Source organism: Haemophilus parainfluenzae (assembly GCF_014931395.1).
GTDB lineage: Bacteria > Pseudomonadota > Gammaproteobacteria > Enterobacterales > Pasteurellaceae > Haemophilus_D.
Genome location: NZ_CP063120.1, coordinates 1,281,535 through 1,742,907, shown reverse-complemented (window position 1 = coordinate 1,742,907; position 461,373 = coordinate 1,281,535). Strand labels below are relative to the sequence as shown.

Here is a 461,373-nt window from a genome sequence, read left to right as displayed (position 1 = left end):
CTATGGCGTACATGATTTAGAAGATGCGATTGTGACCGGTGTCGTAAATCAACATCAGTGGCAAGAAGCCTTAGATGAACTTAAAACGATTCCTTCAGATTGGCTAGCAAAAAATATAGAGCAAGTCAGCCAACGATTATTCTCCAACCATCATTTCGAGCGTAAAAATGCCATTGGTGCATTAGTGAATTTCTTTATTACTCATGTGCGTTGGAAAGTCACCGGCAATTTTGATGAACCTTTGTTACGTTATAATGCAGAACTACCGCAAGATGTGATTGCGGCATTAAATGTGTTCAAAAAGTTTGTATGGAAATATGTGATTCGTCATGTGGAAACGCAACGTATTGAATATAAAGGCCAACGCATTCTCACGGAAATGTTCCAGATTTTTGAGTCTGACCCCGAACGTTTATTGCCAACGAATACCGCTAATCGTTGGAGAAATGCGCCGGAGCAGGGTAAAAAACGTATTATTTGTGACTATATCGCTGGCATGTCAGATGCTTATGCCTTAAAGGTTTATCATCAGCTCTAAAGCGCGGTTATTTTTATTGATATTTTGAATTTATAGGACAATTTTGTGGCATTAATTAGTTTAACTAACGCTTATCTTTCTTTTAGTGACCATCCCTTACTTGATCACGCTGAACTGCATATTGAACCGAATGAGCGCGTGTGTTTGGTGGGGCGTAACGGGGCAGGTAAATCAACGTTATTAAAAATAATTGCACAGCAAGTCACCATGGATGACGGCAAAGTGCAGTATGAAAAAGATTTAGTGGTTTCACGTTTAGAACAAGACCCGCCTCGCCACGCCGAAGGTAATGTTTTCGATTATGTAGCGGAAGGGATTGAGCATTTAGCGGATTTGTTAAAGGAATACCATCATATTTCACAAGAGTTGACACAAAATTACAACGAGCAAATTCTTAATCAACTGGCACAAGTGCAAGCTAAATTAGAGCATGCCAATGGTTGGCAGTTTGAAAATAAAATCAATGAAGTCCTGCAAAAGCTCGAGTTAAATCCTGATACTAAATTAGCGGATTTATCTGGTGGTTGGTTGCGTAAAGCCGCCCTTGCTCGTGCGTTGGTGTGTAACCCCGATGTCTTGTTATTAGATGAACCGACTAACCACTTGGATGTGGATGCAATCGAATGGTTAGAAAACTTCTTATTAGAATTTACCGGAAGTATTGTATTTATTTCCCACGACCGTTCTTTTATCCGCAAAATGGCCACTCGTATTGTGGATTTAGACCGCGGTAAATTAGTGTCTTATCCGGGTGATTATGATTTATACCTCACCACGAAAGAAGAAAACTTACGTGTCGAAGCGTTACAGAACGAGCTTTTCGATAAGCGTTTAGCACAAGAAGAGGTTTGGATTCGTCAAGGTATTAAAGCGCGTCGTACGCGTAATGAAGGACGTGTGCGCGCCTTAAAGGCCATGCGTGAAGAACGTCGTCAACGTCGTGAAGTGATGGGTACTGCTAAGTTACAATTAGATAACTCGAGTCGTTCAGGCAAAATTGTGTTTGAAATGGAAGATGTGAGCTATGAAATTGAAGGCAAACAACTTCTCAAAGATTTCAGCACGACCATTTTACGTGGCGATAAAATTGCTTTAGTGGGGCCAAATGGCTGCGGAAAAACCACCTTTATTAAACTTTTATTAGGTGAAATAAAGCCAACTAGCGGCCGCATTCATTGTGGTACAAAATTAGATATCGCTTATTTTGACCAATATCGTGCTGATCTTGATCCAGAAAAAACGGTAATGGATAACGTTGCCGATGGCAAGCAGGATATTGAAGTCAATGGTGTAAAACGTCATGTATTAGGCTATTTGCAGGACTTCTTATTTCCACCAAAACGCGCTATGACACCCGTCAAAGCGCTTTCTGGTGGTGAACGTAATCGCTTGTTATTAGCAAAATTATTACTGAAACCAAATAATCTACTGATTCTTGATGAACCAACCAATGACTTGGATGTAGAAACCTTAGAATTATTGGAAGAAATCCTCACCGATTATCAAGGCACCTTATTGATTGTCAGCCATGATCGTCAGTTTATTGATAACGTCGCGACGGAGTGTTATTTCTTTGAAGGCGACGGCGTATTGAATAAATACGTGGGTGGTTTCTTTGATGCGAAAGGACAACAAGCCAATTACTTTGCGATGAAAGCAGAGCAAGAAACGCAAAAAGTCAAAAAAGAAGCACCAAAAGTACAAGAAAGTGCGGCTAAAAATGACGTTGTTTCTCAAAAGCCGAAATCCGTTAAACTTTCTTATAAAGAACAACGTGAGTTAGAACAGCTACCACAATTATTGGAAGAATTGGAAGAGAAAATCACCGCACTTCAAGCTGAAATTGGTGACCCTCACTTTTTCCAACAAGCCCATGATGTAACGGATACGAAGCTTAAGGAATTAGCGGATACCGAAGCCGAACTTGAAACGGCATTTATACGCTGGGAAGAATTAGAGGAAAAGAAAAAACAAGCAGAAGAAAAGTAACAGAGTTCTGTATATTTAATTAAATAAAAGTGCGGTCATTTTTAGGAGTATGTTTAAAACCTAGGAAATTTTGACCGCACTTTTTGTTAAATCAGGTTTAAAATAAAAAGCTTATAATCACTGATTATGTCTCTTTGCCAATTTCTTAAATCAACGAAAGATCTTAATTGCATAATCTTTTTCTATATTAGCTTTATCATGACCAATAACTAAACCCTCATTTGGACTTGATAATAAAATAATACTTTTTTGACGGTCACATTCTGTCATTAGAATAGGATAAAAAGTTAATTTATCTTTTTTAAATAATGCTGTTTGTTCTTCAATTATTTTTAAAAATAATTGTTTATTTTCTGTTTTCTTAAATAACGCTTTTTGGAGTTTGGGCAAGTCTTTATGAATTTCCCTCCCATTAGAAAAATTAAATATCATGCTATATGCATGGCCATTGCAGGATTTTGTATCTGGTTCAAAAATAAATTGAGCAAGTTCTATGGTTTCTGGAAGATTTTTAGCGGCTGGATTTTGGCTATCATATTTCCAAATGCCACCAAAGTATTCTTCTGTAATTTTATTGTCTTTAAAGTCGGCAAAAATATTGATGCTAACTAGTGATAATATGCTGATAAGCATTATTTTCTTTAGGGGCATAAATTATCCTGTTAATAAAATCATGAAATTAACCGAATATTTCAACTTCGGTTAGCTTTTCTTAAGAGCTTCACTGACTTAATTAAATAAGGTTACTGATAAAAATCACCAAAATAATCACTGGAACCACAAATTTGACATAGTTAAACCAGATTGTGGTGAAAAGTGAATTTGGCGTTGGTGATAGCTCTTTTTTTGCATCGTCTTTTAACACAAAACCAACGAAAATCGCACAACCAAGTGCGGTCAACATAAAGAGAATATTTCCGCTGACGAAATCGAAGGCATCAAAAATGCTTTTACCGAAGATAGTGAAATCTTTCCAAAGGTTATCACCTAGAATAGACGGCACGTTACCTAATAAGAAAATCCCCATCAAGGTCACAAAAATTGCTTTACCACGGCGCATTCTGAGTTTTTCTTGTAATGCGGTGATGATGACTTCGTAAATCGTAATTGATGTGGTTAATGCGGCAATAAGCAATAAACCGAAGAACACGATAGCAAAGAATTTACCCGCCCATAAATGTGAGAATACAATTGGTAAACTTTGGAAAACCAAGGTTGGGCCAGCGTTAGGTTCAATACCGAATGTGAATAATGATGGGAAGATCATAAAACCACATAACACGGCGATAATGGTGTTAGTAAAGCCAGTAATAACGGCTGTCTGGATAAGGTTTTCTTCCTTGTTCAAATAGCTGGAGAGGGTAATCAACACACCGAAACCCAGGCTTAATGCGAAGAATACTTGGCCTAATACGAAGATGAATAATTTAGGTGTGATTTTGCTGAAATCTGGTTTTAAGTAGAAAGTTACACCTTCCATTGCACCAGGTAAGGTAAGGTTACGAATCACCATGCCAATGAGGAAAATAAAGAGTAATGGCATTAAATATTTCACGGAACGTTCAATTCCGCCAATGATACCTTTAGCCAAAATAATGTAATTCACCGCCACGAATAGGAAGGTGTAAAGCATGATTTCCCATGGGCTGTTGCTGATGTGTAAATCGTAGAAATCTTTGGCCACTTCTTTTGTAATTGGGGCGCTAATATCAAGGGTGTTATTCATCAGGCTGATGATATAAGACATCACCCAACCACCTAATACCATGTAATAAGCCATGATACCAAATGCGCCAAGAAGCCCCATGTAACCAAGAATCTTCCAATATTTGGAGATATTTTTACCTTTATCTTGGATTTTGTCGCCAAAGGCATCAATGGAATTCACACGCAAACGGCGACCAATAACGTTTTCTACTAAAATCATCGGGATACCAATGACAATCATCGCGATACAAAAGAGGAGTACGTAGGCACCACCGCCATTTTCACCCACTAAATAAGGAAAGCGCCATGTTGCCCCAAAGCCAACTGTCGCACCTGCAACGGTGAGCACATAAGTTAGTCGGCTAGACCACGTTTGGCGAGATTGATTGTTTGTTGTCATAATCTATTCCGTTTGATTTTATTCGTTTAATATTCTGTTTTTTCTTTGTATTCGCAGAGATCTTCAATAATGCAAGCACCGCAGCGAGGTTTGCGCGCGGTACAAGTATAGCGCCCATGTAAAATAAGCCAGTGATGTACATCTACTTTAAATTCTTTTGGCACAACTTTGAGTAGTTTTTCTTCCACTTTTACCACATCTTTGCCCGGGGCGAAATTTGTGCGGTTGCATACGCGAAAAATATGGGTATCCACTGCGATAGTCGGGTGACCGAATGCTGTATTTAACACAACATTCGCCGTTTTTCTGCCGACACCCGCAAGGGCTTCTAAGGCTTCACGGCTTTCAGGTACTTCGCCGTTGTGTTTCTCAACTAAATCACGGCAGGTTTTAATGATATTTTCCGCTTTGCTGTTATAAAGCCCGATGGTTTTAATGTATTCTTTTAACCCCTCTAAGCCGAGCTCTAAAATAGCTTGTGGGGTATTTGCCACAGGGAATAATTTTGCCGTCGCTTTATTCACGCCTTTATCGGTCGCTTGAGCCGATAAGATCACCGCGATGAGTAGTTCAAAAGGCGAATTATACTCTAATTCCGTAGTGGGATGCGGGTTTTGCTCCCGAAGTCGAGTGAGGATTTCAATTCGTTTAGCTTGGTTCATTTTTTCATATCAATTCGGTTTTTAATCGCCAGTAGGATGCCTAATCCAATAAACGCACCTGGCGGAAGAATAAAGAGTAAAAAGCTGCTGTCAGCGTGATAAATATGTAATGTAAGGAATTTGGCGCCTTGACCAAATAGATTTTCAATCCCTTCAAAAAGGGTACCTTGGCCTAAGATTTCACGTAACGCACCTAATACGGTGATACTTAATGCCATACCTAATCCCATCGAAAAACCATCCCAGGCAGCATGTGCTACGCTATTTTTAGAGGCAAAGGCTTCTGCACGACCGATGACGATACAGTTAGTCACGATTAAAGGAATAAAAATCCCTAGCGCTTGATAAAGTGTATAGGTATAAGCATTCATCAATAATTGCACCACGGTTACGGTGGTGGCAATAATCATCACATAAATCGGGATACGGATTTCATGAGGGATTTGCTTACGAAAGAGCGAAACAACGGTGTTTGTACAGGTTAAAACCAACATAGTCGCCAAACCTAAACCTAATGCATTTGTTGCAGTACTTGAAACAGCCAACAGCGGACAAAGCCCCAATAATTGCACGAGGGTAGAGTTGTTTTTCCATACGCCTTGAATAAAGATTTCTTTCCAAACAGAAGGCGTTTGCATTATTTCTTCTGAATTTTCAACCGCACTTTGCTCATCAAGTGCGGTCGTTTTTTCGGTTAAATCAGTCATAATAAATATCCTATTGCGCGTATTTTTTTGCCATCTCGTTGAGTAATGCCTCATTTTCAAGCATCACGAGAGCAGAACGTTTTACTTGATTTACAATCGCGCGCGGCGTAATGGTTGCGCCGGAAAATTGGTCGAATTTACCGCCATCTTTTTTGACCGCCCAATCTTTTAGGCTTTCCGGTACGATAACTTGGTTTGTAAAACTTAAAATCCAGTCAGAAATGCGAAGTTCGATTTTATCGCCTAATCCAGGGGTTTCATGATGTTCAATGACACGCACACCTAAAACTTCACCTTTTGGTGTAATCCCCACTAATAAACGGATATTCCCTGAATAACCATCTGGTGCCGTTGTTTCATAAGCATAGGCAGTTGGTACATGATCTTTAATAGCAAAATAGAGTTTTTGAATGCCTTTGAGTTTATCTTGCTCAGGCGTTTCTACGCTTTCAAGCAAGTTATTATTAAAATAATTTTGTGGGATGACTTGGAGTAATAACGCTTTTTGTTGTTCAGCCATGGCTTCATCAATTTTATCTTTTGTCAGCATATAAATGCCAGCAGAAACAGCAGTACATACAAGCGCAATAAAACCTAATAACAAACCAAAACGGGAGGTGACTTTAAAAATACCCATTATTTTCTCCCTTTTGCAAAGTGTCCCGCTACGCGAGGACGGGTGTAGTAGTCGATAAGTGGCACACAAATATTACTTAATAAAATCGCAAATGCCACGCCGTCAGGGTAGTTTCCAAAGTAACGAATGAGGTAGACCAATAATCCGACCAAGGAACCAAATACAAGCTTACCGCGAGGTGTAATAGAGGCTGTGACAGGGTCAGTCGCAATAAAGAATGCACCAAACATCATCGCGCCGCTAAAGAGTTGGCTAATCATACTTAAATGATGATGGCCTGACATCGCAGTGATTGTTGCTAAGGTCACAAAGGTCACGAGCATTGAAACGGGAATTTGCCAGTGAATTTTTTTCTTTAAGATTAATATAATTCCACCCAGCATGAATGCCAGATTGACTTGCCACCAACCTTCAGCAAAGTCAGTCCCATTTTGTAATAAAATCGGTAATTTTATAAAATCATGGAATACGCTTTCATCGCCTTGATGCAAGTTATAGAAGATTTTTGCACTGTCTAATGGCGTTGCTTGTGTAATGCCATCAATGGAATGGACAAGTTGACTTAAGCTAAAACCGTCAGTGGTTAAGCCAGTGAAAACTAAAGAAATGGAGTCTGCAAATGTTGGAGGTTCATTCAATAATGAAATAGGCGGCATCCAACTTGTCATTTGTAGTGGGAAAGAAATCAATAGCACCACATAACCCACCATAGCTGGATTAAACGGGTTTTGTCCCAAGCCACCATAAACGTGTTTGCCTAGAATAACAGCGGAAAGCGTACCGATTAAAATCACCCAATAAGGTGCATAAGGCGGAATTGCCATGGCTAAAATTAAGGCGGTAAGCACCACACTAAAATCTGAAATATAGACTAGGTTTGGCTTATTGCGCAATTTGGTCACAATAAACTCAAGCACTAATGCGAAAGAAATAGCCAAAGCGGATTGCACCAAAACACCCATTCCAAAATAATAAATCTGTGTGAGCAGGGCAGGCAGCATGGCTGCAATCACCCACAACATAATACGGGCGGTTAATTTGCCTGAATGAGTATGAGGCGAACTCACCATTTTCTTAAACATAATATTTTCCTGCGTTATTCTGTTTCTTTGGCTGCTTCAGCCGCGGCTTTCTTCGCTTTGGCTCTTGCAATGGCTGCAGCTACTGCGGCTTTTTTCGGGTCAAGTGCGGTTGGGTTTTCATCTGTTTTTTCGACAGCACTTTCAGTTGTATTTGTCGTAACCGTTTCACCTTGAGCAGCAGCTTTCTTAGCTTTGGCTCTTGCAATAGCAGCGGCTACTGCAGCTTTTTTCGGATCAAGTGCGGTTGGGTTTTCATCCGTCTTTTCGACCTCACTTTCAGTTTCATTTGTTGTAACTGTTTCACTTTGAGCAGCAGCTTTCTTGGCTTTGGCTCTCGCAATGGCTGCAGCTACTGCCGCTTTTTTCGGATCAAGTGCGGTTGAATTTTCATCTGTTTTTTCGACCGCACTTTCAGTTTCATTTGTTGTAACTGCTTCACTTTGAGCGGCAGCTTTTTTTGCTTTTGCTCTTGCTAGAGCTGCAGCAACAGCTGCTTTCTTCGCCTCTTTTTCATCGGTTTGTGACGTTGTTGCATCCGTCACAGTGCCTGTATCTGCTTGTGCTTGTTGTTTAGCTAGTCGACGGGCTTTACGTTGTTCCATGAGATCATGGTTATCCGGTAAGATTTCACCTTTCTCAGATACGATAGTTTTTGTTTCTTTGGTTACTGATGAGTTTGCTTGTTTAGCTTTTAAGCGTTCTAATGCCGCTTTAACCGGGTCTTCACCTTTTTGTTTTGCAAGTTCTTCACGGCGAGCTTCTGCTGCGCGTTGTGAACGTGCTTTACGTTCTTGCTCCTCACGTTCCATACGAGCTTGTTTTGCTTCAAAACGGATTTTGGCTTCTTCGGCTTTTTTCGCTTTTTCTTTAATTTCCCAAATTTTAGCTTTTTCTTGTCGGAAATATTGAATAAGCGGAATATGGCTTGGACAAACATAAGCACACACGCCACATTCAATACAATCTTTTAAGCAATATTCTTCTGATTTTTGGTGATCCTCACTGCGAGCATACCAATAAAGTTGCTGTGGCATCAAATTGACAGGGCAAGCATCAGAACAAGCGGAGCAGCGGATGCAAGATTGCTCTGGTTCGGGTTTACCATATTCAAAATGATCAGGTGCCAATAGACAGTTAATTAATTTAGTGACGGGAGCATTTAGATCTGAAAGTTGCAATCCCATCATTGGTCCACCTGCGAAAACAGGGAAACGTTCGTCATATTGATAGCCAACTTGTGCTAATAAGTGATCAACTGGTGTGCCTAAGCGAACCCAGTAATTGCCTTTCTCGGAAATTTTATCACCCGTAAGCGTAACGACACGCTCAATTAAAGGCTCATCATTAATAACCGCTCTTTTTATCGCAAAAGCCGTACCGACATTGTGCATTAATACGCCAATATCGTAAGAACGTCCGCCACTTGGTACTTCCATGCCGGTAAGCAAATAAATCAGCTGTTTGGCTGCACCGGATGGATATTTAGTCGGAATAACGCGCAATTCAATGTCATTTGCACCATGTAGTGATTGTTGAATAGCCTGAATCGCCTCAGATTTATTGTCTTCAACCGCAATCACCACTTTTTCAGGGCGTAAGATATAACGTAAGATGCGAATACCTTCGATCATTTCATCGGTGTAATCACGCATTAAGCGGTCATCACAGGTAATATAAGGTTCGCATTCCGCGCCGTTAATAATTAAGAGTTTAACTTTCTTTTCAGCCGATTGGATTTTGGCGGCAGTCGGGAATACTGCACCACCTAAGCCAGCAACCCCCGCTTGGTAAATGCGATCAATGAGTTGTTCGACAGGTTGTGTGAAAAATTCTTCAAGTGGAAATTGCTCACGCCATTTATCCAAACCATCCGCTTGAATATGAATCATATCCTCGGTTAAACCAGAAGGATGAGGCGCAACATGTTTTCCGATAAATTTTACCGTACCAGAAGTCGGTGCATGAACAGGCAAGATTCTTAAGCCATCACATTGTGTCAAAGGTTGGCCTTTTAGGACATAATCGCCTTCTTTAACTAACACATTTCCTGCAGTGCCGGCATGTTGTTTAATCGGCACATAAAAATCATGAGCAAGTTCTGATTGCTGAATAGGGGATTGGTTTGATTGAGATTTCATTTCAGGTGGATGAATACCACCTTTAAAATCCCAAATTTTGCCGGAGTTAAATCTTGTTAATACATCAGCCATGTGACTCCGACTCCCCAACCACTAATTTTTTCTCAATTTCTGTGGTATTTACGACTGGAATGACTAATTTAGGATCAAACTTCCAGTCCCAATTATCAATATCTTTTTTCACTTTAATCATGGAAATACAATCTGTCGGACAAGGTGCGACGCAAAGTTCACAGCCAGTACAGAGATCGGGAATAATTGTATGCATGGCTTTGTTTGTACCGATAATGGCATCAACAGGGCAGGCTTGAATACATTTAGTACAGCCAATACACATATTTTCATTAATGAAGGCAACCATTTCTTCTGGTTCCGCCACATCATCCATTGCGGGTACATCAACACCCATGATTTCGGCAATTTTTACCACCGTTGGACGACCACCAGGCACACATTTTGTGATAACGTCACCATTGGCAATTGCTTCGGCATAAGGCTTGCAACCAGGATAGCCGCATTGCCCACATTGGCTTTGCGGTAAGATGGCATCAATTTTTTCGACGATAGGATCGGCTTCAACTTTTAATTTAATCGAAGCAAAACCTAAAATCGCACCAAAAATTAAAGCGAGAACGGTTACTGAAATTAAGATAAACATTATTTTTTAGTGTTATTCCAAAATAAGCCGAGAAAAATCACTGTTACAGTAATAAACATCAAGAGATAAATCATTTTACTAACCCGGCGAAGCCCATAAAGGCGAGAGACATTAAACCGGCCGTAATTAACGCAATAGACGAGCCACGAAACGTAATGGGTACATCTGCAGCAACAAGACGTTCACGTAAGGCTGCAAATAAAACTAAAACTAGTGCAAAACCTAAAGAGGCGCCAAAACCATAAATGACGGATTCAGTTAAATTGTGTGCCAAATTGACGTTTAATAATGCCACACCGAGTACCGCGCAGTTTGTGGTAATCAGTGGTAAGAAAATCCCTAATAATCGATAAAGTGATGGGCTTGTTTTATTGATTACCATTTCAGTAAATTGAACTACGAAGGCAATCACTAAAATAAAAACTAAAGTGCGCAAGAATGTGGCGTTTAGCGGCATTAAAATATAATTATCGACTAAATAAGAACACAGTGACGCTACGGTTAATACGAATGTCGTAGCAAGCCCCATACCAATTGCCGTTTCAATCTTTTTGGACACGCCCATAAATGGACAAAGTCCTAAGAATTTGACCAAAACGAAGTTATTGATTAATGCAGTACTGATAACGAGTAGAATATAATGTGTCATTGCGTCTAAATTTATTTTACATAAGTGGCGTATTATCGCTATTTATCGCCTTGAGAACAATAAAAAATTTGGGTTAGTGCGGTCAGTTTTTCCTTTGTTTTTATTTGATCATTGGTTCTACCTGGCTATGTTGGAAATAGCGATATAGCTGAGGTAGCAACTGAGAAATCAAGTTAAGTTGCTGGTATGGCAACGCAAAGACCGAATTGTTTTTGGCTTGGGTTTCATCCCACTGAATTTTTTTAAGGCTTTGTTCAATACTATTTTGGAGTTTTTCAAAGACTTCTGGACGAAGCTTTTCAATATTTTCCAGTGCATATAAAACCTTTTTCGCAACAGGATAAAAATCTGATAAAAACTCGGTAGTTTGTTGTAATTGCGCCATTTTATTGCGATATGCCCCTAAAGCAGAAATATAGCTCAATAGGGAATAATTCATTTTTAACAAGTCAAAACCTTCCTGCAAATAGGCCTGATATTTCTTCGGCTCATTATTCATATTGGAAAGCGTTGTGCTTAATGCTGCCGCATATTGATGAGCGTTACGGCGTGCAATACGGTATTTTAAATTATCGCTTTTACCAAATTGTAGTTGGCTAATAATGTGTAAGAAATATTGTGCATCACTTTGAATCGCTTGGCGGCTCACTTTATCGAGTTGCAGATATTTCCAATCCGGCCATAAATAAGATACAGCAAACCATGCAATGGCTGAACCTAATACGGTATCAATCAGGCGAGGGAAGAGTGCTGATTGTGTGTCAAATCCCATTACATCGAAACTGATCAATACTTGCAAGGTAATAAAGAACGTGGAGAAACTGTAATTATTACTACGGAAAAAGAAAAAGAGCGTACTGGTCACCACCATTAAGCCAAGTTTCATCTCTAATGTTGGGTTGAGGTAAGGTAATAAAGAGCCAATAATTACCCCTAAAATCGTACCAATGATACGCTGACGTAACCGCACTTTGGTTGCCGAATAGTTTGGCTGACACACAAAAACCGCAGTAAGTAAAATCCAGTAACCTAAATTAAATTGGAAGAATTCAACAATAGCGCAACACAAAAACACCACGATAGACAAACGCACGGCATGACGGAAAAGTGGTGACTCAAAGGTGAAATTACTTCCAATAACAGACAGAATATTTTTTAATCCTGTAATTTGTTCAGTATGGATCTGTACAGTTTGCTCATTTTCACTGGTTTCTTGCTCAAGCTGACGTAGCTGCCAGTTAATGCTTTGCAGGTTATCAATAAGTGTTTGCAGGGCTAGTAAAACATTGTTTTGATTGGTATGTTCTTTGCTATAAAGCTCAAGAGATTGAATTGTGCCCATTAACGCTTTTTCTACGCGAATATTATAGTGATAAGGCGTATTTTGACGAAGGCAAGCCGTAATATCATGGCAGGCTTGTGCTTGTAATTCGAGCAAACGCTGAATGCGGAAAATTAAGTCTGTATTTTTGAGCTGTTCCGCAATTTGTCGATAATCAAAATGTGTTGAATTTGCACGCTCATGAATGTCTTGCGCAGCAAAATAATAGCGGATCATGCGTTGTGTGCGAACATGGCGATGTTGTCCACGTATACGATAGAAAAGTGCTGTTCTGGCTTGATTGAAAGCCTCCACCACATTGGTGTTTTTCATCGCAAAATTAAGATGTTTTTTCTCGATTTCATCAATTTCATCAGGATCAAAAAATTCGGATTTGGCATCTAAATAATTGCCTAAGGCACAAAACGCTTTTGCCACACTTTCTTGTACAGGACGATTTGGAAAAAAGAGATAGACAATGATGGTCACAATACTGTAGAGCAAAGTACCTAATAAAATCATCACAGGATTGATAAACCAGCTTGCAGAATTTCCCGGTATATAAGTGAGGGTGGTATAAATGGCTACTACCAGCGTACCAAACGCAATGGTGCGATAACGTTCACCAACAGCGCCAACCATCGTAAATAAAAAGGTGATGATGGTCATCAACAATACGTATTGAATGGGTTTACCAATATTGAGTTGAACGATAAAGGTTGAAATAGAAAAGGCAATTAATGTGTAAAAAATATTTTTTAATCGTCCGGTAAGACGATTATCTAAATCAACTAAACCGCCTGCAATAATCCCTAAAATTAAGGGCATAGATTGCGTAGAAATATCAAAAAACCAGACGCCAAACGCTGCGATATTCACTGCAATAAAAATAGGTATTGAAGCGATTACTTTTGCATTAAGCCATTGATTCATGTTGATATCCTTGCTTATTATTTTATAACTAAAAAATGGATGATAAAAAAGTGAGCGGGAAGGCTCACTTCTTTATCAAAGTGCGGTTAAAAAACGATTATTTTTGTTTTTTTGCCCAGTTTAAGAAACGAGTTTGGGTTTCTTTATCTGCTTGTTGGAACCAGTATTGTAATTGTTGTTCAGCAACGTTTTCACCTTGCACAACGACTTTGCCTTTCGCTGCTTTTCCTGATGCAGCAGGCATCATACCTGCTGTAGGTGCCGCTAAAGCTGAAACCGCTGCGGGTGCGTTAGATGCATTATACTCAGCAAGATCATTCACAATATTCGCTGATGGGAATAAACCTTCTTGTTTTAAGGTATCCACTTTAGCATCAATCACATTACCTGATTTTGTTTTAACGGTAATTTGTGGTTGTGCATTAAATTTTTCGCCATCTTCTTGCGAACGAATTTTTTCTGCAGATACGATAACATCATCAGCCGAACCTTTGAAGGTCACAATAATAGGATTAGACTCAAAAAGTCCTTGGCTAGAACCAGTACCGACGATCTCACCTAAACGTACTACAACTTGTTGTGTTTGGTCAGCTTCAGCATTGAATGATTTTTTTTCTTTTAGAAGGGATTTGCTGGCTTTTTGGCCGTTGATTGCAAGAAACTCAAGGTTGGATGAGGTTGTGACCGTACCGGCTAAACTGCTCGCACTGATTGCAAAGGCAACAACACCTAAAGCAAACTGACATAATTTCATAATTACTCCTTTTATTTTTTGAATGAAATTAGATGGTTGTAATGCTATGCTAAATTTTAAAAAATGGGAATAGGAAAGTGCGGTTAATTTTTAAAAAGTTTTTGTAACAAAGGAGCAAATCATGGCAAAACGATTTGTCGTATATGGTCGAGTTCAAGGTGTCGGGTTTCGCTATTTTACGTGGAAAGAAGCAGAGAAAATTGGAATTAAAGGCACGGTAAGAAATTGTGTAGATGGCAGTGTGGAAATTATTGCCGAAGGCAACGATGACCAACTGCAACACTTTTATGATTGGTTAAAAGTCGGGCCAAGAACTGCAAGTGTTGAACGGGTCTTAGTCGATAATATTGAAGATAAACGGTATTCTGACTTTTCGATTATTCATCGTTAAAACTGACCGCACTTTACAGCGTGAATTGATGCTCGTAGAATACGCCGCTTGTTTATAAATAGGGGAAACCATGCGTAATCAAACAAAACTTCATCTTCAACAATTACAACTTGCTATGCAAAAACTTGATTTATGGCAAGCCGTTCCTCCTTCACAAGAAGCCTTTTTAAGTGAAGAGCCTTTTGCTATTGATACTATGTCACCAGAAGAATGGTTGCAATGGATTTTTATTCCAAGAATGTTTGCCTTACTTGAAAGTGGCGCTGAATTACCCTCAAAAATTGCGGTGTCGCCTTATTTAGAGGAAGCGTTTAAAGAAGCAGAAGAAGATTTTTTAGTTGAATTATTAACACCGTTACGTGAATTAGAAGCCTTATTACAAAATCAATAAATGTTAGAGATCTTATATCAAGACGAATATCTTGTCGCCGTTAATAAGCCTGCAGGCATGTTGGTACATCGTAGCTGGCTTGATACTCATGAAACGCAATTTGTGATGCAAACCTTGCGCGATCAAATCGGGCAGCATGTTTTTCCTATTCATCGATTAGATCGCCCCACATCAGGTGTTTTGCTGTTTGCTTTAAATAGTGAAATGGCGAATTTAATGTGTCAGCAATTTGAACAGAAAACGGTGCAAAAATCTTATTTAGCGATTGTGCGAGGGTATTTGCAAGGAAAAGGGCAGATTGATTATCCTCTTAAAATCCAATTAGATAAGATTGCAGATAAGTTCGCACAAGAAGATAAAGCCCCTCAAGAGGCGGTAACGGATTATGAAGGCTTAAACATTGTGGAAATGCCTTATGCGGTAGGGCGTTATCAAACCACGAGATATTCCTTGGTGAAACTCATTCCTCAAACAGGCAGGAAACATCAGTTACGACGTCACATGAAGCATATCTTTCATCCTATTTTAGGGGATACACAATATGGTGATTTGCATCAAAATCGTGCATTGACGGAACATTCAGGCTGTCAGCGTTTATTTTTACATGCCGATACACTTATTTTTGAGCATCCTATCCATTCAACAAAAATTGAAATTAAAGCTAATTTAGATGAGCAATGGATGAAAGTGATGGAATTATTTAATTGGTCTATTTAACGAGAAAAAATCATGTTAGATATTAATTTAACCCACGAACAGCAACAAAAAGCAGTAGAGCAAATTCAGGAATTAATTGCACAAGGAATTAGTAGCGGTGAGGCCATTCAAATTGTGGCAAAAGCATTGCGTGAAATTCATCAAAAAGGTGAGAAAGAGGCTTCTGATGATAGTAAATAATAAAAATTTTTGTGATCAATGTATCATTTTTAAAGTTTCCTTGTTGCATAAAAAAATAAAATGTTTGAATATATTTCCAATTGAGGTGATAAGGCATGAGTCTTATTGTTTTTAAGTATTAAGGGCGAAGCCTATAGAGGTCTACTATGGAAATTGGTGTAGTAAAATGGTTTAATAACGCAAAAGGATTTGGATTTATTTCTGCAGAAGGCGTGGATACAGACATCTTTGCACATTATTCAGCAATTGAAATGGATGGTTACCGTTCATTGAAAGCGGGACAACGCGTGCAATTTGAAGTGATTCACGGCGACAAAGGATCTCACGCCACAAAAATTATTCCGATTGCGGAATAGGCGAAACGCTAAAACGTTTCAAAATCTTCTCTATTTAGCATAATCAAAAGCCAAGGTTTCGGCCTTGGCTTTTTTTCATCTTATTTATTAAGCAAATTTTTCAACCCAGCTTTCATCGCTGTCATTTGGCTTTCATATAATGCTTTGCTTTCACGTTCATCAATCATATAAGTGATGGTTTCAGAAAGCGTCATTTTCATTTTTCTTGAATATTTAGACAAACGAAGCCAAACGCCATATTCTAAATCAATAGACTTTTTCTTCGTTGATTGTTTTTCTGCATTAAAAAAGCGTTTACGTCTTGCACGAATAGCCTGATCAAGCTTAATAGGTAAATCAAGAGAAAGGTGATTTTTAATCCATTCCTCGATTTTTTCAGGATAATTCTGACATTCTATTAATTCTTGAACTTTGCTTTCTTCTAAGCTTTTTTCTTCGTAACGGGTAATTTTTTCCCCTTCGCGATGTTTGCGAATAAGATAAATCCATTTCCAGTTTGCTTCTTGGTTTTCTAATTTTTGGTATTTCATCGTTTTATTATACTTTTTAGTGACGTGGTAACCTCGTAAATATACGCTGTTTAAATAAATTTTTCCAGTAGATTTTTCTAACGGATTTTCACTCAGGATGAAGTGTGCGATAATACCGCCAATTTAATTAAAGCGAGATATGTCGTGACTTCAACATCTTCGGAACAAGCCTTAAATTGGCAAGCCTTACAACCAGAATTATCGATTACTGAACTTTCAGCTGAAAAGGCTGATTTTTGGTCATTACAAAAACATGCCACAAAAGCGATTTCTTTATTCTTAAAACAACCTCGTCGTTCTTTGTTAGTTTTAAAAGCAGATGATCAAGCAGAATATGCCGATTTATTAGCAGAACTTATTCGCCAAGAACAGCCAAAAGAGCGGTCAGTTTTTGGGGTGAATTATGTGGTTGAGCAGGGAGATTCTTTTTCTTTCCCTCACATTTATACCGAGCCAGCTCAATCTCTCGCTGATAATTTTGCCGCACAAGGTGATGTGCTGAAGGCATTACATGCCGATCAATTTAGCCTTTTTGGTAGTGTGCGTGTTCATCCGAGTTCGCAAGATATTTTGCTTACGCCGGGTTTAGTCCATCAAGCCAATGGGGGCGTTTTGATTTTGAGCGCAGCAACGATGCTAAGCCAATTTGATTTATGGCAACGCTTAAAACATATTTTACAAACGCAAACTTTTGATTGGTATTCAGCCCATCCATTTAAAACCTTGCCTTGCGATATTCCAAGTTATCCACTTAATTTAAAAGTAGTGATTTTAGGCAACCGTACTGAAATTGCGACCTTAGGTGAGTTAGAAGAAGATCTTTATAGCTTGGCTGATTACGCGGAAATTGAAAGCTATTATTCTGTTGCACAACCGAAAACACAAGAAAATTGGGCTAATTATGTGTTGGCATTAGCCTCAAAATATGAGCTCGATTTAGATTTAACTGCATTAAATAAACTCTATCAGTTACTGGTGCGTGAGAGTGAAGATCGCTTTTTAATTAACATTTCACCGTTAAAAATAACGGAAATGTTACTCAACGCTGCGACGTTGTCACAAAAACAAACCTTAAGCGCGGTTGATTTTGAGCAAGCTTTTAAACAAAAGAACGAACAGCATGGTTTCTTACGTGAACGCACTTATGCAGATATTCTCAATGAACAAATTTATGTGGAAACCAACGGTGAAATTGTTGGGCAAATTAATGGCTTGTCTGTTATTGAATATCCAGGCACTCCGGTTTGTTTCGGTGAACCTTCTCGTATCAGTTGCTTAGTGCAATTTGGTGATGGTGAAGTCGTGGATGTGGAGCGTAAAAATGAATTAGCCGGCAACCTCCACGGTAAAGGCATGATGATTTCTGAAGCTTGTTTGGCAAGTATCTTAGAGTTGCCATCACAGTTACCATTTTCTGCGTCTTTAGTATTTGAACAGTCTTATGGTGAAATTGATGGTGATAGTGCGTCTCTAGCTATTTTCTCCGTATTGGTCAGCGCGTTATCTGATTTGCCGTTGCCACAAAATATTGCGATTACCGGTACCATTGACCAATTTGGTTTGGTGCACGCAGTAGGCGGCGTGAATGACAAAATTGAAGGCTTTTTCACTATTTGCCAACGTCGTGGTTTGACGGGTAAACAAGGGGTGGTTATTCCCGCGACAACAATTCAACAACTAAGCTTATCTGATGAAGTGGTTGAAGCTGTGAAAAATGAACAGTTCTTTATTTATCAAGTCGAAGATATTTATCAAACAGCCAAGATTCTATTTGACCGCGATTTATTAGAAGAGAAAGAAGAATATGCCAAAGGCAAAGAACCTATTGCACGTTTAATTCAAAATCGAATTGCTTTCCGTTCGGAAACGCCGAAAAAAAACTGGTTAGATTTCTTTAAATCTTAATTTCTTTAAAGCGAACCTTGGGTTCGCTTTTCTTTTATGTGAATTTTACTGACTGATCCGACAAGTTGAGCTAACAAGTGTTCGCTGTTTACATTTCTTATAAATCCCCATAGAATCTTCACTTATTGTTTGTAATCAAGCAAAACTATATATACAAGGAAATAAAGAATGGAAAACACCTGTACACCCAACATCAAAAGCAGCTACACTTATGAAGATTTATTAGCTTCTGGTCGTGGTGAATTATTTGGTAAAGAAGGCCCGCAACTTCCAGCACCAACCATGTTGATGATGGATCGCATTGTAAAAATGACCGAAGACGGCGGTGCGTTTGGTAAAGGGTATATTGAAGCGGAATTAGATATTCATCCAGATTTACCGTTTTTCGGTTGCCACTTTATCGGTGACCCAGTCATGCCAGGCTGCTTAGGTTTAGATGCGATGTGGCAATTAGTGGGTTTCTTCCTTGGCTGGGTAGGCGGTAAAGGTAAAGGCCGTGCATTAGGCGTAGGTGAAGTGAAATTTACCGGACAAATCTTACCAACCGCGAAAAAAGTGGTTTACCGTATCAATATGAAACGCGTAATTAATCGCAAATTAGTAATGGGAATGGCCGACGGTGAAGTAGAAGTCGATGGTCGTGTTATCTACACCGCAACCGATTTAAAAGTTGGCTTATTCCAAGATACATCAAGTTTCTAATTCAAATAAACACAACATCATATAAAAATAATAGCCCGATTCATTCGGGCTTTTCTTTTTCTATTCTTCGTCAATAATATCGACAAATTCGGCGTTCAGTAATTTAGCTAAATCTTGGGGCGCTAATTCGACGCTTAATCCGCGTTTTCCACCTGAGACAAAAATCGTATCAAAATTAAGTGCGGTTGAATTTATCACTGTTTTTACCCGTTTTTTTTGACCTAATGGACTAATGCCACCGACTAAATATCCCGTACTTTTTTGTGCCGCATCTTTATCGGCCATTTCAACCTTTTTCACACCAATGGCTTTTGCTGCTTTCTTTAAACTCAACATATTTGCCGTGGAAAGTACAAAACACGCCAATTTTTTCTGATCACCATTTTCAGCGACTAAAAGTGTTTTAAAGGATTGGTGCGGATCAAGTCCAAGTTTTTCAGCGGCTTCATCACCAAAATGGGTATTGTTTGGATCATGATCATAAGTATGGAGAGTAAAAGGGACTTTATTTTTCTTTAATAAATCAATTGCAGGTGTCATCTGATTTCCTTATGTATTTATGCGTCTTTTTTCTGTAGAATGAATCGTTTAAAAATATTTTACAGCGGAGAGAAAAATGGACGCAAGCCTAAATATTGCTATTGCAGCAGAATTTGATCTATGTGAAAAAATTGCCGAAGCACTTGAACAAAGTGAGCTAGATGTTGGCAAAATTTCTATCGTAGAAATTTATCCTTTTGAAGAAGAGCAAGCGGTGCGTTTTCGCAATAAAGCCGTTGCTCAATTAGCCACTGATGAGATTGAGTGGGATAGCGTTAATTATCTTTTCTTCGCAGGCCAAATTGACCAAGCGCCTTTATTAGCACAAGCAGCAGAAAGTGGCTGTGTGGTGATTGATTTAAAAGGGATTTGCTCAGCATTGTCTGATGTTCCTGTTGTTGTCCCGACAATCAATGAAGAAAATCTGGCTGAATTAAGACAACGTAACATTGTGAGTCTGCCCGATCCGCAAGTGAGTCAATTAGCCTTATCTCTACTACCAATTATTCAACAAACGAATTTAACTCAAGTCTTTGCAACGTCACTTTTACCCGCTTCTTATACGGATGGGGAAACCGTAAATAAACTTGCGGGACAAACTGCTCGTTTACTGAACGGCATGCCATTAGAAGAAGGTGAAACCCGTTTTGCCTTTGATGTGTTTCCACAACAAGCAGCTAATTTAAATCTGCAATTACAAAAAATCTTCCCGCAGTTAGACAGTGTTATTTTCCATCAAATTCAAGTGCCTGTCTTCTACGGCATGGCGCAAAAAGTGACCGCACTTTCAGATTATGAATTTGATTTCCAACCACAACAAAGCGAATTGATTGAATTACACGATAGCCTTGTTACCCCCGTGATTAACGGTGAAAACGAAAACGGTGAAGAAAGCGTAAAACTACATATTAGCCAACAAAGTGCGGTTGAAAACGGTATCGAATTTTGGACGGTTGCCGATGAGCAACGTTTCAATATCGCCTTATTAGGTGTGAAATTACTTGAGTCGATTTATCACCAAGGTTATTAATTAAGTTAAGGAAAAAACATGCAACAATCTTTACTTGAACGCCTTTTTTCGATTAAAGAAAAGGGCAGTACCACCAAAACCGAAATTATCGCTGGTATCACGACATTCTTTACCATGGTGTACATCGTGTTTGTGAACCCATCCGTATTAGGTGATGCAGGAATGGATAAACAAGTTGTTTTCGTGACCACTTGTTTAATTGCTGCACTGGGCACCATTGCGATGGGATTATTCAGTAATTTACCTATCGCCCTTGCGCCTGCAATGGGACTCAATGCGTTCTTTGCTTATGTAGTCGTTGGCAAGCTTAGTTATTCTTGGGAAGTGGGCATGGGTACCATTTTCTGGGGCTCGATTGGTTTATTTGTTCTCACCTTATTCCAAATCCGTTATTGGCTCATGGCGTCTATTCCGCTTTCACTTCGCGTGGGAATCGGTGCGGGCATAGGCTTCTTTATTGCCTTAATTGGCTTTAAAAATATGGGATTGGTTGTAGCAAATCCTGCAACCTTAGTGGCATTAGGCAATTTACATGATCCGAAAATTCTACTCGGTGTGTTAGGCTTTTTCATTATTGTGGTGCTAGCGGCACGTAATATTTTCTCTGGTGTTTTAATTTCTATCGCGGTAGTAACTGGATTAGCGCTTTTAATTGATGACCAAGTCACTTTCCACGGCATTGTTTCTATGCCACCAAGTTTAGGTGCAGTTGTGGGTAAAGTGGATATTGCTGGTGCGTTAGATACCGCATTACTCGGTATCATTTTCTCCTTCCTTTTAGTCAACTTATTTGACTCGTCAGGCACCTTATTAGGCGTGACTGATAAAGCGGGCTTTAGCGATGAAAAAGGTCGTTTCCCCAAAATGAAACAAGCTCTTTATGTAGATAGCGTGAGTGCGGTAGTAGGGTCTTATATTGGTACATCCGCTATCAGTACCTACATTGAAAGTGGTGCAGGGGTTTCAGTTGGCGGTAGAACAGGTTTAACAGCAGTAACAGTTGGTGTTTTATTCTTACTTACTATTTTCTTCTCGCCACTAGCTAGTGTCGTACCAGCTTATGCAACAGCTGGAGCTTTAGTTTATGTGGGGATTTTAATGGCATCCAGTCTTATTCGTGTACACTGGGATGATTTAACTGAAGCAACACCTGCTTTTATCACCGCTGCGATGATGCCATTTACCTATTCAATAACTGAAGGTATCGCATTTGGTTTTATTAGCTATTGCGTCATGAAGGCATGTACAGGTAGAATACGCGAGGTCAATGCCCCTGTGTGGGTAGTGTCTTTACTGTTTGTAGCCAAGTTCGTTTGGGTTGGCTGATTTCATAAAGGCGTAATTATTACGCCTTCATTTTTATAGTATTGTAACAAGGAGTGCGTTATGCAAAATATTCTTTTTATTGTCAATGATTCCACATATAGCGGAGAAAAAACGTTCAACGCTGTTCGTTTCGCCATCAATATGAAGGAAGAGCACAGCAAGGATGTGAATATTAAATTATTCTGCTTTTCTGATGCGATTTTATGCGGTATTGCTGGGCAAAATCCAAATGAAGGTTTCAATATCCAACAACTTATCGATATTTTAGCGGCACAAGGTGCTGAAATTAAATTATGTACCAGCTGCGTAAAAGCACGTGGTTTATTAGATGCTAAATTAATTGACGGCGTGACCCTTGGTACTTTAGATGATGTTTCTGAATGGACATTATGGGCGGATAAAGTTTTAACGTTCTAATTTCAGATAAAACTGACAAAATAAAAAGGTGTAATCAATAGATTGCACCTTTTTAATTCTATATAGTCGGTTTAAGTTTTTAAACCTCGCCACCAATCCCAACAAATTTCTCAACAAAGACAACAATCTTTTGGAAAATGCTTTGTTTTTTCGTGAGATATTGCGGATTAAGCGGGCTCATTTTCGGTAGGGCATCATTTAAATCCGTACCTTGTTCGCTAGCATATCCGCGTTTTAAGGACACGTTAATATAACGCTTCGCGGCATCAATATTCAGCCCTTCACTGCTAATTAATTCGTCAGCTTCTTTCTGTTGCTCTTTTTGGGCAAATTGGAAGAAAGATTCAATAATATCGGCTTTATCGACTATGCTATCTAAGTCAGTTTGATTGATAAAATCTACGATCAAACTTTCTTTGGCTCGATTACCTAGGCTCGCTCGGATTGTGGTTCGAATTTCATCAATCAGTTCAGCTTTATTTTTCATTTTTTTGTTGTGTTCAAAAATCAATTCTAAGATGTAATCTAGATTGATTTCTTGGGATTTTAATAAATCCACTTCAAATACCACATCATCCCAATCAATGGTCGATTTTGCTTTTTCCTCGTCATCTTTTTGACGACGTAGCCAATCCCGAATATCGTTGTAAGTTGAACGGTAATTTTGAATGCTACGTTCGCTTGGCATATCAATAGGTTGCATTTCAGCAAAAGCTTCATCCGTTAAATAATATTTTTCTTTAAAGGCTTCAACAGCTTTTGCATCACTGGTATCGAGCGATTGAAATGCTTGTAAAGCAGCGAACTCATCATAGTTTTGCAGAATATTTTCAACTCGCAAATATTCACCAAATAATTTTACAAAGTCTTTCTTGTCTTTTTCCGTTTGAATTACATCTGGATCCGGGAAGCGTTCTTGCAATTCAGCAATAACCTCTAAATACCCGCGACGGGCGACACCTGCATCGGTAAAACCTTCCATATATTCTTGGTAACTTTTTTCTAATACGATATTGCGCGTATTAGATTTACCAAAAAGGGTAATCGCATCAATGGTATCTTGTTCCAAATCACGGAAAGTGACGATATTGCCAAAACTTTTGGTGCTGTTGTAAATGCGGTTTGTACGAGAGTAAGCTTGAATCAAACCATGGTAACGTAAGTTTTTATCTACAAATAACGTGTTTAAGGTTGGGGCATCAAAACCGGTTAAAAACATTCCAACGACAATCAGTAAATCCACTTCTTTGTTTTTGACTCGTTTGGCAAGATCACGATAGTAGTTTTGGAATGATTTCGCATCCACATCATAATTGGTGGCAAAATAGCCGTTGTAATCATCAATGGCAGATTTTAAAAATTCCTTAGCTGAGGAGTTCATCGCCTCTACTTCAAAACTTTCATCAACAATATCGCCAATCGCATCTTGCTCTTCATTCGCGGCAAACGAAAAGATTGTTGCAATTTTAAGTGGATTTTTTACCGCACTTTGTAACTGTTTAAAAGTTTGATAATAAGCTTTGGCCGCATCCACGCTACTTACTGCAAACATGGCATTAAAGCCATTGTTACCAGCATTAAAGCGATGGGTCTTTTGTTTGAAATTATCTAAAACATATTGGGCAATTTGCTCAATACGTTTAGGTTGTAAAAAGGCTTGTTTTTTTTCGAGTTTTGTCAGCTCTTCAAGATTCTTTTCAGTTTCAATGCTCTTAAATTGTGGCCGTACATCATTGTAATCCACTTTAAATTTCAGCACTTTTTCGTCACGAATCGCATCGGTGATAATATAAGAGTGGAGTGGGCTTCCAAATACACTTTTTGTTGTATCCTTACCTAATGCGTTTTCTGGGAAAATCGGTGTACCAGTAAACCCAAATTGATAGTATTTTTTGAATTTTCTCGTGAGATTTTTTTGCGCTTCACCAAATTGAGAACGATGACATTCATCAAAGATAAACACGACCTGTTTATCGTAAATCGGTAATTTATCTTCTGATTTCATTAGATTATTGAGTTTTTGAATGGTGGTAACAATGATCTTATTATCGTCTTTTTCGATATTGCGTTTTAGCCCTGCCGTACTTTCCGAACCATTCACACTATCGGGTGAAAAACGTTGGTATTCTTTCATAGTTTGATAGTCCAAATCTTTTCTATCTACTACGAAGAATACTTTTTCAATAAAGTCTAATTCCGTTGCAAGGCGTGCGGCTTTAAAGCTGGTAAGCGTTTTGCCTGAGCCTGTAGTGTGCCAAATGTAGCCACCACTGTCTGTATTGCTCCAATTTTTCGCCAGATACGAACTTTTAATTTTCCATAAAATACGCTCGGTAGCGGCAATTTGATATGGGCGCATAATCAATAGAGTGTCAGAAACATCAAATACACAGTAATTCACCAACACATTGAGTAGGGTATGTTTTTGTAGGAATGTCGCCGTAAAATCCTTTAAATCTTTAATCAGAGTATTTTTTGCCGTTGCCCAATTCATTGTGAAGTCGTAGCTGTTCTTATCGCGTTTGGTGGTATTGGCAAAATAACGGGTATCCGTGCCATTAGAAATGACAAAAATCTGAATATATTTAAAGAGAGAATTTTCTTTATTGAAACTTTCTTTGCTATAGCGGTGAATTTGATTAAAGGCTTCACGAATAGCCACACCGCGTTTTTTCAGTTCGATGTGCACAAGTGGTAAACCATTAACCAAAATTGTCACATCATAACGATTATCATAGCTGCCGGTTTGTTCAAATTGATTGATAACTTGCACGGCGTTATTGGCAAGATTTTTCTTATCTAGCAGATAGATATTCTGAATTCGCCCATTATCAAATACAAAATCATAAATATAGTCATCATGAATTTTGCGGGTTTTCTCAATCAAACTATCGCTCGGTTTATCCAAATATTCCTCTAAAAAACGTTGCCATTCCGCATCGGAGAAAACTACGTTATTTAAGCGTTGTAATTGTGCCCGTAAATTTTTAACCAATGCATCATGATTATTGAGACCTTGTAAATAATCATAGCCTTGTGCCTGTAAATCACAAATAAATTCACGCTCAAGGCTCCCTTCTGTTTGATAACCAGCATTGGGTTCTTCCATAACAAACTTTTTGTATTGATCTAAAACGATAAAATTATTGGATTCAGCGATGATGGAGGAGTAGTTGATCATAGGTTTTCCTTATCTATTTAATCCTTACCAAGTTTAATAAATTTACTTCTAAAATTATATTTTGTATTTATATGTTCGACTAAACCTTTAAGAACGCGTTTGTCATTATCTGAAATGAGTATAGTTTCTTCTCCTGAATGTTTTGAATGACTTGATAGGTTAACTATACGATTCATATATGGGTCTGGTCCACTTCTATCTTGAGGAAGCATATCTTTCATTTCTTGGTATCCAAGAAATGTAGCAAGTTTTTCTAGAATGTTTCTAATTAAATTAAAATGATACTTTTCTACTTCACATTCTTTTATTTCTTTTTCTTTAAATAAGGATAGTGTAAATTTATCTCCAACATAATTTTTTCTAATATAAAAAAGACTGCTCATTGTTCGATTGCTAATCAATCTATAAAATTCAGATAGTTCATTATCATTCAATGCATCTTTTTTTAGTATGGTTTCTACTTTGTTTTTATATCCATGTTTTATTTCTTTTAGAAACTCCTGAATTTGTATTTCCTGCTTAAATATGCTTTCAAGTTTATCTATTAAGTGAACTTGATATGCAAAAGGTGAATCATTACTTTGACTACATAAATTGTGATTATTGTCTTCCATTTTTTCTAATCTAAACTTTCTACATCCTTTTTTTAAGTTCCTAAATTCGTTACATAGAATATTATAGAATAGAGGATTATGAGTCGTGATAATGAACTTTAGATCTGACTCACTCTCTTTAATCAGGCAGGATATATTAACAGCTAGTTCAATTAAATGATTTTCATCTAAGGAGCTCACAGGGTCATCAATAAATATATATTTTAGATTATTAAAGTCTTGAGTCTCTCGTTGTGTTGGTTCAACAATATTAAGAACGGATATTATTTGTTCAAAGAGACTGTAAAAAATACTCCAAATAAAGCAACTTTCTTCCCCTTTAGAAATTTTAATATTATCTTCTTTTACATCATTTCCTCTTTCAAATGAAAAAGTAACCTGAGAGTAGTTTTCATTGAATTTAGGAGTGAGTTTATCATTTGTGTAGCGTTGAAAATTACTAATAATATTATTTTCTTGACCTTGAACTCTTAAAATCCAGTCAGTAAATTGATTTGGTTGTATGTTTAGGGTGCGGGTAGAATCTTTCTCTAAATCATTATTCCAGAAAAATAAATCTTCTGTAAATGCACTAAAATAAATTATTTTCTTATCTTTAAAGCCAAGACTAATATCTTCTTCATTTTTAGGTGATATTAAGTTTTGAAATTCTTTTGATAATCTAGTCTTACCAGAACCATTAAATGCATAAATCAGGTTAACTTTTGAAGTTGAGTGTTTTTCTGTTAATTCCTTTGCAATATCTTCTAATTTTTTACTCATATTATAATTTTCCTTTTTTTAGAAATTTAAGAGAAGCTCTCTGTAATACTCATACCGCTTTTGGCTTTGTTGAATCGCCAAAGGTAAGCCTTCAGTGATGGAATGGGTTAAAGTTTCAAATTTATCTAGTATTGAAGCAATACTCTGTTGTTCTGAAAATGAGGGAACTGGGATGCGTAGATCCTCGATCATTGGTTTCGTTAGTTGAGGAATACCACTTTCAGGAACTTTATAATTTTTTTCAATCATTTTCATAAAATGGTATGCATATTTTAAATTTAATTCAATTTTTGGCGTTAATACAAGCAATCTCACAATTGGATAGAATGGTTCTTCACGATAACTTGTCCAACCAATTGTGCCTCTAGCTGAAATTGTTAAGCTAGGTTTATTAATTTTTGCTTTATTTGTCCAACCATATAAAGATTTATTACCAGTGCCGTTTGATAAAATAGGAATATTGAATTCTTGAGTTTTATGTTGAGAATAAAATTCCTTAGGAACATCCCCCCCTGCAAAGATATTAAAAATATTTTTTAAACATTTCCACTCAAACCCAACCTTCCCAAGTTCTTCTTCACTTAACAATTTCTCCCGATAGTATTCATACTGCTTCCGACGTAGTGTAAGCTCGCTGGTAAGCTCGCTGGTAAGCTCGCTGGTAAGTGCTGTCAATGCGTCCAAAATTTTTACGATTTCGGTTTGGACGGAGAGTGGGGGGATGGGGATTAGAATTTTTTCCATCTGGTGGCTCATTAGTTTAGGATTTCCCATACCTGAATAAACATGATTCTTTGCTTCAATTGAAAGCCAATAAAATAAAAATTTATAGTTTAGTTCAAGGTTATTTTGAATTTTTATTAAGCCACAGACATTTGTGATTGAGAATTTTCCTGACCGATAAAATACTGTTCCTGCATTAGCACCATCAGTAGTCCAACTAACAAATTCTCCATCAAAGTCGAATGAGTTAATTTTCCCAATTTCACCATTATTTACAGTTTGAGAACTATATACCGGATAATCTCCTAAATTATTAGCTAAATACTCCTTTGATATAACTCTCCCTCTTGTCAAAGAGGCTACGTTAATTAAGGGCTTCCACTTCACCTCAGCCCCATCCAATAATTTCTCTAAAAAAGTGCGGTTGTTTTTCATGGTGTTTTTACCCCTCAATCTCCGCCACAATCTTGTCAATTTCTGCACGCAAGCGGTCGATGTTGGCAACGGTTTGTTTAATTTCTGCGTTGAGTTTATCGATATCAATCACTTCTCGGGTGTCTTTTTGTTCCACATAAGAATTCACCGCAAGGTTATAGCCATTTTGTGTGATTTTTTCAAAGGACACGGATTTAGCCAAATGCGGCACATCTTCTTTATCGGCAAACAGTTTGATAATTTGCTCAATATGTTCCTCTTCCAAAATATTGTTATTGGTGGCGGATTTAAATAAACCGCTGGCATCAATAAATTGGGTTTGGGTATTGGGTTTATGTTTGGAAAGCACCAAAATATTCACCGCAATACTGGTGCCGAAAAATAGATTGGGCGCTAAGGCAATTACCGTTTCTACATAGTTATTATCCACCAAATATTGACGAATTTTTTGTTCCGCACCGCCGCGATAAAAAATGCCGGGGAAGGAGACAATCGCTGCGCGACCTTTTGCCGAAAGATAACTTAACGCATGCAAAACAAAGGCAAAGTCCGCTTTAGATTTTGGTGCGAGTACGCCAGCAGGGGCGAAGCGTTCATCGTTAATTAGAGTTGGATCGTCTGAGCCAATCCATTTCACGGAGTAAGGCGGATTAGAAACGATAGCATCGAAGGGTTTATCGTCACCAAATTGCGGATTCATTAAGGTGTTGCCAAGGGCGATATCAAACTTGTCATAGTTGATGTTATGTAAAAACATATTCATACGGGCAAGGTTGTAAGTGGTGTGATTAATTTCCTGCCCGAAGAATCCCCCTTCAATGATGTGTTCATCAAATTGTTTTTTAGCTTGCAATAATAAAGAACCCGAACCGGCAGCAGGGTCGTAAATTTTATTGACCTTGTCTTGTCCATATAGAGCCAGTCGAGCAATTAGCTTGGAAACGCATTGTGGTGTAAAGAACTCGCCACCCGACTTACCAGCATTGGCGGCATAGTTGGAAATTAAAAATTCGTAAGCATCACCGAATAAATCAATATGATTATCTTCAAAGTCACCAAAATCTAACTCGGCAACGCCTTTTAATACGGCGGCTAGACGGCTATTTTTATCGGCAACGGTATTACCCAAGCGGTTGCTGGTGGTATCAAAATCAGCAAATAAGCCTTTGATATCCTGTTCGGAAGGGTAGCCTATGGCGGAGTTTTCGATATCTGTAAAAATGCTTTTTAAATCTGTATTTAAATTCGGATTAGTATTGGCTGTCGCTACGATATTTTTAAATAATTGGCTTGGGTAAACAAAATAGCCCTTGGTTTTTACCGCATCTGCTTTAATTTCTGGCGTGATGATGTCATCAGATAAACCAGCGTAGTTAACGCTTTTATCACCACCTTCAATGTAGTTGGCAAAGTTTTCGCTGATAAAACGATAGAAAAGCGTACCTAAAACATATTGTTTAAAATCCCAACCATCGACGGAACCGCGAACATCATTAGCAATTTGCCAAATGCGGCGTTGAAGTTCTGCGCGTTGTTGAATTGCTGCTGCCATAAAATCCTCAGAATATTTTGTGTCACTATTAAGATATAAATGCTCAAAATTATACAGGAAATAAATAATAACTAAATGAATTTCTATGGAAATTCCTCTACAATAAGAACACACTAATGTTTCCAAAAAAATAAAAAATGAGCCAAAAATCAACCGCACTTAATGCCATTTCGTTACCTTTAAATCAAGTCAATTTAATTGAAGCTTCAGCAGGTACAGGGAAAACCTATACCATTGGTTCTATCTATCTTCGTTTACTTTTACAAGCTGGAGAAAATTGTTTTTCTCGTCCATTAAATGTGGAAGAAATTTTGGTGGTAACCTTTACTGAAATGGCGACGGAGGATTTAAAACGTAAAATTCGGGAACGTTTAACCGCGGCAATTTCGGTTTTTTCTGAATATTATGAAAAGCAAGATAAAGCGATTTTTACTGGAGAACATCAATTTTTAGCGGAGTTATTACCTTATTTAGAGGATATTCCGACCGCACTTCGCCGCTTAAAGCTGGCCGAGCAAAATTTAGATTTAGCCTCCATTTATACCATTCACGGTTTTTGTCGCCGAATGCTGATGCAACATGCTTTTAATTCAGGTGTGCATTTCAATTTAAAACTTCTCAAAGATCAGTCTGATTTACTCAAACAATTTGCAAATGAATTTTGGCGAGAGCATTTTTATGATTTACCTTTCCATTTGGCTGCATTTATCTCAAAAGAATTAAAGTCGCCAGAAGAGGTATTGAATGATTTAGGCTCAAATATTGGGAATGATTTTTCTATAAAACTGGATAAACCAGAACTATTAGAAGTGTCATTAACAGATTTTTTGCAAAAAACTATTGCTAAAAATGCGGAAATTATTGAAAAGATTAAAGATACTTGGTTAGAAAGTGCGGTTGAAATTCGAAACCTTTTTGATGAAGAAGTCGTGAAAAAAGAGAAATCTTGTTTAAATGGAAAAACACATTCAAGTAAAACAATTTTATCTCTTGTCGATGAGGTCACCTCATGGGCAAAAAATAGAGCAGATATCACCTTAAATGAAACGCTAGTAAAAAAATTTACGCAATCGGCTTTAGATAACGCGGTCAACGCACCTTTCAAGAAAAAAGGGGTGAGAATAACGCATCCAGCCTTTGAAGAGATTGAAGCTTTAATTGAAGAAATTCAACCAAGTGATTTATTTAAAAAAATCATTCTCTATCACTATCGTCAAGGTATTCAAAAGAAACTCCTTGAATACAAAGCGAATCATCCTGAAAAATCTTTTGATGATTTATTACGCTTATTGAAAGAAGCACTATATGGTGAGGGGGGAGAACAGTTAGCGGAGTTAATTCGTTTTCAATATCCTTTTGCCATGATTGACGAATTCCAAGATACGGATGCGTTGCAGTATCAAATTTTCTCGAAAATTTATCACAATAAAACCGCGTCCGGTAATGTTGGTTTTATGATGATCGGGGACCCAAAACAGGCGATTTATCGTTTCCGTGGTGCCGATATTTTCACTTATTTAAAAGCAGCGGACGAAGCGAGCGAGCGTTTTAATTTAAGCATAAACTACCGTTCATCCAAAGCTTTAGTGGAAGGGGTAAATCGATTATTTGATTTTAAAAATGAGCCTTTTATTTATAAAAACATCGAATTTTTAAATGTCGGCGCAGCCAAGAAAAATCTTGTTTTTCAGTTGAATAATAAACCTGAACCAGCCTTCCGTTTTTACATTAACGATAAAGAAAAATCCACCCTGCAAGATTATGCGAAAGCTTGTGCGACATCGATTCAGCAATGGTTAAAAAGTGCGGCTGAAAATCCGGTTGTTTTTCCGAATGAAAGCAAAGCGGAAAATAAAACATTGCGAGCAGAAAATATTGCCGTTTTGGTGCGTGGTTATACCGAAGCGGATCTGGTGAAAAAAGAATTGCAAGCACTCGGTATTGCTTCGGTTTACCTTTCGGATAGAGGAAATGTCTTTGAGAGTAACACAGCAAAAGAACTGGCTCTGATTTTGCAAGCTTGTTTGAGTGTGACGGAACGCCCAATTTTGAATGCCATTGCGACCGCACTTTTCGGCTTAAATGCAGCTGAAATTCACCAAATTCACCAGGATGAAATTCAGTGGCAACGTTGGGCAGAAAAATTTGCAGAGTATCAACAAATTTGGCAACGCCAAGGCGTATTGCCGATGTTGCACCATTTACTTTTAGCTGAAAATATCACAGAAAAACTCTTATCTCGGCCTGATGGCGAGCGCAAACTGACGGATTTATTACATTTAGCTGAAATTTTACAGCAAGCAGCCGCATTAAATGAAAGTGAAGCAGCATTATTGCGCTGGTTTGAAAAGCAAATTCAAGATAATGGTCGTCAAGAAGCACAAATTCGTTTAGAAAGCGAACGTCAGTTAGTGAAGATTGTGACTATCCATAAATCCAAAGGCTTGGAATATGATTTGGTTTGGTTGCCGTTTTTAGGAAATGCGGCGAAAGACCCAACTAAAAAGAAACTATTTAATTTATATTACGATAAGAAACAAAACAAAACTTTGTGGGATATGCAAGATCAACACTTGGATGATTTAACAGAAGAAGTTTTTGCGGAAGAATTGCGTTTGCTTTATGTAGCATTGACTCGAGCAAAATACCAAATGGCCTTTGTGTTACCGAAAGCCTTTGATAAAAAATGGAATGCTTTATTGTATGTTTTAACGCAAGGTGAAATTGGTCGAAAACTCGATTTGCCAGCTAATTGGGATACTCAACCGTTATTGGAAAAATTTAAGCAACTTTTACCTAATGATGTAGAGATTGAATCAACCGATGTGTTACAAGCCAGTGAACCACTTACCTTAAATGTTTCTCAAGAAAATTTAAGTGCAGAAGTTTTTCAAGGTGAAATTGAACAAGATTGGCGAGTGACGAGCTTTAGTGGCATTGAACAAACTCATCAACGTAAAGCTTATTTGAATGAAAGTGCGGTGAAAAAATCGCTCATTTTTGATGATGCGAAAGATTATGATACATCGATTTTAATAGAAAATATCACTGAAAATCTGACCGCACTTGCTCATGATAATGATGAAATGGTTTTAGATTTCCCTCGGGGAACACAAATCGGTACGTTATTGCATCGTTATTTTGAAAAGGTGCCTTTTGCTCAACTGGCAGAGAAAGAAAACATTGAAAAATTATGTCAGGATTTGAATCTTGCCGAAGAGCAGTTTGCAGCAGTTCAACAGTGGTTTGCACAAATACTCAGCACACCAATTTTGCCAAATAATGATCTTACCCTTGCTCAAATTAACGAAAAACAATGCTTAAAAGAGTTGGCGTTTTATCTCAATATCACAAGCCATTTTGATGTCGCAGGTTTTAATCGAGCGTTAGCAACCTTACATCATTTGCCATCAGAACTGTTACAGTTTGATAATATTCAAGGCATGGTGCGGGGCACGATGGACTTAGTTTTCTGTCATCAAGGTAAATATTATTTGCTTGATTACAAATCGAATTTCTTAGGTGAGACATTAAAGGATTACGATCAAGCTGCATTGAAAAAAGCCATGTTAGAGCATCACTATGATTGGCAATACTTGTTGTATGTGGTGGCATTACACCGTTATTTAAAAACACGTTTACCTAACTACGATTACAACCGAGATTTTGGTGGTGTGGTCTATGCATTTTTACGTGGAATGAATGGTTCGCCGCAGTCGGGCATCTTTTTTGATAAACCAGATTGGCAATTAATCCAACAATTAGAGGAATTATTTTAATGTTAAGCCTATTAAAATCCTTGCAAGAACAAGGTGTGATTACTCAAGGCGATTATTATTTTGCTCAATTAATTGCTGATAAACAAAAAGATAAAGGCTATGCCGAGCCCGTACAAAATTTAGCGATTTTATTAGCCGCACTTTGCAACTGGAGCTATACGCAAGGCAATACTTGTTGTGTGTTAGATCGTTTCTTAGAACGTAATTTATTTGGTTTGGCTTATCGTCATACTGAAACAGATTTTTTGCTGCTGATCAATGAAAAGATCGGTTCACTTCCTGTATCAAAATGGCAATCAGCCTTAGTGGGGCATATTGCTTTTACACAAGATCCTGAAAATCAGATTGCGCCTCTCGCATTTCAATTTGGGGCGATTTATTTCTATCGAGCTTGGCAAGATGAATTCCGCGTTGCGCAATATATTAAAAACGCATTGAAAAATGACCGCACTTTATCGGTAGAACCGCAACAAATTCGAACCTTATTAGATCGTTATTTTCCTCAACAACAAGCACAAGTTGATTGGCAAAAAGTAGCAGTCGCAACGGCAGTAAAAAGTCCATTTTCTGTGATTACAGGTGGACCAGGAACAGGGAAAACCACGACAGTCACTCGCTTGTTATGTGTATTACAGGAATTATTTGGTGGCAAACTTCACATTAAATTGGTCGCACCAACGGGAAAAGCCGCGGCTCGTTTAACGGAATCTATCGAAAACGCTTTGGCACAAATGCCGATTTCAGATGAATTACGTGCATCCATTCCTAAAAGCGCAGAAACGTTGCATCGTTTGCTAGGTGTTCGACCTTTTACCGATAGCGTAAAATATCATGCACACAATCCATTGCAAATTGATGTATTAGTGGTGGATGAAACCTCAATGATTGATTTGCCTATGATGGCGAAACTGGTGCAAGCGTTGAAACCCGAAACGCGTTTAATTTTATTGGGTGACCAAGCTCAATTGGCTTCTGTGGAAGCTGGCGCGGTATTAGGTGAAATTGCACAATTTTTAACGCAAGATTATAGTCCTGCTCAAGCTGATTATATTCATACAACAACAGGCTATACCGTTCCAATTTCAGATGAACATAGTCCGCTGCGTGATGCTATTTGCCATTTAACCTTTAGTCGACGTTTCCGAGACGATTCTGGTATTAAACAACTTGCTGAGCAAATTCAACAGGGAAAAGGTGAGGGCAGTGTAGCAACCTTTGTGGAATATCCACAAGAGTTACATTTTCATCATTTTGATGAAGAACAAGACGTTAAAGAATCGGTTCGCCAAGTAGTGAAAAGTGCGGTTGAAAATTACCGTGTTTATTTAACCCAACTTCAAACTTATTTTGCTCAGAAGAAAGATCTCAATGCAAAATTTATAGATGAAAAGGGCAACGAAAAAACTTATGCAGAAGCGATTTTAGACAGTTTTAATTCGGTGAGATTTTTGACTGCACTTCGAGCTTCGGCATTAGGTGTGGAAGAATTAAATCGTGAAATTGCTTTAGCATTACGAGCGGAGAAATTACTTTGGTTCCGTCAAGAAGACGATTGGTATATTGGTAAGCCAATTATGATTACCGAAAACGATCATAACGTGAAACTGTATAACGGTGATATTGGCTTGTGTTTAGCTAAAGGCAAAGTATGGTTTGGCAATCGAGAAGTTTCTACCAGTCGTATTCCTGCTCACGAGCCTGCATTTATGATGACAATTCATAAATCCCAAGGTTCGGAGTTTGAACATACCGTCATGGTGTTACCAACAGAACCTAATCCAGTGCTTTCACGAGAGCTGGTATTTACCGGTGTCACCCGTGCGAAAAATCAGCTTTCCGTATTTGCCAATGAAAAAATCTGGCAAAGTGCGGTCAGAAATACCGTAAAACGACAAAGTGGATTAGGAAAATTATTACAGGAAAAAGAGGAGTAAAAAATGAAATTATATGTTTACGATCATTGCCCGTTTTGTGTGCGAGCCCGCATGATTTTCGGTTTAAAAAATTTACCGGTAGAACTTGTAGTGCTGGCAAATGATGATGAAGCAACGCCAATTGGTTTAGTGGGCAAAAAGGTTGTCCCCATTCTTATCAAAGAAGATGGTACCGCGATGCCAGAAAGTTTGGATATCGTGCATTATGTAGATGAGCATTTTGGTGAAAAAATCCTATCTGAACAAGTTCGTCCTGAAATTGAAGCATGGTTAAAAGAAGTCGGCAGTTATTATGGTCATCTTACGACTGCACGCTTTACGCAAATTGGCTTAGCAGAATTTGAAACCCAAAGTGCGGTCGATTATTTCACTAAAAAGAAAACGGAATTTATTGGGGATTTTGCTGAAAATATCGCGAAGACAGAAACCTATCTCGCTCGCTTAAAAGGCGATTTAGAGAAATTAGCTGTATTAATTCAATCTGAAAATGCCTTAAACGGCCAACTTTCTCTTGAAGATATTATCGTTTTCCCGGTATTACGAAATCTGACTTGTGTGAAAGGAATCGAATTCCCACCAGCGGTTTTAGCTTATATCACGAATATGGCTAAGTTAAGCGATGTGCCATTGTATTTTGATAAAGCTATTTAATCTCAGCTGATTAATAGGGCTTTGAAATACTGAAGTTTTGACTTGGATCATAGGTGCGGTCATTTTTTCAGTATTTTTTATTCATCGATCTATAATCTCTAACGTTTACTTTAATAAGAGCGCAGAGATATGGATCAGGAATACCAACGAGCGGTTACCCGTATTTGTGTGGAAACCGCTTTGTTACTGTTACAGCATGGAGCAGAAAGTGCTGTCGTCGTACAAATGGCACAGCGATTAGGTGTAGCTTTAGGCATTGAAAGCGTAGAGTGTGCTTTAACGGCAAATGCCGTCTTATTAACCACACTTTCTAAGCAACATTGTATTACCACCGTGCGGAAGAATGTCGATAAAGGCATTAATATGCAAATTGTTACGGATGTTCAGCACATTGTGGTTGCCGTAGAGCATCACTTGTATGATTTGTCCATGGCTCAAAAGAAACTGGATAAATTAAAACCATTAAAATATAACCGTTATTTGGTGGTGTTTATGATTGGTTTATCTTGTGCCTCTTTTGCTCACCTTTCTGGCGGAGATATCACAATTTGTGCAATCACCTTTATTGCTTCTGCCATTGCCATGTTTGTTCGACAAGAAATTTCTAAACGTCATTACAATCCACTCATCGTTTTTGCCATTACCGCTTTTGTTGCCTCACTGATTTCCGGTGTCAGTTTGAAATATAGTTTAGGTAATGATCCTCATATCGCATTAGCTTCTAGCGTTTTATTACTCGTCCCAGGATTCCCATTAATTAATTCACTTGCAGATATTTTAAAAGGGTATGTCAATATGGGAATAGGACGATGGACCATCGCTACGGTTCTCACTTTTGGTGCTTGTTTAGGTATTGTCTTTGCATTAGATCTTTTAAATATTGTTTCGTGGGTGGGGTAATAGAATGTTTTTACTGAATTTACTCGACGATATGCTTTTTGCAGCCATTCCAGCAGTAGGATTTGCCTTAGTATTTAATGTTCCACCTAAAGCCTTAAAGTATTGTGCTATTTTAGGCGCGCTTGGGCATGTCACGAGAACTTTATTATTGCACTTTGGAGTCCCGATTGTTTTTGCTACGTTTTTCGCCACTTGTGTGATTGGTTTTATTGGCGTGCATTTATCTCATCGTTATTTAGCCCATCCAAAAGTCTTTACCGTCGCGGCAATTATTCCAATGATTCCGGGTGTTCATGCTTATAAAGCGATGATTGCTATCGTACAAATTCATCATTATGGCTTTTCCGATACATTATTTGAGCAAATGATCAGCTCTTTTATCAACACCAGCTTTATTTTGGGTGCCCTTGTTTTGGGCCTCGCCTTACCAGGATTATTGTTCTATCGACAAAAACCGGTCGTGTAAAAGAGAAGTGTTTTGATGAAATGATTGAATGGTTTTTTGTATAAGATGTATTAATATCCCTACCTATGATATCTAGAAAATATTCATAAATAAGAGCCATGTGGATAAAGCTAAAACTTTTATCGTATTATCAAGACAGATAAGTAGAAGTAGAAATATAATTAGAACTAATAGAAGCAAAAAAATCAGATTTATATATTTTTTAATATTTGCTCCAAATTTAAACCATACGTTTTGTTACCTCCCCAAAAGAAAAAACCGCTACTCAAAACTTGAATAGCGGGGAGGTCTTAATTTATAAGAAACTTCAAAAAGATAACTGCAATATGCAGTGCACTAGCAATGTATCAGACTGTGTGTTTTTGAAATAGTTCGATATTTTTGAAAAAATTTTTAAAAATATCAAAATTAAACCAAAATGAACGAATTTAGCCCTTTATAAAGGCAATAATTTGCTCTTCAATCCCTTTTTCATCTAATTTAATTTCAGCAAGCGCTTCTTGTTGTGTACCTTGAGGAATAAAGATATCAGGTAAACCAAGTTGTAAAAGTGCGGTTGTTTTTCCATGAGAATTTAGCACTTCGGAAACAGCAGAGCCTGCTCCACCTTGAATCGCATTTTCTTCCAATGTCACAATGAAGTCGTGGGTATCCGCCATTTCTAGAATGCGAGATTCATCAATTGGTTTCACAAAGCGCATATCGACAACAGTTGCATTGAGTTTTTCTGCCACAGATAAAGCAGCAGGTAAGAGTGTGCCAAAATTCAGAATCGCGATTTTTTCACCCTGACGAACTATTTTTGAACGACCAATTTCTAATTCTGCAAGTGGGGTTAATTCTACGCCGATTGCATTTCCACGCGGATAACGTACCGCAGCTGGTTTACCACATTTATAACCAGTATAAAGCATTTGGCGACATTCATTTTCATCACTTGGGGTCATAATGATCATGTTCGGAATGCAGCGCATAAAGCTTAAATCAAAAGCACCTTGGTGAGTTTGACCATCAGCACCTACAATACCAGCTCGGTCAATGGCAAAAAGAACTGGTAAGTTTTGAATGGCAACATCGTGAATAAGCTGATCATAAGCACGTTGTAAGAAGGTAGAATAAATTGCCACAACAGGTTTATAACCGCCAATTGCAAGACCCGCTGCAAAGGTAACAGCATGTTGTTCAGCGATGGCAACATCAAAATATTGTTGCGGGAATCGTTCTGAAAATTCTACCATGCCAGAACCTTCACGCATTGCAGGAGTAATACCGACTAATTTATCGTCTTGTTCTGCCATTTCACATAACCAATCACCAAAGATTTTTGAATAAGTTGGTTTGGCATTTGATTTAGGAAGTTGACCGCTTGTTGGATCAAATTTTGGTACGCCATGGAAACCAATAGGGTCTTTTTCTGCAGGCTCGTAACCTTTTCCTTTTTTGGTTTTGATGTGTAAGAATTGTGGGCCTTTAAGATCGCGCATATTGCTTAAGGTAGCAATTAATTCATCAATATTATGCCCATCAATTGGTCCAATATAGTTAAAACCGAGCTCTTCAAAAAGCGTACTTTCTGGAGAGAACATCACGCCTTTCATGTGCTCTTCGGTTTTCTTCATAAAGTTTTTAACAGTTGGTACTTTATCTAAGATTTTTTTACTGCCGTCACGAACGGTTGAATATAATGAACCAGAGAAAATACGCGCAAGGTGATTATTTAATGCACCGACATTTTCAGAAATCGACATTTCATTGTCATTTAAAATGACCAACATATCAGTATGTAAAGAGCCCGCATGATTTAAGGCTTCAAATGCCATTCCCGCAGTGATTGCACCATCACCAATTACACAAACAGTTTTGCGACCTGCATTTTCACGTTCTGCCGCAACAGCGATACCCAGTCCTGCACTGATTGAAGTAGAAGAGTGGCCAACACTTAATACATCAAATTCACTTTCTTCACGCCAAGGGAAAGGATGAATTCCGCCTTTTTGGCGAATGGTGGACATTTGATCTCGACGCCCAGTCAAAATTTTGTGTGGATAAGCTTGATGGCCCACATCCCAAATTAATTGATCAAAAGGAGTTTTAAAAATGTAGTGTAATGCAACCGTTAATTCAACGGTACCAAGACCAGAAGCTAAATGACCACTGGTTTGACTAACGGATTCCAACAGATAACTCCGTAACTCCTGACAAAGTTGCGGAAGCTGATCTTTATTTAAAAGACGCAAATCTTCCGGCGAATTAATTAAGGATAAAAGAGGATAGTTGTTCATATATTCGTTAGTCCTAAAATGTGAAAAAAGTGACCGCACTTTGAGAAATTAGAGTCTGTGCTGTCACCATTAACTTTTACGATTGACAATAAATTCAGCTAATGCACGCAATGCAGTGGTATCAAAAGGTAAATTGTCTAATTCATGTAAGGCGGTTTGATAGAGTTCTTGTGCTTTTTGTTTCGCGCCCTCTAATCCTAACAGTTTTGGATAAGTGCTTTTATCTAAGCCTAAATCAGATCCCACCGGTTTACCGATTTCTGCACTGTCGCCTTCAATATCTAAAATGTCATCTTGTACTTGGAAAGCTAAACCAATAGCTTGTGAATAACGTTCTAGTTGTTGCTCTAATTCTTTGTTTTCAAAGTGAGGCGAACAGATAAAACCCAGTTTCAATGCGGCCGTTAGCAATGCACCCGTTTTATTGCGATGAATAAGTTCTAATTCGGCTAAATTAACTTGTTTATGCTCAGAAATTAAATCTAAACTTTGTCCTAAACACATGCCTTGTACGCCAGATGCTTGAGCTAAGACTTTCACTAATTGCAATTTTTGTTCAGCAGAAAGAGAAGGGGCTTCAGTAAGAATTTCAAAGGCAAAAGCTTGTAATGCATCGCCAGCTAAAATAGCCGTAGCTTCATCAAAAGCGATATGACAAGTTGGTTGACCTCGACGAAGTTCATCGTTATCCATTGCAGGCAAATCATCATGGATTAAAGAATAGGCGTGAATAGATTCAATGGCTGCCGCCGCGTAATCTAAAGCAGGCGTTTCAGCACCTAGCATTTTACCCGTTGCATAAACAAGGAAAGGACGAACGCGTTTTCCACCTAGTAATAAGCCATATTTCATGGCATCACGCAAAGGGGCATTATAAGAGTCAATTTCTTCAAATTGATTGGCTAAAAACTGATTAATACGATCTTGAACTTGTTTGAGTTCAGTGCTGAATTGGTAACTCATGGATTACTCGTCCCCTTGATAATCATTTAATGGGGCGGTTTCGCTTTTTTGTAACAAAATTTGAATACGTTGTTCTGCTTGTTGTAAGCGTTCTTGACCAAGTTGAGCCAATTTAATGCCGTTCTCAAATTCTTTCAGCGCATCTTCCAATGGTAATTCACCGCTTTCAAGTTTTGTCACAATGGTTTCTAATTGTGCAAGTGTTGTTTCAAAATCAGGTTCAGCATTTGCTGGTTTACGCGCCATTAAATTATCCTTTTCAGATGAATAAATTGCTCCGTATTGTACTTGATTTTTATAGGGATGTTAAAAACTTATTTCAAAGTGCGGTCAGTTTTTCGTGAGAATTTGAACTTTGTGGGATCTGGAATTTAGCGTACAATACGGCCATTTTTTATTATTCACTGATTATTATGAAATTTATCGTTAAACTTTTTCCTGAAATTATGATTAAAAGCGAAACTGTGCGTAAGCGTTTCGCAAAAATTTTGACCTCTAATATCCGCAATATTTTACAAAAATATGATGAAGAAACAGCGGTTGTTCGTCATTGGGATTACATTGACGTGCGGTCAAAAAATGAAGCCAATCGTGAAGAGTTGATTGCGCTTTTAAAACGCATTCCAGGGATTCATCATTTTTTAGAAGTGGAAGAAAAACCGTTTACCGATTTACATCATATCTTTGAGTTGACCTTAGCGGATGTTGCAGCTCAACTTGAAAACAAAACCTTTTGTGTACGTGTAAAACGTAAAGGGAAACATGATTTCAGTTCTATTGAAGCAGAACGTTATATTGGCGGTGGTTTAAATCAGCATATTGAAAGTGCAAAAGTACGCTTAAAAAATCCTGATGTGACGGTACGTATTGATATTGAAGATGACAAAATGATGCTGGTAAAAGCTCGTCATGTTGGCTTAGGCGGTTATCCAATTGGGACGCAAGAAGATGTGCTTTCATTGATTTCAGGGGGCTTTGACTCTGGCGTATCTAGTTATATGCTTATTCGCCGTGGTTCACGTGTGCATTATTGTTTCTTCAATTTAGGTGGGGCAGCCCATGAAATTGGTGTGAAACAAATGGCTTATCACATTTGGAATCGTTATAGCTCATCTCATAAAGTCCGCTTTATTGCGATTCCTTTTGAAGGCGTAGTGGGCGAGATTTTAGAGAAAGTCGATAACGGCCAAATGGGCGTCGTGTTAAAACGAATGATGGTACGCGCTGCAAGTAAAGTTGCACAACGTTTTGATATTCAAGCCATTGTCACCGGCGAAGCTCTCGGACAAGTTTCGAGCCAAACCTTGACCAATTTACGTTTAATTGATGAAGCATCTGATGCGTTAGTATTACGTCCACTTATTACCCATGATAAAGAACAAATTATCGCAATGGCGAAAGAGATCGGTACAGATGATATTGCTAAATCAATGCCTGAATTTTGTGGGGTGATTTCTAAAAATCCAACGATTAAAGCCGTACGTGAAAAAATTCTTGAAGAAGAAAATCACTTTGATTTTGGTGTGTTGGAAAGTGCGGTTGAAAATGCACAATATTTAGATATTCGTCAGATTGCAGAAGAAACAGAGAAAGAAGTGGTGGAAGTGGATACCATTTCAGTGCTTGGTGAAAATGATATTATTTTAGATATTCGCAGCCCAGAAGAGACAGATGAAAATCCATTTGAATCAGACGAGCATCAAGTGATGCAATTGCCGTTTTACAAATTATCTTCGCAATTCGGCTCATTAGATCAAAGTAAAAACTATGTGCTTTATTGTGAACGAGGTGTGATGAGTAAACTGCAAGCGCTTTATTTAAAAGAAAATGGTTTCACGAATGTGAGAGTTTTCGGGAAAAAATAAGCCAAAAATGACCGCACTTTAACGTGCGGTTTTTTTATTCGTAATCTAATTCACCCACTAATTCATCGATAGCTTTGGCAAGTAATGTTCGATCGTGACGATAGCTGACATCATCTGCATTTAAACGTTTAGCTAAGATTTTAACAGAAGAAATGGCAGACAAATCGACCGCACTTTTTTCGCGATAAGGGGTAATGACACCATCAATGACGGGTTCGCCAACAATTTCATGAATTTTCTGAATGCGATCAGACAAGGAAAGCTGAGAGGCGGCGCCAATTTCCATGCCTAAATTATCTATAAAAATCACTTTCGCTTTGCTATCACGCAGGGCAGTCGCTAATTCAGGTAGCAATAGCGGAGGCATAATGCTCGTCATGAAACTTCCTGGACCAAGCAAAATGACTTCCGCTTGCTCTAATGCTTGGATGGCTTCTTGTGCCGCTTTAACCATTGGCACTAAGAAAAGTGATTGAGGTAATTCCGTTAAATTATCAATGCTCACTTCACCGACAATACTGGAGCCAAAACCTAAACTCGCAGCAAGATGAACAGGCTCTTCTGACATGGGAATAATGTGAGATTTTACTTTGAGTAATTCACGAATCAAGTTAATGGCTTCAATAGGGCGAATATGCATATCTTCTAAAGCTTTAAGCATTAAATTGCCTAAATTATGCCCAGAAAGTTCACCTTCGCCAGTAAAGCGATATTCAAATAATGCGGAGGCCGTGCTTGGCTCAATGATGATTTGGTTTAAGCAATTACGTAGATCGCCCCATGCGATACCACCTCGTTCTTGGCGAATGCGACCTGTTGAACCGCCGTTATCTGTGGTGGTGACAATACCGGTTAAACGCTCTTTCATAAAACTAAGCGCCGATAATACACGCCCTAATCCATGGCCACCACCAATGGCAACAATATGTTTGATTTCGTCTAAATGTTCATGACGGCTGTGACGAGATAAATCAGACATTTTTCTTCCTTTTTTACCTATAAATTATTATAAGAAACAATGTTATATATTTTATTATATAAGTTAATGCTGTTATTTTTATCAATATAGTGAGGTTATTCTATCAAATTATTGCTATTAACCGCTTGCTTTTATTACAATACAGACATAATTTATTTTTAACGCATAACTCCGAGCTTGTTTAGCCTAAGTTTCACAAGAAATACGGCGGCAAGCCAATAACGCGGTATGTTATTCAGGGATACGCTGGAAACGGTTTATCCTCTCCATATTTAGAAAGGTGTAAAATGCAATCCATTCCTATTAAAAACGTGGGAGAGTCTCGCTTGGTCGATCCTTTCCAACGTCAATATTACTATCTACGACTGTCGATTACCGACCAGTGTAATTTTCGTTGTACTTATTGTTTGCCGGATGGCTATCAACCCGAAGCTAACAAGCCAAGTTTCTTAACGTTAAAAGAAATTACACACCTAGCTCAAGCCTTTGCTGAAATGGGTACTGAAAAAATCCGTTTAACCGGCGGCGAGCCTACGTTACGCAAAGATTTTATTCCAATTGCAGAAAGCATTGCGAACATTGATGGCATTCGTCAATTAGCCGTTACGACAAATGGCTATCGCATGGCAAAAGATGTGGCTGATTGGAAGAAAGCAGGGATTACATCTATTAACGTTAGTGTTGATAGCTTAGATCCGAAAATGTTCCATCAAATTACGGGTATCAATAAATTTGATGACGTGATGCGTGGTATCGATCGTGCATTTGAAGTGGGCTACAACAAAGTCAAAGTCAATTCAGTTTTGATGAAAAATTTGAATGACAAAGAGTTTGAACAATTCCTTGTTTGGGTGAAAGATCGCCCAATTCAAATGCGTTTTATCGAACTCATGCAAACAGGCGAAATGGATAGTTTCTTTGATAAATTCCATCTTTCAGGACAAGTATTAGCGGATAAATTGCTGCAAAACGGTTGGCAATTACAACATAAATCCCATACTGATGGTCCAGCTAAAGTATTCACGCATCCTGATTATGCAGGTGAAATTGGCTTAATTATGCCTTATGAGAAGAATTTCTGTGCAAGTTGTAATCGTCTCAGAGTGTCAGCGAAGGGCAAACTTCATCTTTGTTTATTTGGCGAAGAAGGCATTGAATTACGTGATTTATTGCAATCACATGAGCAGCAAGATATTTTGCAAGCCCGTATTTTTGCCACACTTCAAGGCAAACGTGAACATCATTATTTGCATATCGGTGATAGTGGTGTAAGAAATCATTTAGCTTCTATCGGTGGCTAAAAGTAAATAAGTGAATAAACTATTCACTTATTTTGCTTTTGTCACACATGTAAAATATTCAATATTTTAACCGCACTTTATTTTATTATGACTACATTTACGCATATTAATTCTCAAGGCGAAGCCAATATGGTGGATGTTTCTGCAAAGGCAGAAACTGTTCGTGAAGCTCGAGCTGAAGCCATTGTGACTATGTCAAAAGAAACGCTTTCCATGATCGTGGAAGGCAAACATCACAAAGGCGATGTATTTGCTACTGCTCGTATTGCTGGCATTCAGGCCGCGAAACGTACTTGGGAACTTATCCCGCTTTGTCATCCCTTATTACTTTCTAAAGTGGAAGTGAATTTAGAACCGTTACTTGAAACCAATCAAGTTCGCATTCAATCTCTTTGCAAATTAACCGGAAAAACCGGCGTAGAAATGGAAGCATTAACGGCTGCAAGTGTAGCAGCCTTAACCATTTACGATATGTGTAAAGCCGTACAAAAAGATATTGTGATTGAACAAGTTCGTTTATTAGAAAAGAGCGGTGGAAAATCTGGTCATTTTATTGCGGAGGAAAAATAAGATGTTAAATGTTTTATTTTTTGCTCAAACTCGTGAATTAATTGGTGAAGATTCTATTCAGCTTGAAGGCGATTTTGCGACAGCGGAAGCGGTGCGTGAACATCTTGCTCAAAAAGGTGATAGATGGGCGTTAGCATTAGAAAAAGGGAAGCTTTTAGTCGCTATCAATCAAACTTTGATGCCTTTAGAAAGTGCGGTAAAAAATGGCGATGAAATTGCATTTTTCCCACCGGTAACAGGGGGCTAAATGACGGATATTCAGATTTCAGTACAAGAACAACCTTTCGATCAAAATGCCGTTTACCAATGGCTTTCTGAACAACATTCGGTTGGCGCAACGGTTATTTTCGTGGGTAAAGTTCGCGATCTTAATTTAGGTGATGAAGTGTCCAGCTTATACTTAGAACATTATCCCGCCATGACAGAAAAAGCCTTACGTGAAATTGTAGAACAGGCGAAAGCCCGTTGGGATATTCAGCGAGTGTCTGTGATTCATCGTGTGGGAATTTTACATACTGGCGATGAAATTGTTTTAGTCGGCATCAGTTCTGCTCACCGAGGTGATGCTTATCATGCTAATGAATTCATTATGGACTTCTTAAAATCCAAAGCGCCATTCTGGAAAAAAGAACAAACCAATCAAGGTGAACGTTGGATTGAGGCAAGAGAGAGCGATAAAGAAGCGTTAGAGAAGTGGTAATTCAATATAAAAAAATGGTCACTTATGTGACCATTTTTTATTTATAATGAAATAAATATTTATACGAAATATAGCTAATTTATTTTCTACTGATATTTTAAAATATAATTTAATATTGGTTATAATTAGTGTTATATTACGATAAAGGAATTCTATTCAAAATCATTTTTACTTGAATTTTGATGATAATAATATTACTAAGGAATTTATTATGAACCATATCTTTAAAATCATTTGGAACACTGTAAGTCAATGCTGGATTGCTGTTTCAGAACTAAGCAAATCTGTTGGAAAATCATCTCAAACAGACAAACGTAAAACATTAACTGTAATCATTGGTACTGCAGTTTTAGCAGGTGTAAGTACAAGCGCAATGGCTGAAACCAATATTGTATTAAATAATGATGGAAATATTGTTGGTGGTACTGATGTTAGTGCTGTTGCTGGAGTCGGTACCACAGGAGATTCTGTCGTTTTAGGTAAAAAAGCAAAATCAGAAGCAGTGGATAGTATAGTTATTGGTAATAACGTAACAAATAAAGCTCGTTGGTCAATAACGTTAGGAAATAATGCCACAAGCCAATCTGGATATGGTGTAACCCTTGGTGAATATGCATCAAGCGGCAAAGGCTCAAATGCAGTTGCTATCGGAACAATGGCAAAAACTTCTAATGAGAGAGAAGGCGGAAATAGCCAAACAGCAGTGGGAGCAGCATCTTATGCAGAAAGTGAGGCAGCTTCAGCCTTTGGTGCTAATGCCAAAGCAACGGGTGCGCTATCTACAGCTATTGGTACTTCAGCTAAGGCTACAGAAAAAAGTGCTTCTGCTTTTGGTGATAGTGCATCAGCTTCATCATGGGGCGCAACAGCATTAGGTCGTGGTGCATCGGCTAGAGCAGATAATTCTATTGCTGTGGGCTCAGAAGCAGTGACAGAAGGACGAGAATCTACAGCATTGGGACGTCGTTCTTACGCTGGAGCCCAAAGTGCCACAGCTTTAGGTACTTTAGCAAATGCAAGTGCAATCGTTTCGACCGCTGTAGGTAATGGTGCTAAAGCAAGTGCTATTCAAGCTTCGGCATTAGGTAACGGTGCAGAAGCTACTGGTGGAAGCTCAATAGCTATAGGTGCTAAAGCAAAGGCTTCGGGTAGTGATGCATTGGCATCTGGCTCTAATGCTAGCGCTTCATCAATGAATGCCGTTGCGGTTGGTAAAGATAGTAATTCTTCTGCGGTTAATTCCATTGCTCTTGGTACATCTAGTAACGTCTCTGGGGTTAGTGCGGTAGTGATTGGTAATCAAGCAAAAGGTACGCATGAAAACTCTGTGACATTAGGTTCTTATTCATCCAGTGTGGCAAATATTTTTGATAATACAGCGAAGACTTTATCTTCTTTTGATGATACTGCTACAAATACAAAGATTAACTATAATGGCACTTCTTCAACTCAAACCGGTGCTGTTTCTGTCGGTGATGGAAAACTTGTACGCCAGATCCAAAATGTAGGTGCTGGTCGAATTACGGCTACTTCAAATGATGCGGTAAATGGTAGTCAGTTATATCAAGCATATTACAATGCAGGCTTTAACATTCAAAACAATGGTACAGAAACATCACGTATTAATACCCATGGTAAAGTAAATTTTGTGAATGGTGAAAATACCGAAGTTGTTGTAAAAGATGGTGAGAATGCAGCAGATATTAAAGTGAATGCAAAAGACACTTCAGCATCAGTTGAAGCAGGCTCAGATGCAATTACTGTAACAGTGGGCGAACCAACCAAAGTTACTGGAAAAGATGGTGTAACTGTAACTACAGTAACCAACTATAAAGTGGATCTTTCACAAAAAACTAAAGATGAAATTAAAAATGCAGCGGGTCGTGGATTTAACGTGACAGCAAGTGCATCTGAAGGTACTGTTGTAAATGAAGTGACAGAAGAAACAGTTCAATCTACTGCAACCAAAATGGATAAGTTAACACTTGATGCGGGTAAAAATATTAAATTAACCCACAAAAAAGGAAAAGTGTTAAGTGTTGCAGTATCGGATACACCAACATTTACCAATGTCACAACAACGGGTGATCTTAACGTTGGAGGTACAATCCATGCACATGGTGGCTTGGATGTTCACAATAATCGTATTGTGAATGTAGCCGATCCTAAAGACCCAACTGATGCAGTAAATAAACGTTATGTTGATAATGCAGTGAAAAACATTAATAACAACATTAATCGTTTAGACAACAAAATTGATCACGTTGATCGTAAATTACGTGCAGGTATTGCAGGTGCGACAGCGATTTCGTTCTTACAACGTCCAAATGAAGCAGGTAAAAGCTTAGTTTCTGTTGGTGTTGGCGGTTATCGCAATGAAAATGCATTAGCAGTTGGTTATGGTCGAAATTCTGATAATAATAAGGTTTCGATTAAAGTTGGTGCAAGTATCAATACCCGTAGTGATATGAACTGGGGTGGAAGCATCGGTTACCAATGGTAATTGTTTGATAAAAAGGCAGAGTAAAATCTGCCTTTTCTTTTGATATGTAGAAATAAAAAAGTGCGGTCAAATTTAACCGCACTTCTTATTTTTATTGATTAAAGCACTTTAACGATGCTTTCGCATAAATAACGAACATTGTCTTCAGTGATACCAGCTACGTTGATACGACCAGAACGAACAGCGTAAATTGCAAATTCTTCTTTTAAGCGATCAACTTGTTCAGGTGATAAGCCGCTGAAAGAGAACATACCGTTTTGTTCCATAATAAAGCTGAAATCTTGTTCTGCACCATATTCTTTTAATAACTGAACGAATAAATGACGCATTTTTTTGATACGTTCACGCATTTCAGTTAATTCATTTTCCCATTCTTGACGAAGTTGTGGATCATTTAACACTGTCGCTACGGTCGCCCCACCGTGAGACGCAGGGTTAGAGTAGAGTGTACGAATAATTGATTTCACCTGTGTTAATGCAGTTGAAGCAATTTCTGCATTTTCTGCCACAAGGGTAAAGGCACCGACACGCTCATTGTATAAACCAAAGTTTTTAGAGAATGAACTCGCCACTAATAATTCTTTATGATTTGCCGCAAAAGCACGTAAACCGTAAGCATCTTGGTCTAAGCCATTGGCTAAACCTTGATAAGCAAAGTCAAAGAGTGGTAACCAGCCGTTTTTCGCTGAAAGTGCGGCTAATTCTTGCCATTGTTCAGGGGTTGGGTCAATACCAGTTGGGTTGTGGCAGCAACCGTGTAAAAGCACGACATCGCCTTCGCTTGCTTGGCTTAAATCTTCAAGTAAATGTTCCCAGTCAAGGGCTTTGCGTTCAGCATCATAATAACGATATTCACGAATTGTCATGCCCACTGCATTAAAAATGGCATTGTGGTTTGGCCATGTTGGCGTACTAATCCATACATTTTGTGCTTTGGTTTGGCGTTTGATGAACTCCGCAGCAATACGTAATGCACCTGTACCACCTAAGCTTTGTACCGTTCTTGCTCGATTCGCTTTAATGACCTCTGAATCTTTACCGAAAAGGAGTTCTTTTGTGCGTTCGTTATAATCGGCAATACCATCGATAGTTAAATAGTTTTTCGTTTTTTCGTTATCAAATAAGCGTTTTTCGGCTTCTTTTACCGCACGCATAATTGGCGTTGTACCTTGTGCATCTTTATAAACGCCAATACCTAAGTTGATTTTATTTTCACGTGTTTCAGATTTGAATGCTTCGCCTAAGCCTAAGATAGGATCGGCCGGAGCCGCTTTGATATGTTCAAACATAGCTTTTCCTTATGTATGTGTTGTGAGATGAGTAATTTTATACTTCAGTCAATGGATTTTATCAAGAAGAACCTAATAAAAATCAACCGCACTTTGATGTTTTTAGATATTCATCAAAAAGTGCGGTTATTTTTTCGATTATTTTAATTTCTTAATCGCCCAATTTAAATCGGATTGATAGTCTTCAGGGAGTTCGTGACGAAGTTTTTCAAGCTGTTGGATAATGATTGTTTTATCAGGATGCGTAATATTAATATGACCTAATTTTCTACCTGGACGAACTTCTTTACCATACCAATGTAACTGGGAGAAAGGCGTGTTCAACCATTGTGGATTATGCTCTGTACCAATCAAATTGACCATGACACTTGGTGCAATAGGTTGTAATGACGGTGTAGGTAAATCTAATAAAGCACGTAGATGCAATTCAAATTGACTAATAGCGCACCCTAGTTGTGTCCAATGTCCACTATTATGCACACGAGGGGCAAGTTCATTAATTAATAATTTATCACCCACCACAAAGCATTCCATTGCCATTACGCCGATATATTCAAGCTTATCCATGATTTTTCCAAGCATAGATTCAGCCTGAATTTGTTGGCTTTGTTGTTGCGGGAATGAAATATCTGTCACACTGTAACGTAAAATACCATTTTGCTGTAGGTTATGTGTCACTGGATAGAAACGTTTTTCACCGTTTTTAAATCTTGCACCCACGATAGACACTTCGTAATCAAAAGGAATGAATTTTTCTGCGATAACTTCACCAAATAAATCGTCCGTAATGTCACGTTGATTACTTTCAGTAATAATCCATTGGCCGCGACCGTCATAACCACCTGTGCGACGTTTTACCACGACTTTTTCGCCCACGTTTTTAAATACTTCAGTCCATTGAGTTTTATCTTTTAATAAACACCATGGCGAGGTAGAGAGCTTGAGTTCATCCAGTAAAGATTTTTGGGTAAGGCGATCAGCTAATAAGCCAAAAACATTCTGATTAACGAAATTTTTATGATGACCTAATAATTCAGTTAACGGTGTTTTTTCCCAACGTTCAATTTCTGCGGTAATGATGGCATCTTTAGGTAAATCAAATACGGGCGCATTAAACTCAAGTGGTTGAACATGAATGTCTAATGGTGCGCCGGCGTAACGTAACATTCTGCCGAGTTGACCATTACCAAGCACATAAACGGTAGGATAGAGGGTAGAGTTTTGCATAAAATTTCTCATCAAATCTAGCTAAAAAAACAACCGCACTTTAAAAAGTGCGGTCAAATTGAAAGGTGTTTTATGTACGTGGATCAGGATTATCCAATACCATATTAGTTTGATTTTCGCGGAATGCTTGTAGGCGAGCGAATAATGCATTATCCCAACCAGCAAGAATTTGTGCGGCGAGTAATCCTGCATTCGCTGCACCAGCAGGGCCAATTGCTAAGGTACCGACAGGAATGCCTTTAGGCATTTGCACGATAGAATAGAGACTATCAACACCGCTTAACATAGAGCTTTTAACAGGGACGCCCAATACGGGCACAAGCGTTTTGGCCGCAATCATACCAGGTAAATGTGCTGCACCACCTGCACCTGCAATAATCACTTTGTAACCATTCTTTTGTGCATTTTCAGCAAATTCAAACAGTTTGTCGGGGGTTCGATGTGCGGAAACCACTTCAACATGATATGCCACATTGAGTTCATCTAAAATTTGAGTTGCTTCTTGCATGGTAGCCCAATCGCTTTTAGAGCCCATAACAATAGCAATTTGTGCGGTATTTGACATATTTTTAAAAATTTATCTGATAAAAAACGATGCGTAGAATAGCATATTCAACCACTTTTAAGCAATCGTTTGCTATGCAGTAAAGACTGAAAATTACATTGCAAGTTTTGTCATAAAATTTTATCCTAATAGGAGTTTTTTTCTTAGAAATAGAGCAGATTATGTTAGCTAAAGCGAAATATAGAAAAGATTACAAACAACCTGATTTTACAGTTACGGATATTTTCCTTGATTTTCAATTAGATCCTAACCATACCGTTGTCACTGCAAAAACAACCTTCCAACGTTTAAACGACGAAGCAACACACCTACGATTAGATGGTCATGGTTTCCAATTTGCTTCTATCAAATTTAATGGCAAAGATTTCAAACATTATCATCAAGACCACGAAAGTTTAACGTTAGATTTAACCAATCAAAGTGCGGCCAATTTTGAACTTGAAATTGTGACGAATCTAGAGCCTGCACAAAACACCTCTTTACAAGGGCTTTATCAATCAGGTGAAGGCATTTGTACTCAATGCGAAGCAGAAGGTTTCCGTCAAATTACCTATATGCTTGATCGTCCTGATGTATTAGCTCGCTATACAACCAAAATTACCGCAGATAAAACTAAATATCCTTACTTGCTTTCTAATGGTAACCGCATTGCAAGTGGCGAGTTAGAGGATGGTCGTCATTGGGTTGAATGGAATGACCCATTCCCGAAACCAAGCTATTTATTCGCTTTAGTGGCTGGTGATTTTGATTTATTACAAGATACCTTTATGACAAAAAGTGGTCGTGAAGTAGCTTTAGAGCTTTATGTTGACCGTGGCAATCTTGATCGTGCCTCTTGGGCAATGGAAAGTCTGAAAAAAGCGATGAAATGGGATGAAGACCGTTTCAATTTAGAATACGACTTAGATATTTACATGATTGTTGCCGTGGACTTCTTCAATATGGGCGCCATGGAAAATAAAGGGTTGAATATTTTTAACTCTAAATTTGTGTTGGCAAATCCACAAACAGCAACCGATGATGATTACCTTGCCATTGAAAGTGTGATTGCACACGAATACTTCCATAACTGGACAGGGAACCGTGTAACTTGCCGTGATTGGTTCCAATTAAGTTTGAAAGAAGGTTTAACAGTTTTCCGTGATCAAGAATTTTCATCTGATACAGGTTCTCGAGCAGTCAATCGTATTAATAACGTGAAATTCTTACGTACGGTGCAATTTGCCGAAGATGCAAGCCCAATGTCACACCCAATTCGCCCTGAAAAAGTCATTGAAATGAATAACTTCTATACCGTGACCGTATATGAAAAAGGGGCTGAAGTGATTCGTATGTTGCACACTTTATTAGGTGAACAAGGTTTCCAAAAAGGGATGCAACTTTATATTGCTGAAAACGATGGTAAAGCGGCAACCTGTGAAGATTTTGTGTCTGCAATGGAACGTGCGAATGATGTTGATTTAGCACAATTCCGTCGTTGGTATAGCCAATCAGGTACGCCAGAATTATTGATTAGCGATGCCTATGATGAACAAACTCATACTTATCGTTTAACGGTTTCACAATCCACACCGCCAACTGCGGACCAAATGGAAAAAGTAAACTTACATATTCCATTGAAAATTGCACTTTATGATGCCAACGGCACGAAACAAATGTTACAGCATAACGGTGAGTTGCTAAGCGATGTGCTAAATGTGACAGAAAAAGACCAAGTGTTTGAGTTCCATGGTATTTATGGTCGTCCAATTCCTGCGTTATTATGTGATTTCTCTGCACCGGTAAAACTTGATTATGATTACACCACAGAGCAGTTATTAGGTTTACTTAAATTCGCTGATAACCAATTTGCTCGTTGGGATGCAGCACAAATGCTGTTTACTCAAGAATTGCGTCGTAATGTGGCTCATTTCCAACAAGGTGAAGCCTTTGACATTTCACCTGATGTTTTGACCGCACTTGCGCATGTATTGGAAAATTATGAACAAGATATTGAATTAGCCACATTAATTCTGACCTTGCCAAAAGACATTGAGTTTGCAGAAAGCTTTAAAACGATTGATCCAGATGGCATTGCAGCTGCAAGAGAATTTATGTTGGTGCAAATTGCAGAATACTTAAAAGAAGATTTATTGCGTATTTACACCCATATTCGTCTTGAAGATTATCGAGTAACACAAGAAGATATTGCCTTACGAGCAATGCGTAATCTTTGTTTAAGTTATTTGGCTTACACCAATCTTGGTAATAATGTAGTCCAAAAACATTACAATAATGCCAATAATATGACAGATATGTTGGCGGCATTAAATATGGCAACCAAAGCGGCATTATCTTGTCGAGATGCCTTGTTAGCGGATTTCGAACAAAAATGGCAACATGATGGCTTAGTCATGGATAAATGGTTTGCTTTACAAGCAACTCGTCCTGATGAAAACGTATTGGAAATTGTACAAGCATTAATGGATCACCCAAGCTTTAACTTCAACAATCCAAACCGTTTACGTTCATTAGTGGGTAGCTTTGCAAATCACAACTTAAAAGCTTTCCATCATATTAGTGGCTCAGGCTATCGTTTCTTAACAGATGTTTTAATTCGTTTAAATGAAACAAATCCACAAGTGGCTGCACGTTTAATTGAGCCATTAATTCGTTTCTCACGTTTTGATGCACAACGTCAAACCTTAATGAAACGCGCCTTAGAACGATTAAGTGCTGTTGAAGATCTCTCAAAAGATTTATTTGAGAAGATTGAAAAAGCCTTGCAATAATCTCTGAACAGATACTTCATAAATTCAATACGGGATGTCTAAGACATTCCGTATTTTTTTCAAATTTGTTAACTATATCAATCTTTTCTTTTATTGCCTTTGATAGAATGATTAATGGCATTTCGCCATATTAGTTAATAAGGATTTTATATGAAAACATACAAAACATCAGTGCTGGTCAGTATGATGCTTGGCATTTTTTCAACAACAGCATTTACAGCCACTGTGCCTGCTGGTACAACACTTTCTGAAACACAGATTTTCCGTCAAAATACACATAGTGATCCCGGGTCACTTGATCCTCAATTGGTGCAAGAAAATACAGCTGCACAAATTGTGATTGATTTATTTGAAGGATTAATTTGGTTAGATGAAAATGGACAAGTACAGCCAGCGCAGGCAGAGAAATGGACAGTCTCTGACGATGGTAAGATTTATACTTTTTCATTACGTGATGCAAAATGGTCAGATGGTACACCGGTAACGGCTCAAGATTTCGTGCTAGGTTGGCAACGAGCAGTTGATCCTAAGTTTGGTAGTCCAAATGCCAGTTATTTGTCTAAAGCACATGTTTTAAATACAGAAGATGTGATGCAAGGTAAACAGCCTATAAGTGCGTTGGGTATTAAGGCGATTAATGATAAACAACTTGAAATCAAACTAACCCAAGCCACACCTTACTTCTTACAGCTACTGGCATATCCAACAATGTTCCCTGTTCCCCATCATAAATTGACACAATTTGGAGATAAATGGGCAACCCCTCAAAATATAGTGAGTAATGGAGCTTATAAATTAAAACAATGGACAATTAACGAGAAAATTACAGCGGAACGTAACCCATTTTATTGGAATGATAAAAAGACGCTCATTAATACTTCAGAATATCTATTTCAAGAAAGTTTGGCTTCAGCATATCAACGTTACCAAGCTAAAGAATTGGATTTAACTTGGATACCAGTGGAGCAAATACCACATATTCAGAAAAATACGCCAAGCGCGTTACTTGTGGTCCCGAGACTAACGACTGAATTCTACACGTTCAATGTGGCGAAACCACCATTTGATAACGAAAAGGTACGCAAAGCGCTATATCTTACGTTAGACCGACCATTAATAGCAGAACATATTATTGGCTTGCGTAAACCTGCTGCGACATTAACCCCACCTGAAGTCGATGGTTTTAATGCGCCGAATATTGTTGAGTTGAGTCAACCATTAACGGAAAGGGTTGAACAAGCTAAAAAATTATTAAATGATGCAGGATATAATGAAAAACATCCGCTCCAGTTTGAGATTTTTTATAACAAGTATGCGACACATGAAAAAGTTGCGTTAGCGTTAGCTTCAGAATGGAAAAAACAATTAGGTGCAGATGTGAAATTACGTACGATGGAATGGAAAACCTATTTAGGCGAACGCAATATGGGAAATTTCCAATTGTCTCGTATGTCAATTGATGCGGAATATAATGAGCCATCAGCATTTCTTAATTCATTAGTTTCAACATCTCCCGAAAATGTGGGGCTGTGGAAGAATGAGAAATTTGATCAAATCATGAAAGAAGCACAAAGTACTTTAAATGATAAGACGCGTGCTGAATTATATCGTCAAGCAGAGCTGATTATTGCGGAAGAGACGCCTCTAATCCCGATATTCTATTCACCGTTGATCAAAGTAATTAATCCAGCAGTAGGTGGATTCCCAATGCATAATCCACAGGATTATGTTTATACTAAGGAGCTTTATATTCGCAAGTAGAGTTATCTAAGTACCTTTCGTTGCATATACTTTGCTTTCATTTTAAAATGCAACACAACTTTTCAACAAAAGTGCGGTAAAATCAACCGCACTTTCCATTTACAGTGAACTATCCTGAGAGATAAACGAGTATGTATTCTTTGATCCGTAAAGCCATCTTTTCCCTTGATCCTGAAACCGCCCATGATTTAGTGATTAAATTATTGCATTTAGCGGGTAAATCGCCTTGTCAATTTTTATTGAAGCAGCTTTTGGCTTGTCCACAAGGTACGCCTAAGCAAGTGATGGGCATTACCTTTAAAAATCCTATTGGGTTAGCTGCGGGGGCTGATAAAAATGCCGAAGCCATTGATGGATTTGGTGTGATGGGATTTGGTTTTATTGAAGTAGGAACGGTTACGCCTTTGGCACAGGAGGGAAATGCGAAACCTCGCCAATTCCGTTTAGTGGAAGCGGAAGGGATTATTAATCGTAATGGATTCAATAATTATGGCATTGATTACGTGGTCGAGAATGTTAAAAAGGCAAAATTTGATGGCGTAATTGGGATTAATATTGGCAAAAACAAAGTCACACCGCTTGAAAAGGGTAAAGATGATTACCTATTTTGTCTAAATAAAGCCTATAACTATTCGGATTACATTACGGTAAATATTTCATCACCGAACACGCCGGATTTACGCCAATTACAGTATGGTGATTACTTTGATGATTTATTGCAAAGTATAAAACAGCGTCAAAAAGTATTAGCTGAGCAATATAACAAATATGTACCGATTGCAGTAAAAATTGCACCTGATTTATCTGAGAGCGAGCTCGTCCAAATTGCAGATACCTTACTTCGTCATCAAATGGATGGGGTAATTGCGACGAATACGACGATTTCACGTGACAACGTCGCAGGTTTGAAAAATGCTGAGCAACAAGGTGGCTTAAGTGGAAAACCGTTACAGCATAAAAGCACAGAAATTATTCGAAGATTGCATCAAGAACTGAAAGGGCAAATTCCGATTATTGGGAGTGGTGGTATTGATGGTGTACAAAATGCACAAGAGAAGATTGAAGCGGGTGCTGAATTGTTACAAGTTTATTCAGGTTTGATTTATCACGGTCCAAGCTTAGTTAAAGAATTAGTGAAAGCGATTAAATAAATGACAAAAAAATATGATTTACATTGCCATAGTACGGCTTCAGATGGTGTTTTAACACCTACAGAGCTTGTGCAACGTGCTCATGAACAAGGTGTCAATGTGCTTGCTTTGTGTGATCACGACACAGTAATGGGCATTGATGAAGCTAAAATTGAAGCAAATAAATTAGGTATTGAGTTAATTAATGGCGTGGAAATTTCAACGAATTGGGAAGGTCGTGGCATCCATATTGTTGGACTAAATTTTGATAAAATGCATCCTAAAATGACCGCACTTTTAGCCGAACAAAAATCACTGAGAGAAAAAAGAGCGGTTGAAATTGGCCATAAATTAGAAAAAGCAGGCGTCCCCAATGCCTATGAAGGCGCAAAAGCATTGACCAATGGGGAAGTAACTCGTGCGCATTATGCGCGTTATTTGGTACAAATAGGAAAGGTTTCAAATGATGGGCAAGCCTTTAAGCGTTATCTAGGCAGTGGAAAATCGTGTTTTGTCAAAGCTGAATGGGTAGATATTCCAACAGCGATTGATACGATTCATGCAGCTGGTGGTGTTGCCGTCATTGCCCATCCTATGCGTTATAACATGACAGGAAAATGGATTCGTCGATTAATTGTTGATTTTAAACAATGGGGTGGTGATGGCATGGAAGTCGCGGATAGTAGACAAACGAAAGATCAGCGTCAATATCTTGCGCGTTTAGCCAATGAATATGACTTAGCCGCCTCTTTAGGCTCGGATTTTCATTTTCCTTGTGGATGGATTGAATTAGGAAAAAATTTGTTTTTACCTGAAGAGGTTAAACCAATTTGGGCATTATTTGAATAATAAAGGGCGGTCAATCCGCCCTTGTTTTTTATATTTGACTGTTCTCACACAAACCGAGGCTCGCGAGAAATTCAATAAATGCACGAACTTTTGCTGGTAAATGACGACGGTTTGGGTAAACCACATAAATATCTAAAGGTTTTTGTTTATATTCAGACAAAATTTCAACTAACTCACCTGAAGCAAGCGCATCTTTGACAAAGAAGCTAGGTGAATTACTGATGCCCAATCCCGCTTTTGTCATTTCTAACAATGCCATACCATTATTGGAAACCACTTTAGATTGAATTTTATACCGTTGAATTTGATTGGCTTTTGTTGATTGCCAATGCACTTGATTTAATGATGATTTATAAAGTAAACCTTGGTGATATTCTAAATCGTCAGGTGTAAGTGGTGTGCCTCGTGCTTCTAAATAACTTGGAGAGGCAACAAAATGCATAGGGGAGCTACTAATTTTACGCGCAACAAGTGAGCTATCTTGCATATAGCCAATCCGTAATGCTAAGTCATAGCCCTCAGCAACAAGATCGACACGTTTGTCTTCAAATTCAATTTCTACGTGTAAATTGGGATGAAGTTCAATAAATTTAGGCAGGTTAGGCGAAATATAAAGTAAGCCAAAATCACGTGGCACAGAGATTAATAAATTGCCTTGTAAGCTCGTCGCCATATTACTAATGCTAGAATCAGCCTCGCTTAAATCTAATAAAATGGCTTGGCAACGTTGGTAATAAAGCATACCAGCTTCAGTTGGTACAATTTTTCGTGTTGTACGTTGTAATAATCGTGTTTTTAAATGTTCTTCTAATTGTGAAACTAGTTTACTCGCCATCGCTACAGAAATATTCTGTTGGTTTGCGGCTTGTGTAAAACTTTGCGTTTCGATTACTTTACAGAAAACCGAAATTGCATTGAGTTTATCCATTTATAAATCCTTTTTGAAAAAAAGCTTGATTTTATCGGCGTAAGTTTGCAGTATATCGCCAATTTTACAGAATTCTAGTTATATTTTAGGTAAGCAAATGAGCAAATCTTTAGTGATTGTGGAGTCGCCAGCCAAAGCGAAAACCATCAATAAATATTTAGGTAGCCAGTATGTGGTGAAATCCAGCGTAGGGCATATTTGTGATTTGCCTACTGCAGGGAGTAGCACAGGCGAGAAGGCTAAACCCGTTTCCACTAAAGGATTAAGTGCTGAAGAGAAAAATAAAATTAAAGCAGAAAAAGACCGCGCAGCCTTAGTGAAACGTATGGGGATTGACCCCTATGACGATTGGAAAGCCAATTACCAAATTCTACCAGGCAAAGAAAAAGTGGTAGCCGAATTAAAATCCCTTGCTAAAAAATCCGATCATATTTATCTCGCAACCGACTTGGATAGAGAAGGAGAGGCTATCGCGTGGCATTTACGTGAAGTCATCGGTGGCGATGATAGTCGTTTTAGCCGCGTTGTATTTAATGAGATTACGAAGAAAGCGATTGAAAAAGCATTCCAACATCCAGCTCACATTAATATGGACCAGGTTAATGCTCAGCAAACCCGTCGTTTCTTAGACCGCGTGGTAGGCTTTATGGTGTCGCCATTATTATGGAAAAAAGTGGCGCGAGGTCTATCTGCCGGACGTGTGCAATCTGTTGCCGTGAAATTAGTGGTCGAGCGTGAACGTGAAATCAAAGCATTCCAACCAGAAGAGTTTTGGGAAATTGAAGCGCTAACCCAAACGAGCAAGAAAGAAGACTTACGTTTGGATGTTGTGCAATATAAAGGCAAGAAATTTGAGCCTAAAAATGAAAAAGAAGCCCAAAGTGCGGTCGATTTCTTAAACAAATCGCATTACGTTGTCACAGATTTAGAAACAAAACCAACAGGTTCTAAACCAAGAGCACCATTTATTACTTCAACCTTACAACAAACTGCAAGTACGCGTTTAGGTTTTGGGGTGAAGAAAACCATGATGTTGGCACAACGTTTATATGAAGCCGGTTACATCACTTATATGCGTACGGACTCAACCAACTTGAGCCAAGATGCATTAAATATGGCACGCTCTTATATCGAAAGCCATTTTGGCAAAGATTATTTGCCCGCTAAACCGAATTTCTATTCGAGCAAAGAAAATGCACAAGAAGCGCACGAAGCGATTCGTCCTTCTGATGTAAAAATGCTTGCGGATCATTTAAGTGGCATGGATAAAGATGCCGTGCGCTTGTATGATTTAATCTGGCGTCAATTTGTAGCCTGCCAAATGCCGGCTGCACAATATGACAGTACAACGGTTACCGTAATGGCGGGTGATTATGAATTGAAAGCTAAGGGCCGTATTTTACGCTTTGATGGTTGGACAAAAGTCTTGCCACAATTAGGTAAAAATCCCGAAGACCAAATTTTACCGGCTGTGAGTTTGAACGAAACATTAGCACTAAAAACAGTTTCGCCAAGCCAACACTTTACCAAACCACCCGCTCGTTTTACCGAAGCAGCATTAGTTAAAGAATTGGAGAAACGTGGTATAGGTCGTCCTTCGACTTATGCGGCAATTATTTCGACTATTCAAGAACGTGGTTATGTACGCATTGAAAATCGCCGTTTCTATGCCGAGAAAATGGGCGAAATCGTTACTGATCGCTTAAATCAATCTTTTACTGATTTGATGAGCTACGACTTCACTGCCAACATGGAAAACGTACTAGACCAAATAGCATCAGGTGAGAAAAATTGGAAGGCTGAGTTAAATCAATTCTTCAAAGATTTTTCTACCCAACTTTCTACGGCTGAATTAGATGAGCTAGAAGGTGGAATGAAGCCGAATAGCCTTGTGCTCACCGATATTGATTGCCCAACTTGTGGCCGAAAAATGGCGATTCGCACAGCAAGTACAGGTGTCTTCCTTGGTTGTTCTGGTTATGCATTACCACCAAAAGAGCGTTGTAAAACAACGATTAATCTCATTCCAGAAGCAGAATTACTCAATGTATTAGATGAGGCTTCTGAGACCAAAGCCTTAATGGATCGTAAACGTTGTCCGAAATGCGGTACCGCGATGGATAGCTACATCATTGACCCACATCGTAAATTACATATTTGTGGTAACAATCCGAATTGTGATGGTTATTTGGTTGAACAAGGCCAATTCAAAATTAAAGGCTATGACGGTCCGATTGTAGAATGTGATAAATGCGGTGCTGATATGCACTTAAAACTCGGTCGTTTTGGTAAATATATGGGATGTACCAGCTGTGATAACACCCGTAAGATTTTGAAAAACGGCGAAGTTGCACCACCAAAAGAAGAGCCCGTTCATTTCCCAGAACTGAAATGCGAAAAATCCGATGCGTATTTTGTATTACGTGATGGTGCAAGTGGCGTGTTTATGTCAGCACATAACTTCCCGAAATCACGTGAAACTCGACCGGCAAAAGTGGCTGAATTAGCGCTTTATCGTGATCGTTTACCGGAAAAATTACGTTATTTAGCGGATGCGCCACAAAAAGACCCTGAGGGTAATGAAGCCATTATCCGTTTCAGCCGTAAAGAAAAACATCAATATGTGACTTCTGAAAAAAATGGTAAAGCCACAAAATGGATTGTGGATTATATTGATGGGAAATGGGTAGAACGGAAAAAGTAGGATGAACATCACGGTTTATTGCGGTGCAAGTTTAGGTAATGATTCAGCCTATCAGGCTGCCGCAACAAAATTAGGGAAATGGATTGCTGATGGTCAACATACTTTAGTTTATGGTGGCGGAAAATTGGGATTAATGGGCGTAGTTGCAGATACTGTACTTGCTCATCAAGGTAAAGTAATTGGCATTATCCCTCAATTTTTACAAGACAGAGAAGTTTCACATCCTAATTTAACTAAGACAGTAATTGTTGAAAGCATGTCTGAGCGAAAAAATAAAATGATTGAGCTTGGCGATGCTTATATTGCTTTGCCTGGCGGACCTGGCACTTTAGAAGAAATTGCTGAAGTGATTTCTTGGGCGCGAATTGGAAAAAATAACAATCCTTGTATTCTGTTTAATGAAAAGGGGTATTTTGATTCACTAAAGTCCTTTTTTAGCCATATGGTGAAAGAAGGCTTCTTTACTCAAGGTGATTTTGAGAAGATTTTATTCTCGAATAATCTTCAAGAAATCGAAACCTTTATTGAACATTACCAACCTCCAGCGTTAAGAACATATTAAAAAAGTGCGGTTAAATTTGACCGCACTTTTTTTATGATTAATGATGATGTTCTGGTTTTGGAGGGAGTTTAGCTCTAGCTTTACCAACAGGGAGAATTAACGTCGCGTAATTCGCTGAATGTTGACAAACTTTTTGATCTTCAAATGGTTCTTTATGAATCACTTTAAGTTTCCAAACACCTTCAATTAATGGAATAAAGTTAACTTTACCTTCTTTGTCTGTTTTACCAGAAAAGGCTTGCGGCTCACGGTGAGATGTCGCCGCTTCCATATCTTTCACAACAAATGTATCAGAGGTTGCGATAATCGTTTCGCCTGCAAGTGGTTGGTCTTTATAGAAAATCTGAACAGGGAAAGCTTCGCCTGCTTTAATTGTTTTTGGATCTTTGAGTGGCACAATTTCAAGTGGTAAGCCGAGGCGTGTCATAGCCATATCTGCATTTAATGGTTTTTTGCCCACTACAGTAAAGGCTTTACCAAACATTTGAGTTTGTTCGCAATAGAATGCATTTGGTGTACCTTGTAAGTTATCCATTTTCCAACCTTCATTATTTTGTGACCAGAAAGTTGGTTTATAAGTAGCTGTTACCCAATATGAACCGTCTTTTAACGGATTTTCTGATTGATATTGGTAGTTTTCACCTTTTTGTACTAATGTTTGCATTTCACCATTTTGATTGATGAGTTCCATCGGTGGAAAAATAGCGAGACGTTTTTCAGGAATTTTTTCAACATAGGGGTAGTCACCATAAGCTAAATCAGCTTTTAAAACGCTATTAGAAGCTAGTTGTGCTGGTGTTGCAACCCAAACTTCATGTGCTTGCGCGAGCGCAGAGAAGCCAAGTAGTGCCGCAATTAATGTTTTTTTCATTGTCTTTCCTTTTTAATCAATAAATCAATTTATAGAAAGTCTTCGATAGGGCGGACGAGTATAACGAAAAAGAAATGATGAGACGAATGAAAAAAGTTGATTTTGTGAGGAACTTCACATTTTTTTAACAAAAAAGCGCGGTCAATAAAACGATTGTTTTTCTGACCGCACTTATTTTAAATAAAAAGCTAAATAGGCTTATTTTTTAGATGGTTTAATGGCTAATAAATTGCAGCTTAATTTACTAATTACATGTTCAGCTGTATTACCTAGTAACGCTGCAGATAAACCCGTTCTTCCCACTGTGCCTAAAATCACTAATTCAGCTTCAATTTCTTTCGCCACTTCAGGAATCACCTCTTCAGGGAAACCTTCGCGTACATGGGTATGATCCTCATCAATACCAAATTTTTGACGTAAGGCTTTCATATTGATGAGGTGTTGGCCACGAATGCCATTTTCATAACCTGAAGTATTAAATTCAGGTAAATCAATCGCCATATTAATTGGTGCAACAGGGTAGGCTGCGACTAAATGTACGTTACCACGGTTTAAGTTTTCCGCTAAATTCATGCCTGTTGAAACTAATTCTTGATTGAATTCATCTTGATATTCTTGCTCACCGGATACATTAACAGCGACTAAAATACGGCGTTGGTGTTTCCAGTCACCATCACGTACCATTAATACAGGGATTGGACATTTACGTAACAATTGCCAATCTACCGGTGTGAAAATCAATGAAGTAAAGCTTTCTTCATCTTTAGTATATTTCACAACGAGGTCATATTGATTTTTTTCAACTTCTTCACGAATTGCATCTGCTTCATTGCTGCTCCATACAATGTGAGATTCAAATTCAATTTCCGGATCAGCATATTTATCTAAATAAAATTGCACAGCTTGACGTTGTTGTTCAACGGCTGTTTTATGCATTTCGCTGCGTTCTTCCGAGGAAAGAAGCGCAGACATTTCATAAGATAGGTCATAGACACTCAACAGAGTGGTGATTTTTACTTTTGTTTCATTTTGCTGTTCTTTTACAAGTCGAACAGCACGAGCAAGTGCATATTGTTTTTCGTTATCAGGATTGAGTACAACAAGAATATTATTAAATTTCATAAAACCTCCAAGATATGAGATATCAATAGGATAGAAAAGATTTTAAACGATGACAAGAACCGATTATCAAAAAAGTGATCTCGTGCAAGTTTTTTTGTTTCAAATGTTAAAAAAGCGTGAAAACTCACGCTTTTAAATTATTCTGCTAATTGGATTTTGGTTTTATGTACACCGGTTAAATCAATCAAGGCATTAATATCATTAATAGTAATGTATTTACCTTGAACAGAGAGTACACCCAATTTTTGGAAACGTCCAAGTAAACGGCTGATGGTTTCAACAGTTAAACCGAGATAGTTACCGATATCACTACGGGTCATGGTTAAACGGAATTCTTTCGCAGAGAAACCGCGAGCGGAGTAACGTTTTGATAGATTGTGAATAAATGCCGCTAAACGTTCTTCAGCGTTCATTTTAGACAGTAATAAAATCATTTCTTGATCGCTTTTGATTTCACTACTCATCAAACGCATAATTTGTTGACGAAGCTTAGGCATTTTTCCAGATAAGTCATCTAAGATATCAAATGGAATTTCACATACCATGGCGGTTTCCAAAGCTTGTGCAAAGCTTGGGTGTTGCATGTTCGTGATAGCATCAAAGCCAACTAAATCACCAGGTAAGTGGAAAGAGGTAATTTGTTCTTCGCCGGCCTCACTAATGGTATAAGTTTTGATGGTACCGGAGCGAATCGCATAAATAGAATTCAGTGTATCACCAGCTTTAAAAAGGACTTGAGATTTTTGGATAGGCTTTTTACGCTCAATGATATTATCAAGCTGATCGAGTTCATGTTCGTTCAATGTGAAAGGGATACAAAGTTGACTAATACTGCAATCCTGACAATGAATTGCACAACCACCTGATTGAACTCTGCGCCCTGATTTGGTCTCTGAAACGAAATTCTTCATTAGTTCCTCAAATCGATAAATATAGTGTAAAATTGATCTAACGCAATTATTCTACCACTAAATAGTAAATTAAAGAAGTTATCTACGAGTAAATAGGTATGGCAGCAGAAAAATTAACCAAAAAACGTTTAATACAAATTATTATTATGTTGATTATTTTAGTCAGTGCATTTGTTTGGAGATATCTATTGTAATGAGCGCGGTCAAATTTTTCGTTATTTTTAATCATAAAAAAGAGCCACAATTTTGTGGCTCTTTGTTTTAACGTGTAAGTCAGATTACCATTCGTAACCGACACCCGCACCCACAGTAAATTGACCGCGAGTATCAGCAGCACCGTTCACGTTGGTTGACCAGTGACCGTTATCAGAGTTACGAGACGCTTTAATTGCGATCGCGCTTTCACCACGGTGATGAGCAACGCCGGTTGATACCATGCTCTTGCCATCTTTACGTGCAGATGGCGCAGAAGCGATTGCTGCAACGCCTGCAATACCTGCGCGAGATTTACGGTCAACATCATTAACTTTCTTATTTAAAGTATTAAGTGCTTTAGTATTGTTAGCGATATTTTGAGTGTTTGTAGCAATATTTTTAGTATTGTTAGCCACATCAGTTTTCACTTTATTTAATTGTGAAACATTAACCGCATCGTTATCATTTTCACCATTTGCAACGTTGATAACTTTTTTGTTACCGGCATTAATTCCATTTTGATCAATTTTGATATTGGAATTATTGATGGTATAAGAATTTGCTTTGATGTCTTTTTTGGTACTAACAGTATAGGTTTTTACTTGGTTAGCATCATCGTGAGTTTCTTCTACATCGATGTTATCACCAGCTTTTACTTTTACATCACCTGTGCGAACTCGGATGTTCTCGATACGTTTTTTATTTTCACCAACTTGCTCGGCGACCATATAAAGTTGTGAACCATTGATTGCGTCAGTGGATATTTTGGAAATTTCACCCGCACCAACATTAACAATTTGACGAGTAAATTGTTCATTGCCTACTGAACCAACGGAGACTGTCCCAGTCGCATCTGTTCCAGCAAAGCCATTATAAGAAATACCATTTACAGTAGCGTCATTTACTGCAGCTGCCTGTTTTGTTTCTGAAGCATTACCTAACGCCACACTTGAGCCGTGAGTTGCACTTGCTTTATCACCAATTGCAACAGCATAACCTGCAGTTGCTTTCGATTTATCACCAACAGCTATTGATGCTATGCCTGACGAAGTTGCATTTGAACCTGTTGCAATAGCAGATAATCCTGCCGCAGTTGAGCCAACTCCAGTTGCAATTGAACCAATACCTGACGCCTTACTTTCATAACCAACAGAAATACCTTGATAATGTGCAGAGGCACCAGCTCCAATAGAAACCCCTCTAATTTCAGAACTTGTATTCGCACCAATCGCAATAGAATCCTCTGCTTTAGCTTTAGAATTTACGCTGATTGCAACGCTACGAACACCTGCAGCAGTTGAACTATCACCTACAGCAGTAGCAAAAATAGCGGTTGCATTTGTAGATTCTCCGACTGCGACTGAAGATTTAGCAGTAGCATTGGAATCATTACCAATTGCAACTGATGAATCTTCTTTTGCTTGTGCACCAGAACCAACAGCTAGAGAACTTTCACCGCCAGCTAATGATTTTGATCCAAATGCATTTGCATTAGCTTTAAGTGCTTTTGCTGATTCACCAATAGCAACTGTTTCCGCTGCTGTTGCCTCTGCACTTGTACCAATTGCAACTAAGTTACCTGGTTTGTTTGAATTTGCTGCTGCTGGGTTGGTTACATGAGCTTTAGCTCCTACACCAATTGCAAGTGCATTAATGCCATCTGCAGTAGATTGAGTACCAATAGCTGTAGAATTTTCACCATTTACATTATTGTTATTACCTAGAGCTAGAACTTCTTTTCCTAAAACGACATTGTTTAAACCAAATACACTTGCTTTACTTGTGTTTTTATCTACAACAACATCTTTTTCTGGTGTACCTGTTACACGTTGAGCACCAACTTTATTGTGAGCACCAAATCCAAGAGAATGATCGGCATAAACTTTGTTATCATCACCAACACTTTGGGTAAAATGACCATATGCATCATTCCCATCACCAATCGCATTTGCTTGTTCACCTTTCACCACATTTTGATTACCGATGGCAGAACTTGAACCTTGGCTTTCTTCAGCTTCAGTAGCAGGAATAGAATAGATTTGGTTTTGCTGACCAATAGCTGTATGTCCAGGACCTTTAACGTTAGTCTCTTCTATTGGTTTGTTTGCATTAACAGAATCTTGTGTCGTGATATTCAGAATGTTTCCATCAGCAGCATTCGCTACAGCAACATTCACCCCAATAATTAATGCTGTGATAGCATTAAATTTAAAATTTTTCATATGTCCTCGCTTGAGCTTCTTCTTTAATTACATTATGTAATTAAAGAATTTTATTAGAGTAGTGTAAATATACATAAATACTTATAGGTAGCATTGACGAATGAATTAACTATATGATTTTTAATCTCTTATTTTTCAGATATTGAAAATCTTATTTTTATCTATTCAGTAAACGATTGCGTACCTACACAAGATTATAGATAGGTTTTTTTGTATAGAAAAGTAAATAGCATGTTTATTTTGTAAAGAATTGTAAAGAGTTGTAAATATTATTTAAATATCGCTCATTTCTAAGGTTGAAATACGAAAATATATTTCCTTATTTAAATTAAGGATATTTTAAATTTAAAAAGAGCGGTCAATTTGCAAGAAGATTTTCAAGATTGAGAAAAAATCCTGTATAATCTCAGAAATTTTTTGTTCAATTTTAAGCTTTTGTAACCGAATGATCGAAACCTCACAAACCATTCCTGAACTCGTCTCATGGGCGAAAGAGCGGGAATTTTCGTTAAATCTGCCGACAGAGCGTTTAGTATTTTTACTGGCCATTGCCATTTATAACAACGAACGTTTAGACGGTGAGATGCTAGAAGCTGATTTAGTGGATATTTTCCGCCATACAGCCAATGCCTTTGACCAATCAACGGATGCGATTGCCACCCGTGCGAATAATGCTATCAATGAACTGGTGAAACAGCGTTTTCTTAACCGTTTCAGCAGTGAATTTACTGAAGGGCTTTCTATTTATCGTCTCACTCCATTAGGCGTTGGAGTATCAGATTATTATATTCGTCAGCGTGAATTTTCCGCGTTGCGTCTTTCCGTACAACTTTCTATTGTGGCCGATGAAATTCAGCGAGCATCCGATGCTGCAGAAGAAGCTACAGCAAAAGGGGAGAATGAGCACTTTTGGCGTCGTAATGTTTTCGCTCCGTTAAAATATTCAGTAGCAGAGATTTTCGATAGTATCGATTTATCACAACGCGTAATGGATGAAAATCAACAAAGCATTAAAGAAGAAATTGCCAATTTACTTACCAAAGATTGGCAGGCAGCAATTTCTAGCTGTGAACGTTTATTAGATGAAACCTCAGGCAATTTACGTGAGTTACAAGATACTTTAAATGCCGCAGGTGATAAGTTACAGGCTCAATTATTACGTATTCAAGATTATGTAATTGGTCATGATGAGCTGTATTTTATTGAACAATTAATTACCGATTTACAATCTAAGCTCGACCGCATTATTAGCTGGGGACAACAAGCTATTGATTTATGGATTGGTTATGACCGTCACGTTCATAAATTTATCCGTACCGCCATTGATATGGATAAAAACCGTGTATTCTCACAACGCTTGCGTAATTCTATCCACAGCTATTTCGATCATACTTGGTTCTTATGGACAGCTCAAGCGGAACGTTTAGTCGATCTGCGTGATGAAGAAATGGTATTACGTGAAGATGATGCATTGGGTGAATTACCTGAAGAGTTGCAATATGAATCTTTGGCTGATTTACATGATCAAATCGTCGAACATATGCAAGGCTTATTAATTCAATACCGTGAGAATAATCGTCCAATCGATTTAAGTTTAGTCTTAAAAGAACAATTAGAAGCTTATCCACTTTCTCGTCATTTTGATGTGGCACGTATTATTGTGGATCAAGCTGTGCGTTTAGGTATGGCAAATGATGATTTAGCCGGTATTTATCCGCAATGGCAAGAAATTAACGATTATGGCGCAGAAGTACAAGCGCATGTGATTGATAAATATTAATTTCGTGGCTTATTAAAAAACGAATTTATAAAATGAGAAATTAACCATGACAGATATTCAAGATGTAATTTCCCCGAAATTGGCAAATGCCATTGCAAATCCTATTTTCCCGGCAGTGGACAGCTTGTTGCGTTCAGGTCGCCATATCAGCACAGATCAATTAGATAATCATGCTTTTTTAATGGATTTCCAAAATGAGTTGGATGGCTTTTACCGCCGTTACAATGTGGAATTAATTCGTGCACCGGAAGGCTTTTTCTATTTACGTCCAAAAGCAACGACGTTAATTGCCCGTTCAGTGCTTTCTGAATTAGAGATGTTGGTAGGAAAAGTACTTTGCTATTTGTATTTAAGCCCAGAACGTTTGGCGCAGCAAGGTATCTTCAGCACGCAAGAAGTTTATGATGAATTACTGAATTTAGCGGATGAAGGTAAATTATTGAAAGCTGTCAATCAACGTTCCAGCGGCTCGGATTTGGATAAACAAAAATTAGCTGAAAAAGTGCGCTCTGCGATTGGTCGTTTACGCCGTTTAGGCATGATTCATACCGTGGGTGAACAACATAGCGGTAAATTTACGATTTCAGAATCAGTTTTCCGTTTTGGGGCTGAAGTGCGTTCCGGTGATGATCCGTTAGAAGCGCAAGCTCGCTTAATTCGTGATGGGGAAGCAGCAACACCACAATCTCTCGAATTGGAAAAACAAGCAAAAGCGGCGAGCAATGCTGATGACCTTGATGATGAAGAAAGTGCGGTCGAAATTGATGAAGAATTTGATGATGCAGGAGAACAAGAATAATGTCTGATGTATTAGAACTTGAAAACGAAATCTATCAAGACGAACCTGAGCAATCAACTGAACAGGTTGAAGAAGAATTTATTGCTCCTGTATTAAACCAACATAGTGGAGTAGAACGAGGTAAATTTCGTTCATTAACCTTAATTAACTGGAATGGTTTCTTTGCCCGCACCTTTGATTTGGATGAATTGGTGACCACACTTTCCGGTGGTAACGGTGCCGGTAAATCCACAACCATGGCAGGTTTTGTCACAGCATTAATTCCAGACCTAACCTTATTGCATTTCCGTAATACCACTGAGGCTGGCTCGACAGGCGGCTCTCGTGATAAAGGCTTACACGGTAAATTACGTCCAGGTGTGTGTTACGCAGTATTGGATACCATCAACTCTCGTCACCAACGAATTCTCGTGGGTGTGCGCCTGCAACAAATTGCGGGTCGTGATAAGAAAGTGGATTTAAAAACATTCTCGATTCAAGGTGTAGAATTATCCTTAAATCCGACCGCACTTTTCACCGAAACAGTCGGTGAACGTCAAGCGCGTGTACTCAATTTAAATGAATTAAAAGATAAAATTGAAAATCTTGGTGCACAATTTAAGCAATATCATTCCATCACCGATTATCATGGCATGATGTTTGATTTAGGTATTATTCCAAAACGCTTACGTAGTGCCTCAGACCGTAGCAAATTCTATAAATTAATCGAAGCTTCTTTATACGGTGGTATTTCCAGCGCCATTACCCGTTCTTTACGTGATTACTTATTGCCAGAAAACCTTGGTGTGCGCAAAGCCTTCCAAGATATGGAAAGTGCGTTACGTGAAAACCGCATGACCCTTGAAGCAATTAAAGTTACCCAATCTGACCGTGATTTATTCAAACATTTAATCACCGAAACCACTAATTATGTGGCATCAGATTATATGCGCAATGCCAATGAACGTCGTGGCAATATCGAAGCGGCTTTAGGTTTCCGTCGTGATTGGTATAAAGCAAAAGCTGAGCAAGAATTATCACAACATCGCTTAATTGACTTAAGCCGTGAAGCTGCAGAATTGGCAGAAAATGAACGTACTTTAGAAGTCGATCACCAAAGTGCGGCAGACCACTTGAACTTGGTATTAAATGCGTTACGTCATCAAGAAAAAGTATCGCGCTATCAAGAAGATGTGGCTGAGCTTACAGAAAAATTAGAAGAACAAAAAATGGTTGTGGAAACCGCAACCGAACAGCTTGAAGAAAGCCAAGCACAATTTGAGCAAACGGAACTTGAAATTGACCAAGTACGTGCGCAACTTGCAGATTATCAACAAGCATTAGATGCACAACAAACCCGTGCATTGCAATATCAACAAGCAATTGCCGCGCTTGAAAAAGCGAAAACCTTATGTGGTTTAGCGGATTTGAGCGTGAAAAATGCGGAAGATTACCAAGCTGAGTTTGTTGCTCATGCAGAAAGTCTGACCGAGCAAGTGCTTGAGTTAGAACATAAGATGTCTATTTCTGAAGCGGCAAAATCACAATTCGATAAAGCCTATCAGTTGGTATGTAAAATTGCTGGTGATATGCCACGTTCAAGTGCTTGGGAAAGTGCTAAAGAATTATTGCGTGAATATCCAACACAAAAAATTCAGGCACAACAAACCCCGCAATTACGTGCGAAATTACATGAGTTAGAGCAGCGCTATGCTCAACAACAAAGTGCGGTTAAATTATTGGCTGATTTTAATCAACGTGCTGATTTATCTTTAGAAACTGCTGATGAACTCGAAGCATACCACGTTGAACAAGAAGAACTCATTGAAAGTTTGAATGAAGAACTTGCTGAGCAAGTAGAAAACCGTTCAACCTTGCGTCAAAAACGTGAAAATTTGACCGCACTTTATGAAGAAAATGCTCGTAAAGCACCGGCTTGGTTAACTGCTCAAGCGGCTTTAGAACGCTTACAAGAGCAAAGTGGTGAAACCTTCGAGCATAGCCAAGATGTGATGCATTTTATGCAATCACAATTGGTGAAAGAACGTGAGCTGACTATTCAACGTGACAATTTAGAGAAACAACGTCAACAATTAGATGAGCAAATTTCTCGTTTAAGCCAACCAGATGGTTCAGAAGATGCTCGCTTGAATGTGCTTGCAGAACGCTTTGGTGGCGTATTGCTTTCTGAATTATATGATGATGTACCAATTGAAGATGCACCTTATTTCTCTGCACTTTATGGTCCTGCGCGTCATGCTATCGTTGTTCGTGATCTCAACACGGTACGCGAACAATTAGCTAATTTAGAAGATTGTCCAGACGATTTATATTTAATCGAAGGTGACCCAAATGCCTTTGATGACAGCGTACTTTCAGCCCAAGAACTCGAAATGGGCGTTGTGGTGCAAGTGTCTGATCGTGAATTACGTTATTCAAAATTCCCGCAAATTCCATTATTTGGCCGTGCTGCACGTGAAAAACATTTAGAAGAATTACAAGCTAAACGTGATGAAATTGCGGAAGAATACGCACAAATCGCCTTTGATGTACAAAAATGTCAACGTTTACACGAACATTTTAGTCAATTTGTTGGCTTACATTTAGCGCTTGCGTTCCAACCAAACCCAGAAGAGGTGATGGCGGAAATCAATCAAGAACGCAATGAAATTGATCGCGAGCTCAATCAATTCTCAAGCACCGAACAACAAATTCGCATTAAATTGGATAATGCCAAAGAAAAAATGCAATTGTTGAATAAGTTAATGCCACAGCTTAACTTGCTTGCTGATGAAGAATTACTTGATCGCATTGAAGAATGCCGTGAACAACTAGATATTGCAGAACAAGATGAAAGCTTTATTCGTCAACATGGCGTTGCGTTGTCACAATTAGAGCCGATTGCGAATACCTTACAAAGTGATCCAGAAAACTATGAACGCTTAAAAGCTGATTTAACCCAAGCGATTGAACGTCAAAAACAAGTACAGCAACGTGTATTTGCTTTAGCGGATGTAGTACAACGTAAAAATCACTTCAGCTATGAAGATGCAGGTCAAGCAGAAACGTCAGAGCTTAACGAGCAACTTCGTCAACGTTTGGAGCAATTACAGGCACAACGTGATGCTCAACGTGAACAATTACGTCAAAAACAAAGCCAATTTGCACAATACAATCAAGTATTTATTCAATTGCAAAGTTCTTACGACAGTAAAAATCAATTGTTAAAAGAATTAATTGCTGAGATTGGTGAATTGGGCGTGCGTGCTGATGAAGGGGCAGAGGAACGTGCAAGAAATCGTCGTGATGAGTTGTATCAACAACTTTCAACCAGTCGTCAACGTCGTTCTTATGTTGAAAAACAATTAACGCTTATTGAAAGTGAAGCGGATAACTTAAATAAACGCATTCGCAAAGCGGAACGTGATTACAAAACTCAACGTGAATTGGTTGTAGCTGCGAAAGTCAGCTGGTGCGTGGTTCTGCGTTTATCTCGCAATTCTGATGTGGAAAAACGACTCAATCGTCGAGAATTAGCTTATTTATCTGCTGATGAACTACGTTCAATGTCGGATAAAGCATTAGGTGCACTACGTACTGCAGTGGCTGATAATGAATATCTCCGCGATGCATTGCGTATTTCTGAAGATAGCCGTAAACCGGAAAATAAAGTCCGCTTCTTTATTGCTGTCTATCAACATCTTCGTGAGCGTATTCGTCAGGATATTATTAAAACGGATGATCCGATTGATGCAATTGAGCAAATGGAAATTGAGCTTAATCGCTTAACAGAAGAATTAACTGGTCGTGAGAAAAAATTGGCGATCAGTTCTGAAAGTGTGGCGAATATTATGCGTAAAACCATTCAACGTGAACAAAATCGTATTCGCATGTTGAACCAAGGTTTACAAAATATTGCCTTCGGCCAGGTAAAATCAGTACGTTTAGTAGTTAATATTCGCGATACACATGCGATGTTGCTTGATGCGCTGTCTGGTAAACAAGAAGAATATCAAGATTTATTCAGTGATAATCGTATTACCTTCTCAGAAGCCATTGCGAAACTTTATCAACGCATTAACCCGCATATTGATATGGGCCAACGCACAGCACAAACTATCGGTGAGGAATTATTGGATTACCGTAATTACCTCGAGCTAGAAGTTGAAGTATTCCGTGGTGCGGATGGCTGGTTACGTGCTGAAAGTGGCGCATTATCGACAGGTGAAGCGATCGGTACGGGTATGTCCATCTTATTAATGGTTGTACAAAGTTGGGAAGAGGAAAGCCGCCGAATTCGCGGTAAAGACATCGTACCGTGCCGCTTACTATTCTTGGATGAGGCTGCGCGTTTGGATGGTAAATCCATTTCCACCTTGTTCGAACTTTGCGAACGTTTGGATATGCAATTACTTATCGCAGCACCGGAAAACATTAGCCCTGAAAAAGGGACAACCTATAAACTGGTGCGTAAAATCGCCGGCAACCAAGAACAAGTTCATGTGGTTGGTTTGCGTGGCTTTGGCGCAACAGAGTAGTTGTACTATTATGTAAAGAAAGTGCGGTTAAAGATTTAAATTCTTTTAACCGCATTTTAATATTTAAGGAATAAATGATGAAAATTTTTACATCTCAAAAAGGAATTCTTGCTCAGCTTAAACAAGGAAAGTTTAAGTTAGAAAAAGATATACAAAATTTATTTGAGCATAATTTATCTCTGTTGACTGGATATATTTTCATTCGATCTGAATTTTCTATTAAAAATTCACGTACAGATACCTTGGCATTTGATCCTGAAGCTAAAGCGTTTGTGATAATTGAATATAAAAGACAGCAAAACTCTAGTGTGGTAGATCAGGGGATTTCTTATCTTAATTTAATGCTTGAATATAAAGCTGATTTTCTGATTGAGTATAATGAAACTCAAAGTAAGCCATTAAAAAGAAGTGATATAGATTGGTCTCAATCTAAAGTGATTTTTGTTTCTCCATCATTTAATGATTTCCAGATCCAAGCAACAAATTTTAAAGATTTACCAATTGAATTATGGGAAGTAAATTGCTTTGATAATGAAATTATAACTGTAAATCTTATCAATAAATCTAAATCAGCGCCCAATATTAAGACAGTCACAACTGAAGAAACAAAAGAACTTTCTACACTAAAAGAAATTAAAGTTTACCAAGAAGATGATCATTTGAATGATAAACCTGATTTTATACAAGAATTATATGAAACCTACAAACAGGCAATTTTAAATTTAGAACCTAATATTGAGGTTGTACCTAGAAAACGCTATATCGCGTTTAAAAAAGATAAAAATATTGTGGATATCGGAATTCAGAAAAAGGCTTTAAAACTATGGATTAATCTTCCTTATGGTGAATTAGATGATCCGAAGAAACTAGCTAAGAATGTAGAAGATACAGGCCATTGGGGAAATGGTGATTATGAGATTTCTACTGATAGTACTCAATATCTTGAATATATAATGAGTTTAATTAAACAAGCTGTTAAGGATTAAAATTATGCACAACCTTATTTTTGCCATTCTGTGTAGTGTTGCCGTATCGGTGTTACTCAAAGTTGCTCGCAAGAAAAATATCATTATTGAACAAGCGATTGCGTTTAATTATATCGTTGCTATTTCGTTAAGCTATTTTTTACTCAAACCCGATTTTAAAGGATTGGAATTTACCGAATATTTAGCACAAAGTGATAGTACACCTATTTTCCTGGCGTTAGGTATTTTATTACCAACCGTATTTATCATTATGTCTAAAGCAGTTGAATTTGCTGGCATCGTGCGTTCTGATGCTGCACAACGCTTATCGTTATTTCTACCGATTGTTGCCTCTTTTATTATTTTCCATGAAACATTAAGTCAGCCTAAAATTGTTGGCATTATTTTGGCATTCATCGGTTTATTCTGTATTTTGAACAAATCGAATGAACAAAGTGCGGTCACTTTTAAAGGTATTTTAGGCTTAATCGGTGTTTGGTTTGGTTATGGCACCATTGATATTTTATTCAAACAAGTGGCCAAAAGCGGGGGAGCATTCCCAACCACATTATTCATTGCTTTCTCATTAGCCGCTTGTGTCATGTTCCTGTATTTATTCCTAAAACGCACTCAGTGGACAGTGCCAAGCTTTATTGGTGGAATCATTTTAGGTGTATTAAATTTCTTCAACATCCTGTTTTACATTAAAGCGCACCAAAGCTTCGGACAAAACCCAACTTTAGTTTTTGCGGGAATGAATATTGGTGTTATTTGTTTAGGCACCGTCACCGGCGCATTTTTCTTTAAAGAAAAAATCAGCAAAATAAACTGGTTTGGCGTTCTTATCAGTCTTTCAGCAATTTTCTGTTTATATTATTTAGATAAAATTTTGGCTTAATTATGGCAAACGATTTTAGTTTTTTTATCTACGATTACGAAAGTTTTGGTATCAATCCGGCAAGTGATCGTCCTGCTCAATTTGCTGGTATTCGTACCGATGCAGATTTCAATATCATTGGTGAGCCTATTATGTTGTATTGCAAGCAAACTAATGATTATTTGCCAGCTCCCGAGGCCGTAATGGTCACAGGAATCACGCCACAAGAATGTAATGAAAAGGGGATTCCTGAACCTGAATTTGCCGCAAAAATTCTAGCTGAGTTTTCACAACCTAATACTTGTGTGATGGGGTACAACAACATTCGTTATGACGATGAAATGACTCGTTATATCTTTTACCGTAACTTCATCGATCCCTATGAATATAGCTGGAAAAATGGCAATTCTCGGTGGGATTTACTAGATTTGGTTCGAGCCTGTTATGCTTTGCGTCCAGAGGGAATTAATTGGGCTTATGACGATGATGGCATGCCAAGCTTTCGCTTAGAAAAACTCACTAAAGCAAATGGTATTGAGCATGAAAATGCCCATGATGCGATGGCGGATGTATATGCAACCATCGCTATGGCTAAATTAATCAAAGAAAAGCAGCCTAAATTATTTCAATTCTTCTTTGAGCATAGAGGTAAAAAGGAAATTGAGAAACTGATCGACACCGCGGAAATGACACCATTAGTGCACGTTTCGGGTATGCTAGGGAATTATCGTGGCAATTGTGCTTGGGTGGCACCATTAGCATGGCATCCAACTAATCAAAATGCTGTAATCGTCTGTGATTTATCAGGTGATATTGATAACTTGCTCAGCAAAAGTGCGGTTGATTTACGACAAGATTTATATACCAAGAAAAGTGAGTTAGAAGAAAGAGGTGTTTCATCAGTTCCATTAAAATTGGTTCATATTAATAAATGCCCAATTTTGGCGCCTGCAAAAACGTTATTGCCAGAAAATGCAGCTCGTTTAGGGATAGACAGACAACATTGCTTAGATAATTTAGCAAAATTGCGCCAATCCTTAGATATTCGCGAGAAAGTTATTGAAATCTTCTCAGAAGAACGCGAATTTGAGCCGAGTGATAATGTAGAAACTGAACTTTATAGCGGTTTCTTTAGCAACGCCGATAAAAACAACATGGCTATTTTACGCGATTTACCAGCAGAGAAATTAGCTGAGCATGGTTTAGCATTTGAAGATAAACGAATTCCAGAATTGTTATTCCATTATCGTGCAAGACATTTCTATAAAACTCTAAATCGTGCAGAGCAAATCAAATGGCAAAAATATCGCCAACGTAAATTAGAACAAAATGCGGTTAAATTTGAAGAAAGTTTACAGCAGTTAGCAGAGGAATATTCGGATAATCCAACCAAACTGAATTTACTGCAACAGGTTTATGAATACGGAGCAAAATTGTTATCTTAATCTAATACATATCGTGACATAGTCACACAAATGCCATTCATCAAAAACGTAAATCTTAATCCCTGAGATTTACGTTTTTCTTTTTTAAATCTGATGATATTCATCTCATAAAATAACGCAGAATTCACGTAGCGTTGTCATTGTTTGATATATATATAAACTTCTTTATTTTTTCCTTACATAACAACTTTAGAGTGTATAAATCATTATTTAATCTATTGTAAAGTGTTGTGAGGCTAGATTTCGCATTGCTTGAGTGGTATTTACAACCTGTGCATAACTTTGTGATTTTATTGATACGTAGCTTTCACTAACCTTGTAATTGATTTCGCATAATGTATATTATGTTAAATTGCATATATAAATATGTCACAAACCAATATAAGTGACTATCCTATTTCATGCATTACTCAAAATAAGGTGATTTTAGGTTGTGGATATAAAAGAAATAAATGGATGTCTTTGCAATGGAATAATTAGAATTAGTATGAAATTTGTAGATAACGCTATGTGAATTCTGAATACAATTGCGTACATCAATTCTGCAGATTTCATTATTCTTGATCTGATAATGAGAATTTATTTTACACACATCACCTAAATGAGAATAATTAACATTGATTTCTCTTTTGTTATTAGTGACTTATAGAAATAATTTAAAAAAAATACTTGACTATTCTCATTTGCGAGATTAGAATGCACACCGATGACAAGTTAAGCAGTCTTGTTTTTATTTTTAATCTCTACTTAATAAGGAAAGGAGTTGGTTTATGCTTAATAAAGCAATCGCAGATAAGTTAAATGAACAAATCAATTTAGAGTTCTACTCTTCTAATGTTTATTTACAAATGAGTTCTTGGTGTAGCAAGCACGGTTACGAAGGTGCTGCAGCATTCTTACTTCGTCATGCTGATGAAGAATTAGAACACATGCAAAAATTATTCAAATATGTGAGTGAAACAAGTGGTATGCCACTTTTAGGTAAAATTGATGCACCTAAAAATGACTACAAATCACTTAAAGAAGTATTTGAAACTACACTTGAACATGAAAAATTCATTACTTCTAAGATTAATGAATTAGTTGAAGTGACTTTTGCAAACAAAGACTATTCTACTTTTAACTTCTTACAATGGTACGTTGCAGAACAACACGAAGAAGAAAAATTATTTAATAGCATTATTGATAAATTTAACTTGGTGGGTGAAGACGGTCGTTCGCTTTACTTTATCGATCGTGATTTAGCAACATTATAATTTTAAAAGGAGAATACAAAATGTTATCATCAAACGTAATCAAATTATTAAATGATCAAATGAACCTTGAGTTCTACTCTTCAAACCTTTATTTACAAATGAGCGCATGGTGCGAACAAAATGGTTTTGAAGGTGCAGCTAAATTCTTATCAGCTCACGCTGCAGAAGAAATGCAACACATGCGTAAATTATTCACTTATTTAAATGAAACTGGTGCATTAGCGGTAATCACTGCAATTGAAGCACCTGCGCATGAGTACAAATCATTAAAAGAAATCATTGAATTAACTTATGAACACGAAAAATTGATCACACGTAAAATCAATGAACTAGTGGGTAAAACTTTTGAAGAAAAAGACTACTCTGCATTCAATTTCTTACAATGGTATGTTGCAGAACAACACGAAGAAGAGAAATTATTCAGCGGTATTTTAGACAAATTAAATCTTCTTGGCGAAGATGGCAAAGGCTTATTCTTAATCGATAAAGATTTAGGTAACCTTGCTGGTCAAACCGCTTAATTAGATAATCATAAAGCTTAGTAGAAATACTAAGCTTTTATTTTACCCATTTTTTGTGACAACGTATCAAATTATTTTAAACTTCCCTTTTATCTTTGAATACAAGTTGATGAAATTTAAAACAACCACACGTTTTTAATGAAATTTTACTTGCAACGAAGTAAGATAAACGTATAATTCAGAACAACCCAAATGCCTGGGTGGCGAAATTGGTAGACGCAGCGGATTCAAAATCCGCCGGTGAATAACCGTGTCGGTTCGAGTCCGACCCTAGGCACCAAATTATAATCCTCGCTCATTGAGCGGGGATTTTTCTTTTCTGCTTTTCTATTAATAAAATCAATGCTTTACAATACTTAAGTATCATTTCTCTACTCTTTTAATCTTATCCAGTATTGCCATTTTTTATGTATTTTTATATATTTTTATGCATTCATTACGCCAAAATTACGCCAAGCGGTTTAATTTATGGCTGGTTTTTACGTTTAGAGATTAAATAAAGTGGCAACAGTTAGAAAACGTGGTGATAGATGGCGTGTAGAGGTCTATCGAGACGGCAAAAGAAAATCCAAAACCTGCTCAACAAAGACAGAGGCTATCTTGTGGGGGGCGGAAGAAGAAAAGAAATTAGAGTTAATGGCTAAAGGTATGCAGCCAGAAACGCTATTTTCTGATGTGATTAAGCGTTATTTGAATGAGATTACGCCAACAAAACGAGGCGAAAAACACGAATTCAACCGCTTAACTCGTTTTCTACGCCACCCTATCACAGACAAGTATATATCTGATGTTACTCGCCAAGATTTAGAATTGTGGATTAAAGAGCGATTAGAAACCGTTAAGGGTGAAAGTGTTCGCAGGGAGCTTTCCACTATCGGACATATTTTCAAAGTTGCCGTTGAGCGTTGGGGATATATTCAAAACTCACCTATGACTGGACTACAACAGCCACAGGCAAGTAAACCAAGGACACAAAGGTTCACACAAGAAGATATAGACGAGATTGTCAAGATTAGCGGATATAATGAGAGCTTAAAAACCGCTAAGGCTCGCACAGGTGCGGCAGTGCTATTTGCTGTTGAAACTGCGATGAGAGCTGGAGAAATATGTAATCTCACTTGGAATAACGTTAATTTAGAAAAAAGAACGGCATTTTTACCGATAACCAAGAATGGCAGCTCAAGAACCGTACCTTTAACTAAAGCAGCGGTGAAAATACTGGAAAGATTAAGAGATGAGATTGAGCAAGGCGATACTTGCTTTCAGGTGAAGTCTAATATTCTAGATGCAACGTTTAGAAAGCTGAAAAAGACAGCCAACCGAGAATATTTGCACTTCCACGACACCAGACGAGAGGCTTTGACAAGATTGGCTAAAAAAGTCGATGTAATGACTTTGGCGAAAATATCGGGGCATAAAGACATTCGGATATTACAAAATGTCTATTACGCCCCGAATATGGAAGAAGTTGCTGAACTTCTAGATTAATGCGGCCAAAATTGACCGCACTTTAAAATTAAACGCCAGAATCAATAAAGTAGTTTTCAATTTCGAAATTTGATGCGTTGTTTAAATCGACACGTCCAGCATTAATATTATCTAGCTCTGTTTTAATAGCAGATTTAGCCTCTTCATTATATTTTGGCGGTAATTCTGCGCCTTGTACATTTATCACAAAAGGCTTAGCCAATAAAGCATCTAATCCATTCTTATTGACATACACATTAGCATTGTAAACGTTTAGTGCTCTGATATACTCTTTAACTTGAGGTTCATTTCGCACTTGTGTCAAATAGTTATCTGTTAAATACTTAGCAAGGTATTTATAGATTAATGCATCGCGTTTTGTTTTTTCAATTTCGGCGACTATTTCTGGGTCGAATGTTGCATTAACCGCATCATTATTAAGCTTATAAACAGGTGCGAGATAAAATTCATACTCTCTATATTCTGCGGCAATCTCTAATGTCTCTCCTGTTTGGATAAGCGCAATTTCGTTATTTCTGGACTTAATGCAAATCATGTGCTGATACTCGTCCGGTAGCGATACTTTAGCGATTAAATCTCCCCCGTTGTAATCTTCTGGTCTGGCTGGCACAGTTACTCGCATCGCCTTAACAGACTTACTTTTAAGCTTTTCAATTTCAAAGCCCAGTTTTGCCACATCTTGGCCGAGTTGATACACAAATGGTTGGTCTTCTTTAGTTGGTTTTGCCATGGTAATAATCCTCTTTTCCTTGTTGATAGATTTTTAATAGTTCGTTTTCGTTTAATGATGAGCCTTCTGTGGCTACTGATTCAATTATTGCCACTATCTCTTTGACAGGTTCAATAATGCAAGTAAGCTCACCTGGCAGCTCAATAACCGCTTTAAGCTCATCTTTACACGCCATCTTCATTCGGTTGCGGTGTAACATCGCCCTCTAGTCTAAAAAGCGCGTTTCTAATCACCGTTTTTACCGCCCCCGTATTTGATATTGTTTGCAGGTCGTAGTTTGCCTCTGACCAAATGGCGTATTTAGTTAAATCGTGGTTAAATTTAAGCAAAATTACGCCATTCTCAGCATCTACGACTTTAATAGTCTCATCCGTGCTAGATAGAGAAATTACAGTATGACTTCGCACTTTCGCCCACAAATCTAACCGCTTAATATTGGTTAGGTCGTATGGTTTAAGCTCCCCGTCTTGCTGTTTCTCATATATCCGCACTCTTCGCTCTTCATCATCACCACGATAAAGAACGATGTCAGTGTTTGACATTTAAGCCCCCTTGCGTATTTGACTAAAACGTTTCGTCTGCTGCTCCACCAGTTAAGGCGTTAAACAACTGGTCGATAGCGATTAGATTATGATAGGCATAGAGCTTTAATTTGCTTGGAATTTCCATTCTTCAATTTCCTTTTCAAGTGCGGTTAATTCCTCGATTGTCGCAGACAGCAACAATCTATCCTCAAATGCCTGTCTCTGCCCGATAATCGAGCCAACAGCCACAGCAAACTGAGCCGATTTCTCAAGAACCTTTTGAACCAAAATATCGAAAGGGATATTTCTAATTCTCGCGATTTGTTTGAGCATTGGTGTATCAGCCTTATTATTTGCTTGCCATGCCAATGCCTCTTTCTCTTGGCGGTAAAAGCTCTCAATTTCTGTTTGTGGATAACCTGCAAGTAATTCGCTTTTGATTTTATCGGCTTTATCAGCAAGAGCGACAAGTAACGTCTCTTTCTTGATATTTAGATAGTTAGCTTTTTTCTCTTGAGACTCTTCAAACCTCTTGGTTTTCATATTAAAGGTGTGAAATTCACTTGGGGCCGCGCCGGAGCATTTAATTTTGCCATTTTCAACCCAAACTTCACCACCACCTGTTACGGTTGACCAGATTGAATTAACCTCATCTTGGGAATTTACAGGCAGCCAGTTATCACCGCTTGTTGATGCGGTTAACTCGCCATCCTCCCCTTTTATTAGGATAGGCTCATCAAAGATTTTTAATTCAATATTAAATTGTTTAAACATAATCAATCCTTAATAAAAGTACTCGCCAATTAGAATCAAACTTATTTTCTGTGTAGCAATTACAGGGTCTGTATAAATATTAACCCTATTGTCGCCATTAAACTCCACAGCGTAAGCTTTCTTTTGCCCTCCAACAGCACTTGTTGCAACTCCAACCTTGAAACCTTGCAACGCTTCGGCTAAGTTTAATGTTGTACCACCAAGATTTGGACCAAGACTAACCTCTGCCACATATATTTTAAGCCCTCTGTTATCTGTGATAGGGATTCTGAAAACCCTTGAAACAGCGCCATTACCAGCATATTCAGCCATTTGAAACTTATTTCTAAAGTTGTAGAAAATATCCTCCATTAATGCGGAATTTAAGCCTCTGCCGTTACCGCTAATGACATTCCCTCCACTTCTAAAATCGCCGCCATGCTCGAATGACCAAATATAATTTCTGCCACTATCTTCAGCTAGATGTATAACGCCTCTTCCAGTGCCGTCTCCCAGTTCTTGTCTCGTTGTATAGCCGAAAGACAGGGCTGCACCGTATTCCCCTGGTTTTCTAACCCTGCCCTTAATAAAAGGATGATAAGTATCTCTTGATTGAGAGCCATCTTCCTCGACCATGAACGGAGCTTTTGAGTTATATTGATTATTATATCCACCGTATCCATATTGACTGGTGTAAATAGAGCTGTCAGCCCTAAATCTGTATCCGTCATATCCGAATATTTTATTGGCATCCCCATAGGCTATAAATCCGATATTCGGATCTCGCATGCCTCTGAACCCGATAGTGTTTACTTTGTCAATATCAACAAAGCGAACTTCATCGCCAATCTGTAACGAATTGTTATTATTGGAAGGGTCATTAATAACAACATTAGGCACTGTTAGCGTACCCGTCATTGTGTCTCCAGCTTTAAGTACGGCATCATCTCGGACGATTTTAACCGCCTTCGATGTCGCTGCGTATTCTTCGCTATTGCTAATTACACTGGAGCTTAACTGAACAATCCCAGCTTGATTGATTGACCCTTTTTTGATGTTCATTGAGTCGCCCCAGCGAACCCAGTATAGCGAATCATCTTCGTCTGGAAGTTTGCCTTTGTTTGCTTTTAACGATTTGTAACTCAATCCGTTATATTGGACATACGCTGCTTCTGGATAATCAAGAGTAGCCGACCATTCAGGGAGTCCTCTCTGCATTAAATAGCCATGTCTTTCATCGGCTCGCTTAAATAGCCAGTTAAACCACTCCATAGGGGGGATGCCGCCTGTTTGATCGAAAGAAAGCCCCCAACCCCTAGGCACATCTGGGAAATCATTTACTTCCCCTTGTTTTGCGTTTGATGCAAAAACCTTCTCATCTGGCTTATTAAATAATGCCATTTATTACTCCTGTTCGATTTGGAATTTAATCTTAGTACCCGCTTGTCTTGGAAGAATATCTAAATGCTGTATCGCATACCTTGTGAAATCGGTTAGGGAAATGTTTTTAACATTAACGGAAACCGTCATATCAAGGTTATCTATAACCTTGCAGCCTTCGCCAAAAACAAAACGGCACGCCTCGATAATGTTCGGTAGCGTGCCTGTTTGATAGTTTTTGATAATTCGGCATTTTATAAGGAATCTATAATCATCATCCCCAAGAACAACCGAATCAGCCAAGGGATCTCGCCTACGATACCACTGACCGCCGCCATTCCTGTTTTTACTGAACGGCATGGCGTTTTGAGCTGTGTGGAATCCAAAGAAACTGCGCAAGTAGTACCCATTAATCACTCTGAATTGTCCTACATGCTTCCCGACTAGGTCTAATTGATGTCCTGTTGCTGTTTCGATGTTTAAAACATCTTGCAGTTGATACAAGTCAATAAACCCTTTAGCGATAACCTCTTCAAAAAGCTTAATTGTTGCCTGAGCTTTAGGTTTCCCTCTGTATTGCCAGATTATCAAATCAGAATATGACATTATTCCACCTCGATTGTTACGTCACTTGGCAGGATTCGCGCAATTTCACGAGGTTGCATCACAACGTTTTCGGCTTTCAGCTGTTGACCTTTTCGTGCGATTTTTAATTCCTTAACCCAGAAACCACCGACTTGGTTAATCGGCGAATATAGTCGGGATAAAGAAACTGCTTGACCGATATTAAAAACCTGTTTCGCTAGTTGCTCGGTAATTTCGCTCTTGTTAATTTGAGTAAAATCTTCGTATCTTACGCATCGCATCGAGATTTGAATGTCAACCATTGCCGCACGGTCGAATCGTATTACTCGTTGTTCGTTATCCCTTTGGAGCGTAACTTGTGTATCACCTTGTAATCCTACGCCTGCACCTTTGTTTTGATAGATAACATCGGCAATATCCGCGCTATCGCCACCATTAACGATAACATTGATTGAGTGAGGCTCTACACCAAATGAATCTCTTTGTCCTGTGTTATTCTCAAGCACTCTGACGTGCTTAACATCTGGCAAGGCGGCTATCTTAGCGTTAATTGCCTCTGCTGAATTCTGTGCGTTTTTAGTTCGGCTAAACAAGAAACGTTCTCGCAGTTGAGTATCGGTCTCTTCTTCAATTCCGATTTCTGCGTCCTCTTGAGTTGTAGCGCTAATTAAACCAAGCGTAATCGTTTCAATGGTTAAATTTGTATTTTTGGCTAAGTTAAACGCACCTAACTGTTCACTCCTGAAATCAGCTCTAGCAGAACCGTTTGAATCAAGTGTGACATCAGATACAAGAACCCATCTAACCTTATGCGTGTCCGATACAACAATTCCAGAATATAGTCTTGTATTCGGCTCACCAGTTAAAGCCACCGACCTTAAATAACTGTAATTAGCACCTCTACGCATTAATCCAGCATAAGCCACTCGTTGCTCCAACCATGCACCAGTTGCCACATCTGGATCTAGCTGTCTATATACATTTTCAGCCAATTCCTCAAAATCCATCCTGATTTGAGCAAGCAATCCAACAACTTGTCCGTCAGGTGTGTTTGGTGATAAGTCGATATTTTGACCGTAGATTTGTCGCAAGCCATCTTCGAGAGTTGAGACAATATTATCCAATCTCTCAATTCTAATCCCTTCTTCTGTTAACGTCGCCATTGATTACTCCTGTGATTTGTAGCTTGCGGACTTTTCCTGCCCGTAAATGTCTTGGTATGTGATATAAACTTCCAGTCTCCTATTATCTGGATTCAGGATAGCCTCATAATCAGTTATCTTTACCACTCCATCAGTTTGCAATACATGGCGTTTTATTCTGATTTCCCAATCCGCTAAATTGACATTGCGCCCCATCTGCTCCAACCAAGGCAAGCCATGTTCTAAATCTAAGAACCAGTCATTAGTAAATGACCAGAGTCTAGTTTGAACGTTTTGAGCAATAGCCTCAGATTCGCTTGCGTAGTTTGAAAAGCCTTGCCCGAAAGTCCAATCGTGATTTTTATCCACTCGTCTAACTCTAACCGTCATTGTGGCGCTCCTGTCGTACCACCGCTATCTCCAGGGTGTTTGTGTGATTTACCTGATATTCCAGCCGCCTTAACATCGGTATCGCTCGAAATCACACCTGTTGAACTATGTTTGCCTTTCTGTGATGTGTCGCCTTGATGCTCAATGTTTCCTTTGATTTGGATTGTGCCATTCTTAATCCTAATATACGTTCCACCGTCAAGTGTCTGCATTGAAAGACCATCGTTAAAAAAGTTTTTAATAACTCTAGGAACTGAGCAGACGCCAGGTATAAACATTGCATCCGATAAGTCGTGCAACCTAAAGTCAAGAGGAGCTGATGCACTGCCATTTTGCCACCAGCCATCTATGCACCGCTCGGAAAATATTGCAATACCCTCATCACCCTCTTTTAATGGAAATGTAACAGCAAACCCACCACCTCTAGGAAAGCTAACTGGAACATCAACAAGAGCAGGAATATCAGCATCTTTGCCATCAGCTAATTTCATCTTAATCTGCGTTGCAAGCGTTACTGTTTGCTTGCTTGAGTCAAAACTCACCACCTTAGCAGGTAGCGCGGTGTGTAGATTTAATTGTGCTTGTTGAATTTGCTGGTCTGCTGCTGTTTCTGGTGTCGCTAGTGTTTGACTATAATTCATCTATTTACCACCTTTTCCACCATCTACTTTCTGAAATTTACCGCCCACGACCGTCATTTTGCTATGCCAGTCGCCACCCATGCCATCGCCAGAGTGTGCCAATTTAACAACTTTGTACTCACCATTAAAATATTCAATGATTGATTCAAGCTTGATTAATCCACCAATTTGTAGAGCCGGATTGAGCAGGCAAGTAATTTCTAACCCATCATCTGTTTGCTCTGGAGCGTTAATCATTCCTGTGTCTTGAGATATTAATACAGCGTCATCACTTAAAACCTTGTCCTTTGGAAGAAATACCAAAGAGCCATCTTGGATTGACCAATCAGCACCATTATTCCTAGCCACCCTGTTGAGTATCTCTCGACTATCACCATTTAAGACTCTGCCGCGTGGTAGTTGTCTCTTATTTGGTATGTCGATTGCTCCTGCTTGCACTTTCGGCATGGTCTTTTGTATTTCTTCAACGATTTGCTTATCTGTCGCACCAGCCTTGAGTGTCGTTTTTGCTCTTGACTGTGTATAAGCCACGTGTCCGTCAGAACATTCAAGCGTTAAAATAAAGTCCAATCCTTCTCGCTGAATTCTAACTTTGGTAATGTCGCCAGAATAAATCTGTCTCAACTCGTTATACCCAACAAATAAAGCCGCCTTTTTATACTCCTGACTTAACAATTTATTAATGTGATTTCGATTGAGATTCCATACTTGAATTTTTGCAGGGTTAGGTTTCTCATTGATTGTTTTATCAATTTCAAATGCGACCCGTAACTGCTCTATTGATATTGTTTCGCTATCATTGCTAATATCAAGCTTCCATTGACGACCAAACTGTTTCATTATTTTTCACCTATGTAAAGAAAGCACCTTGTACCTAGATCATCAATACCGAATGGGTCTAACTCAGCCCCGCTCTCATCTTCCAGGTAAAAGAAATAAGGTTGAGTTGAGCGCAATAGAATAGGCACTCCGCACGCCAACGCTTGACCTTGACAGATTTGTTTTTGAGTCACCGGTTCAAAAACATCCATTGCCCAGAACTCGCCTATGCTATTAAAACGTAGTGTTAAACGGATTTTTCGACCATTAAAATCAAATGTTTGCTCTTGATATGGTGATTGTGTAACTGGAATTAATCTCATTTTCTAACTCCTATTACATTGCCAAGGTGCGAGGTTTTCTTAGGCGTAGCCTTTACTGGTTGCGTCGTTCCTTGTTGAGTTTTGCTTGCCGACTGCTTTGCAGCTCTGCCGCTTTTTGTTTTTCCCGCTGTTGACGATCCATTGCTGCCAGATTTGTTACTATTACCTGAACTTGATGACTGCGTATTAATTACGAATATCTCTCTAGCGGTAATGGTAAATGTTGCACTGCCGTCTTGGGATTGGCTAACTGAGATTGATTCAATCAACATATCCTTGTATAGATGGATTCCTGTTTGAATTTCTATTGTTTCACCAGACTTCTGAGAGGCGAGTAAGTCTGCGTGGCATTTCTGAACTCGACTATCCCCGCCAATAGCGCCGCTAAGCAACTCCGGCACGGAAAAGTCAGGTAAAAATGGGGCTAACTTTCTAGCCCCGCCAAATGCGCCAGTAACGCTACCAAGTGCTGCCGCTCCTTGACTAATCAATCTTCCAGCTTTAGCAATAGTTTGCGCCGTCTTAGTCGCAACGTTTACCGGTAATGGGATGTTATTGAGAAAGTCAACCGCTCCACGGATATTACCAAGAAATGGAATGTTTCCGGCAAACGAGCTGTGATCGTGATCGACCACCACGCCATTTATCGTTACGCGTTTAGGCTGAATCACAGCATGGTCGGCTATTGCAGCGCCTGACTCAATCGGGTTTTCAGTGATTGATAGGTCTGATTGGTGATCTTCAATGGTGACAACATCGAGAGTAATTTTACCAATACTCCTATTTGATAATTGAGCAAAATTAGCCATGTTTAACCTATAACTGTGGATAGTTGATTGTTGATAGCTCTTGCCGATTGGTCTGCTACCGCCTTAGGATTATCTGTACCTTGAATGTGCTGCGTAATGGTTATTTTGTTATTGCTGTTCTTCTGACTGTTATCTGTATTTGTGGTTTGCGGGCCAACTCCAGATGATGCAGCCATAGATGCGCCAAGAACCATGCCGGACATTGAGGCGGCACTCTGAGCAAATCCAGCTGTGGAAGATACAACAGAACCAACATTCTCACCAATAGTCTGAACTCTTTGAGTAATTGGGATTTCTATCGGGTCAATTCCCGCTCCAAACTTATTAACAATAGAAATTAAGCTATTAATAAACTCAATAGCAGCTCTCTTGATGTTATCCCAAACACCAAGCACTATATCCCCCATCTTGGAGAACATTCGCTTAAACGCGCCTAACCAGTCACCTGTAGTCCAACCATAGACAATCCCATCCCATACCGCACCAAGCATTTTAAATAAGCCAATTACGGCAGAAATGGCTACCTCGAAAGAGGATGATAAGGTTGTTGCAACTATCGCAATAGCACCGGAAAGCCCCTCAATGGTTTGAGCGACAAAGTTAAATATACTCGCTAACGCACTACCAACAGATTCGCCATTATTGCCAAAGTCATCAACCGCACTTGTCGCGCCAAAGATTTGTTTTAATAATCGCGAGAAACTACCGTATATATTTTCAACAGCAGACCATACGATAGATAACACGCCTTTTAGTGGTTTGATAACGTCTAGCGCATCACTCCAACCATCAGCAAAACTCTTAACCCATACTTTCGCTTTATCAATCCAGGGCTTGATAGCTTTCCAACCGTCAGCGAAAGGTTTCCAAAAATCACCAAGAGCGGTTTCCCCGCCCTCAAGATACGTCATAAAGTCATCAATGAGCAGGAATAGAGCCGTAATAGCGCCAATGGTTAAAGTAATTGGGTTTGTCGCAAACGCTAATAACATTCTGCGACTAAGCCATAGCATTAACCCGCCAAGAGCGATAATCACAGACTTCCAGCCGATAGTGCTTTCAATAACGTTATTAATTGCACCAGCTACCTCAAACAAGAACGAGAGAACCTTGCTAAATCCGTTTAATATAGATTTAATAAAATCATTATTTTCAACGAACCACTTTGTAAATCCCTCAGCCAGCCTTTGAATTGACGGAGCTACTCGCAAAGATACATATTCGCCTATTGCGGTGAATACTTGCGAAACCTGTGTTAAGGCATCTTTGAAAGCCGCCGCGGTTTCAGCATTTTCAGCATTACCAACACCAAGTGTTAAAGCGTTTGCTAAAGCAATCTGCTCTGTTAGCTCGTCATTACCAAGCCGCAACATCTGAATCATTGAGCCATCAATACCAAGCTTAGAAAGCATTGCTATTTGCTCTTGATTGCTCATCTGTTGCATTTTTTCGGATATTTCACCGAATAGCTCGCTAGATGATTTTATTTCGCCATTGGCTTTTTTAGCGCTTAATCCGTACTGTTCAAAAGATTTAGCACCCCGACCAACTCCAGCGGCAGCCTCGCCAATTACACGAGATAGCCCCTCGATTGATGATTGTGCGGCTTGAGCAGATGAACCGTTTACTTCTGCAACCTTGCCTAACAGATAGATTTGGTCAGCCGATTCGCCAGTTACATTTGATAACTGCTTAATCTCGTCTAGCGCATCTAAATTCGCATCAACAAAGTTTTTCACACCAACGGTTGCAGCCAAGAAAGCCGCACCAAATGCGGCGGCTTTTAATGTTGCAGCGTTAATGCTAACCCCTAAGATATTGAACTTCTGGATTAAACCGTCTGCACCATACTTACTAGCCCATAAATCAATAAGATTCTCTGATAAATCACCGACCGAATCTGAGTTTTCATTTATGGCGGCTGTGTTAGCTGTAACTGCTTTGCTATCCGCTTCAACAGAGTTTTTTTTCTGCTCAATCGCAGCACCAAGTTTATTAATTACAGATTCGACTTGCTCGGCACTTAGTCCAGCCTCTTGTAATTCTCTTGTTAGCTCTGCACTATTATTAATGAAATCCTCACCAAATGCTGACAACATTTGATCGCTTTCTATTAGCTTTTGAACCCAAACGTCCAGTGATTCATCTTGAGAAAGATTTGCTGTTTCTTGTTGGAGCTGCTCGATAGATTGGAAGAATTCGGCAAATTCTGGCATTTCTCTAGCTTGAGCCGTTGCATCGCTTACAATATCCTCTATTGATTTTGCGAACGCACCTAAACTATCAACCGCACTTTCCGTACCATCATTGACGGAATTCAAGAATTGCTCAAACTCTCGCATCGCTTGGCTATCTGCATCAATACCAATCTTAATCAGTAATTCATCTAATAGCATTATTGCTTTGCTCCATTTGATTTAATTCCACTACCACCTCGTGGAAAGAAATAAGATCGGATATTGAATAAACCGATCTTAATTCGTTCAGCGTACACAGATTCTTGATGATTGGCGTAAATACAAACCAATCAACTCTGCTTTCCGCTTGATTCTCTACGCCTTGAGGTTGCCTTGAATATTGTTCAGCAATCCACCCCCACCGATAAAAAAATCAGCGAATTGATAGGTTAAACCCTCTTTCAAAACAGTGATTAGATGTCCGCGATGTTTATTAAAATGACTGTCGAAACGCTCTGACAGACGGTATTTTTGACCGTCTTGCTCGCAAGCTGTGTGACTTAATACGATATTCTCTAACTCTTTCACGCTTGAATCGCCCAAGTTAGCTAAAACGGTAGTTAACACGCCAACACCTAGCTTTTTGCTATCGCCCAACACAGATAAATCAACAGATTGGAGTAACTTCATTGCATTTTTTAACGCAGTCCACGCAGCCATAGCATTAGCCGGTGTCATTGTGTAAGTTACATCCTCGATCGCGAATTGCTTAACTTGTTCCATTATTCAACACCTTTTTCTAAGTTCATTGTCATTTGCTCAAAAACAATCGTCCACGTTGTCGCATTATGACCATTACCGCGCACATATTGAGCCGGAGTGGTGAAGTAGCCTTTTGTAGCTGTTACAACATCGTCATTAATCAAATCACGGATTGATAACGTGATAGGCATAAATGTTTTGATACTGCTCTTTTGTTGATTAAATAGTTTCGATAAGTAAGCGTTATCAGCGGAATGCTGCTTGATTTTAAGCGTTAACTTCCCTGAGTTATCTGGGTTTGCGATGTAGATACCTGTACCATTCGCACCGATAACCAACTGACCTGCATCAACTTGATTGACCGCACTAATCACGTCTGCACCGTCAGCCCAGTCGGAAATCTCTTTTCCGTCAAGTAACACTACCACTTGTTTTGGATCGAAAACTGCCATTTATATTCCCTCTTAAAAGAAAAGGCTGGATAATCCAGCCATATATTAATTATCGGTTGTAGTTTACAATCACATCGCTTGAATGGATTGCACCAGCTAATTTAACCGCTGTTTGAATTGGTGTCGCTCTACGTTGCTCACGGTCGCTATCTGAAAGCGTATCCATTGGAGCAGCCCAGATGTAATAACCTTTTTCTAGGTAATCATTGGTTTTTAGATTACCGAAGCTATCACCAGTCCATTTGCCAGGAGCAAACGCACCATTATTAACGCCCTCTAAGCAAACTTTTTCAACCGCAGAAATTAAGATTGCTTGACCTTTGTCGGTTAAAGGAATTTTAGTTGGTGATTTGTATAAACGAGCAAACACTTCTTTCTGCACTGCATCTTTGAACCAGTCAAGGATAACGATTTCATCTGCGAATTTACCACCGATTACCGTACCCTCTGCGAGCATGGCCGCATCGTCAAAGTAAGTGTAAACGTTAATACCTAGTCGTTTCGCTTTCGCAAACTCTGTCGCAGTTATTTCGTCTGCGGTGATTGTTGGTTGTTGTTTAAACTTAAGTGTAAGCGTTGAGTTGTTAGCAGCAAAGTTTACAGACAGCAAGCGAGACAACGCAGATGATGCAGGGTACATATCATTTTTGTCAAACACCGCTAAAGTGTGATCTAACTGAGCGTCATATAATTTTTTGAAAACGTTTGTACTTTCCCATTCAATTTGCTCTGGCTTGATAACGCTAACACCGAATAATTTGTCATTAGCTTGAGCGTATTTAGCCGCAGCCTCGATTTGCTCATCTGTTAATTGAGCGGCAAATGTGAACCCGTACCAGCTGTTTTCAACTTCTGCAACATTAAATAGAGCCTCTTCTACTTTCTCGGCTTTAACTTGAGTTTGAGCCTTGCCAATAACTCGTGTGGCTTGACCGTCCTCAAGTTTTAGCAATCCACCGATATAATCACCATTGCCTGCCTCATTGATGGCGTAAAAAATCTCGGTTTCTTTGCTTGCGCCAGATGTATTTGAGGTGATGATGAAACGATTTCCCACCTCGTCATAAGTAACGCTTGCCGCAACAGAAAGCTGTGTTAATTTAGTTTGAATGGCGTTTGCGATAGCGCTGAAATCAGCTAATTTTGAGAAGTTCAACCCCTCTAGTTTTTTGATTTCCGTTCCGACTGTAATAGCAAATTTACCATTTGTAACAGCCTTAAACGAACTTAAGCCGTCTGATAATGTAGCGCCTCGAAGTGCGTTACTTGTTGCGCTGATTGTGGTTTGGTCTTTTTGCCAGCGTGCAATAATTAACTGTTTCGCACGTGGGCTTTGAGCAAAGAACGGTAAAGCCGCTTTTGCTGTTTCTGAATTTGTACCAAAAAGGACTTCTACATCTTTTTGGCTATTTACATAAACATAGCGTGTAGTTGCATTATTAAATGCTTGTCCTGCTTCTGGTGTGAAGAGTGCAACCGTACCGAATGATTTGCGAGCCGCAGACTTCGGAACTGTGTTTAATTGCACGTTTACAATATTAGAGATTGATAATGCCATTTGGCTTATGCTCCTATATCTTGTGATTTGTTATTAGTCCGTTGCTCAACTCTCTCAATCGGATCTAACGGAGTGTCTACAATGTGATGATGGCTAAATATCACATCAAACTGCCCGCGCTCTTCATAGTCTGCCCCAACCGTAGCGGTTAGGTTGCGGACATCAGAAAAACGGATAACGCCCCAATGATTTGAATTAAGAAAGGAAAGAAACGCTGAACTTTGGAAAATAGCTTTTAATTTGTAGCTTTGAGCGAGTGAATTTCGACCGAAACAAGAAACGCTGACCGTGCTTTGCATTGACTGTCTAATACGCTCTCGTTTACCGTCAAATTCTCGTGTCGCCTGCCCGATTTCGTTGGTATTTAATACATCCATCGTAATGAACGCAGGCAGGGGATTTTCTGGCAACCAGCCACCGATTACAGCATCTTTAGGTAACTTCAAAGCCTCTTGAATCCACTTTCGCAGTTTGGCTATGTCGAATGCCGATATTGTTGTAGTATCCATAGTCTTTCCAATTACCCACTGTTTTGATTTTGTAAGTCTCACCAAGATAATCTACTAAATCACCTATCTTCAAAGGCTTAACTGTGTAGATTTTAATGCTTGGCAGGAACCGCTCACCCTCTGGCAAGAATTGAACATCGTTAGGCGATGTTGGCATCACTATTGCAGTGACCTTTTCTTCAATGTACTTCGCCTTATAGTCAATAGCTGAATGTTCGCCTTGTAGATGTTTTACGACTACCTTTTGGCTGAATTTGCTATTTAAAAAGCGAGGAAATTGATTAATTAAGCTCATTTGACGATACCCTTTACAGATTGACGCAGTTTACCTGTATCAATAAGCGGCTTACTTGATTTCTTGCGTTTAATTGTGCTTGGTGCGTTTGCAGTCCATTCACCGTTAACGATATTTTGCTGCACATCACCTTGAGCAATTAAAGCGATTTGTTCATAGATTTGCTCTATTGAAATACCACTTTCAAACAGCTTTACAAATAACGCCGTGTATTTCTCTTGATTTTCTGCCAATGTTTGACGGAGAAATGGACGAGATGGGATGTGTTCATTCCCAAACTCCAACACCGCAGCTAGAGAGGCTAGATTGAAGTTATCTGAACCCTCTACTTTCTCATTAAACTCAGCAGGAAAGCCAACATACACAGCCTTTTCGCTAGTTGCTTTTATTTGCTCGATAAGCTGTTTAAATTTCGCAAGATTACCTGTAACTTGAACAGTCATTAAGCCACCATCACACCTATCCCAACGAGTTTACGCAAGCGTAAATACTCTTGACCGTATGCAGTTAATTGATAATCTGCATCTGTGCCGGTGATTGTCGGTGTAGCATAGCCAACAGAAAGCTCCCCTGCCGACTCGCTCGCTACATTGCGATTCGCTCCACCGTTACCCTCTGTCGCCCAAAGAGAAAGACGGAGCAAATGAGCAGCTAATGCCAACACTCCACGCTCGAAAAGTCGCCCCCATCGTGCTTGGCTGATTTCTTGTTGTGCATCCAATAAAAAAAGGTCAATGCGGAAACCATCGACCTCTTTAAATTCTGGATAACGTTCACGAAAATCGTCTATTGTTGGCATTTATTCCTCCTAGTAATCTACATAAAGAGCAGATTCAGGCTCGATAAAGGTCACGCCACCGAATGCCATGCGTAAGCCTGATTCGTAAGCTAATAAACCTTTTTCTTTTGCTTCTAACACGGTTAGAGTCATCGGCACATCAAAGATTACGTGTTCTTTGCTGTTCACGTAAACAATCGCACGTGTTTTGCCATCTGTTACACGAGAACCGAAGTTAGACGGTAACGCTTTGATAGCAACTTCACGACCAGCCGCAGCAGATAAGCTCTTAGTTAAGAACTCTAACGCAGTTGTATCAGTGTTCGCACGTTGAGTTAAAGCAAGATGAGCTAAATCCATCGCATCAATAGCAAATGTATTTGGTGCTTCAATGCGTTTGGTTTTTTCTAAACCAGCCAAGAACATTTCTTTGAAGAATGCTACTGCTTTGTCGAAGTCCATAGCTTGAACTTTCGCACCTGCTGCCGCACCTTTTAAGGTGTGAACTGATACATCTTTAGAGTTTAATAAACCAGTTAGGCGGCCGTCTTTAGCGTGACCCAAGAACGCAACCTTTTGTAAAGTTTGTTGAGCGTTTTTGTTTAACGCCATGATTTTTGCTGTATCAAGGTTTAAACCTAATAATTTACCTTGCTCAAGCTCTGGTTTAGTCCATGTAACAGATTTAGCCCATGGCACAATGTAAGAACGTTTTGGAGTAAAGCCAACTTCTACTTGGTCTAAAGTGCTAGTGCCAGTAGTGATTAAGCCATCATCTAAAGAACCGTGTTCATCTGCGCCGTAGTGTAATTTTTCAGTGATGCCGACCGCAGTCTGCTGGTCAACATATACGAATTGTGGGAACACAATTTCAGGATATTTGGTTTCTGCGATTTCTTTGCTAACAGCAGTTAAACCGTTTTGTACATAAGTTAATAAAGACATCTATTTAGCCCCTTATGATTTAGAAATTAACGCTAATTGACCTTTAACATCAATTACGGTGTATGGAGTTTCGATTGCACTAGCTTCTGTTTCGCCTTGAATCGCACCAACTTTACCGTCACCACCTGCGGTTAATACGTAAACTTTTTTACCACGTGTAACAGTTTTACCAGTTGCAACATTTACCCATACCGCATCACCTGCTGCAATATGCATTACATCGCAAAGCTCACCGTCATTCCATTCATCACGGATAGTGCTTGCAAATACTACGCCGGCCAATACATCAGTTTTAGCCGCTAGCGCTTTCACGCCGCCGTCTGGATTTAATGCTACAAAATCACCAGCTTTTACTTTACCAGTTACTTTTTCCGCACTTGTTTTTGCACTCGCAAAGTTGCCTTTGCCTAATTCACCAGCTTTCGCTGGAGCTTGTTCGTAAGCGTAACCCATTATTCATTACCCCTATTGATTGTAAGTTTTGTTGAAGTCTAATTTAGGTGCGGTTTCAGTTTTCGCATCACCTAATAAGATATTGCCTAAAGATTTACGTTCGTCAGCTAATTTAGCAGTAACCGCTTTAGCGACTTGATACGCACCAGAGATTTCTGCATCTGATAATTTAGCTGCTGCGTCTTTATCAAAAATACCTTGAGCAACAATAACGCTCTCTTGAATTTCACGAACGCTTGCTTTATCTGCGAATTTCACATCTTTAAATACAGATTGTGCATCAGCTAACATTGCCGCTTGTGCTAATTCTGCATCACGTTTTGCCTGTGCATCTTTCAATGCTTGAATTTCTGCATCTTTGGCTTTAAGTTGTTTTTCAAACTCTTCTTTGTTCACTTCTTCTTCCTTTTTATCTTCGGGTTCAGATTGTTTTTCTTTTGGTTCAGTTGGTTTTTCAGCTTTTGGAGCTTTCTCACCCTCTTTACCGGTTTCTTCATCTTCTTCGATTTGTTTTTTCTGCTCATCGGACAATTTGATGCCGAATGCACCTAAAAACGCATCGAGGAATTTAGCGGTTTTTCCCATAACGGTCTTTTCCTTATCGGCAAGTTTTACAGTTTCACCGCAGCGACCCTTTGCCACAATCGCCACGTGGTTTCCGATCATCGGAGACATCTCAAAATCTGCATCCTTGACGCTTGACTGGATAATATTGCAGTCATAGCCACAAGATAGTTGCTCTACACCGTGTTCTTGTACGGTTTTAATAGCTTGCTCGTCATAAATCCAAGCTTCAGCAGTTAGCTCATCGCCTACACGCTTAACATTTCGCACTACGCCAACGGATAACTCTTTCCAGTTCTTAGCGTTTACGCCTTGTTCTGGGTGTCCGATTGTTAGTGTTGCGTTCTCAAAGCTCTTAATGGTCTCATCAGAAAATAACGATTTCTCTGTTCTCGCCACTTTCTTCACGCCATCGCCTTTTAATCCAAGCTCTGACTCTAGGTAGTCAAAAACACCGACTTTAGAAATTGTCGCAGGCACTACTAAAAAACCGTCTTTCGTAATAGTTCGCTGTGTTTTTGCTTGAGTTGTTTTATCTGTAAATTGCATTTATTTACCCCAATAAAAAACCCCGGAAGCGTTAACTTTCGGGGTTTGGTTTTAGAATAAGTTGTTATTTTGCTACGCGTTCTAAGTGTGCGATTTGTTCTTCAACAGTCAAATCATAATTATCCGTTACACGTCTATAAAACTCGATAGCATAAGGGTTAGTTCGTAAATCACGAATCATTCGAGCGGCATCTTCTTTCGATAGAGTTGAATTTTCTAACTCATTAGCTGCCGTTTTTGTTTCTTTCAATGATTTACCGATCTCTTTTTGCCATAACGAAAAATCGAGATACCCGCATTCCTTAGCAAGTTCTCTTTGTTTCTCAATGGGTAAATCTAAAACAGTTGCCATCTTATTAAATCTCTTGTAATTCAATGGTTGTAATCTTTCTCCAGAGCAAGCCTTTTTTGCTCACTCTAGTCACAATAAAACGACTTTTCGATTTAAATAATACCTCTTTCTCGTGAGGATATAAAGATAAATCAGCTATTTTTCGACCATTTTTCCCATTTATTATAAACTGCACTTTACCGCTAAATCCATTTACTTTTTCAAGCTCACTCGAACTTACAAAAAATGATTCAGTTACAATCGCACCTACCAAATATTTAGATAAATCTTTTTTAGATAATTTACCAATCGTGCGATAAGTCACGCCTTTAAAAGGTGGCATTTTGTTGAGTGCAGAGTTTAACAATGTTTCATAGCGAGATATTTTTGGTGTCAAATCACCATTTCTTAGTGATTTATTTAATTGCTTGTAGAAGCTGCCAGTATAACCAATGATTGCGAGAGATTCTTTTTTGCTTAATTTGTATCGATTAACCTGTTCAGTTGCTCTAACTAATTTATCATTAGCTAAATTGAAATCAGTTTTCCCAATAAGCTCTTCAATTATTTGAACATCTTTATCGTTTCGAACGTTTTCTTCTCTCACTCCATGACTAACAACATCATCAAGCACAGGAATCGCCACACATCGACAATTAAAATCATGTCCAGGGTTTCCGGTATCCGCAGGGGGATTGGCATATTCAAAAATCTGCCCCTCTTTATCAGCATGAGAATCACGCACACGCTCATCAAGCGATGTTGACCACATGTATTTTTTTATACCTACATCTTCATGTCTTGCTTGTGTTAATGCCGCATTGAGTTTTGAAGATTGGTCTCGAGCAATAAATATCGCTCTTTTCTCGGTCGTTTTACCGATATCTTTAATCTGTTGAACCAAGTCTTTATTCGGCTTTCCGTTTACTACCGCTTGAGTGACTGCATTTTGTACCTTGTCAAGGTATTGAGAACTAATAGACTTGATTAATTGAACATTAGCAGTGGTCATCGCATTAACTTTCTCAGCTATGCGTGGGCTATTGCCTAAATACGTACTTAAATCAATTCCAGTTTGATTTTTTAAATTCTTTGATACTTCTTGTTGGTTTTGGGCATTACCTCGATTAACAAAGCCATTAGCGATATTTTCAGCTTGCGAAGTGCGGTCTGATTTTTCGTACTTTTCCAATACTTTCATCAGCGCTTTTGCACTAATCGCCTGGAACCCTTTTGCGTCATCCATAAAAAAAGAGCCTTGCGGTTGTTGCATGGCTCTTTCTATATCATCGGTCATCGTTTTGACTAACTGCTTAAGCTGTTGTCTATACCAAAGTTCCGTTCTCTTGCTCATTTTCAGCGTTTTGAACTTCTTCGCTTTCGTCTTTTGGTTCTTCAAAATCTCTGGCAAGTTCATCAGCATTATTCATATCCTCAATGTCATCAGCCGAGATGTTGGCAAATAGTCCGCTTTCTCGTAATTCGTTAGCTACTTGCTGTTCTGTTACGATACCGTTCTGAATTAGTGTATTGGTTGCGGTTGCGAACGTGTTCAGCATATTGATTTGTTGTTCTTGTTTAACCACAGTTAAAGGCAAGAATTCAAACCACCAATCTTCAGGCTGTCCACCAAACAATTCACCACAAATTAAGCTATCAATAACTTCTAAGACCGGTCTTAATCTTGATTCTTGCAATCTGTGAATTGACTCGTGGTAGTTTTGAATATCCTCATCGCCACTAGCCAAACCAGAAACAGATTGACCGAATAGAATTGTAACTGGCATATCTGCCGCACCAGCCACTGCATTACGAAACTCAGTGATAAGGTCTTTTAATCCACCAAACGAGAGTTCTTTGCGGTCATATTCGTTATCTTTATCTAGCAATAAGCTGTTAGTCGATGATTTGATTGCCTGTACCGCACCGATTACATTTGCCACTTCATTCTCAAAGCCGCTAGCAATCTTGTCGGATAATCCATCAATCTTGAAGATGTCAATTTTACTTTCAAAAATCAGGTCACCAACGTTAGCGGAAGCAATATCAAAGCGTTTTAACGCATCAATAATTTTCTCTAAGTCTGAAATGCCCCAAATGCTACTATCGGATAGCGGAGCATCGTTAGCGTTCATAATCAATAATCTTGAATGATGAACGATTAGAGGTTTATCATCGCCACTGATTGAATAGGCTTTGTACTTACCGAAATTAGCATCGGTTATATTCGTTTCTCTTTCGCCTGTTGTGCTAATTTTCCACTTAGGAAGTATGATTAATCGTTTTAGCTTTTCAGTTGGTCTTAATGGTGCATTTAAGTTTGTTGCATCGGTAACAACCAGTAAACCAACCGAGCCATAAAGGCTTGACCACTGTAATGCCTTAGTTAGCGTTTCACGGAGCTTAATTCTTCGCTCGTATTTAGTGAAAGCATCTAATTGCTCTGAATCAAGGCCGTTAGAGAAAACATCTCGCCACGCTCTTGTCATATCTTCTGGGCGTTTGATACAGATTTTATTTGCGATCCAATTTTCACGCCATAAAGCCTCTAATTCATCTCGTTTTTCAGTAAGCATTGAATTAGCAGTATATTTTGCCTGTTCTTGCTTTAATCCAAGTTTTAACGCCAGAGATGCTATTCCGTCAAAAAATTTCATATCTATAAATCCAATAATGATTTTGGTTTTGTTGGTGCGTAACACATTACTAACGCATCAGCCATATTTGGTGACGGTATGCCACGTTTTCGCATATCCTTTTTACTTTCTACCTTAACTCGCCCATTGTTATCGTAATCCACCCTAGGACGAGATAATTCAGCCTTGAGATATTCCAGCTCTTTAATACTACTTGATAGGCTTATTAGTTCATCATCAGGATAAACATCGCCGTGCTTGATTGCTCGATAGGTTTTATAAAATCTATCTCTTAACGACCACCAAGATTGAGCTTTGATATTAGAGAACATATCTTGGTTTTTCTTGCCTTTGATATATTCACGCTCTGGATAAGCTACCGAGCCACCAGCATTAAAGCCCTCGACTTGAATAGTTTTAGGCAGTCGCTTGAAGTGAGCTTTTACACCAGCACCAACACCGATGCTGTCGAAAATAATTAAATCAGCACCGAAATTAACCGCACTTTGATTTGTTCGATTGGCTGAATCAATAACATCGCCATTTTTCCAAACATCAACATCAAGAACGACTGAGCCATGTACAAACGCATTTGCGTTACTATCAACGCCCTCATCTGCCACGTCAAAGCCGACTTTCTTCAAGCCTTTACCAGTGAAACCAAGTTTAATATGAGCATCTACCGCAGCATCAATCCATAAAGGCTTAATAATTGCCATATCTGAATCGGCTACTGGCTCACCCTCGTAAACGTGTCTGTAAAGCTCGTAGTCACGCTCTCGCATTTGCTCCATATCTTCCATTAGCTCTTTTGGAAAATACGGATTATCCTGCCAATTAACCAACACAGACGAGCATCTTTCTGGCGGATTAATTACAAAGCGCTGATAGGTATCGTCTAAAATGTTTTTAGGGTTAAAGCTGACAATAATTTGAGATTTATCTTCCCGAATAGTTGGAATTAATACATCCCAGCTTTCTTTTGATACGTTCTCACCCTCTTCAACCCAAACAACATCAATACCTGTCATTGATTTGATTGAAGTGATATTTGTTTTAAGCCCTGCGAATGTAAATCTTGAACCGTTTTGACCAATGATTTGAGTTTTCTGCACCTCAAAGAAGTTTTGAAGCTCTAATCTCTCTATTTGGTCGATTAACATCTGAATAACAGAATCAGATATAGACTTTTGAATCTCGCGGCAACAAAGCACACGTGTCGGATTGTGGTATGCTCTAATAATTAACGCTCTCGCTATATTAAAGCTCTTACCTGAACCACGACCGCCATAGAAGATGATGAAACGCCACATATCTTCAAATAATGCTCGGAACTTTGTCGGGAATTTAATATCAAGGCTCATCGCTAAATGTCACGTTGATTACTGTCGGCAAAGGTTTGTCGCCAGTGGTTACATCTAATTTATCTTTAAACATTCCCAAGTGTTTACCCAATAACTCCAAGGCTTTATTTACACTAGACGGTTCATAGACAAATTGAGCAACATCATCACCAACAAACTCACCATCTTCTGATTTTCTTGTTTGAGTGATAACTACCTGCTTAGTGCCAGATGACTTTTCAATGTTTTCAATCAACATACGAATAACATCATCTTGAGTTATCTGCACTCTGTTTGAGCGATTTGATTGAGCCTCGTCAATGGCACGCTTTATTTCAGGTTTCTTCAGGTTTTCTTCACCTATTGAATACGCTGTTTTTTCGCTATAACCAGCCCTAATTGCTGCTTGTGTTGCGTTAAGGTCTATTAGGTACTCTTCAATAAACCGCTTTTGCTTATCAGTTAATTTCACCACGCCTTTAGACGTGGATTTCTCTTTCACGTCTGACATAGGGAATCCTTACTTAAATATTAAAAACCGTCTTACCTTGCTCGTTGGTAACGTAGATGTGATCTTCTGCACCAATTAAGCTGTATGCAATCTCTTTCTCAATGCCTTGATTGCCGTACTCGTCATCTGGTATAAAATCCATCATCACACCAATGATTTTATCTGTTGGATTATTTCGAGCTGAGCAGTAGATTGACTCCTTGCGGATAACCTCTTTACACTCTTGGTCGGCGAACATTGGCTGGGTGTAGTAAATACCGTTAAGTTCGGTTGGGTTCTCTTTTAGCTTGTCAGCAAGTCTAAGCATCTCTTTGTACTCACGAGATGTCTCATCATAAAATGCAAAGCTATTGCTTTCTGTGATTGACGTTACACCGTCCTGGATGATTTTAATTGTTAGCATTTTGCGCTCCTGTTGTTTTTGTTGATAAAAAAAGACCGCACTTTATTTGGCGGTCTTAGTTTGATTAATCCACTTATTGATGTTTGTGATTTGACTGGCGCACATATCACGCTCACCTTGCACTATGATTAAATGCTCTACCGCCTCACCGTATGTGCTGCCAGTAAACGGAGTTTTAACGCAAGGCGTTAGAAATGCTTGAGGCGGATAAATGTATTCCGTCTTTGTTGTTACCTTGTTAGTGCAACCGCTCAGTAGCGTCATCATTAATACGAGCGCTATAACAAGGTTGGCTCTTAATGATTTTTCGAACCACTTGCACTTTGTCTTGTGTTGCTTGTTTGATTCCATCATTGATTACTCTCTGTTGCTCTACTGCTTGGCGCTCTACTTCAATCGTATCTTTCAAAGATTGATTGACTTGCTCTTGGTTTTTAATGGTTTGGGCTTGCACTTGGTTTTCGGCTCTTAGCTCATCTATATTCTTTGATTGGTGCCAAATCCAACCGCACAAGCCCAAAATGGTTAATGCGATGATTACGATTGAGTAGATTTTAAATCTGCTAAACATAACGCTCTTTCCTTTTCTCTACGCTTAACTAAGCCTTGCAGTTTTCGTCCGTCAGCATAGACCCAACGTAGAAGTTGATTACACCCAGCAACATAATTACCGTTCCGCATTAATCGAAACATTGTTGAATTTTTAAGATTACCGCATCCATTATTAAACGTGACAGATACCATAGCATCAAACACAGATTGTGGTAATGCTCTGCCGTTGGCGTATCTATCCACGCATGATTCGGCAAGTTTAATATCGTTTTTCCATCGGTATGCGATTTCTTCATTTGTGTATTTCTTGTTGGGCTCTATCTTTTGTCCAGAGTATTCTGTTGAGCCTACACCAACAGTCAATACATCAGCAGGGCATTTATATGGGGTAGCCATACAACCCTCTGCATTACCGATTATCTCTGCTCCAGCAGGGCTTAATCTTAGCTCTCCGCTAAATTGAGAGTACATAATCCCGATAACCGCAATAACGGAACAAGCACCAAGCGCTTTCCTAGTCTTCCCTAACACCATCATCAAGCCCCTGTTCTAGTCGTTTCATTCTCGCTCGATGCATTTCTTCCGCTCTGCGTTCTTCGTTTTCTCGAACCTTGCCCTCTTGGCATTTAGCGTACATATTAACGAGACCACTGATCAAACCAATAATCAAACCAAAAATAGCCAGCCATTCTTGGAATGAATACATTGCCCAGAATGCGCCAAAGCCAGACCAAAAAATACTTTGATTCCCTGCGTCTTTTAACATTCTCATACTCCACCTCGCTGTTTGTTTGCGGGGCAATAAAAAAAGCTCATGCGATAAACATGAGCTTGGTGTTTGGATAATAAAAAACCCCGACCGTTTCCGATCAGGGCTGTTTTTAAACTTATTTTGCGTTCGCTATGCGCTAAAACCGCAACTTATACCATATACTACAATTTTACTTGCAAGCTGTCAACACTTTTATTAATTATTTTTTCAAACTACACTATATTTCCAAAGTGCGGTCTTTTTTAAGTGTATATTCTACATTTCACAGCGTTGCTTTACTTGCGCTCTGCTGTTGTGTAGTAATTGGGTCTGCGGAAGACGCTCCAACAATTTTTTGATTATCGGTTGTGTGTCATGGATAACTTTATTACACCATCTTAAATTAAATTCAGGCGAACTATAAAGGTTGCCGTGAATGATTGGTTGTATTTTTCGCAACAAGAAACCGACACTATCAGAAAAGCGTGTAAATGCCATCCATGTATTAATCAAGTCTTTAAGTTCTCTCTCAGTTAAATTAAGGCTCATACTTGGTTCTTTCTTTTCCTCGATAATCAATTCACCCTCTAGCACGATTTTATGAATATACTCTACCGCTTGAGGTAATTGTTCTAATGTCAAATCTTCGATTGATTCCACATTAAAGCGTTGATGGATTAAATGATAGGCATCTGAATAAATTAATCCTTTCTTGCTTACCAACATGTTTACTGCATTTCGTAATCCTGTTCGTTGGTCTACTGTGGTTTTACTGTAAGAGCCAGTTTTTCGAATTTGCGGCAACACTTCGCTTGTTACCCATTTTCTAAAGCGGTGTGGTACAGATCCTTTTTTCACTGCGTCACGGCAACGAAGAATTAAAGTGTACATTCCGCTTTCGCTGATGATAGAAATACTTTGAGCGCCGTTTCCTGCCTGACTGTCGGTTAAACCGATAGTCGCCTTTTCATCATCATCTAGCTTTAATAAAGCATCGCTTACGTTAGATATTTTTAACGTGTCACAAACGTCCTTAGCAATAAACCAAGGCTCATTGTTAATAGCTAAAGTGCGGATAGAATTTGATTCAAAGTTGAATGTAGAGAGTTGAGATTGATTAGACATGGAATGTCTCCTTTTGGTGTTTCTTCGATATTGAGATTTACCCATATAGGGCGCCGAGCGGTTCGAAGGCTGCCAAAAGTCAGCTGGACGTATTCCCCTTGCGGGTATTGTATTAGTCACCCGCTCGGCATAGATGAAATTGGATTTGTGTGTGTTAAGTCTTAATGGCAATAAAACTAAACGAGATCACAAATTTTACGCACAAAAAAACCGCTATGCTTTCGGGTGCGGACTTCCGCTTTTGGTTTCAGGCTTCGACACCTTGAAACACAATATAAAGTAAAAACCACGTCTTGTAAACGGGGTTTTCGTTTTTTACGAATCTCTGGCATTATCTATAGCCTCAGAAAAACGCAGATAATTTATCTTTTTAACTTTGTTCCAACAAAATAATACATCAAGACACCACCAACACACACCTATCCCGACTGGTATAGTTATAATCTTTAATACTCCAAGAGTATAATCTTTCAAATAAAATCGATCTATTGCAATCCAACCTAAAAAGAATGACATCAAACCTACTTTTGACGGATGTATTAAATCTGCATTATTTATTACTAAACATCTCTGTTTTTGACTAAGAGAATTGAACCTATTCCTTAATTCGCCTAATTTTGATGACGGGAAAAAGTGCTTGAAATGCATGATGTTACTAAGTAAATGTTCAAAATAAATATCATCATTTGATAATGGCTCTATCTTTTTATCGGCACCAAATATTTTATATCTGTTATAGATACCAGTACCTGGAATACCAGCATTTAAGTGCGCCCCATTTTTCCCTACGTTTAAAGAAAACCCTTTGGGGCCAAGTGTAGTGCTAACACCACTTCGACTTAAATTTATTGTTACCCCAGGCGCAACCTTTATTCTCTTGCGAAACTTAAAACTGAAAGATTTTCTTTTTGTCATTTTGGTTCCTCTTTGGTTAAATAGAAACTCCTATTCTACGGACCCCAAAATATTTATGTAAGTTTTAAGCCAAATTTATTTCAACTTTGTGATCTACATCCCAAATTCAGGATGCCTTACCAAATTCTCAAATAAAAAAATCTATATAGATTTAATTTACCCCAAAAACATAAATTTAATTTGAGCTGCGACAAAAGCACCTTTTAAAAATCTAATTCCTTGCGCACGTTCTCGGTACATTTTGGCTGGGGATATATTAAGGGCGTTACAAATATCTTTCTCACTTACTTGTTGAATGTATAGAGCCATTAAAATTTGATACTGCAATAAATCATCATCATGCAGGTTCATTATTTGCTTTTCGATTTTTAAGCACTCATCATCTGTCAAGAACTTGACGTAAGCCTTTCTTGCTGCCGGCAGCACGGGGATTGAAATTGTCGTGCTTGGATATTCTGTTCCAATTCTGTCACGACCCCAGCAATTACCCCATTTTTCTAAAATTCGCTCAACGCTATAACTCATTCTTGGCTCCCGTCTAACTCTTTGATTTTGGCTTTGTAGTATTTAATGATTTCTTTGCAATCTTCGATTGTATATTTCTTTGGTTCGTGGTCCTGTCGCTCTAACCATTCAACTTTATCTACACCGATTTTTTTAACTAGATTAATTCGATATTCGATAATATTTCCGCTCTTATGATCATTACAGGGTGCGCACTGTTTATGGACATTCAATTCACAAAATCTTAGTTCTGGACAAGCTCCAACACTCCGATAATGCCCTGCGTGGTATTGCCCTTTGTGATACTTGCCGCAGCTTATACAAGGCTCGTCTTTGTCACGCAAACGAATGAATTTATTAAATACCGATTGAGCATCTTTCAACCATTCAGAACGACTTTTTAATTTAGCTTTACGCTCTCTTTTTTCTGCTCTTTCCTCTTTCTCTTTTTTCTTCCTTGCTTGCTCTTTTGAAAGAATAATCGCACATTTAGGTGAGCAGACTTTTTGCATTGAGCTTATTGTTTTGACAAAGTAACAACCGCATACTTTGCATTTGGTTTCCTTAGGCTTACTCATATCTACCACCATTTACCAGTGATTAAGATTGTCCCTATAACAACACAGGCATAAGCTATAATCAAAATCTTCAATTCTTTCTCATTCATCGTCCGCACCCTCAATAAAACAAATAATCACAAATACAACCACGAAAAGAACTACTGATAGGGCTATTTCTTCTCTCATTCGACTTTATCCTTAACATATTTGAGTTCGTAGTATTTCTTTTTAAATTTCAAAAGTTCACTACTTAAAGTTTTTTCATTTGAAAAATCAGCACAAATAACAATACCCATAATGAAAGATAAAGTACTCAAGAGCGAAGATAACCACCCAAGCGTGCTATTTGATAAATATCCAATAGCAAGACACCCGATGATGATTAAAATAAAAATTAACGTTCTCATAGCTTAAAACTCCCATTTGTCATTAAACTTAACACCGTTCTCAATGCCCCAAGCGGTTGTGTATTCGATTAAGCTTGCCATTCTCTTAACACCCATTTTTGAGGTCCTCTCTCGAACGTTTACCAATTCACCCTCAATGCCAGTGACTAGCTTGTATGGCTGTTTTGTTGCGATGGTATGCCCGCTCACCAATAAATTTTTCCATCCGTATAAATCGTATTTGTCGCCTTGCCATAACGCCTGATTTGATATATCACCAAGCATTGCATGAAATTTATCGTTCTGTTCCATTGAGCGGGTTTTTACCCTTATCTCCACAACAAGGGGATCTGATTCGCTTATTGGCAATTGGCGGATAGTGTCGATCACTCGATTTCTTACTGCCTCATTGACTAAATACATCCGAGGGTAATTATGCTCCATCGTAACCACCTACTTTCTTGATAAAATCAAGGCTAATTGAACGCGTGACAAAATCTTCCATTGTTGGATCAAACACTACAACCATTTGCCCTTTTGAGTTGCCTTTGATTTCCTTGCTGGTTATCGGGTGAATAAACGCAATTCGACCACCTGTAATATCAATCACTTCATTAGCCACGCCTTGAATGTGGTTTTGATACCATTGCGTTGATTTATCGTTATTGAGCAGCATAACAACGGTATGCCCTGAATCTCTTAACTCCTTAGCTCTAACAATAAACGGAGTCACATTTGAATAAGGCGGATTGACATATATTGCAGCCTTTCCAAATGCGATTGATTCAAGCTGGTTGATATTGAAGTCTAAAAAATCCTCAAAAATGCCACCTTTTCCAATGTAGAAAGTGGATAAATTGTTTTCATAGTTAGCGCATCCATCAACAACAAAGCTAAAACGAGAATCTAACCAATTAAACACGTATTTAGGCGTTTGCCATGTATCTTTATCAAATTTTTGCTCTGTCATTTACGCAATCCCCATAATCTCTTTGATTTTCGCTAAACCGTTTTTTGATACTTCCGGCGGAATAACTTTTGGCTTTTTCTCTAGCAACTCTGGAATTTGTGGGAACTCAAATCCAGTGCGAGCCTTTTCAACTACTTCGGCAAGGATTTTCGGCATAGCCTTTTGGCAATCTTCCCATTTCTTTTTGCCGTAACCGTCATAGATTGTTTTTAACAAGTAATACTCTGCTCTTGAGCGGAACTTGAAATTGTGTGGCTCTTTCGCATAACCAAAGTATTTTTGAAGTCTAGCCTCTAACTCTTCCAGCGTTGGCAATCCTAATTCGTGGTTGTTGTAGTTGTTACACCAAGAAATAAATTCGCCTACACTTGGCAAATATCCGTTTGTTTTAGCTCTTGCGGCAGCCATTCCACGCTTAACCTGTTCAAACGTTTTAATACCATTCTCGGCAAAGCCTAAAATCCATTGTTGTTTAAGAATTTTTAATTGTTCAGGTTGAACCGTTAAGAGCGTTGGGCAAGATGCGATCAGTTGCTCGAAAACTCTGTCAATTAACTTCTCTGCGATAACTGGAGCTTGTTTTGTTGTAGTTTGGTTTAGTGTTGTTACTTGGCTCATTAGAAAACTCCTTCCCAATCTTCTTCACGATTCCACGGCTGCGCATTCTTTTCGGTAAATGTCATTTTTTGCGGTTGTCGATGGATGACTCCACCGCCTCGCCAATCCCATTCGGATTTAAATCCACGCCAATTACGCTCGATGGATATTGTGATTGCCTCGGCAAGAGGTATTCCAGCTTTGTCCGCCTCACGCTGAAAGCCTTTCAGTGCTGTTCCAGTAATTGGTGCTTTACAGGCCTTGCGATGGATCATGAAGTCATCAGCAAGTTGCCCAGTGATTCCAAAATCAGCAAGCAATTCCAAAACACTTTTTTTGGTATTTTTTTTACTTGTATTTTGTATAGTGTTTTTATTGTTATTTTGTGTGTGAACTTTTTTCACCAGATCTGATGAACTTTTTTCACCAGTTTGTGAAAAATTTTCACCAGTTTCATCTGATGAACTTTTTTCACCAGTTTGTGAAATCTCAAATGATTTCACTGAATAGGTATTCAATTTGCGTTCACCGCCTGAGCGCTCAAGCAATCCCATTTCAACAAGTGATTCGCAAGCAGTTATAACAGAGCGATTACTCAACCCTGTCACTTCCATAAATTGACCGATAGAAATGCTATCAATTTCCTTATTCCAGCCTTTTGTTTTTCTAACCACAAGTAAGTAACATTTCAATTCCGCACCTGTTAAATCGGCCAGTAATTCATCTACGACCGAGTTAGGTAATTGGAATGAATTAACGATAAAATCACTCATTACATCAACTCCGAAGCATAACGAGATGCGATATATTCAATTCCTTTACTGGTAACTCGTGTTTGAGTGTAATTGTGGCCGTATTCTGTTGTGCCAGTTTTCACATCAAACAAGCCTTTGACGTGGTATTTTTGGTAAGGTAACAAGTTTCCAGACTGTCTAAACAAAAGCCCATCACCAACGAGGCAATCAATCATTGCTCTTTCAGGGACTTTTAGGATTTTCGCTGTTTCACGAAGTGATTTAGTTGTACCAGCCTCTACATAACGTTGAACAAATTCCACTTTAGGGCGTTGCTGTTCAAGCAGTAGATTTTGTCTTTCGATTTGCTCCGCTTGATCTGCTGCCAATCTCAAAGCCTCTGACAATGTTTGAGGGATTTGCGGCATTTGTTGATTTTCTAACTCTTGCCAACGGTCAACTAATCGAGCTGTGAATTCTGGTGATAATTGAGCTACCACAACATAGGTATCACGTTTAATTAATTGGTATTCTGTGACAACTTGACCTAGATGATTTTTAACTTCCACCATTGGTGTAAGTTGAATTAATCCCTTGTCTTGTAAGCGTTCAATGGTTCTTTTAACTGAATCGTGTCGAGATTCAACTAAATCTGCAATCTCTCTACTGCTCATTGTCAAAACACTTGAATTTTTGTTCATAATCGGTAATAATTTATTCATCTTTTGATGTCCTCCGACTGATAAAGGTTTACATACGACTTAATCAAAGCCTCTGTTACAGCAGAGGCTTTTTTTGTCGCCTAATTTCTGGTAAATACCTGTTTAATCGCTTTGCTTGGAATGATTTCCCAAGGCTTAACCTCAAACTCTGTTGCAAGCACGATAAGTGCTAATTTTTCCGCTGATGGTTGAGTTTTATTATTCAACCAATAAGAAACTGCCATTTGCGTAACACCGCATTTTTTAGCAAGCTCTTTCTGCCCATTGCATTTTTTAATAGCTTTTAAAATTCCTTTATTCATAATAAACCTTGCTTTATTAAACTTTATAGGCATAATAAACGAAACTTTATTAAATGTAAAGTTTTATTTTCTTGTCTTTATAAAGAAAACTTTTACAATCTATTTAGAGGTGAACTTATGAACACACTAGATACACTAGGCAAACGAATTGCCTACGTTATGGATTTAAAAGGAATTTCAAGACAGCTTATGGCTGAAAGATTAGCCACTTCAACAATGGCTATTGGAAACATTATTAATGACAAGGTGTTAAAACCACGTAACCTCACAGAAATTGCCGAATTTCTTGGTGTTGATTACAAATGGCTTAGAGATGGAGGAAATTTTGAAGATGCTGTTATGACAGATCCAAATACAATCCAATCAGAGCTACAAGGCGATCTGATCAGTGGTGAATTCGGTGTTTTGCATAAACATAGAATAGATTATTACGATGTGAGAGCGGCAGCAGGATTAACAGGCTTTGAGAACTCAGATTATCCAGAGATTATTTCGAGCCTATACTTAACAGACGAGGGAATGGCACAGCTAGTCGGTAAAAAGTCATCAGACGGTATTTGTCTAGTTAATGTACCAACCGATAGTATGGAGCCGACCATAAGAAAAGGCGATATTGTGTTTTTAGACACAAAAGTAAATGCTTATAGTGGCGATGGTATTTATGCTTTTGCCATTGACGGTGCGTTATTTATCAAACGTATTCAAAAGATGATCGGAGGCGGTTATCGTATGATTTCTGACAATGAAATATATCCACCAGAACAGATAAGCGATGATGTGTGTGAAAATGCTCAATTCATTGGTAGATTTATCCGCACTATCCATATTGAGGCTGTAAACCTCTAACCACTGTTAAAATTTAAATAAATCACTTGACAGTATTTTATTAACTAACGATAATAAATAGGAATTAAGACGGAACCCATAGCAACTCTCAGACCACTTTTAATATCTGTACGGTTGTTATGGGTTTTTACTTATTATAACGTATGAAAAGAACAGCAATTCTAATTGATGGCGGTTTTTTCTTTTCTAGGGTCGCATTTTTTGCTAGGAAATACTTTAGAAATACAGCCATAACAGCAGACAACCTAATCGACTTAATGTGGGGTATGGTTAGATTCCACACGGAGATTGAGAGAGGTAACCATTCAAGCAGAGAGACGCAAGAACTCTACCGCATCTATTACTACGACAGCCCTCCGCTAGACAAGCAAGTCAAATATCCACTGCCAGAAAAAGGGCAAACTACTCCGAGAGATAAAAATTTCAAAAGTGACCCACTTAACAAACTTCGTTCAGACTTCCATTTAAAACTTAAAGGAAATAGAAAAACAGCGTTAAGAATGGGAAGATTGCAGGATTCCGGCTGGAAATTAAATGAGAATACATTAATCGCCTTAAGGAGAGGAACTAAGAAATGGGAAGATTTAACCAATAACGATTGGTATTATGATATTACTCAAAAATCTGTTGATGTAAAATTAGGAATGGATATAACCATTCTTTCCTATGAAAAGCTAGTTGATGTAATCATTTTAATTGCTGGTGATTCCGACTTCGTTCCAGCAGCCAAACAAGCAAGAATAAAAGGCGTGGACTTTATTCTAAACCCACTCAAAAACAATATATCACCAGATTTAGCCGAGCATATAGACGGGATTCAATCGTTTAGCATTGGAGTAGGTTTAGCTGAGGTGTTAAAGGTTGAACCTGATGGTGATCCTGACTGGTGGAGGGAATACAAAGCAAAAGTGTTAGCAAGAAAAGAGAGAAGAAATCAAAACCCAAGAAGAAAGAAATCTCGCCAATAACCAACTATCAAAAAAAAACCGCCATCAAGGCGGTTTTCTTTTATGAGTTAAAGCACTTAATTAAATCCTCAAGCACTGCTCTCTCCTCTTTGTTTGCAATGATAACATCCAATCTATCATCTACTCTAGATACAATCTCATCAATACCTAAGTCATTAATCAAGTCACAATTTAGCGAGATTAACCACAACTTAAACTTTTCTTTCATAACATTCCTCCTTTCCTCATTAATCATACCTTAAGTAAAAGTGCGGTCTATTTTGGCTATTAATTTTTTCGATACAGATCGCAAAAACGATAAAAAATCGAGAAAAAACCGCATTACAACCAAAAAATCAACATTAAACCGCTCAAAAATTAGCCAATCAGTAAAAATTCTTCAAGATTTCTTTCTGTTTAAAATCAATATTTTATAAAGTTTGCTTTATTTTGTAGTCTAAAAAATAAGCAATCAATCAACTTTAATTTAAATAAAACTTTACAATAAATAAAGATATGTTTATAATGCACCCATCAAAACGAGATACACATAAACAAATATCTCAGCGCTCTTTAAAAATTAGATTACAAGAAGTTTACTCATAACGGCATTATGCGGTCGTGTAGATTAAAAGCCCTACCCTACATAATGAGAGTAAACGGAATACCCACTGAAAGATGAGACCAGTGAAAAACTGACAGTTACAGAAAGTCAATTCGCAGTGGGGAAATATCTCAAAGCACATTTGAAGTACAGAGACACAACGGCAAGTGAAACTGTTGCGAATGATAGAGAGAAGTGTGCTTTGAAATGGCTCTTTGTTTCGTTGGTTGTGGGAACTGACACCCTATACACAGATATAGAATTAGTTAATGCTAACTTTGGAAAATGACACTGGGTTCAAATCCCGAAAGAGCCTCCATCTCAATCCGCTTTCAAATAGCGAATTAAGCTCAATCTTCTTGAATAATTGATTGAACGAGAGCGGATTTAGTTGGAAACAGCGTTTTTCATAATAAAAAAAATCTCCTTTAGATTGGTTAGCCCCTAGCTGCTTTCACACTTTGGCACTAGGGGATTTTTTTACCATACGAGGTGAAGTTGAATAAGTAAAATAAGGGAATATATGGTAAACTATTTTCTAAGATTAGTTCAGTTATGGAGAAATTTTGTGAATCAATTATTTGCTAGATTTAGCAATGTTGAGGGAATGAATGCAAGATCAAATGCCATTGTAAGTTTGTTATGGTTATGCTTTCTTACATTTTGCTCCACTATTACCTATGGTATTTGGGGAGAAAAAGAATTTGTACTGTATTTCTTGCTTTCATTTTTAACTATTGAAATATTAGCTATTATTGGTGCATTTTGGTATTTTGCAGTAAAAAATCCTGATTGTTTACGTTCTGAAACATTTACGTTATCTAAATTAGCCATTGAAAAAGGGCAAATCGGAGATACTACAAGTGGGTTAATAAATCAAAGCCAAGCTAGAATTATTGATACTGAAAGCGTAGTTAAGGATGGCGAGAATGACTAAAAAGAAATTTGTACTTTTCATTGACGATAATTTTTCTGTTGAAGAAAGAGATAAAATCACAAACCACTTTAAAGGTAAGTATGCCTATTGGCATTGGATTAGCAATGTTTGGTTATTATCTACGTCTAAAGACGGTGTAACAACTGAAAGTATACGAGATGAAGTAAAAGATTTAGTCAATAGAGGTACTATCCTTGTAATCAACGCCTCTGATTCCCAAGGTTGGTCGGGTTTCGGACAAAAGAAAAAGTTTGAATGGATGCATTCAACGTGGAGTAAAAAACCTGAATCATTTCCTGAAAATGAAACTCCTCTTTAAATTGTCAGCCCCGAAAAAAATCGGGGCTTTTTATTGACACCGCCCTTACTTAGGATTAAGATGCTCTAACTTTCAACAGAAAGTCGGGAATTGGCGTTCCTGAATTGATTAGGGCGATGAAAAAGACAGTCGCTCAAAAGCGACTTTTTTTATAGCCGTAAAACAGCAAATCTACCTTTTGCTAAAATTTTAGTAAAAGCCCAATGATGAACTGTTTGAGAGATCGAAAGATCGCCGTTTACTCTAATCAACGGTACGCCAATCTTGAACAGTTCATCACCAACAAATTGGCGTTTGTTCGTGATGATTTCTAAAACTTTGATTAGAGAATCACAAAATGACAAACTCAAACTTAATTCCTGTTTTTAACGGTTTAATTCAAAATCAACCTGTTCAACTTTGCAACGCTCGTGAACTTCACTCATTTCTAGAAATACAAACTCGTTACAATGATTGGGTTAAAAACCGCATCAACGAATATGGGTTTATCCAAGATGAAGACTACCTCGTCATCACCGAACGCACCAACGGACGCCCACGCAAGGAATATCACATCACCCTCGATATGGGCAAAGAACTCGGTATGGTCGAAAGAAACGAACGAGGCAGACAAATCCGCAAATACTTTATCGAATGCGAACGTAGAGCAAGCCAACCAAAACAAATCGCATTGCCAGAACCCGAAAATAAATTCACCTTTGAATTTACCGAGTACGAATTACAACAACTTGCCTGGTTATGGTTTGCTTTCAAACGTGGTGTAGGCACATTCCAACATATCGAAAAAGCCTTTAACGTTTTAGGCTCAAATATGAGTTCTCAAATCTACGGACAGGCTTACGAATATTTAAGCGTTCTACGCTCAACCAATCAAATCTTAAATCGCATCACCAATGATTTTGATATCGACCAAATGACAAATTGGCGTGTATTAAAACACTTGCGAGACTTTAATCCAAAAGCCGTAAAAATCGACTTTTAAAATAACGAAGAATCCGACCGCACTTTTGAAAAATCGTGTGGCGGATTTTTACACCTAAAATTAACCAAATTGATTAAAAAGGAAACAAAAAATGGAAAAATTTACTGATGTATTCGCAGAAATTACACGCCCTTTAGCAAAGATTGCCTGTGCGATTTTTATCGCCTTCCTGATTGGTGGAATCTCCTATTGTTTTGCAAGCGAGCCAACAGCATTAGAGCGTGAACAAGCACGCATACAGTGGATTGCAGAACACGGACAATCCCAACCAAATCTTACAGAGCCAGCCAAACAAGAGGCTCTAGCTTATACAGAACAAAAACAAAAGGAATTAGACGATGCCAAGAATTAGATATGAATCAGAAGTCAATATAACCGAAACGAAAGACGGTTTTTTTATCGCAAGTCTAATCATTAATGGAGTGATTAACCACTCCACATATCCGCAACGTTCACAAAAAAACGCAATCTTGTTGATTAATCGACAAATTGAGCGTTTTAACGCTATGAATGAAGTCAGATTGCCGCTATACGGGCAGAAACAAAGAAAGCCTAAAGGTACTAGCGACAAAATGAAAAAGGCTGGCAGAACTCGAATGATGAAGTCTTGGGTTAAGTCTTTGGAGTTGTTTAAAGATTACACCAAGCAAAGATTAAACCAGCCGGAAGATGAAAGACAGGTGTATTTCTCAAGCGCTGATTTACATCGCCAATTTAAGTTTTACCTATATACAAAACAAAGCGTAGTTCACAGTGGGCTGCTTGCACCGCCTAAAGACATAGTGTGGCAAGGTCGCAGAGCTTTAATTTCTACGTTTGACGAATTGACAGAATACTTTGGAAAAATTGAGGTGCTGATAAATGAGCATAATAGCGGATTGGGAACGCCAAGAATTCAATAAATGGGATAGACAGTGCAGCAAAGAAGATGACTACAATCGAGCGATAGAAATGGAAATAGAGGCTATTAAAGAAAATATCTCTAACTGTGATGATGATGTTATATGTTCTTTTAGAGAGAAGATGCTTGATTATTGTGAGGTTATCAACGCCTTTGATGATGATACATTTAATGATGATGAATTTATAAAGGCGATTGCACTTGGCACTGACTACGAAGAAATGCGGATTAAAATCTTGACTGCTATGGCAGAAGATAGATTGGAACAAATGGAAAAGGATTATAGAAATGGATACATCCTTAATGATTAATCGCAGAGATAAAGATACCGATAATAAAATCGGGCAAGAACGAAAGTTAAACGTATTACGTTACTGGTTAACAAGTGGCTCAATAGATCCTCAAAGAGCAAAAGAAATCATTGAGCTTTATTACAAAGAAATGCCATTTTAGGTGAACAAAATGAAAATCTATATAGACATTGAAACAATTCCAACACAAAGCAAAGAGCATCAAGATTTTGTGTGTGAAAACCTTAAGCCGCCTGCTAATTATAAGAACGAGGAAACGATTAACAAATGGCTAGAAGAAAACAAAGAGTTTGCAGTTAATAAGACCTCTCTTGACGGTGCGTTCGGTGAAGTTGTGGTGATTAGTACGGCCATTAACGATGATGAAGTGGTTACATTTTATCGCAACGATTGGCAAGTCAAAGACCGTGAGAAAGACATTCTGACACGGTTTAATAACTGGCTAAAAGAACAAGCGAACAGATGTAAAACCGTTCCAGTATTTATCGGGCATAACGTAACGAGTTTTGATGGATTGTTTTTGTGGCAACGCTGCATCATTAATGGCGTGAAACCATATTACAAAATGGATAAACGAAACACTTACGACACGATGTGGGAATGGTGCGGATATAACCGAGAATCTAAACCTAGTCTTAATAAGCTATGTCAAGTGCTTAATATTGAGCAGAAAGGCGATATTGATGGTTCTAAGGTATGGCAAGCAGTACAAGACGGTCGCATTGATGAAGTCGCTGAATATTGCTCAAAAGATGTTGAGCGAGTGCGAGCGATTTATAAACGAATGAATTTTGAGGTGTAGAAATGGCAGAAAAGAAACAATCTCTACAGCGTAGAGCGTGGGATTTGCTAAGTAAAATCAACGTAAACGACAAAACGGAAACGAAAGGATCTGGGAAATTTGCTCTAACTTACCTCTCTTGGGCTTGGGCTTGGGGTGTGCTTATGGAGTATTTTCCTGAAAGCATTTACGAAATACATCAAGATAAAATTCTTCCAGATGACTCTGTAATGGTATCGGTAACGCTAACGATTAAGGATGGTGATGAGCAATTTAGTCGCTTTATGTGGTTGCCTGTAATGGATCACTTAAATAGATCTATCAAAAACCCAACCGCTACGGATATTAACAAGGCGACTATGCGATGCCTTGCGAAAGCTATTGCGATGTGTGGACTTGGTCATTACATCTATGCCGGCGAAGATTTACCAGTAGATGACGAAACCCCAAAGACAAAATCACAAGAACACTCTCAAAAATCAACCCAGCAGAATGTGAATTCTGCTCCATGTGAGCATTATCACGATGATGTTGAGAATTTAAGAAAGAGACTTCTTGGAAAGACAAAAGAACAAATTGAAAGCGAACAGCTTTACGATAAATCAATAAATTGGTTGAAAGAAAACAACCCTGATTTAATTGATGAGTATAACCTGATGTTTAACGACTTCTTAGGAAATTTACTATAAGGAAACAAAATGAGCGTAAATAAATGCCTTTTTATCGGCAACCTAACCGCAGACCCTGAAATCAGAACAATGCCTAACGGTGAGCAAGTGGCTAACTTTACCATCGCACTTAACGAGCGATACAAAGCGAAAGACGGAAACATTGTAGAAAATGTTGAATACGTTCGCATTGTACTCTACCGCAGATTAGCTGAAATCGCAGGTCAATATCTACATAAAGGCTCTCAAGTCTATATTGAGGGGCGATTAAAAACCCGTAAATGGCAAGATAGCAACGGACAAGACCGTTACACAACAGAAATTCAAGGCGATAACTTGCAGATGTTAGGCGGTCGCCAAGATGAGCAAAAACAAGCGAAAACAAGTAAAGCTAAACCAGAGCCATTAAGTGCGATGGCTGAACACAGTGATAGCCTTGACGATGGAATTCCATTCTAGGAGTGAGTTATGAGCAAATTTATAAAATTGACAAATTTTAGAGCTGGTGATGGTGATTTAATTGTAAATGTAGATTTAATTAGAACTGTAACATCATCACACAATGACTGCTCAATTGTTAAGTTTTCTGACGAGCATAATGTGGTAGTAAAAGAAACTCCAGAACGTATTTTAAAAATGATTGAGGCCGCCAAATAAGGCGGTTTTCTTTTAGGTGAATTATGAACAAAGAAACAGAACACGAATTAGCGGAATTATACGAAAAAGAGCGGAGTTTAGAAAAGGCTCTTGAATTGGTGCGTGAGAAAATCCGTGAGTTAATTAATTACACAGATAAGAACAAGGTATAGAAATGACAACAGAAGATGTTCTGAATGAGCGAAGAAATACGCACGGGGATTTCATTCAAGGCTCTGTTACGTTTAATGCGTTAATGGAGCTTATCAATAAAAATCGCAAAAACATTGATGGAGTGCAGTATTACGCTTTGACAATGATTGCTGGAAAATTAGTGAGAATCCTTAACGGTAATTCACACGAAACAGACCATTGGCAAGACATTATTGGTTACGCAACACTTGGTGGGCGATTGGAATTAGCTGAAAGCCTCGATAATACAAGTGAGCCTTTGGTTGATATTTTACCAGTGGTAAATCTTAAGCAGTAAATCAATATTTAACAAATCCAATAGGCGTTCCAAGTGAGCGCCTTTTGTTTTAAAGGATATAAGATGAAACCAATTTTAGATGCTTGCTGCGGCGGGAGAATGTTTTACTTTGATAAGAGTAATCCGAATGTGCTTTTTGCAGATATAAGAAAACAAAAACTAAGTTTTAAGGATCGTGACAAAATTAGACATTTAGAAGTATCGCCTGACGTGATCCATGACTTCACTGATATGCCATACCCTGATAAATCTTTCAAGTGCGTTATATTCGACCCGCCACACTTAATACAAGGCGGTGACAATTCCTGGCTAGTAAAGAAATATGGACGATTAGATAAAGATTGGCAAAATCAGTTATTAAAAGGCTTTCAGGAATGTATGAGGGTGTTAGATGATTATGGCACTCTTATTTTTAAGTGGAATGAAACACAAGTACCAGTTAGCGAGATTATTTCGCTCTTTGGTGAAACGCCAATAATCGGGCATAAATCGGGAAAAGCGAACAATACGCATTGGATGTTATTCATGAAAATTGAGGAGAAAGAAAATGAAAAAATTTAACTTAGAGAAAGCTTTAAATGGCGAGCCAGTGATGCTTAGAAATGGATTGATTTTATGAAAAGTATGATGGAGTAAGTGATGGATATTATTAATTTAATTAAACAGCAAACGCCTGAAGAAAGACAGGCATTATTCAACGAATTTATTAAACTTTTAAACCAAAAAAGAGAATACGTTGATATTCCTGAGCGTATTGTATGCTCCGTCTGCCAAGTGTTTGTAGATGAAAGAGATGGTACAAATGAAGATGGCAGTGAAATTATCCATGAAGTATATGGATTAAGACACTATGATCCATTCATGCGTAAGCAGATTAAGGAACTGGAAAAACAATACAAGTATGCTCTTTTAGATTGGGAACAAGGATTCTTAACTAATAAAGGACGTTTTGTTAATCGCATAGAGGCGATGGAAATTGCCAAAGAGCAAGGGCAAGTCATACGGTTATCTGGCTCGCCTAATACTGATATTTTATTTTCAGAAGATTTATATTAGGAGTAAGTATGATAAATGAAGAGACTGAGGCTTGGCGCAAGTACCGTCAAGATAAAGCAAATAAACGGCTAAAAAATTTAGAATACAGCACCAATCTACTCAAAGAAAAAGGAATTCAGTTTGAATCGCATAATTTTGGCAAGCAGTTAGTCATTCTATGCGTTGATCCTAAAATAGATTTTTATCCATCAACAGGATTATGGATTGAGCGCACAACTCGTTATAAGAACAGAGGCATTCGCAGTCTTTTGGCGCATATAAATAACAAAAAGGAGTAAACATGAAAGGATTTACAGAATGGCTAATCTATTTATTGACTAGCGCTTTTGTCATTGCGATGGCTGGGGCTGGAATAGGATTATTTTTAGGTGTAGCGTGGAAAGCGTTTTGCTGGGTGGTGTGATATGGGAAAAGTAAAAATAACCAAATTATTTTGTGATAGATGTGGCAATGAAATTATGCCATTAAGTAATGATAACACTGAATATTTAATGACAAATTTATATGTCAAAAAGAATTGGGGTGCAATAGGTGTGAGTGGAAATGCCGGAGGTATTGACGAAAAACAAATTGACCTATGCAAAGAATGCACTTGTAAGCTAAATCATTTTTTGTCTAGCCCTGATGTTGCAGAAACATCTACAACAAGGGGGTAAACATGACTGCACCATCTTTAGCCTATCAAGATGCAATGAATGGCATTGCTATTTTATATGATGCATTATCTAATGCGGAAAACGAGTTAGATAAATTAAAAAACGCTTGGATTAAATGTAGCAACAAAGCGCCAAAAGTAGGGCAAAAAATTATTTTTTTAAATGATGAATCAGGAGATGTCGATGTTGGTATAGTCAAAAGAATTGAAATAGAGCCTAATCACCATGATGTATTCGCACTGACTTTTAAATATGCTGTTGTTACGAACAAAGGCGGTGAATATATTGGAATAGCCACCCATTGGCAACCACTTCCAGCACCGCCGAATGATGAATAATTAATAACCGCCCTTTATGGGCGGTTTTTTATTGGAGTAAATATGCAGAAAAAAATTATTCAATGGTTAGCTGATGATGTCGATGTTGGGCTGAGTAGTAAATGTATGGCATTTGTGATTGGTTTTGATGTGATACCAAGATGTAAAAGTTATCCGCTTGATCCGAGCGATTTATCTCGTTGCGTGAAGTTATTAGAACGAGTACCGAAAATGCGAGATTATCTTTATAAGATGAAAGAGATTTCCCCAATTTGGGCAAAACTGGTGGAACATTGGGATGAGTTAGAGCGTTTACTCAACGAAGAAAAAGGTTCCGGCAGATGTCCTAAAACATATCAATTAATGAAAAAACTTACTGAGGATGATCATAATGTTGTATTTCGTCACGGTGGGTTTTCCATCCGAATGGAGGAATAAATGAGCGAAAACAATGGATGGATTAAATGTAGTGATAGATTGCCTAATGTAATGCCGAATATAGAAGTTGAGGATAGCAATCCTAATTTATTGTTGTGTTGCAAACATGATTACGGCGCTCTTACTATTGAACGAGGCTGGTATTCTGATTTAGTGGAAGAGGATCAGCCTAAATTTTTTACGATGTGGATAAATAGCGAGCATACATCTTATGATTTTAGAACAGACAACCAAGAAGTAACCCACTGGATGCCATTACCTGAATTACCAAAAGACTAAAAATAGATAATCTATAACCGCTCTTTATGGGCGGTTTTTATTTTAAAAGGAAATAAGCATGGAAAAGAAAGAAATCATTGAAAAGCTAGAAAAACACGGGTTCGAATTTAACCTTGATTGGGGTCCAACTCTTGGTTTCAAAAGCGACAAAGACAAAGCATCAATTATGTATAGCAAGCATAGCGGTGCTGATATATTGTCCATATCTTTTAATGGTCAAGCTAATGAAAAAAAAGCTAGAGCGTTTGTTAAACAAATATTCCCTACCGCTAAATACATACATCAAGGTGTTGTATTAAGTGCTAGTTATTTCAGTATTGAACCTCTCAATTAATAATAGCTATTATTGGAGCTTTTATGGATAAAATACAACTATCAGATAAAGCAGAGAAAGAAATGTCAGAGGCTATTAAGGTTATGGCTGTATCGGCTTTTACCGAGAAAAGTCAAAACTTAATTCCTCTTGATTATGTGGCAGCTCTCGTTGGTTGCCAATATCAACATACTGCAAACTTTATCGTTAAGCAACCTAGCTTTCCAAAAGGTGTGAGATTGAAGGAAAAATCACACCCTAGATGGATAGCTGGCGAGGTTATCCGTTGGTGCAGGATTAACGCTAAACGCATCAAATAACCTTTCAAATTTCCCACCATTGGCACTTTTCTCTTATATGGTATAATACTCAAAACAAGGATATTTTTACCAATCCTTTTTAGAGCAATTACGCCAAAATTACGCCAAAAGTTAAAAATCTCTTTCAAAATCAATACAGAAAGAAACTGACCCTAGGCACCACAGAATTTATAAGCTCTGAAGTTGATTCAGGGCTTTTTTATTAGCTAAAGTAAATAAATATGACAGAACAAAACCAAGATAAAAAACAGACTTATAATTTCAATAAACTACAAAAACGTCTTCGCCGTAATGTAGGTAATGCAATTGCTGATTTCGGTATGATTGAAGATGGCGATAAAGTGATGGTTTGTCTTTCTGGTGGCAAAGACAGCTATACACTGCTTGATATTTTATTAAATTTACAACAAAGCGCACCGATTAAATTTGATATCGTTGCAGTTAATTTAGACCAAAAGCAACCAGGTTTTCCCGAGCATGTTTTACCTGAATATCTGCAAAGTATTGGTGTGGATTATAAAATCGTTGAAGAAAATACTTATGGTATCGTAAAAGAGAAAATTCCAGAAGGCAAAACAACGTGTTCTCTCTGCTCTCGTCTACGCCGTGGTATTTTATACCGTACGGCAACTGAACTTGGCGCAACAAAAATTGCACTTGGACACCATCGCGATGACATGATGGCTACCCTGTTTCTGAATATGTTCTACGGTGGGAAACTAAAATCTATGCCACCGAAATTAATTTCAGATGACGGCAAGCAAATCGTGATTCGTCCATTGGCTTATTGTAAAGAAAAAGATATTGAAAAATATGCCGTAGCCAAAGAATTCCCAATTATCCCTTGTAATTTATGTGGTTCTCAACCTAATTTACAACGTCAAGTGGTGAAAGAAATGTTGAATACTTGGGACCGTCAATATCCAGGACGCTTAGAAACCATGTTTAGCGCGATGCAAAACATTACGTTGTCACACTTATGTGACCCAAAACTCTTCGATTTCAAAGGCATTAAACATGGCCAATCACTTGATGGCATTGAAGGAGATACTGCATTTGATGAAGAACGCATCGAACCAATGAAATTTGATGATGAAGATACGTCTGACTACTCCGATAACGAAATGATCAGCTTTAAAGAAGTGAATTAATATGATTACCATACAAGGAAAACAAATCGAAACCGACGCCTTTGGCTATTTACTTAATATTGCTGATTGGAATGAGGATGTAGCAAAACACATCGCTCAGCTAGAAGGTGTAGAACTGACCGAAGCTCACTGGGAAGTAATTTATTTTGTGCGTGATTTTTACCAAGAATATAACACCTCCCCTGCGATTAGAATGCTGGTAAAAGCCATGTCAGAAAAATTAGGTGTGGATAAAGGTAATAGCCGCTATTTGCAACGACTCTTCCCTGACGGACCAGCTAAGCAAGCAACCAAACTGGCAGGCCTGCCAAAACCAGCTAAATGCTTATAAAATAACGTAACCACACGATAAAGTGCGGTTATTTTTTTACTTAAATTCTAGTCAAATGGATTAATTACACTTACGCGTTAAGCAAAGAAAATGCCGAGCAAATCTTAAAAGGTTTATCACCTATTAAGTAGTATTTTCAACTTATATATTTACCTATATAATACCTACTCTTTTTTAACTCAAACATAAGGAAATGCTTAATGAAAATTAGTGCAAGAAACCAACTTAAAGGTACTGTAAAATCAATCGAAACTGGTTCTGTGAACGCAATCGTACACATTGATATCGGTAACGGTAACGTAATTTCTTCTACCATCTCTATCGATGCAGTAAAAGAATTAGGTTTAGCAGTTGGTAAAGAAGCATATGCGATTATCAAAGCAACTTCTGTAATGGTTGGTGTTGAATAATCTCAACTGAACTGTTCAGAATTCTCTATAACCGCGCTTTAAAGTGCGGTTATTTTTTTGTCTTTTTTCTCCCAATTCTCTTCATACTCTCCTCAAAATGCATTTTATCCTTAACTAAAATGAAATAATCTTTATGCAATTTCTTTATTTATTGACTTTTAATTAAATATATTATAAAATATACATGTATTATCAATTTTTAGTTAATAATCTAATTTAGAATTATTTTGTTAAACTTAGGAGAGCAAATGACAAACCAACGTTTTATTACCATTTTAGGCTATGTCGCAACATTTACTTCAGTTTGTATGTATGTTTCTTACTTGCAACAAATTGGTCTAAATTTATCAGGTCAAAAAGGTGGCTGGTTACAGCCTTTTGCTACGACAATCAACTGTAGTTTATGGGTAGCTTATGGCTTGTTGAAAGAAAAACGCGATCTGCCTATTTCATTAGCAAATGCGCCTGGTGTCGTACTTGGCTTGATTACTTTCGTTACCGCCTTATAACACTATAAAACCTCATATAAAAAAAACCGCACTTTTTAAAAATCTTAAAGTGCGGTCTTTTTATTTATTAATTTAATTCATTTAAAAGCTGAAAATTATGAAGTTGTGTAATCTTCTTTTCTATTGCATTCTATAAATGAACAGACGTTTAGACGTCTAAACCAAACAAAACAATAGAAGGATTAATTATGACAACATTTCATTTAGCTGGATTTCCGCGCGTAGGCGCAAAGCGTGAACTTAAATTTGCTCAAGAGCGTTACTGGCGTGGCGAAATTGCGGAAGCGGATTTATTAGATATTGCAAAAAGATTACGTGAACTTAACTGGCAACACCAAGCCAAGGCAAATGCTGATTTTGTCGCGGTGGCTGATTTCACACTTTACGATCACATTTTAGATTTACAAGTAGCAACAGGTGCAATTCCTGCTCGCTTTGGTTTCGATAACCAAAATTTAACACTCGATCAATATTTCCAATTAGCGCGTGGTAATAAAACCCAATTTGCGATTGAAATGACAAAATGGTTTGATACCAACTACCACTATCTTGTACCAGAATTCCATAAAGAAACACAATTTAAAGCAAATCCAACACATTATGTGACACAAATTCGTGAAGCTAAAGCGCTTGGATATCAAGTGAAACCAACAATCGTTGGGCCACTCACTTTCCTTTGGTTAGGTAAAGAAAAAGGCACTGCATTTAATCGCTTTGATTTATTAGCACAACTCGTGCCGGTTTATGTTGAAATCTTAAATACGTTAGCTGAAGAAGGTGTTGAATACATTCAAATTGATGAACCAGCTCTCACCTTAGATTTACCGGTAGAATGGATTGCGGCTTATAAAGCGGTTTACGCCACTTTTGCTGAACAAGTGAAAGCGAAATTATTGCTTGCGACTTATTTTGGTTCTGTGGCAGAACATGCTGATTTGTTAAAAGCCTTACCTGTAGCAGGTTTGCACATCGATTTAGTGCGCGCACCAGAACAACTTGCAGCCTTTGCAGATTATGACAAAATCTTATCTGTGGGTATCATTGATGGCCGTAATATTTGGCGTGCAAACTTGAATCAAGTGTTAGATGTGGTTGAGCCATTAAAAGCGAAATTAGGTGATCGTTTATGGATTGCGCCAAGCTGCTCTCTCCTCCATACACCTTATGATTTAGAGGTTGAAACGCAACTCCAAGCAAATAAGCCAGAGCTTTATCAATGGTTGGCTTTCACGTTACAAAAAATTCAAGAATTACGCATTATTAAGACCGCACTAGAACAAGGCCGTGAAGCTGTTCAAGCCGAATTAGAGGCTTCTCAAGTAGCTGCGGATGCACGTAAAAACTCGCGTGAAATTCACCGCACTTGTGTGGCAGAACGTTTAGCAAACTTACCGGAAAATGCCGACCAACGTAAATCGCCATTTGCGGAACGTATTAAATTACAAAATGCGTGGTTAAATTTACCACTTCTACCAACGACGAATATTGGTTCTTTCCCACAAACGACAGCCATTCGTCATGCTCGTGCAGCCTTCAAAAAAGGCGAACTCAGCTTAGCTGATTACGAAGCAGCAATGAAAAAAGAAATTGAATTCGTTGTACGTGAGCAAGAAAAATTAGACTTAGATGTATTGGTACATGGCGAAGCAGAACGTAACGACATGGTGGAATATTTCGGTGAATTACTCGATGGTTTTGCGTTCACCAAATTCGGTTGGGTACAAAGTTACGGTTCACGTTGCGTGAAACCGCCTGTAATTTACGGTGATGTCACTCGTCCTGAACCAATGACGGTACGTTGGTCGCAATATGCCCAAAGCCTTACCAATAAAGTGATGAAAGGCATGCTGACAGGTCCGGTGACGATCTTACAATGGTCTTTCGTGCGTAACGATATTTCTCGTGAAACGGTCTGTAAACAAATTGCGGTGGCACTTTCTGATGAAGTGTTAGATTTAGAAAAAGCAGGTATCAAAGTGATTCAAATTGATGAGCCGGCTATTCGTGAAGGTTTACCGTTAAAACGTGCTGATTGGGATGCTTATTTGAAATGGGCGGGCGAAGCCTTCCGTTTAAGCTCAATGGGTTGCCAAGATGATACCCAAATTCATACGCACATGTGTTATTCCGAATTTAACGACATTCTACCGGCTATTGCAGCCTTAGATGCCGATGTCATTACTATCGAGACCTCGCGTTCTGACATGGAATTACTCAGCGCATTTGGTGATTTCAAATACCCGAATGATATTGGCCCAGGTGTATATGATATTCACAGTCCACGCGTACCTGCAGCAGAAGAAATTGAACATCTTCTTCGCAAAGCATTACAAGTGGTACCGAAAGAACGTTTATGGGTAAACCCAGACTGTGGATTAAAAACGCGCGGTTGGCCAGAAACGATTGCTGCACTAAAAGTGATGGTTGATGTTACGAAAAAATTACGTGCTGAATTAGCATAAAATCAGTAAAAAGAAGGGCGAACATGAGAGATTATCTCTGTTCGCCCTTTCTTTTAGTCCAAAAACTAATTCATTTTTGACCGCACTTTACAGGCTAATATATTCTATTTTAACCTTGCAAAGGCTCTTCAATAACTGCTCTGCCATTTTGCGGTGACTTAAACGCAACGGTTTCTCTGCAAATACCACTCGCTCAATTTTTGATACATCCAGTTGATTTAAGTAAGCAAAATTAATCGCTGTTTGCATAGCAGGTAGGCTTGGGTTGAATGCCGCATTTTCTGCATATCGACCACAAATCATTTCCCCATTTTTAAATAAAATGCCTACACCATGAGGGCTGTTAGAATAAGGTGAATGTGCTCGGTTTGCCCCTAAAATGGCTTTATTTGCCACTTCATCTTCCGTCGTCAAAGTGAAACCTTGTTCTTCTTTGTTTAATAGAAGCAAATCAACACCTAAATCTTTCGGGCCAAAGCTATCGGGTAAATATTGAGGAAGTGGATTATTTTGGCTATGTGGCAAATGGATTTTCAAATCTTCCGCTTGATAAAGCTCATTCATAAATTGACGGCAGTGACCGCAAGGCGTGTAATTCACCACGATATCCGTGATGCGAGATTCATTACGTAACCATGCATGGCTAATCGCACTTTGTTCAGCATGGATGGTTTGAGCCATGCTACTACCCTTAAATTCTTGATTCGCACCAAAGTAAAAATCACCACTTTCACCAATCGCAATCGCTCCAACATGAAATTCTGAAATGGGTGTGTGGCTATAGCAAGCCGCTACGGGCAAAAGCGCCAAACCTAATTGAACAGGCGTAAGCTTAAATTCATCACAAATTGACCGCACTTTTTCAGCCGGTAAAAAACCTTTCCATTCTTGTTCTTCTAATGCAGAAAGAATTACATTTGAAAGTGGTGAATCGGCTAATGCTTGTTGAATTTTTTGTTGCATGTTAAATCTCCTTATTTTTATATGCCTATTCTATGCTATTTGATAAAAAACCTAAACTCTAAAAGACTTTTGGAGTATGTTTCTAACCTTTCACTAACGCTTTAATACCTAAAATAAGCAAAAAAATAACCGCACTTTAAAAGTGCGGTTATCAATTAATAATTCTGTAGAAGATACTTCTCGATTATTATAGTGCTGCAGCATCGTTTTTATCTTTAGCTTTTTTATTTTCTGAACTACGCTTTTTGTAGTTTTCCATAAGTTCATTACGAATATAATTTAGATGAACTTTAAAATGCCCCATATGCGGTGCACTCAATGTAATTTCGGTATCACCATCTTTAAAGGTTGCAATCTGATCACCTACAAATGGAGTTTCTTTTTTTACCAGTTTATATTTATTATTTAAAATACCGTAAATATGGGAAAATCTTCCATGATTCATAGGATCTGATTCTACTAAAGTTGAAAGCACAGCAACTAGCACACCTTGCTTATCAAAAATAACCTCTGCTGATTTTAAACCATCAAAATCAATTTCTTTAGTATCAATATAGTATTGATTACCATCGGTATAAATATTAACTCCATTTAAAGTTGTAGAGTACATCTCTTTTACTTCAGACTCTGTTGTTTTTCCTAATTCCATTTTAAAAACAGTTGGATCAGCAAAAACTGGCGCACTTAAAGATGCTAATAGTAAAAAAGCTAATTTTTTCATAATTAATATTCCATAATTTAAGAAACAATGTTGACTAATTGTATCAACAAATTTATTAAAAATCATCAACAAATAACCGCACTTTAAAAGTGCGGTTATAAATTAAGATGTTTTATTTTATCTGTTTACAACAAGGACGGGGCAACACCAAGTAATTTTCGGGTGTAATCCACGGTTGGGTGGTTGAAAATATCTTCAGTGCTACCCGTTTCCAAGATTTGTCCACCGTACATCACGACAATACGGTCAGATACTTGGCGTACGGTTTGGATATCGTGAGAGATAAACACCATGGCAAGATTGAGTTCTTTTTTCAAATCTGCCAATAAGTTTAATACCTGAGCACGAACGGATACGTCTAATGCAGAAGTCGGTTCATCCGCAACGATAAGTTTTGGATTCAGTGCTAGAGCACGTGCGATTGCCACACGTTGTTTTTGTCCGCCCGATAAACGAGTTGGCTCAACTTGTGCTGCAGAACGTGGTAAACCGACGCGAGAAAGCAAGTCATATACACGTTTTTCCCGTTCATGGGGTTGTAACACATTATGAATATCCATTGGATCACGCAAAATATCCAACACTTTCATACGAGGATTCAGTGCGGTTGCAGGGTCTTGGAAAATGACTGACACTTGGCGACCGAATTGTTTTCTCGCTTCTGAGCTGCCATATTGCATTTGTAAACCATTGAATTTCACTAAACCTGATGTCGGTTTAAGAAGTCCAATAATCACGTTGGCTAAGGTAGATTTTCCACAGCCAGACTCCCCAACTAAACCAATGGTTTCCCCTGCTTTGATGCCAAGACTCACATTGTTCACCGCAGTGAATTTTTTACGTCCAAACAATGAACCGTCGCGAGAAGGAAATTGCACCACGATATTTTCTAAATCAATGATGTTTTGTTCTTTAATGACTTTAATACTACTGCTCATATTATGCTCCTTTCGCTTCCGTTACAGGCTCAGCTAAATGAGAAGCCCATAAGTGAGACGGCTCGCCTTCCACGGCGGTTAATATCAATTTTTGATCCGGATTTGCATCTGGTCGTAATGAACGACTTGCGAAACGGTCACCCACAGCAAAATCGTAAGGTGACGGTACGCTGCCCGGAATTTGATATAAACGTTTCGCACGGACTTCAGTTGAAAGTACAGAACCCAATAAGCCACGGGTATATTCGTGAGTTGGATTAGCAAGCAGTAAGGAAGTCGGCGCCATTTCCACCACTTGACCTGCATACATTACGGTAATGTGGTGAGCTAATTGCGCAACCAATGCTAAATCGTGGCTGACAAACACCATAGCAAACCCCAGTTTTTCACGTAATTCATTCAATAATTTCACCACTTCAGCTTGAACAGTTACGTCTAATGCGGTTGTTGGTTCATCGGCAATTAATAATTTCGGTTCACGAGTTAATGCCATTGCAATCACTACACGTTGACGTTGACCACCAGAAAGCTCATGTGGATAACGGTTTAACACTTTTTCAGGATCAAGGTGTACCCATTCCAACAATTTTTCTGCAGTATGGTGGCTGCCACGTTTAATGAGCTGTGCCATTTGATCTTTGATACGCATTGATGGGTTTAACGCACTTAAAGAGTCTTGGTAAATCATTGCAATTTCAGAGCCACGCAATTCACTTAGATTGTTAGCGTTAAGTAAACTGTGTTGTTTTCCGCTACGGTCTGTGAAAAGCACTTCCCCAGTAATTTTAGCTGTTTTTGGTAACAAGCCCATGATAGAGAATGCTGTAATGGATTTACCACAACCAGACTCGCCTACTAATCCCATGGTTTCGCCTTCATTTACGGTGAAGCTGATATTATCTACTAATGGAATTTCACCATAACGATTCGGGAAGCGAATAGATAAGTTTTTCACTTGTAAAATCGGTTTTGCATTTGGATCTAATTGCATACGATTCGTACGTGTGATTTCTTTTTCATGTAATTTGAGTAAGTAACGTTTTAATGCAAGACCTTCAGAAAGCGCTTCTTGTACGTCGGTAGAAAGACGTTCATCTGATTTACCTTCTGGTTTTTTACCGCCTTTCAAGCGCGGGTTAACCAAGGCATCAGTAAGACCTTCCGCTAAGATATTTAAGGCTAATACGGTTAAAAGAATCATGACACCCGCAAAGGTTGTCGCCCACCATGCACCGTTTAATACGATGTTACGACCTTCAGAAAGGATGTTACCCCATGAAGGATGCGGTGGTTGTACACCTGCGCCTAAAAAAGAAAGCGAGGCTTCGAATACAATGGCATCTGCCACCATTACAGTTGCGAATACTAAAACCGGTGCAGCGGTATTACGTACAACGTGTTTGAGAAGAATATAAGTACGGCTACCACCAATAACACGCTCAGCACGCACATAATCTTCATCCCATTGTGATACCACATTCGCACGAACTACACGAGCAAGTTGCGGAGTATAAACCACAGCAATGGTGATGATAATGACCGGCACAGAGTTACCAAAGGTTGCTAATAACACTGCCGCTAATGCGATACCAGGGAAGGCCATTAAAATATCCATTAAGCGCATGATAATTTCATTGCCCCATTTCTCGGATGTGGCTGCAGTTGCACCTAAAATACTACCGAAAATAATGGCGCAAGCTACCGCACCTAAACCGATAAATAAGGACGTTTGGGCACCATAAACAATACGAGAGAAAATATCACGACCAAGTCGATCAGTCCCAAACCAATATTCCGCACTTGGAGCACGCATACGTGCGATCACTTCTAATGGATCATGTGTTGCTACCCAAGGGGCAAATACCGCCACTAAAGCAACTAAAACTAAGAATAATAATGAAATTTTTGATGCGGTGGAAAGTGCTCGGAATCTCGCACCGCTTGCAGCTAATCGATCTGCTAAACCTTGACGAAACATTATAGACTCCGAATTTTAGGGTTAATCAACACATAGAGAATATCAACGATAATATTCACTAAAACGAAAGTAAAAGCGATTGTCAGAACCACCCCTTGTACTAAGTGTAAGTCGTGGTTGACGATACCGTTAAAAATCAATTTACCCATGCCCGGTAAGTCAAAGATTTGTTCGATAACCACTGCACCACCAAGTAAGTAACCTACACGTAAACCTAATACTGTTACAGGCGTGATTAATGCATTGCGTAATACGTTGTGACGAATAACAGTTGCATAAGGCACCCCATTACCAATCGCCGTTCTCACATAATCTTTATCCATTTCTTCTACCATGGTTGTACGCACCACACGAATTAATGACGCACATACTGGCACGGCAAGCGCAAGAGATGGCAAAATCATGGAATTGATATACCCCATCGGGCTTTCGCTGAATGGCACAAAACCACCAGAAGGTAACCAATCTAATTCCAAAGAGAACCATTGAATAAGTAAGATACCTAACCAGAATGATGGTGTCGCAACCGCTGCAACAGAGATTAAACGAATCACTTGGTCTACCCAGCTATCACGATAAAGCGCGGCTAGTACACCTAATGAAAAAGAAACTACTGCCGCAAACACCACACCAATTAAGGTAAGTTGTAAAGTGATAGGGAAAGATTTCGCTAACATACTACTGATCGGTAATTCTGGTGGCATAGTCACACCAAAATCCAATACAAGTAAATTACCTAAGAAACGAAAATATTGAACAAAGAGTGGATCATTTAAGCCATGTGATTCGCGGTAAAGTTGTTTTGCCGCTTCACTAGCGCTTTCGCCCAATGCTACCGTAGCGGGATCACCTGGTGTGAATTGAAGCACTACAAAGACGAGTGCGGTTACACCCAGTATCATGACGGGCAAAGCCATCAATCGGCGTAACAATAATCGAAGTATCATTTCCATCTGACCTCTCCTATTCTATTTTGAGAAATTCATTAAATTAAAAATGAAGTGAAATAATCAAATCAAAAAACAAAATGATTTATACAAATCATAATGTCCGCACTATACCCTGTCAATCCAAGTGCCTAAGGCAAAGTTCAAATCTGTGATCGGCTTCACAAAGATTTTTTGGAAATGAAATTGAGAGAAAAAATGATTGAAAAATAGAGAGAAAAATAACCGCACTTTGGTGTTAAAAAGAAAGAAAAAAGGCTGTTGATTTCTCAACAGCCAAAACATTAAATTAAAAAGTGCTTTTATTTACGGCCCACACCGAGGAAAGATAAACCGGTTGTCGCCAATGGTTGATAGCCTTCAAGGCTGCTATCATCCCATGCAGAAGGAAGTTTACGATGAACAATCGGATAAAGTGGTACTTCAGCCGCAATAATGTTAATCGCTTCTTCCCATGATTTTTTCGCTTCAGCGTGATCTTTTGCTCTCACTGCTGCATTGAGTAATTCAGTCACTTTCGCAAATTCAGGGGTGTTGCTCCAGCGGAAACGACGTTTCGGCCATACATCACCACGATACCACCAGCTTAAAAGCAAGTCTAAGTCATTACCGAACACTGATGGATCACCTGGAGCGATTGCCACTTCATATACACCAGGATCCACGTTGTTGCTGTATAACGCACCTGATTGTAAGTGTTGTAAAGTGACTTTCACACCTGGAATCTTGTTCCAAGACTCTAGAATTAACGGTGCAGATTCTTTCACCCAGTCATGGTCGGTTGCGAGCAATTCAAATTTAAGCTCAGTTACACCGGCTTCTTTTAATAATGCCGCTGCTTTTTCTGGATCATAAGGGTATTGAGTTGATGCCTTAATATAATCTGGGTGAGTAGTTTGTAAGTATGATGTTGCAGCTTCTGCATTACCATCAAATACAATATCAACAAGTTTGTCAGTGTTTAAACCATAGTGTAACGCTTGACGTACTTTTGGATTGTTAAACGGAGCTTTCTCACAGTTAAACATTAAGAATAGCAAGCCGAAAGATTGAACGGATTGCACTTGTTGTTTTTTGTTTTTCAAGCGACTAATGTCTAAATAAGGCACGCTTTCCATTGCTTGAGTACGTTTAGACTCTTGTGCAGTTACACGAGCTGCGGCATCAGAAAGTAATAACCAAGACATTTTTTCAACTTGCGCTGGATATTTACCATTGTAAGGTTCATACGCTTCAAAGACGATTTTGTCATCTTTCACCGCTGAAACAAATTTGAATGGACCAGAACCAACTGGGTGCGCATCAAATGCAGATTGACCGACTTTGTCGATTACATGTTTCGGTACAATTTTCACGCAAGTTAAACGGTTAGCAAATAAAGCAAATGGATATTTCAATTTAAATTCCACCACTTTATCATCCACAGCTTTCACACTTTCAATGAAATCAATAAACATCACAAATAATGATTTATTGGCTGGATCCATAATACGATTGAAAGAATACACAACGTCTTCAGTGGTGACCGGTGCACCATCATGGAAGGTTGCGCCTTCACGTAAAGTAATGCGCCATGTTGTTTCATCAACTTGTTCTGGCTCTTTTCCTGCTAAAGCAAGATAAGGTTCACGAGTTGCAGGATGCAAATCCACCAAACCTTCAAAAATGTGCAAGTTTGCTGCATAAGGTGAAGCACCACTTGATGTCATTGGGTCAAAACCGGTAGAAAGCGGATAAGCAATCCCTGCTTCAATAGTTTTACCTTTAATGTCTGCAGCAAAGGCTTTTGGTGCAAATGTGCCTAACGTACCACTAAATGCAAGACCTGCCCCCACGCCAGCCATAAGTTTCATAAAATGACGACGAGATTCATTAGTTTCAAAGGAAAAATGCTTTGTCATACTAAACTCCTGATGAGTAATAAAATCATATTTTTGGTTTTAAACCTAGCCAAACATTTCATTCGAAAATGAAGTAAAGCAATCAAATCTTAGAATAAAATGATTTGCATCAATCATAATCATCTTCGCTTCATTCTGTCAAAGGGGAAATATTGAATGTGTGATCTACTTCACAGAGTTTTTTTCTTAATTCAAGATAAAAGTTTTTAACTATGTATAATTTATTATGAATAGATTTTAACTATTGAATCACTAGATAATATGAAATAGCTATCAGAAAAAACGATGCTTATAATGACCGCACTTCCCAAGCAAGGGAACAACATTTTAATCAACAATAAAGAGGAAAATACTATGTCAAAAACATCAATCGGTTTAGATAAAAAAGCATCTGAAAAATTAGCAGTAAAATTAAATGAATTATTAGCAACCTATCAAGTATTCTACACCAACGTGCGCGGTTACCACTGGAACATTAAAGGGGTAAACTTCTTTGAATTACACGCAAAATTTGAAGAAATCTACACTGATTTAGTAGTAAAAGTAGATGAAGTGGCAGAACGTATCTTAACTTTAGGTTACACACCGCATAACGGTTATTCACAATACTTCCAACACTCACGTATTAAAGAAGAGTTAGGGGTAAGTGATGCGCAATCTTGCTTAAAAGGAACATTAGAAGGATTAAAAGTATTACTTGAACAACAACGTGAAATCCTTGAATTAGCGGGTGAGTCTGATGATGAAGGTACCGCTTCTCAAATGAGCGACTACATCAAAGAGCAAGAAAAACTTGTTTGGATGTTCCAAGCCGCTTGCCAAACTTGCCATGCTTAATTTGGCATTCATATAAAATAAAAACCTGCTGAAAAGCAGGTTTTTATTTTGTTTTTTAATATGTATATCTATAGCTTTTACTGATTCTCTTTCTGCATTTTTTCAAACATCTCTAAACTTTTTTCTTGTAGCTTATCTAATTCTTTAAGCATCTCTTCTGTATAGCCAGCTTTTTTAATCCAATACTCTGCTTCTTTAGCATCCATATTGCCTTGCCCACTCAATGCCATAGCGGCTAACTCCTCAATCGCCTCTTGGTTCCCTAATTCTGCAACCTTCTTAAGGAAAAATAGCGCTTTATCATCATCTTGCTCAACACCAATACCTTCGCCATAGATATAATATAACTCAAGAAGCGCATCTCCATAATTAAGCTCTGCGGCGCGTTGATAGTATTGAATGGATTTAGCTAAATCAGCTTTTTCTACATAATACAAACCTAATTGATAAAGTGCATGTGGCTCATCATTGCTCGCTGCCCTTTCTAACCAAAATAATGCTTCTTTATTGTTGTCAGAATAAAGATCAAAAAAATTCATCGCGAGTAAATACTGTGCATAGCCATATTCTTTTTCTGCGGCTTTAACTAATAAAGGCTTCGCTTTTTTAAACTTATTTTCTCGAAGATAAAGATTAGCGAGATTCGTCATCCCCATCGTATTGTTCTGTTTTGCTGCCATTTCATAGTATTTCATCGCTTCTTTAATACTAAAAGAAGTGCCGATTCCAAATTCATAAGCATAGCCTAAAGAATCCGAATAATGCATATCGCCAGAATCCACTTTCTTTTTAAGTGCATTGAAACCCTCTTTCATCAATGTTTCATCTTCTTGAGTTTCACCTACTGTAATTTTGGTGACTTCATTTCCTAATTCAAGTGTATTACCTTCTTTCCTCAATTTTTCATCTTTTTGAATTTTACCTAATATAATTTTGGCAGCTTCATTCCCCAACTCAAGCGATCTTTTCGCAGCTTGGGCGGCTTCCTTCAAATTGCCATTATTTTGTTGATGAATAGATAGGAAAAATAAAGCATCCGCATTCTTTAACTTTTCAGCTTCCTGAAAATACTTCACCGCTAGAGTACGATTTACGGGATATGAAATACCGTAGAAATAATCATAACCTTCTTCATAAAAGGTTTTCGCTTTTTCAGCGAGCTGGGCTTGGGTCATAGGTATCTGTTCAATCATCACCAAGTCTGTTAGAGCCTCATTTGATTTCACAGGTATAAAATGAGTTTGTAGATTTAATACGGTTGCTGCAATTAATGCGACGATATTTGTCATTTTGACTCCTTTTTTAGAGGATTATTCTGTTCCCATTCAAAAATAACAAGCGGTTAAATTCCACTCTATTTTATAAAAACATTGTGAAATCTAACCGCTCTTTATTTGAAATTAATCTTGTGATAACTTTTGAATACCTTTAACCGGCAACATTAGGGTATCGCCAACGAAACTTAATGGAACATCAATAATGATAAATGGATACAAAAGAATTGTACCAAAAGCCTCACCAACATCTCCTGCTGGAGCGGTTTTAGAAAAGGTAAGACGAGAAACATCTTCTTGAATACCACTATAAGCCTCTTGTTGATCTAAAGTCATTAAGGTACCACACCCAGTTAAAGGTAACATCATAGCCAGAAGAAGCGCTTTATTTAAAATTTTCATAAATTAAATTCCAAAAAGATAATGTTTATTAGGTATAATTGGGCGCGAATAATATAGTAATTTACTCAACTAATCAAGCTGAGGAGTAAATAAAGAGGTGAAGGCATTAATTGTTAGATTATAATGACAGCCAATATTTCTACTCATTGCTTAAGCTTTTTGATTCCATACACATAGCATATGATTTTTATACCTCGACTGTATTTAGACATAATAAAAAAGGACGCTTTTCAGCGTCCTAATTTTTTGAATCTAAACTTTAAATTAAAGTGCAGATTTTGCTTTTTCAACTAATGCAGCGAACGCTACTTTGTCGAATACAGCGATATCAGCAAGGATCTTACGGTCGATTTCAACAGACGCTTTTTTCAAGCCGTTGATAAATTTGCTGTAAGATAAACCATTTTGACGAGCCGCAGCGTTGATACGTGCAATCCATAATTGACGGAATTGACGTTTACGTTGACGACGGTCACGATATGCGTATTGACCAGCTTTGATCACCGCTTGGAAAGCAACGCGATACACGCGTGAACGTGCACCATAATAACCTTTAGCAGCCTTAAGAACTTTCTTATGGCGTGCTCTTGCAATAACACCACGTTTTACACGAGCCATTATTTAATCTCCTATGTAATATTTTAACTAATTTAACTAATCGTACGTTTTGCTTAAATAACGGCTTATGCGTATGGTAAGCAAGCTACTACTAAAACTTGGTCTGCTTTCGCAACCATTGATTTATGACGTAAATGACGTTTACGTTTAGTTGTCTTTTTAGTCAAAATATGACGTAAGTGAGATTGTTTACGTTTGAAACCGCCAGAAGCTGTTTTTTTGAAACGCTTAGCAGCACCACGTACTGTTTTAATTTTAGGCATTGTTAAAATAACTCCGCATTTTAAGTTAAACACATAATTAGGCGAATCCGAAGATTACTTGTAGGCACTAATTATTCCAATATGGCAAATTGAATTGCCCTTCTCCAAAAGCAATTAGGCTGCGTAGTTTGCCCAATATGCAGTTGTATTCTCACCGAAGTGAAAATTCGATTATCTAGATTAGATCTAAATAAAAAATTATTTTTTCTTAGGTGCTAACACCATTACCGCTTGGCGACCTTCTAATTTACCTGGTGCTGATTCCACCACAGAAATATCAGCCAAATCGTTTTTAACGCGTTCTAATACATCTAAACCGATATCTTGGTGAGCCATTTCACGACCACGGAAACGTACGGTAATTTTTGCTTTATCGCCATCTTCTAAGAAACGGATTAAGCTACGTAATTTAACTTGGTAGTCACCTTCGTCAGTACCTGGACGGAATTTAATTTCCTTCACTTGTACAACTTTTTGTTTTTTCTTCTGTTCTTTTGCGGTTTTGCTCTTTTCATAGAGGAACTTGCCGTAGTTCATAATACGACAAACCGGTGGTTCGGCATTCGGACTGATCTCAACTAAATCAAGCGCTGCTTGTTCTGCCATGTCTAAGGCTTGTTGAATTGATACAATCCCCGCTTGTTCACCATCTTGGTCAATCAAACGAACTTCTTTTACTCGAATTTCATCGTTAATGCGATTCGGGCGGTTAGCTGCCGGAGCTTTTTTTACGGTTTTGATAATGTTATTCCTTCTATCTATTTAAGAAAAAATCGACTGTATTCAAACAGAAGATTTATTAAATCATTTGCTATAAAAACAAACAAAAAACGGGCAAAATTTTATAGTATTTGCCACGTTTATGCAACAAGGATTTCTATTCCTTTAAATATCAGCGGGTAAAGCAGTTATTTCAGCCGAAATACTTTCACCAAATTGAAGTAATTTCTCTAATCTTGCGGTTTCAATACATACCATTGTTCTATACCCTTCTGGTTGCATCGCACTTGGTGTTTTCTCCCAAGGATTCCATAGCACAATTGAATCTGCATGATGGTGTGTAATTTGAATATGTCGATTAAACGCTTTATCCACCAACAATGTTTTATCTTTCTCTAACGTATAAATACAATCCACACCTTGTTCTATTCTGCGTGTTGAAGGAACATCAGTATGTTTACCTTGTAATGAGTCATAACAACGGTTTGGTAAATTTTGGACTTCAATTTGTGAAATATCACCAATATTAAAATAACTGTGCAATGCCGCTTGAGCAGGTTCTTGGCCTAAATGCGTCAAAGTCATTGTACATTTATCGGTAAATTCCATTTTCATTTTGGCTTCAATCACACTATATTCAGAAAAGAGCAAAAATTCTAACCGCACTTTATTCGCTTGCAGATCATAATCACTTAATTGCCACAAACGTAAACGCGCTGTACCGTGTGAAGGTTGTTTAACGCCTCCAAACCAAGGGTAACAAAGCGGTACACCACCTCGAATTGCCACACCTTGTGTGAAAGGTTCAATCTCGCTTAACCAAAAGACATCCTGCTCTGTCCCTTTAGGCTGCCAATTTAATAGCTGTGCCCCTTGTAGTGCAATTCGAGCTGAACCCACTGGATGATTTAAGGTTAAAACAGGAATTTCATTGATACGTTCTAACATTAATTCTGGTGTTAATTGCTGAATTTGAGCTGTCATATTCGCCTCCTTGTGATAAGGCTATTATATAGAAGAAAGAGAGACTTGAGTTTATTTTTATACCGTGAATATAAAAAAACCGCACCTCAAAGTGCGGTCATTTTTAATTAAGATTTTAAAGAGTCAATTACTCTTCACCCAACAATTTCAACTCACGTTTTCTTACTTGGGATTTTAAGATTTCAGCAAATTCTTCAATGGTGAAAGTGCCTAAATCTGCACCTTTACGGGTACGTACCGCCACTTTGCCTTCTGCGATTTCTTTATCACCGCAAACTAGCATATAAGGCACGCGACGTAAGGTGTGTTCGCGGATCTTGAAGCCAACTTTCTCATTACGTAAATCTGCTTTAACGCGTAATCCAGCATCAGAAAGTTGTTTCACGACTTTTTGCACGTAATCAGCTTGGCTGTCTGTAATATTCATCACAACAGCTTGAACTGGCGCTAACCATGCTGGAAAGAAACCTGCATATTCTTCAGTAATGATACCGATGAAACGTTCAATTGAACCTAAAATCGCACGGTGAATCATAACCGGTGTACGACGATCATTATCTTCTGCGACATAAGATGCGTTTAAACGGCCCGGTAAAGCAAAGTCTAATTGGATGGTACCGCATTGCCATTCACGATCTAAGCAATCACGTAATGCAAACTCAATTTTCGGGCCGTAGAATGCCCCTTCACCTTCTTGAATTTCATATTCAAGACCGTTATGCGCTAATGCTGCTGCAAGACCTGCTTCTGCGCGATCCCACATATCATCTGCACCGATACGTTTTTCAGGACGAGTAGATAATTTCACCTGAATATTTTGGAAACCGAAAGTGCTGTAAATGTCGTAAACCATTTTAATACAGCTGGTTACTTCGCTTTCAATTTGATCTTCAGTACAGAAAATGTGTGCATCGTCTTGAGTGAAGCCACGTACACGCATTAAACCGTGTAAAGAACCCGATGGTTCATTACGGTGACAAGAACCAAATTCCGCCATACGGATCGGTAAATCACGGTAAGATTTTAAACCTTGGTTAAAGATTTGAACGTGACCTGGACAGTTCATTGGTTTAATCGCATATTCACGGTTTTCTGATTGTGTAGTAAACATCAAATCGCCGTAGTTTTGCCAGTGACCTGTTTTTTCCCATAACACACGGTCCATCATAAACGGACCTTTCACTTCTTGATAATCGTATTCTTTTAATTTAGTACGAACGAAGGTTTCCAATTCACGGAAAATTGTCCAACCATCGTTATGCCAGAACACCATACCAGGTGCTTCTTCTTGCATATGATATAAATCTAACGCTTTACCGATTTTACGGTGGTCACGTTTTGCGGCTTCTTCTAAGCGAGTTAAGTATTCCGCTAATTGTTTTTTATCAGCCCAAGCCGTACCATAGATACGTTGTAACATTTTATTTTTGCTATCACCACGCCAGTAAGCACCTGCAACTTTCATCAATTTGAAGTTGTGGCAGAAACGCATATTCGGCACATGTGGTCCACGGCACATATCAATGTATTCTTCGTGATGATAAAGCGCAGGCGTTGCGGTACGTTCGATGTTTTCATCTAAAATAGCCATTTTGTATGGCTCACCGCGTTTTTCAAAAGTATCTCTTGCTTCTTGCCAGCTTACCGGAGTTTTGATGACGTCATAATTGGTTTTCGCCAATTCAAGCATACGTTTTTCGATAGCATCAATGTCTTCTTGCGTTAAAGAACGGTCTAGATCCACGTCATAATAGAAGCCATTTTCAATCGTTGGACCAATTGCCATTTTGACATCAGGGAATAATTGTTTGATTGCGTGACCAAGCAAGTGTGCGCAAGAGTGACGAATAATTTCTAAACCGTCTTCATCTTTCGCCGTAATAATTTCAAGGTTGGCATCTTCATTGATGATGTCACAGGCATCATGACGTACGCCGTTTACACGGCCCGCAATGGTTGCTTTGGCAAGACCGGCTCCGATATCTTGAGCCACTTCTAACACAGAAACTGGACGATCAAATTCACGTTTAGAACCGTCCGGTAAAGTAATAATAGGCATAATTTTTCCTTATACAGTGGTCGCCCATACGAAAGGCAACATGCAAATAATGATTAAAAACAAACCGCACTCTCATTCACTCCCACTATCGAGCAAACCAAGTGCGGCGGAGAATTTTAGCACTTTCAATAACACTTGTTAATATCTCGCTGAATTCTTTCCAATGAGTAAACAATGATTTTCCTTATAGTTACTTTATCTATTCAAAATTTCCGATAAAATGACCGCACTTTTGATAGACACAAATTAAAGGAAACTCTATGAACGTATTAGTATTAAAATCAAGCATCCTTGCAGATAACTCTCAAAGCAATAAATTAGCCGATTACACCATTGAAAAATTAAATGGTCATAACATTGTTGTACGTGATTTAGCGGCGCAACCCCTTCCCCATTTTGATGCAACGGCGGCAACAGCAGTACGTGGCGAACCTAAAACAGCAGAAGAAAATGCTCTTTTAGCCTTATCTGATGAGTTAGTGGCTGAATTAAAAGCAGCAGATATTATTGTAATTGGGGCACCAATGTATAACTTAGGCATCCCAACACAACTTAAATCTTATTTTGATTTTATCGCTCGCCCTCGTGTAACTTTCCAATACACCGCAAATGGCCCTGAAGGTTTACTTCAAGGTAAAAAAGCGATTGTGTTAGCAAGCTTTGGTGGCATGTATGATGAAAACAATAATGTAACAAATTACTTAAAAGCGATTTTAGGTTTTGTTGGTATTACCGATGTTCAGTTTGCCTATGCAAAAGGTATCGGATTAGGTGCTGAAGCGATTGAAAAAGCACAACGTTCAGCAAGAAATAAAATCGATGAGATTATTGCATCTCTCTAATCACTGAATCTACTTCTTCTATTAAGCCATTTTGAGATATGCCTCGAAATGGCTTTTTTTCTGTGAAAAGCTCTATTTCTAATCTTGTTGGTTAAAAATTAAAAAAATATTGTAAAATTACGCCAATTTTTTGATTATTTTCTTGACTTATGCATTATGTACTAGTTTAATAGTGCAAAAGTTCAGAATACAGGATTGACTATGAAAAATACCCCTTTTATTGCGGTGACCTCTCAACCGGTTCCCTACCATGCCGATACTACCGCAATTTTTAATACATTATGCCAACAGAACTCAAATTCTCTTCTCCTCGACTCTGCTGAAATTGGTAGTAAAAATAGCTTACAGAGCCTTATTCTAATTAATGCTGCCGTTAAAATTACTTGTTTAGGCAATCAAGTGACTTTTAGAGCACTAAATGCGAACGGAAAACAAGTGTTAAATGAAATTCATCCAGTATTAAACCAACTCGGTACCGTAAGTGCGGTCAATTTTGATAATGAATTTTCTGTGCAATTTGCGCCGCTCGACAATCAATTAGATGAAGACAGTAAATTACAAGCTGCAACCATTTTTGATGGACTTCGTGTCATTTCTAACCATTATCAACATAGCAGCACGCCTGTATTTTTAGGTGGTTTATTTGCTTATGATTTGGTGGCAAATTTTATTCCAATGCAAGGTGTTGAATTAAAAGACGATGGTATTCACTGCCCGGATTACAGTTTCTATCTCGCCGAAAACTTAATCACCATCGATCACCAAAGCCAACAAGCAACCTTAAAAAGCTTCTGTTTTAGTCAAGAAGAACAAGTGGAAGTCGCGAAAACAGCACTTTCTATTGCACAAAAATTAAAAAATATTGATGGCGTACTTTCCATTAAAGCGGCAAGAGATGAGGTCAGCACCAACTTTGAAGATCCTGAATTTACAGGTATCGTTAAAGCGTTAAAACATCATATTAATATTGGTGATGTGTTCCAAATTGTGCCATCTCGCCGTTTTTCATTAGCTTGCCCAAATACTCTTGCGAGCTACGCACAGTTAAAACTAAACAATCCAAGCCCTTATATGTTCTACATGAATGATGAGGATTTCATTTTATTCGGTGCATCACCTGAAAGTGCGTTGAAATATGCGCCAGACAATCGCCAATTAGAAATTTATCCAATTGCAGGTTCTCGCCCGCGTGGTTTTGATGCACATGGTAATATTGATCCAGAATTAGATGCACGTTTGGAATTAGAATTACGCCTTGATCATAAAGAGCAAGCCGAACATTTAATGTTGGTAGATTTAGCGCGTAATGACATTGCTCGCGTATGCCAAAGCGGTACACGTAAAGTCGCTGAATTAATGCAAGTAGATCGCTATTCGCACATCATGCATTTGGTTTCTCGCGTAGTGGGTAAACTTCGTCCTGAACTTGATGCCTTACACGCTTATCAAGCTTGTATGAATATGGGGACGTTAACTGGTGCGCCTAAAATTAAAGCGATGCAGTTAATTTATCAATTTGAACAGCAAAAACGCCACAGCTACGGTGGTGCGGTCGGTTATCTCACCTCTGACGGCCGTTTTGATACCTGTATCGTGATTCGTTCTGCCTTTGTACAAAATGGCATTGCCCATATTCAAGCAGGTTGTGGTGAAGTATTAGATTCTGATCCTCAAATGGAAGCAGATGAAACTCGCCATAAAGCGGCTGCAGTGCTTAAAGCAATCAAACAAATCAATACCCAAGCAAAATAAGGACGATAAATTATGGCTAATATTCTCTTTTTAGATAATTTTGATTCATTCACTTATAACTTAGTGGATCAATTCCGTGTGCTTGGGCATAACGTAAAAATTTATCGTAATGACACCAATTTAGAACAAGTGGTGCAAAAGGCATTAAATACACCTGATACAATTCTTGCGCTTTCTCCAGGACCAGGTACCCCGGCAGAAGCTGGGATCTTACTCCCCCTCATTGAACGTTTAAAAAATGATGTGCCAATTATTGGTATTTGCTTAGGCCATCAAGCGCTTATTCAAGCCTTTGGTGGGGAGGTTGTACATGCAGGCGAAGTATTACATGGTAAAGTATCGCGCATTCAACACGATAACCAAGCCATGTTTAAAGATATTGCCAACCCAATGCCTGTGGCTCGTTATCACTCTTTGATGGGTAAAAATCTGCCTGACGAATTTATTGTCAATGCCGATTACAATGGTATCGTGATGGCAATTCGTCATAAAACCTTGCCAATTTGTGCTTTCCAATTCCACCCAGAAAGTATCCTTACTGTGCAAGGTTCCAAATTATTACAACAATCTGTGGAATGGTTATTAAACAGAGATTAAGGAAGAAAAATGATTACCGTATATGGATTAAAAGAAGTGCTAGCACCTCGTCGTCAAGATATTGCTGAAGTAATTTATAACTGTTTAAACCTTGGTTTAGACATTCCTCGCGGAAAACATGCAATTCGTTTTTTATGTTTAGATAAAGAAGATTTCCTTTATCCTATCGATCGTAACGATGATTACACCGTTATTGAGATTAATCTCATGCAAGGTCGTATGGAAGGTACAAAAAAACGTTTAATCAAAATGCTCTTCAGCGAACTCGAATACAAAATTGGTATTAAATCTCACAACGTTGAAATTACGATTAAAGAACAACCTGCGCACTGCTGGGGCTTCCGTGGCATGACTGGTGATGAAGCACGCGATTTAGATTACGATATTTACGTATAAGGGACGAGATTATGCAAACGGCTCAATTATTAGAACAACTTTACAACGGAAAAACACTTAACAAAGAAGAAAGTGCGGTCATTTTTAATGCTATTATGCAAGGCGAACTGAATAACGAACAAATCGCTGCCATGCTGATTGCGTTAAAAGTACGTGGTGCAACTATCGATGAATTAAGTGGTGCGGTATCGGCATCCTTGCAAAATGCCAAAGCATTCCCTCGCCCTGACTACCCTTTTGCAGATATTGTGGGAACGGGGGGGGATGGTCAAAACACCATTAATATCTCTACCGCTAGCGCCATTGTTGCAGCCTCTATGGGTGCTAAAGTGGCTAAACACGGTAACCGCAGCGTATCAAGCAAATCCGGTGCCAGTGATGTATTAACCGCACTCGGTGTGAATGTCAACGTCACACCAGAACAAGCTCGTCAAGCACTTGACGACATTGGGGTATGTTTCTTATTTGCTCAACAATATCACAGTGGGTTTAAACATGTCGCCCCTGTTCGTGCAGCATTAAAAACGCGTACGCTGTTTAATATTTTGGGTCCATTAATTAACCCTGCTCGCCCAACTTATCATTTGCTTGGCGTATATGCCCCTGAATTAGTGAAAACCTATGCTGAAACCGCTATTGCACTAGGTCATCAACATACTTTTGTAGTTCATGGGGCGGGTCTAGATGAAGTCGCTGTACACGGCGAAACCCAAGTCGCTGAAATTAAAAACGGCAAAATTGACTACTTCACTTTAACCCCAGAAGACTTTGGTTTAAAAACACAATCTTTAGAAAGTTTACGTGGTGGCGAACCGCAAGAAAATGCTCAATATCTGACCGCACTTTTACAAGGTAAAGGTAAAGCTGAACACGCTAATGCAGTAGCGGCGAATGTGGCATTATTGTTGAAATTATTTGGTCATGATGACTTAAAACAAAATGTTCAACATGTGTTGGCTCATCTTACATCAGGTAAAGCGTTTGAGACATTACAACATTTAACAAGATATTAAGATAAAGGCTGATTTGATAAGCCACAATAAGAAGAAAGATTATGATCACGCAAGATTTCACCAAACCAATTGACTCTGCTACGGTACTGCAAAAAATCGTCTTAGACAAAGCACAATGGGTTAAGGCAAAGGAAGCTGAATTTCCGCTTTCACAATTTAAAGAAAACATTCAAAAATCTGACCGCTCTTTTTATGATGCGTTGGCTAAAGGCACCCATCAAAAGCCCGCTTATATTTTGGAATGTAAGAAAGCGTCCCCTTCTAAAGGATTAATTCGTGATGAATTTAATTTAGACGAAATCGCCAATGTGTATAAACATTATGCATCAGCTGTTTCGGTGCTAACGGATGAGAAATACTTCCAAGGTAAATTTGACTATTTGCCGCAAGTACGTGACGTTGTCTCACAACCTGTATTGTGCAAAGATTTTATGATCAGCGAATATCAGGTTTATCTCGCGCGCCACTATCAAGCTGATGCTATTTTATTGATGCTTTCGGTAGTAAATGACGAAACCTATCGCATACTGGCTGATCTGGCGCATTCTCTTGGCATGGGCGTATTGACGGAAACCAGCAACGAAGAAGAGTTTGAGCGTGCCCTTGCTTTAGGAGCAAAAATTATCGGCGTCAACAATCGTAATCTTCACGATCTCACCGTTGATTTAAACCGCGTGGTAGAACTCACACAAAAATATGCCGATCGTATCCCTGCTGATGCACGTATTATCAGCGAATCAGGGATTTATAATCACAGTCAAATTCGTGACTTGCAAAAGGTGGCACATGGCTTTTTAATCGGCAGCAGCCTAATGGGCAGCGCAGATTTAAATAATGCTGTGCGTGAAGTGATTTTTGGAGAAAATAAAGTATGCGGTTTAACTCGCACGCAAGATGTCAAAGAGGTTTACGCAAACGGAGCATTATACGGCGGCTTAATTTTCGTCGAACATTCAAAACGCTGTGTGAGCCTACGCCAAGCCCAAGAATTAGTGACAGCATCACCACTTCGTTTTGTGGGCGTATTCCAGAATCAAGAAATTGATTTTATTGTAAAAATCGCTAAACAATTGCAGCTTTATGCCGTTCAGCTACACGGTTCAGAAACCGCTGAATTTATTACCGCGCTCCGTCACCAACTACCTGAAGAAATACAGATTTGGAAAGCCATTTCGGTGAATACTGAAGCACAAAGTGCGGTTGATTTTACGGATGATTTAAATATCACTCGCTATATTTTCGATAGCCAATCTGCTAATCAACAAGGTGGCACAGGAAAAACCTTTAATTGGTCACTCATTCCTGAAAACTTGAAACACAAAATTATTTTGGCTGGAGGAATTTCACCCGACAATATTGAACAAGCCATTAAGCAAGGTTGCTTAGGTGTTGATCTCAATTCTGGTATAGAAACTGCCGCTGGCGTAAAAGACAGCGAAAAAGTGCGGTCAGTTTTTAAGACGATTTTGTCAAATTAATCTGATTACTAAGGGGAAGCATTATGCAAAGAACAGCGTTAGTAACCGGCGCAACTGCCGGATTTGGTGCGGCAATTTGTCGCACACTTATTGAAAATGGTTATCGTGTGATTGGCACAGGGCGCCGCGTAGCTCGTTTAGAACAATTACAACAAGAATTAGGTGAAAACTTCCACTTTCTTGCCTTTGATATTTCAGATCGCCAAGCAACAGAAGATACTTTCCATTCCCTTCCCTCTACTTGGCAATCCATTGATTTATTGGTGAATAATGCAGGTTTAGGATTAGGCTTAGAAAGTGCAGATAAAGCGAGTTTAGACGATTGGATGCAAATGATTGATACCAATATTAAAGGTCTCGTCACCATCACTCGTCTTGTGTTACCACAAATGGTAGAACGAAATTCAGGTCATATTATTAATTTAGGCTCAATTGCTGGTACTTATCCTTATCCAGGTGGCAATGTATACGGTGGCACTAAAGCTTTTATTAAACAATTTAGTTTAAATCTTCGTGCTGATCTTGCAGGCACACAAATTCGCGTGACCAATGTTGAGCCTGGTCTTTGTGGTGGAACTGAATTTTCGAATGTTCGCTTTAAAGGTGACGATGCCCGAGCAGAAAAACTCTATGAAAATGTGGAATATGTCAGTCCACAAGATATTGCTAATATTGTGTTATGGCTCAATCAACAACCTGAACATGTCAATATTAATCGCATTGAAGTGATGCCTACTGCACAAACCTTTGCACCACTTAATGTCGCAAGAATTCAAAAATAACAAGGAAATATTATGTCAGAAACCCTTTTAAATCCTTATTTCGGTGAATTTGGCGGAATGTATGTACCGGAAATTCTCGTACCGGTGCTGCAACAGCTAGAAAAAGCCTTTGTTGAAGCAAAAGACGATCCTGAATTCCAACGTGAATTTCAAGATTTACTTAAAAATTATGCGGGCAGACCAACCGCACTTACCCTTTGCCGTAATTTAACCAAAGGAACAAAAGCAAAAATTTATTTGAAACGTGAAGATTTACTTCATGGTGGTGCCCATAAAACCAATCAAGTATTGGGTCAAATTTTATTAGCAAAACGCATGGGGAAAACGCGCATTATCGCCGAAACCGGTGCCGGCCAACATGGCGTGGCAACCGCTCTTGCTTGTGCAATGTTAGATATGCCTTGCCGTGTTTATATGGGAGCTAAAGACGTGGAACGTCAATCCCCTAACGTATTCCGCATGCGTTTAATGGGTGCGGAAGTAATCCCTGTACAAAAAGGTTCTTGCTCATTGAAAGATGCATGCTGTGAAGCAATGCGTGATTGGTCAGCTAACTATGAAAACACCCATTATTTATTGGGTACCGCAGCAGGTCCTCATCCATTCCCAACCATTGTACGTGAATTCCAAAAAATGATTGGTGAAGAAACCAAACGTCAAATCTTAGAAAAAGAAGGTCGCTTACCGGATGCTGTCATCGCGGCAGTTGGTGGTGGTTCCAATGCGATTGGTATGTTTAGTGATTTTATTGATGAAAAAGGCGTACGCTTAATTGGTGTGGAACCTGCGGGTCATGGTATCGAAAGTGGTGAACATGGTGCACCATTAGGCCATGCAAAAGTAGGTATTTATTTCGGTATGAAATCACCTTTAATGCAAACTGAAGATGGTCAAGTGGAAGAATCCTACTCTATTTCTGCTGGATTAGACTTCCCTTCTGTTGGGCCTCAACATGCTTACTTGCAAAGTATTGGTCGTGCAGAATACCCAAGTATTACAGATGATGAAGCATTAAATGCTTTCCAAGCGTTAGCAAAACATGAAGGGATTATTCCTGCATTGGAAAGTTCCCACGCATTAGCACATGCACTAAAAATGATTCATCAAGAACCGAATAAAGAACAAATTTTAGTGGTGAATCTCTCTGGTCGTGGTGATAAAGATATTTTCACCGTAGATAAAGTTTTAAAAGAAAAAGGAATGCAATAATGAGCCGTTTTGAAACTAAATTTGCAGAACTTGCAGCAAAAAAAGAAGGGGCTTTTGTACCTTTCGTGACATTATGCGATCCAACATTTGATCGCTCTTTTGAGATTATTTGCACGTTAGTCGAAAATGGCGCAGATGCTTTGGAATTAGGCTTTCCATTTTCGGATCCGTTATTAGACGGTCCCGTTATCCAGGCAGCTAATAACCGTGCTCTCAATGCGGGCCATAGCACTGAGGATAGCTTTAAATTACTCGCTAAAGTGCGGTCAAAATATCCAGAAATTCCGATTAGCTTACTCCTTTGTGCAAATTTAATTTTTGCAAAAGGATTAGATAATTTCTATCAACGTTGTGCAGAAGTCGGCGTAGATGCGGTTTTAGTGGCAGATATTCCACTATTGGCAAAAGAAGACTATGTTCAAGCTGCTAAAAAGCATGGCATTCAACCTGTCTTTATTTGCCCACCAAATGCGGATGCCAAAACGGTACAAGGTGTTGCTGAAAACAGCGAAGGCTATACCTATTTAGTTTCTCGTGCAGGTGTAACAAGTGCAGAAAATCAAGCGCACGCAGCGAACTTAGATACACTCGTAGAGCAACTTAAAGCCCACAAGGCTCCACCAATTCTACAAGGTTTTGGTATTGCTCAACCTACTCAAGTAAAAGAGGCTCTTCAACTTGGTGCAACAGGCGCAATTTCAGGATCCGCGACAGTAAAAATCATTGAGCGAAACTTAGATAATCAGGCTCAATGCTTATCTGAACTTGCCGAGTTTGTTCGTAATATGAAAGCAGCAACAAAATAATTAATAGAAATTTTTTTATATTACAGCTTAAGGAACCCCAAAAATGTCTTTTCTAGTGCCTTTTCTGAGGAAACAATTCGCTTTCTGGCGTATTTTTCTTTACTTTCTAGCTTTTACTGCACTTTATGCTAGATTAGTAGCTCAATTCTTCTTCTCAAACTTCTCTCTCCCTACAGGGGTAGGCGTCTTAAGTAATTCAGTTTTATTTGGCTATACTGCTTATTTTTTGGGAAGTGTGCTTTTTTTAATTTACTTTATGCTGATTTGGGGAATATCCACCGGATTTATTCTCGGATTGTGTCAATTTAGGAGAAGCGTTAAAGGCATTCTTAGTGCCACCTTCATCGGAACACTCACCGCTGGAATTTCTTTTTATATCATAAACCATGCTAACGATGTTAACGATGTTAGCGATGATTACCTTTACCTCTGCCTTTTCCACGGTGTATTAGCTGCAATTTTTGGTCTAATTGCTTTTCCAAATAAAGCGGGAATTCTCTTAGAATCCCAAATCATGCATAAAATACTGCCTAAGGCTGTTTCAACGGGAGTAAATCTAACTAACCAAGTCATAGAAAAAAAGGCTTTGCCTCTTACCGTTGGTTAATTCCTCTTGTATTTACTTTGCTTGGCACTATTATTTTTGGAATCACATCCATATTATTAACACAAGTGACAGATCTAGATAGCATCGTAGCATTAATGCTTTTAATGATGGTTATTGCTGTGTTACCGATGTTATTCACTGGTCTTACCGTCATGTTTGCACGATTCCACAAGAATTTTCGCCATCTTGCCTTTAGCGTTCTGATTGGTGTGTTATATTACAGTTTGATAGCTTCTTTATTTAATGATAGTAATATTGAAATCATCAGATTATTTGCAATACAAAACTACATAGCCTTAATCATTGCCATTATTTTATCTGCATTGATTTCATTCAAAAATGATTACACCAATTAACAAAATCTAATAAAACAAAAAAGTGCGGTTAAAATTAACCGCACTTTTGTTTTTCTTGCATTAATCCACAATTCGTAAATGAGATACTGATTTCTGTGGTTTTTTTTCAGCTTTAGGCTTATCTACCGCTTCAGCAAAACTTAATGGCTGTTCTGATGTCGGCTCACGATTGAGTTCATCGTAAATTTCTTCTGGCTCAAACATCACGCCATCACCATTTTCACGTGCATAAATGGCTAAAGCGGCACCCATCGGAATATATAACTCACGAGCCACACCTTGGAAACGTGCATTAAACTGAATAAAATCATTGGTTAATTGCAAATTCCCAGTCGCCCCCGCTGAAAGATTTAAGACGATTTGCCCATCTTTCACGTATTCTACAGGCACATTGGTACCATAATAATTAGCATTCACCACTAAATATGGGGTGAAATCGTTATCCACTAGCCAATCATAATAGGCTCTTAGTAAATAAGGGCGTTTTGGAGAAGGTGTGTGGCTCATTATTTATCATCCATTAAATTTTTAGGTGCTGCTTCACCTACAGATTGTAAGAATGAATCACGGCTAAATACACGATCCATATAGACTTTGATTGCTTTGCTTCCTGTACCGCTAAATTCAACACCCATATTGCGTAATTTCCATAATAATGGTGCAACATAGCAATCGACTAAGCCAAACTCTTCACTCATAAAATAAGGGGTTTGTTGGAAGATAACTGATACCGCTAACAACTCTTCTTTTAACTGTTTTAACGCTTCTTCACGTTCAACTTCTGTGCCTTTTTCAGCAATTTCTAATGTTGGGTACCAATCTTGTTCGATACGTAACATTAAAAGACGGCTTTTCGCACGAGAAACCGGATAAACTGGCATAAGTGGAGGATGTGGAAAACGCTCATCAAGATATTCCATAATAATGCGTGAGCTGAATAACACTAAATCACGATCCACCAAGGTTGGTAATGTGCCGTAAGGATTTAATTCCATTAAATCTTCTGATAATGCTTGCAGATCAACTTCTTCGTTTTCGTAAGCAACACCTTTTTCAGCTAAAACAATTTTTACCTGATGGCAGTAAATGTCATTTTTATTTGAAAAAAGAGTCATTACTGAACGTTTACTTGATGCATTGGACATTTATTCCTCCGAAGATCCAAACTAACTTATATACTTCTACTAAAAATGGGCGGTTATTTTAACATAACCGGCATGTAAATTGCTAATGATTTCTTATTTTCACTTTAAAATCAAATAATTACAAACACATAATAAGAAATCAAAGAACGGTAATTTTTAATTAATTTGTTTTTTACAGACATAAAAAAAGCAGAGATTGCTCTCTGCTTTCTTGAAACGATAATAAAAAATTAACGTTTGGAGTATTGTGGACGACGACGTGCTTTGTGTAAACCAACTTTTTTACGTTCAACGCGACGTGCGTCACGAGTAACGAAGCCAGCTGCACGAAGAGCAGGACGTAAAGTCTCATCATATTCCATTAATGCACGAGTGATACCGTGACGGATTGCACCCGCTTGACCAGAAATACCACCACCTTTAACAGTGATGTATAGGTCTAATTTATCAGTTAATTCCACTAATTCTAACGGTTGACGTACGATCATACGAGCTGTTTCGCGACCGAAATATACGTCTAATTCACGTTGGTTGATAGTGATTTTACCACTGCCCGGTTTGATAAATACACGAGCTGAAGAGCTTTTGCGGCGACCAGTGCCGTAGTTTTGATTCTCTGCCATTTCCTAAACCTCGTGATTAAATGTCTAATACTTGTGGTTGTTGTGCTGCGTGTTGGTGTTCTGCACCCGCATACACTTTTAATTTACGGAACATTGCACGGCCTAATGGACCTTTTGGCAACATACCTTTAACCGCAATTTCAATCACCGCTTCAGGACGGCGAGCGATCATTTCTTTGAAAGTCGCTTGTTTGATACCACCTACATAGCCAGTGTGCCAGTAGTAAAGTTTATCTGTTTCTTTACGACCAGTTACTGCCACTTTGTCTGCGTTGATAACGATGATGTAATCACCAGTATCTACGTGTGGAGTGTACTCAGCCTTGTGTTTACCACGAAGACGGCGTGCTAATTCAGTAGCTAAACGACCTAAAGTTTTACCTGTCGCATCTACCACATACCAGTCACGTTTTACTGTTTCCGGTTTTGCTACAAAAGTTTTCATTAATTAATTACCAAAATATAAGTTTGATACCCAGTGTTCCATATTGTTTGAAACACAACCATTAATCTTAATCTCCACCCCTTCGAGTGTGATCTCGATAAAATAATGCACGGTGGGAATCCGTGCATTTACAGGGTCGGCACATTATACCTATTTTTAGAAAAAATGCTAACTTTTTGTGCAAATAAATTGATTTTCTTTTAAAATACAACGCGTAATAAATAATCATTAATTTCATTCATCATTTTGATGAAATCATTGAAATTGACGCATATTAGTTCTTATCTTATGATAAGCGCATTCTGATAAAAAATGTAAGAAGGCATGCTATGAGCTACGCAAACGAAATTAACACTTTAAATCAACATCTTGCTGATACTAACAAAAAAATTAATGTCTCCTTTGAATTCTTTCCGCCTAAAAATGAAAAAATGGAAAGCATGCTTTGGGATTCCATTCATCGCTTAAAAGTATTAAATCCTAAATTTGTTTCCGTCACCTATGGTGCAAACTCTGGAGAACGTGATCGTACACATAGCATCGTGAAAGCCATTAAAGCAGAAACAGGTATAGAAGCTGCACCACATTTAACGGGTATTGATGCCACACCTGAAGAATTAAAAGAAATTGCAAAAGATTATTGGGATAGCGGTATTCGTCGCATTGTAGCTTTACGCGGTGATGAGCCAAAAGGCTATGCGAAGAAACCTTTCTATGCGGCTGATTTAGTTGAACTACTCCGCTCCGTAGCTGATTTTGATATCTCAGTTGCAGCATATCCTGAGGTTCACCCTGAAGCAAAATCAGCACAAGCAGATTTAATCAATTTGAAACGTAAAATTGATGCGGGCGCTAATCATGTCATTACTCAATTCTTCTTTGATATTGATAGTTATCTTCGCTTCCGAGACCGCTGTGCATCCATTGGTATTGAGGCTGAAATTGTTCCGGGTATTCTACCTGTCACTAACTTCAAACAACTTCAAAAAATGGCATCATTTACGAATGTAAAAATTCCAGCATGGTTGGCTAAAGCATATGAAGGATTAGATGATGATCCTACTACTCGTAATCTCGTCGCGGCGAGTGTGGCAATGGATATGGTAAAAATCCTTTCTCGTGAAGGCGTGAATGACTTCCACTTCTACACATTAAATCGTAGTGAACTCACTTATGCGATTTGCCACACATTAGGGCATCGTCCTACAACAAATCCATAAAGAAAAAGTGCGGTTAAAATTAACCGCACTTTTTTTTATTTCCACTATACTCGTCTAACTTGCCAAAAAGCTTTTTTCCAATAAGGGCTATTCATCGAAGAATAAATCACACCACCTTTAGTTGAAGCGTGTAAAAATTTATCTTCTTTCACATAAATCCCCACATGATAGCCATTTGGTCCGCGTCCCGTTTTAAAGAAAATTAAATCGCCTGTTTGGATATCTTCTTTACGAATAAGTTTTCCGTAACCTGCTTGATCTTTCGTAGTTCGAGGAAGGTTGATATTAAAACGATCAATAAAGGTTTTTTGCACAAAACCAGAACAATCAATACCACCACGAGACTGCCCACCTAACACATAAGGTGTACCCGCCCATTCGTATTGTTGTTCACTTAACATGGCAATCGCTATAATCGGATCTCCAATCTGACCTTTATAGTTCATAGCATATTCTTCACGAACACCACTTGAACAAGCAAAAAGCAAAAAACTTCCTGCGACTAAAAAAGCACATTTAATCTTATTCATGTTCAATCCTGACAAAAGTGCGGTCAAAAACGACCGCACTTTTATTACTATTGTTTTGGCTTGGTATTTTCCACGCGAGCACGTAATTTCTGCCCTGGCTTGAATGCCACTACACGGCGCGCAGAAACAGGAATGCTTTCACCTGTTTTTGGATTACGCCCTGGACGGGAAGCTTTATTACGAAGTTCAAAATTACCAAAACCGGATAATTTCACTTCACCACCAGATTCTAACGATAAACGAATTTCCTCAAAAAAGTCTTCCACTAATGCTTTAGCTTCCGCTTTTTGTAATTGATACTTATCTAATAAGTATTCAGTAATATCAATTTTTGTAATCGTTGCCATGTTAGTCTCCTGTTTAGTCTCTAAGCTCCGCATTAAAGCGTTGTTTAACTTCATTTAATACAGCAGAGATTACCGCATTAATCTCATCATCTTCAAGCGTTTTTTCATTATCTTGAATGGTTAAACTGATTGCTAAGCTCTTATGTCCGCTAGCAACGCCAATGCCTTGATATACGTCGAATAAATTGACTTGTGTTAATTTTTCTCCGCCGGCTTGTTTACATGCTTCGATAATATCGCCTGCTGGCACATTATCAGCAACAACTAAAGCTAAGTCACGACGGTTTGCTGGGAATTTTGAAATCTCTTTAGCTTGAACCACACGACGATTTGCAATGGCATCCCATAAAATTTCAAAAACAACCGCTTTGCCATTTAATCCTAATTTTTGAGCGATAAGTGGATGAATAGTTCCAATAAAACCAATTTCTTTTCCATCTAATTCAATTGAAGCAGATTGTCCTGGGTGCAATGCACTGTGTGCTTTTGCCACAAACTTAACACGACTCCCCACTTCAGTGAGAGAAAGAATGCTTTCTAAATCACCTTTAAGATCAAAGAAATCAACATTTTCGGCCTTACCTGTCCAACATTCTGATTTTGCTGTACCGGTAATCACACCTGCAAGAACAAATTCTTGGCGCACACCAAATTCTGCATTGGCATCAGGAACAAAACGTAATCCCGTTTCAAATAAACGCACGCGATTTTGTTGACGATTTTGGTTGTATAGTACCGCACCGAGTAATCCACTTAACAATGAAACGCGCATTGCTGACATTTCAACTGAAATTGGGTTTGGCAATACAAGCGCTTCAATTTCTGGATGAAGTAAAGTTTGTACTTTTGGATCAACGAAGCTATAAGTAATCGCCTCTTGATAATCTGCGTCAACAAGTGCGGTCTTAATTCGGCTTAAGTCTAAATCTGACTCTTTATGCTCACGCATACGAAGATGTGCTAATGGTGCATTATTTGGAATGCTGTTATAGCCATAAATACGTGCTACTTCTTCAATGAGATCTTCTTCGATTTCAATATCAAAACGCCAGCTTGCTGAAGTCACGGTCCAAACATCATTAGTATATTTCACCGCAAAACCTAAACGCTCAAAAATCTCTGTCACGGTTTCAGTTTCGATATGATGACCTAATAAGCTATCTAATTTTTCACGACGTAAAGTGACTTCATTGACTTTTGGTAAATATTGCTCGCTCACGATTTCACAAATTTCGCCTGCTTCACCGCCACAAATCTCAAGTAACAATGCTGTTGCACGTTCCATTGCGTGACGTTGTAGCGTAAAATCAACACCGCGTTCAAAACGATGTGAAGAATCTGTGTGTAAACCGTATTGTCTTGCACGTCCCGCAATCGCTAGTGGTGCAAAGAATGCGGCTTCTAGAATTACATCTTTTGTTGTTTCCGCATCAACACCGCTTGCTTGACCACCAAAGATACCCGCCATTGCGAGTGGACCAGTTTGGTCTGCAATCACTAAAGTATTCGGCTGTAATTTTGCAGTTGTACCATCTAATAAAACAAGTTCTTCGCCGTTATTAGCTAAACGTACTTGAACAGGTTGAGACACTTTTGATGCATCAAAAGCATGCATTGGTTGACCTAATTCAAGTAAAACATAGTTGGTAATATCTACAATAGGATCGATAGAACGAATACCACAACGACGTAATTTTTCTTGTAACCAAATTGGTGATTGCGCTTTAACATTGACATTTTTCACCACGCGCAATAAATAACGCGGACATGCTTCTGGCGCTTTTAATTCAATTTGAACTTTATCTGAAATCGTTGCAGGTACAGCATCAAAGTGCGGTTGATTAACAACTTGTTTATTGACCACGCCAACTTCACGCGCAACACCAGCAATGCTTAAACAATCTGCACGGTTTGGCGTTAAGCTGATTTCAATGGCTTTATCATCTAAATCTAAATATTCACGTAGATTTGTACCCACTGGTGCATCTAACGGTAGCTCAATAATACCATCTGCATCTACATCAATGCCTAATTCAGAGAATGAACAAAGCATCCCTTCTGAAGGTTGGCCACGTAATTTAGTCTTCTTAATTTTAAAATCACCAGGTAATACCGCACCTTCAGTTGCACATGCCACTTTTAAACCTTGACGGCAATTTGGTGCACCACAAACGATATCTAATAAACGGTCGCCACCAACATTTACTTTAGTGACTCTTAATTTGTCTGCATCTGGGTGCTGCGCACATTCAACAACTTCACCGACAACCACTCCAGTAAAGTCGCCTGCTACTTTTTCAACACCATCAACTTCCAAACCAAGCATTGTGATTTGATCACATAACTGCTCTGTTGAAATTGATGGATTAACCCATTCTCTCACCCAATTTTCGCTAAATTTCATTATTTCTGTATCCTTTATTGATGAACGTGTTACGTTCTAAATTAATCATTATCGTCAATTTAACCAAACGGTTAATTACTTAAATTGTTTTAAAAAACGTAAGTCGTTTTCAAAGAATGAACGTAAATCTGTGACGTTGTAGCGTAACATAGTTAAACGCTCAACCCCCACGCCTACTGCGAAGCCAGAATATTCATTTGGATCAATACCTACGTTACGTAACACATTAGGATGCACCATACCACAACCTAATACTTCTAACCATTTACCATTTTTGCCCATTACATCGACTTCAGCTGAAGGCTCAGTAAATGGGAAATAGGATGGACGGAAACGAACTTGTAAATCTTCTTCAAAAAACGCACGTAAGAAATCGTGTAATAAGCCTTTCAATTCAGTGAAGTTTGCTTTTTTATCTACATAAAGCAATTCAATTTGATGGAACATTGGTGTGTGTGTTTGATCATAGTCGTTACGATATACACGACCTGGCGCCATAATACGAATAGGTGGTTGCATTTTTTCCATGGTACGAATTTGTACACCTGAGGTTTGTGTACGGAGTAATAATTCAGGATTAAACCAGAATGTATCGTGATCAGCTCGTGCTGGGTGATGTTTAGGGATATTTAATGCATCAAAATTGTAATAATCACTTTCAATTTCGGGACCGGTTTCCACAGAAAAACCTAACTCTGAAAAGAATTTTGTTACGCGATTGATGGTAATGGTAACTGGGTGTAAACCACCCGTTTCTGTTTTACGACCAGGAAGGCTCACATCAATACGCTCTTTTTCTAATTTCGCATTGAGTTCAGCTTGTTCCCATTCTGCTTTTTTAGCATTTAAAAAATCTAATGCAGCTTGTTTCGCTTCATTGATTTTAGCACCCATTGCTGGACGCTCTTCCGCAGCAACATTACGCAATTCTTGCATAAGTTGGGTAAAATGCCCTTTTTTACCAAAATATTCCACACGAATTTCATCTAATGTGGTCAAACTTTTATTTTCGATTTGTTCAATCGCCGATTTTGCTTTCTCAACAAGATCTTTCAGATGTTGCATAGTTTCCCCTGATTATCTTTTCTAACTAAAATACACCTAATGATAATACTAACTCATTAAAAAATCACGCGTTTATTGGTGAATTGATGTTTCAGATGAAAAATGACAAAAATTTTTGCTATTTTTTGAGATATATCACAGTAATTTTTAACGCTTTCGTTAGAATGAAGAAGAATCGACCATGTCTAGGAGGCGTATTATGTGGAAATCAATTTCTCAAGTCTTAGCTGATCAATTTGGTGCTTACTATAACATCAAAGAAAAAAACAAAGTGCCTGGTGGCGAAGTAAATGAAACTTGGCTTATTACGGATGGAATCCAACCAGTCTTTGTTAAAGTGAATGAACGGTCTTATCGTTCAATGTTTCGTGCTGAGGCTGATCAATTAAACCTACTAGGCAAAACCAATACAATCCGACTTCCGCAAGTGTATGGCGTAGGCTGTTCTCAAAACCATAGTTTCTTATTATTAGAAGCGCTTCCTATTACTCAACAAACCAATGCAACGTCACATTTTGCTGAAGAATTAGCAAAACTCCATCAAGTATCTGGCACTAAAAACTATGGATTAGATTTTGATACTTGGCTTGGCCCTGAGTATCAGCCAAATAAATGGAATGGAAGTTGGGCGAAGTTTTTTGCAGAACAACGTATCGGATGGCAATTGCAACTCTGCAAAGATAAAGGTTTGGACTTTGGCGATATTGATTTAATTATTCAAAAGGTAAAACACAAACTTTCAAAACATAATCCTAAACCTTCTTTGTTACATGGTAACTTATGGATTGAAAATACCGCTATTGTAGGAAATCAAACCTTTACTTACGATCCTGCTTGCTACTGGGGGGATAGAGAATGTGATTTAGCATTCAGTGAGCTTTTCCAACCTTTCTCAGCTGAATTCTATGAAATTTATGACCGCACTTTCCCACTTGATAAAGAAGGTTTTGAAGAAAGAAAACACCTTTATCAGCTCTACTATTTACTAAATTTCAGCCATCGTTTTAATGGAAGTTATATTAACTTAACCACTAAATTGATTGAAGAACTTCTACTTGAATAATTTCTTAAAAATCAGATAAAAAAAGAGCGTAATTTTCATTACGCTCTTTCTATCTTCTCTATCTATTATTTTTGATAAAGAGGTGCTGGACCTTGAGTTCCACCGTTAACTTGACCACCTTCTTGTAATTTTAATACAGAACCAGAAGCAGTGATTTCTACACGACGGTTTGGACGTAAACAGTCTTTCTCAGCTTTACTTGCGTGTTTGTAACCGTTACAAGCTTTAACTTGTGGTACTTTACCGTAACCAACAGCTGTAATTTCAGATGTTACGCCATCTTGAATTAAACGAGCTTTAACACGGTTAGCACGACGTTGAGAAAGATCTAAGTTGTAAGCATCAGAACCTAAACGGTCAGTATAACCTGCAACTTTAACTTCTTTAGCACCAGTTTCTTTTAATTGTGCAGCAACGTTATCAACAACTTCTTTACCACGTGGAGTTAAAGTATCTTTATCGAAGTCGAATAAGAAGTCACCACTTAAAGTAAATGCTGAGTTGCCGTTACAACCATTTGGATACCAGAAGAAGCTTTGAGCATTGTGGTTTTTGTCAAATAATACTTTGTATTGACAAATTTTGTGAACACCATTTTCACGATAGTTGAACACATAATCCCACTCTTCAACACCGTATAAACCTTCAGAGAAGTGCGGACGACCGATTAGGTTATATAATTGGTCTTTGTTCATACCACGTTCGATCATACGAACGTTATCCCAGTTTGGCCATGAACCAAATTGGCTACCATCATGGTTGAAACCAGCTTTATCAATCTTAGGCCATACGAGTTGTGGTACTTGTTGACCATCAACTTCTTTATATTCTGGAGTACCAGCTTCTGTAACTTTGCTTAAGTTACCACAAGCAGCAACTGTCGCTACTGCTACTGCAGATAATAAAATACGAGATAATTTCATTTCTTTACCTTTTTACTGTTAAGGTGCAATCCTTGCAAGAAGAACCTACACAACTAAACTTTATAAATTTTACAAATAAAACTATAAAAAGTTTCATGGCGTATGGTAGTCATAATTCTTTAACTTGTAAATAAAAAAACATTAAAAAATGATTTTTTATGGAACTTTTTTGTAAAGTTGTGTAAAGAGTTGTCAAATAAGTAAATTTTTTTCTTATTGAATAAAATCCTGTCCATTTTTTGTTAAATTTCGATGGATAATTCCCTCAATACTCTCTTCAGCTTGCTTACCTATTTTTTGTAAAAGTGGCTTTTTCACTTTATATTTCACAGCGATCACAGACTTATCTTTCATTTTTTCAAGAATAATATCATCGCTAGTTGCTAACTCATCGACTAGCTGAAGCGCTAAGGCTTGTTGACCGAACCAATGCTCACCAGTTGCGACTTTATCCACATCTAAGTGCGGTCGATTTTGAGCCACAAATTGTTTAAATAATTGATGGGTTTCTTCAAGTTCTGCTTGGAATTTCTGTTTTCCTTTTTCAGTATTTTCACCTAATACAGTGACGGTGCGTTTAAATTCTCCAGCAGTCATCACATCAACATCGACATCATGTTTTTTCAACAAACGATGAATATTGGGAATTTGCGCAACTACACCAATAGAACCGATAATCGCAAAAGGTGCGGAAACAATTTTATCTGCCACGCAAGCCATCATATAGCCACCACTTGCAGCAACCTTATCGACTGCAACCGTTAATTTAATCCCTTTTTGTTTTAAGCGAGCTAACTGTGAAGCAGCCAAACCATAACCATGAACAACACCACCGGGGCTTTCTAAACGTAGTAAGACCTCATCATCGGCTTTTGCTACATTAATAATCGCCGAAATTTCCTCTCGAAGTGCGGTCGTTTCTGATGCAGAAATATCACCTTTAAAATCGAGCACATAAACACAAGGTTTAGGCGTTTCTTTCTCACCATTTTTTAATTTCGCTTTTAACGCCTTTGCCTCTTGCTTTTTCGCTTTCTTCTCCGCTTTTTCTGCTTGTTTAAGTTCTTCTTCTGAAAGCTGGAAATCGCGTAAATGCTTTATTGTTTCCTTAAATTCTTCCGAAAGATCTGTCACTACCAACTCACCATGATGTGTTGCATTACGCTGTTTTGCTGAAATGATCATTGCGATAATAGCAGCAATCACAAGTAAAATCGTTAAAATCTCCAAAATAAAAATGCCATAGCCGGTCAAAATATCAGACCACATAGTTTTCTCCTAAAATAAAGTGAAGGCATTATTTTACTGTGCAAGACTGATTTACACTAACTTTTTATGGAAAATTTTGCGATTTAAGGTAAACTAACACAGTTTTATTGCCTAATTTATAATGAATTACAGAGGTTTATATGTCTAAAGTTGCATCTATTGTTGATGTATTACAAGGTAAAATCGCTATTGGCGAAAAAGTTACCGTACGCGGCTGGGTTCGTACCCGTCGTGATTCCAAAGCTGGTCTTTCTTTCCTCGCTGTTTATGACGGCTCTTGCTTTGATCCTATTCAAGTCATCGTCAATAACGATATTGAAAATTATGAAAGTGAAGTATTACGCTTAACAACGGGTTGTTCTGTTATCGTAACCGGTACCATTGTTGAGTCTCCTGCTGAAGGCCAAGCTGTTGAACTTCAAGCTGAAAAAGTAGAAGTGACAGGGTTTGTAGAAGATCCTGATACTTATCCAATGGCAGCAAAACGTCACTCAATTGAATACTTACGTGAAGTAGCTCACTTGCGTCCTCGTACCAATATTATCGGTGCCGTGGCGCGTGTTCGTCACTGCTTAGCACAAGCTATTCATCGTTTCTTCCATGAACAAGGCTTCTATTGGGTCGCTACCCCATTAATTACCGCTTCAGATACTGAAGGTGCGGGTGAAATGTTCCGTGTTTCAACGCTTGATTTAGAAAACCTTCCTCGTGGTGAAGATGGCAAAGTTGATTTCAGCCAAGACTTCTTCGGAAAAGAGTCATTTTTAACGGTTTCAGGACAATTAAACGGTGAAACTTATGCGTGCGCATTAAGCAAAATCTATACTTTTGGTCCTACATTCCGTGCTGAAAATTCAAATACAACTCGTCACCTTGCTGAATTCTGGATGGTTGAACCTGAAGTTGCGTTTGCAACGCTTGCTGACAACGCTAAATTAGCAGAAGACATGTTGAAATACGTGTTCCGTGCCGTGCTTGCTGAGCGTAAAGATGACTTAAAATTCTTTGAAAAACATGTAGATAAAGACGTTATTACTCGTTTAGAAAACTTTGTAAACTCTGATTTTGCTCAAATCGACTATACCGATGCGATCGACGTGTTATTAAAATCAGGTAAGAAATTCGAGTTCCCTGTTTCTTGGGGTATCGACTTATCTTCTGAACATGAACGTTTCTTAGCAGAAGAATATTTCAAATCACCTGTTGTCGTGAAAAACTATCCGAAAGATATCAAAGCCTTCTATATGCGTTTAAATGATGATGGTAAAACTGTAGCTGCAATGGATGTTCTCGCACCTGGAATTGGTGAAATCATTGGTGGTTCACAACGTGAAGAACGTTTAGACGTATTAGATAAACGCATGGAAGAAATGGGCTTAAATCCTGAAGATTACTGGTGGTATCGCGATCTTCGTAAATATGGTACTGTGCCACATTCAGGTTTCGGTCTTGGTTTTGAACGCTTAATCGTTTATGTAACTGGCGTACAAAATATTCGCGATGTAATTCCATTCCCTCGCGCACCAAGAAATGCAAATTTCTAAAAATATTGTTTAAATTGACCGCACTTTCTTTAAAGTGCGGTTATCATTTTAGGCGATAAATTTATCCCCTATTTTATTTATTGTGTTTGAATCAATCTTTCAAATACATCATATTAAGGAAAGTAGAAATGGACAAAATTAAACAACTCTTTGCAAACAACTACAGTTGGGCGCAAAGAATGAAAGAAGAAAATTCCACTTATTTTAAAGAACTTGCCGATCACCAAACACCTCATTATCTTTGGATTGGCTGCTCTGATAGCCGAGTTCCTGCTGAAAAACTCACAAATCTTGAACCGGGCGAATTATTTGTTCATCGTAATGTTGCTAACCAAGTTATTCATACGGATTTTAACTGCCTTTCAGTTGTACAATATGCCGTTGATGTACTAAAAATTGAACATATTATTATTTGCGGTCATACAAATTGTGGTGGTATTAAAGCAGCGATGCAAGATCACGATCTAGGGTTAATCAATAACTGGTTGCTCCATATTCGTGATATTTGGTTTAAACACGGGCATCTATTAGGCAATCTTTCAGCAGAAAAACGTTCAGATATGCTCACTAAATTAAATGTTGCAGAGCAAGTTTATAACCTAGGACGCACATCTATCGTAAAAAGCGCTTGGGAACGTGGACAAAAACTCTCCCTACATGGCTGGGTATATGATGTAAATGATGGATTCTTAGTAGATCAAGGTGTTATTGCAACCAGTCGGGAAACTCTTGAAATCTCTTACCGTAATGCGATTGCTCGCCTATCTAGCCTCGCGGAAGAAGATATCCTGAAAAAAGAACTCTCTGAAGGTGAAGAATAAAAAAGTGCGGTTAAAATCTAATAAGTTTTAACCGCACTTTTACTTTTTATTTAAAGTGGCTATTTAACTAATTCTGTCTGCATATACATTAAACGATCGATATTCGTTAAATAATGCCCTAACTCTTGGGATTCTGGTTTATGGATATAAGGAATTTTACCTAGCAAAGGTGCATCAATCTGAGCCTCTAAAATATCTACCACCTCTTTATAATGCCCTAAACAAGGGTTAATTCGATTTGCAATCCAGCCTAATAAAGGAACGCCAAGCTGTTTAATCACTTGAGCTGTCAGCAATGCATGGTTAATACAGCCTTCTTTGATACCAACAACCAACACAACAGGCATTTTATGCTCAACAACCCAATCAGCAAAACTCTTACCTTCTGCCATTGGTGTGAGTAACCCAAATGAACCTTCCACGACAACAGATTGATATTTTTGAACTAATATCGTTAAGGCTTGATTAATCTTACTTAATTTAATGCGTGATTTATCTCGAGTCAGCATCGGCAAGGAATGAGCAAAAGTATAGCTATTTACTTCTTGATAAGATACTGGCTCATTCGTTGCATCCATTAAAGCTAACACATCTGAATTATTTTCAGCATCATAATCTGTTTGGGATTCATTAGACTGATTTTCGACAGGATAAATACCCTCTTCACAGCTACAAGCAATCGGCTTATAACCCACAATTCGTACGCCCTTTGCTTGTAATGCCTGAATAATGGCACGACAGGCGGTGGTCTTACCCACGTCAGTATCTGTACCTGCCACAAAGAAACTACTCATTTTTATTCTCCTTTTAAAAGTGCGGTCAATTCTAAAGGAGTTTTTTGAGGAAAATATTGAGATAAAGCAAGATTTGGATATTTTTAGGAAAAAATAAAAGGCTTATTTGATCTCACTCAAACTATTAAACAAGCCATCATCTTGTTTTGGCATTTGAAGATAAAATCCTTGCTGAGTAATTTTCCCCATAACCTCATCTTTATCTGCATGAACAAGCGGTTTACTCCCCCTCAAATTGAAAGGCATAAGAAATTGAGGCTTACCAAAACTCTGCATTAATATATCCGGTACAGCTGAAAAATCATCTCGTTTGGAAATATAAAGATAGCAGCCTGGTTTACGTTTACTTTTATAAATTGCACATAACATTTCATATTGCTCCAAAAGAAAAAACCTACCAGATAATCTCTGATAGGTTTTTATTCTACAAAAGTTTAATTATTTAGTCACAGCTTCTTTTACTTCAGCTGCTTTATCTGCCACTGCATCTTTCATTTCTACTGCTTTATTTACTACTGCATCTTTTGCTTCAGAAGCAGCATGTTTTACCTCTTCTACTTTAGAAGATACGGCTTCTTTTGCTTCTGCTGCTTTATCTGCCGCTGCATCTTTCATTTCTACTGCTTTATTTGCTGCTGCATCTTTTGCTTCAGAAGCAGCATTTTTTACCTCTTCTACTTTAGCAACGGCTGCATCTTTCGCTTCTGTCACTTTAGCTACAGCAGCATCTTTCGCTTCAGCTACTTTTTCGACTGCTGCATCTTTTTTGTCTACTGCCGCTTCTTTAGCATTTGTTGCAGCTTCTTTTACAGAATTCATTGCATCAGTTGCTGCATTTTTAACATCAGCTGCAGCTTCTTTTGCTGCATCTTTCACGTCGTTAGCTGCTGAAGCTGCTGCATCTTTAACTTGTGCAGCGGCGTTTGCTGCTACATCTTTTGATACGTCAACTTTTTGAGCAGTTTCTTGTTTATCGAAACAACCTGTTACAGCTAAAGATGCACCTAATACTAATGCGGCTAATACTGATTTTTTCATTGTTACTCTCCATTTTATGGTTAAGAACTAATCCAAAGCCATTTGCTTTGTGCGACTTAGTCTACGCAAAAACACTTAAAAGAAAATACCTTCAAAAAAAATTTACATTTCTAGAGTAATTGTTTTTTATAATTTTCTTTAAAAATCACTCATAACATCATGATTTTGAATAGGTTAAATAAAAGTTCCACAGAAAAATTTTATTTTTTGTAAAGATAGAAGCCCTATCTTTTTGTATTTTTTTTAATCAAAAATCTCATTTTCTTTTGGGTAATGAAAGGCTTCAATGCTGCCTTTTTCACCATTCCAGTCAATTTGAACTATCGTTGAAGGATAAAAACTAATTGGATTTCGCTTACCGTAAAGCTCGGAAACAATACTTCCGACTAAAGGTAAATGGGAAACGAGTAAAACACTTTCAATGCCTTCTTCTTGCAAAACAGATAGATAATCAGCTACCAATGTAGCATTACCATAAGGTGTAATCCCACTCCAAATTTCAATATCATTAAGCGTGTTACCTAAGGCTGAATTTACAAGCTCAAACGTTTCTTGCGCTCGTACATAAGGACTGACAATTACTTTTTGAACTGAAAGTGTGGTTGAATTTAGATGAGTTTTAAGCCATTGTCCCTGTAATATCGACTGTTTTCGACCGTAGTCATTTAAATGCCGAGCCTCATCGGATGAAGCGATAACTTCGGCTTCTCCATGACGCATAATAAAAATTTTCATGTATTGGCTTTCCTAAAAATAATAAAGATAATTCTATGGATCAAAAATGGGGGCAAGCCCCCACTCAATTAATTTGCTTTCACTGCTTCTGCAATTTCTTCTGCACATTGTTTTGCAAGTGCACCGTCTTCACATTCGACCATAACACGAATCAGTGGCTCAGTACCAGACTTACGTAATAAAATTCGACCTTTGCCTTCTAAGCGTTTTTCCACATCTGCGGCTACTGCTTTTACCGCTTCACTTTCTAATGGATTATCACCACCAGCAAAACGAACATTAATCAGGACTTGAGGGAACAATTTCACCGCACTTGCAAGCTCGTTTAATGATAAACGATGTTGAACCATTGCACTTAATACGGCTAATGAGGCAATAATACCATCACCTGTCGTATTTTTATCGGCAATAATGATATGACCTGAATTTTCTCCACCTAACGTCCAGTTATGTTCTACCATTTTTTCTAGCACATAACGGTCGCCAACGTTAGCACGCACAAAAGGTACACCTAACATTTTTAACGCAATCTCTAAGCTCATATTACTCATTAATGTGCCCACTACGCCACCTTTTAGCTGACCTGAACGTAAAGCTTCACGAGCAATAATGAAAAGGATTTGGTCACCATCTACTTTATTACCTAAGTGATCCACCATCATAATACGGTCACCATCACCATCATAAGCAAGACCAACATCCGCTTTAGTTTCAAGTACTTTTTCCTGTAACGCTTTTACATCGGTTGCACCACATTTTTCATTGATATTGATTCCGTTTGGATCAGTACCAATTTCAATCACTTCCGCACCTAACTCACGTAATACATTTGGCGCAATATGATAAGTCGCTCCATTTGCACAATCCACCACGATTTTATAACCATCTAAACCAAGATGTGCAGGGAAAGTACTTTTACAAAATTCAATATAACGTCCTGCGGCATCACTGATACGGCTTGCTTTACCTAAATCAGCAGACTCCACACAATCCATTGGCTGATCAAGCATGGCTTCAATCGCTTCCTCAATATCGTCTGGTAATTTTGTACCTTGTGAAGAGAAGAATTTAATCCCGTTATCATAGTAAGGGTTATGAGATGCCGAAATGACAATACCTGCTTCCAATCGGAAAGTACGGGTTAAATACGCCACGGCTGGTGTCGGCATAGGACCAGTAAATGCGGCAGTTAAACCCGCTGCAGCCAAACCTGCTTCAAGAGCAGATTCCAACATATAACCTGAAATACGAGTATCTTTTCCGATTAATACTGTGCGAGAACCTTGTGAAGCTAAAACCTTACCCGCAGCCCAACCTAATTTCAATGCGAAATCAGGCGTGATTGGATAAGTACCCACTTTACCGCGTACGCCATCTGTACCAAAATATTTACGATTTGCCATATTTATTCCTTAATAAATTGAATAATTGATGTTGCAGAAATCATTTACTCTACAACATATAAAATCTGTTACTTTCTTACGCCTGTTGCGTTGCTTGCCATACTTTCAAAGCATCTGCCGTTGCAGCGACATCATGTACGCGTAAAATTGTCGCACCATTTTGTGCAGCAATTAATGCGCCAGCTACACTTCCCACAACACGTTCAGTTACGGGTTTATCTAATACGGTACCAATCATCGATTTACGTGAAAGACCTGCTAAAATGGGATAACCACTTTCACAAAAGTGTGCTAATTGCTGTAAAAGTTTATAGTTATGCTGCACGGTCTTACCAAAACAAAACCCCATATCCCAAATGATATTTTCTTTAGCGATTCCCGCATCTAAACAAGCTTTAGTCCGAGCTTCTAAAAACTGATAAACATCTTGGACTACATCATCATAATGCGGATTAGTCTGCATTGTGCGCGGCTGTCCTTGCATGTGCATGATACAAGTGGGTAAATTCAACTGTCCTGCTATTTCGAGTGCACCAGGTTCACGTAAAGCACGAATATCATTGATTAAATCCATGCCGACCTTAGCTGCTTCTTGCATCACAATTGCTTTAGAGGTATCCACTGAAATCCAACAATCAAAACGTTTTTGCACGGCTTCAACAAGAGGTATCACTCGTTGCAACTCTTCAGTTTCAGGCACTTCTTCTGCCATTATTGGTCGAGTTGATTCCCCGCCAATATCAATAATTGTTGCACCTTCTTTGAGCATTTTTTCAACTTGAAATAATGCTTTGTCTAGACTAAAAAACTGTCCGCCATCTGAAAATGAATCAGGCGTGAAATTCAAAATTCCCATAATTTGAGGGAATGATAAATCTAGACATTTGTTATTAGCGTAAAGTTTCATAAAGTGCGGTCAATTTTTAAATCAAATTTTAAAGGCTAGATTATAACGGAATATAGTGATGAAAAGAATGACATTATAAATAAAAAAAGCCTTCCTAATTAGGAAGGCTTTATTCTTACTCTTCAGGATCTTCTGAATGATTAACCTCACTTTCAGTTTTTTCTTCCTGCGGTTTTGCTGTTGGTTTTGTATCTTTGTTATCTTCCCAACCAGATGGTGGTGTAACAGGTTCACGATTCATTAGCTGTTTGATTTGTTCTTCTTCAATGGTTTCATATTTCACTAACGCATCTTTCATGGCGTGAAGAATATCCATATTGTCGATCAGAATCTGTCTTGCTCTCGCATAGTTACGATTTACAATCGCACGAACTTCTTCATCAATCGCATGCGCCGTTTCATCTGACATATGTTTTGCTTTCGCCATTGAGCGACCTAAGAATACTTCGCCTTCATCTTCGGTATAAAGAATCGGACCGAGTTTATCTGAGAAGCCCCATTGGGTCACCATATTACGTGCAATATTGGTTGCCACTTTAATATCGTTAGATGCACCGGTAGAAATATTTTCTTCACCATAAATCAAATCTTCTGCTAAACGTCCTGCATAAAGAGTTGAAAGCTTACTTTCTAATTGTTTTTGGCTGATACTTATTTGATCACCTTCAGGCAAGAAGAAAGTCACACCTAATGCGCGGCCACGAGGAATAATCGTAACTTTATGTACAGGATCATGTTCAGGCACTAAGTAACCCACAATGGCGTGACCTGCTTCATGATACGCTGTCGATTCTTTTTGTTTATCTGTCATGATCATGGTACGGCGTTCAGGTCCCATATTGATCTTATCTTTTGCTTTTTCAAACTCAAGCATCGATACAGTGCGTTTATTGCTACGAGCAGCAAATAATGCCGCTTCATTAACCAAGTTCGCTAAATCCGCACCTGAATAACCTGGTGTACCACGAGCAAGAGTCATTGCATCTACATCATCAGCCACAGGGACTTTACGCATGTGAACTTTTAAAATTTGCTCACGGCCTTTGACATCCGGTAAACCCACAACAACTTGACGGTCAAAACGGCCTGGACGAGTTAATGCTGGATCAAGTACATCTGGACGGTTAGTTGCAGCAATAACGATTACGCCTTCGTTACCACCGAAACCATCCATTTCAACTAACATTTGGTTAAGGGTTTGTTCACGCTCATCATGTCCACCACCTAAACCGGCACCACGTTGGCGACCTACCGCATCAATTTCATCGATAAAGATTAAGCATGGTGCATTTTTCTTTGCTTGCTCGAACATATCACGTACACGAGAAGCACCAACACCCACAAACATCTCTACAAAGTCAGAACCTGAAATGGTAAAGAAAGGCACTTTTGCTTCACCCGCAATAGCTTTTGCTAATAAGGTTTTACCTGTACCTGGAGGACCTACCATTAAAATCCCTTTTGGAATTTTACCACCAAGGTTTTGGAATTTTTTCGGTTCACGCAAGAAATCAACTACTTCACCGACTTCTTCTTTTGCTTCATCGCAACCTGCAACATCCGCAAAAGTCACTTTGATTTGATCTTGGTTCAGCATTTTAGCGCGGCTTTTACCAAAACTCATGGCCTTGCCACCGCCACCTTGCATTTGACGCATGAAGAAAATCCATACCCCTACAAGGAATAACATTGGGAACCACGAAATTAAAATTTGTGATAATAAACCGCGTTTTTCAAAAGGCGTACCTTCGATTTTAACTTTTTTATTTAGTAAGTCATCTAAGAGCTTTTTATCTTCCAACGGTGGCATAACGGTCATATATTTAGACCCGTCATTTTTGGTCACGGTGATTTCATTCGCATCAAAACGCGCTTCTTTCACTTGACTGTTACTCACATCATACACAAAGGTTGTGTAATCTGTTGAGTCACTCACGCCATTGGAATTAAAACTTTGGTAAGCTGTCATCATGACAATTGCTACCACAACCCATAGAACTAGATTTTTGACCATATCGTTCAAGGTTTAACCTGCCTTTCTTAAGTTAATTAAAATTAAACGAGATACTATCTCATCCCCGACACAATGAAAAGCTATCAAAGCAATTATCTATTCGCCTTTATAACCACTTGCTACAATATAAACTTCGCGAGAGCGCCCACGAGAGGCTTCAGGCTTACGCACTTTTACGACACTAAAAAGTGAACGAATTTCGCGCAGATACTCGTCAAAACCTTCTCCTTGGAATACTTTGACCACAAAACTGCCTTTTTTCGCCAAAACTTGCTTACACATATCTAAAGCCAGTTCAACTAAATACATTGCACGAGGAATATCAACAGATGGCATGCCGCTAAAATTTGGCGCCATATCAGACATCACTACATCAACTTTTGCTTCACCAACTCGTTCTAATAATGCATTCAGCACATTTTCGTCACGAAAATCGCCTTGCAAGAAATCCACGCCGACAATTGGGTTCATATCCAAAATATCACAAGCAATCACTCGACCTTTGCCACCAATTTGGCTCACAACATACTGTGACCAACCACCTGGTGCGGCACCGAGATCCACCACTGTCATTCCCGGTTTAAACAATTTATCCGTTTGTTGAATTTCATCTAACTTAAAGTAAGCACGTGAGCGTAATTTTTGTTTATGTGCTTTCTGAACAAACGGATCTTTAAAATGTTCGTTTAGCCAACGAGAAGAACTCGCCGAACGTTTTTTCTTTCCCATAATCTCTTTCTTTTGTACTATTTTTTGTAGTAGTTTCGTCTATATTTGGGTACAATCTGCCAAATTCAAGGCTAGACTTACCAAAAAGTGCTGAAAAACCACGTTTTTTCTGACCGCTCTTTTCGGTCTTTTTTTGACTCATATTCATCTATTTAAAGGATTCCTTATGACAATATTATCAACAAAACAAAAACAATTTTTAAAAGGACTCGCTCATCACCTTAGCCCTGTCGTCATGCTTGGCGGTAACGGCTTAACCGAAGGTGTATTAGCCGAAATCGATAATGCTTTAAATCATCACGAACTCATCAAAGTAAAAATTGCTGGCGCAGATCGCGAAACCAAACAATTAATTATTGATGCGATTGTTCGTGAAACCAAATCATCTAACGTTCAAACCATCGGACATATTTTGGTGCTTTATCGACCAAGCGAGGAAGGTAAAATCCAGCTGCCTCGTAAATAATTGTTATCCCCTCAATTTGAGGGGATGTTTTTTTAGATGTAATTTACTTCAATAATCTCGAACTCAACCGTTCCACCTGGTGTGGTAATATTTACGGTATCATCCAACTCTTTCCCTACCAAGCCACGAGCAATCGGTGAATTCACAGAAATCAAACCTGATTTAATATCTGCCTCATCATCGCCCACAATTTGGTAAGTGACTTCTTCATCAGTATCGGTATTCACTAATACAACTGTCGCACCAAAAATAACTTTTCCGTTATTTGGTAATTTAGTGACATCGATAACCTGACAATTTGCAAGTTTGCTTTCAATTTCTTGAATACGCCCTTCGCAAAAACCTTGTTGTTCACGCGCCGCGTGATATTCTGCATTTTCTTTTAAGTCACCATGCTCACGTGCTTCAGCAATCGCCTTGATAATTTCAGGGCGACGCTCATTCTTTAAGAAATCTAATTCTTGACGTAATAGCTCCGCACCGCGCACAGTCATTGGAATTTGTTTCATTCTTTTTCCTTGAAATTTGGTAAAAACAAAACCACGACAACGTCTTGCAACCTTGCCGCAGTCAATGAAAAATAAAAAATGATTTACTCTATTGAGTTCGGAGCTTATTATTATTCGTCTTGAGAAAAATAGCAACCATAACAGAACTAAAAATGACTAAAAAATCTTCTATTTCGACCGCACTTAAAGCGGCACTTATCACACTCAGCTTTTCTTTTTCCTCTATGGCTGAAGTTAATGTGGCTTCTATCACCCAATACTTACCGGAAGGTGCTTCTGCCAGTATCATTGCCAAAAACCTCAATAAAGATCAAATTATCGCGGATTACAATGGCTCAACCTTTATGTTGCCAGCCAGTACGCAAAAAGTTTTCACAGCCGTTGCTGCTAAATTAGTATTAGGTGATGCCTTTCAATTTGAAACCTCACTTTTAAGTAACGGAAAAATTCAGAATAATGTTTTGGAAGGCGATCTTGTTGTGCAATTTACTGGTGATCCCGATCTCACCAGCGGACAACTTTATAGTCTATTAGCTAATTTAAAAAACCAAGGCATTCAGAAAATCAATGGTGATCTTATTTTAGATACCTCTGTATTTGCTAGCCATGATCGTGGGTTAGGTTGGATTTGGAACGATCTTACAATGTGCTTTAACTCCCCTCCTGCAGCAGCAAATATCGATAATAACTGCTTCTATGCCGAGCTGGATGCAAATCAACCTGTAGGTGAAACAGTCAAAATTAACGTTCCCGCTCAATTCCCTATTCAAGTTTTTGGGCAAGTTTATATTGTAGATCAGCAAGAAGCCGGTTATTGCCAGTTAGACGTCGTTGTTCACGACAATAATCGCTATCAAGTAAAAGGCTGTATTGCTCGCCAAACTAAACCATTTGGGCTTAGCTTCGCCGTGCAAGATCCAGATGCCTACGCTGCTGCCATTATTCAACGTCAATTAAAACGTCTTGGTATTGAATTTACTGGTCAGGTAAAACAACCTCAAAAACCACAGCAAGGACAAAAACTCGCCCAGCATTTATCTAAACCGTTGCCTGAGCTATTGAAAAAAATGATGAAAAAATCGGATAACCAAATTGCCGATGCCTTATTCAGAGCCGTAGCCTACAACTACTATAAACGCCCTGCTTCATTCCAATTAGGCACATTAGCAGTGAAATCCGTATTGCAAAAACAAGGTATTAAATTTGGTAACAGCATCTTAGCTGATGGTTCGGGTCTTTCTCGTCATAATTTAGTTGCACCTAAAACCATGCTTTCAGTCTTGGAATACATCGCCAAAAACGAAGATAAGTTACACTTAATGGAAACTTTCCCAATTGCAGGTGTGGATGGCACAATCAGTGGGCGTGGTAGCTTAATTAATCCACCACTGGTAAAAAACGTCATCGCTAAAACTGGCTCATTGAAAGGGGTATATAACCTTGCCGGTTTTATGACTAATGCTCGAGGTGAAAAAGTGGCTTTCGTTCAATTTATCAATGGCTATTCAACCGGTGATTTAGAAAGTAAGACAAAACGAGCACCACTTGTGCAATTTGAAAGTACGCTTTATAACGATCTTTATAAAGACTAAAACGCATAAAAAAATGACCGCACTTTGAATACATAAGTGCGGTCATTTTTCTTTATATTTAACCAAAAAGAAAAAGCACTAAACGCTTCATTGAATTTAGTGCTTTTTTACGATCTTAAACGCGATTAACCTTCATTATGGATTTCAAGGTTGCTTGCATCTTTTTCCCGTTTTTTCTTTGCTGAATCACTACGTTGAGAAGCGATACTATCAAGGTATTCTGGTGTGATATCGCCCGTAATATATTCGCCAGTAAAGACTGAACAATCAAAGCCTTGAATAGCTGGATTTTCTTGGCGTACTGATTCAGTCAACGCCTCAAGATCTTGGAAAACTAATTTATCTACGCCAATCAATTTCGCAATTTCGTCAACATTACGACCATAGGCAATAAGTTCTTGTTTTGTTGGCATATCAATACCGTACACATTCGGATAACGAATTTCTGGTGCCGCGGATGCAAAGTAAATTTTCTTCGCACCTGCTGCTCTAGCCATACTCACGATTTGTTCTGATGTTGTACCACGAACAATAGAATCATCAACTAATAACACATTTTTATCTTTGAATTCTGCTTTAATCGTATTGAGCTTGCGACGGACTGAACTAATACGTTGAGCTTGGCCTGGCATAATAAATGTACGACCAACATAGCGGTTTTTCACAAAACCTTGACGATAAGGTTTGCCTAAGATTTTCGCAATCTGTAAAGCAATGTCTGTTGAAGTTTCCGGTACAGGAATCACCACATCAATATTATCTGCTTCATCAACCCATTCTTTTGCAATTTTTTTACCCAAATGTTCACCCATGTGAACACGTGCGGCATAGACAGACACACCGTCTATTGTTGAATCAGGACGAGCAAAGTACACGTATTCAAAAATACACGGATTTAAGACCGCACTTTCTGCGCATTGCTCAGCATAGAGCTGGCCATCAAAGGTTACATAAATCGCTTCACCTGGTGCAACATCACGCACTAATTCAAAACCTGCTACGTCTAATGCCACACTTTCAGAGGCAAACATATATTCTACAAAGCCGTTTTCTTCTCGTTTACCTAACACGAGCGGACGAATACCAAACGGATCGCGAAATGCCACCATGCCATGTCCAATAATCATCGCTAAGCATGCATAAGCACCACGGATATCTTTGTGTGTCGCACGAATTGCATCAAAAATGTCTTGCGGATCGAGATGGTATTTATTCACTCTATCTAAATGATTTGCAAGAATATTGAGAAGAAGTTCTGAATCCGAATTAGTATTTATGTGACGACGTGCTTCTTTAAATAATTTATCTTTTAATTCGTCTGAATTGGTTAAGTTACCATTGTGAACAAGGCTTAAACCATAAGGTGAGTTAACATAGAAAGGCTGCGCTTCAGATACACTTGAACTGCCAGCGGTTGGATAACGTACATGTCCGAGGCCTGCATGACCTTGTAAACGTAACATATGTTCTTGTCTGAATACATCGCTTACAAGACCATTAGCCTTACGCAAACGAAAGCGGTTTTCATCATCGATTGTGACAATCCCCGCCGCATCTTGACCTCGATGCTGTAATAACGTTAATGCTGCATAAATGGATTCATTAACCGGATTTTGGCTAACGATACCGACAATTCCACACATACTGATTGACTACCTTATTGTTTAAAAGTTGAGTTTAAAAAACTAGAACTTGCTTGTAGTTGTTGGAAGAACCATTCAATAATGAAGCCGAAATGAGGAATTAATTTTGATTCTTTCCACCAATCGGTTTGTTCAAAGTTAGTGAAGGTATCCAAGAAGAATAAGATCGCAGCGACGATTAACGCCCCACGAATTAAGCCAAATGCCGCACCAAGAACACGATCTGTTCCGGTAAGTCCTGTTTTATCCACTAATTGGCTAATCACATAATTAACAATGCCGCCTACAATTAAGGTTAAAACAAATAAAATGCCGATTGCTGTGCCATTGCGCACGTAGTCAGATTCGATTTGAGTAAGATAAGTGGCGAGATAAGGATAAAATTGGCTAGCGACAATAAATGCAACGACCCAACTTGCAAGGGACATCACCTCTCGCACAAACCCTCGTAATAAACTCACGATAATCGAAAATGCGATGATGCCAATGATAATGTAATCAATCATTAAATAGTCTCTCAATTAAAAAGGGCCGCCATTGCGACCGCAGTATTTTACATAAAAAACAACAAAAGGAAAACGTTTGCGTCAATTAAATTTGAAGCCATTGGCTAGATTTCCTGCCAAAATGCTTTGTCTAATTTTTGCTGTGCCTTTTGTAGTACTTCTGCTAAGTGCTGATATGTCGGTTTATCTTGCACGGTTGGCAAACTTTCATGTTGTTTTCTTAAACGTTCACTAATCTCATAAAACCACTGAGAACTTTGCGACTCTAATGGTGATTCTGCACGTTTTCCCAACCAATATAAACCTTGAAATGGCATCACTAATGCACAAAGTGCGGTCAAAATAGCAATCGCTAATGCAGTAAGATCCGTCTTGGCATAAAACTGCTGCCAAACCACCGCAAATACCGCCATAAAAGGCATAAACTTCTGTGCAAATTTTGTCGCTTTAATAATGCGATTTTCGGGAAAAATAATGCCGAGTTTCGCTTCTAATGGCCACGTTTGCAAATAAATTTGCCCACGTTTTAAGGTTGAAAAAAATGATGACATAAAAACATCCTAGAAAATAACCGCACTTATAATACTCTAGTTTAGGTTTAATTGTCATCCTTAACTGGAAACTGTTGAAATTTTCAACTTTTCTAATAAAAGATCGTATTTTTCCCTTCTAGTGAATTTATTTTATACGCCAAAAGGTGTATTCTATGCAAGATTTGTAGTCTGTTCTTTCGAACGGATTTTTATTAACCTCAATCAAAAATAGGGTTCCTATGTCAAAACTTGTTCTCATCCTTAACTGTGGTAGTTCTTCATTAAAATTTGCAATCCTTGATCCTGCAACAGGTGAAGAAAAATTATCAGGCTTAGCTGAAGCATTTTACCTTCCTGAAGCTCGTATTAAGTGGAAACTTAACGGTGAAAAAGGTAGCGCAGATTTAGGTGCTGGTGCAGCGCACACTGAAGCGCTTAACTTCATTGCGTCAAACATTATGACTGATGAGCTTAAAAACTCTATCACCTCGATTGGTCACCGTATCGTTCACGGTGGTGAGAAATACACTCAATCTGTTATCGTAACAGATGAAGTAGTTAAAGGTATTGAAGATGCAGCACAATTTGCTCCACTTCACAACCCTGCTCACTTAATCGGTATCCGTGAAGCATTCAAAACATTCCCACACTTAAAAGATAAGAACGTTGTCGTTTTTGATACAGCATTCCACCAAACCATGCCTGAAGAAGCATACCTCTATGCACTTCCATACTCACTTTACAAAGAACATGGTGTACGTCGCTACGGTGCACACGGTACTAGCCACTACTTCGTTTCTCGTGAAGTCGCTGAATACGTAGGCAAACCAGCAGACCAAGTAAACGCAATCATCTGTCACTTAGGTAACGGGGGTTCTGTTTCTGTGGTTCGTCATGGTAAATGTATCGACACATCTATGGGTTTAACCCCATTAGAAGGTTTAGTGATGGGTACACGTTGTGGTGACATCGACCCTGCGATCGTTTTCTACCTATACAAAAACTTAGGCATGTCAATGGATCAAATCGAAGAGACCTTAGTGAAAAAATCAGGTCTTTTAGGTTTAACTGAAGTAACGAGCGACTGTCGTTATGCAGAAGATAACTACGACGACGCCTCTAAACCAGAAGCAAAACGTGCATTAGATGTTTATAGCTACCGTTTAGCGAAATACATCGGTGCATACATGGCTGTTTTAGGTGATGATCACTTAGATGCGATCGCATTTACGGGGGGGATCGGTGAAAACTCAGCTCACGTTCGTGAATTAGCATTAGGCCACTTAAAATTATTCGGCATCAAATTAGACCAAGAACGTAACCTTGCTGCTCGTTTTGGTAAATCAGGCGTAATCACTGCTGATGACTCTGCATTCAAAGCGATCGTTCTTCCAACTAACGAAGAATTAGTAATTGCACAAGATACAGCACGTTTAGCGGGCTAATCAACTTTCTTCAAACCTGCTGAGAAATCAGCAGGTTTTTTCATTCATTAAAAGGTATATCAAAATGACTAAAGCAGTTATTCTTATTCCAACTAGCGCAGAAGCAAATTTAGCGGCAGCATTAGACGCAGCTAAAACAACAGGCGCTGTCGTATTCAATGCAGTAGAAGATGTAAAAGCCGCTCAAGCATTAATCGCAAATAATCAAAAAGACGTGCTATTAGAAAAAATCGTTGCTGATTTCCAAGCATTAAATGCAAATTTAGTGGTTGTTAAAGGTGTTCAACCTTCAGCTCAAGCGCCTTTTGCAAATAGCTTAAACTTCGCGATTGCACAAACTTTAGATGCACAAATTATCTTAGTGGCAAACAATGAAGAAGGCACATTAGTAGAAGCCGTTGCTTCAGAATTTGGCGGAGTGAACAATTCTGAAATCTTAGGTGTATTTGGTGCGCAAGCAGGCAAAATTAAAACCTTAGATGAGCAAGCACTAGCGAATGCAATCTCTGCACCACTTGCTCGTGAAGCACGTATTTCTCCAGCAGCATTCCGTTTCAAATTAACTGATTTAGCACGCAAAGCGGGCAAAACCATCGTATTACCAGAAGGTGATGAACCTCGTACAGTTAAAGCGGCGGCTATCTGTGCTGAACGTGGTATCGCAAAATCGGTATTATTAGCGGATCCAGAATCTGTGAAAAAAGTTGCAGCAGAACAAGGCGTGACTTTAGGTGCTGACGTAACGATCATCAATCCAGCTGACGTACGTGAAAAGTACGTTGATCGTTTAGTTGAATTACGTAAATCTAAAGGTTTAACGGAAGAACAAGCACGCACGCAATTAGAAGACACCGTTGTACTAGGTACTATGATGTTAGAAGCAGGCGAAGTAGATGGTTTAGTCTCTGGTGCCGTTCACACCACTGCAAATACCATTCGTCCACCGATGCAAATCATCAAAACAGCACCCGGTAGCTCAATTATCTCGTCTGTATTCTTCATGTTATTACCAGACCAAGTATTAGTATATGGTGACTGTGCAGTAAACCCAGAACCAACCGCTGAACAACTGGCTGAAATCGCAATTCAATCTGCTGAATCGGCAAAAGCATTTGGTTTAAATCCGAAAGTGGCAATGCTTTCTTACTCAACCGGTACTTCTGGTTCAGGCCAATCTGTAGAGAAAGTAAAAGAAGCAACGCGTATTGCACAAGAAAAACGCCCTGATTTATTAATCGACGGTCCATTACAATATGATGCAGCTGTGATGAAAGATGTAGCAGCGTCTAAAGCACCAAACTCTAAAGTGGCAGGTCAAGCAAACGTATTTGTATTCCCTGATATCAACGCAGGTAACATCGGCTATAAAGCAGTTCAGCGTTCTGCTGATTTAGTTGCTGTAGGCCCAATGCTTCAAGGTATGCGTAAACCGGTTAATGACTTATCACGTGGTGCATTAGTAGATGATATCATCTACACCATCGCATTAACCGTAATCCAAGCAACACAAGCTTAATTAACGCCTCTGTTGTAAAACACTAAAGAAAATAACCGCACTTTTGATAATTCAAAGTGCGGTTATTTTTAATTGTTTTTAATGGCTACTCTACGGATTTTAAGTATTCAACCAGCTTCAAGCCAATCTCTCTTCGCCACCCTAAAATCAAATCGGGCTGTTTTGTCATATCTTCATTTTTTAGCCAAACCCATTTAATAAGATCTTCTAAATTTCGTTTACTCGCCAGAATATCAAGGGTTAATCCTTTTGGTGTCAGTTCATAGGCTTTTTCTTGTAACAATCGAATTGCCTTTTTATAACGAGGATCATCCACAATACGTACTAAACGTTTAGGATAGTCATAAGGGGAAATTCGACGGCTTTGTGCTAACAATTGAAGCATTTTTTTGCCACGCACACGAACTTCATTTTCAGATAATCCAAGCGCTAGCATTTCTGATGTATTACGAGGATTATTTTTTGCCACTTTCCAAAGGTTATCCGATTTCACCACATAAGAAAGGGCTAAGTTTCGTGCCATTGCCGTTTCTAGTCGCCATTTGGCCAATAGCTGTAAACGTGCTAATTCGAGCGGATTCAATTTCCAAACATTTGGAATCTCTAAATAGGCTTTGTCTGGATCGCGATCATCTAATTTACTGGTTTTCGAGATCGCAAGCTGGCAATCATCAATTACTGCTTGAAGCCAAGGAGATTGCGCTAATTCTATTTGCATTTTTTGATAGACTGGCAAGAGATACCAGACATCCCCTGCTGCATATTGTAGCTGTACGGGTGAAAGTGGACGTTTTAGCCAGTTTGTACGCGTTGCTCCTTTATCCATTTCAACGCCTAAATAATGTAACACAAGTTTGGCTAGGCCCGCTGAATTAGCAAAACCTAAAAAACGCGCCATGATTTGTGTATCCATCATAGGTTGTGGAAGTGCATCAAACTCTTGTAAGAAAACCAATAAATCTTCATTACAAGCATGCAAAATTTTTGTCACCTGCTGATCGCGTAATAATTCCACAAAAGGTGAAAAATCAGTAATGGATAAAGGATCGATTAATGAAACTCGTTCACCATCATAAAGTTGAATTAATCCTAATTTAGGATAATAGGTCGATACCCGCATAAATTCGGTATCTAAAGCGACCGTACTTTGCTGACGCGCTAACTGGCAAACCTGAGCGAGCTCTTCATTATTTTGAATTAATGTAAAGTGCGGTTGATTTTGGCATTCTTTTATCATTGTAATAGGATGTATTTTCAAATAGAGGTAAAGACTAAACAGGGATATGAACACATATCCCTGATTAAATTAATGTTGTGAGCGTTTTGCTATTTCTTCATCACGCAGTACGCGTCGTAAAATTTTGCCTACATTACTTTTCGGTAATTCATCGCGAAACTCAATATCTTTCGGGACTTTATAACCTGTGAGATGTTGTCTGCAATGCTGGCGTAATTCATCACGCGTGAGGCTATCATCTTTCTTCACAACGAAGATTTTGATGGTTTCTCCCGACACCTCATGTGGCACACCGATAGCGACCACTTCAGCGACTTTATAATTTAGCATCACCACATCTTCAATTTCATTCGGATAAACGTTAAAGCCTGAAACCAAGATCATGTCTTTTTTACGATCAACAATACGAAGGCTATAGCTCTCGTCCATAATGACGATATCACCCGTTGCCATCCAGCCATCTTTAAGCACTTCAGCAGTCGCTTCAGGACGTTGCCAATACCCACGCATGACTTGTTCACCTTTAACCCAAAGCTCTCCTGCTTCGCCTAGTTGTGCTTCTGAGCCATCATCTTTGATAATCTTAATATCGGTATTTGGAACCGGTACACCGATTGTTCCATTGTGTTTCACCACATTAATCGGACAAGCAGCAATTAGCGGTGAACATTCAGTCATGCCGTAACCTTCAATAATGTTACAGCCGGTTAAATCATGCCAACGTGTGGCGACTGATTGTTGGATCGCCATACCGCCGCCAACAGAAAGTTTTAATCGTGAAAAATCCACTTCTTTGAAATTTTCATTATTAAGCAGCGCATTAAACAAGGTATTTACCCCTGTAATCGCTTCAAAGCGGTATTTTTTGAGCTCTTTAACAAAGCCATCAATATCACGTGGATTCGTAATTAAAAGCGCAGTCACGCCAAGCTCTAAGAAAAGTAAACAGTTTACCGTTAAGGCGAAGACATGATAAAGCGGTAAAGCCAGTACGGCAACACGTTGCTTAGCATGATCGCCAATAAATGGCTCTGCAATCCACTTCGCTTGGAAAATATTGGTAATAATATTGCCATGTGTCAGCATTGCGCCCTTAGCAACACCTGTCGTTCCGCCTGTATATTGTAAGAAGGCTAAATCTTCACGATCCACTTGAGGACGAACATATTGGCGATATTTACCAATACTTAACACTTCACGGAAAGTCACTGCATTCGGTAATTTATATTTTGGCACTAATTTTTTGACGTATTTCACCACAAAATTGACCAAATTACGCTTACCAAAAGAAAGCTGATCGCCCATTCTTGTTAAAATCACGTGCTTCACGTTAGTATTAAATACAATTTTTTCTAAGGTTGAAGCAAAGTTTGAGACCACAACTATCGCTGTTGCACCGCTGTCTTGCAACTGATGTTCTAATTCACGAGGGGTATAAAGCGGATTCACGTTCACCACAACTAAACCTGCACGTAAGATACCGAAAAGTGCAATTGGGTATTGCAATAAATTAGGCATCATCAATGCAACACGCTCACCACGTTCTAACTTCAATTCATTTTGTAAATAAGCAGCAAATGCACGGCTACGCTCTTCTAATTTACGAAATGTTAAAACCTGCCCCATGTTGATATAGGCGGGACGGTCTGGGTGCTCACGAATTGCTTTATCTAAAATATCGAGAATCGAATCATACTTGGATGTATCCAGCGTGGTAGGTGAACCTTCTGGATAATTTTGAAACCAAACTTTTTCCATTTTTTATCCTTATTCTTTGGAAAATTTTCTTAATTTTATCATGTAGTTAATAGAGATAATAGCGAATTTCAGGCTCGCCATACCAATAATACGGTCGTCTACCGAAAAAGCCCCAATCATCCCACATATCATCTGGATAATAATAGCTTTGCGAAAGCTTCCAAACACGATAATGATTGGTTTTAATGACTGGATAAAAATAATTGGCTTGATCGACCTTGCCTTGTTCTGTTTTCAGCAAGGTACCGCCAATTGTAATAAATTGATCTTTTAAGCTTTCTGGCTCCACAAAACCATCAAGGTAAGTGATAAAACGTCCATTAGGTTGTTCATCAATCATCGGTTTTGCTGAAGTTGAATAAACGGGATAGCTTAAGACTTCAATTTTAGTTTTATTCGGCAAGGCTTGTGCGGTTAATACTTTCCCACCTAAACGAATTGATTTGCACTGACAGCTATAATCACTCGGTTGAATTGAAGATAATGATTTTAAAGTAAACTGCTCTTTTTCCAGCCCTTTCGGTGCATTGACACATCCCACTAATGTGGCCGAAAGTGCGGTCAAAACTAAAATCGTTTTTTTATTCATCTTCAACTCCTTTTTGAAAATTATTCACGCCCAGGTAATTTTTTCCAAGTTACTTCATTACGCAAATAAACAGGTTCAATTTCTAAGGCGGATATGATTTTATTCTGAGCATAATCTGTTAAAGCAAGCTCAAGCATATATTGTGCAGAAGGTAAAATAATATCACTCCCTTCTAAACCACTGTCTTTAAATTGAGGATACACAGCCCAACCTGTTCCGACTCGATAAGCGGTTAAATCTGAAAGTTGTTCAAGCACTTTTTCTGGTTGGCAAACTTGTTCTTCAATGACAGGGTTCCATTGGAAAAGCTCACCCAATTCTGAGCGCACTTTTTCTCGTTTTACTTGAGAAAAATAAACTTCATTCATTCTCGCATCAATGGCAGCTGCCACATTTTCAGCTTGATGTAATTCAAATGCAGCCTGAGCCATTGCAGTTAAATTTGATACTGCAATAACAGGCAAATCAGCCCCTAATGCAAGCCCTTGAGCAATCCCTGCACCAACACGAACACCAGTAAAACTACCCGGGCCGCGTCCAAAGGCTAACGCATCTACTTGCTTCAAATTGATACCTGAATTGGCAAGTAACTCATCAACCATTGGAAGAATACGTTTTGTATGTGTACGTTGTGCTAATTCATCAAGATGTGTTTTTTCGCCTTTATGCCAAAGTGCAACAGAACAGGCTTCTGTTGAAGTATCAAGTGCTAATAAAGTGATATTTTTCATGATTAATCCATTTTCTCATTTTGTAAGAATTGTACCACTTTGTTGAGATCTCGGGTACGGGTTGAATTAGGTAAACTTTTTAGAAAGGTTTCGCCATAATTTCGCATCACAAGACGATTATCACAAATAATTACCGCACCACGATCTGTTACATCTCGAATTAGACGTCCTACACCTTGTTTCAGCGTAATAACCGCTTCAGGAATCTGTATATCATTAAATGGATCGCCACCTTGTAATCGGCAATCTTCAATACGTGCTTTTAGTAAAGGTTCATCTGGTGCGGTAAAAGGCAATTTATCAATAATGACTAAGGAAAGGGCATCACCACGTACATCCACACCTTCCCAAAAGCTAGAAGTAGCAACTAGTACGCTATGAGTTTCCTGAATAAATTGTTCGAGTAATTTAGCTTTAGGCATTTCACCTTGTAATAAAATAGAAAGCTCACTATTTTCTCTAAAATACTCTGCCAAGCCTCTCATCATTAAATAGGAAGTACAAAGTACAAAGCATCTACCTTTATTCGCTTCAATGATAGGCAACAACATTTCACCAAGAGATTGTAACGTATTATTTTGATTCGTTGCCGGTAAATAACGTGGCACGCAAAGTAGCGATTGATTAGGATAATCAAAAGGACTGTAAAGAATTTTCTGCTCTACTTGCTCAATACCAAGCCGCTGACAGAAATGATTAAAAGTACCACCCACTTCAAGAGTGGCAGAAGTGAAAATCCAAGCTGCTTCTTTATTATTTAGCTGTTCGCCAAATTTATCTGCGACAGTCAGTGGCGTAATATGTAAACCAAATTGTCGCCCCATACTTTCGTACCAATAACAATAACCCACAATGGCCGTATCACAAAGACGCTTTAATTGATTTTTGATACTTTCAGTGCGTTCAAAAATACTATCCAAAGTCTGAGTGCGGCCTAATGCAATCTTGATAACTTCAGAAAGAAACTCAATTTTTTCTTGTAATAATTCAACCGATTTTTTGACCGCACTTTGTTTAAATAGCTCACGCCAATTTCCTCGCTGATTTCCTTCACCAAGTAGAAGACGGAAATCCTGAATGACTTTAAGCAATGTATCTGCAGTTGTGCCAAGCTGTGGCATATCTTTCAATTCTGTTCGATAAACAATATTGATATCTTTACATAAATCAAATAGCTGGCGAGAGGTTAATGATTGGCCAAAATACTGGCTAGCTATATCGGGAAGTTGATGTGCTTCATCAAAGATGATGACTTCTGCATTGGGAATAAGCTCACCAAAGCCACTTTCTTTTACCGCCATATCAGCAAAGAAAAGGTGGTGATTTACAACAACAAGATCGGCATTTAACGCTTTTTTACGAGCGTGTGCTACATAGCATTCAGCGTAGTTGGGACAATCTGTTCCCAAACAACTTTCTGCCGTACTCGTCAATTGAGGCAAAATTGGGCTATCTTCAGCCAATTCAATACATTCTGTCAAATCACCTGTTTTCGTCGCATTATTCCATTTTCTTACTTTACTTAAATCGGCTAAAACAGATTTATCCCCAAGCACACCTTGAGCAATAATCTGATCCAGACGCTCCAAACACAAATAATTGGATCGTCCTTTCAATAACGCAATTTTTCCAGAATAATTTAAGGCTTTTTTTATGGCAGGTAGATCTCTTGAAAAAAGCTGATCTTGTAGATTTTTAGAGCCGGTTGAAATAATCGTTTTCTTTCCAGCAATGAGTGCCGGCGCCAAATAAGCAAAAGTCTTTCCAGTACCTGTTCCAGCTTCTACAACAAGCGGTCGCTTATGTTGAATAGCATATCCTACAGATTGAGCCATTTCGAGCTGTTCTGCTCGTGGCTTAAATCCTTTGATATTCTTACTCAATTCGCCATCACTGGAAAAGATCTTACTTATCTGTTTTTTCATAATTATTGCTATCTAGAAATAGGCGAAGATTTTATCATTATTAGGCTCATTTATGTATGAATTCTAATATTTTATATAAAACAAAAACCCAAGCTATTCAGCTCGGGGTTCTACATTCAGTACCTGGCGGTGTCCTACTCTCACATGGGGAAACCCCATACTACCATCGCGCATCGGCGTTTCACTTCTGAGTTCGGTATGGGGTCAGGTGGGACCACCGCTCTATCGCCACCAGGATTATTCCTTTAATAACTTCTTCTATCTCTTTCTGCTCTCACTATCTCTAGTGTCTCACAACCAAACAAGCTGATTTAACCTAAAAAATTTCTTCTCTGAGTCTCGTCTTACCCAACACCCAAAACCCTTGAGCGTTGTATAGTTAAGCCTCTCGGGCAATTAGTATCTGTTAGCTCAACGGCTCGCACCGCTTACACACCAGACCTATCTACGTCTTAGTCTTAAACAATCCTTACAGATTTTAAATCTGGGAGAACTCATCTCTTGGCAAGTTTCGTGCTTAGATGCTTTCAGCACTTATATCTTCCGCACTTAGCTACCCGGCAATGCGTCTGGCGACACAACCATTACCGTTGGTGGCCGAGGCTAGCTTAATTATCAAATCAGCTCGAAAAGAGCTGATTTTTTTCTACCAAGCAAACTCTTCATCATCTAAATTACTTTTAGCCGTTTCTTCTGTACATAAGATACTAGTAAGCTGCTGCCCTTTATATTTTACATCGACACCACTTTCAGTCGTGTGATCAATAGAATCTAAATTAACATAAACTTGGTAAATATATTCGCCTTTTTGGAATGACATTATTGACCAACGCCCTCTGCCAATACCAGTCCATCTTTCTGATCGCCCAAGTAGTTCAGATTTTTTATTACGCAACGTTAATTCATTCTTAGATGCTGATCCAAATTTATATTCATAAATCTCATCGTTTATTTTATTCACTTCAATATATTTATTATTCGTGGTTTTACACGAAAAAATAGTGTTAGCTTCTGCCGATTGAGCAAACCAAATTGCCCCGAAAAGGAGGGATACAAGTGCTAGTTTTTTCATGGTTATGCTCCAAATTTTCTCTTGTTTTATTAAAATTACGGCGGTGATTGTATCATAGAATCAACGCTTTGCTAAAATATTGAAAATATCCATAAACAAAAACCCCAAGCCATTCAGCTCGGGGTTCACATTCAGTACCTGGCGGTGTCCTACTCTCACATGGGGAAGCCCCACACTACCATCGGCGCATCGGCGTTTCACTTCTGAGTTCGGTATGGGGTCAGGTGGGACCACCGCTCTATCGCCGCCAGGATTATTCCTTTAATAACTTTTCTCTACTCTGCTCTCACTATCTCTAGTGCTCACAACCAAACAAGCTGATTCACTTCAAAACTTTCTCTTTCTTCTCTGAGTTTCTTCGTCTTACCCAACACCCAAAACCCTTGAGCGTTGTATAGTTAAGCCTCTCGGGCAATTAGTACATGTTAGCTCAACGGCTCGCACCGCTTACACACCATGCCTATCTACGTCTTAGTCTTAAACAACCCTTACTGTCTTAAAGACAGGGAGAACTCATCTCTTGGCAAGTTTCGTGCTTAGATGCTTTCAGCACTTATCTCTTCCGCACTTAGCTACCCGGCAATGCGTCTGGCGACACAACCGGAACACCAGTGGTGCGTCCACTCCGGTCCTCTCGTACTAGGAGCAGCCCCAATCAATTCTCCAACGCCCACGGCAGATAGGGACCGAACTGTCTCACGACGTTCTAAACCCAGCTCGCGTACCACTTTAAATGGCGAACAGCCATACCCTTGGGACCTACTTCAGCCCCAGGATGTGATGAGCCGACATCGAGGTGCCAAACACCGCCGTCGATATGAACTCTTGGGCGGTATCAGCCTGTTATCCCCGGAGTACCTTTTATCCGTTGAGCGATGGCCCTTCCATTCAGAACCACCGGATCACTATGACCTACTTTCGTACCTGCTCGACTTGTCTGTCTCGCAGTTAAGCTTGCTTATACCATTGCACTAACCTGACGATGTCCGACCGTCATTAGCAAACCTTCGTGCTCCTCCGTTACTCTTTGGGAGGAGACCGCCCCAGTCAAACTACCCACCAGACACTGTCCGAGACCACGTTTCGTAATCTTCGTTAGAACATCAAACGTTAAAGGGTGGTATTTCAAGGTCGACTCCAACAATACTGGCGTATCATCTTCATAGTCTCCCACCTATCCTACACATCAAAATTCAATGTTCAGTGTCAAGCTATAGTAAAGGTTCACGGGGTCTTTCCGTCTAGCCGCGGGTACACCGCATCTTCACGGCGATTTCAATTTCACTGAGTCTCGGGTGGAGACAGCCTGGCCATCATTATGCCATTCGTGCAGGTCGGAACTTACCCGACAAGGAATTTCGCTACCTTAGGACCGTTATAGTTACGGCCGCCGTTTACTGGGGCTTCGATCAGGAGCTTCTCTTTCGATTACACCATCAATTAACCTTCCAGCACCGGGCAGGCATCACACCCTATACGTCCACTTTCGTGTTTGCAGAGTGCTGTGTTTTTAATAAACAGTTGCAGCCAGCTGGTATCTTCGACCGGTTCAACCTTCGCCCGCGAGGGACTACAATCTACGCCGGCGCACCTTCTCCCGAAGTTACGGTGCTATTTTGCCTAGTTCCTTCACCCGAGTTCTCTCAAGCGCCTGAGTATTCTCTACCTGACCACCTGTGTCGGTTTTCAGTACGGTTTAGATAAACCTGAAGCTTAGTGGCTTTTCCTGGAAGTGTGGTATCGGTTACTTCAGCTCCGTAGAGCCTCGTCATCATCTCTCAGTGTTAAAGAAGTCCGGATTTGCCTAAACTTCTCACCTACCAACTTAAACGCACATATCCAACAGTGCGATAACCTAACCTGCTCCGTCCCCACATCGCAGTTTATCCAAGTACGGGAATATTAACCCGTTTCCCATCGACTACGCTTTTCAGCCTCGCCTTAGGGGCCGACTCACCCTGCCCCGATTAACGTTGGACAGGAACCCTTGGTCTTCCGGCGAACGGGTTTTTCACCCGTTTTATCGTTACTTATGTCAGCATTCGCACTTCTGATACGTCCAGCAAACCTCTCGATTCACCTTCATCCGCTTACAGAACGCTCCCCTACCCAACAGACTTACGTCTGATGCCGCAGCTTCGGTGCTATATTTGAGCCCCGTTACATCTTCCGCGCAGGCCGACTCGACTAGTGAGCTATTACGCTTTCTTTAAATGATGGCTGCTTCTAAGCCAACATCCTAGCTGTCTAAGCCTTCCCACTTCGTTTCCCACTTAATATAGACTTTGGGACCTTAGCTGGCGGTCTGGGTTGTTTCCCTCTCCACGACGGACGTTAGCACCCGCCGTGTGTCTCCTGAGTATCACTCTTCGGTATTCGTAGTTTGCATCGGGTTGGTAATCCGGGATGGACCCCTAGCCGAAACAGTGCTCTACCCCCGAAGGTGTCCGCTCAAGGCTCTACCTAAATAGATTTCGGGGAGAACCAGCTATCTCCCGGTTTGATTGGCCTTTCACCCCCAGCCACAAGTCATCCGCTAATTTTTCAACATTAGTCGGTTCGGTCCTCCAGTTAGTGTTACCCAACCTTCAACCTGCCCATGGCTAGATCACCGGGTTTCGGGTCTATACCTTGCAACTAGACGCCCAGTTAAGACTCGGTTTCCCTTCGGCTCCCCTATTCGGTTAACCTCGCTACAAAATATAAGTCGCTGACCCATTATACAAAAGGTACGCAGTCACCCTTAAAGGGCTCCCACTGCTTGTACGTACAAGGTTTCAGGTTCTATTTCACTCCCCTCACCGGGGTTCTTTTCGCCTTTCCTTCACAGTACTGGTTCACTATCGGTCAATCAGGAGTATTTAGCCTTGGAGGATGGTCCCCCCATCTTCAAACAGGATATCACGTGTCCCGCCCTACTTGTCGTTAGCTTAGTACCATGACCTGGACTTCGAGTACGGGGCTATCACCCTGTATCGCCAAGCTTCCCAGCTTGTTCCTCTGTCTCTGTCATTATCACTAACAGGCTCCTTCGCGTTCGCTCGCCGCTACTAACGAAATCTCGGTTGATTTCTTTTCCTCGGGGTACTTAGATGTTTCAGTTCTCCCGGTTTGCCTCACTTACCTATGAATTCAGTAAGTGATAGTAGATTCTTCATCTACTGGGTTTCCCCATTCGGACATCTTGGATTAAACGCCTCTTATCGACTCATCCAAGCTTTTCGCAGATTAGCACGTCCTTCCTCGCCTCTGATTGCCAAGGCATCCACCTTGTACGCTTAGTCACTTAACTATACAACCTCAAAAATTCTTGATGTTGTGTTTTCAACTAAACACTTGATTGCTTTTGTTCAATCAAGATTTTCTTCTTACTCAGACTTTTTCTTATCCCTTAAAAGGACTTGAAAGTCTCTTCAGTTTTTCAGCTTGTTTCCTGGTTGTTAAAGAACAGAAATAACATTTTCAGTTATCATCGTTAAATAAACTCATTGAAGCACTTTAAGCATTAAATCACTCAATTTACTTAACGATGATAAGTGGTGGAGATAAGCGGGATCGAACCGCTGACCTCCTGCGTGCAAGGCAGGCGCTCTCCCAGCTGAGCTATATCCCCATGTCATCGTTTATTTACCACCTTATTCACCTTCATCACTCACTCAGTTTGAGTGGTGGGTCTGAGTGGACTTGAACCACCGACCTCACCCTTATCAGGGGTGCGCTCTAACCACCTGAGCTACAGACCCAAGGGAATAACGGCTTTCTGCTCGATATTGTCTACAATATATCAATCAATCTGTGTGGACACTTATTGTCTCTCGTTTTGGTAAGGAGGTGATCCAACCGCAGGTTCCCCTACGGTTACCTTGTTACGACTTCACCCCAGTCATGAATCATACCGTGGTAAACGCCCCCCCGAAGGTTAAGCTATCTACTTCTGGTACAACCCACTCCCATGGTGTGACGGGCGGTGTGTACAAGGCCCGGGAACGTATTCACCGCAACATTCTGATTTGCGATTACTAGCGATTCCGACTTCATGGAGTCGAGTTGCAGACTCCAATCCGGACTTAGACGTACTTTGTGAGATTCGCTCCAGCTCGCACTATCGCTTCCCTCTGTATACGCCATTGTAGCACGTGTGTAGCCCTACTCGTAAGGGCCATGATGACTTGACGTCATCCCCACCTTCCTCCGGTTTATCACCGGCAGTCTCCTTTGAGTTCCCGACCAAATCGCTGGCAACAAAGGATAAGGGTTGCGCTCGTTGCGGGACTTAACCCAACATTTCACAACACGAGCTGACGACAGCCATGCAGCACCTGTCTCAGAGTTCCCGAAGGCACCAATCCATCTCTGGAAAGTTCTCTGGATGTCAAGAGTAGGTAAGGTTCTTCGCGTTGCATCGAATTAAACCACATGCTCCACCGCTTGTGCGGGCCCCCGTCAATTCATTTGAGTTTTAACCTTGCGGCCGTACTCCCCAGGCGGTCGATTTATCACGTTAGCTACGGGCGCCAAGCTCAAAGCTCAACCCCCAAATCGACATCGTTTACAGCGTGGACTACCAGGGTATCTAATCCTGTTTGCTCCCCACGCTTTCGCACATGAGCGTCAGTACATTCCCAAGGGGCTGCCTTCGCCTTCGGTATTCCTCCACATCTCTACGCATTTCACCGCTACACGTGGAATTCTACCCCTCCCTAAAGTACTCTAGCGACCCAGTATGAAATGCAATTCCCAGGTTAAGCCCGGGGCTTTCACACCTCACTTAAGTCACCGCCTGCGTGCCCTTTACGCCCAGTTATTCCGATTAACGCTCGCACCCTCCGTATTACCGCGGCTGCTGGCACGGAGTTAGCCGGTGCTTCTTCTGTAGTTAACGTCAATCACCTAGTCTATTAAACTAAATGCCTTCCTCGCTACCGAAAGAACTTTACAACCCGAAGGCCTTCTTCATTCACGCGGCATGGCTGCGTCAGGGTTGCCCCCATTGCGCAATATTCCCCACTGCTGCCTCCCGTAGGAGTCTGGGCCGTGTCTCAGTCCCAGTGTGGCTGGTCATCCTCTCAGACCAGCTAGAGATCGTCGGCTTGGTGAGCCTTTACCTCACCAACTACCTAATCCCACTTGGGCTCATCCTATGGCATGTGGCCCGAAGGTCCCACACTTTCATCTCTCGATTCTACGCGGTATTAGCTACAGTTTCCCGTAGTTATCCCCCTCCATAAGCTAGATTCCCAAGCATTACTCACCCGTCCGCCACTCGTCATCAAAGAAGCAAGCTTCTTTATGTTACCGTTCGACTTGCATGTGTTAAGCCTGCCGCCAGCGTTCAATCTGAGCCATGATCAAACTCTTCAATTCAAGTTTAATCGCTCAATACTGCTGACATAAAATGTCACCACTTAAAAAAGTATTATGAATTTCTAGTTAGCACCTATTAAGACTTCAAAATTAAAAATATTTTTAAAACAAGTCAATCAACAAGTGCCCACACAGATTGTCTGATATATTGTTAAAGAGCAAAAAATAAATTGGTCGGCGAGATAGGATTTGAACCTACGACCCACTGGTCCCAAACCAGTTGCGCTACCAAGCTGCGCTACTCGCCGTCAGATTTCTCAATTAAGAGAAGATGGGGTGGCTAATGGGATTCGAACCCACGACAACTGGAATCACAATCCAGGGCTCTACCAACTGAGCTATAGCCACCATTGATTAGTTGTTCATCGCATTGACTTCTGGCGCGCTCGACAAGATTCGAACTTGCGACCTTTGGCTCCGGAGGCCAACGCTCTATCCAACTGAGCTACGAACGCGTTACTGCGTCGTTGCAGGGGCGTATATTAATGATTTCCAAATACCTTGTCTAGCACTTTTTTGAAAAAAAATATCAAAAGATAAATTTTTGTTCAATTTGTATAGAATTTATTATGTATTCGTTTATTTTTAGTGCTAAAACATAAAAAAGGATAGCAAATTGCTACCCTCTTGTATTTAATTTATTGCTTGTTACGACGTGCACGACGTTTCATTCTTCGTACCCAACGGGTGATTTTCCATGCTTTTGTTATTGAATAAGCATAAAGGAAGAATAATACAATAAACGCAATAAACATTGCCCATTCATTAATATAGAAGACTTCGCCTAAGATCCCGATTGTGGCACAAATGGCCGCAAAGAAAGTAATTAATAAAAAGGCTTGGCGAGAGGTTAATCCAGCACGAACCATTAAGTGGTGTACGTGTAAGCGATCCGGACGGAATGGACTTTTTCCTTTGCGTAAACGGCGATAAATAATGGCCACCATATCAATTAAAGGCACTGCAATAATCCAAAGTGCGGTCACTGGATTCATCGGATGTCCTTTTCCTTGTGTACTTAAAAGTAGAATCCAAATAATAGTAAAGCCGATTAAAGTACTTCCTGCATCGCCCATGAACACTTTATATTTTGGTCCGAATGGAATCCCTAAGTTTAATAATAGATAAGGTAAAATCGCTACAATTAAGGCAAAACTCCAATATGCCATATCCATCTGTCCATCACGGAACATTAAAATACCAATGGCAGCAAAGGAAACAATTGATAATCCACCCAATAATCCATCGATACCATCAATCATATTAAAGGCATTAATAATCGCAATTGTCGCAAATACGGTAATAATCAATCCAATAGAACCAAGTGTTAATTGGAATGGTCCGAGAATCTGGCCTAAATGATCTAAATAAACATTACCCAAGTCGATCATTAAAATCGCAAGCACTGCTTGAATTCCTGCACGCAAGAAGGGGCTAATATCGAAGCGGTCATCTAATATACCAATTGCCAGTAGAACAAAAATACTGAATATATAAAGATAAGGTAAACGAAGTTGATCCCACTCCATTAAATAATAGCAAAGGTTTCCCATAAAAAGAGAAACACCGCCAATGAGCGGAATCGCACCTTGGTGACGTTTACGATAATTCGGTTTATCAACCAAACCAATTTTATTAGCAATTGGTCGCATGACAATTAAGGTTAACAATGCCCCTAAAAAAGTGACGAGAAGACTTAGCATAGTTTTTATCCTAAAAATTTTTTTGCAAAGGATAACATAAAGAAAAATCAGCACACAAAGATTTTTCTCAAATTCAGTTTTTTAGTACAATATGCTTACTATTAATATAAGGATTAAAATTATGACAAAATCAACCGCACTTTTCTCTCGTGCACAAGAAGTTATTCCTGGTGGTGTAAACTCCCCCGTTCGTGCCTTTAAAGGCGTAGGTGGTACACCTGTATTTATTCAAAAAGCCAAAGGCGCTTATATTTACGATACTGAAGGCAAACAATATATCGATTACGTGGGTTCGTGGGGGCCAATGATTTTAGGTCACAACCACCCTACTATTTTAGATGCTGTATTAAAAGCGGCAGAAAATGGTTTAAGTTTTGGTGCACCAACCCCCTCTGAAATTGATTTAGCGGAATTAGTCTGTGAAATAGTGCCATCAATTGAAATGGTTCGTATGGTGAGTTCGGGTACTGAAGCGACCATGACAGCCATTCGTCTCGCGCGTGGTTATACCAATAGAAGCAAAATCTTAAAATTTGAAGGTTGTTACCACGGCCATTCTGATTCACTTCTAGTAAAAGCAGGATCGGGGGCGTTAACACTTGGTCAACCAAGCTCGCCAGGTGTGCCTGAAGATTTTGCAAAACACACTTTAACTGCAGAATATAACAATCTTGATTCTGTTAAAAAATTATTTGAAGAATTTCCTAACGACATCGCTTGTGTGATTATTGAACCTGTCGCAGGCAACATGAACTGTATTCCGCCAAAAGAAGGTTTCTTACAAGGCATTCGCGAAATCTGTGACCAATATGGTGCACTTTTCATTATTGATGAAGTCATGACAGGTTTCCGTGTTTCACTTGCTGGTGCACAAGCTTACTATGGTGTAACACCTGATCTCACCACATTAGGTAAAGTCATTGGTGGCGGTATGCCAGTGGGTGCTGTTGGCGGTAAAAAAGTGATTATGCAACACCTCGCACCAACCGGCCCTGTTTATCAAGCAGGTACTCTTTCAGGTAACCCGATTGCAATGGCGGCAGGTTTAGCCTGTTTAACTGAATTGAAAAAAGCAGGTAATGAACAACACCTTGCAGAATTAACTACAAAACTTTGTGATGGCTTAAAAGCATTAGCCCAAAAACACAATGTACCATTTGTGATTAATCATGTAGGCGGCATGTTTGGTATTTTCTTCACTGACCAAAAACAAGTTACCTCTTATGCAGAAGTCATGAAATGTGATACCGAAAAATTCAAAGTGTTCTTCCATAAAATGCTCGATCAAGGTGTTTACCTTGCTCCTTCTGCTTTTGAAGCAGGCTTTATGTCTTTAGCACATACAAATGAAGACATTGAAAAAACGCTTGCTGCCGCTGATATTGCATTTGCCGCAGTGGCTTAAAATATAAAAGTGCGGTTAAATTTAACCGCACTTTTTTATTTCATATTATAAGCGTTCATAGAGCACGTTTTCTAACCCCCCCCTTTCCTCTTCGGTTAATGCTGTGCCTTTCTCGTTTGTTAGAATAAAAAAGTCTTCAGCTTTTTCTCCCACTGTCGTGATTTTTGCATTCCAGAGATTGAGTTTTAACTCGGTAAAAATTTGACTGATTTGAGCCAATAAACCGGGTTTATCTAAAGCCACCACTTCTAATTCGGTATGCTCTTTTTTAGTTTCTTTCAAAAAACGTACATCTGTTTTTACGGTAAAATGTTGCAACTGTCGATTATTTGCAAAAGACATGGATGGCAATTTTTCACCTAATAAAACAGAGGTTAATACCGTCTCTAATTCTCGGCGACGTTCAGAACGAACCAATTCACCATTTAATTCTGTGATGATAAAGCTGTCGAATACGTAGCCATCATCGGATGTCAAAATTTGCGCATCATGAATACTGAATTTTTTCGCGCCAATGGTTGATACCACTTTATTAAACAAATTAGCTTGATCGGGGCAATAAACGAAAATTTCAGTCCCACCGCTAGAAAAACGGTTACTGATTTTAACGAGTACTTCACCATCAAATTCAGCTAATAACTCTGTATGCCACGCAATTTGTTTCGGGCTATTTCGTAAGAAATAATCAGATGGGCAACGCTGCCACAACGCTGAAATTTTCTCTTCCGATAATTCTGGTTTTTCTTCGGATAAAATTGCCAACGCCAATTGACGATTTTCAAGGATCTTTTCTTCATTATCTAATAACAAATCCATCCCTTGTCGGAATTGTTGCGCCGTATAATCGTATAAAGAGGCAAAAAGAGAACGCTTCCAGCTATTCCATAATGTACCATTTGTCGCACAAATATCCGCAACGGTCAGACAAGTGAGATAATCTAAACGAACTCGATTTTGCACATTTTCTGCAAAGTTCATCACGACTTCCGGATCATGAATATCTCGACGCTGCGCAGTGATTGACATGAGTAAATGTTCTTTCACTAGCCAAGCCATCGTTTCGATTTCTCGACGATCAAAACCATGCAAACGAGCAAAGTCAGCGATGTCTTCAGCCCCTAACTCCGCATGATCACCCCCTCGCCCTTTCGCGATATCATGGAAAAGTGCGGCAACATAAAGCAAAGTGCGGTCAGAAATTTGACTAAATATTTGATGGCAAATGGGATGAGATTCTGCTTCGTCTTCAGCTAAGAAACTTTCCAACTTCAACATCACTCGCAAGGTATGCTCATCCACGGTGTAAATGTGGAAAAGATCAAATTGCATTAAGCCTTCAATTCCCTGCCATTGTGGTAAATAAGCCGTTAACACACCGTATTGGTGCATTGGAAGAAATGCGCGCTGAATCGCTTTCGGTTGATTAAATAACCGAATAAATTTTTCTCTTGCTTCAGGAATATCACATAATTTCTGCGTCAAACTTTCCAACGCAATCTGAAGTTGGCGTAATGTTGAGGAATGAATTTCGGCTTGTTCATGCTGCGTAAGATAGAAAAAAAGATCCAAAATACGATCCGGTGAACGTAAAAACACATCTTCCTTACGTAAACACAAGCTTTGATTCACTAACTCAAAATTATCATCCAAAGGATGAATAGAAACCTCGCCATCCGTTGATAAAAAATGCGCTTTATAATGCTTAATTAGGATATCGGTCAAGCGAGAAATAGAGCGTAAAGCTTGGAAAAAACGTTTCATCATTTTTTCCACACCTCGGTTTCCCTCGCCTTTAAAACCAAGCATCTCGCTCACTTTGATTTGACGATCAAACAGCAGTCGGTTGTCATAACGTTTTAAAATCAAGTGCAAAGCGAACCGCACTTTGAATAAAAATTCTTGGCTGTCTAATAATTGTTGGTGTTCTGATGGGTAAATAAAACCGCTTTCCAAAATGCCATTAAGGGTCATTTCTCCTGTGTGGCGTAAGGCGATCCAATATAAAAGGTGAAGATCCCGCAAACCACCTGGGCTGTATTTTAAATCGGGTTCTAAATTGTAACTGGTGTTGTGATAACGCTGATAACGTTCAATTTGTTCTTGTACTTTGGCATCAAAGAATGATTTTACCGCCCAAAAATCTGGCCTTTTCAGTATTTCCTCTAAAGCATTGAAAAGGGATACATCTCCCGATAAATAACGAGACTCAAGTAAATTGGTGGCAATAGTAATGTCTTGTTTACCTTCCTTCTCACATTCTTCCAAAGAACGAACACTATGCCCTACGTCGAATCCACAATCCCACAAGAACTGCACAAACTGAGCAATTTTTTCTTCCGTTTCAACGCCTCTTTCTTCTTTTGAAAGAATAAGAACATCTAGGTCAGATAAAGGAAAGATTTCTTGTCTTCCGTACCCACCTACTGCAATTAAGGTGAGATGAGCTTTATCTAATTCAAATTGCTGCCAAAGCTGTTTTAACAAATCATCACAAAATTGTGTACGGTTAGCAATCAGCTCAAAAACAGAATAATCAGAAAAATGCTGACGTTCCAATTCCTTCAAATTTTCACGCTGAATTTTGACCACACTTGGCGTGAGTGGAGAATCGAAATGATAAGGAAAAAGCATAGTGTTCTCTTAATTAAATAAAAAGCCCATAAAAATGAGCTTTCAATAACCATGATGGGAATTAATCTTTGTCAAATATCCAATGAAACACTGAACAGATCCAAAAGACACCTAGTACAACTGCACCAATTGGTAGTGTAACGAAGTAGCCAATCCACGCTAAAGCTATTACAGGCTCTCCTTCTCCTATCACCTCAAAAATAATAAGGGGAAGGCACGCAAAAAATACGATAACTAAACTGATCAGAAGGAAAGTTCTAAATCTCATCATAAATCAAATTTCCTTTTGATGCTTTAAATATTGACCATCATACGTTGAATTCGACCTTCCGCAATTTCTTCATCACGGATTGTCATCACTTCACAACCGTTTTCGGTAACCACAATTTGATGCTCATATTGCGCTGAATGGCTACGGTCTTTGGTTTTTACTGTCCAACCATCGCCCATAATACGCACTTCTTTTTTACCCGCATTAATCATTGGCTCAATGGTGAATACCATACCCGGTTTTAAAATCACACCGCCATCATCAGCATAATAGTGTAATACTTGTGGTTCACAGTGGAATTCAGTTCCCACGCCGTGGCCGCAATACTCACGTACCACGCTAAAACCTTGGCTTTCGGTATATTTTTGTACTGCTTTACCAATTTCATTTAAACGAATGCCCGGCTTAACCGTACGCAATCCCACATAAAGCGCTTCTTGTGCCGCTTCAACTAATTTTTGGCTACGAATATTAGTTTCACCCACGACATACATCTTAGAGTTATCGCCGAAATAACCGTCTTTAATCACGGTCACATCAATATTGACAATATCGCCCTGTTTTAATTTTTTATCGTCGCTTGGAATACCATGGCAAACCACTTCATTTATAGAAATACAGGTTGCTTTCGGGAAGCCATGATAATTTAAACAGGCAGGAATCACGTTTTGTACGTTCACCATGTAATCATGACAAATGCGATCCAATTCTCCCGTCGTCACCCCTTCTTTGACATAAGGTTCGATCATGACTAAGACATCAGACGCTAATTTACACGCTTCACGTAACTTAATAATTTCTTCTTCAGTTCTTAATGGAATGCCCATTATTTCTCCTTATTTAATTCTGATTTATTCGCATATAATAGCACTAATTCCGTGAAAAATCTTGAATGAATTAACAGGTTATTAGATAATACAAGGATTATTTTTAGGAAAGTGGGGATAGAGATATGTCAGATTTAGATATGGCCGTGCCGCTAACTTTTACTGATGCGGCAGCCAATAAAGTAAAAAGTTTAATTAGCGAAGAAGAAAACAATGAATTAAAATTACGCGTGTACATCACCGGTGGTGGCTGCAGCGGTTTCCAATATGGTTTTACCTTTGATGATAAAGTCAATGAAGGTGACTTAACCATTGAAAAAGCCGGTGTGCAATTAGTGATTGACCCAATGAGTTTACAATACTTAATTGGCGGCACCGTTGATTACACTGAGGGATTGGAAGGTTCTCGTTTTGTGGTGAACAATCCGAATGCAACCAGCACCTGTGGCTGTGGTTCTTCATTCAGCATCTAATATGGATTTTCAATTTACCCATTATCTAGGCAATGTGCACGCCAAATGTTCAATGGAACACATTGCACTAGCTAATTGGTTTAATTCAGAAGTGCGGTCAAATCCTCAAGCGTTTTTGACCGCACTTTCTGCCTGTGAGCAGATTAAAAATAATGATGAAGTCACGCTGATTGGTGCCGAATACACGCTTTTTATCAATACCGATGAAGTGATAATTCGTGCCAATAACCTTGCGATTGAAACAGATGAAATTTTAGAAGACGACTTCCATTATTATGATGAAGAAAGCATCGCCTTCTGCGGTACAACAGACTTCATCCACTTTCTTAATGCCTATTTTGAATTTATTGCTTAACCTCATTCTCTGAAGCTAATATTATGTCGGAAACGGAAAAAACCTCACCAGAGCAACAAGAAACGCAAGCACCAGATAAGCGCCGTTCTTGTAAAATCTTTTTAGCTAAAGCAGCCTTTACTTTAGGGACGCTTGCCGTATTTTATGGTGGCTATTTAGACTGGCAAATTCGCTCAAAAATGGATGGCCAGATTTGGCGTTTACCGGCTGAAGTGTATAGTCGCTTAGAAAGCGTAAAACTATCTGATAACCTTTCTTTTGACGAGGTCATTCAAATCTTACTCGATAACGAATACCGTCAAACCACAATGATTGCAGCACCGGGTGATTTTAAACTCGAAGAGGATACCATCGTATTACTTCGTCGCGCATTCCCTTATCCTGACAAACCTGAACCACAGCGTGTATTACGTTTACGTTTTACGGATAACAAACTTTCTCGTATTGAAGACTTAGTCAACGTAAAAGCGGTTGATGAATTCCGTCTTGCGCCTAAATTAATTGCAATGTTGGAATCAGATAATGAAGATCGTTTAGCCATTCCGTTACAGCAATACCCTCGTTTACTCATCGATGCCTTATTACTCACAGAGGATCGCCGTTTTTATGAGCATAACGGGATTAATCCAGTGGGGATTGTGCGGGCAATGATTGCCAATATTAAAGCCGGTCAAACGGTTCAAGGCGGCAGTACGCTCACACAGCAATTAGTTAAAAACCTATTTTTATCCAGCGAACGTTCTCTGACACGTAAAGCCAATGAAGCTTTAATGTCATTGGTGTTAGATTGGCGATATGATAAAAACCGTATCTTAGAAACCTATCTGAACGAGATTTACCTTGGTCAAAATGGTGATATTCAAATTCACGGTTTTGCACTGGCGAGCCAATTTTATTTTGGTCGTTCTATCCGTGAAATTAGCCTAGACCAAATTGCCCTTTTAGTTGGCATGGTGAAAGGACCATCCCTTTATAATCCATGGCGAAATCCACAATATGCCCTCGATCGCCGAAATGTAGTATTGAAACTGATGCTTGATCACCAAATGATTGGGGATGAGCTTTATGAGATGTTGAGTAAACGTCCATTAGGCGTGCAAGCTAAAGGTCAAATTTCACGTAAATACCCTGCTTTCATCCAAACATTACAAGCGGATCTTCGCCGTCAATTAGGGGAAAACAAAACCTCTGCACTACTTGGTGCGAGAATTTTCTCCACCATGGATTTAAAACAACAGGCACAAGCTGAAAATGCCGTAGTGAATACGGTTAATCAGTTACAACTACAAACTAAAAATCCACATTTAGAAGGTGCAATGATTATCGCGGATTATCACCTGGGTGAAGTACGCGCTGTTGTCGGTGGATTACAAACAGAATATGCGGGCTTTAACCGTGCGTTAATGTCAAAACGTCAAATTGGTTCTTTAGTAAAACCATCCATTTATTTGACCGCACTGATGAATCCGGAACAATTCCGTTTAAATACACCAATTCAAAACCAACCAATCACGATTTATGTTAAAGGTAGCCAACCTTGGCAACCTCGTAACTACGATCGCAAATATAGTGGTTCGGTGATGCTAATGGACGCCCTTGCTCGCTCGCTGAATATTCCAACGGTAAATATTGGGATGAAAGTCGGCTTGAGCAAAGTGATTGATACGCAAAAAGCCATGGGTTGGGATAATGTAGCCATTCCCAAAGTGCCTGCAACCTTGCTCGGTTCTTACAGTATTTCACCTTATGATGTAACCAAACTCTATCAAACCATTGCAAATCAAGGTGGCAAAATTGAGTTAAGTACCATTCAAAGCATTGCCGATCGTCAAGGAAATATTATTTACGAACACAATACAGTGCCGGATCAAGTGGTGCCAAGAGAAGCGGCTTATCAAACCTTATATGCGATGCAACAAACCGTAGAACGTGGTACTGCGCGTAGTTTACAAAATGATTATGCGGATCTTCATCTTGCGGGTAAAACAGGTACGACCAACGATGCCCGTGATACGTGGTTTGTGGGTATTGATGGTAAAAATGTTAGCACCATTTGGTTAGGTCGTGATGATAACGGTGAAACCAAATTAACAGGTGCCTCAGGTGCATTACAAATCTATAAAGATTACTTAAACCGTGTGGTCATTGAAAAACTGAAACTTGGTCAACCTTCTACAATTAAATGGGTTGGCATCAATGCTTACGGTAGTTGGAGTTGTGGTAGTAGCCGAACAATCCCTGTTTGGGCAAATAAAGATCAAAATTTCTGTGCTTCAGCACAAACAACGAGTACTGCGACTGCTACCGCGACGCAAACTACGCAATCGCCACAACCTGAACAACCTGAATCACCAAAACAAGAAAGTGTATGGGATGTGTTAGATAATAAAGCGCCTGTTGAAGAAGCTACGCCGGCTCAATAAATAGGCTTATTTCTGACCGCACTTTTATATCTCCATAAAGCGCTAGCAAGGGCGCTTTATTCTTTTTCGCATAAAAGAACCGTCTCTAGATTTCCAATCTCGTGTGAATTTTTTGATCTCCATCACAAAAATTAGAATTATTTATTGTCATTTCACTAATATCAAAGGATAATTATAAATAGGAATTAATTTCATTTGAGGTAATGAGGTAAATAGACGATGCTATTCCGTTCTATTCGATTTTTCTTTTTAATTTTTTCACTCGCCTTTTCTTCTTCACTCTTTGCACAAGATAACTATCAACAATGGGTTGATGATATTACGGCTCGCTTAGATAAAACGTCTCAACTTATCCAACAAGGCAATACAGATGACGCCCGTACTGAAGTGCAAATGGCTTATTTTGAAGTCTTTGAAAATCTAGAAGGCCCAATTCGTATCAATTTCTCAGCACAAAAAAGCTACCAAATGGAAGCGACTTTTGGCGAAATCCGTAAAATGATCGGTGAGGGCAGCTCACAAAAAGATATTCAGACTAAAATTGATCAGCTCAAAAAAGAATTAAAAGAAGTGTTGCCATCATTAGTTGAAGGCCATCAACTCAATGCCGATGGACAACATGGCGTTTATGATAATCAAGCGATTGCCCCTTATTGGCAACAAAGTTTTAAAACCATTGATGACTTGATCGCTCAAGGGATCGATGCTTATCAAAATGGTAATCTTGCCAATGCCAAAAAATTGTTCCAACAAGCACAATATGATGGCTATAAAAACTCAGAAATGGAAATGTCCATTCGCCAAAATCGCTCTGCAGAAATCTCAGCCGCGATTAACCAACAGTTTTACAACATCATTCGTTTAAGTGAACAAGCGGATCAAATTACAGAACTTGGTTATCAAAGCACGCAATTATTACAAGATATTGAAGAAAACTTGCCTAACTTACCAACCACACGAGAAGAACAAAACGTTCAATCCAATACGGCACAGCAAGCAACTGATAACCAACAAGAGCAAGATTGGAATAAGATTAAACAAGAGATCAACCAACGTATTCAACAAGCTATTGCCCTCTATCAACAAGGTGAAAGCAAAAAAGCGATTCTTTCCGTACAAGACACCTATTTCGACGTGTTTGAAAGCACTGGAATGGAAAACAAAGTGGGTTCTCGTGACAGTAACTTTAAAGCTGAACTTGAAGGCTACTTTACTCGTCTCGTGAGTTTAATGAAAGCTGAACAAGGTGATAAGTTACAAGCTCAAGCTGATGGTCTAAACCAGAATCTAACTAAAGCGGTTGAAATGTTACAGGGCGAAGAACAAAGCGATTGGTCTATGTTCTTATATAGCCTTTTAATCATCCTTCGTGAAGGTTTGGAAGCCTTATTGATTGTTGCCGCTATCGTGACTTACTTAATTAAAAATAACTACCAAGATAAATTGCCAGTTATTCGTCAGTCTGTTTATGTGGCGTTAATTGCCAGTGTGATTACCGCATTTATCTTCCAGCTTATCTTTGAAAACTCCGGTCAAAACCGCGAATTGCTCGAAGGCTTTACGATGATTTTTGCCGTCGTCATGCTCTTTATGATGAGTTACTGGTTGTTATCTAAAGTTGAAGCACAAAACTGGAAACGTTATTTAGAAGGCAAACTCTCTACTGCCCTCACCACAGGCTCACTCATTGGCTTATGGCTTACCAGCTTCTTAGCCGTATATCGCGAAGGGGCGGAAACCGTATTATTCTACTATGCCCTTGTGGGTGATGCGAAAAGTGCGGTCAGTTTTATCTACCTTTTCGCAGGTATCATTGTCGGCGCAATTATTCTCACCATTTGCTACTTCGTGATGCGCTATACCGTGGTGAAATTACCGCTTAAACCATTCTTTATGTTTACGGGCTCATTTATGTACTTAATGGCCTTTGTATTCGCCGGAAAATCTGTTTTAGAACTCATTGAAGGCAAACTTTTCGAGCCAACGCTGATTAGCGGTGTGCCTGAAATTTCGTGGTTAGGTATTTATCCTTATATGGAAACCTTGATTCCACAAGCAATCTTACTCGTCGCAGCCGTATTTGCTCTGTTTATTATGAAATATCAAAGCAAAAAAGCCGCGTAATACCCAACAATCCTTTAGGAGAAAAACAATGAAAAAAGCACTTTTAGCAACAGCATTATTTGCGGGTATTTTCACCGCATCTACTGCTAACGCATTCCAAGAATATCCAATCGGTGAAGCGGTAACCATGAATGAAATGGAAATTGCGGCGGTTTATCTCAAACCAATCGATATGGAACCACGTGGTATGGGTTTACCAGCTGCGAAATCAGATATCCACTTAGAAGCGGACATCCACGCAGTAAAAGGTAATAAAAATGGCTTTGGTGATGGTGAATGGATGCCTTACTTAACTATCAACTATACTTTAGTAAATGCTGATACGGGTGAAAAACAAGAAGGTACCTTCATGCCAATGGTAGCGGGTGATGGCCCTCACTACGGTGCAAATGTGAAAATGATGGGTGTGGGTAACTATAAATTAACTTACCACATCGACCCTCCATCAAAAGCAGGTATGCACCGTCATACCGACCCGGAAACTGGCGTTGGTCGTTGGTGGAAACCATTTGATGTAAGTTATGAATTCAAATTCACTGGCATCAAATAATCTCAGGTAAATATTAATTTTACCGACTTGCCTTCCCCTGTTTGTCAGGGGAAGGCAATAGCATTTCATTTAACCTTAAAATATCGTCTGTTTTATCCTATTAAATGGTCAAACTATGAATTATTTTTTTACTTTTTTCCTTCAAGCACTTTTACCTTTTTCATTATTACTCGGTGTTTATCACAGTAAACAATCCTCTGTAAGTGCAAAAAAAATAATTTGGCTTAGCCTATTCGGTTTTATTGCCGGTATCGTACTGCGCCTTAGTTTACCTGCGGGACAAATAACCAATTTAATCGTCAATGCGGTAATATTGGTGCTATTGATTATCTTTGCCTTATGTTTAATTTTCGGCAAAGGTCGCTTACCTGCCTTTTGGCAAACTGTATTAATGCTCATCGCTGGAAGCTTCTGGGCAAAAGATCCCAACATTACCGCGCTTGTTTCTACAGATGTCATCAACACGGACTCAATCCTGCACATAAGTGCGGTCATTTTTGCCTTTGTTTTTTGTTTATGCTTACAAGGTTGGATCGATTTACTTTTAAAACAAGCGGGAAAAACACAACAAAAATCGACCGCACTTTTAAAAGGTGTGATGAGCCTTCTCTTAATTTGCTTACTGGTTCCACTTATTGGTGAACTCTTATTAATTTTAATGAAACTTCAAGTGCTTGAACTCACCAAACTACGTTTAAGCTTTGTTGCAAAATCAGGCGAAATCACTCGCTGGTTAAATTACATCTGTGCTGCCTTACTCTTCGTCGTACTAGCCATCTTCTACGGCAAAATTCATTTATCACGCAAGCAACAAGTTAATGCGACACAAGAACCCATTGAAAAACGCCAAAAATTGGCAGCATTGCGTACTTCCTCTCGCTTACTTGGGTGGGGCTATTTGGCCGTAGCAATTATTTTTGCTACGCAGCTTTATTGGGAGCAAATTGCTTCTCGTCCACCACAACTTTCAGAAGCGATTCCTTTGACCTTAGATGAAAAGCAACAAGTCCACATTCCAATTGAACAAGTAAAAGACGGTAAATTACACCGTTTTGTCTGGATTGCTGATGACGGTAAAGCTGTGCGTTTCTTTGTCATTAATCGTCAACCAGATAAATTGAGTCTAGCTGCGGTATTTGATGCCTGCTTGCTTTGTGGTGACCAAGGCTATGTAATGGAAGGTAACCAAGTCGTTTGTGTAGGCTGCGGCGTACATATGTTTATTCCATCTATTGGTAAACCGGGTGGCTGTAATCCTGTTCCAATTGAAGATTGGCAACAAACTGAGACTGAAATTCTCATTAATCGAACCAGCTTAGAAGAAGGGTTAAATTTATTTAGCACAATTGTTGAAATCGATGTAAAAGATCCGATTAGTGGCGCCCAAATGAAAAACACTAAAACAGAGCACAAATATAATTACGAAGGTAAAACTTACTTCTTTGAAAGTGAGAAAAATCTTGATTTATTCCGTGATAACCCTGAAAAATATTTAGGTAAGGGGGAATAATGCTAGCAAGAATGTTATTTCAATCTTGGCGCTTCAGCATTAAACGTAAACTGTTGGCCGTTATTACTATTTTCTTAGCGGCTGGCTTAGTCTCTGCGCTCTTGGCGGTATCCATTGATATTGGCGATAAAATGGCAAAAGAGCTCAAATCTTACGGAGCCAATATTTTAGTTGAACCTGCAAGTAATGCAGCCTTGCCTGATGAACTCAGTCATAACGCAGATTTAAGTAGCCAAGATTTTCTCGATGAAAAAGAGCTGCCGAATATTAAAGATATTTTCTGGCGAAATAATATCGTAGGTTTTGCACCGTTATTAAGTGCAGATGTAAAAGCGGAAACGCTTTCCACAAACACTCACGATAAATCAACCGCACTTGGACAAATTAATGTGTTAGGTACGTTTTTCGATCACAACATCCCTGTACCAGATGAAGATGATTACCACACAGGACAAAAAATCATTAGTCCTTATTGGCATGTGCAAGGGGAATGGGTCAACGATCTTGAAACACCTCAAGGAGAATTTATTCCTGCATTGATTGGTGAGCAATTGGCTCAACGAACTGGCTTAAAACAAGGTGATAAAATCCAGCTTCGCTATCAAAATAATGAGCTAGATAATCAAAGTGCGGTTGAAATTACCGGTATTTTATCCACGGGTGGGACTGAAGATAATCAATTAGTCATGCCGCTCAACGCTGTGCAAAAATTACTGGGCTTAGAAGGAAAAATTCAATCAGTTAAAGTCTCTGCGCTTACCGTACCTGAAAATGATCTTTCTCGTAAAGCCCGTGCTAATACCGATGCATTGGATGCGGAAGAGTACGATCGTTGGTATTGTACGGCTTATGTCTCGTCTATTTCACACCAATTAGAAGAAGCTATCTCAGGCGCTATTGTTCGCCCAATTTGGCAGGTTGCGGCTTCAGAAGGTGTTGTCATTGGTAAAATCCAGTTATTGCTTGCTGTCGTGACTCTCGCCGCTTTAATCGCGGCAGCTATGGGGATTGCCTCATTAATGAGTACAGGGATCATTGAGCGTTCAAAAGAAATTGGTTTAATGAAAGCGTTAGGCGCATACCAATGGCAAATCGCGTTATTGTTTTATTGCGAAGCCATTATTAGTGCCTTAATTGGTGGCTCGCTTGGTTGTATTGCAGGTTGGGGCTTAGCAAGATTTATTGGTTCGGCTCTATTTGGTGTTCCGCTAAGTTTTGCTTGGATTGTAATCCCTTGCGTATTAATGCTGTCTATTTTAATTGCTGTAGTGGGTACTTGGTTCCCTGCTCATCGTATTGCCAAACTTTACCCTGTGGAGGTGCTCTATGGCCGCCAATAAAAGTATGTTTTGGCGTTTAATCTTCCAAGCATTACGCCTACGTTTACAACGAGTATTTATTATCTTCTCCGCCCTGACTGTTGGTGCGTCCATTGTGACGGCAATGGCTGCGGTCTATTTCGATATTAATACCAAAATGAGTCAAGAGCTCCGTACTTTCGGGGCAAACTTTTACATCGGTGCAGCCAATGGTGGATTGATGAAGGAACGCCAATTAAAGCAAATTCTGCACAATGCACCGGATAATTTCATTACCGCTGCCAGTCCTTATTTATATGGTGTTGCGCGAAGTGATTTAGAAAAAATCGTGATTATGGGAGTCTGGTTTGAAGATATGCATGTGCTTGCACCTTATTGGCAAATTACCGGCTCAGCTATTAATGTGAATTTTGATGACCGCAATGCCATGATTGGTAAAACCTTAGCGGAACGCCTTAATTTAGGTGTTGGAAGTAAATTAACGCTGTCTAAAAATGCGGTCGAAAAACATGAATTCACGATAAAAGGTATTGTTGAGGCAGGTGATGCCACTGACAACATGCTGATCGTGAATTTAGAGTTTGCCCAAAATTGGTTGGATAAAGAAGGATTAGCAAACAACGCCTTGCTCAATGTAAAAAATGAACAAGGTAATGTCGCACAATTTGCCCAAGACATTATGCAACATCAACCTGATCTGACTGCACGACCGATTCGAAAAGTCTCCGCTTCTGAAGGGCAGATTTTAGATAAAATCAAAGGATTGATGGGGTTAATCTCATTGGTCATTTTGATTCTCGCCACCCTTTGTGTGAACACCACGTTGATTGCGATTGTTGGTGAGCGAGCAAAAGAATTTGCGCTACAAAAAGCCCTAGGTGCCAAACAAAGTGACATCATTAAACAAATTAGTACCGAGATTCTCATCATAGCACTTTGTGCAATTGTCGCGGGACTGATTCTCGGCTACATCTTGGCACAATTACTTGGATTAACCGTATTTAAATCTTACATTGATATGCGTCTACCGGTTATTCCAATTACTATCGTCTTATCGTTATTGGTTGCCTTTATTGCGGTGATTGTACCAACCAAACGAGCTTTAAATATTCAAACCGCAAATGTGTTAAAAGGGGAATAAAATGAGTGAATTTGTAATTGAAACGCAACATTTATATAAACGATTCGGGCAAGTCACTGCTTTAGAAGATATTAATATTCAAATTCGCCAAGGTGAATTTATTGCGATAATGGGTGCATCAGGTTCAGGTAAAACAACGCTGATGAATATTCTGACCGGCTTAGATACGGCTAGTGAAGGTAAAGTTATTCTAGATGGTGTCGATGCGGCACAACTGGATGAAGTGGGTCGTCAGCGTTTCCGTGCAGAAAAAATTGGTCTAGTCTTCCAACAATTCCATTTAATTCCTTATTTAACCGCACTTGAAAATGTGATGCTGGCTCAGCACTATCACAGTGTGATTGATGAAGCAGCAGCTAAAGCGGTACTCGAACAAGTGGGATTAGGTCATCGTATAGATCACCGTCCAAGCCAACTGTCTGGGGGCGAACAACAACGGGTATGTATTGCTCGTGCATTAGTGAACCAACCACCCGTTATTTTTGCCGATGAACCTACGGGTAACCTCGACGAAAAAAATGAAGCCCTTGTACTAGATTTACTACAAGAGTTAAATCGCCAAGGGAGAACGATTGTGATGGTGACACACAATCCAGAATTGGGTGAGTTAACCGATCGTGTTATTTATCTCCATCACGGAAAATTTGTAAAAGAGGACATTAATGAAAAATAAACTCGTAAAACTACTCGCAATAAGTGCGGTCATTTTCGGCAGTGTTTCTTGTAAAGACGAAGTTGCTGCGATTGGTCAAAAAGCACCAGACATCGCTGCCTATGATTTACAAGGTAAAGAAGTGAAACTTGATGATTGGAAAGGCACTCGCTTACTGACATTCTGGTCTGAAACCTGTGGGCGATGTGTTGCCGAATTAAAAGAATTCGAAAAATTGGCCGAAGCGAATCCAGATAAAGTTCAACTTATCGCCATTAATGTGGATGGAGATAAAGTGGATACCAAAGCCGTGGTCGCCAAACGTCAGCTTACGTTACCGGTTATCAAAGACCAATTAAAAATTACGGCTGAACGCTATCAGCTTATCGGCACGCCAACAAGTTTTGTGATTACACCTGAAGGTAATATTCAGGCTAAATATGAAGGCGCAATTCCCGCAGAAGATTTAGATAAATTATTTAAAGGCTAGCCAAAATGAAAAAACGAATTTACTTGCTCTCCACACTTTTACCCGTTTTAGGCTTTTTATTTTCAATCTCTGCCCTTTCTGCCGAAGCTGACTTAGTGAAAGCGGAAAAGGTATATAAACGTTCTTGTGCCACTTGTCATGGGAAACAAGGCGAAAAACCAGCAATGGGTGAATCAAAAATTATTAATCAGCTAAAACCAGAAGAAATTTCAACCGCACTTTCAGAACGAAAAGCAGGAAATATTACTGATGCAGGTAGCCCTGCAAAACAACGTTTAAGTGAGCAAGATATTCATAATTTAAGTGAATATATTCAAACACTAAAATAATTTTTGATATTTATCGAAACTAATTTTAAAATAGGAACTCTAAAAGAGGGCTTAGTTTTTTCAAGCTAAGAAATTTTTTTATATCAATAAAGGATTGTTTATGAACAAATTCACTAAAATCAGCGCAACTGCATTATTTGCATTATTCTTAACTGCTTGTGATAAACCAGCAGATAAACCAGCTCCAGCAAAACCTGAAACTACTCAGCCTGCGCCAGAAGCTAAACAAGAAGCAGCAAAACCTGCTGAAGCTGCTAAACCAGCTGAAGCAACGCCTGCTCAAGAACAAGCTGACTACAACAAATTACTTGAGTGGAATACACAACAAACTCAAGCGCAAATGACTGCACAACAAAAACTTCAATCTGATTTAACTGCTGCGGTTCAAGCAAAAGATGAGAAGAAAGTCGAAGAAGCAATCAAAACCTTCAACAAATCTGTTGAAGATGCAATTGCAAGCTTAGATAAATTAGATGTCACTTCACCTTCAGTGAAAAGCATCAAAGATCAAAATAAAGAAGTACTTGCATTATCAAGCGAATTATTAGTTGAGCAATTAGGCTTAGCAACTCAAAAAGCGCCAACTGAAGCTCAAACTAAAGCTCTCCAAGAAAAAGTGCAAAAATTACAAACTGCTGTAGTTAAACTACAACAAGACAGTGCTGCTTTAGCACAAAAATTTGCACCTGCAGCTCCAGCGGCTCCAGCTGCAAAATAATTAATCGTTAAGATGAAAAAACCTTACTGTAACAAGTAAGGTTTTTTATGTGCTTATTTTAGTATGCTGCTTTTTAACACATCCACAAATCGCTCTGTTGCCCCTTCCCAACGATCTAAATATAACGCAGGTTCAATCAACTCCAATTCATTCAATAAAAATGTACTGTCAATAATCGTTCCATCTACGCGTGCATAGACAGGCATCTCTGGCAATTTATGTAAAACATGGCGAGCGGTTTCAATAATATGACGATCAACCTCAACAGGGATAATTTCAACTTTATATTGTGAATTCGCTCGCCATTCATTTTGAGGGGGCTGTCGGCGAATAGCATGACTAAATACACCATTGAAAAAAATCAAACTGGTTTCGCCATTTGTAACCACTTCAGGAATAAACGGCTGTAACACAACTTGCTCACCATACGCAGAAAGATCGGGTAATGCTCCATCTTGTTTTAGTTTTGTTACCAAATTACCACTCTGCCCTACAGCGGGTTTAATAACAAATTCAGGCCAATCTTGGCGTTCAAGTGCGGTCAAAATTTCAGATGTTTTTGTTGAGCAAATAATAGTTGGAATAACATTGATACCCCAATTCTGCAAATCACATAGATAGCCTTTATGGCTATTCCATAACATTAATTCCGCAGGATTGATAAACGCATGCTCATGCTGTCTCATCCATTGAGTAAATTCATCATAAAAATTCGCATAATCCCATGCTGCTAAAGGCAGAATAAAATGACTTTGTAATGTTTCCTGCCAAGGCAAAAATTGAGTCGGAATACCTTGATTAGAAAGTTGTGTTTGTACAGGGATAAGATTTTGAGGGGCTGAAGGATACGTTTTGCAAGTGGTAATCGTAAGCATAGTAAATAATAACGGATTTAAACATAAAGAAGATGCGCCAATTATTTAACTGGCGCATCAATTTCAACAATTATTTTACTTGAGCAAAATATTTTTCAAGACGGCCTTTGTTCGTCATTGATTTCTTCTCAAGATCTTTCACCACTTTCTCTGCTTGTTCTTTGTTTGGAAGATTATCCCCCACTTGAATCACACCATTCATATTCATTGAACGGTGCACTGGGCAAGTATAAACATAAACGCCTTCTTTATCTAAAGTGATCGTGAGTTCCTGATCTTCTTCAGATTGGAATTTTTGTGCGCCTTCAGGAATCGCTTTACTGTGTACAAAGTGGCTTTTATTTTCAGGACGGAATGTCACCGTATCACCTGGTTGTACTTTTAAATAACCCGGTTCAAAAACCATTGAGCCTTCACTGTTTGAATTCAACATTTTGATGTCATAATGTACGGCTTGAGCAGCAAAACTTAATCCTAATAATGCTGCAAGTGCAATTTTTTTCATTTTCATTTCCTTCTTAAGAATGTGCTGATTTACGCTGTGGACGAACCACCGGCAAACCTGCACTACATTGTAATAATTCAACGTTTACACGATATAAACGATTAATCGTTTCCACTTGTAAAACATGATGAGCGTCGCCCACGCCTTGCACTTTACCTTCACCAAGTAAAATCAACTCATCTGAAAATTGAGCGGCAAGGCTTAAATCATGTAATACCATTATAGTAATCAGATTTTTCTGTTTCGTATAGGTGTAAACTTCTTCTAAGAGATTAAGCTGATGATGCATATCTAACGCACTCACTGGCTCATCCAACATTAAAATCTGTGGCTCACGTAATAAAACCTGAGCAAACATCACCATTTGGCGCTGTCCCCCACTGAGATTCAGGATATCACGATGGGCTAAATGACCAATACCTAATTGTGTCATAATACTTGCCGCTTCAGTAAGAAGCTCATCGCTTACTCGCATCGTTAGACTATCCATTCGTCCCAAAAGAACTACTTCAAGTGCAGTTAAGCTTGCATCTACGCGACTATCTTGAGGCATATAGCCAATTGGTTTACGCCAATCTGCCAACTTTGTCCGTTCTAGCTGTTTGCCTTGATAGGTAATCATTCCTTCATGTGGTAATTCACCAAAAATGGTTTTCAGCATGGAGGATTTTCCCGTGCCGTTTGGCCCAAGCACCGTGTAAACTTTACCTTCTTCAAAACGGACATTAATGTGATCAGCAACGGTGAGATCACCTCTTTTTACCGTAAGATTCTTTAATTCTAACATTATTGTCCCCGCTTGTTGTTTAAAATAATCCAAAAGAAGAAAGGCACCCCAATAAACGAGGTGACAATCCCCACTGGGAACAATGCGCCAGGGATAATAACTTTGGACAATACCGAAGAGAGGGATAAGAATGCCGCACCGACTAACATTGCACCCGGTAAGAAGAAACGTTGGTCTTCACCAAGCAACATTCGAGCAACATGTGGAGCAACTAAGCCGATAAAGCCAATCACGCCCACAAAACTAATTGCTGTCGCCGTCATCATTGCGACAAGAACTAATACCTTGATACGTAATACTTGCAAATTAATGCCAAGACTCGCCGCACGATCTTCACCTAAACGAAGTGCGGTCAATTTCCAAAGCTCTTTTGAAAGTAATGCGACACAAATTGTAGTGACGACAATAATGATGATTAAGCTTTGCCACGTCGCTTTATTTAGGCTACCAAATAGCCAGAATAGGATTTGTTGCGAGACTTCCGGCGCCGAAATAAATTGCACCAATGAAAGTAAGGATTGGAAAATAAAGAGCAATGCGATCCCTACCAACACGAGCATTTCAGAGCTAAAACGACGTTTAGAGGCAAATAAGAAAAGAATCCCCGAGGCAAGCATGGTCATGACAAATGCGCCAATTGGCACAGCTACTTGTACGGGTAAACCAAAACTTCCGAAAGCAATCACAACAGAAGCACCAAAACCTGCCGCAGCCGCAAGACCTAATGTATAAGGACTCGCCATAGGATTATTTAATAAAGTTTGGATCTCTGCCCCACCAACAGCCAATGTTGCCCCTACGACAAGCGCCATCAATGCCATCGGTAAACGTAAATTATGCACAATATTGTTTGTCATTTTATCGACTTCACCGATACCGAATAACGCATTTACGACTTCCGATACCGATAGCATCGCAGGACCTGTCATCACATCAAGGATAAGGCTTACCACGCCAATAGCAAGAAAAGATAAAATAACAAACCAGCGTTTGCGTTCAAGCTTACGCTGGTTAGCCACAATATCTGCTACAACAGAATTGTTTTTCATGAATTAACGTTTCCCTTATTTAGTTTCAGGGAAAAGATAAATCGTACCTTCCGGAGTAACCGGTAAGTAGTTTTTATAGAAGTTTAAGTAAGTTTGTTGCGGATCTAAATCTTTAAACAGATCAGGATAAGCGGCTTTAGCCACAAACTGAACGGAAGCGCTGTCCGATAAAGTACGAGAGTTTGCATGATAGGCTGCATAAACACGATTGTTTTTCACTGCCGGTAATTCAGCCCAACCTGCACGATGTTTAAATGCGTTTAAACGACGTTCCGCTTCTGCTTTTTCAATACCAAAGCCCATTACCATACCGTCTTGATTTTTCTTCAATTCAGTTTCACGGCCTGTAATAATAATTGCATCCGGTTTCGCGGCTAACACCTTCTCTGCAGCCAACGTACCCCATTTGCCAATTTCTGCAGGCGCCACGTTTTCTGCACCAACAAGGCTAATCATAGAGCCCCACATGCTAGAGAAGAAAGTCATACCTTGTTCAGCTGGGCCACCACGACCAAACTCCACGTACACTTTCGGTTGTTTTGCTAATTTTGCATTTTTAACCGTAGTCTGGATATGTTCAACAATGTCTTTATATTCTTTCGCAATTTTTGCTGCGCGATCTTTCTGACCGGTCAATTCGCCAATAATTTCCGTTGATTTAATGTGCTTATCTAAGGTTTGAGCGTTGTAATCTAATACCACAATTGGAATGCCCGCTTCATTAATGGCATCTAAATCAGATCCTAGCATTTCGTACTGCCAATCAGCTAAGACTAAAAGATCTGGTTTTAATGAAAGCACTTTTTCCACAGAGAATGTGCCTTCTTCTACTTCACCCACATCATCTAATTGATTCAATTTTGGCACCGCTTTGCTGAATAACTCCCAGCTTGCTGGTGCCCAAGAAGACCATACTTTCTTAGAAAAACCGACAACGTTATCTAACGCTTTGTCACCACCAACTGCCATATAATCCTGATAATAGAAACCAAGCACCACGCGTTTTGCCGGTAAATCAACAGTGACTTCACGATCAAGTATATCTTTTACTTTCACGGGGTCAGCATTGGCAAAACCTGCAGTTAAACCAAGAATAGTGGCAATCGCTAAAGTTGAAAAACGTCTTTTCATAAGAAAAATCTCCTGAGTAAAATTAAACAATTTAAATGATAATAATTATCTGTTCGTATAATAGCGAAAACGATTGCTAAATTCAACTCAGACGTTTAATTATTCTTCGTAAGCTTCGTCAGTTAATGTTTTTAAGAATGCCTCTAACGCATTAATCTCTTCATCTGTTAGCGGTTTGGCTTTTAAAACATCAGGATTAATAGTTTGAGCATATTCGGCTTTATCCCATGCTTCTCCTGTTTCAGGATTAATCCTACGATTAGGATTATTAAAACTGTCTTTAAATAGCAAAACAGTTTTTAGATCACGGAAAACGCCGTTATGCATATAAGGTGCTGTGACACCAATGTTACGCAATGTTGGCACTTTAAATTTACCTTTTTGCTTTTCATCGCCTTTCACCATCGGATTATCCAATAGTCCATTATCCACATAATCAGCCGCAAGTTTATTCAACTTAATTAACGCTTGGTTACTTGGCACGCCGATATTGTAATAGCGATAATTCGTAAAGGTTTCTTTTGCTGAATTCGCTTCACTTGATTGGTGGCAGTTACTGCAGTTTGTTCGTGTTTTATCGAAAAATAATGCCTTACCTTCAGCTTCAAGTGCGGTCAATTCTGCTTCACCTTTTAGAGTGCGATCATATTTTGAAGAGAATTGCGCAAATAATTCATGCTTTTCGAACTCCGCAATGGCTTTTTCCATAATGGCATAGATTTTGTCGGTATCTGCCCAAATACTTTCACCATAAATATCCGTAATTGCCTTGTAATAAATTGAATTCGCTTTTAGACGTTCGACAATCGATTTTTTATCTGGCATGCCCATTTCTACAGGATTAACCGGTGGACCACCTGCTTGCTCGGCTAAATCTTTTGCACGACCATCCCAGAATTGTCCCCCCACATAATCTTGAATTTTTTCATCAAAATGAAAATCTGGTGAAAACATCGCATAAAGTGCCGTGTTGGCATTACGATTGCCATGAAGATGAGGATTATCCCCCTCGGAGACCATTTGATTTGCCGAATTTTTACGTTGATCCACAAAGGCGGTACCTGGATTGTGACAAGTTGAACAGCTTTGTGTTTTATTAAATGAAAACGATTTATCAAAAAACAGAACTTCGCCCAATCCTTGATAATTCAATTCTTTTTCCTTAGCTTGATCAGCTAAGGCATAATTGCTCTGCATCAAAGGTGCAAACAATAAAATAGAAAGCCATTTTTTTTGCATCGTGTTCTCCAAATATTCAAATTACAGATAAAAAATAATCCAACAAAGCTTTGTTGGATTATAAAAGGAAAATAATTTTCTACAAGCCGGTTGCCATCTTAATGCGATCAGCAAACATACCAATACTCACGCCAAAATAGTTCGATTTGTTCCAATCTAAAATTGTGCGGTAGTTATTGGAGACCAAGAATGCACGCCCAACTTCTTTATCAGGACGAACTAACCAAAGATCGGCTTGCGAAAGCGCGGCAAGTTTATCTTGTTCTTGTTGGCTAAAGCTCGCTAAAGTGACGCCTTTAGACTGCCAGTCGCTGAGTGAACGTGCTTTATTCTTCTCAATACCAGAAAGCGATAAATCTAATGGTTGATTTAATGTTACTTCTACACCCCAAGGCAATTTGTTATCCCAACCCACAGTGTGAAGATAATTTGCAATTGAAGCAAACGCATCAAATTGGTTCGTCCAAATGTCCTTCACGCCATCATTATTACCATCTGCTGCATAGTTTAAGAATGCGCTTGGCATAAATTGAGTTTGTCCCATTGCGCCTGCCCAAGAGCCTAACATTTTATTGCGTTGAATATGATCACGTTCTAACATCTTCATCGCATTCACAAATTCTTTGCTAAATAAGGCTTCACGTCTGCCATCAAAGGCTAATGTAGCTAAAGCTGAAAGCACATCATAGCTACCTTGGTAGTGACCAAAGCTACTTTCCATACCCCATAAGGCAAGGATATATTCCTGTTGAACACCATAGCGTTGGCTTGCTTGTTGTAATGGCGCTTGGACTTCCCAATAACGCTCTTCGGCAATATCCACTTTGTTTTGGGTCAGTACTTTATTCAAATAATTCGTTGTACCGTTTGGATTCGGTAACTGCGGTTGATCCGCATTACGCTTGCTTCTACCCGCTTGAGCACGATCTAAATCCACAGCCTTTTGCATATATTGAATATTATTTTGTGCATTCAATACAGAAGCAGACACTCCTTCAGCTGCCGCTTTACCTTTTAAGAACTGTACATAGTCATTAAAGTTATCTAAGGTTCTTGGTTTGCTATAAACAGCATTACTGCTTACTGACGGAATACTTTTCGTGGATGACGTTGTCGTTGTTGTCGTATTACTTGAACAACCCACCAATAAAAGTGCGGTCGATAATGCAGTCATTTTTAACGTTGAGATTAAATTCATTTCTTTTCCTTTTTTAATGATCAAAATATCGCATTATTTGCGTAAAAATTTGTTATAAACAGCTTTCAATAATGAGGTTGGTAATAAGCGAGAACCTGAGCGCAAGGCAAAAGTGAATAAGCCTGAAAATAAGCCTTGAATACCTAAGCGATGTTTCAATTTAAATAAACGCCATTCTGCTTTCGCTTGGTTTAAACCGCGACGACGCCCTACCATGCCATTCCCCACGCGGGCATAAACTAAAATGTCCGGCAAGTTTGCCACTTTTTGTCCTTGTGCTACGAGTTTAATCCACAGGTAATAATCTTCCTGTAAATCTTCATATCCACCACAATTAATGACCGCACTTTTTTGATACGCGACCGTCATGTGATTAAATGGGCAACGTTTTTGGGTAAATTTAACGATATCTTGTGCATCAGTCGGCACGTTACGATATGCCACGATGTCTTGAATATTTTCGCCAAACTCAGCAATCTGCCCACCGAAAATAATTGTATCTGGGTGCTGCTCAATAAACGCCACTTGTTTTGCAAAACGCTCTGGCACACAAATATCATCGGTATCCATACGGAAGACCCAATCGTGCGAACAATGTTTTAATCCTTCATTGAGCGCTTTACCTAAACCTAAGTTCTTTGGCAAGTTCACTAAGTTTAAAGGTAATTTTGTTTCGAATTCAGAAACCACGGCTTCCAATTCAGGTGTGACAGCACCATCAAAAACCAACACGATCTCATCTGCTGGATGGGTTTGAGCCACTAAACTATCAAAACATTCTCTTAAATATTGTGGATTTTCCTTAATGTATAAGGACATTAAAACTGAAAATTTCATACTTCTCTATCTAATAAGTTATCTACATAAACCGTTTCAAATTAATTGCCAATTTAGGTGAAATTAGAACCACGATGGCAATCACTAGCTGCTTAATACTTTTCGTTAATTTAAAAATTTCAAAATAGTAAAAAGCCGCTTTACGGGATAAATTCATAATATGTGGGTAAGCCAACATATATTGTGCGTTGATGGCAAAATTCTTCTCTTGCTCTGCCGTTTTCACATAATTTTCACGGATATAATCAATCGCTTTTTGCGTATTAGTGGTATCTGTTGATACGCTAGAACGCTTGGTATGGAAGGTACAATAAGTCAACGGCTCAGCCACTTTGTACGCTTTAAACGTTGGATCTTGCACAAGCTTCAACAAGAAATCATAGTCTTCCAGTGAACGAAGTGCGGTCGATAATCCGCCGATTTTTAAAAACAGATCTTTTTTCACCCCAATCATTGGCATACCACCGATTTTATTCGCCAGTAAAATTCGCTCTACGCTAATCTCTTGCGGCTCAATCGGGTTAGTCACATAGCTAAAACCTTCGTTGACCATTTCACATTTAGCTGGATGATAAACAAAGTTAACATCGGGATGCTCGGCAATCACATCGGCTAATTTCTGACATTTATCATTTGCAAAACGATCATCGTCATCAAGGAATAACAGCCATTCATTATCCGCATTTCTTGCCCCGATATTACGGCTTTCTGCCGCGCCTTGATTGCTTTCGTTACGAATCACTTTAACTGCAAATGGATACGATTGTGTCACTTCAACGGGTTCTTTCGAGCAATCATCCACAATCACCACATCAAAATTATAGGTGGTTTGCTTAGTTAAACTTTCCAATAAGGCAGGAATTTCTTCTTTCCGATTATAAGAAGGCACGATGATACTAAACATCTTTCGGCTCCTTTTGTTTAAATAAAATAAGTTGTTTACCGTGAGTGCCAAAAAGCGATAAGAACATCAGCATGACAAACATAATGCCCGGAAAAGCAAAGGTGTCAGCTTTAATATTACAGAAAGCTAAAATCACAAAGGCAGAAAGGATAAATTTCCAGCTGCCATCAAACCAATTTAAGGCAACTTTGCGTACAAAATAGAATGTCACGGCAAAACACACTAAAGCATAAGACACGCCGCCATAAAGAATTTGGCGTAAGAAACCAGAGTCCGTATGCCCATAATAACGGCCAACTTCTAACTCACCTGTCATATACATACCATCGCCATAAATGAACTGCTTAAGTGTTGGCATAAAGAGATGGTTTTTCATCAAGGTATCTGTTGACGAACTGACAAATCCTGCACCATGTAATAAATTAATCACGGGCTCTAAAGCATGTGCCACATAAGGATTTTCAGGTAAGAAATAGGCCAGTAATAATACCAAAACAGCAAATGCAATGAGTGATGGAACATAACGCCATTTGAAATACACTAAAATGCTCACAACCGATAACAGAAGGAATGTACGTCCTGAAATTAATCCGATACATAGCATTAAAAACACTAGAATGCTTGGAAGCGTATTATGTTTAGCGTTGTAAGCCAGTAAGAAATGCAACAGCATTAAATAGAATAAACTCAGTTGGAAAAAGGCGGTTGCGGTGATGTTATATAAGCGATACTCCTGCTCTGAGCCATAAAAACGTGCAGGCAACACCGCATTGGTCGAAAGCAAGAAATCAATCATAAATGATGCACCGAGTAAGCCAATCACGCCCACTGCAAACTGCACTACTACACCAAGTTGTAAATCACGCACCATGTTCTGTTGACCATTTACATTGGCATAGAAGGCATTATAAAGTCCCACACCAAAGATAAATAAAATCAGCTCTTTCACATACATGGTGATGACAGAAAAATCTCGCGTACCATTAACTAAAAGCGGAATCACACTAAATGCAATCAGCCCAATGATAACGGCTAAACTATCTACTGGCACAGTGATACCTTGTGGTTTCTGGTTTTTAAGATACTGATAAGCCAAAACAACCAATGCCGCTAAACCTGCGACGAATGACATGCGTACGACATGAAACAGCCAAGGATCGTAAAGATAAAAAAGATTAAAAAGTGCGGTCATTTTTATGTTATTTTCCTAAATTCTTTTTCACAGCTAAGATTTTTTTGAGTGGATATTTAATTAATTTCTTCACTACATTATTAGATTTTGAACCACGAATCGCTTCCAAATTACTCACTAATTGTGGGTTTTCAATGGCCATAAGCGGACGAACCACATTGTTATTAATCTGGAATTGGGTTTCAAATAATAAGAAATCATCAGCAAGCCAAAACGGTTTTTCTTGTTCGAGTTGCTTTAAAAATGCACGTGCCGCTGATTTTTTGATTAAGTATGCCACCGTACCTGCAAAATAACTTTTATATGGATAAGCTACGGTGACATCACCAATTGTTTGGCGCAAGAATGAAAAAGTGGTTGGATAATTAATCTCTAATTCCACATCATTAAATTCCGCAATTTTCGATTGTCCGATTAATACAATATCCGCATCACATTTTTCGGTTAAGAATGCGATCGTTTTTGGTGATAAATTTGAATTAAACAACGCATCATCTTCACAGACTAACGCATAATCATTTTCCGTCACATTTTGATCTTCTACGATCTGACGATAAACCGCTAAATGACTTAATGTACAACCTATTTCGCCTTTTGTGACGTTGCGTCCATAATGCTGTTCAAACTTCGTTGGATTGAATACTTCTGCCAATTCATCCCACTCTTTTTGCATGGTATTAATCGCTGAAAAGACAACGAAATCTTCTGTATCCGGTTGAGCAAAAAACAGCTCACGACGCTGAACATCTTTATCTAGTGAAATCAAATATTTATTCATAATTATCTCAAATTTGGTTTTTGCAGTAATTTGATTACAACAAACGGAAATAGTTGCAAATTATACTAAAGAAATAATCCAATAGCATGGCTTTTAACACAACTTTAAAAAGCCTTAAAAAAATAACCGCACTTTAAATGCTTAAAGCGCGGTCTATTTTAAACGGATTAATATGTTATTTCTTTCAATTAGAAAATTGCAGTCGCTAAACCGACTACAACACTTAAAGAAAGCACTACAGCTAACATTGCGTAACCAAAATCACTCATTTTAATTTCCCACTTGTTTAGTTAAAGATAACCCATTCTAACAATAAAGCACGTTTTTTCAAAAATTTTTTATAATTTACTTAACCTATTTGGTGACAGTCTTTATAATAGGAAAAATTCTCTAGAGGCAAAATTATGGCAACAATTAAAGATGTCGCAAAAATGGCTGGTGTTTCCACCACCACTGTTTCACACGTAATTAATAAAACCCGTTTTGTAGCAAAAGAAACCGAAGAGGCGGTGATGCAAGCCATTAAAAGCTTGAAATACTCACCAAGTGCTGTTGCGCGTAGTTTGAAAGTCAACACGACAAAATCCATAGGGATGATTGTTACCACCAGTGAATCCCCTTATTTTGCTGAAATCATTCATGCCGTTGAAGATCATTGTTATCGTCAAGGCTATTCACTTTTTTTGTGTAATACACAAAATGATCCTGAAAAAATTAAAAACCACGTCGAAATGCTTACCAAAAAACGCGTAGATGGTTTATTGGTCATGTGTTCTGAATACACACAACATTCACTTGATGTGCTTTCTAGTTTCTCGTCTGTGCCGATGGTGGTAATGGATTGGGGTCCAAATACAGATACCGATATCATTGAAGATAACAGCTTTACGGGCGGTTACCTTGCTACTAAGCATTTAATTGATTGTGGTCATAAAGAGATTGGTCTTATTGCGGGTGAATTAGATAAAACGACGGCAAGAACCCGTTACGAGGGCTTTGTAAAAGCCATGAATGAAGCCAATCTACCAATCCATGAAAATTGGATTATGGAAGGTTTCTTCGAGCCTGAAGACGGTTACGAGTGTATGAATAAAATTCTCGTACAAGACAGCCTACCTACTGCCGTATTCTGTTGTAATGATGTGATGGCATTAGGGGCAATCTCTGCGATTACGGAAAAAGGTTTACGTGTACCTGATGATATCTCGATTATCGGCTATGATAATATTCACTCATCACGTTTCTATGCACCGCCACTCACCACGATTCACCAATCGAAGTCTCGTTTAGGTGCGCAAGCGGTTAATCTTTTATTTGAGCGTATTGCCAATAAAGATAACGATAATCACGAAAAACACCGCATTGCGATCCATCCTGAACTCGTTATTCGAAAATCAGTTCGCAACCTTAAATAAACATTAAACTTTTTGACCGCACTTTGAATTTTATCTAAAAAAGTGCGGTCATTTTTTTACTTATTTTAGCCTTTTTTGATTTAATGCAAGTTTTTAACGTATAGCATTTGATCCCGATACATATTTTTGGTTATATCTCCCCTAGTTTTATTTTTTTCTTTATCGGAGTTCATATGACTGATGAGTATCGCACTCTCCGCCATAACATTAATATGTTAGGGCGTTTTCTTGGAGAAACCATTAATGATGCACAAGGCGAAGACATTCTCACTTTAATTGAAAATGTTCGCCAATTATCCAAACAATCTCGAGCGGGCGATAGCCAAGCACGTAAAACATTGTTGGATACCCTTTCCACCATTTCAAATGAAAATATTATTCCTGTTGCACGAGCATTCAGCCATTTTCTTAATTTAACGAATATCGCTGAACAATACCAAACGGTCTCTCGCCAACATAAAGATTTGCAATCTTCTAATCGTTCATTAAGTACTTTATTCCAACGCTTAAAAGCATTAAATGTTTCAAAAGAGGAAGTCTACAAAACCGTTGAAAACTTACTCATTGAGCTTGTATTAACCGCACACCCAACCGAAACCACACGTCGTTCGTTAATCCACAAACACGTTGAGATCAATAAATGCTTAAGCAAATTAGAACACGATGATTTGACGCCTAAAGAACGCGGCATTATTGAACGCTTGCTACTTCGTTTAATTGCTGAAGCATGGCATACCAATGAAATCCGTACCGTTCGCCCTACGCCATTTGATGAAGCAAAATGGGGCTACGCCATGATTGAAAACAGCCTATGGCAAGGGGTGCCGGAATTCTTACGTCAATTAAATGAACATGCTCGCGAATTCTTAGGCTACGATTTACCAGTAGGCTTACGTCCTGTCCGAATTTCTTCTTGGATGGGTGGTGACCGTGATGGCAACCCATTTGTTACTTCAAAAATTACTCAACAAGTACTCTATTTTGCTCGTTGGAAAGCAGCGGATTTATTCTTAAATGACATTAAATCGCTTGCCGATGAATTATCCATGGTGAAATGCATACCAGAATTTACCGAAAAATATGGTGAACATTTAGAGCCTTATCGTTTTGTAGTCAAAGCACTTCGTGCAAAACTTATCGCCACTCTGGATTACTTTGATGATTGCCTGGCAAATCGTCCGCCACGCGTAAGCCAAGCCGATATCATCATGGAAGATAATCAACTTTGGGAACCACTCTATGACTGCTATCAATCGTTGATGGCATGCGGTATGCGGATTATCGCTAATGGTTCCTTACTGGATATTTTGCACCGCATTCGCTGTTTTGGGGTTACCCTTTCACAAATGGATATCCGTCAAGAAAGTACGCGTCATACCGATGCTATTGCAGAAATTACCCGTTATCTTGGCATTGGCGATTATGCACAATGGAGTGAAGCTGAGAAACAATCTTTCTTGGTGCGTGAATTGAATTCTCGTCGCCCATTAATTCCAACCCATTGGGAACCCTCTGCTGAAACCCAAGAAATTTTAGAAACGTGTAAAGTCATTGCACAACAAAAACAAGGCGTGATTGCTTGCTATATTATTTCCATGGCAAGAAGTGCCTCTGATGTGCTCGCCGTACATTTATTATTAAAAGAAGCAGGTGTGCCTTATCACATTCCTGTCGTGCCACTCTTTGAAACCTTAGATGACTTAGATGCTTCTGAAGGGGTCATGCGTCAATTGTTTAATATTGGTTGGTATCGTGGCGTAATTAACAATCATCAAATGGTGATGATTGGTTATTCTGACTCTGCTAAAGATGCAGGTATGATGGCGGCTTCATGGGCACAATATCGTGCACAAGAAGCATTAGTTAATCTAACCGAAGAATTAGGTATTGAACTGACTTTATTCCATGGTCGTGGTGGTACGATTGGGCGAGGTGGTGCACCTGCACATGCGGCATTACTTTCTCAACCTCCACGCTCACTCAAAAATGGTTTACGTGTGACTGAACAAGGGGAAATGATCCGCTTTAAACTTGGTTTACCCGAAGTTGCGGTTGAAACCTTTGATCTTTACGCGAGCGCGATTTTAGAAGCAAACTTACTCCCACCGCCAGAACCTAAAGCAGAATGGCGTACCGTCATGGATGAGCTTTCCGCTACTTCATGTGACATTTACCGTAGTGTTGTTCGTGGTGATAAAGACTTCGTGCCTTATTTCCGCAGTGCCACACCGGAACAAGAACTGTCTAAACTACCACTTGGCTCTCGCCCTGCAAAACGTAATCCAAATGGTGGTGTGGAAAGCTTGCGTGCTATTCCATGGATTTTTGCTTGGATGCAAAACCGCTTAATGCTACCAGCATGGCTTGGTGCGGGTGCGGCAATTCAAAAAATTGTAGATGAAGGCAAAGGCCATATTATTGAAGAAATGTGTAAAGCTTGGCCATTCTTCTCTACTCGAGTGGGGATGTTAGAAATGGTGTTCAGTAAAACCGATACTTGGCTTTCTGAGCAATATGATCATAACTTGGTGAAAAAAGAGTTTTGGTACTTAGGTGAAAATCTGCGTAATCAACTCAATGCAGATATTAAAACTGTGCTTTCGCTTTCTCACAAAGATGAATTAATGGCGGACTTACCGTGGATCGCCGATTCTATTGCATTACGTAATGTTTATACGGATCCGCTCAATCTCCTTCAAGTGGAATTGCTCCGTCGTTTCCGTGAATCGCCTGAAAACCCAAGCCCTGATGTGGAACAAGCCTTGATGATTACCATCACAGGTATCGCTGCAGGTATGCGAAATACGGGCTAGTTACGGCAACTAAAAATAAGTGCGGTCAAAAACAACAACGAATTTGACCGCGCTTTTTATTTATTCATTACATTTCGACAGATTTGGGAAAATTCAGACATTAATGCAAAAAATTGAGTAGATTTCTCTTTTCCAAATACATTAAATGCATTCTCAAACATCTCTGTGGTCGCCTTATAAATCGGTTCTGCTTGCAATTTACCTGCATTTGTTAATTGCATAATTCGCTCACGCTTATCCATTGAACTCGGATAAAATTCAATCCAGTCTTTTTCTCGAAACTCTTTGCAAATATTAAACACGGTTTGTTTAGGTATATACCATTCATCACAAATTTTCTTTTGTGTGCATTGCCCATTTTCAGCTCCCGCTAAACAATAAAGCACTGCAAAATGATTGTAATTAAGTGCAAACTTAAGATCGATCCATGTATCCAGCACCTCATCAATTTCTGAAATGTGCTTACCAAGCAACTCAAAATTATTCATTTCTATCCCTCAACTTTCTCTGTTTGTCTTATTCTATCATTTCAATTATAAAAATATAGTCTTAAAATTTACTTTACTTTAGTAAATTTTAAGACTATAATTTGTAGAGTTTAGCAATTATTAGACTATATTTTTATGACTAAAATGACTTCAAATGCGATAGAAAATATTAAATCAATCGCCAAAAACAACAAAAAACGTCTTTTCTTTACTTTCAGCTTGGTCACATTAGAGAACATTCTCTTTATTACTTATCCCGTTTTTGGGGGCTTTGCTGTTAATGCAATAATGAATGGAGATGTCTTGCTTTCACTTAGCTATTCCCTTTTAGTGCTTATCATTTGGGGAATTGGTGCAGCTCGCCGTGCAGTAGATACTCGTAGTTTTGCTCGTATTTACGCAGAGCTTGCTGTGCCGGTTATCATTAACCAACGAGAGAAAGGATTAAACATCTCAGCAATTACTGCTCGTGTAGCATTATCACGTCAATTTGTGGACTTTTTTGAACAACATCTACCAACATTAATTATGTCGAGTTTTTCCATCGTTGGTGCGGCTATAATGCTATTATGGCTAGAATTTTGGTCAGGCATAACGGCTTGTCTAATATTGGTATTTTTTGGTCTTTTATTACCTAAATACTCAAAAACAAATGATTTGCTTTATTTAAAGCTTAACGATCGGTTAGAAAAAGAAGTCAACGTAATTGAACAAAAAAGCAATTATCACTTAAATAAACATTATGACTGGCTCGCCTATTTACGTATCCGTTTATCTAATCGTGAAGCAACGGGTTATTTATGGATTGGCATTGCATCAGCTATTTTATTTGGTGTCACTGTAGTTAATTTAGCCACAACTAAAGGTGTGCAAGCTGGGCATATTTATGCAGTAATTACTTATCTTTGGACATTTGCGATTAGTCTTGATGATGCACCTCGATTACTCGAGCAATTTTCTAATTTGAAAGATATAGGAAAACGAGTTGAGGTTTAACTACTATAAGCAAAATATAGATGAATTTGACCGCACTTTTTGTTTTCTGTTTCTTGCGGTATCATACGCGCAATTGACTTGATGAAGGAAAACCCAATGACAACTGATATTCAAAAACTCGATCCCGATGCAGCGATTGATCTTGCTTATGATATTTTCTTAGAGATGGCAGGCGAAAATCTCGATCCCGCTGATATTATGCTATTCAATCTGCAATTTGAAGATCGTGGTGCAGTCGAGTTTGTCGAAACAGCGGGTGATTGGGAACAAGAAATTGGGGTGTTAATCGATCCTGAGGCTTTTGCTGAAGTTTGGGTCGGATTAGTAAATGAGAAAGATGAAATGGATGATGTGTTTGCGAAATTCTTAATTTCACACCGAGAAGAAGATCGTGAATTCCACGTTATTTGGAAAAAATAGTCCTCTTCTCACACATATCAATTTATAAACTAAAACCGGTTTAATTTAACATTAAACCGGTTTTTGCTTAACAGATTCGCGGTAAAGGTTCGTTGCGTGGTAAGTCTAATAAACGACTTTGACCGAAAAGACCAACTGCACGAACTTTGCCATCAGTCGTTACCTCGCCAATGACTGCCGCATTTTCACCTAATGGATGGCGACGAAGTGCGGTTAGAATTTCAGCTGTTTTTTCTTTGTCCGCCACAATCACCAATTTGCCTTCATTGGCAAAATTTAACGCATCCAAACCGAGTAATTCACAAATACCGCGCACTTCCTGACGAATTGGTAACACTGTTTCATCAATTTGAATCCCTACTTTTTGTGCCTGTGCAAATTCGTGAAGTACTGCATTCACACCACCACGGGTCGCATCGCGTACAGCTTTCACCCCTTCAATTGGACGAATGCAATCAATGAGCGGTGCAAGCACAGCACAATCACTGCGTAAATCCGTTTGAATACCGAGGTGTTCGCGTAAATTCAAAATGGTTGCTCCATGATCCCCCAAAGTACCACTGACAATAATCTGATCACCAGGTTGAATGCGATGCACGCCCCAGTCGAGTCCGTTTGGAATAACACCAATACCGGCTGTATTGATAAACACTTTATCTATCGCGCCTTTTTGTACTACTTTGGTATCACCTGTTACCACTTGAATACCGGCTGACTGACAGGCTTTTGCCATCGATTGAATCAATTTTTTTAAAGTTTCCAGTGGTAAGCCTTCTTCCAAAATAAAGCCACAAGACAAATATTTTGGTACAGCACCGCATACCGCGATATCGTTAGCGGTACCACATACAGCGAGTTTACCAATGTCGCCACCAGGGAAAAAAATCGGATCAATCACAAAACTATCGGTAGAAAATGACAATGTTCCACCTAAAGCATCTAACTCTTGTAAAGCAATACGAGCCTGATCTTCGCCTTGTGAAAGTATTGGATTATCAAATGCCTCGACAAAATAATCGCGGATCAACTCTTGCATTGTGGCACCACCATTTCCGTGTGCCATTGTAATAAAATCAGTCATTGTTTTATTCCCGTCTATATTGATAATAGGCCGCACATGCCCCTTCGGAAGACACCATCAATGCACCATAAGCATTGTCAGGATTGCATTTTTTAGCAAATAATGGGCAATCCGCCGGCTTACATTTTCCGATCAGTACATCACCGCAGCGAGAATCAGGATCATCGGCAACTTGATGTGGCTGGCAAGCAAAATGCGCTTCTGCATCAAAGCATTGATAATCATCTGTCAGTTCAACACCCGATTCCGCAATTTCGCCTAATCCACGCCATTCACTGCTGGCTTTCAAGCGGAACACTTCACTGATTGCCTGTTGTGCTAACTCATTGCCATGTTGGTGTACGATACGTTTATACTGATTTTCCACTTCACAGCGTTTTTCAACAATCTGTGTCACCAACATTAAAATTGCTTGTAGGATATCTAAAGGCTCAAAACCAGTGATCACAAAAGGCTTATGGTAGGTATCACACAATTCTTGATAAGGTTCAGAACCAATCACCATGCTAACATGACCTGGAGCAAGGAAACCGTCAATTTTGACTTGTCCTTGTGACAATAAGCTGTGTAATGTTGGGATGATGGTAATATTTTGGCATACCACAAAAAAATTGTTTACCTGCTGTTTTTTTGCTTGTTGCAAGGTAATTGCAGCACTCGGCATGGTTGTTTCAAAACCGAGTGAAAAGAACACGACTTTTTTGTCTGGATTATTTGATGCGATATTCAATGCATCAAGTGGTGAATAAACGATACGAACATCCGCACCCTGTGCTTTGGCTTCTAATAATGAACCTAAACGTCCACGTACTCGCATGGCATCACCGAAAGTACAGAAAATTACTTCTGGGCGACGAGCAATCTCAATACATACATCAATTCGCCCCATCGGTAAGACACATACCGGACAGCCTGGACCATGAATAAATTCAATACTTTTCGGTAATAAACGATCCAGCCCAAATTTAAAAATGGTATGAGTATGTCCGCCGCAGACCTCCATCAGATATAACGGATTTTCTGGCGTAAAGTGCGGTTGGTTTTCCATTATTTTTTGTAACCGCTGCAACAGACTTTTAGCCAGTTCAGGATCACGAAATTCATCAACAAACTGCATTTGATGCTCCTATCTTTCTTGCGCTTTTAACCAGTCTAGCCATTGCTGTAACCCTTCTCCACTTTGAGAAGACAACTGGATAACCTCAATTGTTGGATTCACTTGTTTCGCATAAGCAATACATTTTTCCACATCGAAATTTAAATACGGCAGTAAATCGACTTTGTTTAAAATCATTAACTTCGAAGCCGCAAACATATGTGGATATTTTAGCGGTTTATCTTCACCTTCTGTCACGGATAAAATCACCACTTTAGCATGCTCACCCAAATCAAATTCTGACGGACAAACTAGGTTTCCGACATTTTCAATAAACATCAGACTATTTTCCTGTGGCTGCAATTTCACCAATGCATTACCAATCATTTGTGCATCTAAGTGACAACCTTTGCCCGTATTAACTTGAATCGCCGGCACACCGGTTTGACGAATACGATCCGCATCGTTCTCTGTTTGCTGATCGCCCTCGATCACATAACAAGGATAGTCATTTTTTAATGCGTTTAGCGTGGTCGTCAATAAGGTTGTTTTGCCTGAACCTGGACTTGAAACAAGATTAAGTGCCAAAATGTGTTGATTGGCAAAAAAGCGACGATTCATATCGGCTAATTGATTGTTTGCACCAAGAATATCTTGTTCTACTTTCAGTAATCGTTGCTGGGTTTCTTCTTGTTGTGGAGAGTCTGGCATGCGGAAGGAAGAGTGAGAAAAATTAGGTAGTTTTGTTGCATGTTCCGCATTGGAATCATGATGAACATGCGGTAATTCTCCGATTCTGACTTGGTCTGGATGGCCACAGCCACAGGTTGTACACATAAGTCACCTCAATAATTTTTCGTTTATTCTGTAAATACTTAGAATCTATGGTAATTCACATGCATTAGAATACCATATTCTCTATCTTAAATATATTCTTTGAAGAGAGATAAATACATACTATCAAGTAGTTAGCGTATTTTATATTCAAAAGATCAGGTTAAATTTGCCAATTTAGACATCTTGCTATTTTACGGCAATTTCTTTCACTCTAAATTCGGTGCCACTTCGACGTTGTAAACATGCGCTGTGACAATGTGGACAGCAATCTTGATAGGCTTCAATCTCAACTTCCTTTTGACATTGCCAGCACCATGCAATCGCAGGTAAATGAATAAAATGTAACTGACAGTTTTCAGCAACGGTATCTTTGCGCATAATTTCAAAGCAAAATTCTACCGCACTTTGCTCGACACAAGACAGTGCCCCAATTTCTAGCCAAATATCTGTCACTTCATGGATTTCATGCTTTTTCTTTTGTTGATCAATAATTTCCATAATATTCTGACAGAGAGACATCTCATGCATGATTTTCTCCTTAAAATAAAAAAGCAGTCTGTTCCAATTCTACTCTTTTTTAATGTTTATTTTCAGCATTTCTGTGTTTCGTTGTTCGATATTTAAACATTGTTTGAAAAATTTTTACTGGTACTCGTACAAGAAATCATTTTAGCGGCACAAAATTAATGCCGCTATGTTGCAATAAAGTATTCATTAAATCATTATTTTGTTCAAACTGGCTACATTTGCCTTTGAGCTGAATTAAGCGAATTCTCAAGTGAGCCAATTCATGGATCCGTTTTGATACTTCTCGAATATGTCTATCTAGCAACTCATTAATTTCTCTTTCCTGCTCTTGAGTAGCACATTGAGGATTGAGCAACATTTTGATTTCTTTTAGTGAAATATCCAAACTGCGGCAATAGCAAATAAAAGAAAGTTGTTTCAAATGCTCTTCCGTATAAACGCGAAAATTACCACTTGTTCGCTTAGCGGGTTCGATCAATCCTTGTTTTTCATAGAAACGTACGGCTTCCACCGTACAGCCAACAATGTTGGCTAGCTGACCAATTTTCATTTTTTTAAAATTATACTTGACTCTGAAGTTACTTTATATTTTATACTTTATCATAGTATTCACATGTTAGAAAAGGAGAACTTCCATGAAAAAAACAGCATTACTTATCACTGCACTATTCGGTGCTTCACTCGCTAATGCACATAATGTTTGGTTGGAGCCCGTTAAGGATGTAAAAGGGCAATATGTGGTTAAATTTGGTCATGAGGAAACCGAAACCTATCCTCAAAGCAAATTAAAAGCTGTACGCCTACTTGATGCGAAAGGTCAATTGCAAAATGCCACAGTAAACTTTAAAGAAGGCGAAGCACACTTTGCTGCACCTGATGCTGCCATCGCATTTATTCGCTTTGATAATGGCGTTTGGTCAAAATTGCCAAGCGGTAAATATGTCGAAAAAACCAAACAGCAAGCACCTGAAGCTGCACTCAGTGTTAATCCAGTCAAATTCGGCAAAGCGATTTTACACTGGGATGCACAAGCAAATAAATCACACAACATGGATTATGAATTGATCCCACAAAGTGAACCGAAAGCGGGACAACCACTCGATATTCTCGTGTTAGTAAAAGGTAAACCTGTGCAAGGCATCAAAGTGGGTTTAGGCGAAGATCACCCATTCAACTTAACCAATGAAAAAGGTATTGCACAATTCACCCCTAAAGCGGGTTATAACAAAGTCTGGGCTGAATTTGACGAGCCGGTTAAAGACAATCCTGACTATAACAAACGTAGTGTTGAATATATGCTAACTTTTGACGCGAAATAATGAAAAGAGTTGTATTTTTAACCGCACTTTTCACCTGGCTGTGCGCACCATCAGCATTGGCTCATAGTCTGCATGTTTTTGCACAATATGATGGACGCACAGTTTCTGGCAAAGCCTATTATTCCGACATGACCCCTGCGGCAGAAACCTATATGGAGATTTTGCAAGCTGGTCAGGACTCCCCTCTATTGGAAGGTAAAACGGATCGCGATGGGCAATTTGCCTATCCGATCAATACGGCTGCCGAAGGTGCCATTAAAGTAGTGATAGAAGGTGAAGAAGGACATCGAGCCTCAATTGTTGCCAACAGAGTATCTGCGCAAACCACTAATAACAGTGACAATGCATTGATGTTGGTCCGCGAAGATATTTCTAAATTAAAAGACAAAATTTACCTGCACGATATTATTGGCGGTATCGGCTATATTGTTGGTATTTTTGGCTTATGGGCATTGATTAGAGCCTCAAAGATGACGCGTGCGTCGCAATCTAAGGAAAGATAATATGCATTTATCGGAAGGTGTGTTGCATACACCCGTACTGCTTGGTGGTGCAGCTGTCGCATTAGTCTGCGTAATGATTGGTCTGAAACGTCTCAATTCGCAGCAATTGCCGCTAACAGCATTGTTTGCTGCTGCTTTTTTTGTTGCTGGAACCATTCATGTACCGGTAGGCATTGGTAGCGTGCATCTCATTTTAAACGGCATGGCCGGCCTGTTTCTTGGCTGGGCGGTTTTTCCTGCTTTTTTAATCGCATTAGTCCTACAAGCCCTGCTCTTTTCCTTTGGTGGATTTGCCGTATTAGGTGTCAATTTATGCGTAATGGCATTACCTGCCCTTCTTGTACATTGGCTATTTGCAAAAAGACTTGAACATGACAATTCCCATCGCACTCAAATTACTGCCGGTATTGGTGCTGGCGTGATCGGCGTTGGCGGTTCAGCCTTGCTCGCTTCTTTGGTCTTGGCTATAGATGGCGGTAAAGCCTATAGCGACCTGATTATGCTTCTGGTGATATCACATATTCCCGTATTTATTATCGACAGTATCGTCAGTGTTGGTGTGGTCTTATTGTTAAACAAAATGTATCCAACAGCGCTCAGTGTGGTGAAATGAATTTCCTTGCTATTTTTCAACCGCACTTGCGATTAATTTATGTGTTTTTATGTGGACTTATCGTCAGCACAATGACACATATTTCAACGCTTATTATCCTTAATCTTATCGTATTCGGCGGATTACTTATTGCACTAATACGCTATCGGAAATCCCTTGCCGGTTATTTCAAATATTGGCTAAAACTGAATTTTTTCACTTTGCTTGTTTGGTTGACCTTAAGCTGGAAAATCACCGAACAAGGTTTAACATTAACTCCAGTAGGGACTGAGCTTGCAATGCTCATCACGCTACGTTTCAATTTGATTTTAAGTTTAACTCGACTCTTGTTAATAGATATGAACGAGAGCCTTTTATTGCAGGCATTGTGCCGTTTGCCATTACCTGAAAAACTACTTCACCTATTTGTTCTCACTGTTCGCTATATTTCAGTGTTCAGTGAAGTACATAAAAAGATGGATATGGCAATGCGAGCACGTGGCTACCAGCCAAAACTTAATGGCAGAACCTTATTTATCGCCGCGCAGCGTGTGGCATTATTATTAATTCATGCACTCGTTAAAGCAGAAAAAACAGAAATGGCGCTAAAAGCTCGTGGCTTTCAGCTGCATGATGTGAAAAGAACACAGGATAAATCTTGATGAACGTCCTCGAAGTCAAACAATTACAAATCATGCGCGATCAGCGTGTGATTATTGATAACCTTTCTTTTGAACTCCCTGAAGGCCATCGTCTTTTTTTACAAGGTGATATTGGTTGTGGGAAATCAACCTTATTACACTGTCTATTAGGTTTTATACCTCACCAACAAGGAGAAATTCGCTGGTTCGGTAATGTATGTCGACAAGAAAAAGATTTTGTGCCACTACGTGGAAAGGTAGGCATCTGTTTCCAACATGCCGGCGATCAACTTTTCGGCCCAACTGTACTTGATGATGTGGCCTTTGGTCCTCTCAATCAAGGATTGAACAGAGATGAGGCCTATCAAATTGCATTACAACAATTAGAACGCCTAAATATTGTTGGGTTAAAAGATCGTTCTGTGAATACCTTATCTGGAGGTGAACAGAATTTTACTGCGCTAGCCGGCGTACTGGCGATGCAGCCCAAAGTATTATTATTAGATGAGCCAACGAATGGACTGGATGTAAAAAATATCGCCAAACTGACCGCACTTTTACGCGAATTACAGTTGCCAATGCTTATTGCTTCACATGATTTACGCTTTAGTGAAACACTTGCGGATTCCTGTTTATCTTTAGCTGCGGATAACGATGGCTAAATGCACTCATAATGCGTACGGAAATAATTCAATAAAAAACGGGCGAACCATTTAAGTTCGCCCGTCATTCATTTATGACGCTAATCAAGCCACAAGTGCGGTTTCTTTTAAGCGATTTTTTAATTTCGCGTATTCAGTTACCACATAGCGTTCAGCCCAGGCTTGGTCTTCGATTTTATCAATACGAACCGCGCTATATTTGTATTCCGGCGTTCTAGAACCAGGGTTCAAATGTTCAGCGGTTAATTCGTTACATTTACCGATCCACCATTGATAGGTCATATAACAAGCGCCTTTGTTAGTACGCGTGCTCACATCTGCGCGAGAAATAACTTTACCACGTGATGAGGCAATCCAAACCAAGTCGTTGTTTTTAATGCCCAATTCTTTGGCATCTTGATCGTTCATTTGTACGAATCCCGGCTCATCCGCAAGTGCAGCAAGAGCTCGGCAGTTACCTGTCATTGAACGGCAAGAATAGTGACCAACTTCACGAACTGTAGAAAGTATCAATGGGAATTCTTCAGAGAGATCTTCCATCGGTGGTTCCCAGTCGCACGCAAAGAACTCTGCTTTGCCGTTCGGACGGTCGAAGATTTGGCCTTTATACAAGTATGTTGTACCTTGATCTTCAGGGCCTTCGTCAGTACATGGCCATTGGATATAGCCCATGCCTTCCATTTTTTCGTAGGTTGCCCCTTTGTAGATTGGGCAAAGTGAACGAAGTTCATCCCAAATTTCTTTGGTATTGTTATAGTGCATTGGGTAGCCCATTGCTGTAGCAAGTTCGCTAATGATCACCCAGTCGTCCTTGACATCGCCAGTTGGTTCAACGGCTTTATAGAAACGTTGGAAACCACGGTCAGCGGCACTATACACACCTTCATGCTCAGCACAAGAAGTAGCAGGCAATAAAATATCTGCTTCTGCGGCTGTTTGAGTCATGAAGATATCTTGAACAATGAGAAGTTCAACTTTCTCGAAGGCTTTTTTAACCGCATTAATATCAGGCTCAGTTTGTAGTGTATCCTCACCCATGATATAGAATGCTTTAATTTTATCTTCCATGATTGCTTCAGGCACTTCACTCAACGGCACACCTGGTTTGGTTGGAATAGATGGCACGCCCCAAGCTTTCGCAAATTTTGCATTAGTTTCTGGGTCAGCAAAACTTTGATAGCCTGGTAATGTGTTGAATAATGCACCCATATCGCACGCGCCCTGTACGTTGTTTTGACCACGTACTGGGTTCACCCCAACATTTGGTTTACCTAAGTTACCGGTAAGCATTGCCAAACTTGCTAATGCACGTACGGTTTCTACACCTTGACGGAATTGGCAAACGCCCATACCCCATAAGATAGTAGCTGTTTCCGCTTTCGCATAAGTGCGGGCAATTTCACGCAACATTTCAGGTTCAATACCTGTGATATGTTGTGTGGATTCCGGTGTATAAGCTTTCACGGTTTCATAGAACGCATCGAAGTTTTCGGTGTGTTCATCAATAAATTTTTGATCTTGTAATCCTTCTTCTAAAATCACATTCATCATAGCATTCAAGAATGCTACGTTAGACCCGTTAGCAAGCGGCGCATAAATATCCGCAATACGGGCTGTTTCGATTTTACGAGGGTCACAAACAATAACTTTCGCCCCTTTTGCTTTGGCGTGGTTAATCCGACGCGCCACAATAGGGTGTGAAGTGGAGGCATTATAGCCAAAAATGAATACGCATTTGGTATCTTCAATCTCAACAATTGAGTTGGACATTGCGCCGTTACCGACCGATTTGAGCAGACCTGTTACAGAAGGGCCGTGTCACACGCGCGCACAACAGTCAATGTTGTTATTTCCTAATACCGCACGGGCGAATTTTTGCATAACGAAGTTCACTTCGTTACCTGGGCCACGGGAAGAGCCCGTTACCATAATTGATTCGTTACCGTACTTTTCTTTGATTTCACTGAGACGTTTTGCTGTGTAAGAAATCGCTTCTTCCCAGCTCACTGGTGTGAATGGTTCGCCACGTTTGTAGCGGATCATCGGTTGAGTTAGGCGAGGAGTCAGGATTTTTGTATCATGCACAAAATCCCAGCCATAATATCCTTTTAGGCATAACTCCCCTTCGTTTGTCTTGCCGTTTGCACCTTCAGCTCCCACAATTTTGTTGTTTTCCACCAAAAGATGGATTTTACAACCTGAGGCACAATACGGACATACGGTAATTACTTTTTTAATAGCCATAGTAACGTCCTTATTTTAGATACAACACGAGGTTAGAGATAGAATTAGAATAATTAATTCTGGGTATATATTACACCCAAAATCAACTTATAGTATTACAAAAAACATGGATTTATTGATATAAAACAGGTTTTCGTCATATTTTAAAAATATTTTTAGAAATCCCCCCACTTTTTTACAAAACAGGAATCTCTTCAAGCGATCTTCCCTCTTTTAAAAAATCATACATAAATTGCACAGACTCTTTTACGCTTTCTGTCATTGGAAAACCAAAGGAAACCAGATCAGGTTGAAGCCCCACAAAAACGATTTGTTTAATATCTTGTTCCAGTTGTTCAATGAGGTAATTGAGCGGCATATTATGCGTACTCATGAAAAACATTTCAGCAATGCTCTCTTTTTCAATGATTCGGATTTTGCCCGGTGCTAATTCCATATCAGCCGCATCGAAAATTAAAAGCAAATCGGGTTTCATATCTCGCACAATATGTGCAACATTTTCCGGTGCTGAGCCACCATCAAGTGCGGTCCAATTTGGCAATGGATTTTCATTTAATAACTGATAGAGATAAGGGCCTGCACCGTCATCCCCCATCATGCTGTTGCCAACGGTTAAGATCACATTATTCGTCACGACGTTTCACCATAATATACATCACTGGTTCACGCTGAATCGATGCTAACGTATCCATCAGGATTTCGACCCACTCTTGATGTTCTGGGGTGAAATTGGCTTTGTTTTCATCCATCGCTTTCGCCAATAAATTGACATGGCTAGAATCAATCACTATTTCACCGAATCGCATTAAGCCGGCAAATTTACGTTTAGCATCCCCTTCTGGAAAGCTATCTACAAAACGTTGATAAGCATCGTAGTCACAAACCAGTAATTTTTTAAAACAATCAATTACGCCAACATGGTGACCAATCGCCAAAGAGTAATACATCACCTGTTTTGCTTGCTCTGGCACTTGTTCATCGTTTTCGACGAAACGTTCGTTTAATAAATAGAAAAAGACTTTCGTTGTCATAACATTCCCATTTTTATAGGGGCAATCACTTGCCCCATCATTAATTATCCCGAAAACGGCAGACTAATCGCATGTAAACGATTGACGATTTCGCTTAAACGCGGATCGGCTTCGCGTTCTAGGTATTCACCTAAACGTACACCAAATGGCACTTTGTCATTTTCTGTCATCATTGCCATAAATTGGTTAGCGATGTTACCGCCTTGACGATAACCGGCAAGACGACGTGCTTCACGTTCAAGGCTAATACGTAAATCCAACGGAATGGTTGGGAAACGCAATTTAGCTTCAGCGTTAGGATCAGCTTTTTCTTGTTTACCTTTAAGCTTTTGATCAAGTAAACCAAGTGCTACCGCAAATCCATAAATGGTCGCTGCAGGGGTTGGAGGACAGCCAGGGATATACACATCAATTGGCACAATTTGATCACTACCGCCCCAAACACAATAGAGATCGTGGAAAATACCACCGCCACAACCGCAAGCCCCGTAAGAAATACAGATTTTTGGATCTGGTGCAGCTTGGTAAGCACGCATTGCTGGCGTACGCATCGCACGGGTAACAGCACCAGTGAACAATAAAATGTCCGCATGACGAGGTGAAGCCACCACTTTAATACCAAAACGTTCCGCATCGAATGTTGGCGTAATGGTACTGAAAATTTCGATTTCACACCCATTACAACCGCCGCAGTCCACACGATAAACGTAAGCTGAACGTTGAATATCTTTCAGCAACGTTTGTTTCATTTTGGCAATATTTTCATCAATACTAAACGGTGTTGATATGCCATTGACCGGCATTGGAATTTGTGTGTTCATCGTCTTTCGCCTCCTGCTAAAACGTTAGGTAAATCAACCGCACTTTGTTCTCGTTGCTCGAGCGCTTTTTTGAAATTCAAGCGAACCGGCTCTTTAAAGTCGATTAATTTCATCCGCATATTGGATTCCATATTCGCGGTTTTTTCTAAGCTGTGCTGACGTTTACAAACCGGACAAGTATGCAACTCCGCCAATTTTTGTTTCACTAATTCAGGTTTATCCAAAGTTTGTTTGAATAAATCAATAGTGTAATTCAATTCTTTATAAGAAATAAACGGTTTACCACATTCCTGACAAGTTACTGTTGCAAAGGTTGTTTCTTGGAAAAGATCCTGTTTATTGGTCACTGATAATTCAAAATCTTGTGACAAGCGAATGGCTTTGGTTGGACAAACCTCTTCACAACGACCACAGAAAATACAACGACCAAGAAATAATGACCAGGTACGGTCACCTGTCACCGGATCCGTTCTCATGGTCAACGCATTAGCTGGACAGGCAATGGTACAAGCCGCGCAGACAATACATTGATCAGAATTAAGTTCCGGTTTACCTCTAAAATCCTCATCGACTTCATAAGGTTTGAACGGATATTTGGTGGTGACATCACCTGCTTTAAATACCGTTTTTAGTAATTTAAACATATTCCGCCTCCCCTATTTCAATGGTGAATTTTTACGTTCGATACCGTAGCGTTCAATCTCTTTATAATCTACGGTTTTCGCTTTGCGTTTACGCACATCCACCACGGTGACACGGTCGGTACAAGAATAGCAAGGGTCAAGGCTACCAATAATAAGTGGTGCATCAGACACTGTATTGCCACGCAACATATAGCGTAAGGTTGGCCAGTTAGCATAAGTGGCAGCACGACAACGCCAACGGAAAAGTTTTTGGTTGTCTCCTAGCATTGACCAGTGAATATCTTCGCCACGTGGAGCTTCGGTAATCCCTAAAGCAAAACGTCCAGGCGTATAATTGAAACCTTCTTTTAAGATTTCACCACTTGGCAAATTGTCCACCATGTAATCGATGATATTCATGGATTCAAACACTTCATTAATCCGCACTTTCACACGAGATAACACGTCACCATTGGCTTCAGTGAAGAGATTGAAAGGAATATCGCCATAACCGGAGAATGGGTGTACTTTACGCACATCACGAGCAAAGCCAGAACCACGAATCATTGGCCCAACCGGGCTAAAGTCACGAGCGATATCTTTTGCCAAGACACCTACACCCACCGTACGTTGTTCCATATTCGGTGTATTCAATAAAATATCGGTTAAGGTTTTGAGTTCTTCACGCATTTCACCGATAAGTTTAATACATTGCTCACGTTGATGTTTCAACATATCACGACGCACACCACCGATAAGGTTAATACCATAGGTTTTACGTGCACCGGTTAGCACTTCTGCCAAGGTCATAGATTTCTCACGAACGCGGAAGAATTGCATAAAGCCAGTATCAAAGCCGGTAAAGTGACTAGATAGACCTAAGTTTAATAAGTGACTGTGCAAACGTTCGACTTCTAATAAAATCGCACGAATCCATTCAGCGCGTTTTGGAATTTGAATCCCCAAAGCACTTTCGACGGAATTAGCATAGGCCACACTATGTGTGAAACCACAAATTCCACATACACGGTCAGCCAGGAAGTTAACTTGGTCGTAATCCATACGGGTTTCCGCCAATTTTTCCATACCACGGTGCACATAGAACAAACGATAGTCCGCATCAATGATATCTTCCCCATCCACGAACAAACGGAAGTGTCCAGGTTCATCAGAAGTGATATGTAACGGGCCAAGTGGAACGATACGTGCTTCGCCTTTTTCGTTAATAAATTCGTATGTTTCTGTCGCGGTTGTCGGATCGGGACGTAAACGATAGTCCATGGAGTCTTTACGTAATGGATAAAGATCATCCGGCCAATCATCTGGCAACACTAATCGGCGTTGGTCAGGTAAACCGACGGCTTTCAAACCATACATATCGAATAATTCACGTTCGCCCCAAACCGCCGCTTTGACTTTTGGTGTCACAGACGGAAATTCTAAGCTCACAGGATCAACTAAGGCTTTAATGGTGATAAAAGTTTTCACTTCCCCTTCCATGGAAAGCACGTAGTACACTGCATAGTTGCCATGAATTGAACGCTCATCATTCCCGAATACCAAAGGTAACCAACCTTCATGTTGATAATAAAGGTATTCAACAACATCAGGTAACATATTGGTTTTAATGGTAAGTGTAACCTGATTTGGTGTTGACCACTCCTCATCCAAAATGGTATTTGGAAATTTTGCATTGACTGCTTCAATGTAATTTTTGCCAATCATTTTGGCTGGATCGACTGATGTATTTTTAGTTAATTCCATATATTTATCCCTCCTGTCGATCATTGCGCTAAACTTTGCCAAGGTAAAACTAACATTTCACCAAAAGACACTTGTTCAGATCCGAGTACAATTCCGACCGCACTTTTTAATAACTGCAAAATTGGTTCGGCAATATGAATACCCATAATAAACATGAATAACAATAAAATTGCCATCGCCACGAGTGAAACTTTGTTCACATCCCCCACTTCAACATTATCCGGTTGTTTGCCTAATACGGTTTTTAATACCATTAAAGACAATCCAGCTAACACGATAGTGAGTAAAATTAAACAGAACACCATTAACCAAGTTTTACCTGCGTAAATACCGGCAACAGCAATACTAAATTCACTGACGAACACGTTAAATGGTGGGATACCACCTAGTGCTAACGCACCACCGGCAAATAACACCGCCGTCATTGGTGCGACACGCCATAAACCACGTACTTGGTTCATATCACGGGTTTTATATTTTAATAATATGTTACCTGAAGCACAGAATAACAAGGTTTTCGCTAAACTATGGTTGATGGTATGTAATAAACCCGCAAATACACCGATTGGGCCACCTAAACCAAAGGCAAAGCTAATTAACCCCATGTTTTCAATACTGGAATATGCCAATAAACGTTTGATGTCGAATTGGACGATAATAAACAACGCCGCCACTAATACAGAGAGTAAACCAAATACCAACAATAAGGTTTGCGGGTATGTAGAACCGACTGCTTTAGAAACTAAGATGTAATAACGCAATACCACCAACATGGCACAATTCAATAATACAGCAGATAGAATCGCACTCACTGGACTTGGTGCCTCACTGTGTGCATCAGACAACCAAGTATGCATTGGAAATAGACCGCATTTAGTACCAAACCCAACCAAAATAAAGGCGAAAGCAAGATACATGAGCATTGGATTCAAACCCGCTGCCTGTTGATTGATTTCTGTCCAGAAAATAGCTTGGCTTGGATCTGCTAAAAGATTTGTTCCATTAGAGAACGTTAAAATTGTGCCATACAATCCAAACGCCACCCCAACTGAACAAATAATGATGTATTTCCATGCTGCCTCAAGAGAGGTTTTTTGTTTGTATGTGCCGACCAAAAATGCAGAACTTAATGTGGTGGCTTCAATGGCTGCCCACATCAAAATCACATTATTAGTGATCACAGAAATAATCATGGTGAAGAAAAACAAATGCAAAAAGCCGTAATAATTGCAATATGTTTTCAAATCAAGATGTCCTTCACAATATTCCGTACCAATGTAGCCGATAGAATAAATACCGGCTAATGTTCCGACAATAGCGATAAGACCTAAGAAAATAGCAGATAGACTGTCGATGTAAACCCAGTTATTTAATGCACTGATTTCCCCCTGAGTTAGCACGCCATTAATAACTTGTAAGGCAAATGCTAACATCAAAATCAAACCTGTAACATGAAGTGCGGTACAAATTGTCCGTGCTTTTGTCACGCTACAAGCGAAACTGGCAAGTGATATTGCTAAAGGTGCGATTAATAACGCGATTATCCATTGTTCATACATAGCGTTACCCCTTCAAACTCATAAGTTGTTTTGCATCTAATGAATGGAATGTACGATAAATTTTGTTTACCAACACCACCATTATGATGACGGCAAAAATAGCATCTGTGGCAATTCCGATTTCCACTAACTCAGGTGCTTTATTTGCCAATAAGGCTAATGTGAGATGAGAACCGTTTTCCATCAAACAATAACCGAATACTTGTTTTACGATATTGCGTTGGCTAACAATGCATACTAAACCTAATAAGAAGTGACTTAATGACACTGATAATGCTGGTTTAAGATGTGCAACCAACGGTAAATCGATTGGGACAACAACAAAGTAGCACAATGTAACTATCACTGCTGTGATCGGGATCAACCAAGAGACATTTATTCCAGCTGGAGTTTGACTTTCATCAACTTTTTTCATCGCATAGATTAAAATTGCTGGCACCAAAACCACTTTGGTAATAAATGCGCTAATTGACCACATATAAAGTTCATGGGCTTGCATTTCATTGGCAAGATAGACAAACAGTAATACCAACACCAATGATTGCAAACTGTAAAATAACGCAGCTTTTTTGGCGGTTCGAACCATAATTACGCAAAGAGAGGTAATAATGAGTAAACACGCAAGTCCATTTATCATTAACATAGATTCCTCCTTAACCTAACCAGCCAAACCTAACCAATATGCGGCGATAAAACTGGACACCACGGACATCACCATTAATACAACTAACACGAAACGCATAGAGAATGGTATAGGTTGTGCATTGGCAACCGCTTCTGATGGTTTACCGATGACACATTGTCCGAATTTATACAACAACCATACGAATGTCGCGGTAGATTCAACTAAAGCAAGCACCATTAACCAAGTAATCCAGCCATATTCATGGCCTAATTCAAATCCGGCCGCAAATAATGGATATTTACTGAAGAATCCGTTAAACGGTGGCACCCCAGCAATCGCTAACGCGGCTACGCCAAATCCTGCCCCTACCACTGGCATTGTACGCATAATGCCTTGTAGTAACGGCATAGAACGAGTTCCTGTCGCATAACTTAATGAACCTGCGACCAAGAAGAATAAGCTTTTCGCGAAAGCATGGTTGAAGATGTAGCTAATCGCTGCCACAAAGGCCAATTTAGAGCCTAATGCAGCAAGAGAAATCCCAATGAAAATATAAGACAGTTGGGTAATGGTTGAATACGCCAATAAACGTTTTAAGTCAGTTTGTGGCAAGTACATCAAGAAACCATAAATTAAGGTAATCATCGCCATGATGATGCCGACTTCACCCACAATATGTGGAATCTCACCAGCAGACATAACAGAACGAGCGAAGATATACACCCCAACTTTAACCATTGATGCGGCGTGCAAATACGCACTCACCGGTGTTGGTGCTTCCATCGCATTCGGCAACCAAATTTGCATTGGTAATTGTGCTGATTTCCCCCACGCAGCAAACATCACACCAAATAACACGATGGTTTTCGCACTCGGATCTAAATGTTCTAACGCAGTGATAGAGAAAGTACCTGATTGGCTGAATAAATAGGCTGCGGCAATATATAACCCAATTGCCCCCACGTGGGTGATAATCAAGGCTTTCATTGCGGCTGCTTGAGCTTTTGGTGTTTGGTAATAACTGATTAATGCCCAAGAACATCCCCCAGTAATTTCGAAGAACAATAATTGTCCTGCTAAAGTTGAGGAATACACCAAGCCCGCCATGGCACCGATAAAGATGAGCAAGAATGCATAAAAACGTGGTAACCCATTATGTGGGTGTTCACGGTTTTTATCGGTTAAGTAACCACAAGAATATAAGCAGATTAAGAAACCTAAGGCCACAACGGCAAAGGCAATTAATGTACTGACAGCATCAAGAGTGACACCAAAGATCGCGGTTTTATCAAAAGCGACGATGTCATAAGTGACGCTTTGATGACCATCGGCAAACCATTGTCTTGCGACTAACAAGGTTCCCAGCGTAGCAAGCGCAGCAAATACTGTGGCAATTTGAGCAAAATGTTTTTTGTTCAAACCGACAATAAACGCCCCTACGAAAGGTAAAATGATTGTAATCAGAGCTAAACGTTCCATATTTGTCCTCCTTACAACCCAGTGAAGTAAAATACAAACGCCAACACAGAAATGCCGAAGCCGACCACGGTTAAACGTCCTGTTAACATAAAGCGGGTACGAGAAAGTGTGTTTTCAAAGACACAAGCCAATACGAACACCACTAATAATTTCACGAAGAATAAAACACCGCCTAAAATGACCGCACTTAAGCTCATCTCTGTCGGGATACCAAACGGAAGCAACACGCTCACAAAGATAGATGCTACAACCATTGATTTTAAGCTTAAGCCGACTTTTAATAAGGCAAGTGCCGGACCAGAGTATTCAGTCAATGGACCTTCTTGTAACTCTTGTTCCGCTTCCGCCAAATCAAATGGAATCTTACCCATTTCAATAAATACGGCGAAGAATGCTGCAGCGATAGCAATCACTGTCGCAATTGGATATTGCCAAGTGTTTTCGGAAAGTGCATTACCGATAACCGCAAAATTGGTTGAACCGGCAATTAACGCAATGACAAGGAATGCCAACATGAGAATTGGCTCTACTAAGACACCTAATGTGACTTCACGACTTGCCCCTAAACTTGAGAATGTGCTGTTTGAATCCAAACCCGCAATTGAAAAGAAGAAACGGAACAAGGCGAATAAGTAAATCACGGTGATTAAATCACTGCCAGCGCCAAATGGTGCAACACGAGTAAATAAAGGCAAACTCATAGCGACCACCATCACGGTGCTAATTAACACATAAGGCATCGCTTTAGAAACCCAACCCGCATTGTCAGGCCAAATGTTTTGACGTTTCATTAATTTCGCAATATCGCGATAATCTTGTAACACGCCCGGACCGCGACGAGATTGAATTCGTGCTCGGATCATGCGTGAAATACCGGAAAATAACGGTGCAAGGGCAAGCAAAATCAAGGCTTGCACAATGGCAAAAACAAACATTCCGGCAGATGTTGCAATTTCTGAAGGTAACGTAATCATCTTCAACCTCCTACATCAACGCAATGGAAAGTAGTATTGCCACCAAGGCAATCACGAAGTACACGCAGTACACACGGAAGTCACCTTGTTGCAACCATTGGATTTTTGTTCCTAACCACGGAATAAAACGAGCGATAGGCATCGTCATTTTTTCTTCCCAGAAAGGTTCAGCTTTTGTTGCGCCTTTAATTACCGCTTGGATGCCTTTATCACCTAAAGGTGCAGGATCCAACACTTCACGCAAGGTATAAAGCGATTTGAAAATCGTACGTAATGGACGAGTGAAACTACCTGCAGAGGCAGCCATATCTTGTTCATAAGCATAACCACAAGCCCATGGATTGCCTTTTGCACGATCGGATAAACGTTGATTTTTGGTGAACGCATAGAAACTAAATGGCAAGAAGAAAAATGCCAATAACATGATAGTCACCATTGGTGTTGAAAGTGCAGTATGCGGTTCAGCTTGTGCAACCACTACTCCATTTTGAGCCAACATTAACGGTTCGCTATGAGCAAGTGCGGTCGAAATTTTCGCAATTATTGGCGTTACAACAGATGCGCCCACACCTAATAACACACAACATAACGCCAACACTGCCATGGCAATCACCATTGGTTTTGGTACTTCGCGTGCATTAGCTGCTTTTTCACTACGTGGTGCACCACCGAAGCTGATACCGTACACTTTCACGAAACAAAGTGCCGCTAACGCACCAGTCAATGCCAACATAATGATGGCAATCGGACCGGCAAGTTTTAATACGAAATCATCACTTTGGCTTAAGGTGAATAAAGATTGATAAGTAAACCATTCACTGACAAAACCGTTAAACGGTGGCAATGCAGAGATCGCCATGGTACCGATTAAGAAACAGAATGCAGTGTAAGGCATAAGTTTGCCTAAGCCGCCCATTAAGTCCATGTCTTTAGTATGCAAGCGATACATTACTGAACCTGCACCTAAGAATAACAAGCCTTTGAATACAGCATGGTTAAGTAAGTGGTATAAACCACCAAGTAAGCCCACGGTGGCCAACACTGGATGATGTGTCGCGATACCAATCATACCAACGCCCACACCCATCATAATGATGCCGATATTTTCTACTGTGTGATAAGCCAAGAGTTTTTTGATGTCATGTTCTGCCAAGGCATAAAGTACGCCAAGCACGGAAGACACCGCACCAAAGGCAAGTACAATAACGCCATACCAAACATTAGTAGAACCGAGAAGATCCACACCAACTTTGATGATCCCGAAGATACCGATTTTAACCATCACACCAGACATCATTGCGGATGCATGAGAAGGTGCAGCCGGGTGAGCTTTCGGTAACCAACTGTGTAATGGAATCATACCTGCTTTTGCGCCAAAACCTAAAAATGCCAAAATAAAGGCAGTAAAGGCAAGCGGTGCCGGCAAAGTGGTTTGACGGAATGCACTAAATTCAAAACTACCGGCATAGCAGTAGAAAATGAAGAAGGCGATCATAATTAATACCGAACCGGCATGCGCAATAAAGAAATAAAGCAAGCCTGCATTTACGGCATTGTCATCTTGTTCGGTAAGGACTAAGAAATAAGATGCCAATGACATCATTTCAAAGAATACAAGGAAGTAGAATGCATTATCGCTGGTAACTAACGCAACCATGGAAGCGATAAATAAATTCATAAAGAAGCCCATGGAACCTGCGCCTTTACCTTTGTATTCTTTTACATAAGAGAAAGAATAAAGTGCGGTCACAATAACTAATAAAGAAATGACACACACCATAAACGCAGCCAATCCGTCAATACGGATGGAGAACGTGGCAAATTCAAATGGGGTTTTGAAAACATCAACGACTGTGTCGCTGCTGATCAGAACGGGGATGCAGGCAACAATACCTAACACTCCAGCAAGTACACCGGTCACGCCGGATATATTGATTGAAAGTTGTTCGTTTCGTCTCACTGCGAGCGAAATAAACGCACCTACGACATAAATCAACAGGGTCGTGATGAGTAAATTGATAGGTAAACTCATAATATCACTCCATTGATTACAAGTTAAAACACACTAATTATCTTGGGATAGCAGGCGAAGAAACCATTGCCATTTCACGTTTTCTTTCGTTAGCCTGTTTGATACTCTCATCACTAATAATAAATAACGTTTTGGTCGGACAGGTTTGTACACAAGCCGGACCATCTTCACGGAAATAGCAAAGATCGCATTTCACAGCAATGGCTTTTACGCCTGGTTGCCATGCCAGCATATTGTGTAAATCCGTATTATCTGGTGCAGTACGAATATCTCGTTTTACCGCATCAGTGAAAGAGAATCCCTCATAATAGGTTGGTGCGTCAATCGGTGCAGAACCATGTTGGGTAATTGCACCGAATGGGCAAGCAATACCACAAAGTTTACAACCGATACAGAGACTTTCGTTAAGTTGAATAGTGTCATCAATATGTGTAATCGCATGTACAGGACATACGGTAGCACATGGTGAATCATCACAATGACGACAGAGAATTGGCACGGTTACATCATCATTACGCATGACTTGTAAACGTGGAAAAGATTGTAATCCGAAAGCTTTATGCACTTCGCTACAAGCGGCCATACAGGTGTTGCATCCAATGCAATCCTTCGGATCACCGATTACAAAACGATTCATACATTCCCCTCCTTGTATGTAAATAACGTTTCTACAATAACCACTCTAGAAGTAAGGATACTCCTGTCGAAAAGTAAAGCTCAAGAAGTAATTCGAAAATTTGTGATTAAGATCAAAAGATTTCCATTGTTTTTCTATTACTGTGATGTCCCTGTTAAATAACGGTGAAACATAATAATTTTATGTTAAAAATGTGAACAAATTTTCAACAAATGAACATCACCCTATTTGAAATATCGCTATACAAATTTAAATGGTTACGTGATAAAATTTCTTTTCGCAGTATGTTTATTGCCTCACAATAAACAATTCATCTCATAAACATTCTAACTAAGGACAGATTATGTGTTTAGGTATTCCGGGACAGATCATTCAAGTAGCTGACAGCGCATTACAGCTTGCTGTAGTCGATGTCTGCGGAGTAAAAAGAGAAGTTAATATTTCATTAATTTGTCAGGATGACCCAAAACCTCTAGTTGGCAAATGGGTTCTCGTACATGTGGGTTTTGCCATGACAATTATTGATGAAGAAGAAGCCAAACAGACTCAAGAAGCCTTAATTGCCATGAGCCAGCTAGAACACGAAGTCGGCGATTTTCTTGGTCTCAATCAAAAATAAACAGGATTGCGTTATGCAAGGGATCGAATTACGCATAAAAGGAAAAGTTCAGGGCGTGGGATTTCGCCCTTTTGTCTGGCTTCTGGCAAATCAATATGGATTAAATGGAGATGTCAATAATGATGGACAAGGCGTGTTAATTCGTTTTGTCTCTCCACCAGCAAATGCACTTGAGCAATTTTTATCCGACCTACAAAATAAACTCCCACCTCTAGCGCAAATTACTGACATTACTCAGCGCACCATAGATTGGCCTGAAGCAGCCACAGTAACAAGCTTTACTATCCGGGAAAGCGAAAACAATCAAATGGACACGCAAATTATTCCCGATGCAGCAACCTGTCCACATTGTTTAGCTGACTTATTCGATCCCAACAATCGACGTTATCACTACCCCTTTACCAATTGTACCCATTGCGGTCCTCGTTTTACCATCATCAAGGCAATTCCTTACGACCGAAAAAACACGGCGATGTCTGTTTTTCCGCTTTGTCCACAATGTGAAAAAGAATATAAAGATCCCGCTGATCGTCGTTTTCATGCTCAACCTAATGCTTGTTCAGTCTGTGGACCCCATATCTGGTTACAAGATCGAGAACAAACCCTTGCTACTCATGAAACCGCGCTAAAACAGACCGCACTTTTATTGCAACAAGGTCACATCGTCGCGGTTAAAGGCTTAGGCGGTTTTCATCTGGCCTGTGATGCGAATAATCAAGAGACGGTTGATTTATTACGTCAACGGAAACATCGTCCCACAAAACCATTAGCCATTATGGTGCCTGATCTGCAGTTTTTACAGGATTTGAGTTCTCAAGAAACAGAATTGCTAACCAGCAGTGCAGCTCCGATTGTACTGCTAGCAAAACATAAAGTACCCAATATTGCTGATAATATTGCGCCTAACTTGCAAGAAATCGGCGTCATGCTTCCAAGTAATCCACTACAACATTTGTTGTTACGTGCGGTTAATCGTCCGCTAGTCATGACCTCTGCTAACGCAAGCGGTCAACCTCCTGTATTGAAAAATGAACATGCTGTGGAAGAATTAGCTGACTTGGCTGATTTTTATCTTTGCCACAATCGCGATATTTTACAACGCGCCGATGATAGCCTTGTTCGTGTTGCCTTCGATGGATTAGAAACGCTACGTCGTGCTCGTGGCTACGTGCCAGATGAAATACCACTTGAAACACAAAGCACAAAAAATGTGTTGGCGTTGGGTTCTGATCTGAAAAATACATTCTGCTTACTACGTCACAATAAAGCCGTACTAAGCCAACATATTGGTGATACAGCAAACGAGCAAGTGCGGTCACAATTAAGTGAAAACCTTGCATTATTTCAGCAGATTTACCAATTTAAACCAGACATCATCACGGTGGATGCTCACCCTGGCTATTTTTCATCTTCTATTGGGAAACAACTTGCTGAACAGCAACAAATCACACCAATCGAAGTACTTCATCATCATGCTCATATTGTCAGCGTAATGGCCGAACACCATTGCGATGAACCTGTAATCGGTCTTGCACTTGACGGTATCGGCATGGGTGAAAATAGACAACTTTGGGGGGGCGAATGTCTACTCGTTGACTATCAACATAGTCAATATTTAGGTGGTCTGCCTGCTGTGGCTCTGCCAGGAGGCGATCTTGCAGCTAAACAACCTTGGCGCAACTGGCTGGCTCACCTGCATCAATTTGTGCCACAATGGCAAGAAATTCTCACCCAAACCTGTACAGAACCGAATTGGCAAATATTAGTCAATGCCATTGAACGTGGACTCAATTGCCCACCTATATCATCTGCGGGTCGTTTATTTGATGCCGTAGCTTATGCTCTCGGTATTGCACCAACCATTGTTTCTTGGGAGGGCGAAGCTGCCTGCCATTTAGAAGCACTAGCAAATACCTCATCTTTGGCGACACAAGCACAAAATGAGGTCAATATTCCAGTAAAAATGCCACTTATCGGCAATAAAGTGGATTTGGCTTATTTCTGGCAAAGTTGGTTAAATTACCATGCCCCTGTTGAAGATAAAGCCTTCGCCTTTCACTATGCTCTCGCTCAAGGTTTTGCTGAACTTGCAACAAGCCAAGCTCGCGAACATCAATGTCGTACTATCGTGCTATCTGGCGGCGTGATGCATAACCAACTACTACGACGATTATTAAAAGAAAATCTGAGCGAATTCCATGTACTAAGTGCGCATAAACTACCAATGGGTGATGGCGGACTCAGTTTAGGTCAGGCAGTTATTGCCATGCATAGAAACTGATAATCTCTAATATTAAATATAAGAAAAAGAGTTAATCGAAAAGTAACGATTAACTCTTTTGTTTTTTGTATTTCTTTTTTATAGCGGAATACTGGAAAAGAAAACCAATAGTAACGGTGGCAGAATATTCGTTACAAAACCAAATGAAATCGCAATTGGCGTGACTTCAATACCTCCCGCTTTTTGAATAATTGGCAAAGTGCAATCTATTGCTGTCGCACCTGTAATCCCAATTGCAGTCGAACGGAAATGACGCATAAATAATGGGATGACAAATAAACTGACAATTTCACGGGATAAGTCATTAAAAAAGGCAATACTGCCCTGTACAGGTCCCCATGCATTGGTCAATACTACACTGGATAACGAATACCACCCCATTCCAGAGGCAAACGCCAGTCCTTGCGTAATTGGCATCGCTAAAACGAAAGCAGCAATGATACCGCCTAGTAATGAAGTAAAAGTAAACACCATCCCCGTTTGGAAACCTCGTTTATTGAACAGAGCTTCTTTCAAGGAAATGCCGTTATTTCTTAACTGAATCCCCACAAAGAAAATCAGTACGATCAATACATACAGATTAATTCCAGTAGGCAACATGAGATAGGATTTGAATAAGAAACCACAAAGGGTGCCGATCACCACTGTGCCGGAAAGTTTGAGCGAGTCAATTAAGGAGTGCCAGCGAGAATCAATTTTACCTCGTGATTTAAGTGGCTCAGCTGGGTTGAAGCGGTCATAAAGCATCAAGCCAATCATATTGGATCCCAAAATGATCGCCGATAGCGTCACCGCAGTTGTGCCAATAATCGGCAGTTTATGCTCTAAATCATCTAACTGACCAAGTAAATAGCCCATTAAGAAAAGAATAATGTAAAGCAAAAACATCACGATATGATTTATTTTTGCAATATAGGATTTATTATTGACCTTTAATAAATAGCCTAACACCATCGGTATTAAGACAATTAATAAGCCATTTATCATATCCTGCATCGTACATCTCCTTTCTTATTCCATTGAAGCTAGCATACCCCTTTTCTCCCCTTTTTTCAAAGCGCATAAAAAAGTGCGGTCAAAATTGACCGCACTTATAATCATCTAAAATAAAACTGATTAGCCATTTACTTTACGACGTGCTAACACCGCATCAGATAACTGTTTTAACACGATTTCTGTATCTTCCCAACCGATGCAAGCATCAGTGATACTTTGTCCGTAAGTCTGCGCTTTACCATCGACTAAATCTTGACGACCTTCAACAATATGACTTTCTACCATAACACCAAAGATCTGTTTTGAACCACCTGCAATTTGTCGGCAAACATCTTCACAAACTTCCATTTGTTTTTTGAATTGTTTGCTACTATTTGCATGGCTGAAATCAACCATGACATGTGGAATACGACCTGATTTTTCGATCTCTGCACAAACTTTTGCAACGTCTTCTGCTTTATAGTTAGGACCTTTATCCCCACCACGTAAAATGATGTGGCAGTCTTCATTTCCTTTTGTTGAAACAATCGCCGAATGACCAAATTTTGTCACAGATAAGAAGTAATGCGAAGCTTCTGCCGCCCCCATTGCATCTAAGGCTACTTTTACGCCACCATTTGTGCCATTTTTAAAGCCTACCGCACAAGATAAGCCTGAAGCTAATTCACGATGAACTTGAGATTCCGTTGTTCTCGCACCAATTGCGCCCCAGCTCATGAAATCAGCTACATATTGTGGTGTGATCATATCTAAGAACTCACCTGCTGATGGTACGCCTAAGTTGTTAATATCGGATAATAATTTACGTGCAATACGCAAACCATCATTTAAACGATATGTATCATTTAAATAAGGATCGTTAATTAAGCCTTTCCAGCCCACTGTTGTACGCGGTTTTTCAAAGTAAACGCGCATCACCACTTCAAGTGTATCTTTATATTTATCACGTAATACTTTTAAACGTTTTGCGTAATCTAATGCGGCTTTAGGATCATGAATAGAACAAGGACCAATTACCACAAGTAAACGGTCATCTTTCCCATGAATAATATTGTGCGCATGCAAACGGGTTTCATGAACTAAATCAGCCGCTTCTTGACTTGCTGGAAATTTTTCTAATAAGGCAATTGGAGGTAATACCTGATCGACTTTTTCAATTCGGGTATCATCATTTGCAACTTTTACTTCGATTTCTTCTTTCTTCGTCGCCATATGTCACTCTCTAAATCTTAAATGTTGTGCTTAAATCTAATGGCGTTACTCTACACCTATTTTTTGTACTAGTAAACTAGTTCATTTTGATTCTTACACAATTATTATGTGATTGCGTAAAATTTATACTACCTAGGCAGTAAAACAGGGCGTTATTAAACTATATTTCCGCCTTGGCTGGCAAGGTTTTTGACGTAAAAATAGGTTGTACCAGCCCTATTTAAACAGAATGATTCTTTTATCCTTCAAATTAACAAAGAGGTTTAGATAAATGCGGGCAAAAAGAACAATTTCAACATCTATCGCACTTTTTAAAAATATTTTTTCAATACCCTTGTTTTTACTGAACATCCCCCTCATTTTTTTGTCTGATTGAACACTTATTCAATCATTTATTTTTACTTGGAGAACTCTATGAAGAAAAGAAATTTTGTTTTAACCGGTATAGCATTAGGTTTAAGCGTGTTTGCAACCTCTTTATCCGCTCAAGCGGCTATTCCAAATGAAATTGTCGAACAAGGCAGCCTTGCGCCTATGTTAGAAAAAGCACAAGCAGCAGTTGTGACCCTTTCTGTTGAAGGCAAAGCAAAAGCAAACAGCCGTTCAGCATTACCTGATGATATTCCAGAAGAATTTAAATTTTTCTTTGGTGATCAATTTGGCGAACAATTTGGTGGAGATCGTGGTGCATCACGCAACTTCCGCGGTTTAGGTTCTGGTGTCATCATCAATGCAGATAAAGGCTATGTTTTAACTAATAATCACGTGGTAGATGGCGCAGATAAAATCACTGTAAAATTACAAGACGGACGTGAATTCAAAGCCAAACTCGTTGGAAAAGATGAACAATCAGATATTGCTTTAGTACAAATCGAAAAACCAGCAAATCTCACTGCGATCAAAATGGCTGATTCCGATAAATTACGTGTCGGTGATTTTACCGTTGCTATTGGTAACCCATTCGGTTTAGGCCAAACCGTGACATCAGGTATTGTTTCAGCACTTGGTCGTTCTACTGGTTCAGATAGCGGTGCATATGAAAACTATATCCAAACTGATGCGGCGGTAAACCGTGGTAACTCTGGTGGCGCATTATTGAACTTACAAGGTGAATTAATTGGTATTAATACCGCGATTATTTCTCCAAGTGGTGGGAACGCCGGGATTGCCTTTGCAATTCCAAGCAACCAAGCCAACAACCTTGTGCAACAAATCTTAGAATTTGGTGAAGTACGTCGTGGTTTACTCGGTATTAAAGGTGGCGAATTAAATGCCGATTTAGCAAAAGCCTTTAATGTTAGTGCACAACAAGGTGCATTTGTGAGTGAAGTCATTCCAAATTCTGCTGCCGAAAAAGCTGGCTTGAAAGCGGGTGATGTGATCACTGCAATGAATGGTCAGAAAATTTCAAGCTTCGCCGAAATGCGTGCCAAAATCGCGACTTCTGGTGCAGGTAAAGAAATTGAGCTCACTTACTTACGTGATGGCAAAACTGACAACGTAAAAGTGACCTTACAAGCAGACGATGGCTCTCAAACAGCAAGTAAAACAGAACTTCCTGCACTAGATGGTGCAACCTTAAACAACTACGATGCAAAAGGTGTTAAAGGTGTAGAAATTAGTAAAGTACAGCCAAATTCAATGGCAGCACAACGCGGTTTAAAATCAGGTGATATCATCATCGGCATCAACCGTCAGCCAATTGAAAGCACGCAAGACTTACGCAAAGCGCTAGATGAAAAACCATCTGCTGTTGCACTCAATATCTTACGTGGTAAAAACAACTTCTACTTATTAGTGCAATAAAATAAAAAAGAGCGGTCAATTTGACCGCTCTTTTTTAGAGAACTGACTTCAAGGTAAATTAGCCTTCAATTGGAAAAGATACTTAAAGTGATACCGTTCATAATTAGATCTTAGTAAAGTAAAAAATTGAAAACTATTATTTAGTATTAATTATGATCGCAACATTAATTAAATATATTGAGAAAACGCCACACTTTTATATCAAATCTATTTAAAAACAAAAGATACATATAATTCTTGCTCTTTTAGATTATCTAAATATTGTCTAGCAACCTCAAGACTTTCACTATGGACATTACCGGCGTAATACCAATTATCATATGTATGTTCAAAATCATCACCTGATTTTCGATATATATCACCACCTAGAACAAGAACATTTAAACCTTCCAGAATATCTAAAACTCTCATTGATAATTTTGTGGAGATGATAACTGTACTTTCTTCCTGCTTAAACAAGCTGAATCCATTATTTATGTAAATATCAATCAATTCATTCATAATTATATATACTTTATTCCTTTTTCGTCGTTAAACATAAGTTTTCTTTGTAGAGTAAAAAAGTCAAAAGTAGCCCACTATTCCATCATTTTTCATAATGGTGTAAAAGTGAGAAACGAGCTTAATCTTGCCATACGATTTTATTATTAGAACCAAAAGTAATTTTATTAATAGGTTTCTCAATGATAATTTCTTTATTCAAATTACCTGAATACTCACCTTGTGCTAACTCCTCAAACAAAATAATATTTAATTCATCATTATGAATTGTTATTTTACTATCTGATATGCCCATCGCACTATTTCCTAACAAACCAGTTAAGTGAATTTTTCTATTCCCTTTCATTTCAGTAACGGAAATTTTAAAATTCCAAATATCATCAAATTTAATTTCATGATTAGCTAGCACAATGTGTGATAGCAACAACCCCATCACACCCAATAAAATCACCTTGATTTTCATAATACACCTTTCCATACTGATAGAATGACCAAAAATTATTTGAAGTTTCAACTCAATGAAACTTACCTCTTATACCTTTATAACAATCTAAAAGCATATACTACATTAATAACCTAGAGCGAATCATTAACTTTCATAAAATTAATCTTATCAAGATATTTTGTATATCTACATCTCTAAAATTTAGATTATAATAACTGCTCTTTTATTCCACATCATGGACATTATATGAACAGTAAAAAATCTTATCTCGCTATTTTTGGCATTATTCTTGCCGTCGGATTGATGGCTTCAGCGTTTATCCTAGGTAGTCAATTTAAAAATTTACGCCAAACCGGCTCTATTTCAGTAAAAGGATTGGCTGAAAGCCACTATACCTCAACACAAGGTACATGGGTTATCCGCGTAACAGGTTGGGGCGCAACTTATAATGACGCAATGGCAGCGAATCAGAAAAACTTAAATGAAGCCGTTCGTTTCCTTAAAGCACAAGGTTTCACTGATGAAAATCGAGAAATCACCGAATTAGATGTATCTACTCATACTGACTATTATGAGAATGAAAAAGGTGAAACCAAAAGTAGAGAGAATGGCTTTGATGCATCAAGATCAATCCGAATTTCAACTAAAGAATTGACTAAGTTACAAAAAGCCCTCACCAATATTCACCAATTAGTAGCTAACAACCAAGATATTAGTTTTGGTGATCCAAATTACTACTTAGAAAATCTTGAACAAATTAAACGTGAGCTAATTTCAAAAGCCACCCAAGATGCGCATGTTCGTGCTGAAGAGTTTGCGAAAACCAGTAACGTAAAAGTTGGCGTATTAAAATCCGCTTCACAAGGGCCATTCTACATTCAAGCACCAAATCCCGATGCGGATGACTCTAGCGATTACACTGGTAGCTACGACACAAGCACTATTGAGAAAAAAGCGCGCTTAGTCGTCACTATTGAATATGCCATTGAATAATTTTTAATATTTACTCAACATTCATAAGAACAAAGTGCGGTCAATTTTGTCATAAAATTCGACCGCACTTTCTTTTAATAAGGAATACGCTATGCAACTCCCTACCCTACAAGCCGCGAAATTAATTCGTCGCTATAAACGCTTTTTGACTGATATTGAATTACCAAATGGCGAAGTGATCACCATTCATTGTGCAAACACCGGTGCAATGACTGGCTGTGGTGAAAAAGGTGATACCGTTTGGTACTCTCATTCTGATAGCCAAACGCGCAAATATCCACATAGTTGGGAATTAACACAATTAGCAAACGACCAACTTGTTTGTATTAACACGCACAGATCCAACCAGTTAGTCTTTGAAGCCTTGCAAAACAAACAAATCAAAGAACTGGCTATGTATGATGAAATTTATCCTGAAGTGAAATATGGTGAAGAAAATAGCCGTATCGACTTCTTACTTAAAGGTGAAGGCTTGCCCGATTGTTATGTTGAAGTGAAATCCATCACCTTTGTAAAAGGTACATTAGGCATGTTTCCCGATGCGGTGACTACTCGTGGACAAAAACATGTTCGTGAGCTTTTAGCCATGAAAAAACAAGGACATCGCGCCGTTGTTCTCTTTGCTGGATTACATGATGGCTTCGATCGTTTTAAAATCGCTGAGTTTGTGGATCCTGAATATGATCGTCTTTTAAAGGACGCAAAATCACAAGGCGTAGAAGCTTATGCTTATGCAGGAAAATTTGACATTTCAGATGGCATTCCGACCGCACTTTCTCTCACAGAAAGTGTACCTTACATCGATTAAAAAAATAATTGAGAATTATTTGCATTTTGTTGTTGACAAGGTATTTGAGAATGGTTATCATCTAAATATTCCAAAAACAAACAGATAATCACTCCAACTTCACGCCTATTTCCCCACAAATAGGCGTTTTTTTTCATCTCAATCTTTTCATTTCAGCCATATTCTCTATAATGTAGCCTTTAATATTGAAATAACATTAGGAAATAGAATGACTGATATTAATACCGTTCTCGCTGAACTAAAACGCGGTACTGATGAGATTCTTTCTGAAGCAGATTTAATCGAGAAACTGAAAGAAAATCGCCCACTTAAAATTAAACTTGGTGCAGACCCTACTGCTCCAGATATTCACTTAGGGCATACCGTGGTATTAAACAAACTTCGTCAATTCCAACAATTAGGCCACGAAGTCTATTTCTTAATCGGTGATTTCACGGGTATGGTCGGTGACCCATCTGGTAAAAACACCACTCGCCCACCGCTTAGCCGTGAAGACGTGCTTCGCAATGCGGAAACCTATAAAGAACAGATTTACAAAATTCTAGACCCTCAAAAAACAAAAATCGTATTCAACTCTGAATGGTTGGGTAAATTGGGTACTGAAGGGATGATCCGTTTAGCAAGCAACTATACTGTAGCGCGTATGCTAGAACGTGATGACTTCAAAAAACGTTTTGGTAACAACCAACCTATCGCAATTCACGAATTTATTTATCCTTTATTACAAGGTTATGACTCTGTTGCATTAGAAGCAGACGTAGAACTTGGTGGTACTGACCAAAAATTCAACTTACTTGTTGGTCGTGAATTACAAAAATCAGCTGGTCAAAAACCACAAGTAGCGATTACGCTTCCATTACTTGTTGGTTTAGACGGTGAGAAGAAAATGTCTAAATCATTAGGTAATTACATCGGCGTGACAGATGAACCAAGCGATATGTTCGGTAAAATTATGTCAATCTCGGATGAATTAATGTGGGATTGGTACAACTTGCTTTCTTTCCGTCCACTCACTGAAATTGCGGAATTAAAAGCTGAAGTGGCAAATGGTAAAAACCCACGTGACGTGAAAATTTTATTAGCCAAAGAAATCATCGCTCGTTTCCATAATGAAGCGGCGGCAGAGGCGGCTGAGCAAGAATTTATTAACCGTTTCCAAAAAGGTGCAATGCCAGATGAAATGCCTGAATTCACCTTTGAAGGCGAAATTGGTTTAGCGACCTTGTTAAAAGAAGCAGGACTGGTTCCTTCTACTTCTGAAGCGATTCGCTCAGCGAAACAAGGAGGTGTGAAAATCAATGGTGAAAAAGTCGAAGACATGAAAGCCAACGCACCGAAAGGCACGAATGTTTACCAAGTCGGTAAACGTAAATTCGCACGCGTAACCATCGCATAAAACACCTAAGAAAATGACCGCTCTTTTTAAGTGCGGTTATTTTTTAACTGATATCCACAATAGAAGGAAAATAATATGAGCCAAAAAATCTGGGTAACCGGTGATGCGGTTGTCGATCTTATTCCTGACGGTGAAAATCATTATTTACGCTGTGCCGGTGGTGCGCCAGCAAATGTGGCTGTTGGTGTCGCACGTTTAGGCAGCCCAAGTGCCTTTATTGGTCGTGTAGGTAATGATCCGCTTGGCCAATTTATGCAAGATACCTTAAATGCGGAAAATGTGAATACACAACATATGATTTTAGATCCGCAGCATCGCACCTCTACCGTTATCATCGGCTTAGATAATGGCGAACGCAGCTTTACCTTTATGGTAAACCCAAGTGCGGACCAGTTCTTACAAGCGAGCGATTTACCGCCATTCCAACAAGGTGAATGGCTGCATTGCTGCTCTATCGCGCTAATTAATAATCCATCACGCGAAGCGACGTTCGAAGCTATTCGTCGTATTAAAGCTGCTGGTGGTTTCTTCTCTTTCGACCCTAATTTACGTGAGTCTCTTTGGTCAAGCTTAGAAGAAATAAAAACCGTGGTAATGGAAGCCGTTGCCTTAGCTGACGTATTGAAATTCTCTGAAGAAGAATTAACGCTTTTAACCAATACTGACAGCCTTGAAAAAGCCTTTGAAAAAGTGACCGCACTTTACCCTGAAAAATTGATTATCGTGACTTTAGGTAAAGATGGTGCACTCTATCACTTAGAAGGTAAGAAAGATGTGATTTCTGGAAAAGCCTTACAGCCTGTTGATACAACGGGTGCTGGCGATGCCTTCGTTGGTGGTCTGCTTGCTGGACTTTCACAGCATCCAAACTGGAAAGAAAATGATGTGCTTGTGCAAATTATTCGTCAAGCCAATGCTTGTGGTGCCCTTGCTACGACAGCAAAAGGGGCAATGTCGGCCTTACCAAATCAAACACAATTAGCCGCATTTTTAGCAAATTAGCGTGCAAAGGTGCAAATAGCTGCACCTTTCATTTATGAAAATAATTTAGGAAGTATTTATGAAACTTTGGTATTCGAACTCTAGCCCTTATGCTAGAAAAGCCCGTGCTGTAGTGCAATATCATCAATTACAAGATCATGTTGAATTACTCCTCGCAACCAGTGGTTTAGATAAGAACTCGCCACATAACTTAGACAATCCTCTTGGTCGTTTACCGGCATTACAACGAGAAAATGGTGAATGGCTTTATAACAGTTCACTCATTGCAGAATATCTCGATCACATTGGTACGCAACCTTCACTTTATGGAAACAGCGAGACTCGTTGGGAAATTCTCCGTTTACATTATTTAGCAGATGGTATTTTAGAGAATGAAATATCCGTAGCACCTGAAAAATGCCTTCGTCCACAAGAGCAATGGTGGCTTGAACGTCATCAGCAAATTTTTGACCGCACTGAGCGAAGCTTAATCGAGCTCAAAAAAGCCATTGATAGTTTTGGTGAAGAATTAAATATCGGTACATTGAATGCCGTGTGTGCAATTGATTTTCTATTATTTCGCGATGCTTGGACTCATGCTTCACAACATGCAACCATCAAATCATTAAAAACATGGGCTGAAGCAATGAATCAACGCTATGATTGCTTAAAAAATACCTTACCAAAATAAGATTAAATTATGATTATTTTCAATAATGGCAAATACAAAAGTATTCTAGCCGCAGAAAAAGGTGAACTTGCGGAAATTGCTCAAACTGTGCAAAAAGACAAGGATTTCCGACCGCACTTTCATATTGCCCCACCAACTGGCTTAATGAATGATCCGAATGGTTTGATCTTCAATGGAGAGAAATATCATCTGTTCTACCAATGGTTTCCATTCGATGCAATTCACGGGATGAAACATTGGAAGCATTTAATTACGAAAGACTTTCAACATTATCAATCAGCAGATGATCTGATTCCTTGCGAACTTTTTGAATCTCATGGATGCTATTCTGGTGGTGCTTTGAAAGTCGGTGATAAATTGGCCATGTTCTACACTGGCAATACTCGTCGTCCAAGTGATAATCAACGCGTGCCTTATCAAAATTTAGCGATTTTCGATCTTAACGGGAAGTTGCTTAGCAAACGTCCGTTAATTGAAAATGCGCCAGAAGGTTATACAGAGCATGTTCGCGATCCGAAACCGTATTTAACTAAAGACGGCAAAATCCGTTTTATCTGTGGTGCACAGCGAGAAAACCTCACGGGAACAGCCATTATTTTTGAAATGGACAATCTTGAAGGTACGCCTCGTTTATTAGGCGAGCTTTCCTTACCTGCTTTTGACAATACAAACGTGTTTATGTGGGAATGCCCTGACCTATTGAAGCTCGGTGATAAAGATGTCTTTATTTGGTCGCCACAAGGTAAAGATCGGGAAGCGCATCAATACCAAAATAATTACCATGCGACTTATGCTGTGGGTAAATTAACGGATTTAACCTTCGAAGCAGAATATATTAGTGAGTTGGATCAAGGCTTTGATTTCTATGCTCCACAAACATTTGCAGGCTTAGATAATCAGACCCACGCAGTGCTTTTCGGTTGGATTGGTTTGCCAGATTTAACTTATCCAACAGACAAATTTAAATGGCACTCAGCTTTAACCTTACCAAGAGAATTGCGTTTAGAAACTTCGAAAATTTATCAACGCCCGATTGATAAAATATACAAAAATCTGACCGAACTTTCTGCGCTTCATATTAATGAAAAAGCGGATATTGCTAATTTAGATCGTGCGTATCTTAAATTTGAGGCAAATAACCAAGCCTTTGGCTTAACCTTCTTCCAAAATGAAAAAGGACAGTCACTGCGTCTATCTTATGAAAATGGCTTGATTTGCTTAGATCGCAGTCAAAGCGAACAAACCGAATTAATGGAGAAATTCGATAGCAAACGTTTCTGTGAAATTGAAAATTTGCAAACTATCGAAATTTTCTTTGATCGCTCAATTATTGAAATTTTCATTAATCACGGTGAAAAAGCGATGACATCAAGATTTTTCATCGAGAACAGAGAGAATACAATAGCCTGTAATCGCCCGTTAGATTTAACGATCGGTTATTTACCGACGATTCAATATATTTAAAAGATTTTTATGCAAGAAACTCATTTCAATTTATACAAGATAAGCAAAAATGTCCTTTTTGCTTTAACAGCTTCTTCATTAGTCGCCTGTACGACGGCAACAAGTGAACCGCCAAAAAATACTGAACATTGGGCTACTCTAATCAGCGAACAGGAAAATTTATATCAGATTGATAATAAATTTTATCGTAGTGAGCAATTAGAAGCCCAATCTGAAGCGTTATTAAATAAATTGAATATTCACACTATTGTGAATTTACGCTTTTTTGACCGTAATGATGATAAACAAGCATTTGGTCATACTAAGATCAATTTGATTAATACCCCATTACTTACTTGGTCAATCAGCCCAGATGAAGTAGCTGATATTTTGTGGCAAATTAAACAACATCAAAAAAATGGTGCGGTTTTAGTGCATTGCTATCATGGAGCTGACAGAACAGGCTTAATTGTCGCAAGCTACCGTGTGATTTATCAAAATTGGGATCTCAATGAAGCCAAACGTGAAATGCAACATGGCCCTTACGGCTATCATTCTGTTTGGAAAAATATTGATAATTTCTTCACGCAAGAAAATATGGCTAAAATCAAATCTGAATTAGATAAACGTTCTAACACAACAAAATAGAAACATGAAAGTGCGGTTAAAATTAACCGCACTTTTATTTCCAACTTCGCTCTTTTATTAAAATTAATGACTATGTTTGTTCAACAACAAAACTCAACACCATCCAATATTGTGGCGTTCAATTTTCTATTGATTGCCTTTTTAACGGGGATTGCTTCTGCGTTCCAGACGCCGACTTTGAGTTTGTATCTCTCTCAAGAGATTCAAGTTTCACCTTTTTTTGTGGGCTTGTTCTATTCTGTCAATGCCATTATTGGCATCATCTTGAGCCAAATTCTGGCAAAATATTCTGATAAGCAAGATGACCGCCGCAAAGTGATGATTGTGTGCTGTTTGATTGCCGTGCTTGGCTGTCTCATTTTTGCTTATAGCCGAAATTATTATGTGTTGATTATTATCGGTACCACGCTATTAGGGTTAGGTTCATCCGCTAATCCGCAATCTTTTGCTTTAGCACGAGAATATGCTGAAAGTAGCCATCGTGAAGCAGTGATGTTCACCACAATTATGAGAACTCAAATCTCATTGGCTTGGATTGTTGGGCCGCCGCTTTCTTTTTTCATTGCGTTAAACTGGGGCTTTGATTATATGTATTTGGTGGCAGGTTCTGCCTTTTTACTTTGTGCTGGCGTCAGCAAATTATTGCCGAAAATTCCTCGTCAAAGTGCGGTTAAAAATCAAGAGATTTTAGACAATACGCCACCAAGAAAAAGTGTGATTTACTTGTTCATCGCTAACCTATTGCTTTGGACCTGTAACAGTATGTATCTCATCAATATGCCATTATTTGTGATTAATGAGTTACATTTAGGCAAAGAATTAGCAGGAACATTAATGGGGACTGCTGCGGGATTGGAAATCCCCGTGATGATATTAGCGGGTTATCTCACCCAATACTTCAGTAAAAAACGCTTAATGATGATTGCTTTAGTTTCAGGGCTCGCCTTCTATTCAAGCTTATTATTCGCTGAGCAAACGTGGCAGCTTATCGGATTACAAATGCTTAATGCGATTTTTATTGGTATTACTGCTACCATTGGCATGGTGTATTTCCAAGATTTAATGCCGACTCAAATGGGAACAGCCACTACGCTATTCAGTAATGCAGCAAAAAGTAGTTGGATTATTGGTGGACCTATTGCCGGTATTATTGCGGAAATTTGGCATTACAACTCTGTTTTTTATGTTGCAGTGGCATTAATTATTATCAGCGTAGCCTGTATGTGGAAAGTCAAATCAGTTTGATTAAAATAAAAAAGAGCGGTCAATTTTGACCGCTCTTTTGCTTTCCATTATCTTATCGCCATGCTTTGAATTGGTTAATCAATCCATTGGTTGAGCTATCATGGCTTGAAACGTTCTCTTTGTCTGCCAATTCAGGAAGAATTCGGTTCGCTAATTGTTTACCTAATTCCACGCCCCATTGGTCAAAACTGAAGATATTGAAAATCACACCTTGTGTAAAAATTTTGTGCTCATACATGGCAATTAATGCGCCAAGAACAAATGGTGTAATTTTTTGCACTAAAATAGAATTGGTCGGTTTGTTACCTGTAAAGACTTTAAATGGCACAATGTCTTTTACCTCATCCAACGATTTACCGGCTTTCACAAACTCTGCTTCAACTTCTTCTTTGGTTTTACCGAAAGCAAGTGCTTCAGTTTGCGCAAAGAAGTTTGATAACAATTTGCTGTGGTGATCACCTAATGGATTATGACTTTGTGCCGGCGCGATAAAGTCACAAGGGATTAACATCGTACCTTGGTGAATCAATTGGTAGAACGCATGCTGACCGTTTGTACCTGGTTCACCCCAAATAATTGGGCCGGTTTGATAATCACGGATAACATTGCCATTACGATCGACATATTTACCGTTTGATTCCATATTACCTTGTTGGAAATAAGCGGCAAAACGGTGTAAATATTGGTCATAAGGTAAAATCGCTTCAGTTTGTGCACCAAGGAAGTTGGTATTCCATAAACCGACTAATGCTAATGTGGCAGGGATATTTTTTTCTAATGGCGCGGTACGGAAATGTTTATCCATTTCATGCGCACCACTTAATAACGCTTCAAAATTATCAAAGCCGATTGAAAGTGCGATAGAAAGACCGATTGCAGACCATAAAGAATAACGGCCACCAACCCAATCCCAGAATTCAAACATATTATTGGTATCAATACCAAATTCTGCTACGGCTTTACCATTGGTCGAAAGTGCGGCGAAGTGTTTTGCCACCGCGCTGTTATCTTTCGCTGCCGCTAATAACCAATCGCGTGCAGAATTCGCATTGGTCATAGTTTCTTGGGTGGTGAAGGTTTTAGAAGCCACTAAGAAAAGTGTCGTTTCAGGATTCACTTTTTTCAACGTTTCAGCGATATGGGTTCCATCTACGTTTGAAACGAAGTGCATATTCAAGTGATTTTTATAAGGACGAAGCGCTTCCGTCACCATGTAAGGACCTAAGTCCGAACCACCGATACCAATATTCACCACATCAGTAATCGCTTTTCCCGTATAACCTTTCCATTCACCTGAAATCACACGATCACAGAACGATCTCATTTTCGCTAATACGGCATTCACTTCTGGCATCACATCTTTGCCATCTACATAGACAGGTGTATTTGAACGGTTACGAAGTGCGGTATGTAATACTGCTCGATTTTCTGTACGATTAATCTTTTCGCCTGTAAACATGGCATTAATCGCTTCATCTAATGCAGACTCTTTGGCTAATTGACGAAGTAATTTGAGGGTTTCTTGATTAATTTTATTTTTTGAAAAATCTACTAAGATTTGATTTTCAAAAGTTAAAGAATAGTCATTAAAACGATTTTCTTCTTGCTTAAACAAATCAGCAATCGTGGTATGAGCCAGTTGAGATTGGTGAGCTTCAAGCGCTTTCCACGCTTGTGTATTGGTTGGATTAATGTTTTTCATGAATATTTCCTTTTAAAAATTGAATTCTTTACATTTTTGCTTTCTTGCAAAAACAATTAATCGACATATTCTGTTATAACACGCGGGGTTAATTTTGTAATCAATTCATAGCTTAAAATACCACTGTATTTAGCTACCGTTTCAATTGGTAATTCCTTACCCCATAAAATCACTTCATCACCGACTTTATCTTGGCTATCTGCGCCTAAGTCTACCGTTAGCATATCCATTGAGACGCGGCCGACAATAGGAACAATACGACCATTTAGATAAACTGGCGTACTTTCTGGCACATCACGCGGATACCCATCACCGTATCCAATAGCGACAACACCAATTTTGGTATCTTTCGGACTGGTCCAAATGCCACCATAGCCAACAGGTTCACCTTTTTTATGTTCTCGCACCGCAAGCAATGAAGAAGTTAAGTTCATCACGGGTATTAAACCAAATTCTGCACCGACAGTATCCGTTGGTGAAATGCCGTACATAATAATTCCAGGACGAATACAATCTAAATGGGCTTTAGGCCAAAATAGAATCCCGCCCGATGCGGCAATGGTTCGCTCGCCCTCTTTATTTTTTGTGGCTTGAAGGAAGCGATCAAGCTGAACTTGAGTATAATCAGAATCCAACTCATCAGCACGGCTAAAATGACTCACAAAACCTAAGTGCGGTTGAATTTGAGGGAGTTTTTTCAGCTCTTGATAAAAATAATCCACTTCATCAAGCGACACACCTAAACGGTGCATCCCCGTATCAATCTTCAACCAGGCTTTGATTGGACTTGGCACTACAGCTCGTTTTAATGCTTCAAGCTGTTCACGGTTATGTACCACCGTTTCAATGTTATTTACCGCAATAATCGGTAAGTCTTTTTCATCAAAGAATCCTTCTAGTAATAAGATCGGTTTAATAATACCATTAGAGCGTAACGATAACGCCTCTTCTAAACGCGCTACGGCAAAGCAATCTACCATGCTTTCTAAAGCAGAGGAAACAAATACCACACCGTGACCATATGCGTTTGCTTTTACCACAGCAATAATTTTGCTACGTGGCGCTTTTTCTTTAATAACTTGTAAATTATGTTTTAAGGCAAGCGAACTGATTTTCGCTGTTGCCGGTTTTACGTTCATTTTTCTAATCCGTTCTATCTTGCCTAATAATCATCTCTGTATTCACGCTGTTCGGCAAGGTTATCAAAGCGTGAGAATTGACCGTTAAATGCTAAACGTACACGACCAATCGGACCGTTACGTTGTTTACCAATAATGATTTCAGCCACCCCTTTATCTTCAGAATTCTCGTTATACACTTCGTCACGATAAATAAACATAATCAAGTCAGCATCCTGCTCAATAGAGCCTGATTCACGCAAGTCTGAGTTTACCGGACGTTTATCTGCACGTTGTTCTAAAGTACGGTTAAGCTGGGAAAGCGCAATAACCGGGACTTCCAATTCTTTTGCTAATGCTTTTAAAGAACGAGAAATCTCAGCAATCTCTAAGGTACGGTTATCTGAAAATGCGGGGGCGCGCATTAATTGAAGGTAGTCCACCATAATCATGCTTAAACCACCATTTTCACGATACACACGACGTGCGCGAGAACGCAATTCTGTTGGGGTTAACCCCGATGAATCATCAATATAAAGATTGTTTTTTTGCTTAAACATCCCAAACACGCTGGCAATTTTGCTCCATTCTGCTTCTTCCAAGTTTTGGCCAGTACGAATTTTGGTTTGATCCACGCGAGCGAGAGAGGCAATCATACGCATCATAATTTGTTCAGCCGGCATCTCTAAACTGAAGACTAATACTGGCTTATCACTTGCCATGGCGGCATTTTCACAAAGGTTCATTGCAAATGTGGTTTTACCCATGGAAGGACGTGCTGCCACAATGATAAGATCGGAAGGCTGTAAACCTGCTGTTTTCTTATCTAACTCAACAAAGCCCGTTGTGACCCCTGTCACACCGTTATGATTTTCAAGCTTACCTAAGGTTTCAATTCGAGCAATAGTGCTTTCCAACACGCTGAGCACGTTTTGAGGGCCCTCTGTTGAAGAACTCCGTTTTTCAGCGATCGCAAAGACTTCCCTTTCAGCTTCATCCAATACCATTTTGATGTCTTTGCCTTTTGGGGAATAACTGTTTTCTGCAATACGATTCCCCGCTGCAATAAGCTCACGCAAAATCGCTTTTTCACGTACGATTTCGGCATAAGCCAAAATATTAATGGCATTTGGGGTATTATTAGAAAGATCAGCGAGATAAGCAAAACCGCCTACAGAATCACTGATACCTTTGGCTTTAAGCGCTTGATCGAGGGTAATTAAATCAATTGGCATTTGGTTACGCATTAATTCTTCCATGGTTTGGAAGATCGCTTTATGCGCAAAAGTATAAAAATCCTCAGCAATGACTCTTTCAGCAATGCCATCCCAATGCTGATTACTCAACATAATACCGCCAAGAACGGCTTGTTCTGCTTCAGTGGAATGAGGTGGGATGCTAACTTGTTCAGTTTTCTGATCGGAAGATTGGATTTGTCGTTGTGATGCCATAAGGATTTCAATTTAAACTAAAAAACTGTGCTTATGATACCGCAAATACGAAGTGGTTTTAAGAAAAAAGTGCGGTCAATATTTTCAGGATTTTAGACATAAAAAACGGTGGAAAAATCCACCGCTCTTTTTCATTCAGGAATATTGATTATTCAACAGTTAAAGTACGACAAACGTTAGTTGTACCTTCTGATTCATCACCTTGTGTTAATAAAACAAGATCACCTGAAACTAAATAACCTTTTTCTTTTAATAGGTTAATCGCTGCTTTTGCACCTGCAGAGCTACGAGATTCACCATCAAAATGAACTGGTGTTACACCGCGGTATAATGCGCAACGGTTTAAGGTTTCTTGAACACGAGAAAGTGCAAAGATTGGTAAACCTGAGCTAATACGTGACATTAATAATGGTGTACGACCAGAGTGGCTTAATGTAATGATTGCTGCAATACCGCTTAAGTGGTTCGCTGCATACATCGCAGACATTGCTACAGATTCTTCAATATCTCTGAACTCACGATCTAAACGGTGATGAGAAACATTGATGCTAGGCATTTTTTCTGCACCTAAACATACGCGAGCCATTGTCGCTACAGTTTCAGCTGGATATTGACCTGCAGCTGTTTCTGCTGAAAGCATTACCGCATCAGTACCATCTAATACCGCATTTGCCACGTCCATTACTTCTGCACGAGTTGGCATTGGGTTGCTGATCATTGACTCCATCATTTGAGTTGCAGTGATTACCGCACGGTTTAATTGACGTGAACGACGAATTAATTTTTTCTGTACGCCAACTAATTCAGGGTCACCGATTTCAACACCTAAGTCACCACGTGCAACCATGATCACATCAGAAGCTAGGATGATATCATCCATTGCTGCTTCATCAACAACTGTTTCAGCACGTTCAACTTTAGCAACGATTTTCGCTTCTAAACCAGCTTGTTTTGCTAACTCACGTGCATAGTTTAAATCTGCACTTGAACGAGGGAAAGATACCGCTAAGTAATCTACACCGATACGTGCAGCTGTGATGATATCTGCTTTATCTTTTTCAGTTAATGCATCTGCAGATAAACCACCACCTAATTTGTTGATCCCTTTATTATTTGATAATGGACCACCAACAGTCACTTCAGTAAATACTTTTGCACCTTCAGTAGAAAGTACTTTTAATTGAACACGGCCGTCATCTAATAAAAGAATATCGCCTGGCACAACATCTTGTGGAAGTGTTTTATAGTCTAAACCAACGGCTTCTTGATTACCTTCACCTTTTGGTAATTCCGCATCAAGAATAAATTTATCACCAACATTTAAGAAAATTTTGCCGTCTTTAAAAGTAGAAACACGAATTTTAGGACCTTGTAAGTCACCTAAAATTGCCACGGTTTTACCTAATTTTTTCGCGATCGCACGAACACGCTCAGCACGCTCAATATGATCATCTGGTGTACCGTGAGAAAAGTTCATACGTACAACATTAGCGCCTGCTGCGATAATTTTTTCAAGATTGTTATCGCGGTCTGTTGCTGGACCCATTGTACATACAATCTTCGTTCTTCTTAATTTTCTAGACATTATCTAAACTCCACAAATGGTTACAATTTACTAAAGCTTTTTTTAAATTTCGGCTCATCCGAGATAAAAAACGCTGGGGATTATACGCTTAAACCTGTACAAAATCAAAATAACTACTGAGACTTTTTAAATCAGATTTTGGTTATTTTTTTAGCAGCTAAATTTAACTTAAAACAAATCCTCTTGTTTTCATCCTTAAAACTGTTTATCATCTGCCACATCTTTTACGCGACTATAGCTCAGTTGGTTAGAGCACCACCTTGACATGGTGGGGGTCACTGGTTCGAGTCCAGCTAGTCGCACCACCTATCAAAGCCAGTAAACTTCTACTGGCTTTTTCTTTCCTAAAAATCACTTCAAAAATCAATCACTTATATATAATCAACTTAATCATTCACTAAAATTTCAAGCCTCAAATATTGCCAACTTTTAGCTATTTTTGTATATTTCTTGCTGTTAATTACGCCAAAATTACGCCTTATTGAGTTTAACTACACCAAGATGAGAGATATAAATAGTTACTATCGAAAACATAGCGTTCAGTATGAAAATACCGTATGTATAATTGATGATAACAATTCGGTGAAACCTATCATTACTGACAGAACAACTATTGGGAATGATTTAGGCACAATAAAATAATTAGAGTTCGGAAAAGATACGCAATAAACCACTGTGATTTATTGATAATAAAACTACTCTACAATATGTCTAATGAGCTAGTAGAAATTTGCAACTATAACAGCGAAGAACACCTTGACGAAATAGTAGGGCTACAAGATATTTCTGTTCTTGGTAAAGTTTTTGGGTATTCAGTCTTGTTATAGAACTAACACTAGATACTATTGATTTTAAATAACTAAAACCTAAGGGAATAACCATGAGTCATATAAAAGATGAGTTAATCACTATCTCATCAGAAAGTGAGCTATTTGAAGTATTAGAAAGCTATGTAGTTACTGGGAAAATAGTAAATAATATAGACATAACTAAGCTTCCACCGTTAAGAATAAGATTAATTGGAGATAAATTTGATCAAAGTTTAACGCCAAATGTAATGAAAGGTTTTGTTGATATGCAAAACTATATCAATCGAACGTATAGATTGGTAAAATATGGCGATGTTAATACTAAAGCTTTATCAAACGAAGAAAAAGAAGCTCTACAATTACAGATAAAAATTGAGAAAGGCTCGTCTTTAGTTGATGTAAATTTTGATGGATTATGGGTTCAAATAGGACAAGTAATAGGGAAAATGACAGGTACAGAAGCAATTGTTCTCATTCTTGGTTGTGCTGCAATTTGGGGGTCAGTAGCAGGAGTAAAACGCTTCCTAGACAACAGGAAAGAGGTTCGTTTGTCAGAAATTAAAAAAGAGTCTGACCGTGAAAATTTAAAAACTTTAGAAGTTATGTCATTGGAAGAAACTAAAAGAACTGAAATTCTGGCAAAGCTTATTATGAAAAATCCAGTTCTTGAAAATGTTGATAGACAAGCGTACGATGCCAGAACAAGCCTTTTTAAATCCCTATCTTCAACAGAGAAAGTAGAGATTGATGGTCTTGTCATTGATACCGATACATCTAATGAGCTAATGAAAAACGCTAGACGTCGCTCTACTGAAATCCGATTAGATGGAATATATAAACTAGAGCAGGTGAATTCTAGCGATCCTAACTTATTTAAAGTTAAGGTAAGGAATATCAAAACAGGAGCTCAATTTGAAGCAATAGTACAAGATCAATTTTTGACAGGAAACCAAAATAAGTCACTGTTAATGCAAGCTGAATGGAACAGAAAAGCTGTTAAATTAAGTATTAATGCTAAAATCCTTGATGAAAAAATTAAAGACGCTACAATTTTAAATGTTGAAGAAGTTAATATTGACAATGCTCAGGAATAATAAAACAACTTCAATTTTCTAAACCGCCTGTATGGCGGTTTCCTTTTATTAGGTTTCATCAACTAATTTCAAGAAATTACTTTCTGATAGTATTCTTATGCTATGACCTTTAGAAATTAGCCGTTATACCTTTATTTATCCATTATAGCTTAACTCTTTTCTAGATAATTGGTTCTTATCTAAAATAGCTTTGATAAGTTATGTTGTTTTTTTTTAGAAACCTCATTAGCTACATTACAGCTAAAAGAAGCGGCTTTTTTGTTGACTCCTGATATAGACTATTCACCTATAAACACTACTAATAGATTATTACAAAAAGTGATAAACGAAATCACTGATATGATGCCGTTGAAATGGATAAAAACATAGTAAACGCTTGCAATAGAGTTTTATTGCTACGCCATAATTACGCCAAAATCATATTATCCAACTGATTTACAACAAAATTCAACTGCAAGCTAGTCGCACCATATTACAATCCCAAGCTTTTTAGCTTGGGATTTTTTCTTTTTATCCCCCTGCTTAATTTGAATGAATCTCTTCTGATTAAACCACATAAACAAATGAAAATAATTTGCATTGATCGACGAAAACGTTTTCGCTATACTTGCAACTCTTTTATTATCTATTGGGAAGCGACTATGAATTTTAAATTAAGCCTTATTTCAACCGCACTTTTAACCAGTTTTTCCATTTCTACGTTTGCAGAAACTGAGCAAGCCGTAGATACAAACACCGAGACGCTTGAGCAAATTAACGTTCAAGATACGGGTATTAAGCAAAATGGTTATCAAACGACAGGGACATCTGTCGTATCAAAAGCTGAAGTGCCAGTATTCGACACGCCAAATACGGTAAATATTCTTTCGACCAAACTACTAGAAGATCGTAAACCTGAATCACTCATTGATGCACTTTATAACGTTAGTGGTGTGAGCCAAGCCAACACCTTAGGTGGTATGTTTGACTCTATTCAGAAACGTGGTTTTGGTGGAAACCGTGACAACTCAATTATGCGTAACGGTTTACAAGCTGGCCCAGCTAAAAACTTTAGCGCGACAACTGAAACCGTTGAAGTTTTAAAAGGGCCTGCATCTGTGCTTTATGGTATTCAAGATCCAGGTGGCGTGGTCAATATCATTACTAAAAAACCACAACAAACACCACGTTATGTCGTTGGTGAAACCTTAGGTAATCATAGCCTGTGGGGAACGCAATTAGATTTCACTGGTGGTTTAGGAAATGGTTTTGCTTACCGCTTTATCTATGACAAACAAGAAAAAGACTACTGGCGTAATTTTGGCAAAGTAAAAAATACCACTTACGCACCATCTCTTTCTTGGGAAAATGATAAAACTAAAGTGCTTCTTTCTTATGAACACAAAGATATTCTTGAGCCATTTGATCGTGGTACAAATCTTTTAACAGCAACTAATGCATTACCGGATATTCCTGTATCGCGTCGTTTAGATGAACCAAATAATGAAACCACCGCAAAAACCGATAACATTGATTTCAAAATTGAACACAAATTGAGTGACGGTTGGAAATTAAATGCGGGTTATAGCTATGCTCGTTATAAATATTTCTATAACCAAGCACGTATTACAAATATCAATGTTAAAGATGTTGCGATCCCTGCTATTAAAAATAAAAAGGGCGAGATTACCTCTCCAGAATTAAGCGCTCGTCATGTACGCCGAGCTATTGAGCAACAACAAGGCGATCAACGTGTTCATAGTGGCACATTAAATATCGTCGGTGAATTTGGTATTGGTGATATTGCCAACCGTTTTGTAGCCGGTGTGGATGTTATGCGTAATATTCGTGATATTGGACCTATTTATAACCAAGGTATCATGAGTTCTGATATCAATATCGATCATCCAAATTATACCAATCCGGTTGCTGAACATAAAAACGGTAACGGCAACGCTTACCAATATAACCATCTCAAAACCGTTGGTGTTTATATTCAAGATACCGCTTACTTTACCGATAACTTTATCATGACTGGTGGTTTACGTTATGAGTACTTTGATCAATTTGCAGGACGTCATTGCTTAAATGCAGCAAACTGTAAAAAAGGTCAAAATCTAACAAAAACCGGCAATACCGATCAGCACGATGGTAAATTATTGTATCAATTAGGTGCCGTATATAAATTTACGCCACATATTGCGACCTTTGCAAACTACTCTGAGTCTTTCCGTCCACAAATGAGTGTGGCAACACCTGTTAGCGGAGATTTAAAACCAGAACAAGGTAAATCTTTTGAAATTGGTGCAAAATACGAAAACTCAGGTTTCAATGCGACACTTGCATTATTCAATATCAGCAAACGTAATGTAGCTGAGGCTGTTGGTTCTGGTTCAAATGCGCAATTGAATATCGTCGGCAAACAACGTTCTCGTGGGGTGGAATTCGATCTTAATGGTCAAATTACGGATAGTCTAAGCGTAGCGGCTAACTATACCTACACCAAGGTAAAATCACTTGAAAATGAACTTTACCCTGATGCGGTAAATCAACAACTTTCTGGTGTACCAAAACATCAAGCTTCTCTATTCTTAGCTTATAACGTAGGTGAATTTGATTTTGGTAACATCCGTGTTGGTGGTGGTGCTCGTTATTTAGGTTCTTGGCATGCTTATAACAGTGATTACACTAAAGCATACAAATTACCTCATGCCGTGGTATATGATGCCTTTATTGCTTACGATACCAAAATCTCTGGCAAGAAAGTGTCTTTCCAACTTAACGGTAAAAACTTAGCAGATAAAACTTACTATCCATCTACCTCTGGTAACGCAACAAACACGTTAATCCCTGTTGCATTAGGTTATGGACGTGAATTTATCTTCAACACGAAAGTTGAGTTTTAATTGAGCGCACAATACGAGGGCGAATCATTTCGCCCTTTTTTCGTTTTTTACTTTATGGATAATCAATGAATTGGCAAACTGAACTTAACTCAAGTTTAAGCTGGATTTTGACCGCACTTTTCTGGGTGATTGTATGCTTTAGCGTGACGACACTGGCACTCAAACACACCACATTCGGTCAAAAGTTTTGGCATATTGCATCCCCTTCGATTAATCGCCGTAACAGCATCAAAATCATCGTTATGCTACTGGTGTTGTTTACGATGATTTTGTTAGAAGTGCGCTTCAGCGTACTCAACTCTTTTTTCTATAACGGGCTTTATAGCTCAATGCAGGAATTAGATGCGGATAAGTTTTGGTTCTTTGCAAAACTAAATGCCCTCTTAGTATTGGTACAAGTGATCCACTCCATTGCCGATTATTTCTTACGACAAGTATTTGAAATCCGTTGGTTGGAAAGCTTGAATAAAGTCCTGGTTAAACGATGGTTAGAAAATAAAAAATACTATCGCCTCAAATATGAAAAAGAGCTACCCGATAATATTGATCAACGTATTGAACAAGATGCGCGTGAATTCATCAGTAGCACTGTCACTATTGTAAGAGGCATGATTAATTCTGTACTGACCACCATTGAATTTACCATCATCCTTTGGTCTCTTTCTGGCGTGTTAAGTCTTTTCGGATTGAATATCGAAAAAGGCGTTGTCTTCTTTATTTACGCCTTTATTATCCTCGCAACATTAATGTCTGTTTGGATTGGTCATCCTTTAATCAAGTTAAATTTCAATAAAGAAAAACTCAATGGTGACTATCGTTATTCTTTGATTCGAGTGCGAGATAATGCGGAAAGTATCGCGTTCTATCAAGGTGAATTGCAAGAACAACATTTATTGAAAAACAAATTTGCTCAAATCATTCATAACCGTTGGGCAATTGTATTGAGAATGCTGGGATTAGACGGCTTTAATGGAAGTGTCACGCGTGTTGCAAAACTCTTGCCGTTAATGCTGCAAGCCCCTCGTTTTTTCACTGGACAAATCAAACTGGGCGATATGCACCAAACTGTGCAAGCATTTAACCGATTAATGACAGCACTTTCTTTCTTCCGTTTGTTCTATGAAGAATTTACGCTCTACCAAGCGCGCTTAAATCGTCTTTATGGTTTTATGACTAAATTGGATGAATTAGATCATTTAGAGGTTCATCAACCCATGAAATGTTCTAACCGTGTAGCGTTATCAAATTTTGGTATTAAAGATGACCAAGGCAGATTGTTGCTTAATAACTTAAATATTGAGTTAAAAAATGGTGATGCTTTATTAATTCAAGGTCCATCTGGCGCAGGGAAAACCTCTCTATTAAAAGCGATGGCGGGAATTTATCCTTTTGAAACCGTTGGTCTAGTAGAACATCCTTGCGTAACCAGTTTGTTCCTACCGCAACGCCCTTATATGCCACAAGGTACGTTACGTGAAGCAATTTGCTACCCGGATATCGATCCTTATCATCCTGAATTAGAAAAAACATTGGCAGATTGTTGTTTGGATAAATATCTCCATAGTCTTGATGTAGATAATGATTGGCAAGCGATTTTGTCGCCAGGTGAATTACAGCGTGTGGCATTTATTCGGATTTTACTGACAAAACCTGAAGTGGTCTTTTTAGATGAAACCACATCAGCACTTGATGAGCCAACCGAGTACCTCCTTTATAAAACAATTAAAGAGCGGTTACCCAATATGATCATTCTGAGCGTGGGTCATCGTGGCACATTGCATCAGTTCCATAATAAGCAACTAGATTTGACAGTCTGCATCGTCTAAATAATAAAAGGCTAAATTTATATTTAGCCTTTTCTTTTTTTTACTAAATACAATTGAATTTATAAGAAGTCTCTCAAGGCTTGCTACACATCCCAATCCCCCCTATAATTCCCCCAATTTTTCTAATTTCATTCTCACAATGTCAAATAAAACCATTGCCAAAAATACGCTATTTCTTTACATCCGAATGCTTTTCAACATGGGGGCCATGCTGTATATCTCTCGTGTGGTATTACAGGTATTGGGTGTAGAAGATTTTGGTATCTACAACATTGTGATGGGTGTCGTGGTCTTATTTTCTTTTTTTAATGGCACAATGACCGCTACTACTCAGCGTTTTATTAATGTAGAAAAAGCCTCGAATGACATTCAACGTGTCAATAAAGTCTTTAATATTAGTATCTTAAATCATCTTCTGATTATTTTTATCGTATTATTGTTAGCCGAAACTGTCGGTTTATGGTTTTTAAATCACAAATTGGTGATCCCTGCTGAACGCTTGCAAGCCGCAAATATTGTTTACCAATTAGCGTTAATTATTGCCCTTGTTGAAATTATCAAAGTGCCATTCAATGCCATGATTGTTGCGCACGAAAAAATGGGATTCTATGCTTGGTTAGGATTAGGTGAAACCATTTTAAAGCTAACTTCTGTCTTTATCTTAAGCCACATTACGCATTATGATAAGTTGATTACTTATGGTTGCTTATTGCTTTCAGTCAGCTTAATCGTGCTCTCCCTTTATGTGTTATTCACTAAATATTATTTCAAAGAAGCCGCACGTTTCCGTTTATATAAAGATTTAAGCAAAACCAAAGAAATGGTGAGTTTTTCCGGTTGGATGCTTATGGGGCAAGTCGCTTATGTGGGTTCAACACAAGGCTTGAATATGGTGTCTAACTTATTCTTTGGTGTGGCAGTCAATGCCGCTGTTGCGATTGCAACACAAGTAGAAGGTGCCGTTTACAGCTTTGTAAATAATTTCCAAATGGCAGCTAATCCGCAGTTGGTTCAGTCTTATGCAGCAAAAGATTACGATCGCAATCGCCAATTAATTCTTGGTATTTCAAAATATTCACTTTATTTAATGGCGATTCTCTCTGCGCCTGTATTGTATTTCACCCATACCTTACTGACATTTTGGCTAGGCGATCATCTTCCGCAATATACTGAACAACTTGTACAAGCTATTATTGCTTGCTTATTGATCAGTGCAATGGCTGGGGCATTTTGGATGAGTGCATTAGCCATTGGCACATCCACCGTAAAACAATACAATATCATCGTGGCGTTAATTGATCTTTGTACGGTACCATTGGCTTATTATTTGTTCACACTAGGTTATAATCCAGTATTTGCCTTTGTGGGTAAATTTAGTACGATGGTCATCTCACAAATCTATCGATTATATTTTATTAATAAAAAAATTAAATTTAACCAAAAAGAATTTGTCTCATATTTAGTGAATGTCGGCGTGGTGTTTGGCCTGCTATTAGGTATCATCTATATATCCGATACTACCCGCGGTTATTCTTTATTGGAATTTATTGGACAATCCATCATTTTAGAAATGGTATTAATCTGTGTCATTTTAATCTTCGGATTAAACACAGCAGAAAAAAATTTCTTGTTTAGCTATTTAAAGAAAAGAGTAAAAAAATGAATCAACTCCTTATTGATTTAAAAAACAAACTGAATCCTATTGCCGAACTGATCAAAGATAAAAACGACGTATTTTATTTCGACTACCCTCTTCATTTGAACGTAGGCGATTTGCTGATTTATCACGGAACCGAGCAATTTTTTAAAGATCACTATATTAATGTGACCTTAAAACGTTGCGAATATGATTTAGATCTTGAAGAAGTCAAAGCAAAAATTACACCGAACACCACCATCCTTTTACATGGTGGCGGTAATTTTGGCGATCTTTATCCGCAGCATCAAAAAATCCGCGAAGAAATGGTGACGAATTTCCCGAATAATCGCATTATTGTGTTGCCACAAACTGCTTATTTTAAACACGAAGAAAATCAGCAAAAATCAGCCACACTGTTCCGTAGCCACAGTGATTGCTATCTACTGGCTCGTGACGAAAGAACAGAGAACCTATTTGCACAATTTTCAAATCATGTTTATTTGTCACCGGACATGGCGCATCAGCTTTATGGCACGATGGAAACCAAACAAGGCACAACGGGTGAACAACTTTATTTCTTGCGTAAAGACATTGAAGCAAGTGATGTAGAGAAAAATATCCTAGCGAAACTGCCTGCTAACAGCAATGTAAAAGACTGGGAAGATATTCTTTCAACAGAAGATGATGTTGTTTTAGCAGTAAGCTGGCGAATGAGTAAAATGGCCAATAAATTTGGTTTAAGTTGGCTAAAAGATCTCTGCCATCAGTTTTGGTATGCCTATACTCAACGCATTGTAAAACGTGTTGCACAAGTATTCTTAGCGAATGATAAAGTCACCACAACTCGCTTACATGGTCATATTTTCTCTTGCTTGTTAGAAATTCCAAATCGTGTTTGCGATAACTCTTATGGTAAAAATAGTAGCTATGCCAAATTATGGACCAAAGAGCTAGATTTTGTTGAATTGGATAAATAATGTTTGAATTGAAAAAACTGATTACAGCCATGATTCTTCCCCCATTTAATATTTTAATTTTATGGGGACTTTCACTTATTCTAGCTAAATTCAATTTCAAAAAATTAAGCCGAATTTCGACCGCACTTGGTTTCTCTCTACTCTATCTTTTAAGCATTCCTTACACTGCTCAAGTACTTAAAGACAGTCTCATTACTGAAGATCATTTAACACTGCAAGATTATCAACAAGCTCAAGCGATCGTTTTACTTGGCGGTGGTTTACGTGATAGCAAAGAGCTTTATGCACCATTAGCTTCAACAGGTATTCAACTTGAACGCTTACGCTATGCCGCATTCTTGCAAAAAGAAACACACTTGCCATTATTAATTACAGGGGCGAGTCCAACAGGCGCTATTGAGGCAAAAATTGCTGCAGAAGAACTCCAAAACTTCTTTAATGTGCCAACCAAATGGATTGAACCTAAAGCCCTTACTACTAAAGAAAATGCGCTTTTCACCAAACAAATGTTGGAAAAAGAAGCTATTCACAAAATTATTTTAGTCACTAATGAATGGCATATGCAGCGTGCAAAATTATTGTTCCAACAACAAGGTTTTGATGTGTTACCTGCGAGTGTAGGTGAAGGCATTACGCCTGACAGTTATGGACTCAATATGATGCATTTTATTCCGCAAGGTGGCGCCATTACGAAAAATATGCAATTACTCAAAGAGTGGATTGGATATTGGAAAGAGCGCTAAAGTGCGGTCAAAAGATCACAAATTAGATAATGTTAAGAGGAAGAAAACATGAGTCAAATTACACGCGAACAAATGCTTCAGGTATTCGAAAATCGCTGCTCCACACGTTATTACGATCCGAATAAAAAAATTAGCCAAGAAGATTTTGCGGCAATTCTAGAATTTGCCCGTTTATCACCAAGCTCTGTTGGTTCTGAGCCTTGGAAGTTCTTAGTGATTCAAAATAAAGCATTACGCGATAAACTCAAACCTTTTAGCTGGGGTATGCAATATCAATTAGATGATTGTAGCCATTTAGTGATCATTCTTGCTAAGAAAAATGCGCGATATGATACACCTTTCTTCCGTGATGTGGCGGTGCGTAGAGGTTTACAAGGCGAGCAATTAGAAAAAGCCTTGGAAAAATATAAAGACTTACAAGAAGTTGAAATGAAAACCGCAGAAAGCAAGCGTGCATTATTTGACTGGACAAGCAAACAAACCTACATTGCATTAGCCAATATGCTAACTGGTGCCGCCGCTATCGGTGTTGATTCTTGCCCTATTGAAGGCTTTAACTATGATAAAATGAATGAAGTTTTAGCCGCTGAAGGTCTCTTTGATCCAAATGAATGGGGCGTATCCGTGGCAGCAACATTTGGTTATCGCGCGAGAGACATTACCAAAAAATCTCGTAGACCAATTGAAGAAATCGTCACTTGGGTTGAATAATCTATTTTCAAATAAATGGGCAGCAAACGCTGCCCTTTTCTTTATCCACCAAACAAGGCTGCTCCACCCGTTACAGCCCCGATCGTGCCATATAACAAGCTTAGTGCAAAAAAGATCATAATTGCGCCCGCAATACATTTGATCATGGCCTCGCCTTTTTGATTAGAACCAGTTAAACCGTACCAATGGCCTAATCGCGTTGCGACATTTCTCGCATAGCGTACTAACGCAGCAAAAAGTGAAAGCATTAATCCTGTGCCCAGAGACATGGCAAACGTAGCTACAATTCCCCACCAATAAAGATCCAGCATATAAGCGAGAAAGAGCACAAAAATAGCGCCACTACATGGTCGCATACCAATAGTCAAAATCACTAAGAGCTGAGATTTTAAATCACCTGATTGCTTAAGCTGTTGATCATTGGGTAGATGTTGATGTCCACAACTGCATTGTGTTTGGCTTACTTTTCCTTGCTCATATCGAAAAGGCGAAGCTGTTCCAATCTGTTTCGGCAATGATTGGATCGATGTAATACGAAAAGATTGTTTTTTCTTCAAGCCTTTCAAACCTTGAGCAATCCAATAAAGTCCTAATAGCAATAATAAAATGAGTGCGCTACGTTCCAGCCATAACTGGCTAAGTTTAAAATATTTAGAGGAAAGATTAAGTATCACCACCACAATGGAGGTTGCTGCGACTGCGACAAAACCTTGCATGAGAGAGGAAAGCAAACTTAAGCGTACGCTGGTTTTAAGTTGGCTTTCGTGCGTAGAAAGATAACTAGCGATAATAAATTTGCCATGCCCAGGCCCTAATGCATGTAATACACCATAAGAAAAGGCGGCAAAAATCAACCATAACCCTGCCGTTGATGAATGTGCTTGAATCTGGTGTAGATTTTCAGAAATCAACTGATTAAAGGCTTTTTGCCAATCAGCAACTTGCACAAATAGCCAAGGTAATAATGCGAAAATAATCGCTAATAAACCAATGAAAAGTGCGGTCAGTTTTAACTTCATTTTTATTCACACTTAATTTTTACTTTCTGCGCAAACAATACACCAAGGGAATCATCTTCATTTTTTTGCGATTTATCCAATGACGATGCGTAAGATTGAATTTTTTCATCGACATTAGGTTCAAGCACCTCTCCTTTGCAGTTTGCAGGAAGTGATGAAAAATCAACCGCTCTTTTGCCAGTTTCTGCATACCGCATTGCCACATAATAAGTGCGGTCATAAGTCATCAGCGTAAATTCATTATTTTGCAAGGCCTGTGGCTGAGCTAAAAGAAAATCAAAATAATATTCCACCTCGTTCCCTTTCACACGCATACCGTAATGTTCAGGGTGTTTTGTGTATTTAATTTTATGATTTTCTTTGTCAAAGACATAACTAAAGTAATGTTCATTCACAACGTTTGCCATGACTTCATCAACTAATTTCTGTTGGGCAGCCTTATCCCCTTTTGCCTGTTTCACATCATACAGGACAGCTGAAGAACTGGCTTCATCCAGTAACCACTGCGTCGAAAAACCAATTAATTGATTATCTTTCACTAAAGGTTTCGTTTGCATATCAATGAATGCGTGGGGATGCGCTAGCGCTGAAAAAGGCGAAATCAGCAATAATCCAAGAGGTAATTTTTTAAACATAAATAAGAAAAAAGAGTGGCTAAATGATTGAATAGACAGATTTTATCACAAGCAGTTCCCAATCAAAATCGAATAAAAATCAGTCTAAAAGTAAAAAATCCTATGATTTTATTGATTTTTATCAAAAAATGATTCATTCGCATTTCCCTTATAACTGAAATTTATGTACTATCTGTTTCGTCAAGTGATTGCTTGATATTCATAAAGTTCCTAAATAAAATAATCATAAATATAGCTAAACTACTTTCCTACCACCCTGTATGGGTGGTTTTTTTTGCCTTTCAAATAGCTTATTCCCTAAACATCAAGTAAAATAACCGCACTTTTATTCATAACATCGAGAGAATTATGTCAACGCAATTTGTATATACGATGCACCGTGTCGGCAAAGTGGTGCCACCGAAGCGTCATATTTTGAAAGATATTTCTTTAAGTTTCTTCCCCGGTGCCAAAATCGGGGTGCTCGGCTTAAATGGTGCGGGTAAATCAACCCTTTTACGCATTATGGCGGGCGTGGATAAAGAGTTCGAAGGTGAAGCGCGTCCACAACCGGGTATTAAGATCGGTTATCTTCCACAGGAACCAAAACTTGATCCGCAACAAACTGTACGTGAAGCAGTAGAAGAAGCCGTTTCTGAAGTGAAAAATGCACTAACCCGTTTAGATGAAGTCTATGCGCTTTATGCTGATCCTGATGCGGATTTCGATAAACTAGCCGCAGAACAAGCAAACCTTGAAGCGATTATTCAAGCACACGATGGACATAATTTAGATAACCAATTAGAACGTGCGGCTGATGCATTACGTTTACCAGATTGGGATGCCAAAATCGAACATTTATCTGGTGGTGAACGTCGTCGTGTGGCACTTTGTCGTTTATTGCTCGAAAAACCAGACATGCTCTTATTAGACGAACCAACCAACCACTTAGATGCGGAATCTGTGGCATGGTTAGAACGATTCTTACATGACTACGAAGGTACTGTTGTGGCGATTACCCACGACCGTTACTTCTTAGATAACGTAGCAGGTTGGATCTTAGAGCTTGACCGTGGTGAAGGTATTCCTTGGGAAGGCAACTACTCTTCTTGGTTAGAGCAAAAAGAGAAACGTTTAGAACAAGAACAAGCCACTGAAAATGCACGTCAAAAATCAATTGCGAAAGAGTTAGAATGGGTTCGTCAAAATCCTAAAGGCCGCCAAGCTAAAAGTAAAGCGCGTATGGCTCGATTTGATGAATTGAACTCTGGCGAATATCAAAAACGTAACGAGACTAACGAACTCTTTATTCCACCTGGTCCACGTTTAGGTGATAAAGTGATTGAAGTAGAAAATCTCACTAAATCTTACGGCGATCGCACTTTAATTGATGATTTATCATTCAGCATTCCAAAAGGTGCTATCGTGGGTATTATCGGAGCGAACGGTGCAGGTAAATCAACCCTATTCCGTATGCTTTCAGGTCAAGAACAACCAGATAGCGGAACAATTACGATGGGCGAAACTGTGGTACTAGCCTCTGTCGATCAGTTCCGTGACTCAATGGATGATAAGAAAACCGTGTGGGAAGAAGTGTCTAACGGACAAGATATTCTCACTATTGGTAACTTTGAAATTCCAAGCCGTGCCTATGTTGGGCGCTTTAACTTCAAAGGCGTAGATCAACAAAAACGTGTGGGCGAATTGTCAGGTGGTGAACGTGGTCGTTTACACTTAGCTAAACTTCTACAGCGTGGTGGTAACGTGCTGTTATTGGACGAACCGACCAATGACTTAGACGTTGAAACCTTACGTGCGTTAGAAAATGCGATCTTAGAATTCCCTGGTTGTGCAATGGTAATTTCCCATGACCGTTGGTTCTTAGACCGTATTGCAACTCATATTTTAGATTACGGTGATGAAGGTAAAGTGACGTTCTACGAAGGTAACTTCTCAGACTACGAAGAGTGGAAGAAGAAAACCTTAGGTGAAGCCGCAACACAACCACATCGTATTAAATATAAACGTATTGCAAAATAAGAAATTAAAGTGCGGTTATTTTTAACCGCACTTTCCTTTTACATCTGGAGTGATTATGTTAGTTTATTTGCACATTGTTTGTGCATTTTTAAGTTTAGGATTATTAATTATCCGTGGGGGAATGCAATTAAGTGGGAAAAATTGGCGCGCGATTAAACTGCTAAAAATTTTACCACACTTAGTTGATACACTTTTAATTGCAAGCGGCTTAACAATTTTCTTCTTGGTCGGTTATCAGCTACAAAGCTGGCTGGTCATGAAAATCATCATGCTTGTGCTTTATATCTTCTTCTCGGCTAAATATTTTAGTCGTAAAGCAGTCAATCCAAACAGTGCATTTCTGGCATTTGCCCTGTTAAGTTTCTTAGGTGCTATGTTCTTTGCTTACCAACCAAACTTTATGGAGGGCTAATCATGAAAAAATCCATCTTCAATTGAAGATGGATTTTTGTCTTATCTTAACCACCGGCTAATTTTACTTTAAACCCTTTTTGTTCTAAAAGTTGTTTTAGTAAATCACGTTTTTCGCCTTGAATCTCAATATTGCCGTCTTTTACTGAACCACCACAACCACACCGCTTTTTAAGTTCAGCCGCTAACTTTTTTAATTCATCATCAGCTAAATCTAGCCCAGTAATCACTGAAACGCCTGCGCCTTTTCGACCACTCGTTTGTTTTTGGAGGCGAACCACACCATCACCTTTAGGGCGTTGTACTGGTTGCTTTTGCTCTTTAATTCGACCTACTTCGGTAGAATAAACTAAAGTACTCTCTGTCATATTACGAAAGTGATGAATTAATTGAACGAAGCACTTCTGCTGGATTGTCAGCTTGCGTAATTGGGCGACCAATCACCAAATAATCAGAACCAGAACGAATAGCCGCAGCAGGAGTCATGACGCGACGTTGATCGCCAAAATCACTTCCAATTGGACGAATCCCCGGTGTGACTAATTTAAAATCAGGACCACAAGTATTACGTAAAATCTCTACTTCTTGTGGTGAACAAACGACGCCATCTAATCCCGCTCGCTGGGTTAAATGTGCAAGACGTAAAACATGCTCAAGTGGTGAAGAGTTAATACCGATTTGTAATAAATCCAAATCTTCCATACTGGTCAATACCGTTACTGCAATTAATAACGGTGCATCTTTTCCATAAGGCTCGAGAATTTTCTTCGCCTCTTCCATCATTTTCAGACCACCGCTAGCATGGACATCAACCATCCATACCCCTAAATCAGCCGCAGAACGCACTGCTCTTGCCACAGTATTAGGAATATCATGAAATTTAAGATCGAGGAAAACATCAAATTGACGCTCGTGTAATTGTTTAACGAAACTGGTTCCCAGTGTGGTAAACATTTCTTTACCCACTTTTAAACGGCATAAGCTTGGATCAATTTGATCCACGAGGGATAGCGCTTGAGCTTCCGTTTCGTAATCTAATGCAACGATTACTTTGCTATTCATAATTTTACCTCACTGTGTCAATTAATTATGTTCTGGTTTGATGGATTCCCACTGTTTGCAAGAAGGACAATTCCACATTAATTTATGGGTTTGATAACCGCAATTTGAGCAACGATAACCAAAGCCTTGCTTAATTCTCTCTCCGACCATTTTATGTAGCAAAATTAAGCTTTCTTTACCTCGCCCTTCCTCTGCATCATCAATTTGGAATTGAATAAAACGATGGAAAATAGATGTACTTGGATGTTTTGTGAGTTGTTGATAAAGCTTTGATTGCGCTGCACTCTTGCCATCTTTCTCTTCAATCACACTTGCTAACATTAAATCTACTTTCGTATTGTTAATCTGCTGGCTGGCTCGAATCAAGAATAACTCAAAGTTATCTCTCTCTCCTAATTCATCATAACAATATTTGAGTGTTTTCAACACTTCTCCAATGTAAATTGGATTTTGATTAAGAATATTCTCCAAAAAGTGAATGGCTTGACGGTAGTTTTTATCTGCCATTTCTAAATCCGCAAGAAGCATTGATGCTCTCACACTGGTTGGAGATACATTCAGCGCTTTTTGTAAAATACTGCGTTTTTCGTCCGCACTTTCAAGTTCACCGCTTAAGGCATATTCACAATAACATTGTGCTAATTCCACATTATTTTCTTTAGGTGAGATCTTGGCAAGCTTCTCTGCGATATTAACGGCTTTTTTCCATTCTTTTGTTTTTTGGTAAATTACTAAAAGCTGTTGCAGTGCATTTTCAGCGAACTCTGGTTCGTCCACCATAATGATGTAAAGGGCTTCCGCACGGTCATAAAAACCCACCGCCATGAAATCCTTAGCAAGTTGCTGTTTAGCTAATAATTTTTGTTCGAAAGAATAATTGGGACTACGATCGAGGGCTTGATGGATTCTTAAAGCTCGATCCACTTCGCCTCGAGAACGGAAAAGGTTACCGAGCGTTAGCTCAGCTTCAAATTGAGAGTTGCTTTCAATTTCATTTTCTGTTTCTTGTTTTTGCAACATATCAAGAAACAAATCAACGGCTTTATCCGTTTGATTAGAAAGCAAAAAATTCACCCCCGTGACATAATCACGGGAGAGTTTATTACTAATATCTTCCTGATCTTTCTTGGCACTCCGATGCCCCATATACCAACCATAAGCGGCGGCTATTGGCAGAAGCAGAAAGAGTAATTCAAGCATTATACTGCCTTATCGCGAGTAGTCGTTAATTCGTTAATTTGTAATGTTTGACGTTTAACTTGACGCGCTAACGACATATTTTTAAATTTTAACTTTAAGTAGAAGAATCCGGTAATTAACCAACCTAAAATTAATCCAAAACCAAATAAAATCGCGACTAACGTTGAAAGTTGGAATTGGCTTTCAGCAACAATGTAGTTAAAGGTGATTACTTGATCATTATTTGCCCCTATAGTTACCGCAACAAGTACGATAGCCAATACAATAATGAGTCCGAGAATATATTTAATCATCACAATCTCCTTTGTTAAGAATGGGTTCATTATGCCAAAATTTATAATAAAAAACGACACCTAAGTGTCGTTTTATTGATATCGATTGAATGTTTAAGCAAAAACATTTACGCGATCTTTTAATTCTTTACCCGCTTTAAAGTGCGGTACAGATTTAGCATCTAATTTTACAGAATCACCGGTTTTAGGATTACGGCCCACTCTCGGTTGACGATGGTGTAAAGAGAAGCTACCAAAACCACGAACTTCGATACGATTACCCTCTTCTAAAGATTGTGCAATGAGTTCAAGAATATCCTTTACAATACCTTCTACTTCTTTTGCGGATAAAGTTGGGTGCTTTGTTGATAGATTTTCAATTAGTTCAGATTTCGTCATCGTCAACTCTCCTTTAAATTTATACTTAAACTTGTTATTAAGACTTACAGGTAATGCATTAGTTCATAATAAATTACCGCTAAATCCTTGTTAATTATAGCTGGTAGTAATAAGGCTGAGTCAATGACCCAGCCTTATTTATGTGAATTAATTATTCACCTTTAGCAGCTTTGAAAGCTTCAGCCATTGCGTTTGGAATAGCAACATCTTCTTGTTTGTTATTCACGTTTGCAACTGCAGCTGCTTCTTCAGCTTGATCTTTCGCTTTTACAGATAAGTGAACGATACGTGCTTTACGATCAACACCGGTGTATTTCGCTTCAACTACATCACCTGCTGCCACTTCGTTTGTTAAGTCTGCTGCACGGATATAACCTTCAACGCCACCTGCTAATTCAACTTTAGCACCTTTAGCGTCAGCTTCAACAACAGTTGCAGAAACTACTGCACCTTTCTTGTTAACTGCTACGAAGTTGTTGAATGGATCATCTTCAAGTTGTTTGATACCTAAAGAAATACGTTCTTTCACTGCGTCTACTGCTAATACTACTGCAGAAACTTCGTCACCTTTTTTGTAGTTACGAACTGCTTCTTCACCTGCAACATTCCAAGAAATGTCAGATAAGTGAACTAAACCGTCGATACCACCTTCAAGACCGATGAAGATACCGAAATCAGTGATTGATTTGATTTTACCAGTAACTTTGTCGCCTTTGTTGTGAGTTTCAGCGAATTGAGTCCATGGGTTAGGTTTACATTGTTTTAAACCTAAAGAAATACGACGACGTTCTTCGTCAACTTCTAACACCATTACTTCAACTGTATCGCCAAGGCTTACAACTTTAGATGGGTGGATGTTTTTGTTAGTCCAATCCATTTCAGAAACGTGAACTAAACCTTCAACACCATCTAAGATTTCAACGAAACAGCCGTAGTCAGTTAAGTTAGTTACCTTACCTGTTAATTTGCTGTTTACTGGGTGGTTTTCAGCGATAGCAACCCAAGGATCTTGACCTAATTGTTTTAAGCCTAAAGATACGCGAGTACGATCTTTGTCAAATTTTAATACTTTAACAGTTACTTCGTCGCCTACATTCACGATTTCGCTTGGGTGTTTAACACGTTTCCAAGCCATATCAGTGATGTGTAATAAACCGTCAACGCCACCTAAATCTACGAATGCACCGTAGTCAGTTAAGTTTTTAACGATACCTTTAACTTCTGAACCTTCAGCTAGGTTCTCAAGGATTTGTTCACGTTCTTGGCTGTTTTCAGATTCGATCACTGCACGACGAGAAACAACAACGTTGTTACGTTTTTGATCTAATTTGATTACTTTGAATTCTAATTCTTTACCAAGTAGGTGATCAGCTTCACGTGCAGGACGTGTATCAACTAATGAACCTGGTAAGAATGCACGGACACCGTTTAACTCAACTGTGAAACCGCCTTTCACTTTACCGTTGATTAAACCGATAACGGTCGCTTTTTCTTCGTAAGCTTTTTCTAATTCAATCCAAGATTCGTGACGAACTGCTTTCTCACGAGAAAGTTTAGTTTCGCCGTAACCATCTTCAACTGCATCTAAAGCTACGTTTACTGTGTCGCCAACTTTAACTTCAAGTTCACCTTGAGCGTTTTGGAATTCAGCAACAGGAATTGCAGATTCAGATTTTAAGCCTGCATCAACAAGTACAAAGCCTTTTTGAATAGCAACAACAGTACCGCTAACGATTGAACCTTGACGGGTTTCAAGGCCTTTTAATGATTCTTCAAAGAGTTGAGCAAAAGATTCTGACATATAAATAATCTTCTTAATTTAAGTTAATAACATCCACATTAAGATCCATAAAATGCGGGGTTGAGGATAAATGTCTATTCTTCCTTGAATAAACAGTTAAATCGAAATTGACGCTTTTTGTTGAATATAATCCAACGCTTGAGCAATGACCTCATCAATACTCAATGTTGTACTATCTAACAATAAAGCATCGTCAGCCGGTTTCAATGGCGCAACCTCACGATTTCTATCGCGAAAATCTCGTTCTTGTATCTCGGCTAAAATCTGTGCAAAGTTACCATTAATTCCCTTATTTTGCAACTGTTTATAGCGTCTTTTTGCACGTTCTTCCGCACTTGCATCTAAAAACAGTTTAACTTGTGCATTTGGGAAAACCACGGTTCCCATATCTCGCCCATCCGCAATAAGGCCGTCATTTTTACCAAAATCCTGCTGAAGTTGCAGTAAAGCTGCTCGAACTTTAGGGAAAACCGCCACTTTTGAAGCAGCTTCCGCCACTTCTTGCGTACGAATAAAATGGCTTACATCCATCCCACCAAGAAGCACATTGACTTCTCCATTCTTTGGAATGAACTGAATATCTAAATGACGTGCTAACTCCGCTAATCCTTCTTCATCGGTTAAGTCTGCATGACGTTTCAGTGCAGCCAATGCTGTCACACGATAAATGGCGCCACTATCTAATAAGGTAAAACCTAACTTTTCTGCCAATGCGTAACAAAGCGTTCCTTTCCCTGCTCCGCTTGGGCCATCAACGGTGATAATCATACCCATACATTACCTCTTATAATCTTTCTATCATGCCCAACACTAATGCCGATGATTGTTTTGCTGCAAGCGGAAGGAACTCCTCAAATGACATACTTGCTTCACCATCGCCAGCATCAGAAATAGCTCGAACAACCACAAAAGGTACGTTAAAGGCATGACAAACTTGCGCAATCGCGGTTGCTTCCATTTCTACTGCTGTTACATTAGGGAAATCTGCTTTAATTTTAGCAATTTTTTCTTCGCTATTAATAAAGCTATCACCCGAACAAATTAAACCACGTTTTACATTTTGCCCTTGTGACTGTGCAATTTCATCGGCTAAATCGGCTAATTGTTTATCTGAAAGAAAAGCCGCTGGATTAGCGGGTAATTGGCCTTTTTCATAGCCAAATGCCGTCACATCAGCATCGTGATAGCGAGTTTCATCCGAAATAACGATATCTCCTACTTTTAAACCTTTTGCGATACCACCTGCTGAGCCGGTATTTAAAACCACATCCGGTTTAGCCAATTGTAATAAAGCGGTAGTGCCAATAGCAGCCGCGACTTTACCAATCCCAGATTGCAATAATGCAACTTCTTTACCATTAATTTTGCCTTCAAAAATGACCGCACTTGCCACTTTTGTTTCTTTTTTATCTGTCATTAATTGGGATAAAATTTCCACTTCTTGTGCCATTGCACCAACAATCCCGATTTTCATTATTTTTTCCTTTCTTGTTCGAGTTTATTCACTAAGAAATCTAATACTGCTACGCCATAATCATCGTTATACAGCGTACTCGCGGTGAGAACATATTTTCCACCCACAACCACATAAGGGAACGTAAATACGCCATATTCTTCTGTTAAATTAATGGCATTATTCACATCTTCTTTTACTTCAGCAGAATGCACGACTTTATTAAATTCAGCTTTACTGATCCCTTGCGAGACTATCCATTCACGCATCTTATCTAATGTGGATAATTCGGTATAGCGCGCCTTTTCAGAGGTTTCAAATAACAGCACATCTGACAGCTCACCCACTTTTAAACGCTGTAATGTATAGAATATTGTCGCTGAAAATTTAGCTTCGTTTGTAGCAACTGGATGCTCTTCTAATGCCACTTTATTAGGACGAATTTGGCTATAAAGTTGCAAAATATCTTGAGCTGAAGAACAAACTCGGCAGTCGTAATCAAAGAAAAATTGGATAGGAATTTTACGATCGTTTCTTTTAGCTTGTTCAATGGGTTCTTGATATGAAAAATAATCTCGACCATCTTCAAACTGTGCCACATTTGCCGGCGGTAAGTGCGGTGAATTTTTGGCAGAAAAATCCTTTGCATTGACTTCACCGAATGCGACATTTGTCACACTCAGCAATATCATTGCAAAGGATCCTTTTAATAATTTATTCTGCCAAACTTTTTTCATAAATTAACCAATTGGTTCAATATAATCGACTAATAATTGGACGTTTCGATTTCCACGAAACTCATTAATTTCTAACTTATAAGCAAATTTTGCCTGCTTAATCGATAAATCGGGATAATACCGAGTATCGATATTAAACGCAATGGCATCTAATAATGGGCCACCATTTTTAGGCTCTACGAGCATTTTTAAATGATTTTGATTCTGTCCGATTGCACGTTGCTCAAAAATTTTAAATTCACCATCAAAAACAGGCTCAGGAAAAGCTTGTCCCCAAGGCCCGCCAGATTTTATCACTTCTGCCGTTTCAATACTAAATTCATTTGCTTGAAGTTCGCCATCCGTCCAAATCACACCTTGTAATTGATCTTCATTTAACCAATCTTGCACCGTTTGATTAAAAATCTTTTGAAAATCAGGGAAAAAGCTTTCTTTAATGCTTAATCCTGCTGCCATGGCATGACCGCCAAATTTTAAAATCATATCCGGATGTTGGGAATGAATACGCTCTAATACATCGCGCATATGCAAGCCTTCAATTGAACGCGCAGAACCTTTTAAAATACCTTCTTGATCTTGTGCAAAAGCAATGACGGGTCGATGGTATTGATCTTTGATTCGAGAAGCCACAATACCTAATACACCTTGATGCCAATCTGGCTGGAATAAGGCTATCCCCATCGGTAATTCATCGGAAAGTGCGGTGAGATTTCGGCAAATTTCTAAGGCCTCTAACTTCATGCCTTGCTCAATTTCTTTTCTAGCTTGATTTAAACTGTCCAAATCTAAGGCTTGGGCTCTTGCCTCTTGCATGCTTTCTGTAAGTAATAACTCCACACCAACAGACATATTATCTAATCGGCCCGCAGCATTTAAACGTGGTGCAATCGCAAAGCCCAAATCAGCAGAGCAAAGTTTTTCAACTTCTCGATTAGCCACTTCAGCGAGAGCAATAATTCCTGGTCGACAACGTTTCGCACGAATTCGCATCAACCCTTGATGAGCTAAAATACGGTTATTTTGATCAAGAGGAACCACGTCTGCAATCGTGCCGAGCGCAACTAAATCCAGTAACTCAGTAAAATTAGGTTGTGTTTCTGCCGTAAAAATGCCCAACTCACGAAATTTAGCACGCAAAGCGAGCATTAAATAAAACGCTACGCCCACACCAGCTAAACATTTTGAAGGGAAATCACATTGTTGCAAATTTGGATTAACAATGGCATCAGCATTCGGCAGTATTTCTGGTGGTAAATGGTGATCGGTGATCAAGACCTTCACGCCGCACTCTTTTAAATACGCCACACCCTCAAAAGACGATACCCCGTTATCTACCGTCATCAATAACTGTACGCCTTTTTCCATTGCCATCTCAGCAACAGGTATACTCAAGCCATAGCCTTGTTCAAAACGATTTGGCACTAGATATTCCACATCAGTAAAGCCAAGCATACGTAAAGCTAATACTGAAAGTGCCGTACTGGTTGCCCCATCTGCATCAAAATCACCGACAATAACAATCTTTTGTTGCTGTTGATAAGCATCAACCAATAAATCTACGGCTTGTTGAATGCCGTGTAATTGATTGGGATTCAGCATTGATTGCAAAGTGCGGTCTAATTCTTGGCTGTTTTTAATATGGCGAGAACGATAGAGACGATCGAGTAATGCATTATCTGAAACAGAATTTCCGGCAGGAATTTCACGACGTTTGATGAGTTTTTTCACGGTGTTTTGTTATTTAAAATTATCACCTAAAGGAACATTTGATATGTGCTTTGATGATATGAATATTTAAAGGGCGTATATCATACGCCCTCACTACTAAAAATTATTGTGCTGATTCCTTCAAAGCAGCTAATAAATCTTTGGGTTTTAAATATCCCCCAATCAATTCACCTGTTGAAGTCACAATACTTGGCGTACCTTGTACGCCGAGTTGTACACCTAAATCATAGTGTCTTTTCACAATATTAGGTGCTTTCAATTCTTTCGGTAAGTTACCTTTTTCTGCTTCGTTCAGTGCAAATACAGGATCTTTCGATGTCCAAATGGCTTCCATTTGACGAGCGGTTTCATTCATGCCAGCACGTGGGAATGCAAGATAACGAACGGTAATACCTAAATCATTATATTCTTTTACTTGTTGATGAAGAATATGACAATAATGGCAAGTAATATCCATGAATACGGTCACAACATATTTTTCATTTTTTGCCGGATAAATGATCATTTCGTTTTTTAACGCATTCACTTTATCCGCTAAAAATTTACCCGCTACATCAACCGGGCCTTTATTTGTTAATTCATACATTTTGCCTTGCAAAACATATTGACCATTTTCGCTCACATATAAAATGCCTTGATCAGTCACGGCTGTTTTAAGACCTTTTACTGGTGAATCTTTCACTTCAATATTTTTCGCACCTAATGCCTGTAACTTCGATTTAATCTCAGCATCACTCGCCATTGCAGTGGCAGAAGCTGTGATTAAAAGTGCGGTCAGTAATTTCTTCATATTTCTTTGTTCCTAAATTTATGAAAATAAGCGCAAATTATAAAGTAATTGAGAATTTATGCAAAATTGTTATTCCTAAAAAAATAACAGACTAAAAAAGTCAAATAAATAGTTGACGAAATCACTACATTTTTTTACAATGCGCCACGTACCCATGTAGGGGTGCAAATTTTATTTTATTCAAAAGAGGTTATCTCAATGAAAAATTTATTAAAAATGACAGCTATCGCAGCATTAACTTTCACTTCTATCAGTACATTTGCTGCATCTCAACAAGCTGAAGAAGTGAAAAAGTTTCAAGCGTGGGAAGAAACAGCAAGTAAAAAACTTGAAGCAAGTTTTGATGCAGTAGGTGCGGCTTCAGCAACTAGCAATGCAACTGAAACTGAAGCGGCTGTTGCAGCATTTGATAAACAAGCAGCAGAAAATGTAGCAGAATTAGAAGCTTTGGGCATTAAAAGTGAAGAAGTTTCACCAGTTGTTGGTAAATATAAAGAATTCATTAATGCAGAGAAAGAAGTGATTCATCTCATTTTAACTCAAGTTAAATCACCAACAGCTGAAAATGCAACTAAAATACCTGAACTTGCCGCAAAAATGAGTGATAAAGGTGATGAATTAGGTAAATTAGTGGAGCAATTAGAAGAAAAATTCCCGGCGGAATAATTTCATTCTTTTTAATCATACTTAAACCTTATTTATTTCAGAAATAAATAAGGTTTTTTGTTTCTCTATAATCTACCCAACCCTAAGCATATCCTTTATAATTCATCTCCAATTTAGCTTAAAAACTCATTTAGTCATTATGTTTGAAATCAATCCAATCAAAAACAAAATCACCGACCTTTCCAAGCGAACTTCTGTGCTTCGGGGGTATCTTTGACTTCGACGCAAAACTAGAGCGTTTAGAAGAAGTTAATGCCGAATTAGAACAACCCGATGTGTGGAATGATCCTGAAAAAGCCCAAGCGCTTGGGAAGGAACGCGTTTCACTTGAACAAGTGGTTGATACCATCAAGAATTTAGAACAAGGTTTAGAGGATGTTGAAGGTCTGCTTGAATTAGCCGTTGAAGCTGAAGATGAAGAGACTTTCAATGAAGCCGTTTCTGAATTAGACGAACTTGAACAACAACTTGCAAAATTAGAATTCCGACGCATGTTTAGCGGTGAACACGATGCGTGCGATTGCTATGTTGATTTACAAGCAGGTTCCGGTGGTACAGAAGCGCAAGACTGGACGGAAATGTTACTTCGCATGTACCTTCGCTGGGCTGAAAGTAAAGGCTTTAAAACAGAATTAATGGAAGTCTCTGATGGCGATGTCGCAGGTTTAAAATCCGCGACGATTCGTGTTAGTGGCGAATATGCTTTCGGTTGGTTACGTACTGAAACCGGTATTCATCGTTTAGTACGCAAAAGCCCATTTGACTCCAACAATCGCCGCCATACTTCATTTGCAGCGGCTTTCGTTTATCCTGAAATTGATGACGACATTGATATTGAAATCAATCCAGCAGATTTACGTATTGACGTTTATCGTGCATCCGGTGCGGGTGGTCAGCACGTCAATAAAACCGAAAGTGCGGTGCGAATTACTCACATGCCAAGTGGGATTGTCGTGCAATGTCAAAACGATCGTTCTCAGCACAAAAATAAAGATCAAGCCATGAAGCAGTTAAAAGCGAAATTGTATGAGCTTGAGTTACAAAAGAAAAATGCGGATAAACAAGCGATGGAAGATAATAAATCGGATATCGGTTGGGGCAGCCAAATTCGTTCTTATGTGCTAGATGATGCACGTATTAAGGATCTCCGCACAGGCGTGGAAAATCGTAATACACAAGCCGTACTGGATGGCGATCTCGATCGCTTTATTGAGGCAAGCTTGAAAGCAGGGCTTTAATCATATTCTTTATATAAAAAGAGCGGTCAATTTCTACCGCTCTTTTCTTAATACAAACTTAAACGTTGTAATCGCTGTCTGGCAATTTCTTTAATTTCATCCTTTTTTGCTGTATTCATAATTTCCAAATAAAGTAATTTGGCCAAGCCAATATTAACTTGTGTCCCTATCCCTTCCTCATACAAACGAGCCAAACGGAATCGCCCCTCATTGCTGCCCGCATTCGCGGCTTTTTGGAACCATTCAAAGGCTTTGGTAAATTCTTTCTGATTAGTATAAATTTCCCCTAATGTAAGCATGGCATCGGGATCTTTTGTTGCACTGGTTTCAAATAATTTAATCGCTTGAGCGGTATCTTGTTTTACATAGTTGTTACCGTTGAAATACATGACCGCCAAATTATTGATAGCCTTAATGCTGCCTCGCTCAGCGGCTTCACTAAACCACCAGTAAGCCAACTCTTTATTTTCATCCACTCCACGGCCTAAATTATAAAGCATCCCTAAATTGCTTTGCGCTTGTAAATTACCTTCCAACGCAAGGGGATACATAATTTCAAAAACGGCTTTCCAATCTTGTTTCTCAGCCAGTTTTTGTGCCAGATCCATTTTTTGCTGATCCGTCATTTGCGCTTTATCGACCAAATCAATGGTTTTCATGGCAAATGCTGAACTGCTTAACGTGAAGGTGGCTAGGAATAAAAGTTTAGCTAATGTCTTCATCTTATAATGTCGCTATCAATAAAATAATCAAAAAAATGGCGGATGTTCCGAATTCTATTAGACCGACTTGCTTCACTGAAAGTTTCTTGGTGGGTAAATAAATGGCACGAATTAATGCCGGCACAAAAGCAAGTGACAAGACATATTGTTGAGTGAACAAGCAACCGAGCACGCAAAGTACATGGAAAATAATGGAGGCTTTGAGATAAAGCGGATTTTTACGTTCACGCATCATTGATTTGACGTAAAGCGTCGTGCCAATAAAAAATAAGCTTGGATACAGTGCTACCCACCAGATTTTTTCATCAAAAGTGCGGTCAGAAAAATAATAGGATCCCATACCTGCAAGGGCAAAAATCGCAATACCCGCTAAATCATTGAGAAGATTACGTTCATCTTTTTTCTTGGTGTAATAGATACTCACCAACACAAAAGGAAACATGGCGGCAATAAAGAAAAGAATTTGCCAGTTATAAAAAATGGCAGGAAGCGCAAATAAAAAAGCCGCAACACCATAGATGATGATCCACTTTTTATATTCCGCCATATTTTTGCCTTTAAAGAGACTAAGCATTGGATAACTCAGCAAATACATGGTGAACCAAGCTAACAGCAAAAAGAAATGCGCCCAAACAGGTGAAGCTAATAACATACCGTAAATAAAAGGCAATAATGCCATCACAATAGCGCCATATTGATTCGAAATCAGGAGTTTCATAGTTTTCTTTAGTTGATAAAAATTCTCAGTTATTTTATCCCACAATTTCTTGATTTACAAAGTCTAAAACCGCCTTTAGAATGGAATTATCTTCATCAAAAAGGAGCCATTATGTCGATTAAACGTATTCAACCAAGCAAACGCTTTTCTGAAGTGGTTATTCATAACAATACCGCCTATTTTGCTGGCCAAGTACCAGAAAAAAGCGTTAAGCAAAATACTTACGAACAAACCAAAGAAGTCCTTTCACTGATCGATAAATTATTGGCTGAAATTGGTTCTGAAAAAAGTAAAATTCTTACCACTCAAATCTTCCTTGCTGATATGGCAGATTATGCTCAACTCAACCAAGCATGGGATGAATGGGTCGATAGCCAAAATCCACCAAGCCGAGCAACGGTAGAAGCAAAACTTGCAGATCCTGATTGGAAAGTTGAGATCGTTATTATTGCGGCTGTATAAACAAGATTTTTCAAAATGTGATCAACCGCAAAGAACGTTTTTCGGTTTTCCTTTACACTAAACACTGAATTCAAAAGAAGGAGTAATGTATGCAATCATGGATACCAGAAATATGGCAAGCCGCTGTGATTGGACTTGTAGTTGGCGTAATCTTAGGCTATTTGCTGTTACGTTTAACAAAAGGTTCTGTTAAAAAACAAGTTCAAACCGAAGCTGAACTAAAAGAAGTCAAAACACAATTAAGCGATAAACAAGCACAACTTGAAAAACATTTCGCTGAAAGTGCTGAATTATTTAAAACCTTAATTGGTGATTATCAAAAACTCTATCGTCACTATGCCGTTTCATCTGAAACCTTGCTTGGCAATAAACCATCCGACAAAGGGTTATTTACCCAGCAATTAGTGACCGCCTCATCAGAAAGCAAATCTGAAGAGCCACCGCGTGATTATTCCGAAGGTTCATCTGGATTATTAAAAACAGATAAAGAAAACCAGTAATGATTAACGGTTGAACAATAAAAAATCAGGGATTAAATGCTTAATCCCTGATTTTTTATTAATGATTACTCAATACTTGAGCCGGTTGTAACTTCGCGGCTCGACTGGCTGGATAAAGACTGGCGAGTAAACTCAATACCAATGCCGCCACAAGAACTAATACAACATCAAACCAATGTAATTCGCTTGGTAAGAAATCAACGAAATAGATGCCATCTGATAACAGTTTTTTACCGAGTAATGTCTCGATGCCTTGAATAATCGGTGTGAGATTAAGGGCAAGTACGACGCCTAACACGATACCAATCAAACACCCTTTCATTCCTGCAAGCAAACCATACCAAATAAAGATCTGCTTAATAAAGCCATTATTTGCCCCCAGGGTTCGCATAATCGCAATATCACCTTGCTTGTCTTTTACCGCCATAATTAAGGTAGAAACAATATTAAAACACGCTACCCCAATTACAAGCACCATGGCGATATACATCACTGTGCGGATAAGCTGAATATCACGATACATATAGCCAAATTTTGCCACCCAGTTTTGGATATAAAGCAGTTGAGGATAATCATTCAGCATCGAATAATCCATTTCTTGTACTTTGAATGGATCATCCACTTTCAATTCAACACCGGTGATTTGATCTTCGCGATACCCCATTAATTCTTGTGCTTGAGGTAATGCCAGTAAGGCATAACTGTGGTCTAGCTGACCATCTAAACGTAAAATAGCAGTCACTTGAACACGCTCACGATTAGGTTGAGCCATTTGATCTTCGCCATTTGGTTGAGAGATTAATAATGATACCCAATCGCCTGCTTTAACATCTAACGCTTTGGCAATACCAGAGCCCAGCACCAATCCGCCTTCTTCTGCGAATTTTTGCCAGCCATCGCCTTCCACAAACTTACCAAGAGAGCTCACTTGATCTTCAGCTTGTTTATCGACCCCTTTCACTTGAACAACTTTGAGTTTATTGCCATTCTCAACTAAGGCAGTAAAACTCACAAAAGGTGAAAGTGCGGTAATTTTTTTGTTTGTTTTTAGACGCTCTTCTAGCTTTTGCCAATGGTTTAATGTGGCTTCATTGTCATGTGGGTTTACCGTGATTTCCGTATGTGGCACGACAGCTAAAATACGCGAGTTTAATTCTCGCTCAAACCCATTCATGGCACTTAACCCCACAATCAACACCGCTACGCCAAGAGCGATACCAATTGCAGAGAATTTTGAAATTAACGCTACCAACGGATTCTTTTGCTTGCCCCGCTGATAACGCCAACTAATGAAAAAAGGCGTATTCATTATGCACCTTCCTTCAAAATGCCGTCTTGCATGGTTAAGCAACGAGACAGTTTTTGCGCTAATGACATATCATGGGTAACCAATAAAAACGCAATGTTTTGTTCTGCATTCAAGGTTTGAATCAACTCAAAAATACTTTCTGTGGTTTTATGATCTAAGTTACCAGTTGGTTCATCGGCTAAGACGAGAGCGGGATTATTCACTAATGCACGAGCAATCGCCACTCGTTGACGTTCCCCACCAGAAAGGGCTGACGGACGATGGGTAATGCGATGGCTTAAGCCTACTGCACCCAATATTTTTTCAGCACGATCTTTTGCTTCTGTTTTATTCTGACGACCAATTAACATCGGCATCATCACATTTTCCAATGCGGTAAAATCTGCCATTAAATGGTGAAATTGATACACAAACCCTAGATTTTGGTTACGTAATTTAGCCAATTCACTTTCAGACGCTTTTTGCAATGATTGCCCTTTAATAAACACTTCCCCACTACTTGGCTGATCTAAGCCGCCTAAGGTGTGCAATAAAGTACTTTTTCCTGAACCAGAACTCCCCACAATCGCCACTAATTCTTGTGGTTTCATGGCAAAGCTTACGCCTTTTAATACTTGGGTTTGGTTCTCGCCTTCTTGGTAAAATTTATTAATATTTTGGCATTCTAATAAGTAGTTATTCATATTTTACTCATAACGTAATGCTTCCGCCGGCTCAGTTTTTGCCGCACGATAAGCTGGATAAATGGTTGATAATAAAGATAACAATAAAGAAAAGGCTATCACAATAATGACTTGCACAGGCTCAATCGAGGTCGGCAAGAAAACACCATTCGGATTGACCGCACTTAAAATTGCCCCAAGGTTTAAAGTGATTAATACGCCCAGTACGGCACCAATCAATGTGCCCACTAGCCCCACCAATAAACCTTGATAAATAAAGATCGAGCGTACTTGTGATTTAGTGACACCTTGTGTTTGCAAAATGGCGATTTCCCCTTGTTTATCCACCACCATTAAACTTAATGAGGTGACGATATTTGAAATCGCCACAACGATAATTAAGCTAATCAACAAGCCCATCATATTTTTTTCCATACGAACCGCTTGGAAAAACTCCCCTTTTTGGACACGCCAATCGCTGATATAACTCTCTTCAAAATAGGTTGGCAATTCTGTGATTTGGAAAGGATCATCTAGGAATAAACGATAGCCTTGTGCCTCACCTGGTTGAATACGCATTAGGCGACCAATATCGGCTAAATTAGCAAAAACTTCATAACCTGACGCTTCGCCATAATCATAGTAAAGCTCACTCACGGTAAATAAACGCTGCATCGGCACACGACCAAATGGCGTATATTGGCTGTTTTCCGTAATCATTAAGCGAACTTTATCGCCCACCGCTAAGCCTAATTTTTGTGCCAGATTATCGCCAATAATTAGCTTAAACTCACCTTGCGGTAAAAGTTGATTAAATTGGCTAGAATCGAAAGCGTCCAGTAAAGGATCATCTGAAAAAGACTGAATACCAATCACTTGTCCCGCGCTCACACCTTTTGCCGTTTGAAACACAACATTCGTGGTATTAATCGGCACAGCTTTTTGTACAAAGTGCGGTGTGTTTTCAAGCGGTTTTTCTGCCGAAATAGGCGTTTCTTGGCTAACAATCGCGTGCGGAATGCTCGAAAGCACCTGTTGTTTTTGATAGCCTTCTAATCCATTCATGACAGAAAGCACAATAATCAATGCCATCACACCCAGTACGATGCCAAAGCTTGCCAAATTAGCAACAAGTCGCCCAAAACGATCGGCGCTTTTTGCCCGCCAATATCGCAGAGCGACATATAAAGAAATAGGTAAATTCATTATTTTTGATTTAATTGTTGAACGAAATCTTCAATATTTTGCGTCACTTTTTTTGTTAGCGTGGTTACTGCGCTATCACTCGCCCAAGCAATATGAGGCGTGATAATTAAATTCGGCATCGTTTTCGCTAATTCAATCAGTGGATTATTTTTCTCTGGTGGTTCTTTCACTAACACATCTAATGCGGCACCGCCTAATTGTCCTGATTTTAAAGCATCACAAACTGCTTGCTCATCAATCAATGGACCACGACCAGTATTGATTAAATACACACCTTGCTTACAAAGTGACAAGGTTTCTTGATTGATTAAATTTTTGGTTGTTTCGGTCAATGCACAATGCAATGTGAGAATATCGGCTTGTTTTAGCACCTCTTCAAAAGGTGTGTAACCTTCACGACACGTTGTGGCATTTCGATGTTCAGCATAAAGCACTTTCATGCCTAAAAGCTCGGCTAAACGCCCTACTTCTGTACCTAAACAGCCTTTTCCAAACACGCCTAACGTTGAACCTTTAACATCTGTAATGGGATAATCAAAGTAGCAGAACTGTTTACTCTCAGTCCATTTGCCGGTGATTTGATCGCGTTGCCAGCCAGCCAAGCTATGTTTTAACGCAAAAATCATGCCCAACACATGCTCAGGTACCGTCGTGGCAGAATAACCTGCCACATTTTTAACTGCCACACCCAATTCTTTTGCTGCGTCTAAATCCACGTTATTGGTGCCTGTTGCGGTGATAGCAATCAATTTTAATTTAGGTAGTTGTTGCAACACCTCACGGCTTAAAATCACTTTACTGGTGATAATAATATCCGCGTCTTTTGCTCGCTCAATGGTTTGCTCCGCAGAAGTATATTCATACTCAACCCAGTTATGCGGAAAGCTTGGACGAGGAATAGGAATATGTTTCGGAATTGCTGTGCTGTCTAAAAATACGATATTCATTGCTATCTCCTTTTACAGAACAAAAGTGCGGTCAAAAACAACGCTGTTTTCAACCGCACTTATCCATTAGATGGACGTATCTAATTCAGGGAAAGACTTCACTAAATCATCAATGGCTTTCATCTGTGAGACAAAACCTTCTAATGCCGAAAGTGGCAATGCAGAAGGACCATCACATTTTGCTTGATTTGGATTTGGGTGAGCTTCTAAGAATAAGCCTGCAATGCCAATTGCTAAGCCAGAACGAGCTAATTCGGTCACTTGTTCACGACGGCCACCTGAAGCGGCACCAAACGGATCGCGGCATTGTAATGAATGGGTCACGTCAAAAATAACTGGACTACCTTTAGACACTTTTTTCATTACGCCGAAGCCTAACATATCCACCACTAAATTATCGTAACCGAAGTTTGAACCTCGATCACAAAGGATAATTTTATCGTTACCACATTCTTCAAATTTATCGACAATATTCCCCATTTGACCCGGGCTTAAGAATTGTGGTTTTTTCACGTTAATCACTGCGCCCGTTTTTGCCATAGCTTCGACTAAATCAGTTTGACGCGCTAAGAATGCCGGTAACTGAATCACGTCCACCACATCAGCAACAGGCTGACATTGATAGATTTCGTGCACATCGGTAATCACTTTCACACCAAAGGTTTCTTTTATCTCTTGGAAAATTTTTAAACCTTCTTCCATGCCTGGACCACGGTAAGAATGAATTGAAGAACGGTTAGCTTTATCGAAAGATGCCTTAAAAACATAAGGAACGCCCAACTTTTCAGTCACTTTCACGTAAGCTTCACAAACTTGCATCGCCATATCGCGGCTTTCAAGCACGTTCATCCCGCCGAAAAGCACAAAGGGTTTGTCATTTGCGACATCAATATTGCCAATTTTTACAATTTTATTTTGCATAATATTTCCTTTTTAATGGATGGCATTGGCATCTTTCAATGCTTCGCCTTTCAGTTCTAAAAGTTGAGTTTTTAACAAAGAAGAAGTGGGATCATTCGGACATTGATCCACAAAATATTCCAAATCCTCAATGGCTGAAGGATAAGCGCCCATTTGCGCCAACACCAAGCCACGATCGCGAATATCGTAAGGATCTTTTCTTCCCGCTAACAAGAATTGGATATAATTAAAAGCCAAATCGTTTTGTTCTTCACGAATTAAGGCATTCTTGGCGAGCTGACGGAAACGTGCAGTCAGCATCGGAATATCTGCTCGGGCTAAATCTTCAGGTTGAATTTGAGCCCCAAAACCAAAGGCGCCTTCATAGAGTTTTTTCAATTCATCCACTGAAATATATTTTCCGCTCCAAGGATCAATAAACGCCGCTTCGCCATCAACTTCTGCACGTAAAATCAGTTGTGTCGGGAAATTTACGGGATAAATCGGCAATTTTAAACTTGCTGCCAAATAAAGTATTAAGGCGCCAAGGCTTACCGGCATACCTTCACGTTCTTCTAAAATATACAGAAGGTATAAATTGCGCGCATAGAAATAATTATCCGAATCGCAATGAAAGCCCCAATCACCGTAGAAGAGCTGCAATAATTGATGAATTTTAGCTTTATCATCCCATTCTTCAGGAATAGCTTGGCGAGCTTTACGCACTAAACTTCCCACGAGCCCTCTTATACGAGGCTCATCAAGTTGCTCTTTCTCACAAATGCTCAGATAAAAATGAGTTAGCTCAGTATATAAGACTTTTTGATCGTATTTCATTACCGCTTCCAATATCCCAACGTTACGCGTTCATTGTCGCCATAATCCCGTATGGTTGCAACCCCTTGCCAATGATTTTGCCAGAAAATTGACCGCACTTCTTCGCCCTGTTTCCAGCCGTGTTCTAACAATAAATAGCCGTTATCTTTTAAATGTCCTGGCGCATACTCAATAAGATGACGTAAATCAGCTAAACCGTTTTCACCCGCCACCAACGCCGAACGAGGCTCGAAACGCACATCACTTTGGAAAAGATGTTCATCGGTTTCATCAATATAAGGCGGATTACTGACGATAATATCAAACTGCCCTTCAACATTTTCGAACCAACGACTCTGCAAAAATTGCACCTTGAGCTGATTTTTTTCTGCATTGGATTGCGCTAATTTGACGACTTCTGGCATTAAATCAACACCAATAACATCCAATTGAATATGCTTTTTTTGACAAATAGGAGAAAGCTCAGAAGCTAGCGCCAACGCAATGGCGCCAGTGCCGGTACCTAGATCGAGAATACGAAAGCGCGGTGGATTTTCTTCCAGTTTTTCTAACGCAATTTGCAATGCTTTTTCTACGAGAATTTCAGTATCGGGACGAGGAATTAATGTTCCTTCTGATACATTTAAAGGCAAGGACCAGAATTCTTTTTCACCAAGGATATAAGCGATAGGTTCGCCTTTTAAACGACGATCTAAAAGTGCGGTCAATTTTAACCGCACTTTTTCATCAATTTCCGTTTCATCGAAAGCTAAAATTTGCGTTCTCGATTTGCCTGTTGCGTGTTGCAATAGCACTAACGCATCCACTTTGCCATTCTCTGTTGGATTTACCTGATTTAAGGCTTGCGCAGCATCGGCAAGCCATTGTTGATAGATCATTAATTATTCTCAGATAACGCCGCTAATTGATCTGCTTGATATTCAGTGATAATCGGCTGAATAAGCTCGTCAATTTTGCCGTTCATCACTTCATCTAAGCGATAGAGCGTTAAGTTGATACGGTGATCTGTTACACGACCTTGTGGGTAGTTATAAGTACGAATTTTATCAGAACGATCGCCTGAACCTAATAAGTTACGGCGGGTATCCGCTTGCTCTGCCGCTTGACGTTCTTGCTCTGCTTGAACAATACGTGAAGCCAATACAGACATCGCTTTCGCTTTGTTTTTGTGTTGTGAACGCTCATCCTGACATTCCACCACAATACCCGTTGGAATGTGGGTAATACGTACCGCAGAGTCAGTCGTATTAACGTGCTGACCACCTGCACCAGATGAACGGTAGGTATCAATACGTAAATCAGCAGGATTGATTTCCGGCATTTCAGATTCAGGTAATTCTGGCATCACCGCAACAGTACAAGCAGAAGTATGAATACGACCTTGGCTTTCTGTTTTTGGTACACGTTGTACACGGTGGCCGCCTGATTCAAATTTTAACTGACCGTACACGCCATCACCGCTTACTTTCACGATCACTTCTTTATAACCGCCCTGCTCGCTTTCATTTGCGCTGAGCATTTCAACACGCCAGCGTTTACTTTCAGCATAACGGCTATACATACGGAATAAATCGCCGGCAAAGATACCCGCTTCATCCCCACCTGTACCCGCACGAATTTCTAAATAGCAGTTATATTCATCATTTGGATCTTTCGGCAATAAAAGAATTTGAAGTTGTTGCTCGACTTCTTCAATTTCGGCTTTGGATTCTTCAATTTCCATTTCTGCCATTTCTTTCATTTCAGGATCATCTAACATCAATTCTGCATCAGCAATGTTAGAATTAAGCTGATTCCAACGATTAAAACATTTCACCACATCTTCAAGTTGTGAATATTCTTTAGAATACGCGCGGAATTTATCCTGATCCGAAATCACCGATGCATCGCCTAGCAATGCCTCTAATTCTTCATAACGTTCTTTTAAACTTTCAAGTTTTGCAATAATAGAATCTTTCATATTTTTATAAAGTTAAAGCCAAAAATAAAATCGGCCTATTTTAGCCGATTTTGAGGAAAATTGACAGACGCAAAATCTGCCTAAAAATGACCGCGCTTTAGATTCGAGTAACATCAAACTTCGCTAAATCAATTCGGTCTTCCGTACCATAAAATTGAGCCAACGCATGACGCAAGGTTTCGGCACGTTTTGGTAAGCCTTTTTCTGCATAGGTTTTTACTTGTTCATATACCGCTTGCTTAAATGGTTGCGTATCCCCTGGATTACCATTCAAATTATCGGCACTGGCAAAATAACGAAAACCTGCCGCTGTGGCTAAAATCCATTCTAACGCTTGAGGCTTCACTTCCACCTTTTCAAAATCACGCTGACGTTCTTCAGAACGACCATCCGGCTCATACCAATAGCCAAAATCTTCTAATTTACGGCGCTCTTTCCCCGCCACCAACCAATGGGCAATTTCATGTAATGCACTGCTGTAAAAGCCTCTCGCAAAGTAAATGGCGTTATAAGGCACCTCATCATTTGCAGGAATGTAAATCGGCTCATCCCCACCTTTAACCAATCGCGTATTATATTCTTCTTCAAAACATTGATTAAAAATCGCAATGATATCCTCAAGTTTGTGTTCCATGCTTTCTCCAAATATTTTTATAAATAACGCCTCTTAAAAGGTTTGAGAATTATCTCATTTTTCATGTCTTTCACAAAATCTTGGTTAAATAAAAAACGTCTGAAATTAACGTTTCAGATTTTTTTTCATCATAAAGTGCAGTCAAATTTTTAGGTGTATTTAAACCTATCTTTAAGCCCCATCTATTTAATATCCCCCTTGGGCGCATGCCCGAAATACCGTTTGTATTCACGGCTGAATTGGCTAGGTGACTCGTAGCCGACTTGGTAAGCGGTTTCGGTAATGCCTCGATCTTCTTGTGCGATCAGTCGTCTGGCTTCCATCAGACGTAAGGATTTTTGATATTGCAGCGGTGAAAGGCTGGTTATCTTCTTAAAATGACTATGAAAGCCAGACAGCGACATACCACATAGATTTGCCAAGGTTTCCACGGTGATGGTTTCACTAAAATGTTGTTGCAGATAATGGGTGGCTTGGGCGATTTTTTTGGTGTGCGATCCATTGCTTACCATGGCTTTAAATTTGCCACCTTGCTCGCCTGTAAGGAGTCGATAATAAATTTCTTGTTGGATAAGCGGTGCAAGAAACTCAATATTTTTTAGATTTTCGTGCAAGAGCAATAGACGTTCAACAGCATTTTTGAGAGATTCATCCAAATGCCATTGTGCAAAACCTTCGTCGCCCTGTTGAACATCATCTGCAAGGTTTGGATTTGCTAATAAAATCTTGCTAACGCTTTCAATATCAATTTTCATCGACATCACTAAAAACGGCTTTTTCGGCTCGGCATATTTAATTTCGCCGCGCATCGGCACATTGTACAGGGCAGAACATAAAGTGTTGATTGTCAAAACGGTAGCATTGTTCGCCTAGTTGTATTTCACGTTCCCCACTTAACACGATGCAAATGCTCGGTTCTTGAATAATACCCTCGTAGCAAAACGGCTGATCGGCATGGCGAATCACCAAGCCTTTAATTGGAGATGAATAGGTTTCGTTATGTGGAATAACTTTTAATAAGCGTTCTATCGCTTCAGTTGAGAACATAGTTTTGTAGGAATAGGCAAGTAATTTGGATAAATCATATAACACTTCATATTGCCGTTCAATATAATGAACTCACTTTCAACGGCAGTACGCCAAAACATTTAACCAATATTGAATTGAGGACAATATCATGAAAATTTTCTACAAAACATCAGCAACAGCAACCGGCGGACGTGATGGTCGTACCCAAGTGGACGATGGTTCAATCGGCTTTGATTTGGTTTCATTTCAAAATGACGGCACCGGAGCTGATGAAAAACACCAACGCGCCGAGTATGGCAAGCACCGCCGCACCGACGAAAAACGGCCGCATGGGGTGGGTGAAAAACTTATTCATGGTTTGGCTTAATTCTGCATGAAGATGCTTTCGGATATGGATTTATTGGGCGGACAGGGTTGTATCTTGTATTGAAGAAGCAAGCCGAAGGTTTGTCAGATACTCAAATGCCCGTATCATTCATATTATTGATATTATTGTTTGAATTGTATTATTTTCAATAATAATAAATAACCCTAAACCAATATAAATAACAGCCATTATCCAACGACTAAACTTCTCTATAATTTCACCAACACCTGAAATATTAGCCAATCTTTGTGCTGTATATACTAAAACAAAAATCAATATTAAAAATACAAGAAGAGTAACTAATAAGTCGACAAGATCTAAAGTTACAAAGTAAGGAACAAAAAGTCCAATATTATCTGCACCACAACTAGCAACTGTAACCAAAGCAACAATACCGACTAATTTTGACAACCCTTTTTCATCCAATTCTTTTTTAGCTCTTTTTTCGCCCTCACAATCGTCGTAAATAGCAACTTTAATACCTAAGTAAATCGGTATTAAACCTAATAAACCCAACACCCATTTTTCCGGAACATAATTCAAAACAAAAGCTAGAAATAAACTAACTAATATTAAAATTACAGAACCTAAATATTGTCCGATATAAATATCTCGATATTCTTTTCTAGTATTTGCTCTAGCAAAAAATATTAATAGTATTACCAACAAATCTACTGCTGTAGCAATATATAAAACAGCAGCAGTAATCACAGTCGAAAACATAAAGCACCTCATAATGAATCCCCTGCCCCCTTGGCACCACGGCTTTTTCAAAAACCGAATCGCGTTCGGATAACAGATTCGTATCTTTCGCTAAAGAGGCAAGCCTGCGGCTTGCTTACCCTCTCCCTAGCCCTCTCCCACGGGGAGAGGGAATTGGGCTGTCGAGCCTGAACATTTTCAGGTTTACCTGACATCTGATTCCCAATTCTACGGCTCTCTGATTTTGAGAAACCTGATCCCCTTTCCCCGTGGGAGAGGGCTAGAGAGAGGGCAACGAACCGCAAGGTTTGTCAGAAATTTAAATTCCTATCACTCATAATAATGAATCCCCTGAAACTCTCTTGCCACCACGGCTTCTTCAAAAGCCGAATCGCGTTCGGACAGCGGCGTAGGCAGGGTAATCACGTTTTACACGTTCATGCCCTTAGTGGAAAGCAGCATGATTTCATGGCTCAGGCGTGCGACTTCGAAGCGGTCGTGCGTTACTAGCATACACGCCATGCCCTGCCGCTCGATTTTTTCCACCAGCATGGCGACCAAAATATCGCGCAAATCGCGGTCCAAACCGACGAACGGCTCGTCCAGCAAGGCAAGGTCGCAGCCGCACAGCAGCAGGCGCAAAAATGCTACCCGTTTCGCCATGCCGCCGGACAATTCGGTCGGATATTTGTTCAAATCGCCCGCAGTCAGCCCGACTTTCGCCGCCAGCGCGATGATTTCGCCTTCATCGGGTTTGTCCATAAAAATAGCGATATTCTGCATCGCGGTCAAGTTTTCCGGCAGGCGGTTTTCCTGAAACAGAAAACCCGTTTTGCGGAAAGTATTGCGTATCGTGCCCGATTTCGGCGTTTCCAAGCATTCAAATCCATCCGTTTGGGGCGCAACAACAGGCCGCGCAATTTTAGTGGAAGGAATTAATTAAAATTATTTCTTAGAAAAAGGCCGTCTGAAATTTCAGACGGCTTTTTTATAACAAAGTGTGGTCAAATTTTTAGGTGTTTTTGCAAATTCAATTCAAAATTAAAACCGCTTGTTTTTAAAACTTCACTGTTTCACCATCTTCTGGAATTACTACATTTTCAAGCTTGTTTGCTTGGACAAATTGGCGTAAATCCTTACGGTAAACGGACATATGGTTTACCGCATCCATGTGCACCGTGATAAGTTTTGTATTTGGTAGCATTTGGCGAGCATGAGCAACATCTTGTAACCCCATAATAATGCCGTCATTCGGAAAAGCTAAGGTACGCGCATCACCTGTGTTCATAATCATTACATCAGGTTTATAACGATTAATGGCTTTGTTTACTTCGGCAGTCCAAACTGTGTCACCAACCAAGTACACCGTTGGATGACCTTTCGCTTGGAATGTTACGCCCATCGCCTCATCTAAAATCTCAGCCAATTGTGGCACAGCGTACATTTCCGTTGTGCCGTGAGAACCGCCGGTTTTATTTAAAATAATACCTTCGAACTCCACCGGTTTTTCTAGCGATAAACTGGTTATGTTAGTAAAACCTTGCGCTTTGAGTAAGTCGCCATCCCGTTCATGTTGCACAAAAATTTTGATGGATTTAGGTAAAATTTTTTGTGCAACCTCATCCCAATGATCTTCATGTGTATGAGTCAAAATAATGGCATCAACATCTTTGAAAGTATCTTCTGCTTTCATCGGTAATTCCACAAGTGGATTACGCAAATGGCTATTTAATGTTCCTTCAAAGCCTGCATAACGTCCTTTTTCAGCAAGCATCGGGTCAATTAAAAAAGTTTTCCCTGCATAGTTCAGGCGACCAGTAGCATTGCGGATATGTTGGTAGCTATCAGTGTTTTTAGAGGCAAGATCTACAGCGAAAGTATTTGCGCTAATAGCCAATGCTGTAGTGTTAATTAAGGATTTTAAGTTCATTATTTTTCCTTTTCTATACGTTATTGAATGAATAAATATATTATAGTGAGAACAAAATTGCGCAAAAATAGACAAAAAATCAATAAACGTAATAATCAGGTCATTTTTGTGCTATGCTCATATCAAAGTAGGAGAAATAAAATGAATAAACCCACAGTTGCTTTGATTGTGTATGAACAAATGATGCCCATTCATTTTGCAATGGCATATTCCGTTTTTTCTATGTCGGATTTAAACGGCAAGCCGTTATTTGACTGTAAAATCGTTAGCGATTCGGACAACCTGACAAACTCGCTATTTCACATACATTTAGATGGTGGTTTAGAATGGTTAGAGAATGCCGATATTGTTGTGATGACTGGATGGCATGATACTCAAGTGATGCCGAGTGAGGCTTTATTAAGGGCGTTACGGCAAGCATATCAACGTGGTGCGACAGTGGTGGGTTTATGTTATGGTGCCTATGTGTTAGCGTGCAGTGGTCTACTTAACGGCAAAAAAGCAACCACACATTGGTTGGGAGATAGTGATTTTACTAATCGTTTTCCGCAGGTGAAATGGGATTTAAATCCTATTTATTTGGAACAAGATCGACTGATTACCTCAGCAGGAACGGCAGCTTCCATGGATTGTTGCCTTTCTATTGTTCGTAAATTATATGGTGTGAAAATTGCCAATCATATTGCCCGAATGCTGGTTATCCCCCCTCATCGTGAAGGCGGACAAGCACAATTTATCGAACGCCCTATTTCTCGTTCCACACCTAATCATAATATCAATGCGTTGCTTGCTTATTTAAATGAAAATCTGACCGCTCTTCATTCGACTGATAGTCTTGCCGAACGTTTGTCAATGAGCCGTAGCACTTTCACCCGACATTTTCGCAAAGCAACCGGAATGTCATTAAATCAATGGTTAATTGAAGCAAGGCTACAACGAGCAAGAGAGCTTTTGGAAAGCACAGATTTATCTATCACTGACATTGCAGAACAAAGTGGATTTCATAGCGATACCGCCTTGCGTCAGCACTTCTTGAAAAAACATAAGATTTCACCGAATCGCTGGCGTAAGCAGTTTCAAATTGAGGATGTTTAGATCTTTTTATTTTAAAGTGCGGTCAGATTTTTGGATGTTTTTGCAAATTCAATTTAAAATTAAAACCGCTTGTTTGATCTAAATGGATAAAAGCTATTTCGGCGGACGCTGCAGGAGCAGACGCGGTCGAGGTGCATCAGGGAAAGTTGTCGTCTTCGGCATTCTGAAACGTAACGGACGGGTCTATATCGTTGCCGTAGATAATGCCAAGTCCGATGCTTTGCCTGTTATCAAACAGAAAATCATGCCGGACAGCATTGTTTACATGGATAGCCTGAGCAGCTATGACAAGCCGGGCGTCAGCGGTTTTATCCATCACCACATCAACCATTCCAAAGCGCTTGCAGACCATCAGAACCACATCAACAGCATTGAGAATTTTGGAATCAGGCAAAATGCATCTTGCGAAAATACAACAGAATCGATCGCAAATCTTTCCTGCTGTTCTTGAAAGAATGCGAATTTCGATTTAACTTCGGCACACCGTCTCAACAGCTTAAAATCCTGCGGGATTGGTGTGGAATTTAGAGCTAATCTAGTACAGCCCTACTTAAATATATAAAGCTGCAATATTTGCTAAATTTGTCTACTTTCGTCTGCTTTTAACATGCGTAAAAACTTCTTTCTAGATAACTTGATAGGAGAATTTATAGCTATTCCCCATTGTAGAAAAAACTAAAAAATATTATATAAAATATAAAATAACTAATTGTATAAATAAAAATAAGATTTAGAGTTTGCAAGATAATTTTTCTTATTATTTCCCTTTTGCTTCTTAAAGTAAAAAATATTTGTGTTATAAAAAATAAAATTGGGACATACATTATAATTAAATCATCTCCATGTATTACCCATAAAAAATAAAACCATAGCCTTTTAATACCAAATATTTCAGAGAAGCAAAAAAAAGATAATATTAAAGTATACAGAATGATAAAGATATTAGAGTATAATATACTACTAGACAGTTTTTTTATAAAAAAATTCATTCTTCAATCCTAGATTATTTAATGTTTTTGTAAGCTTTTTTGGCATCAGAAGTAAAATCTTGGCAATTATTGGACACAACATGATATGTGTTATTCCCATATTTTTTTCCAATAACTACTCCGTCATGTCGATTTGAACTCTTAGGTAAAACCACCCTCATTTCTTCCACTTGATTTACTGCTTTTTTCATTTTCAAATCATCATAATGTTTTCCTGAGCATTTATATTTGGCAATTATTTTAGGGCTGTTTCAGAAAATGGCCCTGTAGTTGTAAATCCAATATTTGTACCATCATCAAAGAAAATATGTTCATGGAAGATGCCCAAATCTAAACCGGTCCAACCTGAAGTTCTAAAATCAAATGGCATACCATTCAATGGTCGCGTACATATGCGCGCAAGGTCTAAAGTAATCTGGACATTTTGCCACCTCTTTAATCTTCGGTGCTGATGCAGCTTAGGCTTCTTCTCAGTATTTTTATGACAGGGACAGCCGTCTTGTAGAGACTAACTTTTGTTCTCGCCTGAGGAGGATGTATTTTAGGCCGTCTGAAAGTTTTTCAGACGACCTTTTTGAAAGTTGGATTTTCAACTTAGTCTATGTTTGCTTACTGACTAATAGGAATACTAAACCACAGTTCATATGAAGCTAAACCAATCCAATCGATATTTGCATTTCCATCTGAGCGAATAGTTTTTCCGGAGCTAAACTCCCCCGTCTTAAACAAAAGAGGTTCTAAGAAATATGATTTGAAATTACAGCTCATCTTCAGATTATCAATCTGCATGCACAAATTCTGTATGAACGGGCTTTGAATAAAAGATTTCGTTATAATCTTTTGTATCTTTTTATCGAATGCCGAATACTTGCCGCCCAACAAAGTATTTTCCTTAAGCGCTTTCTCAACCGACTTCCGTGATGTCTCGCTACTGCTCCAGTTTAACTGTATTGCATACAATTTATTTTTATCGATTTGCGCAATGGAATACTTAATGGCATTAATGAGCTGATTCTCAGTCAACCGATGAACCACTCCTTCCGAGTCTGATGCTCGATAATGTCTAAAATTCAGAACATATTTTCCAGGCATGATTTCCCAATGTATCACATTGGAAACAGTAATATTATCATCCATTGTAAATTGAATAGTCTTCTCACAACCCTCGTTAATAGTGCGGGTACAAGCATTAGCATCGGCAAAAACTATGGCAATAAAACATGTAAAAAGAAATTTTTTAATTAACATGAACATTTCCCCTTAGGTAAAATCCAATAATCCCCACCGTACGTACTTACATATGGATAACTATACTCACTATTGCTATCAGTAACAACAGCGACGTGACTATCTGATAGCACAGATTTATCTATCACTGACATTGCAGAACAAAGTGGATTTCATAGCGATACCGCCTTGCGTCAGCACTTCTTGAAAAAACATAAGATTTCACCTAATCGCTGGCGTAAGCAGTTTCAAATTGAGGATGTTTAGATCTTTTTATTTTAAAGTGCGGTCAAATTTTTAGGTGTTTTTGTAAATCTCCATCAAAATTTGACCGCTTGTTTGATCTAAAGTCAGTCTATTCCTCTTCCCTTCCCCGTTAGGAAATTTGATTAGAGAAAAATAAAAAAGGTGAGTTCAAATGCTCACCTTTTAAACTAATATTTTACAATTAACCGAATACTTTTTCCAAATGTGCTTGGTAGTCTGCTAAGTATTGTTCTACTTGTGGATTTTTAATCACATCGTTACATAAGAATGTTGGCAGACGAGTCAAACCGATGAATTCGTTGAGTTTGTGGAAGTGCATGTATAACGCATCCACGCCTTTGCCTTCAAAGAAGTCACCTTCGCGGGTAAAGGCTTCAATCGGCGCATTCCAGGTAAGTGAGAGCATGTGTTTTTTGCCTTGTAATAAGCCACCTGTGCCGTAGCCTTCAGTCGGATTGACACGATGGCGGCCATCACTGTGGTAAAGCTTACCGTGTCCAGCGGTTAATACTTCGTCTATGTATTTTTTCACTGTCCAAGGTTCGTGCATCCACCAACCTGGCATCTGCCAAATCACGGCATCCATCCACAAGAATTTTTCGATTTCTGCTTCAACATCATAGCCGGCATCAATCACGGTTTCTTGTACATTGTGTCCAAGTGCGGTCAAAACTTCTTTCGCTTTTTTGTGAAGTGTGTGGTTCAACTCGCCATGTGAATGTCCGAAATCTTTACCACCGTCTAATAATAAAATATTCATTTTTTCTCCTTTAGCTGATAATTTACCGATTACTAAGCACTTTACTAATACAACAATTTAACCAATCAATAAGCGCCAACTATTAAACATACTACTCAAATTCGAGAGTTTGATAGAAGTTAAAAGTGCAATAAAAAAGCCTTGAAGTCATTATTTTCAAGGCTTTAAAGTCTTTCATAGGACTTGATAGGTTTATTTTGTGGTGGAGCTGGCGGAAACTGATCTAGATAAATATCACTTTGTTTTTAAAAGATATATTTCAAAGATAAAATCAGCTTACTACCACGCTTACTACAATAAAAAAACAGGACGCCAATTCAGACGTTATTTAGCCTAAAATTGCCAAGATTATATCACCAAAATTTGCATTTTCCTGCGTTATTTTGCGTTAAAGGATTTGATTAAAAGGATCTAAAAGGCAGTAGATCTGAAAAGGCTTTGTGAAGGATCTAAATTTGCGTTGAAACACACACATTTACTGTGCGGGCGTGGCGAGGTTTTGTCTGCGATTTTTTGTGCGTGCATTTGGGCGAAAAATCGGGTTAAAACAGGGCTTTAAAGTTTGTTTTATTGATTGATTTGATATAATAAACTTGGGAGATATTAATACTATACAAGACAAAAACAGTTATCTGCACAATAAAAAACCCGCATTTCTGCGGGTTGTTTATTTTGAAAGGATCTATTGTAGTAATTTGTATTCTGTAAACGTGATCACTTCTTCCCCTACCCAACTGTTAATCTCTTTCAAGCGTTCTTGCAGTGGGATAATCTCATTGATAAAAAATACTCGCGTTGCTTTCTCTACGTCACCAAAGCCGCCTGTGTTATTAGGCACAATCCCCATTAATTGCGGTGGCACACGATGGGCCGCCAATACATCATCACGGCTTGCATTTTTGATATTCAAAAAGTCATCTTTCGCCACTGCATCAGACAATGGAATGACTTGCATCCCGTCTTTTTTGCCATTTGGAATATACACAAACAAATTCTTAAAGTTGCCAGTGCCTTTTGTTTGACGGATTTGTGTTTTGATTGCTTCAATATCGTCTTTGTTTTGTGTTGGGTCAGTCATGTAAATAATCGACCCCGCATGCGCACCGTTCAAATAATATTTGCGACGGAACAATGTCGCACTTTCATTTAAGAAAGCCGATTGTAATGCCGCTAAATATTCCGGCACGCCGTAAATCTCTTGGTTCACATCAGGGTTGATCAGATTAAACACTGCATCTTTCGGGAATTCATATTCATCAAAGCCATTAACTATCTGATAAAAAATGCCTTTCTTCACGCCAACGCGCATATATTTTGCAAGGGGCGATTTTAACGCAATCACTTTCCCGAATGTGTTTTCAACTTTTTCAAGGTAAGCATTACCGAATACTAAGTAATCTTGCACCAGTTTTTCTAACTGCGTGCGTGGTAAAAGTGCAGTCGTTTTACAGGTAGAAAGCAAAATGTTTTTCTTCACCGTGATCGCACTGTTATGATGTGCAGATGCATTTAAGGCTTTGGCAAGATAACTTAAATTAATTGGCGGGTTGTAATATTTCTCATACATCAACACGCTTTCGAAATAATTCAATACTTCTGCACGGTCAAGCACGGGAATAGGTTCACCAAAGCTGAACGCCTGTGCTTGATTTCCCGTTGAAAGTGCGGTTGATTTTTTTGTTTTTTTGCTCATTTGGTAATCCTATTCAAAAGTGAAAATGGTTGATTGGTTACTTGACACATCGCCGTTTAAACCATAAGGCACATTTAAAATGCAGTTCATAATTGCCCATGATAAGTCGCCATGGCTTGCATCTTCTGAACGGTCAGATACATAAGTAATCTTCCCTGTTCCGGTAATCCGTTTTTTGACTGTCATAAAACTGGTGATGATTTCGTTTCCATCAAATTTAAGGCGGCGTTTCTGAATTAAGTTTTGCGTTTTTAATACCATCTCATTTTTTAGATCGGCGTTGTAATCAAGACCGATTGCCATTGGATAGAATTTTTTAACTTCTTGGAATACGCCTGAACCCATCCCAGTTTTATCAATCACAATGCGGGCGACATTGTAATCATCACAGAAACTTTTAATTCTGCTCGCTTGTGCTTCATAATCCATGCCGTGAAATGTTTGCCAATGCAAAACACGATAATCACCGCCTTCCACTTTAGGCGGGGCAATAATCGCCAACGCTGCACGGTCGCCAGTAAAGGCGGGGTCATAACCTAACCACACTTCACGATTACCGAATGGGCGTTGATAGAATGGCTTGTAATCATGCCATTCTTCTAAACTATCCACTTGGCAAAGTTGCAAGTCGGCAAATTTAAACGCCGACGTGTTATCATCCGCGAACTGGCATAAAAACAACTGTTCAAATTCTTCTTTGCTGTTTTCTGCGATCAGGTCATCAATATTGAATAGGTTGCACCCACCTTCCATCGCATCATTAATGGTAACAATCTGCTTCCATTGGCGGTCAGCACAAAGTTTCCCGCTTTTTAAATTCTCGTGCGAAATGTCAATTTCAACTTTGTCAGCCTTGGCCCGATTTTTATTAAATGCTTTTCCAGAGAAAAACGCATAAGCAGGATGGGCAATCGTGGTCGGCGTTGAAAAATACGTTTGGCGATACATCTTTTGCGCCGCCATACCTGATGCCACTTTACGCATCACATCAAATTTAGGCACCCAAAACACTTCATCAAAATATAAATTGCCGTGATACGATTGAGCCGTGGCGGAGTTCGTGCCAAGAAAAATCAATTCTGCCCCATTTGGCAGTTTGATGGTTTCGCCTTTTAAATCTACATCAGCCGTTTGCTTGGCATAGTTCACAATGTAAGAGCGGAACTGCAACGCCTGTTTTTTACTGGCAGACAAAAAGATTTGATTGTGTCCAGTCGTCAATGCATCAATAAAGGCTTCATGGGCGAAATAGTAAGTTGCCCCGATTTGTCGGCTTTTTAAAATATTTCTGATGCGGTTTTCTTTCGCTTTATGCCAAACTCGCTGATAATTAAACATCCCATCAAGAAAGCCATTGATCAACAATTCTTCTTGTTCCTGATCAATGGCATTTTGTTCTGCTTTCTTCCGTTCGCCTTTGTTTCGATTGGCAAGTTTTGGGTTTAAATCCACTTCATTGCCATCACCGAAAGAATATTTTTTCACTCTCGCCATGCGTTCCATTTGGCGACCGAGCAAATCAATTTCTTTATAGTCTGATCCGCTTTTTTCTTCTTTCGCAATCAGTAAATTCAATCTTGTTTCTAGGGCTAATTCCACCCGCCCAACAGGGGCGACATCATCCCATTTTTCGCGATCTTTCCAACTGGAAATCGTGGACGCGGCAATATCAAGCTGACGAGCAATTTCAGCGATTTTATAACCGCTAAAATACATCTGTTGTGCTTTTCGTTTTATTTCCGCCGTCACATCGGGCGAAGCTTGATTGATAACTTGTTCGTCCATTCATAATCCTTTCAATTTACAACCGCATAATAGAAAGGGGGCTGGCGTTAGTCTTTACAGCGCACCTGTGAACAGAAAAGCAACAAAAACAACCCATAGACCGCAAAAATTAAACCTTTCAGAATAATGGCAATCTTTGAGCCAAATCAACCACAGAAAGGACAACCAATGGCAAAAAAATCTAAATGGGTAGTTGTCGCAACAGAAGGGGCAACAACTGACGGCCGCACAATTCAGCGCAACTGGATTGAAGAAATGGCTGAAAGTTATGATCCAAAAAACACCTACGGCGCTCGCATCAATCTTGACCACATCAAATTTTCTGTCTATCTCCCTGAACTTGCCAATGCTCATTGCTTTGGTGACGTCTTAGCCGTGAAAGCAGAAGAACGTGAAGATGGCAAGTTACAGCTTTTAGCCGAACTGCAACCAACTGATGCACTCATTGCCTTAAATAAAGAAGGTCAAAAAGTTTACACATCAGTTGAAATTGACACCAATTTTGCAGACACAGGCAAGGCATACTTAGTCGGTTTAGCTGTAACGGATAATCCGGCAAGCTTAGGCACAGAAATGTTAAGTTTCTCGCACAATGGCTTAAATGCCCGCAAATTAAAAGCGGAAAACATCTTCACCGCTGCAGTTGAAACAGAATTGGAATTTGTTGAAGAAGTAGAAAAAAGCCCATCTGTGTTGGAAAAAATCAAAGCGTTATTTGCGAAAAAAGAAAAATCGGATGATGAACGCTTTGCAGACCAATCAAGTGCCATTGAGCTTTTAGCCGAGCAACAAAAAGACATCTTGGAAAAATTGACCGCACTTCAAGGCGATTTTGCAAATCAACAAGCCGACATTGAAGAAATGAAAGCGGGCAATGAAGAAATTCATGCAACGTTTGAAGAACTCAAACAAAAGCCGGCACAAGCCGAAAACTCCCGCCCATTAGTTTATGGTGAACAACCTGAAACTGACGGCCGCTTCTTTTAATTTATCTTAGGAAAAAACCAAATGAATAAATTTACCCAACAAAAATTCCAAGCTTACATTGAAGGTGTCGCACAAGATAACGGCGAAGATGTGGTATTTGTTGCAAATGGCGGGCAATTCACCGTCACACCAACAATGCAGCAAAAGCTTGAAAATGCAGTGCTTGAAAGTTCCGATTTCTTAAAGCGCATCAATGTTGTGCCTGTTACTGAAATGAAAGGTGCCGCATTGCGTTTAGGCGTACTTTCCCCTGTTGCAAGCCGCACAGATACCAACACCAAAGCACGTGAAACCACGGACATTCACAATTTGCAAGAAAACTTATATTCGTGCGAACAAACCAACTTTGACACGCATTTAAACTATGCAACGTTAGACAGTTGGGCGAAATTCCCTGACTTTGCGGCGCGAATCGGTAACTTAAAAGCACAGCGAATTGCATTAGACCGTATCATGATCGGTTGGAACGGTACAAGCGTGGCGGCAACAACCGACCGCACATCAAATCCATTATTGCAAGACGTGAACAAAGGTTGGTTAGTTCAAATCGAAGAAAAAGCCACTGCACGTGTGATGAAAGAAGCGAAAAGCGGCACAGGCAAAATCGAAATCGGTGAAGGTAAAGAATATAAAAATCTTGATGCATTAGTCTTTGCATTAAAAGAAGATTTCATTCCTGACCAATACCGTGACGACACAAAACTTGTAGCGATTATGGGTAGCGATTTATTAGCGGACAAATACTTCCCGCTTATCAACCAATCAAAACCAAGTGAACAAGCAGCGGGCAACATTGTAATCAGCCAAAAACGAGTTGGCGGCTTACAAGCCGTAAGCGTGCCATTCTTCCCTAAAGGCACTGTGTTAGTGACATCACTTGACAACTTGTCAATCTATGTGCAAGACGAACGTATGCGCCGTCACTTAAAAGACGCGCCGGAACGCAACCGTGTGGAAGATTACTTGTCATCCAATGAAGCTTATGTGGTTGAAAACTACGAAGCAGTGGCGATGGCGAAAAACATCACCGTTCTTGATGCACCAACTCACGCGTAATCATAATGCGACCAACTAAACGTCACTTTCTCGAAGTTTCTGCCGCTATCGCTAATGCGGCAGAAACCGAAGATCTAAGCGACTTCACGGAATACGAAAAAATGTGCCGTATTCTTGCGAGACATCGAAAGGATTTGAAAAACATCCAATCGACAGAACGCAAAGCCGCATTTAAAAAGCAAATTTTGCCTGACTATCTGCCATGGATTACAGGAGCGTTATCTGCCGGAACAGGCAAACAAGATAATGTCTTGATGACATGGTGCGTGTGGGCGATTGACTGTGGGGAATATCACCTTGCCTTGCAGATTGCTGATTATGCCGTATTCCATGATTTGCGTTTACCTGAACCGTTCACCAGAACACTTGGCACATTATTGGCGGAAGAATTTGCCGACCAAGCAAAAACCGCACAAGCCGCCAATCAGCCATTCGAAGTGTCGTACTTAGAGCAAGTACAACGTATCACCGCTGAATGTGACATGCCAGATGAAAGCCGTGCGCGATTGTTGCGTGAATTAGGCTTGTTATTGGTTGAAAAGAACCCTGAACAAGCCTTGCAATATCTCGAACGTGCTTTAGGGTTAGATCAGAAAGTTGGCGTGAAAGGCGACATTAAAAAATTACGCAAAAAATTAAGCAAAGCCGATGAATAATCGGATTTGATAACGAGCAAACCACGCACCCGCGGGGCGGATAAAAGCGCGGTCAGGTTTCTTTACCTCTTTTCCTGATTGTTGCTCTTTATCCTCACCCCGCTTTTTTATAGGTAGATTTTATGTCAGACGGTGCAATCTCAATCAAACTCGCCCCCGATTATGAAATGGGCGCAGTGCAAAAACAACTGGAAGATTACGGAACAGGCGAAGATATTATTCGAAACGATGATTTTTTTCCTGATATTTCTCTTTCTGATTTTCGCAATCAATATCGTGCAGACGGCACAGTCACCGAACAACGCTTGCAAGATGCATTGATTGAAGCCATCGCCAGTGTAAATGATGAATTATCTACATTCAAAGCACAAAGCGAACATCACTTCCTTGAACAAATTCCCGCACCATCAGTCAACGGCGAAAGCGTGTTGATTTATCGCTATAAACGCGCGGTGAACTGTTTGGCACTGGCTAACCTTTACGAGCGTTACGCAAGCTATGACAGCACCAATGATGGCGAAAAGAAAATGGATTTACTCAAAGACAGCATCAACGAATTAAGACGAGATGCACGCTTTGCCATTAGCGACATTATCGGCAAAAGACGGGTCGATGCGGAGTTAATTTGATGGAAGTTTACGCACAACAAAATGACAACTTGGACGCCATTCTTTATCGCTATTTTGGCCGCAGTGAAGGACTTTTAGAAATTGCGTGTGAATTAAATCCACATTTAATGGATAAACCAGTCATTCCAATCGGGACACCAGTAATATTGCCAGAAACTGACACAGAAAAGATCAGCGTGGCAAGTGACACTATACAACTTTGGAGCTGATATGCACGACACACCATCAAAAGCGTCTTACACATCAGGATTATTTGCCTTCTTCATAGGACGCATTGCGGATATGTTTTCAAATGTAAATTGGGCAGACGTTGCATCTGTAACAGGTATTGTGATCGGCGTCGCAACATTTCTTGTAAATTGGTATTACAAGAAAAAAGATTTTGAATTAAAAGAAAAAGAATTAAACCAACGGAGCCATCACCATGATTAAACGAACAGCGAAATATGCATGCAGTGTTGTGGCGATTGTAGGATTGGCACTATCTTTACACGGGCATGAAATTAGAACATCAGAAAAAGGCTTGCTATTGACTGGCAATGCAGAAGGATGTCAAAGAGTGCCATATAACTGCCCTGCAGATGTATTAACATTCGGGCTAGGAACCACTGATGCAGTCGAAAAAGTCATTCCACATAAAGTCTATACAGATGAAGAAATTGCAAATGCCTTTACAAAGGGAATTAAACAAGCCGAAAAATGTGTGAATACGTATGCAAACGGTCAAGCAATGCCGCAAGGTGCATTTGATGCCTTAGTGTCAATTACCTTTAATGCAGGATGCGGGAACTTAAAAAACAGCACGCTTTTTAAAATGGCACGGAAAGGATATAGCAAAGCCATGTGCGGTCAATTTGAACGATGGATTTATGCAAACGGCGTTCCACTGAAAGGCTTAATTGAAAGACGACAAAAGGAGAAAGCATTATGTTTGGGTTCTTAACAAAAAAAGAAAAATACATTTTATTGGTTGGCCCGCTCATGCTTGTGGCAATTATCCTATTTCAAGGGTGGCAAGCCAACCACTGGCGAGCCGAAGCCGCCAAAGAGGAACAATTAAAACAACAATGGGAAGCGTCTTACGTTGCCTTAAATGAAAGCGTGGATAAATTCAATGAGCAACAAAAAGCACTCACGGAAGCCGTTAATCAATTAAAAATCTCTCAAACCAAGCAAACACAGGATTTAAAAAATGCACTTAAAAAACACCAAGATTGGGCTGACACTTTTATCCCTGATGACGTTAGCGGCGTGTTCAACAACACCGAAAATCATTAAACAGCCAATTCTATGCCCGCAAGTTGCAGAATGCACGCCATTTGCCGCCACAATTAAAACAAACGGCGATTTGGCTAACGCCTATCTACAAAGCCAACAAAAGCTAAGTGTATGCATTGTTGAAAATCAAGCATTAAAGAAATGCATTGATGAATTTAATAAACAGGAAAAACAATGACAGATCAATTTGACCGTGCGCAACAGCTCGAAGAAATGCAACGTGAAATCGCCCTTAAAAAACACCGCACTTTTAAAGCAGTAAGTCGCCTTTATTGTGAAGATTGCGATGCGCCCATCCCAGAAAAGCGCCGCCAATTAATCCAAGGCGTAACGCGTTGCGTGGATTGTCAGCAAAAATATGAAATGCAACAACGGAATTTCAGAAAATGAAAAAACCAAACCAACTGCGCAAAATCCTTGAGCAAAGTCACCAAGACTTTGTGAAAAACCCTGACCGCTTACAGCTTTATGTTGACGGCGGTCAAGTTGTTGCAACAGGCAGCACATCACTGAGCTTTGAGTATCGTTACACGCTCAACATCATCATCACTGATTTTGCCTTTGATATTGCAAGCCTAATCGTGCCGATTAATGCGTACTTACGGAAAAACCAACCCGAACTATTCGAAAATCCGCAACGCCGTGAAAATGCCTTTAAATTCCAAATGGATTACAACAATAACAACACGGCGGACGTGTCGTTTGAAATCCAACTTACCGAACGAGTTGTGGCAAAACAAGTGGGCGAAAACGTGCAGATGACTTATGCCACCGAACCAACCGCACCGGAATGGGAACAGTTAGGAAAAGTGAAAGTGTATCTAGGCGAAATTACGGATGAAAATTTAATTTTTAAAAGAGAAAAATAAAAATGAGTGATGGGATTGAGCAAGTAAAACTCGCATTTACCGATTTATTAAAAAATATCAGTAAACCACGGCGACGTTTACTCTATCAACAAATCGGGCGGGAATTAGCGAGAAATCAGCGTAGAAGAATTAAAGCACAACAAAACCCAGATGGCTCACCATTTGAACCACGCAAAAAAAGAAAACAATTCAGCAGAAAGAAAGGCAGAATAAAAAATCAGCTGATGTTCAACAAAATAGTCTCACCATCCCATTTAAAACTTAGATATGAACAAGAAGGTATTTCACTTGGTTTTTATGGCGGGGATGCAGCAATTGCAAATGTTCACCAATATGGATTATATAGCAGTCCATCTAAATATAAGGATTTCAAAGTGAAATATGCCCAGCGGGAATTACTGGGCTTTAGCGAAGAAGATATTGAAATGATTGAAAGATTTGTGATTAAAGCGATTGCAGAAGGTAGTCTCTAATGGCGGGTAAACATCCCAACGATGCCGCCAATAATCGCGACAAGCGGAGTGACGAAAATTGCACAAATCAATCCTGACCCAATAAACGAGAATAAAGCAATAGTATACAAACTAATATCAGGCAATTCCGCATGAATTTGATAAGCCAACGTTGGGAAAACAATAAAAATACCAATGAATAAAACCCAATCTATTGCACGTTCCATCATTCACCCCTTATTTGTATTACTTTATAGGTAAATAATATGAGCAAAGATTTAAAAATTCAAGTGTTATTATCCGCAATGGATAAATTAACTGGGCCATTCAAATCTGCACAAAAAGCAACGAAACAACTTTCAAACGTTCTAAATGAAAATAAAACAAAATTAAGATCTCTATCTAAAGAATATAATCAAAATGAACTTCAAATAAAAAAATATAGAGAGACATTAAATCCATTAAAAGCAAAGCTTAACGAAAACACGCAAGCTTTATCTAAAGCTTATGCCGAAGTGCGCAGAATGGAATCTGCTTTAAAAACGATGCCTAAACCAACAGCGGGATTTAGTAACAAACTTAATGAAGCCAAAAAGAATGTCACTAAGTTACAAACTGAACAGGCAAAAATGATCTCAAAATTAAAAAACACTCGTGCAGAATTTAGTCGCAATGGGATAAGTGCCGCCAATCTAGGGCAACGCCAAAGAGATTTGCAAAATCAAATAAAAGGCGCAAATAAAGAGATCGACCAACAAAGAAACAAACTATCAAGACTGAATGAGAAAGCACGGCAGAAAAATAGCTATGCACAGCGTGTAGATGGATTGCGCACCAAAGCAGAACAATATGCCAACATCGGCGGAAGAGCATTGGCAACACACGCCATGATGAAAGAACAGGTCATCAAACCTGTGACCGCATTTGCACAAGCCGAAGTTGCCGCAACCAATCTCAGAGTGGCAATGATGGATAAAGATGGGAAAGTCTCGTCTAATTTTGAAAAAATCAACAAACTTGCCACAAATCTTGGGGATAAATTGCCGGGTACAACAGCCGATTTCCAAGATTTAATGACAATGCTCGTTAGACAAGGCATGAGTGCTGAAACGATTTTAGGCGGTACAGGTGAAGCGGCAGCGTATCTATCGGTACAGCTTGAAATGCAACCAAAACAAGCCGCAGAATTTGCCGCCAAGATGCAAGACGCCACCCGCACCACTGAAAAAGACATGATGGGATTAATGGATGTTATCCAAAAGGGATTTTATGCGGGCGTTGACCCAACCAATATGCTAGGCGCTTTTAAAAATCTTGGTTCAGCCATGGATACCATTAAAATGAAAGGCTTGGACGGGGCAAAAGCACTCGCACCATTTGTTGCAATGTTCGACCAAGCAGGAATGGACGGTTCTGCATCAGGTAACGCCATGCGTAAAGTGTTACAAAAAGGGATGAAATATGGCGACATTCAGGCCACATTAAATAAGCTTAGAAAAAAAGGACTTCTACGATCAAATATCAATCTTGATTTTACCAATGGCAAAGGTGAATTCGGTGGCTTTGATAAGTTATTTAGTGAATTAACTAAGCTTAAAAAATTAGATACTGCAGAACGCATAAAAGTGATTGAAGGCGTATTTGGTAATGATGCAGAAGTCAATCAGGTGGTATCTACGCTTATTGAAAAAGGCAAAGCGGGGTATGAAGAATTTGCCGCCAAAATGGAAAAACAAGCCGATTTACGTAAGCGAGTAGATGAACAATTAGGCACGCTAACCAATATTTGGGAAGCCACAACAGGGACTTTCACAAACTTACTCGCAGAAATAGGCGCAACCATTGCCCCACAATTAAAACAATTATCCGCAGAGTTAGGGGAAATTACAGAAAAAGTGAAGAACTGGGTTAAAGCCAATCCAGAGCTAACAGGAACATTAATGAAAATCGCCGTGTTTTTAACTGCCGTTGTGGGTATAACGGGTGCGCTTGCTTCTGCATTTAGCTTCCTACTCTTCCCTATTGGTAGAACCGCTTTATTTTTAGGATCACTGGGTAAGACGATTATCGGTATTATTCCAAACATACTCGCTTTCAGTGCCGCATTATTGACAAATCCGCTCACATGGATTGTTGCGGGCATCGCCGCCGTCATTGCTGCAATCGTATTACTTGTTAAAAACTGGGATGTTGTAAAAGAAGCATTTGCCACAGGTTGGAATTGGTTGTGCGAATTATTCAACACTGGGTGGGAAAACATTAAAGGATTTTTTGCATCAGGGATTGATAAAATTTCCGCCACGATTTCAAGTTGGGATCCGCTTGGGTTGTTTTATAAAGTATTTGCACAAGTGTTGGGTTGGTTCGGCGTAGATTTGCCAAATAGTTTTTCTGCGTTCGGTTCTAAAATCATGTCAGCCCTTGGCGATGGTATTTTTAATACGTTTGACACAATCAAAACAGGCATAATGAATACCGTAAATTGGATAAAAGAAAAACTAGGCTTTTCCACCGAAGCAGAAAGCACCATAAACCAAATTAAAACAAATGCAGGACGAGGCAATATCAACGGCGTGGCAGACAATGTCGCCTATACTGCAATTGGAACAATGGGAAAATTCTCTTCAGGCGGTTACACCGGGAATGGCGGCAAATATCAACCGATGGGCATTGTTCACGGTGGCGAATATGTCATGACCAAAGAAGCCACAAACCGTCTAGGCATCGCCACGCTGAACGCCTTAAATTACGGCAAGCAAGCTTTAATTGCGGGCGGTTTAGGTATCGGACTTGCCACTGCCGCACCAATTCAGGTTGATAGCAGACCGCCAATTTCCGCACGTCCAAGCATCAGCCAAACCATGCAACCAATGGCGGTCAATATCACCATTAATGCACAAGCAGGGCAAAATGAACGACAAATCGCCCAACTTGTTGCCGCCGAGCTTGAACGAATCAACCGACAACAACAAGCAAGGGCAAGAAGTCGAATGACAGATCGGGCATAAAAAATAAAAGGGCGAAAGCCCTTTTTTGTTACCGCCTTTTTCACACTCCCCCACACTCGCAAAATTAAACAAACTCACCAAAAATAGGGGCAATTATTACAAGTAGAAATCCGCCCATGTCAGCTGATAACAACCGCAGAATTGAAAGCATCATCCGCTTTGGCTTAATTGCCGAAGTCGATCATGCACAAGCAAAAGCACGGGTCAAGTGCGGTGAAATTTTGACGGATTTTTTACCGTTTATCACTTTGCGATCAGGCACAACAAAAACATGGTCGCCGCCAACACAAGGTGAACAATGCGTCATCTTGGCGGCAAGTGGTGAACTGACAACAGCGTGCATCATCACAGGGCTTTACACTCAAAACAGCCCAAGTCATTCAGCCGATGAACACGTGATCGAATTTGCCGATGGCGCAAAAATCACCTACAACCAAGCAAATGGCGATTTGGTTGTAACAGGAATAAAAACAGCCAATATCAAAGCCGCTAATCAAATCAATATTGACTGCCACACTGTCAACATTAAAGGCAATGTGAATATTGACGGGAATTTATCTACAACCGGCACAACAACGAGCAAAGGCGCAATTAGCACACAAAGCAACGTTTCAGCAAGCGGCGACATAAAAGGTGGCGGAATTAGCTTACAAAATCACGTTCACGTTGCACAAGGTGAAAAAGCACGAACAAGTAAGGCAACTGCATAATGAATCGATTTACAGGCGAGAAGATCACAAGCGAAACGGAACACATCAAACAGTCAATCGCAGACATTTTATTGACACCAATCGGCTCACGTTTACAACGCCGAGATTATGGCAGTCGTATTCCAGAACTCATTGACAGACCAATGAACCACGCTTTGTTGCTCCAACTTGCCGCAAGTGCGGTGATGGCATTACACAAATGGGAACCACGTGTGATGATTAGCCAATTCAAACCACAACTTACAGAAAACGGTATCACTTGCTCCATTGTGGGCAGAACAAAAAATCAAAACAATGTCATCAATTATGATGATGTATGGCTAGGCGGTAAGAATGAGCGAATTAGTTGATTTATCAAAACTGGACGCACCGAAAGTTTTAGAAGATCTTGATTTTGAAACATTGCTTGTGGAAAGAAAGCAAGAATTTATCAATCTTTTTGACGAATCAGAACGTCCATTTTGGCAGTCTAGATTGAGCCTAGAAAGCGAACCAATTACCAAACTCTTGCAAGAAGTCGTTTATTTGCAACTGCTTGAACGCACACGCATTAATCAAGCCGCACAAGCAACAATGCTTGCTTATGCAACAGGAAGCGATTTAGATGTGATCGCCGCAAACTACAACGTGAAACGCCTACTTATCCAAGCAGAAGATAATACGACAACCCCACCGAAACCCGCAATCTATGAAGATGATGCGGAGTTACGATTAAGAACACAGCTTGCCTTTGAAGGAATGTCAGTGGCAGGACCAAGAAGCGCTTATGTGTTCCACGCCTTATCCGCTCACGCCGATGTAGCGGACGTGTCCGTCGTCTCACCTGAACCCGCCCATGTTACCGTCACGATTTTAAGCCGAACAGGACAAGGCGTCGCAAGTGAAACCGTATTAAAAGCCGTCAGCGAAAGATTGAACGATGAAAATATCAGACCAATCGGGGATCGTGTAACAGTGCAAAGTGCAGTGATCCAAACATACGAAATCCGAGCAAAATTGCATTTATATCGCGGTCCCGAATATGAGGCGATAAAAGCAGAAGCAATGAAAAAACTCACCGCATACGCCGCAGAAAAACGCAGACTAGGGCGCGACATTAGCTTATCGGGAATTTATGCCGCACTGCACCTTGAAGGCGTTCAGCGAGTGGAATTACTCGCCCCCACTACCGATATTGTGTTACCTAGCTCAAAATCAGCCTACTGCACGGCAATTAATTTGGAGATCGTGACAAGTGATGATTACTAATCATTTACTGCCGATAGGTTCAACCCCATTAGAAAAACGTGCGGCAGAAATTCTGAAAAGTGCGGTTGAAAATCCCATTGTTATTGCAGATTTAATCAACCCTGAACGTTGCCCCGCTGAATTACTCCCTTATTTAGCTTGGGCATTGTCGGTGGATAAGTGGGATGAAGATTGGAGCGAAGAAGTTAAACGCATTGCCATTAAACAATCTTTTTTTGTGCATAAGCACAAAGGCACGATTGCCGCCGTGAAACGAGTGATCGAACCAATAGGCTATCTTGTTGAATTAAAAGAATGGTTCAATCAAAAACCGCAAGGCAAAGCCGGCACATTTAGTATTACCGTAGAAGTGCCGGAAACAGGATTGAATGAGCAAACTTACAACGAATTAGTGCGATTAATTAATGATGTAAAACCTGTTTCACGCCACTTATCACAGCTCGCCATCGCCATTTCACCAACTGGCACAATGAATACATTCTTTGGGCAACAAACAGGCGAAATCATCAGCGTTTACCCTATTTAAGGATTTATATGACAGCACAATATTTCACAGTATTAACAGACTACGGCACACAAGCTTTTGCCAAAGCCATCGCAACCAATCAACCAATTCAATTTTCAAGCTTTGCAGTGGGTGACGGTAACGGACAAGCCGTTACCCCAACGGCAGACCGCACAGCATTGGTGAAAGAGACACACCGTGGAAATGTCAGTGCCGTATCACTCGATCCACGCAACAACAAGCAAATAATCATTGAATTAACAATACCGGAAGATGTTGGCGGGTTTTATATCCGAGAAATGGGCGTTTTCGATAGCACAAACAAATTAGTGGCTTATGCCAATGCGCCTGAAAGCTTTAAACCAACACTCGAAAGCGGAAGCGGCAAAGTGCAAGTGTTGCGGATGATTTTAAAAGTCAGCAATTCCCAAGCTGTCACATTGAGTATAGATAATTCGGTGATTTTTGTTACACGTCAGCAGTTCACCCCACAAAAAATCACATCATCAACAACAAATGGCTTTGATGAAAGCGGGCATACACACGAAATCGAAAAAGCCGATACAACAAAAGCAGGTATTGTGCAACTCACTGATGACACGGAGCTTGATAGTGACAAATTGGGATTGTCTGCAAGAGCCGGTAAAAAACTTGCACAGCTCATCAGCACGGTTCAACTCGCCCTTGGTAATTACATTCAAAACAACAAAAAATCAAATTCAGTTACTAGCAACAGCAATGACAATGTGGCTACATCGTCAGCCGTCAAAACAGCGTACGATAAAGGCGTGGAAGCAAAAACGGCAGCGGACAATGCACAACTAACAGCAAATGACGGCGTATTAAAGGCGAATAACGCACAGCGTTCTGCTGATAATGCCAACACAAATGCAAACGGTAGAGTGTCTAAAAATGGCGACACAATGAGCGGTCCGCTGACTGTGCCTAGAGTTTATACAGGAAGCGTAGAATCATCAGGGTATGTAAATATTAGCTCAAATAATGGGGTTGTTTTTTATAATAAAGGGAATCCAGAATATACAGCCATCTTGTCAGAAAACGGGTTAGACATAAAAAAAGCGGTAATGTCACATGACGGATTGAAGTCTGATCATATTGGGTACGGTGGGTATGGCTCGCAATATGATTACTCAGCGCCATTTGAAGTTATTGAGGCAGCCGCCAATAGCATTGGCACATTTTACCCTTTTGTTAAAGGGAAAGTGATGAGTAGAGGTAATAGCGGTGCGGCTTTTTCGCTTGGTTACACGACAAAACAAACTGGCTACAACGAGTACGGTAATTTCGGAAGAGGCGTGATTAATCTAGTAGAGGATAACGGAAGTTTCAAAAATTGGGAATTTGAACACACAGGAGTTTTTCGTTCAGCAGGTGATGTAATTACAGGGAATGGAAATTCATTAAATTGGTACACGCACGTATTAAATAGCTTGATAGGCGGTATAACATCTTCTTCATACGGTTCACATTACCAAGGTGCCGATGTCTTTAAAATTAAGCAAAATAGACTAATGATAATCAGAATGCAGATTGGACTTGTGAACGCATCAGGGGACTACTACTTACCAGAATCTTTTGATGGTTCGGCCAGTGCGATAGCCATTGATTCTGGGGGCGCGGTTAATCCAGTCGGGGCGTTCTTCAAAGGCGGGAATTCTGTTTATATATCAGTAACCCAACCAACAAATGTGACCGTTATTGCAATAGGAGTTAAAAGTTAATGTTAAAACAATTCAATATAGCGACATTATCATTTCGAGACCCCGTAGGTAATGAGGACGGATGGATTAATATAGCGACACAAGCACAGATTGACGAGATTTCAGCAAGTATCACCAATGGCGGTGATATATGGGTGGAAAATGGGAAAATACACTGTTCAGGCAAAGCCCCAAGTGAATTTCACATTTTTGACAAAGAGAAAAAACAGTTTGTCATTTCAAAAGAAAAACAAGCCGAACTCTTAATCAAACAACGTGCAGAAATTCGCGCACAAATCAACGCTAAACGCGATGAGTGCGTAAATGGCGGCGTGTTTGTGCCTGAAATCAATAAATGGGTTGATACTGATGACAAAGGGCGAAGCACGTTAGTTGAGATTAAGGCTGACTTTGACTTAAACGGCAAAAACAATACTTATACCTTGATTTGCGCAGACAACACCGCACAAGTTATCCATTTTGAAGAATTCAAAGCAGCATGGAACGCGGTGAAAACACTTAAAGAAAAAATGTATGAAAACGCATACATGCATAAAGTATTGCTTGAACAATCAGAAAATCCGACGAATTACAACTGGTCAACGGGGTGGAGTAAAACCTATCAGGAGCATTTGAATGAACAGCAAGCTTAAACAATACCTATATCACAACATCATTGCTATCGATCAGCTATTCAATGCCTTGACAGGTGGTGCGGCAGACGAAACATTATCAAGTCGCACCTATCGTGGGGCGATATTAGCCGAACAACCGAAAAAACGATGGCGTGTACTCTATCGATTCATCAATGGATTATTTCGAGATAAAAACCATTGCAAAACTGCATACGAAAGCGAAATAAACGGCAAACAGCACGATGAGCGATTTAAGGCGGTGCAACGTGGCTGACATCATTTTTAATTGGATTCGCGGCGATGATGAAATGGAAACCCTTGTATTTACAACCGAACAAGGCGAACCCATGGATTTTACTGATTGCCGCTTTGATTGCGACATTGTGCCAAATGGACGAGGCGAACGCATCCGCTTATCCACGACAACAGGCGAAATTACGGTTAATCAAAACGAAGTCACGTTGACCATCTCACACGATAAAACAGAAGGCGTGAATTGGGATGCCGCAACATGGGATTTGCAACGCACTAATGCGCAGGGATTAGTCAAAACATTATGTGGCGGTAAAGTGATCCTGAAAAAGGATGTTACCCGTGCAGATTAATTTGAAGAAAACACCCATTACCGTACAAGTAAAAACAGGCATTAAGCCTAGTCTTACTGTGGCAGTAAAGCAAAAAGAAAGCATCGGCGTGAAAGTGGAAAGTGGCGGTGAAAACCTATCGCTTGAAAGCTATAACAACGAACTTTTGAAATACTATGAACTAGGTAAAAAGGACTACCAACATGGCAAAACCAACACCAACTAAAGAAGAACAAGGCTTTGTTTATCAACTCGGCCAAGATGTGGCTAAGCTAGGCTTTGAAATTGAAAAGCTTAAAAGTAAGTCTGTTAAGGCGATGCGAGTAACTGTGCCAGCCAGACCAGAAAATTACGACGGTGGCGATTTAATCGCCAAGGTATCGTTACCGGACGAGTATCAGCACATGATTTGTATTAAGTCCAGAAATAACGAAATTGAGCTTATCCAAACGGGAGAGACATTAGAGATTACCGCAGAATATAGAGAGTATGAATTTTATCTCGCACCTGTTTATAAGTTTAATAATGATGCGGTTAATGCAACATTCGACCCAGAAATAATCGCAGAAATTGAAAAAACAAAACGCGATGCATTAATCTATAAATACCTTGCTAAGTATTTAACAGATAACTATTTAACACAAGTGCGAAATGACCCTCAAGTTCAAGGGTATATAGGAACACTAAGCGTTTACAATGCTAATGTGTATGTCAATAAGAATGGATTAGATGCTTTATTGGCTAAGCCTTTTGTGATAAATGTACAAGGCGCAGAATTACCGCCAAAATATAATGAAGAGGCTAAATCTGCTATTAAAATAGAGCTAGATAATATTAACGCTGGACGTGTCGATTTAAGCAGTGCATCAAATTTCGAAATTGAAAACTACTTTATTGATTCTGGTGTTTAATTTTAAAGTGCGGTCAATTTTGGCCGCATTTTGTCACCCCGTTTTTCACACTTCCAACTGCTCGCACTGCTCCATTCTCTCGATCACAATAAAGACATTATTTAACCAATAGAAACCATAGGGCTAAAATATGTCTGATGAATATCTCCATGGGGTCAAGGTAACGGAAATTGCCGAAGCCTTGCGAACACTCACCACATCATCCACTGCCGTGATCGGTTTAGTGGCAACGGCAGCAGATGCAGATGCAACTGTTTTCCCACTCAATAAACCCACTCTTTTAACAGGTATTACCGCCGAAGTTCAAGCGAAAGCGGGTAAACAAGGCACATTATCCCGTGCGTTAGATGGCATTGCGGACATCGTGAATTGTAAAGTGGTCGTCATTCGAGTGGAAGAAAGCGACGATGAAAGCACCATGAAAGCAAACGTCATCGGCACAGTGGACAGCGACGGCAATTACACTGGCTTAAAAGCGTTCTTGGTATCTGCTGCCGTTTGTGGCGTGAAACCGCGTATTTTCTGCGTGCCGAAGTATGACAGCCAAGATGTCACCACCGAGCTTTTAAGCGTGGCGAAAAAACTGAATGGATTTGTGTATGCATCGTGCGCAACAGCAAAAACCAAAGAAGAAGCGGTCACTTATCGCCGTAATTTCTCACAGCGTGAATTAATGCTGATTTTCGGTGACTTCTTATCGTTCAACCCGAACACCAAAGAAACCGAAGTGGATTATGCAGTCGTCCGTGCAGCAGCAATGCGTGCGTATCAAGATAAAGAATACGGCTGGCACACTTGCATTTCTAACAAAGGTTTAACTGGCGTCACTGGCGTGACTAAACCACTTTCATTTGACATTAACGACAGTGCGACCGATGTCAACTATCTGAACGAACAAGGCATCACTTGTTGCGTCAATCACAATGGCTTCAAATTATGGGGCTTGCGCACCTGTTCAGCCGACAAGTTATTCATCTACGAAAACTACACCCGCACCGCACAAGTGTTGAAAGACACTATCGCACAATCATTTGATTGGGCAGTGGATAAAAACATCAGTGTGATGTTGGTGAAAGAAATCGTGGAAGCGATCAATGCAAAATGGCGTGAATATGTGGCGAAAGGTTACTTAGTCGGTGGTAAAGCATTTATCAATTCATCACTGAACACTGCCGCCACATTAAAAGATGCAAAATTGCTTGTGTCTTATGATTACTGCCCTGTTCCGCCATTAGAACAATTAGGCTTTAACCAATACATCAGCGATGAATACCTTGTGGAATTCGCCGCAGAGATTGCCAAAGTAGGAGCATAACAAATGGCTTTACCACGTAAACTAAAACTCATGAACTTCTTGGCAGACGGTAATTCTTACCGTGGCCAAGTTACCGAAATCACCCAACCTAAATTGGCAATGAAACTGGAAGAATACCGCGCAGGCGGCATGATTGGTCCAGTGAAAGTGAATTTAGGCGTGGAAGGCTTGGAAGCGCAATTCAAAATGGGCGGTTACATGACCGAACTCATTAAAGAATTTGGCGGCAAAATTGACGGTTCTGCATTACGTTTTGCGGGTGCATACCAACAAGACGACACCGAAGAAGTCACCGCCATTGAATTGATTATGCGTGGTCGTTTCAGCGAAATTGACAACGGCACAAGCAAATCAGGCGATGACACCGAACAAAGCTACACCGTGCCATTAACCTATTACAAAATCATCGAAAACGGCAAAGATTTGGTCGAAATTGATTTACTCAACTCAATCTTTATTGTCGGCGGCACTGACCGCTTGGCAGAACACCGTTCAGCGATTGGCATCTAATCACCACCTAGCCCCGCAAGGGGCTTTTATTAAATCACTCCCCCACGCTTAAGCGTGGCATTTTTAAAGGTATAAAAAATGAAAAACGAAAACAGCAAAGTGATCACATTAACGAATCCGCTTGTGCGTGGCGAAACTAAAATCACCGAAATCACCGTCAACAAACCTACCGTGCCGGCATTAAAAGGCTTGAAAATGTTTGACGTGTTGCAAATGGACGTGGACGCATTGCAAGTGTTGCTCACTCGCGTGACAAATCCTGTGTTGCACAAATCCGACTTTTCTACAATGGAAGTGGCAGACTTCACCGAGCTTGCGGCGGTGGCTGTCGGTTTTTTAGGGAAGAATTCGGAAGCGGAAGCGACCGAATAATGATAGCCGCCACGGTCGAAGATGCCATGGCGGACATTGCATTAATTTTCCATTGGCAACCACAAGCCTTTGAGCAAATGACATTTGCCGAATTGATGACATGGCGAGAAAAAGCAAGGGAACGAAATGAAACAGAAACTGATTGATTATGTATTAAATATGCCACGGCATATTGTATGGCGTGGAATCTTTATTCTTTCCATCTCATTTTGGTTGCTTGTGATTTTCGGCATTGCCTTTCTCTTTCGCTAACTCACCAAGTGCGGTCAGAAATCACGGGATTTTTTGACCGCACTTTTCTTTAGGAATAATTATGGCCACGATTTTAATCTTCTTTTTCTATTTCTTGTCAATTATCACCGCAACAGTTTGCGCCACGTTTTTGATGTATCACAACATTAATGGTTGGGGTTGGATTATCGCCATCGCCATTTTATTGACATTCATCAAACTACACGTAAAGGAAAGCTAGCATGTTTCAAAACTTTGCTTTAGCCGCACTTGGAATGTTTGTTTTTACACGGCAAACCGTGCCTTTTCAAAGCCTTGACCGCACATCAACATGGCGACATCCAACCAATGCGATTGTGGGTGCGATGCCGAAATCACAATTCACCGGCAAGGAAAGCGAAACCGTGACAATCGGCGGGCGACTTATCCCCGAAATCACGGGTGGCAGATTTTCCATTAAAGCGTTGGAATTAATGGCAGACAGTGGCGGTGCCTTTCCACTGATCGACGGAGCAACCTTTGAAATTATCGGTTTCTTTGTGATTGAAAATATCCAAGAAACCCGCACCGAATTCTTTGGCGATGGCGCACCCCGTGCCATTGACTTCACGATGAACCTTAAACGCACTGACGATCCGATGTTGATTGCCATTGCCGACAGTTTAATGAGTAATCTGTAATGTTAGGCTTAGACTTTAACGACAATCACCGCACACCCGCTTTTAAAGTGGTGATCACCACAAAAGACAACAAACAGCAAGACATCACGCAAGTGATATCAAGCCGTCTGATCAATTTGTCTTTAACCGACAATCGCGGCTTAGAAGCGGATACACTCGACTTAGAATTATCCGACCATGACGGCAAACTGGCTTTGCCGCCACGCAATGCCACAATCAGCCTTGCACTGGGTTGGAAAGGCGCACCGCTGATTGACAAGGGGAAATATTCTGTCGATGAAGTGCAGTTTTCAGGCGGTGCATCATCTGCTGACAAGCTCACCATTCGGGCAAGAGCGGCAGATTTAAAAGGCTCGTTCACCGAACAAAAAGAGCGGTCATTTCATAAGAAGAAATTGGGCGAAATCGTCAACGAAATTGCACAAGGGAACAAACTCAAAAGCCAAGTGGCGAAAGAGCTTGCAAGCCGCTTAATCGACCACATCGACCAAACCAACGAAAGCGATATTAATTTGCTGACACGCCTTGCAGAAGAACACGGGGCAATGTGCACGGTTAAAAATGGCACGTTGCTCTTTATGCCATTAGGCAAAGCAAAAACCGCCACAGGAAAAGATATTCCACTGCGTAAAATCACCCGCAAGAATGGCGACAACTACAATTTTTCCATCGCTGAAAGTGAAAACTACAAAGCCGTGCGCGCATATTGGCACGATACGGACAGCGGCAAGCGGGGCGAAATCACGGTGGATGAAAACACCAAGATTGTGAAAAAACAGCGAATGACGAAAGGCAGAACGCTGAAAAACGGCACCGTGAAAGGCAGACGATTAAGCAAACGCAAATACAACGAAATTGAGCAACAAGAACCCATTACAAGTGACAGTTCTCAAATAAAATCACTGCGACACACCTACGCAAGCGAAAAAACAGCCATTACTGCCGCCAAATCAGCCTTTGATAAGCTTAAGCGCGGCGTGGCAACATTTAGCCTTAATCTCGCCTTTGGTGAACCTGATTTAATGCCAGAAACGCCGATTGAACTTTCAGGCTTTAAAGCCGAAATTGATGCAACAAATTGGCTGATCACAAGAGTGACGCACAATCTTTCAGATGGCGGCTTTACCAGTCAAATTGAATGCGAATTGAAAGTAGAAGATGAAGAAGTGGACGTGAAGAAGGTGAAAAAATAAAGCCCTCAAATGAGGGCTTATATTATGGATTTTTATTTAATAGCATTTTCATAATTTGCGACACTCGCTTGTTTGCCTGTTCTCTTTGAACGGTAAGAATTACAAAGACAACAAATAGCACAAAATTTGAAATCACAAATATTACCATGCCATGTTTTGAATCGTAGAAATTAGAGCTTATATTAATAATAAGATTGAACACCCAACCTAACAATAATGAAGTTCGCCAAGTTCCATAAGAATCATAACTGCTCTTTTCTAAATTATAAAGATTAAGTAAGTCATTGTTTGTCATAAGAACCCCGCACATAAATAAAATGTGGGGGTATTATATAACATCCATAGGGGTAACTTTTGGCGATTGCTTGTTGTCTTTTTCTTCACTGGCTTGAGACTTTAAAGACTTAATTTCATCTAAGATAATATTATTCTGCTCTTTGAGTTCTTTTAATTCTTCTTGTTGTTGCTCAATCATCTCTATCATTTGTTCTTGTTGGTGATCATTAAATATATAATCAAGCCCCTTTTCTGCGGCATATTGAAAGAGAAAAAGCAATACCGGAATCAAAACAGAAATGACTTTATGATTATTTTGAGATATTTGGTCGATTGACTCAATAGCATCTTCAAAAGAATGAGTTTGACCATCTTCGATTTGCTCAAGATGTTTTATATTAATAAGCAAAGAATTGAAGGCTTCTTCTGATGCTGCATCATCAATGTTTAATACTGTCTTAAGTTGAACAAGCACGTCTTGAATCTGCTTTATTTCAGGCGGTAAAGAAAAGCCGATTAATTTATTGCCAAAATTACGGATCTCAATCAATTCTTTTATGTTAAGCAATTCTGGGATTGGTGGGAGTAGATTTAAAGTCACGGTGCCTGAAAAATTTTGCACCCTAACGATATTTTTTAGTAAAGCGGCAATATTACTCGGCAAACTATACCCAATAATATTGCCATTTAGCGTTTCAATTGAATCCATATTTATTTTCTACAGACATTCTCACAAGGCACACCGTCACCGTCTCGATCTAAACGGCTTTCACCACATTCGTTTAAATGGAATTTAGCTTCAGCGCAAGAATTCATCTCTTTGCAATATTTCCTATCAGCACAACTAAACTGTTCTGCATCTGCTTTTTTACTTTTTGCAAAAGTTGCTGTTGAGAAAGCAAGGGAAAGTGCGGTTAGAATCAAGAATAGTTTTTTCATTGTGGAATTTCTCCCGTCTCAAGCATAGCCATGAACTCATCTTCGCTAAAATATGGGATTCCGCGTTCAAGTGCTTGTGCTATTTTTGATGGTCCGGCATTTACGCCGCAAACTAAGAAATCTAAATTTTTACTTACTGCAGTTCTGACTTTAAATCCATTTTTTTCTGCTAGTAATTCAAGTTTCAATTTCTCATCACGTTTGAAACCAGTAAAACAAATTTCAAGTTTATGTGATTTTTGTTTAGTCGGTTTAATTAGTGAAGATTGTTTTTTACGAATACCTTGTTTTCCCAACCACTCATCGACAAAAAAACATTCATTATTTTGCCAAATCATGCCGTCTATGCGATCTAAGCGGAAAGTACGGGTTCCTTGGGCAGAATAACAATATCCTTCAATGTAAATATCATCCACATAATCCACTTTTACTTCACGTTCAGATGTTTCACCTTGTGCATTAGTATAAGTAAATTCAATTATCTTTGATGATTTCCTCTTTTTCTCTGAATTTTCTGAATTCAGCAAATAGGGACTAGATGTTATGCTAGGTGAAGGTGGCGAAATTGGTGGTTTGCTTGTCGCCTGTTTAAATTCAACTTTTTTTGATTTTAGTGCAGGGGTGCTAGGAGATGATTTGCCCCTCGTTTCCAGATGTTCTTTTTTCTTTTCGAGTTTAGTTATTTCGAGTTTAGTTACGATCCAACCAAGAAAAATGAGTCCCCAGAAAAATGCTGCGCCAATATACTCACCAAAATAGTTACCGATTGCGACCGATATTGTGAGTAGCACTAGCAAAGACAAGCATCCTGCAAGCATTTATTTGTCCTTATTACAATAATCTCGGATTAAACGGTAATACTGCTAAAAACTTCCCAATAATTTCTGCAGTGTCAAATAATTCGTCAGTGATTTCAAAGGGAGGATAAAGTGGGTTGTCACTTAATGCGCGAATTACACCAGTTGGCAAACGTTGTAGGCGTTTGATGTAGGTTTCACCGTTTAAATTAAAAACGTAAATCCCTTCTGCTACATAGTTATTAATTAGCGTGTCCACAAAGACTAAATCACTCGGATTGATTGTGGGTGAAAGGCTATCCGTCGGCACTTTAAAGAGTTTTATTCCCACTGCACTTTTTCGCCCAATTACTTTGAATAATCCTTCCTCTGTGAAGAAGATACTTTCGATCACATCGGGATAATCTACATTCACAATGCCACTGCTATGGGCCGCTGCTTGATAATCCATCACGTCTACACGAAAGGCATTTTGCTCGTTTTGCGCGGGTACATAGGCGATAAATTCCGTATCTGGTTCCCCTTCTCCTGTCTTCAACCAATGTGCATTAACACCAAGTGCACTTGCAATTTCTAAAATATTTTTAGGTGAACGAGTTCGCCCATTCACTATATCGCTAATTGATGGTTGAGATACGCCAAGCTGCTTTGCAAAAGCATTCATAGATAAGTTTCTATCATCAAGCAGTTGCTTTAATCGGGTTGATAAATCAGACATAAATTCTCCTTGTGTATAAGTTATAGGTAAACTTTGAATAAAACAATAAAATATTTCTTGCAATTATTAAAGGATTTCCTATAATAAACTTAAAGGAAAACTTATAGGCGGTTTTAAATGAATGAAAAAGTGATACTAGCTACAGAAATTTGCGGCAATCAATCAGCCTTAGCAAGAGTATGTGGAGTTAGTCAGCCTACTGTAAATGGGTGGATAAATGGTGCGAGTATGGATGTGAAATATATTCCCGCCATTATCAAAGCTACAGAAGGCAAAGTAAGAGCCGAAGATTTACGCCCCGATGTGGATTGGGCAGTGATTAGAAACAGTTAAGGTGGTGAATAGTGAACGTAGATCATAAATGCGCAAATTGCGGAAGTAACAACATCCGTGTGCGAACTTCCGAAAAGATCGGTTTATTGTCAATCGACGTGTTGGCTTACTGCAACAACTGCGGCACAGAATTAAGAGTGCAAAGCCAAATTACAAGAGTAAGAACGCCAATCTATAACGACCGCCCAGAAGCATTAAGTGCGAATAAGCCGTTAAATCAGATTGACGAGCGTCAGCGATAAATCGACATCTAGTCTTTAATTTTCATCAAGATTTTTAAACACCGTCGTTTGAAGAAATTCATGCGACAGGATTTTTGCAACCAAAATTTAGGGAGAACAAGAAAATGGCACGTAAAAACTATGTGTACGACAACGGGAAAACACACAAAGAACGTGTGAATGTGTATCAGTTAGAAAAACGTGTAAAAGCGTTGGAAGTACAGAACCAAGCAATTAAACGTCATCTTCAACATCAAATCAACTTAAACCAACAACAAGTGCTATTGAATGAAACACTTTCCGACCGTGTGGCACTGCTTGAAAAAGCAAGTTGGAGCAAGCAAGGGATGTTTGGTCGTTGGTTAAGTTGGGTTCAAGGTAAATAAGCAAGGGGGCGTGTGATGTACGTTTCAGGTAAAGAAAGTGCGGCGGCAAAATTCTGCAAAGAAAATCAAATTGCGGTTGAGCCTGTGCAAAGTTGGGGCGATTGCCGCCATGTGATCGGTAAAAGTCGCTATCGCGTGGAATACGCTTTCAGCAACCTTTCACAAGGCGAAAGAGAAATCCTGTTGGCAATGGCAGAACTCGACATCAATGATTTAGTTAGCACCACATTTTCAGGCGAGAAACTACACCACTACACCGAAAACGGACAACGCAAAATCGCCAAGGCGTTTCGCAAAGTGCGGTTGATTTCGGGGATGTTTCCGAAAGGCATTACCGAACGCGAATTCACATTAATTGATAAAGCATTGAATTAGGGGGAAGTATGGCAACCGTTATTTTAAGTCGTGGCGCATTGAGCATTGTGGCAAAGGAATATTATCAAAAACTAGATAAGGCACAGGAAAAATTATTCGCTTACATCTATCACTTAGACAAAGGCGATGAAGAACAAGCAAGACAAGCATTTAATGAATTTATTGAAAACGGCGACTTGGCGACAAAAGCACGCCAACTCTTTTTACAAAAATACAGAGATTGGGAGCAATGGCAAGCCAATCCACGGAGAAAAACAGCATGAGAACAAAATTCATCGCCTTTAGAACGGCAAGCAAAACTGCAGCAGAGGCAGAACGTGCAGAACAATATTTAAAAGCCGCACAATTTTGGCGCAAAGCCTATCAGTTAGCACCAAGTACACCGGATGAAGATTGGTGCTTTGCACGTGCAGATCGTTGTTTTAAAGCCGCCATTGATACAGGCGCAATCAAGGTAAGAAAAAGCAGACAGTTAGATTTCAAGGATTTTTTGGAGAAAGGCAATGAGTGATTTTTTCATTGGATTAGCGGTGGTGATGTTGGGCTGTTTTATGGCCGCCGCATTGTTAGATGCCGCCTTGTGTTGGTTGGCAAGTTGGATAAGTAAGCACTTTTAAGGAGAAAACAAAATGAATACCGATATTTACATCAATTTAGATTGCGGAGCCGAATTACAAATCACCAAGATTGGCGACCGCTTTCAAGTGTTAGAGATTGTCGCAGATAGTGACGGTTGGCGAAAACAAAAAGCAAGAGTGATTGGGCGATTACACAACACCATCATTGGCGCAGTGAATGAAGTCCGCAACTTTGCCTTAGCACAATATGAAGTGCTTTCACTCACTGAAATGGAAAGTGCGATCAACTCAACCAATCAAGCCATTAAAGATTACTTTGATCAGCACAATGAATATTTAGCAAACTTACAAAGAGCATAGAAATAACATGATGAACTGGGAGCAACAACGAGACAATAACATCGCTAAACGTGATTCAGCGATGGAAGAAGCTCGTTTGGCAAGAATGGAAAGTGCGGCTAAAACTCACCGCACTTTAGACTTGCCGCAAGCAACTGCCGCACAAATTGAGCTGTTTGCGGTTGCTCCTAATCATTTTGATTATGTTGAAAAACTGCTTTCAGATTTACCACGCAAACGCCAACGTGAACACTTCCGTAATGTGTGGTTGCGTGCTTATCGCAGTGTTAAAGATGATGGGTCAATTAGTTTTAGTTTAGGCAATAAACAAGCCCGAATTGCCAACACCACATTGCGTGATGTTTTGACCAATCGTTTGGAAGCCGTTTTTGAGCAATATCGCATTTCTGTTTCGTGGTTGCTTGAACGCAAACACTATTCAGCCAACTTGGCCATGCAAAAGCCTGTGGATAGTCAAGGCTTGCATTTCTACCTATTAGGCGAACGCCAATTAAAAGAGATCGCCTACAAACTCGCCTTGCACTTCAACGGATTGCAAAGCGATTTCGTGGAAGATTGTGCCAATCAAAAAGCCGTTGGGCTATTAAGTGCGGTCGATTTTTCACGTTTAAGCAGTGAACTGCACCGCCTTTGTGCTGATGTTTGCAAAAACATTGGCTTTCCGCTTAAAAGCCAACACCGCCTTGAAGAAGGTAAACGCCTTTCTGTGCAACAGCAAGAAGGCGAATTGTTGCGTGTGGTATGCGAAAAATACTGGTTTCGCACATTACGCAGCACGCAAAAACGCCTTATCGAGCATTTGGCGATTGGTTGCGGTGAAGTATCGGCAAAAGTCAGTCCTTACATTTCAACAGGTGCATTGAGCGATTACCGCAATCAACAAAAAGCCAACTTGGAATATTTAAAACAGATGATTATTGAAAACATTGACGATCCATCAGAACAGGTGGAATTGATGGCAATGTGGCAAAAATCTTCCGGTAATCCTGCCATCCGTTTTAACGAGATGATGAACCGCTTGCGTGGCGTGGACGAATGGGCAACAGAAAAAGGCTATGTGTCATTGTTCTTAACCATGACCGCCCCTTCATCTTTCCATGCAACCCATAACAACGGCACAAATAACAAGAAATGGAAAGGTGCAGACCCACGCACAACCCACGCTTATTTAAGCAAAAATTGGGCGCAGTTGCGTGCCTTGTTTGCTAAACGTGGCATTGGCTTTTTTGGTATGCGCGGCGTTGAACCACACCATGACGCCACTCCACACTGGCATTTGCTTGTGTATGTGAAAGCGGAAGATAAAGAAGAAGTGATCCGTTTATTTAAATCAAAAGCTTTAGAGTTAGACGGCGATGAATTCGGGGCGAAAAAACACCGCTGCAGAGTAGATGAAATTGACCCTGCAAAAGGTTCTGCCGTTTCTTACATCGCAAAATACATTGCCAAAAACATTTATGCGGGCAATCAAAAAGACGAAACATCGGACGAAGTGGAAGGTTTGAAACTTGACGAAAACGTGCAACGTGTGCGTGCGTGGGCGAACCTTTGGGGAATTCGTCAATTCCAGTTTTACGGCAATCCGCCAATTTCTGTATGGCGTGAATTACGCAAATTAGAGAAGTGGCAGTTAGATGATGTTGATGATAAGACCATTGCAGACGCGCAAGCGGTTTGTGATGTGTCTTGTTTTGCAAGTTATTTAGAGTTGCAAGGGGGCGCAATGGCTAAACGTGAAGATCAGCCATTATGCGTGGAATATGAAGAAAGTGAGCCGAACCAATACGGCGAAACAAGAAAGAAAATTGTGGGGGTGAAAAACCGTTTCAGTTTAGCAAGTATAAGAACAAAACTTAAAAATTGGGTTATTAAAAAAGGCACAGCGGCAGATGTTGCAACTGATGCCAATGCGGAGACCACCGAAACAAACAAGGAGCGTAGCGACGCTTGGACTTGTGTCAGTAACTGTAACCGTTCAGAAATTGAACAAAAGGTAAAAAATGCACTTTTACCTGTCGGTTTTATGATTAATCGGTCACAAATTGATCTATTAATCAAATATAAACGGTTACGGCTTAATGACTTTCAGTGGATTTGTTATGAAAACGCCAACGTTTTCATCAAAGAAGAAAAAATTCCGCTCTTTTCTGTGAAAAAATTTAGTCAGAAAGTGACTGGATTTTGGGAAAGATTGGGGAAAATGTAGGTGAATTATGGGTAAATTTTTGAAATTGGAATTCGTAAAAGAAAATGTTGAACCAGTTAAAATTAAAGGAAAGTCAGATGTTATGCCAATTAGCAGTGGTTTTGAACATTTCACTGCATATTTAAGTTCAGATTTAATTACTTGTTTTGTGGAATGCGAAGAAATACCGGGTGATGGAACATCTATTAATGATGATGATTTTTCAGAATGCTTAGAAACAGGAACAGCACTTTATCTTTCAGAAGAAGGAATAAAAGTAATTGATGATCTTTGTGACCGTTTTTATTCAGATATGGGAATAGTAAATAATACATCTTGTTTAAGTGGAGTTAATTTAGTTCTTGTTACAAATTCGATAGATAACATCATCAAACAATTAAATGGTAATGACGGAAAATAAAAAATTTAATATTAAACATTATGGAGAAATATAAAATGACAACATTAACACAACTTATTAAAAACATCGAAAATTGGGCAGAAGCTCGCAATTTGATTGAAGGTTCTACACCGAAAAAACAATTCATTAAATTAATGGAAGAATTCGGGGAGCTATGCAGTGGCGTATCTAAAAATAAAATTGATGTGGTGAAAGATAGCATCGGGGATTGCTTTGTTGTGATGGTTATTTTGGCCGCACAACGCAAGAAAGATGAAATGCTTTCAGCGGATGAAGTTGCTGCATTTGTTGAACCATACGGCAACAATAAAGTTGATATTGAAGATCACTTAATTAATTCATTGTATGTGTTGCATCGTTTAAGCCATGAATTAAGCAGTCACGCAAATATTAGTGTTTTATTTATGTCATGCTTTGTTCAACTGTTAGAAGTTGCACATCATTTTGATTTAGATATCCACGATTGTGTGCAAGCGGCATGGGATGAAATCAAAGACCGCAAGGGGCGTATGATTGACGGCGTGTTTGTGAAAGAAGGTGATTTATAATGGAACGTTATTTTTCAATAAAAGAGATCGTGCAGACTGGCATTTGTTCAGAAGCGACCGTGAAACGTTGGATTTCTAGTGGCAAGTTAAAGTCTTATAAATTCGGTCGCTCCCGCAAGATTGCGGAAAGCGACTTGAACGAATACATTAAGACTTGTCGGCAATAATTTCTTTGAATAAACCATTCGCGCATTTTTCAACATAGTTGGCCCATTCTTGAAACGTCTTTAATCGGTAAGGCAAATATTCCGCCCGATTATAGGCGTTTCGTATTTCATCGGAATTTAAATGGCTTAGACAAATTTCAATGACTTCTTTATCCAATCCTAGTTCTAGGCGATTATCATTGCAATAACTGCTGAATATTGACCGAATACCATGATTTGTCATGGTGCCTTTGTATTTGCCGCCGTCCATTGTTTTAATCACTTCATTCGGCGTTTGGCTATTAATATGCTTTTCGTTTCTCGCCTTTGATAAAGTGGACGGGAATAAATATTCCTTGTTTGTGTGATGCTTGATATATGAAAGCAAGGTTTCTGCCTGTTTGCTTAATGGCACAAGGTGCAGTCGCTCCCCTTTCCCGCCTTTTGAAATGACTACTTGCCACACTTTGCCATTCGGTAAATTCTCGTGTTCGATGATGTCGGAATATTTTGCACTGACGGTTTCGCTCGCCCTTGTGGCGTTGAGCAATCCCCATAAAATTGCAAGTCGCACCGTTTGGGATATGTTGGCCCGTGCAAGGCTGATCATAAATTCCGGTAACGCTTTGTAATGAATTGACGGGTGATGTTTGTTTTTATTCACTGCAGGGAGATCATCACCAAGATATTTCCATTTGTTGTTTTCCCAATATTCAAAACGTTCGGCATATTCTGCGATTGATTTCAAAACCAAGTAACGCTTTTTCAATTCAGCCGTTGCACCTGATTGGCGATGCGGTTCAAGCACGGATAAGCCGTGTTTTAAGGTCAATTCTTTGAAAGGCACGTCACCAATTAAATCAATGGCCGCATTGACACGTCTTTCTGTGTCAACTTTCGTTCTCTCTGTGTAATTGCCTTGTTCTTTGCCGATTTTCGCACGATAGAGCAACCATTCATTTGCAACATAAGCAAATGTACTGCACTGTTCTTTTAATGCTTCTTCGGCTTGTTTTTGCTCAAATTCGTGCGGGTCAATCTTATTGGCTAAAAGTTGGCGGAATTCTTGTGCTTTTTGACGTGCATCTTTTAACGATACAGTGGGATAAGTGCCGATGGTTTTTTCTGTGCGTTTTAATGTGTAAGGGCGTTTGTAATTAAACACCCATGTTTTCACCCCGTTAGGCTTGACGACAAGTTTCAGCCCTTCCCCATCGAATAAATAATAGATCTTTTCCGCCGCTTTGGCGTTGTTCACTTGCGCAATAGTAAGCTGTTTGATGATTTTTGCCATAATCACAAAATTCTATAAATGGTAGTAAGATTTTGCGCATTGTAAGTTCTTACTTCCATTTTTACTACTAAAAAATGTGATCGTTTGTGAAATTAACTGATCTTTTGAGCAGTATTAAGACACCAAATAAAAACGGTCAAATTATTGATTTTTCAATAAATTTGACCGTTTGTGATCTTTTTAGATCTTGTTTTGTGGTGGAGCTGGCGGGAGTTGAACCCGCGTCCGAAATTACTCTACCTTCAGTACTACACGTTTAGTCTCGTCTTTAATTTCACTTAAGCATGCGGACAGACACGCTAAACTTAAGCTAGTTTGATTCAATTTAGTGCTTCGATCCTCAAACAGCGGCTTCCACACGATCTCGTTTTGGTTTGACTCCGCTTTATCCCCGTCTTACGAGCGGAAGCTGGGGAGCGAAGGCTATGAGCAGGTTATTAAGCTGCTAAAGCGTATTGTTCGTCGTTTGCGACTATTTTTTTGCGGTTTATTTACGAGGCCTACCGCACCTCGACGTGCACCTTGGGCTTCGCTAATCCCGTCGAATCCAGAATCAGCCCCAAAATTGTTCGGCAGTTTATCAAAAAATCCAAGAAAGGAAAAGAAGCTATTTATTAACCTAAGAAGTTAGGGTAAAATTTTGCCACTTTTTTATAAGGAATCGAATAATGAAAACATTAAAATCTCTGACCATACTTTCATTAGGTGCATTATGTTTAGCATTTAACACACAAGTTATTGCAAAAGAAGCAACACCCGCAAAAGCAACACAACAAGTGACCAAAGCTGATGACAAAGTTGACCAATATCTTGCTATTAATGTTGGGAAACGTGAAATGGTTGTCGATGAAAAAGGCCAAGCATTAAGCGCATTTAAGCATAAAATTACTAATGTAGGCAAAAAACCAATTCAAAATATTCAATGGGTTGGCGTGTATGTAAATAATCGCGAGGTTATCTACAGCCAAGATATGCAAATCAATTTAGAAAACCCATTACTACCAGGAAAATCCCTAGATATTAATTTGCAGATTCCATTTGTACAGTTATCAGAGAATGCTCGCAAAGCCTTTATGAATCAACAAGAAAAAATTGACGTTTATACGATTGAACGTATTGTAAAATTCTCCGATAAAACTATCCTTTCTGATCGTTAATTCTTTTATCTAGCCCACGCAATGTGGGCTTTTTAACAACTGTATACTTGAACAGTTATTTTCTTTTCGATATACTAAAAACACGCCTAATTTTGACCGCACTTATAGCATGAACTCCACCCGAAAAATTATTCACATTGATATGGATTGCTTTTATGCCTCTGTTGAAATCCGTGAAAATCCAACGCTACAGGGTAAACCTGTCGCAGTAGGTGGTAGTTCTCGACAACGTGGTGTACTCACGACCTGTAATTATGAAGCTCGAAAATTTGGACTACACAGTGCGATGCCGACAGCACAAGCTATCAAAAAATGCCCTAATCTGATTTTAGTGCCCGTTAATATGCCGCTTTATAAACAGGTATCCGCACAAATTCATCAGATCTTTCAACGCTATACTTCTATCATTGAGCCACTTTCATTAGATGAAGCTTATTTGGATGTCACGGATTGTACACAATGTTCAGGATCCGCCACGTGGATCGCACAAGAAATTTGCCAAGCCATTTTTGATGAATTAAAACTGACTGCCTCTGCTGGTGTGGCGCCTCTTAAATTTCTCGCCAAAATTGCTTCCGATATGAATAAACCGAACGGACAATTTGTGATTCAACCTCATGAAGTTGAGCAGTTTGTAAAAACACTGCCATTAAAAAAAATCCCTGGTGTGGGCAAAGTCACTTCTGAACGTTTATTGAAAATGGGCCTAGAAACTTGCGAAGATGTGCAAAAACTCGATCAATCTATTCTATTAAATATCTTCGGTAAAATGGGCAAACGAATTTGGGATTTTAGCCATGGCATTGATGATCGTGAAATCCAAGCACATCGAGAACGAAAATCTATCGGTGTAGAACGCACCTTATCCGAAAATATTAGCCATCTCGAACAAGGTATAGCATTGTTAGATAATCTCTATGCCGAACTTATTCGTCGCATTGAACGAAGCGCGCCGAATATCCCTTTAACCGCTTTTCGCAAAATTGGGGTAAAATTAAAATTTGAAGATTTTCAGGTGACGACCTTAGAAAAAACTGGCTTAACTTTATCGTTAAAAAGCTTTCAGCAATTACTGGAACAAATTTGGCAACGTAGCCAGGGGAAATCCATTCGTCTTGTGGGATTACACGTGACGTTACCGGAAGAAAGCCATTTAGAACAAATGAGTTTGTGGTAAAACACAAAAGAAAATAACCGCACTTTTATTCATTCCATCCCGAGTAGGATAATGAAAAAACAAAAGTGCGGTCATTTTTTGATGAATTTGTTGAGTTGGTCGATAAGCCGAGTTCTGTCGTGGACAATCATTCCTCTAGGCGACAAATTACTCTGCCGCTCAAGCAACCTACCCGAACTCTGGACGGGCCATCCATTGAGTTCCTATTTGGTCTTGCTACGAGTGGAGTTTACCTTGCTGCACGTTGTTACCAACGGCACGGTGTGCTCTTACCACACCCTTTCACCCTTACCGTTTTCACGGCGGTCTGCTCTCTGTTGCACTGGTCGTCGGCTCACGCCGCCCGGACGTTATCCGGCACTCTGCCCTTTGTAGCTCGGACTTTCCTCTCGTTTACTTGTCCCACTAGGTCGTGCGAACACGGTTAAGGGCTTCAATAAACCAGCGATTGTCTAACCAACTCGCGGCGTAGTATAGGGGGAATTCAAAGAGCGGTCAAATTTTCATTCTTATTTTTAATAACTTCCGTTAGAATAGCCCTGCAAAACACGGTTATTTTCAACCGCACTTTTATCATAAGGATTTCCTATGAATTATTTACAAATCGCACGAGAAACACTTTCTGTTGAAAGCCAAGCGCTCGCACAACTAAGCCAACGCTTGGATGATGAGTTTTCTCAAGTTGTCGATCTTATTCTTGCTTGCGAAGGTCGTTTGGTCATCGGTGGTATTGGTAAATCGGGGCTAATTGGCAAAAAAATGGTGGCGACTTTTGCCTCTACAGGAACACCAAGTTTCTTCCTCCACCCGACCGAAGCCTTTCATGGCGATTTAGGTATGTTAAAACCGATCGACATTGTGATGCTGATTTCTTATAGCGGTGAAACCGATGATGTAAATAAACTCATTCCAAGTTTGAAAAACTTTGGTAATAAAATTATTGCTTTAACCAGCAATAAAAACTCAACGCTTGCTCGCCATGCGGATTATGTTTTGGATATCACGGTAGAGCGTGAAGTCTGCCCAAACAATCTCGCACCAACCACTTCTGCGTTAGTCACTTTAGCCTTAGGCGATGCTCTTGCGGTTTCATTAATTACGGCTCGTCATTTCCAACCAGCTGATTTTGCGAAATTCCATCCGGGTGGCAGCCTTGGTCGTCGTTTGTTATGTAAAGTAAAAGATCAAATGCAAACTCGATTGCCGATTACCACACCAGATACCAGCTTCACTGATTGCTTAACTATTATGAATGAAGGTCGTATGGGTGTGGCATTAGTCATGGAAAACCAACAACTTAAAGGCATTATTACCGATGGTGATGTGCGCAGAGCATTAACGGCTAACGGTGCTGATACGCTTAATAAGACCGCGAAAGAGCTCATGACCTCTTCACCGAAAACCATTCATGAAAATGAATTCCTAGCAAAAGCGGAAGACTTGATGAAAGAGAAGAAAATTCACTCTCTTGTCGTGGTCAATGATGAAAATAATGTTGTGGGCTTAGTGGAGTTCTCAAGCTAATGATTAACGAAAAATTAAAGAAAATTAAATTGGTCATCACCGATGTCGATGGCGTATTAACTGACGGACTACTCCATTATGATGCAAATGGCGAAGCGATTAAAAGTTTCCATGTGCGCGATGGACTTGGCGTCAAAATGTTGATGGATGCAGGTATTCAAGTAGCCGTATTATCGGGCAGAGATTCGGCGATTCTGCGTAAACGAATTAGAGATCTCGGAATTAAGTTGTTCTTCCTTGGTAAACTTGAAAAAGAGAGTGCTTGTTTGGATCTCATGAAACAAGCAGGTGTTACTGTTGAACAAACCGCCTATATTGGTGATGACAGTGTCGATCTCCCCGCTTTTGCAACCTGTGGCCTTTCTTTTGCGGTGGCAGACTCTGCACCTTATGTGCAAAATGCTGTGGATTATGTGCTTTCACTTGGCGGCGGAAAAGGTGCGTTCCGTGAAATGTCTGATATGATTTTACATGCTCAGGGCAAAGATGAAGTCTATACTTCAGCCAAAGGCTTTTTAAAATCAGTCAAAAATATGGGTCAATAGCACTACTCAAAACACCTAAAAAAATAACCGCACTTTGATGATTCAAAAGTACGGTTATTTCTTTTTATGTTTTATTGATTTGCTGGTAATGCACCTGAATTCCAAGTCGGTGCTTCAGCTGGTTTCTTCACTTGTAACATAAAGCGCTGATTTGCCGTTGCTTGTGGTTGAACGATCGTACCCGATGGGGTCGAGAACGAAATACCGCCTTTCAACAATTGTTGTACACTACCAGTATTAAATTCAGCCCCTTTCCAACCAAGGTTGAAATCATAACCCGATGAAACCCAGAACTCTGAATTTTTGCGTACCAAATGTTGATACTTCGGTGTAATCGCAATATGTACCAACACACGATCTCCTAAAGAATTCAATTCAAACTTACGAACTGTTCCCACTTCAACACCACGATAAAGCACAGGTGAGCCTTCCGTTAAATTCATCGCATCACTGGTTTCCAAAATAAATGGCACACCATTGCTGTATTTATTTCGAGGTTGTGCGGTTTGCGCTAAATTAAACTGTGTTTTTGGTTGACCTTTGCCTAATTCAATATCAATGTAAGGCTGTAAAAGGCTATCTAAGTTTTCAATTCCACCTGCTGAGATTTGAGGGGAAATCACTTTAAATACAGTACCCTCTTTTGCAATCATCCCCATATAACTTGGGTTAATTAATGCTTTTGCGGTGATACGATTTGTTTTTTGATCAAGAGCAATCTGCTCAACTTCACCAACATTCATACCAAGATAACGCAAGCTCATTCCTTTACTTAAAGCCGTTGCATCATCTGTGAGTAACGTAATCACTTGCCCCGCTGATTTGGCTCGCAGTTCACTTGGATAAAGCGTTTTATTTTTGCCTGAACCCGTATTATCAAAGCTAATTGCACCTTTTAATGAACGAGCAACTGGTGATGCCTGGATACTAATGCCTTTCGGCGTAATATCAATTTGTGCTGCACTTTCTACCCAGAACACACTTTTATCTGTAAGAAGATTTTGGTAAGCCGGATAAATATACACATCAATATCAAAGTTATTGACTTTCGGTCTTACGTTAATAATTTTACCCACTTCAAACTGACGATAAAGCACCACAGAACCTTTGCTAATACTTGGCAAATTAGTGGAATGTAGCACAATACTTGGATTCACTAAGTTACCCGTAATACCCGTTTCTGCACTACTGATATCTTTATAAAGTGGATAGCTTGAATGTGGAGCACTACTTCCTTTTTTAGGTAATACTCTCACCCCACCTTGTAGCCATTTTGATGGTGTTGCTGATTCAAAACGTAATCCGTCTATACCAAAACTTACATCAAAATTAGAGGCAGCCACAAATTGAGTGTTCTCATGAATAAGATTGCGATATTCCGCCGCAATTGCCGCTTCAAATTTCACACCATCAACATTTAAGTGCTGCTTCACAATTTGACCAATAGCAATATTGTTATAAAACACCGATTGCCCTTCAGTAATACCATAAGTTTCTGGTGCGGTTAAGGTTAAAATCAAAGTATTCGGTGCTTTGAGCAATAACTCATGTTCTCGAATCACATCAAATTGTGTTTTGCTTTCTCCACTACCCGGAATAATTTCAAAATAATCTCCGCGGAAGAATTTTTTCGGATTAGCCACATCACCCAAATCTAACTTACGATTTTTTAACACAATACGTGTATTCGTTTTTAAGAGGTTAGCTTGGTTTGGATCGATTAATAATGTGCCTTTTAAAATTTCTTCATTATTTTCATCCGCACTTAAAGATGAAAGAAGACCCACTTGCTCATCACCGTAATAAACCGAGGTTTGACCAGCATCTAAGCCCGCAGTCACTGGAATAGTCACCTCTACTTCAATACCTCGTTTAGCTGCTTGCAAGTTAGAATAAAGCGTATAGTGGCTATTAGTCACAGCTTGTGGGCTATCTGGCGGTGAATCAAATGATACCGCACCTTGCACCACTGAATTTAAACTATCAATCTCTACATTCACACCTGATGCATTAATGTTAGCGTTAATACCACTAATATTCCAGAAGCGTGAATCTTTCTTCACAAAACGAGTAAAGGCTTTATCAATCACCACATCAATTTCAACTTTATTCTCTTTATTGAAGCGGTAATCATAAATTTTCCCGACCGGCATTTTTTTGAAGTAAACAGAAGCCCCAATCGAAATCGAACCTAAATCATCTGAAATTAAATGAATTAATAAATCGCCAGGATTTACTTGTGCAATAGGGCCTTGTTCTTCTGCAATAAATTCATCTTCTGAATCACCATCACCTGGTTGAAGCGTAATGTAATTTCCTGACACTAAAGAGTCTAAACCTGAAATCCCCGCAAGCGATACGCTCGGTTGCACAAGCCAAAATTTAGTATTTTTCTTTAACACATCGGTGGCTTCAGAATGAATACTTGCCTCAACTTTCACTTTTTGCATATTGTCAGTAAAGTTAACCTTCTTCACAACACCAATTTGCAAACCTTGATAGCGAATCGGTGTTTTATCTGCAACCAACCCTGCACCATTAGAAAACGTGATCGTAATCATCTTTCCTTGTTCTTGCACAATTTGGAAAAATAAAATGGCACCAATACATAATGCGATAAAAGGTAACAACCAAAACGGTGAGATGCGTTTATTCTTACGTAATAACGCTTCTACATTGTTAGATTGCTCATCAATAGATTGAGATTCTGGTTTATTGTTTTCTGTCATAAATTTTCCAAATTAATCGACTATCAAACTGAGAAGTTGAAATCATAGTTAAAAACACTGCTGCACCGAAATAAAATGCCGCAGGGCCTACAGTAAAATTAATAATCTGTCCGCGTGTTACTAGAGACATCATCAAGGCTAGCACAAAAAGATCCAGCATAGACCAACGTCCTACAAAGTGAACGATATGTAATAGCCGCATTTGCCATTTAATTGAATGTCTCCATTTAAAATGCACGCTTGCCAGTAAATACAACATAATCAGGATTTTGCTTACGGGCACAAAAATACTGGCGAAGAATACCACGAAAGCAACAAAATAGCTGCCCATGCTTATAAATGACATTACACCCGACATCAAGGTATCTTGTGACAAACTTCCTGTCAAATAAACGCCAGATATTGGGAGCAAGTTTGCAGGGAAAAGCATGATAATCCCCGCCACTAATGTCGCCCAAACACGTTGTAATTTTACACTCTCTGGTATTTCAATAAGCGATGCACAACGTGGGCAAATGGCTCGATGACGGTGATCGTATTGTTGATCTTCTTTTAAAAAAGTGTAATCGCAAGCGGTACAAAGCTCTAACGGTTTATCACTTTTGGTAACCGGTTTCTGATCGGGATAAAAATCATGCCATAAATCATCTAAATTAATTTTAATGAATAATAACGTGGTTAAAAGTGCAGTAAAAACAAAAGCAATTAAATACACATCCACTTCTAATGTGGCATATTCGCGCACTTTAAACATGGTGACAGCCAGTGCAACTAAATAGACGTCGAACATCACCCAAGGCTTAATATAACCCACAAATAATAAGACATTACGAGGCTTAATTTTGAGTAATTTAGAAATCTGCAACATAATGACTAAAATTGCAAAAGAGACAGGCATTAAAACAGCACAGATGAAAATCATAAATGCAGTATAGGAATATCCCTCTACTGCCATTTTCCAAATCCCTTTCCAAACAGAAGCATCAATTTTGGTACCTAGTAAATCTAAGCTCAATAAAGGATAGCCTAAAGCAAATGGCATTAAAATTAAGATAGAAAGGGCGATTAATGAACAACGTTTAAGTGACCAACGACTTCCCGATTGCAATTTATGATGGCAACGCGGACATTGTGCATATTCTCCCGCTTGCGGACGACAAACAGACACCGTTGCGTCGCATCCAATGCAACGCACAAGTTTATAAGTAGCATGAGTAAAATTAGGTGTTTTTGTCATTGTTTCATCAAAAATTTAAAAAGTGGACTATTTTAGCCTTAATTGAGGGGATTTGTGAAGTTATACATCTGTACTAGAAACGGAATTATTCCGCCCAACCATTGTCAATCCTTATAAAAGTGCGGTAAACTGTGCGAGTTTTTATTTTTTATTCTAGGAAAACGCAGAAATGACAGATTCTCAAGTTGAAGCCCAAGCGGGAAATAATGCTGAAGGCGTTCAAAAATTAACTGATACAAAAGCGATTATTGCATATCTTGTGGAAAAATTCCCGCTTTGCTTTATTGCAGAAGGTGAAGCAAAACCATTAAAAATTGGTCTTTTCCAAGATCTTGCTGAAGCATTAAAAGATGATGAACGTGTCAGTAAAACTCAATTACGTCAGGCTTTACGTCAATATACGTCTAACTGGCGCTATTTACACGGCTGCCGTGAAGGTGCTGAACGTGTAGATTTATACGGCAACCCTGCTGGTGTATTAGACGCAGAACACGTTTCTCATGCGGCGCAACAATTAGCAGAAGCAAAAGCTAAATTTGCAGAAAAACGCAAAGCAGAATTAGCAGCGAAAAAAGCACAACAAAAACGACCTGCTCGTAAACCAAATTCAAATCAAGCCCCTCGCAAACCAAAAGCACCACAAGTAAAACTAAGTGCGGTTGATTTCACCACACTTTCTGCAGGGAGCAAAGTGAAAGTAAAAGTGGCTGAACAAGCGAAAAATGCGACCGTATTAAATGTGGAAAAAGATGGCGCACGCGTAGAACTTGAAAATGGTTTAGTGATGACAGTCACCGCAGATCGTTTATTTGCCTAATAATTTATTTCTTATCGGGAAAGGTTAAATGAAATTACATACAACCAAAAGCCTTATTGCGACAGCAATTTTAGGTGCGTTATTTCTTCATTCGTCTGACACATTTGCTGTACAGCCGAAATTAAAGCAAAGTGATATTACGATTCCTTCGGCAACTGATGCCAATCAGTTAGCAACTAAGCGTGCAACGACACGTTTAACCCAATCACATTATCGTAAATTCCAGCTTGATGACGCCTTTTCCGAAAAGATTTTTGATCGTTATATTAAAAGTTTAGATTATAGCCATAACACCTTTTTAAAATCAGATATTGATGATTTACGTGCTAAATATGGCTCAAAATTAGATGACCAACTTAATGAGGGCGATCTTTCTGCAGCATTTGCTATTTACGATCTGATGATGAAACGTCGTTATGAGCGTTATGCTTATGCTCTATCTCTATTGGATAAAGAACCTGATTTAAAAGGTAATGATCAAATTGAGATCGATCGTGAAAAAGCCGCTTTCCCAGCAACGGAAGAAGAAGCGAATAAGCTTTGGGAAGAACGCGTCAAAAATGATGTAATCAGCCTGAAATTAAAAGATAAAAAATGGCCTGAAATTAAGGAAAAACTCACTAAACGTTACAATTTAGCGATTCGTCGATTAACTCAAACCAAAGCAGATGATATTGTTCAAATTTATATTAATGCTTTTGCTCGAGAAATTGACCCACATACAAGCTACCTTGCGCCACGTACTGCAAAAAGCTTTAATGAAAGCATGAACCTTTCTTTAGAAGGGATTGGTGCAACATTACAATCTGAAGATGACGAAACCAGCATTAAGTCTTTAGTGCCTGGCGCACCAGCTGAACGCAGTAAAAAATTACAAGCAGGTGATAAAATCATTGGTGTGGGCCAAGAAAAAGGCGAAATCGAAGATATTATCGGCTGGCGTTTAGAAGATATCGTTGACAAAATCAAAGGTAAAAAAGGAACAAAAGTTCGTCTTGAAATTGAACCTGCAAAAGGTGGAAAAAGCCGTATTGTTACCTTAGTTCGCGATAAAGTCCGTATTGAAGACCAAGCTGCAAAACTCACTGTTTCTAAGGTAGAGGGTGAAACCGTTGGTGTCATTAAAATTCCAAGTTTCTATATTGGCTTAACTGATGATGTGAAAAAATTATTAGTAGATGCTGAGAAGAAAAAAATTGGCGCTTTAATTGTGGATCTTCGTGAGAATGGCGGCGGTGCATTAACAGAAGCCGTGGCATTAAGCGGTTTATTCATCACTGATGGTCCTGTGGTACAAGTACGAGATGCATATCAACGTATTCGTGTACACGAAGATGATGACAATGCTCAGCAATATAAAGGGCCATTGTTGGTAATGATTAATCGTTTCAGTGCATCAGCCTCTGAAATTTTTGCTGCGGCAATGCAAGATTACAATCGTGGTATCATTATTGGGCAAAACACCTTTGGTAAAGGTACCGTACAACAAAGTCGTTCATTAAACTTTGTTTACGATTTAGACCAAACACCACTTGGTGTGTTGCAATATACTATCCAAAAATTCTATCGAATTAATGGTGGTTCAACCCAATTAAAAGGTGTTGCTGCAGATATTAATTTCCCTGAAATTATTGATGCCAAAGAAATTGGTGAAGAAAAAGAAGATAACGCCTTACCTTGGGATAAAATTCCACCGGCGACTTATTCTGAAACCAATAAAGCACGTAAAGATGTTGAAGCATTAAATGAAAAACATCTTGAGCGTATTGCAAAAGATCCTGAATTTATTGCTTTAAATGAAGATCTTAAAATCCGTGATGAACGTCGTGAGCGCAAATTCTTATCATTGAATTTCCAAGAGCGCAAAGCGGAAAATGATAAAGATGATGCGAGACGTTTAAAAGATCTCAATGATCGTTTTAAACGTGAAGGTAAAAAAGCATTAAAAGACATTGATGATTTGCCAAAAGACTATGAAGCACCTGATTTCTTCTTAAAAGAAGCGGAAAAAATGGCAGCTGATTTAGTTAAACTTAATGCGAATCAACAAAAAGTAGATGCTGAAATAAAACAAGAAGCGGCAAAAGCAACAAAATAATGATTATTTTGACCGCACTTTAGCAGATGAAAAAAAACTGAAGTGCGGTTATTTTTTATGAATATTTTTAAAGGTACAGCAATGTTAAAAGGAACAATGAAATTAAGTGCATTAGTCTTATCATTATCAATGATGACGTCAGGTTGTGCATTAGCTGAATGGGCAAAAACCGTAGGACAACCTCAACAAGCCGAAAATAAAGGCGTTGATATGTCTAAATTAAGTCCTGAAGAGCGAGCAAAACTTGAAGCAGAAATCAAAGAAGATCAAGCTCGTCTTGCCGCTGAAAAGCAAGCCATGCTAGAGATGTCACTAACACATGAAATTGGTGAACAAAATCTGCAGTTCAAACCAATTTTGGCCAAATTATATGCCGATAATAAATATGACTTAATGTGGAAAGACAAGGCGGCTGAGAAACAATTCCTACGTGAATATGCAGCCATGGTGGCATCTGGCATTTCTAAGCGTTCTACTCAATCGTTAGTTAATTTACATAATGCTGAAAAAATGGGTGGACTCACCTATGATGTATTGTTGAGTGATGCTTTTCTTGATTACTTGTATTACAGCAAGAACGTAAATCAACAAGCTCAACGTTGGTTATACGGAACGAATGCTTACAAACCAGAATTACCAAATCAAGAAATGATTGACCAATGGCAAAGTGCGGTTAAAAACAATGCCGTTTCTGGTTTTATAAACGGATTATCTAACCATAATCGTTTATACCGTGAAACCGTACAAGCACTTCCATCAATGATTTCAGCTTCAGGTATTTCTGCAATGGGTAAAAAACTTGCCCTTAATGCACAACGTTTACGCGTCATTCCTGATTTTGAAAATGGAATCTTTGTTAATATTCCAAGCTATCAATTGAAATATTATCGTGATGGTAAAGCAATTTTAGAATCACGCGTTATCGTGGGGAAAAATGAACGTCGTACACCGGTAATGTACAGCCGTTTGAGCAATGTGGTTGTTAATCCACCTTGGAATGCTCCAACACGCTTAATTAACGAAGATATTTTACCGAAATTAAAACGTGACCCAGGTTACGCGGCTGCACACAACTACTCTATTTTAGATAGCAAAGGTAACACTATCGATCCTTACTCGATTAATTGGAGTAGTATTGGAAATAAATTCCCGTACCGTATCCGTCAAGCTGCTGGCGACAGTGCATTAGGTAACTATAAATTTAATATGCCAAGCTCTGATGCGATTTATCTTCACGATACGCCAAATCATAGCTTATTCAGCAAAAAAGACCGTGCATTAAGCTCAGGTTGTGTGCGTGTAGAAAAATCCGATCAACTTGCCTCTATTCTGTTACAAGAAGCGGGCTGGTCAGAAGATAAAAAACGCAGTGTTTTAGAAAGTAAGAAAACGACGTCTGCGAGTATTCGTACAAATGATCCCGTATTCTTGTATTATGTAACTGCATGGGTTGAAAACGGCCAAACACAAGTTTTACCAGATATTTATAAATACGACGATGCCGCAACTTTTAATGGCATTGACTGGGCTGTTGTAAAAAAATATCTTTAAACAATATTCACGCTAGAACTTTTTAAAGAAAAAATTGTCTAGGGTGAGAGATGGGTAATAAAAGAGACTAAAAAAATGGGTAACATTGACAAAAATCGTCGTAAATGGCTTTCATTAGGCGGCATCGTTTTGGGCGCAAGTATGATGCCGACTACGGTGTTGGCGATGGTCTCTACTCCTAAACCTCGCATTCTCAGCTTCTATAATGTCAACACCAATGAACGATTAAGCGGTGAGTTCTCTGCAACGACTGGATTTAATCGCTCACTACTTGGAAAACTTGATTATTTCATGAGAGATCGCCGTACAGACCAAGTACGCCGAATGGATCCAAATCTCTTCATGAAGTTTTATCATTTACAAAGTGATTTAGGTTTACGTACTGCACAAATTGATGTGATTTGTGGCTATCGTAGTGCCGCGACAAATGCCATGCGTCGTAGACAAAGTCGTGATGTAGCAAGCAACAGCTATCACATTAAAGGCCAAGCGATTGATTTTAAAATCCCTGGTGTACCTTTAGCAAAATTACGCCAAGCAGCCGAAAATCTTGATAGCGGTGGTGTAGGATATTATCCGTATAGTAATTTTATTCACGTGGATACTGGCCCTGTAAGAACATGGCGTGGTGCATAAAAAACAGTTTAATTTTAGACCGCACTTTAGTGCGGTTTTTTGTTATCAACGATAAGGAAAAAAGATGAATATTGAAATTATTCCAGTTACAGCCTTTCAGCAAAATTGCTCTCTTATTTGGGATGATGAAAAAAATGCGGCAATTATCGATCCTGGTGGTAATGCGGAAAAGCTTATTCAACGCATTGAGGAATTAGAATTAAACCTAAAAGCAGTCTTATTAACGCATGGTCATCTTGATCATGTTGGTGCTGCTGAAGCGATTCGCGATCATTTTAATATTGAAATCTGGGGCTCACAGGAAGAAGATGGTTTCCTTTTTGAAAGTCTACCACAGCAATCTCAGCAGTTTGGATTACCTTATATTTCTGCATTTACACCTGATCGCTGGTTTAATCAAGAAGGCGAAAAAATTCAAATTGGAGCCTTTACCTTTGAAATTCTTCATCTTCCTGGTCATACACCTGGCCACATTGGTTTTATTGAACATGAAAAAAATATTGCTTTTACTGGCGATGTCCTTTTCCAAAACAGTATTGGTCGTACGGACTTCCCTCGTGGGGATTTCGACACATTGATCTCATCAATCAAAAATAAATTATTTACATTAAATGATGATATGGTTGTCATTGCGGGACATGGTCCTTACACAACCATTGGACAAGAAAAACGAAGCAATCCGTTTTTGAAGTAAAGATCTGAATTTGGGGTAAAAAAAAAAGCTCCTAATTTCTTAGGAGCACCAAAAAGGAATTTATGAATAAAATCTCTAAAGTTTAGCTTTATCAAAGGAATCTCGATAAAACGCTAACGATTATATTGACATATTCTGACAAATGCAAGCTTTTTCTTTACACTAATTTACAAATCTTTACAGTTTGCTATTTTTATAACCACTTCGACGGCTTTTTCCATCCCTTCAAGGGTCACTAACTCATGTTTGCTATGGAAATTATAGCCGCCAGTGAAGATATTTGGGCAAGCTAATCCGTTTTCCGCTAAAAATGCGCCATCCGTTCCTCCACGTATAGGCTTGTGATTTGGTGTAATACCACAAGCTTTCATTGCTGCATCTGCGAGCTTAATCGCCTGTGGGACATTTTTGACTGTGTCATACATATTTTTATAACTGTCTTCAATCACACATTCTACAGGGTCTTTTAGGCTTTTCTCTCTATTAAATTTATTCACCAGTTGATAAATAAACGCCTTGCGTTGCTCAAAATTAGCTTGGTCAAAATCTCGAATCAGATAATGTAATTCAACTTTCTCAATATCCCCTTTAAAATCATCTAAATGGAAAAAACCTTCCTTTCCTGATGTTTTTTCGGGAACATCATCTTTTGGAAAGCTTTGTTGAAACTCACAAGCTAAGGTAAGCGCATTCACTAATTTGTTTTTCGCATAACCAGGATGAATTCCCCGTCCTTTAAAGGTGATTTTTGCGGTCGCGGCATTAAAGTTCTCATACTCTAACTCACCCACTTCTCCACCATCAATGGTATATGCCCAATCACAAGGAAAATCCTCCAATGGAAAATAATGCATTCCTAAGCCAATTTCTTCATCAGGCGTAAATGCAACCCGAATATTGCAATGTGGTATATTTTCTCGTTGCAAGACAGAAAGTGTGGTCATAATTTCTGCGATTCCGGCCTTATTATCTGCACCAAGTAAAGTGGTTCCATCAGTTACAATCAAGGTTTTGCCAATAAGCTGATGTAAAAATGGATAATACACGGGACTAATAAACTCTTCCCCTAAACCTAACGCAATATCTCCTCCCCGATAATTTTCGATCACTTCAGGTTGAACATTTTTACCGCTGCATTGTGGGGAGGTATCTAGGTGGGAAATAAAACCTATGGTTTGTGTTAACTCGGGATGATTGGAGGGTAAATAAGCCGTCACGACGGCATGCTTAGTCACATTGACATCTTGTAAACCTAGCTCAACCAATTCTTTCTGTAAATGCAAAGCCAACTTCATTTGCCCTGCTGAACTTGGCGAATGTTTTGCAGATGATTTAGATTGCGTATCAAACGCGACATAAGTTAAAAATCGCTGTAATAATTCATTGTTATTATGTTCTTCCATTTTAAAATTCTCCTTTATATCGGCACTAGTCTAATCCCAAAATTCGTTACAGTTCTTGATATATAACAAGAAAGTAGAGAGTTATAAGATTTTCTGAAAAAGTGCGGTCAAATTTTCGATAAATTTTTTCCTAAAAACACGATTAAATCCTTTTCATCATTAACAATTCGCTATATCATATCTGTTCAATTTTATGTCGCCCCTGCATCATTTTTTGCAGGTTTATTTCTACTCAGTACCAATCAAATTGGTGAAATTAGGGAGAAAACCAAAGCTAGTGGAAAATCTGGTTCAAAACAAGCCTATTATTGAGCTTCGTTCTATCAAAAAATCCTATGGTTCCAACACAATCATTAATGATTTCAATCTAACCATTAATAACGGTGAATTCGTCACAATTCTTGGCCCTTCAGGCTGTGGTAAAACTACAGTTTTGCGTTTATTAGCAGGTTTAGAAGAATTAGATGAAGGTCATATTATTTTGGACGGTGAGGACATTACTAATGTTCCGGCGGAAAAACGCCACATTAATACCGTATTCCAAAGTTATGCATTATTCCCGCATATGACTATTTTTGATAACGTGGCTTTTGGTTTGCGTATGCAAAAAGTGGCAGAAAGCGAGATTAAACCTCGTGTTCTGGATGCATTGCGTATGGTGCAATTAGAAGAAATGGCCGACCGTAAACCTGCTCAACTTTCTGGTGGTCAGCAACAACGTATCGCGATTGCTCGTGCTGTTGTGAATAAGCCAAAAGTGTTGCTACTTGATGAATCTTTATCTGCGCTGGATTATAAATTGCGTAAACAAATGCAAAATGAACTTAAACAATTACAGCGTCAGCTTGGCATTACCTTTATTTTCGTTACTCACGATCAAGAAGAAGCGATCACCATGTCTGACCGTATCGTCTTGTTACGTAAAGGTAAAATTGCACAAGATGGTTCACCACGTGAAATCTATGAAGATCCAGCCAACCTATTCGTCGCTCGCTTCATTGGTGAAATCAACGTATTTGATGCAACTGTGATTGAACGTAAATCTGACGATGAGCTACTTGCTAATGTAGAGGGTCGTGTATGTGATATTCACACCAGTATTTCTGCTGAAAAAGGTCAAAAACTACAAGTATTATTACGTCCAGAAGATATTGTGATTGAAGAGCTTGATGAAAATGAGCACTCAAATGCAATTATTGGTCGCATTGTGGATCGTACCTATAAAGGGATGACACTTGAGTCTACGGTCGAATTTGATCACAACGGCAAACGCGTATTAGTGAGCGAATTCTTTAACGAAGATGACCCACATATGGATCACAGTGTTGGTCAACGTGTAGGTATTACATGGCATGAAGGTTGGGAGGTTGTACTCAACGATGAAGATAATCAATAATAAATTCCAGAAAATTACTGTTGCAATTATCTTCAGTTGGTTAATCTTCTTTGTGCTAATTCCAAACTTATTGGTTTTAACCGTAAGTTTTTTAACCCGAGATGGTAGTGACTTTTATGCTTTGCCATTTACTTTAGATAACTACACTAACCTGTTTAATCCGCTTTATGCACAGGTTGTGTGGAATTCATTGTATATGTCAGGCATAGCAACGATTATTTGTTTACTCATTGGCTATCCGTTTGCCTTTATGGTCAGCAAAATTAATCCGAAATATCGTCCATTTTTGTTATTCCTCGTGGTATTGCCATTCTGGACAAACTCACTGATTCGTATCTATGGAATGAAAGTCTTCCTTGGTGTGAAAGGTGTGTTAAATACCATGTTAATGGATATGGGCATTTTGAGTGAGCCTATTCGTATTTTAAATACCGAAGTAGCTGTAATCATTGGTTTAGTGTATCTCCTTTTACCATTTATGATTCTACCGCTCTACTCTGCTATTGAAAAATTAGACGGACGTTTATTAGAAGCGGCGAGAGATTTAGGCGCGAATGCGGTTCAACGTTTCTTCCGTGTCATTTTGCCATTAACCATGCCAGGTATCGTAGCGGGTTGTTTATTAGTATTACTACCTGCAATGGGGATGTTCTACGTAGCTGACTTACTTGGTGGTGCGAAAGTATTATTAGTTGGTAACGTGATTAAGAGTGAATTCTTAATTTCTCGTAACTGGCCATTTGGTTCAGCAATCAGTATCGGCTTAACCATCTTAATGGCATTATTGATTTTCATTTACTATCGTGCAAATAAATTATTGAATAAGAAAGTGGAGTTAGAATAATGAGTCGTTTACTACGTAATATTTTTATGTTTGTGGTATACGCTTATTTGTATATCCCAATTATTATCTTGGTGACTAACTCCTTTAACGAAGACCGTTATGGTTTAAGTTGGAAAGGCTTTAGTTGGAACTGGTATGAACGTTTATTTAATAATGATACCTTAATCCAAGCGGCGTTCCACTCTGTCACTATTGCTTTCTTTGCAGCAACCTTAGCAACTATTGTGGGTGGTTTAACCGCGATTGCACTTTATCGCTATCGTTTCCGTGGTAAACAAGCAGTAAGCGGTATGTTATTTATCGTTATGATGTCACCTGATATCGTTATGGCGGTGTCTCTACTTGCCTTATTCATGGTTGTAGGGATTTCGTTAGGTTTCTGGTCATTATTATTAGCACACGTAACGTTCTGTTTACCTTATGTTACCGTAACGATTTTCTCTCGCTTAAATGGCTTTGACGCCAGAATGCTTGAAGCGGCGAAAGATTTAGGTGCGAGCGAAGTCACTATTTTGCGTAAAATTATCCTACCACTTGCTTTACCTGCAGTGGTATCTGGTTGGTTATTAAGCTTTACTATTTCATTAGATGATGTTGTTGTATCCTCTTTCGTAAGTGGTGTAAGCTATGAAATCCTACCATTGCGTATCTTCTCTCTTGTAAAAACAGGGGTAACCCCAGAAGTGAACGCATTAGCAACGATTATGATCGTGCTTTCATTAGGATTAGTCATTTTAAGTCAATTAATTACACGCAAAAATAATCATTAAACATTGATATAAAAAGGTTTCACAAATCTTTAAGATCAAATAAAATACGCCTTGACGCACAATCAAGGCGTTTTTTTATACCTGCATAAATGCAGGTGGTTTTTTACCCCTCTTTTACGGAGAACAAAGAAAAATGAAAAAATTTGCAGGTTTGCTTACTGCCGGTTTAGTTGCCGCTACATTAACTGCTTGTAACGACAAAGAAGCCAAATCTGATGCAACAAAAGCACAGGCTCCAGCAAATGATACTGTGTACTTATATACTTGGACTGAATATGTACCAGATGGTCTGTTAGATGACTTCACAAAAGAAACTGGTATCAAAGTTATCGTAGCAAGTCTTGAATCTAATGAGACGATGTATGCCAAAATGAAAACTCAAGGTGATGCAGGCGGTTATGATGTTATTGCACCATCTAACTACTTCGTATCTAAAATGGCACGCGAAGGTATGCTACAAGAATTAGATCACAGTAAATTACCTGTTATCAAAGAATTAGACCCTGATTGGCTCAATAAACCTTATGACAAAGGCAATAAATACTCACTTCCTCAGTTGTTAGGTGCGCCAGGTATTGCATTTAATACCAATACCTATAAAGGTTCTGACTTCACTTCTTGGGGCGATTTCTGGAAACCTGAATATGCAAATAAAATCCAATTATTGGATGATGCACGTGAAGTATTCAACATTGCGTTATTAAAAATTGGTCAAGATCCAAACACCAAAGATCCAGCAATTATCAAGCAAGCTTATGAAGAGTTATTGAAATTACGTCCAAACGTACTTTCTTTCAATTCTGATAACCCGGCAAACTCTTTCATCTCTGGTGAAGTAGAATTAGGTCAGTTATGGAATGGTTCTGTACGTATCGCGAAAAAAGAACAAGCGCCATTAAATATGGTGTTCCCAAAAGAAGGCCCTGTTCTTTGGGTTGATACTTTAGCGATTCCTAAAACTTCTAAAAACCCAGATGGTGCACACAAGTTAATTAACTACTTATTAGGTGCAAAAGCAGCGGAAAAATTGACTTTAGCGATTGGTTACCCAACTGCTAACCTAGAAGCGAAAAAAGTACTTCCAAAAGAAATCACTGAAGATCCATCTATCTATCCACCAGCAGAAATCCTTCAAAAAAGCTACTGGCAAGATGATGTAGGTGATGCGATTCAATATTATGAACAGTATTACCAAGAGTTAAAAGCAGCAAAATAATGCGCTTTTAAGTAATAATCAAAAGAGCGGTCAAATTGACCGCTCTTTTTTACATTTAATGTGTAGAAAAACTATTTATAGCGTTTCTTTACGGAGTTTTTATCTTGTTCATGTAAACGCTCAAGCTTTTCTTTAATTTGAATTTCCATACCTCGATTAGTTGGGAAATAATACTGGGTATCTTTCAGTTCCGGTGGGAAGTAATTTTCCCCTGCGGCATAAGCATTTGGCTCATCATGTGCATAGCGATATTCAGCACCATAGCCTAATTCTTTCATTAAAGCCGTTGGTGCATTACGTAAATGAGGTGGCACATCAAAATCAGGAAACGCTTTTGCATGCTGTTTGGCTGCATTAAATGCGTTGTAAACCGCATTACTCTTCGGTGCTACAGCTAAATAAATAATGGCTTGCGCAATGGCTCGCTCTCCTTCATAAGCCCCCACTCTCGTAAAACAATCCCAAGCTGCGAGAGCTACTTGCATTGCGCGAGGATCAGCATTGCCTACATCTTCTGAGGCTATCGCTAATAAACGTCTTGCAACATAAAGAGGATCCCCACCAGCAGTGATAATTCGTGCATACCAATAAAGTGCAGCATCGGCTGCTGAGCCACGAATGGATTTATGTAAAGCAGAAATCAAATCATAAAAACGATCGCCTTGTTTATCAAAACGCGCTTGTCGTTCACCCAATACTTCTTTCAACAAAGTGCGGTCTAATTTTTTACCGTTTTCTGTTTCAGAAGCCATGTCCACCATCAGTTCAAGGCAATTTAAAGCCAGGCGCGCATCACCATTCACATATTCGGCTAACACCTGTAGCAAATTCTCTTCTAAAACTAACCGCTCTTTACCTAATCCTCGTTCAGGATCAGAAATGGCTTGTTGCAGAACTTGTTCGATTTCAGCAACTGTCAATGACTTAAGAAGATAAACTCTCGCACGAGAAAGTAAGGCATTATTTAATTCAAAGGAAGGATTTTCCGTTGTGGCACCAATAAAAATAATCGTCCCATCTTCTATATGGGGTAAAAACGCATCTTGTTGGCTTTTGTTAAAGCGATGCACTTCATCCACAAATAAAATCGTTTGGCGATCTGCAAGTCGATTTTGTTTCGCACGCTCAATTGATTCTCGAATTTCTTTTACGCCACTTGTCACCGCGGAAATCCGTTCAACTTCTGCATTGATACGATGCGCAATAATTTCCGCCAGTGTTGTTTTACCTGTACCTGGCGGTCCCCACAGAATCATAGAATGAACATGCCCAGCTTGAATTGCTTTACGAAGCGGCTTTCCTTCCCCAATTAAATGTGTCTGCCCATAATATTGCTCCAAATTAGTTGGTCGCATACGGGCAGCTAAAGGGCGAAAGTCATTTTCAGCAAAATCAAAATTAAGATTAGACATATTCTTTCCTTAATAAGCAAAAGGTGTGAAGATTATCATTCACACCTTATGGATTATTTTTTACCTTTACGTTGGTCATCCAATTCTACACCTTTCGGTACGCTAAATTGGAATAAGCTATCAGCTAAGATTTGGTTTGTAATGTTGCGCAACACATAAAGATTGGTTTGACCATCTTTTTCTGTAGTGCTGAAATTTTTTAACACACCATTTGCATCGACACGAATATCAAATTGTTTAATATTGCTATTTTTCGCCTTTGGTTTTAACACAAAGGTATCCGCATTCTGTGTCACTGAATATTGATTCCAGTGGCTTTTATCGTTACTGGTTAAAAGTACGAAAGGTGTATTATTGACAGCATCCTTCACCCATTGAGCGGTAACTTGTTGCACGAATGGATCGTAATACCAAAGGGTGTTACCATCTGCAATAATTTGTGTTTCTTGTGGTGATTTGGTATCCATACGGAAAAGATTTGGTCGTTTAATTTGAAGTTTTCCACTTCCTTGTTGAACGTTTTTGCCACCAACAGAAGTCACGGTTTGAGAGAAATCAGCACTCAATACTGTCACTTGATTTAAGCGATTTTGCAGCTCATCTGCCGCATCGGCAAAAGCAAAACTACTTGCGCTTAAAAGTGCTGTAAGTGCGGTCATTTTTAATAATGTTTTTTTCATTCTACTTTCCTTTTTGTAAAGTGAAACTTAAGAGAATTAATATTCGGAACGTCGAGCTAAAATTTCTCGTTTTCCATTTTTCATTGGACCCAAAATACCTTGTTCTTCAAGCTGATCCATAATCCGAGCTGCTCGGTTAAACCCAACACTGAATTTACGTTGAACATAAGAAGTCGATGTATTGCCTGTGCTTAAGACAAACTCGACGACGTCATCAAATAATGCATCAAGATCGCCACTGCTTGTCGTTGATTTCTCACCTGAGTCTTCATCATCCGCGCCATCTAAAATGCCATCAATATAATTTGGTTTACCACGTGCACGCCAATCATCTGCTACACGCGCCACCTCATCATCACTCATAAAGGCACCATGTACCCGAACAAGATCCGAAGAACCTTGACCAGAATATAACATGTCCCCACGGCCCAATAAGGCTTCTGCTCCGCCTTGATCCAGAATCGTTCTAGAGTCAATTTTACTTGCCACAGTAAAGGCAATACGGCTTGGAATATTTGCCTTAATCAAACCGGTAATCACATCTACTGATGGGCGTTGTGTGGCTAAAATCAGGTGAATACCAATCGCACGGGCTTTTTGTGCTAAGCGAGCGATTAACTCTTCAATTTGTTTACCTGCAACCATCATTAAGTCCGCAAACTCATCAACGATCACAACAATATAACTCAATTTTTCTAATGGAGGCGGCATCTTATCCATTGTATCACCAGGTTTCCAAATTGGGTTTGGAATTGGCATATTGAGTTTTTCATATTCTTCAATTTTTTCGTTATACCCTTCAATGTTACGCACACGTAAGGCTGATAATAATTGATAACGACGTTCCATTTCATCTACACACCAACGTAGTGCATTCGCCGCTTTTTTCATATCCGTCACTACTGGGGTAAGCAAGTGCGGGATATCGTTATAAATAGAAAGCTCAACCACTTTCGGGTCAATCATAATAAATTTCACTTCATCCGGTGTCACACGGAAAAGCAAACTTAAAATCATGGTATTCACACCAACAGATTTACCAGAGCCTGTTGAACCCGCAACAAGTAAGTGAGGCATTTTAGCCAAATCAACTACAACAGGTTTTCCGCTGATATCTTTCCCCAAAGCCATTGAAAGCAATGATGTTGAGGAACGGAATTCATTACTATCGAGCACATCACGCAATGGCACTATTTGACGGTGTGCATTTGGCGTTTCAATACCAATATAAGGTTTGCCTGGAATCACTTCCGCCACACGGATCGCACGGAACATCAACGCACGTGCTAAATCGGTATCAATACTGGTTACTTTGGATGCTTTTACACCCGGTTGTAATTCAAGCTCATAACGAGTCACTACTGGGCCAACTAACACATCTTGTACCGTTGCTTTGACATTAAAATTCTTTAATTGTTGTTCTATGCGTGCGGATGTGTCTAAAATTTCTTCACGCGTAATGTCTTGAGCCTGCGTTGGGCGATGCTCAAGTAAATCTAAACTTGGTAATGGTGTCGTTGGTTTTTCACGTTTATTCGTTGGTTGTTGGAATGCGGGATGAATAAGCGTATCAGAATACGGCTTATAGGTTGTTTCAGTTGCATTCTCAATATGAATTTCACGCTCTTTAACCGGCGAAGCTGTCGGCTCATTCAAGATCACTTTTAATGCATCTTCAGCATTTGAGGCTTTTGCTCGCACTTCCATTTCTTGCATACGAGCTTGCTCTTGCGCAGCAAACTGACGCGCTAATTCATCTTCTAAACCATCATTTTCTGATTCTAAAGATTCATCATAAGTTGGATAAAGTGCGGTCATATTTTCAGGTGTTTTAAGTGACACTTTTGGCATCACATTTTCTTCAAAAATGTCATCTGATTCATCCACACTTTGATGATTCACTTGCGGATTTTTCCATGTTGCTGAAAAATCTTCTTTTGTTGGCAATTCAACGGCAGAAGCGGTACTAATAGAGACATTAGGTAAATTATCAGATTCAACCGTGAAACCTTTAAACTTATCTTCTAATTTTTCAACATCTGCAGGCTCTGAGACACTCGGTGAGGATAGTCCGCTGATATTTATCAGCTGTTCAGGCTTAACAAAGGTATTCTCAGATACCTCCTCTTTTTTATCTTCCGCTGGTTCGCTTTCCAATTGAGAATCTGAGAAAGCGAGTTGTTGAGGTGTTTCAATCACAATTTGTTCAAGATCATCTACAGAAGTATGCTCTGTTTGCTCTTCTTCTGCCGGCTGATTTTTCATGGTGAGCCAATGATAGAATTTTACAATTAAACGAATTAATGACGCTCCGGAACAGAAAATAAAGCCTACAACTGCACAGATAAAACCAACTAAAATACAACCAAACTTACCAAGTGTAGGATATAAATTCACCACTAAGCTACCTCCAAACACACCACCTGCTAAATAGTAGTTCGTATTTGAAAGCAACAAGGTTGCCATCATGCTTAAGCCAACGATGAGAGCAATAAAACCAAAGGAACGTAATGCAATACGGGTTACAGAGAGAGAATGAACCGCTTTGGTTTTCAATAAATAAATCGGTACGATGAAAATGACAAACGGAATGAGATGACCGACATAGCCGAGAAAAACAAAAAACGCATCAATTAACCAAGCACCAAAAGCACCGGCTTTATTGATGGTTTCAGTTTGAAAACTTGCTGTAGACCAAGAGTTATCTAATGGCGTATAGCTTGACCATGCCACGATTAAATATAAACCTAAAAGTGCGGTCAATCCGAGTAATAATTCTGCTAAATATTGTTTCGGTGTAAATCGTTTTGTAATTCGCTTAATCATTTTTATTTTAGTACGAGATAATTAGTTTGTTTCACTTCTTCCATGACGACATAAGTTCGGGTGTCATTCACACCGGGTAAGCGCAATAAGGTGGTACCCAATAATTTTCGATATGCCGCCATATCAGCTACACGTGTTTTGAGTAAATAATCGAAATCACCTGATACCAAATGACATTCGAGAATTTCATCAAGTGCTTGAATCGCAGCATTAAACTCTTCGAAAACATCCGGTTTACCACGCACAAGCGTGATTTCAACGATCACCAATAAAGGTGCATCCAGTAATTCAGGATTTAGTAGTGCGCGATAGCCCATAATCACACCTTGTTTTTCTAGGCGTTTTACCCTTTCTAAACAAGGCGTTGGCGATAACCCAACTTTCTTTGATAAATCGATATTAGAGATTTTACCGTTGCGTTGTAATTCATTTAAGATTTTGATATCAATGCTATCCAACGCTTTATTTAATTTCTTTTCCATAACCTTTCCTTATGTACGGCGCATATTCTATCTAATTTATCAAAAACTTTCAGTAATCAGACAACAATAGGACAACGTTTTTTTAGAAATTATCCAAAATAGCGAGCGCATCAGCGAGTTTTTTCACCGTAAAAACTTCCATATTTTCGACCGCACTTTTCGGCTTGTTGGCAAAAGGCACAATCGCGCGTTTAAAACCATGCTTTGCCGCTTCACTAATACGTTCTTGACCACTGGTCACCGGGCGAATTTCACCCGCTAACCCTACTTCACCAAAGACAACTAAATCTTGTGGTAGTGGGCGATTACGGAAACTCGAAATTAACGCAAGCAATAACGCAAGATCCGCGCCTGTTTCCCCGACTTTTACACCACCAACGACATTCACAAAAACATCTTGATCCGACATTTGCAGTCCACCATGACGATGCAATACCGCAAGCAATAAGGCTAAACGATTTTGCTCTAACCCTACCGCCACACGACGAGGATTTGCAAGCATGGAATGATCCACCAACGCTTGAATTTCCACTAAAAGCGGACGCGTTCCTTCCCAAAGTACCATGACCGAACTACCTGGTGTTTGTTCATCGCCTCGACTTAAGAAAATTGCCGATGGATTTTTCACCTCACGCAAACCTTGCTCTGTCATACCAAATACACCTAGCTCATTCACCGCACCAAAACGGTTTTTATGGCTACGTAACGTACGGAAACGGGAATCCGCTTCGCCTTCTAGTAACAACGAACAGTCAATGGCATGCTCCAATACTTTCGGACCTGCAAGGGTGCCGTCTTTGGTGACATGTCCAACCATAATGATAGCAACCTGTCGAGTTTTCGCATAACGAGTCAGGAAAGAGGCACATTCACGCACTTGTGCCACACTTCCTGGAGAAGATTGAATATCCGAAAGATGCATAACCTGGATCGAGTCTACTACGATAATTTGAGGTTTCAGCTGATCCGCTAGATTACAAATTTGCTCGACGGAGGTTTCAGATAACATATTTAATTTATCTGTCGGTAGATTTAAGCGATTAGCTCGCATCGCCACTTGTTGAAGTGACTCTTCCCCCGTCACATAAAGTGCGGTCATGTTTTTCGCTAATCCGCACATCACTTGAAGTAACAAAGTACTTTTACCTGCACCAGGATGCCCACCAATTAAAATGGCACTTCCTGGTACGATCCCGCCGCCTAATACGCGATCTAATTCTTTAAATCCACTGGTGAAACGCGGTGTTTCTTGTAAACTAATTTCAGAAAGCGTTTGGATTTTTGCGCGAGTTTCTCCTGCATAACCACTAAAACGATCATTTTTTGTAGAATTCGAGGCTGAAATTAACCGCACTTCACTAATCGTATTCCACGCTTTACAGGCAGAACATTGCCCTTGCCAGCGCGAAAATTCCGCGCCACAATCATTACATACATAAGCGGTTTTAGGAGCTTTTGCCATTTTTACTATCCTTTAGAGAACCCGTTTTACGCCATCAACATCATTAAGCCAAGCATTCTTTCAAAATACGCACGACTCTTTAATAATGCTTTTAACTTTTCAATAGTTTGAACATTATCTTTTGTCTCACTATGAAAGGTAATCAAGCCTTTAATTTCATTTAGGAAAAACTGATTACTTGCTAATAACTCATTTGCTCGATTTTCTTCTAGCTTTTCAAACAAGGCTTTGTTGTCATCATAGTAATGATAGAGATTGAAAAATGCGCCGACACGTTCAACGGTTTTCATAAAATCGAAAGCAAATACATCTGTTGGGAATGAAAGCGTTTCTTCAATTAATTGCTGCTCCATTTTCATGACAGCACTCAATTTCTGGCGAGAATCTACTGTACTTCCCTCACGTTCTTCTTTTAAGAAATCACGCCATTTATTTAACCAATCAATCAACAGTGGTTTGCTGCCTAATTGATAGCCGCGTTTTGCTTTGCTTGCTGAACTAAAATAAACATCCTGTTCAAAAGGTAAAAGTGAGACAAAATGGAAAAGATCTGAAACAAGCCCTTCTTTTAATTCGAATTCAATTTCACAAATAGGCTGTGTTTTTTCCCCTGATAAAATTTTCCCTTGATCAAAAGCAACTTCAATTTTTGATGCACCAAACGTAATCAACCAAAAAGTGCGGTTAAAATCTGTTGAGAAAATCGGTTGTAATGTAGCAGAAGGTAAGTTTTCAAATGGATACAATGAGGTTAATTGTTCCGTTGTGGGTATTGAATTATCAGGTATAGATAAATTGTATTCTGGACGGCTATGCAATCCGCCAACCACTTTTCCGTCTGTTTTTAAAGTGAGTGTAAAATCATTATTTTCCTGACGAATACGCAATCCCATTTTTTGTTTAGCCAAAAAATGATCGGGATAATCGAAATAGGTATTTCCCAGAAAGACTGTATTTTGTTCTAAGATTTTGAATTGATTGAGATGTGTTTTTAAGGTATCAAAAGCATCAGAGGTGACTGCAAGCTTTAATTCAACTTCATTACTCATTTTATTTTTCCTTATCAATTTTAACTGTTTAAATATACAGATAATTTTATACAAATCAAGATCTTTTTCGTGTATTTCCTTATAAAATCAGGTAATATGCAACCGAAATTTTAACCCTTGTTATGGAGTAAAACACCTATGGCAATGAATAATATTCTCGGATTATTTGCCCATTCTCCTTTAAAACCACTGCAGAAACATTCTGACAAAGTAACTGAATGTTGTGATTTATTAATTCCATTCTTCCAACATACCTTTGTAAAACAATGGGATGATGCAGAAAAAACACGTCTAGATATTTCTCAATGTGAACGTGAAGCAGATAGTTTAAAACGCGAAATCCGTTTGAAATTGCCTCGCGGTTTATTTTTACCCATTGATCGTACCGATTTACTCGAATTAGTCACCCAACAAGACAAATTGGCTAACTATGCTAAAGACATTGCTGGCCGAATGATCGGTCGCCAATTTGGTATTCCTGAAGAAATGCAGGAAGAATTTTTACATTATGTTCAACGTAGTTTAGATTCTATTCATCAAGCTCATTTAGTGATTGAAGAAATGGATAAACTACTTGAAACCGGTTTTAAAGGCCGTGAATTAAATTTAGTGAACCATATGATTCAAGAGCTAGACAGCATTGAAGATGATACAGATCAAATGCAAATTAAATTGCGCAAAATGCTCTACACGATTGAAAGTCGTTATAACCCTATTGATGTGATGTTCTTATATAAAATCATCGAATGGGTAGGCGTATTAGCCGATCAAGCTCAACGTGTTGGATCTCGCATTGAATTGATGCTAGCCCGTTCCTAATTTTGACGACATTAACTACAACATAGGAAATCACTATGGAAATTATTAATGCATACGGTTCGTGGTTAGTCTTAATTACCGCGGTATTCGGTTTTTTTATGGCATTTGGTATTGGTGCCAACGACGTATCAAACTCAATGGGCACCTCGGTTGGTTCGGGTACTATTACCGCTAAACAAGCGATTATTATTGCCCTCATTTTTGAATCTGCCGGAGCTTATTTAGCCGGCGGTGAAGTAACTGAAACCATCAAAAGTGGTGTAATCGACCCCACTCAATTTGTCGAGATGCCTGATGTATTGGCATTAGGGATGCTTTCTGCTCTCTTTGCATCGGGTGCTTGGTTGTTTATCGCCACCAAAATGGGTTGGCCTGTTTCGGGTACTCATACCATCATCGGGGCCTTAATTGGTTTCGCTTGTGTTACGATTGGTCCAAGTTCTGTTGACTGGTCTACTATCGGTGGAATTGTTGGAAGCTGGTTTATCACCCCCGTGATTGCTGGGCTTTTAGCTTATACCATCTTTGCTAGTATCCAGAAACTCATTTTCGATACAGAAGAACCGCTGAAAAACGCACAAAAATACGGTCCTTACTACATGGCAATTACCGTATTCGTACTTTGTATCGTTACCATGGCGAAAGGTTTAAAACACGTTGGTTTAAATCTTTCTAACAATGAAACTCTCGTTATTTCACTGCTTATCAGCGTTGTTGGTATGATTTTCTGTCATTTTTACTTCCGCAGTAACACCTTTACAGCAAAAGCAAGAAAAGGATCGTTCGGTTCAGTAGAAAAGATTTTTAGTATCTTAATGCTTCTAACCGCTTGTGCAATGGCATTCGCGCATGGTTCTAATGACGTAGCCAATGCAATTGGTCCGCTTTCTTCTGTAGTATCAATCGTGCAAAATGGCGGGAAAATCCTGAGTGGTGGTGATTTAGCTTGGTGGATTTTACCTTTAGGAGCATTAGGTATCGCCGTTGGTCTTATCGCAATGGGACAAAAAGTGATGGCAACCGTAGGATCAGGTATTACTGATTTAACCCCTAGCCGTGGTTTTGCTGCACAATTTGCAACTGCGATGACTGTTGTTGTGGCATCAGGTACCGGTTTACCTATCTCCACTACGCAAACTTTAGTGGGCGCAATCTTAGGTATCGGTTTCGCACGTGGTATTGCAGCACTTAACTTAACGGTTATCCGTAACATCATTAGTTCATGGGTTGTAACGTTACCTGCTGGTGCATTCTTTGCGATTGTGATTTTCTACATCCTTCGCGCGATTTTCCACTAGTATAATTATTAAAAGTGCGGTTATTTTTCATTTCATTTTCCGACCGCACTCTCTTCATGAGTCTAGGAAGTATTATGTCAAAAGTGAGCAAACTTTTATTTTCTTGTGTTCTATTGGGTTCAACCATTGGAACAGTACAAGCTGAAACGCAATATGTGACAGAAAATCTGAACACCTATTTACGTCGTGGTGCAGGTGATCAATTTAAGATCGCAGGTGCTATCCAATCTGGCGAAGCGGTAACAGTCTTGGAACAACAAGGAAAATACACCCTGATTCGTGATAATAAAAATCGCGAAGCTTGGATTTTAACTTCTGAACTAAGTACTACACCAAGTAGCCGTGAAGAAAATCCAAAATTAAAAGCACAGGTTCAAGAGCTAACCTTAAAACTGAATCGCGTCGATTCAGATTGGCAACAACGTACAAACGAAATTCAACGTCGTAGCAAACAAGCCGAACAACAAAGCAGTGAATTGCTTGAACAAAATTCACAACTTAAACGTGAATTAGAAATGACGAAAAATAAAAATCGTGATTTAGAAGCGATGCTTGATGCTAATAAACGCGAAATTGCAATTCAATGGTTTATTTATGGCGGTTCCGTGTTAGGCGTAGGTTTGTTAATCGGTCTTGTATTACCTCACATTTTACCTAGACGTAAACGCCGTGATAGCTGGTAATGATTCATCATTGAGGTAGGCTTTTGCCTACCTTTTCTTTATATTTTGATGGGAGAGAAAAATGGAAATTTATCTTGTCGGAGGTGCAGTACGTGATCAACTTCTAGGTTTGCCGATTAAAGATCGTGACTGGGTTGTCGTCGGAGCGACACCAGAAATTTTGTTAGCTCAAGGTTACCAACAAGTTGGCAAAGACTTCCCCGTTTTTCTCAATCCTGAAAACCATGAAGAATATGCACTTGCTCGTACAGAACAAAAATCAGGTAAAGGTTACACCGGATTTATTTGTGATTTTTCAGATGAGATTACGCTTGAACAAGATTTAATTCGCCGAGATCTTACTATCAATGCTATTGCACAAGACAAAGATGGCAAGCTGCACGATCCTTATCATGGTGTAGAAGATATTCACCAACGTATTTTACGTCATATTTCACCTGCATTTTCTGAAGATCCACTTCGTGTATTGCGTGTCGCACGCTTTGCGGCTCGCTTTCATCATTTAGGTTTTTCTATTGCCGAAGAAACCCTTAAATTAATGGTTGAACTCACTGAACAAGGTGAGCTCGCCCACCTAACGGCTGAGCGTGTTTGGATGGAAACGGAAAAAGCATTAAACGAACCGCATCCTGAAATTTATTTTGAAACGCTACATCAAGTCGGCGCACTCAAAATACTTTTCCCTGAGATTGCCGCCTTAGATGGCGTACCGAATCCAGCCAAATACCATCCTGAAATTGACAGTTTTATTCACACCATGCTTGTGTTACAACAAGCAGTTAAACTTACTGAAAATACCGACTTGAATAAAAGTGCGGTTCGTTTTGCAGCAATTTGTCACGATCTAGGTAAAGCCCTTACACCCAAAGAGAATTGGCCAAGTCATCATGGTCATGAAAAAGCGGGGATTAAACCGACTCGTTCATTATGCAAACGTCTTAGAGTGCCGAATTATCTTCAAGAGCTAGCCGAATTAACTTGTGAATATCACACGCATGTGCATAAAGCCTTAGAGCTTCGTCCTGAAACAGTGGTGAAACTCTTTAATACGTTTGATGTTTGGCGTAAACCACAACGCTTTGAAGAGTTTTTATTAGTATGTTTATCTGATACTCGCGGGCGGACTGGTTTTGAAAATAAAGAATACCCGCAAATTGATTATCTCAAAGCGCTTTATCAAGCTGCCCTTGCTGTTGATGTACAGCAAGTCATTGCAGATGGTTTTGAAAAACAAGGCATTCGAGATGAATTAACGCGTCGAAGAATTGCCGCGGTGAAAGCAGAGAAAACTCGCCTAAATGCTTAATCCAGCTTTACTAAAAGTAAACTAACCCTTACAATATGTACAATTTTTTAGTAAATATTTTGTTATGAAATTATTAAAATCGCTTCTCGCGCCTGTACTTGCCAGTGTGATCTTATCCGCTTGTACTCTTGATGCAGAGCGCCCAACAGATGTTCAGCATATCGATAAAAACGATATTACGTGGCAACAGCACCTCAAAAAAATCAAACAAATTCAATCTTATAGCACAAAAGGACAAATTGGTTATATTAGTCCACAAGAGCGTTTTTCGAGTCGCTTTGAATGGCAATATCAAAACCCGAAAGCCTATAAGTTAAAACTTTATTCTCTGATTAGCAAAACAACGCTAACCATGGAGATGCATCCAAACGGCATGACTATTTCAGATAATAAAGGCAATCAGCAATCGGATAAAAATGCCAAATTATTGTTACGTGAAATCATCGGAATGGATGTGCCATTAGAGCATTTATCTTATTGGCTAAAAGGTCAACCAGCAGATAATTCAGATTACCAAGTTGGAACGAATCATCTTTTATCTGAATTTAGCTACCCACTTGATGGCTCGATATGGACAGCCGATTACTTAAGTTATCACGCAGATAATTCTATGCCTGAAAATATTCTGTTAAAGAACAAAAGTACATCGCAAACCCTAAAAATTCGTGTGGATGAATGGGCGTTCTAATGAAAACACATCACTTTTCAACCGCACTTTCAACCTCTCTTGGAAAGCCTAACCGCTTTCCAAGCCCCGCAAAACTCAATTTATTTCTCTATATAAACGGTAAACTGCCAAACGGCTACCACGAATTACAAACGCTTTTCCAATTTCTTGATTTCGGCGATTGGCTCACCATTGATATTCGCCAAGATAAACAAATCCACATCACACCAGAAATTCCTGGCTTACCTCTAGAACAAAATTTAATCTATCGTGCAGCGATACTACTACAAGAAAAAACAGGTTGTACGCTCGGTGCAACAATTCATTTAGATAAAATTCTGCCAATGGGCGGTGGTATTGGTGGCGGTTCATCCAATGCGGCGACGACTCTTCTTGCTTTAAATTATTTATGGCAAACCCATTTATCCATTGATGAACTTGCTGAGCTCGGACTAAAACTCGGTGCAGATGTGCCTATCTTTGTTCATGGCCAAGCCGCTTTTGCAGAAGGCGTAGGTGAAAAAATCCAATACTGTGAACTACAAGAAAAATATTATGTAGTACTAAAACCCGAGACTGCAATTTCTACAGCGGTAGTTTTTAACGATCCCGATTTGCCTCGCAATACAGAAAAAAGATCTCTTGCTGAACTTCTGAATCAACCGTTTGCAAACGATTGCGAAAAAGTCGTACGAACTCAATATCCAGAAGTTGAAAAAGCCCTATTATGGTTGCTACAATATGCACCAGCCAGATTAACCGGAACCGGAGCTTGTGTTTTTGCTGAATTTGATGATGAAAAATCAGCACAAGCTGTTTTCCAACAAAAACCGAAGGAATTTTTCGGCTTTGTTGCTAAAGGATTAAACGTTTCACCATTACATGCGATGTTGAAACAACTCTCGACCAACCAATCTATCTACACTCAACCTGAGGTTATATAAAATGCCAGACATTAAACTCTTTGCTGGAAATGCTACGCCTGAGCTAGCGAAAAAGATTTCTGAACGTCTTTACATTTCATTAGGCGATGCCACTGTTGGACGCTTTAGCGATGGTGAGATCCAAGTGCAAATTAATGAAAATGTGCGTGGTGCAGACGTATTTATTATCCAATCTACCTGTGCGCCAACAAATGACAACCTGATGGAATTGATTGTCATGGTCGATGCTTTACGTCGTGCATCTGCTGGTCGTATTACTGCCGTTGTTCCTTATTTTGGTTATGCTCGTCAAGATCGCCGTGTACGTTCTGCTCGTGTACCAATCACCGCAAAAGTAGTGGCTGATTTACTTTCAACCGTAGGGATTGACCGATTATTAACCTGTGACTTACACGCAGAACAAATCCAAGGTTTCTTTGATATACCGGTTGATAACGTATTCGGTTCACCGGTTCTACTTGATGATATCTTGAAGAAAACAGATCTTGTCAATCCGATCGTTGTTTCTCCGGATATCGGTGGTGTTGTTCGTGCTCGTGCGGTAGCGAAATTATTAAATGATACCGAAATGGCGATCATTGATAAACGTCGTCCGCGCGCAAATGTATCACAAGTTATGCACATTATCGGGGATGTCGCAGATCGTGATTGTATCCTTGTAGATGATATGATTGATACAGGCGGTACATTATGTAAAGCAGCTGAAGCATTGAAAGAACGTGGTGCAAAACGCGTGTTTGCTTATGCGACTCACGCGGTATTCTCTGGTTTAGCAGCACAACATTTAGCAAGTGATGCCATTGATGAAATCGTGGTGACAGATACTGTTCCACTATCACCTGAAATGCAAGCGCTTGGCAAAGTTCGAGTGCTTACCCTTTCAAGTATGCTGGCTGAAGCAATTCGTCGTATCAGCAATGAAGAATCTATCTCAGCAATGTTTGAATAATTCTTTTACTTAACATTCATTTTAAAAGTGCGGTCAGAAAACCTTATGTTTTTTGACTGCACTTTTTTATGCTTCAACTAAAAATTAGGTAAAAAAAAGTGCCCCACTGGGGCACTACTCGGAAAGCAAAATAGATGTCGGCTATTTAAAAATAGCACTTGTTTTTAGTGATTTAAGAATACGGCAAAGTTTTTTATATTGCAAATACCTATGTTCAAATTTGTGAGCTAAATCACGCTTTTTCTTCACTTTTTTATGTTTAATCATTTACATATAAAAAAAGAGGAGCCATTGCTCCCCTTCTCTAGAAATAGCATTAAATTAGCCGTTAATAAATTTTTCGCCTAATTCAATATCTGCACGCAATGTTGGTAACATTGCTTCTAACGCATCTTGTTCAAATTTGCTTAAAGTACCGATTGGTAAAATTTCCTCTACACCTTCTTTACCTAAACGCACTGGTTGAGCGAAGAAACGTGCGTATTTGCCATCTCCTTCTACATAAGTACATTCAACCACCGTTTCGCCACTTAAGCCTTTCACTAATGAACGCGCAAAACGTGCTGCAGCTTGAGCCATAGAAAGTGTCGCAGAACCGCCACCCGCTTTGGCTTCAACCACTTCAGTACCTGCATTTTGGATACGTTTTGTTAATGGGGCAATTTCCTCTTCTTTCCATTCAGCATATTGAACTTGTGAAAGTAATGGAAGAATAGTTACACCTGAGTGGCCACCAATTACAGGTACGCTTGTACGAGAAACATTTAAACCTTTTAATTCAGATACGAATGTTTCAGAACGTAACACGTCTAATGTAGTGACACCGAATAATTTACGTTTGTCGTAAACACCCGCTTTTTTCAACACTTCTGCCGCAATCGCAACTGTCGTATTCACTGGATTGGTGATAATACCCACACAAGCTTTTGGACAAGTTTTTGCAACATGTTCAATTAAGTTACGCACAATACCCGCATTGATGTTGAAAAGATCTGAACGATCCATACCCGGTTTACGTGCTACCCCTGCAGAAATTAAAACGACATCGGCACCTTTAAGTGCTGGTGTTGGATCATCTCCCGCAAAACCTTCTACTTTCACCGCCGTTGGGATATGACTTACATCTTTAGCCACACCGGGTGTCACTGGTGCAATATCATACAGTGATAATTCACTTTCAGCGGGTAATTGTAATTTAAGTAATAAGGCTAATGCTTGACCAATACCGCCTGCTGCGCCTAATACTGCAACTTTCATAAAATACTCCTTATGTATTAATTAATCCTAACTAGGTAGGATTTTAAAGTCTTGCCCATTAAATTACAAACAGAGAAATTCAATAATGCGATCTAGCTCAAACTTTTCAAACGGCAAATTTATTTTAATTGCATAAAATGAATTTTTATGCAATTCTTATGCAAATAATTCTATATGAGAATAACTATGTCAGATCAATTAACAAAAGCTTTTAAAGAACTTCTTAATCAAGAACGATTTGCGTCTCAAAGTGAAATTGTTGAAGCCTTAAAAAAACAAGGATTTCAAACCATTAACCAATCTAAAGTTTCACGCATGCTAAGTAAATTTGGCGCAGTTCGTGCGAGAAACACTAAAATGGAAATGGTGTATTGCTTACCAAGCGAATTGAGTGTGCCAGCTACCAGCAGTCCATTAAAAAATCTGGTTTTGGATATCGATCACAATGATTTCGTTATCGTCATTAAAACCTCTCCGGGTGCGGCACAGTTGATTGCTCGCTTATTGGATTCCATTGGTAAACCTGAAGGTATTTTAGGCACGATTGCAGGAGATGACACCATTTTTGTGACCCCCACAAAAGAGACAACCATCAAATCGCTTTTAGAGCAAATTCAAACGCTTTTTGAAAGCAGCCTATAATGAATATCTTAGTGACAGGTGGAACGGGATTTGTAGGAAAAGCTTTAGTTGAAGCGCTACTGTCACGTGGCGATAGTGTTACAGTACTGACTCGCTCCATTGAAAAAGCTCAAGCGATTTTTCCTGAAAAAACACTGCAATTTTTGACCGCACTTTCAACACTCAAAGACTTAAATGCCTTTGATGCGGTTATTAATCTTGCCGGTGAGCCAATCTTCGATAAAAGATGGACAGCTCAACAAAAAGAAAAACTTCGTCATAGCCGTATTAATTTAACACAGCAGATTGTTCAACTTATTAATCAAAGTGAATATCCCCCAGCCCTGATTTCAGGTTCCGCAACTGGAATTTATGGAAACCGTGGCGAAGATGTAATCACCGAAGACACAAATCCAAGTACTCAATTTACCGCTCAACTTTGTATTGATTGGGAAAATGCAGCAAAGCAAGCTAACACTAGAGTCTGTTTAGTGAGAACCGGATTAGTGCTTTCTCCAAAAGGTGGCGCTTTTGCAAAAATCCTTCCGCTCTATCGCTTCGGATTAGGCGGCAAATTAGGGAATGGCGAGCAATATTGGAGCTGGATTGCGTTAGAGGATATGGTAAAAGGATTGATTTTTTTACTTGATCATAGCAATTGCGAAGGGACATTTAATTTTACTGCGCCACATCCTGTTAAAAATAAGACTTTTAACCAATTATTAGGTCAAGCACTACATCGACCTTGTTTTGCTCAAGTACCTCAATTTTTGCTCACCTCTCTTCTCGGCGAGCGAGCTTGTATTTTATTAGACAGTCAGAATGCCTATCCAAAACATTTGTTAGATTGCGGATTTACATTCCAATATGAAAACCTAAAAGATTACTTCTATCATATTCTTTCATGATTTAGAAAGTCTACAAAAAAGACTTATAGATCATATTCCTATCCTTTGAATTTGATCTATCACAACTTATTCTCTATTCAGTTAGATTCTTCACTAAATCCATCACAAATTCCAACCGCGCTTTGTTTTCTGGAAGCGCTTTCACAAACTTAAATTTTAATGGACCATCAAAGCGATAAACAATTGGATTTTGTTGAATTAATTTGATGAATTTTTCTGGATCAACTTTTGCTGAAGGAGAGAATTCAATAAAGCCACCTTGAGCCCCTGCATCGATTTTCAGCACTTTTAATGGTTTCACCATTAAACGCATTTCAGCAATTTGTAAAAGATTTTTCGTTGCTTCAGGTAATAGGCCAAAGCGATCAATTAATTCAACTTTTAATTCATCTAGCTCTTGTTTACTCTCCGCTGCTGCAATACGTTTATAGAATGACAAACGCATATTCACATCGCCAAGATAATCATCTGGCAATAAAGCTGGAACACGTAGCTCAATTTCAGCTTGCTGATGTGTAATCTCTTCCAATGAAGGTTCCCGGCCCTCTTTTAAGGCTTTCACTGCTGCATCAAGCAATTCCATATAAAGTGAGAAACCGATGCTTTCAATTTGCCCACTTTGTTCATTCCCTAATAATTCACCGGCACCGCGAATTTCTAAATCGTGCGTCGCAAGGATGAAACCTGCACCTAAGTTATCTAAACTTTCTAATGCCTCTAAACGACGTTTCGCATCTTTCGTCATTAACTTCGGCGGAGGTGTAAGCAAATAGGCATAAGCTTGGTGGTGAGAACGCCCTACTCGACCACGCAACTGGTGAAGCTGAGCTAAACCAAAATTATCTGCGCGTTCAATAATGATCGTATTTGCCGTTGGTACATCAATCCCTGTTTCAATAATGGTGGAACAGACTAAAACGTTATAACGTTGATGATAAAAATCACTCATCACGCGTTCAAGTTCACGTTCTCGCATTTGACCATGTCCAATCACAACTCGAGCCTCTGGCACAAGTGCGGTCAGTTTTTCAGCCGTATTTTCAATACTCGCCACATCATTATGTAAATAATAAACTTGCCCACCACGTAAAATTTCACGCAAGATGGCTTCACGAATAATTAAATCATCTTTCTGGCGAACAAACGTTTTGATACTCACTCGGCGAGCTGGGGGTGTCGCAATAATAGAAAGATCGCGAATACCATTCATCGCCATATTCAAAGTACGAGGAATTGGTGTTGCGGTAAGCGTTAAAATATCAATATTCGCTCGAAGTTGTTTGATTTTCTCTTTTTGCCCCACACCAAAGCGATGTTCTTCATCTATGATGAGTAAGCCAAGATCAGAAAACTTCACATCTGATTGAATTAATTTATGGGTGCCAATCAGAATATCGACTTTTCCTTCGGCTAAATTTTCTAAGATTTGTTTTTGCTCTTTAGCTGTTTTAAAGCGAGAAAGCACTTCCACATTAACCGGCAAATTAGCAAAACGATCTTTAAAATTCTCGTAATGCTGTTGAGCTAGCAAGGTTGTAGGGACTAATACAGCCACTTGTTTATGGTTCATGACCGCCAAAAATGCGGCTCGCATCGCTACTTCAGTCTTCCCAAAACCTACATCACCACAAACTAAACGGTCCATTGCTTTGGGCTGACACATATCCGAAATGACAGCATTAATTGCCATGGCTTGATCATGTGTCTCCTCGAAAGGGAAGGTTGCAGCAAATTGCTGGAACTCCTCACGATCATATTTAAATTCAAAGCCTTTTTTCACTTCTCGCTGAGCATACACATCAAGTAATTCAGCGGCCACATCACGAATTTTTTCTGCGGCCTTTTGACGCGTTTTCGCCCACGATTCATTACCTAATTTATGTAATGGTGCAGTTTCATCTGAACCACCGACATAACGACTAATTAAATGAAGAGAACCAACAGGCACATAAAGTTTGGATTCATTCGCATAATTGATCAGCAAATATTCCGCTTTTAAACCACCTGTATCAAGCGTGACTAACCCACCGTAACGCCCTACACCATGATCTAAATGCACCACAGGCTGCCCAATTTTTAATTCAGCCAGATTACGCACTAAGGTATCAGGATTCACCGATTTACGTTTATCACGCTGACGTTGCTGTACACGCTCGCCTAAAATTTCATGTTCAGTAATGACAGCGAGTTTAGCCTCATCAAGAATAAAACCTTGCTCAAGACGACTTACCCAAAGATTAAACTTGTCTTGATTGGCTTCAGATAAGGTTTTAATCTGTTTAGGTTTAATTTTTAATGGTGAAAGTAAATCCAGTAAAGTTTCACGTCGTCCTTCAGTTTCAACTGAAAATAAAACATTTCCTTTAAAATGCTCAATAAACTGACGAAGTTGCGATAACGGTTCTTTTTGCTGTGATTGAATAGTCACGGCTGGTAATGCGGACACCGCTAAATTTTTCTGACGAACAGATGACCGCACTTTTTCTGCTTTAAAATTAATTTTAGGATAATTTTTTAATGCATGGTTTACTGCATCAATGCTGAGCCACAAACGTTCTGGCGGTAAAAGAGGACGCATTGGATCAACTTTTCGATGCTCATATCGCTGTTTGGCATCAAGATAAAAACGTTCACCTTGTGCTTGATTTGTTTCCATATCCACAAACAGCGTTTTTTCGGGTAAGTAATCGAACAATGTTGCCATTTCATCAAAGAATAACGGCTGCCAATATTCAATCCCTGAAATTAGTGTGCCTTTACTGATTTGCTGATAAATATGTTCTGGATCACGACGAATTTCACCAAAGGTTTCTCTAAATTGTGTGCGGAAAAATTCAATGCTTTTCTCATCGGTTGGAAATTCGTGTGCAGGTAATAAATTAATAGATTGAATTTCATCTAACGTTCGCTGCGTATCGACATCAAAAGTACGAATCGAATCAATTTCATCATCAAAAAAATCTAAGCGAAATGGAACCGCACTTCCCATCGGGAAAAGATCTAAAAGTGATCCGCGTACAGCATATTCGCCATGTTCTAGCACTTGTTCTACAGAGCGATATCCTGCTGACTCTAATTGTAATCGCAATTTTTCAATGACAAGGCGGTCGCCTTTTTTAATCAGAAGGACATTGTGCTGTAGATATTTCGGCGGGCACACACGTTGCATTAATGTGCTAATCGGCAAAACAAAGATGCCTTTTTTAGTATTTTGTAAATGAAATAGCGCACTTAAACGCGAAGAAATAATTTCTTGATGAGGCGAAAAAGAATCGTAAGGCAACGTTTCCCAATCAGGAAAAAACTGAACGGGCTGAGAAGTTAAATCCGGTAAAACGTGTGATAAACGAACCGCACTTTTAGTATCCGGTGTCACGACCACTGTCAATCCATCATATTGCTCAGCAATTTCACTAACCGCAAGTGCATCTGCACTCGCCAATACATTGCCAAGAATTTTATGGTCATTGGGCTGAGTGGGAATATCAAAATTAAAATAGGTTGTTTTCATAAGTGCGGTCAATTTTTATCTCATTTTTGCGTGAATAGTTGATTAGTTTAGCAAATTCAATCTAGTTTTCAATAATTATCTGTATAAAAAAACAGGGTTATCTTAACCCTGTTTTCTCTTATTTTTTGAGTGGTTCAAGTGGTTTCTCTTTTTTTACATGCCCATCATCATCGAATTCGATACGTGGCATACAACCTCGACAAGCTCCTTTATCTAAACCAAGCTCTTTGCAAAATTTATTATATTCATCTACGGCTTTGCGAAACCAACCTTTTTTTTCTTGTTCGCTCATCTTGCCTCCTTTTTTAATTTTTGTGCAATTTCAGAACGTAATGATTTTAACCCATTTTTCTTACTATAGGGTATCTGTTTTTTGATGAAATAATCTCGCATTAAAGGACAATCTTTTTCATCTAAATTCATTAAAAATCGACGAATTGCCGGCAAAGCGGAAGCTAAAGAGCGGTGAAAATAAGCGAAGTTTTTTAGGCTTAACCAATCTTCATCAAGCAATTCCCAATCTACTGATGTGGTATTAAATACCTGAGCAAGTGGATGGAAAGATAACGGTATATTCCGTTGAAAAGATTGCTTTGCTCTTTTTTCTAATTCAATCCCTTGTGGAGAAAGTCCTTTTAGCGCAATCGCAGAGTAACAACCACTGCTCGCCTCTAAATGGTCGCCCAAATGAACAAGAGAAAAACCACATTTCAGCCAAAATTGAGCCAGTTCTTTCGTATACCCAAAACTCACTGACAAATAATCTACATTAGCATTTTGCTTGATGTATTCAATAAGCTTTGTACCAATACCATGCCGTTGCCACATAGGCTGGACCGCAATTCTCGAAATACGTAAAGCATGTAATTCACAAGCCTTTTGTAGCTGAGTATGAAAACAAAGTGCTTGCGGCACGAGATTGCCTTTCGGGCGTCTTATACCCAGCTGAATAGCTTCTATAAGCGATGAATCCTCAATTCCACCTTCTTCTAATGCCCACGCTGCGCCCAGTAAATTTTGTTCGCTTTCAGCAGTAAAAAAACACTGTGCATTAGCATCAAATAACCGTCGAAGATCTAATGGGGATGTTCGATAATGAGCTAATGTCATCAAACCATAAAATTGAGACAAAGAAGATAATATTTCTTGTTGTGAGCGTTTAGTAATTTGGCATGTTTCACTTTTACTGTATGGTGTTTGCTTAAATTCATCTTCAACATTCAATAATAAAAGCTCATCAATAAACGCCTCTAAAGCATCATCTTTAGCCCAGCGTATCGGTTCAATAAGCTCAAAGTTTAAAAAAGTGCGGTTCATTTTTTGCTTAAATTTAAGCGTAAAGCCTCGTCCCGTTCCCTCATAACTATGGATAGTTGTCGTAAATAAAATATGCTTAAAATGGTGGGAAAAAGCAGTAAGTTGAGCAATCGGCAACATTGCTGCTTCATCCACAAAAAGCCAAGCATTTTCAGAAAAAGAAGGATTACGTTGCAAAGCTAGGAAAAGCTCATCTGGCGCAATAAAGATAATCTCTTTTTGTGAAAATTCAGCCAAAATTTTAACCGCACTTTTATTTGGTGCCGTGAGATAAATTTTTTTATCGAGTTGATTCGCTAATAAGCCTGCAAGGGCTGATTTCCCTCTTCCTCGTTTAGCGGTAAGAAAGTAGAGTTCAGATTCTTTTTGTAAGATTTGGTCAATGATTTTCTGCTGATCTAAGGTCGCATTATGATTTACAAATGACTGCTGAAAAGTGCGATCAAATTTTAAATCATTTTGATGATAAAGAACGGGAAAACCATATTTATGAATACAATGCTTAAAATATGTCATAAATCTTGGCGTTGCAATTGTCTCAAGCGAACCTGACCAACGAAGACTATCTTCATCTAATTGGGAATGAAGTTTCTCCCAATTTGATAGCAAGACAATTAAGGCACCATTCATTTTCAATGTACCAGCCGCAATGGCGAGCGCCTCTAAATGGATACCTTTACGTGCATCAAACAAGATCGTCTCAAACTCTTGCCCAAGAAGATTTTGAATTTTAGAAAATTCATTAATGATCAAGGTATTTGCCGGCAAATTAGACGGCATATTTTCACTGACTAAAATTTGAAAATGTCGTGTCATGAATTATTTTTCTAAATACACTTCTAATTCAGCTACATTTTGAGGCCATCCAGTGCTGAGTTGCTCTATCCATAAAGCAATATCAGATGCCCAATTAGGTAATGACGTATCTTGAGCCAATTTGGCGATATTTTGGATATTAACAAGCCCCACTGATGCAGCCGCACCTTTTATTTTATGTGCCACATCTGACACCATTTGTTGCATGTCTGCGTTTGCTAGATAATCTTTATATGCCGTTTCCAATTCATCCAAATAAATTGGCATCCACTGTTTGAATAACTCCACATTAGCTTTAGCTTGTGATTTTCCAATTAACTCAATAAGTGAAATATTAATACCTTCTTGAACTTGAGGGAGCTCTTCTTCATCAGAGGTAGTCTCGATATCATCTCCTAAGAATGTTTTAAAACACTGACGTAATTCCGTTAGAGAAAGAGGCTTACGCAACACGCCATCCATACCCTGATTTTGATATTCCTCTTCGCTGTGCATAACGTTTGCCGTAAAAGCAATTAAAGGTGGAAGAAAATCATAAATCCCTTCTTCATAGTTTTTACGTAAATAGTATGCAATATCAAAGCCTGACATATCTGGTAACTTAATATCAAGAAAAACAATATCATAAGTATTTTTCTCAAATAATTGGATAGCCTGTTCACCATTCATCGCTACATCAACATAATGCCCTTGCTTTTCAAGAATACTTTTGGCCACAACAACATTCAATTCAACGTCTTCTACTAATAAAATAGAAAGATGCTGCATGGCTTTTTCAGCATTACCATCATGAGCCTGAGCTTTTTCTGCAATGATCGTTAAGTAAAAGGTTGAACCTTTTTCCAGTTCACTCTCAACCGTTAAATCCCCTTGCATTAATTGAGCTAAATTCTTAGAAATCGCAAGACCGATACCACTTCCTGCAGAACGATGAATATTATCTTTAACCTGATAGTACATGGTAAAAATCTTATCTAATTCGCAAGGTGCAATACCTGCCCCCGTATCAGTAACGCTAAATTGATACTGATTATCTTGCATTTTCTGCACCCTTAGAATGACTTCACCTTTGTCAGTGAATTTGACGGCATTACTAATTAAATTCCAAAGAATTTGGCTAAGGCGAGCACGATCGAGATAAAGCCAATTAGGTAAATTATCATCCAGCTTTAAAGAGAATTTTAGCCCCTTTTGTTCTGCCATCAAGGTACCAAAATTATAGAAATCATTAAGTAGTGAATGGAAATCGCAAGGCTGAATATTTAATTCAATGCGTTTGGAGTCGATCTTGTCTAAATCAATAATATCACTAAAAATATGGCCTAAACTGACCGCACTTAGGTTAATCGTATTAAGATAATTTTGTTGTTGTGCCGTTAATTTATCATCCAATAAAATTCGACTAAGCCCAATGATCCCATTTAAAGGCGTGCGTAATTCATGGCTAATCGTTGCAAGCAAGGTACTTTTATCTCGACTATTTTTTTCTAATCGCGCAAGCGTTTTAGAGAGCTCTAAACGGGAACGTTCTAATCGTTCAACTAGTAGCGTAAAAAAATAAATAACAAAAGGAGCGGTAAATAAACCAAACGTGATCGAGCGAACAATGTCACTCCAGTGAATACCATCACTAAGAAGCGTGCTTAATAAGATTTGTATACAGATAGCTAAAATCGCAAGAATCACGATACCAAGTAGAGAGAAACGGACCCGACCTAATCGAATAACCCAATCAACATAACGTTGTGCAAAATATCTAAAGTTTTTCATTGTTTATATTGAGAAATAAAAATTGAGATCATTCTATATAATTTTTTACAAAAATCCATAAACAAAAACCCCAAGCCATTCAGCTCGGGGTTCTCTATTCAATACCTGGCGGTGTCCTACTCTCACATGGGGAAACCCCACACTACCATCGGCGCATCGGCGTTTCACTTCTGAGTTCGGTATGGGGTCAGGTGGGACCACCGCTCTATCGCCGCCAGGATTATTCCTTTAATAACTTTTCTCTATTCTGCTCTCACTATCTCTAGTGCTCACAACCAAACAAGCTGATTCACTTCAAAACTTTCTCTTTCTTCTCTGAGTTTCTTCGTCTTACCCAACACCCAAAACCCTTGAGCGTTGTATAGTTAAGCCTCTCGGGCAATTAGTATCTGTTAGCTCAACGGCTCGCACCGCTTACACACCAGACCTATCTACGTCTTAGTCTTAAACAACCCTTACTGTCTTAATGACAGGGAGAACTCATCTCTTGGCAAGTTTCGTGCTTAGATGCTTTCAGCACTTATCTCTTCCGCACTTAGCTACCCGGCAATGCGTCTGGCGACACAACCGGAACACCAGTGGTGCGTCCACTCCGGTCCTCTCGTACTAGGAGCAGCCCCAATCAATTCTCCAACGCCCACGGCAGATAGGGACCGAACTGTCTCACGACGTTCTAAACCCAGCTCGCGTACCACTTTAAATGGCGAACAGCCATACCCTTGGGACCTACTTCAGCCCCAGGATGTGATGAGCCGACATCGAGGTGCCAAACACCGCCGTCGATATGAACTCTTGGGCGGTATCAGCCTGTTATCCCCGGAGTACCTTTTATCCGTTGAGCGATGGCCCTTCCATTCAGAACCACCGGATCACTATGACCTACTTTCGTACCTGCTCGACTTGTCTGTCTCGCAGTTAAGCTTGCTTATACCATTGCACTAACCTGACGATGTCCGACCGTCATTAGCAAACCTTCGTGCTCCTCCGTTACTCTTTGGGAGGAGACCGCCCCAGTCAAACTACCCACCAGACACTGTCCGAGACCACGTTTCGTAATCTTCGTTAGAACATCAAACGTTAAAGGGTGGTATTTCAAGGTCGACTCCAACAATACTGGCGTATCATCTTCATAGTCTCCCACCTATCCTACACATCAAAATTCAATGTTCAGTGTCAAGCTATAGTAAAGGTTCACGGGGTCTTTCCGTCTAGCCGCGGGTACACCGCATCTTCACGGCGATTTCAATTTCACTGAGTCTCGGGTGGAGACAGCCTGGCCATCATTATGCCATTCGTGCAGGTCGGAACTTACCCGACAAGGAATTTCGCTACCTTAGGACCGTTATAGTTACGGCCGCCGTTTACTGGGGCTTCGATCAGGAGCTTCTCTTTCGATTACACCATCAATTAACCTTCCAGCACCGGGCAGGCATCACACCCTATACGTCCACTTTCGTGTTTGCAGAGTGCTGTGTTTTTAATAAACAGTTGCAGCCAGCTGGTATCTTCGACCGGTTCAACCTTCGCCCGCGAGGGACTACAATCTACGCCGGCGCACCTTCTCCCGAAGTTACGGTGCTATTTTGCCTAGTTCCTTCACCCGAGTTCTCTCAAGCGCCTGAGTATTCTCTACCTGACCACCTGTGTCGGTTTTCAGTACGGTTTAGATAAACCTGAAGCTTAGTGGCTTTTCCTGGAAGTGTGGTATCGGTTACTTCAGCTCCGTAGAGCCTCGTCATCATCTCTCAGTGTTAAAGAAGTCCGGATTTGCCTAAACTTCTCACCTACCAACTTAAACGCACATATCCAACAGTGCGATAACCTAACCTGCTCCGTCCCCACATCGCAGTTTATCCAAGTACGGGAATATTAACCCGTTTCCCATCGACTACGCTTTTCAGCCTCGCCTTAGGGGCCGACTCACCCTGCCCCGATTAACGTTGGACAGGAACCCTTGGTCTTCCGGCGAACGGGTTTTTCACCCGTTTTATCGTTACTTATGTCAGCATTCGCACTTCTGATACGTCCAGCAAACCTCTCGATTCACCTTCATCCGCTTACAGAACGCTCCCCTACCCAACAGACTTACGTCTGATGCCGCAGCTTCGGTGCTATATTTGAGCCCCGTTACATCTTCCGCGCAGGCCGACTCGACTAGTGAGCTATTACGCTTTCTTTAAATGATGGCTGCTTCTAAGCCAACATCCTAGCTGTCTAAGCCTTCCCACTTCGTTTCCCACTTAATATAGACTTTGGGACCTTAGCTGGCGGTCTGGGTTGTTTCCCTCTCCACGACGGACGTTAGCACCCGCCGTGTGTCTCCTGAGTATCACTCTTCGGTATTCGTAGTTTGCATCGGGTTGGTAATCCGGGATGGACCCCTAGCCGAAACAGTGCTCTACCCCCGAAGGTGTCCGCTCAAGGCTCTACCTAAATAGATTTCGGGGAGAACCAGCTATCTCCCGGTTTGATTGGCCTTTCACCCCCAGCCACAAGTCATCCGCTAATTTTTCAACATTAGTCGGTTCGGTCCTCCAGTTAGTGTTACCCAACCTTCAACCTGCCCATGGCTAGATCACCGGGTTTCGGGTCTATACCTTGCAACTAGACGCCCAGTTAAGACTCGGTTTCCCTTCGGCTCCCCTATTCGGTTAACCTCGCTACAAAATATAAGTCGCTGACCCATTATACAAAAGGTACGCAGTCACCCTTAAAGGGCTCCCACTGCTTGTACGTACAAGGTTTCAGGTTCTATTTCACTCCCCTCACCGGGGTTCTTTTCGCCTTTCCTTCACAGTACTGGTTCACTATCGGTCAATCAGGAGTATTTAGCCTTGGAGGATGGTCCCCCCATCTTCAAACAGGATATCACGTGTCCCGCCCTACTTGTCGTTAGCTTAGTACCATGACCTGGACTTCGAGTACGGGGCTATCACCCTGTATCGCCAAGCTTCCCAGCTTGTTCCTCTGTCTCTGTCATTATCACTAACAGGCTCCTTCGCGTTCGCTCGCCGCTACTAACGAAATCTCGGTTGATTTCTTTTCCTCGGGGTACTTAGATGTTTCAGTTCTCCCGGTTTGCCTCACTTACCTATGAATTCAGTAAGTGATAGTAGATTCTTCATCTACTGGGTTTCCCCATTCGGACATCTTGGATTAAACGCCTCTTATCGACTCATCCAAGCTTTTCGCAGATTAGCACGTCCTTCCTCGCCTCTGATTGCCAAGGCATCCACCTTGTACGCTTAGTCACTTAACTATACAACCTCAAAAATTCTTGATGTTGTGTTTTCAACTAAACACTTGATTGCTTTTGTTCAATCAAGATTTTCTTCTTACTCAGACTTTTTCTTATCCCTTAAAAGGACTTGAAAGTCTCTTCAGTTTTTCAGCTTGTTTCCTGGTTGTTAAAGAACAGAAATAACATTTTCAGTTATCATCGTTAAATAAACTCATTGAAGCACTTTAAGCATTAAATCACTCAATTTACTTAACGATGATAAGTGGTGGAGATAAGCGGGATCGAACCGCTGACCTCCTGCGTGCAAGGCAGGCGCTCTCCCAGCTGAGCTATATCCCCATGTCATCGTTTATTTACCACCTTATTCACCTTCATCACTCACTCAGTTTGAGTGGTGGGTCTGAGTGGACTTGAACCACCGACCTCACCCTTATCAGGGGTGCGCTCTAACCACCTGAGCTACAGACCCAAGGGAATAACGGCTTTCTGCTCGATATTGTCTACAATATATCAATCAATCTGTGTGGACACTTATTGTCTCTCGTTTTGGTAAGGAGGTGATCCAACCGCAGGTTCCCCTACGGTTACCTTGTTACGACTTCACCCCAGTCATGAATCATACCGTGGTAAACGCCCCCCCGAAGGTTAAGCTATCTACTTCTGGTACAACCCACTCCCATGGTGTGACGGGCGGTGTGTACAAGGCCCGGGAACGTATTCACCGCAACATTCTGATTTGCGATTACTAGCGATTCCGACTTCATGGAGTCGAGTTGCAGACTCCAATCCGGACTTAGACGTACTTTGTGAGATTCGCTCCAGCTCGCACTATCGCTTCCCTCTGTATACGCCATTGTAGCACGTGTGTAGCCCTACTCGTAAGGGCCATGATGACTTGACGTCATCCCCACCTTCCTCCGGTTTATCACCGGCAGTCTCCTTTGAGTTCCCGACCAAATCGCTGGCAACAAAGGATAAGGGTTGCGCTCGTTGCGGGACTTAACCCAACATTTCACAACACGAGCTGACGACAGCCATGCAGCACCTGTCTCAGAGTTCCCGAAGGCACCAATCCATCTCTGGAAAGTTCTCTGGATGTCAAGAGTAGGTAAGGTTCTTCGCGTTGCATCGAATTAAACCACATGCTCCACCGCTTGTGCGGGCCCCCGTCAATTCATTTGAGTTTTAACCTTGCGGCCGTACTCCCCAGGCGGTCGATTTATCACGTTAGCTACGGGCGCCAAGCTCAAAGCTCAACCCCCAAATCGACATCGTTTACAGCGTGGACTACCAGGGTATCTAATCCTGTTTGCTCCCCACGCTTTCGCACATGAGCGTCAGTACATTCCCAAGGGGCTGCCTTCGCCTTCGGTATTCCTCCACATCTCTACGCATTTCACCGCTACACGTGGAATTCTACCCCTCCCTAAAGTACTCTAGCGACCCAGTATGAAATGCAATTCCCAGGTTAAGCCCGGGGCTTTCACACCTCACTTAAGTCACCGCCTGCGTGCCCTTTACGCCCAGTTATTCCGATTAACGCTCGCACCCTCCGTATTACCGCGGCTGCTGGCACGGAGTTAGCCGGTGCTTCTTCTGTAGTTAACGTCAATCACCTAGTCTATTAAACTAAATGCCTTCCTCGCTACCGAAAGAACTTTACAACCCGAAGGCCTTCTTCATTCACGCGGCATGGCTGCGTCAGGGTTGCCCCCATTGCGCAATATTCCCCACTGCTGCCTCCCGTAGGAGTCTGGGCCGTGTCTCAGTCCCAGTGTGGCTGGTCATCCTCTCAGACCAGCTAGAGATCGTCGGCTTGGTGAGCCTTTACCTCACCAACTACCTAATCCCACTTGGGCTCATCCTATGGCATGTGGCCCGAAGGTCCCACACTTTCATCTCTCGATTCTACGCGGTATTAGCTACAGTTTCCCGTAGTTATCCCCCTCCATAAGCTAGATTCCCAAGCATTACTCACCCGTCCGCCACTCGTCATCAAAGAAGCAAGCTTCTTTATGTTACCGTTCGACTTGCATGTGTTAAGCCTGCCGCCAGCGTTCAATCTGAGCCATGATCAAACTCTTCAATTCAAGTTCAATCGCTCAATACTGCTGACATAAAATGTCACTACTTAAAAAAGTATTATGAATTTCTAGTTAGCACCTATTAAGACTTCAAAATTAAAAATATTTTTAAAACAAGTCAATCAACAAGTGCCCACACAGATTGTCTGATATATTGTTAAAGAGCAAAAAAGAACGACGCACTGGTTTTTCTTAAGAGTCACAACAGCGCGTCGTTGTGTGGGGCGTATTATAGAACTTTCAGAATTCTTTGCAAGTGCTTTTTTACAAAAAAATTCAATTTTTTTCTTGTCTGATGATTTAATCATCAAAGTGAATTGTCTTTGTTCAATATTCAAGGTAAATTACCTCCAAAGAGTAAGCATTTTAATGAGGTAGTTATGAATTTTGAGCAAATGATTGGTTTCGGTGTAGCAGGTAATTTTGCGGGACATTTAGAACAAGCCGGTGAATCGGCTGATTTCACTCAAGTTAAAACAGAAAATGCCATTCAACCGAAAGCAATTTTCCCGTTTTATGTGCCAAGTGAAAACGCTGGTTTTCTTTCTACCTTTCCTTTAAGTTACAATGAAATTAACTTTCCACAAGGTGCGGATAATCTTCAAATTGAACCTGAAATTGCACTTATTTGTGATCTTATCTATAAAGGAAAGCAAGTTGAGAAAATTATTCCTCGCTATTTTGCAGCCTATAATGATTGCTCTATTCGTCGCCCTAATGCGAAAAAAATCTGTGAAAAGAAGAACTGGGGCGCGGCAAGTAAAGGTATTTCACCCAAACTGATTCCACTTTCTTCCTTTATTAAAGGAAGTGAAATTGATCAATATCGTATCGCTTGCTTCCATAAACGAAATGGGGAACTCAATACTTACGGCATTGACAGCCCAGTGATTGGTTATAGCTATTTCCACCAACAATTATTAGATTGGATCTTGGATAGAATGAATAATCAACCCGATGAGGGACCAATGAATCATATTGCTTCTTTATTAGAGCAAGCAAACTATCCGAAACAAGCGATTATTAGTATTGGCGCCACCCGTTATACTGAATTCGGTGAAACACATTTCTTGCAACCCAATGATCTCAGTATTGTTGTCGTGTATAACGGTGAAAAATATTCAGCAGAGGAAATTGAGCAAATGACAAGAGATGAAAAATTTGCAGATGACATTTCAGCGCTTATTCAGAAAGTGGTTTAGCATACATCTAAAAAGTGCGGTTAATTTTGACCGCACTTTTTGTTTACTTCCTTCTTAAAGAAACTTCTCCGGCATTAAAATACCGCTCTCCTTCATCGGTTATGACTTTTAAATAACCACGTTTATCAATCCCCTGCTCTATACCTGAAATCGCGCCTTGCTCAGTAAAGACGTTCACTTCATCACCAAAAAATTCATTATAGTTTATCCATTGTTGCATGAATTCCTCATCAATGCCCTTTTCTTCAAATTGAGCTAATCGAGAATAAATACGTTGAATCACTTTAATAAGGATCTTTTCACGATCTATATCAGGATCCTGTTCGGTTAATTGTGCATACGGCTGACTAATTTCGCTTGATTGTGGCAATTTTACATTGATCCCAATACCAGCCACTAAATTAAGCAACCCATTCTTGTGATTGATAATCTCTACCAAGATTCCACCGAGTTTTCGCCCTGAAAGCAAAATATCATTTGGCCATTTCACTTTCGCATTTAACGCTTCTGCAATAGCTAAACCAATTACTAAACTTAATCCATCCAATGCTTTTTTAGGATCGATAGTCCAATAAAAACTGAAAATTAGCTGGCCTGCAAACGGTGAAAGCCATTGGCGACCACGACGTCCCCGTCCAGCTGTTTGATATTCAGCCAAACACAAATCACCTTTTTTTAATTGCTCAATTTGTCTTGATATAAATTCATTTGTTGAAGAAATGGTTCGATGATAATGCACGGAATAAGGTGAAAGTGCGGTTGAAATTGTTTGCGGATTTAACAAAGGCATTTCTGGCACAAGTTGACAGACATCATTTTCTTCTTGAATATTTAATCCCACTTCTCTCAATAATGCCATTTCTTGCGCCAATTCATTTGACGTAATATTTAAAAACGACATCAAATCTGACCGCACTTTAGGTTGGCAATCAGACAAACAATCCAATAACGGTGGCATATTCATTCCTTCTCATAAAAACCTTGGCAAATCTTACCATAAAAGCGAAAAAATTCATTTTCAACCACATGAAAAATCTGTATAATTCCGCCGCAATATTTTTTGAAACAATTTTTAACAGCGAGATATTGCCATGCTTAGAATCAAACAAGAAGCTCTGACTTTTGACGACGTTCTACTCGTCCCAGCTCATTCAACTGTTCTTCCGAACACTGCCAACCTCTCAACTCATCTCACCAAAGAAATTCGCTTAAATATTCCGATGCTTTCTGCTGCAATGGATACTGTCACAGAAACCAAATTAGCAATCTCTTTAGCACAAGAAGGTGGTATTGGTTTTATTCACAAAAATATGACGATCGAACGCCAAGCGGATCGTGTTCGTAAAGTGAAAAAATTCGAAAGTGGTATCGTTTCTGAACCTGTCACTGTTTCGCCAGATTTGACCCTTGCAGCACTTGCTGAAATGGTGAAGAAAAACGGCTTCGCAGGCTACCCTGTTGTAGACGGTGAAAATAACTTAATCGGTATCATTACTGGCCGCGACACGCGTTTCGTAAAAGATTTAAGCAAAACTGTTTCACAATTAATGACGAAAAAAGAAGACTTAGTCACCGTAAAAGAAGGTGCAAGCCGTGAAACAATTTTAGAATTAATGCATCAAAACCGCGTAGAGAAAGTACTTGTAGTAGATGATGCATTCAAATTAAAAGGCATGATCACCGTTAAAGACTTCCAAAAAGCGGAACAAAAACCAAATGCATGTAAAGATGAATTTGGTCGTTTACGTGTCGGTGCGGCTGTAGGTGCAGGCCCAGGTAACGAAGAACGTATTGATGCTTTAGTGAAAGCCGGCGTAGATGTGTTGTTAATCGACTCTTCTCACGGTCACTCTGAAGGTGTGTTACAACGTGTTCGTGAAACTCGTGCAAAATATCCAAACTTACCTATCGTTGCGGGTAACGTAGCGACTGCTGAAGGTGCTATCGCACTTGCAGACGCAGGCGCAAGCGCAGTGAAAGTAGGTATCGGTCCAGGTTCAATTTGTACAACTCGTATCGTAACCGGTGTAGGTGTTCCACAAATCACCGCTATCGCAGATGCGGCAGCGGCATTAAAAGAACGTGGTATTCCAGTTATCGCGGACGGTGGTATTCGTTTCTCTGGTGATATTGCAAAAGCTATCGCTGCAGGCGCAAGCTGTGTAATGGTTGGTTCTATGTTTGCCGGTACTGAAGAAGCACCAGGTGAAATCGAACTTTATCAAGGTCGTGCATTTAAATCTTACCGTGGTATGGGTTCATTAGGTGCGATGGCGAAAGGCTCATCAGACCGTTACTTCCAATCTGATAACGCTGCAGACAAACTCGTACCAGAAGGTATCGAAGGCCGTATTCCATACAAAGGTTACTTAAAAGAAATCATCCACCAACAAATGGGTGGCTTGCGTTCTTGCATGGGCTTAACTGGCTGCGCAACCATTGAAGAATTACGCACGAAAGCAGAATTCGTTCGCATCAGTGGTGCGGGTATTAAAGAAAGCCACGTTCACGATGTAACTATTACTAAAGAAGCGCCAAACTATCGTATGGGCTAATCCGTAGGGTGGGCTTTAGCCCACCTTTTAAAATTAAATTAAATTATTACTTATTAAGTATGACAATTTGTGCATTATTATTTAGAGATTCATTTCCTATCGCAATTACAGATAACCTAATTAGCAATAAATCAGGAATCAAAGATTTATCAACACCCTTAATTGAGAATGAAAATAGAGAAGGGCTAAATGGGTATAAGCCTGCTGGAGTTGCAAATAAAATTTGGAAAATAACCATTAATGATGACATAAATCACACTTACTATATGATGTATTCAGGTAGTGTTAATGATGCATTAGAACTATCAAATTATATTAAGAGTAAATTATCTTATCAAACTGTAGATGAAATAGATGTTCTAAATATAGAAAACTATATAATCAGCTCTAAGTTAGAAATTAGTGTTATCCTGATGTATATGGATAAGGATGGCTATTTCTCTCATTACTATGTTAATGCTCATAAGATTCCATTAGGAAAAATTGATTCTATCTTGGCTATTGGCTCTGGAGTCAGTGATTTTTACCATGAAGTTCAGAATCTTTACTTAAAAAACTCTAAATTAATTGATGGAATCACGCATCTGAATATCCAAGAAAAGATTCTCACATCCTTATTATTAGTATCACAACTAACTAGTGATTACCTATACTTAGATTGTTTTTCATCTTTTGCAAGAAAATCATGCGGTGCATTGTACAATATATATACGCTTCCTCAGCTTTATTACAATTCTATCTCTGAAATCCCAAATTTCATAAAAAATGGGATTTGTCAGATATTTATTGACTTCTGTTTTATTCAAAATAATTTTTTCATAAAAAGGATAGTTCATACCAGGCAATGTTATGAAAGTGATGAAATTCTTTCAACAACAATTGATCTTAATGAGAAAATACCAAATGATGATATAGTCAAAATTAATAAAGGTGAATTTAGAAAAAGAGTACATATAATTAGATCATTAAAAGATGACAGTTTTTTGGATAACCCCAATGAATTATTCCTATATTCGAACCAAGTAATAATCTATGCTTCAGTAGGTATGCAGAATACAAAAACAATACATTACCTACCAAATGATAATCACAAAATTATTTCTATTAAATATTCAAATTCAGAATTGGAAATAAAACTAGATTATATGAATGAAGAAAATTTTTTTACTCGTATATCGAAAAGAGTACTACAGCCTTTAATTTTACCAAAACAAAAAATGCTAAAAATTTTATAGATTATTCAACAATTACATCATTAACCATTTATTAAGGTAAACAATGACAAACATCCACAACCATAAAATCCTGATCCTCGACTTTGGTTCACAATATACGCAATTAATCGCACGCCGTGTGCGTGAAATTGGTGTGTACTGCGAACTTTGGGCGTGGGACGTGACGGAAAAACAAATCCGAGAATTTAACCCAACGGGGATTATTCTTTCAGGTGGTCCTGAAAGTACCACAGAAGCAAACAGCCCGCGTGCACCAGAATACGTATTTAATGCAGGCGTGCCGGTATTAGGTATTTGTTACGGTATGCAAACAATGGCGATGCAACTTGGTGGTTTAACTGAAACCTCTGATCATCGTGAATTTGGCTATGCTTCTGTAGCATTAGAAAATGCCACAGCGCTTTTTGCAAATCTTAATAATAATTTGACCGCTTGCGAGCCAAAATTAGACGTTTGGATGAGCCACGGCGATAAAGTAACGCGCTTACCAGAAAACTTCAAAGTAACTGGCACAACGCCAACCTGCCCAATTGCGGCAATGTCTGACGAAAATCGTCGTTTCTACGGTGTACAATTCCACCCTGAAGTAACGCATACTAAAAAAGGCTTGGAATTATTAACCAACTTTGTAGTTAACATCTGTGGTTGCGAAACTAAATGGACAGCTGAAAATATCATTGAAGATGCCGTTGCTCGTATTAAAGAGCAAGTGGGTGATGATGAAGTGATTTTAGGTTTATCTGGTGGTGTGGACTCTTCTGTGGTTGCATTACTTTTACACCGCGCTATCGGCAAAAACTTACACTGCGTATTCGTGGATAACGGTTTACTCCGCTTACACGAAGGTGACCAAGTCATGGAAATGTTCGGTGATAAATTCGGTTTAAATATTACCCGTGTTGATGCTGAAAGCCGTTTCTTAGGCGAACTTGCAGGCGTATCTGATCCTGAAGCGAAACGTAAAATTATCGGTAAAGTATTCGTTGATGTATTCGATGATGAATCGAAAAAACTCACTAATGTAAAATGGTTGGCACAAGGTACGATCTACCCTGACGTCATCGAATCTGCAGCAAGCAAAACAGGTAAAGCACATGTGATCAAATCTCACCATAACGTAGGTGGCTTACCAGACTATATGAAACTTGGCTTAGTTGAACCGTTACGTGAATTATTTAAAGATGAAGTACGTAAAATCGGTTTAGCATTAGGCTTACCGGCTGAAATGATCAACCGCCACCCATTCCCTGGCCCAGGTTTAGGCGTGCGTGTATTAGGCGAAGTGAAAAAAGAATACTGCGATTTATTACGCCGTGCGGATGCAATCTTTATCGAAGAATTACGTAATAGTGGTTGGTATGAAAAAACTAGCCAAGCCTTCAGCGTATTCTTACCAGTAAAATCTGTAGGTGTGATGGGAGATGGCCGTAAATACGATTGGGTGATCTCGCTACGTGCAGTAGAAACCATCGATTTTATGACCGCACATTGGGCTCATTTACCTTATGATTTATTAGGCAAAGTGTCTAACCGCATCATCAACGAAGTGAATGGCATTTCCCGCGTGGTGTACGACATCAGCGGAAAACCCCCAGCAACGATAGAATGGGAGTAACCTAAATCAATTTAAAGGGCAAATTATTTTGCCCTTTTCTTCTTTTATAACAATAACTTCTCTCATCAAAATTCACTATGGACATCGCATTTTTACTCGGCACTAAAATTATTGAACTGACACTCATTGTACTTATTGGCTATGGGTTGGTTAAATCAAAACTATTAAAATCAGAAGATAGTAAACCGCTTTCCATTATTGGGCTTTATGTCATTAGTCCAGCGGTAATGATTGAAGCCTTTCAAATTGATTACACGCCTGAAATCTTGCAAGGTTTACAGCTTTCACTGCTTATGGCGGTGTTTCTTCACATTATTCTGATTATTATTGGTAGCCTATTGAAACGCCTACTAAAGCTTGATCCTATTGAACACGCCACTTCCATTTATTCCAATTCTGGTAACTTAATTATTCCGATTGTGATGTCGTTATTTGGCAAAGAATGGGTCATTTACGCCAGCTGTTTTATTGTGGTACAAACTTTTCTATTTTGGACACATTGCCGTTTGATTATTGTAGGAAAAGGAAATTTATCCTTAAAGATGATTGCCAAAAATATCAATATTTGGTCAATTCTCGTCGGAGCATTTTTATTTGCTTTTCAAATAAAATTACCAAGTATTATCAATGGTACACTCTCTTCCATTGGCTTATTTATTGGTCCAAATGCCATGCTTGTTGCGGGTATGCTGATTGCGGCAATTCCTTTACGGAGCATCGTATCATCCAAACGCATTTATTTAGTCACACTTTTGCGCTTGTTACTTATTCCGATTGCATTATTGGTATTAATAAAACTGATTGGGTTTGTGCATTGGGCTGAAAAAGGCGAAATTATTGTGTTAATTAGCTTTTTAGCAACCACTAGCCCATCCGCTTCAACTGTGACACAAATGGCGGTGATTTATAACAACAATCCACAGAAAGCCAGCGCCATCTATGGTGTAACGACGCTGCTTTGTATGTTTACTATGCCACTGGTGATTGCGTTATATCAAATGTGGGGGTAAATCGTGGAAAAGTGCGGTCAATTATTTAAGCAGTTTTGATGCTGGCTGCTCTTTTTTCAAACGATAAAGTTGATATAAGTTAACGAAAACTAAGAATGCGTTTAGAAGCGCAACTGGATAAGATTTGATGATCAAACTGTAAACGACAAAAAGTACCGCTCCAATTGCATTAACAACTCTCAAGTGAACAATCGATTTAAATAAAAAAGACGCGGCCACAAAGAATGTTGCCAAATAACCTAATAATTCGATGAAATTAAATTCCATAAATCTCTCCGTCAACAATGATTGGAGGCGGCATCATAAAAGATTTTGGAATCGAGGAAAAGAGGCGAAATAAAGGCAACCGATTGCAATATCAAGAAATTTTTATTTCGCTCAACATTCGCTTAGATAAAGACTTTTTGCACTAAAAACATATAAAAAATTGTGCCAGCCGAAATAGAAAGAAACATGTTCTTTTTCCAGAAATGTAACCCCAATACCAACGCACCCGCAATGAAATCGGGTAAGCCATGATAACCACTCAATACATCCACATTTTTATAGCAATACACCACTAACATCCCAAACATCGCCGCAGGCAATACTTTGCCAAGGTAACGAATATAGTCCGGAATCTGGCGATTGGCGGGAAAAATCCAGAATGGCAATAATCGAGTAAATTGCACGCACACAATACAAATCACAATGGTGATAATTTGTTCCATCAATGTCATTTTAGTGCCTCCAATTTAGATGAAAGTTTAGGTCGTCTTATGGTTAACAGAATCCAAATACTAATGAGTGTTGGCACCAAAAAGTGCTCTTTCCCAACAATTAACAGCGATGCAAAAGCCACACCTAAACCTAATAATGAGCTTTCATGAGATTTCTCTTTAAGCCAGTTTTCAGCAAAAATCACCAGGAAAAGTGCGGTCATACCAAACTCTACCCCTTTTAAATCAAAAGGAATAATTGAACCAAATAGATTACCTAATCCAGCTCCTACAACCCAATAAAGATGGAGATAAAAACTAACAAAGAACATGTACCAGCCTTTATCTAAATGATCAGGAATCTTCGCCATATAGTTCAGGGAAAAACTTTCATCGACTAGGGTACTAATTAAATACCAACGTTTTTTCCCGAGTTGAGCACCATATTTTTCTAACATGGAAATACCATAAAAAATTTGGCGCCCACTTACCATCAGCGTAACCAACGCAACACTTAAAGGCGAAAAAGGCATAACTAATGCAGCAGCCGCAATAAATTCCACGGAGCCCGCATAAATGAGTGCTGCCATTGCAACGGGGAACCAAACACCGAATCCAAGTGCTTTCATGTAAATGCCGTATGCTATGCCTAAAAATAAAAAGCCGGCAAGCATTGGCATGCTGTAAGGAAATGCCGCTTTTGCTGCGGCTTTGATGGGATTTTCTGTCACGACTTCTGACATATTGACCTACTACAACTCTAAAACAGACAAACCAGGTAAGGTCGAAAAACTTTGTGCTTTTACTGTTTGATGGAAATCTTCGATATAAGCTAAATTAGCATCTTCTTTACGAATCGCGGCATAGAGGTTACTGTACAACCCTTCTTCTGTAATTTTACGCGCCACCACATACCCTTTTTCTAAATAAGGTAATGCCGCCCAATAAGGCACGGTAGCAATGCCTCGACGACTCGCTACTAACTGGATCAAAGCGATCGTTAGCTCTGTTGTACGACGAGGCGGATTAATACCTTTCGGTTTCAATACTTGACGATATAAATCCAACATATCATCAGGCACGGGATAGGTTACCCAAGTTTCTTCAGCGAAATCTTCTGCCTGCCAAACCTCTTTATTGGCTAATGGATGATCTTTAGAACAAATTCCCACCATTTCATAAGAAAATAACGGCTTAAATAAAACATCATCATTTTGTTCAACTTCAGACACAATCGCCCAATCTGCACGATGAGATAATAACAATCCAACCGGATCCGTGTGAAAACCTGACACAATATCCAATTCTACCAAGCTCCAATGCTGACGAAATTCATCCATCGCAGGCATTAACCAGTCGAAACAGGTATGACACTCCACCGCAATTCTTAACTGCCCTGCATCACCGTGTTTTACGCGTGCGAGCTCACGTTCTGCATCAACCACTTTCGGAAGAATTTCATTGGCAAGACGAATCAAACGATCGCCTGCTGCGGTAAAACGCAATGGATTACTTTTACGCTCAAAAAGAGGTAAACCAAATTGCTCTTCCATTAACTTAATTTGGTGAGAAAGTGCCGATTGTGTTAAATAAACACGTTTTGCCGCCATTGAAACACTGCCTGTTTCCTTTAAAGCAAGCAAGGTTCTTAGGTGACGAAGTTCAAGAAATGTGGGTTTCATTAGAATAATTCATAAAGTTATAGCATTAGATGAGCAACATGATAACGCAAATTAAATTTGTCGAAAAGAAAGTGCGGTCAAAAACGTTGATATTTTTGACCGCACTTAAGCCGATTATTTATCTAATTGAACAGGAAGAAATAAGCTCAATGGACGTTTTTTCACAATTTGACAAACTTCATGCCAAATTGGCCACCAGCTATCAATTTCCGCATTCAAAGAACGCAGTGCAACCCAAAGCGTTAATGAAAAACTGACAATTAAATTCACTAAACCAATCAACAATACAAAAGCAATGCATTGTAAAAGCAATGAATAGGTAAAATGTCCGCTCACGGCAATATAGCCCACATTTGCAGATGAAAATGCCACATGACGAATATCTAACGGAAGATGCGTTAAGTACCCCACCACACCGGTAATCCCAAGCAGCATACCAAAGCAAAGGTTACCAATTAGCGAGCCATAATTCTCATGCATATAATTAGCAAATTTCACGCGAGTCTTCTCAGACATTAGTTTTTTCAATAACGGATGCTGAGTTAAACGCATACGCATATTCAAATAATTGCTACGGTTATCAAAATAGCCCGAAATAATCCCCGAACAGAATAACCATACACCTGCAATGGCGGCAAACCATAAGGTTCCCGCAAAAGGATCAATACTATGCAACTGATATGCGATTTGATCGGCATTCATCAATGGCTCACCTGTTTTATATTGGTAACCAAACGCAATCAATGCGGCTAAACCCATCGCAATGAGCACATTGCCTAGTACCGCAATACTTTGAGAGCGAAATACATCCACTAATAATTGAGCTAATTTCATATTGACGGTTTTACCTTGAGGCGTTTTCTCAACAGCCTCAGCAAAACGGGCTGCAGTCATGGCCGGCTGTTTGGTTGCCACCGTGAAATGAAGCATAAAGATCACCATGAAACCTAAGCCGTAATTTAAGCCTTCGGCAATCCCTTTCCAGACTTTGTCATCAATAATGCTACCTAGATAGATTTTAAATAGCGCCATCAGTGCAATTAATACCCCACCACCCGCGGCAGAATAAAACATTGCCCAATACTCTTTTTTATCTCGAGTAATGTAATGCTCACCATGATCGCCTGCATTCTGCGTAACACTACGAGCCATCAATCCTGAGCTTTGTTTCCATAGTCGCGAAATACTATGTCGTTCTGCTGCTGCACGAGCAAAACAACCGGTTAATAATAAGATTCGACGCGGCAAATAGCGATTTGAAACAAAAATCGCCATCAAGGTTTCTAACCGTTCTAAAGTCTGGGAAAGACGTTCCAATAAATATGCCGTATTTAAGGATGATCCCACTACCGCCCCACGTTTCTGTAAGCCAATAATCAATGCCTTACATTGATCAAACATTACCTGTAAATGGCTATCATCAAAAACTGTTGATTGACGACGCGCCTCTACCCAATCAACTACTTCATGGTGTAAAGCCACAAAAGGCGAATCTGCATTCAACAGAGAAGGCTCCATTCGCATCAACTCAGGATCCATATCTTCAGCTGCAATCCAAATTGAAAGCATTTCAATGGCAAATAGCCCTTCACTTTCAATATGATTTTTTAAACGTTCGCGATCTTTTTGTTCTGTATAACGGGTTAAAACGCCAAATACGCCTCGCCACGTTTTTAACGGAACGGCATCAATCCAGCGGGCATCATTTTTATCGCTAAACAATAAATAAAAAATATCACGTAAATCATTAATATCTTTAAAAGAAGGATTAAAACGCTCATAAATACGCGTTTTCATTTCCTGTCCAAAACCGCCACGCGTAAGAATGCCACTACTAATAAACAAGGGATAAAGGCGTAAACCACATAACCAACCGCATAATAATTTCGAGACAGAACAGCCTAATTCTTTATCGTTTTTTAAGATAAACTTAAATAAATGCAAGGTCGGAGAAATTTTTTCTGTGGGGCTATTACGTAATAATTGGCACAGCCCTTCCACAAGACCAAAGGCATCATTTTCCTCGACTTTATTACGCAAAAATTGCGGCAAAGTATCAGGTTTTATCATGCTTTCCTCCTTCAATCGTTTATATTCAAAAGGTAAATATTATACAGATTTGTTAGGGAAAATAAAAATGAGCGGAAAAGTGCGGTCAATTTTGAAAGGATTTTAAAAGAAAAGGCGTATGTTTCCATACGCCTTTAGATTGACATTATCTCTCTTTCTTCAACAAGAAAATACCTTGTTCAGAGAAATTTACATAAGCTTGTTTGAGATTAGCATTGAAGTCTTCAGGTTTAGTATTAATGAGCAATTCTTTGCCAGCCCAAATCGCCACCACTTCCCAGTGGTTACCCATATAGACCGCACTCTTGATTTCACATTGTTGTGCTGCCTCGCCTTCTGCTTTTAAGTAAATTGCTTCAGGACGTACGCCTACTAAGCATTCACCATCTGGTAAATTGAATTGTGCCGCATTGCTTAATGGTAATTTGTAGCCATTCACGTCAATGGTGTTATTTTCCAATTTACCTTCAAAGATGCTCGATTCGCCCATGAAGTTTGCAAGGAATAAAGAATTTGGACGCAAATAAAGCTCTTTGGCTGGCGCTTTTTGCATGATTTTACCTTTATTCATCACAATAACTTCATCGGATACCGCAAATGCTTCGGTCTGGTCGTGGGTCACATAAAGTGAGGTAATACCTAAACTTTGTTGTAATTCACGGATTTTTTCACGCATAGAACGACGTAAGTTTGCATCCAAGTTACTTAATGGTTCATCAAAAAGTAATACTTTTGGTTTTAATACTAACGCACGTGCTAATGCCACACGTTGTTGTTGACCACCCGAAATTTGATCCACAAAACGATCTTCAAACCCCGCTAAGTCAACCAACTCTAACGCTTCTTTTACACGTTTAGCACGTTCTTCTTTACCCACGCCTTGCATACGTAAACCGTAGCCAACGTTATCACCGATACTCATGTGTGGGAATAACGCATAAGATTGGAATACGATACAAATATCACGATTTTGAATAGATGATTTAGTTACATCTTCACCATCAATAAAAATTTGACCTGAAGTTGGATTTTCTAAGCCTGCCACCAAACGTAACACAGTGGTTTTACCACAACCAGATGGCCCTAATAAGGTGACCATAGTGCCACGTTTAATGGTTAAATCTAAATTATCAATGACTGTGGATTTACCAAAAGATTTGGTGATATTTTTTAATACTAAGAAATCATTATTACTCATAATATTTACCTACAACTTAACGAGTTAATTCATTTTTTTCGCTTTAGAACGGGAAATTCGGGTATCACCCACAATCCAGTCAAAGAATAAAATAATGGCCATCATCACGATGATTAAAATCGAACCGTATGCGATAGCAACACCATATTCACCATCTTCTACACGGTTTAAAATATAGGCTGTTGCCACTCGTGTATCAGCGGTGACTAAGAAGATAATCGCACTCACGGTAGTCATCGCACGAACGAAGCTGGTGACCAATGCTGAAAGTAACGCTGGTTTTAACAATGGTAAAACGATAAACCACAAGGTTTTCCATGAGCTACCTTTTAAAGAAAGAGACGCTTCATCGAGTGATTTATCTAATTGACCAAGACCTGCAATCGCTGCACGCATACCGATTGGTAAATCACGCATCACCATTGAAATGATCACGATAATGCTGGTACCTGTAATGTAAAGTGGCGCATTGTTAAAGGCTAAAATATAAGACACCCCTGCAACGGTTCCTGGTACGGCGAAGCAAAGCATGGTTAAGAACTCAAGAGATTTTTTACCTTGGAAATCTTTACGCACCACAATATACGCAATTAATAAACCGAAAAGTGCGGTCAATGGTGCGGCAATTCCTGCATAGATTAAGGTATTAATCAATGATGGCCATGCCCCATCACTTAAGCCTTGTCCGAATAACATCGCATAGTTTTTCAAGGTTAAGGTGTAATCCACACCCCAGTTTACGGTGAAACTACCATAGAAAATACTGCCGTATAACGCTAAGTTAAAGAGTACCCAGAAACCAAGCATACCGATGATGGTATATTTTAAGCCGGTTGGTAAATCTTGTACGTCACCGCGATAGGATTTACCTGAAACGGTTACATAAGAGCGGTTACCAATCCAAATATATTGGATGATAAATACAGCTAATGAGAAGATTAAAAGCATCGAACCTAAAGTACTTGCTGAAGCATAATCTAATTGTGAGCCTGCAATATAGAAGTAGATTTGTGTCGCGATGACGTCAAAACTACCACCCAATACTAATGGGTTACTAAAGTCCGCTAAGGATTGGATAAACACGATTAAGAATGAGTTTGCCAATGCCGGACGTAGTAATGGGAAAATGATATTGAAGAATGTTTGGTAACGATTTGCACGCAAGGTGTAAGACGCTTCTTCAATTGATGGATGAACCGATTTTAATGCCCCATCTAAAATCATGAATGAAATCGGTGCAAAAGCAAGAATCTGCGCAATGGCAATCCCGTTAAAACCGTATAACCAGTTATGGTTCTCAAATCCAAATGTTGAAGCTAAGAACTCCGTCACATAACCAGAACGGCCAAGCATTAATGTGACCCCTAAACCCACAACGAATGGTGGAGTTACGATTGGTAAAATAGAGAAAATTTTACCAATGAATGCCGTTCTACGAGCAATACGGGTGGTATAAAGTGCAAATGCCAAACCGAAAATCGTTGATACGATACCTACAAAGCCTGATAAGAATAGCGAGTTACTAATCACACGTACAATGTAGCTTTGAGTCAAAATTCGCATCACTTGTTGTGGTGCAAAAGTATCACCGTCATAGAACATGGACACAAAGATCGCCAATGTCGGGTAAACGATGAAGAAGAAAATTAATAAGATAATGCAAAGTAAAGAGGCGATAATAAATTTATCCCCTTGCATCACTTTCAATTTAGCGAAAGAAAACGTCGCCAATGCGGTTAAACTTGCGATTAATACAATCACTGAATAACCCATGCTGACTTTACAAATTGTCGCACTGACAAAGATAAATAATGTCGCGGCTGCAATAAGATACAGCTCAGCTTTCGCTTGTGTATCCTTCGGTAATTTAAGAAGTGGCATCAAACCGTATAAAATAACCGGTAAAAACCATAATGCCGTAATATCTAATGAAGACCACCCCATTGCACCTAGATATTCATCACTTGTACTTTCAAACAAGCCATAATCTAAAGCGTGGGAAGGTAGAAGAAAAAATGCAATCACTGCAAGAATTATCCAAAAGTTAGCGGATTGGATAATAGGAAGTTTATTTGCGTTCATACAACCTCGCATAAAAGAAAAAAGCGAAATAATATAATAGCTATTATTTCGCTATGTATACATCATTATTTTGCTAATTTTACATCATCGACCCATTTTGTGATCAAACGTTTACGTAAATCACTTGAGCCGTATTTGTCAAAATCATAATTAATTAAATTGATGGATTTAAAATCGAGCGCATAAGGCGATTGCTCAGCGGTGCTATTGGTTAAAATAGAATACGCTTCTCCTTTTTTCCAGGTTAGCTCTTGCGCTTCTTTTGATAACGCCCAATCCACAAATAATTTCGCATTTTCAAGGTTTCTTGCACCTTTAATAATGCTCACACCACCAATTTCATAGCCTGTACCTTCGCAAGGAACAACTAATTCAACTGGTGCGCCTTTTGCTTTCTCTAAAGAATATTCATGTAAAAAACCAATTCCGATTGCGGTTTCACCACGCGCTGTATTACGGGTTGCGGTGTTACCGGATTTGGTATATTGGGAAACGTTTTTATTGAGTTCTTTGAGATATTTGAATGCGTCATCCTCGCCCCAAAGTTGGATATAGGTGGCTAATTGTGTATAACCTGTTCCAGAACTTTGTGGATCGGCTGCTTGGATCTCATTACGATACGCAGGATCGGCTAAATCTTTCCAACATTTTGGTGTCGGCAAATTGAGCTTTTTCAAACGTTCTGGGTTAATCCCAAAACCTAATACACCGAGATAAATCGCTGAAGAATAGTTGCCTTTAATTTTAGCGGGGTCTCTAAACTGCTCAGGAATTTGTGCGAGATTTGGTGACTTATATGCTTCAAGTAAACCCATTTCACCTGCTTGAGAATGTGGATCAAGCGTACCGCCATACCATACATCCCCTTGAGGGTTAGCTTTCTCAGCATCAATTTTGGCTAAAATTGTACCTGTACCACCACGAATAAAACTGGTTTTGATACCGTATTTTTTCTCAAACGCCATGGTTTCTTGCTCGCACATCGTATTTTGTGCACTACAATAAACCACTAAACGGCCTTCTGCAGCAGATGCGTGAGCGCTTAGCAACACGCCACCAAATACAACACTAGAAAGTGCTAAAGCAACATTAGACATTTTCATTGGTTCACTCCTGTGTTTATAAAAGAAGATGAGCTGATACGCTCATCGTAGAAACCCACGTAAAAACTATTTAGTGGGGCTAAAATGGCAAAAGTGCGGTCAAAAATCTCATGTTTTTCAACCGCACTTTAAATACTATTTCGCTAATTTAACATCTTGAACCCATTTTTCAATTAAGGCTTTGCGTTGTTCGGTTGCACCGTATTTTTCAAAGTCATAATTGATCAGATTAAGTTTACTTGGATCAAACGCGGTTGGCGATTGTTCCGCTGTGGTGTTGGTTAAGATTTGTAAAGAATCACCTTGTTTCCATGCTAACTCTTGACCTTCTTTAGATAATGCCCAATCCACGAATAATTTTGCATTATCGATGTTACGCGCACCTTTTAAGATACTCACGCCACCTAATTCATAGCCAGTACCTTCGCAAGGCACCACTAATTCCAATGGTGCACCTTGACGTTTTTCAAGTGCATAATCGTGTAAGAAACCGATACCTACCGCCGTTTCACCACGTGCTGCATTACGAGATGGGGTAACACCTGATTTGGTGTATTGAGATACGTTTGGATGTAATGCTTTTAAGAAATCAAAGGCTTTTTCTTCACCCCAAAGTTGAACGAAAGTAGCCAATGCAGTGTATGCTGTACCCGCACTTTGTGGGTCAGCAATTTGCACTTCGCCTTTTAAGCGAGGATCGGTTAAATCTTTCCAGCATTTTGGTACTTCTTTAATACCTAATTTTGCTAAACGCTCGGTATTCACACCAAAACCTAAGATCCCCATGTAAATCGCAGAGACATAATGCCCTTTGGTTTTCGCTGGATCACGGAAACGTTCAACAATTTCATCAATGTGTTTAGATTTATAAGGTTCGATTAAACCCAATTCAGCTGCTTGTGCTTGAGGGTCAAATGTACCACCAAACCAAACGTCTGCTTGAGGGTTATTTTTTTCCGCTTCAACTTTTGCAAACGTACTGCCTGAACCGTTGCGAATAAATGAGGTTTTCACATCATATTTTTCGCCAAAGGCTTTCGTTGTCGTTTCACAAAGAATATTGGTCGCACTACAATACACCACTAAACGCCCTTGAGCATTAACGGCTGATGATGTCATGAAGCCTGCAGCTAAAAGTGCGGTTGAAATGGAGAGAGAAATTTTATTCATTTTCATCGTACACTCCTCATAAATAACACTGATGAAATAATAAAAACGAGCACATCGTAAGCGAAAACGAAAAGAAATTCCGTGAACTACTTCACAAATTTAAAAAATTTAAATAAAAAAGAAAGGTGAATTTAAACTGATTTTTCTTTATAATCCCACTAATTTTTACCTTCCGTTTTTTGAGGACGTTTTATGTCAAACTCATCTTGTATCATCATTGCTATCACGGGGGCATCCGCTTCAGGGAAAAGCTCCATTGCATCTACCGTTCACAAAGAACTTTGTAATGAATTAGGTTGCCAAGAAATTGGCATCATTGCAGAAGACAGCTACTACAAAGATCAAAGTCATTTGGAAATGAGTGAACGTGTGAAAATGAACTATGACCACCCGAATTCAATGGACAGAGATTTACTCATTCAACACTTAAAAGACTTAAAAAACGGAACTGCCGTGGATATTCCGGTCTATAGTTATGTTGAACACACCAGAACAGGTGAAACCAAACACTTCACGCCGAAAAAAATTGTGATTTTAGAAGGGATCTTATTGCTTACTGATGAGCGAGTTCGCCAATTAGCCGATATTTCTGTCTTCGTGGATACACCATTAGACATTTGTTTTATCCGTCGTTTACAACGTGATATGGAAGAACGTGGTCGTTCACTACAATCTGTGATTGATCAATATCGTGCAACTGTGCGCCCAATGTTCATGCAATTTATCGAACCATCAAAACAATATGCGGATATCGTGATTCCTCGTGGTGGTAAAAACCGTATTGCGATCAATATGTTAAAAGCTCAAATTCTTCATTTGTTAAACCAAAAATAGGAAAAATCATGCGTCTTTGCGATACCGATATCGAACGCTATCTAGATGATGGCATTATTTCTTTAACGCCTCGTCCTGAAAATGACAAAATCAATGGTGCGACCATTGATGTGCGTTTAGGCAATTCATTTCGCGTATTTCGTGAACATTCCGCGCCTTATATTGATTTAAGTGGACCGAAAGAAGAAGTCTCTGCTCAACTTGAATCCGTGATGAGTGACGAAATTATTATCGGTGATGATGAAGCCTTCTTCTTACATCCAGGTATGTTGGCGTTAGCAACTACATTGGAGTCAGTGAAACTCCCTGCCAATATTATCGGTTGGCTAGATGGTCGTTCTTCACTTGCTCGTTTAGGTTTAATGGTGCACGTGACCGCTCATCGTATTGATCCAGGTTGGGAAGGTAAAATTGTGTTAGAGTTTTATAACTCAGGCAAATTACCTTTGGCATTACGTCCAAATATGGTGATTGGTGCTTTAAGTTTTGAAGTGTTAAGTGGCCCTGCTGCACGTCCTTATACCAGCCGTAAAGATGCGAAATACAAACATCAACAAAATGCGGTAGCGAGCCGAATTAATGAGGATTAATCTATGAAAAAGATCGCAATTAGCCTGTTGATCGTGCTGTTTGCGATCTTTGCTTTTTTCTATATTCAACTTCAACAAGCTAAGAGTCTTTTGACCGAACAACTGACGAAACGAGATATTCAACTTGAAACGGTAAGTATTAGCCTCTTTCCACAGCCTGTTATTTCCTTAGAAAAGGTTAAATATCACGCGATTTATGCACAAAAAATTGAAGGAAAATTACCTTTTATTTCACTCGTTTTTGGGAATCCAACGATTGATGAAATTCAAATTCAGCAAGCTCGCTTTACTGAAAATGCATTGAACTCAGCCAATATCCGCATGGCATTTTCAGATTTTGCACTCAAACAATTTTTAAAAAAAGATCTTACTTTTAATGGTAGCAACCATATTTGGGTGAACCTTGAAAAACCTATTTATGGCAACACCGCAACCTTTGATTTTCTTTTTAACAAAGGAAATATCGCCCTTCGCCAGGAAGGTGAATCGCTTATTCAATTTGATGACGTTCAATTCAATCATCAAAAATTAGGCTATATTGAAATTCATGCTGATTTAACTAAGCCACAGAAACTTGCCATTGGTTACATTCGACCAACATGTACCACGAATTGTCTTGCCGTACTCAAATTTAGTAGCTATCTGCAAAAAAGTGCGGTCAATTTTTCTGGTAAAAATTTTCCGTTAACACAGTTGTTAGCGTTACTTAATTTTCCTCAAACCATGACGGGCACAAGTGATTTTAATATTCAATTAGCTTTTGCAAATTCAGAATTAGCCCAAGGGAAATTTGATTTTAACGCACGTGATGGTGAGCTTTTAGGACTTAACCTACTGGATATGGCAGCACAGTATTTACCGATTAATTACAACAGTGATTTAACCGCAAGTAGAAATATGAACACGCCTTATGAGCGTTTTGAATCAAGCCTTTCATTCGAAAATCATTTACTCAAAGTCGATAAAATAAGCTTAAAAACAACCGCACTTTTAGGTGAAGGTTCTGGAGCCATTGATTTAGATAATGTACAATGCGACGTCAATTTAACTTTAAGATCAACTGACGAAAAATACAAAAAACTGGCATTGCCTATTCGCTTTTTCGATAGCTGCTATGCACCACAATACAAGTTAAATATTGATAAAAATTTCCGTCATCAACTTAAGGAATCAATTAAAGAGAAATTAAAATAATGTCGTTTTACCAAAAAGCAGAAAAAACTCAATTTTGGCGCGTAGTTATCATGGCTTGCGCCGCTTTTATTTTTAATACCACGGAATTTGTGCCCGTTGCATTACTCACCGATATCGGACAAAGTTTTGATATGCAAAGCTCCGATGTGGGGTTAATGATGACCGTTTATGCTTGGACTGTCATGATTATGTCTTTACCCGCCATGCTCGCGACAGGTGATATGGAACGTAAAGGTTTGTTACTGAAACTTTTCGTGATTTTTATTATCGGCCATATTATCTCGGTCATCGCTTGGAATTACTGGATTCTTCTTATTGCCCGTATGTGTATTGCGGTAGCGCATTCACTCTTCTGGGCAATTACCGCATCATTAGTCATGCGTGTTGCGCCGAAGAATAAGAAAACACAAGCAATTGGTATGCTAGCTATCGGTACATCCCTTGCGACTATTTTGGGCTTGCCATTAGGACGTCTAGTCGGTCAATTAGTTGGCTGGCGTATTACTTTTGCAATCATTGCTGCATTAGCTGTAGTGGTGATGATATTGATTATGCGTTTATTGCCAAATCTACCAAGTAAAAATGCCGGCTCACTTTCTAGCCTACCGATTTTGGCAAAACGTCCATTACTCATTGGACTTTATGCCACAACGGTACTTATCGTTTCAGCACACTTTACCGCTTATACCTATATTGAACCCTTTATGGTTCAAATCGGCGAACTCGATCCAAATCTTGCGACAATAATTTTGTTGGTATTTGGGGTGTCTGGCATTACCGCAAGTGTGATCTTTAACCGCCTATACCGTTTTGGTCCAACCCAATTTATCAGTACGGCAATGATTTTATTGGCAGTCTCTTTAGCCTTTATGCTTGTTTCTGCAAGTTATACCGCCACCATGTTTACCCTTGCTTTTATTTGGGGTATTGGCATCTCTTGTATTGGACTGGCATTACAAATGCGCGTGTTGCAACTTGCGCCCGATGCAACAGACGTAGCGAGCGCCATTTATTCCGGTATTTTCAATGCCGGTATTGGTGCAGGCGCACTATTTGGTAACCAAATAACACGTCACATTGGTCTTGAATATATAGGCTTTAGTGGCGCAGCATTAGCGATGATTGCACTCGGCATCTTTGTCTTCTTTAATTTCCGCTATCGTACTCAAAATGCCTAAAAAAATGACCGCACTTACTCAAGTGCGGTCATTTTCTTTTCTCTTTTCTAATCGAGGTGGAAGCAAGCAATGAGCTTACCATCAGGGTATTTTTCCAATTTAAGCTGCTCATTTCGACATTTATCGGTCGCTTTCCAACAACGCGGATTAAATGCACAACCTTTTGGTGGATTAATCGGGCTTGGTAATTCGCCCTTTAATTTAATCCGTTGACGACGTAATTCAGGTGACAATCTTGGTGTTGCCGAAAGTAAAGCTTGTGTATAAGGATGCTGAGGATTATTAAAGATCTGCGCTTTTGTACCCATTTCAACACAGCGACCTAAATACATCACCATCACTTCATCAGCAATGTGTTCAACCACCGAAAGATCATGGGAAATAAAGACATAAGATAAACCTAGCTCAGCTTGCAAATCCATCATCAAATTCAGCACTTGCGCACGAACGGACACATCTAATGCAGAAACGGGTTCATCCGCCACAACCACGTCAGGTTCAAGCATTAAACCACGAGCAATCGCGATACGCTGACGTTGTCCACCTGAAAACATATGTGGATAGCGATTGTAAAACTCAGCGCGCAATCCTACTTTTGCCATCATGGACAATACTTTTTCTTTACGTTCTTTAGCCGATAGATTGGTATTAATGACTAAAGGCTCTTCCAAAATTGTGCCGATTTTCTTACGCGGATTCAGTGAGGCATAAGGGTTTTGAAACACGATTTGAATTTTCTGACGGCGCAATGCTTTCGTTTCGTGATCATTCTCTAAGAAATTTTGCCCATTGTAATATAACTCACCTTCTGTTGGTTCTTCTATCATCGTTAAAAGACGACCTAGTGTTGATTTACCACAACCAGACTCACCTACTACAGCAAGGGTTTTGCCACGTTCTAAGGAAAAAGACACGCCATCTAATGCTTTCACTTGCTGTATTTTTGCAAACATCCCTTTTTTCACAGGATAATATTTCTTCAACCCAATGGCATTGAGCAATGGTGCATTTTCTTGTGCGACATTAGACATTGCTTGGTTCTCCTTGGGCATTTAATGGGGTATGACATTTAACTTGTCGATTTCCTACTTGACGTAATTCAGGTTCCACAAGTCGGCAAAGATCAGTTGCATACGGACAACGTGGATTTAATAAACAGCCTTGTGGGCGGTCGTATTTACCTGGCACCACACCGGGTAAAGATTGCAAACGAGATTTACCTTCGGCAAATTCTGGTAAAGAACGCAATAACGCTTGAGTGTAAGGATGTTTGGGGTCACGGAAAATATCTTCTGCTCGTCCTTCTTCCACTACTTGTCCTGCATACATCACAATAATACGATGCGCCGCTTCTGCGACTAACGCAAGATCGTGCGTGATCAGAATCAACGACATACACTCTTTTTGCTGCAACTCAAGCAACAAATCTACAATTTGAGCTTGAATGGTCACATCCAGTGCGGTGGTTGGTTCATCTGCAATGAGCAATCTCGGTTTACATGCAATCGCCATAGCAATCATAACGCGTTGGCTCATCCCGCCAGAAAGCTGATGTGGATAGACATCAATACGTGATTCAGGATCAGGTATTCCGACTAAGCGTAATAGCTCTAAGGTGCGTTCACGACGTTCTTTTTTACTGCCGCCTTGATGCGCCTTAATCGCCTCCATAATTTGGAAACCCACCGTATAAGCAGGATTTAAGCTTGTCATCGGGTCTTGGAAGATCATAGCAATATCTGCGCCAATCAATTCTTGTTTTTCTTTTGGCGGCAAGCTTAAGAGATCTTTTCCTTCAAATGCTAAGCCCTGCGCTGAAACTCGACCAGGAAAATCAATTAAGCCCATTATCGCAAGGGAACTCACTGATTTCCCCGAACCAGATTCTCCAACAATGCCTAATACCTCGCCTTGATTAACTTGGTAGCTAATACGATCCACTGCTTTAAAAGGTGCTTTTTCATCACCAAAGTGAACAGAAAGCTCTTTTACATCTAATAATGCCATTCTGCCCCCTATTGTTTTAATTTTGGATCGAGTGTATCACGCAACCCGTCCCCCATTAAGTTAAATGCTAAAACAAGCGATAAAATCACTAAACCAGGAATGGTAACCAACCAGTTTGCCGCCTGCATAAAGCTACGTGATTCAGATAACATCGTCCCTAATTCCGGTGTTGGTGGTTTTGCCCCAATACCTAAGAAACCTAAAGTCGCTAACTCTAAAATGGCGTTAGAAATCCCCATTGTCATTTGTACGATGAGAGGCGCAAGGCAATTCGGTAAAATCACAATAAACATTAAACGTAATACGCTTGCTCCTGCCACTCGTGAAGAAGTGACATAATCTCTGTTTTTCTCGTTTAATACTGCTGCACGTGTTAAGCGTACATAACTTGGAATCGAAACCACGGCAATCGCCAACGTCGCATTCGTTAAAGAAGGCTCTAAAATTGATACCACCACAATGGTTAAAAGCAAGTTTGGGATAGCCAACATAATGTCAATAAAACGAACAATTAATGTATCCAATGCCCCACCATAATAGCCGGCGAGCAAGCCAAGGCTCGTTCCTAAAATGCAAGATAAAATAACAATAATGAAGCCCGCAAAAACAGAAATGCGCGTACCATAAATAATACGAGAAAGAATATCTCGACCAATGTCATCTGTACCCAGTAAATAAGCTGAATTGCCGCCTTCATACCAAGCTGGTGGTAACAATAAAGCTGAACGATTTTGTTCGATAGGATCAAAAGGTGCAATCCAAGGCGCAAAAACACTGATTAATGCGACGACAAGAATAAAAGTGAGCCCAATCACTGCCCCTTTATTTTGTTTGAAATAAAACCAAAACTCCTGCAACGGTGTGCGAGGCGTAATCGTTTCAATAGATAAAGTTTGTTCCGTCATTAATAAGGCTCCTTATTGATGGCGAATACGTGGGTTTACCACGCCATAAAGTAAATCGATCGTCAAATTCACCACTATAATAATTGTAGCGATAATCAACACGGCGCCTTGTAAGACAGGATAATCACGATTGGAAATCGCATCAATAATCCATTTACCAATACCCGGCCATGAGAAAATTGTTTCGGTTAAAACCGCACCGGATAATAGCTGTCCTACAATCAAGCCCACCACTGTCACAACAGGGATAAGCGCATTACGTAGCGCATGGACAATCACAATTCGGGTATAACTTAAGCCTTTCGCTTTTGCGGTACGAATATAATCTTCACCTAACACTTCCAACATCGAAGAACGTGTCATTCTGGTAATCACCGCAAGTGGAATGGTGCCTAACACAATAGACGGGAGAATCAATGACTTAATGGCATTCCCAAAGGCGCCTGGCACACCTGAAAGCCAAGTATCAATTAACATAAAACCGGTCGGCGTATCGATCCAGAAGCTATCTTCTAAACGCCCCCCTTGTGGTAAATCTAACCAAGGTGAAACATATAAGATCAAAATTAATCCCCACCAGAAAATTGGCATGGAATAACCCGTTAATGACATAGCTGTCACGGTATGAGAAATCCAGCTATCTTTCTTGACGGCCGCAATCGTTCCTAGCGTAATACCGGCAATTAATGACCAAAATAGTGCAAAGAAAGCTAATTCAAACGTGGCAGGGAAAAGCGTGAAAAACTCTCTCAGAACAGGTTGTTGAGTGCGGAATGATTCACCGAAATCACCTTGTATTACATTGCCAATATAATTAAAATATTGCTGATACAACGGTAAATCGAGACCAAGTTGCTTCATCATTTGTTGATGAACTTCTGGTGTTAAACCTCGCTCTCCCATCATAATCTCCACAGGATCGCCTGGAATAAAATGAATGAGCGAAAAAGTCACAAAAGTAATGGCGATAAAGGTAGGAATCACCATTAAAATACGTTTTAAAATAAATTTAAACATCTACTTCCCACATGATAAAAGTGCGGTCATTTCTTCGAATGCTTTCGCACTTGGCACCTTGAACATAAATATCAATATTCATGCCCGCTGCAATAAAATCCTCCCGATTCTACCGCACTTTTTCTAATTTTGCCAAATGCGCAATCAACCACTTAATACCTTGAGCTTGGAAAGCGATTTGTAAACGGGTGTTATTATCTGAGCCTTCAACGTTTATCACTGTGCCAAAACCAAACTTTTCATGTTTCACTTTTTGCCCCATTTTCCATTCATTCTCAGGCAAACTCGCGCTTAAACTTCCCACTTTCGCTTGGTTTAATGCTCGAGTGACTGTTCCACGCAAGCGGATTTCTTGAATGCATTCTGATGGCAATTCTGTAATAAAACGTGAAGGCAAATGACGTTCTTCTTTTGTATAAACACGACGACTTTCCGCATAACAAATCGTCAGTTTTTGCTTAGCACGTGTAATGCCCACATAAGCAAGACGGCGTTCTTCTTCTAAACGACCGGGTTCTTCAAATGAACGGAAACTTGGGAATACGCCCTCTTCTACCCCCACCATAAACACGCGTGGGAATTCCAAACCTTTTGCTGAGTGTAAGGTCATCATTTCTACACAAGATTGATGCGGTGAAGCCTGCTCTTCTCCCGCTTCTAAAGAGGCATGAGTTAAAAAGGCAGTAAGATCGGTCATATCCTCTGCTTCATCAGGCTTGATAAATTCTCGGGTTGCCGTCACCAATTCCTCTAAGTTTTCAATACGGACTTCACCTTTTTCGCCTTTTTCCTGTTTATACATGTCGTATAAGCCAGAATGTTTAATCACAAAATCAGTTTGTGCAAAAAGTGGCATTTCGGCTGTATCCACCTGTAAAGAATTAATCAACTCTTGGAAACGCAATAATGCGGTTGAAGCACGTCCCGTTAGCATATTTTCTTGTGTGACTACTTGTACGGCTTGCCATAAGGTAATTTGACGTTCACGAGTTAAATTTCGTAACACATCTAAAGTACGATCACCAATGCCACGTGTAGGCGTATTAATTACACGTTCAAATGCCGCATCATCTTGACGATTATTAATCAAACGCAAATATGCCAACGCATCTTTAATTTCTTGGCGTTCGAAGAATCGCATCCCGCCGTAAATCCGGTAAGGAATTTGGCAACGAATCAACGCTTCTTCAATAACACGAGATTGGCTATTACTACGATATAAAACGGCACAATCATCTAATTTTCCGCCGTCATCTACCCAGTTTTGGATCTGAGAAGCCACGAATTTAGCTTCATCTAACTCATTAAATGCGGCATAAATACCTACTGGCTCACCCATTTCACCGTCGGTCCATAAATTCTTACCGAGGCGATCACTATTATTCGAAATAAGTTGGTTGGCACTTTTCAGAATATTGCCGGTAGAACGATAGTTTTGTTCCAAACGGATAGTTTCAGCGTTGAAATCTTTTAAGAATTTTTGAATATTTTCGACTTGTGCACCACGCCATCCATAAATGGATTGGTCATCATCGCCCACAATCATCACTTTGCCCGTATTGCCGACAAGAATTTTGATCCAGGCATATTGAATTTTATTGGTATCTTGAAACTCGTCCACCAAAATATGCTGAAAACGTTGCTGATAGCGCTGCAAAATCACCGGCTTTTTAGCAAATAATTCATACGCACGAATTAACAATTCCGCAAAATCCACCAAGCCCGCACGATCACAAGTATCTTGATAAATTTGATAAATCTTAATCCACTCTTTTTCCTGACGATCACCGAAATCATCAATATCTTGCGGTCTTAAACCTTCATCTTTTTTATTATTGATATACCAGCACGCTTGTTTAGGTGGAAACGCTTTATCGTCATAATTGTGCAATTTCATCAATCGTTTTACTAAACGAAGTTGGTCTTCAGAATCCAAAATTTGGAAATCTTGTGGCAAGTTCACATCTAAATGGTGAGCACGTAATAATCGATGGGCAATGCTATGGAATGTGCCAATCCACATACCAAATAGATTCGATTGAGCATGTTTAGATAAGGTATCTTGAATACGATGACGCATTTCAGCAGCAGCTTTATTGGTGAAGGTTACCGCCATGATGCTGCCTTCAGAAATATTTTCTACAGCAATCAACCAAGCAATACGATGAGTCAATACGCGAGTTTTGCCACTTCCTGCACCGGCAAGCACAAGGTAATTGCCAAGCGGTGCTGCCACTGCTTCACGTTGTTTATCATTCAAGCCATCAAGTAATTCTGAAATATCCATTGCTCTTATTTTAATCTGGTTAAATTTACAGGGATTATAGTGGGAATTATATTTTTAAACAATCCTAATGTTTACAAATTTCCTCCGCCCGCTTAATATGAGCGACCCAAACAAGAACGATAACCAAGATAAAAAAAGAGAACCTATATGCCAATTAAAACAACATTAAAATTGACCGCACTTTCTGCCCTTGCGGCACTCGCCTTCACATCTCACGCACAGGCTGAAGGAAAACTCACTGTCTATTGCAGTGTACAAAACGTTGTATGCGAAAAAGTCACTCAAGCCTTTAGTAAAAAATACAATGTAGATGCACAATTTGTACGTAATAGTACAGGCGTCGTATTAGGCAAAATTAAAGCTGAAAAAGAAAACCCACAAGCTGATTTCTGGTTTGGTGGCACCATTGAACCTCATCTTCAAGCGGCTGAATTAGGCTTACTTGAATCCTATCGTTCCCCATTACAAAAAGACATCATGCCGCAGTTTAAATCTTTAATGGATCAACGCGGCAATTTCACCTCTGTGATTTACTTAATGGAACTTGGCATTGGGGTAAATACTAAAAAATTAAAAGAATTGAATATTCCTGCGCCAAAATGTTATGCAGATCTAATAAAACCAGAATATCAAGGGCAAATTCAATATCCCGATCCCCGTGTTTCCGGTACGGGTTATTCACTTATCAGCACTTTTTCCACATTATGGGGAGAAGAAAAAGCGTTTGATTATTTGAAAAAGTTAGAATCCAATCTCATGCAGCATACCAAAACAGGTCTTGCGAGCAATTATTTAGCAAATGGTACTGTAGCAATTGATTTAGGTTTTATGTTGGTTTACCCACGTGAGAAGAAAAACGGTGCACCGGTTGAAGGGATTTTACCGTGCGAGGGCGTAGGCTATTCTTTAGGCGGAGCTAGTATTATCAAAGGAGCAAGAAACCTCGATAATGCTAAGCTGTTTATGGATTTTGTACTAAGCAAAGAAGCACAAGAAATTCCGTGGCGAGAATCAGACTCTTATCAACTTCCAACCAATATTCATGCTGAACCGGCGCCAGGCTTCCTGCCGGCGAGCAAATTAAAACTCGTGGATATTGATTTTATGAAATTTGGTACAGATCAAGAAGGTAAACGCCTCACCCAACGCTGGGTTTCTGAAGTGCTCTTAGAGAGTAAATCGCCAAAAGAATAAAAGAAATAAACAAAAAGTGCGGTTAAAAATCATGGTGTTTTTGACCGCACTTGTTTTTAATAGATAAAACTAAGCTAAAACCAACCGCTCTTTACCCGCATAGATATTGGCTTTTCCTGGGCGAGCAAATCCGATAAGGGAAAGATTGTGTTGTTCAGCCATATTCACGGCGAGATCTGTCGCAGCAGAAATCGCAACAAGTAACTCGATACCACAAGCTACCGATTTTTGAACCATTTCATAACTGGCTCGGCTCGAAACCAACACAAATCCTTGTGGTTGATTTTGTTTTGCATGCCAGCCAATTAATTTATCTAGTGCAACATGTCGCCCAACATCTTCTCGAATCGCCAGTAAATTACCCGATAAATCAAAAAAGGCGGCTGCATGTGTCGCGCCCGTTTCTTTTCCGAGTGCTTGATTGGCTTGTAATTGTGCTAAACAACCATCTAATAAATTTAAATTAAATTGGAAAGTGCGGTCTAATTTTGGCAATTTTTTATAAACTTGTGAGATTTGTTCTGTGCCGCAAATGCCACATCCTGTTCTGCCTGTTAATGTTCGGCGATGATCTTTTAATGCCACAAATTGGCGGCTAGATAATTCAATTTGCACTTCGATTCCATTGCATACTTCCACCACATCAATGCCATAAATATCCGCTTTTTTCTCAATAATACCTTCTGCCAATGAAAAGCCTAAAGCAAAATCCTCTAAATCTTGTGGAGAACACATCATGACGGTATGCGCAATACCATTATAGACAAGAGAAACAGGGACTTCCGCAGCCAGACTATCTTGTTTTTCAATGAAAAGTGCGGTCGGATTTTCAGGTGTTTTTTTAAAAAAATTGATTGTTTTTTGGATTATCCAGTGCATTATTTTTTCCCAATAAAATGGTTGTAGCTAAAATGTTACTTTTTTTTAACAAAAAATGCTTGTTTTGTGATCTGGCTCAAGTTTTAAAACGATTATAACAAGTTTTGATTATAGATTTCAGGTTAAAAAATAGTTAAAATTATCCCTGTTTAAATTGGTCATTTTTATAGCCGATTTAATGGTTGATACGTTATTTTAACGAAATCAAATAAATTATCTATACGAATTTATACTATCGAAATATCTTAACGGTTCGCCGTTATGAAGGAGTGATTATGCAGGTCTCTAGACGTAAGTTCTTTAAGATCTGTGCAGGTGGTATGGCGGGGACGTCTGCGGCAATGTTGGGCTTTGCACCATCATCTGTTTTAGCAGCGCCACGTGAGTACAAATTATTACGGGCGTTTGAATCCCGTAACACCTGTACATATTGTGCCGTGAGCTGTGGTATGTTGTTATATAGCACAGGCAAACCTTACGATGCTTTAAGTAGCCATACAGGCACCAATACCCGTTCTAAATTATTCCACCTTGAAGGTGACCCTGATCATCCGGTAAGCCGCGGGGCATTATGTCCTAAAGGTGCGGGCGCATTAGACTATGTGAATAGTGAAAGCCGTGCTTTATACCCTGAATATCGTGCACCGGGTTCTGACAAATGGGTTCGTCTTTCTTGGGAAGAAGCGATCAAACGCGTTTCTCGTTTATTAAAAGATGACCGTGATGCTAACTTTGTTGAAAAAGACGCAAGTGGCAAAACAGTTAACCGTTGGACAACCACAGGTATTATGACCGCCTCCGCCATGAGCAACGAGGCCGCACTTCTTACTCATAAATGGGTGCGAATGTTGGGCATAGTGCCGATGTGTAACCAAGCGAATACTTGACACGGACCAACGGTAGCAAGTCTTGCTCCATCATTTGGTCGCGGTGCCATGACAAACAACTGGGTTGACATCAAAAACGCCAATCTTATTATTGTTCAAGGTGGTAACCCTGCTGAAGCTCACCCTGTTGGCTTCCGTTGGGCGATCGAAGCGAAGAAAAACGGTGCGAAAATCATCGTGGTTGACCCTCGCTTTAACCGTACAGCTTCTGTAGCTGACCTTCATGCACCAATTCGTTCCGGTTCTGATATCGCATTCTTAATGGGTGTGATCCGTTACTTATTGGAAACTAATCAAATTCAACACGAATACGTTAAACACTATACCAATGCTTCATTCTTAGTTGATGAAGGTTTCAAATTTGAAGATGGTTTATTCGTAGGTTTTGATGAAGAAAAACGCACTTACGATAAATCTAAATGGAATTACCAATTTGATGAAAATGGTAATGCTAAACGTGATATGACCTTACAAGATCCACGCTGTGTGATTAATATCTTGAAAGATCACGTTTCTCGCTATACCCCAGAAATGGTTGAACGTATTACCGGCGTTAAACAAAAACTCTTCTTACAAATCTGTGAAGAAATTGGTAAAACCTCTGCACCGAATAAAACCATGACGCACTTATATGCGTTAGGCTTTACTGAGCACACAATCGGTACACAAAACATTCGTTCAATGGCAATGATCCAATTACTCTTAGGTAATATGGGGATGCCAGGTGGCGGTATTAATGCATTACGTGGACACTCAAACGTACAAGGTACAACAGATATGGGCTTATTGCCGATGTCTTTACCGGGTTATATGCGTTTGCCGAATGATAAAGATACGTCCTACGAACAATACATTAATGCGATTACGCCAAAAGATATCGTACCAAACCAGGTGAACTACTATCGTAATACATCGAAATTCTTCGTGAGTATGATGAAAACGTTCTATGGTGATAAAGCAACCAAAGAAAATGGTTGGGGTTTCGATTTCTTACCAAAAGCAGACCGCTTATACGACCCTATCACTCATGTTAAGTTAATGAATGATGGCAAATTGAACGGTTGGATTTTACAAGGTTTCAACGTATTAAACTCATTACCGAATAAAAACAAAACTGTTGCGGGTATGAGTAAATTGAAGTTCTTAATCGTAATGGATCCGCTTCAAACTGAATCTTCTGAGTTCTGGAAAAACTTTGGTGAATCAAACAATGTAACTCCAGCAGATATTCAAACTGAAGTATTCCGTTTACCAACCACCTGTTTCGCAGAAGAAGATGGTTCGATTGCTAACTCTGGTCGTTGGGCTCAATGGCACTGGAAAGGCTGTGACCAACCAGGTGAAGCGTTACCAGATGTTGAAATTCTTTCTATGATTCGTGAAGAAATGCATCATCTTTATCAAAAAGAAGGTGGTCGTGGTATCGAATCTTTCGAGGCGATGACTTGGAACTATGCTCAGCCACATTCACCAAGTTCTGTAGAGTTAGCGAAAGAATTAAACGGCTACGCGCTTGCTGATCTTCTCGATGCTGATGGCAACGTCATGTATAAAAAAGGTCAGTTACTTAACGGATTCGCTCACTTACGTGATGATGGTACAACCTCTGCAGGTAACTGGATCTATGTGGGTCAATGGACTGAAAAAGGTAACCAAACCGCAAACCGTGACAACTCTGACCCATCAGGTTTAGGTTGTACATTAGGTTGGGGCTTCGCATGGCCAGCAAACCGTCGTATTCTTTATAGCCGTGCTTCACTTGATATTAATGGTAACCCTTGGGATAAACACCGTCAATTAATCAAATGGAACGGTAAAAACTGGAACTGGTTAGATGTCGCTGACTATGGCACACAACCACCAGGTTCTGACGCAGGTCCATTTATTATGTCTGCGGAAGGTGTTGGCCGTCTATTCGCGGTAGATAAAATTGCGAATGGTCCTATGCCGGAGCACTATGAACCAATTGAAAGTCCGATTGACACTAACCCACTACACCCAAGTGTCGTCTCTGATCCGACTGTTCGTATTTATAAAGAAGACCGTGAATTTATCGGTTCAAACAAAGACTTCCCTTATGTGGCAACGACTTATCGTTTGACCGAGCACTTCCACAGTTGGACTGCTCAATCTGCGTTAAATATTATCGCCCAACCACAACAATTCGTGGAAATTGGTGAGAAATTAGCAGCAGAAAAAGGCATCCAAAAAGGTGATATGGTGAAAATTACTTCTCGCCGTGGCTACATTAAAGCCGTTGCAGTGGTAACAAAACGTTTGAAAGATTTAGAAGTCGACGGACGTACCGTACATCACGTGGGTATTCCAATTCACTGGAATATGAAAGCCTTAAATGGTAAAGGTAATCGTGGTTTCTCCACCAACACCTTAACACCATCTTGGGGTGAAGCAGTCACTCAAACACCAGAATATAAAACATTCTTGGTAAACATTGAGAAAGCGGAGGCATAATATGGCAGGAAGTGGTCAAGGCGTTCAATCGCAAGACATTATCAAGGTCTCCGCTACGTCTGGTTTAACACCAGCACCTCAAGCGCGTGATCATAAAGTTGAAGTCGCAAAATTAATCGACGTATCCACCTGTATCGGTTGTAAAGCCTGTCAGGTGGGCTGTTCAGAGTGGAATGACATCCGTTCTGATGTTAATGCTCAATGTGTGGGGATCTACGATAACCCAGTAGATCTTAATGCGAAAGCATGGACGGTAATGCGCTTTAACGAAGTTGAAGAAAATGATCGTTTAGAATGGTTAATCCGTAAAGATGGTTGTATGCACTGTTCAGAACCAGGCTGTTTAAAAGCTTGTCCTGCACCTGGTGCAATCATCCAATATGCGAACGGTATCGTGGATTTCCAATCTGATAAATGTATCGGTTGTGGTTACTGTATCGCAGGTTGTCCGTTCAACATTCCACGTATGAACCCAGAAGACAACCGCGTGTACAAATGTACCCTTTGTGTGGATCGTGTTTCTGTGGGCCAAGAACCGGCTTGCGTGAAAACCTGTCCAACTGGTGCAATTCGTTTCGGTTCTAAAGAAGAAATGAAACTCTACGCAGAACAACGTGTTGCAGACTTAAAAGCGCGTGGTTACGAAAACGCGGGTATCTACGACCCTGAAGGCGTAGGTGGTACACACGTAATGTATGTATTACACCATGCGGATAAACCTGAGCTTTATTCTGGTCTTCCAAAAGATCCAAAAGTTGACCTCACCGTCACCCTTTGGAAAGATGTCTTGAAACCAGTAGCGGCTGTAGCAATGGGTGGTCTAGCACTTGCTGAAATCGCTCACTACTTAGCTGTGGGTCCAAACGTTGAAGAAGACGTAGAAGATCATCACCATGAATTTGAAGAAGAAGATAAAAAAGGGGGCAAAGATGAGTAAGATTGAGATTAGCAATGATACTCGAATCATTCGTCATAGAACGCCTGCTCGTTTTAGCCACTGGTTACTCGTAATCTGCTTCTTTATGACGATGTTCACTGGTGTGGCATTCTTCTTCCCAGATTTTGCGTGGTTAACTGAAATTTTAGGTACTCCGCAACTGGCTCGAGCAATTCACCCGTTCACCGGTATCATTATGTTCGTTGCCTTTATTTTCCTCGGCTATCTTTACTGGGATCACAACATTCCAGAGAAAAACGATATTCGTTGGTTAAAAGGTATCGTTGAAGTATTAAAAGGGAATGAGCACGCTGTTGCAGATAACGGCAAGTATAACCTTGGTCAAAAAATGTTATTCTGGACATTGAACTTGGCGATGGTCACTTTACTTGTAACCGGTATTATTATGTGGCGTCAGTATTTCTCGCACTACTTCTCTATTCCGGTATTACGTTTTGCGATTTTCCTTCACTCTTTAAGTGCATTCATGTTGTTCACTGGTATTTTGGTACACATGTATATGGCATTCTGGATTAAAGGTTCAATCCGCGGAATCGTTGAGGGTTGGGTAACCGTTCGCTGGGCGAAAAAACACCACCCTAAATGGTATCGTGATGAAGTACTTCCTAAGCTAGAAGAAGACCTTGAAAATGAAGCTGAAGGTAAAAAAGTAAAAACCAAAGCATTGTTCAAAGGTATCAATGGCTAAAATCAAAAAGTGCGGTTAAAATTGACCGCACTTTTTCTTATCAATACTTAAGAGACTATTATGAGTATCAAAATCTTATCTGCAGACGAAATCAAACAAAAAAAGAATTCATACGATATTCCACCTGTTTTGTTTGCGAACCCTAAAAATCTTTATCAACGTCGTGCAAAACGTTTAAGAGAATTAGCGAAAGATCATCCATTGGCTGATTATTTACTCTTTGCTGCAGATGTTGTGGAAAGCCAATTAAGCGTATTTGAAAAAAATCCATTAGAAAAACAGCAATTCGATAACTTAAGTGAGATCGAACCGTTAAATGCTAAAACATTTAAACGTTCTGGCATCTGGATTGAATACCTTAAAGAAATTTTACATAGCATTAAACCCAAAGCGAATGAACAGGTTGTTGCTACCATTGAAAATCTAGAAAAAGCTTCAGAGAAAGAGCTTGAGGAAATGGCTACCCATCTTTTAAGCCAAGAATATAACTTAGTAAGCACCGATAAAGCCGTCTTTATTTGGGCGGCACTTTCTCTTTATTGGTTACAACTGGCTCAACAAATTCCTCATAACAGCCGCCAAGAAGGTATCGATAATTTACATTACTGCCCTGTTTGTGGTTCTGCCCCTGTTGCGAGCGTGGTACATATCGGTACATCGCAAGGTTTACGTTATTTACACTGCAGTCTCTGTGAAAGCGAATGGAATTTAGTTCGAGCTCAATGCACTAACTGTAATGAACACAAAAATCTTGAAATGTGGTCATTAAACGAAGAACTTGCACTCATTCGTGCAGAAACCTGTGGTGACTGCCAAAGCTACTTAAAAATCATGTTCCAGGAAAAAGATCCAAATGTTGAAGCCGTAGCAGATGATTTGGCATCAATTTTCTTAGATATTGAAATGGAAGAAAAAGACTTCGCTCGTAGTGGATTAAATCCATTTATCTTCCCTGCAGAAGAAGTGTAATGTCTTATTTTTCAGATAAACAAAGTGCGGTCAAAATTGACCGCACTTTTTCATTCTAGAGATAACATGCCATCACAACGGCATTTTCTCGTCCACCATCCGGTTTCGGATAATAATTCTTACGAATATCAACCTCATTAAATCCCAACTTTTCATAAAGGAAACGAGCAGGATTCGATTCACGCACTTCAAGCCAAAGCGTTTGAATACCTTTCTCTTTAAGCTTATCCATTAAACCTTGCAATAAAAACGAACCATAGCCCTTTCCTTGTTGAACCGGATCTATCGCAATATTAAATAATGTCGCTTCATCTAATACCGTTTGGCAAATCGCAAAACCAAGCACTTGCTCCTTCTCCACTAATTTCAAATTGAGATAACGCTCGCCGACATTATTTTTCAATGTTCCTAATGACCAAGGAACAAGGTGTGCTGCTTGTTCAATTTCATATAAGCGATCCATATCGCATTCTTCAATAGGAAAAAGAGAAGGCATAATGATTAAATTTGTTGGATTTGTTGCCAAAGCTCACGCTTAGCTTGGCTATCTTGCTGGAATTGCTGCCAATCAACAGAACGATAAACACGCTCTGCATTTAAGCAATAAGGCAAAGTGCGGTCGATTTCATCAGCATTTTCAGCCAATAACCAATACCGCACAGAATGTTGTAATGTGATATGTTGAATTTGATCGAAATTCAGGCAAAGGCAATCTTCTTTTTTGAGCTCTAGCGCAAGTCGAATATCTGCAAAAAGCGGTGAACTTGAGAGATTATCATTAGTCACCACAATAAATTTCACTTGTTCTGAAACACTCACACCTACCGCCCCTTGCAATACTTCTGGGCGATAGAGCTGCCAACGGGTTATTCCCATTTCATTTAAAAGAAGATTGCGTCTATCCATAGATTAACGAGCGATAGTATCTAGCGGATAATCTCTTAAACCTTTAACAATTGCTTTTTCTTGCGCATCTGTTGGTTTTTCTTGATACGCTTTTAAGCTACGGAAAGAAAGAATGTTTTTCGCTTGATAAACCACGGCAACAAGACGTTGGAAATCGTTACCATCACAGGCATAATAAGCATCTGAAGCGTTACCAATCGTTTTTAAATCACACACTTTCTTAGTTTCATCAAGGTATTTAGTGGTCAGTGCTGGAACGTGAGAAACATCTTTTAAATAATAGGTTTCGCTCATAATGAATTTACGATTGCTACGATCTACGCTTGCTGCACCACTTAAGAAACGCGGATCTTCTGATTTATCAAAGGCTTTTGTTTGTTTATAGAATTTCTCGCCGTTGAATGTTACTTCTTGATTACCTTTTTTGATGCGCTCAAACTGCGCATCTAAGCTTTGCGCTTGTGCAGCAGGTAATTCAACTTTTGAGCTTGTTGTTGGTAAGGTTGAAGTTTTTTGTTTGCTACCTTGAAGTTGTTCGATTAATTGACAGCCAGACAATAAACTTGCCATTGCGACTGCGGTGATGATTTTTTTCATAAATAATTCCTTAATAAATACGTTTAAATCGTTTTCTTTTGCTAGAATAACACGTAATTTTAACCAATAAACCACAGGATTTAAAGCGTGATTTCTCTCGAAAGCGAAGTTTTACAACGCCATCTTCCCCTTTTTAACGGTAAATCAATTCTTCTTGCCGGCGGCATTAATGATGATTTTCCTCAGATATTGCAAAAACATTGTCAATCCGTACAAATTTGGAGCTGGTATTTTGATTATGCTAAAACCCAAAGTGCGGTCAATTTTGAGGTTGAATTTCAACCGCAAGCCGAGTTGATTATTTATTATTGGACAAAAAACAAACAAGAAGTGAATTTTCAGCTGATGCAACTACTCGCCAAAAGTAAAATTGGTCAAGAAGTGTTGATTATCGGTGAAAATCGTTGTGGCGTCCGTTCAGCTGAAAAACTGCTTGAACCTTATGGTGAAATTGGCAAAATCGACTCTGCACGTCGTTGCGGTTTATACCATTTTGCCTTACAAAAACAACCGCACTTTGATCTTCAATCTTATTGGAAATGCTACCAAAATGATGCATTAGGCGATCTCCGTATTTTCAGCTTGCCGGGTGTATTCAGTGCCAATGAACTTGATAATGGAACGTCACTTCTACTTTCAACTTTAACCTCACCTATTCAAGGCAAAGTATTGGACGTTGGCTGTGGTGCGGGTGTCATTGGTTCAATGATCAAAAAACATCATCCTAAAGCAGATGTCACGATGACCGATATTCATGCAATGGCAATTCAATCCGCTCGTCAAACACTGGCAGAAAACCAGCTTGAAGGTCAGGTTATCGCAAGTGATGTGTTTTCCCATATTGAGGGAAAATTTGATCTAATTATTTCAAACCCGCCTTTCCACGATGGAATCGATACCGCTTATCGTGCGGTGAAAGAACTTATTCAACAAGCAAAATGGCATTTGACGGCAGGTGGCGAACTTCGTATTGTTGCTAATGCATTTCTGCCCTATCCCGATTTATTAGCACAACATTTCGGACAGTTTAACGTACTTGCTCAAACCACCAAATTTAAAGTGTATTCCGTGAGAAATTAAGGAGAAAACAATGTTTGTAACCAGTTCAGCCATTCAAAATGGTGCTTTTGAAGACAAATATGGCAAACGCGGCACACAATTTAGCCCAAATGGTATGCCGACCTACTCTATCCCCTTTGAAATTCACGATGCCCCTCAAGGCACTAAATCCTTTGCGGTTGTCTTAGAAGATAAAGATGCAATTACGGCAAGTGGCTTTGTGTGGATTCATTGGCTTATTGCGGATCTTGAACGTACCGTTATCCAAGAAAATGAAAGCCAAACCGCAACAGATTATGTACAAGGTGCAAATACTTGGGCGAGTAAATTAGGTCAATTTGATATCGAAGAAGCCTCATTCTATGGTGGTATGGCACCACCAAACTGCTTACATCGTTACGAGCTTATTGTATATGCGCTCGATACCAAACTTAACCTGAAACAGGGATTCCGTTTTAATGATCTACATTTTGCGATGCAAGGGCATATTTTGGATCAAGCTGTGGTGATGGGCACTTATGATGTTTAATCATTTATAGTTCATCCTAAAAACACCATAAAAAATGACCGCACTTCAACAAAGTGCGGTCATTTCTTTTAGGATTTTATGAGGTGATTTTATTCGCGTCTTGCACTAATTTCGCGTGTGCTTTTTTCTGTTCTTTCATCTTATTACTCGTTTCACGGCGTTGAGTAGAAAGTTCCGCATTACGAATGTTGTAATCATCTACACGGCCTTCATAGTCATCACGCATATTTTCGATAATTGCACGAACATCTTCAATGCTCATATCGTCACGGATATATTGATTTAAGTTATCTAATAATAAGACACGTTTTTGGTTATCACGAATTTTACGGTTGTTGTCTTCAATGTCACGCTTAAGTTTATTTTTTAAACGATATAAACGCACATACTCTAATACTTCTTGGAAGGATTTATTTACATTTCCCATGATCGACTCTCTCAAAGTTAAAAATAAACTTCGGGTAATGTAGCCTTTTTTTTCGTCCCCGTCAAAAGCTTAAATTTAAATTGATGGATTAGATCAAAAAACTGTTTGATTTAGTTGATTATCCTATTCGGTAGTGGTAAAAATGAAGAATCTATTCAAAATAAAATAAGGAAACACAATGTCAAAAGTCTTTAATTTTAGTGCTGGTCCAGCCATGATTTTCCCTGAGGTACTACACAAAGCACAAGCTGAGCTAACTAACTGGCTTGGTCAAGGTGTGTCTGTGATGGAAGTCAGCCACCGTGGCAAATATTTTATGGAATTGATAGCTCAAGCCGAAAAAGATCTGCGTGAAGTGTATCACATTCCAGATAATTATCGCGTGTTATTCCTACAAGGTGGCGCACGTGGTCAATTTGCAGCATTACCGATGAACTTAATTGGAGAGAAAGGCAAAGCACTTTACTTAAATAGCGGTCACTGGTCTGCAACCGCTGCGAAAGAAGCGCGTAACTTTGCTGAAATTGATGAAATTACCATTGTCGAAAATGGTGAGCATACACGCATTACCAACCTTGATTTCAGTGATATTGCGGAACAATACGATTACGTTCACTATTGCCCAAATGAAACTATCAGCGGTGTGGAAATTTTTGATGTACCGAATGTGGGCAATGCGGTACTTGTAGCCGATATGTCATCTAATGTGCTCTCTCGCGAAATTGATATTAGCAAATTTGGTGTCATTTACGCGGGTGCACAAAAAAATCTTGGTCCAGCAGGGATTACACTTGTAATTATTCGCGATGATTTAATTGGTCATGCTCGCCAAGCCACTCCATCAATTTGGAATTATGCAACACAGCGTGATGCTGATTCCATGATCAATACCCCACCAACCTTTGCTTGGTATCTCTGTTCATTGGTTTTCAAACACATTCAAGCAATTGGCGGCTTAAAAGAAATTGCAAAACGTAACGCCGTGAAAGCACAAACCCTTTATGATTACATTGATAGCAGCAAACTCTATCGTAACGTCGTAGCTAAAGAAAACCGTTCAACCATGAATGTGACATTCGTAACAGGTAATCCAGAGCTTGATGCTAAATTTGTCGCAGAATCTACAGCTGCGGGTCTTCAGGCTTTAAAAGGTCATAAAGTGCTAGGTGGTATGCGCGCCTCTATCTATAACGCGATGCCATTAGAAGGCGTACAAGCGCTCATTGAATTCATGAAAAAATTTGAAGCTGAAAATAGCTAATTATCTGATTTATTAAACTCAACGTGCGGGCTGAAAAGCCCGCTCGTTTTTATAAGGAAAGCATATGCAATACATCAACGTCGCCAATCAAGGCGTGAAATCTCTTTCACCTTACCAAGCTGGAAAACCAATCGAAGAACTCGAACGTGAATTGGGTATTACTAATATCGTTAAACTTGCCTCAAATGAAAACCCTTTCGGTTTTCCTGAAAGCGCGAAAAAAGCCATCCAAGCCCAACTTGATCATTTAACTCGTTATCCTGATGCGAATGGTTTTGAACTTAAAGCAGCTATTGCGAAAAAATTTGGTGTGCAACCAAACCAAATCACCCTTGGCAATGGTTCTAACGATTTATTAGAGCTCTTTGCTCATACCTTTGCGGGTGAACATGATGAAGTGATTTATTCACAATATGCTTTTATTGTTTACCCTTTAGTGACCAAAGCCATTAACGCCGTTGCTAAAGAAATTCCAGCTAAAGACTGGGGACATGATTTAAACGGATTTTTGACCGCACTTTCAGATAAAACCAAGCTGATTTTTATTGCTAATCCAAACAACCCGACCGGAAATTTCTTAACGGAAGCAGAATTGGATGCTTTCTTGGCCAAAGTACCTGAAAATGTGATTGTGGTATTAGATGAGGCTTATACCGAATTTACTCATCCAAGCGAACGCGTTAATTCTTTTGCATTACTAGATAAATACCCTAACCTTATCGTTTCTCGCTCCCTATCAAAAGCTTATGGTTTGGCGGGGTTACGTATTGGTTACGCAGTCTCTAATCCTGAAATCGCTGACTTATTAAACCGTGTTCGTCAACCGTTTAACTGTAATAGTCTTGCTTTAACCAGTGCGATTGCGGTGATGAACGATGATGCTTTTGTTGAAAAAGTGGCTGAGAATAATCGGCAAGAAATGAAACGTTATGAAGCCTTCTGCCAACAATATGGCTTAGACTTTATTCCGTCTAAAGGTAATTTTATTACCATTGATTTTAAACAGCCTGCCGCACCAATTTATGATGCATTATTGCGTGAAGGCGTGATTGTACGCCCAATTGCAGGTTATGGCATGCCAAATCACTTACGTATCAGTATTGGCTTACCGCAAGAAAACGACAAATTTTTTACTGCACTTAAAAAAATGCTTAATTTAGGAAATAAAAAATAGGAGCTTTTATGACACAAGTAACAATGATGGGTAATCCCATTGAAGTAAGCGGCAACTTTCCCAAAAAAGGAGAGAAAGTGACCGCACTTACGCTCACCAATAAAGAACTCGCTGACGTCACGCTTGATACTTATGCAGGAAAACGCAAAGTTTTAAATATTTTTCCAAGTATTGATACAGGTGTATGTGCAACTTCGGTTCGCAAATTCAATCAACAAGCAGCTAATTTAAAAAATGCTGTGGTACTTTGCATTTCAGCTGATTTACCTTTTGCACAAGCACGATTCTGCGGTGCGGAAGGTATTGAGAACGTAGAAACGCTTTCTACTTTCCGTCATAAAGAAGTCCATGACAACTTAGGGGTAAACATCACAACTGGTCCAATCGCGGGTTTGACTGCTCGTTCAGTGATTGTCTTAGATGAAAACAATAACGTGTTACATAGTGAATTGGTGTCTGAAATTAAAGATGAGCCAAATTATGAAGCTGCGCTAGCCGCACTATAATGAATAAGGCGCTTTTTTCATAGAAAGCGCCTTTTTATTTATCCAGGAAAGATTTCGTTCAATATCAATGCTATTCCATCATCATTATGCGAAGCGGTGACTCGATTAGCGGCCTGTTTAATCTCATCCGGTGCATTGCCCATTGCCACGCCTAATCCCACGCTTTCTAACATATCTAAATCATTAAAGTTATCGCCGAAAGCAACACATTCCTCCATCTTCACATGGAAGTAATCTTCGAGAAAACGTACTGCATTACCTTTTGTCGCCGATTTATGCATCACTTCAAGGAAATTCGCATGAGAACGGCAAATACTTAAATGCGGGAATTTCTCTTTCAAGATTTGCTCAATACCAATCACTTCATCTGTTTCACCAATGATTTGAATTTTATGTGGAGAATAGACCGCACTTTCATCATAAGGATCAATCTGAATGCCTGTCACGCTACGTTCATAAATCACCCATTTATTATCCAAATCGCGAGCGACGCAATCATCATAAGTATAATAATTGACACCTAACGCAGGATGATCTGCTAATACTTGGTTAATGGCTTGGATATCAGCGGGATCAATTTGTACCGAATAAATAGGCGTAGAGTCTTTATCTAAAATCAAGGCACCACTGAATGCCACAATGATGTTGTAATTTTCAATGAGTTTTGCATAAGGCCAAATACCCAGCGGCGAACGAGCAGAGATTGGTGTAAATGGAATACCTTGTTTTGTAATGCGTTGAATTGCATCTAAGGTTTTAGGCGAAATTCGATGATCCGACGTTAATAAAGTACCATCAAAATCGCTGAATACGGCTTTATACATAATTGCTCCAAATCGTCATTATTTTTCGGAAAGATAAGGGTCAGCAAAGCCCAAACCCTGCATAATTTCAGTTTCTAAACTTTCCATTTCTTCGGCTTCATCATCTTCAATGTGATCGTACCCCAGTAAATGTAAGCTACCATGCACTATCATATGCGCCCAATGCGCCATTAAAGGCTTTTCTTGCTCGATAGCTTCACGCTCCACTACCTGGCGACAAATTACCAAATCGCCCAACAGTGGTAATTCCACTTCGTCAGGACATTCAAAAGGGAAAGACAATACATTGGTTGGACGATCTTTTCCACGATAAGTCAAATTCAAGTCATGACTTTCTGCTTCATCCACAATGCGTACCGTCATTTCCACATTATCACTTTCTGGTTGCACTGCGGCAGTTGCCCATTGCAGAATTTGCGCTTCTGATGGCAAGCCTTCTGTATTTTCACAGGCCAGTTGCAAATCGATAATCATATTGCCCATGTTATTCTCCTAAATTCGTTTCATTTTCTGACCGCACTTTTTGCTCACGTTCAGCTCGACGCTGCGCTGCGATTTCTTGGCGACGAATTTCATCTTGAGCTTCCCATTCTTCGTAAGCTTGTACCACTTTTGCCACCACAGGATGTCGTACAATATCTTTACTCTCAAAGTAGTTAAAGCTCAATTCCGACACTTTGCTTAATACTTCCATAGCGTGGCGTAAACCCGATTTTGTGCTTCGCGGTAAATCGATTTGAGTCACATCCCCTGTAATCACGGCTTTGGAATTAAAACCAATACGAGTCAAAAACATTTTCATTTGTTCGACTGTTGTATTTTGGCTTTCATCTAGAATAATAAAGCTGTCATTGAGTGTGCGACCTCGCATATAAGCCAATGGTGCGATTTCAATCACATTACGCTCCATTAATTTTTGTACACGTTCAAAGCCAAGCATTTCAAATAACGCATCATAAAGTGGTCGTAAATAAGGTTCAATTTTTTGGCCTAAATCACCCGGCAAGAAACCTAATTTTTCGCCCGCTTCCACCGCAGGACGAGTCAGCAAAATGCGACGAATTTCTTGACGTTCTAATGCCTCGACGGCCGCTGCTACGGCTAAAAAAGTTTTCCCCGTTCCAGCGGGTCCAATCCCAAAACTAATATCGTGCGTAAGAATATTATGTAAATACTGAATTTGATTTTCACCACGCGGTTTAATCAAACCTCGCTTGGTTTTAATTGTGGTGCTATAGACGTGATTTTCACTGCGTGACTCACTGCCCTCTTGCGATAACATTCTGCTCTCTTGCAAGGCAATATGCACATCTTCCAAATCAAGTTCTTTCACTTTCCCCTTAATTGGCGCTGTCTCCACATATAATGCTTGGATTAATCTAGCTGCACGCTCAACTAATTGCTCATGATGTGGTTTCGGACTTTCATCGTTAGATTTCACCGTGAAAGTGAAATTATTGCGGGAAATATTGAGGTTAAATTCTTTTTCAATCAGTTTGATATTTTCATCGAATGCACCACAAAGGGATTGCAGACGATCATTTTCTTGAGGTTCTAAGGTAAAAGTTGTCATTAAATTTTATTTTAGAATTGTGGATACTGTTTCCATTTTAGCCTAATTACGATGAATGTAAAACGGGCTTCACCAACTGATGAAGCCCGATAACTAAATTAAGTCAATTCAGGGAAAAGCATCTTAATCACATTCATTGTCAATCGTCGAGATTGTCCACTAAATGGGAAAATATGCATCATCATCATAGGATTAAAGTTTGCTTCAATCACACCCCACGAATGTAAACTCGGTTCTGCCGGCTGTTTCAAATCAGGAATAATTAAATCTACACCACAAACTGCCGCCCCCATTGCCTTGCTAATCCCTACCGCAATTTCTTTGTAACTGGCATGCATTTCATCCGTCATATCAATAGAATCACCGCCTGTACTAATATTAGAATTCGCACGTAATTGAACAAGTTGATCTTTTGCAGGAATAGAATTCACGGTTAATCCTTGCTCCTTAAGCTGCAACTGCTCAATATCCCCCAATGCTATTTTTTTCAATGGCGTACGACTGCCATCGCCCCGTAAAGGATGATCATTTTTAGCCGCAACTAATTCTGCAACGGTATGTACACCATCTCCAATCACATTCGCTGGTACACGTAATAAGACAGCTAACGTTTGATCACCCAACACAAAGAAACGATATTCAGTGCCTTGTAGATAATCTTCAACCATGATCTCTTTATCTTCACGGAAAGCAATTTCTACTGCTTTTGCAAAATCATCTCGATCCGTTACACCTTGTTGGAAAATACTGATTCCTAAACCAAAATTCGTTGATTTTGGCTTAATCACGACAGCTCGATTCTCAAAAAGTGGGAAATTTTCGACCGCACTTTTCACATCGGTAAACTCGATGCTTTGCGGTACATTAAATCCTGCTTTCGCTAACACTTTCTTCGTCACCACTTTATTTTCCATGATGAGTGGGGAAATATAGCTATCGTGAGAAGTCATATTACCGTTTTTCACATATTCCAAATGGTCGCCAAATTGAAGACTGATAAATTGATCGCGTTCATCTAAAATCTCAATCTTTAATCCTTTTTGGATTGCATCAAACAATAACGCTTGTGTGGACAGTTCCATATTATCAAACGCAGTTAATGCATAAAAACGTTCAAAGGCTTTTGCTTTATTGGATTGCGCGATATCCGCCCCTAATTGTTGGTAACTGCCGACCTGTTCAATTGCCGCAACCACTTTTGCACAAAGCGTTTGGCTTGGATCCGCAAATTGTCCTAATTTGTCTTTAACAATCGTTTTAATCTCATCACTCACATTAAGTTGCTCAAGCATTTTGAGCATTTCAAGGAGGACTAATTCGCCTTCTACCGCATAAACGCTTTGCTGTCTTGGGTCTTCCCATGCCACTTCAGCAAGACGTGCTTTGCCTAATTTTATACCTTCTTGATCCGCGATATCGTCAAGCCATGCCATTAACAAAATAAAATAATGAATGAATTTCGCGTCAGCGAGTTCCATTCCATAAGGTGCAAACGGATTGAGATCAAACAAACGAAATTCTAAATATTGAATTCCTTTTTCAAGTAAATCGCGCGCTTTTTTAGCGCCACGCAAACGTACGCTTGAGTAAAACTCTTTTTCCGCAATCAAATCACCCGATTTCACCCAGTGTTCTAACGTCTCAACATACTCTTGTAAACTGTCATAAGAGACGTGGATCTTCGGATCATTCACATAACCATATTTCCCTGAACGTAAACTCCGCACATATTGATGCGTTTTAAGGGGGGAATTGCCTCTGAAATATTTATCCTCTACCGTCGGTGTCGCAGAAAACAGATAAAGCAGAATCCATTGATAGCGTAAGAAGTTTTTGGCTATTTTTAGGTAAAAATCATTTCGAAAATCAACCGCACTTTGTGTTTCATTTTGCGCATGAAATAAAGCATCAATAAACTTAGGGTCAATTTGAAAATTGTAATGAATACCACTGACCATTTGCTTATATTTACCGTAAGACTGGACTAAATGCTCCCGATAAGCCACATCTTCCTGATTATCTAATTGTGCAACCTTAATGTGTTCTTCTGGCGGTAATCCTGCAGGCATACTAAAAGGAAAAATAAATTCATCCTCCGGTAAAGTTCGCAAAGTCACTTCATGAATGGCTGAAAGCCAACGTAGTGTATCCTCTAACTTTTTCATAGGGGGAGTCACCAATTCCAACTGACTTTCTGCAAAATCAGTTTGTATGTAGGGGTGGAAACGACGATTACCAAAGGCTTGGGGGTGCAATGATGTCACTATTGAACCATCCACATGCACCCGTTGACTTTCCTTTTCAATCCCAAATGACCCTTGCTGAAATAAGAGCTCTAGGTGATATTGTTTAATGATTTGCTGAATATTCATATCCGTCCTTATTAGAAATTTCCACCTGACATTATGGAGAAAAAACAACGTGGGGCAAAGTAAGAAAATAGAATGGAATATGAAATTTTGATATAAGAGAAAAATATCTGAGAATTATTTGCATTATCTCTTTTAAATATATTAGAATGGGACGAATTTTATTTTCAGAAAATGGGCGATTTGCCCGATAACATAAAGGAGTTTTCATGAAAATTAAGCACTTCCAAATTGCCGCACTAACCGGCTTAATGGTGTTTGCAGGATTCGCTTCTGCAGATATTACTGTTTACAATGGACAGCACAAAGAAGGTTCTCAAGCTGTTGCTGATGCATTTACAAAAGCAACGGGCATTAAAGTGACCTTAAACAGTGCTAAAAGTGATCAACTTGCAGGTCAATTAAAAGAAGAGGGCGATAAAACCCCTGCAGATGTGTTCTACTCTGAACAAACTGCTCCTTTCGTGGCACTCTCTGATGCAGGGTTATTAGAACCACTTTCCGCAGACACAATTAAACAAACTGCACACAAGGGTGTGCCTGTTGCACCGAAAAAAGACTGGATCGCGCTAAGTGGTCGTTCTCGTGTTGTGGTTTATGATCACACCAAATTATCTGAAAAAGACATGGAAAAATCCGTGTTAGATTATGCAACACCAAAATGGAAAGATAAAATTGGTTACGTTCCAACTTCAGGCGCATTCTTAGAGCAAGTTGTTGCGATTACCAAATTAAAAGGTAAAGATGCCGCTCTTAAATGGTTAAAAGGCTTAAAAGAAAACGGTAAACTTTATGCGAAAAACAGCGTTGCTCTTCAAGCGGTTGAAAATGGTGAAGTACCAGCAGCGTTAATCAACAACTATTACTGGTATACACTTGCAAAAGAAAAAGGTGCTGATAACCTCAAAACACGTCTTTACTTCATTCGTCATCAAGATCCAGGTGCATTAGTGACCTATTCTGGTGCGGCTGTATTAAAAGGTTCTAAAAATAAAGAAGAAGCGAAAAAATTCGTTGATTTCTTAGCAAGTAAAGAAGGACAACAAGCGTTTGTTTCAGTACGTGCAGAATACCCACTTCGTACCGATGTGGTTTCTCCATTTAACATGGAACCTTATGCGAAATTAGAAGCGCCTGTTGTTTCGGCAACCACTGCTGAAGACAAAGACAACGCCAATAAACTTATTGAAGAAGCTGGTTTGAAATAAGTTTAATTTGCTATGCAATATAGGGCGTGTAATACACGCCCTTCTGTTATTTACTCTACACTAATATTTTCAAAGGATTCTTTTGTGTCTAATCGCCCACCTCGCTGGCTTATAGCCTTAATCGTGCTGATTAGTTTGCCATTATTACTCCCTTTTTTATATGTTATTGAGCGTGCTGCAGATGTCGGATTGGCTCGCAGCATTGAATTACTTTGGCGCCCAAGAATGTGGGAATTGCTCAGTAATACCCTACTTTTAATGGTATTTGTCACACTTTTTGCCATTATTCTCGGCACGTTATGTGCATTTTTATTAGAACGTTATCGCTTTTGGGGAAAAGGCTTTTTCCAAGTAGCCATGACGCTCCCTCTTTGTATTCCGGCTTTTGTCAGTTGTTTTACATGGATCAGCCTCACCTTTAGAGTAGAAGGCTTCTGGGGAACCATCGGCATTATGACGCTGAGTTCTTTCCCGCTTGCTTATCTCCCTGTTGCTGCAACCTTAAAAAGACTCGACCGCTCTTTAGAAGAAGTGAGCCTTTCATTGGCTAAAAGCCAGGCTTATACATTTTGGCATGCCATTTTTCCACAACTCAAACCCGCTATCGGTAGCAGCGTATTATTAATTGCGCTTCATATGTTGGTAGAGTTTGGGGCCGTGTCTATTTTAAATTATCAAACCTTCACTACAGCGATTTTCCAAGAATATGAAATGGCCTTTAATAACAACACCGCCGCCTTACTTTCTGGCGTGTTAATGGTCATTTGTATCCTTGTGGTGATGGGCGAAATTCGTTTTAGAGGCACACAAACACTCTATCAAAGTGGCAAAGGCGTAATACGTCCGTATCCGTTGAAAACGCTCTCTGCAGGAAAACAAATTTTAGTCGTGAGCTTTTTCACGACCATTTTTGTGCTCAGTATTGGTGTGCCAATTACTATGCTGATTTATTGGCTAACCGTGGGAAGTTCCATTGAAGGTGCGGTCGATTTTGGGGAATTTTTTACCGCCTTCACAAATTCACTGACTATATCAACACTGGGTGCAACACTTACCGTTATTTGTGCACTACCATTGGTATGGGCTGCGGTACGCTATCGCAGTAAATTGACGATTTGGCTTGATCGAATCCCTTATCTACTTCACGCTGTGCCAGGGCTTGTTATCGCATTATCATTGGTCTTCTTTACCATCAACTATGCGTATTCGCTTTATCAAACCTTTGCCATGGTTATCGTCGCCTACTTTATGCTTTATCTTCCAATGGCGCAAACGACCTTGCGTAGCTCGCTTGAACAAATGTCTAGTAACATTGAAAAGGTAGGGCAAAGCTTAGGTCGTAGCAACTTTTATATTTTCCGTACCTTAGTCATTCCAGCCATGTTGCCAGGGATTGCTGCGGCTTTTGCTTTAGTGTTTTTAAACTTAATGAAAGAGCTTACGGCAACTCTATTACTAACTCCAAATGACATTAAAACACTTTCAACTGCGGTGTGGGAATATACCTCTGATGCACAATATGCGGCTGCTACGCCTTATGCCATTATGTTAGTGCTATTTTCAGGGATCCCTGTATTTTTACTGAAACGATACGGTTTTAAATAACAGAAGATAAAAATGACAACATTACTCGACATTAAAAATTTGAATAAATCCTTTAACGGATATCAGGTTCTGCACAATATCTCTCTGCAATTAGAGAAAGGTGAAATTCTGTTTCTTCTCGGTGCATCCGGTTGTGGAAAAACCACCTTATTGCGTAGTATTGCTGGTTTTGAACAACCAACAAGTGGTGAGATTTGGTTAAAAGATCAACCTATTTTTAAAGAAAACCTCAATGTGCCGACTCAGCAACGCAAATTAGGCTATGTGGTGCAAGAAGGCGTGTTATTCCCTCATTTAAATGTTTACCGCAATATTGCTTATGGCTTAGGCGATGGTAAAGGGAAAACGGAAGAGGAAAAACAACGCATACAGGAAGTGATGAAACTGACGGGTATTAGCAGCTTAGCTGACCGTTTCCCCCATCAGCTTTCTGGTGGTCAACAGCAACGTGTTGCACTTGCTCGAGCACTTGCACCAAGCCCTGAGTTAATCCTGTTTGATGAGCCATTTAGTGCGTTAGATGAACATCTAAGAAATCAAATTCGTTACGATATGTTGCAAGTATTAAGAGAAAGTGGTTCCTCTGCCGTATTCGTGACCCATGATCGTGATGAAGCGCTATGTCATGCGGACAAGATCGCAGTGATTCAAGAAGGAAAAATTCTCCAAATTGCGACACCTAAAACGCTCTATTGGTCCCCTCAGTATTTGTCTATTGCTAAATTTATTGGGGACAGCATTATTCTTCCTGCAACATTAAAAAACGATAGCATCGCGACCTGTCAATTAGGTGAAATTGCCATCGAAAATAAAGGAAATGGCCATACGCAAGGGGAAGTGTTATTCCGCCCTGAGCAATTCTCTCTTGCGAAAAAAATCCAAGATCCGACCGCTTCTTTTAAAGGTGAGATTAAGCGAATTGAATCAAGAGGACGAGCTATCAATATTTGTATTGATGTTGGTGGTTATGAATTAAATATCAATGAAGATCTCATTAACGAATATCATACTGGCGAACAAGTCACGCTGTATTTATATGGGAAAGGGGTATTCTATAATGACTAAAAAAGGCGGAACACATTGTTCCGCCTTTTTATATGATTTAATGACCAAGTGATTTTCGCATCTTAATGTTGAGCATTTCCACCACTGCGGAGAAGCCCATTGCAAAGTAAATGTAGCCTTTTGGAATATGGATATCCAAACTTTCGGCAATTAAACTTACTCCAACTAAAATTAAGAATGCTAAGGCTAAAATCTTTAATGTCGGATGGGTATCAACAAAATCACCAATTGGTTTCGCCGCAAACATCATCACACCCACTGCAATCATAATTGCCAAGATCATCACTGGAAGGTGGTTTGCCATCCCTACCGCAGTAATCACTGAGTCTAAAGAAAATACGATATCTAAAATTGCAATTTGGATTAACACACCCAAATAACTGACTTTCTTCTTGTTATTCTCTTCTTCATGATGTGCTTCAGGATGCATCACTTCTTTAATTTCGCCTGTACTTTTCACAATCAGGAATAAGCCTCCAAGGAATAAAATCAAATCGCGACCCGAAATTTCCTGATCAACTAAAGTGAATAGTGGCTCCGTTAATTTCATCATCCAAGAAAGGGAAACAAGAAGTAAAATACGGGTAATCATCGCTAACCCAAGACCGATAATACGACCAGATTGGCGTTGATTCGCTGGTAAACGTCCCACTAAAATACTAATAAAAATAATATTATCGATACCCAAGACGATTTCAAGTGCGGTCAAAGTAAGCAATGAAATCCATGCTTCGGGATCAACAAGCCATTCAAACATAATATGTTCCTATATAAAATCCGAAAGGTTGAATCATAGACAGTTCGCGTAGAAAATCAAGATTTTTCCTAACTTTTTAAGGTCTCGAAAATCTTTTCTGCTAACGCTTTAGAAATACCAGGTACAGAGGCGATTTCATCCAACGTGGCATTTTTGACACCTTGCAATCCACCTAAATATTTCAACAAGGCTTGGCGTCGTTTAGCGCCTACCCCTTCAATGGTTTCCAATCCGCTTTGGGTAAAGGCTTTTTGGCGTTTTTGACGATGGCCGCTAATCGCATGATTATGGCTTTCATCTCGAATATGTTGGATTAAATGCAGTGCAAGGCTATCATCCGGCAAATGAATCTCACGATCTTGTTTGCTGATAATCAACACCTCTTGTCCTGCTCGACGATCCACACCTTTTGCCACACCAATTAAGTGCGGTCGATTTTTATCCCATTTCACGTTGAGGTGATGAAAAACCTCTAAGGCTCGATTAAGCTGCCCCTTACCGCCATCAATAAAAATAATATCGGGAATTTTATCTTCATCAAGATCGCGGTCGTAACGTTTCTTTAAGGCTTGCTCCATCGCTGCATAATCATCGCCGCCAGTAATGCCTTCAATATTAAAACGACGATAATCTGATTTCAGTGGGCCTTCTTGATTAAATACCACGCAAGATGCTACAGTTTGATTCCCCATCGTATGACTAATATCAAAACATTCCATACGTTTAATTTCAGGCATATCAAGCAATTCGCAAAGGGCTTGATAACGTTCGTGCATTCGGGAAGATTGTTTAAGTTGAGTCGCTAACGCCGCTTTGGCATTAATTTGTGCTAGTTGTAGATATTTACCTTTATCGCCTTTAGCGGATTCCTGTATCACTACTTTTCTACCTGCTTGTTCAGTTAACAAGGCTTCAAGCTCAGCTTTTTCATCTAATTTATGATCCACAATAATACTATTCGGGATACTTCTGCCCTGATGACCTTGCAAATAAAACTGCCCAACAAACGTTGCTGTTAATTCGGATAAATCTGTATTAGCGGGTACTTTAGGAAAATAACTGCGGTTGCCCAATACTTTACCTTGACGAATAAACATCACCTGAACACAAGCTAAACCGTGCTGATACGCAATAGACATAATATCCATATCGTCCAAACGCTCATTGGATACGAATTGTTTTTCAATAACCGCACGAACCGCTTGAATTTGGTCACGATAACGCGCCGCACCTTCAAAATCTAAGTCTCGGCTCGCCTGCTCCATTTTGCCAATGAGGTAATCTAATACTTGCTGATCTTTCCCTTGCAAAAATAATCGCGCTAATTCCACTTGTTGGTTATATTCCTCATCAGCCACATAACCTGGCACACAAGGAGCGGAACAACGCCCGATTTGATATTGCAAACAAGGGCGGGAACGATTGTTATAAACCGAATTTTCACATTGACGAACAGGGAATAGTTTTTGCATTAACGACAAGGTTTCACGCACTGCACCCGCATGAGGATAAGGCCCGAAATACTCGCCTAAAATTTTTTTCGTTCCACGATAAGAAGTAATACGAGGATGACGTTCTTTCGTCAATAAAATAAAAGGATAGGATTTATCATCTCGCAATAATACGTTATAACGAGGTTGGTAAAGCTTAATAAAGTTATGCTCAAGCAATAATGCTTCTGTTTCAGAAGAGGTAATGGTTGTGTCGATATGATGAATTGACGACACCAAGGCTTCTGTTTTTTTGCTACTTAAGTTTTTTCGGAAATAGCTGGAAAGGCGCTTTTTAAGATCTTTCGCTTTGCCCACATAAATAACCTGATCTTTATCGTCATACATACGATAAACACCAGGTTCATGAGAAACGTCTGAGAGAAACTTTTTAGAATCAAACATAAATAAGATTTTTGTTTCCAAACAGAAAACAAGATTTACATTACTTGAAAAACATCAAATATTAGAAAACTGCTTCTAATCGTAAAAATGCACCAACATGATGGCTACGGTCTTTCTTTCTATCATTGTAATAGCTTAATTCTGGTTGAATAAATAGCCATTTTCGCCAAATTGGCTGACGCCAACTTATAAATGGACCATATTGATTAATATCAAATTTTTTATTATCCAAATAACCACCGACAAAGATACCGTAATTTAAACGTTTATTATTAGCAAATTCATGCTCCTGATAAATACTATTTCCCCATGAAATCTCTTCATCAATGTCATGTGCATATTGTAGATACAAGTTGTTTCCAATAAAAATATTTTGGGTGCGTTGGTATTTCGTTTCGAAATTGGTACGCACGTAATGCTTACTATTGCTACCATAACGATAAATTTGTTCTAACCGAGTAGAAAGCTGATCATTAATTTGCCACTCTTTATAAGCTTTAAAACGGACAAAAATATCTACCCCAGAGCGAATACCAAGATCAAAATGAGTATTTACTCCTAAGCTTTTAATGCTATCAGACCAACGTAAGCCAATAGATGCATTATCATTGCGTGCTTGACCGCTATTATAATATTTCTTATTTTCTAACGGCTTTTTATAAATGTTTCCAATATAGTTTTTATCATTCTCTTGGTTTTCAACATCTTCATCACCAAATACCAAGCTTAACTGTTTTTTCACACCCGGTAAGCGAATTTTACCTCGTACACGTGGCTTAAATGACAAATGATCATAATGATTCCATTGACTATCTAGCATCACTCGTAGTTTGGCACCCGCTGGATTCTCAGGATCAGGATCACTTATCCAGTTATCAATGCTCTTAGCCCAACTATTTAGAGTTTCTTTGATTCTGTCATGTTGTTTATCTACCCATTTCTGTTCTTCCGCTTGTACTATTTGTGGGATTTGACTCACGAAGATGCATATCATTAATAAGTTAAATTTTTTCATTTTTTCGTCCTTGATTTAATAAACGTACTGATCTTAATTTGCAGTTAAAATTGACCGCACTTTTTCTAAATCTTCTGCTGTATCCACACCTACAGCCGGGACTTCTTTCGCCAATTCAACGTGAATACGCTCACCGTACCACAATACACGGAGTTGCTCTAATTTCTCTAAGTTTTCTAACTGCGTTGGTGCCCATTGCACATATTGTTTAATAAAACCTGCACGATAAGCATAAATACCAATATGACGAAGATACGCATCAGCCAATTGTGCCTTTGAGGTATCCGCTAATTGCATAAACTGATCACGATCGTAAGGAATCACTGAACGGGAAAAATATAAAACGTAGCCATCTTTATCCGTAACGACTTTCACGGCATTTGGATTAAATAACTCTTCCGCTTCATGAATTTTTACCGCAAGCGTCGCCATATTCACGTTAAACTTCGCTAAATTCTCTGCCACCTGACTCACAATAACAGGCGGAATTAACGGCTCATCCCCTTGGATGTTTACAATGATTTCATCATCAGCAATACCAAGCTTACTTACTACTTCCGCTAAACGCTCTGTACCAGAATTATGCGCTTCTGATGTCATACAAACTTCGGCTCCAAAAGCTTTTGCTGCCTTTTCAACTTGTTCATTATCTGTCGCGATAATCACTCGGCTCGCACCTGATTGTTGGGCTTTTTCAAAAACATGTTGAATCATAGGTTTACCAGCAATATCTGCTAAAGGTTTACCTGGTAAGCGGCTTGATGCAAAACGAGCAGGGATAATAACTGTAAATGACATAAGTATTCCTTATTCTTTCAATGTTTCGGCTTTTTCTGCCAACAATACCGGCACGCCGTGTTCAACAGGATACGCCACTTGCTCAAAAGGGCAAATGATCCGTTGATTTTCTTGATCGTATTTCAATCTTGCCAAACATCGCGGGCAAGCGATCACGTCTAATAATCGAGGATTAAGTTTCTCACGCATATTTCACTCGAATAGAGTTAAACCAAATGACGGATTTTTTCCCACAATTGTGGAAGTGTTTGGCCTTGGTTTTCAGCCTCAACAATCTCCGCATCAACTGGAACATACCACCAATTCTCTTTGGCAAACGCTTGGCATTTTACTGCGTCCTTTTCGGTCATAAAGAGCGGTTGGTTTTCAGCAAGTTTTTCTAATAATTGTGGCTCAAAATGTTGATGATCTTGAAAAGCTTTCGTATTGGCTAAACGAATATTTAAATTTTCCAACATCGTGAAAAATCGTTGAGGATTGCCAATTCCCGCAATAGCTGAACCTTGGGTAAACTCACTTAGCAAGCGTTTTTCTGCCGTCACTAAATTAATTGCATAATGAGGAACCAATTGCATAATGGCATCAGAATAAGCATTTTTTCCGCCATTAGTAATCACAAAGTCCACATTTTTTAAACGACTTGGCAATTCACGCAAAGGGCCTGCAGGCAATACAAAGCCGTTCCCTAAAGCGCGTTCTGCGTCCATTACGACAATTTCAATATCACGTCGCAACTTATAATGTTGTAATCCATCATCCGAAATAATCAGATCGCAATCCTGTGTTTTCAAAAGTAATTCGATTGCTTGTTGACGATTAGGTGAAATCACCACGGGCACACCTGTTCTTTTTACAATTAAAACGGGCTCATCGCCCCCTTGAACAGGGTCTGTTTCCGGTGTGACAAGTAAAGGATAGGTTTTAGATTGGCTACCATAGCCACGAGAAATCACACCTACGCGCAATCCTTGTTTTTGTAACTCTTCAACTAGCCACACCACAACAGGGGTTTTACCGTTTCCACCAACAGAAAGATTACCAACAATAATGACAGGTTTCGGGGATTTATAAGAAGATAAGATATTTAGGGAAAATAATGCTCGGCGAATTTGGCTAATCAACCAAAATAGCAGTGAAAAAGGAAGAAGCAACCAAGCAAGCTTTGAATTTGAGTACCAAAAAGGCATTTCATTTATCCTATATTGATTTTGGGCGAACACATTGGTTCGCCCTTATTATTTTATCCGCTAAACTGCATGCTGTGTAATTGTTTATACGCACCATCAAGCGCTAATAAATCTTGGTGTGTACCACGTTCTTTAATTTCACCGTGTTCAATGACTAAGATTTCATCGGCATTTTCAATGGTTGATAAACGATGGGCGATAACCAATACCGTACGATCTTTTTTCAGTTCTTCTAATGCAGACTGAATCGCACGTTCAGATTCGGTATCGAGAGCAGAAGTCGCTTCATCTAAAATTAAGACAGGTGAATTACGTAATAACGCACGAGCAATGGCTAAACGCTGACGTTGACCACCAGAAAGACTTGCTCCATTCTCACCAATAACGGTATCAAAACCTTGTGGAAGTTTCTCGATAAACTCAAGCGCATAAGCCGCTTTTGCTGCTTCGATAATTTGCTCACGGCTGTATTTATCTTCTGCCGCATAGGCGATATTATTGGCAATCGTATCGTTAAATAAATGTACTTGTTGAGAAACAATAGAACAATTCTCACGTAAATTAGATAGACGATAATCTTGAATTCTCACCCCATCTAATAAAATCTCACCTTCATCGATATCGTAGAAACGCGTTACTAAATTGGCAATAGTCGATTTGCCCGAACCTGAACGCCCCACTAATGCCACAGTTTTACCTGCGGGCACATAGAAAGAGATATTATTTAAGGCTTTCTCTTCTTTACCCTCATAAGCAAAACTTACGTTTTTAAATTCTAAATCACCTTTTGCGGGTTCTGCTTTATATGTGCCATTATCTTTCTCTGTTTCCAAATCCAAGATCGAAAATAATGTCTGACAGGCCGCCATGCCTCGTTGGAATTGGGAGTTTACATTCGTCAGGGATTTTAATGGGCGCATCATCGCTAACATGGAAGAAAAGACCACAGTGAAAGAACCCGCAGTTAAATTATGCTCCGCAATTAATGGTGTGGTTGCCAAATAAAGCACTGCCGCTAACGCCAAAGAAGCAATCACTTGCACAACAGGGTCTGAAATGGCATCAGCTGTCACCATTTTCATGCCTTTACGGCGCATATCATTACTGACTTTATCGAAACGCTCTTCTTCCACTAATTGCCCACCAAAAGAAAGCACCACTTTATGTCCTTTTAGCATTTGTTCCGTCGCAGAGGTTAATTCCCCCATAGAATCTTGCATGTTTTTACTAAGCTTACGGAATATCTTCGATACAAAGCGAATAAGCACCGCAATAATTGGCCCGATGACGAAAAGAACCAACGTCAGTTCCCAACTGGTGTAAAACATCACCACGAGCAATGAAACTAAATAGGCCCCCTCACGTACAATGGTCACTAATGAATTAGAGGAAGAATTGGCAATCATTTCTGAATCGTAAGTAATACGAGAAAGCAATTTCCCCGTTGAATTACGATCAAAGAAACTCACCGGCATAAACATTAAATGCTTAAACAAGCGGCGGCGCATAATCATCACCACTTTGCCTGATACCCAAGCTAAACAATAGCTGGAAATAAAGTTAGTCACTCCACGCAACATAATCATACCAACCACAACAAACGCCATCAGTTTTAGGAAGGAATGATCTGCTTTCCCAAACCCGTCATCAAGCAAAGGCTTAAGCATATAAATCAGGCCTGAATCAGCCAATGCATTAAAAATGAGAGCGACAGCAGCGACAAATAACCCTGATTTAAAAGGTGAAATCATCGGCCATAAACGCTTAAAAGTTTGCGAGGTTGAGAAATCTTTATCTTGCATAGTTTGTTCTTGCATCACATTGTCTTAATAAAAATTGGCTGCATTGTACCTGTTATTTCGGGGATAATCCAATTACACGGGCAAACCAAGGTGAAAAATCCCCTCTCGCCTTTTCAATTTCAATGCCTTTTTCAGTAAAATTTAACCTTATATGACCTGAAATAGCCGTATTTTCGACCGCACTTTGATAACGATTTAATCGTTCAATCACGATTGGATGAGGAAAATTCCACGCATTCCATCGTCCACTTGAAATTAAGGCTATATCCGGTTTTGTCTGTGCCAGTAAAAACTCGCCTGTTGAGGTTTTACTACCATGATGTCCCACCTGTAACACATTAATTTTGCCTAGTTTTTCAGCAAAAGATTTTTCTGTTGCCACATCAGCATCACCGGTTAAAAGAATCTGATACTGTCCATCCGTTAATACAATCACGCAAGATTGAGGATTCTCCGCCCTGTCTGTAATTTGTTTTGGTGAAAGAATTTTAATATCAAGTCCTCCCCACTGCCATTGTTTTCCCTGAAGACAAAAAGTGCGGTGCGTTTCACCATAGTTTTTGCGAGAAGGTGTAATCAGTTCAATCTCTGGATATGCGGCTAAAATCGCTTTAGCGCCACCCGAATGATCGTTATCATCATGGCTTAAAATCAAGGTTTCAAGTTCAATGCCTTCCCGTTGAAGATAAGGCAATATTTCTAATTCCGCCATGGAAGAAGCCCCTATTCCACTCTGCCAAGCGGGACCCGTGTCATACAACACGCCTTTCCCTTCTTTTACAATTAAGGTTGCTAAACCTTGTCCAACATCTAACGTATCTAACTGCCATTTAGGTTTTGTAAAATATCGATACCCTAGCGTACTCATACAAACACTAAAAATAAGGATTACGCCCAATAGGGCTTGTTTATAATCTTCCATCGATAAGATTTTTGTACTATTTAACGTGAAAAATTGAATTGATTTTAACGGTGTATTTTTTGTTTTCCCTTGAGATACAAAATACAATCCATATAACACTCCACCAAAAACAAGGCTTAAAAGTGCGGTCAGAATAAGAGATAAATTAATCGAAATCGGAACATACGATCCTTGGAAAAAACTGAGGCATTGTGTAATACCTTGAGCAATCGCATTTGAAAGATGCCAAGAAGAAAATGCACCATTCGTTAACACCGCAAAGAGAATCAAGGGTAGAAGTAAGAAGCTATATAAGGGCACAGCAATTAAATTTGCCAAGAATCCATTTAACGCCAAGCCATTAAAAAAGAAAAGTTGAATAGGTGTGAATAAAATCAGCAACCCAAACTGCAAATGAAACAAGCCTAAAATCCACCGCACTTTGCCAGATAATTTTTGATGTCTCCATTCAATGATTGACAAAGGAACATATCGGTACCACACAATCAAACAAGTAACAGCACCAACTGAAAGCCAAAAACTCACCGAAAGCGGCATAAGCGGATCACAAAAAAGCAAAAATGCCACCACCAAACACAGCATTTGCGAAGGCGTGTAATATCGTCGCGAACATTGAAGGATTGCAATAAAAAGCAATGCCATCATTGCACGAAAGGTCGGTAAACTAAATCCAGCTAAATAGGCATAACCTAAAGCAATCAACACACCAAAGCAAAGCGGAAACTGTTGTGAAATAAAGCGTGTAGGCAGTGCAAGTTGCAATAATCGAGCAAAGAAAAAGCCTATCCCCATT

General features: G+C 39.3%; 463 protein-coding genes, 9 tRNA genes, 7 rRNA genes, 2 other RNA genes, 6 pseudogenes and 1 riboswitch (2 of these 488 cut by a window edge). Of the genes and pseudogenes, 228 read left to right on the top strand and 259 right to left on the bottom strand.

What is annotated here, in order from left to right; translation table 11 throughout:
• On the top strand, nt 1-538 hold the end of the coding sequence (locus tag INP94_RS08770) for an anti-phage deoxyguanosine triphosphatase (RefSeq protein ID WP_197543359.1). It extends 815 nt beyond the left edge of the window; the window shows 538 of its 1,353 coding nt (coding positions 816-1,353); the start codon falls outside the window, past its left edge; the stop codon is at nt 536-538.
• A 45-nt stretch (nt 539-583) separates the two neighbouring features.
• Nucleotides 584-2,527, top strand: coding sequence for an ABC transporter ATP-binding protein (locus INP94_RS08765; protein WP_197543358.1), 1,944 nt, complete (start codon nt 584-586; stop codon nt 2,525-2,527).
• 150 nt (nt 2,528-2,677) lie between these two features.
• On the opposite strand, the gene INP94_RS08760 is transcribed toward INP94_RS08765, so the two are convergent.
• The 11 genes from INP94_RS08760 to INP94_RS08710 form a co-directional block, all read right to left on the bottom strand.
• A complete protein-coding gene (locus tag INP94_RS08760) occupies nt 2,678-3,160 on the bottom strand; it encodes a hypothetical protein (RefSeq protein ID WP_197543357.1) in 483 nt (160 codons plus the stop codon).
• A gap of 100 nt (nt 3,161-3,260) precedes the next feature.
• Complete coding sequence (locus INP94_RS08755) at nt 3,261-4,634, bottom strand: sodium-dependent transporter (protein WP_197543356.1); 1,374 nt, start codon at nt 4,632-4,634, stop codon at nt 3,261-3,263.
• A gap of 26 nt (nt 4,635-4,660) precedes the next feature.
• The gene (nth, locus tag INP94_RS08750) at nt 4,661-5,296 is read right to left on the bottom strand and encodes an endonuclease III (RefSeq protein WP_115912734.1); all 636 of its coding nucleotides are present in this window, start codon (nt 5,294-5,296) and stop codon (nt 4,661-4,663) included.
• Entirely contained in the window at nt 5,293-6,003 is a 711-nt protein-coding gene (locus INP94_RS08745; protein WP_070582395.1) for an electron transport complex subunit E, read from the bottom strand. The genes nth and INP94_RS08745 overlap by 4 nt, the downstream gene beginning before the upstream one ends.
• Before the next feature lie 10 nt (nt 6,004-6,013).
• Entirely contained in the window at nt 6,014-6,640 is a 627-nt protein-coding gene (gene rsxG, locus INP94_RS08740; protein ID WP_178165165.1) for an electron transport complex subunit RsxG, read from the bottom strand.
• Nucleotides 6,640-7,722 carry an electron transport complex subunit RsxD gene (gene rsxD, locus INP94_RS08735; RefSeq protein ID WP_197543355.1) on the bottom strand — a complete coding sequence of 361 codons (1,083 nt, stop codon included), beginning with the start codon at nt 7,720-7,722 and terminating at the stop codon, nt 6,640-6,642. The genes rsxG and rsxD overlap by 1 nt, the downstream gene beginning before the upstream one ends.
• A gap of 14 nt (nt 7,723-7,736) precedes the next feature.
• The gene (gene rsxC, locus INP94_RS08730; protein ID WP_197543354.1) at nt 7,737-9,932 is read right to left on the bottom strand and encodes an electron transport complex subunit RsxC; all 2,196 of its coding nucleotides are present in this window, start codon (nt 9,930-9,932) and stop codon (nt 7,737-7,739) included.
• A complete protein-coding gene (rsxB, locus tag INP94_RS08725) occupies nt 9,925-10,518 on the bottom strand; it encodes an electron transport complex subunit RsxB (RefSeq protein ID WP_374110906.1) in 594 nt (197 codons plus the stop codon). The genes rsxC and rsxB overlap by 8 nt, the downstream gene beginning before the upstream one ends.
• A gap of 70 nt (nt 10,519-10,588) precedes the next feature.
• The gene (rsxA, locus tag INP94_RS08720) at nt 10,589-11,167 is read right to left on the bottom strand and encodes an electron transport complex subunit RsxA (RefSeq protein WP_070582398.1); all 579 of its coding nucleotides are present in this window, start codon (nt 11,165-11,167) and stop codon (nt 10,589-10,591) included.
• A gap of 100 nt (nt 11,168-11,267) precedes the next feature.
• Complete coding sequence (gene yccS, locus INP94_RS08715; RefSeq protein ID WP_197543353.1) at nt 11,268-13,421, bottom strand: YccS family putative transporter; 2,154 nt, start codon at nt 13,419-13,421, stop codon at nt 11,268-11,270.
• 97 nt (nt 13,422-13,518) lie between these two features.
• Nucleotides 13,519-14,175, bottom strand: coding sequence for a curli polymerization inhibitor CsgI-related protein (locus INP94_RS08710; RefSeq protein WP_197543352.1), 657 nt, complete (start codon nt 14,173-14,175; stop codon nt 13,519-13,521).
• 121 nt (nt 14,176-14,296) lie between these two features.
• Here INP94_RS08710 and INP94_RS08705 point away from each other — a divergent pair, with 121 nt between their 5' ends.
• The 5 genes from INP94_RS08705 (at nt 14,297) to cspD (ending at nt 16,210) form a co-directional block, all read left to right on the top strand.
• Nucleotides 14,297-14,566: an acylphosphatase gene (locus INP94_RS08705; protein ID WP_102704041.1), complete on the top strand. Its 270-nt coding sequence runs from the start codon at nt 14,297-14,299 to the stop codon at nt 14,564-14,566.
• A 70-nt stretch (nt 14,567-14,636) separates the two neighbouring features.
• Nucleotides 14,637-14,957, top strand: a complete 321-nt coding sequence (locus INP94_RS10840; protein WP_049368783.1) for a YqcC family protein — start codon at nt 14,637-14,639, stop codon at nt 14,955-14,957.
• Nucleotides 14,958-15,674: a tRNA pseudouridine(65) synthase TruC gene (gene truC / locus INP94_RS08700; RefSeq protein WP_232087398.1), complete on the top strand. Its 717-nt coding sequence runs from the start codon at nt 14,958-14,960 to the stop codon at nt 15,672-15,674.
• Between the two features lie 12 nt (nt 15,675-15,686).
• Nucleotides 15,687-15,854 (top strand): YoaH family protein, encoded by a 168-nt coding sequence (locus tag INP94_RS08695; RefSeq protein WP_197543351.1) that lies wholly within the window; start codon nt 15,687-15,689, stop codon nt 15,852-15,854.
• Nucleotides 15,855-16,000: 146 nt separating this feature from the next.
• On the top strand, nt 16,001-16,210 hold the full coding sequence (cspD, locus tag INP94_RS08690; protein WP_005696050.1) for a cold shock domain-containing protein CspD: 210 nt from the start codon (nt 16,001-16,003) through the stop codon (nt 16,208-16,210).
• Nucleotides 16,211-16,290: 80 nt separating this feature from the next.
• Here cspD and matP read toward each other — a convergent pair whose 3' ends face one another.
• A complete protein-coding gene (gene matP, locus INP94_RS08685; RefSeq protein ID WP_005696051.1) occupies nt 16,291-16,740 on the bottom strand; it encodes a macrodomain Ter protein MatP in 450 nt (149 codons plus the stop codon).
• Between the two features lie 102 nt (nt 16,741-16,842).
• Here matP and INP94_RS08680 point away from each other — a divergent pair, with 102 nt between their 5' ends.
• A complete protein-coding gene (locus INP94_RS08680; protein WP_197543350.1) occupies nt 16,843-18,645 on the top strand; it encodes an AAA family ATPase in 1,803 nt (600 codons plus the stop codon).
• A gap of 168 nt (nt 18,646-18,813) precedes the next feature.
• Nucleotides 18,814-19,347 (top strand): bifunctional 3-hydroxydecanoyl-ACP dehydratase/trans-2-decenoyl-ACP isomerase, encoded by a 534-nt coding sequence (fabA, locus tag INP94_RS08675; RefSeq protein WP_005698958.1) that lies wholly within the window; start codon nt 18,814-18,816, stop codon nt 19,345-19,347.
• Nucleotides 19,348-19,407: 60 nt separating this feature from the next.
• On the opposite strand, the gene ybaK is transcribed toward fabA, so the two are convergent.
• A complete protein-coding gene (gene ybaK, locus INP94_RS08670) occupies nt 19,408-19,887 on the bottom strand; it encodes a Cys-tRNA(Pro) deacylase (protein WP_197543349.1) in 480 nt (159 codons plus the stop codon).
• 76 nt (nt 19,888-19,963) lie between these two features.
• Between ybaK and INP94_RS08665 the strand changes: the two genes are divergently transcribed.
• Genes INP94_RS08665 through INP94_RS08655 form a run of 3 tightly spaced genes read left to right on the top strand, consistent with a single transcriptional unit; the run spans nt 19,964 to nt 22,660 of the window.
• Nucleotides 19,964-20,917, top strand: a complete 954-nt coding sequence (locus tag INP94_RS08665; protein ID WP_197543348.1) for an oxidoreductase — start codon at nt 19,964-19,966, stop codon at nt 20,915-20,917.
• 18 nt (nt 20,918-20,935) lie between these two features.
• Nucleotides 20,936-22,243 carry an NCS2 family permease gene (locus tag INP94_RS08660; RefSeq protein WP_197543347.1) on the top strand — a complete coding sequence of 436 codons (1,308 nt, stop codon included), beginning with the start codon at nt 20,936-20,938 and terminating at the stop codon, nt 22,241-22,243.
• A gap of 60 nt (nt 22,244-22,303) precedes the next feature.
• The gene (locus INP94_RS08655) at nt 22,304-22,660 is read left to right on the top strand and encodes a DsrE/DsrF/TusD sulfur relay family protein (RefSeq protein ID WP_005696059.1); all 357 of its coding nucleotides are present in this window, start codon (nt 22,304-22,306) and stop codon (nt 22,658-22,660) included.
• Nucleotides 22,661-22,739: 79 nt separating this feature from the next.
• Here INP94_RS08655 and INP94_RS08650 read toward each other — a convergent pair whose 3' ends face one another.
• From INP94_RS08650 to INP94_RS08635, 4 genes are read right to left on the bottom strand one after another with little or no spacing between them, the layout of a single operon-like run.
• Nucleotides 22,740-25,841 carry a type I restriction endonuclease subunit R gene (locus INP94_RS08650; protein WP_197543346.1) on the bottom strand — a complete coding sequence of 1,034 codons (3,102 nt, stop codon included), beginning with the start codon at nt 25,839-25,841 and terminating at the stop codon, nt 22,740-22,742.
• Nucleotides 25,842-25,858: 17 nt separating this feature from the next.
• Nucleotides 25,859-27,217, bottom strand: a complete 1,359-nt coding sequence (locus INP94_RS08645; RefSeq protein ID WP_010128985.1) for an AAA family ATPase — start codon at nt 27,215-27,217, stop codon at nt 25,859-25,861.
• A gap of 18 nt (nt 27,218-27,235) precedes the next feature.
• Complete coding sequence (locus tag INP94_RS08640; RefSeq protein WP_197543345.1) at nt 27,236-28,375, bottom strand: restriction endonuclease subunit S; 1,140 nt, start codon at nt 28,373-28,375, stop codon at nt 27,236-27,238.
• A gap of 7 nt (nt 28,376-28,382) precedes the next feature.
• The gene (locus INP94_RS08635) at nt 28,383-29,927 is read right to left on the bottom strand and encodes a type I restriction-modification system subunit M (RefSeq protein WP_197543344.1); all 1,545 of its coding nucleotides are present in this window, start codon (nt 29,925-29,927) and stop codon (nt 28,383-28,385) included.
• Nucleotides 29,928-30,064: 137 nt separating this feature from the next.
• Between INP94_RS08635 and recB the strand changes: the two genes are divergently transcribed.
• The 5 genes from recB (at nt 30,065) to INP94_RS08610 (ending at nt 37,657) form a co-directional block, all read left to right on the top strand.
• Nucleotides 30,065-33,706: an exodeoxyribonuclease V subunit beta gene (gene recB / locus INP94_RS08630; RefSeq protein WP_197543343.1), complete on the top strand. Its 3,642-nt coding sequence runs from the start codon at nt 30,065-30,067 to the stop codon at nt 33,704-33,706.
• Nucleotides 33,706-35,640, top strand: coding sequence for an exodeoxyribonuclease V subunit alpha (gene recD / locus INP94_RS08625; RefSeq protein ID WP_197543342.1), 1,935 nt, complete (start codon nt 33,706-33,708; stop codon nt 35,638-35,640). Before recB ends, recD begins: the two co-directional genes overlap by 1 nt.
• A gap of 3 nt (nt 35,641-35,643) precedes the next feature.
• The gene (grxB, locus tag INP94_RS08620) at nt 35,644-36,291 is read left to right on the top strand and encodes a glutaredoxin 2 (RefSeq protein WP_197543341.1); all 648 of its coding nucleotides are present in this window, start codon (nt 35,644-35,646) and stop codon (nt 36,289-36,291) included.
• Between the two features lie 129 nt (nt 36,292-36,420).
• A complete protein-coding gene (locus INP94_RS08615; protein WP_014065357.1) occupies nt 36,421-37,191 on the top strand; it encodes a threonine/serine exporter family protein in 771 nt (256 codons plus the stop codon).
• A gap of 4 nt (nt 37,192-37,195) precedes the next feature.
• Entirely contained in the window at nt 37,196-37,657 is a 462-nt protein-coding gene (locus INP94_RS08610; RefSeq protein WP_049365508.1) for a threonine/serine exporter family protein, read from the top strand.
• Between the two features lie 428 nt (nt 37,658-38,085).
• Here INP94_RS08610 and dxs read toward each other — a convergent pair whose 3' ends face one another.
• From dxs to xseB, 3 genes are all read right to left on the bottom strand, one after another.
• Nucleotides 38,086-39,939, bottom strand: a complete 1,854-nt coding sequence (dxs, locus tag INP94_RS08605) for a 1-deoxy-D-xylulose-5-phosphate synthase (RefSeq protein ID WP_197543340.1) — start codon at nt 39,937-39,939, stop codon at nt 38,086-38,088.
• Nucleotides 39,940-40,008: 69 nt separating this feature from the next.
• The gene (gene ispA / locus INP94_RS08600; protein WP_197543339.1) at nt 40,009-40,902 is read right to left on the bottom strand and encodes a (2E,6E)-farnesyl diphosphate synthase; all 894 of its coding nucleotides are present in this window, start codon (nt 40,900-40,902) and stop codon (nt 40,009-40,011) included.
• A gap of 3 nt (nt 40,903-40,905) precedes the next feature.
• Entirely contained in the window at nt 40,906-41,148 is a 243-nt protein-coding gene (xseB, locus tag INP94_RS08595) for an exodeoxyribonuclease VII small subunit (protein ID WP_049368737.1), read from the bottom strand.
• Nucleotides 41,149-41,315: 167 nt separating this feature from the next.
• On the opposite strand from xseB, the gene thiI reads away from it, so the two are divergent.
• On the top strand, nt 41,316-42,767 hold the full coding sequence (thiI, locus tag INP94_RS08590; protein ID WP_197543338.1) for a tRNA uracil 4-sulfurtransferase ThiI: 1,452 nt from the start codon (nt 41,316-41,318) through the stop codon (nt 42,765-42,767).
• Between the two features lie 34 nt (nt 42,768-42,801).
• On the opposite strand, the gene INP94_RS08585 is transcribed toward thiI, so the two are convergent.
• Complete coding sequence (locus INP94_RS08585; protein ID WP_197543337.1) at nt 42,802-43,746, bottom strand: gluconeogenesis factor YvcK family protein; 945 nt, start codon at nt 43,744-43,746, stop codon at nt 42,802-42,804.
• 157 nt (nt 43,747-43,903) lie between these two features.
• A riboswitch (molybdenum cofactor riboswitch) is annotated at nt 43,904-44,045 on the top strand.
• Here INP94_RS08585 and moaA point away from each other — a divergent pair.
• From moaA to INP94_RS08560, 5 genes are all read left to right on the top strand, one after another.
• Nucleotides 44,034-45,047, top strand: a complete 1,014-nt coding sequence (moaA, locus tag INP94_RS08580) for a GTP 3',8-cyclase MoaA (RefSeq protein WP_197543336.1) — start codon at nt 44,034-44,036, stop codon at nt 45,045-45,047. It overlaps the preceding riboswitch by 12 nt.
• A gap of 87 nt (nt 45,048-45,134) precedes the next feature.
• Nucleotides 45,135-45,617 carry a cyclic pyranopterin monophosphate synthase MoaC gene (gene moaC / locus INP94_RS08575; protein WP_118795280.1) on the top strand — a complete coding sequence of 161 codons (483 nt, stop codon included), beginning with the start codon at nt 45,135-45,137 and terminating at the stop codon, nt 45,615-45,617.
• 1 nt (nt 45,618) lies between these two features.
• On the top strand, nt 45,619-45,864 hold the full coding sequence (moaD, locus tag INP94_RS08570; protein ID WP_005625813.1) for a molybdopterin synthase sulfur carrier subunit: 246 nt from the start codon (nt 45,619-45,621) through the stop codon (nt 45,862-45,864).
• A complete protein-coding gene (gene moaE, locus INP94_RS08565; RefSeq protein WP_197543335.1) occupies nt 45,865-46,317 on the top strand; it encodes a molybdopterin synthase catalytic subunit MoaE in 453 nt (150 codons plus the stop codon).
• Nucleotides 46,318-46,528: 211 nt separating this feature from the next.
• Nucleotides 46,529-48,820, top strand: coding sequence for a YadA-like family protein (locus tag INP94_RS08560; RefSeq protein WP_197543334.1), 2,292 nt, complete (start codon nt 46,529-46,531; stop codon nt 48,818-48,820).
• Between the two features lie 98 nt (nt 48,821-48,918).
• On the opposite strand, the gene INP94_RS08555 is transcribed toward INP94_RS08560, so the two are convergent.
• The 3 genes from INP94_RS08555 to purE all read right to left on the bottom strand — a co-directional run bounded on the left by INP94_RS08555 (nt 48,919) and on the right by purE (nt 51,901).
• A complete protein-coding gene (locus INP94_RS08555) occupies nt 48,919-50,109 on the bottom strand; it encodes an amino acid aminotransferase (RefSeq protein WP_197543333.1) in 1,191 nt (396 codons plus the stop codon).
• 138 nt (nt 50,110-50,247) lie between these two features.
• Nucleotides 50,248-51,336 carry a 5-(carboxyamino)imidazole ribonucleotide synthase gene (gene purK / locus INP94_RS08550; RefSeq protein ID WP_197543332.1) on the bottom strand — a complete coding sequence of 363 codons (1,089 nt, stop codon included), beginning with the start codon at nt 51,334-51,336 and terminating at the stop codon, nt 50,248-50,250.
• Between the two features lie 70 nt (nt 51,337-51,406).
• Complete coding sequence (gene purE, locus INP94_RS08545) at nt 51,407-51,901, bottom strand: 5-(carboxyamino)imidazole ribonucleotide mutase (protein WP_049363513.1); 495 nt, start codon at nt 51,899-51,901, stop codon at nt 51,407-51,409.
• 161 nt (nt 51,902-52,062) lie between these two features.
• Here purE and pepN point away from each other — a divergent pair, with 161 nt between their 5' ends.
• From pepN to rnm, 4 genes are all read left to right on the top strand, one after another.
• Nucleotides 52,063-54,672 carry an aminopeptidase N gene (pepN, locus tag INP94_RS08540; protein WP_197543331.1) on the top strand — a complete coding sequence of 870 codons (2,610 nt, stop codon included), beginning with the start codon at nt 52,063-52,065 and terminating at the stop codon, nt 54,670-54,672.
• A gap of 150 nt (nt 54,673-54,822) precedes the next feature.
• Nucleotides 54,823-56,433: an ABC transporter substrate-binding protein gene (locus INP94_RS08535; protein ID WP_197543330.1), complete on the top strand. Its 1,611-nt coding sequence runs from the start codon at nt 54,823-54,825 to the stop codon at nt 56,431-56,433.
• A gap of 131 nt (nt 56,434-56,564) precedes the next feature.
• On the top strand, nt 56,565-57,584 hold the full coding sequence (gene pyrD / locus INP94_RS08530; protein WP_197543329.1) for a quinone-dependent dihydroorotate dehydrogenase: 1,020 nt from the start codon (nt 56,565-56,567) through the stop codon (nt 57,582-57,584).
• Nucleotides 57,585-58,412 carry an RNase RNM gene (gene rnm, locus INP94_RS08525; RefSeq protein WP_197543328.1) on the top strand — a complete coding sequence of 276 codons (828 nt, stop codon included), beginning with the start codon at nt 57,585-57,587 and terminating at the stop codon, nt 58,410-58,412. It begins immediately after the preceding gene.
• A gap of 28 nt (nt 58,413-58,440) precedes the next feature.
• On the opposite strand, the gene INP94_RS08520 is transcribed toward rnm, so the two are convergent.
• On the bottom strand, nt 58,441-59,340 hold the full coding sequence (locus INP94_RS08520; protein WP_178161144.1) for a LysR family transcriptional regulator: 900 nt from the start codon (nt 59,338-59,340) through the stop codon (nt 58,441-58,443).
• A 97-nt stretch (nt 59,341-59,437) separates the two neighbouring features.
• On the opposite strand from INP94_RS08520, the gene topA reads away from it, so the two are divergent.
• Both topA and INP94_RS08510 read left to right on the top strand, forming a co-directional pair.
• Entirely contained in the window at nt 59,438-62,044 is a 2,607-nt protein-coding gene (gene topA / locus INP94_RS08515; protein ID WP_197543327.1) for a type I DNA topoisomerase, read from the top strand.
• Between the two features lies 1 nt (nt 62,045).
• Nucleotides 62,046-62,606, top strand: a complete 561-nt coding sequence (locus INP94_RS08510) for an LOG family protein (RefSeq protein ID WP_197543326.1) — start codon at nt 62,046-62,048, stop codon at nt 62,604-62,606.
• 37 nt (nt 62,607-62,643) lie between these two features.
• On the opposite strand, the gene INP94_RS08505 is transcribed toward INP94_RS08510, so the two are convergent.
• The 4 genes from INP94_RS08505 to INP94_RS08490 form a co-directional block, all read right to left on the bottom strand.
• Nucleotides 62,644-63,477, bottom strand: a complete 834-nt coding sequence (locus INP94_RS08505; protein ID WP_197543325.1) for a DUF4198 domain-containing protein — start codon at nt 63,475-63,477, stop codon at nt 62,644-62,646.
• A 198-nt stretch (nt 63,478-63,675) separates the two neighbouring features.
• Nucleotides 63,676-64,599, bottom strand: a complete 924-nt coding sequence (gene uspE / locus INP94_RS08500) for a universal stress protein UspE (protein WP_070775884.1) — start codon at nt 64,597-64,599, stop codon at nt 63,676-63,678.
• A gap of 137 nt (nt 64,600-64,736) precedes the next feature.
• Nucleotides 64,737-65,510: a fumarate/nitrate reduction transcriptional regulator Fnr gene (gene fnr / locus INP94_RS08495; RefSeq protein ID WP_014065394.1), complete on the bottom strand. Its 774-nt coding sequence runs from the start codon at nt 65,508-65,510 to the stop codon at nt 64,737-64,739.
• Nucleotides 65,511-65,788: 278 nt separating this feature from the next.
• On the bottom strand, nt 65,789-67,927 hold the full coding sequence (locus INP94_RS08490) for a YadA family autotransporter adhesin (RefSeq protein WP_197543324.1): 2,139 nt from the start codon (nt 67,925-67,927) through the stop codon (nt 65,789-65,791).
• 445 nt (nt 67,928-68,372) lie between these two features.
• Here INP94_RS08490 and mukF point away from each other — a divergent pair, with 445 nt between their 5' ends.
• The 10 genes from mukF to INP94_RS08440 all read left to right on the top strand — a co-directional run bounded on the left by mukF (nt 68,373) and on the right by INP94_RS08440 (nt 81,575).
• Entirely contained in the window at nt 68,373-69,707 is a 1,335-nt protein-coding gene (mukF, locus tag INP94_RS08485; protein WP_197543323.1) for a chromosome partition protein MukF, read from the top strand.
• Nucleotides 69,708-69,753: 46 nt separating this feature from the next.
• The gene (gene mukE / locus INP94_RS08480) at nt 69,754-70,506 is read left to right on the top strand and encodes a chromosome partition protein MukE (RefSeq protein ID WP_197543322.1); all 753 of its coding nucleotides are present in this window, start codon (nt 69,754-69,756) and stop codon (nt 70,504-70,506) included.
• Nucleotides 70,506-75,023: a chromosome partition protein MukB gene (gene mukB, locus INP94_RS08475; protein WP_197543321.1), complete on the top strand. Its 4,518-nt coding sequence runs from the start codon at nt 70,506-70,508 to the stop codon at nt 75,021-75,023. The genes mukE and mukB overlap by 1 nt, the downstream gene beginning before the upstream one ends.
• Nucleotides 75,024-75,100: 77 nt before the next feature.
• A complete protein-coding gene (locus INP94_RS08470; protein ID WP_197544288.1) occupies nt 75,101-76,009 on the top strand; it encodes a DUF5655 domain-containing protein in 909 nt (302 codons plus the stop codon).
• Between the two features lie 4 nt (nt 76,010-76,013).
• Nucleotides 76,014-76,886, top strand: a complete 873-nt coding sequence (locus INP94_RS08465; protein WP_197543320.1) for a DMT family transporter — start codon at nt 76,014-76,016, stop codon at nt 76,884-76,886.
• Between the two features lie 2 nt (nt 76,887-76,888).
• Nucleotides 76,889-78,310 (top strand): exodeoxyribonuclease I, encoded by a 1,422-nt coding sequence (sbcB, locus tag INP94_RS08460; RefSeq protein WP_197543319.1) that lies wholly within the window; start codon nt 76,889-76,891, stop codon nt 78,308-78,310.
• A gap of 770 nt (nt 78,311-79,080) precedes the next feature.
• The gene (ftnA, locus tag INP94_RS08455) at nt 79,081-79,566 is read left to right on the top strand and encodes a non-heme ferritin (RefSeq protein ID WP_049366579.1); all 486 of its coding nucleotides are present in this window, start codon (nt 79,081-79,083) and stop codon (nt 79,564-79,566) included.
• A 20-nt stretch (nt 79,567-79,586) separates the two neighbouring features.
• Nucleotides 79,587-80,087: a non-heme ferritin gene (gene ftnA / locus INP94_RS08450; protein WP_197543318.1), complete on the top strand. Its 501-nt coding sequence runs from the start codon at nt 79,587-79,589 to the stop codon at nt 80,085-80,087.
• 194 nt (nt 80,088-80,281) lie between these two features.
• Nucleotides 80,282-80,367 (top strand) — tRNA-Leu (locus INP94_RS08445).
• A gap of 221 nt (nt 80,368-80,588) precedes the next feature.
• Nucleotides 80,589-81,575: a tyrosine-type recombinase/integrase gene (locus INP94_RS08440; RefSeq protein ID WP_232087397.1), complete on the top strand. Its 987-nt coding sequence runs from the start codon at nt 80,589-80,591 to the stop codon at nt 81,573-81,575.
• Nucleotides 81,576-81,603: 28 nt separating this feature from the next.
• Here INP94_RS08440 and INP94_RS08435 read toward each other — a convergent pair whose 3' ends face one another.
• The 45 genes and pseudogenes from INP94_RS08435 to INP94_RS08225 form a co-directional block, all read right to left on the bottom strand.
• Nucleotides 81,604-82,305, bottom strand: coding sequence for a hypothetical protein (locus tag INP94_RS08435; RefSeq protein WP_197543317.1), 702 nt, complete (start codon nt 82,303-82,305; stop codon nt 81,604-81,606).
• Nucleotides 82,289-82,480, bottom strand: a complete 192-nt coding sequence (locus tag INP94_RS08430) for a hypothetical protein (protein ID WP_197543316.1) — start codon at nt 82,478-82,480, stop codon at nt 82,289-82,291. Before INP94_RS08430 ends, INP94_RS08435 begins: the two co-directional genes overlap by 17 nt.
• Nucleotides 82,470-82,847 carry a hypothetical protein gene (locus INP94_RS08425; protein WP_197543315.1) on the bottom strand — a complete coding sequence of 126 codons (378 nt, stop codon included), beginning with the start codon at nt 82,845-82,847 and terminating at the stop codon, nt 82,470-82,472. Before INP94_RS08425 ends, INP94_RS08430 begins: the two co-directional genes overlap by 11 nt.
• Before the next feature lie 25 nt (nt 82,848-82,872).
• Nucleotides 82,873-82,974: pseudogene (locus INP94_RS10835) on the bottom strand (DNA helicase UvrD); the annotation flags it as partial.
• Complete coding sequence (locus INP94_RS10830; protein WP_232087396.1) at nt 82,953-83,603, bottom strand: HI_1402-related protein; 651 nt, start codon at nt 83,601-83,603, stop codon at nt 82,953-82,955. The pseudogene INP94_RS10835 and the gene INP94_RS10830, both read right to left, overlap by 22 nt.
• A 9-nt stretch (nt 83,604-83,612) precedes the next feature.
• A complete protein-coding gene (locus INP94_RS08415; RefSeq protein WP_197543314.1) occupies nt 83,613-84,983 on the bottom strand; it encodes a phage tail protein in 1,371 nt (456 codons plus the stop codon).
• A 3-nt stretch (nt 84,984-84,986) separates the two neighbouring features.
• Nucleotides 84,987-85,568, bottom strand: a complete 582-nt coding sequence (locus INP94_RS08410; protein ID WP_197543313.1) for a DUF2612 domain-containing protein — start codon at nt 85,566-85,568, stop codon at nt 84,987-84,989.
• Entirely contained in the window at nt 85,568-86,710 is a 1,143-nt protein-coding gene (locus INP94_RS08405) for a baseplate J/gp47 family protein (RefSeq protein WP_197543312.1), read from the bottom strand. Before INP94_RS08405 ends, INP94_RS08410 begins: the two co-directional genes overlap by 1 nt.
• 3 nt (nt 86,711-86,713) lie before the next feature.
• A complete protein-coding gene (locus INP94_RS08400; protein ID WP_197543311.1) occupies nt 86,714-87,079 on the bottom strand; it encodes a contractile injection system sheath initiator in 366 nt (121 codons plus the stop codon).
• On the bottom strand, nt 87,076-87,720 hold the full coding sequence (locus INP94_RS08395) for a Gp138 family membrane-puncturing spike protein (protein ID WP_197543310.1): 645 nt from the start codon (nt 87,718-87,720) through the stop codon (nt 87,076-87,078). Before INP94_RS08395 ends, INP94_RS08400 begins: the two co-directional genes overlap by 4 nt.
• Nucleotides 87,721-88,560, bottom strand: coding sequence for a phage protein (locus tag INP94_RS08390; RefSeq protein ID WP_197543309.1), 840 nt, complete (start codon nt 88,558-88,560; stop codon nt 87,721-87,723).
• Nucleotides 88,560-88,862 carry a phage baseplate plug family protein gene (locus tag INP94_RS08385; protein WP_197543308.1) on the bottom strand — a complete coding sequence of 101 codons (303 nt, stop codon included), beginning with the start codon at nt 88,860-88,862 and terminating at the stop codon, nt 88,560-88,562. The genes INP94_RS08390 and INP94_RS08385 overlap by 1 nt, the downstream gene beginning before the upstream one ends.
• The gene (locus INP94_RS08380; protein ID WP_197543307.1) at nt 88,859-89,671 is read right to left on the bottom strand and encodes a phage baseplate protein; all 813 of its coding nucleotides are present in this window, start codon (nt 89,669-89,671) and stop codon (nt 88,859-88,861) included. Before INP94_RS08380 ends, INP94_RS08385 begins: the two co-directional genes overlap by 4 nt.
• Before the next feature lie 2 nt (nt 89,672-89,673).
• Nucleotides 89,674-92,067 (bottom strand): tail length tape measure protein, encoded by a 2,394-nt coding sequence (locus INP94_RS10825; RefSeq protein ID WP_232087395.1) that lies wholly within the window; start codon nt 92,065-92,067, stop codon nt 89,674-89,676.
• A 156-nt stretch (nt 92,068-92,223) separates the two neighbouring features.
• On the bottom strand, nt 92,224-92,631 hold the full coding sequence (locus INP94_RS08370) for a phage tail assembly chaperone (protein WP_197543306.1): 408 nt from the start codon (nt 92,629-92,631) through the stop codon (nt 92,224-92,226).
• Nucleotides 92,631-93,062, bottom strand: a complete 432-nt coding sequence (locus INP94_RS08365) for a phage structural protein (protein WP_197543305.1) — start codon at nt 93,060-93,062, stop codon at nt 92,631-92,633. Before INP94_RS08365 ends, INP94_RS08370 begins: the two co-directional genes overlap by 1 nt.
• Nucleotides 93,063-93,111: 49 nt before the next feature.
• Entirely contained in the window at nt 93,112-94,620 is a 1,509-nt protein-coding gene (locus tag INP94_RS08360) for a DUF3383 domain-containing protein (RefSeq protein ID WP_197543304.1), read from the bottom strand.
• A gap of 5 nt (nt 94,621-94,625) precedes the next feature.
• Nucleotides 94,626-95,129: a phage neck terminator protein gene (locus tag INP94_RS08355; protein ID WP_232087394.1), complete on the bottom strand. Its 504-nt coding sequence runs from the start codon at nt 95,127-95,129 to the stop codon at nt 94,626-94,628.
• Nucleotides 95,053-95,424, bottom strand: a complete 372-nt coding sequence (locus INP94_RS08350) for a hypothetical protein (RefSeq protein ID WP_197543303.1) — start codon at nt 95,422-95,424, stop codon at nt 95,053-95,055. Before INP94_RS08350 ends, INP94_RS08355 begins: the two co-directional genes overlap by 77 nt.
• Nucleotides 95,421-95,867: an HK97-gp10 family putative phage morphogenesis protein gene (locus INP94_RS08345; RefSeq protein ID WP_197543302.1), complete on the bottom strand. Its 447-nt coding sequence runs from the start codon at nt 95,865-95,867 to the stop codon at nt 95,421-95,423. The genes INP94_RS08350 and INP94_RS08345 overlap by 4 nt, the downstream gene beginning before the upstream one ends.
• Nucleotides 95,867-96,223: a DUF4054 domain-containing protein gene (locus INP94_RS08340; protein WP_197543301.1), complete on the bottom strand. Its 357-nt coding sequence runs from the start codon at nt 96,221-96,223 to the stop codon at nt 95,867-95,869. The genes INP94_RS08345 and INP94_RS08340 overlap by 1 nt, the downstream gene beginning before the upstream one ends.
• Before the next feature lie 9 nt (nt 96,224-96,232).
• Nucleotides 96,233-97,147 (bottom strand): major capsid family protein, encoded by a 915-nt coding sequence (locus tag INP94_RS08335; protein ID WP_197543300.1) that lies wholly within the window; start codon nt 97,145-97,147, stop codon nt 96,233-96,235.
• Between the two features lie 12 nt (nt 97,148-97,159).
• Nucleotides 97,160-97,600: a structural cement protein Gp24 gene (locus INP94_RS08330; protein WP_197543299.1), complete on the bottom strand. Its 441-nt coding sequence runs from the start codon at nt 97,598-97,600 to the stop codon at nt 97,160-97,162.
• A gap of 12 nt (nt 97,601-97,612) precedes the next feature.
• Entirely contained in the window at nt 97,613-98,713 is a 1,101-nt protein-coding gene (locus tag INP94_RS08325) for a DUF2213 domain-containing protein (RefSeq protein ID WP_197543298.1), read from the bottom strand.
• Between the two features lie 64 nt (nt 98,714-98,777).
• Complete coding sequence (locus tag INP94_RS08320) at nt 98,778-99,065, bottom strand: hypothetical protein (RefSeq protein WP_197543297.1); 288 nt, start codon at nt 99,063-99,065, stop codon at nt 98,778-98,780.
• Between the two features lie 4 nt (nt 99,066-99,069).
• Entirely contained in the window at nt 99,070-100,467 is a 1,398-nt protein-coding gene (locus INP94_RS08315; RefSeq protein ID WP_197543296.1) for a phage minor head protein, read from the bottom strand.
• Complete coding sequence (locus INP94_RS08310; RefSeq protein ID WP_197543295.1) at nt 100,370-101,701, bottom strand: phage portal protein; 1,332 nt, start codon at nt 101,699-101,701, stop codon at nt 100,370-100,372. Before INP94_RS08310 ends, INP94_RS08315 begins: the two co-directional genes overlap by 98 nt.
• A 2-nt stretch (nt 101,702-101,703) precedes the next feature.
• Nucleotides 101,704-103,044 carry a PBSX family phage terminase large subunit gene (locus INP94_RS08305; RefSeq protein ID WP_197543294.1) on the bottom strand — a complete coding sequence of 447 codons (1,341 nt, stop codon included), beginning with the start codon at nt 103,042-103,044 and terminating at the stop codon, nt 101,704-101,706.
• Nucleotides 103,034-103,534 (bottom strand): terminase small subunit, encoded by a 501-nt coding sequence (locus INP94_RS08300; protein WP_197543293.1) that lies wholly within the window; start codon nt 103,532-103,534, stop codon nt 103,034-103,036. Before INP94_RS08300 ends, INP94_RS08305 begins: the two co-directional genes overlap by 11 nt.
• Nucleotides 103,535-103,547: 13 nt before the next feature.
• Nucleotides 103,548-103,937, bottom strand: coding sequence for a hypothetical protein (locus INP94_RS08295; RefSeq protein ID WP_197543292.1), 390 nt, complete (start codon nt 103,935-103,937; stop codon nt 103,548-103,550).
• A 42-nt stretch (nt 103,938-103,979) separates the two neighbouring features.
• Nucleotides 103,980-104,201 (bottom strand): Rz1-like lysis system protein LysC, encoded by a 222-nt coding sequence (lysC, locus tag INP94_RS10910; protein ID WP_420026413.1) that lies wholly within the window; start codon nt 104,199-104,201, stop codon nt 103,980-103,982.
• On the bottom strand, nt 104,176-104,508 hold the full coding sequence (locus INP94_RS08290; RefSeq protein WP_197543291.1) for a DUF2570 family protein: 333 nt from the start codon (nt 104,506-104,508) through the stop codon (nt 104,176-104,178). Before INP94_RS08290 ends, lysC (INP94_RS10910) begins: the two co-directional genes overlap by 26 nt.
• On the bottom strand, nt 104,475-105,023 hold the full coding sequence (locus INP94_RS08285; protein WP_197544284.1) for a lysozyme: 549 nt from the start codon (nt 105,021-105,023) through the stop codon (nt 104,475-104,477). Before INP94_RS08285 ends, INP94_RS08290 begins: the two co-directional genes overlap by 34 nt.
• Nucleotides 105,004-105,255 carry a phage holin family protein gene (locus INP94_RS08280; RefSeq protein ID WP_197543290.1) on the bottom strand — a complete coding sequence of 84 codons (252 nt, stop codon included), beginning with the start codon at nt 105,253-105,255 and terminating at the stop codon, nt 105,004-105,006. Before INP94_RS08280 ends, INP94_RS08285 begins: the two co-directional genes overlap by 20 nt.
• A 261-nt stretch (nt 105,256-105,516) precedes the next feature.
• Nucleotides 105,517-106,365 carry a BRO-N domain-containing protein gene (locus INP94_RS08275; RefSeq protein ID WP_197543289.1) on the bottom strand — a complete coding sequence of 283 codons (849 nt, stop codon included), beginning with the start codon at nt 106,363-106,365 and terminating at the stop codon, nt 105,517-105,519.
• A gap of 315 nt (nt 106,366-106,680) precedes the next feature.
• A complete protein-coding gene (locus INP94_RS08270) occupies nt 106,681-107,280 on the bottom strand; it encodes a DUF4236 domain-containing protein (protein WP_197543288.1) in 600 nt (199 codons plus the stop codon).
• 156 nt (nt 107,281-107,436) lie between these two features.
• Nucleotides 107,437-107,805, bottom strand: coding sequence for an antiterminator Q family protein (locus INP94_RS08265; protein ID WP_197543287.1), 369 nt, complete (start codon nt 107,803-107,805; stop codon nt 107,437-107,439).
• Entirely contained in the window at nt 107,802-108,362 is a 561-nt protein-coding gene (locus INP94_RS08260) for a recombination protein NinG (protein ID WP_197543286.1), read from the bottom strand. Before INP94_RS08260 ends, INP94_RS08265 begins: the two co-directional genes overlap by 4 nt.
• 164 nt (nt 108,363-108,526) lie before the next feature.
• The gene (locus INP94_RS08255) at nt 108,527-108,751 is read right to left on the bottom strand and encodes a hypothetical protein (protein WP_197543285.1); all 225 of its coding nucleotides are present in this window, start codon (nt 108,749-108,751) and stop codon (nt 108,527-108,529) included.
• A 3-nt stretch (nt 108,752-108,754) separates the two neighbouring features.
• Entirely contained in the window at nt 108,755-109,174 is a 420-nt protein-coding gene (locus INP94_RS08250) for a recombination protein NinB (RefSeq protein WP_232087393.1), read from the bottom strand.
• Entirely contained in the window at nt 109,164-109,700 is a 537-nt protein-coding gene (locus INP94_RS08245) for a DNA N-6-adenine-methyltransferase (protein WP_197543284.1), read from the bottom strand. The genes INP94_RS08250 and INP94_RS08245 overlap by 11 nt, the downstream gene beginning before the upstream one ends.
• Nucleotides 109,701-110,318, bottom strand: a complete 618-nt coding sequence (locus INP94_RS08240) for a replication protein P (protein ID WP_197543283.1) — start codon at nt 110,316-110,318, stop codon at nt 109,701-109,703.
• Nucleotides 110,318-111,070, bottom strand: coding sequence for a replication protein (locus INP94_RS08235; protein ID WP_197543282.1), 753 nt, complete (start codon nt 111,068-111,070; stop codon nt 110,318-110,320). The genes INP94_RS08240 and INP94_RS08235 overlap by 1 nt, the downstream gene beginning before the upstream one ends.
• On the bottom strand, nt 111,070-111,753 hold the full coding sequence (locus tag INP94_RS08230; RefSeq protein WP_197543281.1) for a phage antirepressor KilAC domain-containing protein: 684 nt from the start codon (nt 111,751-111,753) through the stop codon (nt 111,070-111,072). Before INP94_RS08230 ends, INP94_RS08235 begins: the two co-directional genes overlap by 1 nt.
• An 80-nt stretch (nt 111,754-111,833) precedes the next feature.
• Nucleotides 111,834-112,055 (bottom strand): transcriptional regulator, encoded by a 222-nt coding sequence (locus INP94_RS08225; RefSeq protein ID WP_197543280.1) that lies wholly within the window; start codon nt 112,053-112,055, stop codon nt 111,834-111,836.
• A gap of 117 nt (nt 112,056-112,172) precedes the next feature.
• Between INP94_RS08225 and INP94_RS08220 the strand changes: the two genes are divergently transcribed.
• Both INP94_RS08220 and INP94_RS08215 read left to right on the top strand, forming a co-directional pair.
• Nucleotides 112,173-112,901: an XRE family transcriptional regulator gene (locus INP94_RS08220; RefSeq protein ID WP_232087392.1), complete on the top strand. Its 729-nt coding sequence runs from the start codon at nt 112,173-112,175 to the stop codon at nt 112,899-112,901.
• Nucleotides 112,902-113,044: 143 nt separating this feature from the next.
• The gene (locus tag INP94_RS08215) at nt 113,045-113,869 is read left to right on the top strand and encodes an NYN domain-containing protein (protein WP_197543279.1); all 825 of its coding nucleotides are present in this window, start codon (nt 113,045-113,047) and stop codon (nt 113,867-113,869) included.
• 40 nt (nt 113,870-113,909) lie between these two features.
• On the opposite strand, the gene INP94_RS08210 is transcribed toward INP94_RS08215, so the two are convergent.
• On the bottom strand, nt 113,910-114,077 hold the full coding sequence (locus tag INP94_RS08210) for a hypothetical protein (protein ID WP_197543278.1): 168 nt from the start codon (nt 114,075-114,077) through the stop codon (nt 113,910-113,912).
• A gap of 943 nt (nt 114,078-115,020) precedes the next feature.
• Between INP94_RS08210 and INP94_RS08205 the strand changes: the two genes are divergently transcribed.
• The 29 genes from INP94_RS08205 to metE all read left to right on the top strand — a co-directional run bounded on the left by INP94_RS08205 (nt 115,021) and on the right by metE (nt 128,719).
• Nucleotides 115,021-115,389, top strand: coding sequence for a hypothetical protein (locus INP94_RS08205; protein ID WP_197543277.1), 369 nt, complete (start codon nt 115,021-115,023; stop codon nt 115,387-115,389).
• Nucleotides 115,382-115,708 carry a hypothetical protein gene (locus INP94_RS08200; RefSeq protein ID WP_197543276.1) on the top strand — a complete coding sequence of 109 codons (327 nt, stop codon included), beginning with the start codon at nt 115,382-115,384 and terminating at the stop codon, nt 115,706-115,708. The genes INP94_RS08205 and INP94_RS08200 overlap by 8 nt, the downstream gene beginning before the upstream one ends.
• A gap of 337 nt (nt 115,709-116,045) precedes the next feature.
• A complete protein-coding gene (locus INP94_RS08195; protein WP_197543275.1) occupies nt 116,046-116,690 on the top strand; it encodes an antA/AntB antirepressor family protein in 645 nt (214 codons plus the stop codon).
• Nucleotides 116,691-116,781: 91 nt separating this feature from the next.
• Complete coding sequence (locus tag INP94_RS08190) at nt 116,782-117,042, top strand: hypothetical protein (protein WP_197543274.1); 261 nt, start codon at nt 116,782-116,784, stop codon at nt 117,040-117,042.
• Entirely contained in the window at nt 117,029-117,592 is a 564-nt protein-coding gene (locus INP94_RS08185; protein WP_197543273.1) for a hypothetical protein, read from the top strand. Before INP94_RS08190 ends, INP94_RS08185 begins: the two co-directional genes overlap by 14 nt.
• Complete coding sequence (locus INP94_RS08180; protein ID WP_197543272.1) at nt 117,552-117,902, top strand: hypothetical protein; 351 nt, start codon at nt 117,552-117,554, stop codon at nt 117,900-117,902. The genes INP94_RS08185 and INP94_RS08180 overlap by 41 nt, the downstream gene beginning before the upstream one ends.
• The gene (locus INP94_RS08175) at nt 117,880-118,044 is read left to right on the top strand and encodes a hypothetical protein (RefSeq protein ID WP_197543271.1); all 165 of its coding nucleotides are present in this window, start codon (nt 117,880-117,882) and stop codon (nt 118,042-118,044) included. The genes INP94_RS08180 and INP94_RS08175 overlap by 23 nt, the downstream gene beginning before the upstream one ends.
• Before the next feature lie 9 nt (nt 118,045-118,053).
• Nucleotides 118,054-118,704, top strand: a complete 651-nt coding sequence (locus tag INP94_RS08170) for a ribonuclease H-like domain-containing protein (protein ID WP_197543270.1) — start codon at nt 118,054-118,056, stop codon at nt 118,702-118,704.
• A gap of 2 nt (nt 118,705-118,706) precedes the next feature.
• Complete coding sequence (locus tag INP94_RS08165; RefSeq protein WP_197543269.1) at nt 118,707-119,372, top strand: Sak single strand annealing protein; 666 nt, start codon at nt 118,707-118,709, stop codon at nt 119,370-119,372.
• A 9-nt stretch (nt 119,373-119,381) separates the two neighbouring features.
• Nucleotides 119,382-119,810, top strand: a complete 429-nt coding sequence (gene ssb, locus INP94_RS08160; protein ID WP_197543268.1) for a single-stranded DNA-binding protein — start codon at nt 119,382-119,384, stop codon at nt 119,808-119,810.
• A 9-nt stretch (nt 119,811-119,819) separates the two neighbouring features.
• Nucleotides 119,820-120,008: a flagellar FlbD family protein gene (locus INP94_RS08155; protein ID WP_197543267.1), complete on the top strand. Its 189-nt coding sequence runs from the start codon at nt 119,820-119,822 to the stop codon at nt 120,006-120,008.
• Nucleotides 120,009-120,031: 23 nt separating this feature from the next.
• Nucleotides 120,032-120,160, top strand: coding sequence for a hypothetical protein (locus INP94_RS10890; protein WP_269475099.1), 129 nt, complete (start codon nt 120,032-120,034; stop codon nt 120,158-120,160).
• Between the two features lie 2 nt (nt 120,161-120,162).
• Nucleotides 120,163-120,477, top strand: a complete 315-nt coding sequence (locus INP94_RS08150; RefSeq protein WP_197543266.1) for a DUF6378 domain-containing protein — start codon at nt 120,163-120,165, stop codon at nt 120,475-120,477.
• Between the two features lie 63 nt (nt 120,478-120,540).
• Nucleotides 120,541-121,038: a TRM11 family methyltransferase gene (locus tag INP94_RS08145; RefSeq protein ID WP_197543265.1), complete on the top strand. Its 498-nt coding sequence runs from the start codon at nt 120,541-120,543 to the stop codon at nt 121,036-121,038.
• Nucleotides 121,025-121,096 (top strand): HP1-YO09 family phage-derived protein, encoded by a 72-nt coding sequence (locus tag INP94_RS10940; RefSeq protein ID WP_521697999.1) that lies wholly within the window; start codon nt 121,025-121,027, stop codon nt 121,094-121,096. Before INP94_RS08145 ends, INP94_RS10940 begins: the two co-directional genes overlap by 14 nt.
• 20 nt (nt 121,097-121,116) lie before the next feature.
• Complete coding sequence (locus INP94_RS08140) at nt 121,117-121,533, top strand: Y16D family protein (protein WP_197543264.1); 417 nt, start codon at nt 121,117-121,119, stop codon at nt 121,531-121,533.
• A gap of 8 nt (nt 121,534-121,541) precedes the next feature.
• Nucleotides 121,542-121,811, top strand: coding sequence for a hypothetical protein (locus INP94_RS08135; protein ID WP_197543263.1), 270 nt, complete (start codon nt 121,542-121,544; stop codon nt 121,809-121,811).
• 2 nt (nt 121,812-121,813) lie between these two features.
• A complete protein-coding gene (locus INP94_RS10885) occupies nt 121,814-121,936 on the top strand; it encodes a hypothetical protein (protein ID WP_269475098.1) in 123 nt (40 codons plus the stop codon).
• 1 nt (nt 121,937) lies between these two features.
• Nucleotides 121,938-122,189, top strand: a complete 252-nt coding sequence (locus tag INP94_RS08130; protein WP_197543262.1) for a hypothetical protein — start codon at nt 121,938-121,940, stop codon at nt 122,187-122,189.
• 2 nt (nt 122,190-122,191) lie between these two features.
• A complete protein-coding gene (locus INP94_RS08125; RefSeq protein ID WP_197543261.1) occupies nt 122,192-122,527 on the top strand; it encodes a DUF551 domain-containing protein in 336 nt (111 codons plus the stop codon).
• 42 nt (nt 122,528-122,569) lie between these two features.
• A complete protein-coding gene (locus INP94_RS08120) occupies nt 122,570-122,944 on the top strand; it encodes a hypothetical protein (protein ID WP_197543260.1) in 375 nt (124 codons plus the stop codon).
• Nucleotides 122,945-123,223, top strand: a complete 279-nt coding sequence (locus INP94_RS08115) for a DUF551 domain-containing protein (RefSeq protein WP_197543259.1) — start codon at nt 122,945-122,947, stop codon at nt 123,221-123,223.
• Nucleotides 123,224-123,281: 58 nt separating this feature from the next.
• Entirely contained in the window at nt 123,282-123,557 is a 276-nt protein-coding gene (locus INP94_RS08110; RefSeq protein WP_197543258.1) for a hypothetical protein, read from the top strand.
• Between the two features lie 23 nt (nt 123,558-123,580).
• Nucleotides 123,581-123,856 (top strand): hypothetical protein, encoded by a 276-nt coding sequence (locus INP94_RS08105; protein ID WP_197543257.1) that lies wholly within the window; start codon nt 123,581-123,583, stop codon nt 123,854-123,856.
• Between the two features lie 221 nt (nt 123,857-124,077).
• Nucleotides 124,078-125,007, top strand: coding sequence for a tRNA 2-thiocytidine(32) synthetase TtcA (gene ttcA, locus INP94_RS08100; protein WP_197543256.1), 930 nt, complete (start codon nt 124,078-124,080; stop codon nt 125,005-125,007).
• 1 nt (nt 125,008) lies between these two features.
• Nucleotides 125,009-125,338 carry a TusE/DsrC/DsvC family sulfur relay protein gene (locus tag INP94_RS08095; protein ID WP_197543255.1) on the top strand — a complete coding sequence of 110 codons (330 nt, stop codon included), beginning with the start codon at nt 125,009-125,011 and terminating at the stop codon, nt 125,336-125,338.
• 200 nt (nt 125,339-125,538) lie between these two features.
• Nucleotides 125,539-125,748, top strand: a complete 210-nt coding sequence (locus INP94_RS08090; protein ID WP_007525241.1) for a TOBE domain-containing protein — start codon at nt 125,539-125,541, stop codon at nt 125,746-125,748.
• 248 nt (nt 125,749-125,996) lie between these two features.
• Entirely contained in the window at nt 125,997-126,257 is a 261-nt protein-coding gene (locus tag INP94_RS08085; protein ID WP_049365500.1) for a SemiSWEET family transporter, read from the top strand.
• A gap of 188 nt (nt 126,258-126,445) precedes the next feature.
• A complete protein-coding gene (gene metE / locus INP94_RS08080; RefSeq protein ID WP_197543254.1) occupies nt 126,446-128,719 on the top strand; it encodes a 5-methyltetrahydropteroyltriglutamate--homocysteine S-methyltransferase in 2,274 nt (757 codons plus the stop codon).
• An 87-nt stretch (nt 128,720-128,806) separates the two neighbouring features.
• Here metE and cdd read toward each other — a convergent pair whose 3' ends face one another.
• From cdd to INP94_RS08050, 6 genes are all read right to left on the bottom strand, one after another.
• Nucleotides 128,807-129,682, bottom strand: coding sequence for a cytidine deaminase (cdd, locus tag INP94_RS08075; protein ID WP_197543253.1), 876 nt, complete (start codon nt 129,680-129,682; stop codon nt 128,807-128,809).
• A gap of 187 nt (nt 129,683-129,869) precedes the next feature.
• Complete coding sequence (locus INP94_RS08070) at nt 129,870-130,403, bottom strand: hypothetical protein (RefSeq protein ID WP_230845716.1); 534 nt, start codon at nt 130,401-130,403, stop codon at nt 129,870-129,872.
• Nucleotides 130,404-130,528: 125 nt separating this feature from the next.
• Complete coding sequence (locus tag INP94_RS08065; RefSeq protein ID WP_005696082.1) at nt 130,529-131,341, bottom strand: ABC transporter ATP-binding protein; 813 nt, start codon at nt 131,339-131,341, stop codon at nt 130,529-130,531.
• A gap of 1 nt (nt 131,342) precedes the next feature.
• Nucleotides 131,343-133,319 carry a dipeptide/oligopeptide/nickel ABC transporter permease/ATP-binding protein gene (locus INP94_RS08060; protein ID WP_197543252.1) on the bottom strand — a complete coding sequence of 659 codons (1,977 nt, stop codon included), beginning with the start codon at nt 133,317-133,319 and terminating at the stop codon, nt 131,343-131,345.
• Nucleotides 133,319-134,272: an ABC transporter permease gene (locus INP94_RS08055; protein ID WP_014065363.1), complete on the bottom strand. Its 954-nt coding sequence runs from the start codon at nt 134,270-134,272 to the stop codon at nt 133,319-133,321. The genes INP94_RS08060 and INP94_RS08055 overlap by 1 nt, the downstream gene beginning before the upstream one ends.
• 296 nt (nt 134,273-134,568) lie before the next feature.
• The gene (locus INP94_RS08050) at nt 134,569-136,167 is read right to left on the bottom strand and encodes an ABC transporter substrate-binding protein (RefSeq protein WP_197543251.1); all 1,599 of its coding nucleotides are present in this window, start codon (nt 136,165-136,167) and stop codon (nt 134,569-134,571) included.
• Between the two features lie 354 nt (nt 136,168-136,521).
• Here INP94_RS08050 and INP94_RS08045 point away from each other — a divergent pair, with 354 nt between their 5' ends.
• Nucleotides 136,522-137,004, top strand: a complete 483-nt coding sequence (locus tag INP94_RS08045) for a Dps family protein (RefSeq protein WP_049373453.1) — start codon at nt 136,522-136,524, stop codon at nt 137,002-137,004.
• Between the two features lie 77 nt (nt 137,005-137,081).
• Here the strand turns inward: INP94_RS08045 and INP94_RS08040 are convergent, their stop codons facing one another.
• The 7 genes from INP94_RS08040 to thrS all read right to left on the bottom strand — a co-directional run bounded on the left by INP94_RS08040 (nt 137,082) and on the right by thrS (nt 143,324).
• Nucleotides 137,082-138,293 (bottom strand): tetratricopeptide repeat protein, encoded by a 1,212-nt coding sequence (locus INP94_RS08040; RefSeq protein ID WP_197543250.1) that lies wholly within the window; start codon nt 138,291-138,293, stop codon nt 137,082-137,084.
• Nucleotides 138,294-138,404: 111 nt separating this feature from the next.
• The gene (locus tag INP94_RS08035) at nt 138,405-138,680 is read right to left on the bottom strand and encodes a YceK/YidQ family lipoprotein (protein ID WP_197543249.1); all 276 of its coding nucleotides are present in this window, start codon (nt 138,678-138,680) and stop codon (nt 138,405-138,407) included.
• Between the two features lie 264 nt (nt 138,681-138,944).
• Nucleotides 138,945-139,298 carry a 50S ribosomal protein L20 gene (gene rplT / locus INP94_RS08030; protein ID WP_005596075.1) on the bottom strand — a complete coding sequence of 118 codons (354 nt, stop codon included), beginning with the start codon at nt 139,296-139,298 and terminating at the stop codon, nt 138,945-138,947.
• 65 nt (nt 139,299-139,363) lie between these two features.
• Nucleotides 139,364-139,561 (bottom strand): 50S ribosomal protein L35, encoded by a 198-nt coding sequence (gene rpmI, locus INP94_RS08025; protein WP_005596065.1) that lies wholly within the window; start codon nt 139,559-139,561, stop codon nt 139,364-139,366.
• 198 nt (nt 139,562-139,759) lie between these two features.
• Nucleotides 139,760-140,224 carry a translation initiation factor IF-3 gene (infC, locus tag INP94_RS08020; RefSeq protein ID WP_005696157.1) on the bottom strand — a complete coding sequence of 155 codons (465 nt, stop codon included), beginning with the start codon at nt 140,222-140,224 and terminating at the stop codon, nt 139,760-139,762.
• 222 nt (nt 140,225-140,446) lie between these two features.
• Nucleotides 140,447-141,265: a D-hexose-6-phosphate mutarotase gene (locus INP94_RS08015; RefSeq protein WP_197543248.1), complete on the bottom strand. Its 819-nt coding sequence runs from the start codon at nt 141,263-141,265 to the stop codon at nt 140,447-140,449.
• 127 nt (nt 141,266-141,392) lie between these two features.
• Nucleotides 141,393-143,324, bottom strand: a complete 1,932-nt coding sequence (gene thrS / locus INP94_RS08010; protein WP_197543247.1) for a threonine--tRNA ligase — start codon at nt 143,322-143,324, stop codon at nt 141,393-141,395.
• 260 nt (nt 143,325-143,584) lie between these two features.
• On the opposite strand from thrS, the gene INP94_RS08005 reads away from it, so the two are divergent.
• The 11 genes from INP94_RS08005 (at nt 143,585) to INP94_RS10815 (ending at nt 153,162) form a co-directional block, all read left to right on the top strand.
• A complete protein-coding gene (locus tag INP94_RS08005; RefSeq protein WP_197543246.1) occupies nt 143,585-144,166 on the top strand; it encodes an FMN-dependent NADH-azoreductase in 582 nt (193 codons plus the stop codon).
• Between the two features lie 201 nt (nt 144,167-144,367).
• Nucleotides 144,368-145,918 carry an anthranilate synthase component I gene (gene trpE, locus INP94_RS08000; protein ID WP_197543245.1) on the top strand — a complete coding sequence of 517 codons (1,551 nt, stop codon included), beginning with the start codon at nt 144,368-144,370 and terminating at the stop codon, nt 145,916-145,918.
• Between the two features lie 12 nt (nt 145,919-145,930).
• Entirely contained in the window at nt 145,931-146,515 is a 585-nt protein-coding gene (locus tag INP94_RS07995; protein ID WP_197543244.1) for an aminodeoxychorismate/anthranilate synthase component II, read from the top strand.
• A gap of 9 nt (nt 146,516-146,524) precedes the next feature.
• Entirely contained in the window at nt 146,525-146,911 is a 387-nt protein-coding gene (locus INP94_RS07990) for a tautomerase family protein (RefSeq protein WP_005629316.1), read from the top strand.
• 11 nt (nt 146,912-146,922) lie between these two features.
• On the top strand, nt 146,923-147,924 hold the full coding sequence (gene trpD / locus INP94_RS07985; protein ID WP_197543243.1) for an anthranilate phosphoribosyltransferase: 1,002 nt from the start codon (nt 146,923-146,925) through the stop codon (nt 147,922-147,924).
• Nucleotides 147,925-147,965: 41 nt separating this feature from the next.
• Nucleotides 147,966-149,402: a bifunctional indole-3-glycerol-phosphate synthase TrpC/phosphoribosylanthranilate isomerase TrpF gene (trpCF, locus tag INP94_RS07980; protein WP_197543242.1), complete on the top strand. Its 1,437-nt coding sequence runs from the start codon at nt 147,966-147,968 to the stop codon at nt 149,400-149,402.
• A gap of 23 nt (nt 149,403-149,425) precedes the next feature.
• Nucleotides 149,426-150,184 (top strand): SDR family oxidoreductase, encoded by a 759-nt coding sequence (locus INP94_RS07975; protein WP_197543241.1) that lies wholly within the window; start codon nt 149,426-149,428, stop codon nt 150,182-150,184.
• Between the two features lie 12 nt (nt 150,185-150,196).
• A complete protein-coding gene (gene trpB, locus INP94_RS07970) occupies nt 150,197-151,393 on the top strand; it encodes a tryptophan synthase subunit beta (RefSeq protein ID WP_197543240.1) in 1,197 nt (398 codons plus the stop codon).
• Nucleotides 151,393-152,199 (top strand): tryptophan synthase subunit alpha, encoded by an 807-nt coding sequence (trpA, locus tag INP94_RS07965; RefSeq protein ID WP_197543239.1) that lies wholly within the window; start codon nt 151,393-151,395, stop codon nt 152,197-152,199. The genes trpB and trpA overlap by 1 nt, the downstream gene beginning before the upstream one ends.
• A gap of 43 nt (nt 152,200-152,242) precedes the next feature.
• Entirely contained in the window at nt 152,243-152,806 is a 564-nt protein-coding gene (locus INP94_RS10820; RefSeq protein ID WP_232087391.1) for a hypothetical protein, read from the top strand.
• A gap of 65 nt (nt 152,807-152,871) precedes the next feature.
• A complete protein-coding gene (locus INP94_RS10815) occupies nt 152,872-153,162 on the top strand; it encodes a hypothetical protein (RefSeq protein ID WP_232087390.1) in 291 nt (96 codons plus the stop codon).
• A gap of 60 nt (nt 153,163-153,222) precedes the next feature.
• Here the strand turns inward: INP94_RS10815 and INP94_RS07955 are convergent, their stop codons facing one another.
• The 4 genes from INP94_RS07955 to rplM all read right to left on the bottom strand — a co-directional run bounded on the left by INP94_RS07955 (nt 153,223) and on the right by rplM (nt 155,375).
• Nucleotides 153,223-153,669, bottom strand: a complete 447-nt coding sequence (locus INP94_RS07955; protein WP_197543238.1) for a ClpXP protease specificity-enhancing factor — start codon at nt 153,667-153,669, stop codon at nt 153,223-153,225.
• Nucleotides 153,669-154,307 carry a stringent starvation protein SspA gene (gene sspA, locus INP94_RS07950; protein WP_197543237.1) on the bottom strand — a complete coding sequence of 213 codons (639 nt, stop codon included), beginning with the start codon at nt 154,305-154,307 and terminating at the stop codon, nt 153,669-153,671. Before sspA ends, INP94_RS07955 begins: the two co-directional genes overlap by 1 nt.
• Nucleotides 154,308-154,537: 230 nt before the next feature.
• Entirely contained in the window at nt 154,538-154,930 is a 393-nt protein-coding gene (gene rpsI, locus INP94_RS07945) for a 30S ribosomal protein S9 (RefSeq protein WP_005696173.1), read from the bottom strand.
• Nucleotides 154,931-154,946: 16 nt separating this feature from the next.
• On the bottom strand, nt 154,947-155,375 hold the full coding sequence (rplM, locus tag INP94_RS07940; protein ID WP_005628896.1) for a 50S ribosomal protein L13: 429 nt from the start codon (nt 155,373-155,375) through the stop codon (nt 154,947-154,949).
• A 329-nt stretch (nt 155,376-155,704) separates the two neighbouring features.
• On the opposite strand from rplM, the gene metF reads away from it, so the two are divergent.
• Nucleotides 155,705-156,595, top strand: coding sequence for a methylenetetrahydrofolate reductase (metF, locus tag INP94_RS07935; protein WP_197543236.1), 891 nt, complete (start codon nt 155,705-155,707; stop codon nt 156,593-156,595).
• Between the two features lie 44 nt (nt 156,596-156,639).
• Here the strand turns inward: metF and INP94_RS07930 are convergent, their stop codons facing one another.
• From INP94_RS07930 to pheS, 4 genes are all read right to left on the bottom strand, one after another.
• Nucleotides 156,640-157,125 carry a C40 family peptidase gene (locus INP94_RS07930; RefSeq protein ID WP_197543235.1) on the bottom strand — a complete coding sequence of 162 codons (486 nt, stop codon included), beginning with the start codon at nt 157,123-157,125 and terminating at the stop codon, nt 156,640-156,642.
• Between the two features lie 47 nt (nt 157,126-157,172).
• A complete protein-coding gene (locus tag INP94_RS07925) occupies nt 157,173-157,472 on the bottom strand; it encodes an integration host factor subunit alpha (RefSeq protein ID WP_005697518.1) in 300 nt (99 codons plus the stop codon).
• Between the two features lie 13 nt (nt 157,473-157,485).
• The gene (gene pheT, locus INP94_RS07920; protein ID WP_197543234.1) at nt 157,486-159,876 is read right to left on the bottom strand and encodes a phenylalanine--tRNA ligase subunit beta; all 2,391 of its coding nucleotides are present in this window, start codon (nt 159,874-159,876) and stop codon (nt 157,486-157,488) included.
• Between the two features lie 75 nt (nt 159,877-159,951).
• Nucleotides 159,952-160,941 carry a phenylalanine--tRNA ligase subunit alpha gene (pheS, locus tag INP94_RS07915; protein ID WP_197543233.1) on the bottom strand — a complete coding sequence of 330 codons (990 nt, stop codon included), beginning with the start codon at nt 160,939-160,941 and terminating at the stop codon, nt 159,952-159,954.
• 199 nt (nt 160,942-161,140) lie between these two features.
• Here pheS and INP94_RS07910 point away from each other — a divergent pair, with 199 nt between their 5' ends.
• Nucleotides 161,141-162,004, top strand: coding sequence for a fructosamine kinase family protein (locus INP94_RS07910; RefSeq protein ID WP_197543232.1), 864 nt, complete (start codon nt 161,141-161,143; stop codon nt 162,002-162,004).
• Nucleotides 162,005-162,069: 65 nt separating this feature from the next.
• Here INP94_RS07910 and INP94_RS07905 read toward each other — a convergent pair whose 3' ends face one another.
• Together INP94_RS07905 and sohB are read right to left on the bottom strand one after the other, a co-directional pair.
• Complete coding sequence (locus tag INP94_RS07905) at nt 162,070-162,927, bottom strand: OmpA family protein (protein ID WP_049373406.1); 858 nt, start codon at nt 162,925-162,927, stop codon at nt 162,070-162,072.
• A gap of 213 nt (nt 162,928-163,140) precedes the next feature.
• The gene (gene sohB / locus INP94_RS07900) at nt 163,141-164,196 is read right to left on the bottom strand and encodes a protease SohB (protein WP_197543231.1); all 1,056 of its coding nucleotides are present in this window, start codon (nt 164,194-164,196) and stop codon (nt 163,141-163,143) included.
• Nucleotides 164,197-164,336: 140 nt separating this feature from the next.
• Here sohB and asnS point away from each other — a divergent pair, with 140 nt between their 5' ends.
• Together asnS and can are read left to right on the top strand one after the other, a co-directional pair.
• Entirely contained in the window at nt 164,337-165,740 is a 1,404-nt protein-coding gene (gene asnS / locus INP94_RS07895) for an asparagine--tRNA ligase (RefSeq protein ID WP_005696185.1), read from the top strand.
• A 128-nt stretch (nt 165,741-165,868) separates the two neighbouring features.
• A complete protein-coding gene (can, locus tag INP94_RS07890) occupies nt 165,869-166,561 on the top strand; it encodes a carbonate dehydratase (protein WP_054420412.1) in 693 nt (230 codons plus the stop codon).
• A 59-nt stretch (nt 166,562-166,620) separates the two neighbouring features.
• Here the strand turns inward: can and bioD are convergent, their stop codons facing one another.
• The 8 genes from bioD to rlmE form a co-directional block, all read right to left on the bottom strand.
• Nucleotides 166,621-167,355, bottom strand: coding sequence for a dethiobiotin synthase (gene bioD, locus INP94_RS07885; protein ID WP_049373403.1), 735 nt, complete (start codon nt 167,353-167,355; stop codon nt 166,621-166,623).
• A gap of 102 nt (nt 167,356-167,457) precedes the next feature.
• On the bottom strand, nt 167,458-167,724 hold the full coding sequence (locus INP94_RS07880; protein ID WP_049371326.1) for a YcgL domain-containing protein: 267 nt from the start codon (nt 167,722-167,724) through the stop codon (nt 167,458-167,460).
• Between the two features lie 69 nt (nt 167,725-167,793).
• Nucleotides 167,794-168,393 carry a histone gene (locus INP94_RS07875; RefSeq protein ID WP_197543230.1) on the bottom strand — a complete coding sequence of 200 codons (600 nt, stop codon included), beginning with the start codon at nt 168,391-168,393 and terminating at the stop codon, nt 167,794-167,796.
• Between the two features lie 243 nt (nt 168,394-168,636).
• Entirely contained in the window at nt 168,637-169,128 is a 492-nt protein-coding gene (gene sixA, locus INP94_RS07870; protein ID WP_197543229.1) for a phosphohistidine phosphatase SixA, read from the bottom strand.
• 68 nt (nt 169,129-169,196) lie between these two features.
• Entirely contained in the window at nt 169,197-170,531 is a 1,335-nt protein-coding gene (gene glmM, locus INP94_RS07865; protein ID WP_197543228.1) for a phosphoglucosamine mutase, read from the bottom strand.
• Between the two features lie 76 nt (nt 170,532-170,607).
• Complete coding sequence (gene folP, locus INP94_RS07860) at nt 170,608-171,438, bottom strand: dihydropteroate synthase (protein ID WP_197543227.1); 831 nt, start codon at nt 171,436-171,438, stop codon at nt 170,608-170,610.
• Between the two features lie 115 nt (nt 171,439-171,553).
• A complete protein-coding gene (gene ftsH / locus INP94_RS07855) occupies nt 171,554-173,452 on the bottom strand; it encodes an ATP-dependent zinc metalloprotease FtsH (protein ID WP_197544281.1) in 1,899 nt (632 codons plus the stop codon).
• A 96-nt stretch (nt 173,453-173,548) separates the two neighbouring features.
• A complete protein-coding gene (gene rlmE, locus INP94_RS07850) occupies nt 173,549-174,181 on the bottom strand; it encodes a 23S rRNA (uridine(2552)-2'-O)-methyltransferase RlmE (RefSeq protein WP_005697532.1) in 633 nt (210 codons plus the stop codon).
• Between the two features lie 166 nt (nt 174,182-174,347).
• Between rlmE and yhbY the strand changes: the two genes are divergently transcribed.
• The gene (gene yhbY / locus INP94_RS07845; RefSeq protein ID WP_005696198.1) at nt 174,348-174,647 is read left to right on the top strand and encodes a ribosome assembly RNA-binding protein YhbY; all 300 of its coding nucleotides are present in this window, start codon (nt 174,348-174,350) and stop codon (nt 174,645-174,647) included.
• A gap of 32 nt (nt 174,648-174,679) precedes the next feature.
• Here yhbY and greA read toward each other — a convergent pair whose 3' ends face one another.
• Complete coding sequence (gene greA / locus INP94_RS07840; RefSeq protein ID WP_005697514.1) at nt 174,680-175,156, bottom strand: transcription elongation factor GreA; 477 nt, start codon at nt 175,154-175,156, stop codon at nt 174,680-174,682.
• Between the two features lie 152 nt (nt 175,157-175,308).
• On the opposite strand from greA, the gene dacB reads away from it, so the two are divergent.
• Nucleotides 175,309-176,748, top strand: a complete 1,440-nt coding sequence (gene dacB / locus INP94_RS07835; protein ID WP_197543226.1) for a serine-type D-Ala-D-Ala carboxypeptidase — start codon at nt 175,309-175,311, stop codon at nt 176,746-176,748.
• A 125-nt stretch (nt 176,749-176,873) separates the two neighbouring features.
• On the opposite strand, the gene purF is transcribed toward dacB, so the two are convergent.
• From purF to yfbV, 3 genes are all read right to left on the bottom strand, one after another.
• Nucleotides 176,874-178,391 (bottom strand): amidophosphoribosyltransferase, encoded by a 1,518-nt coding sequence (purF, locus tag INP94_RS07830; protein ID WP_197543225.1) that lies wholly within the window; start codon nt 178,389-178,391, stop codon nt 176,874-176,876.
• A 14-nt stretch (nt 178,392-178,405) separates the two neighbouring features.
• Nucleotides 178,406-178,897, bottom strand: coding sequence for a CvpA family protein (locus INP94_RS07825; protein WP_005696203.1), 492 nt, complete (start codon nt 178,895-178,897; stop codon nt 178,406-178,408).
• Between the two features lie 104 nt (nt 178,898-179,001).
• Nucleotides 179,002-179,448: a terminus macrodomain insulation protein YfbV gene (gene yfbV, locus INP94_RS07820; RefSeq protein WP_197543224.1), complete on the bottom strand. Its 447-nt coding sequence runs from the start codon at nt 179,446-179,448 to the stop codon at nt 179,002-179,004.
• Nucleotides 179,449-179,669: 221 nt separating this feature from the next.
• Here yfbV and INP94_RS07815 point away from each other — a divergent pair, with 221 nt between their 5' ends.
• The 3 genes and pseudogenes from INP94_RS07815 to pta form a co-directional block, all read left to right on the top strand.
• Nucleotides 179,670-180,875 carry an acetate kinase gene (locus INP94_RS07815; protein ID WP_178410288.1) on the top strand — a complete coding sequence of 402 codons (1,206 nt, stop codon included), beginning with the start codon at nt 179,670-179,672 and terminating at the stop codon, nt 180,873-180,875.
• 64 nt (nt 180,876-180,939) lie between these two features.
• A pseudogene (locus INP94_RS10935) lies at nt 180,940-181,215 on the top strand (phosphate acetyltransferase); the annotation flags it as partial.
• A gap of 186 nt (nt 181,216-181,401) precedes the next feature.
• Nucleotides 181,402-182,391: pseudogene (gene pta, locus INP94_RS07810) on the top strand (phosphate acetyltransferase); the annotation flags it as partial.
• An 85-nt stretch (nt 182,392-182,476) separates the two neighbouring features.
• Here pta and rnd read toward each other — a convergent pair.
• The 16 genes from rnd to wecA form a co-directional block, all read right to left on the bottom strand.
• A complete protein-coding gene (rnd, locus tag INP94_RS07805; protein ID WP_197543222.1) occupies nt 182,477-183,628 on the bottom strand; it encodes a ribonuclease D in 1,152 nt (383 codons plus the stop codon).
• Nucleotides 183,629-183,697: 69 nt separating this feature from the next.
• Complete coding sequence (gene fadD / locus INP94_RS07800) at nt 183,698-185,386, bottom strand: long-chain-fatty-acid--CoA ligase FadD (protein ID WP_197543221.1); 1,689 nt, start codon at nt 185,384-185,386, stop codon at nt 183,698-183,700.
• Between the two features lie 46 nt (nt 185,387-185,432).
• Nucleotides 185,433-185,975 (bottom strand): Slp family lipoprotein, encoded by a 543-nt coding sequence (locus INP94_RS07795; protein WP_197543220.1) that lies wholly within the window; start codon nt 185,973-185,975, stop codon nt 185,433-185,435.
• A gap of 20 nt (nt 185,976-185,995) precedes the next feature.
• A complete protein-coding gene (gene tsaB, locus INP94_RS07790; protein WP_197543219.1) occupies nt 185,996-186,706 on the bottom strand; it encodes a tRNA (adenosine(37)-N6)-threonylcarbamoyltransferase complex dimerization subunit type 1 TsaB in 711 nt (236 codons plus the stop codon).
• Nucleotides 186,707-186,708: 2 nt separating this feature from the next.
• Nucleotides 186,709-188,631, bottom strand: a complete 1,923-nt coding sequence (gene yoaA, locus INP94_RS07785) for a DNA repair helicase YoaA (RefSeq protein ID WP_420026406.1) — start codon at nt 188,629-188,631, stop codon at nt 186,709-186,711.
• A 121-nt stretch (nt 188,632-188,752) separates the two neighbouring features.
• Nucleotides 188,753-188,867 (bottom strand): 5S ribosomal RNA (rrf, locus tag INP94_RS07780).
• Nucleotides 188,868-189,277: 410 nt separating this feature from the next.
• Nucleotides 189,278-189,703: a hypothetical protein gene (locus INP94_RS07775; protein ID WP_197543218.1), complete on the bottom strand. Its 426-nt coding sequence runs from the start codon at nt 189,701-189,703 to the stop codon at nt 189,278-189,280.
• A 136-nt stretch (nt 189,704-189,839) separates the two neighbouring features.
• A 5S ribosomal RNA gene (gene rrf, locus INP94_RS07770) occupies nt 189,840-189,955 on the bottom strand.
• A 142-nt stretch (nt 189,956-190,097) separates the two neighbouring features.
• Nucleotides 190,098-192,995: ribosomal RNA gene (locus INP94_RS07765) — 23S ribosomal RNA — on the bottom strand.
• A gap of 245 nt (nt 192,996-193,240) precedes the next feature.
• Nucleotides 193,241-193,316 (bottom strand) — tRNA-Ala (locus tag INP94_RS07760).
• A gap of 53 nt (nt 193,317-193,369) precedes the next feature.
• A tRNA-Ile gene (locus INP94_RS07755) sits at nt 193,370-193,446 on the bottom strand.
• Between the two features lie 81 nt (nt 193,447-193,527).
• Nucleotides 193,528-195,067, bottom strand: a 16S ribosomal RNA gene (locus INP94_RS07750).
• Together the 16S, 23S and 5S rRNA genes with 5 tRNA genes alongside form the textbook arrangement of a ribosomal RNA operon.
• A gap of 171 nt (nt 195,068-195,238) precedes the next feature.
• Nucleotides 195,239-195,315, bottom strand: a tRNA-Pro gene (locus INP94_RS07745).
• Nucleotides 195,316-195,339: 24 nt separating this feature from the next.
• Nucleotides 195,340-195,415 (bottom strand) — tRNA-His (locus INP94_RS07740).
• A gap of 30 nt (nt 195,416-195,445) precedes the next feature.
• Nucleotides 195,446-195,522, bottom strand: a tRNA-Arg gene (locus tag INP94_RS07735).
• 183 nt (nt 195,523-195,705) lie between these two features.
• A complete protein-coding gene (wecA, locus tag INP94_RS07730) occupies nt 195,706-196,770 on the bottom strand; it encodes a UDP-N-acetylglucosamine--undecaprenyl-phosphate N-acetylglucosaminephosphotransferase (protein WP_197543217.1) in 1,065 nt (354 codons plus the stop codon).
• Nucleotides 196,771-196,891: 121 nt separating this feature from the next.
• Between wecA and hemL the strand changes: the two genes are divergently transcribed.
• Nucleotides 196,892-198,175 carry a glutamate-1-semialdehyde 2,1-aminomutase gene (gene hemL, locus INP94_RS07725; protein ID WP_197543216.1) on the top strand — a complete coding sequence of 428 codons (1,284 nt, stop codon included), beginning with the start codon at nt 196,892-196,894 and terminating at the stop codon, nt 198,173-198,175.
• Between the two features lie 45 nt (nt 198,176-198,220).
• Here the strand turns inward: hemL and glnD are convergent, their stop codons facing one another.
• Nucleotides 198,221-200,806, bottom strand: a complete 2,586-nt coding sequence (glnD, locus tag INP94_RS07720; RefSeq protein WP_197543215.1) for a bifunctional uridylyltransferase/uridylyl-removing protein GlnD — start codon at nt 200,804-200,806, stop codon at nt 198,221-198,223.
• Nucleotides 200,807-201,100: 294 nt separating this feature from the next.
• Nucleotides 201,101-201,904 (bottom strand): type I methionyl aminopeptidase, encoded by an 804-nt coding sequence (map, locus tag INP94_RS07715; protein WP_197543214.1) that lies wholly within the window; start codon nt 201,902-201,904, stop codon nt 201,101-201,103.
• Nucleotides 201,905-202,029: 125 nt separating this feature from the next.
• Between map and erpA the strand changes: the two genes are divergently transcribed.
• The 12 genes from erpA to INP94_RS07655 all read left to right on the top strand — a co-directional run bounded on the left by erpA (nt 202,030) and on the right by INP94_RS07655 (nt 213,988).
• Entirely contained in the window at nt 202,030-202,377 is a 348-nt protein-coding gene (gene erpA / locus INP94_RS07710; RefSeq protein WP_005696219.1) for an iron-sulfur cluster insertion protein ErpA, read from the top strand.
• A gap of 1 nt (nt 202,378) precedes the next feature.
• A complete protein-coding gene (locus INP94_RS07705; protein ID WP_197544279.1) occupies nt 202,379-202,732 on the top strand; it encodes a YacL family protein in 354 nt (117 codons plus the stop codon).
• Nucleotides 202,733-202,755: 23 nt separating this feature from the next.
• Nucleotides 202,756-205,155 (top strand): penicillin-binding protein 1B, encoded by a 2,400-nt coding sequence (gene mrcB, locus INP94_RS07700; protein WP_197543213.1) that lies wholly within the window; start codon nt 202,756-202,758, stop codon nt 205,153-205,155.
• A gap of 219 nt (nt 205,156-205,374) precedes the next feature.
• Complete coding sequence (locus tag INP94_RS07695; protein ID WP_197543212.1) at nt 205,375-207,279, top strand: FTR1 family iron permease; 1,905 nt, start codon at nt 205,375-205,377, stop codon at nt 207,277-207,279.
• Nucleotides 207,280-207,307: 28 nt separating this feature from the next.
• Nucleotides 207,308-207,829 (top strand): iron transporter, encoded by a 522-nt coding sequence (locus INP94_RS07690; RefSeq protein WP_049385166.1) that lies wholly within the window; start codon nt 207,308-207,310, stop codon nt 207,827-207,829.
• 115 nt (nt 207,830-207,944) lie between these two features.
• Nucleotides 207,945-209,339 carry a Fe-S-containing protein gene (locus INP94_RS07685; protein WP_197543211.1) on the top strand — a complete coding sequence of 465 codons (1,395 nt, stop codon included), beginning with the start codon at nt 207,945-207,947 and terminating at the stop codon, nt 209,337-209,339.
• On the top strand, nt 209,339-210,679 hold the full coding sequence (locus tag INP94_RS07680; protein WP_197543210.1) for an ABC transporter permease: 1,341 nt from the start codon (nt 209,339-209,341) through the stop codon (nt 210,677-210,679). Before INP94_RS07685 ends, INP94_RS07680 begins: the two co-directional genes overlap by 1 nt.
• Nucleotides 210,666-211,799: an ABC transporter permease gene (locus INP94_RS07675; RefSeq protein ID WP_049369289.1), complete on the top strand. Its 1,134-nt coding sequence runs from the start codon at nt 210,666-210,668 to the stop codon at nt 211,797-211,799. Before INP94_RS07680 ends, INP94_RS07675 begins: the two co-directional genes overlap by 14 nt.
• A 1-nt stretch (nt 211,800) precedes the next feature.
• Nucleotides 211,801-212,472 (top strand): ABC transporter ATP-binding protein, encoded by a 672-nt coding sequence (locus INP94_RS07670; RefSeq protein ID WP_049375077.1) that lies wholly within the window; start codon nt 211,801-211,803, stop codon nt 212,470-212,472.
• Nucleotides 212,462-212,941 (top strand): TlpA family protein disulfide reductase, encoded by a 480-nt coding sequence (locus INP94_RS07665; protein ID WP_197543209.1) that lies wholly within the window; start codon nt 212,462-212,464, stop codon nt 212,939-212,941. Before INP94_RS07670 ends, INP94_RS07665 begins: the two co-directional genes overlap by 11 nt.
• 5 nt (nt 212,942-212,946) lie before the next feature.
• Nucleotides 212,947-213,270 (top strand): c-type cytochrome, encoded by a 324-nt coding sequence (locus INP94_RS07660; protein ID WP_197543208.1) that lies wholly within the window; start codon nt 212,947-212,949, stop codon nt 213,268-213,270.
• 100 nt (nt 213,271-213,370) lie between these two features.
• Nucleotides 213,371-213,988 carry a PM1805 family lipoprotein gene (locus INP94_RS07655; protein ID WP_197543207.1) on the top strand — a complete coding sequence of 206 codons (618 nt, stop codon included), beginning with the start codon at nt 213,371-213,373 and terminating at the stop codon, nt 213,986-213,988.
• Between the two features lie 53 nt (nt 213,989-214,041).
• On the opposite strand, the gene INP94_RS07650 is transcribed toward INP94_RS07655, so the two are convergent.
• The 11 genes from INP94_RS07650 to INP94_RS07600 form a co-directional block, all read right to left on the bottom strand.
• Nucleotides 214,042-214,863: an ATP-grasp domain-containing protein gene (locus INP94_RS07650; RefSeq protein ID WP_197543206.1), complete on the bottom strand. Its 822-nt coding sequence runs from the start codon at nt 214,861-214,863 to the stop codon at nt 214,042-214,044.
• 70 nt (nt 214,864-214,933) lie between these two features.
• Complete coding sequence (locus INP94_RS07645; protein WP_197543205.1) at nt 214,934-215,368, bottom strand: pseudoazurin; 435 nt, start codon at nt 215,366-215,368, stop codon at nt 214,934-214,936.
• A gap of 13 nt (nt 215,369-215,381) precedes the next feature.
• Entirely contained in the window at nt 215,382-216,155 is a 774-nt protein-coding gene (locus tag INP94_RS07640; RefSeq protein ID WP_070775323.1) for an ABC transporter ATP-binding protein, read from the bottom strand.
• Complete coding sequence (locus INP94_RS07635; RefSeq protein WP_049373304.1) at nt 216,155-217,204, bottom strand: FecCD family ABC transporter permease; 1,050 nt, start codon at nt 217,202-217,204, stop codon at nt 216,155-216,157. Before INP94_RS07635 ends, INP94_RS07640 begins: the two co-directional genes overlap by 1 nt.
• 15 nt (nt 217,205-217,219) lie before the next feature.
• Nucleotides 217,220-218,335 carry an ABC transporter substrate-binding protein gene (locus tag INP94_RS07630; protein ID WP_197543204.1) on the bottom strand — a complete coding sequence of 372 codons (1,116 nt, stop codon included), beginning with the start codon at nt 218,333-218,335 and terminating at the stop codon, nt 217,220-217,222.
• 99 nt (nt 218,336-218,434) lie between these two features.
• The gene (locus INP94_RS07625; protein ID WP_197543203.1) at nt 218,435-219,574 is read right to left on the bottom strand and encodes a cytochrome-c peroxidase; all 1,140 of its coding nucleotides are present in this window, start codon (nt 219,572-219,574) and stop codon (nt 218,435-218,437) included.
• 79 nt (nt 219,575-219,653) lie between these two features.
• Complete coding sequence (locus INP94_RS07620) at nt 219,654-220,772, bottom strand: lytic murein transglycosylase (protein WP_197543202.1); 1,119 nt, start codon at nt 220,770-220,772, stop codon at nt 219,654-219,656.
• Between the two features lie 33 nt (nt 220,773-220,805).
• Entirely contained in the window at nt 220,806-221,609 is an 804-nt protein-coding gene (locus INP94_RS07615) for a glycosyltransferase family 2 protein (protein WP_197543201.1), read from the bottom strand.
• 22 nt (nt 221,610-221,631) lie between these two features.
• Entirely contained in the window at nt 221,632-222,513 is an 882-nt protein-coding gene (locus INP94_RS07610) for a glycosyltransferase family 2 protein (protein WP_197543200.1), read from the bottom strand.
• Complete coding sequence (locus INP94_RS07605; RefSeq protein WP_197543199.1) at nt 222,506-223,705, bottom strand: hypothetical protein; 1,200 nt, start codon at nt 223,703-223,705, stop codon at nt 222,506-222,508. The genes INP94_RS07610 and INP94_RS07605 overlap by 8 nt, the downstream gene beginning before the upstream one ends.
• 7 nt (nt 223,706-223,712) lie before the next feature.
• Nucleotides 223,713-224,483, bottom strand: a complete 771-nt coding sequence (locus INP94_RS07600; protein ID WP_269475097.1) for a glycosyltransferase family 25 protein — start codon at nt 224,481-224,483, stop codon at nt 223,713-223,715.
• A gap of 404 nt (nt 224,484-224,887) precedes the next feature.
• Here INP94_RS07600 and purR point away from each other — a divergent pair, with 404 nt between their 5' ends.
• Together purR and ppc are read left to right on the top strand one after the other, a co-directional pair.
• Entirely contained in the window at nt 224,888-225,898 is a 1,011-nt protein-coding gene (purR, locus tag INP94_RS07595; RefSeq protein ID WP_197543198.1) for an HTH-type transcriptional repressor PurR, read from the top strand.
• A gap of 173 nt (nt 225,899-226,071) precedes the next feature.
• On the top strand, nt 226,072-228,711 hold the full coding sequence (gene ppc / locus INP94_RS07590) for a phosphoenolpyruvate carboxylase (protein WP_197543197.1): 2,640 nt from the start codon (nt 226,072-226,074) through the stop codon (nt 228,709-228,711).
• A gap of 56 nt (nt 228,712-228,767) precedes the next feature.
• Here ppc and INP94_RS07585 read toward each other — a convergent pair whose 3' ends face one another.
• Nucleotides 228,768-229,199 carry a MarR family winged helix-turn-helix transcriptional regulator gene (locus INP94_RS07585; protein WP_197543196.1) on the bottom strand — a complete coding sequence of 144 codons (432 nt, stop codon included), beginning with the start codon at nt 229,197-229,199 and terminating at the stop codon, nt 228,768-228,770.
• Nucleotides 229,200-229,334: 135 nt separating this feature from the next.
• Here INP94_RS07585 and INP94_RS07580 point away from each other — a divergent pair, with 135 nt between their 5' ends.
• Nucleotides 229,335-230,195 carry an ABC transporter six-transmembrane domain-containing protein gene (locus INP94_RS07580; protein ID WP_197543195.1) on the top strand — a complete coding sequence of 287 codons (861 nt, stop codon included), beginning with the start codon at nt 229,335-229,337 and terminating at the stop codon, nt 230,193-230,195.
• Between the two features lie 96 nt (nt 230,196-230,291).
• Entirely contained in the window at nt 230,292-230,615 is a 324-nt protein-coding gene (locus tag INP94_RS07575; protein WP_197543194.1) for an HI1450 family dsDNA-mimic protein, read from the top strand.
• 67 nt (nt 230,616-230,682) lie between these two features.
• On the opposite strand, the gene hypE is transcribed toward INP94_RS07575, so the two are convergent.
• From hypE to INP94_RS07550, 5 genes are all read right to left on the bottom strand, one after another.
• Nucleotides 230,683-231,696: a hydrogenase expression/formation protein HypE gene (hypE, locus tag INP94_RS07570; protein WP_197543193.1), complete on the bottom strand. Its 1,014-nt coding sequence runs from the start codon at nt 231,694-231,696 to the stop codon at nt 230,683-230,685.
• 4 nt (nt 231,697-231,700) lie between these two features.
• Complete coding sequence (hypD, locus tag INP94_RS07565; protein WP_197542114.1) at nt 231,701-232,813, bottom strand: hydrogenase formation protein HypD; 1,113 nt, start codon at nt 232,811-232,813, stop codon at nt 231,701-231,703.
• Between the two features lie 9 nt (nt 232,814-232,822).
• The gene (gene hypB, locus INP94_RS07560) at nt 232,823-233,629 is read right to left on the bottom strand and encodes a hydrogenase nickel incorporation protein HypB (protein ID WP_197543192.1); all 807 of its coding nucleotides are present in this window, start codon (nt 233,627-233,629) and stop codon (nt 232,823-232,825) included.
• A 186-nt stretch (nt 233,630-233,815) separates the two neighbouring features.
• On the bottom strand, nt 233,816-234,157 hold the full coding sequence (gene hypA, locus INP94_RS07555) for a hydrogenase maturation nickel metallochaperone HypA (protein WP_005697604.1): 342 nt from the start codon (nt 234,155-234,157) through the stop codon (nt 233,816-233,818).
• A gap of 136 nt (nt 234,158-234,293) precedes the next feature.
• The gene (locus INP94_RS07550) at nt 234,294-234,707 is read right to left on the bottom strand and encodes a MerR family transcriptional regulator (RefSeq protein ID WP_005697590.1); all 414 of its coding nucleotides are present in this window, start codon (nt 234,705-234,707) and stop codon (nt 234,294-234,296) included.
• An 85-nt stretch (nt 234,708-234,792) separates the two neighbouring features.
• On the opposite strand from INP94_RS07550, the gene INP94_RS07545 reads away from it, so the two are divergent.
• The 5 genes from INP94_RS07545 to INP94_RS07525 are packed head-to-tail and all read left to right on the top strand — an operon-like array spanning nt 234,793 to nt 237,874.
• On the top strand, nt 234,793-235,476 hold the full coding sequence (locus tag INP94_RS07545) for a DUF4198 domain-containing protein (RefSeq protein WP_197543191.1): 684 nt from the start codon (nt 234,793-234,795) through the stop codon (nt 235,474-235,476).
• Nucleotides 235,476-235,979 (top strand): HI_1622 family ECF transport-associated protein, encoded by a 504-nt coding sequence (locus INP94_RS07540; RefSeq protein WP_197543190.1) that lies wholly within the window; start codon nt 235,476-235,478, stop codon nt 235,977-235,979. The genes INP94_RS07545 and INP94_RS07540 overlap by 1 nt, the downstream gene beginning before the upstream one ends.
• Before the next feature lies 1 nt (nt 235,980).
• Entirely contained in the window at nt 235,981-236,592 is a 612-nt protein-coding gene (cbiM, locus tag INP94_RS07535; protein ID WP_197543189.1) for a cobalt transporter CbiM, read from the top strand.
• Nucleotides 236,589-237,233 (top strand): energy-coupling factor transporter transmembrane component T family protein, encoded by a 645-nt coding sequence (locus tag INP94_RS07530; protein ID WP_197543188.1) that lies wholly within the window; start codon nt 236,589-236,591, stop codon nt 237,231-237,233. The genes cbiM and INP94_RS07530 overlap by 4 nt, the downstream gene beginning before the upstream one ends.
• The gene (locus tag INP94_RS07525) at nt 237,233-237,874 is read left to right on the top strand and encodes an energy-coupling factor ABC transporter ATP-binding protein (RefSeq protein ID WP_197543187.1); all 642 of its coding nucleotides are present in this window, start codon (nt 237,233-237,235) and stop codon (nt 237,872-237,874) included. The genes INP94_RS07530 and INP94_RS07525 overlap by 1 nt, the downstream gene beginning before the upstream one ends.
• A gap of 84 nt (nt 237,875-237,958) precedes the next feature.
• Here INP94_RS07525 and fdhF read toward each other — a convergent pair whose 3' ends face one another.
• From fdhF to INP94_RS07460, 12 genes are all read right to left on the bottom strand, one after another.
• Entirely contained in the window at nt 237,959-240,118 is a 2,160-nt protein-coding gene (fdhF, locus tag INP94_RS07520; protein ID WP_232087420.1) for a formate dehydrogenase subunit alpha, read from the bottom strand.
• A 175-nt stretch (nt 240,119-240,293) separates the two neighbouring features.
• Nucleotides 240,294-240,716: a hydrogenase maturation peptidase HycI gene (hycI, locus tag INP94_RS07510; protein ID WP_050854982.1), complete on the bottom strand. Its 423-nt coding sequence runs from the start codon at nt 240,714-240,716 to the stop codon at nt 240,294-240,296.
• Between the two features lie 25 nt (nt 240,717-240,741).
• Nucleotides 240,742-241,149 (bottom strand): formate hydrogenlyase maturation HycH family protein, encoded by a 408-nt coding sequence (locus INP94_RS07505; RefSeq protein WP_005696265.1) that lies wholly within the window; start codon nt 241,147-241,149, stop codon nt 240,742-240,744.
• 44 nt (nt 241,150-241,193) lie between these two features.
• Nucleotides 241,194-241,970: an NADH-quinone oxidoreductase subunit B family protein gene (locus INP94_RS07500; protein ID WP_049365602.1), complete on the bottom strand. Its 777-nt coding sequence runs from the start codon at nt 241,968-241,970 to the stop codon at nt 241,194-241,196.
• Nucleotides 241,967-242,614: a formate hydrogenlyase complex iron-sulfur subunit gene (locus INP94_RS07495; RefSeq protein ID WP_070583124.1), complete on the bottom strand. Its 648-nt coding sequence runs from the start codon at nt 242,612-242,614 to the stop codon at nt 241,967-241,969. Before INP94_RS07495 ends, INP94_RS07500 begins: the two co-directional genes overlap by 4 nt.
• 12 nt (nt 242,615-242,626) lie before the next feature.
• On the bottom strand, nt 242,627-244,357 hold the full coding sequence (locus INP94_RS07490; RefSeq protein ID WP_049365604.1) for a hydrogenase large subunit: 1,731 nt from the start codon (nt 244,355-244,357) through the stop codon (nt 242,627-242,629).
• 20 nt (nt 244,358-244,377) lie between these two features.
• A complete protein-coding gene (locus INP94_RS07485; RefSeq protein WP_111327629.1) occupies nt 244,378-245,916 on the bottom strand; it encodes a hydrogenase 4 subunit F in 1,539 nt (512 codons plus the stop codon).
• A 4-nt stretch (nt 245,917-245,920) separates the two neighbouring features.
• On the bottom strand, nt 245,921-246,559 hold the full coding sequence (gene hyfE / locus INP94_RS07480; protein WP_111304670.1) for a hydrogenase 4 membrane subunit: 639 nt from the start codon (nt 246,557-246,559) through the stop codon (nt 245,921-245,923).
• Between the two features lie 15 nt (nt 246,560-246,574).
• Nucleotides 246,575-248,020, bottom strand: a complete 1,446-nt coding sequence (locus INP94_RS07475) for a hydrogenase 4 subunit D (RefSeq protein ID WP_193451658.1) — start codon at nt 248,018-248,020, stop codon at nt 246,575-246,577.
• 11 nt (nt 248,021-248,031) lie between these two features.
• The gene (locus tag INP94_RS07470) at nt 248,032-248,994 is read right to left on the bottom strand and encodes a respiratory chain complex I subunit 1 family protein (RefSeq protein WP_197543186.1); all 963 of its coding nucleotides are present in this window, start codon (nt 248,992-248,994) and stop codon (nt 248,032-248,034) included.
• A gap of 10 nt (nt 248,995-249,004) precedes the next feature.
• On the bottom strand, nt 249,005-251,026 hold the full coding sequence (gene hyfB / locus INP94_RS07465; RefSeq protein WP_197543185.1) for a hydrogenase 4 subunit B: 2,022 nt from the start codon (nt 251,024-251,026) through the stop codon (nt 249,005-249,007).
• Between the two features lie 37 nt (nt 251,027-251,063).
• The gene (locus INP94_RS07460) at nt 251,064-251,663 is read right to left on the bottom strand and encodes a 4Fe-4S dicluster domain-containing protein (protein ID WP_049357467.1); all 600 of its coding nucleotides are present in this window, start codon (nt 251,661-251,663) and stop codon (nt 251,064-251,066) included.
• A 343-nt stretch (nt 251,664-252,006) separates the two neighbouring features.
• On the opposite strand from INP94_RS07460, the gene hybG reads away from it, so the two are divergent.
• Both hybG and hypF read left to right on the top strand, forming a co-directional pair.
• Nucleotides 252,007-252,282, top strand: a complete 276-nt coding sequence (gene hybG / locus INP94_RS07455) for a hydrogenase maturation factor HybG (RefSeq protein ID WP_005696275.1) — start codon at nt 252,007-252,009, stop codon at nt 252,280-252,282.
• A gap of 13 nt (nt 252,283-252,295) precedes the next feature.
• On the top strand, nt 252,296-254,563 hold the full coding sequence (hypF, locus tag INP94_RS07450) for a carbamoyltransferase HypF (RefSeq protein WP_197543184.1): 2,268 nt from the start codon (nt 252,296-252,298) through the stop codon (nt 254,561-254,563).
• Nucleotides 254,564-254,641: 78 nt separating this feature from the next.
• On the opposite strand, the gene INP94_RS07445 is transcribed toward hypF, so the two are convergent.
• Complete coding sequence (locus INP94_RS07445; protein WP_197543183.1) at nt 254,642-255,559, bottom strand: LysO family transporter; 918 nt, start codon at nt 255,557-255,559, stop codon at nt 254,642-254,644.
• A gap of 120 nt (nt 255,560-255,679) precedes the next feature.
• Nucleotides 255,680-256,771 (bottom strand): 3-deoxy-7-phosphoheptulonate synthase AroG, encoded by a 1,092-nt coding sequence (gene aroG, locus INP94_RS07440; protein ID WP_197543182.1) that lies wholly within the window; start codon nt 256,769-256,771, stop codon nt 255,680-255,682.
• 414 nt (nt 256,772-257,185) lie between these two features.
• On the opposite strand from aroG, the gene INP94_RS07435 reads away from it, so the two are divergent.
• A complete protein-coding gene (locus INP94_RS07435) occupies nt 257,186-258,577 on the top strand; it encodes a DegQ family serine endoprotease (protein WP_049373251.1) in 1,392 nt (463 codons plus the stop codon).
• Nucleotides 258,578-258,784: 207 nt separating this feature from the next.
• On the opposite strand, the gene imm40 is transcribed toward INP94_RS07435, so the two are convergent.
• Together imm40 and INP94_RS07425 are read right to left on the bottom strand one after the other, a co-directional pair.
• Nucleotides 258,785-259,078 carry an Imm40 family immunity protein gene (gene imm40, locus INP94_RS07430; RefSeq protein WP_197543181.1) on the bottom strand — a complete coding sequence of 98 codons (294 nt, stop codon included), beginning with the start codon at nt 259,076-259,078 and terminating at the stop codon, nt 258,785-258,787.
• Between the two features lie 121 nt (nt 259,079-259,199).
• Complete coding sequence (locus tag INP94_RS07425; RefSeq protein WP_197543180.1) at nt 259,200-259,541, bottom strand: hypothetical protein; 342 nt, start codon at nt 259,539-259,541, stop codon at nt 259,200-259,202.
• 228 nt (nt 259,542-259,769) lie between these two features.
• Here INP94_RS07425 and INP94_RS07420 point away from each other — a divergent pair, with 228 nt between their 5' ends.
• The 8 genes from INP94_RS07420 (at nt 259,770) to INP94_RS07385 (ending at nt 267,728) form a co-directional block, all read left to right on the top strand.
• Nucleotides 259,770-260,516 carry an SIMPL domain-containing protein gene (locus tag INP94_RS07420; protein WP_070592203.1) on the top strand — a complete coding sequence of 249 codons (747 nt, stop codon included), beginning with the start codon at nt 259,770-259,772 and terminating at the stop codon, nt 260,514-260,516.
• 91 nt (nt 260,517-260,607) lie between these two features.
• A complete protein-coding gene (gene sfsA, locus INP94_RS07415; protein WP_070592204.1) occupies nt 260,608-261,324 on the top strand; it encodes a DNA/RNA nuclease SfsA in 717 nt (238 codons plus the stop codon).
• 208 nt (nt 261,325-261,532) lie between these two features.
• Complete coding sequence (tyrS, locus tag INP94_RS07410) at nt 261,533-262,720, top strand: tyrosine--tRNA ligase (protein ID WP_178164963.1); 1,188 nt, start codon at nt 261,533-261,535, stop codon at nt 262,718-262,720.
• 75 nt (nt 262,721-262,795) lie between these two features.
• The gene (gene cscK / locus INP94_RS07405) at nt 262,796-263,722 is read left to right on the top strand and encodes a fructokinase (protein WP_197543179.1); all 927 of its coding nucleotides are present in this window, start codon (nt 262,796-262,798) and stop codon (nt 263,720-263,722) included.
• 58 nt (nt 263,723-263,780) lie between these two features.
• A complete protein-coding gene (locus tag INP94_RS07400) occupies nt 263,781-264,392 on the top strand; it encodes a glutathione S-transferase N-terminal domain-containing protein (RefSeq protein WP_197543178.1) in 612 nt (203 codons plus the stop codon).
• 9 nt (nt 264,393-264,401) lie between these two features.
• Complete coding sequence (locus tag INP94_RS07395; protein WP_197543177.1) at nt 264,402-265,856, top strand: glycoside hydrolase family 32 protein; 1,455 nt, start codon at nt 264,402-264,404, stop codon at nt 265,854-265,856.
• A 9-nt stretch (nt 265,857-265,865) separates the two neighbouring features.
• The gene (locus INP94_RS07390; RefSeq protein WP_197543176.1) at nt 265,866-266,483 is read left to right on the top strand and encodes a fused DSP-PTPase phosphatase/NAD kinase-like protein; all 618 of its coding nucleotides are present in this window, start codon (nt 265,866-265,868) and stop codon (nt 266,481-266,483) included.
• Between the two features lie 72 nt (nt 266,484-266,555).
• A complete protein-coding gene (locus tag INP94_RS07385) occupies nt 266,556-267,728 on the top strand; it encodes an MFS transporter (protein ID WP_197543175.1) in 1,173 nt (390 codons plus the stop codon).
• Between the two features lie 52 nt (nt 267,729-267,780).
• Here the strand turns inward: INP94_RS07385 and pgi are convergent, their stop codons facing one another.
• From pgi to pyk, 4 genes are all read right to left on the bottom strand, one after another.
• Nucleotides 267,781-269,430, bottom strand: coding sequence for a glucose-6-phosphate isomerase (pgi, locus tag INP94_RS07380; protein WP_197543174.1), 1,650 nt, complete (start codon nt 269,428-269,430; stop codon nt 267,781-267,783).
• A gap of 56 nt (nt 269,431-269,486) precedes the next feature.
• Nucleotides 269,487-270,569, bottom strand: coding sequence for an alanine racemase (alr, locus tag INP94_RS07375; protein WP_197543173.1), 1,083 nt, complete (start codon nt 270,567-270,569; stop codon nt 269,487-269,489).
• A 23-nt stretch (nt 270,570-270,592) separates the two neighbouring features.
• Entirely contained in the window at nt 270,593-271,999 is a 1,407-nt protein-coding gene (locus INP94_RS07370; protein ID WP_197543172.1) for a replicative DNA helicase, read from the bottom strand.
• A 148-nt stretch (nt 272,000-272,147) separates the two neighbouring features.
• Nucleotides 272,148-273,584: a pyruvate kinase gene (pyk, locus tag INP94_RS07365; RefSeq protein WP_032804099.1), complete on the bottom strand. Its 1,437-nt coding sequence runs from the start codon at nt 273,582-273,584 to the stop codon at nt 272,148-272,150.
• 228 nt (nt 273,585-273,812) lie between these two features.
• Between pyk and INP94_RS07360 the strand changes: the two genes are divergently transcribed.
• The 8 genes from INP94_RS07360 to INP94_RS07325 all read left to right on the top strand — a co-directional run bounded on the left by INP94_RS07360 (nt 273,813) and on the right by INP94_RS07325 (nt 284,268).
• Nucleotides 273,813-273,889: transfer RNA gene (locus INP94_RS07360), tRNA-Val, on the top strand.
• A gap of 575 nt (nt 273,890-274,464) precedes the next feature.
• Entirely contained in the window at nt 274,465-275,487 is a 1,023-nt protein-coding gene (locus tag INP94_RS07355) for a hypothetical protein (protein ID WP_197543171.1), read from the top strand.
• Nucleotides 275,488-276,128: 641 nt separating this feature from the next.
• Nucleotides 276,129-278,372, top strand: coding sequence for a TonB-dependent siderophore receptor (locus INP94_RS07350; protein ID WP_197543170.1), 2,244 nt, complete (start codon nt 276,129-276,131; stop codon nt 278,370-278,372).
• 65 nt (nt 278,373-278,437) lie between these two features.
• Complete coding sequence (locus tag INP94_RS07345) at nt 278,438-280,198, top strand: ABC transporter ATP-binding protein/permease (protein ID WP_197543169.1); 1,761 nt, start codon at nt 278,438-278,440, stop codon at nt 280,196-280,198.
• 139 nt (nt 280,199-280,337) lie between these two features.
• Nucleotides 280,338-281,861, top strand: a complete 1,524-nt coding sequence (locus INP94_RS07340) for a lipopolysaccharide biosynthesis protein (protein ID WP_197543168.1) — start codon at nt 280,338-280,340, stop codon at nt 281,859-281,861.
• A complete protein-coding gene (locus INP94_RS07335; RefSeq protein ID WP_197543167.1) occupies nt 281,858-282,814 on the top strand; it encodes a polysaccharide pyruvyl transferase family protein in 957 nt (318 codons plus the stop codon). The genes INP94_RS07340 and INP94_RS07335 overlap by 4 nt, the downstream gene beginning before the upstream one ends.
• Nucleotides 282,814-283,557, top strand: a complete 744-nt coding sequence (locus INP94_RS07330) for a YdcF family protein (protein ID WP_197543166.1) — start codon at nt 282,814-282,816, stop codon at nt 283,555-283,557. Before INP94_RS07335 ends, INP94_RS07330 begins: the two co-directional genes overlap by 1 nt.
• A 48-nt stretch (nt 283,558-283,605) precedes the next feature.
• Nucleotides 283,606-284,268 (top strand): NAD(P)H-dependent oxidoreductase, encoded by a 663-nt coding sequence (locus INP94_RS07325; RefSeq protein WP_197543165.1) that lies wholly within the window; start codon nt 283,606-283,608, stop codon nt 284,266-284,268.
• 41 nt (nt 284,269-284,309) lie between these two features.
• Here the strand turns inward: INP94_RS07325 and zevB are convergent, their stop codons facing one another.
• Together zevB and zevA are read right to left on the bottom strand one after the other, a co-directional pair.
• A complete protein-coding gene (zevB, locus tag INP94_RS07320) occupies nt 284,310-285,287 on the bottom strand; it encodes a zinc transporter permease subunit ZevB (protein ID WP_197543164.1) in 978 nt (325 codons plus the stop codon).
• Between the two features lie 2 nt (nt 285,288-285,289).
• A complete protein-coding gene (zevA, locus tag INP94_RS07315; RefSeq protein WP_197543163.1) occupies nt 285,290-285,922 on the bottom strand; it encodes a zinc transporter binding subunit ZevA in 633 nt (210 codons plus the stop codon).
• A 348-nt stretch (nt 285,923-286,270) separates the two neighbouring features.
• On the opposite strand from zevA, the gene ettA reads away from it, so the two are divergent.
• Complete coding sequence (ettA, locus tag INP94_RS07310) at nt 286,271-287,941, top strand: energy-dependent translational throttle protein EttA (RefSeq protein WP_197543162.1); 1,671 nt, start codon at nt 286,271-286,273, stop codon at nt 287,939-287,941.
• 55 nt (nt 287,942-287,996) lie between these two features.
• Nucleotides 287,997-288,353: a SirB2 family protein gene (locus INP94_RS07305; RefSeq protein WP_165816470.1), complete on the top strand. Its 357-nt coding sequence runs from the start codon at nt 287,997-287,999 to the stop codon at nt 288,351-288,353.
• A gap of 46 nt (nt 288,354-288,399) precedes the next feature.
• On the opposite strand, the gene yciH is transcribed toward INP94_RS07305, so the two are convergent.
• From yciH to dsbC, 11 genes are all read right to left on the bottom strand, one after another.
• On the bottom strand, nt 288,400-288,720 hold the full coding sequence (gene yciH / locus INP94_RS07300; protein WP_197543161.1) for a stress response translation initiation inhibitor YciH: 321 nt from the start codon (nt 288,718-288,720) through the stop codon (nt 288,400-288,402).
• Between the two features lies 1 nt (nt 288,721).
• Nucleotides 288,722-289,414 (bottom strand): orotidine-5'-phosphate decarboxylase, encoded by a 693-nt coding sequence (gene pyrF / locus INP94_RS07295; protein ID WP_197543160.1) that lies wholly within the window; start codon nt 289,412-289,414, stop codon nt 288,722-288,724.
• 21 nt (nt 289,415-289,435) lie between these two features.
• Nucleotides 289,436-290,614 carry a lipopolysaccharide assembly protein LapB gene (gene lapB / locus INP94_RS07290; protein WP_197543159.1) on the bottom strand — a complete coding sequence of 393 codons (1,179 nt, stop codon included), beginning with the start codon at nt 290,612-290,614 and terminating at the stop codon, nt 289,436-289,438.
• Nucleotides 290,614-290,907, bottom strand: a complete 294-nt coding sequence (locus tag INP94_RS07285; protein ID WP_005699471.1) for a LapA family protein — start codon at nt 290,905-290,907, stop codon at nt 290,614-290,616. The genes lapB and INP94_RS07285 overlap by 1 nt, the downstream gene beginning before the upstream one ends.
• A gap of 93 nt (nt 290,908-291,000) precedes the next feature.
• A complete protein-coding gene (locus INP94_RS07280; protein WP_005695916.1) occupies nt 291,001-291,285 on the bottom strand; it encodes an integration host factor subunit beta in 285 nt (94 codons plus the stop codon).
• Between the two features lie 151 nt (nt 291,286-291,436).
• Entirely contained in the window at nt 291,437-293,086 is a 1,650-nt protein-coding gene (gene rpsA, locus INP94_RS07275; protein ID WP_049380949.1) for a 30S ribosomal protein S1, read from the bottom strand.
• Between the two features lie 96 nt (nt 293,087-293,182).
• Nucleotides 293,183-293,860, bottom strand: coding sequence for a (d)CMP kinase (cmk, locus tag INP94_RS07270; RefSeq protein ID WP_197543158.1), 678 nt, complete (start codon nt 293,858-293,860; stop codon nt 293,183-293,185).
• A gap of 10 nt (nt 293,861-293,870) precedes the next feature.
• A complete protein-coding gene (locus INP94_RS07265; RefSeq protein ID WP_197543157.1) occupies nt 293,871-294,560 on the bottom strand; it encodes a 5'-methylthioadenosine/adenosylhomocysteine nucleosidase in 690 nt (229 codons plus the stop codon).
• On the bottom strand, nt 294,560-295,276 hold the full coding sequence (locus tag INP94_RS07260; RefSeq protein ID WP_197543156.1) for a thiol:disulfide interchange protein DsbA/DsbL: 717 nt from the start codon (nt 295,274-295,276) through the stop codon (nt 294,560-294,562). Before INP94_RS07260 ends, INP94_RS07265 begins: the two co-directional genes overlap by 1 nt.
• 3 nt (nt 295,277-295,279) lie before the next feature.
• The gene (recJ, locus tag INP94_RS07255) at nt 295,280-297,004 is read right to left on the bottom strand and encodes a single-stranded-DNA-specific exonuclease RecJ (protein ID WP_197543155.1); all 1,725 of its coding nucleotides are present in this window, start codon (nt 297,002-297,004) and stop codon (nt 295,280-295,282) included.
• 103 nt (nt 297,005-297,107) lie between these two features.
• On the bottom strand, nt 297,108-297,794 hold the full coding sequence (dsbC, locus tag INP94_RS07250; protein ID WP_197543154.1) for a bifunctional protein-disulfide isomerase/oxidoreductase DsbC: 687 nt from the start codon (nt 297,792-297,794) through the stop codon (nt 297,108-297,110).
• 198 nt (nt 297,795-297,992) lie between these two features.
• On the opposite strand from dsbC, the gene INP94_RS07245 reads away from it, so the two are divergent.
• Together INP94_RS07245 and prfB are read left to right on the top strand one after the other, a co-directional pair.
• Entirely contained in the window at nt 297,993-298,460 is a 468-nt protein-coding gene (locus INP94_RS07245; protein WP_197543153.1) for a PM1805 family lipoprotein, read from the top strand.
• A 139-nt stretch (nt 298,461-298,599) separates the two neighbouring features.
• Nucleotides 298,600-299,698 (top strand): peptide chain release factor 2 gene (gene prfB / locus INP94_RS07240; RefSeq protein WP_197543152.1). Its coding sequence is split into 2 segments (ribosomal slippage): nt 298,600-298,674 and nt 298,676-299,698, totalling 1,098 coding nucleotides; the frame shifts between segments, so codons are not numbered across the junction.
• Nucleotides 299,699-299,745: 47 nt separating this feature from the next.
• Here the strand turns inward: prfB and INP94_RS07235 are convergent.
• On the bottom strand, nt 299,746-300,420 hold the full coding sequence (locus INP94_RS07235) for a tetratricopeptide repeat protein (RefSeq protein WP_197543151.1): 675 nt from the start codon (nt 300,418-300,420) through the stop codon (nt 299,746-299,748).
• Nucleotide 300,421: 1 nt separating this feature from the next.
• Nucleotides 300,422-301,138: a YwiC-like family protein gene (locus tag INP94_RS07230; protein ID WP_197543150.1), complete on the bottom strand. Its 717-nt coding sequence runs from the start codon at nt 301,136-301,138 to the stop codon at nt 300,422-300,424.
• Between the two features lie 111 nt (nt 301,139-301,249).
• Here INP94_RS07230 and INP94_RS07225 point away from each other — a divergent pair, with 111 nt between their 5' ends.
• Together INP94_RS07225 and INP94_RS07220 are read left to right on the top strand one after the other, a co-directional pair.
• Nucleotides 301,250-301,600, top strand: coding sequence for a RidA family protein (locus INP94_RS07225; protein WP_197543149.1), 351 nt, complete (start codon nt 301,250-301,252; stop codon nt 301,598-301,600).
• A gap of 89 nt (nt 301,601-301,689) precedes the next feature.
• Nucleotides 301,690-302,100 carry a Z-ring associated ZapG family protein gene (locus tag INP94_RS07220; protein ID WP_197543148.1) on the top strand — a complete coding sequence of 137 codons (411 nt, stop codon included), beginning with the start codon at nt 301,690-301,692 and terminating at the stop codon, nt 302,098-302,100.
• 58 nt (nt 302,101-302,158) lie between these two features.
• On the opposite strand, the gene lolE is transcribed toward INP94_RS07220, so the two are convergent.
• The 10 genes and pseudogenes from lolE to INP94_RS07170 all read right to left on the bottom strand — a co-directional run bounded on the left by lolE (nt 302,159) and on the right by INP94_RS07170 (nt 311,602).
• A complete protein-coding gene (lolE, locus tag INP94_RS07215) occupies nt 302,159-303,409 on the bottom strand; it encodes a lipoprotein-releasing ABC transporter permease subunit LolE (RefSeq protein ID WP_197543147.1) in 1,251 nt (416 codons plus the stop codon).
• Nucleotides 303,409-304,092 carry a lipoprotein-releasing ABC transporter ATP-binding protein LolD gene (lolD, locus tag INP94_RS07210; RefSeq protein WP_014065207.1) on the bottom strand — a complete coding sequence of 228 codons (684 nt, stop codon included), beginning with the start codon at nt 304,090-304,092 and terminating at the stop codon, nt 303,409-303,411. Before lolD ends, lolE begins: the two co-directional genes overlap by 1 nt.
• A 3-nt stretch (nt 304,093-304,095) precedes the next feature.
• Nucleotides 304,096-305,277 (bottom strand): lipoprotein-releasing ABC transporter permease subunit, encoded by a 1,182-nt coding sequence (locus INP94_RS07205; RefSeq protein WP_197543146.1) that lies wholly within the window; start codon nt 305,275-305,277, stop codon nt 304,096-304,098.
• On the bottom strand, nt 305,277-306,224 hold the full coding sequence (locus tag INP94_RS07200) for a 2-hydroxyacid dehydrogenase (protein ID WP_197543145.1): 948 nt from the start codon (nt 306,222-306,224) through the stop codon (nt 305,277-305,279). The genes INP94_RS07205 and INP94_RS07200 overlap by 1 nt, the downstream gene beginning before the upstream one ends.
• Nucleotides 306,225-306,290: 66 nt before the next feature.
• Nucleotides 306,291-307,145 (bottom strand): 3-deoxy-8-phosphooctulonate synthase, encoded by an 855-nt coding sequence (kdsA, locus tag INP94_RS07195; protein ID WP_005695859.1) that lies wholly within the window; start codon nt 307,143-307,145, stop codon nt 306,291-306,293.
• Nucleotides 307,146-307,157: 12 nt separating this feature from the next.
• On the bottom strand, nt 307,158-307,961 hold the full coding sequence (locus tag INP94_RS07190) for a SirB1 family protein (protein ID WP_197543144.1): 804 nt from the start codon (nt 307,959-307,961) through the stop codon (nt 307,158-307,160).
• A complete protein-coding gene (gene prmC, locus INP94_RS07185) occupies nt 307,961-308,839 on the bottom strand; it encodes a peptide chain release factor N(5)-glutamine methyltransferase (RefSeq protein ID WP_197543143.1) in 879 nt (292 codons plus the stop codon). The genes INP94_RS07190 and prmC overlap by 1 nt, the downstream gene beginning before the upstream one ends.
• Nucleotides 308,839-309,921, bottom strand: a complete 1,083-nt coding sequence (gene prfA / locus INP94_RS07180; protein WP_065243171.1) for a peptide chain release factor 1 — start codon at nt 309,919-309,921, stop codon at nt 308,839-308,841. Before prfA ends, prmC begins: the two co-directional genes overlap by 1 nt.
• A 97-nt stretch (nt 309,922-310,018) precedes the next feature.
• The gene (locus INP94_RS07175) at nt 310,019-310,555 is read right to left on the bottom strand and encodes an elongation factor P hydroxylase (protein ID WP_049371211.1); all 537 of its coding nucleotides are present in this window, start codon (nt 310,553-310,555) and stop codon (nt 310,019-310,021) included.
• A 182-nt stretch (nt 310,556-310,737) separates the two neighbouring features.
• Nucleotides 310,738-311,602 (bottom strand): annotated as a pseudogene (locus tag INP94_RS07170) (AraC family transcriptional regulator).
• Between the two features lie 130 nt (nt 311,603-311,732).
• Here INP94_RS07170 and INP94_RS07165 point away from each other — a divergent pair.
• Nucleotides 311,733-311,951: an OsmC family protein gene (locus INP94_RS07165; protein WP_046943022.1), complete on the top strand. Its 219-nt coding sequence runs from the start codon at nt 311,733-311,735 to the stop codon at nt 311,949-311,951.
• Between the two features lie 108 nt (nt 311,952-312,059).
• Here INP94_RS07165 and INP94_RS07160 read toward each other — a convergent pair whose 3' ends face one another.
• From INP94_RS07160 to INP94_RS07150, 3 genes are all read right to left on the bottom strand, one after another.
• A complete protein-coding gene (locus INP94_RS07160) occupies nt 312,060-312,674 on the bottom strand; it encodes a CadD family cadmium resistance transporter (RefSeq protein ID WP_049352176.1) in 615 nt (204 codons plus the stop codon).
• A 408-nt stretch (nt 312,675-313,082) separates the two neighbouring features.
• Nucleotides 313,083-313,529 carry an ATP-binding cassette domain-containing protein gene (locus INP94_RS07155; protein WP_232087389.1) on the bottom strand — a complete coding sequence of 149 codons (447 nt, stop codon included), beginning with the start codon at nt 313,527-313,529 and terminating at the stop codon, nt 313,083-313,085.
• Between the two features lie 181 nt (nt 313,530-313,710).
• Nucleotides 313,711-314,583 (bottom strand): MBL fold metallo-hydrolase, encoded by an 873-nt coding sequence (locus tag INP94_RS07150; RefSeq protein WP_197543142.1) that lies wholly within the window; start codon nt 314,581-314,583, stop codon nt 313,711-313,713.
• 141 nt (nt 314,584-314,724) lie between these two features.
• On the opposite strand from INP94_RS07150, the gene INP94_RS07145 reads away from it, so the two are divergent.
• Nucleotides 314,725-315,678 (top strand): GlxA family transcriptional regulator, encoded by a 954-nt coding sequence (locus tag INP94_RS07145; RefSeq protein ID WP_197543141.1) that lies wholly within the window; start codon nt 314,725-314,727, stop codon nt 315,676-315,678.
• 82 nt (nt 315,679-315,760) lie between these two features.
• A pseudogene (locus INP94_RS07140) lies at nt 315,761-316,206 on the top strand (IS1595 family transposase); the annotation flags it as partial.
• A 475-nt stretch (nt 316,207-316,681) separates the two neighbouring features.
• Here the strand turns inward: INP94_RS07140 and INP94_RS07135 are convergent.
• The 3 genes from INP94_RS07135 to INP94_RS07130 form a co-directional block, all read right to left on the bottom strand.
• On the bottom strand, nt 316,682-316,858 hold the full coding sequence (locus INP94_RS07135) for a hypothetical protein (protein WP_197541916.1): 177 nt from the start codon (nt 316,856-316,858) through the stop codon (nt 316,682-316,684).
• A 44-nt stretch (nt 316,859-316,902) separates the two neighbouring features.
• On the bottom strand, nt 316,903-317,037 hold the full coding sequence (locus tag INP94_RS10880) for a hypothetical protein (RefSeq protein WP_014065196.1): 135 nt from the start codon (nt 317,035-317,037) through the stop codon (nt 316,903-316,905).
• A gap of 239 nt (nt 317,038-317,276) precedes the next feature.
• Complete coding sequence (locus INP94_RS07130; protein ID WP_197543140.1) at nt 317,277-317,915, bottom strand: hypothetical protein; 639 nt, start codon at nt 317,913-317,915, stop codon at nt 317,277-317,279.
• A gap of 99 nt (nt 317,916-318,014) precedes the next feature.
• On the opposite strand from INP94_RS07130, the pseudogene INP94_RS10905 reads away from it, so the two are divergent.
• Nucleotides 318,015-318,161, top strand: a pseudogene (locus INP94_RS10905) (helix-turn-helix domain-containing protein); the annotation flags it as partial.
• A 181-nt stretch (nt 318,162-318,342) separates the two neighbouring features.
• Here the strand turns inward: INP94_RS10905 and INP94_RS07125 are convergent.
• The 3 genes from INP94_RS07125 to INP94_RS07115 all read right to left on the bottom strand — a co-directional run bounded on the left by INP94_RS07125 (nt 318,343) and on the right by INP94_RS07115 (nt 322,399).
• Nucleotides 318,343-318,921, bottom strand: a complete 579-nt coding sequence (locus tag INP94_RS07125; RefSeq protein ID WP_188208710.1) for an NAD(P)H-dependent oxidoreductase — start codon at nt 318,919-318,921, stop codon at nt 318,343-318,345.
• Between the two features lie 682 nt (nt 318,922-319,603).
• The gene (locus INP94_RS07120) at nt 319,604-320,614 is read right to left on the bottom strand and encodes a phage portal protein (protein WP_197543139.1); all 1,011 of its coding nucleotides are present in this window, start codon (nt 320,612-320,614) and stop codon (nt 319,604-319,606) included.
• 9 nt (nt 320,615-320,623) lie between these two features.
• Entirely contained in the window at nt 320,624-322,399 is a 1,776-nt protein-coding gene (locus tag INP94_RS07115) for a terminase large subunit domain-containing protein (protein ID WP_197543138.1), read from the bottom strand.
• Nucleotides 322,400-322,567: 168 nt separating this feature from the next.
• On the opposite strand from INP94_RS07115, the gene INP94_RS07110 reads away from it, so the two are divergent.
• The 12 genes from INP94_RS07110 to INP94_RS07055 all read left to right on the top strand — a co-directional run bounded on the left by INP94_RS07110 (nt 322,568) and on the right by INP94_RS07055 (nt 328,347).
• Nucleotides 322,568-323,386 (top strand): GPO family capsid scaffolding protein, encoded by an 819-nt coding sequence (locus tag INP94_RS07110; protein WP_197543137.1) that lies wholly within the window; start codon nt 322,568-322,570, stop codon nt 323,384-323,386.
• 21 nt (nt 323,387-323,407) lie between these two features.
• Nucleotides 323,408-324,442 carry a phage major capsid protein, P2 family gene (locus INP94_RS07105; RefSeq protein ID WP_197543136.1) on the top strand — a complete coding sequence of 345 codons (1,035 nt, stop codon included), beginning with the start codon at nt 323,408-323,410 and terminating at the stop codon, nt 324,440-324,442.
• A 5-nt stretch (nt 324,443-324,447) separates the two neighbouring features.
• Entirely contained in the window at nt 324,448-325,098 is a 651-nt protein-coding gene (locus INP94_RS07100; RefSeq protein WP_014064320.1) for a phage terminase small subunit, read from the top strand.
• Between the two features lie 122 nt (nt 325,099-325,220).
• Nucleotides 325,221-325,727, top strand: coding sequence for a head completion/stabilization protein (locus INP94_RS07095; RefSeq protein ID WP_014064321.1), 507 nt, complete (start codon nt 325,221-325,223; stop codon nt 325,725-325,727).
• Complete coding sequence (locus INP94_RS07090; protein WP_005700063.1) at nt 325,727-325,936, top strand: tail protein X; 210 nt, start codon at nt 325,727-325,729, stop codon at nt 325,934-325,936. Before INP94_RS07095 ends, INP94_RS07090 begins: the two co-directional genes overlap by 1 nt.
• Before the next feature lies 1 nt (nt 325,937).
• The gene (locus INP94_RS07085; protein WP_049367478.1) at nt 325,938-326,159 is read left to right on the top strand and encodes a phage holin; all 222 of its coding nucleotides are present in this window, start codon (nt 325,938-325,940) and stop codon (nt 326,157-326,159) included.
• Nucleotides 326,152-326,670, top strand: a complete 519-nt coding sequence (locus INP94_RS07080) for a lysozyme (protein WP_005700153.1) — start codon at nt 326,152-326,154, stop codon at nt 326,668-326,670. Before INP94_RS07085 ends, INP94_RS07080 begins: the two co-directional genes overlap by 8 nt.
• Nucleotides 326,655-327,005, top strand: coding sequence for a chemotaxis protein (locus INP94_RS07075; RefSeq protein ID WP_049367476.1), 351 nt, complete (start codon nt 326,655-326,657; stop codon nt 327,003-327,005). The genes INP94_RS07080 and INP94_RS07075 overlap by 16 nt, the downstream gene beginning before the upstream one ends.
• Nucleotides 326,965-327,183 (top strand): Rz1-like lysis system protein LysC, encoded by a 219-nt coding sequence (gene lysC, locus INP94_RS07070; RefSeq protein ID WP_232087388.1) that lies wholly within the window; start codon nt 326,965-326,967, stop codon nt 327,181-327,183. The genes INP94_RS07075 and lysC (INP94_RS07070) overlap by 41 nt, the downstream gene beginning before the upstream one ends.
• Nucleotides 327,180-327,395 carry a TraR/DksA family transcriptional regulator gene (locus tag INP94_RS07065; protein ID WP_197543134.1) on the top strand — a complete coding sequence of 72 codons (216 nt, stop codon included), beginning with the start codon at nt 327,180-327,182 and terminating at the stop codon, nt 327,393-327,395. Before lysC (INP94_RS07070) ends, INP94_RS07065 begins: the two co-directional genes overlap by 4 nt.
• Complete coding sequence (locus INP94_RS07060; protein WP_197543133.1) at nt 327,392-327,874, top strand: phage tail protein; 483 nt, start codon at nt 327,392-327,394, stop codon at nt 327,872-327,874. The genes INP94_RS07065 and INP94_RS07060 overlap by 4 nt, the downstream gene beginning before the upstream one ends.
• Before the next feature lie 2 nt (nt 327,875-327,876).
• On the top strand, nt 327,877-328,347 hold the full coding sequence (locus tag INP94_RS07055) for a phage virion morphogenesis protein (protein ID WP_197543132.1): 471 nt from the start codon (nt 327,877-327,879) through the stop codon (nt 328,345-328,347).
• Here the strand turns inward: INP94_RS07055 and INP94_RS07050 are convergent.
• A complete protein-coding gene (locus INP94_RS07050; protein WP_197543131.1) occupies nt 328,344-328,556 on the bottom strand; it encodes a hypothetical protein in 213 nt (70 codons plus the stop codon). The two genes, INP94_RS07055 and INP94_RS07050, sit on opposite strands and share 4 nt — an antisense overlap.
• Nucleotides 328,557-328,592: 36 nt before the next feature.
• Here INP94_RS07050 and INP94_RS07045 point away from each other — a divergent pair, with 36 nt between their 5' ends.
• The 19 genes from INP94_RS07045 to INP94_RS06960 all read left to right on the top strand — a co-directional run bounded on the left by INP94_RS07045 (nt 328,593) and on the right by INP94_RS06960 (nt 341,949).
• Entirely contained in the window at nt 328,593-331,334 is a 2,742-nt protein-coding gene (locus tag INP94_RS07045) for a phage tail tape measure protein (protein WP_197543130.1), read from the top strand.
• A 116-nt stretch (nt 331,335-331,450) separates the two neighbouring features.
• Nucleotides 331,451-332,044, top strand: coding sequence for a phage baseplate assembly protein V (locus INP94_RS07040; protein ID WP_197543129.1), 594 nt, complete (start codon nt 331,451-331,453; stop codon nt 332,042-332,044).
• Entirely contained in the window at nt 332,044-332,394 is a 351-nt protein-coding gene (locus INP94_RS07035) for a GPW/gp25 family protein (protein WP_197543128.1), read from the top strand. Before INP94_RS07040 ends, INP94_RS07035 begins: the two co-directional genes overlap by 1 nt.
• Complete coding sequence (locus INP94_RS07030) at nt 332,378-333,292, top strand: baseplate assembly protein (protein WP_197543127.1); 915 nt, start codon at nt 332,378-332,380, stop codon at nt 333,290-333,292. The genes INP94_RS07035 and INP94_RS07030 overlap by 17 nt, the downstream gene beginning before the upstream one ends.
• Nucleotides 333,282-333,818 carry a phage tail protein I gene (locus INP94_RS07025; protein WP_197543126.1) on the top strand — a complete coding sequence of 179 codons (537 nt, stop codon included), beginning with the start codon at nt 333,282-333,284 and terminating at the stop codon, nt 333,816-333,818. The genes INP94_RS07030 and INP94_RS07025 overlap by 11 nt, the downstream gene beginning before the upstream one ends.
• Before the next feature lie 8 nt (nt 333,819-333,826).
• Nucleotides 333,827-335,539, top strand: coding sequence for a phage tail protein (locus tag INP94_RS07020; RefSeq protein ID WP_197543125.1), 1,713 nt, complete (start codon nt 333,827-333,829; stop codon nt 335,537-335,539).
• Nucleotides 335,539-336,171, top strand: coding sequence for a DUF4376 domain-containing protein (locus tag INP94_RS07015; RefSeq protein WP_197543124.1), 633 nt, complete (start codon nt 335,539-335,541; stop codon nt 336,169-336,171). The genes INP94_RS07020 and INP94_RS07015 overlap by 1 nt, the downstream gene beginning before the upstream one ends.
• Nucleotides 336,155-336,427, top strand: a complete 273-nt coding sequence (locus INP94_RS07010; RefSeq protein ID WP_197543123.1) for a DNA helicase UvrD — start codon at nt 336,155-336,157, stop codon at nt 336,425-336,427. The genes INP94_RS07015 and INP94_RS07010 overlap by 17 nt, the downstream gene beginning before the upstream one ends.
• On the top strand, nt 336,420-336,758 hold the full coding sequence (locus tag INP94_RS07005) for a hypothetical protein (RefSeq protein ID WP_197543122.1): 339 nt from the start codon (nt 336,420-336,422) through the stop codon (nt 336,756-336,758). Before INP94_RS07010 ends, INP94_RS07005 begins: the two co-directional genes overlap by 8 nt.
• Entirely contained in the window at nt 336,748-336,963 is a 216-nt protein-coding gene (locus INP94_RS07000; RefSeq protein ID WP_197543121.1) for a hypothetical protein, read from the top strand. Before INP94_RS07005 ends, INP94_RS07000 begins: the two co-directional genes overlap by 11 nt.
• Nucleotides 336,941-337,648 (top strand): hypothetical protein, encoded by a 708-nt coding sequence (locus INP94_RS06995; protein ID WP_197543120.1) that lies wholly within the window; start codon nt 336,941-336,943, stop codon nt 337,646-337,648. The genes INP94_RS07000 and INP94_RS06995 overlap by 23 nt, the downstream gene beginning before the upstream one ends.
• Nucleotides 337,649-337,778: 130 nt before the next feature.
• The gene (locus INP94_RS06990; RefSeq protein ID WP_197543119.1) at nt 337,779-338,963 is read left to right on the top strand and encodes a phage tail sheath subtilisin-like domain-containing protein; all 1,185 of its coding nucleotides are present in this window, start codon (nt 337,779-337,781) and stop codon (nt 338,961-338,963) included.
• A gap of 3 nt (nt 338,964-338,966) precedes the next feature.
• Entirely contained in the window at nt 338,967-339,473 is a 507-nt protein-coding gene (locus INP94_RS06985; RefSeq protein WP_005700105.1) for a phage major tail tube protein, read from the top strand.
• 78 nt (nt 339,474-339,551) lie between these two features.
• Entirely contained in the window at nt 339,552-339,845 is a 294-nt protein-coding gene (locus tag INP94_RS06980; protein ID WP_005700107.1) for a phage tail assembly protein, read from the top strand.
• Entirely contained in the window at nt 339,845-339,991 is a 147-nt protein-coding gene (locus INP94_RS06975; protein ID WP_111406503.1) for a GpE family phage tail protein, read from the top strand. Before INP94_RS06980 ends, INP94_RS06975 begins: the two co-directional genes overlap by 1 nt.
• Nucleotides 339,992-340,021: 30 nt before the next feature.
• Complete coding sequence (locus INP94_RS10875) at nt 340,022-340,150, top strand: hypothetical protein (protein ID WP_269475096.1); 129 nt, start codon at nt 340,022-340,024, stop codon at nt 340,148-340,150.
• 8 nt (nt 340,151-340,158) lie between these two features.
• Complete coding sequence (locus tag INP94_RS06970; protein ID WP_197543118.1) at nt 340,159-340,317, top strand: hypothetical protein; 159 nt, start codon at nt 340,159-340,161, stop codon at nt 340,315-340,317.
• Between the two features lies 1 nt (nt 340,318).
• Nucleotides 340,319-340,756 (top strand): phage tail protein, encoded by a 438-nt coding sequence (locus INP94_RS06965; protein WP_005700061.1) that lies wholly within the window; start codon nt 340,319-340,321, stop codon nt 340,754-340,756.
• On the top strand, nt 340,756-341,949 hold the full coding sequence (locus INP94_RS06960) for a phage late control D family tail protein (protein WP_197543117.1): 1,194 nt from the start codon (nt 340,756-340,758) through the stop codon (nt 341,947-341,949). The genes INP94_RS06965 and INP94_RS06960 overlap by 1 nt, the downstream gene beginning before the upstream one ends.
• A 22-nt stretch (nt 341,950-341,971) precedes the next feature.
• Here INP94_RS06960 and INP94_RS06955 read toward each other — a convergent pair whose 3' ends face one another.
• The 5 genes from INP94_RS06955 to INP94_RS06935 are packed head-to-tail and all read right to left on the bottom strand — an operon-like array spanning nt 341,972 to nt 344,679.
• Nucleotides 341,972-342,244, bottom strand: a complete 273-nt coding sequence (locus tag INP94_RS06955) for a hypothetical protein (RefSeq protein ID WP_197543116.1) — start codon at nt 342,242-342,244, stop codon at nt 341,972-341,974.
• Nucleotides 342,245-342,277: 33 nt separating this feature from the next.
• Nucleotides 342,278-342,934, bottom strand: coding sequence for a hypothetical protein (locus INP94_RS06950; protein ID WP_197543115.1), 657 nt, complete (start codon nt 342,932-342,934; stop codon nt 342,278-342,280).
• 2 nt (nt 342,935-342,936) lie between these two features.
• A complete protein-coding gene (locus INP94_RS06945; protein ID WP_197543114.1) occupies nt 342,937-343,164 on the bottom strand; it encodes an excalibur calcium-binding domain-containing protein in 228 nt (75 codons plus the stop codon).
• Nucleotides 343,161-343,982 (bottom strand): BRCT domain-containing protein, encoded by an 822-nt coding sequence (locus INP94_RS06940; RefSeq protein ID WP_197543113.1) that lies wholly within the window; start codon nt 343,980-343,982, stop codon nt 343,161-343,163. Before INP94_RS06940 ends, INP94_RS06945 begins: the two co-directional genes overlap by 4 nt.
• A 13-nt stretch (nt 343,983-343,995) precedes the next feature.
• Nucleotides 343,996-344,679, bottom strand: coding sequence for an XRE family transcriptional regulator (locus tag INP94_RS06935; protein WP_197543112.1), 684 nt, complete (start codon nt 344,677-344,679; stop codon nt 343,996-343,998).
• Nucleotides 344,680-344,796: 117 nt separating this feature from the next.
• On the opposite strand from INP94_RS06935, the gene INP94_RS06930 reads away from it, so the two are divergent.
• The 11 genes from INP94_RS06930 (at nt 344,797) to INP94_RS06880 (ending at nt 350,253) form a co-directional block, all read left to right on the top strand.
• Entirely contained in the window at nt 344,797-345,012 is a 216-nt protein-coding gene (locus INP94_RS06930; RefSeq protein WP_115637812.1) for a helix-turn-helix domain-containing protein, read from the top strand.
• Between the two features lie 11 nt (nt 345,013-345,023).
• Complete coding sequence (locus INP94_RS06925) at nt 345,024-345,254, top strand: hypothetical protein (RefSeq protein ID WP_197543111.1); 231 nt, start codon at nt 345,024-345,026, stop codon at nt 345,252-345,254.
• A gap of 104 nt (nt 345,255-345,358) precedes the next feature.
• Nucleotides 345,359-345,619 (top strand): hypothetical protein, encoded by a 261-nt coding sequence (locus tag INP94_RS06920; protein ID WP_197543110.1) that lies wholly within the window; start codon nt 345,359-345,361, stop codon nt 345,617-345,619.
• A gap of 15 nt (nt 345,620-345,634) precedes the next feature.
• Complete coding sequence (locus INP94_RS06915; protein ID WP_014064345.1) at nt 345,635-345,994, top strand: hypothetical protein; 360 nt, start codon at nt 345,635-345,637, stop codon at nt 345,992-345,994.
• Between the two features lie 8 nt (nt 345,995-346,002).
• Nucleotides 346,003-346,257, top strand: coding sequence for a hypothetical protein (locus tag INP94_RS06910; protein ID WP_197543109.1), 255 nt, complete (start codon nt 346,003-346,005; stop codon nt 346,255-346,257).
• Nucleotides 346,224-346,505: an ANR family transcriptional regulator gene (locus INP94_RS06905; protein WP_232087386.1), complete on the top strand. Its 282-nt coding sequence runs from the start codon at nt 346,224-346,226 to the stop codon at nt 346,503-346,505. The genes INP94_RS06910 and INP94_RS06905 overlap by 34 nt, the downstream gene beginning before the upstream one ends.
• Before the next feature lie 118 nt (nt 346,506-346,623).
• Complete coding sequence (locus tag INP94_RS06900; protein ID WP_197543108.1) at nt 346,624-346,932, top strand: hypothetical protein; 309 nt, start codon at nt 346,624-346,626, stop codon at nt 346,930-346,932.
• A gap of 7 nt (nt 346,933-346,939) precedes the next feature.
• Nucleotides 346,940-349,138 (top strand): replication endonuclease, encoded by a 2,199-nt coding sequence (locus tag INP94_RS06895; RefSeq protein WP_197543107.1) that lies wholly within the window; start codon nt 346,940-346,942, stop codon nt 349,136-349,138.
• Between the two features lie 7 nt (nt 349,139-349,145).
• Nucleotides 349,146-349,538, top strand: a complete 393-nt coding sequence (locus INP94_RS06890) for a hypothetical protein (RefSeq protein ID WP_197543106.1) — start codon at nt 349,146-349,148, stop codon at nt 349,536-349,538.
• Nucleotides 349,539-349,573: 35 nt separating this feature from the next.
• Nucleotides 349,574-350,086 (top strand): MazG-like family protein, encoded by a 513-nt coding sequence (locus INP94_RS06885; RefSeq protein WP_197543105.1) that lies wholly within the window; start codon nt 349,574-349,576, stop codon nt 350,084-350,086.
• Entirely contained in the window at nt 350,086-350,253 is a 168-nt protein-coding gene (locus tag INP94_RS06880) for a helix-turn-helix domain-containing protein (protein ID WP_049367448.1), read from the top strand. The genes INP94_RS06885 and INP94_RS06880 overlap by 1 nt, the downstream gene beginning before the upstream one ends.
• Here the strand turns inward: INP94_RS06880 and INP94_RS06875 are convergent.
• Nucleotides 350,234-351,526, bottom strand: coding sequence for an integrase arm-type DNA-binding domain-containing protein (locus INP94_RS06875; protein WP_197543104.1), 1,293 nt, complete (start codon nt 351,524-351,526; stop codon nt 350,234-350,236). The two genes, INP94_RS06880 and INP94_RS06875, sit on opposite strands and share 20 nt — an antisense overlap.
• A 195-nt stretch (nt 351,527-351,721) precedes the next feature.
• Nucleotides 351,722-352,087, bottom strand: a transfer-messenger RNA (tmRNA) gene (gene ssrA / locus INP94_RS06870).
• Nucleotides 352,088-352,194: 107 nt separating this feature from the next.
• Here ssrA and INP94_RS06865 point away from each other — a divergent pair.
• Both INP94_RS06865 and dinB read left to right on the top strand, forming a co-directional pair.
• Nucleotides 352,195-352,683: a hypothetical protein gene (locus INP94_RS06865; RefSeq protein WP_197543103.1), complete on the top strand. Its 489-nt coding sequence runs from the start codon at nt 352,195-352,197 to the stop codon at nt 352,681-352,683.
• Nucleotides 352,684-352,792: 109 nt separating this feature from the next.
• Nucleotides 352,793-353,860: a DNA polymerase IV gene (dinB, locus tag INP94_RS06860; RefSeq protein WP_197543102.1), complete on the top strand. Its 1,068-nt coding sequence runs from the start codon at nt 352,793-352,795 to the stop codon at nt 353,858-353,860.
• 87 nt (nt 353,861-353,947) lie between these two features.
• On the opposite strand, the gene rnpB is transcribed toward dinB, so the two are convergent.
• Nucleotides 353,948-354,324, bottom strand: an RNA gene (gene rnpB, locus INP94_RS06855) — RNase P RNA component class A.
• Nucleotides 354,325-354,448: 124 nt separating this feature from the next.
• On the opposite strand from rnpB, the gene INP94_RS06850 reads away from it, so the two are divergent.
• Together INP94_RS06850 and INP94_RS06845 are read left to right on the top strand one after the other, a co-directional pair.
• Nucleotides 354,449-355,384 (top strand): KpsF/GutQ family sugar isomerase, encoded by a 936-nt coding sequence (locus INP94_RS06850; protein WP_005698585.1) that lies wholly within the window; start codon nt 354,449-354,451, stop codon nt 355,382-355,384.
• On the top strand, nt 355,384-355,929 hold the full coding sequence (locus INP94_RS06845; RefSeq protein WP_420026405.1) for a KdsC family phosphatase: 546 nt from the start codon (nt 355,384-355,386) through the stop codon (nt 355,927-355,929). The genes INP94_RS06850 and INP94_RS06845 overlap by 1 nt, the downstream gene beginning before the upstream one ends.
• Nucleotides 355,930-356,000: 71 nt before the next feature.
• Here the strand turns inward: INP94_RS06845 and INP94_RS06840 are convergent, their stop codons facing one another.
• Together INP94_RS06840 and INP94_RS06835 are read right to left on the bottom strand one after the other, a co-directional pair.
• Entirely contained in the window at nt 356,001-358,658 is a 2,658-nt protein-coding gene (locus INP94_RS06840) for a PqiB family protein (protein WP_197543101.1), read from the bottom strand.
• Entirely contained in the window at nt 358,642-359,895 is a 1,254-nt protein-coding gene (locus INP94_RS06835) for a paraquat-inducible protein A (protein ID WP_197543100.1), read from the bottom strand. The genes INP94_RS06840 and INP94_RS06835 overlap by 17 nt, the downstream gene beginning before the upstream one ends.
• A gap of 169 nt (nt 359,896-360,064) precedes the next feature.
• Here INP94_RS06835 and proQ point away from each other — a divergent pair, with 169 nt between their 5' ends.
• From proQ to INP94_RS06810, 5 genes are all read left to right on the top strand, one after another.
• Nucleotides 360,065-360,712, top strand: a complete 648-nt coding sequence (proQ, locus tag INP94_RS06830; protein WP_197543099.1) for an RNA chaperone ProQ — start codon at nt 360,065-360,067, stop codon at nt 360,710-360,712.
• Nucleotides 360,713-360,740: 28 nt separating this feature from the next.
• The gene (gene prc, locus INP94_RS06825) at nt 360,741-362,810 is read left to right on the top strand and encodes a carboxy terminal-processing peptidase (protein ID WP_005698539.1); all 2,070 of its coding nucleotides are present in this window, start codon (nt 360,741-360,743) and stop codon (nt 362,808-362,810) included.
• A gap of 81 nt (nt 362,811-362,891) precedes the next feature.
• Nucleotides 362,892-364,361, top strand: a complete 1,470-nt coding sequence (locus tag INP94_RS06820) for a L,D-transpeptidase family protein (RefSeq protein ID WP_197544275.1) — start codon at nt 362,892-362,894, stop codon at nt 364,359-364,361.
• Nucleotides 364,362-364,436: 75 nt separating this feature from the next.
• The gene (gene mepK / locus INP94_RS06815; RefSeq protein WP_178164271.1) at nt 364,437-364,997 is read left to right on the top strand and encodes a peptidoglycan L,D-endopeptidase MepK; all 561 of its coding nucleotides are present in this window, start codon (nt 364,437-364,439) and stop codon (nt 364,995-364,997) included.
• Between the two features lie 64 nt (nt 364,998-365,061).
• The gene (locus INP94_RS06810) at nt 365,062-365,691 is read left to right on the top strand and encodes an MBL fold metallo-hydrolase (RefSeq protein WP_197543098.1); all 630 of its coding nucleotides are present in this window, start codon (nt 365,062-365,064) and stop codon (nt 365,689-365,691) included.
• Nucleotides 365,692-365,858: 167 nt separating this feature from the next.
• On the opposite strand, the gene pepT is transcribed toward INP94_RS06810, so the two are convergent.
• Complete coding sequence (gene pepT, locus INP94_RS06805; RefSeq protein WP_197543097.1) at nt 365,859-367,094, bottom strand: peptidase T; 1,236 nt, start codon at nt 367,092-367,094, stop codon at nt 365,859-365,861.
• A gap of 277 nt (nt 367,095-367,371) precedes the next feature.
• Here pepT and potA point away from each other — a divergent pair, with 277 nt between their 5' ends.
• The 4 genes from potA (at nt 367,372) to INP94_RS06785 (ending at nt 371,320) form a co-directional block, all read left to right on the top strand.
• Nucleotides 367,372-368,490: a spermidine/putrescine ABC transporter ATP-binding protein PotA gene (gene potA, locus INP94_RS06800; RefSeq protein WP_005698520.1), complete on the top strand. Its 1,119-nt coding sequence runs from the start codon at nt 367,372-367,374 to the stop codon at nt 368,488-368,490.
• Complete coding sequence (gene potB / locus INP94_RS06795) at nt 368,474-369,334, top strand: spermidine/putrescine ABC transporter permease PotB (RefSeq protein WP_193451136.1); 861 nt, start codon at nt 368,474-368,476, stop codon at nt 369,332-369,334. The genes potA and potB overlap by 17 nt, the downstream gene beginning before the upstream one ends.
• Nucleotides 369,334-370,104, top strand: a complete 771-nt coding sequence (potC, locus tag INP94_RS06790; protein WP_049365949.1) for a spermidine/putrescine ABC transporter permease PotC — start codon at nt 369,334-369,336, stop codon at nt 370,102-370,104. Before potB ends, potC begins: the two co-directional genes overlap by 1 nt.
• A gap of 133 nt (nt 370,105-370,237) precedes the next feature.
• The gene (locus tag INP94_RS06785; RefSeq protein ID WP_005698550.1) at nt 370,238-371,320 is read left to right on the top strand and encodes an extracellular solute-binding protein; all 1,083 of its coding nucleotides are present in this window, start codon (nt 370,238-370,240) and stop codon (nt 371,318-371,320) included.
• A gap of 71 nt (nt 371,321-371,391) precedes the next feature.
• Here INP94_RS06785 and INP94_RS06780 read toward each other — a convergent pair whose 3' ends face one another.
• The 6 genes from INP94_RS06780 to INP94_RS06755 all read right to left on the bottom strand — a co-directional run bounded on the left by INP94_RS06780 (nt 371,392) and on the right by INP94_RS06755 (nt 379,231).
• A complete protein-coding gene (locus INP94_RS06780; protein ID WP_197543096.1) occupies nt 371,392-372,732 on the bottom strand; it encodes a replication-associated recombination protein A in 1,341 nt (446 codons plus the stop codon).
• Nucleotides 372,733-372,785: 53 nt separating this feature from the next.
• Nucleotides 372,786-373,412, bottom strand: coding sequence for an outer membrane lipoprotein periplasmic chaperone LolA (gene lolA / locus INP94_RS06775; RefSeq protein WP_197543095.1), 627 nt, complete (start codon nt 373,410-373,412; stop codon nt 372,786-372,788).
• Nucleotides 373,413-373,448: 36 nt separating this feature from the next.
• On the bottom strand, nt 373,449-376,238 hold the full coding sequence (locus INP94_RS06770) for a DNA translocase FtsK (RefSeq protein WP_197543094.1): 2,790 nt from the start codon (nt 376,236-376,238) through the stop codon (nt 373,449-373,451).
• A gap of 2 nt (nt 376,239-376,240) precedes the next feature.
• Complete coding sequence (gene lrp / locus INP94_RS06765; RefSeq protein WP_005695827.1) at nt 376,241-376,720, bottom strand: leucine-responsive transcriptional regulator Lrp; 480 nt, start codon at nt 376,718-376,720, stop codon at nt 376,241-376,243.
• 82 nt (nt 376,721-376,802) lie between these two features.
• On the bottom strand, nt 376,803-378,182 hold the full coding sequence (gene radA, locus INP94_RS06760) for a DNA repair protein RadA (protein ID WP_049380993.1): 1,380 nt from the start codon (nt 378,180-378,182) through the stop codon (nt 376,803-376,805).
• 26 nt (nt 378,183-378,208) lie between these two features.
• The gene (locus INP94_RS06755; protein ID WP_197543093.1) at nt 378,209-379,231 is read right to left on the bottom strand and encodes a CYTH domain-containing protein; all 1,023 of its coding nucleotides are present in this window, start codon (nt 379,229-379,231) and stop codon (nt 378,209-378,211) included.
• A gap of 138 nt (nt 379,232-379,369) precedes the next feature.
• Between INP94_RS06755 and INP94_RS06750 the strand changes: the two genes are divergently transcribed.
• The 7 genes from INP94_RS06750 to INP94_RS06720 all read left to right on the top strand — a co-directional run bounded on the left by INP94_RS06750 (nt 379,370) and on the right by INP94_RS06720 (nt 385,897).
• A complete protein-coding gene (locus tag INP94_RS06750) occupies nt 379,370-380,050 on the top strand; it encodes a TIGR00153 family protein (RefSeq protein ID WP_049368971.1) in 681 nt (226 codons plus the stop codon).
• A gap of 35 nt (nt 380,051-380,085) precedes the next feature.
• A complete protein-coding gene (locus INP94_RS06745) occupies nt 380,086-381,348 on the top strand; it encodes an inorganic phosphate transporter (RefSeq protein WP_197543092.1) in 1,263 nt (420 codons plus the stop codon).
• Nucleotides 381,349-381,422: 74 nt separating this feature from the next.
• Nucleotides 381,423-382,031 carry a TIGR04211 family SH3 domain-containing protein gene (locus INP94_RS06740; protein WP_049365958.1) on the top strand — a complete coding sequence of 203 codons (609 nt, stop codon included), beginning with the start codon at nt 381,423-381,425 and terminating at the stop codon, nt 382,029-382,031.
• Between the two features lie 61 nt (nt 382,032-382,092).
• Nucleotides 382,093-383,337 carry a multifunctional CCA addition/repair protein gene (locus INP94_RS06735; RefSeq protein ID WP_197543091.1) on the top strand — a complete coding sequence of 415 codons (1,245 nt, stop codon included), beginning with the start codon at nt 382,093-382,095 and terminating at the stop codon, nt 383,335-383,337.
• 64 nt (nt 383,338-383,401) lie between these two features.
• A complete protein-coding gene (lolB, locus tag INP94_RS06730; RefSeq protein WP_197543090.1) occupies nt 383,402-384,025 on the top strand; it encodes a lipoprotein insertase outer membrane protein LolB in 624 nt (207 codons plus the stop codon).
• Nucleotides 384,025-384,948, top strand: a complete 924-nt coding sequence (ispE, locus tag INP94_RS06725; protein WP_197543089.1) for a 4-(cytidine 5'-diphospho)-2-C-methyl-D-erythritol kinase — start codon at nt 384,025-384,027, stop codon at nt 384,946-384,948. Before lolB ends, ispE begins: the two co-directional genes overlap by 1 nt.
• Nucleotide 384,949: 1 nt before the next feature.
• Nucleotides 384,950-385,897, top strand: coding sequence for a ribose-phosphate pyrophosphokinase (locus INP94_RS06720; RefSeq protein WP_014065166.1), 948 nt, complete (start codon nt 384,950-384,952; stop codon nt 385,895-385,897).
• Nucleotides 385,898-386,218: 321 nt separating this feature from the next.
• Here the strand turns inward: INP94_RS06720 and mdh are convergent, their stop codons facing one another.
• Nucleotides 386,219-387,154: a malate dehydrogenase gene (gene mdh / locus INP94_RS06715; RefSeq protein WP_197543088.1), complete on the bottom strand. Its 936-nt coding sequence runs from the start codon at nt 387,152-387,154 to the stop codon at nt 386,219-386,221.
• A gap of 186 nt (nt 387,155-387,340) precedes the next feature.
• Between mdh and argR the strand changes: the two genes are divergently transcribed.
• Together argR and INP94_RS06705 are read left to right on the top strand one after the other, a co-directional pair.
• On the top strand, nt 387,341-387,796 hold the full coding sequence (argR, locus tag INP94_RS06710; protein ID WP_197543087.1) for a transcriptional regulator ArgR: 456 nt from the start codon (nt 387,341-387,343) through the stop codon (nt 387,794-387,796).
• Nucleotides 387,796-388,683: a TIGR01777 family oxidoreductase gene (locus tag INP94_RS06705; RefSeq protein ID WP_197543086.1), complete on the top strand. Its 888-nt coding sequence runs from the start codon at nt 387,796-387,798 to the stop codon at nt 388,681-388,683. Before argR ends, INP94_RS06705 begins: the two co-directional genes overlap by 1 nt.
• Nucleotides 388,684-388,756: 73 nt before the next feature.
• On the opposite strand, the gene mfd is transcribed toward INP94_RS06705, so the two are convergent.
• The 9 genes from mfd to INP94_RS06660 form a co-directional block, all read right to left on the bottom strand.
• Nucleotides 388,757-392,194 carry a transcription-repair coupling factor gene (mfd, locus tag INP94_RS06700; RefSeq protein WP_197543085.1) on the bottom strand — a complete coding sequence of 1,146 codons (3,438 nt, stop codon included), beginning with the start codon at nt 392,192-392,194 and terminating at the stop codon, nt 388,757-388,759.
• Nucleotides 392,195-392,312: 118 nt separating this feature from the next.
• Nucleotides 392,313-392,486: a DUF5363 domain-containing protein gene (locus INP94_RS06695; protein WP_005696361.1), complete on the bottom strand. Its 174-nt coding sequence runs from the start codon at nt 392,484-392,486 to the stop codon at nt 392,313-392,315.
• Nucleotides 392,483-394,327: a tRNA(Met) cytidine acetyltransferase TmcA gene (locus INP94_RS06690; RefSeq protein WP_197543084.1), complete on the bottom strand. Its 1,845-nt coding sequence runs from the start codon at nt 394,325-394,327 to the stop codon at nt 392,483-392,485. The genes INP94_RS06695 and INP94_RS06690 overlap by 4 nt, the downstream gene beginning before the upstream one ends.
• Before the next feature lie 3 nt (nt 394,328-394,330).
• The gene (locus INP94_RS06685; protein ID WP_197543083.1) at nt 394,331-396,097 is read right to left on the bottom strand and encodes an ATP-binding protein; all 1,767 of its coding nucleotides are present in this window, start codon (nt 396,095-396,097) and stop codon (nt 394,331-394,333) included.
• A 103-nt stretch (nt 396,098-396,200) separates the two neighbouring features.
• Nucleotides 396,201-396,316: ribosomal RNA gene (rrf, locus tag INP94_RS06680) — 5S ribosomal RNA — on the bottom strand.
• A gap of 142 nt (nt 396,317-396,458) precedes the next feature.
• Nucleotides 396,459-399,356 (bottom strand): 23S ribosomal RNA (locus INP94_RS06675).
• Nucleotides 399,357-399,601: 245 nt separating this feature from the next.
• Nucleotides 399,602-399,677 (bottom strand) — tRNA-Ala (locus tag INP94_RS06670).
• A gap of 53 nt (nt 399,678-399,730) precedes the next feature.
• Nucleotides 399,731-399,807 (bottom strand) — tRNA-Ile (locus tag INP94_RS06665).
• A gap of 81 nt (nt 399,808-399,888) precedes the next feature.
• A 16S ribosomal RNA gene (locus INP94_RS06660) occupies nt 399,889-401,428 on the bottom strand.
• Between the two features lie 374 nt (nt 401,429-401,802).
• On the opposite strand from INP94_RS06660, the gene INP94_RS06655 reads away from it, so the two are divergent.
• A complete protein-coding gene (locus INP94_RS06655) occupies nt 401,803-402,624 on the top strand; it encodes a DUF5718 family protein (RefSeq protein WP_197543082.1) in 822 nt (273 codons plus the stop codon).
• Between the two features lie 43 nt (nt 402,625-402,667).
• On the opposite strand, the gene birA is transcribed toward INP94_RS06655, so the two are convergent.
• Complete coding sequence (gene birA, locus INP94_RS06650; protein WP_420026404.1) at nt 402,668-403,582, bottom strand: bifunctional biotin--[acetyl-CoA-carboxylase] ligase/biotin operon repressor BirA; 915 nt, start codon at nt 403,580-403,582, stop codon at nt 402,668-402,670.
• Between the two features lie 133 nt (nt 403,583-403,715).
• Here birA and guaB point away from each other — a divergent pair, with 133 nt between their 5' ends.
• From guaB to INP94_RS06630, 4 genes are all read left to right on the top strand, one after another.
• Nucleotides 403,716-405,179 carry an IMP dehydrogenase gene (gene guaB / locus INP94_RS06645; protein WP_197543080.1) on the top strand — a complete coding sequence of 488 codons (1,464 nt, stop codon included), beginning with the start codon at nt 403,716-403,718 and terminating at the stop codon, nt 405,177-405,179.
• A 59-nt stretch (nt 405,180-405,238) separates the two neighbouring features.
• Entirely contained in the window at nt 405,239-406,414 is a 1,176-nt protein-coding gene (locus INP94_RS06640) for an Ntn hydrolase family protein (RefSeq protein WP_197543079.1), read from the top strand.
• A gap of 43 nt (nt 406,415-406,457) precedes the next feature.
• Nucleotides 406,458-408,029, top strand: a complete 1,572-nt coding sequence (gene guaA, locus INP94_RS06635; RefSeq protein WP_197543078.1) for a glutamine-hydrolyzing GMP synthase — start codon at nt 406,458-406,460, stop codon at nt 408,027-408,029.
• A 77-nt stretch (nt 408,030-408,106) separates the two neighbouring features.
• Nucleotides 408,107-409,039 (top strand): AEC family transporter, encoded by a 933-nt coding sequence (locus INP94_RS06630; protein ID WP_197543077.1) that lies wholly within the window; start codon nt 408,107-408,109, stop codon nt 409,037-409,039.
• A gap of 21 nt (nt 409,040-409,060) precedes the next feature.
• Here the strand turns inward: INP94_RS06630 and INP94_RS06625 are convergent, their stop codons facing one another.
• The 9 genes from INP94_RS06625 to INP94_RS06585 form a co-directional block, all read right to left on the bottom strand.
• The gene (locus INP94_RS06625) at nt 409,061-409,306 is read right to left on the bottom strand and encodes a YgjV family protein (RefSeq protein ID WP_197543076.1); all 246 of its coding nucleotides are present in this window, start codon (nt 409,304-409,306) and stop codon (nt 409,061-409,063) included.
• Between the two features lie 122 nt (nt 409,307-409,428).
• A complete protein-coding gene (locus tag INP94_RS06620; RefSeq protein ID WP_197543075.1) occupies nt 409,429-409,758 on the bottom strand; it encodes a branched-chain amino acid transport AzlD family protein in 330 nt (109 codons plus the stop codon).
• The gene (gene azlC, locus INP94_RS06615) at nt 409,755-410,480 is read right to left on the bottom strand and encodes an azaleucine resistance protein AzlC (protein WP_197543074.1); all 726 of its coding nucleotides are present in this window, start codon (nt 410,478-410,480) and stop codon (nt 409,755-409,757) included. Before azlC ends, INP94_RS06620 begins: the two co-directional genes overlap by 4 nt.
• A 9-nt stretch (nt 410,481-410,489) precedes the next feature.
• Nucleotides 410,490-411,419 (bottom strand): LysR family transcriptional regulator, encoded by a 930-nt coding sequence (locus INP94_RS06610; RefSeq protein WP_005697769.1) that lies wholly within the window; start codon nt 411,417-411,419, stop codon nt 410,490-410,492.
• A gap of 114 nt (nt 411,420-411,533) precedes the next feature.
• The gene (locus INP94_RS06605; protein WP_197543073.1) at nt 411,534-413,489 is read right to left on the bottom strand and encodes a site-specific recombinase; all 1,956 of its coding nucleotides are present in this window, start codon (nt 413,487-413,489) and stop codon (nt 411,534-411,536) included.
• 145 nt (nt 413,490-413,634) lie between these two features.
• Nucleotides 413,635-414,687, bottom strand: a complete 1,053-nt coding sequence (gene fbpC, locus INP94_RS06600; protein WP_197543072.1) for a ferric ABC transporter ATP-binding protein — start codon at nt 414,685-414,687, stop codon at nt 413,635-413,637.
• A 24-nt stretch (nt 414,688-414,711) separates the two neighbouring features.
• Nucleotides 414,712-416,769, bottom strand: coding sequence for an ABC transporter permease (locus INP94_RS06595; RefSeq protein ID WP_070868908.1), 2,058 nt, complete (start codon nt 416,767-416,769; stop codon nt 414,712-414,714).
• Nucleotides 416,770-416,834: 65 nt separating this feature from the next.
• Nucleotides 416,835-417,872, bottom strand: a complete 1,038-nt coding sequence (locus tag INP94_RS06590; protein ID WP_197543071.1) for an ABC transporter substrate-binding protein — start codon at nt 417,870-417,872, stop codon at nt 416,835-416,837.
• 135 nt (nt 417,873-418,007) lie between these two features.
• On the bottom strand, nt 418,008-419,048 hold the full coding sequence (locus tag INP94_RS06585; RefSeq protein ID WP_014065145.1) for an ABC transporter substrate-binding protein: 1,041 nt from the start codon (nt 419,046-419,048) through the stop codon (nt 418,008-418,010).
• 186 nt (nt 419,049-419,234) lie between these two features.
• Here INP94_RS06585 and udk point away from each other — a divergent pair, with 186 nt between their 5' ends.
• Genes udk through INP94_RS06565 form a run of 4 tightly spaced genes read left to right on the top strand, consistent with a single transcriptional unit; the run spans nt 419,235 to nt 422,838 of the window.
• Complete coding sequence (gene udk, locus INP94_RS06580) at nt 419,235-419,876, top strand: uridine kinase (RefSeq protein WP_197543070.1); 642 nt, start codon at nt 419,235-419,237, stop codon at nt 419,874-419,876.
• Nucleotides 419,877-419,884: 8 nt separating this feature from the next.
• Nucleotides 419,885-420,466, top strand: coding sequence for a dCTP deaminase (gene dcd, locus INP94_RS06575; RefSeq protein ID WP_005696382.1), 582 nt, complete (start codon nt 419,885-419,887; stop codon nt 420,464-420,466).
• A gap of 3 nt (nt 420,467-420,469) precedes the next feature.
• Nucleotides 420,470-421,660, top strand: coding sequence for an AsmA-like C-terminal region-containing protein (locus tag INP94_RS06570; protein WP_197543069.1), 1,191 nt, complete (start codon nt 420,470-420,472; stop codon nt 421,658-421,660).
• Nucleotides 421,660-422,838: a sugar transporter gene (locus INP94_RS06565; RefSeq protein WP_197543068.1), complete on the top strand. Its 1,179-nt coding sequence runs from the start codon at nt 421,660-421,662 to the stop codon at nt 422,836-422,838. The genes INP94_RS06570 and INP94_RS06565 overlap by 1 nt, the downstream gene beginning before the upstream one ends.
• Nucleotides 422,839-422,885: 47 nt before the next feature.
• Here the strand turns inward: INP94_RS06565 and INP94_RS06560 are convergent, their stop codons facing one another.
• The 5 genes from INP94_RS06560 to uvrD form a co-directional block, all read right to left on the bottom strand.
• The gene (locus INP94_RS06560) at nt 422,886-423,869 is read right to left on the bottom strand and encodes a peptide ABC transporter ATP-binding protein (protein ID WP_197543067.1); all 984 of its coding nucleotides are present in this window, start codon (nt 423,867-423,869) and stop codon (nt 422,886-422,888) included.
• On the bottom strand, nt 423,862-424,845 hold the full coding sequence (dppD, locus tag INP94_RS06555; protein ID WP_197543066.1) for a dipeptide ABC transporter ATP-binding protein: 984 nt from the start codon (nt 424,843-424,845) through the stop codon (nt 423,862-423,864). Before dppD ends, INP94_RS06560 begins: the two co-directional genes overlap by 8 nt.
• Nucleotides 424,846-424,853: 8 nt before the next feature.
• The gene (locus tag INP94_RS06550; RefSeq protein WP_197543065.1) at nt 424,854-425,750 is read right to left on the bottom strand and encodes an ABC transporter permease subunit; all 897 of its coding nucleotides are present in this window, start codon (nt 425,748-425,750) and stop codon (nt 424,854-424,856) included.
• A gap of 12 nt (nt 425,751-425,762) precedes the next feature.
• Complete coding sequence (locus INP94_RS06545) at nt 425,763-426,767, bottom strand: ABC transporter permease subunit (RefSeq protein ID WP_197543064.1); 1,005 nt, start codon at nt 426,765-426,767, stop codon at nt 425,763-425,765.
• Nucleotides 426,768-426,876: 109 nt separating this feature from the next.
• Nucleotides 426,877-429,054, bottom strand: coding sequence for a DNA helicase II (gene uvrD, locus INP94_RS06540; protein WP_197543063.1), 2,178 nt, complete (start codon nt 429,052-429,054; stop codon nt 426,877-426,879).
• Between the two features lie 147 nt (nt 429,055-429,201).
• Between uvrD and INP94_RS06535 the strand changes: the two genes are divergently transcribed.
• Nucleotides 429,202-430,248 carry an ABC transporter substrate-binding protein gene (locus INP94_RS06535; protein WP_197543062.1) on the top strand — a complete coding sequence of 349 codons (1,047 nt, stop codon included), beginning with the start codon at nt 429,202-429,204 and terminating at the stop codon, nt 430,246-430,248.
• 69 nt (nt 430,249-430,317) lie between these two features.
• Here the strand turns inward: INP94_RS06535 and fdhD are convergent, their stop codons facing one another.
• Nucleotides 430,318-431,127 carry a formate dehydrogenase accessory sulfurtransferase FdhD gene (gene fdhD / locus INP94_RS06530; RefSeq protein ID WP_197543061.1) on the bottom strand — a complete coding sequence of 270 codons (810 nt, stop codon included), beginning with the start codon at nt 431,125-431,127 and terminating at the stop codon, nt 430,318-430,320.
• A gap of 275 nt (nt 431,128-431,402) precedes the next feature.
• Here fdhD and fdnG point away from each other — a divergent pair, with 275 nt between their 5' ends.
• Genes fdnG through fdhE form a run of 4 tightly spaced genes read left to right on the top strand, consistent with a single transcriptional unit; the run spans nt 431,403 to nt 437,101 of the window.
• Nucleotides 431,403-434,486 (top strand): formate dehydrogenase-N subunit alpha, encoded by a 3,084-nt coding sequence (gene fdnG, locus INP94_RS06525; protein ID WP_197543060.1) that lies wholly within the window; start codon nt 431,403-431,405, stop codon nt 434,484-434,486.
• Between the two features lies 1 nt (nt 434,487).
• The gene (fdxH, locus tag INP94_RS06520) at nt 434,488-435,423 is read left to right on the top strand and encodes a formate dehydrogenase subunit beta (protein ID WP_005697790.1); all 936 of its coding nucleotides are present in this window, start codon (nt 434,488-434,490) and stop codon (nt 435,421-435,423) included.
• On the top strand, nt 435,416-436,132 hold the full coding sequence (locus INP94_RS06515) for a formate dehydrogenase subunit gamma (RefSeq protein ID WP_049365400.1): 717 nt from the start codon (nt 435,416-435,418) through the stop codon (nt 436,130-436,132). The genes fdxH and INP94_RS06515 overlap by 8 nt, the downstream gene beginning before the upstream one ends.
• A 60-nt stretch (nt 436,133-436,192) precedes the next feature.
• Entirely contained in the window at nt 436,193-437,101 is a 909-nt protein-coding gene (gene fdhE, locus INP94_RS06510; RefSeq protein WP_197543059.1) for a formate dehydrogenase accessory protein FdhE, read from the top strand.
• A 55-nt stretch (nt 437,102-437,156) separates the two neighbouring features.
• Here the strand turns inward: fdhE and rimI are convergent, their stop codons facing one another.
• The 3 genes from rimI to INP94_RS06495 are packed head-to-tail and all read right to left on the bottom strand — an operon-like array spanning nt 437,157 to nt 438,604.
• A complete protein-coding gene (rimI, locus tag INP94_RS06505) occupies nt 437,157-437,597 on the bottom strand; it encodes a ribosomal protein S18-alanine N-acetyltransferase (protein ID WP_197543058.1) in 441 nt (146 codons plus the stop codon).
• A gap of 5 nt (nt 437,598-437,602) precedes the next feature.
• Nucleotides 437,603-438,007, bottom strand: coding sequence for a DNA polymerase III subunit psi (locus tag INP94_RS06500; protein ID WP_197543057.1), 405 nt, complete (start codon nt 438,005-438,007; stop codon nt 437,603-437,605).
• Nucleotides 438,008-438,010: 3 nt separating this feature from the next.
• On the bottom strand, nt 438,011-438,604 hold the full coding sequence (locus INP94_RS06495) for a hypothetical protein (protein ID WP_197543056.1): 594 nt from the start codon (nt 438,602-438,604) through the stop codon (nt 438,011-438,013).
• Between the two features lie 87 nt (nt 438,605-438,691).
• Between INP94_RS06495 and rsmC the strand changes: the two genes are divergently transcribed.
• Both rsmC and INP94_RS06485 read left to right on the top strand, forming a co-directional pair.
• Complete coding sequence (gene rsmC / locus INP94_RS06490) at nt 438,692-439,684, top strand: 16S rRNA (guanine(1207)-N(2))-methyltransferase RsmC (RefSeq protein WP_197543055.1); 993 nt, start codon at nt 438,692-438,694, stop codon at nt 439,682-439,684.
• 10 nt (nt 439,685-439,694) lie between these two features.
• Complete coding sequence (locus INP94_RS06485; protein WP_197543054.1) at nt 439,695-440,192, top strand: YbhB/YbcL family Raf kinase inhibitor-like protein; 498 nt, start codon at nt 439,695-439,697, stop codon at nt 440,190-440,192.
• A gap of 76 nt (nt 440,193-440,268) precedes the next feature.
• Here INP94_RS06485 and INP94_RS06480 read toward each other — a convergent pair whose 3' ends face one another.
• Complete coding sequence (locus INP94_RS06480; protein ID WP_197543053.1) at nt 440,269-440,619, bottom strand: DUF496 family protein; 351 nt, start codon at nt 440,617-440,619, stop codon at nt 440,269-440,271.
• Nucleotides 440,620-440,797: 178 nt separating this feature from the next.
• On the opposite strand from INP94_RS06480, the gene serC reads away from it, so the two are divergent.
• The 3 genes from serC to tpx all read left to right on the top strand — a co-directional run bounded on the left by serC (nt 440,798) and on the right by tpx (nt 443,560).
• On the top strand, nt 440,798-441,880 hold the full coding sequence (gene serC / locus INP94_RS06475) for a 3-phosphoserine/phosphohydroxythreonine transaminase (RefSeq protein WP_197543052.1): 1,083 nt from the start codon (nt 440,798-440,800) through the stop codon (nt 441,878-441,880).
• A gap of 64 nt (nt 441,881-441,944) precedes the next feature.
• Nucleotides 441,945-443,054 carry a histidinol-phosphate transaminase gene (gene hisC / locus INP94_RS06470; protein ID WP_197543051.1) on the top strand — a complete coding sequence of 370 codons (1,110 nt, stop codon included), beginning with the start codon at nt 441,945-441,947 and terminating at the stop codon, nt 443,052-443,054.
• Between the two features lie 8 nt (nt 443,055-443,062).
• Complete coding sequence (gene tpx, locus INP94_RS06465; RefSeq protein WP_111326863.1) at nt 443,063-443,560, top strand: thiol peroxidase; 498 nt, start codon at nt 443,063-443,065, stop codon at nt 443,558-443,560.
• 38 nt (nt 443,561-443,598) lie between these two features.
• Here tpx and INP94_RS06460 read toward each other — a convergent pair whose 3' ends face one another.
• The 4 genes from INP94_RS06460 to gshAB all read right to left on the bottom strand — a co-directional run bounded on the left by INP94_RS06460 (nt 443,599) and on the right by gshAB (nt 448,329).
• Entirely contained in the window at nt 443,599-444,384 is a 786-nt protein-coding gene (locus tag INP94_RS06460) for a Cof-type HAD-IIB family hydrolase (protein WP_197543050.1), read from the bottom strand.
• A gap of 18 nt (nt 444,385-444,402) precedes the next feature.
• Nucleotides 444,403-444,867, bottom strand: a complete 465-nt coding sequence (gene ybeY / locus INP94_RS06455) for an rRNA maturation RNase YbeY (protein ID WP_049374391.1) — start codon at nt 444,865-444,867, stop codon at nt 444,403-444,405.
• A 1-nt stretch (nt 444,868) separates the two neighbouring features.
• A complete protein-coding gene (locus tag INP94_RS06450) occupies nt 444,869-445,957 on the bottom strand; it encodes a PhoH family protein (protein WP_065244359.1) in 1,089 nt (362 codons plus the stop codon).
• A gap of 98 nt (nt 445,958-446,055) precedes the next feature.
• Nucleotides 446,056-448,329, bottom strand: coding sequence for a bifunctional glutamate--cysteine ligase GshA/glutathione synthetase GshB (gene gshAB, locus INP94_RS06445; RefSeq protein ID WP_197543049.1), 2,274 nt, complete (start codon nt 448,327-448,329; stop codon nt 446,056-446,058).
• A 206-nt stretch (nt 448,330-448,535) separates the two neighbouring features.
• Between gshAB and INP94_RS06440 the strand changes: the two genes are divergently transcribed.
• The 3 genes from INP94_RS06440 (at nt 448,536) to INP94_RS06430 (ending at nt 452,204) form a co-directional block, all read left to right on the top strand.
• Nucleotides 448,536-449,534: an iron ABC transporter substrate-binding protein gene (locus INP94_RS06440; protein WP_197543048.1), complete on the top strand. Its 999-nt coding sequence runs from the start codon at nt 448,536-448,538 to the stop codon at nt 449,532-449,534.
• An 84-nt stretch (nt 449,535-449,618) separates the two neighbouring features.
• The gene (locus INP94_RS06435; protein ID WP_197543047.1) at nt 449,619-451,139 is read left to right on the top strand and encodes an ABC transporter permease; all 1,521 of its coding nucleotides are present in this window, start codon (nt 449,619-449,621) and stop codon (nt 451,137-451,139) included.
• A 12-nt stretch (nt 451,140-451,151) separates the two neighbouring features.
• On the top strand, nt 451,152-452,204 hold the full coding sequence (locus INP94_RS06430) for an ABC transporter ATP-binding protein (RefSeq protein ID WP_197543046.1): 1,053 nt from the start codon (nt 451,152-451,154) through the stop codon (nt 452,202-452,204).
• A 37-nt stretch (nt 452,205-452,241) separates the two neighbouring features.
• Here INP94_RS06430 and INP94_RS06425 read toward each other — a convergent pair whose 3' ends face one another.
• From INP94_RS06425 to INP94_RS06390, 8 genes are all read right to left on the bottom strand, one after another.
• On the bottom strand, nt 452,242-452,961 hold the full coding sequence (locus INP94_RS06425; RefSeq protein WP_197543045.1) for a TerC family protein: 720 nt from the start codon (nt 452,959-452,961) through the stop codon (nt 452,242-452,244).
• A 68-nt stretch (nt 452,962-453,029) separates the two neighbouring features.
• Nucleotides 453,030-454,856: an excinuclease ABC subunit UvrC gene (uvrC, locus tag INP94_RS06420; RefSeq protein WP_197543044.1), complete on the bottom strand. Its 1,827-nt coding sequence runs from the start codon at nt 454,854-454,856 to the stop codon at nt 453,030-453,032.
• Nucleotides 454,857-454,917: 61 nt separating this feature from the next.
• On the bottom strand, nt 454,918-455,871 hold the full coding sequence (locus INP94_RS06415; protein ID WP_197543043.1) for a hypothetical protein: 954 nt from the start codon (nt 455,869-455,871) through the stop codon (nt 454,918-454,920).
• Between the two features lie 33 nt (nt 455,872-455,904).
• A complete protein-coding gene (kdsB, locus tag INP94_RS06410) occupies nt 455,905-456,669 on the bottom strand; it encodes a 3-deoxy-manno-octulosonate cytidylyltransferase (RefSeq protein ID WP_014065112.1) in 765 nt (254 codons plus the stop codon).
• A 9-nt stretch (nt 456,670-456,678) separates the two neighbouring features.
• Entirely contained in the window at nt 456,679-456,858 is a 180-nt protein-coding gene (locus tag INP94_RS06405) for a Trm112 family protein (protein ID WP_197543042.1), read from the bottom strand.
• A gap of 17 nt (nt 456,859-456,875) precedes the next feature.
• On the bottom strand, nt 456,876-457,856 hold the full coding sequence (lpxK, locus tag INP94_RS06400) for a tetraacyldisaccharide 4'-kinase (RefSeq protein WP_197543041.1): 981 nt from the start codon (nt 457,854-457,856) through the stop codon (nt 456,876-456,878).
• Nucleotides 457,857-457,909: 53 nt separating this feature from the next.
• Nucleotides 457,910-459,673 carry a lipid A ABC transporter ATP-binding protein/permease MsbA gene (msbA, locus tag INP94_RS06395; protein ID WP_197543040.1) on the bottom strand — a complete coding sequence of 588 codons (1,764 nt, stop codon included), beginning with the start codon at nt 459,671-459,673 and terminating at the stop codon, nt 457,910-457,912.
• 37 nt (nt 459,674-459,710) lie between these two features.
• On the bottom strand, nt 459,711-461,373 hold the 3' portion of the coding sequence (locus INP94_RS06390) for a DNA internalization-related competence protein ComEC/Rec2 (protein ID WP_197543039.1). Its footprint extends 740 nt past the window's final position; the window shows 1,663 of its 2,403 coding nt (coding positions 741-2,403); its start codon lies beyond the right edge, outside the window — the gene reads right to left on this strand; it ends in the stop codon at nt 459,711-459,713.

What these genes read in the sequence shown, in the direction of transcription:
- INP94_RS08760 (WP_197543357.1), bottom strand. Translation starts at nt 3,160, where the DNA reads ATGCTTATCAGCATATTATCACTAGTTAGCATCAATATTTTTGCCGAC.
- INP94_RS08755 (WP_197543356.1), bottom strand. Translation starts at nt 4,634, where the DNA reads ATGACAACAAACAATCAATCTCGCCAAACGTGGTCTAGCCGACTAACT.
- nth (WP_115912734.1), bottom strand. Translation starts at nt 5,296, where the DNA reads ATGAACCAAGCTAAACGAATTGAAATCCTCACTCGACTTCGGGAGCAA.
- INP94_RS08745 (WP_070582395.1), bottom strand. Translation starts at nt 6,003, where the DNA reads ATGACTGATTTAACCGAAAAAACGACCGCACTTGATGAGCAAAGTGCG.
- rsxG (WP_178165165.1), bottom strand. Translation starts at nt 6,640, where the DNA reads ATGGGTATTTTTAAAGTCACCTCCCGTTTTGGTTTGTTATTAGGTTTT.
- rsxD (WP_197543355.1), bottom strand. Translation starts at nt 7,722, where the DNA reads ATGTTTAAGAAAATGGTGAGTTCGCCTCATACTCATTCAGGCAAATTA.
- rsxC (WP_197543354.1), bottom strand. Translation starts at nt 9,932, where the DNA reads ATGGCTGATGTATTAACAAGATTTAACTCCGGCAAAATTTGGGATTTT.
- rsxB (WP_374110906.1), bottom strand. Translation starts at nt 10,518, where the DNA reads ATGTTTATCTTAATTTCAGTAACCGTTCTCGCTTTAATTTTTGGTGCG.
- rsxA (WP_070582398.1), bottom strand. Translation starts at nt 11,167, where the DNA reads ATGACACATTATATTCTACTCGTTATCAGTACTGCATTAATCAATAAC.
- yccS (WP_197543353.1), bottom strand. Translation starts at nt 13,421, where the DNA reads ATGAATCAATGGCTTAATGCAAAAGTAATCGCTTCAATACCTATTTTT.
- INP94_RS08710 (WP_197543352.1), bottom strand. Translation starts at nt 14,175, where the DNA reads ATGAAATTATGTCAGTTTGCTTTAGGTGTTGTTGCCTTTGCAATCAGT.
- INP94_RS08705 (WP_102704041.1), top strand. Translation starts at nt 14,297, where the DNA reads ATGGCAAAACGATTTGTCGTATATGGTCGAGTTCAAGGTGTCGGGTTT.
- INP94_RS10840 (WP_049368783.1), top strand. Translation starts at nt 14,637, where the DNA reads ATGCGTAATCAAACAAAACTTCATCTTCAACAATTACAACTTGCTATG.
- truC (WP_232087398.1), top strand. Translation starts at nt 14,958, where the DNA reads ATGTTAGAGATCTTATATCAAGACGAATATCTTGTCGCCGTTAATAAG.
- INP94_RS08695 (WP_197543351.1), top strand. Translation starts at nt 15,687, where the DNA reads ATGTTAGATATTAATTTAACCCACGAACAGCAACAAAAAGCAGTAGAG.
- cspD (WP_005696050.1), top strand. Translation starts at nt 16,001, where the DNA reads ATGGAAATTGGTGTAGTAAAATGGTTTAATAACGCAAAAGGATTTGGA.
- matP (WP_005696051.1), bottom strand. Translation starts at nt 16,740, where the DNA reads ATGAAATACCAAAAATTAGAAAACCAAGAAGCAAACTGGAAATGGATT.
- fabA (WP_005698958.1), top strand. Translation starts at nt 18,814, where the DNA reads ATGGAAAACACCTGTACACCCAACATCAAAAGCAGCTACACTTATGAA.
- ybaK (WP_197543349.1), bottom strand. Translation starts at nt 19,887, where the DNA reads ATGACACCTGCAATTGATTTATTAAAGAAAAATAAAGTCCCTTTTACT.
- INP94_RS08665 (WP_197543348.1), top strand. Translation starts at nt 19,964, where the DNA reads ATGGACGCAAGCCTAAATATTGCTATTGCAGCAGAATTTGATCTATGT.
- INP94_RS08660 (WP_197543347.1), top strand. Translation starts at nt 20,936, where the DNA reads ATGCAACAATCTTTACTTGAACGCCTTTTTTCGATTAAAGAAAAGGGC.
- INP94_RS08655 (WP_005696059.1), top strand. Translation starts at nt 22,304, where the DNA reads ATGCAAAATATTCTTTTTATTGTCAATGATTCCACATATAGCGGAGAA.
- INP94_RS08650 (WP_197543346.1), bottom strand. Translation starts at nt 25,841, where the DNA reads ATGATCAACTACTCCTCCATCATCGCTGAATCCAATAATTTTATCGTT.
- INP94_RS08645 (WP_010128985.1), bottom strand. Translation starts at nt 27,217, where the DNA reads ATGAGTAAAAAATTAGAAGATATTGCAAAGGAATTAACAGAAAAACAC.
- INP94_RS08640 (WP_197543345.1), bottom strand. Translation starts at nt 28,375, where the DNA reads ATGAAAAACAACCGCACTTTTTTAGAGAAATTATTGGATGGGGCTGAG.
- INP94_RS08635 (WP_197543344.1), bottom strand. Translation starts at nt 29,927, where the DNA reads ATGGCAGCAGCAATTCAACAACGCGCAGAACTTCAACGCCGCATTTGG.
- recB (WP_197543343.1), top strand. Translation starts at nt 30,065, where the DNA reads ATGAGCCAAAAATCAACCGCACTTAATGCCATTTCGTTACCTTTAAAT.
- recD (WP_197543342.1), top strand. Translation starts at nt 33,706, where the DNA reads ATGTTAAGCCTATTAAAATCCTTGCAAGAACAAGGTGTGATTACTCAA.
- grxB (WP_197543341.1), top strand. Translation starts at nt 35,644, where the DNA reads ATGAAATTATATGTTTACGATCATTGCCCGTTTTGTGTGCGAGCCCGC.
- INP94_RS08615 (WP_014065357.1), top strand. Translation starts at nt 36,421, where the DNA reads ATGGATCAGGAATACCAACGAGCGGTTACCCGTATTTGTGTGGAAACC.
- INP94_RS08610 (WP_049365508.1), top strand. Translation starts at nt 37,196, where the DNA reads ATGTTTTTACTGAATTTACTCGACGATATGCTTTTTGCAGCCATTCCA.
- dxs (WP_197543340.1), bottom strand. Translation starts at nt 39,939, where the DNA reads ATGAACAACTATCCTCTTTTATCCTTAATTAATTCGCCGGAAGATTTG.
- ispA (WP_197543339.1), bottom strand. Translation starts at nt 40,902, where the DNA reads ATGAGTTACCAATTCAGCACTGAACTCAAACAAGTTCAAGATCGTATT.
- xseB (WP_049368737.1), bottom strand. Translation starts at nt 41,148, where the DNA reads ATGGCGCGTAAACCAGCAAATGCTGAACCTGATTTTGAAACAACACTT.
- thiI (WP_197543338.1), top strand. Translation starts at nt 41,316, where the DNA reads ATGAAATTTATCGTTAAACTTTTTCCTGAAATTATGATTAAAAGCGAA.
- INP94_RS08585 (WP_197543337.1), bottom strand. Translation starts at nt 43,746, where the DNA reads ATGTCTGATTTATCTCGTCACAGCCGTCATGAACATTTAGACGAAATC.
- moaA (WP_197543336.1), top strand. Translation starts at nt 44,034, where the DNA reads ATGCAATCCATTCCTATTAAAAACGTGGGAGAGTCTCGCTTGGTCGAT.
- moaC (WP_118795280.1), top strand. Translation starts at nt 45,135, where the DNA reads ATGACTACATTTACGCATATTAATTCTCAAGGCGAAGCCAATATGGTG.
- moaD (WP_005625813.1), top strand. Translation starts at nt 45,619, where the DNA reads ATGTTAAATGTTTTATTTTTTGCTCAAACTCGTGAATTAATTGGTGAA.
- moaE (WP_197543335.1), top strand. Translation starts at nt 45,865, where the DNA reads ATGACGGATATTCAGATTTCAGTACAAGAACAACCTTTCGATCAAAAT.
- INP94_RS08560 (WP_197543334.1), top strand. Translation starts at nt 46,529, where the DNA reads ATGAACCATATCTTTAAAATCATTTGGAACACTGTAAGTCAATGCTGG.
- INP94_RS08555 (WP_197543333.1), bottom strand. Translation starts at nt 50,109, where the DNA reads ATGTTTGAACATATCAAAGCGGCTCCGGCCGATCCTATCTTAGGCTTA.
- purK (WP_197543332.1), bottom strand. Translation starts at nt 51,336, where the DNA reads ATGCAAAACTCTACCCTCTATCCTACCGTTTATGTGCTTGGTAATGGT.
- purE (WP_049363513.1), bottom strand. Translation starts at nt 51,901, where the DNA reads ATGTCAAATACCGCACAAATTGCTATTGTTATGGGCTCTAAAAGCGAT.
- pepN (WP_197543331.1), top strand. Translation starts at nt 52,063, where the DNA reads ATGTTAGCTAAAGCGAAATATAGAAAAGATTACAAACAACCTGATTTT.
- INP94_RS08535 (WP_197543330.1), top strand. Translation starts at nt 54,823, where the DNA reads ATGAAAACATACAAAACATCAGTGCTGGTCAGTATGATGCTTGGCATT.
- pyrD (WP_197543329.1), top strand. Translation starts at nt 56,565, where the DNA reads ATGTATTCTTTGATCCGTAAAGCCATCTTTTCCCTTGATCCTGAAACC.
- rnm (WP_197543328.1), top strand. Translation starts at nt 57,585, where the DNA reads ATGACAAAAAAATATGATTTACATTGCCATAGTACGGCTTCAGATGGT.
- INP94_RS08520 (WP_178161144.1), bottom strand. Translation starts at nt 59,340, where the DNA reads ATGGATAAACTCAATGCAATTTCGGTTTTCTGTAAAGTAATCGAAACG.
- topA (WP_197543327.1), top strand. Translation starts at nt 59,438, where the DNA reads ATGAGCAAATCTTTAGTGATTGTGGAGTCGCCAGCCAAAGCGAAAACC.
- INP94_RS08510 (WP_197543326.1), top strand. Translation starts at nt 62,046, where the DNA reads ATGAACATCACGGTTTATTGCGGTGCAAGTTTAGGTAATGATTCAGCC.
- INP94_RS08505 (WP_197543325.1), bottom strand. Translation starts at nt 63,477, where the DNA reads ATGAAAAAAACATTAATTGCGGCACTACTTGGCTTCTCTGCGCTCGCG.
- uspE (WP_070775884.1), bottom strand. Translation starts at nt 64,599, where the DNA reads ATGAAATTTAATAATATTCTTGTTGTACTCAATCCTGATAACGAAAAA.
- fnr (WP_014065394.1), bottom strand. Translation starts at nt 65,510, where the DNA reads ATGAAGAATTTCGTTTCAGAGACCAAATCAGGGCGCAGAGTTCAATCA.
- INP94_RS08490 (WP_197543324.1), bottom strand. Translation starts at nt 67,927, where the DNA reads ATGAAAAATTTTAAATTTAATGCTATCACAGCATTAATTATTGGGGTG.
- mukF (WP_197543323.1), top strand. Translation starts at nt 68,373, where the DNA reads ATGATCGAAACCTCACAAACCATTCCTGAACTCGTCTCATGGGCGAAA.
- mukE (WP_197543322.1), top strand. Translation starts at nt 69,754, where the DNA reads ATGACAGATATTCAAGATGTAATTTCCCCGAAATTGGCAAATGCCATT.
- mukB (WP_197543321.1), top strand. Translation starts at nt 70,506, where the DNA reads ATGTCTGATGTATTAGAACTTGAAAACGAAATCTATCAAGACGAACCT.
- INP94_RS08470 (WP_197544288.1), top strand. Translation starts at nt 75,101, where the DNA reads ATGAAAATTTTTACATCTCAAAAAGGAATTCTTGCTCAGCTTAAACAA.
- INP94_RS08465 (WP_197543320.1), top strand. Translation starts at nt 76,014, where the DNA reads ATGCACAACCTTATTTTTGCCATTCTGTGTAGTGTTGCCGTATCGGTG.
- sbcB (WP_197543319.1), top strand. Translation starts at nt 76,889, where the DNA reads ATGGCAAACGATTTTAGTTTTTTTATCTACGATTACGAAAGTTTTGGT.
- ftnA (WP_049366579.1), top strand. Translation starts at nt 79,081, where the DNA reads ATGCTTAATAAAGCAATCGCAGATAAGTTAAATGAACAAATCAATTTA.
- ftnA (WP_197543318.1), top strand. Translation starts at nt 79,587, where the DNA reads ATGTTATCATCAAACGTAATCAAATTATTAAATGATCAAATGAACCTT.
- INP94_RS08435 (WP_197543317.1), bottom strand. Translation starts at nt 82,305, where the DNA reads ATGGCAAAACCAACTAAAGAAGACCAACCATTTGTGTATCAACTCGGC.
- INP94_RS08430 (WP_197543316.1), bottom strand. Translation starts at nt 82,480, where the DNA reads ATGGCGTGTAAAGATGAGCTTAAAGCGGTTATTGAGCTGCCAGGTGAG.
- INP94_RS08425 (WP_197543315.1), bottom strand. Translation starts at nt 82,847, where the DNA reads ATGTCAAACACTGACATCGTTCTTTATCGTGGTGATGATGAAGAGCGA.
- INP94_RS10830 (WP_232087396.1), bottom strand. Translation starts at nt 83,603, where the DNA reads ATGTTTAAACAATTTAATATTGAATTAAAAATCTTTGATGAGCCTATC.
- INP94_RS08415 (WP_197543314.1), bottom strand. Translation starts at nt 84,983, where the DNA reads ATGGCATTATTTAATAAGCCAGATGAGAAGGTTTTTGCATCAAACGCA.
- INP94_RS08410 (WP_197543313.1), bottom strand. Translation starts at nt 85,568, where the DNA reads ATGTCATATTCTGATTTGATAATCTGGCAATACAGAGGGAAACCTAAA.
- INP94_RS08405 (WP_197543312.1), bottom strand. Translation starts at nt 86,710, where the DNA reads ATGGCGACGTTAACAGAAGAAGGGATTAGAATTGAGAGATTGGATAAT.
- INP94_RS08400 (WP_197543311.1), bottom strand. Translation starts at nt 87,079, where the DNA reads ATGACGGTTAGAGTTAGACGAGTGGATAAAAATCACGATTGGACTTTC.
- INP94_RS08395 (WP_197543310.1), bottom strand. Translation starts at nt 87,720, where the DNA reads ATGAATTATAGTCAAACACTAGCGACACCAGAAACAGCAGCAGACCAG.
- INP94_RS08390 (WP_197543309.1), bottom strand. Translation starts at nt 88,560, where the DNA reads ATGAAACAGTTTGGTCGTCAATGGAAGCTTGATATTAGCAATGATAGC.
- INP94_RS08385 (WP_197543308.1), bottom strand. Translation starts at nt 88,862, where the DNA reads ATGAGATTAATTCCAGTTACACAATCACCATATCAAGAGCAAACATTT.
- INP94_RS08380 (WP_197543307.1), bottom strand. Translation starts at nt 89,671, where the DNA reads ATGGCTAATTTTGCTCAATTATCAAATAGGAGTATTGGTAAAATTACT.
- INP94_RS10825 (WP_232087395.1), bottom strand. Translation starts at nt 92,067, where the DNA reads ATGCTATTAGATGAATTACTGATTAAGATTGGTATTGATGCAGATAGC.
- INP94_RS08370 (WP_197543306.1), bottom strand. Translation starts at nt 92,631, where the DNA reads ATGGAACAAGTTAAGCAATTCGCGATCGAGGATGTAACTTACACAATG.
- INP94_RS08365 (WP_197543305.1), bottom strand. Translation starts at nt 93,062, where the DNA reads ATGGCAGTTTTCGATCCAAAACAAGTGGTAGTGTTACTTGACGGAAAA.
- INP94_RS08360 (WP_197543304.1), bottom strand. Translation starts at nt 94,620, where the DNA reads ATGGCATTATCAATCTCTAATATTGTAAACGTGCAATTAAACACAGTT.
- INP94_RS08355 (WP_232087394.1), bottom strand. Translation starts at nt 95,129, where the DNA reads ATGGATACTACAACAATATCGGCATTCGACATAGCCAAACTGCGAAAG.
- INP94_RS08350 (WP_197543303.1), bottom strand. Translation starts at nt 95,424, where the DNA reads ATGAGCTTAATTAATCAATTTCCTCGCTTTTTAAATAGCAAATTCAGC.
- INP94_RS08345 (WP_197543302.1), bottom strand. Translation starts at nt 95,867, where the DNA reads ATGACTGTTCAAGTTACAGGTAATCTTGCGAAATTTAAACAGCTTATC.
- INP94_RS08340 (WP_197543301.1), bottom strand. Translation starts at nt 96,223, where the DNA reads ATGCCAACAATAGACGATTTTCGTGAACGTTATCCAGAATTTAAAGAG.
- INP94_RS08335 (WP_197543300.1), bottom strand. Translation starts at nt 97,147, where the DNA reads ATGTCTTTATTAACTTATGTACAAAACGGTTTAACTGCTGTTAGCAAA.
- INP94_RS08330 (WP_197543299.1), bottom strand. Translation starts at nt 97,600, where the DNA reads ATGGGTTACGCTTACGAACAAGCTCCAGCGAAAGCTGGTGAATTAGGC.
- INP94_RS08325 (WP_197543298.1), bottom strand. Translation starts at nt 98,713, where the DNA reads ATGCAATTTACAGATAAAACAACTCAAGCAAAAACACAGCGAACTATT.
- INP94_RS08320 (WP_197543297.1), bottom strand. Translation starts at nt 99,065, where the DNA reads ATGGCAACTGTTTTAGATTTACCCATTGAGAAACAAAGAGAACTTGCT.
- INP94_RS08315 (WP_197543296.1), bottom strand. Translation starts at nt 100,467, where the DNA reads ATGCTGATGAACTTGCCAGAGATTTTGAAGAACCAAAAGACGAAAGCG.
- INP94_RS08310 (WP_197543295.1), bottom strand. Translation starts at nt 101,701, where the DNA reads ATGAAATTTTTTGACGGAATAGCATCTCTGGCGTTAAAACTTGGATTA.
- INP94_RS08305 (WP_197543294.1), bottom strand. Translation starts at nt 103,044, where the DNA reads ATGAGCCTTGATATTAAATTCCCGACAAAGTTCCGAGCATTATTTGAA.
- INP94_RS08300 (WP_197543293.1), bottom strand. Translation starts at nt 103,534, where the DNA reads ATGTCAGACGTGAAAGAGAAATCCACGTCTAAAGGCGTGGTGAAATTA.
- INP94_RS08295 (WP_197543292.1), bottom strand. Translation starts at nt 103,937, where the DNA reads ATGCTAACAATTAAAATCATCCAGGACGGTGTAACGTCAATCACAGAA.
- lysC (WP_420026413.1), bottom strand. Translation starts at nt 104,201, where the DNA reads ATGACGCTACTGAGCGGTTGCACTAACAAGGTAACAACAAAGACGGAA.
- INP94_RS08290 (WP_197543291.1), bottom strand. Translation starts at nt 104,508, where the DNA reads ATGTTTAGCAGATTTAAAATCTACTCAATCGTAATCATCGCATTAACC.
- INP94_RS08285 (WP_197544284.1), bottom strand. Translation starts at nt 105,023, where the DNA reads ATGGTGTTAGGGAAGACTAGGAAAGCGCTTGGTGCTTGTTCCGTTATT.
- INP94_RS08280 (WP_197543290.1), bottom strand. Translation starts at nt 105,255, where the DNA reads ATGTTAAAAGACGCAGGGAATCAAAGTATTTTTTGGTCTGGCTTTGGC.
- INP94_RS08275 (WP_197543289.1), bottom strand. Translation starts at nt 106,365, where the DNA reads ATGTCTAATCAATCTCAACTCTCTACATTCAACTTTGAATCAAATTCT.
- INP94_RS08270 (WP_197543288.1), bottom strand. Translation starts at nt 107,280, where the DNA reads ATGACAAAAAGAAAATCTTTCAGTTTTAAGTTTCGCAAGAGAATAAAG.
- INP94_RS08265 (WP_197543287.1), bottom strand. Translation starts at nt 107,805, where the DNA reads ATGAGTTATAGCGTTGAGCGAATTTTAGAAAAATGGGGTAATTGCTGG.
- INP94_RS08260 (WP_197543286.1), bottom strand. Translation starts at nt 108,362, where the DNA reads ATGAGTAAGCCTAAGGAAACCAAATGCAAAGTATGCGGTTGTTACTTT.
- INP94_RS08255 (WP_197543285.1), bottom strand. Translation starts at nt 108,751, where the DNA reads ATGAGAACGTTAATTTTTATTTTAATCATCATCGGGTGTCTTGCTATT.
- INP94_RS08250 (WP_232087393.1), bottom strand. Translation starts at nt 109,174, where the DNA reads ATGGAGCATAATTACCCTCGGATGTATTTAGTCAATGAGGCAGTAAGA.
- INP94_RS08245 (WP_197543284.1), bottom strand. Translation starts at nt 109,700, where the DNA reads ATGACAGAGCAAAAATTTGATAAAGATACATGGCAAACGCCTAAATAC.
- INP94_RS08240 (WP_197543283.1), bottom strand. Translation starts at nt 110,318, where the DNA reads ATGAGCCAAGTAACAACACTAAACCAAACTACAACAAAACAAGCTCCA.
- INP94_RS08235 (WP_197543282.1), bottom strand. Translation starts at nt 111,070, where the DNA reads ATGAGTGATTTTATCGTTAATTCATTCCAATTACCTAACTCGGTCGTA.
- INP94_RS08230 (WP_197543281.1), bottom strand. Translation starts at nt 111,753, where the DNA reads ATGAATAAATTATTACCGATTATGAACAAAAATTCAAGTGTTTTGACA.
- INP94_RS08225 (WP_197543280.1), bottom strand. Translation starts at nt 112,055, where the DNA reads ATGAATAAAGGAATTTTAAAAGCTATTAAAAAATGCAATGGGCAGAAA.
- INP94_RS08220 (WP_232087392.1), top strand. Translation starts at nt 112,173, where the DNA reads ATGAACACACTAGATACACTAGGCAAACGAATTGCCTACGTTATGGAT.
- INP94_RS08215 (WP_197543279.1), top strand. Translation starts at nt 113,045, where the DNA reads ATGAAAAGAACAGCAATTCTAATTGATGGCGGTTTTTTCTTTTCTAGG.
- INP94_RS08210 (WP_197543278.1), bottom strand. Translation starts at nt 114,077, where the DNA reads ATGAAAGAAAAGTTTAAGTTGTGGTTAATCTCGCTAAATTGTGACTTG.
- INP94_RS08200 (WP_197543276.1), top strand. Translation starts at nt 115,382, where the DNA reads ATGACTAAAAAGAAATTTGTACTTTTCATTGACGATAATTTTTCTGTT.
- INP94_RS08195 (WP_197543275.1), top strand. Translation starts at nt 116,046, where the DNA reads ATGACAAACTCAAACTTAATTCCTGTTTTTAACGGTTTAATTCAAAAT.
- INP94_RS08190 (WP_197543274.1), top strand. Translation starts at nt 116,782, where the DNA reads ATGGAAAAATTTACTGATGTATTCGCAGAAATTACACGCCCTTTAGCA.
- INP94_RS08185 (WP_197543273.1), top strand. Translation starts at nt 117,029, where the DNA reads ATGCCAAGAATTAGATATGAATCAGAAGTCAATATAACCGAAACGAAA.
- INP94_RS08180 (WP_197543272.1), top strand. Translation starts at nt 117,552, where the DNA reads ATGAGCATAATAGCGGATTGGGAACGCCAAGAATTCAATAAATGGGAT.
- INP94_RS08175 (WP_197543271.1), top strand. Translation starts at nt 117,880, where the DNA reads ATGGATACATCCTTAATGATTAATCGCAGAGATAAAGATACCGATAAT.
- INP94_RS08170 (WP_197543270.1), top strand. Translation starts at nt 118,054, where the DNA reads ATGAAAATCTATATAGACATTGAAACAATTCCAACACAAAGCAAAGAG.
- INP94_RS08165 (WP_197543269.1), top strand. Translation starts at nt 118,707, where the DNA reads ATGGCAGAAAAGAAACAATCTCTACAGCGTAGAGCGTGGGATTTGCTA.
- ssb (WP_197543268.1), top strand. Translation starts at nt 119,382, where the DNA reads ATGAGCGTAAATAAATGCCTTTTTATCGGCAACCTAACCGCAGACCCT.
- INP94_RS08155 (WP_197543267.1), top strand. Translation starts at nt 119,820, where the DNA reads ATGAGCAAATTTATAAAATTGACAAATTTTAGAGCTGGTGATGGTGAT.
- INP94_RS10890 (WP_269475099.1), top strand. Translation starts at nt 120,032, where the DNA reads ATGAACAAAGAAACAGAACACGAATTAGCGGAATTATACGAAAAAGAG.
- INP94_RS08150 (WP_197543266.1), top strand. Translation starts at nt 120,163, where the DNA reads ATGACAACAGAAGATGTTCTGAATGAGCGAAGAAATACGCACGGGGAT.
- INP94_RS08145 (WP_197543265.1), top strand. Translation starts at nt 120,541, where the DNA reads ATGAAACCAATTTTAGATGCTTGCTGCGGCGGGAGAATGTTTTACTTT.
- INP94_RS08140 (WP_197543264.1), top strand. Translation starts at nt 121,117, where the DNA reads ATGGATATTATTAATTTAATTAAACAGCAAACGCCTGAAGAAAGACAG.
- INP94_RS08135 (WP_197543263.1), top strand. Translation starts at nt 121,542, where the DNA reads ATGATAAATGAAGAGACTGAGGCTTGGCGCAAGTACCGTCAAGATAAA.
- INP94_RS10885 (WP_269475098.1), top strand. Translation starts at nt 121,814, where the DNA reads ATGAAAGGATTTACAGAATGGCTAATCTATTTATTGACTAGCGCTTTT.
- INP94_RS08130 (WP_197543262.1), top strand. Translation starts at nt 121,938, where the DNA reads ATGGGAAAAGTAAAAATAACCAAATTATTTTGTGATAGATGTGGCAAT.
- INP94_RS08125 (WP_197543261.1), top strand. Translation starts at nt 122,192, where the DNA reads ATGACTGCACCATCTTTAGCCTATCAAGATGCAATGAATGGCATTGCT.
- INP94_RS08120 (WP_197543260.1), top strand. Translation starts at nt 122,570, where the DNA reads ATGCAGAAAAAAATTATTCAATGGTTAGCTGATGATGTCGATGTTGGG.
- INP94_RS08115 (WP_197543259.1), top strand. Translation starts at nt 122,945, where the DNA reads ATGAGCGAAAACAATGGATGGATTAAATGTAGTGATAGATTGCCTAAT.
- INP94_RS08110 (WP_197543258.1), top strand. Translation starts at nt 123,282, where the DNA reads ATGGAAAAGAAAGAAATCATTGAAAAGCTAGAAAAACACGGGTTCGAA.
- INP94_RS08105 (WP_197543257.1), top strand. Translation starts at nt 123,581, where the DNA reads ATGGATAAAATACAACTATCAGATAAAGCAGAGAAAGAAATGTCAGAG.
- ttcA (WP_197543256.1), top strand. Translation starts at nt 124,078, where the DNA reads ATGACAGAACAAAACCAAGATAAAAAACAGACTTATAATTTCAATAAA.
- INP94_RS08095 (WP_197543255.1), top strand. Translation starts at nt 125,009, where the DNA reads ATGATTACCATACAAGGAAAACAAATCGAAACCGACGCCTTTGGCTAT.
- INP94_RS08090 (WP_007525241.1), top strand. Translation starts at nt 125,539, where the DNA reads ATGAAAATTAGTGCAAGAAACCAACTTAAAGGTACTGTAAAATCAATC.
- INP94_RS08085 (WP_049365500.1), top strand. Translation starts at nt 125,997, where the DNA reads ATGACAAACCAACGTTTTATTACCATTTTAGGCTATGTCGCAACATTT.
- metE (WP_197543254.1), top strand. Translation starts at nt 126,446, where the DNA reads ATGACAACATTTCATTTAGCTGGATTTCCGCGCGTAGGCGCAAAGCGT.
- cdd (WP_197543253.1), bottom strand. Translation starts at nt 129,682, where the DNA reads ATGCAACAAAAAATTCAACAAGCATTAGCCGATTCACCACTTTCAAAT.
- INP94_RS08070 (WP_230845716.1), bottom strand. Translation starts at nt 130,403, where the DNA reads ATGAAAAAATTAGCTTTTTTACTATTAGCATCTTTAAGTGCGCCAGTT.
- INP94_RS08065 (WP_005696082.1), bottom strand. Translation starts at nt 131,341, where the DNA reads ATGAGCAGTAGTATTAAAGTCATTAAAGAACAAAACATCATTGATTTA.
- INP94_RS08060 (WP_197543252.1), bottom strand. Translation starts at nt 133,319, where the DNA reads ATGTTTCGTCAAGGTTTAGCAGATCGATTAGCTGCAAGCGGTGCGAGA.
- INP94_RS08055 (WP_014065363.1), bottom strand. Translation starts at nt 134,272, where the DNA reads ATGGAAATGATACTTCGATTATTGTTACGCCGATTGATGGCTTTGCCC.
- INP94_RS08050 (WP_197543251.1), bottom strand. Translation starts at nt 136,167, where the DNA reads ATGACAAAGCATTTTTCCTTTGAAACTAATGAATCTCGTCGTCATTTT.
- INP94_RS08045 (WP_049373453.1), top strand. Translation starts at nt 136,522, where the DNA reads ATGTCAAAAACATCAATCGGTTTAGATAAAAAAGCATCTGAAAAATTA.
- INP94_RS08040 (WP_197543250.1), bottom strand. Translation starts at nt 138,293, where the DNA reads ATGACAAATATCGTCGCATTAATTGCAGCAACCGTATTAAATCTACAA.
- INP94_RS08035 (WP_197543249.1), bottom strand. Translation starts at nt 138,680, where the DNA reads ATGAAAATTTTAAATAAAGCGCTTCTTCTGGCTATGATGTTACCTTTA.
- rplT (WP_005596075.1), bottom strand. Translation starts at nt 139,298, where the DNA reads ATGGCTCGTGTAAAACGTGGTGTTATTGCAAGAGCACGCCATAAGAAA.
- rpmI (WP_005596065.1), bottom strand. Translation starts at nt 139,561, where the DNA reads ATGCCTAAAATTAAAACAGTACGTGGTGCTGCTAAGCGTTTCAAAAAA.
- INP94_RS08015 (WP_197543248.1), bottom strand. Translation starts at nt 141,265, where the DNA reads ATGACAGCTCAAATTCAGCAATTAACACCAGAATTAATGTTAGAACGT.
- thrS (WP_197543247.1), bottom strand. Translation starts at nt 143,324, where the DNA reads ATGCCTATTATTACTTTACCGGACGGTTCTAAACGTGAATTTGATCGT.
- INP94_RS08005 (WP_197543246.1), top strand. Translation starts at nt 143,585, where the DNA reads ATGAACGTATTAGTATTAAAATCAAGCATCCTTGCAGATAACTCTCAA.
- trpE (WP_197543245.1), top strand. Translation starts at nt 144,368, where the DNA reads ATGAAAAATACCCCTTTTATTGCGGTGACCTCTCAACCGGTTCCCTAC.
- INP94_RS07995 (WP_197543244.1), top strand. Translation starts at nt 145,931, where the DNA reads ATGGCTAATATTCTCTTTTTAGATAATTTTGATTCATTCACTTATAAC.
- INP94_RS07990 (WP_005629316.1), top strand. Translation starts at nt 146,525, where the DNA reads ATGATTACCGTATATGGATTAAAAGAAGTGCTAGCACCTCGTCGTCAA.
- trpD (WP_197543243.1), top strand. Translation starts at nt 146,923, where the DNA reads ATGCAAACGGCTCAATTATTAGAACAACTTTACAACGGAAAAACACTT.
- trpCF (WP_197543242.1), top strand. Translation starts at nt 147,966, where the DNA reads ATGATCACGCAAGATTTCACCAAACCAATTGACTCTGCTACGGTACTG.
- INP94_RS07975 (WP_197543241.1), top strand. Translation starts at nt 149,426, where the DNA reads ATGCAAAGAACAGCGTTAGTAACCGGCGCAACTGCCGGATTTGGTGCG.
- trpB (WP_197543240.1), top strand. Translation starts at nt 150,197, where the DNA reads ATGTCAGAAACCCTTTTAAATCCTTATTTCGGTGAATTTGGCGGAATG.
- trpA (WP_197543239.1), top strand. Translation starts at nt 151,393, where the DNA reads ATGAGCCGTTTTGAAACTAAATTTGCAGAACTTGCAGCAAAAAAAGAA.
- INP94_RS10820 (WP_232087391.1), top strand. Translation starts at nt 152,243, where the DNA reads ATGTCTTTTCTAGTGCCTTTTCTGAGGAAACAATTCGCTTTCTGGCGT.
- INP94_RS07955 (WP_197543238.1), bottom strand. Translation starts at nt 153,669, where the DNA reads ATGAGCCACACACCTTCTCCAAAACGCCCTTATTTACTAAGAGCCTAT.
- sspA (WP_197543237.1), bottom strand. Translation starts at nt 154,307, where the DNA reads ATGTCCAATGCATCAAGTAAACGTTCAGTAATGACTCTTTTTTCAAAT.
- rpsI (WP_005696173.1), bottom strand. Translation starts at nt 154,930, where the DNA reads ATGGCAGAGAATCAAAACTACGGCACTGGTCGCCGCAAAAGCTCTTCA.
- rplM (WP_005628896.1), bottom strand. Translation starts at nt 155,375, where the DNA reads ATGAAAACTTTTGTAGCAAAACCGGAAACAGTAAAACGTGACTGGTAT.
- metF (WP_197543236.1), top strand. Translation starts at nt 155,705, where the DNA reads ATGAGCTACGCAAACGAAATTAACACTTTAAATCAACATCTTGCTGAT.
- INP94_RS07930 (WP_197543235.1), bottom strand. Translation starts at nt 157,125, where the DNA reads ATGAATAAGATTAAATGTGCTTTTTTAGTCGCAGGAAGTTTTTTGCTT.
- INP94_RS07925 (WP_005697518.1), bottom strand. Translation starts at nt 157,472, where the DNA reads ATGGCAACGATTACAAAAATTGATATTACTGAATACTTATTAGATAAG.
- pheT (WP_197543234.1), bottom strand. Translation starts at nt 159,876, where the DNA reads ATGAAATTTAGCGAAAATTGGGTGAGAGAATGGGTTAATCCATCAATT.
- pheS (WP_197543233.1), bottom strand. Translation starts at nt 160,941, where the DNA reads ATGCAACATCTGAAAGATCTTGTTGAGAAAGCAAAATCGGCGATTGAA.
- INP94_RS07910 (WP_197543232.1), top strand. Translation starts at nt 161,141, where the DNA reads ATGTGGAAATCAATTTCTCAAGTCTTAGCTGATCAATTTGGTGCTTAC.
- INP94_RS07905 (WP_049373406.1), bottom strand. Translation starts at nt 162,927, where the DNA reads ATGAAATTATCTCGTATTTTATTATCTGCAGTAGCAGTAGCGACAGTT.
- sohB (WP_197543231.1), bottom strand. Translation starts at nt 164,196, where the DNA reads ATGTGGTCTGATATTTTGACCGGCTATGGCATTTTTATTTTGGAGATT.
- asnS (WP_005696185.1), top strand. Translation starts at nt 164,337, where the DNA reads ATGTCTAAAGTTGCATCTATTGTTGATGTATTACAAGGTAAAATCGCT.
- can (WP_054420412.1), top strand. Translation starts at nt 165,869, where the DNA reads ATGGACAAAATTAAACAACTCTTTGCAAACAACTACAGTTGGGCGCAA.
- bioD (WP_049373403.1), bottom strand. Translation starts at nt 167,355, where the DNA reads ATGAGTAGTTTCTTTGTGGCAGGTACAGATACTGACGTGGGTAAGACC.
- INP94_RS07880 (WP_049371326.1), bottom strand. Translation starts at nt 167,724, where the DNA reads ATGTTATGTGCAATTTATAAAAGTAAACGTAAACCAGGCTGCTATCTT.
- INP94_RS07875 (WP_197543230.1), bottom strand. Translation starts at nt 168,393, where the DNA reads ATGAAAAAATCAGTATTAGCCGCATTAGTATTAGGTGCATCTTTAGCT.
- sixA (WP_197543229.1), bottom strand. Translation starts at nt 169,128, where the DNA reads ATGAAAATTTTTATTATGCGTCATGGAGAAGCCGAAGTTATCGCTTCA.
- glmM (WP_197543228.1), bottom strand. Translation starts at nt 170,531, where the DNA reads ATGGCAAATCGTAAATATTTTGGTACAGATGGCGTACGCGGTAAAGTG.
- folP (WP_197543227.1), bottom strand. Translation starts at nt 171,438, where the DNA reads ATGAAACTTTACGCTAATAACAAATGTCTAGATTTATCATTCCCTCAA.
- ftsH (WP_197544281.1), bottom strand. Translation starts at nt 173,452, where the DNA reads ATGGTCAAAAATCTAGTTCTATGGGTTGTGGTAGCAATTGTCATGATG.
- rlmE (WP_005697532.1), bottom strand. Translation starts at nt 174,181, where the DNA reads ATGGGAAAGAAAAAACGTTCGGCGAGTTCTTCTCGTTGGCTAAACGAA.
- yhbY (WP_005696198.1), top strand. Translation starts at nt 174,348, where the DNA reads ATGACAATATTATCAACAAAACAAAAACAATTTTTAAAAGGACTCGCT.
- greA (WP_005697514.1), bottom strand. Translation starts at nt 175,156, where the DNA reads ATGAAACAAATTCCAATGACTGTGCGCGGTGCGGAGCTATTACGTCAA.
- dacB (WP_197543226.1), top strand. Translation starts at nt 175,309, where the DNA reads ATGACTAAAAAATCTTCTATTTCGACCGCACTTAAAGCGGCACTTATC.
- purF (WP_197543225.1), bottom strand. Translation starts at nt 178,391, where the DNA reads ATGTGTGGAATTGTCGGTATCGTTAGCCAAAATCCGGTTAATGAATCC.
- INP94_RS07825 (WP_005696203.1), bottom strand. Translation starts at nt 178,897, where the DNA reads ATGATTGATTACATTATCATTGGCATCATCGCATTTTCGATTATCGTG.
- yfbV (WP_197543224.1), bottom strand. Translation starts at nt 179,448, where the DNA reads ATGTCATCATTTTTTTCAACCTTAAAACGTGGGCAAATTTATTTGCAA.
- INP94_RS07815 (WP_178410288.1), top strand. Translation starts at nt 179,670, where the DNA reads ATGTCAAAACTTGTTCTCATCCTTAACTGTGGTAGTTCTTCATTAAAA.
- rnd (WP_197543222.1), bottom strand. Translation starts at nt 183,628, where the DNA reads ATGATAAAAGAATGCCAAAATCAACCGCACTTTACATTAATTCAAAAT.
- fadD (WP_197543221.1), bottom strand. Translation starts at nt 185,386, where the DNA reads ATGGAAAAAGTTTGGTTTCAAAATTATCCAGAAGGTTCACCTACCACG.
- INP94_RS07795 (WP_197543220.1), bottom strand. Translation starts at nt 185,975, where the DNA reads ATGAATAAAAAAACGATTTTAGTTTTGACCGCACTTTCGGCCACATTA.
- tsaB (WP_197543219.1), bottom strand. Translation starts at nt 186,706, where the DNA reads ATGAAAAATATCACTTTATTAGCACTTGATACTTCAACAGAAGCCTGT.
- yoaA (WP_420026406.1), bottom strand. Translation starts at nt 188,631, where the DNA reads ATGAAAAAACAGATAAGTAAGATCTTTTCCAGTGATGGCGAATTGAGT.
- INP94_RS07775 (WP_197543218.1), bottom strand. Translation starts at nt 189,703, where the DNA reads ATGAAAAAACTAGCACTTGTATCCCTCCTTTTCGGGGCAATTTGGTTT.
- wecA (WP_197543217.1), bottom strand. Translation starts at nt 196,770, where the DNA reads ATGCTAAGTCTTCTCGTCACTTTTTTAGGGGCATTGTTAACCTTAATT.
- hemL (WP_197543216.1), top strand. Translation starts at nt 196,892, where the DNA reads ATGACAAAATCAACCGCACTTTTCTCTCGTGCACAAGAAGTTATTCCT.
- glnD (WP_197543215.1), bottom strand. Translation starts at nt 200,806, where the DNA reads ATGCTTTTTCCTTATCATTTCGATTCTCCACTCACGCCAAGTGTGGTC.
- map (WP_197543214.1), bottom strand. Translation starts at nt 201,904, where the DNA reads ATGGGCATTCCATTAAGAACTGAAGAAGAAATTATTAAGTTACGTGAA.
- erpA (WP_005696219.1), top strand. Translation starts at nt 202,030, where the DNA reads ATGTCAGATTTAGATATGGCCGTGCCGCTAACTTTTACTGATGCGGCA.
- INP94_RS07705 (WP_197544279.1), top strand. Translation starts at nt 202,379, where the DNA reads ATGGATTTTCAATTTACCCATTATCTAGGCAATGTGCACGCCAAATGT.
- mrcB (WP_197543213.1), top strand. Translation starts at nt 202,756, where the DNA reads ATGTCGGAAACGGAAAAAACCTCACCAGAGCAACAAGAAACGCAAGCA.
- INP94_RS07695 (WP_197543212.1), top strand. Translation starts at nt 205,375, where the DNA reads ATGCTATTCCGTTCTATTCGATTTTTCTTTTTAATTTTTTCACTCGCC.
- INP94_RS07690 (WP_049385166.1), top strand. Translation starts at nt 207,308, where the DNA reads ATGAAAAAAGCACTTTTAGCAACAGCATTATTTGCGGGTATTTTCACC.
- INP94_RS07685 (WP_197543211.1), top strand. Translation starts at nt 207,945, where the DNA reads ATGAATTATTTTTTTACTTTTTTCCTTCAAGCACTTTTACCTTTTTCA.
- INP94_RS07680 (WP_197543210.1), top strand. Translation starts at nt 209,339, where the DNA reads ATGCTAGCAAGAATGTTATTTCAATCTTGGCGCTTCAGCATTAAACGT.
- INP94_RS07675 (WP_049369289.1), top strand. Translation starts at nt 210,666, where the DNA reads ATGGCCGCCAATAAAAGTATGTTTTGGCGTTTAATCTTCCAAGCATTA.
- INP94_RS07670 (WP_049375077.1), top strand. Translation starts at nt 211,801, where the DNA reads ATGAGTGAATTTGTAATTGAAACGCAACATTTATATAAACGATTCGGG.
- INP94_RS07665 (WP_197543209.1), top strand. Translation starts at nt 212,462, where the DNA reads ATGAAAAATAAACTCGTAAAACTACTCGCAATAAGTGCGGTCATTTTC.
- INP94_RS07660 (WP_197543208.1), top strand. Translation starts at nt 212,947, where the DNA reads ATGAAAAAACGAATTTACTTGCTCTCCACACTTTTACCCGTTTTAGGC.
- INP94_RS07655 (WP_197543207.1), top strand. Translation starts at nt 213,371, where the DNA reads ATGAACAAATTCACTAAAATCAGCGCAACTGCATTATTTGCATTATTC.
- INP94_RS07650 (WP_197543206.1), bottom strand. Translation starts at nt 214,863, where the DNA reads ATGCTTACGATTACCACTTGCAAAACGTATCCTTCAGCCCCTCAAAAT.
- INP94_RS07645 (WP_197543205.1), bottom strand. Translation starts at nt 215,368, where the DNA reads ATGAAAAAAATTGCACTTGCAGCATTATTAGGATTAAGTTTTGCTGCT.
- INP94_RS07640 (WP_070775323.1), bottom strand. Translation starts at nt 216,155, where the DNA reads ATGTTAGAATTAAAGAATCTTACGGTAAAAAGAGGTGATCTCACCGTT.
- INP94_RS07635 (WP_049373304.1), bottom strand. Translation starts at nt 217,204, where the DNA reads ATGAAAAACAATTCTGTTGTAGCAGATATTGTGGCTAACCAGCGTAAG.
- INP94_RS07630 (WP_197543204.1), bottom strand. Translation starts at nt 218,335, where the DNA reads ATGAAAAGACGTTTTTCAACTTTAGCGATTGCCACTATTCTTGGTTTA.
- INP94_RS07625 (WP_197543203.1), bottom strand. Translation starts at nt 219,574, where the DNA reads ATGCAAAAAAAATGGCTTTCTATTTTATTGTTTGCACCTTTGATGCAG.
- INP94_RS07620 (WP_197543202.1), bottom strand. Translation starts at nt 220,772, where the DNA reads ATGAATTTAATCTCAACGTTAAAAATGACTGCATTATCGACCGCACTT.
- INP94_RS07615 (WP_197543201.1), bottom strand. Translation starts at nt 221,609, where the DNA reads ATGAAATTTTCAGTTTTAATGTCCTTATACATTAAGGAAAATCCACAA.
- INP94_RS07610 (WP_197543200.1), bottom strand. Translation starts at nt 222,513, where the DNA reads ATGTTTAGTATCATCGTGCCTTCTTATAATCGGAAAGAAGAAATTCCT.
- INP94_RS07605 (WP_197543199.1), bottom strand. Translation starts at nt 223,705, where the DNA reads ATGACCGCACTTTTTAATCTTTTTTATCTTTACGATCCTTGGCTGTTT.
- INP94_RS07600 (WP_269475097.1), bottom strand. Translation starts at nt 224,483, where the DNA reads ATGAATAAATATTTGATTTCACTAGATAAAGATGTTCAGCGTCGTGAG.
- purR (WP_197543198.1), top strand. Translation starts at nt 224,888, where the DNA reads ATGGCAACAATTAAAGATGTCGCAAAAATGGCTGGTGTTTCCACCACC.
- ppc (WP_197543197.1), top strand. Translation starts at nt 226,072, where the DNA reads ATGACTGATGAGTATCGCACTCTCCGCCATAACATTAATATGTTAGGG.
- INP94_RS07585 (WP_197543196.1), bottom strand. Translation starts at nt 229,199, where the DNA reads ATGAATAATTTTGAGTTGCTTGGTAAGCACATTTCAGAAATTGATGAG.
- INP94_RS07580 (WP_197543195.1), top strand. Translation starts at nt 229,335, where the DNA reads ATGACTAAAATGACTTCAAATGCGATAGAAAATATTAAATCAATCGCC.
- INP94_RS07575 (WP_197543194.1), top strand. Translation starts at nt 230,292, where the DNA reads ATGACAACTGATATTCAAAAACTCGATCCCGATGCAGCGATTGATCTT.
- hypE (WP_197543193.1), bottom strand. Translation starts at nt 231,696, where the DNA reads ATGACTGATTTTATTACAATGGCACACGGAAATGGTGGTGCCACAATG.
- hypD (WP_197542114.1), bottom strand. Translation starts at nt 232,813, where the DNA reads ATGCAGTTTGTTGATGAATTTCGTGATCCTGAACTGGCTAAAAGTCTG.
- hypB (WP_197543192.1), bottom strand. Translation starts at nt 233,629, where the DNA reads ATGTGTACAACCTGTGGCTGTGGCCATCCAGACCAAGTCAGAATCGGA.
- hypA (WP_005697604.1), bottom strand. Translation starts at nt 234,157, where the DNA reads ATGCATGAGATGTCTCTCTGTCAGAATATTATGGAAATTATTGATCAA.
- INP94_RS07550 (WP_005697590.1), bottom strand. Translation starts at nt 234,707, where the DNA reads ATGAAAATTGGTCAGCTAGCCAACATTGTTGGCTGTACGGTGGAAGCC.
- INP94_RS07545 (WP_197543191.1), top strand. Translation starts at nt 234,793, where the DNA reads ATGAAAAAAACAGCATTACTTATCACTGCACTATTCGGTGCTTCACTC.
- INP94_RS07540 (WP_197543190.1), top strand. Translation starts at nt 235,476, where the DNA reads ATGAAAAGAGTTGTATTTTTAACCGCACTTTTCACCTGGCTGTGCGCA.
- cbiM (WP_197543189.1), top strand. Translation starts at nt 235,981, where the DNA reads ATGCATTTATCGGAAGGTGTGTTGCATACACCCGTACTGCTTGGTGGT.
- INP94_RS07530 (WP_197543188.1), top strand. Translation starts at nt 236,589, where the DNA reads ATGAATTTCCTTGCTATTTTTCAACCGCACTTGCGATTAATTTATGTG.
- INP94_RS07525 (WP_197543187.1), top strand. Translation starts at nt 237,233, where the DNA reads ATGAACGTCCTCGAAGTCAAACAATTACAAATCATGCGCGATCAGCGT.
- hycI (WP_050854982.1), bottom strand. Translation starts at nt 240,716, where the DNA reads ATGATGGGGGATGACGGTGCAGGCCCTTATCTCTATCAGTTATTAAAT.
- INP94_RS07505 (WP_005696265.1), bottom strand. Translation starts at nt 241,149, where the DNA reads ATGACAACGAAAGTCTTTTTCTATTTATTAAACGAACGTTTCGTCGAA.
- INP94_RS07500 (WP_049365602.1), bottom strand. Translation starts at nt 241,970, where the DNA reads ATGAACACACAAATTCCAATGCCGGTCAATGGCATATCAACACCGTTT.
- INP94_RS07495 (WP_070583124.1), bottom strand. Translation starts at nt 242,614, where the DNA reads ATGTTTAAATTACTAAAAACGGTATTTAAAGCAGGTGATGTCACCACC.
- INP94_RS07490 (WP_049365604.1), bottom strand. Translation starts at nt 244,357, where the DNA reads ATGGAATTAACTAAAAATACATCAGTCGATCCAGCCAAAATGATTGGC.
- INP94_RS07485 (WP_111327629.1), bottom strand. Translation starts at nt 245,916, where the DNA reads ATGTATGAACAATGGATAATCGCGTTATTAATCGCACCTTTAGCAATA.
- hyfE (WP_111304670.1), bottom strand. Translation starts at nt 246,559, where the DNA reads ATGTTAATGATAAATGGACTTGCGTGTTTACTCATTATTACCTCTCTT.
- INP94_RS07475 (WP_193451658.1), bottom strand. Translation starts at nt 248,020, where the DNA reads ATGGAACGTTTAGCTCTGATTACAATCATTTTACCTTTCGTAGGGGCG.
- INP94_RS07470 (WP_197543186.1), bottom strand. Translation starts at nt 248,994, where the DNA reads ATGATTACGTTACCTTCAGAAATTGCAACATCTGCCGGAATGTTTGTT.
- hyfB (WP_197543185.1), bottom strand. Translation starts at nt 251,026, where the DNA reads ATGAGTTTACCTATCAATTTACTCATCACGACCCTGTTGATTTATGTC.
- INP94_RS07460 (WP_049357467.1), bottom strand. Translation starts at nt 251,663, where the DNA reads ATGAATCGTTTTGTAATCGGTGATCCGAAGGATTGCATTGGATGCAAC.
- hybG (WP_005696275.1), top strand. Translation starts at nt 252,007, where the DNA reads ATGTGTTTAGGTATTCCGGGACAGATCATTCAAGTAGCTGACAGCGCA.
- hypF (WP_197543184.1), top strand. Translation starts at nt 252,296, where the DNA reads ATGCAAGGGATCGAATTACGCATAAAAGGAAAAGTTCAGGGCGTGGGA.
- INP94_RS07445 (WP_197543183.1), bottom strand. Translation starts at nt 255,559, where the DNA reads ATGCAGGATATGATAAATGGCTTATTAATTGTCTTAATACCGATGGTG.
- aroG (WP_197543182.1), bottom strand. Translation starts at nt 256,771, where the DNA reads ATGGCGACGAAGAAAGAAGAAATCGAAGTAAAAGTTGCAAATGATGAT.
- INP94_RS07435 (WP_049373251.1), top strand. Translation starts at nt 257,186, where the DNA reads ATGAAGAAAAGAAATTTTGTTTTAACCGGTATAGCATTAGGTTTAAGC.
- imm40 (WP_197543181.1), bottom strand. Translation starts at nt 259,078, where the DNA reads ATGAATGAATTGATTGATATTTACATAAATAATGGATTCAGCTTGTTT.
- INP94_RS07425 (WP_197543180.1), bottom strand. Translation starts at nt 259,541, where the DNA reads ATGAAAATCAAGGTGATTTTATTGGGTGTGATGGGGTTGTTGCTATCA.
- INP94_RS07420 (WP_070592203.1), top strand. Translation starts at nt 259,770, where the DNA reads ATGAACAGTAAAAAATCTTATCTCGCTATTTTTGGCATTATTCTTGCC.
- sfsA (WP_070592204.1), top strand. Translation starts at nt 260,608, where the DNA reads ATGCAACTCCCTACCCTACAAGCCGCGAAATTAATTCGTCGCTATAAA.
- tyrS (WP_178164963.1), top strand. Translation starts at nt 261,533, where the DNA reads ATGACTGATATTAATACCGTTCTCGCTGAACTAAAACGCGGTACTGAT.
- cscK (WP_197543179.1), top strand. Translation starts at nt 262,796, where the DNA reads ATGAGCCAAAAAATCTGGGTAACCGGTGATGCGGTTGTCGATCTTATT.
- INP94_RS07400 (WP_197543178.1), top strand. Translation starts at nt 263,781, where the DNA reads ATGAAACTTTGGTATTCGAACTCTAGCCCTTATGCTAGAAAAGCCCGT.
- INP94_RS07395 (WP_197543177.1), top strand. Translation starts at nt 264,402, where the DNA reads ATGATTATTTTCAATAATGGCAAATACAAAAGTATTCTAGCCGCAGAA.
- INP94_RS07390 (WP_197543176.1), top strand. Translation starts at nt 265,866, where the DNA reads ATGCAAGAAACTCATTTCAATTTATACAAGATAAGCAAAAATGTCCTT.
- INP94_RS07385 (WP_197543175.1), top strand. Translation starts at nt 266,556, where the DNA reads ATGTTTGTTCAACAACAAAACTCAACACCATCCAATATTGTGGCGTTC.
- pgi (WP_197543174.1), bottom strand. Translation starts at nt 269,430, where the DNA reads ATGAAAAACATTAATCCAACCAATACACAAGCGTGGAAAGCGCTTGAA.
- alr (WP_197543173.1), bottom strand. Translation starts at nt 270,569, where the DNA reads ATGAACGTAAAACCGGCAACAGCGAAAATCAGTTCGCTTGCCTTAAAA.
- INP94_RS07370 (WP_197543172.1), bottom strand. Translation starts at nt 271,999, where the DNA reads ATGGCATCACAACGACAAATCCAATCTTCCGATCAGAAAACTGAACAA.
- pyk (WP_032804099.1), bottom strand. Translation starts at nt 273,584, where the DNA reads ATGTCTAGAAAATTAAGAAGAACGAAGATTGTATGTACAATGGGTCCA.
- INP94_RS07355 (WP_197543171.1), top strand. Translation starts at nt 274,465, where the DNA reads ATGAGTCATATAAAAGATGAGTTAATCACTATCTCATCAGAAAGTGAG.
- INP94_RS07350 (WP_197543170.1), top strand. Translation starts at nt 276,129, where the DNA reads ATGAATTTTAAATTAAGCCTTATTTCAACCGCACTTTTAACCAGTTTT.
- INP94_RS07345 (WP_197543169.1), top strand. Translation starts at nt 278,438, where the DNA reads ATGAATTGGCAAACTGAACTTAACTCAAGTTTAAGCTGGATTTTGACC.
- INP94_RS07340 (WP_197543168.1), top strand. Translation starts at nt 280,338, where the DNA reads ATGTCAAATAAAACCATTGCCAAAAATACGCTATTTCTTTACATCCGA.
- INP94_RS07335 (WP_197543167.1), top strand. Translation starts at nt 281,858, where the DNA reads ATGAATCAACTCCTTATTGATTTAAAAAACAAACTGAATCCTATTGCC.
- INP94_RS07330 (WP_197543166.1), top strand. Translation starts at nt 282,814, where the DNA reads ATGTTTGAATTGAAAAAACTGATTACAGCCATGATTCTTCCCCCATTT.
- INP94_RS07325 (WP_197543165.1), top strand. Translation starts at nt 283,606, where the DNA reads ATGAGTCAAATTACACGCGAACAAATGCTTCAGGTATTCGAAAATCGC.
- zevB (WP_197543164.1), bottom strand. Translation starts at nt 285,287, where the DNA reads ATGAAGTTAAAACTGACCGCACTTTTCATTGGTTTATTAGCGATTATT.
- zevA (WP_197543163.1), bottom strand. Translation starts at nt 285,922, where the DNA reads ATGTTTAAAAAATTACCTCTTGGATTATTGCTGATTTCGCCTTTTTCA.
- ettA (WP_197543162.1), top strand. Translation starts at nt 286,271, where the DNA reads ATGTCAACGCAATTTGTATATACGATGCACCGTGTCGGCAAAGTGGTG.
- INP94_RS07305 (WP_165816470.1), top strand. Translation starts at nt 287,997, where the DNA reads ATGTTAGTTTATTTGCACATTGTTTGTGCATTTTTAAGTTTAGGATTA.
- yciH (WP_197543161.1), bottom strand. Translation starts at nt 288,720, where the DNA reads ATGACAGAGAGTACTTTAGTTTATTCTACCGAAGTAGGTCGAATTAAA.
- pyrF (WP_197543160.1), bottom strand. Translation starts at nt 289,414, where the DNA reads ATGAATAGCAAAGTAATCGTTGCATTAGATTACGAAACGGAAGCTCAA.
- lapB (WP_197543159.1), bottom strand. Translation starts at nt 290,614, where the DNA reads ATGCTTGAATTACTCTTTCTGCTTCTGCCAATAGCCGCCGCTTATGGT.
- INP94_RS07285 (WP_005699471.1), bottom strand. Translation starts at nt 290,907, where the DNA reads ATGATTAAATATATTCTCGGACTCATTATTGTATTGGCTATCGTACTT.
- INP94_RS07280 (WP_005695916.1), bottom strand. Translation starts at nt 291,285, where the DNA reads ATGACGAAATCTGAACTAATTGAAAATCTATCAACAAAGCACCCAACT.
- rpsA (WP_049380949.1), bottom strand. Translation starts at nt 293,086, where the DNA reads ATGTCAGAATCTTTTGCTCAACTCTTTGAAGAATCATTAAAAGGCCTT.
- cmk (WP_197543158.1), bottom strand. Translation starts at nt 293,860, where the DNA reads ATGGGTATGATTATCACCGTTGATGGCCCAAGCGGAGCAGGGAAAGGA.
- INP94_RS07265 (WP_197543157.1), bottom strand. Translation starts at nt 294,560, where the DNA reads ATGAAAATCGGGATTGTTGGTGCAATGGCACAAGAAGTGGAAATTTTA.
- INP94_RS07260 (WP_197543156.1), bottom strand. Translation starts at nt 295,276, where the DNA reads ATGAAAAAAGTTTGGCAGAATAAATTATTAAAAGGATCCTTTGCAATG.
- dsbC (WP_197543154.1), bottom strand. Translation starts at nt 297,794, where the DNA reads ATGAAGAAATTACTGACCGCACTTTTAATCACAGCTTCTGCCACTGCA.
- INP94_RS07245 (WP_197543153.1), top strand. Translation starts at nt 297,993, where the DNA reads ATGAAAAATTTATTAAAAATGACAGCTATCGCAGCATTAACTTTCACT.
- INP94_RS07235 (WP_197543151.1), bottom strand. Translation starts at nt 300,420, where the DNA reads ATGAAGACATTAGCTAAACTTTTATTCCTAGCCACCTTCACGTTAAGC.
- INP94_RS07230 (WP_197543150.1), bottom strand. Translation starts at nt 301,138, where the DNA reads ATGAAACTCCTGATTTCGAATCAATATGGCGCTATTGTGATGGCATTA.
- INP94_RS07225 (WP_197543149.1), top strand. Translation starts at nt 301,250, where the DNA reads ATGTCGATTAAACGTATTCAACCAAGCAAACGCTTTTCTGAAGTGGTT.
- INP94_RS07220 (WP_197543148.1), top strand. Translation starts at nt 301,690, where the DNA reads ATGCAATCATGGATACCAGAAATATGGCAAGCCGCTGTGATTGGACTT.
- lolE (WP_197543147.1), bottom strand. Translation starts at nt 303,409, where the DNA reads ATGAATACGCCTTTTTTCATTAGTTGGCGTTATCAGCGGGGCAAGCAA.
- lolD (WP_014065207.1), bottom strand. Translation starts at nt 304,092, where the DNA reads ATGAATAACTACTTATTAGAATGCCAAAATATTAATAAATTTTACCAA.
- INP94_RS07205 (WP_197543146.1), bottom strand. Translation starts at nt 305,277, where the DNA reads ATGAATTTACCTATTTCTTTATATGTCGCTCTGCGATATTGGCGGGCA.
- INP94_RS07200 (WP_197543145.1), bottom strand. Translation starts at nt 306,224, where the DNA reads ATGAATATCGTATTTTTAGACAGCACAGCAATTCCGAAACATATTCCT.
- kdsA (WP_005695859.1), bottom strand. Translation starts at nt 307,145, where the DNA reads ATGCAAAATAAAATTGTAAAAATTGGCAATATTGATGTCGCAAATGAC.
- INP94_RS07190 (WP_197543144.1), bottom strand. Translation starts at nt 307,961, where the DNA reads ATGAAATACGATCAAAAAGTCTTATATACTGAGCTAACTCATTTTTAT.
- prmC (WP_197543143.1), bottom strand. Translation starts at nt 308,839, where the DNA reads ATGATCTATCAACAATGGCTTGCCGATGCTGCGCAAGCCTTAAATCAG.
- prfA (WP_065243171.1), bottom strand. Translation starts at nt 309,921, where the DNA reads ATGAAAGATTCTATTATTGCAAAACTTGAAAGTTTAAAAGAACGTTAT.
- INP94_RS07175 (WP_049371211.1), bottom strand. Translation starts at nt 310,555, where the DNA reads ATGGAACACAAACTTGAGGATATCATTGCGATTTTTAATCAATGTTTT.
- INP94_RS07165 (WP_046943022.1), top strand. Translation starts at nt 311,733, where the DNA reads ATGAAAATTTTCTACAAAACATCAGCAACAGCAACCGGCGGACGTGAT.
- INP94_RS07160 (WP_049352176.1), bottom strand. Translation starts at nt 312,674, where the DNA reads ATGTTTTCGACTGTGATTACTGCTGCTGTTTTATATATTGCTACAGCA.
- INP94_RS07150 (WP_197543142.1), bottom strand. Translation starts at nt 314,583, where the DNA reads ATGAACTTAAAATCCTTAATTAACACTACAGCATTGGCTATTAGCGCA.
- INP94_RS07145 (WP_197543141.1), top strand. Translation starts at nt 314,725, where the DNA reads ATGAATAAACCCACAGTTGCTTTGATTGTGTATGAACAAATGATGCCC.
- INP94_RS07135 (WP_197541916.1), bottom strand. Translation starts at nt 316,858, where the DNA reads ATGAAAAAAGCAGTAAATCAAGTGGAAGAAATGAGGGTGGTTTTACCT.
- INP94_RS10880 (WP_014065196.1), bottom strand. Translation starts at nt 317,037, where the DNA reads ATGCCATTTGATTTTAGAACTTCAGGTTGGACCGGTTTAGATTTGGGC.
- INP94_RS07130 (WP_197543140.1), bottom strand. Translation starts at nt 317,915, where the DNA reads ATGTTAATTAAAAAATTTCTTTTTACATGTTTTATTGCCATAGTTTTT.
- INP94_RS07125 (WP_188208710.1), bottom strand. Translation starts at nt 318,921, where the DNA reads ATGAATATTTTATTATTAGACGGTGGTAAAGATTTCGGACATTCACAT.
- INP94_RS07120 (WP_197543139.1), bottom strand. Translation starts at nt 320,614, where the DNA reads ATGAGCAAAAAAACAAAAAAATCAACCGCACTTTCAACGGGAAATCAA.
- INP94_RS07115 (WP_197543138.1), bottom strand. Translation starts at nt 322,399, where the DNA reads ATGGACGAACAAGTTATCAATCAAGCTTCGCCCGATGTGACGGCGGAA.
- INP94_RS07110 (WP_197543137.1), top strand. Translation starts at nt 322,568, where the DNA reads ATGGCAAAAAAATCTAAATGGGTAGTTGTCGCAACAGAAGGGGCAACA.
- INP94_RS07105 (WP_197543136.1), top strand. Translation starts at nt 323,408, where the DNA reads ATGAATAAATTTACCCAACAAAAATTCCAAGCTTACATTGAAGGTGTC.
- INP94_RS07100 (WP_014064320.1), top strand. Translation starts at nt 324,448, where the DNA reads ATGCGACCAACTAAACGTCACTTTCTCGAAGTTTCTGCCGCTATCGCT.
- INP94_RS07095 (WP_014064321.1), top strand. Translation starts at nt 325,221, where the DNA reads ATGTCAGACGGTGCAATCTCAATCAAACTCGCCCCCGATTATGAAATG.
- INP94_RS07090 (WP_005700063.1), top strand. Translation starts at nt 325,727, where the DNA reads ATGGAAGTTTACGCACAACAAAATGACAACTTGGACGCCATTCTTTAT.
- INP94_RS07085 (WP_049367478.1), top strand. Translation starts at nt 325,938, where the DNA reads ATGCACGACACACCATCAAAAGCGTCTTACACATCAGGATTATTTGCC.
- INP94_RS07080 (WP_005700153.1), top strand. Translation starts at nt 326,152, where the DNA reads ATGATTAAACGAACAGCGAAATATGCATGCAGTGTTGTGGCGATTGTA.
- INP94_RS07075 (WP_049367476.1), top strand. Translation starts at nt 326,655, where the DNA reads ATGTTTGGGTTCTTAACAAAAAAAGAAAAATACATTTTATTGGTTGGC.
- lysC (WP_232087388.1), top strand. Translation starts at nt 326,965, where the DNA reads ATGACGTTAGCGGCGTGTTCAACAACACCGAAAATCATTAAACAGCCA.
- INP94_RS07065 (WP_197543134.1), top strand. Translation starts at nt 327,180, where the DNA reads ATGACAGATCAATTTGACCGTGCGCAACAGCTCGAAGAAATGCAACGT.
- INP94_RS07060 (WP_197543133.1), top strand. Translation starts at nt 327,392, where the DNA reads ATGAAAAAACCAAACCAACTGCGCAAAATCCTTGAGCAAAGTCACCAA.
- INP94_RS07055 (WP_197543132.1), top strand. Translation starts at nt 327,877, where the DNA reads ATGAGTGATGGGATTGAGCAAGTAAAACTCGCATTTACCGATTTATTA.
- INP94_RS07050 (WP_197543131.1), bottom strand. Translation starts at nt 328,556, where the DNA reads ATGATGGAACGTGCAATAGATTGGGTTTTATTCATTGGTATTTTTATT.
- INP94_RS07045 (WP_197543130.1), top strand. Translation starts at nt 328,593, where the DNA reads ATGAGCAAAGATTTAAAAATTCAAGTGTTATTATCCGCAATGGATAAA.
- INP94_RS07040 (WP_197543129.1), top strand. Translation starts at nt 331,451, where the DNA reads ATGTCAGCTGATAACAACCGCAGAATTGAAAGCATCATCCGCTTTGGC.
- INP94_RS07035 (WP_197543128.1), top strand. Translation starts at nt 332,044, where the DNA reads ATGAATCGATTTACAGGCGAGAAGATCACAAGCGAAACGGAACACATC.
- INP94_RS07030 (WP_197543127.1), top strand. Translation starts at nt 332,378, where the DNA reads ATGAGCGAATTAGTTGATTTATCAAAACTGGACGCACCGAAAGTTTTA.
- INP94_RS07025 (WP_197543126.1), top strand. Translation starts at nt 333,282, where the DNA reads ATGATTACTAATCATTTACTGCCGATAGGTTCAACCCCATTAGAAAAA.
- INP94_RS07020 (WP_197543125.1), top strand. Translation starts at nt 333,827, where the DNA reads ATGACAGCACAATATTTCACAGTATTAACAGACTACGGCACACAAGCT.
- INP94_RS07015 (WP_197543124.1), top strand. Translation starts at nt 335,539, where the DNA reads ATGTTAAAACAATTCAATATAGCGACATTATCATTTCGAGACCCCGTA.
- INP94_RS07010 (WP_197543123.1), top strand. Translation starts at nt 336,155, where the DNA reads ATGAACAGCAAGCTTAAACAATACCTATATCACAACATCATTGCTATC.
- INP94_RS06995 (WP_197543120.1), top strand. Translation starts at nt 336,941, where the DNA reads ATGGCAAAACCAACACCAACTAAAGAAGAACAAGGCTTTGTTTATCAA.
- INP94_RS06990 (WP_197543119.1), top strand. Translation starts at nt 337,779, where the DNA reads ATGTCTGATGAATATCTCCATGGGGTCAAGGTAACGGAAATTGCCGAA.
- INP94_RS06985 (WP_005700105.1), top strand. Translation starts at nt 338,967, where the DNA reads ATGGCTTTACCACGTAAACTAAAACTCATGAACTTCTTGGCAGACGGT.
- INP94_RS06980 (WP_005700107.1), top strand. Translation starts at nt 339,552, where the DNA reads ATGAAAAACGAAAACAGCAAAGTGATCACATTAACGAATCCGCTTGTG.
- INP94_RS06975 (WP_111406503.1), top strand. Translation starts at nt 339,845, where the DNA reads ATGATAGCCGCCACGGTCGAAGATGCCATGGCGGACATTGCATTAATT.
- INP94_RS10875 (WP_269475096.1), top strand. Translation starts at nt 340,022, where the DNA reads ATGGCGTGGAATCTTTATTCTTTCCATCTCATTTTGGTTGCTTGTGAT.
- INP94_RS06970 (WP_197543118.1), top strand. Translation starts at nt 340,159, where the DNA reads ATGGCCACGATTTTAATCTTCTTTTTCTATTTCTTGTCAATTATCACC.
- INP94_RS06965 (WP_005700061.1), top strand. Translation starts at nt 340,319, where the DNA reads ATGTTTCAAAACTTTGCTTTAGCCGCACTTGGAATGTTTGTTTTTACA.
- INP94_RS06960 (WP_197543117.1), top strand. Translation starts at nt 340,756, where the DNA reads ATGTTAGGCTTAGACTTTAACGACAATCACCGCACACCCGCTTTTAAA.
- INP94_RS06955 (WP_197543116.1), bottom strand. Translation starts at nt 342,244, where the DNA reads ATGACAAACAATGACTTACTTAATCTTTATAATTTAGAAAAGAGCAGT.
- INP94_RS06950 (WP_197543115.1), bottom strand. Translation starts at nt 342,934, where the DNA reads ATGGATTCAATTGAAACGCTAAATGGCAATATTATTGGGTATAGTTTG.
- INP94_RS06945 (WP_197543114.1), bottom strand. Translation starts at nt 343,164, where the DNA reads ATGAAAAAACTATTCTTGATTCTAACCGCACTTTCCCTTGCTTTCTCA.
- INP94_RS06940 (WP_197543113.1), bottom strand. Translation starts at nt 343,982, where the DNA reads ATGCTTGCAGGATGCTTGTCTTTGCTAGTGCTACTCACAATATCGGTC.
- INP94_RS06935 (WP_197543112.1), bottom strand. Translation starts at nt 344,679, where the DNA reads ATGTCTGATTTATCAACCCGATTAAAGCAACTGCTTGATGATAGAAAC.
- INP94_RS06930 (WP_115637812.1), top strand. Translation starts at nt 344,797, where the DNA reads ATGAATGAAAAAGTGATACTAGCTACAGAAATTTGCGGCAATCAATCA.
- INP94_RS06920 (WP_197543110.1), top strand. Translation starts at nt 345,359, where the DNA reads ATGGCACGTAAAAACTATGTGTACGACAACGGGAAAACACACAAAGAA.
- INP94_RS06915 (WP_014064345.1), top strand. Translation starts at nt 345,635, where the DNA reads ATGTACGTTTCAGGTAAAGAAAGTGCGGCGGCAAAATTCTGCAAAGAA.
- INP94_RS06910 (WP_197543109.1), top strand. Translation starts at nt 346,003, where the DNA reads ATGGCAACCGTTATTTTAAGTCGTGGCGCATTGAGCATTGTGGCAAAG.
- INP94_RS06905 (WP_232087386.1), top strand. Translation starts at nt 346,224, where the DNA reads ATGGCAAGCCAATCCACGGAGAAAAACAGCATGAGAACAAAATTCATC.
- INP94_RS06900 (WP_197543108.1), top strand. Translation starts at nt 346,624, where the DNA reads ATGAATACCGATATTTACATCAATTTAGATTGCGGAGCCGAATTACAA.
- INP94_RS06895 (WP_197543107.1), top strand. Translation starts at nt 346,940, where the DNA reads ATGATGAACTGGGAGCAACAACGAGACAATAACATCGCTAAACGTGAT.
- INP94_RS06890 (WP_197543106.1), top strand. Translation starts at nt 349,146, where the DNA reads ATGGGTAAATTTTTGAAATTGGAATTCGTAAAAGAAAATGTTGAACCA.
- INP94_RS06885 (WP_197543105.1), top strand. Translation starts at nt 349,574, where the DNA reads ATGACAACATTAACACAACTTATTAAAAACATCGAAAATTGGGCAGAA.
- INP94_RS06880 (WP_049367448.1), top strand. Translation starts at nt 350,086, where the DNA reads ATGGAACGTTATTTTTCAATAAAAGAGATCGTGCAGACTGGCATTTGT.
- INP94_RS06875 (WP_197543104.1), bottom strand. Translation starts at nt 351,526, where the DNA reads ATGGCAAAAATCATCAAACAGCTTACTATTGCGCAAGTGAACAACGCC.
- INP94_RS06865 (WP_197543103.1), top strand. Translation starts at nt 352,195, where the DNA reads ATGAAAACATTAAAATCTCTGACCATACTTTCATTAGGTGCATTATGT.
- dinB (WP_197543102.1), top strand. Translation starts at nt 352,793, where the DNA reads ATGAACTCCACCCGAAAAATTATTCACATTGATATGGATTGCTTTTAT.
- INP94_RS06850 (WP_005698585.1), top strand. Translation starts at nt 354,449, where the DNA reads ATGAATTATTTACAAATCGCACGAGAAACACTTTCTGTTGAAAGCCAA.
- INP94_RS06845 (WP_420026405.1), top strand. Translation starts at nt 355,384, where the DNA reads ATGATTAACGAAAAATTAAAGAAAATTAAATTGGTCATCACCGATGTC.
- INP94_RS06840 (WP_197543101.1), bottom strand. Translation starts at nt 358,658, where the DNA reads ATGACAGAAAACAATAAACCAGAATCTCAATCTATTGATGAGCAATCT.
- INP94_RS06835 (WP_197543100.1), bottom strand. Translation starts at nt 359,895, where the DNA reads ATGACAAAAACACCTAATTTTACTCATGCTACTTATAAACTTGTGCGT.
- proQ (WP_197543099.1), top strand. Translation starts at nt 360,065, where the DNA reads ATGACAGATTCTCAAGTTGAAGCCCAAGCGGGAAATAATGCTGAAGGC.
- prc (WP_005698539.1), top strand. Translation starts at nt 360,741, where the DNA reads ATGAAATTACATACAACCAAAAGCCTTATTGCGACAGCAATTTTAGGT.
- INP94_RS06820 (WP_197544275.1), top strand. Translation starts at nt 362,892, where the DNA reads ATGTTAAAAGGAACAATGAAATTAAGTGCATTAGTCTTATCATTATCA.
- mepK (WP_178164271.1), top strand. Translation starts at nt 364,437, where the DNA reads ATGGGTAACATTGACAAAAATCGTCGTAAATGGCTTTCATTAGGCGGC.
- INP94_RS06810 (WP_197543098.1), top strand. Translation starts at nt 365,062, where the DNA reads ATGAATATTGAAATTATTCCAGTTACAGCCTTTCAGCAAAATTGCTCT.
- pepT (WP_197543097.1), bottom strand. Translation starts at nt 367,094, where the DNA reads ATGGAAGAACATAATAACAATGAATTATTACAGCGATTTTTAACTTAT.
- potB (WP_193451136.1), top strand. Translation starts at nt 368,474, where the DNA reads ATGAAGATAATCAATAATAAATTCCAGAAAATTACTGTTGCAATTATC.
- potC (WP_049365949.1), top strand. Translation starts at nt 369,334, where the DNA reads ATGAGTCGTTTACTACGTAATATTTTTATGTTTGTGGTATACGCTTAT.
- INP94_RS06785 (WP_005698550.1), top strand. Translation starts at nt 370,238, where the DNA reads ATGAAAAAATTTGCAGGTTTGCTTACTGCCGGTTTAGTTGCCGCTACA.
- INP94_RS06780 (WP_197543096.1), bottom strand. Translation starts at nt 372,732, where the DNA reads ATGTCTAATCTTAATTTTGATTTTGCTGAAAATGACTTTCGCCCTTTA.
- lolA (WP_197543095.1), bottom strand. Translation starts at nt 373,412, where the DNA reads ATGAAAAAAACATTATTAAAAATGACCGCACTTACAGCACTTTTAAGC.
- INP94_RS06770 (WP_197543094.1), bottom strand. Translation starts at nt 376,238, where the DNA reads ATGATTAAGCGAATTACAAAACGATTTACACCGAAACAATATTTAGCA.
- lrp (WP_005695827.1), bottom strand. Translation starts at nt 376,720, where the DNA reads ATGGAAAAGAAATTAAATAAAGCGTTGGATAGCATTGATATCAAAATC.
- radA (WP_049380993.1), bottom strand. Translation starts at nt 378,182, where the DNA reads ATGGCAAAAGCTCCTAAAACCGCTTATGTATGTAATGATTGTGGCGCG.
- INP94_RS06755 (WP_197543093.1), bottom strand. Translation starts at nt 379,231, where the DNA reads ATGAGTAATGAAGTTGAATTAAAGCTTGCAGTCACCTCTGATGCTTTT.
- INP94_RS06750 (WP_049368971.1), top strand. Translation starts at nt 379,370, where the DNA reads ATGGCAATGAATAATATTCTCGGATTATTTGCCCATTCTCCTTTAAAA.
- INP94_RS06745 (WP_197543092.1), top strand. Translation starts at nt 380,086, where the DNA reads ATGGAAATTATTAATGCATACGGTTCGTGGTTAGTCTTAATTACCGCG.
- INP94_RS06740 (WP_049365958.1), top strand. Translation starts at nt 381,423, where the DNA reads ATGTCAAAAGTGAGCAAACTTTTATTTTCTTGTGTTCTATTGGGTTCA.
- INP94_RS06735 (WP_197543091.1), top strand. Translation starts at nt 382,093, where the DNA reads ATGGAAATTTATCTTGTCGGAGGTGCAGTACGTGATCAACTTCTAGGT.
- lolB (WP_197543090.1), top strand. Translation starts at nt 383,402, where the DNA reads ATGAAATTATTAAAATCGCTTCTCGCGCCTGTACTTGCCAGTGTGATC.
- ispE (WP_197543089.1), top strand. Translation starts at nt 384,025, where the DNA reads ATGAAAACACATCACTTTTCAACCGCACTTTCAACCTCTCTTGGAAAG.
- INP94_RS06720 (WP_014065166.1), top strand. Translation starts at nt 384,950, where the DNA reads ATGCCAGACATTAAACTCTTTGCTGGAAATGCTACGCCTGAGCTAGCG.
- mdh (WP_197543088.1), bottom strand. Translation starts at nt 387,154, where the DNA reads ATGAAAGTTGCAGTATTAGGCGCAGCAGGCGGTATTGGTCAAGCATTA.
- argR (WP_197543087.1), top strand. Translation starts at nt 387,341, where the DNA reads ATGTCAGATCAATTAACAAAAGCTTTTAAAGAACTTCTTAATCAAGAA.
- INP94_RS06705 (WP_197543086.1), top strand. Translation starts at nt 387,796, where the DNA reads ATGAATATCTTAGTGACAGGTGGAACGGGATTTGTAGGAAAAGCTTTA.
- mfd (WP_197543085.1), bottom strand. Translation starts at nt 392,194, where the DNA reads ATGAAAACAACCTATTTTAATTTTGATATTCCCACTCAGCCCAATGAC.
- INP94_RS06695 (WP_005696361.1), bottom strand. Translation starts at nt 392,486, where the DNA reads ATGAGCGAACAAGAAAAAAAAGGTTGGTTTCGCAAAGCCGTAGATGAA.
- INP94_RS06690 (WP_197543084.1), bottom strand. Translation starts at nt 394,327, where the DNA reads ATGACACGACATTTTCAAATTTTAGTCAGTGAAAATATGCCGTCTAAT.
- INP94_RS06685 (WP_197543083.1), bottom strand. Translation starts at nt 396,097, where the DNA reads ATGAAAAACTTTAGATATTTTGCACAACGTTATGTTGATTGGGTTATT.
- INP94_RS06655 (WP_197543082.1), top strand. Translation starts at nt 401,803, where the DNA reads ATGAATTTTGAGCAAATGATTGGTTTCGGTGTAGCAGGTAATTTTGCG.
- birA (WP_420026404.1), bottom strand. Translation starts at nt 403,582, where the DNA reads ATGCCACCGTTATTGGATTGTTTGTCTGATTGCCAACCTAAAGTGCGG.
- guaB (WP_197543080.1), top strand. Translation starts at nt 403,716, where the DNA reads ATGCTTAGAATCAAACAAGAAGCTCTGACTTTTGACGACGTTCTACTC.
- INP94_RS06640 (WP_197543079.1), top strand. Translation starts at nt 405,239, where the DNA reads ATGACAATTTGTGCATTATTATTTAGAGATTCATTTCCTATCGCAATT.
- guaA (WP_197543078.1), top strand. Translation starts at nt 406,458, where the DNA reads ATGACAAACATCCACAACCATAAAATCCTGATCCTCGACTTTGGTTCA.
- INP94_RS06630 (WP_197543077.1), top strand. Translation starts at nt 408,107, where the DNA reads ATGGACATCGCATTTTTACTCGGCACTAAAATTATTGAACTGACACTC.
- INP94_RS06625 (WP_197543076.1), bottom strand. Translation starts at nt 409,306, where the DNA reads ATGGAATTTAATTTCATCGAATTATTAGGTTATTTGGCAACATTCTTT.
- INP94_RS06620 (WP_197543075.1), bottom strand. Translation starts at nt 409,758, where the DNA reads ATGACATTGATGGAACAAATTATCACCATTGTGATTTGTATTGTGTGC.
- azlC (WP_197543074.1), bottom strand. Translation starts at nt 410,480, where the DNA reads ATGTCAGAAGTCGTGACAGAAAATCCCATCAAAGCCGCAGCAAAAGCG.
- INP94_RS06610 (WP_005697769.1), bottom strand. Translation starts at nt 411,419, where the DNA reads ATGAAACCCACATTTCTTGAACTTCGTCACCTAAGAACCTTGCTTGCT.
- INP94_RS06605 (WP_197543073.1), bottom strand. Translation starts at nt 413,489, where the DNA reads ATGATAAAACCTGATACTTTGCCGCAATTTTTGCGTAATAAAGTCGAG.
- fbpC (WP_197543072.1), bottom strand. Translation starts at nt 414,687, where the DNA reads ATGAGTAATAATGATTTCTTAGTATTAAAAAATATCACCAAATCTTTT.
- INP94_RS06595 (WP_070868908.1), bottom strand. Translation starts at nt 416,769, where the DNA reads ATGAACGCAAATAAACTTCCTATTATCCAATCCGCTAACTTTTGGATA.
- INP94_RS06590 (WP_197543071.1), bottom strand. Translation starts at nt 417,872, where the DNA reads ATGAAAATGTCTAATGTTGCTTTAGCACTTTCTAGTGTTGTATTTGGT.
- INP94_RS06585 (WP_014065145.1), bottom strand. Translation starts at nt 419,048, where the DNA reads ATGAAAATGAATAAAATTTCTCTCTCCATTTCAACCGCACTTTTAGCT.
- udk (WP_197543070.1), top strand. Translation starts at nt 419,235, where the DNA reads ATGTCAAACTCATCTTGTATCATCATTGCTATCACGGGGGCATCCGCT.
- dcd (WP_005696382.1), top strand. Translation starts at nt 419,885, where the DNA reads ATGCGTCTTTGCGATACCGATATCGAACGCTATCTAGATGATGGCATT.
- INP94_RS06570 (WP_197543069.1), top strand. Translation starts at nt 420,470, where the DNA reads ATGAAAAAGATCGCAATTAGCCTGTTGATCGTGCTGTTTGCGATCTTT.
- INP94_RS06565 (WP_197543068.1), top strand. Translation starts at nt 421,660, where the DNA reads ATGTCGTTTTACCAAAAAGCAGAAAAAACTCAATTTTGGCGCGTAGTT.
- INP94_RS06560 (WP_197543067.1), bottom strand. Translation starts at nt 423,869, where the DNA reads ATGTCTAATGTCGCACAAGAAAATGCACCATTGCTCAATGCCATTGGG.
- dppD (WP_197543066.1), bottom strand. Translation starts at nt 424,845, where the DNA reads ATGGCATTATTAGATGTAAAAGAGCTTTCTGTTCACTTTGGTGATGAA.
- INP94_RS06550 (WP_197543065.1), bottom strand. Translation starts at nt 425,750, where the DNA reads ATGACGGAACAAACTTTATCTATTGAAACGATTACGCCTCGCACACCG.
- INP94_RS06545 (WP_197543064.1), bottom strand. Translation starts at nt 426,767, where the DNA reads ATGTTTAAATTTATTTTAAAACGTATTTTAATGGTGATTCCTACCTTT.
- uvrD (WP_197543063.1), bottom strand. Translation starts at nt 429,054, where the DNA reads ATGGATATTTCAGAATTACTTGATGGCTTGAATGATAAACAACGTGAA.
- INP94_RS06535 (WP_197543062.1), top strand. Translation starts at nt 429,202, where the DNA reads ATGCCAATTAAAACAACATTAAAATTGACCGCACTTTCTGCCCTTGCG.
- fdhD (WP_197543061.1), bottom strand. Translation starts at nt 431,127, where the DNA reads ATGCACTGGATAATCCAAAAAACAATCAATTTTTTTAAAAAAACACCT.
- fdxH (WP_005697790.1), top strand. Translation starts at nt 434,488, where the DNA reads ATGGCAGGAAGTGGTCAAGGCGTTCAATCGCAAGACATTATCAAGGTC.
- INP94_RS06515 (WP_049365400.1), top strand. Translation starts at nt 435,416, where the DNA reads ATGAGTAAGATTGAGATTAGCAATGATACTCGAATCATTCGTCATAGA.
- fdhE (WP_197543059.1), top strand. Translation starts at nt 436,193, where the DNA reads ATGAGTATCAAAATCTTATCTGCAGACGAAATCAAACAAAAAAAGAAT.
- rimI (WP_197543058.1), bottom strand. Translation starts at nt 437,597, where the DNA reads ATGCCTTCTCTTTTTCCTATTGAAGAATGCGATATGGATCGCTTATAT.
- INP94_RS06500 (WP_197543057.1), bottom strand. Translation starts at nt 438,007, where the DNA reads ATGGATAGACGCAATCTTCTTTTAAATGAAATGGGAATAACCCGTTGG.
- INP94_RS06495 (WP_197543056.1), bottom strand. Translation starts at nt 438,604, where the DNA reads ATGAAAAAAATCATCACCGCAGTCGCAATGGCAAGTTTATTGTCTGGC.
- INP94_RS06485 (WP_197543054.1), top strand. Translation starts at nt 439,695, where the DNA reads ATGTTTGTAACCAGTTCAGCCATTCAAAATGGTGCTTTTGAAGACAAA.
- INP94_RS06480 (WP_197543053.1), bottom strand. Translation starts at nt 440,619, where the DNA reads ATGGGAAATGTAAATAAATCCTTCCAAGAAGTATTAGAGTATGTGCGT.
- serC (WP_197543052.1), top strand. Translation starts at nt 440,798, where the DNA reads ATGTCAAAAGTCTTTAATTTTAGTGCTGGTCCAGCCATGATTTTCCCT.
- hisC (WP_197543051.1), top strand. Translation starts at nt 441,945, where the DNA reads ATGCAATACATCAACGTCGCCAATCAAGGCGTGAAATCTCTTTCACCT.
- tpx (WP_111326863.1), top strand. Translation starts at nt 443,063, where the DNA reads ATGACACAAGTAACAATGATGGGTAATCCCATTGAAGTAAGCGGCAAC.
- INP94_RS06460 (WP_197543050.1), bottom strand. Translation starts at nt 444,384, where the DNA reads ATGTATAAAGCCGTATTCAGCGATTTTGATGGTACTTTATTAACGTCG.
- ybeY (WP_049374391.1), bottom strand. Translation starts at nt 444,867, where the DNA reads ATGGGCAATATGATTATCGATTTGCAACTGGCCTGTGAAAATACAGAA.
- INP94_RS06450 (WP_065244359.1), bottom strand. Translation starts at nt 445,957, where the DNA reads ATGACAACTTTTACCTTAGAACCTCAAGAAAATGATCGTCTGCAATCC.
- gshAB (WP_197543049.1), bottom strand. Translation starts at nt 448,329, where the DNA reads ATGAATATTCAGCAAATCATTAAACAATATCACCTAGAGCTCTTATTT.
- INP94_RS06440 (WP_197543048.1), top strand. Translation starts at nt 448,536, where the DNA reads ATGAAAATTAAGCACTTCCAAATTGCCGCACTAACCGGCTTAATGGTG.
- INP94_RS06430 (WP_197543046.1), top strand. Translation starts at nt 451,152, where the DNA reads ATGACAACATTACTCGACATTAAAAATTTGAATAAATCCTTTAACGGA.
- INP94_RS06425 (WP_197543045.1), bottom strand. Translation starts at nt 452,961, where the DNA reads ATGTTTGAATGGCTTGTTGATCCCGAAGCATGGATTTCATTGCTTACT.
- uvrC (WP_197543044.1), bottom strand. Translation starts at nt 454,856, where the DNA reads ATGTTTGATTCTAAAAAGTTTCTCTCAGACGTTTCTCATGAACCTGGT.
- INP94_RS06415 (WP_197543043.1), bottom strand. Translation starts at nt 455,871, where the DNA reads ATGAAAAAATTTAACTTATTAATGATATGCATCTTCGTGAGTCAAATC.
- kdsB (WP_014065112.1), bottom strand. Translation starts at nt 456,669, where the DNA reads ATGTCATTTACAGTTATTATCCCTGCTCGTTTTGCATCAAGCCGCTTA.
- INP94_RS06405 (WP_197543042.1), bottom strand. Translation starts at nt 456,858, where the DNA reads ATGCGTGAGAAACTTAATCCTCGATTATTAGACGTGATCGCTTGCCCG.
- lpxK (WP_197543041.1), bottom strand. Translation starts at nt 457,856, where the DNA reads ATGCCTTTTTGGTACTCAAATTCAAAGCTTGCTTGGTTGCTTCTTCCT.
- msbA (WP_197543040.1), bottom strand. Translation starts at nt 459,673, where the DNA reads ATGCAAGAACAAACTATGCAAGATAAAGATTTCTCAACCTCGCAAACT.